The organism is Flavobacterium sp. PMTSA4, from assembly GCF_032098525.1.
Lineage (GTDB): Bacteria > Bacteroidota > Bacteroidia > Flavobacteriales > Flavobacteriaceae > Flavobacterium > Flavobacterium capsici.
The window spans coordinates 57,672-519,044 of sequence record NZ_CP134890.1 but is presented as its reverse complement, the minus strand read 5'-3'; the positions used below and the strand labels follow the sequence as shown (position 1 = coordinate 519,044).

The 461,373-nt window shown below is 33.1% G+C and carries 422 protein-coding genes, 2 tRNA genes, 1 other RNA gene and 1 pseudogene (2 of these 426 running past the window's edge); 221 read left to right on the top strand and 205 right to left on the bottom strand.

The annotated features are described in order from the left end of the window. The 4 genes from RN605_RS02385 to RN605_RS02370 form a co-directional block, all read left to right on the top strand. Positions 1-441, top strand: the end of a protein-coding gene (locus tag RN605_RS02385) for an alpha/beta hydrolase (protein WP_313321866.1). 702 nt of this gene lie to the left of the window's left edge; the window shows 441 of its 1,143 coding nt (coding positions 703-1,143); its start codon lies off the left edge, out of view; the stop codon is at positions 439-441. A gap of 63 nt (positions 442-504) precedes the next feature. Beyond that, the gene (locus RN605_RS02380) at positions 505-1,929 is read left to right on the top strand and encodes a leucyl aminopeptidase family protein (protein ID WP_313321865.1); all 1,425 of its coding nucleotides are present in this window, start codon (positions 505-507) and stop codon (positions 1,927-1,929) included. 202 nt (positions 1,930-2,131) lie between these two features. Beyond that, complete coding sequence (locus RN605_RS02375) at positions 2,132-3,151, top strand: ATP-grasp domain-containing protein (protein ID WP_313321863.1); 1,020 nt, start codon at positions 2,132-2,134, stop codon at positions 3,149-3,151. Positions 3,152-3,202: 51 nt separating this feature from the next. Continuing rightward, positions 3,203-3,748: a hypothetical protein gene (locus RN605_RS02370; protein WP_313321862.1), complete on the top strand. Its 546-nt coding sequence runs from the start codon at positions 3,203-3,205 to the stop codon at positions 3,746-3,748. Between the two features lie 584 nt (positions 3,749-4,332). Here RN605_RS02370 and RN605_RS02365 read toward each other — a convergent pair. The 8 genes from RN605_RS02365 to RN605_RS02330 form a co-directional block, all read right to left on the bottom strand. Next, a complete protein-coding gene (locus RN605_RS02365; RefSeq protein WP_313321860.1) occupies positions 4,333-5,523 on the bottom strand; it encodes a hypothetical protein in 1,191 nt (396 codons plus the stop codon). A 45-nt stretch (positions 5,524-5,568) separates the two neighbouring features. Beyond that, a complete protein-coding gene (locus tag RN605_RS02360) occupies positions 5,569-5,934 on the bottom strand; it encodes a four helix bundle protein (protein WP_313321858.1) in 366 nt (121 codons plus the stop codon). A gap of 39 nt (positions 5,935-5,973) precedes the next feature. Beyond that, positions 5,974-6,801, bottom strand: coding sequence for a type 1 glutamine amidotransferase (locus tag RN605_RS02355; protein ID WP_313321857.1), 828 nt, complete (start codon positions 6,799-6,801; stop codon positions 5,974-5,976). A gap of 102 nt (positions 6,802-6,903) precedes the next feature. Further along, complete coding sequence (locus RN605_RS02350; RefSeq protein ID WP_313321855.1) at positions 6,904-8,016, bottom strand: carboxylate-amine ligase; 1,113 nt, start codon at positions 8,014-8,016, stop codon at positions 6,904-6,906. Between the two features lie 30 nt (positions 8,017-8,046). Continuing rightward, positions 8,047-8,994 carry an ATP-grasp domain-containing protein gene (locus RN605_RS02345; protein WP_313321853.1) on the bottom strand — a complete coding sequence of 316 codons (948 nt, stop codon included), beginning with the start codon at positions 8,992-8,994 and terminating at the stop codon, positions 8,047-8,049. Between the two features lie 28 nt (positions 8,995-9,022). Then, entirely contained in the window at positions 9,023-9,736 is a 714-nt protein-coding gene (locus tag RN605_RS02340) for an esterase family protein (RefSeq protein WP_313321851.1), read from the bottom strand. Positions 9,737-9,941: 205 nt separating this feature from the next. Then, positions 9,942-10,361: a glyoxalase gene (locus tag RN605_RS02335; protein WP_313321850.1), complete on the bottom strand. Its 420-nt coding sequence runs from the start codon at positions 10,359-10,361 to the stop codon at positions 9,942-9,944. A gap of 84 nt (positions 10,362-10,445) precedes the next feature. Next, entirely contained in the window at positions 10,446-11,777 is a 1,332-nt protein-coding gene (locus RN605_RS02330) for an OmpA family protein (RefSeq protein WP_313321848.1), read from the bottom strand. Positions 11,778-11,980: 203 nt separating this feature from the next. Between RN605_RS02330 and RN605_RS02325 the strand changes: the two genes are divergently transcribed. Continuing rightward, the gene (locus tag RN605_RS02325) at positions 11,981-12,370 is read left to right on the top strand and encodes an acyl-CoA thioesterase (protein WP_313321846.1); all 390 of its coding nucleotides are present in this window, start codon (positions 11,981-11,983) and stop codon (positions 12,368-12,370) included. Here RN605_RS02325 and RN605_RS02320 read toward each other — a convergent pair. Both RN605_RS02320 and RN605_RS02315 read right to left on the bottom strand, forming a co-directional pair. Continuing rightward, on the bottom strand, positions 12,359-13,630 hold the full coding sequence (locus RN605_RS02320; RefSeq protein WP_313321844.1) for a mechanosensitive ion channel family protein: 1,272 nt from the start codon (positions 13,628-13,630) through the stop codon (positions 12,359-12,361). The two genes, RN605_RS02325 and RN605_RS02320, sit on opposite strands and share 12 nt — an antisense overlap. Further along, the gene (locus tag RN605_RS02315; RefSeq protein ID WP_313325779.1) at positions 13,623-13,907 is read right to left on the bottom strand and encodes a DUF3817 domain-containing protein; all 285 of its coding nucleotides are present in this window, start codon (positions 13,905-13,907) and stop codon (positions 13,623-13,625) included. The genes RN605_RS02320 and RN605_RS02315 overlap by 8 nt, the downstream gene beginning before the upstream one ends. A gap of 85 nt (positions 13,908-13,992) precedes the next feature. Between RN605_RS02315 and RN605_RS02310 the strand changes: the two genes are divergently transcribed. The 4 genes from RN605_RS02310 (at position 13,993) to RN605_RS02295 (ending at position 18,830) form a co-directional block, all read left to right on the top strand. Continuing rightward, positions 13,993-14,502 (top strand): DUF6155 family protein, encoded by a 510-nt coding sequence (locus RN605_RS02310; protein ID WP_313321843.1) that lies wholly within the window; start codon positions 13,993-13,995, stop codon positions 14,500-14,502. Positions 14,503-14,582: 80 nt separating this feature from the next. Continuing rightward, positions 14,583-16,109 carry a DEAD/DEAH box helicase gene (locus RN605_RS02305; protein ID WP_313321841.1) on the top strand — a complete coding sequence of 509 codons (1,527 nt, stop codon included), beginning with the start codon at positions 14,583-14,585 and terminating at the stop codon, positions 16,107-16,109. Between the two features lie 220 nt (positions 16,110-16,329). Continuing rightward, positions 16,330-18,237: a DUF294 nucleotidyltransferase-like domain-containing protein gene (locus RN605_RS02300; protein ID WP_313321839.1), complete on the top strand. Its 1,908-nt coding sequence runs from the start codon at positions 16,330-16,332 to the stop codon at positions 18,235-18,237. Further along, a complete protein-coding gene (locus RN605_RS02295; protein WP_313321837.1) occupies positions 18,237-18,830 on the top strand; it encodes a 3'-5' exonuclease in 594 nt (197 codons plus the stop codon). Before RN605_RS02300 ends, RN605_RS02295 begins: the two co-directional genes overlap by 1 nt. A 72-nt stretch (positions 18,831-18,902) precedes the next feature. Here the strand turns inward: RN605_RS02295 and RN605_RS02290 are convergent, their stop codons facing one another. The 4 genes from RN605_RS02290 to RN605_RS02275 form a co-directional block, all read right to left on the bottom strand. After that, positions 18,903-19,397 carry a CAP domain-containing protein gene (locus tag RN605_RS02290; protein ID WP_313321836.1) on the bottom strand — a complete coding sequence of 165 codons (495 nt, stop codon included), beginning with the start codon at positions 19,395-19,397 and terminating at the stop codon, positions 18,903-18,905. 314 nt (positions 19,398-19,711) lie between these two features. Then, on the bottom strand, positions 19,712-20,356 hold the full coding sequence (pdxH, locus tag RN605_RS02285; RefSeq protein WP_313321835.1) for a pyridoxamine 5'-phosphate oxidase: 645 nt from the start codon (positions 20,354-20,356) through the stop codon (positions 19,712-19,714). A gap of 15 nt (positions 20,357-20,371) precedes the next feature. Further along, a complete protein-coding gene (locus RN605_RS02280) occupies positions 20,372-21,283 on the bottom strand; it encodes a ribonuclease Z (protein WP_313321833.1) in 912 nt (303 codons plus the stop codon). A gap of 26 nt (positions 21,284-21,309) precedes the next feature. Next, complete coding sequence (locus RN605_RS02275) at positions 21,310-21,642, bottom strand: ribonuclease Z (RefSeq protein WP_313321831.1); 333 nt, start codon at positions 21,640-21,642, stop codon at positions 21,310-21,312. Between the two features lie 301 nt (positions 21,643-21,943). On the opposite strand from RN605_RS02275, the gene RN605_RS02270 reads away from it, so the two are divergent. Beyond that, positions 21,944-22,285 carry a hypothetical protein gene (locus RN605_RS02270; RefSeq protein ID WP_313321829.1) on the top strand — a complete coding sequence of 114 codons (342 nt, stop codon included), beginning with the start codon at positions 21,944-21,946 and terminating at the stop codon, positions 22,283-22,285. A 76-nt stretch (positions 22,286-22,361) separates the two neighbouring features. On the opposite strand, the gene RN605_RS02265 is transcribed toward RN605_RS02270, so the two are convergent. The 8 genes from RN605_RS02265 to RN605_RS02230 all read right to left on the bottom strand — a co-directional run bounded on the left by RN605_RS02265 (position 22,362) and on the right by RN605_RS02230 (position 28,004). Next, the gene (locus tag RN605_RS02265; protein WP_313321827.1) at positions 22,362-22,898 is read right to left on the bottom strand and encodes a Smr/MutS family protein; all 537 of its coding nucleotides are present in this window, start codon (positions 22,896-22,898) and stop codon (positions 22,362-22,364) included. Next, positions 22,891-23,085, bottom strand: coding sequence for a hypothetical protein (locus RN605_RS02260; protein WP_313321825.1), 195 nt, complete (start codon positions 23,083-23,085; stop codon positions 22,891-22,893). The genes RN605_RS02265 and RN605_RS02260 overlap by 8 nt, the downstream gene beginning before the upstream one ends. Positions 23,086-23,157: 72 nt before the next feature. Further along, complete coding sequence (locus tag RN605_RS02255; RefSeq protein WP_313321823.1) at positions 23,158-23,652, bottom strand: DUF5362 family protein; 495 nt, start codon at positions 23,650-23,652, stop codon at positions 23,158-23,160. Between the two features lie 37 nt (positions 23,653-23,689). Next, positions 23,690-24,934 (bottom strand): ornithine--oxo-acid transaminase, encoded by a 1,245-nt coding sequence (gene rocD / locus RN605_RS02250; RefSeq protein ID WP_313321822.1) that lies wholly within the window; start codon positions 24,932-24,934, stop codon positions 23,690-23,692. A gap of 123 nt (positions 24,935-25,057) precedes the next feature. Beyond that, entirely contained in the window at positions 25,058-25,759 is a 702-nt protein-coding gene (locus RN605_RS02245; RefSeq protein ID WP_313321820.1) for a DUF1003 domain-containing protein, read from the bottom strand. Between the two features lie 39 nt (positions 25,760-25,798). Beyond that, positions 25,799-26,338, bottom strand: a complete 540-nt coding sequence (locus RN605_RS02240) for a DUF1697 domain-containing protein (protein ID WP_313321818.1) — start codon at positions 26,336-26,338, stop codon at positions 25,799-25,801. A gap of 353 nt (positions 26,339-26,691) precedes the next feature. Continuing rightward, the gene (locus tag RN605_RS02235) at positions 26,692-27,156 is read right to left on the bottom strand and encodes a hypothetical protein (protein ID WP_313321816.1); all 465 of its coding nucleotides are present in this window, start codon (positions 27,154-27,156) and stop codon (positions 26,692-26,694) included. A 170-nt stretch (positions 27,157-27,326) separates the two neighbouring features. Then, positions 27,327-28,004 (bottom strand): porin family protein, encoded by a 678-nt coding sequence (locus RN605_RS02230; protein WP_313321814.1) that lies wholly within the window; start codon positions 28,002-28,004, stop codon positions 27,327-27,329. A 147-nt stretch (positions 28,005-28,151) separates the two neighbouring features. Here RN605_RS02230 and rlmD point away from each other — a divergent pair, with 147 nt between their 5' ends. From rlmD to RN605_RS02200, 6 genes are all read left to right on the top strand, one after another. Further along, positions 28,152-29,570: a 23S rRNA (uracil(1939)-C(5))-methyltransferase RlmD gene (gene rlmD / locus RN605_RS02225; RefSeq protein WP_313321812.1), complete on the top strand. Its 1,419-nt coding sequence runs from the start codon at positions 28,152-28,154 to the stop codon at positions 29,568-29,570. 18 nt (positions 29,571-29,588) lie between these two features. Next, a complete protein-coding gene (locus RN605_RS02220) occupies positions 29,589-30,086 on the top strand; it encodes a DUF6452 family protein (protein WP_313321810.1) in 498 nt (165 codons plus the stop codon). Continuing rightward, positions 30,058-30,786 (top strand): DUF6048 family protein, encoded by a 729-nt coding sequence (locus RN605_RS02215; protein WP_313321808.1) that lies wholly within the window; start codon positions 30,058-30,060, stop codon positions 30,784-30,786. Before RN605_RS02220 ends, RN605_RS02215 begins: the two co-directional genes overlap by 29 nt. Before the next feature lie 2 nt (positions 30,787-30,788). After that, positions 30,789-31,022: a hypothetical protein gene (locus tag RN605_RS02210; RefSeq protein WP_313321807.1), complete on the top strand. Its 234-nt coding sequence runs from the start codon at positions 30,789-30,791 to the stop codon at positions 31,020-31,022. A gap of 208 nt (positions 31,023-31,230) precedes the next feature. Further along, entirely contained in the window at positions 31,231-31,596 is a 366-nt protein-coding gene (locus RN605_RS02205; protein ID WP_313321805.1) for a hypothetical protein, read from the top strand. 113 nt (positions 31,597-31,709) lie between these two features. Beyond that, positions 31,710-33,227 (top strand): redoxin domain-containing protein, encoded by a 1,518-nt coding sequence (locus tag RN605_RS02200; RefSeq protein WP_313321803.1) that lies wholly within the window; start codon positions 31,710-31,712, stop codon positions 33,225-33,227. Here RN605_RS02200 and RN605_RS02195 read toward each other — a convergent pair whose 3' ends face one another. Then, a complete protein-coding gene (locus RN605_RS02195; RefSeq protein ID WP_394853506.1) occupies positions 33,228-34,367 on the bottom strand; it encodes a THUMP domain-containing class I SAM-dependent RNA methyltransferase in 1,140 nt (379 codons plus the stop codon). It abuts the gene before it with no gap. Positions 34,368-34,480: 113 nt separating this feature from the next. Here RN605_RS02195 and RN605_RS02190 point away from each other — a divergent pair, with 113 nt between their 5' ends. The 9 genes from RN605_RS02190 to RN605_RS02150 all read left to right on the top strand — a co-directional run bounded on the left by RN605_RS02190 (position 34,481) and on the right by RN605_RS02150 (position 41,367). Then, on the top strand, positions 34,481-35,224 hold the full coding sequence (locus tag RN605_RS02190) for a class I SAM-dependent methyltransferase (RefSeq protein ID WP_313321799.1): 744 nt from the start codon (positions 34,481-34,483) through the stop codon (positions 35,222-35,224). Further along, positions 35,225-35,893 (top strand): ZIP family metal transporter, encoded by a 669-nt coding sequence (locus RN605_RS02185; RefSeq protein WP_313321797.1) that lies wholly within the window; start codon positions 35,225-35,227, stop codon positions 35,891-35,893. It begins immediately after the preceding gene. A gap of 109 nt (positions 35,894-36,002) precedes the next feature. Further along, entirely contained in the window at positions 36,003-37,943 is a 1,941-nt protein-coding gene (locus RN605_RS02180) for a T9SS type B sorting domain-containing protein (RefSeq protein ID WP_313321795.1), read from the top strand. Between the two features lie 83 nt (positions 37,944-38,026). After that, the gene (gene murQ / locus RN605_RS02175; protein WP_313321793.1) at positions 38,027-38,851 is read left to right on the top strand and encodes an N-acetylmuramic acid 6-phosphate etherase; all 825 of its coding nucleotides are present in this window, start codon (positions 38,027-38,029) and stop codon (positions 38,849-38,851) included. Beyond that, a complete protein-coding gene (locus tag RN605_RS02170; protein ID WP_313321792.1) occupies positions 38,852-39,313 on the top strand; it encodes a hypothetical protein in 462 nt (153 codons plus the stop codon). Positions 39,314-39,315: 2 nt separating this feature from the next. Beyond that, complete coding sequence (locus RN605_RS02165; RefSeq protein WP_313321790.1) at positions 39,316-39,543, top strand: DUF6095 family protein; 228 nt, start codon at positions 39,316-39,318, stop codon at positions 39,541-39,543. After that, positions 39,533-40,105 carry a DUF1572 family protein gene (locus RN605_RS02160; RefSeq protein WP_313321789.1) on the top strand — a complete coding sequence of 191 codons (573 nt, stop codon included), beginning with the start codon at positions 39,533-39,535 and terminating at the stop codon, positions 40,103-40,105. The genes RN605_RS02165 and RN605_RS02160 overlap by 11 nt, the downstream gene beginning before the upstream one ends. Beyond that, a complete protein-coding gene (locus tag RN605_RS02155; RefSeq protein WP_313321787.1) occupies positions 40,106-40,477 on the top strand; it encodes a DNA topoisomerase IV in 372 nt (123 codons plus the stop codon). A gap of 32 nt (positions 40,478-40,509) precedes the next feature. Then, positions 40,510-41,367, top strand: a complete 858-nt coding sequence (locus RN605_RS02150; protein WP_313321785.1) for a TerC family protein — start codon at positions 40,510-40,512, stop codon at positions 41,365-41,367. A 39-nt stretch (positions 41,368-41,406) separates the two neighbouring features. On the opposite strand, the gene RN605_RS02145 is transcribed toward RN605_RS02150, so the two are convergent. From RN605_RS02145 to RN605_RS02125, 5 genes are all read right to left on the bottom strand, one after another. After that, positions 41,407-44,115 (bottom strand): DNA gyrase/topoisomerase IV subunit A, encoded by a 2,709-nt coding sequence (locus RN605_RS02145; RefSeq protein ID WP_313321783.1) that lies wholly within the window; start codon positions 44,113-44,115, stop codon positions 41,407-41,409. A 28-nt stretch (positions 44,116-44,143) separates the two neighbouring features. Continuing rightward, positions 44,144-46,000: a DNA topoisomerase IV subunit B gene (locus RN605_RS02140; protein ID WP_313321781.1), complete on the bottom strand. Its 1,857-nt coding sequence runs from the start codon at positions 45,998-46,000 to the stop codon at positions 44,144-44,146. A gap of 657 nt (positions 46,001-46,657) precedes the next feature. After that, positions 46,658-47,311: a porin family protein gene (locus RN605_RS02135; protein ID WP_313321779.1), complete on the bottom strand. Its 654-nt coding sequence runs from the start codon at positions 47,309-47,311 to the stop codon at positions 46,658-46,660. Between the two features lie 3 nt (positions 47,312-47,314). Then, positions 47,315-48,409: a redox-regulated ATPase YchF gene (gene ychF / locus RN605_RS02130; protein WP_313321777.1), complete on the bottom strand. Its 1,095-nt coding sequence runs from the start codon at positions 48,407-48,409 to the stop codon at positions 47,315-47,317. Positions 48,410-48,448: 39 nt separating this feature from the next. After that, the gene (locus RN605_RS02125; protein ID WP_313321775.1) at positions 48,449-49,615 is read right to left on the bottom strand and encodes a hypothetical protein; all 1,167 of its coding nucleotides are present in this window, start codon (positions 49,613-49,615) and stop codon (positions 48,449-48,451) included. A gap of 188 nt (positions 49,616-49,803) precedes the next feature. Between RN605_RS02125 and RN605_RS02120 the strand changes: the two genes are divergently transcribed. Continuing rightward, on the top strand, positions 49,804-50,337 hold the full coding sequence (locus tag RN605_RS02120) for a hypothetical protein (protein WP_313321773.1): 534 nt from the start codon (positions 49,804-49,806) through the stop codon (positions 50,335-50,337). A 53-nt stretch (positions 50,338-50,390) separates the two neighbouring features. Here RN605_RS02120 and RN605_RS02115 read toward each other — a convergent pair whose 3' ends face one another. Continuing rightward, positions 50,391-50,741 (bottom strand): 4Fe-4S dicluster domain-containing protein, encoded by a 351-nt coding sequence (locus RN605_RS02115; protein ID WP_313321772.1) that lies wholly within the window; start codon positions 50,739-50,741, stop codon positions 50,391-50,393. Between the two features lie 62 nt (positions 50,742-50,803). On the opposite strand from RN605_RS02115, the gene RN605_RS02110 reads away from it, so the two are divergent. From RN605_RS02110 to RN605_RS02085, 6 genes are all read left to right on the top strand, one after another. Further along, positions 50,804-51,862: an acyl-CoA reductase gene (locus tag RN605_RS02110; RefSeq protein WP_313321770.1), complete on the top strand. Its 1,059-nt coding sequence runs from the start codon at positions 50,804-50,806 to the stop codon at positions 51,860-51,862. A gap of 57 nt (positions 51,863-51,919) precedes the next feature. Next, on the top strand, positions 51,920-53,272 hold the full coding sequence (locus RN605_RS02105) for a T9SS type A sorting domain-containing protein (protein WP_313321768.1): 1,353 nt from the start codon (positions 51,920-51,922) through the stop codon (positions 53,270-53,272). A gap of 122 nt (positions 53,273-53,394) precedes the next feature. After that, a complete protein-coding gene (gene serC / locus RN605_RS02100) occupies positions 53,395-54,465 on the top strand; it encodes a 3-phosphoserine/phosphohydroxythreonine transaminase (RefSeq protein WP_313321766.1) in 1,071 nt (356 codons plus the stop codon). A gap of 18 nt (positions 54,466-54,483) precedes the next feature. After that, positions 54,484-55,446, top strand: coding sequence for a D-2-hydroxyacid dehydrogenase (locus RN605_RS02095; RefSeq protein ID WP_313321764.1), 963 nt, complete (start codon positions 54,484-54,486; stop codon positions 55,444-55,446). A gap of 101 nt (positions 55,447-55,547) precedes the next feature. Continuing rightward, entirely contained in the window at positions 55,548-55,982 is a 435-nt protein-coding gene (locus RN605_RS02090) for a DUF6146 family protein (protein WP_313321762.1), read from the top strand. A gap of 25 nt (positions 55,983-56,007) precedes the next feature. Continuing rightward, entirely contained in the window at positions 56,008-56,328 is a 321-nt protein-coding gene (locus RN605_RS02085; RefSeq protein WP_313321760.1) for a DUF6787 family protein, read from the top strand. A gap of 46 nt (positions 56,329-56,374) precedes the next feature. Here RN605_RS02085 and folE (RN605_RS02080) read toward each other — a convergent pair whose 3' ends face one another. Next, entirely contained in the window at positions 56,375-57,043 is a 669-nt protein-coding gene (gene folE / locus RN605_RS02080; RefSeq protein ID WP_313321759.1) for a GTP cyclohydrolase I FolE, read from the bottom strand. A 147-nt stretch (positions 57,044-57,190) separates the two neighbouring features. On the opposite strand from folE (RN605_RS02080), the gene RN605_RS02075 reads away from it, so the two are divergent. From RN605_RS02075 to RN605_RS02065, 3 genes are read left to right on the top strand one after another with little or no spacing between them, the layout of a single operon-like run. Further along, complete coding sequence (locus tag RN605_RS02075) at positions 57,191-57,850, top strand: ABC transporter ATP-binding protein (RefSeq protein ID WP_313321758.1); 660 nt, start codon at positions 57,191-57,193, stop codon at positions 57,848-57,850. Between the two features lie 4 nt (positions 57,851-57,854). After that, positions 57,855-59,510 carry an LIC_10190 family membrane protein gene (locus RN605_RS02070; RefSeq protein ID WP_313321757.1) on the top strand — a complete coding sequence of 552 codons (1,656 nt, stop codon included), beginning with the start codon at positions 57,855-57,857 and terminating at the stop codon, positions 59,508-59,510. Then, positions 59,507-60,271: a TIGR02757 family protein gene (locus RN605_RS02065; RefSeq protein ID WP_313321756.1), complete on the top strand. Its 765-nt coding sequence runs from the start codon at positions 59,507-59,509 to the stop codon at positions 60,269-60,271. The genes RN605_RS02070 and RN605_RS02065 overlap by 4 nt, the downstream gene beginning before the upstream one ends. 63 nt (positions 60,272-60,334) lie before the next feature. On the opposite strand, the gene RN605_RS02060 is transcribed toward RN605_RS02065, so the two are convergent. Further along, positions 60,335-60,883 (bottom strand): hypothetical protein, encoded by a 549-nt coding sequence (locus RN605_RS02060; protein WP_313321755.1) that lies wholly within the window; start codon positions 60,881-60,883, stop codon positions 60,335-60,337. Between the two features lie 242 nt (positions 60,884-61,125). Here RN605_RS02060 and RN605_RS02055 point away from each other — a divergent pair, with 242 nt between their 5' ends. From RN605_RS02055 to RN605_RS02035, 5 genes are all read left to right on the top strand, one after another. Continuing rightward, positions 61,126-61,611 carry an STM3941 family protein gene (locus RN605_RS02055; protein WP_313321753.1) on the top strand — a complete coding sequence of 162 codons (486 nt, stop codon included), beginning with the start codon at positions 61,126-61,128 and terminating at the stop codon, positions 61,609-61,611. Between the two features lie 274 nt (positions 61,612-61,885). After that, positions 61,886-62,383 (top strand): hypothetical protein, encoded by a 498-nt coding sequence (locus tag RN605_RS02050; protein WP_313321751.1) that lies wholly within the window; start codon positions 61,886-61,888, stop codon positions 62,381-62,383. Positions 62,384-62,538: 155 nt separating this feature from the next. Further along, on the top strand, positions 62,539-63,969 hold the full coding sequence (locus RN605_RS02045; protein WP_313321749.1) for a hypothetical protein: 1,431 nt from the start codon (positions 62,539-62,541) through the stop codon (positions 63,967-63,969). Then, entirely contained in the window at positions 63,969-64,220 is a 252-nt protein-coding gene (locus RN605_RS02040; RefSeq protein WP_313321748.1) for a hypothetical protein, read from the top strand. The genes RN605_RS02045 and RN605_RS02040 overlap by 1 nt, the downstream gene beginning before the upstream one ends. A gap of 352 nt (positions 64,221-64,572) precedes the next feature. Further along, positions 64,573-65,916, top strand: a complete 1,344-nt coding sequence (locus tag RN605_RS02035; RefSeq protein ID WP_313321747.1) for a DEAD/DEAH box helicase — start codon at positions 64,573-64,575, stop codon at positions 65,914-65,916. A 185-nt stretch (positions 65,917-66,101) separates the two neighbouring features. On the opposite strand, the gene RN605_RS02030 is transcribed toward RN605_RS02035, so the two are convergent. After that, positions 66,102-67,205 (bottom strand): lactonase family protein, encoded by a 1,104-nt coding sequence (locus RN605_RS02030; protein WP_313321746.1) that lies wholly within the window; start codon positions 67,203-67,205, stop codon positions 66,102-66,104. Positions 67,206-67,331: 126 nt separating this feature from the next. Here RN605_RS02030 and RN605_RS02025 point away from each other — a divergent pair, with 126 nt between their 5' ends. Genes RN605_RS02025 through RN605_RS02010 form a run of 4 tightly spaced genes read left to right on the top strand, consistent with a single transcriptional unit; the run spans position 67,332 to position 71,509 of the window. Next, positions 67,332-69,254, top strand: a complete 1,923-nt coding sequence (locus tag RN605_RS02025) for a vWA domain-containing protein (RefSeq protein WP_313321745.1) — start codon at positions 67,332-67,334, stop codon at positions 69,252-69,254. Continuing rightward, positions 69,251-70,507 (top strand): dihydroorotase, encoded by a 1,257-nt coding sequence (locus RN605_RS02020; RefSeq protein WP_313321744.1) that lies wholly within the window; start codon positions 69,251-69,253, stop codon positions 70,505-70,507. The genes RN605_RS02025 and RN605_RS02020 overlap by 4 nt, the downstream gene beginning before the upstream one ends. A gap of 31 nt (positions 70,508-70,538) precedes the next feature. After that, complete coding sequence (locus tag RN605_RS02015) at positions 70,539-70,865, top strand: hypothetical protein (protein WP_313321743.1); 327 nt, start codon at positions 70,539-70,541, stop codon at positions 70,863-70,865. After that, complete coding sequence (locus RN605_RS02010; RefSeq protein WP_313321742.1) at positions 70,865-71,509, top strand: alpha/beta hydrolase; 645 nt, start codon at positions 70,865-70,867, stop codon at positions 71,507-71,509. The genes RN605_RS02015 and RN605_RS02010 overlap by 1 nt, the downstream gene beginning before the upstream one ends. 29 nt (positions 71,510-71,538) lie before the next feature. On the opposite strand, the gene RN605_RS02005 is transcribed toward RN605_RS02010, so the two are convergent. Genes RN605_RS02005 through RN605_RS01995 form a run of 3 tightly spaced genes read right to left on the bottom strand, consistent with a single transcriptional unit; the run spans position 71,539 to position 73,312 of the window. Beyond that, on the bottom strand, positions 71,539-72,024 hold the full coding sequence (locus RN605_RS02005) for a hypothetical protein (RefSeq protein ID WP_313321741.1): 486 nt from the start codon (positions 72,022-72,024) through the stop codon (positions 71,539-71,541). A gap of 7 nt (positions 72,025-72,031) precedes the next feature. Continuing rightward, positions 72,032-72,532 (bottom strand): hypothetical protein, encoded by a 501-nt coding sequence (locus RN605_RS02000; RefSeq protein ID WP_313321740.1) that lies wholly within the window; start codon positions 72,530-72,532, stop codon positions 72,032-72,034. 12 nt (positions 72,533-72,544) lie between these two features. Beyond that, the gene (locus RN605_RS01995) at positions 72,545-73,312 is read right to left on the bottom strand and encodes an MBL fold metallo-hydrolase (protein ID WP_313321739.1); all 768 of its coding nucleotides are present in this window, start codon (positions 73,310-73,312) and stop codon (positions 72,545-72,547) included. 129 nt (positions 73,313-73,441) lie between these two features. On the opposite strand from RN605_RS01995, the gene RN605_RS01990 reads away from it, so the two are divergent. Continuing rightward, the gene (locus tag RN605_RS01990; protein ID WP_313321738.1) at positions 73,442-74,911 is read left to right on the top strand and encodes a TonB-dependent receptor; all 1,470 of its coding nucleotides are present in this window, start codon (positions 73,442-73,444) and stop codon (positions 74,909-74,911) included. A gap of 36 nt (positions 74,912-74,947) precedes the next feature. On the opposite strand, the gene bcp is transcribed toward RN605_RS01990, so the two are convergent. Beyond that, a complete protein-coding gene (gene bcp, locus RN605_RS01985) occupies positions 74,948-75,400 on the bottom strand; it encodes a thioredoxin-dependent thiol peroxidase (protein WP_313321737.1) in 453 nt (150 codons plus the stop codon). A 68-nt stretch (positions 75,401-75,468) separates the two neighbouring features. On the opposite strand from bcp, the gene RN605_RS01980 reads away from it, so the two are divergent. Beyond that, a complete protein-coding gene (locus RN605_RS01980; protein WP_313321736.1) occupies positions 75,469-76,128 on the top strand; it encodes an endonuclease III domain-containing protein in 660 nt (219 codons plus the stop codon). 17 nt (positions 76,129-76,145) lie between these two features. Here the strand turns inward: RN605_RS01980 and RN605_RS01975 are convergent, their stop codons facing one another. The 13 genes from RN605_RS01975 to RN605_RS01915 all read right to left on the bottom strand — a co-directional run bounded on the left by RN605_RS01975 (position 76,146) and on the right by RN605_RS01915 (position 95,808). Then, positions 76,146-76,289, bottom strand: a complete 144-nt coding sequence (locus RN605_RS01975; RefSeq protein ID WP_313321735.1) for a hypothetical protein — start codon at positions 76,287-76,289, stop codon at positions 76,146-76,148. Positions 76,290-76,336: 47 nt separating this feature from the next. Beyond that, positions 76,337-76,924, bottom strand: coding sequence for an RNA polymerase sigma factor (locus RN605_RS01970; protein WP_313321734.1), 588 nt, complete (start codon positions 76,922-76,924; stop codon positions 76,337-76,339). A gap of 164 nt (positions 76,925-77,088) precedes the next feature. Beyond that, entirely contained in the window at positions 77,089-77,850 is a 762-nt protein-coding gene (locus tag RN605_RS01965; protein WP_313321733.1) for a glycoside hydrolase family 16 protein, read from the bottom strand. A 6-nt stretch (positions 77,851-77,856) separates the two neighbouring features. Next, the gene (bglX, locus tag RN605_RS01960) at positions 77,857-80,091 is read right to left on the bottom strand and encodes a beta-glucosidase BglX (RefSeq protein WP_313321732.1); all 2,235 of its coding nucleotides are present in this window, start codon (positions 80,089-80,091) and stop codon (positions 77,857-77,859) included. A 12-nt stretch (positions 80,092-80,103) separates the two neighbouring features. Further along, positions 80,104-81,861 (bottom strand): cellulase family glycosylhydrolase, encoded by a 1,758-nt coding sequence (locus tag RN605_RS01955; protein ID WP_313321731.1) that lies wholly within the window; start codon positions 81,859-81,861, stop codon positions 80,104-80,106. A gap of 3 nt (positions 81,862-81,864) precedes the next feature. Beyond that, a complete protein-coding gene (locus tag RN605_RS01950) occupies positions 81,865-83,316 on the bottom strand; it encodes a glycoside hydrolase family 30 protein (RefSeq protein ID WP_313321730.1) in 1,452 nt (483 codons plus the stop codon). Positions 83,317-83,326: 10 nt separating this feature from the next. After that, the gene (locus RN605_RS01945) at positions 83,327-84,766 is read right to left on the bottom strand and encodes a glycoside hydrolase family 30 protein (protein WP_313321729.1); all 1,440 of its coding nucleotides are present in this window, start codon (positions 84,764-84,766) and stop codon (positions 83,327-83,329) included. A gap of 78 nt (positions 84,767-84,844) precedes the next feature. After that, positions 84,845-85,906: a glycoside hydrolase family 16 protein gene (locus RN605_RS01940; RefSeq protein ID WP_313321728.1), complete on the bottom strand. Its 1,062-nt coding sequence runs from the start codon at positions 85,904-85,906 to the stop codon at positions 84,845-84,847. Between the two features lie 60 nt (positions 85,907-85,966). Then, entirely contained in the window at positions 85,967-86,920 is a 954-nt protein-coding gene (locus RN605_RS01935; RefSeq protein WP_313321727.1) for a hypothetical protein, read from the bottom strand. Between the two features lie 6 nt (positions 86,921-86,926). Next, the gene (locus tag RN605_RS01930; protein ID WP_313321726.1) at positions 86,927-88,024 is read right to left on the bottom strand and encodes a hypothetical protein; all 1,098 of its coding nucleotides are present in this window, start codon (positions 88,022-88,024) and stop codon (positions 86,927-86,929) included. 12 nt (positions 88,025-88,036) lie between these two features. Beyond that, positions 88,037-89,542 carry a RagB/SusD family nutrient uptake outer membrane protein gene (locus RN605_RS01925; RefSeq protein ID WP_313321725.1) on the bottom strand — a complete coding sequence of 502 codons (1,506 nt, stop codon included), beginning with the start codon at positions 89,540-89,542 and terminating at the stop codon, positions 88,037-88,039. A gap of 10 nt (positions 89,543-89,552) precedes the next feature. Further along, positions 89,553-92,693 carry a SusC/RagA family TonB-linked outer membrane protein gene (locus tag RN605_RS01920; RefSeq protein ID WP_313321724.1) on the bottom strand — a complete coding sequence of 1,047 codons (3,141 nt, stop codon included), beginning with the start codon at positions 92,691-92,693 and terminating at the stop codon, positions 89,553-89,555. A 280-nt stretch (positions 92,694-92,973) separates the two neighbouring features. Continuing rightward, positions 92,974-95,808 (bottom strand): helix-turn-helix and ligand-binding sensor domain-containing protein, encoded by a 2,835-nt coding sequence (locus RN605_RS01915; RefSeq protein ID WP_313321723.1) that lies wholly within the window; start codon positions 95,806-95,808, stop codon positions 92,974-92,976. Positions 95,809-95,917: 109 nt separating this feature from the next. Between RN605_RS01915 and uvrA (RN605_RS01910) the strand changes: the two genes are divergently transcribed. After that, a complete protein-coding gene (gene uvrA / locus RN605_RS01910) occupies positions 95,918-98,707 on the top strand; it encodes an excinuclease ABC subunit UvrA (RefSeq protein ID WP_313321722.1) in 2,790 nt (929 codons plus the stop codon). Here uvrA (RN605_RS01910) and RN605_RS01905 read toward each other — a convergent pair whose 3' ends face one another. The 15 genes from RN605_RS01905 to RN605_RS01835 all read right to left on the bottom strand — a co-directional run bounded on the left by RN605_RS01905 (position 98,708) and on the right by RN605_RS01835 (position 111,737). Next, positions 98,708-99,127, bottom strand: coding sequence for a hypothetical protein (locus tag RN605_RS01905; protein ID WP_313321721.1), 420 nt, complete (start codon positions 99,125-99,127; stop codon positions 98,708-98,710). A 58-nt stretch (positions 99,128-99,185) separates the two neighbouring features. After that, complete coding sequence (locus RN605_RS01900; protein WP_313321720.1) at positions 99,186-99,908, bottom strand: LuxR C-terminal-related transcriptional regulator; 723 nt, start codon at positions 99,906-99,908, stop codon at positions 99,186-99,188. Positions 99,909-100,384: 476 nt separating this feature from the next. Then, entirely contained in the window at positions 100,385-100,783 is a 399-nt protein-coding gene (locus tag RN605_RS01895; RefSeq protein ID WP_313321719.1) for a hypothetical protein, read from the bottom strand. A 201-nt stretch (positions 100,784-100,984) separates the two neighbouring features. After that, the gene (locus RN605_RS01890; RefSeq protein WP_313321718.1) at positions 100,985-101,551 is read right to left on the bottom strand and encodes a hypothetical protein; all 567 of its coding nucleotides are present in this window, start codon (positions 101,549-101,551) and stop codon (positions 100,985-100,987) included. 233 nt (positions 101,552-101,784) lie between these two features. After that, on the bottom strand, positions 101,785-102,762 hold the full coding sequence (locus RN605_RS01885) for an FEKKY domain-containing protein (RefSeq protein ID WP_313321717.1): 978 nt from the start codon (positions 102,760-102,762) through the stop codon (positions 101,785-101,787). 414 nt (positions 102,763-103,176) lie between these two features. Next, the gene (locus RN605_RS01880) at positions 103,177-103,476 is read right to left on the bottom strand and encodes a protein tyrosine phosphatase (RefSeq protein ID WP_313321716.1); all 300 of its coding nucleotides are present in this window, start codon (positions 103,474-103,476) and stop codon (positions 103,177-103,179) included. Positions 103,477-103,531: 55 nt separating this feature from the next. Continuing rightward, on the bottom strand, positions 103,532-103,846 hold the full coding sequence (locus RN605_RS01875) for a hypothetical protein (protein WP_313321715.1): 315 nt from the start codon (positions 103,844-103,846) through the stop codon (positions 103,532-103,534). Between the two features lie 399 nt (positions 103,847-104,245). Beyond that, on the bottom strand, positions 104,246-104,596 hold the full coding sequence (locus RN605_RS01870) for a hypothetical protein (RefSeq protein WP_313321714.1): 351 nt from the start codon (positions 104,594-104,596) through the stop codon (positions 104,246-104,248). 432 nt (positions 104,597-105,028) lie between these two features. Continuing rightward, positions 105,029-106,435 (bottom strand): serine hydrolase domain-containing protein, encoded by a 1,407-nt coding sequence (locus RN605_RS01865; RefSeq protein ID WP_313321713.1) that lies wholly within the window; start codon positions 106,433-106,435, stop codon positions 105,029-105,031. 188 nt (positions 106,436-106,623) lie between these two features. After that, the gene (locus RN605_RS01860) at positions 106,624-107,370 is read right to left on the bottom strand and encodes a PmeII family type II restriction endonuclease (protein WP_313321712.1); all 747 of its coding nucleotides are present in this window, start codon (positions 107,368-107,370) and stop codon (positions 106,624-106,626) included. After that, complete coding sequence (locus RN605_RS01855; RefSeq protein WP_313321711.1) at positions 107,330-108,208, bottom strand: DNA-methyltransferase; 879 nt, start codon at positions 108,206-108,208, stop codon at positions 107,330-107,332. The genes RN605_RS01860 and RN605_RS01855 overlap by 41 nt, the downstream gene beginning before the upstream one ends. A 212-nt stretch (positions 108,209-108,420) precedes the next feature. Continuing rightward, positions 108,421-109,284 (bottom strand): toxin-antitoxin system YwqK family antitoxin, encoded by an 864-nt coding sequence (locus tag RN605_RS01850; RefSeq protein ID WP_313321710.1) that lies wholly within the window; start codon positions 109,282-109,284, stop codon positions 108,421-108,423. Between the two features lie 172 nt (positions 109,285-109,456). Further along, positions 109,457-110,251, bottom strand: a complete 795-nt coding sequence (locus RN605_RS01845) for a hypothetical protein (RefSeq protein WP_313321709.1) — start codon at positions 110,249-110,251, stop codon at positions 109,457-109,459. 200 nt (positions 110,252-110,451) lie between these two features. Further along, the gene (locus tag RN605_RS01840; protein ID WP_313321708.1) at positions 110,452-110,973 is read right to left on the bottom strand and encodes a hypothetical protein; all 522 of its coding nucleotides are present in this window, start codon (positions 110,971-110,973) and stop codon (positions 110,452-110,454) included. A 173-nt stretch (positions 110,974-111,146) separates the two neighbouring features. Next, on the bottom strand, positions 111,147-111,737 hold the full coding sequence (locus RN605_RS01835) for a hypothetical protein (RefSeq protein ID WP_313321707.1): 591 nt from the start codon (positions 111,735-111,737) through the stop codon (positions 111,147-111,149). A 372-nt stretch (positions 111,738-112,109) separates the two neighbouring features. Between RN605_RS01835 and RN605_RS01830 the strand changes: the two genes are divergently transcribed. Further along, positions 112,110-112,940: a tyrosine-type recombinase/integrase gene (locus RN605_RS01830; RefSeq protein WP_313321706.1), complete on the top strand. Its 831-nt coding sequence runs from the start codon at positions 112,110-112,112 to the stop codon at positions 112,938-112,940. A gap of 679 nt (positions 112,941-113,619) precedes the next feature. Here the strand turns inward: RN605_RS01830 and RN605_RS01825 are convergent. Continuing rightward, entirely contained in the window at positions 113,620-114,798 is a 1,179-nt protein-coding gene (locus tag RN605_RS01825) for a M28 family peptidase (protein WP_313321705.1), read from the bottom strand. A gap of 275 nt (positions 114,799-115,073) precedes the next feature. On the opposite strand from RN605_RS01825, the gene RN605_RS01820 reads away from it, so the two are divergent. Next, on the top strand, positions 115,074-115,697 hold the full coding sequence (locus RN605_RS01820; protein WP_313321704.1) for a hypothetical protein: 624 nt from the start codon (positions 115,074-115,076) through the stop codon (positions 115,695-115,697). A gap of 94 nt (positions 115,698-115,791) precedes the next feature. Here the strand turns inward: RN605_RS01820 and RN605_RS01815 are convergent, their stop codons facing one another. From RN605_RS01815 to RN605_RS01805, 3 genes are all read right to left on the bottom strand, one after another. Then, on the bottom strand, positions 115,792-117,228 hold the full coding sequence (locus tag RN605_RS01815; protein ID WP_313321703.1) for an MFS transporter: 1,437 nt from the start codon (positions 117,226-117,228) through the stop codon (positions 115,792-115,794). A 21-nt stretch (positions 117,229-117,249) separates the two neighbouring features. Next, positions 117,250-119,349, bottom strand: a complete 2,100-nt coding sequence (locus tag RN605_RS01810) for a glycoside hydrolase family 97 protein (RefSeq protein WP_313321702.1) — start codon at positions 119,347-119,349, stop codon at positions 117,250-117,252. Between the two features lie 73 nt (positions 119,350-119,422). After that, positions 119,423-120,625 (bottom strand): NAD(P)-dependent oxidoreductase, encoded by a 1,203-nt coding sequence (locus tag RN605_RS01805; protein ID WP_313321701.1) that lies wholly within the window; start codon positions 120,623-120,625, stop codon positions 119,423-119,425. A gap of 160 nt (positions 120,626-120,785) precedes the next feature. On the opposite strand from RN605_RS01805, the gene RN605_RS01800 reads away from it, so the two are divergent. Continuing rightward, positions 120,786-121,991, top strand: coding sequence for a serine hydrolase domain-containing protein (locus tag RN605_RS01800; protein ID WP_313321700.1), 1,206 nt, complete (start codon positions 120,786-120,788; stop codon positions 121,989-121,991). A gap of 4 nt (positions 121,992-121,995) precedes the next feature. Here RN605_RS01800 and RN605_RS01795 read toward each other — a convergent pair whose 3' ends face one another. The 8 genes from RN605_RS01795 to RN605_RS01760 form a co-directional block, all read right to left on the bottom strand. Next, on the bottom strand, positions 121,996-124,317 hold the full coding sequence (locus RN605_RS01795) for a copper-transporting P-type ATPase (RefSeq protein ID WP_313321699.1): 2,322 nt from the start codon (positions 124,315-124,317) through the stop codon (positions 121,996-121,998). Positions 124,318-124,573: 256 nt separating this feature from the next. After that, positions 124,574-124,864, bottom strand: a complete 291-nt coding sequence (locus RN605_RS01790; RefSeq protein WP_313321698.1) for a hypothetical protein — start codon at positions 124,862-124,864, stop codon at positions 124,574-124,576. A 262-nt stretch (positions 124,865-125,126) separates the two neighbouring features. Beyond that, positions 125,127-125,429 (bottom strand): GIY-YIG nuclease family protein, encoded by a 303-nt coding sequence (locus RN605_RS01785; protein ID WP_313325778.1) that lies wholly within the window; start codon positions 125,427-125,429, stop codon positions 125,127-125,129. 145 nt (positions 125,430-125,574) lie between these two features. Continuing rightward, a complete protein-coding gene (locus RN605_RS01780) occupies positions 125,575-125,922 on the bottom strand; it encodes a lysozyme inhibitor LprI family protein (protein WP_313321697.1) in 348 nt (115 codons plus the stop codon). Between the two features lie 79 nt (positions 125,923-126,001). Further along, positions 126,002-126,787 (bottom strand): hypothetical protein, encoded by a 786-nt coding sequence (locus RN605_RS01775; RefSeq protein WP_313321696.1) that lies wholly within the window; start codon positions 126,785-126,787, stop codon positions 126,002-126,004. 642 nt (positions 126,788-127,429) lie between these two features. Next, positions 127,430-128,179, bottom strand: a complete 750-nt coding sequence (locus RN605_RS01770) for a hypothetical protein (protein WP_313321695.1) — start codon at positions 128,177-128,179, stop codon at positions 127,430-127,432. 313 nt (positions 128,180-128,492) lie between these two features. Next, positions 128,493-129,329 carry a competence protein CoiA family protein gene (locus RN605_RS01765; RefSeq protein WP_313321694.1) on the bottom strand — a complete coding sequence of 279 codons (837 nt, stop codon included), beginning with the start codon at positions 129,327-129,329 and terminating at the stop codon, positions 128,493-128,495. Positions 129,330-129,405: 76 nt separating this feature from the next. After that, the gene (locus RN605_RS01760) at positions 129,406-133,752 is read right to left on the bottom strand and encodes an NACHT domain-containing protein (protein WP_313321693.1); all 4,347 of its coding nucleotides are present in this window, start codon (positions 133,750-133,752) and stop codon (positions 129,406-129,408) included. Positions 133,753-134,667: 915 nt separating this feature from the next. Here RN605_RS01760 and RN605_RS01755 point away from each other — a divergent pair. After that, positions 134,668-134,865 carry a hypothetical protein gene (locus tag RN605_RS01755; protein WP_313321692.1) on the top strand — a complete coding sequence of 66 codons (198 nt, stop codon included), beginning with the start codon at positions 134,668-134,670 and terminating at the stop codon, positions 134,863-134,865. Positions 134,866-135,181: 316 nt separating this feature from the next. Further along, positions 135,182-135,579, top strand: a transfer-messenger RNA (tmRNA) gene (gene ssrA / locus RN605_RS01750). A 119-nt stretch (positions 135,580-135,698) separates the two neighbouring features. Here ssrA and RN605_RS01745 read toward each other — a convergent pair. Then, on the bottom strand, positions 135,699-144,317 hold the full coding sequence (locus RN605_RS01745; RefSeq protein WP_313321691.1) for a T9SS type B sorting domain-containing protein: 8,619 nt from the start codon (positions 144,315-144,317) through the stop codon (positions 135,699-135,701). Positions 144,318-144,474: 157 nt separating this feature from the next. On the opposite strand from RN605_RS01745, the gene folE (RN605_RS01740) reads away from it, so the two are divergent. From folE (RN605_RS01740) to lgt, 4 genes are read left to right on the top strand one after another with little or no spacing between them, the layout of a single operon-like run. Next, positions 144,475-145,146, top strand: coding sequence for a GTP cyclohydrolase I FolE (gene folE, locus RN605_RS01740; RefSeq protein WP_313321690.1), 672 nt, complete (start codon positions 144,475-144,477; stop codon positions 145,144-145,146). Positions 145,147-145,155: 9 nt separating this feature from the next. Continuing rightward, the gene (gene cysS / locus RN605_RS01735; RefSeq protein WP_313321689.1) at positions 145,156-146,637 is read left to right on the top strand and encodes a cysteine--tRNA ligase; all 1,482 of its coding nucleotides are present in this window, start codon (positions 145,156-145,158) and stop codon (positions 146,635-146,637) included. Positions 146,638-146,644: 7 nt separating this feature from the next. Next, entirely contained in the window at positions 146,645-146,890 is a 246-nt protein-coding gene (gene yidD / locus RN605_RS01730; RefSeq protein WP_313321688.1) for a membrane protein insertion efficiency factor YidD, read from the top strand. A 37-nt stretch (positions 146,891-146,927) separates the two neighbouring features. Beyond that, the gene (gene lgt, locus RN605_RS01725; protein ID WP_313321687.1) at positions 146,928-147,839 is read left to right on the top strand and encodes a prolipoprotein diacylglyceryl transferase; all 912 of its coding nucleotides are present in this window, start codon (positions 146,928-146,930) and stop codon (positions 147,837-147,839) included. Position 147,840: 1 nt separating this feature from the next. Here the strand turns inward: lgt and RN605_RS01720 are convergent, their stop codons facing one another. Next, positions 147,841-148,890 (bottom strand): RluA family pseudouridine synthase, encoded by a 1,050-nt coding sequence (locus RN605_RS01720; RefSeq protein WP_313321686.1) that lies wholly within the window; start codon positions 148,888-148,890, stop codon positions 147,841-147,843. Next, complete coding sequence (locus RN605_RS01715) at positions 148,880-149,485, bottom strand: PASTA domain-containing protein (RefSeq protein WP_313321685.1); 606 nt, start codon at positions 149,483-149,485, stop codon at positions 148,880-148,882. The genes RN605_RS01720 and RN605_RS01715 overlap by 11 nt, the downstream gene beginning before the upstream one ends. Before the next feature lie 146 nt (positions 149,486-149,631). Between RN605_RS01715 and RN605_RS01710 the strand changes: the two genes are divergently transcribed. The 3 genes from RN605_RS01710 to RN605_RS01700 are packed head-to-tail and all read left to right on the top strand — an operon-like array spanning position 149,632 to position 152,801. Further along, complete coding sequence (locus RN605_RS01710) at positions 149,632-150,606, top strand: D-alanine--D-alanine ligase (protein ID WP_313321684.1); 975 nt, start codon at positions 149,632-149,634, stop codon at positions 150,604-150,606. 3 nt (positions 150,607-150,609) lie between these two features. Then, on the top strand, positions 150,610-151,077 hold the full coding sequence (gene coaD / locus RN605_RS01705; protein WP_313321683.1) for a pantetheine-phosphate adenylyltransferase: 468 nt from the start codon (positions 150,610-150,612) through the stop codon (positions 151,075-151,077). Further along, positions 151,077-152,801: a M14 family zinc carboxypeptidase gene (locus RN605_RS01700; RefSeq protein WP_313321682.1), complete on the top strand. Its 1,725-nt coding sequence runs from the start codon at positions 151,077-151,079 to the stop codon at positions 152,799-152,801. The genes coaD and RN605_RS01700 overlap by 1 nt, the downstream gene beginning before the upstream one ends. Positions 152,802-152,805: 4 nt before the next feature. On the opposite strand, the gene RN605_RS01695 is transcribed toward RN605_RS01700, so the two are convergent. Then, positions 152,806-153,405, bottom strand: coding sequence for an NUDIX hydrolase (locus RN605_RS01695; RefSeq protein ID WP_313321681.1), 600 nt, complete (start codon positions 153,403-153,405; stop codon positions 152,806-152,808). An 8-nt stretch (positions 153,406-153,413) separates the two neighbouring features. On the opposite strand from RN605_RS01695, the gene pyrE reads away from it, so the two are divergent. Beyond that, on the top strand, positions 153,414-154,055 hold the full coding sequence (gene pyrE, locus RN605_RS01690; protein WP_313321680.1) for an orotate phosphoribosyltransferase: 642 nt from the start codon (positions 153,414-153,416) through the stop codon (positions 154,053-154,055). Between the two features lie 13 nt (positions 154,056-154,068). Beyond that, complete coding sequence (locus RN605_RS01685) at positions 154,069-154,461, top strand: SRPBCC family protein (protein ID WP_313321679.1); 393 nt, start codon at positions 154,069-154,071, stop codon at positions 154,459-154,461. A 200-nt stretch (positions 154,462-154,661) separates the two neighbouring features. Here RN605_RS01685 and RN605_RS01680 read toward each other — a convergent pair whose 3' ends face one another. Next, on the bottom strand, positions 154,662-154,826 hold the full coding sequence (locus tag RN605_RS01680; RefSeq protein WP_313321678.1) for a hypothetical protein: 165 nt from the start codon (positions 154,824-154,826) through the stop codon (positions 154,662-154,664). A gap of 115 nt (positions 154,827-154,941) precedes the next feature. Between RN605_RS01680 and RN605_RS01675 the strand changes: the two genes are divergently transcribed. After that, the gene (locus RN605_RS01675; protein ID WP_313321677.1) at positions 154,942-155,631 is read left to right on the top strand and encodes a DUF4919 domain-containing protein; all 690 of its coding nucleotides are present in this window, start codon (positions 154,942-154,944) and stop codon (positions 155,629-155,631) included. A gap of 98 nt (positions 155,632-155,729) precedes the next feature. Further along, positions 155,730-156,410 carry a hypothetical protein gene (locus tag RN605_RS01670; RefSeq protein ID WP_313321676.1) on the top strand — a complete coding sequence of 227 codons (681 nt, stop codon included), beginning with the start codon at positions 155,730-155,732 and terminating at the stop codon, positions 156,408-156,410. 56 nt (positions 156,411-156,466) lie between these two features. Here RN605_RS01670 and RN605_RS01665 read toward each other — a convergent pair whose 3' ends face one another. Further along, on the bottom strand, positions 156,467-158,392 hold the full coding sequence (locus tag RN605_RS01665) for an LTA synthase family protein (protein ID WP_313321675.1): 1,926 nt from the start codon (positions 158,390-158,392) through the stop codon (positions 156,467-156,469). A gap of 115 nt (positions 158,393-158,507) precedes the next feature. On the opposite strand from RN605_RS01665, the gene RN605_RS01660 reads away from it, so the two are divergent. The 14 genes from RN605_RS01660 to RN605_RS01595 all read left to right on the top strand — a co-directional run bounded on the left by RN605_RS01660 (position 158,508) and on the right by RN605_RS01595 (position 176,754). Beyond that, positions 158,508-160,286 (top strand): AMP-dependent synthetase/ligase, encoded by a 1,779-nt coding sequence (locus RN605_RS01660; RefSeq protein ID WP_313321674.1) that lies wholly within the window; start codon positions 158,508-158,510, stop codon positions 160,284-160,286. A 134-nt stretch (positions 160,287-160,420) separates the two neighbouring features. Next, the gene (locus tag RN605_RS01655) at positions 160,421-161,194 is read left to right on the top strand and encodes a DUF4382 domain-containing protein (RefSeq protein WP_313321673.1); all 774 of its coding nucleotides are present in this window, start codon (positions 160,421-160,423) and stop codon (positions 161,192-161,194) included. A 195-nt stretch (positions 161,195-161,389) separates the two neighbouring features. Beyond that, positions 161,390-162,460 (top strand): proline iminopeptidase-family hydrolase, encoded by a 1,071-nt coding sequence (locus tag RN605_RS01650; protein ID WP_313321672.1) that lies wholly within the window; start codon positions 161,390-161,392, stop codon positions 162,458-162,460. A 128-nt stretch (positions 162,461-162,588) separates the two neighbouring features. Then, on the top strand, positions 162,589-162,975 hold the full coding sequence (locus RN605_RS01645) for a hypothetical protein (protein ID WP_313321671.1): 387 nt from the start codon (positions 162,589-162,591) through the stop codon (positions 162,973-162,975). A 146-nt stretch (positions 162,976-163,121) separates the two neighbouring features. Continuing rightward, positions 163,122-163,532 carry an OsmC family peroxiredoxin gene (locus tag RN605_RS01640; protein ID WP_313325775.1) on the top strand — a complete coding sequence of 137 codons (411 nt, stop codon included), beginning with the start codon at positions 163,122-163,124 and terminating at the stop codon, positions 163,530-163,532. Between the two features lie 308 nt (positions 163,533-163,840). Continuing rightward, positions 163,841-164,272: a MarR family winged helix-turn-helix transcriptional regulator gene (locus RN605_RS01635; protein ID WP_313321670.1), complete on the top strand. Its 432-nt coding sequence runs from the start codon at positions 163,841-163,843 to the stop codon at positions 164,270-164,272. An 18-nt stretch (positions 164,273-164,290) separates the two neighbouring features. Next, positions 164,291-166,681, top strand: a complete 2,391-nt coding sequence (locus RN605_RS01630) for a 3-hydroxyacyl-CoA dehydrogenase/enoyl-CoA hydratase family protein (protein ID WP_313321669.1) — start codon at positions 164,291-164,293, stop codon at positions 166,679-166,681. A 2-nt stretch (positions 166,682-166,683) separates the two neighbouring features. Next, positions 166,684-167,865 (top strand): acetyl-CoA C-acyltransferase, encoded by a 1,182-nt coding sequence (locus RN605_RS01625; protein WP_313321668.1) that lies wholly within the window; start codon positions 166,684-166,686, stop codon positions 167,863-167,865. Positions 167,866-167,885: 20 nt separating this feature from the next. Beyond that, complete coding sequence (locus RN605_RS01620) at positions 167,886-169,676, top strand: acyl-CoA dehydrogenase family protein (protein WP_313321667.1); 1,791 nt, start codon at positions 167,886-167,888, stop codon at positions 169,674-169,676. Between the two features lie 105 nt (positions 169,677-169,781). Next, entirely contained in the window at positions 169,782-173,069 is a 3,288-nt protein-coding gene (locus RN605_RS01615) for an amidohydrolase family protein (protein ID WP_313321666.1), read from the top strand. A 106-nt stretch (positions 173,070-173,175) separates the two neighbouring features. Next, entirely contained in the window at positions 173,176-173,700 is a 525-nt protein-coding gene (locus RN605_RS01610) for a superoxide dismutase family protein (RefSeq protein WP_313321665.1), read from the top strand. Positions 173,701-174,295: 595 nt separating this feature from the next. Beyond that, positions 174,296-174,853: a hypothetical protein gene (locus RN605_RS01605; RefSeq protein ID WP_313321664.1), complete on the top strand. Its 558-nt coding sequence runs from the start codon at positions 174,296-174,298 to the stop codon at positions 174,851-174,853. Between the two features lie 51 nt (positions 174,854-174,904). After that, on the top strand, positions 174,905-175,480 hold the full coding sequence (locus tag RN605_RS01600) for a YdeI/OmpD-associated family protein (RefSeq protein ID WP_313321663.1): 576 nt from the start codon (positions 174,905-174,907) through the stop codon (positions 175,478-175,480). A gap of 74 nt (positions 175,481-175,554) precedes the next feature. Further along, positions 175,555-176,754, top strand: a complete 1,200-nt coding sequence (locus RN605_RS01595; protein ID WP_313321662.1) for an LETM1-related biofilm-associated protein — start codon at positions 175,555-175,557, stop codon at positions 176,752-176,754. On the opposite strand, the gene can is transcribed toward RN605_RS01595, so the two are convergent. From can to RN605_RS01570, 5 genes are all read right to left on the bottom strand, one after another. Then, positions 176,751-177,386 carry a carbonate dehydratase gene (gene can / locus RN605_RS01590; RefSeq protein ID WP_313321661.1) on the bottom strand — a complete coding sequence of 212 codons (636 nt, stop codon included), beginning with the start codon at positions 177,384-177,386 and terminating at the stop codon, positions 176,751-176,753. The genes RN605_RS01595 and can overlap by 4 nt on opposite strands. 115 nt (positions 177,387-177,501) lie before the next feature. Further along, positions 177,502-178,182, bottom strand: a complete 681-nt coding sequence (locus RN605_RS01585; protein WP_313321660.1) for a carbonic anhydrase family protein — start codon at positions 178,180-178,182, stop codon at positions 177,502-177,504. 2 nt (positions 178,183-178,184) lie between these two features. Beyond that, positions 178,185-179,783: a SulP family inorganic anion transporter gene (locus tag RN605_RS01580; protein WP_313321659.1), complete on the bottom strand. Its 1,599-nt coding sequence runs from the start codon at positions 179,781-179,783 to the stop codon at positions 178,185-178,187. A 59-nt stretch (positions 179,784-179,842) separates the two neighbouring features. Next, positions 179,843-180,052, bottom strand: a complete 210-nt coding sequence (locus tag RN605_RS01575) for a hypothetical protein (RefSeq protein ID WP_313321658.1) — start codon at positions 180,050-180,052, stop codon at positions 179,843-179,845. Between the two features lie 131 nt (positions 180,053-180,183). Beyond that, positions 180,184-180,663: a Dps family protein gene (locus tag RN605_RS01570; RefSeq protein ID WP_313321657.1), complete on the bottom strand. Its 480-nt coding sequence runs from the start codon at positions 180,661-180,663 to the stop codon at positions 180,184-180,186. 94 nt (positions 180,664-180,757) lie between these two features. Between RN605_RS01570 and RN605_RS01565 the strand changes: the two genes are divergently transcribed. Further along, entirely contained in the window at positions 180,758-181,699 is a 942-nt protein-coding gene (locus tag RN605_RS01565; protein WP_313321656.1) for a LysR substrate-binding domain-containing protein, read from the top strand. Positions 181,700-181,747: 48 nt separating this feature from the next. Here RN605_RS01565 and RN605_RS01560 read toward each other — a convergent pair whose 3' ends face one another. The 5 genes from RN605_RS01560 to RN605_RS01540 all read right to left on the bottom strand — a co-directional run bounded on the left by RN605_RS01560 (position 181,748) and on the right by RN605_RS01540 (position 184,083). Next, positions 181,748-181,942, bottom strand: a complete 195-nt coding sequence (locus RN605_RS01560) for a hypothetical protein (RefSeq protein ID WP_313321655.1) — start codon at positions 181,940-181,942, stop codon at positions 181,748-181,750. Between the two features lie 213 nt (positions 181,943-182,155). Then, complete coding sequence (locus RN605_RS01555) at positions 182,156-182,350, bottom strand: hypothetical protein (RefSeq protein WP_313321654.1); 195 nt, start codon at positions 182,348-182,350, stop codon at positions 182,156-182,158. A gap of 117 nt (positions 182,351-182,467) precedes the next feature. Then, complete coding sequence (gene mnmD, locus RN605_RS01550; RefSeq protein ID WP_313321653.1) at positions 182,468-183,127, bottom strand: tRNA (5-methylaminomethyl-2-thiouridine)(34)-methyltransferase MnmD; 660 nt, start codon at positions 183,125-183,127, stop codon at positions 182,468-182,470. 2 nt (positions 183,128-183,129) lie between these two features. Then, on the bottom strand, positions 183,130-183,582 hold the full coding sequence (locus RN605_RS01545) for a hypothetical protein (RefSeq protein WP_313321652.1): 453 nt from the start codon (positions 183,580-183,582) through the stop codon (positions 183,130-183,132). A 3-nt stretch (positions 183,583-183,585) separates the two neighbouring features. Then, positions 183,586-184,083 (bottom strand): DUF4920 domain-containing protein, encoded by a 498-nt coding sequence (locus tag RN605_RS01540; protein ID WP_313321651.1) that lies wholly within the window; start codon positions 184,081-184,083, stop codon positions 183,586-183,588. A 194-nt stretch (positions 184,084-184,277) separates the two neighbouring features. On the opposite strand from RN605_RS01540, the gene RN605_RS01535 reads away from it, so the two are divergent. Both RN605_RS01535 and RN605_RS01530 read left to right on the top strand, forming a co-directional pair. After that, a complete protein-coding gene (locus RN605_RS01535) occupies positions 184,278-185,345 on the top strand; it encodes a branched-chain amino acid aminotransferase (RefSeq protein WP_313321650.1) in 1,068 nt (355 codons plus the stop codon). A 133-nt stretch (positions 185,346-185,478) separates the two neighbouring features. Next, positions 185,479-186,393 (top strand): Gfo/Idh/MocA family protein, encoded by a 915-nt coding sequence (locus tag RN605_RS01530; RefSeq protein WP_313321649.1) that lies wholly within the window; start codon positions 185,479-185,481, stop codon positions 186,391-186,393. Positions 186,394-186,475: 82 nt separating this feature from the next. Here RN605_RS01530 and RN605_RS01525 read toward each other — a convergent pair whose 3' ends face one another. Further along, positions 186,476-186,859: a nucleoside triphosphate pyrophosphohydrolase family protein gene (locus RN605_RS01525; RefSeq protein WP_313321648.1), complete on the bottom strand. Its 384-nt coding sequence runs from the start codon at positions 186,857-186,859 to the stop codon at positions 186,476-186,478. 77 nt (positions 186,860-186,936) lie between these two features. On the opposite strand from RN605_RS01525, the gene RN605_RS01520 reads away from it, so the two are divergent. Continuing rightward, a complete protein-coding gene (locus RN605_RS01520) occupies positions 186,937-187,125 on the top strand; it encodes a hypothetical protein (protein ID WP_313321647.1) in 189 nt (62 codons plus the stop codon). Here RN605_RS01520 and RN605_RS01515 read toward each other — a convergent pair. Then, positions 187,122-188,741 (bottom strand): class I SAM-dependent methyltransferase, encoded by a 1,620-nt coding sequence (locus RN605_RS01515; protein WP_313321646.1) that lies wholly within the window; start codon positions 188,739-188,741, stop codon positions 187,122-187,124. The genes RN605_RS01520 and RN605_RS01515 overlap by 4 nt on opposite strands. Before the next feature lie 96 nt (positions 188,742-188,837). Here RN605_RS01515 and RN605_RS01510 point away from each other — a divergent pair, with 96 nt between their 5' ends. Genes RN605_RS01510 through RN605_RS01495 form a run of 4 tightly spaced genes read left to right on the top strand, consistent with a single transcriptional unit; the run spans position 188,838 to position 191,453 of the window. Then, positions 188,838-189,950, top strand: coding sequence for an SRPBCC family protein (locus RN605_RS01510; protein WP_313321645.1), 1,113 nt, complete (start codon positions 188,838-188,840; stop codon positions 189,948-189,950). A gap of 59 nt (positions 189,951-190,009) precedes the next feature. Then, positions 190,010-190,552: an RNA polymerase sigma factor gene (locus RN605_RS01505; protein ID WP_313321644.1), complete on the top strand. Its 543-nt coding sequence runs from the start codon at positions 190,010-190,012 to the stop codon at positions 190,550-190,552. Between the two features lie 30 nt (positions 190,553-190,582). Continuing rightward, on the top strand, positions 190,583-190,996 hold the full coding sequence (locus tag RN605_RS01500) for a hypothetical protein (RefSeq protein WP_313321643.1): 414 nt from the start codon (positions 190,583-190,585) through the stop codon (positions 190,994-190,996). A gap of 1 nt (position 190,997) precedes the next feature. Beyond that, positions 190,998-191,453, top strand: a complete 456-nt coding sequence (locus RN605_RS01495; RefSeq protein ID WP_313321642.1) for a sensor of ECF-type sigma factor — start codon at positions 190,998-191,000, stop codon at positions 191,451-191,453. 26 nt (positions 191,454-191,479) lie between these two features. On the opposite strand, the gene RN605_RS01490 is transcribed toward RN605_RS01495, so the two are convergent. Continuing rightward, a complete protein-coding gene (locus RN605_RS01490; protein ID WP_313321641.1) occupies positions 191,480-192,535 on the bottom strand; it encodes a sialidase family protein in 1,056 nt (351 codons plus the stop codon). A gap of 118 nt (positions 192,536-192,653) precedes the next feature. On the opposite strand from RN605_RS01490, the gene RN605_RS01485 reads away from it, so the two are divergent. Then, positions 192,654-193,955, top strand: coding sequence for a hypothetical protein (locus RN605_RS01485; RefSeq protein ID WP_313321640.1), 1,302 nt, complete (start codon positions 192,654-192,656; stop codon positions 193,953-193,955). Between the two features lie 121 nt (positions 193,956-194,076). Here the strand turns inward: RN605_RS01485 and RN605_RS01480 are convergent, their stop codons facing one another. The 20 genes from RN605_RS01480 to RN605_RS01385 form a co-directional block, all read right to left on the bottom strand. Beyond that, the gene (locus RN605_RS01480) at positions 194,077-194,439 is read right to left on the bottom strand and encodes a VOC family protein (RefSeq protein WP_313321639.1); all 363 of its coding nucleotides are present in this window, start codon (positions 194,437-194,439) and stop codon (positions 194,077-194,079) included. After that, positions 194,436-194,996, bottom strand: coding sequence for a GNAT family N-acetyltransferase (locus RN605_RS01475; RefSeq protein ID WP_313321638.1), 561 nt, complete (start codon positions 194,994-194,996; stop codon positions 194,436-194,438). Before RN605_RS01475 ends, RN605_RS01480 begins: the two co-directional genes overlap by 4 nt. A 1-nt stretch (position 194,997) precedes the next feature. Next, entirely contained in the window at positions 194,998-195,636 is a 639-nt protein-coding gene (locus RN605_RS01470; RefSeq protein ID WP_313321637.1) for a class I SAM-dependent methyltransferase, read from the bottom strand. A 49-nt stretch (positions 195,637-195,685) separates the two neighbouring features. Then, entirely contained in the window at positions 195,686-196,747 is a 1,062-nt protein-coding gene (locus tag RN605_RS01465) for a DUF3667 domain-containing protein (RefSeq protein WP_313321636.1), read from the bottom strand. A gap of 105 nt (positions 196,748-196,852) precedes the next feature. Then, the gene (locus RN605_RS01460; protein WP_313321635.1) at positions 196,853-197,332 is read right to left on the bottom strand and encodes a DUF6252 family protein; all 480 of its coding nucleotides are present in this window, start codon (positions 197,330-197,332) and stop codon (positions 196,853-196,855) included. A 90-nt stretch (positions 197,333-197,422) separates the two neighbouring features. Next, positions 197,423-199,639: a multicopper oxidase family protein gene (locus RN605_RS01455; protein ID WP_313321634.1), complete on the bottom strand. Its 2,217-nt coding sequence runs from the start codon at positions 199,637-199,639 to the stop codon at positions 197,423-197,425. 11 nt (positions 199,640-199,650) lie between these two features. Next, entirely contained in the window at positions 199,651-200,364 is a 714-nt protein-coding gene (locus RN605_RS01450; protein ID WP_313321633.1) for a heavy-metal-associated domain-containing protein, read from the bottom strand. An 88-nt stretch (positions 200,365-200,452) separates the two neighbouring features. Next, positions 200,453-201,013 carry a helix-turn-helix domain-containing protein gene (locus tag RN605_RS01445; protein ID WP_313321632.1) on the bottom strand — a complete coding sequence of 187 codons (561 nt, stop codon included), beginning with the start codon at positions 201,011-201,013 and terminating at the stop codon, positions 200,453-200,455. Positions 201,014-201,015: 2 nt separating this feature from the next. Then, the gene (locus RN605_RS01440) at positions 201,016-201,870 is read right to left on the bottom strand and encodes a DUF3347 domain-containing protein (RefSeq protein ID WP_313321631.1); all 855 of its coding nucleotides are present in this window, start codon (positions 201,868-201,870) and stop codon (positions 201,016-201,018) included. A 138-nt stretch (positions 201,871-202,008) separates the two neighbouring features. Beyond that, on the bottom strand, positions 202,009-202,377 hold the full coding sequence (locus tag RN605_RS01435) for a hypothetical protein (RefSeq protein WP_313321630.1): 369 nt from the start codon (positions 202,375-202,377) through the stop codon (positions 202,009-202,011). Between the two features lie 220 nt (positions 202,378-202,597). Next, on the bottom strand, positions 202,598-203,038 hold the full coding sequence (locus RN605_RS01430) for a hypothetical protein (protein WP_313321629.1): 441 nt from the start codon (positions 203,036-203,038) through the stop codon (positions 202,598-202,600). Positions 203,039-203,387: 349 nt separating this feature from the next. Next, complete coding sequence (locus RN605_RS01425; protein ID WP_313321628.1) at positions 203,388-203,759, bottom strand: hypothetical protein; 372 nt, start codon at positions 203,757-203,759, stop codon at positions 203,388-203,390. Between the two features lie 18 nt (positions 203,760-203,777). Next, a complete protein-coding gene (locus tag RN605_RS01420) occupies positions 203,778-203,975 on the bottom strand; it encodes a YqaE/Pmp3 family membrane protein (RefSeq protein ID WP_313321627.1) in 198 nt (65 codons plus the stop codon). A 31-nt stretch (positions 203,976-204,006) separates the two neighbouring features. Continuing rightward, the gene (locus RN605_RS01415; protein ID WP_313321626.1) at positions 204,007-206,844 is read right to left on the bottom strand and encodes a type I restriction endonuclease subunit R; all 2,838 of its coding nucleotides are present in this window, start codon (positions 206,842-206,844) and stop codon (positions 204,007-204,009) included. A gap of 20 nt (positions 206,845-206,864) precedes the next feature. Then, positions 206,865-207,563: a hypothetical protein gene (locus RN605_RS01410; protein WP_313321625.1), complete on the bottom strand. Its 699-nt coding sequence runs from the start codon at positions 207,561-207,563 to the stop codon at positions 206,865-206,867. A 12-nt stretch (positions 207,564-207,575) separates the two neighbouring features. After that, positions 207,576-208,799, bottom strand: coding sequence for a restriction endonuclease subunit S (locus RN605_RS01405; protein ID WP_313321624.1), 1,224 nt, complete (start codon positions 208,797-208,799; stop codon positions 207,576-207,578). Position 208,800: 1 nt separating this feature from the next. After that, positions 208,801-210,393 (bottom strand): type I restriction-modification system subunit M, encoded by a 1,593-nt coding sequence (locus RN605_RS01400; RefSeq protein ID WP_313321623.1) that lies wholly within the window; start codon positions 210,391-210,393, stop codon positions 208,801-208,803. A 158-nt stretch (positions 210,394-210,551) separates the two neighbouring features. Continuing rightward, a complete protein-coding gene (locus RN605_RS01395; RefSeq protein WP_313321622.1) occupies positions 210,552-210,980 on the bottom strand; it encodes a hypothetical protein in 429 nt (142 codons plus the stop codon). Positions 210,981-211,255: 275 nt separating this feature from the next. Continuing rightward, complete coding sequence (locus tag RN605_RS01390) at positions 211,256-211,885, bottom strand: hypothetical protein (RefSeq protein WP_313321621.1); 630 nt, start codon at positions 211,883-211,885, stop codon at positions 211,256-211,258. Positions 211,886-212,224: 339 nt separating this feature from the next. Beyond that, entirely contained in the window at positions 212,225-212,710 is a 486-nt protein-coding gene (locus tag RN605_RS01385) for a hypothetical protein (RefSeq protein ID WP_313321620.1), read from the bottom strand. 583 nt (positions 212,711-213,293) lie between these two features. Between RN605_RS01385 and RN605_RS01380 the strand changes: the two genes are divergently transcribed. The 5 genes from RN605_RS01380 to RN605_RS01360 all read left to right on the top strand — a co-directional run bounded on the left by RN605_RS01380 (position 213,294) and on the right by RN605_RS01360 (position 220,346). Continuing rightward, positions 213,294-213,482 (top strand): transcription initiation factor IIE subunit beta family protein, encoded by a 189-nt coding sequence (locus tag RN605_RS01380; RefSeq protein ID WP_313321619.1) that lies wholly within the window; start codon positions 213,294-213,296, stop codon positions 213,480-213,482. A 126-nt stretch (positions 213,483-213,608) separates the two neighbouring features. Continuing rightward, positions 213,609-215,576 carry a KUP/HAK/KT family potassium transporter gene (locus RN605_RS01375; protein WP_313321618.1) on the top strand — a complete coding sequence of 656 codons (1,968 nt, stop codon included), beginning with the start codon at positions 213,609-213,611 and terminating at the stop codon, positions 215,574-215,576. Positions 215,577-215,684: 108 nt separating this feature from the next. After that, a complete protein-coding gene (locus tag RN605_RS01370) occupies positions 215,685-216,896 on the top strand; it encodes an RsmB/NOP family class I SAM-dependent RNA methyltransferase (RefSeq protein ID WP_313321617.1) in 1,212 nt (403 codons plus the stop codon). An 11-nt stretch (positions 216,897-216,907) separates the two neighbouring features. Continuing rightward, positions 216,908-218,023 carry an endonuclease gene (locus tag RN605_RS01365; protein ID WP_313321616.1) on the top strand — a complete coding sequence of 372 codons (1,116 nt, stop codon included), beginning with the start codon at positions 216,908-216,910 and terminating at the stop codon, positions 218,021-218,023. Between the two features lie 157 nt (positions 218,024-218,180). Next, on the top strand, positions 218,181-220,346 hold the full coding sequence (locus RN605_RS01360) for a DUF349 domain-containing protein (protein ID WP_313321615.1): 2,166 nt from the start codon (positions 218,181-218,183) through the stop codon (positions 220,344-220,346). A gap of 51 nt (positions 220,347-220,397) precedes the next feature. Here RN605_RS01360 and RN605_RS01355 read toward each other — a convergent pair whose 3' ends face one another. Together RN605_RS01355 and gyrA are read right to left on the bottom strand one after the other, a co-directional pair. Then, positions 220,398-221,720, bottom strand: coding sequence for a tetratricopeptide repeat protein (locus tag RN605_RS01355; RefSeq protein WP_313321614.1), 1,323 nt, complete (start codon positions 221,718-221,720; stop codon positions 220,398-220,400). A gap of 12 nt (positions 221,721-221,732) precedes the next feature. Next, positions 221,733-224,297 (bottom strand): DNA gyrase subunit A, encoded by a 2,565-nt coding sequence (gene gyrA, locus RN605_RS01350; RefSeq protein ID WP_313321613.1) that lies wholly within the window; start codon positions 224,295-224,297, stop codon positions 221,733-221,735. 263 nt (positions 224,298-224,560) lie between these two features. Between gyrA and RN605_RS01345 the strand changes: the two genes are divergently transcribed. From RN605_RS01345 to RN605_RS01330, 4 genes are all read left to right on the top strand, one after another. Further along, entirely contained in the window at positions 224,561-227,107 is a 2,547-nt protein-coding gene (locus tag RN605_RS01345; RefSeq protein ID WP_313321612.1) for an ATP-dependent Clp protease ATP-binding subunit, read from the top strand. A gap of 82 nt (positions 227,108-227,189) precedes the next feature. Then, positions 227,190-228,560 (top strand): 30S ribosomal protein S6--L-glutamate ligase, encoded by a 1,371-nt coding sequence (gene rimK / locus RN605_RS01340; RefSeq protein WP_313321611.1) that lies wholly within the window; start codon positions 227,190-227,192, stop codon positions 228,558-228,560. Between the two features lie 33 nt (positions 228,561-228,593). Further along, positions 228,594-229,172, top strand: coding sequence for a TMEM175 family protein (locus RN605_RS01335; protein ID WP_313321610.1), 579 nt, complete (start codon positions 228,594-228,596; stop codon positions 229,170-229,172). Next, complete coding sequence (locus tag RN605_RS01330) at positions 229,172-229,531, top strand: DUF1304 domain-containing protein (RefSeq protein ID WP_313321609.1); 360 nt, start codon at positions 229,172-229,174, stop codon at positions 229,529-229,531. Before RN605_RS01335 ends, RN605_RS01330 begins: the two co-directional genes overlap by 1 nt. Here the strand turns inward: RN605_RS01330 and hutH are convergent, their stop codons facing one another. After that, positions 229,532-231,031 (bottom strand): histidine ammonia-lyase, encoded by a 1,500-nt coding sequence (gene hutH / locus RN605_RS01325; protein WP_313321608.1) that lies wholly within the window; start codon positions 231,029-231,031, stop codon positions 229,532-229,534. It lies immediately after the preceding gene. A gap of 423 nt (positions 231,032-231,454) precedes the next feature. On the opposite strand from hutH, the gene thrA reads away from it, so the two are divergent. Genes thrA through thrC form a run of 3 tightly spaced genes read left to right on the top strand, consistent with a single transcriptional unit; the run spans position 231,455 to position 236,123 of the window. Continuing rightward, on the top strand, positions 231,455-233,902 hold the full coding sequence (gene thrA, locus RN605_RS01320) for a bifunctional aspartate kinase/homoserine dehydrogenase I (RefSeq protein WP_313321607.1): 2,448 nt from the start codon (positions 231,455-231,457) through the stop codon (positions 233,900-233,902). Positions 233,903-233,904: 2 nt separating this feature from the next. Then, positions 233,905-234,831 carry a homoserine kinase gene (locus RN605_RS01315; protein WP_313321606.1) on the top strand — a complete coding sequence of 309 codons (927 nt, stop codon included), beginning with the start codon at positions 233,905-233,907 and terminating at the stop codon, positions 234,829-234,831. Positions 234,832-234,836: 5 nt separating this feature from the next. Beyond that, on the top strand, positions 234,837-236,123 hold the full coding sequence (gene thrC / locus RN605_RS01310; RefSeq protein ID WP_313321605.1) for a threonine synthase: 1,287 nt from the start codon (positions 234,837-234,839) through the stop codon (positions 236,121-236,123). Positions 236,124-236,190: 67 nt separating this feature from the next. On the opposite strand, the gene RN605_RS01305 is transcribed toward thrC, so the two are convergent. Continuing rightward, on the bottom strand, positions 236,191-237,387 hold the full coding sequence (locus RN605_RS01305) for a hypothetical protein (RefSeq protein ID WP_313321604.1): 1,197 nt from the start codon (positions 237,385-237,387) through the stop codon (positions 236,191-236,193). Positions 237,388-237,567: 180 nt separating this feature from the next. Then, positions 237,568-238,398: a sulfite exporter TauE/SafE family protein gene (locus RN605_RS01300; RefSeq protein ID WP_313356377.1), complete on the bottom strand. Its 831-nt coding sequence runs from the start codon at positions 238,396-238,398 to the stop codon at positions 237,568-237,570. 169 nt (positions 238,399-238,567) lie between these two features. Here RN605_RS01300 and RN605_RS01295 point away from each other — a divergent pair, with 169 nt between their 5' ends. Then, the gene (locus RN605_RS01295) at positions 238,568-239,425 is read left to right on the top strand and encodes a L,D-transpeptidase (protein WP_313321602.1); all 858 of its coding nucleotides are present in this window, start codon (positions 238,568-238,570) and stop codon (positions 239,423-239,425) included. 5 nt (positions 239,426-239,430) lie between these two features. Here the strand turns inward: RN605_RS01295 and ytxJ are convergent, their stop codons facing one another. Then, positions 239,431-239,823, bottom strand: coding sequence for a bacillithiol system redox-active protein YtxJ (ytxJ, locus tag RN605_RS01290; RefSeq protein WP_313321601.1), 393 nt, complete (start codon positions 239,821-239,823; stop codon positions 239,431-239,433). 156 nt (positions 239,824-239,979) lie between these two features. On the opposite strand from ytxJ, the gene clpB reads away from it, so the two are divergent. Then, positions 239,980-242,583, top strand: coding sequence for an ATP-dependent chaperone ClpB (gene clpB, locus RN605_RS01285; protein ID WP_313321600.1), 2,604 nt, complete (start codon positions 239,980-239,982; stop codon positions 242,581-242,583). 248 nt (positions 242,584-242,831) lie between these two features. Beyond that, entirely contained in the window at positions 242,832-243,206 is a 375-nt protein-coding gene (locus RN605_RS01280) for a hypothetical protein (RefSeq protein WP_313321599.1), read from the top strand. Positions 243,207-243,768: 562 nt separating this feature from the next. Here the strand turns inward: RN605_RS01280 and RN605_RS01275 are convergent. Next, a complete protein-coding gene (locus RN605_RS01275) occupies positions 243,769-244,077 on the bottom strand; it encodes a winged helix-turn-helix transcriptional regulator (protein ID WP_313321598.1) in 309 nt (102 codons plus the stop codon). A 163-nt stretch (positions 244,078-244,240) separates the two neighbouring features. Here RN605_RS01275 and RN605_RS01270 point away from each other — a divergent pair, with 163 nt between their 5' ends. From RN605_RS01270 to RN605_RS01190, 17 genes are all read left to right on the top strand, one after another. Further along, the gene (locus RN605_RS01270; RefSeq protein WP_313325774.1) at positions 244,241-245,167 is read left to right on the top strand and encodes a ClpXP adapter SpxH family protein; all 927 of its coding nucleotides are present in this window, start codon (positions 244,241-244,243) and stop codon (positions 245,165-245,167) included. Positions 245,168-245,307: 140 nt separating this feature from the next. Then, positions 245,308-245,631: an ArsR/SmtB family transcription factor gene (locus tag RN605_RS01265; protein ID WP_313321597.1), complete on the top strand. Its 324-nt coding sequence runs from the start codon at positions 245,308-245,310 to the stop codon at positions 245,629-245,631. Beyond that, a complete protein-coding gene (locus tag RN605_RS01260; protein ID WP_313321596.1) occupies positions 245,624-246,118 on the top strand; it encodes an SRPBCC family protein in 495 nt (164 codons plus the stop codon). The genes RN605_RS01265 and RN605_RS01260 overlap by 8 nt, the downstream gene beginning before the upstream one ends. A 5-nt stretch (positions 246,119-246,123) precedes the next feature. Next, entirely contained in the window at positions 246,124-246,726 is a 603-nt protein-coding gene (locus RN605_RS01255) for a VOC family protein (protein WP_313321595.1), read from the top strand. A gap of 60 nt (positions 246,727-246,786) precedes the next feature. After that, complete coding sequence (locus tag RN605_RS01250; RefSeq protein ID WP_313321594.1) at positions 246,787-247,305, top strand: GNAT family N-acetyltransferase; 519 nt, start codon at positions 246,787-246,789, stop codon at positions 247,303-247,305. Positions 247,306-247,403: 98 nt separating this feature from the next. Continuing rightward, complete coding sequence (locus RN605_RS01245; protein WP_313321593.1) at positions 247,404-248,015, top strand: flavin reductase family protein; 612 nt, start codon at positions 247,404-247,406, stop codon at positions 248,013-248,015. Beyond that, positions 248,012-248,470, top strand: a complete 459-nt coding sequence (locus RN605_RS01240; RefSeq protein ID WP_313321592.1) for an SRPBCC domain-containing protein — start codon at positions 248,012-248,014, stop codon at positions 248,468-248,470. Before RN605_RS01245 ends, RN605_RS01240 begins: the two co-directional genes overlap by 4 nt. A gap of 2 nt (positions 248,471-248,472) precedes the next feature. After that, positions 248,473-250,764, top strand: coding sequence for an oxidoreductase (locus RN605_RS01235; RefSeq protein ID WP_313321591.1), 2,292 nt, complete (start codon positions 248,473-248,475; stop codon positions 250,762-250,764). Between the two features lie 5 nt (positions 250,765-250,769). Continuing rightward, positions 250,770-252,362, top strand: coding sequence for an AMP-binding protein (locus RN605_RS01230; RefSeq protein ID WP_313321590.1), 1,593 nt, complete (start codon positions 250,770-250,772; stop codon positions 252,360-252,362). After that, positions 252,359-253,939 carry an FMN-binding glutamate synthase family protein gene (locus tag RN605_RS01225; RefSeq protein WP_313321589.1) on the top strand — a complete coding sequence of 527 codons (1,581 nt, stop codon included), beginning with the start codon at positions 252,359-252,361 and terminating at the stop codon, positions 253,937-253,939. The genes RN605_RS01230 and RN605_RS01225 overlap by 4 nt, the downstream gene beginning before the upstream one ends. A 10-nt stretch (positions 253,940-253,949) precedes the next feature. Beyond that, a complete protein-coding gene (locus tag RN605_RS01220; RefSeq protein ID WP_313321588.1) occupies positions 253,950-254,372 on the top strand; it encodes an acyl-CoA thioesterase in 423 nt (140 codons plus the stop codon). After that, on the top strand, positions 254,372-255,352 hold the full coding sequence (locus tag RN605_RS01215) for a carbon-nitrogen hydrolase family protein (RefSeq protein WP_313321587.1): 981 nt from the start codon (positions 254,372-254,374) through the stop codon (positions 255,350-255,352). Before RN605_RS01220 ends, RN605_RS01215 begins: the two co-directional genes overlap by 1 nt. Before the next feature lies 1 nt (position 255,353). Then, positions 255,354-256,460, top strand: a complete 1,107-nt coding sequence (locus tag RN605_RS01210; protein ID WP_313321586.1) for a cupin domain-containing protein — start codon at positions 255,354-255,356, stop codon at positions 256,458-256,460. Between the two features lie 28 nt (positions 256,461-256,488). After that, entirely contained in the window at positions 256,489-257,400 is a 912-nt protein-coding gene (locus RN605_RS01205) for a fumarylacetoacetate hydrolase family protein (protein WP_313321585.1), read from the top strand. Position 257,401: 1 nt separating this feature from the next. Then, complete coding sequence (locus RN605_RS01200) at positions 257,402-258,151, top strand: maleate cis-trans isomerase family protein (protein WP_313321584.1); 750 nt, start codon at positions 257,402-257,404, stop codon at positions 258,149-258,151. Positions 258,152-258,272: 121 nt separating this feature from the next. After that, complete coding sequence (locus tag RN605_RS01195; protein ID WP_313321583.1) at positions 258,273-259,169, top strand: J domain-containing protein; 897 nt, start codon at positions 258,273-258,275, stop codon at positions 259,167-259,169. A gap of 6 nt (positions 259,170-259,175) precedes the next feature. Then, a complete protein-coding gene (locus tag RN605_RS01190) occupies positions 259,176-259,466 on the top strand; it encodes a chaperone modulator CbpM (RefSeq protein WP_313321582.1) in 291 nt (96 codons plus the stop codon). Between the two features lie 48 nt (positions 259,467-259,514). Here the strand turns inward: RN605_RS01190 and RN605_RS01185 are convergent, their stop codons facing one another. Beyond that, positions 259,515-261,491 (bottom strand): alpha-ketoacid dehydrogenase subunit alpha/beta, encoded by a 1,977-nt coding sequence (locus RN605_RS01185; protein ID WP_313321581.1) that lies wholly within the window; start codon positions 261,489-261,491, stop codon positions 259,515-259,517. 275 nt (positions 261,492-261,766) lie between these two features. On the opposite strand from RN605_RS01185, the gene RN605_RS01180 reads away from it, so the two are divergent. From RN605_RS01180 to RN605_RS01140, 9 genes are all read left to right on the top strand, one after another. After that, complete coding sequence (locus RN605_RS01180) at positions 261,767-262,573, top strand: hypothetical protein (RefSeq protein WP_313321580.1); 807 nt, start codon at positions 261,767-261,769, stop codon at positions 262,571-262,573. A 107-nt stretch (positions 262,574-262,680) separates the two neighbouring features. Next, the gene (locus RN605_RS01175) at positions 262,681-263,634 is read left to right on the top strand and encodes an isopenicillin N synthase family dioxygenase (protein ID WP_313321579.1); all 954 of its coding nucleotides are present in this window, start codon (positions 262,681-262,683) and stop codon (positions 263,632-263,634) included. A gap of 84 nt (positions 263,635-263,718) precedes the next feature. Beyond that, the gene (locus RN605_RS01170; RefSeq protein WP_313321578.1) at positions 263,719-264,051 is read left to right on the top strand and encodes a translation initiation factor; all 333 of its coding nucleotides are present in this window, start codon (positions 263,719-263,721) and stop codon (positions 264,049-264,051) included. A gap of 93 nt (positions 264,052-264,144) precedes the next feature. Beyond that, entirely contained in the window at positions 264,145-265,011 is an 867-nt protein-coding gene (locus RN605_RS01165) for a nucleoside phosphorylase (RefSeq protein ID WP_313321577.1), read from the top strand. A 9-nt stretch (positions 265,012-265,020) separates the two neighbouring features. Next, positions 265,021-265,557, top strand: coding sequence for a GNAT family N-acetyltransferase (locus RN605_RS01160; protein ID WP_313321576.1), 537 nt, complete (start codon positions 265,021-265,023; stop codon positions 265,555-265,557). Between the two features lie 32 nt (positions 265,558-265,589). Beyond that, positions 265,590-266,441, top strand: a complete 852-nt coding sequence (locus tag RN605_RS01155; protein WP_313321575.1) for a substrate-binding domain-containing protein — start codon at positions 265,590-265,592, stop codon at positions 266,439-266,441. Positions 266,442-266,458: 17 nt separating this feature from the next. After that, positions 266,459-267,394 carry a transglutaminase gene (locus RN605_RS01150; protein ID WP_313321574.1) on the top strand — a complete coding sequence of 312 codons (936 nt, stop codon included), beginning with the start codon at positions 266,459-266,461 and terminating at the stop codon, positions 267,392-267,394. A 60-nt stretch (positions 267,395-267,454) separates the two neighbouring features. Continuing rightward, positions 267,455-268,021, top strand: a complete 567-nt coding sequence (locus RN605_RS01145; RefSeq protein WP_313321573.1) for a DUF3575 domain-containing protein — start codon at positions 267,455-267,457, stop codon at positions 268,019-268,021. Positions 268,022-268,032: 11 nt separating this feature from the next. Further along, a complete protein-coding gene (locus RN605_RS01140; RefSeq protein WP_313321572.1) occupies positions 268,033-268,623 on the top strand; it encodes a hypothetical protein in 591 nt (196 codons plus the stop codon). Here RN605_RS01140 and ung read toward each other — a convergent pair whose 3' ends face one another. Beyond that, positions 268,624-269,289: a uracil-DNA glycosylase gene (gene ung, locus RN605_RS01135; RefSeq protein ID WP_313321571.1), complete on the bottom strand. Its 666-nt coding sequence runs from the start codon at positions 269,287-269,289 to the stop codon at positions 268,624-268,626. Between the two features lie 62 nt (positions 269,290-269,351). Here ung and RN605_RS01130 point away from each other — a divergent pair, with 62 nt between their 5' ends. Together RN605_RS01130 and RN605_RS01125 are read left to right on the top strand one after the other, a co-directional pair. Next, positions 269,352-271,520, top strand: a complete 2,169-nt coding sequence (locus tag RN605_RS01130; protein WP_313321570.1) for an endonuclease MutS2 — start codon at positions 269,352-269,354, stop codon at positions 271,518-271,520. Positions 271,521-271,528: 8 nt separating this feature from the next. Then, positions 271,529-271,945 carry a thiol-disulfide oxidoreductase DCC family protein gene (locus tag RN605_RS01125; RefSeq protein WP_313325773.1) on the top strand — a complete coding sequence of 139 codons (417 nt, stop codon included), beginning with the start codon at positions 271,529-271,531 and terminating at the stop codon, positions 271,943-271,945. 52 nt (positions 271,946-271,997) lie between these two features. Here RN605_RS01125 and RN605_RS01120 read toward each other — a convergent pair whose 3' ends face one another. From RN605_RS01120 to aroC, 3 genes are all read right to left on the bottom strand, one after another. Continuing rightward, positions 271,998-273,557, bottom strand: a complete 1,560-nt coding sequence (locus tag RN605_RS01120; RefSeq protein ID WP_313321569.1) for a T9SS-dependent choice-of-anchor J family protein — start codon at positions 273,555-273,557, stop codon at positions 271,998-272,000. 67 nt (positions 273,558-273,624) lie between these two features. After that, positions 273,625-274,875 carry a dicarboxylate/amino acid:cation symporter gene (locus RN605_RS01115; protein ID WP_313321568.1) on the bottom strand — a complete coding sequence of 417 codons (1,251 nt, stop codon included), beginning with the start codon at positions 274,873-274,875 and terminating at the stop codon, positions 273,625-273,627. Continuing rightward, entirely contained in the window at positions 274,876-275,940 is a 1,065-nt protein-coding gene (gene aroC / locus RN605_RS01110) for a chorismate synthase (protein WP_313321567.1), read from the bottom strand. It lies immediately after the preceding gene. Positions 275,941-276,112: 172 nt separating this feature from the next. Between aroC and RN605_RS01105 the strand changes: the two genes are divergently transcribed. Both RN605_RS01105 and RN605_RS01100 read left to right on the top strand, forming a co-directional pair. Continuing rightward, entirely contained in the window at positions 276,113-276,946 is an 834-nt protein-coding gene (locus RN605_RS01105) for a UDP-2,3-diacylglucosamine diphosphatase (RefSeq protein WP_313321566.1), read from the top strand. A 162-nt stretch (positions 276,947-277,108) separates the two neighbouring features. After that, positions 277,109-277,606, top strand: a complete 498-nt coding sequence (locus RN605_RS01100; protein ID WP_313321565.1) for a hypothetical protein — start codon at positions 277,109-277,111, stop codon at positions 277,604-277,606. Positions 277,607-277,653: 47 nt separating this feature from the next. Here the strand turns inward: RN605_RS01100 and RN605_RS01095 are convergent, their stop codons facing one another. Together RN605_RS01095 and bshA are read right to left on the bottom strand one after the other, a co-directional pair. Then, the gene (locus RN605_RS01095; protein ID WP_313321564.1) at positions 277,654-278,085 is read right to left on the bottom strand and encodes a hypothetical protein; all 432 of its coding nucleotides are present in this window, start codon (positions 278,083-278,085) and stop codon (positions 277,654-277,656) included. Between the two features lies 1 nt (position 278,086). Continuing rightward, complete coding sequence (bshA, locus tag RN605_RS01090; protein ID WP_313321563.1) at positions 278,087-279,229, bottom strand: N-acetyl-alpha-D-glucosaminyl L-malate synthase BshA; 1,143 nt, start codon at positions 279,227-279,229, stop codon at positions 278,087-278,089. 166 nt (positions 279,230-279,395) lie between these two features. Between bshA and RN605_RS01085 the strand changes: the two genes are divergently transcribed. Further along, positions 279,396-281,528 carry a S9 family peptidase gene (locus RN605_RS01085; protein ID WP_313321562.1) on the top strand — a complete coding sequence of 711 codons (2,133 nt, stop codon included), beginning with the start codon at positions 279,396-279,398 and terminating at the stop codon, positions 281,526-281,528. A gap of 71 nt (positions 281,529-281,599) precedes the next feature. Here RN605_RS01085 and RN605_RS01080 read toward each other — a convergent pair whose 3' ends face one another. From RN605_RS01080 to RN605_RS01050, 7 genes are all read right to left on the bottom strand, one after another. After that, complete coding sequence (locus RN605_RS01080; RefSeq protein WP_313321561.1) at positions 281,600-282,865, bottom strand: asparagine synthetase B; 1,266 nt, start codon at positions 282,863-282,865, stop codon at positions 281,600-281,602. A 349-nt stretch (positions 282,866-283,214) separates the two neighbouring features. Next, the gene (gene dnaB, locus RN605_RS01075; RefSeq protein ID WP_313321560.1) at positions 283,215-284,762 is read right to left on the bottom strand and encodes a replicative DNA helicase; all 1,548 of its coding nucleotides are present in this window, start codon (positions 284,760-284,762) and stop codon (positions 283,215-283,217) included. A 140-nt stretch (positions 284,763-284,902) separates the two neighbouring features. Next, positions 284,903-285,856, bottom strand: coding sequence for an acetyl-CoA carboxylase carboxyltransferase subunit alpha (locus RN605_RS01070; protein ID WP_313321559.1), 954 nt, complete (start codon positions 285,854-285,856; stop codon positions 284,903-284,905). A 99-nt stretch (positions 285,857-285,955) separates the two neighbouring features. Then, the gene (locus RN605_RS01065) at positions 285,956-286,846 is read right to left on the bottom strand and encodes a DMT family transporter (RefSeq protein WP_313321558.1); all 891 of its coding nucleotides are present in this window, start codon (positions 286,844-286,846) and stop codon (positions 285,956-285,958) included. Beyond that, a complete protein-coding gene (locus tag RN605_RS01060) occupies positions 286,833-287,918 on the bottom strand; it encodes an LptF/LptG family permease (protein ID WP_313321557.1) in 1,086 nt (361 codons plus the stop codon). Before RN605_RS01060 ends, RN605_RS01065 begins: the two co-directional genes overlap by 14 nt. Positions 287,919-287,920: 2 nt before the next feature. Next, positions 287,921-289,051 carry a tRNA guanosine(34) transglycosylase Tgt gene (gene tgt, locus RN605_RS01055; RefSeq protein ID WP_313321556.1) on the bottom strand — a complete coding sequence of 377 codons (1,131 nt, stop codon included), beginning with the start codon at positions 289,049-289,051 and terminating at the stop codon, positions 287,921-287,923. A gap of 163 nt (positions 289,052-289,214) precedes the next feature. Continuing rightward, the gene (locus RN605_RS01050; RefSeq protein ID WP_313321555.1) at positions 289,215-289,658 is read right to left on the bottom strand and encodes a response regulator; all 444 of its coding nucleotides are present in this window, start codon (positions 289,656-289,658) and stop codon (positions 289,215-289,217) included. Between the two features lie 206 nt (positions 289,659-289,864). Between RN605_RS01050 and RN605_RS01045 the strand changes: the two genes are divergently transcribed. Next, complete coding sequence (locus RN605_RS01045; protein ID WP_313321554.1) at positions 289,865-290,710, top strand: transketolase; 846 nt, start codon at positions 289,865-289,867, stop codon at positions 290,708-290,710. A gap of 4 nt (positions 290,711-290,714) precedes the next feature. Next, positions 290,715-291,668, top strand: a complete 954-nt coding sequence (locus tag RN605_RS01040; protein ID WP_313321553.1) for a transketolase family protein — start codon at positions 290,715-290,717, stop codon at positions 291,666-291,668. 64 nt (positions 291,669-291,732) lie between these two features. On the opposite strand, the gene RN605_RS01035 is transcribed toward RN605_RS01040, so the two are convergent. The 5 genes from RN605_RS01035 to RN605_RS01015 form a co-directional block, all read right to left on the bottom strand. Continuing rightward, positions 291,733-292,911, bottom strand: a complete 1,179-nt coding sequence (locus RN605_RS01035) for an AIR synthase related protein (RefSeq protein WP_313321552.1) — start codon at positions 292,909-292,911, stop codon at positions 291,733-291,735. An 87-nt stretch (positions 292,912-292,998) separates the two neighbouring features. Then, on the bottom strand, positions 292,999-293,769 hold the full coding sequence (locus RN605_RS01030) for an OmpA family protein (RefSeq protein ID WP_313321551.1): 771 nt from the start codon (positions 293,767-293,769) through the stop codon (positions 292,999-293,001). A gap of 1 nt (position 293,770) precedes the next feature. Beyond that, complete coding sequence (locus RN605_RS01025; protein ID WP_313321550.1) at positions 293,771-294,607, bottom strand: OmpA family protein; 837 nt, start codon at positions 294,605-294,607, stop codon at positions 293,771-293,773. 1 nt (position 294,608) lies between these two features. Then, positions 294,609-295,499: an OmpA family protein gene (locus RN605_RS01020; protein ID WP_313321549.1), complete on the bottom strand. Its 891-nt coding sequence runs from the start codon at positions 295,497-295,499 to the stop codon at positions 294,609-294,611. A gap of 116 nt (positions 295,500-295,615) precedes the next feature. Further along, complete coding sequence (locus RN605_RS01015) at positions 295,616-297,805, bottom strand: glutamine synthetase III family protein (protein ID WP_313321548.1); 2,190 nt, start codon at positions 297,803-297,805, stop codon at positions 295,616-295,618. Between the two features lie 180 nt (positions 297,806-297,985). Between RN605_RS01015 and RN605_RS01010 the strand changes: the two genes are divergently transcribed. Next, positions 297,986-298,933 (top strand): TerC family protein, encoded by a 948-nt coding sequence (locus RN605_RS01010; RefSeq protein ID WP_313321547.1) that lies wholly within the window; start codon positions 297,986-297,988, stop codon positions 298,931-298,933. A gap of 271 nt (positions 298,934-299,204) precedes the next feature. On the opposite strand, the gene RN605_RS01005 is transcribed toward RN605_RS01010, so the two are convergent. The 4 genes from RN605_RS01005 to RN605_RS00990 form a co-directional block, all read right to left on the bottom strand. After that, complete coding sequence (locus RN605_RS01005) at positions 299,205-302,300, bottom strand: T9SS type A sorting domain-containing protein (protein ID WP_313356374.1); 3,096 nt, start codon at positions 302,298-302,300, stop codon at positions 299,205-299,207. Further along, positions 302,301-308,396, bottom strand: coding sequence for a hypothetical protein (locus tag RN605_RS01000; RefSeq protein WP_313356372.1), 6,096 nt, complete (start codon positions 308,394-308,396; stop codon positions 302,301-302,303). Between the two features lie 262 nt (positions 308,397-308,658). After that, the gene (locus tag RN605_RS00995; RefSeq protein ID WP_313321544.1) at positions 308,659-309,777 is read right to left on the bottom strand and encodes a GTP cyclohydrolase; all 1,119 of its coding nucleotides are present in this window, start codon (positions 309,775-309,777) and stop codon (positions 308,659-308,661) included. Then, positions 309,778-310,758: a transporter gene (locus RN605_RS00990; RefSeq protein WP_313321543.1), complete on the bottom strand. Its 981-nt coding sequence runs from the start codon at positions 310,756-310,758 to the stop codon at positions 309,778-309,780. It lies immediately after the preceding gene. A gap of 119 nt (positions 310,759-310,877) precedes the next feature. On the opposite strand from RN605_RS00990, the gene RN605_RS00985 reads away from it, so the two are divergent. From RN605_RS00985 to RN605_RS00960, 6 genes are all read left to right on the top strand, one after another. Continuing rightward, complete coding sequence (locus RN605_RS00985) at positions 310,878-311,129, top strand: DUF4834 domain-containing protein (protein ID WP_313321542.1); 252 nt, start codon at positions 310,878-310,880, stop codon at positions 311,127-311,129. A 24-nt stretch (positions 311,130-311,153) separates the two neighbouring features. Further along, on the top strand, positions 311,154-313,598 hold the full coding sequence (locus tag RN605_RS00980; RefSeq protein WP_313321541.1) for a YfhO family protein: 2,445 nt from the start codon (positions 311,154-311,156) through the stop codon (positions 313,596-313,598). Next, positions 313,599-314,891: a glycosyltransferase family 4 protein gene (locus RN605_RS00975; RefSeq protein ID WP_313321540.1), complete on the top strand. Its 1,293-nt coding sequence runs from the start codon at positions 313,599-313,601 to the stop codon at positions 314,889-314,891. 3 nt (positions 314,892-314,894) lie between these two features. Continuing rightward, positions 314,895-316,355, top strand: coding sequence for a lipopolysaccharide biosynthesis protein (locus RN605_RS00970; protein ID WP_313321539.1), 1,461 nt, complete (start codon positions 314,895-314,897; stop codon positions 316,353-316,355). Positions 316,356-316,652: 297 nt separating this feature from the next. Further along, complete coding sequence (locus RN605_RS00965) at positions 316,653-317,072, top strand: DM13 domain-containing protein (RefSeq protein ID WP_313321538.1); 420 nt, start codon at positions 316,653-316,655, stop codon at positions 317,070-317,072. A gap of 6 nt (positions 317,073-317,078) precedes the next feature. Then, positions 317,079-317,978 carry a hypothetical protein gene (locus RN605_RS00960; RefSeq protein ID WP_313321537.1) on the top strand — a complete coding sequence of 300 codons (900 nt, stop codon included), beginning with the start codon at positions 317,079-317,081 and terminating at the stop codon, positions 317,976-317,978. A gap of 68 nt (positions 317,979-318,046) precedes the next feature. Here RN605_RS00960 and RN605_RS00955 read toward each other — a convergent pair whose 3' ends face one another. Both RN605_RS00955 and glmM read right to left on the bottom strand, forming a co-directional pair. Continuing rightward, positions 318,047-320,395: a T9SS type A sorting domain-containing protein gene (locus RN605_RS00955; protein ID WP_313321536.1), complete on the bottom strand. Its 2,349-nt coding sequence runs from the start codon at positions 320,393-320,395 to the stop codon at positions 318,047-318,049. Positions 320,396-320,699: 304 nt separating this feature from the next. Then, on the bottom strand, positions 320,700-322,091 hold the full coding sequence (gene glmM / locus RN605_RS00950) for a phosphoglucosamine mutase (RefSeq protein ID WP_313321535.1): 1,392 nt from the start codon (positions 322,089-322,091) through the stop codon (positions 320,700-320,702). 669 nt (positions 322,092-322,760) lie between these two features. Here glmM and RN605_RS00945 point away from each other — a divergent pair. Continuing rightward, a complete protein-coding gene (locus tag RN605_RS00945; RefSeq protein ID WP_313321534.1) occupies positions 322,761-323,159 on the top strand; it encodes a biotin/lipoyl-containing protein in 399 nt (132 codons plus the stop codon). A gap of 71 nt (positions 323,160-323,230) precedes the next feature. Here the strand turns inward: RN605_RS00945 and RN605_RS00940 are convergent, their stop codons facing one another. Continuing rightward, positions 323,231-324,118: a winged helix-turn-helix domain-containing protein gene (locus RN605_RS00940; RefSeq protein ID WP_313321533.1), complete on the bottom strand. Its 888-nt coding sequence runs from the start codon at positions 324,116-324,118 to the stop codon at positions 323,231-323,233. A gap of 138 nt (positions 324,119-324,256) precedes the next feature. On the opposite strand from RN605_RS00940, the gene RN605_RS00935 reads away from it, so the two are divergent. From RN605_RS00935 to RN605_RS00915, 5 genes are all read left to right on the top strand, one after another. Then, the gene (locus tag RN605_RS00935) at positions 324,257-324,823 is read left to right on the top strand and encodes a hypothetical protein (protein WP_313321532.1); all 567 of its coding nucleotides are present in this window, start codon (positions 324,257-324,259) and stop codon (positions 324,821-324,823) included. 99 nt (positions 324,824-324,922) lie between these two features. Then, entirely contained in the window at positions 324,923-325,963 is a 1,041-nt protein-coding gene (locus tag RN605_RS00930) for a ligand-binding sensor domain-containing protein (RefSeq protein WP_313321531.1), read from the top strand. A gap of 158 nt (positions 325,964-326,121) precedes the next feature. Next, the gene (locus RN605_RS00925) at positions 326,122-326,706 is read left to right on the top strand and encodes an acyl carrier protein phosphodiesterase (protein ID WP_313321530.1); all 585 of its coding nucleotides are present in this window, start codon (positions 326,122-326,124) and stop codon (positions 326,704-326,706) included. 38 nt (positions 326,707-326,744) lie between these two features. Next, complete coding sequence (gene ggt, locus RN605_RS00920) at positions 326,745-328,412, top strand: gamma-glutamyltransferase (protein WP_313321529.1); 1,668 nt, start codon at positions 326,745-326,747, stop codon at positions 328,410-328,412. Between the two features lie 43 nt (positions 328,413-328,455). Then, the gene (locus RN605_RS00915) at positions 328,456-330,276 is read left to right on the top strand and encodes a chloride channel protein (protein ID WP_313321528.1); all 1,821 of its coding nucleotides are present in this window, start codon (positions 328,456-328,458) and stop codon (positions 330,274-330,276) included. A 2-nt stretch (positions 330,277-330,278) separates the two neighbouring features. On the opposite strand, the gene RN605_RS00910 is transcribed toward RN605_RS00915, so the two are convergent. Then, positions 330,279-330,755: a hypothetical protein gene (locus tag RN605_RS00910; RefSeq protein ID WP_313321527.1), complete on the bottom strand. Its 477-nt coding sequence runs from the start codon at positions 330,753-330,755 to the stop codon at positions 330,279-330,281. Positions 330,756-330,907: 152 nt separating this feature from the next. Here RN605_RS00910 and RN605_RS00905 point away from each other — a divergent pair, with 152 nt between their 5' ends. From RN605_RS00905 to RN605_RS00855, 11 genes and pseudogenes are all read left to right on the top strand, one after another. Beyond that, the gene (locus tag RN605_RS00905) at positions 330,908-331,351 is read left to right on the top strand and encodes a VOC family protein (protein WP_313321526.1); all 444 of its coding nucleotides are present in this window, start codon (positions 330,908-330,910) and stop codon (positions 331,349-331,351) included. A gap of 17 nt (positions 331,352-331,368) precedes the next feature. Continuing rightward, entirely contained in the window at positions 331,369-331,776 is a 408-nt protein-coding gene (locus RN605_RS00900; RefSeq protein ID WP_313321525.1) for a hypothetical protein, read from the top strand. Positions 331,777-331,788: 12 nt separating this feature from the next. Next, entirely contained in the window at positions 331,789-332,508 is a 720-nt protein-coding gene (locus RN605_RS00895; RefSeq protein ID WP_313321524.1) for a VIT1/CCC1 transporter family protein, read from the top strand. A gap of 155 nt (positions 332,509-332,663) precedes the next feature. Then, complete coding sequence (locus tag RN605_RS00890; RefSeq protein ID WP_313321523.1) at positions 332,664-332,936, top strand: DUF4242 domain-containing protein; 273 nt, start codon at positions 332,664-332,666, stop codon at positions 332,934-332,936. A gap of 154 nt (positions 332,937-333,090) precedes the next feature. After that, positions 333,091-333,261: a hypothetical protein gene (locus tag RN605_RS00885; protein WP_313321522.1), complete on the top strand. Its 171-nt coding sequence runs from the start codon at positions 333,091-333,093 to the stop codon at positions 333,259-333,261. A gap of 19 nt (positions 333,262-333,280) precedes the next feature. Then, positions 333,281-334,336 carry an NAD(P)-dependent alcohol dehydrogenase gene (locus RN605_RS00880; protein ID WP_313321521.1) on the top strand — a complete coding sequence of 352 codons (1,056 nt, stop codon included), beginning with the start codon at positions 333,281-333,283 and terminating at the stop codon, positions 334,334-334,336. A 117-nt stretch (positions 334,337-334,453) separates the two neighbouring features. Next, on the top strand, positions 334,454-334,786 hold the full coding sequence (locus tag RN605_RS00875) for an ArsR/SmtB family transcription factor (protein WP_313321520.1): 333 nt from the start codon (positions 334,454-334,456) through the stop codon (positions 334,784-334,786). 15 nt (positions 334,787-334,801) lie between these two features. Continuing rightward, positions 334,802-335,263 (top strand): DUF6428 family protein, encoded by a 462-nt coding sequence (locus tag RN605_RS00870; protein ID WP_313321519.1) that lies wholly within the window; start codon positions 334,802-334,804, stop codon positions 335,261-335,263. 12 nt (positions 335,264-335,275) lie between these two features. Then, positions 335,276-335,914: an arsenate-mycothiol transferase ArsC gene (locus RN605_RS00865; protein WP_313321518.1), complete on the top strand. Its 639-nt coding sequence runs from the start codon at positions 335,276-335,278 to the stop codon at positions 335,912-335,914. A gap of 2 nt (positions 335,915-335,916) precedes the next feature. Beyond that, positions 335,917-336,981, top strand: a complete 1,065-nt coding sequence (arsB, locus tag RN605_RS00860; RefSeq protein ID WP_313321517.1) for an ACR3 family arsenite efflux transporter — start codon at positions 335,917-335,919, stop codon at positions 336,979-336,981. A 150-nt stretch (positions 336,982-337,131) separates the two neighbouring features. Beyond that, positions 337,132-337,374, top strand: a pseudogene (locus RN605_RS00855) (arsenic resistance protein); the annotation flags it as partial. 434 nt (positions 337,375-337,808) lie between these two features. On the opposite strand, the gene RN605_RS00850 reads toward RN605_RS00855, so the two are convergent. The 6 genes from RN605_RS00850 to RN605_RS00825 form a co-directional block, all read right to left on the bottom strand. Further along, the gene (locus RN605_RS00850) at positions 337,809-338,252 is read right to left on the bottom strand and encodes a hypothetical protein (RefSeq protein ID WP_313321516.1); all 444 of its coding nucleotides are present in this window, start codon (positions 338,250-338,252) and stop codon (positions 337,809-337,811) included. 99 nt (positions 338,253-338,351) lie between these two features. Beyond that, entirely contained in the window at positions 338,352-339,104 is a 753-nt protein-coding gene (locus tag RN605_RS00845) for a PH domain-containing protein (RefSeq protein ID WP_313321515.1), read from the bottom strand. A gap of 509 nt (positions 339,105-339,613) precedes the next feature. Beyond that, entirely contained in the window at positions 339,614-340,516 is a 903-nt protein-coding gene (locus RN605_RS00840; RefSeq protein ID WP_313321514.1) for a carboxypeptidase regulatory-like domain-containing protein, read from the bottom strand. Between the two features lie 232 nt (positions 340,517-340,748). After that, positions 340,749-340,961 (bottom strand): hypothetical protein, encoded by a 213-nt coding sequence (locus RN605_RS00835; protein ID WP_313321513.1) that lies wholly within the window; start codon positions 340,959-340,961, stop codon positions 340,749-340,751. A gap of 215 nt (positions 340,962-341,176) precedes the next feature. Further along, entirely contained in the window at positions 341,177-341,596 is a 420-nt protein-coding gene (locus RN605_RS00830; protein ID WP_313321512.1) for a lipocalin family protein, read from the bottom strand. 136 nt (positions 341,597-341,732) lie between these two features. Beyond that, on the bottom strand, positions 341,733-342,254 hold the full coding sequence (locus RN605_RS00825) for a hypothetical protein (RefSeq protein ID WP_313321511.1): 522 nt from the start codon (positions 342,252-342,254) through the stop codon (positions 341,733-341,735). A gap of 189 nt (positions 342,255-342,443) precedes the next feature. Between RN605_RS00825 and uvrA (RN605_RS00820) the strand changes: the two genes are divergently transcribed. Next, positions 342,444-345,275, top strand: a complete 2,832-nt coding sequence (gene uvrA, locus RN605_RS00820; protein WP_313321510.1) for an excinuclease ABC subunit UvrA — start codon at positions 342,444-342,446, stop codon at positions 345,273-345,275. 32 nt (positions 345,276-345,307) lie between these two features. Here the strand turns inward: uvrA (RN605_RS00820) and RN605_RS00815 are convergent, their stop codons facing one another. Continuing rightward, entirely contained in the window at positions 345,308-346,969 is a 1,662-nt protein-coding gene (locus RN605_RS00815) for a hypothetical protein (RefSeq protein WP_313321509.1), read from the bottom strand. Between the two features lie 313 nt (positions 346,970-347,282). Between RN605_RS00815 and RN605_RS00810 the strand changes: the two genes are divergently transcribed. The 3 genes from RN605_RS00810 to RN605_RS00800 all read left to right on the top strand — a co-directional run bounded on the left by RN605_RS00810 (position 347,283) and on the right by RN605_RS00800 (position 353,441). Beyond that, positions 347,283-348,005, top strand: a complete 723-nt coding sequence (locus RN605_RS00810) for an LOG family protein (protein ID WP_313321508.1) — start codon at positions 347,283-347,285, stop codon at positions 348,003-348,005. Positions 348,006-348,015: 10 nt separating this feature from the next. Then, positions 348,016-350,865, top strand: coding sequence for a gluzincin family metallopeptidase (locus tag RN605_RS00805; protein WP_313321507.1), 2,850 nt, complete (start codon positions 348,016-348,018; stop codon positions 350,863-350,865). Between the two features lie 170 nt (positions 350,866-351,035). Then, positions 351,036-353,441 (top strand): alpha-ketoacid dehydrogenase subunit alpha/beta, encoded by a 2,406-nt coding sequence (locus tag RN605_RS00800; protein WP_313321506.1) that lies wholly within the window; start codon positions 351,036-351,038, stop codon positions 353,439-353,441. 72 nt (positions 353,442-353,513) lie between these two features. Here RN605_RS00800 and RN605_RS00795 read toward each other — a convergent pair whose 3' ends face one another. Next, on the bottom strand, positions 353,514-353,813 hold the full coding sequence (locus RN605_RS00795; protein WP_313321505.1) for a hypothetical protein: 300 nt from the start codon (positions 353,811-353,813) through the stop codon (positions 353,514-353,516). Positions 353,814-353,951: 138 nt separating this feature from the next. Between RN605_RS00795 and RN605_RS00790 the strand changes: the two genes are divergently transcribed. The 3 genes from RN605_RS00790 to RN605_RS00780 are packed head-to-tail and all read left to right on the top strand — an operon-like array spanning position 353,952 to position 356,351. Next, positions 353,952-354,422: a hypothetical protein gene (locus RN605_RS00790; protein ID WP_313321504.1), complete on the top strand. Its 471-nt coding sequence runs from the start codon at positions 353,952-353,954 to the stop codon at positions 354,420-354,422. A 53-nt stretch (positions 354,423-354,475) separates the two neighbouring features. Further along, positions 354,476-355,765, top strand: coding sequence for a peptidase T (gene pepT / locus RN605_RS00785; RefSeq protein WP_313321503.1), 1,290 nt, complete (start codon positions 354,476-354,478; stop codon positions 355,763-355,765). 10 nt (positions 355,766-355,775) lie between these two features. Next, complete coding sequence (locus tag RN605_RS00780) at positions 355,776-356,351, top strand: DUF1801 domain-containing protein (RefSeq protein ID WP_313321502.1); 576 nt, start codon at positions 355,776-355,778, stop codon at positions 356,349-356,351. Positions 356,352-356,399: 48 nt separating this feature from the next. On the opposite strand, the gene yajC is transcribed toward RN605_RS00780, so the two are convergent. From yajC to RN605_RS00760, 4 genes are all read right to left on the bottom strand, one after another. Further along, positions 356,400-356,675 carry a preprotein translocase subunit YajC gene (yajC, locus tag RN605_RS00775; protein ID WP_313321501.1) on the bottom strand — a complete coding sequence of 92 codons (276 nt, stop codon included), beginning with the start codon at positions 356,673-356,675 and terminating at the stop codon, positions 356,400-356,402. A gap of 5 nt (positions 356,676-356,680) precedes the next feature. Next, positions 356,681-357,190 carry a DUF1573 domain-containing protein gene (locus tag RN605_RS00770; RefSeq protein WP_313321500.1) on the bottom strand — a complete coding sequence of 170 codons (510 nt, stop codon included), beginning with the start codon at positions 357,188-357,190 and terminating at the stop codon, positions 356,681-356,683. 12 nt (positions 357,191-357,202) lie between these two features. Continuing rightward, positions 357,203-358,108 carry a transcription antitermination factor NusB gene (gene nusB, locus RN605_RS00765; RefSeq protein ID WP_313321499.1) on the bottom strand — a complete coding sequence of 302 codons (906 nt, stop codon included), beginning with the start codon at positions 358,106-358,108 and terminating at the stop codon, positions 357,203-357,205. A 112-nt stretch (positions 358,109-358,220) separates the two neighbouring features. Next, positions 358,221-359,327 (bottom strand): Glu/Leu/Phe/Val dehydrogenase dimerization domain-containing protein, encoded by a 1,107-nt coding sequence (locus RN605_RS00760; RefSeq protein ID WP_313321498.1) that lies wholly within the window; start codon positions 359,325-359,327, stop codon positions 358,221-358,223. 200 nt (positions 359,328-359,527) lie between these two features. Between RN605_RS00760 and RN605_RS00755 the strand changes: the two genes are divergently transcribed. Continuing rightward, positions 359,528-361,285: an ABC transporter ATP-binding protein gene (locus RN605_RS00755; RefSeq protein WP_313321497.1), complete on the top strand. Its 1,758-nt coding sequence runs from the start codon at positions 359,528-359,530 to the stop codon at positions 361,283-361,285. Between the two features lie 70 nt (positions 361,286-361,355). Continuing rightward, complete coding sequence (locus RN605_RS00750; RefSeq protein ID WP_313321496.1) at positions 361,356-361,733, top strand: PUR family DNA/RNA-binding protein; 378 nt, start codon at positions 361,356-361,358, stop codon at positions 361,731-361,733. 42 nt (positions 361,734-361,775) lie between these two features. Here the strand turns inward: RN605_RS00750 and RN605_RS00745 are convergent, their stop codons facing one another. Continuing rightward, positions 361,776-362,117 carry a tRNA-binding protein gene (locus RN605_RS00745; protein WP_313321495.1) on the bottom strand — a complete coding sequence of 114 codons (342 nt, stop codon included), beginning with the start codon at positions 362,115-362,117 and terminating at the stop codon, positions 361,776-361,778. Between the two features lie 114 nt (positions 362,118-362,231). Between RN605_RS00745 and glgA the strand changes: the two genes are divergently transcribed. Further along, positions 362,232-363,458: a glycogen synthase gene (glgA, locus tag RN605_RS00740; RefSeq protein ID WP_313321494.1), complete on the top strand. Its 1,227-nt coding sequence runs from the start codon at positions 362,232-362,234 to the stop codon at positions 363,456-363,458. A 23-nt stretch (positions 363,459-363,481) separates the two neighbouring features. Beyond that, positions 363,482-364,756: a glucose-1-phosphate adenylyltransferase gene (locus RN605_RS00735; protein WP_313321493.1), complete on the top strand. Its 1,275-nt coding sequence runs from the start codon at positions 363,482-363,484 to the stop codon at positions 364,754-364,756. A gap of 32 nt (positions 364,757-364,788) precedes the next feature. On the opposite strand, the gene RN605_RS00730 is transcribed toward RN605_RS00735, so the two are convergent. Together RN605_RS00730 and RN605_RS00725 are read right to left on the bottom strand one after the other, a co-directional pair. Next, on the bottom strand, positions 364,789-365,100 hold the full coding sequence (locus tag RN605_RS00730; protein ID WP_313321492.1) for a cytochrome c: 312 nt from the start codon (positions 365,098-365,100) through the stop codon (positions 364,789-364,791). 91 nt (positions 365,101-365,191) lie between these two features. After that, entirely contained in the window at positions 365,192-366,124 is a 933-nt protein-coding gene (locus RN605_RS00725; RefSeq protein WP_313321491.1) for a peptidylprolyl isomerase, read from the bottom strand. Between the two features lie 71 nt (positions 366,125-366,195). Between RN605_RS00725 and RN605_RS00720 the strand changes: the two genes are divergently transcribed. Next, entirely contained in the window at positions 366,196-366,645 is a 450-nt protein-coding gene (locus tag RN605_RS00720; protein ID WP_313321490.1) for a DUF1569 domain-containing protein, read from the top strand. A gap of 3 nt (positions 366,646-366,648) precedes the next feature. Here RN605_RS00720 and RN605_RS00715 read toward each other — a convergent pair whose 3' ends face one another. Next, positions 366,649-367,080 (bottom strand): DUF1573 domain-containing protein, encoded by a 432-nt coding sequence (locus RN605_RS00715; RefSeq protein WP_313321489.1) that lies wholly within the window; start codon positions 367,078-367,080, stop codon positions 366,649-366,651. A gap of 93 nt (positions 367,081-367,173) precedes the next feature. On the opposite strand from RN605_RS00715, the gene RN605_RS00710 reads away from it, so the two are divergent. The 5 genes from RN605_RS00710 to RN605_RS00690 all read left to right on the top strand — a co-directional run bounded on the left by RN605_RS00710 (position 367,174) and on the right by RN605_RS00690 (position 372,534). Next, the gene (locus tag RN605_RS00710) at positions 367,174-367,974 is read left to right on the top strand and encodes a class I SAM-dependent methyltransferase (protein WP_313321488.1); all 801 of its coding nucleotides are present in this window, start codon (positions 367,174-367,176) and stop codon (positions 367,972-367,974) included. 16 nt (positions 367,975-367,990) lie between these two features. Further along, positions 367,991-368,668, top strand: a complete 678-nt coding sequence (gene trmD / locus RN605_RS00705; RefSeq protein WP_313321487.1) for a tRNA (guanosine(37)-N1)-methyltransferase TrmD — start codon at positions 367,991-367,993, stop codon at positions 368,666-368,668. A 2-nt stretch (positions 368,669-368,670) separates the two neighbouring features. Further along, positions 368,671-369,684, top strand: coding sequence for a Gfo/Idh/MocA family oxidoreductase (locus RN605_RS00700; RefSeq protein ID WP_313321486.1), 1,014 nt, complete (start codon positions 368,671-368,673; stop codon positions 369,682-369,684). A 127-nt stretch (positions 369,685-369,811) separates the two neighbouring features. After that, on the top strand, positions 369,812-370,162 hold the full coding sequence (gene rplS, locus RN605_RS00695; protein ID WP_313321485.1) for a 50S ribosomal protein L19: 351 nt from the start codon (positions 369,812-369,814) through the stop codon (positions 370,160-370,162). 149 nt (positions 370,163-370,311) lie between these two features. Next, positions 370,312-372,534, top strand: a complete 2,223-nt coding sequence (locus tag RN605_RS00690) for an NADP-dependent isocitrate dehydrogenase (protein WP_313321484.1) — start codon at positions 370,312-370,314, stop codon at positions 372,532-372,534. 28 nt (positions 372,535-372,562) lie between these two features. Here RN605_RS00690 and RN605_RS00685 read toward each other — a convergent pair whose 3' ends face one another. Further along, positions 372,563-373,240 (bottom strand): hypothetical protein, encoded by a 678-nt coding sequence (locus tag RN605_RS00685; RefSeq protein ID WP_313321483.1) that lies wholly within the window; start codon positions 373,238-373,240, stop codon positions 372,563-372,565. Positions 373,241-373,374: 134 nt separating this feature from the next. On the opposite strand from RN605_RS00685, the gene RN605_RS00680 reads away from it, so the two are divergent. From RN605_RS00680 to uvrB, 4 genes are read left to right on the top strand one after another with little or no spacing between them, the layout of a single operon-like run. Next, on the top strand, positions 373,375-375,747 hold the full coding sequence (locus RN605_RS00680; RefSeq protein ID WP_313321482.1) for a TonB-dependent receptor: 2,373 nt from the start codon (positions 373,375-373,377) through the stop codon (positions 375,745-375,747). Positions 375,748-375,750: 3 nt separating this feature from the next. Continuing rightward, positions 375,751-376,569: a DUF4249 family protein gene (locus RN605_RS00675; RefSeq protein WP_313321481.1), complete on the top strand. Its 819-nt coding sequence runs from the start codon at positions 375,751-375,753 to the stop codon at positions 376,567-376,569. Next, positions 376,569-377,231: a thiamine diphosphokinase gene (locus RN605_RS00670; RefSeq protein ID WP_313321480.1), complete on the top strand. Its 663-nt coding sequence runs from the start codon at positions 376,569-376,571 to the stop codon at positions 377,229-377,231. The genes RN605_RS00675 and RN605_RS00670 overlap by 1 nt, the downstream gene beginning before the upstream one ends. Positions 377,232-377,248: 17 nt before the next feature. Continuing rightward, the gene (uvrB, locus tag RN605_RS00665) at positions 377,249-379,237 is read left to right on the top strand and encodes an excinuclease ABC subunit UvrB (protein WP_313321479.1); all 1,989 of its coding nucleotides are present in this window, start codon (positions 377,249-377,251) and stop codon (positions 379,235-379,237) included. A gap of 329 nt (positions 379,238-379,566) precedes the next feature. Here uvrB and RN605_RS00660 read toward each other — a convergent pair whose 3' ends face one another. The 5 genes from RN605_RS00660 to RN605_RS00640 all read right to left on the bottom strand — a co-directional run bounded on the left by RN605_RS00660 (position 379,567) and on the right by RN605_RS00640 (position 387,553). After that, on the bottom strand, positions 379,567-379,941 hold the full coding sequence (locus tag RN605_RS00660; protein ID WP_313321478.1) for a methylglyoxal synthase: 375 nt from the start codon (positions 379,939-379,941) through the stop codon (positions 379,567-379,569). Between the two features lie 52 nt (positions 379,942-379,993). Further along, complete coding sequence (locus tag RN605_RS00655; RefSeq protein ID WP_313321477.1) at positions 379,994-380,845, bottom strand: BadF/BadG/BcrA/BcrD ATPase family protein; 852 nt, start codon at positions 380,843-380,845, stop codon at positions 379,994-379,996. A 66-nt stretch (positions 380,846-380,911) separates the two neighbouring features. Then, the gene (gap, locus tag RN605_RS00650) at positions 380,912-381,919 is read right to left on the bottom strand and encodes a type I glyceraldehyde-3-phosphate dehydrogenase (RefSeq protein ID WP_313321476.1); all 1,008 of its coding nucleotides are present in this window, start codon (positions 381,917-381,919) and stop codon (positions 380,912-380,914) included. Positions 381,920-381,968: 49 nt separating this feature from the next. After that, positions 381,969-382,955 (bottom strand): 6-phosphofructokinase, encoded by a 987-nt coding sequence (gene pfkA / locus RN605_RS00645; protein WP_313321475.1) that lies wholly within the window; start codon positions 382,953-382,955, stop codon positions 381,969-381,971. Between the two features lie 137 nt (positions 382,956-383,092). Then, positions 383,093-387,553 (bottom strand): translocation/assembly module TamB domain-containing protein, encoded by a 4,461-nt coding sequence (locus RN605_RS00640; RefSeq protein ID WP_313321474.1) that lies wholly within the window; start codon positions 387,551-387,553, stop codon positions 383,093-383,095. 153 nt (positions 387,554-387,706) lie between these two features. On the opposite strand from RN605_RS00640, the gene tsaD reads away from it, so the two are divergent. From tsaD to RN605_RS00605, 7 genes are all read left to right on the top strand, one after another. Further along, entirely contained in the window at positions 387,707-388,729 is a 1,023-nt protein-coding gene (gene tsaD / locus RN605_RS00635; RefSeq protein ID WP_313321473.1) for a tRNA (adenosine(37)-N6)-threonylcarbamoyltransferase complex transferase subunit TsaD, read from the top strand. A 3-nt stretch (positions 388,730-388,732) separates the two neighbouring features. Beyond that, complete coding sequence (locus RN605_RS00630; protein ID WP_313321472.1) at positions 388,733-389,440, top strand: 16S rRNA (uracil(1498)-N(3))-methyltransferase; 708 nt, start codon at positions 388,733-388,735, stop codon at positions 389,438-389,440. A 27-nt stretch (positions 389,441-389,467) separates the two neighbouring features. Continuing rightward, positions 389,468-390,118, top strand: a complete 651-nt coding sequence (locus tag RN605_RS00625) for a DUF4159 domain-containing protein (protein WP_313321471.1) — start codon at positions 389,468-389,470, stop codon at positions 390,116-390,118. Between the two features lie 161 nt (positions 390,119-390,279). Then, the gene (locus RN605_RS00620) at positions 390,280-391,236 is read left to right on the top strand and encodes a zinc metalloprotease (protein WP_313321470.1); all 957 of its coding nucleotides are present in this window, start codon (positions 390,280-390,282) and stop codon (positions 391,234-391,236) included. Positions 391,237-391,316: 80 nt separating this feature from the next. Beyond that, positions 391,317-392,408, top strand: a complete 1,092-nt coding sequence (locus RN605_RS00615; protein WP_313321469.1) for an AI-2E family transporter — start codon at positions 391,317-391,319, stop codon at positions 392,406-392,408. 2 nt (positions 392,409-392,410) lie between these two features. Further along, positions 392,411-393,589, top strand: a complete 1,179-nt coding sequence (locus RN605_RS00610; RefSeq protein ID WP_313321468.1) for a class I SAM-dependent methyltransferase — start codon at positions 392,411-392,413, stop codon at positions 393,587-393,589. A gap of 3 nt (positions 393,590-393,592) precedes the next feature. After that, the gene (locus RN605_RS00605) at positions 393,593-394,162 is read left to right on the top strand and encodes a hypothetical protein (protein ID WP_313321467.1); all 570 of its coding nucleotides are present in this window, start codon (positions 393,593-393,595) and stop codon (positions 394,160-394,162) included. Here the strand turns inward: RN605_RS00605 and RN605_RS00600 are convergent. From RN605_RS00600 to RN605_RS00590, 3 genes are read right to left on the bottom strand one after another with little or no spacing between them, the layout of a single operon-like run. After that, complete coding sequence (locus RN605_RS00600) at positions 394,159-394,821, bottom strand: M15 family metallopeptidase (RefSeq protein ID WP_313321466.1); 663 nt, start codon at positions 394,819-394,821, stop codon at positions 394,159-394,161. The two genes, RN605_RS00605 and RN605_RS00600, sit on opposite strands and share 4 nt — an antisense overlap. After that, positions 394,811-396,115, bottom strand: a complete 1,305-nt coding sequence (locus RN605_RS00595) for an NAD(P)/FAD-dependent oxidoreductase (RefSeq protein WP_313321465.1) — start codon at positions 396,113-396,115, stop codon at positions 394,811-394,813. Before RN605_RS00595 ends, RN605_RS00600 begins: the two co-directional genes overlap by 11 nt. Position 396,116: 1 nt before the next feature. After that, positions 396,117-396,437 (bottom strand): rhodanese-like domain-containing protein, encoded by a 321-nt coding sequence (locus RN605_RS00590; protein ID WP_313321464.1) that lies wholly within the window; start codon positions 396,435-396,437, stop codon positions 396,117-396,119. A 146-nt stretch (positions 396,438-396,583) separates the two neighbouring features. On the opposite strand from RN605_RS00590, the gene RN605_RS00585 reads away from it, so the two are divergent. From RN605_RS00585 to RN605_RS00545, 9 genes are all read left to right on the top strand, one after another. After that, the gene (locus RN605_RS00585; protein WP_313321463.1) at positions 396,584-397,045 is read left to right on the top strand and encodes a MarR family winged helix-turn-helix transcriptional regulator; all 462 of its coding nucleotides are present in this window, start codon (positions 396,584-396,586) and stop codon (positions 397,043-397,045) included. Between the two features lie 3 nt (positions 397,046-397,048). Beyond that, a complete protein-coding gene (locus tag RN605_RS00580; RefSeq protein ID WP_313321462.1) occupies positions 397,049-397,681 on the top strand; it encodes an NAD(P)H-dependent oxidoreductase in 633 nt (210 codons plus the stop codon). Positions 397,682-397,704: 23 nt separating this feature from the next. Beyond that, a complete protein-coding gene (locus tag RN605_RS00575; RefSeq protein ID WP_313321461.1) occupies positions 397,705-398,274 on the top strand; it encodes a YceI family protein in 570 nt (189 codons plus the stop codon). A gap of 106 nt (positions 398,275-398,380) precedes the next feature. Continuing rightward, positions 398,381-398,950 carry an anthranilate synthase component II gene (locus RN605_RS00570; RefSeq protein WP_313321460.1) on the top strand — a complete coding sequence of 190 codons (570 nt, stop codon included), beginning with the start codon at positions 398,381-398,383 and terminating at the stop codon, positions 398,948-398,950. 410 nt (positions 398,951-399,360) lie between these two features. After that, positions 399,361-399,984, top strand: coding sequence for a TetR family transcriptional regulator (locus RN605_RS00565; RefSeq protein WP_313321459.1), 624 nt, complete (start codon positions 399,361-399,363; stop codon positions 399,982-399,984). Further along, positions 399,974-401,293 carry a TolC family protein gene (locus tag RN605_RS00560; RefSeq protein WP_313321458.1) on the top strand — a complete coding sequence of 440 codons (1,320 nt, stop codon included), beginning with the start codon at positions 399,974-399,976 and terminating at the stop codon, positions 401,291-401,293. The genes RN605_RS00565 and RN605_RS00560 overlap by 11 nt, the downstream gene beginning before the upstream one ends. A gap of 18 nt (positions 401,294-401,311) precedes the next feature. Continuing rightward, positions 401,312-402,391 (top strand): HlyD family secretion protein, encoded by a 1,080-nt coding sequence (locus RN605_RS00555; RefSeq protein WP_313321457.1) that lies wholly within the window; start codon positions 401,312-401,314, stop codon positions 402,389-402,391. A gap of 6 nt (positions 402,392-402,397) precedes the next feature. Then, positions 402,398-403,984 (top strand): DHA2 family efflux MFS transporter permease subunit, encoded by a 1,587-nt coding sequence (locus RN605_RS00550; RefSeq protein ID WP_313321456.1) that lies wholly within the window; start codon positions 402,398-402,400, stop codon positions 403,982-403,984. Positions 403,985-404,092: 108 nt separating this feature from the next. Next, positions 404,093-404,440 (top strand): hypothetical protein, encoded by a 348-nt coding sequence (locus tag RN605_RS00545; RefSeq protein ID WP_313321455.1) that lies wholly within the window; start codon positions 404,093-404,095, stop codon positions 404,438-404,440. A gap of 1 nt (position 404,441) precedes the next feature. Here the strand turns inward: RN605_RS00545 and yaaA are convergent, their stop codons facing one another. The 6 genes from yaaA to RN605_RS00515 all read right to left on the bottom strand — a co-directional run bounded on the left by yaaA (position 404,442) and on the right by RN605_RS00515 (position 411,080). Then, the gene (gene yaaA, locus RN605_RS00540) at positions 404,442-405,200 is read right to left on the bottom strand and encodes a peroxide stress protein YaaA (RefSeq protein WP_313321454.1); all 759 of its coding nucleotides are present in this window, start codon (positions 405,198-405,200) and stop codon (positions 404,442-404,444) included. A gap of 114 nt (positions 405,201-405,314) precedes the next feature. Then, complete coding sequence (locus RN605_RS00535) at positions 405,315-405,863, bottom strand: dihydrofolate reductase family protein (RefSeq protein WP_313321453.1); 549 nt, start codon at positions 405,861-405,863, stop codon at positions 405,315-405,317. Positions 405,864-405,878: 15 nt separating this feature from the next. After that, positions 405,879-407,951, bottom strand: a complete 2,073-nt coding sequence (locus RN605_RS00530) for a prolyl oligopeptidase family serine peptidase (RefSeq protein WP_313321452.1) — start codon at positions 407,949-407,951, stop codon at positions 405,879-405,881. A 170-nt stretch (positions 407,952-408,121) separates the two neighbouring features. Further along, positions 408,122-409,042, bottom strand: coding sequence for a carboxypeptidase-like regulatory domain-containing protein (locus RN605_RS00525; protein ID WP_313321451.1), 921 nt, complete (start codon positions 409,040-409,042; stop codon positions 408,122-408,124). 661 nt (positions 409,043-409,703) lie between these two features. Further along, positions 409,704-410,279: an FEKKY domain-containing protein gene (locus RN605_RS00520; protein ID WP_313321450.1), complete on the bottom strand. Its 576-nt coding sequence runs from the start codon at positions 410,277-410,279 to the stop codon at positions 409,704-409,706. 165 nt (positions 410,280-410,444) lie between these two features. Beyond that, positions 410,445-411,080, bottom strand: a complete 636-nt coding sequence (locus tag RN605_RS00515) for a hypothetical protein (protein WP_313321449.1) — start codon at positions 411,078-411,080, stop codon at positions 410,445-410,447. Positions 411,081-411,822: 742 nt separating this feature from the next. Here RN605_RS00515 and RN605_RS00510 point away from each other — a divergent pair. Then, positions 411,823-413,247: an L-serine ammonia-lyase gene (locus RN605_RS00510; RefSeq protein ID WP_313321448.1), complete on the top strand. Its 1,425-nt coding sequence runs from the start codon at positions 411,823-411,825 to the stop codon at positions 413,245-413,247. Between the two features lie 4 nt (positions 413,248-413,251). Here the strand turns inward: RN605_RS00510 and RN605_RS00505 are convergent, their stop codons facing one another. The 7 genes from RN605_RS00505 to RN605_RS00475 all read right to left on the bottom strand — a co-directional run bounded on the left by RN605_RS00505 (position 413,252) and on the right by RN605_RS00475 (position 419,467). After that, positions 413,252-413,686 (bottom strand): nuclear transport factor 2 family protein, encoded by a 435-nt coding sequence (locus RN605_RS00505; RefSeq protein WP_313321447.1) that lies wholly within the window; start codon positions 413,684-413,686, stop codon positions 413,252-413,254. A gap of 1 nt (position 413,687) precedes the next feature. Then, positions 413,688-414,989, bottom strand: coding sequence for an ABC transporter permease (locus tag RN605_RS00500; protein ID WP_313321446.1), 1,302 nt, complete (start codon positions 414,987-414,989; stop codon positions 413,688-413,690). A gap of 2 nt (positions 414,990-414,991) precedes the next feature. Then, entirely contained in the window at positions 414,992-415,912 is a 921-nt protein-coding gene (locus RN605_RS00495; RefSeq protein WP_313321445.1) for an ABC transporter ATP-binding protein, read from the bottom strand. A gap of 163 nt (positions 415,913-416,075) precedes the next feature. Further along, positions 416,076-417,194, bottom strand: coding sequence for a molecular chaperone DnaJ (gene dnaJ, locus RN605_RS00490; protein WP_313321444.1), 1,119 nt, complete (start codon positions 417,192-417,194; stop codon positions 416,076-416,078). Between the two features lie 10 nt (positions 417,195-417,204). After that, on the bottom strand, positions 417,205-417,774 hold the full coding sequence (locus tag RN605_RS00485; RefSeq protein ID WP_313325772.1) for a nucleotide exchange factor GrpE: 570 nt from the start codon (positions 417,772-417,774) through the stop codon (positions 417,205-417,207). A gap of 261 nt (positions 417,775-418,035) precedes the next feature. After that, the gene (locus tag RN605_RS00480) at positions 418,036-418,938 is read right to left on the bottom strand and encodes a TIGR01777 family oxidoreductase (protein ID WP_313321443.1); all 903 of its coding nucleotides are present in this window, start codon (positions 418,936-418,938) and stop codon (positions 418,036-418,038) included. Between the two features lie 73 nt (positions 418,939-419,011). Beyond that, a complete protein-coding gene (locus RN605_RS00475) occupies positions 419,012-419,467 on the bottom strand; it encodes a DUF4442 domain-containing protein (protein WP_313321442.1) in 456 nt (151 codons plus the stop codon). A gap of 197 nt (positions 419,468-419,664) precedes the next feature. Between RN605_RS00475 and RN605_RS00470 the strand changes: the two genes are divergently transcribed. The 5 genes from RN605_RS00470 (at position 419,665) to RN605_RS00450 (ending at position 423,977) form a co-directional block, all read left to right on the top strand. Beyond that, on the top strand, positions 419,665-420,120 hold the full coding sequence (locus tag RN605_RS00470) for a DUF4870 domain-containing protein (RefSeq protein WP_313321441.1): 456 nt from the start codon (positions 419,665-419,667) through the stop codon (positions 420,118-420,120). Positions 420,121-420,254: 134 nt separating this feature from the next. Beyond that, complete coding sequence (locus RN605_RS00465) at positions 420,255-420,587, top strand: PadR family transcriptional regulator (RefSeq protein WP_313321440.1); 333 nt, start codon at positions 420,255-420,257, stop codon at positions 420,585-420,587. A 2-nt stretch (positions 420,588-420,589) separates the two neighbouring features. Next, positions 420,590-422,326, top strand: a complete 1,737-nt coding sequence (locus RN605_RS00460; RefSeq protein ID WP_313321439.1) for a PspC domain-containing protein — start codon at positions 420,590-420,592, stop codon at positions 422,324-422,326. Between the two features lie 2 nt (positions 422,327-422,328). Further along, on the top strand, positions 422,329-423,069 hold the full coding sequence (locus RN605_RS00455; protein ID WP_313321438.1) for a head GIN domain-containing protein: 741 nt from the start codon (positions 422,329-422,331) through the stop codon (positions 423,067-423,069). Positions 423,070-423,143: 74 nt separating this feature from the next. Then, a complete protein-coding gene (locus RN605_RS00450) occupies positions 423,144-423,977 on the top strand; it encodes a GIN domain-containing protein (RefSeq protein ID WP_313321437.1) in 834 nt (277 codons plus the stop codon). A 52-nt stretch (positions 423,978-424,029) separates the two neighbouring features. Here the strand turns inward: RN605_RS00450 and trxB are convergent, their stop codons facing one another. Together trxB and RN605_RS00440 are read right to left on the bottom strand one after the other, a co-directional pair. Continuing rightward, positions 424,030-424,977: a thioredoxin-disulfide reductase gene (trxB, locus tag RN605_RS00445; RefSeq protein WP_313321436.1), complete on the bottom strand. Its 948-nt coding sequence runs from the start codon at positions 424,975-424,977 to the stop codon at positions 424,030-424,032. Between the two features lie 172 nt (positions 424,978-425,149). Continuing rightward, positions 425,150-425,224: transfer RNA gene (locus RN605_RS00440), tRNA-Pro, on the bottom strand. A 154-nt stretch (positions 425,225-425,378) separates the two neighbouring features. On the opposite strand from RN605_RS00440, the gene udk reads away from it, so the two are divergent. The 7 genes from udk (at position 425,379) to RN605_RS00405 (ending at position 432,006) form a co-directional block, all read left to right on the top strand. Beyond that, positions 425,379-425,987, top strand: a complete 609-nt coding sequence (gene udk / locus RN605_RS00435; RefSeq protein WP_313321435.1) for a uridine kinase — start codon at positions 425,379-425,381, stop codon at positions 425,985-425,987. Positions 425,988-426,026: 39 nt separating this feature from the next. Then, positions 426,027-426,362, top strand: coding sequence for an FtsB family cell division protein (locus RN605_RS00430; RefSeq protein WP_313321434.1), 336 nt, complete (start codon positions 426,027-426,029; stop codon positions 426,360-426,362). Between the two features lie 9 nt (positions 426,363-426,371). After that, positions 426,372-427,730: a methylmalonyl-CoA mutase subunit beta gene (locus RN605_RS00425; RefSeq protein ID WP_313321433.1), complete on the top strand. Its 1,359-nt coding sequence runs from the start codon at positions 426,372-426,374 to the stop codon at positions 427,728-427,730. Between the two features lie 15 nt (positions 427,731-427,745). Further along, positions 427,746-428,291, top strand: coding sequence for a hypothetical protein (locus tag RN605_RS00420; RefSeq protein WP_313321432.1), 546 nt, complete (start codon positions 427,746-427,748; stop codon positions 428,289-428,291). Between the two features lie 3 nt (positions 428,292-428,294). Next, a complete protein-coding gene (gene scpA / locus RN605_RS00415) occupies positions 428,295-430,448 on the top strand; it encodes a methylmalonyl-CoA mutase (RefSeq protein WP_313321431.1) in 2,154 nt (717 codons plus the stop codon). An 83-nt stretch (positions 430,449-430,531) separates the two neighbouring features. Further along, the gene (locus RN605_RS00410) at positions 430,532-431,113 is read left to right on the top strand and encodes a transposase (protein ID WP_313321430.1); all 582 of its coding nucleotides are present in this window, start codon (positions 430,532-430,534) and stop codon (positions 431,111-431,113) included. Positions 431,114-431,331: 218 nt separating this feature from the next. After that, positions 431,332-432,006: a hypothetical protein gene (locus tag RN605_RS00405; protein ID WP_313321429.1), complete on the top strand. Its 675-nt coding sequence runs from the start codon at positions 431,332-431,334 to the stop codon at positions 432,004-432,006. Between the two features lie 267 nt (positions 432,007-432,273). Here RN605_RS00405 and RN605_RS00400 read toward each other — a convergent pair whose 3' ends face one another. Then, entirely contained in the window at positions 432,274-432,450 is a 177-nt protein-coding gene (locus RN605_RS00400) for a hypothetical protein (protein ID WP_313321428.1), read from the bottom strand. 113 nt (positions 432,451-432,563) lie between these two features. Between RN605_RS00400 and RN605_RS00395 the strand changes: the two genes are divergently transcribed. After that, on the top strand, positions 432,564-433,202 hold the full coding sequence (locus RN605_RS00395) for a hypothetical protein (RefSeq protein WP_313321426.1): 639 nt from the start codon (positions 432,564-432,566) through the stop codon (positions 433,200-433,202). Positions 433,203-433,265: 63 nt separating this feature from the next. Here the strand turns inward: RN605_RS00395 and RN605_RS00390 are convergent, their stop codons facing one another. Beyond that, positions 433,266-433,838 carry a hypothetical protein gene (locus tag RN605_RS00390; RefSeq protein WP_313321425.1) on the bottom strand — a complete coding sequence of 191 codons (573 nt, stop codon included), beginning with the start codon at positions 433,836-433,838 and terminating at the stop codon, positions 433,266-433,268. Between the two features lie 187 nt (positions 433,839-434,025). Between RN605_RS00390 and RN605_RS00385 the strand changes: the two genes are divergently transcribed. Further along, positions 434,026-434,541: a YybH family protein gene (locus tag RN605_RS00385; RefSeq protein ID WP_313321424.1), complete on the top strand. Its 516-nt coding sequence runs from the start codon at positions 434,026-434,028 to the stop codon at positions 434,539-434,541. A gap of 66 nt (positions 434,542-434,607) precedes the next feature. Here RN605_RS00385 and RN605_RS00380 read toward each other — a convergent pair whose 3' ends face one another. Continuing rightward, positions 434,608-435,270: a DUF4294 domain-containing protein gene (locus tag RN605_RS00380; RefSeq protein WP_313321423.1), complete on the bottom strand. Its 663-nt coding sequence runs from the start codon at positions 435,268-435,270 to the stop codon at positions 434,608-434,610. Between the two features lie 79 nt (positions 435,271-435,349). Here RN605_RS00380 and RN605_RS00375 point away from each other — a divergent pair, with 79 nt between their 5' ends. Continuing rightward, positions 435,350-436,438: a M42 family metallopeptidase gene (locus RN605_RS00375; protein WP_313321422.1), complete on the top strand. Its 1,089-nt coding sequence runs from the start codon at positions 435,350-435,352 to the stop codon at positions 436,436-436,438. Positions 436,439-436,504: 66 nt separating this feature from the next. On the opposite strand, the gene RN605_RS00370 is transcribed toward RN605_RS00375, so the two are convergent. From RN605_RS00370 to RN605_RS00350, 5 genes are all read right to left on the bottom strand, one after another. Next, positions 436,505-436,966, bottom strand: coding sequence for a hypothetical protein (locus tag RN605_RS00370; protein WP_313321421.1), 462 nt, complete (start codon positions 436,964-436,966; stop codon positions 436,505-436,507). Positions 436,967-437,213: 247 nt separating this feature from the next. Beyond that, entirely contained in the window at positions 437,214-437,588 is a 375-nt protein-coding gene (locus tag RN605_RS00365) for an ankyrin repeat domain-containing protein (RefSeq protein WP_313321420.1), read from the bottom strand. Between the two features lie 167 nt (positions 437,589-437,755). Beyond that, positions 437,756-438,703 (bottom strand): phosphoribosylaminoimidazolesuccinocarboxamide synthase, encoded by a 948-nt coding sequence (locus tag RN605_RS00360; RefSeq protein ID WP_313321419.1) that lies wholly within the window; start codon positions 438,701-438,703, stop codon positions 437,756-437,758. Positions 438,704-438,825: 122 nt separating this feature from the next. Further along, on the bottom strand, positions 438,826-439,338 hold the full coding sequence (locus RN605_RS00355; protein WP_313321418.1) for a hypothetical protein: 513 nt from the start codon (positions 439,336-439,338) through the stop codon (positions 438,826-438,828). A 182-nt stretch (positions 439,339-439,520) separates the two neighbouring features. Beyond that, on the bottom strand, positions 439,521-440,471 hold the full coding sequence (locus tag RN605_RS00350) for a PhoH family protein (protein WP_313321417.1): 951 nt from the start codon (positions 440,469-440,471) through the stop codon (positions 439,521-439,523). Between the two features lie 123 nt (positions 440,472-440,594). Between RN605_RS00350 and RN605_RS00345 the strand changes: the two genes are divergently transcribed. The 7 genes from RN605_RS00345 to RN605_RS00315 all read left to right on the top strand — a co-directional run bounded on the left by RN605_RS00345 (position 440,595) and on the right by RN605_RS00315 (position 447,562). Next, positions 440,595-441,422 (top strand): SAM hydrolase/SAM-dependent halogenase family protein, encoded by an 828-nt coding sequence (locus tag RN605_RS00345; RefSeq protein ID WP_313321416.1) that lies wholly within the window; start codon positions 440,595-440,597, stop codon positions 441,420-441,422. Positions 441,423-441,426: 4 nt separating this feature from the next. Next, positions 441,427-441,723: a putative quinol monooxygenase gene (locus tag RN605_RS00340; protein WP_313321415.1), complete on the top strand. Its 297-nt coding sequence runs from the start codon at positions 441,427-441,429 to the stop codon at positions 441,721-441,723. A gap of 119 nt (positions 441,724-441,842) precedes the next feature. Further along, the gene (gene gldF, locus RN605_RS00335) at positions 441,843-442,568 is read left to right on the top strand and encodes a gliding motility-associated ABC transporter permease subunit GldF (protein ID WP_313321414.1); all 726 of its coding nucleotides are present in this window, start codon (positions 441,843-441,845) and stop codon (positions 442,566-442,568) included. Next, on the top strand, positions 442,568-444,247 hold the full coding sequence (gene gldG, locus RN605_RS00330) for a gliding motility-associated ABC transporter substrate-binding protein GldG (RefSeq protein WP_313321413.1): 1,680 nt from the start codon (positions 442,568-442,570) through the stop codon (positions 444,245-444,247). Before gldF ends, gldG begins: the two co-directional genes overlap by 1 nt. A 62-nt stretch (positions 444,248-444,309) precedes the next feature. Continuing rightward, positions 444,310-445,428, top strand: coding sequence for a DNA polymerase III subunit beta (gene dnaN, locus RN605_RS00325; RefSeq protein WP_313321412.1), 1,119 nt, complete (start codon positions 444,310-444,312; stop codon positions 445,426-445,428). An 87-nt stretch (positions 445,429-445,515) separates the two neighbouring features. After that, positions 445,516-446,916 (top strand): tRNA uridine-5-carboxymethylaminomethyl(34) synthesis GTPase MnmE, encoded by a 1,401-nt coding sequence (gene mnmE, locus RN605_RS00320; protein ID WP_313321411.1) that lies wholly within the window; start codon positions 445,516-445,518, stop codon positions 446,914-446,916. Between the two features lie 82 nt (positions 446,917-446,998). Next, positions 446,999-447,562 carry a 2'-5' RNA ligase family protein gene (locus RN605_RS00315; RefSeq protein ID WP_313321410.1) on the top strand — a complete coding sequence of 188 codons (564 nt, stop codon included), beginning with the start codon at positions 446,999-447,001 and terminating at the stop codon, positions 447,560-447,562. Positions 447,563-447,564: 2 nt separating this feature from the next. Here RN605_RS00315 and RN605_RS00310 read toward each other — a convergent pair whose 3' ends face one another. After that, complete coding sequence (locus tag RN605_RS00310; RefSeq protein ID WP_313321409.1) at positions 447,565-449,529, bottom strand: endonuclease; 1,965 nt, start codon at positions 449,527-449,529, stop codon at positions 447,565-447,567. 241 nt (positions 449,530-449,770) lie between these two features. On the opposite strand from RN605_RS00310, the gene RN605_RS00305 reads away from it, so the two are divergent. Further along, the gene (locus tag RN605_RS00305; protein WP_313321408.1) at positions 449,771-450,922 is read left to right on the top strand and encodes a TlpA disulfide reductase family protein; all 1,152 of its coding nucleotides are present in this window, start codon (positions 449,771-449,773) and stop codon (positions 450,920-450,922) included. A gap of 152 nt (positions 450,923-451,074) precedes the next feature. Continuing rightward, a tRNA-Tyr gene (locus RN605_RS00300) sits at positions 451,075-451,156 on the top strand. Positions 451,157-451,189: 33 nt separating this feature from the next. On the opposite strand, the gene RN605_RS00295 is transcribed toward RN605_RS00300, so the two are convergent. From RN605_RS00295 to RN605_RS00280, 4 genes are read right to left on the bottom strand one after another with little or no spacing between them, the layout of a single operon-like run. Next, complete coding sequence (locus RN605_RS00295) at positions 451,190-451,921, bottom strand: rhamnogalacturonan acetylesterase (RefSeq protein ID WP_313321407.1); 732 nt, start codon at positions 451,919-451,921, stop codon at positions 451,190-451,192. Between the two features lie 16 nt (positions 451,922-451,937). Continuing rightward, entirely contained in the window at positions 451,938-452,924 is a 987-nt protein-coding gene (locus RN605_RS00290) for a pectinesterase family protein (protein ID WP_313321406.1), read from the bottom strand. Positions 452,925-452,939: 15 nt separating this feature from the next. Continuing rightward, on the bottom strand, positions 452,940-453,905 hold the full coding sequence (locus RN605_RS00285; RefSeq protein WP_313321405.1) for a DUF4861 family protein: 966 nt from the start codon (positions 453,903-453,905) through the stop codon (positions 452,940-452,942). 6 nt (positions 453,906-453,911) lie between these two features. Then, entirely contained in the window at positions 453,912-454,847 is a 936-nt protein-coding gene (locus RN605_RS00280; protein WP_313321404.1) for an alpha/beta hydrolase, read from the bottom strand. A 417-nt stretch (positions 454,848-455,264) separates the two neighbouring features. On the opposite strand from RN605_RS00280, the gene RN605_RS00275 reads away from it, so the two are divergent. After that, on the top strand, positions 455,265-457,745 hold the full coding sequence (locus RN605_RS00275; RefSeq protein ID WP_313321403.1) for a pectate lyase family protein: 2,481 nt from the start codon (positions 455,265-455,267) through the stop codon (positions 457,743-457,745). A gap of 65 nt (positions 457,746-457,810) precedes the next feature. Here RN605_RS00275 and RN605_RS00270 read toward each other — a convergent pair whose 3' ends face one another. The 3 genes from RN605_RS00270 to RN605_RS00260 all read right to left on the bottom strand — a co-directional run. Continuing rightward, a complete protein-coding gene (locus RN605_RS00270) occupies positions 457,811-458,434 on the bottom strand; it encodes a hypothetical protein (RefSeq protein WP_313321402.1) in 624 nt (207 codons plus the stop codon). A 606-nt stretch (positions 458,435-459,040) separates the two neighbouring features. Next, a complete protein-coding gene (locus tag RN605_RS00265; RefSeq protein ID WP_313321400.1) occupies positions 459,041-459,832 on the bottom strand; it encodes a T9SS type A sorting domain-containing protein in 792 nt (263 codons plus the stop codon). Positions 459,833-460,114: 282 nt separating this feature from the next. After that, a protein-coding gene (locus RN605_RS00260) for a hypothetical protein (RefSeq protein ID WP_313321399.1) crosses the window boundary here: on the bottom strand, positions 460,115-461,373 show its 3' portion. The gene runs 1,969 nt beyond the window's last position; the window shows 1,259 of its 3,228 coding nt (coding positions 1,970-3,228); its start codon lies off the right edge, out of view; it ends in the stop codon at positions 460,115-460,117.

Below are 461,373 nucleotides of genomic sequence, written 5' to 3'. Positions count from 1 at the left end.
CGTTTCGTAACCGAAACATTAAAACCTTTTGTAGACAAAAACTTTCGTACCAAACCCGATAGAGTCAACACAGGAATAGGAGGAAGCTCAATGGGCGGTTTAGTCAGCATCTTTTCAGGAATCATGTACCCCGAAGTCTTTGGAAAGCTGATGATATTTTCTCCATCGCTTTGGGTAGTACCAAAAATAAAGTTGTCGTTCCTCGATATGGACGAACCACAGGAAACAAGATTGTATCTTTATGCTGGCGGCGACGAAAGTGCTACGATGATAGACCATGTAAAGAAATTCAAAAAACGATTACTCAACAAAGACGGCTTTGCTGATAAAATGAAAGTCCGTTTAAGTATTAATATGGAAGGAAAACACAACGAACGCTACTGGAGCGACGAATTCCCAAAAGCAATCGAATGGTTATACTTTAGTGATAAAAACGAATAAATACTTTTTATAAAATAAAACAACAGGATTTACGTTTTTATAAGATAAAAATAAACAAACACCATGATGAACTTCAAGCAAATAGAAAACCTGAACGATTATACAGGAACAGTTATCATTCCATTCTCAGAAGATCCTGAAAACAGAATTTATCCACTCGCTATCGAAGGGCTAACGTTTTCTTCAACCATTTTTTCAGGCAAGAAAGACACACAACATATCATTCAAATAGACAAAACAATCTATATACTTGTCGGGATTGGTAAAGAATTAAGCTATAAAGACATAAAAAATACGTTTAGAAGAGTTGCTTCAAAGCAAAAAGACTTATTGAAAAGCAGAGTCGCCGTTGTAATTCCCAACGAATATACTAAAGACGACATCGAAGCCACCTTTGGCGGTTTGTTTCTTGGAACCTATAACCTAGGTCACTTCAAAAAAAGCGAACCACATCCTTTCCTTTTTGATGATTTTGCTCTGGAATACATTGCCAGTTCAAGTGTTGATGTATTCGCCGAGAAAGGAATCAAAATTGCTCACGCACAACTCGAAACCTTTCACTTGGTCGATTTACCACCTAACGTGATTAATCCAAAATACTTAGCCGATTGGGCAAAAGAAACCGGAAAAACCTTTGGCTTTGAAGTCAATGTTTTCAACAAAGCCAAAGCTACCGAAGTAGGCTTGCATTCTTTTCTTTCTGTTGGCCGTGGTAGCGCTCAAGAGCCACAGTTCATCATTATTGAATACACGCCTAAGGATGCTAAAAAACACATCGGTTTGGTAGGCAAGGGGATAACTTTTGATACCGGAGGATTGAATATTAAAACCGCTGGAATGGTACAAATGAAATGCGATATGGCTGGAGCAGCCGCAGTATTGGGTACTATGCAATTGATAGCCGACTTGAAACTGCCTTACCAAATTACTGCCATTGTTCCTGCTTGCGAGAATTCCGTTGACGCCAATTCGTTCCTGCCTTCAGATGTCATTCAAAGCTATTCAGGAAAGTCAATCGAAATCATCGACACCGATGCCGAAGGCCGATTAATCCTTGCCGACGGTTTAACCTATCTGATTAAAAATTACAATCCCGATACAGTTATCGATATGGCGACGCTTACCGGAAGCGCTGTCGGAACCTTTGGCTACGAATGTGCTGCACTTTTTTCAAACGATAAAAAACTGGCGCATAGAATCCAGGAAATAGGTGAAAACATTGGAGAAAAAACATGGGAATTACCTTTGTGGGATTGCTATAAAAGCGATATCGATAGCGAAATCGCTGATGTCAAAAACTATTCAGGAAAACCAATGGCAGGTGCTATTACTGCCGCCAAATTCCTCGAAGCCTTTACCGAAAACCATCCATCGTGGGCACATTTAGATATTGCTGGTGTTGCTTTTGGCGATGATGAATTTGCAAAAACCAAGCACGCCACAGCATACGGCGTACACCTTTTAACCAACGTGATACAATCTTTATAATATGGAAAATCCAACCAAAAACTTCATCTGCATTTCCAATTATTTTAAAGGAAATGATTTCCTGATAAACCTTAAGAAACAGGGAAACCGAGTATTCTTAATCACTTCCGAAAAATTGCGCGACAAAGCTTGGGCAATGGAATATATAGACGAAATATACTTCATGCCAGGTCAAGACATCGACTGGAATCTGGAGGAGTTATTGGTTGGCGTAGGCAGTTTGATGAAACATAAAAAAATTGATGCCATCGTTGCTTTAGACGACTTTGATGTAGAAAAAGCAACTTTTCTTCGCGAAAACCTTCGCATTGACGGAATGGGGCAAACCACGGGTAGATATTTCCGCGACAAACTGGCCATGAGAATGAAAGCGAAAGATGCTGGCGTTCCTATTCCTGCCTTCAGCGCGTTGTTCAATGATGAAGAAATCAATCATTTTGCCGATACAGTGTCACCGCCTTGGGTACTAAAACCGCGTTCCGAAGCTTCAGCTTCCGGGATTATGAAAGTGCATTCTAAAGACGAACTTTGGCAAAAGGTTCACGAATTAGGCGATGCCAACCGTATGAAATACTTAGTCGAACAGTTTAAACCGGGTGCCGTATATCACTGTGACGGAGTCAATTTCAATGGAAAGACATTGTTTTCGATTACTTCCCAATACTTGGCTACACCAATGGAAATCTCACAAGGCGGAGGAATTTTCAGAAGCGCAACTATTCCATACAATTCCAAAGACGACAAAGAAATCCGCAAAGTAAACGAACAGGTTTTAAAAGCATTCGGAATGAAACACGGTGCCAATCACACCGAGTTCATCAAATGCAATGACGATGGCAAAATTTACTTCCTCGAAACTTCTTCAAGAGTTGGCGGAGCACATCTTGCCGAAATGGTCGCAGCAGCTTCGGGTGTAAACCTTTGGGGAGAATGGGCTAAAATTGAAGATGCCTTAGTCAAAGGTAAAGACTATAAAATGCCAGCCGTCAAAAAAGAATACGCAGGTATAGTACTAACACTTTCCAAATACGAACATCCCGACTTATCTGGTTTCTCCGACTCCGAAGTGTGTTTCCGCGTACCATTAGAATACCACGCCGGATTAATAGTTAAAAGTCCAGACCACGCCAGAGTTAGACAACTACTCGACGATTATGCAGAGCGATTAGTCCGCGATTTTGCCACCGTAGCACAGCAAGAAGCTGTCAAAAAACTACATTAATAATGATACAAACCTAACGGGTTCAAATAACCTGTTAGGTTTTTAAATAGGATGACTTATAATTCCAAAAACTTCCACAAACATACCTTTTGCCTTTGGCAGGAAATCCATTTTTCCGACATCGAAAATCAAAGCATCAGTCACAAAAGCAAATCCGGAAGCCAGTACATCTTCACCGAAACCGGCGTTTACAGAATCTCCAACCATTGGGGAAGAGCTGCCAATTGCCGTTGGCGATTAATTCCTCTCGAAAACTACAAGAACCAGCAAACAAAAGTAGGCTTCGCCAAGTGGACCAATTTCCATCCCAATAACGAAACAGACAACCTCTTTTTTATTGAAGTTAATTTCACAACAACTGAAGTAACTTTTAATCACAAGGACACATCAACCTATAACGAAACATTCACACTCCGCAACGCCACCGACACCGCAAAAACAATAAAAACAATCAAAGAAATTCTAAAAGAAACCGCTTGGGCAAAACACCTAACATACGATAGTATAGAAAACCTACGCAAAGAAATCATCAACCAACTCATAACAACAAATTCCTCTTTCCTCGATATCAAAAAACAATTTACAATAATAACTTAATCGTCAATTAGAGTGTTCGCCGCAGGCGAATGACTCGAAGGCTTTAGCCGAACAGAGCGAAGCTAATCGAGAACAATCCCAACATCGTCTGTTCGAGTGTTCGCCGCAGGCGAATGTATCGAGAACTAATCCCCAAAACCTCAAAAAACACTCACTTTTGTAAGAATTAAAGCTAAATTTGTCGTCTGCACGACTAATATTATCAAGTGCACAGGTAAAACAATCAACTGCACGACTAATATTGTCAAGTGCACAGGTAAAACAATCAACTGCACAACTAAAGCAATCAACTGCATAGATAAAAAAGTCTTCTGCACAACTAAAACAATCAACTGCACAGTTACAGTAAGCATCTACACGACCAAAACATTCAAAGCATCGTCTGTTCAAGTGTTCGCCGCAGGCGAATGACTCGAAGGCTTTAGCCGAACAGAGCGAAGCTAATCGAGAACAATCCCAGCATCGTCTGTTCGAGTGTTCGCCGCAGGCGAATGTATCGAGAACTTAACCCAAAAAAATAAGCGCTCGAATAAATCATTCGAACGCTTACATAAATAGTTTTTCTAAAAAGCTAAAACAACAGCTTACTTTTCAAACAATCCAACAGTACCACCAACCCAATCCTTGTCCTTATTAAATTTAACCCCAATCATTTCTCCTCGACTCAGTCGTACCAAATTAGTAACTAGAGTAGGAGCTGCAGCATCTTGTTCCCAAACCGCCAGTATGCGAACCTCTGCTTTAACCATCCCATCCGGACTCTTAATAATCGGTTTATAATGTACTTTTTTCTGCAAAATATACAAATCTTTCTCTTTCACAGCCTCAATATCTTCTCGCTTAACATGAAAAACAACTCCACTTCCCGAAAAAGAAAACAACGGTTTCAAAACATAATTCTCCAAATCCTCAGGAATCGATTCCAATTCCGATAGGAGCGTAGTCTCTATAAAATAATCGCCTTTCAAATACGGCAAAATAAACTTACTGATTCTAAAAAACCAATTCGGATGTCCAGCCCATTCAACATCGTATGATTTTGAAAAGTCAAACTTCAAATCAAGGTCTGTTCTCAAATCCAATTCATCAAAGATTACCCTATTATAAATGCGCTTCACCAATACTGCCTTACCATTCGAATCTTTATAAAACAACTGATTTCCTTTTTCAAAAAGCTCCGTCACACAAACAATAGGTATTCCTAAATCCTTTCGGGCATAATAAAAATCAATCTTGGTATTTTGTTTTTCCGGCTCAATTTCTAGTAAAATAACCTGTTCCTTTGGCAAACCATTGCAAATCACTTTCTCAAGTAAAGCCAAATAGTCCTCAGTAGTCAAACCATTCAAAAAAGGAGTAAGGTCACCCAAAAAAGGATAAGCCTCCATAAACTTTTCAGCCACATGCATCTGAAAATTAAACAACGACGGGAATCCTTGAACCTCAATCAACTTCGGAACAACGTTTCCATCTTCTTCACAAATCCCAAAATCAATCGCTAAAAAAGTAGTATGTTTATCTTCATTCGGAACCTTTCTGTTCAGTTCCAAAGCTCTGTCTGTCAAAGCAAGAAATTCATCCTTTTGAATAAAATCAATCACCTGCTGACTGGCTTCAATCAGCTGTTCCTTCAAATCATTTGGTATAAAAAAAGGAGTTTCACCTATACGAAAGGTAGGCTTATAGTCAAAATCCGAAGCAATAGAACGTTGCATCGCATCATACTTCTCAACAGAGAATTCCTCATTGAATTTCGCTCTATACTCTGAATTCATTTTTTTAAGTAACTAGTGATTAGTAAATAGTAATTAAAAATTGTATTAATTCTTTAATGATTTTGAAAAAGCATTTATCATTTTCGATTCTTCTTCAATTTCATTTATTATTTCATTAAATAAAGTTTCATCTGTAATAAATCCTAATTCTTTTGCTATTATAAGTTGAGTTTCAATTTCAAACAAAGAACCTCTCGAAATATCTAAAAAATGACTAAAAGATTTATCAGCATTTCTTCCATAACCTTCAGCTATGTTTGAAGAAACAGAAACCGAAGCTCTTTTCAACTGACTACTCAAAGCATATAATTCTTCTTTAGGAAAAGTGTTTACTAATTTATAAACCAGAATTACAATTTTAATTCCTTTCTGCCAAATTAGTAAGTCTTTATATGATTTAATTTGATTCATTTTAAATTTCACTAATCACTAATTACTAGTCACTAATTACTAATTAGAAAGAGATTTTTTATGCTTTAATAAATCATTAATCGCAATGCGAAGAAAGTTAGGTATTATCGTTTCATTGGTCTTATAGATTTTATCTTCGTCAAGCAAATCTTCAAGCATATCTCTAAACTTCGACTTTCCTTTCATCGCAATAATCTTTTCGCGACGCTCTTTATTTTTAAGATTAGCTACAAAACTTAGAGCATCAGCCTCAGGATGAAATTGGGTTCCAACAAAATAATCATTAAATCGTACACCCATGATAGCACGTTCATATTGTACATGGTCGCGAATTTTTTCTAAAGAAATGATTTTCGCACCTTTTTTAGCAAACATACTAAGCTTAGGTTGCACCACTTGATAATCTCTTGAGTCAATCGCATAAAAAGGATCAGGCAATCCATCATACAATGGGTCATTCATGCCCAATTCTGTTTTATGAACCTTCATAACACCAAAAGAAGTGTCTTTTCTTTTCGTAATTTCAGCCAAACCAAAGTGTTTGCAAGCCATTTGAAACGAATGACAAATAAATAAAACGTGTTTCTTTACCTTTTGTTCCTTGTTCCATTCTAATAATTGGTCAATGAAATCATAATATTTCAAATCCCAGTTTCCATCACCTTCCAACGGATTTCCTGGTCCGCCAGTCGAAATATAAATATCAAATTTCTTGATATCCGGAAACTCACTCTTACCGCGAACATCAAAAATCTGAAATGTAACTATCTGATTAAAACGATTAATAATGTCAATAATGCAACGCATTCCTTGATTGGGTTCGCCATCATACATATCCAAAACAGCAACTCTTATCTGATGATTCATTTTTAATAATTTAATAACGCAAAGATAACTTTTAAGGTTTATTTATTCAAAGTAGGGTTTCACTAGTTTTCAATAACACTATCAACAAATCTGATAGACAGATTATAATCCTTTAGTAAATTCACCTGTAATCAAATCCACAACTTTAGTTAAATCATTGGTTTGTTCAAAAACAGCCAATTGTTTTGCAGCTCCAGTGCCTTCATTTAAAATATTGTAAACATAATTAAGTTGTTCTCTGCTGCCCAATTCATCAACAACATCATCTACAAATTCAAGCAATTCAATAATTAAATCTCGGGTAGGCACTTCTTTTTTAAGCCCAAAGTCAATCAAATCACCCATAACACCATAACGTGCAGCACGGAATTTATTTTCTTTTATCAACGCTAGTCTGTAAACATTAAAACTCGTATTGGCTACAGTCAATTTATATAATTTAGCAACAATAGCTTGTATTAAAGCAACAATACACATGGTTTCATCAATAGTCAAACTCATATCACAAATACGAAACTCAATAGTGTTATAAAATGGATGCAAGCGTAAATCCCACCATATTTTCTTAGGATTGTCAATGCAATTAGTTTTTACCAAAGTATCCAAAAAATTATCATACGCCTGAACACTATCAAAATACTCAGGTAATCCAGTTCTAGGAAACTTATCAAAAACTTTGGTTCTAAACGATTTGTAACCCGTGTTTCTTCCTTCCCAAAAAGGAGAATTTGTAGATAAAGCAAAAATATGGGGTAAAAAATAAGTCGCTTGATTCATTAATTGCAAACCAATTTCACGATTTTCAATACCAACATGGCAATGCATTCCAAATATCAAATTAGAACGTGCCGCATCTTGCAATTCATTAACAATATGATGATATCTTGGGTCGTCAGTTATAGGTTGGTCTTGCCATCTCGAAAAAGGATGCGTTCCAGCACCGCCAACAAGTAATCCTTGTTTTCCAGCTAATTCAACTATTTTGCTTCTTAGTAATCGCAAATCAGTTCTGGCTTCTTGAACGTTTTTACAAATCACAGTACCAACTTCAACCACCGATTGATGCATTTCTGCTTTAACTTGTTCGTTCAAAATAACTTTAGCGCCATCTACAATTTTAGACAAATGCGAACGCAAATCGCGAGTTTCTGGATCTATAATTTGATATTCTTCTTCAACTCCAAGTGTGAATACTGGTAATTTTTTTGACATCATAACAACTAGGTTAGATTATTAGTAATCTTTTTATTTCTGTCCTGCAGATTCTTTAATAAATGTTCCCCAAGTCAAATTAGTTTGCCCTGGTTTCTGTTTTTTGGCAGCAGCAATAGCCATTTTTGCTGAAGTTTCAACAACCCATTCAAAATTCTCTGCACCTACAGAATGTATGTCGGCATCTGGAGCAGGATTTCCAAAATCAATAGCATAAGGAATGCCATCTCTTACCGCAAATTCTACAGTATTAAAATCATATCCTAATCCTTTACAAAGTCTTAGCGTATAATCCTTAATAGTTGCCATCAACTTTTTATCAGTATTTGGGTTTTCAACTACATATCTTAAATGATGTGGATTTCTTGGTTCATATGGCATGATTCTAACATCTTTACAACCCAAACAATAGACTCTATAATAATCTTGGAAAACAATTTCTTCTTGTAAAAGCATTACCAATTGTCCAGTTTCTTGATGCTTTTGAAAAAATTCTTCTTTATTTTCCAAACGATAAACATTTTTCCATCCACCACCAGCATACGGTTTCATGTAAGCTGGGAAACCAATGTAATCAAAAATTCCTTCCCAATCCATTGGGTATTTTAAATTTCTGAATGATTTAGATGTTGTGTCAGTTGGATGTTCTGCTGAAGGAAGAATAACAGTATTGGGTAATGGAACGCCTAAGGTATCTGCCAAACAGTTGTTGAAAAATTTATCATCAGCACTCCACCAAAACGGATTGTTGATGACATTAGTTCCAGTTAAAGCTGCATTTTTTAAAAAAGCACGATAAAAAGGAACATCTTGTGAAATTCTATCAATAATCACGGCATATTCGCCACCTTTATTTTGAACCACTTTATCAATAGAAACTGCTTCGGCAACAATCCCTTTTTCACCTTTTGAATTTACTCTGTCAATAAAAGCTTGTGGATAGGTATCTTCCATTCCAAATAAAATTCCAATTTTTTTCATAATAAAATATATTTTGTTCTGTATTGATTTAGAAAAACTTAATTCTGGATAAATAATGCGGAAACATTTCTCGCCAAACAGGCCAATCGTGTTCTCTGTCTTGACGAATATCTAACCAATGTGGAATATCACGCTGTGCAAGTATTCGGCTTAGCTTTAAGTTTGCATCAAAACAAATATCCCAATTTGATGTACCAAGAATAATATCCATTTGCCAAACATTGCCATCATTCAAACCATATAAATAATCTTCGGGTGAATTATAAAAAACATCATCATCCCAATGTCCGTCCATAAAACTTTTAATAGAAAAAGCGCCACTCATAGAAAACATATGACTAACATAACCAGGATGTCTGAATGCAAAGTTGGCCGCATGATAACCACCAAAACTACAACCTGCAACAGCTACTTTACCAGTACCAGTATTGTTTTTGACACGTTCTACAATTTCATGACAAATCATTTTATCATACCAAACATGATTTTGAATACGATGAACAGGATGTACTTTCTTATTGTAAAAGCTATCTTTATCGATACTGTTTGGACAAAATATTTGAATAAGACCTTGTTCTAAATACCATCGGACACTTTCTATTAATCCTTGGTCTTTGTTTTCATGAAAGCTACCCATAGAAGTAGGGAATAGGATAACTGGATAACCAGCATGTCCAAAAACTAACATTTCAATTTCACGGCTTAGATTGGGTGAATACCACTTAAAATATTCTTCTTTCATTAATTGTTTTCATTTTAACAATAATAATGAAAAAAATCTTGAGAAATTAATAAAAATGAGTATTTATATCAGATTTGCGATAAAAATTTTATTATTTATTAGAATTTGAAAATATTCTAATAAAATATAATTATATCATGCATTAATTATATTATCATCAAAATTTGATATAATTAAACCTAAATTTTAACTACATAAACAATTGTTAAATAACAGCTTTGTGTTGCAAATTGTCATTTTCAAGAAGTAAAACTTGATTTTTTAATCTTTCGATTAGCATATTCATCATACGTTTATTCAAGTTAGATGAATTTTGAATGTAGTCATTATATTCTTCAACAGTAAAAAGACCTATAATAATTCCTTTGAGTGAATTTCTAAATTTAATGTCACGTTGAATTACATTTTCTATGTATGCCATTTTCTTCTCTGGAGACAAACTGAAAAATACATTCTTTTGTTTCACAGCATAATTAATAAAAACAGCTATAAATAAATCATTTTGGGTTTTCAAGATAGGACGTAGTGTTCTATTTTGAAATATTTCATCATGAGAAGTGTTTGCATCAATTGAACCAATAGTTTCACCTCTTAAAGCAATAATATGCGAGTCTCTATTTTCCATGATTTTTTCTTTTAAAGTTAAAAAAAATAACCTCTGTGATTTACAGAGGTTATTTAAGTTATTAAAAATCGATTGTTAATAATCTTAATTCACAATCTTGAAGACAACTTTACGAACTAAACGTCTAGCATATTCAGAAGTTTTATCTACAGAATCGTCAATACCATTTGCTTTGATAGTTAATCTAGAAGCATCAATTCCTGCTTTAACTAAAATAGTTTTTACGTTTTCAGCTCTATCGCTTGAAAGTTTTTGATTGTATTCTGTTTTTCCTAACTCATCAGCATAGCCTGTAATCTCAAGTGATTTAGTTGGGTTAGTTTTTAGGTAATTTAGAATAAAGCCTAAATTATCTGTTGAACCAGTATTTGGGTAACGCTTATTGTTATCAAAATAAGCTGCAATATAGCCATCATTAACTAACTTAAGAACCATTCCGTCACTAACGTTGTTTGTAACAGTATTGTTATTATTAGTAATAGTTTTATCAACATACTTTTCTAATTCATCAGCAACGCCATTATTGTTTAAATCAACCATTCTTCCTTTGGTATCTACTGCAACACCAGCTAATGAATTGTTTTCAACATCTAAATAATCAGGAACACCATCTTTATCACTATCATTCATTAATGTTTCAATATCAGCAATTCTTCCTTCAAGTTCTTTTAATTCTTTAGAACGTTTATCTTCAATAATTGCCCAATCTCCATGAATTTTTTCTTTACCAAAAGAATATGATAGGCCTAATGTCATAGAAGACATTTGACCTGATAAATTATTAGCCGATTCTGAATAAGTACCATTCCAATTAAAGTGTTGTCTAAAATTGCTTAATAAACTTATGTCTGCATTTATAGATAAATTATTAGTTAATCTAAACTGAGGTGTAAAACCAACGATTAATCCTCCATTCCATTCATCAGTATTATATACTTCTGATTTCATGTTTGAAGTTTGAATTCCACCATGTAAAAGAAGTCCAATTCTTCCAGCTGATTCTTCAAGACTAAATAATCGGATTGCATTAACTACACCTTCAAAATTCACCCTTATTTGTTTTGTTTCAAAATCTAAACTACCACTTCCAGATTGATTTGTAAATTTATCGTGGTTGAAACTTAATTTTAAACCAAACTTAGGACTTAACATATAACGAGCACCTATACCGAAAGAATTTAATTGAATTCCTCCAAAAACTTTTTCAGGATTACTTGAATAATAACCATCATCATATGGTTTTATACCTTTGGCTTGACCGGCGCTTAATTCAATAGACCATCTATTGTAATTATCGTAAACTATTTCTTGATTGGGTTCAGTTTCTTTGAATTCTTTTTTTGAAGTTTTTTCTTGTGCGCTTGTCAATGAAGACAATAAAACAAAAACACTTAATGTTAGTAGGCTTTTTTTCATGAATAGAGTTCTTAAATAATTTAAAACTCTACAAATATAATTTTTTACATGTAAATACCAATCTTTTTAAATTTAATTAATTAACAATTAAATCCACAATTATAATCATCAAATTCAACCATCTAACTCTATTTTTTAAAGTAAATTTTAATAAAATATAGCAGTTCTATTATTTTAATTTAATTTTGAAACAAAAAGAAATAATGAGATTTCATACTAGAAAATGGGTAAAACCAGAAGATTTAAATCCTAACAGTACATTATTTGGTGGCAGGTTATTAGCTTGGATTGATGAAGAATTGGCTTTGTATTCAATAGTGCAATTACAAAACCACAAAATTGTTACAAAACATATGTCTGAAATTAATTTTAAAAGCTCTGCCAAACAAGGTGACATAGTTGAAATTGGAATAGATGTTGTGAAATTTGGAAACTCATCAATAACATTAACTTGTCAAGTTAGAAATATGATGACTAGAGAAATTATTATTTCAATTGACTCAATAACTATGGTAAGTTTAGGAGAAGATGGAAAACCAAAAGCTCACGGAAAAACTAAAATAGAATATGTAAAAGATAGATTAATCGACTAATTTATCATCAACTACAAAACTATCTGTAGGTAGTTCAAAAATTTCTAAATCAAAGAATGGAGTAGAGGCAATAATATGGTCAAATATGTCTGCCATAATATGTTCATAATTTACCCATCGTTTATCACTTGAAAAAGTATAAATCTCTAATGGAATTCCCTGTGATGTTGGTTGCAATTGTCTGCACATAAGCAGCATATCTTTATTTAATCCAGGATGAATATGAAGATATTCTGTTATATATTTTCGAAATAGACCAAAATTAGTCATGTTTCTACCGTTTACGGCAAGTGATTTGTCAATATTGTTACTAGTGTTAAACTTTTGAATTTCAACTTGTCTAGTATCAATATAATTTGAAATTAATTGTATCTTCTTAAACTTTTCTAATTCTTTCTCGTCCAAAAAACGAATAGATTTTGACTTGATTAGAATATATCTTTTTATTCTTCTACCATCTGAATTTTGCATTCCGCGCCAATTCTTAAAAGAATCAGAAATCAAACTATACGTTGGAATTGTAGTTGTAGTGTTGTCAAAGTTTCTGACTTTAACTGTTGCCAAATTTATCTCAATTACATCTCCATCTGCACCAAATTTATCAAAAGTAACCCAATCACCAATTCGAACCATATCATTCATAGAAACTTGAACACTGGCAACAAATCCTAAAATTGTATCTCTAAAAACTAAAATAATTACAGCAGAAACTGCTCCTAAAGTTCCAAACAATGTTGCCTTTCCAATATCAAATATTTTAAAAATAATCACCACAATTCCAAATAACCACAATACAATCATGATTACTTGTATATAACTATCAATTGGTTTATCGCTGAATTTTGGCTTTTGTTTTAGATAATCTCTCAATGCTTTTAAAACACTTCTAACAATCCATAGCGAAAGAATTACAATATAAATTCTAACGAGTTTATTGAATATGTTTTCCCAATAAACAAAATCATCTAAAATGACTGGAACCGATTTATAAATGAATAGAAAAGGAATTAAATAGGCGATGAATTTTGCAGTCTTATTAGTAATTAAAAAATCATCAAATTTTGTTTTAGTACGTCCTGCAATTATCGTCATTAAGCTAATTAATACTTTTCTAGATATAAAAAATATTAAATACGATATAATACATAAAATCAGAACATTAAGAAGTAAACTTAAATAAATAGTTAAAGTGTCATTTAAATCATTTCGTTCAAATAAACTTGGAATAAAACCAAATATTTTTTCAATTAGTTTATGCATTTCTAACTAATTTTTTTTCTACATAAAAAGTTCCAAATGGTAGGAGTGAAGCAAGTTGAACCAAAACAAATTCTTTTAAATTCCAATTTTGATTTTTTCGAATTATAAATGCAAATAATACATAAGCAATAAATAAAACACCATGCGCCATTCCGATTGGGAATAATAATGTTTTATATAACTCAGGATTATAAGATTTGTTAATCAACATATTAGCAAAAAGAGCCAAATAAGATATTCCTTCAGAAATTGCAAAAAACTTAAAAACTTTAGTCATCATTTTAATAATTTGATTGCAAAATTAATTAATAACAATAGAATAGCGACTAAAACCTATTACTTTTGGCATATTAATAACATTTATGAGCAAACGAAATTTAAAAAATTATCTGTCTGAATTAACAAAAAAGCAGCTCCAAGAACAAATCATGGAACTTTATGAAAAGTTTGGAAACGTAAAAATCTATTACGATTTTGCTTTTAATCCAAATGAAGATAAACTTTCTAAAGAAGCTAGAGTTAAAATTTCTAATGAATTTTTTCCAGTTACTCGTAGAAAACCAAAAATGCGTCGTTCTGTGGCTCAAAAAATCATCAAACACTTTATTGAATTAGGAGTTGATTCGTTTGTTATTGCTGACATCATGCTTTTTTCTATTGAAATTGCACAATCTTTTACTGCTGAAAAGCCAATAAAACAAGAAGCATTCTATAAATCAATGTTTAACACTTTTAAGCAAGCAATTGAATTTGTAGTTGAAAAAGGAATTTATTATGATTTCAAAGAACGAATTAAAGCTATTGAAATCGAAGTTTCTGAACAAAATTGGATGAATGAATTTGAATTCAAAGCACTTCTTGAAAAGCTTTAACATTAATTTTTTGTAAATAAATCATTTAAATTTTCTATAACCTTTTTTTAAGTGTAATTTTGCGAATTAGCAAAAATGACATGTCTAAAAAAGATTTTCTTTCCGAATTAGAAGACAAAAAAGAACTTTATAAATATCAAGAAATTGATATCAATAAAATTTTTGATAAACTTGATACTGCTCCAAGCAATCATCATTTGCTTTATCAATTGCCAACAGGCGGCGGAAAAACTGTCATTTTCTCAGAAATTGTTAGACAATATATTTCAAAATTCAACAAAAAAGTTGTTGTTCTTACACATCGAATAGAGCTTTGTAAGCAAACTTCAAAAATGCTAACAAGTTTTGATGTTAAAAACAAAATCATTAATAGTAACATCAAAGAATTACCTGATCAACATGAATATTCTTGTTTTGTTGCAATGGTTGAAACACTAAAAAACAGATTGAAAGATGAAAAACTTATTATTGATAATGTTGGTTTAGTAATCATTGATGAAGCTCATTATAATTCCTTTAGAAAGTTATTTAGTCAGTTTAAAAAATCTTTTATTCTTGGAGTTACAGCAACGCCATTGAGTTCAAATATTAAATTACCAATGTATCAAAATTATAACGAACTAATCGTTGGTGATACAATACAATCATTGATTGATAAAGGTTTTTTAGCAAAAGCAGTTACTTATAGTTATGATGTTGGATTAACTTCTTTAAAAGTTGGCATCAATGGTGATTATACCGTAAAATCATCTGATGATTTGTATATGAACATGGTTATGCAAGACAAACTTTTGCATGCATATACTGAAAAATCATTGGGAAAAAAGACTTTGATTTTCAATAATGGTATCAATACATCGCTTTATGTTTACGATACTTTCAAAGAAGCTGGTTATCCAATTAAACATTTAGATAATACAACTTCTAATGATGATAGAAAAGAAATTCTCAAATGGTTTAAACACACACCAGATGCAATTTTGACTTCTGTTGGAATATTAACAACAGGATTTGACGAACCAACGGTTGAAACTATCATTCTTAATAGAGCAACAAAATCATTGACTTTATATTTTCAAATGATTGGCCGTGGTTCAAGAAAATTAGCCAATAAAGATGAATTTACGGTTATTGATTTAGGAAACAATGCTTTACGATTTGGTTTATGGAATGAACCGGTTGATTGGCAATATATTTTTAAGTATCCAGAATATTTTCTTGAAAATCTTCGTGAAGATGCTGAAATTGAGCGTAATTTTAATTATGAAATGCCAGAAGCTGTTCGTAAAAAATTCAAAAAATCCAAAGACATTTCATTTGACATGGAAGAAGAATTTAAAAAGAATTTAGCTTTAAATCAGCGTTCAAAAGTTGTTTTAGAAAAATCAATAAAACAACATGCAACAATGTGTTTAGAGAATTCTGAAGAATTATATGAAGCAAAATTACTTTCAAAATTACTTTCAGATGATATTGATAGCCGCGTAAAAAACTTTATAAATTGTTTAGGAAAAACTAGCAAGAATTATCGCGAATGGCTTATTGAAGATTACAAACAAAAATTGTCATCAGAGATTAGTAAACAGTACAGAGAAAAGAATTATTAGTTTATATAATTAATCATAACACATTGTTAATTAACATAATAAATCAAATAAATCTACGTCTTTTTAAATTACGTGATTTGACTATAATTTATATTATGTAAAATAGAATATTTCAAAACTTGCTTTCTATTTGTTTATAACAATCTTAAAAAACTTTTAAATAATACTATAAGGTTAATTATCAATATGTAAATTTGTCTATAATCTTTTATTATACAAAATGAATACGATTGCAGAAAACATCGCAAATTTTTTAAAAGAATATCAGCCATTTAGTTTCTTATCAAATGATGAACTAATTCACATTACAACCAGTATCGGAATTATTAATCTAGAAAAAAATAAAACATTATTTCAGGCTGATGAAAAATTACATGATAGCTTTTATGTTGTTGCTTCTGGTGTTGTTAATTTAACTTTTCTTGCTGATGGTGAAGAAATTTTATTAAACAAATGTTATGCTGGTGATGTTTTTGGCTTAAGGCCTTTTTTTGCTAAAAACAATTACATGATGACAGCAAAATCCAGAGAAGATTCAATAGTATATGCAATCCCTATTTCAATTTTTAAACCATTTGTATCTCAAAATTCTAATGTTTTAGACTTTTTATTAGAAAATTTTGCTTCTAATACAAGGAATTCTCTTGATAAAGAAACTGGTTCTGTTGTTTCTGATGGAATTTACAGTAACAAAACTGGAGAAATTCAATACTTTCAGTCGTTAAGCTATAACAAAACACCATTGAAAATTTCACAAGATGAAATTTCTAAAGATGTTGCTCAATTAATGTCTGATAATTTGATTGATAGTGCTATTATAATTGAAAATAATTACCCAATTGGAATTGTTACTGACACTGATTTTAGAAGTAAAATTGCTAATGGTAGATTTCCACTAAATTCAAGTATTTCAAAAATAATGTCATCGCCTGTTGTCACTGTTCCAGAAAGTATTTCTGTTGCTGAAGCTCAGCTTCTACTCTTGAAACACAATGTTAGTCATCTATGCGTTACTAAAGATGGTTCTGATAAATCAATTGTTTCCGGAATAATTTCAGAACATGATATTGTTGTTGCCCAATCTAACAATCCTGGTGTTTTAATAAAACAAATTAAAAAAGCGCTAAATCCAAAAGAATTAAAACAAGTTAGAGAAAAATTAACCGAATTAGTTCAGTCTTCTATAGCAAAAAACATCCCTATTCCACATATTTTCAATATTACTGGAGAAATTAATATTGCAATTATTAAACGTGCAATTGAAATAGCAATCCTTGATTTAGGTTCGCCTCCTGCCCGTTTTTGTTGGATAAGTATTGGAAGCCAAGCAAGAAAAGAGCAATTATTGCTTACTGACCAAGATAGTATTTTAGTTTTTGAAGATGTTGCAGAAGATAAATATAGAGATGTTAAAGATTATTTTATCAAATTAGCCAAACGTGCTTCAACAATTTTAGAAAAAATCGGATTTCAATATTGTCCAAACAATCATATGGCAAGTAACATGATTTGGTGTAAATCGTTGTCAGATTGGATAAAACAATATAACAATTGGATGAAAACACCTGGCGAACAATCAAATGAAATTAGCAGCATTTTCTTTGACGTAGAAATGGTTTTGGGTGAAAATAAGATTGAAGAAGCAATCAATGAAGTTATTTTTAATAACGCTAAAAACAGTGTTCTGTTTTTCGATTATTTAGGAAACGATACGTTAAGAAAACAACCTGCACTTACCTTCTTCAAAAAGTTTAATGTTGAAGAAGAAGGTTTGCACAAAGGAAAATTTAATATAAAAAACAAAGCAATTATGCCTTTGGTTGATGGCGCTAGATTGTTTGCACTAAATATGCAATTAAAAGGTGTTAATAACACTTATTTACGCTTCAAAGAATTGGCAATTATTGATCCAAAGCATTCTGAAATTTTTTTAAATTGCGCTGAAGCTTTCTTGGTTTTAACAGGATTTAGAACACTTGAAGGTCTAAAAAATGATAATTCAGGCGAATATATTAATTTGGATGAATTGTCAAAAATTGACAAAGAAAAACTTAAAAATGCTTTAATGCCAATGAAAGAATTGGAAGAATTAATTAAAGATAAATTTCAATTAACTCAGTTTTCATAATGTTTGATTGGATTAAAAACATCAATAAAGAATATCCGGAATTTTGGAAAAAATATCTTGAAAAATTTGAAACAAAATCTAAAAGATATGTCATTCTGAATACAGAAACTAGTGGGTTAAATCCAAAAAAAGATGTCATTCTTTCTTTTGGTGCTATTGGTATTGAAAATGAAATAATTAAAGTAAACGATTCTTTAGAATTGGTTATTCTGCAATATAAATACCTTCACGATAATGGATTGTCTAATGAATTTATTATTGAAAGTAAATTACCAAAATTTGCCGAACCAAATGCCATTGAAGAATTAATAAATTATATTGGAAACGCTACATTAGTTGGCCACAGAATACATTTTGACATCGAAATGATTAATGAAGCATTAGAAAAAATGGAATGCGGAAAGATTAAAAATGAAGCATTGGATATTGAAATAATGCATCAAAAATTATATGAAGATATCAATAAACCATTTTCGCTTGATGATTTAATTAAATCATATAAAATACCTATTGCAGAAAAAAATTCAGCCTTAGATGATGCCTATTCTATTGCTTTGCTGTTCTTAAAATTAAAATCAAAATTAAAGTTTTAGACAAAATAAAAACCCATTCACAATGAATGGGTTTCTAAAGATCTGTCAAAATCAAACAAAACAATAATCAAACTATTTTTTTATAAACATATTAGTGTAAAATTTTCTGCCTGTTTCTGGGTCGATAGTTACAGAAATACCAAAGTGAGTAAAATCACCTTCGATATTGGCTCTATGTCCAGGGCTGTTTTTCCAAGCGGCAAATGCGCTTTCTGGGGTAACATAATTGTAAGCTACATTTTCTGCAACTCTTTCTGCTCCCAATACTTGAATTAAGTTATCGGCTCTTTGTTGAAAGTAATCGTGACTTAAGGCTTGTTTTTCAATCATGTATTCATTGTGACCTTCTGAAGTATATGAAATATGATTGATAACTTCTAAACTGTTTAATCCTATAGATTGTCTGTAATCGTTGATAAGTTGAACTAAACGACTTTCAGTTTCATTGTAGTTGTACTCCGTAACAAGCTTTGCGGAAGAAGTAGCAGATGAATCATCTGATGAACAAGATACCATAGTGAACACAATTGCTAACGGCAACAATGCTCTAAACATTTTTGCTTTCATAGTAGTAGGTTAAGTTTTTAATAAAGTAGATGTGGGGCAAACACTTTATTGAGATTAATATTGACAGAACGTATTGATTGATTTGGTTCAGCAATACTACGCAAAACATCGTTTAAATTACAAATAAAATCGATGAAATACATTTTTTATTTATATTTATAAGATTATATCTTACATAAATGCAGTTCGTCGATAATTTGAAAATTATAAATCAAAATGCATTTTTAGAAAAAATATTGCTTTCAAAACGTTTCCAAAAATATAAACCACTTAAAAAAGTGGCTTATATAATTTGCGTTAATGTTTATACAATTTCACGGAGACAACCTTTCTATTATCCATGAAAAATTGTCAAGTTGTTTATATCTTATTCTGTCGTGAAGTCTATTTGGTCGACCTTGCCAAAATTCAACTTCCAATGGTTTTACTAAAAATCCACCCCAAAAGTCAGGACGCGGAATTTCTTTACCTTCAAATTGTTTCTCTAATTCTTTTAATTTGTCGTCTAAATATTCTCTGGAAGGAATAATTTCACTTTGTGATGACACTAATGCTCCAAGCTTACTTCCATCTGGTCGTGATTGAAAATAATTATCTGAAACAATTTCAGCTGTTTTTTCGGCAATTCCTTTAATTATAACTTGTCGTTCCATACTATGCCAAAAAAAAGATAGACAAATGTTTGGATTGTTTTGTATGGCTTTTCCTTTTTCGGAATTGTAGTTAGTGTAAAAGATAAAACCTTCTTCATTAAATTTTTTCAACAGCACTACTCTACTTTTTGGAAAACCATCTAAACCAATGGTTGAAACAGTCATTGCGTTTACTTCTTCAATATTTCCAAACTCTTCTACTTCGTAAAACCACTTGTGAAATAAATTTATAGGATCTTCAGGAATACTCGATTCTAAAAGTTCACTTTTTTCATAAGACTTTCTATAATTGCTCAAATCTTTCATTCTGTAATCAACTAATTAGTTATTAAAATCAAATGTTTTTCCATCATCGGCTAAAATAACATTTGAAAAAATTGTTTCTGCTTCTTCTTTAAATAATTCTATAGAATCATATCGAGTGCTGTAATGTCCTAAAATCAATTCTTTAACTTTAGCTTTCTTTGCTATTAATGCAGCTTCTTTAGCTGTACTGTGCATTGTTTTTAATGCTTTATCGGCTTCTGATTCTAAAAACGTAGTTTCATGATATAATATATCTACATTCTTTATAATAGACACAATCGATTCATCATACATGGTATCACTACAAAAAGCATATTTCATTGCTGGAATAGGATTGAATGTCAACTGTTCGTTTAGAATAGTTTTACCATTTTCAAGTGTAATATCTTTTCCATTTTTTATATTTTGATAGTAACACTTCTCGATTTTAAATTCTTCAACAGCAGCAATATTTAGTTTTCTTTCCTTTGGTTTTTCTTCAAACAAATAACCATTGGTATAAATTCTATGTTTTAAAGGAATTGTTTTTACCAAAACTTTATCGTCTTCATAAATCACTTCGCTTTCTTTTGATTCCAGTTCATGGAAAAACAAATTATAACCTGTATATGAATTTGAATATTTTAATTGCAGTAATATAATTTCTTTAATTCCTTTTGGACCATAGATATGTAAATCTGTTTGTCTGTTCAATAACATAAAGGTAGAAACCAATCCAACCAAACCATAAAAATGGTCACCATGCAAATGAGAAATAAAGATGTGGTTTATTTTTGAAAACTTTATTTTATTTCTTCTGAGTTGCACTTGCGTTCCTTCACCACAATCAATAAGAAACATTCTATTTCTTATTTCTAAAACTTGCGCTGTAGGATTGGTTATTGTTCTTGGTGTAGCTGCGTAACAGCCCAAAATGGTTAATTTCATTTATTAAGTTAAGTTGTATCGTGGTTTTAAAAACCTAAATCTCTTTCAATCTCTTCCATTTCAATAATATCATGTGCTTCTAAAACAGATGGAACTAAAGTAATATTATTGGGAACAGCATTGAAATCAAAATCATTAGCAACAAGCACAAATGACTTTTTAGCCTTTTTATGTTTTTTTATTAAATCTGAAAAAGACTTAACATCTTCTAATTGTAAATCATTATCGAATGAAAGGTCAACAATTAAATTCTGATCTTTAAAACTGTTGTATTCATGAGAAAGCTTTGTTATAAACTCAGCAGTATTGTATTGTGTATTTTTAATTAAAGTGCTATTTCCTTTTTGCTCAACTTTCATTTTTTTATTCTTTACTTATATCAGTATGCTAATTTACTAAGATTTTACGAGTTTTTACAATTATAGAATCAGTTTAGGCTTCAGAAGTTGTAGTTCATGGAATTTATTGGAATTTCATCGATGAAATACACGTTTTTTTAACATTTCATAGATTAACGGCAAAAAAAATACGCTGAAAACCCCTGATATCATTGGTTTTGTCGATTAAACGACAATTTGGGTTAGTTATCGAAAAAATTGTCCCAAAACTAGGTGTCGACATATCTTTGAAATGTAATTAAAACGAAAAAACATAAAGATTATGAAAACTACTAACACTATAACTCAAAAAAATTCTTCTAACATGAAAATGTTTGTATTATTTGTTGTGATGTTTTTATCATCTTCTGCTATGTTTTCTCAAGAAACTAAAGAAACTGTTTCTATTGTTGAGCCAACAACAATTGTTACAGATACTGTAGCTTCTACTTCTACTGAATTTGCAATTTGGTTCGTAGGAAGTACAAAAACATCTTCTCAAGATAAAAAATCAACTTTATCTTTTGATAAAAAGAATTTAATCAACTCTGGAATTCCAACAAATAAAGTATTAATCAAAAAAGTTTTAAAAACTATCGTTGGACAAGAGAGTAATATTGCTTAATAAATTTATGTTTAATAAATAAATTGGTTAGTTTAGTTAAAGTTAAAAAGTCTCGATTTCTCGAGACTTTTTTTTATTATTTATTTTGTTTGAAATAAACTTCTGTTGCACCTTGACCATATTTTTGATAATTGGCCTCTTGAAAAGTAATTGAATCATATCTTCCTAATAGAAAGTCTAATTCAGCTTTAAGAATGCCTTCACCTACTCCATGGATTAATACAATTTTTGGAATTCTGTTTCTGATTGCAAAATCAATGTGACGTTTTGCTGTTTCTGTTTGAATAGTTAGAATTTCGTGGTTAGATAATGATTTATGATTTTTTACTAGTTTCTCAATATGCAAATCAAAATCAGGAACAGGAACTTCTTTCTTAGATTTTTTTTCTCTGTTTATATAATTTGGTTTTGCAATTTCTTTTTGGTTAACAATCTCTTTTTTATTGAAATTAATACTTAATTCTTTGTTGCCAATTACTATTAATTCGTTTTCCTGAAAGTTTAATTCAAAACCATCTGTTGTATCTATGGTTATAGTTTTACCATTAACGGCAGTTACTACACCATCAATAGCATCATCTAAAACCGAAACTTTATCACCAATTTTAATCATTTTCTTCAGTATCGTTTTCTTCTTCGTCACTAAACTTACTTGGAATTTTTGAATTCAACTGAAACATTCCAAACATGAAAAGTACAATTACCACAATCACCACATACATATTTGGTTTTACTTTTGAATATTCATAAATCCCAATAATTATGGCAACTATTATAAAAGGTAATGCAAACTTTTTCATATCAACTATTTTCATCAAAAATAAAAAAACCAGCCGAAATAGCTGGTTTAATTAAAACTTTATTTTTTAGTATTACATCATGCTTGAAGCCATACTTGCTGCAAAAAGCACCATACCAATCATAAACAGAATGTATAGTGAAATCACTACGATAGTCATAATTCCTAAAAACTTATGATGCGATTTTAAATAAGTCAATGCATCTGCAACCATTTCGCTATTTCTAAAATTAAGCGCTTTTTTCATTCCTGATGCATATTTGAATAAATAATAGACTGGGAAAAAATAAATAACCGCAATGAGTACATAAAGAATAGGCATGTATTTCATGATTCCAAATACTGGATTCATGTTTTGCATTTCTTGCATACCTTCCATTCCTTCTAAGCCTTGTAATTCAGGTTGATTAGACATGGCTGAAAAAGCAGTGCCTACAAATAAAGCCGCTATTAGCATAAACCCAATTCCGATAAATCCAATAATAGCTAGAAAAGTACTCCATTTTGCACTTGTTCTTAATGAATCCATTGCTAATTCATTCAATTCAATTTTGTTTTGTTCTTCCATAAAGTTTGGTTTTTGGTTGGTTATAAAGTTTAATTGATTACTTTTCAAATTGCTTTAAAGTAGTAATAATAATAGAAACACAATCTAATAATTGTTCTTCATTCATTACTAATGGTGGCGCAAAACGGATAATATTTCCGTGAGTTGGTTTGGCTAATAATCCATTATCACGTAATGCCATACAAATATTCCAAGCGGTATCACTTTCTTCAGTATCGTTAATTACTACTGCATTTAATAAACCTTTACCACGAACTAATGTTGCAATATTTGATGTTTCAATATATTTAGCTAATTCTGAACGGAATAATTTTCCTAATCGTTCTGCGTTTTCAGCTAACTTTTCATCTTTTACTACTTCTAAAGCAGCAATTGCAACTGCTGCAGCAACCGGATTTCCACCAAAAGTAGAACCATGTTGACCAGGTTTGATTACATTCATTATTGAATCGTTTGCTAATACCGCCGAAACTGGATATGCACCGCCAGAAATAGCTTTTCCTAATATTAAAATATCGGGTTGCACATTTTCGTGATTTACTGCTAATAATTTTCCTGTTCTTGCAATACCTGTTTGTACTTCATCAGCAATAAATAAAACATTATTAGCTTCACAAAGTGCTTTTGCCTTTGATAAATATCCTTCACTAGGAACGTAAACTCCAGCTTCACCTTGAATGGGTTCTACTAAGAATCCTGCAATGTTTTTAGATGAATTAATGGCTTTTTCTAAAGCATCAATATCATCATAAGGTATTTTTATAAATCCTGCCGTGTAAGGTCCAAAATTCTTTCTGGCGTTTTCATCATTGGAGAAAGAAATAATGGTAGTAGTTCTTCCGTGGAAGTTTCCATCACAAACAATAATTTGTGCCTGGTTTTCATCAATACCTTTCTTTTCATAAGCCCATTTTCTACAGATTTTTAAAGCTGTTTCAACTGCTTCAGCACCTGTATTCATTGGTAATACTTTATCAAATCCAAAATAATTAGTAATGAATTCTTCATAAACGCCAAGCTTATCATTATAAAATGCTCTACTCGTAAGTGTCAAGGTTTGCGCTTGATTAATCATTGCATTTACAATCTTTGGATGACAATGACCTTGATTTACCGCCGAATAAGCCGATAAAAAATCATAATACTTTTTTCCTTCTACATCCCAAACATAAACACCTTCACCTCTACTCAATACTACAGGCAACGGATGATAATTGTGTGCACCATACTTGTTTTCTAATGCTATTGCATCCGCTGAACTCATTTTTTCTAAAACTGACATTGTTTTTAATTTTTTTGCCTAAACTCTTTTCAGGCTATTTTAAATTATCAATTCCTTCTTTTGGAGAGAAATCATCCATAGGTATAACAAAAGTATAATTTAATTGCGAATTGAAAACCAATTTTACTTCTTTATTCGTTCCAGTATGTCGTTCATCATTTCTATTTGAACCTTTTGTACCTCAATCAATTCTTGCTGTTGGTGCATGATTAAATGGTCTAACTTTTCATCCAACATTCTAATTTCTAATTCTGATTTTAAGTTAATCATATAATCTTTTTTTGCACGATCTCGGTCTTTTTCTTCCTGTCTGTTTTGACTCATCATGATTACTGGCGCTTGCAACGCTGCAACACACGATAATATCAAATTCAATAGTATGAATGGATATGGGTCAAACCCTTTATTTAAAAGGATAAAAATATTGGCGCCAATCCAAATGGATATGAATACTAAAAACGAAATAATAAACGTCCAGCTACCACCAAAGTCGGCTACTTTATCGGCGATTACTTGTCCAAAAGTTCTGTTGTCAACTTCGTCTTCTACTTTAGAAACAAACGAAGTATCATCAGACAATGAATCAATTACTTGCTTGTGAATACTGGACAACTGGCTTACTTCGGTTTGAAGAAATTTGCTAATATAGCGTTCTCTGTAGATGTTTAATTCATTCGTTGAAATGAATTGTTTTTCATTAAAATCAGGATAATCGGCTTTGATTAGATTAAAAATAGGAAAGCGAATATCGCAACCAACTACTTTATCTTTTTCTGGAAATTCTACTCCCGAAATGGCAGAAGTAAACGTCTTTTTAGAATTCATACTGAAGATTTTTTAAAGCTAATTTACAATTTATAACCTCTAATCGCCAAAAAGTTCCAACAACTTATTCACCGTGTTCCAATTGCGCGTGGTAGAAACTACATTCATGCTTTTTTCTATCCATTTGTTGTCGAGTTTGGTCTTTGCAGGCGAAATATCATACTTCAAATAAATCCTTCTTCCATCCAGTTGAATTTTATCGGGTTCTATAAAGTTAAGATTGAGCTGCGTTATCATGTTTTCGGGCAACTCTGAAGAAATAAACGATACATACAATTTTTTTAAATCAACATCGCTTTCGTTCAGGAACTCGTTTCGTTCTAAGCATGCTTGCAAATCGTCTTTGGTTACCATAATCACAGGAACATCGTGACCAAAGGTTTTATATATCTCTTGTTTTATCAAAAATCCAACTTTGGCTGCGCTTTCTTCATCGCTATCTACAAAAACATTTCCTGATTGTATATAAGTACTCACATTAGTAAACCCAATGCTTTCCAACGCTTTGCGCAACTCTTCCATTTTAATCATTTTATGACCCGATACGTTGATGCCGCGAAGAAGTGCTAAGTGTTTCATAAAGTTGTGGTTTCTAGTATTCTCAAAGATACTAATTTCATAAATTAATAATTCAAGTTATAGTTCTCCTTTTCAGAGAACTTATTCACAAAATCAGAGAGTTGGTTTCCTTTTTTAGAGCACTGCTTCCCTATTTTTCTAAACTGTTTCTCTGAATAAGAGAACCTAGTTTCCTTTTTCAGTGAACTGGTTTAGTGATTTAGAGAACTTGTTTGCTTCTAAGGAGAACTACTTCTCTTTCGAACAGAATTGCCTTCCTTTTTTAGAGAACAAGTTCACTTCGGAAGAGAACTTCAGATATGGACATAAAAAAACCAGCACTTTTTGGCTGGTTTAGGTTTAGAGTTATACGATTACTCGGGCTTCTTTTTGCCCTGACCTTTAAAACGTTTGCCTATTTGTATAACCATTTCTTTAGCATTAGCATCTTTTTTAGCAGCCAATTTCAAATAATTATATACTTCGTCAGCTTCTTTCATAGCATCAGAACCTAACGCTAGAATAGTGTCGTTCAAACCTTCTGTTAGCGCCTGTGAAGCTACTAACAAAGGATACAATTTGTTAATGAGTTGAACATCTTTCCCAAATTCTGATAAAGGAAAATCAGATGGCAAACTAGAAGGAAACTGATTACCCGCTGCTAGATTGTCATTAACATAGTCCACACTTTTTGGACCCATCTTTCGAAATCTTTTTCGCTCTTCGGCTGAAAGGTTCAGCAAAAAAGGAAAAAGATCTTTCACAGTCTTGATACCCGTAATTGCATTTTCAATTGTAGTATCATCTGTACCGGCTGAAATTAAATTTTGTCGAGCCATTTTACACTTTTATTAAATTAATAAATAATCATTTTGAGTGTGCACCTCATTATCAAAACGTTTAAATTGTTTTTGTAGTATTACCTTTATGTGATATTTAACAAATATTTATGATTTGGACATAAAAAAAGCACCGCAAGTGCGATGCTTTTTTATATTGTAATAACTAATTAGTTAAATCTATAGGCTAAACCTAGACTAAATACAGAGTTTTTAATATTTTGTGAAGAACCATTTCCGTCAACTACATCATTTCCTTCAAAAACTTTAGTGAGTCCCAAAGCATATCTTCCGCCGATGCCTAAACCATTTTTAAATTCATAACCTAAACCAAAATTCAATCCAAAATCGAAAGTATTGGTTTTTGCATCAATATTGTTTTGGTCAAAAAAATCATCTGTATCCCAAGTTAATGATTGCCCGTTTCCTTCAGCTTCAAGCTCTTTTTTGACATTAAAACCTAATTGAGGTCCTAACTCAATATAAAAATCTTTAGCTGGATAATATTTAACCATCAATGGAAGCAATATATAATCCATTCTATAGGTAATATCTACATTTATTCCTTCAGATGAACCTTGTTGCACTAATCCTTGCGTACTATATACTAATTCTGGTTGAAAAGCAAACTTTTCACTGAACTTATAGTACAGAAATCCACCAATATTAACACCAATTCTAGATTTTGTTTCAACATCTGCACTCTCAGAATCTGTTAATTTAGCTAAATTGAATCCTAACTTTAATCCAAACTTCACTGGTTTGGAACTTGAACTTGTATTGGTGTTTCCTTGAGCAATAGCCAAAGAACTAACAAAAACCGCTACTAATACTAATAATTTTTTCATGTTTTGTTGTTATTAATGTAGTGCGAAAATACTACATTTTGTGATATGATAAATAAAATCTATAAAAATATTTAATAGGTAACAATTATTTAAACACTACATTAAGATTTGATTTAATAACTGATAAACTTTCTCTATTTTTGCGCCATGAGAAGAAAAGAAACCAAGAAAGTAATCTTTGAAAATATAAAAGTTCTTGATGCTGGCGCCAAAGGTGTTTCGGTAGCCAAAGCTCCCGAAGGTCAAGTAATCTTTATCCCTAATGTAGTTCCGGGTGATGTGGTAGATGTGCAAACGTTTAAGAAACGAAAAGCCTACTACGAAGGCAAAGCCATAAAGTTTCATGAATTATCAGAGCATCGTGTTGAACCCGTTTGTCAGCACTTTGGTGTTTGTGGCGGTTGCAAATGGCAAAACATGAACTACAGCCAGCAATTGTTCTACAAAAATCAGGAAGTGTATAACAACCTGAAACGTATTGGCAAAATACCACTACCCGACTTTGAACCAATATTAGGTTCTGAAAAACAGTTTTTCTACCGCAACAAAATGGAGTTTGGTTTTTCAGATTCGCGTTGGTTAACCAATGAAGAAATTGCTTCGGGCGAGTCGTTTCAAAAGAATGCTTTAGGTTTTCACATTCCAAAAATGTGGGATAAGATTCTAGACATCGAAAAATGTCACTTACAAGAAGATCCGTCTAACGAAATCAGAAACGCCATTAGAGATTTTGCTACCGAAAAAGGCATGACGTTTTTTAATGCTCGAAATCACGCAGGTTTGTTGAGAACACTGATGATGCGAACCGCTTCTACTGGTGAAATTATGGTGTTGATTCAATTTTTTGAAGACGATAAAGCCAACCGCGAGTTGCTTTTGGATTTTGTTTACGAGAAGTTTCCACAAATCACTTCGCTGCAATATGTCATCAACAGTAAAGCCAACGATACGCTTTATGACCAAAACATCATTTTGTATAAAGGTCGCGATTATATTTTGGAAGAAATGGAAGGTTTGCATTTTAGTATTAATGCTAAATCGTTCTATCAAACCAATTCAGACCAAGCGTATGAATTGTATAAAATATCCCGAGAATTTGCTGGTTTAACAGGCAACGAGCTGGTATATGATTTATATACCGGAACTGGAACCATAGCACAGTTTGTATCAAAGCAAGCAAAGAAAGTTATTGGTGTAGAAGCCGTTCCTGAAGCCATTGCCGATGCCAAAGAAAATGCGAAACGCAACAATATTACCAACTGCGAATTTTATGTTGGTGATATGAAAAATGTGTTTAACGAAGAGTTCATCAAAACGCATGGTCATCCAGATGTGATTATTACCGATCCACCACGAGATGGAATGCACAAAGACGTAGTGGAACAAATTATGAAAATTGCTCCAGAGAAAGTGGTTTATGTAAGTTGTAACTCGGCAACACAAGCTAGAGATTTGGCCTTGATGGATGAAAAATATAGTGTTACACGTGTTCGTCCGGTAGATATGTTTCCGCAAACGCATCATGTAGAAAATGTTGTACTTTTGGAAAAAAGAATTGCAAATTAGAAATTACCAATTACGATTATGAAAAAAATAATCCTGCTACTATTACTTGCTGTTTCCTTTTCCAGCTGTGAAAAAGATGATATCTGTGCCGATGATACTACTCCAAAATTAATTATTGAGTTTTTTGACACTAACAATCCTTCAGTAAATAAAAACATAGTTGGTTTAAAAGTAACCGCCGAAGGTGAAACAATTGAATACAATACTTTTTCATCTGTTAGCAAAATTGCTATTCCGTTACGAATTGATGGAACAACTACTAAATATAGTTTTATTTTGAATAGCAGCGATGTTGATAATTTAAACGAAGACTTTTTAGAATTTAATTATACTACACAAAATGTTTATGTTTCAAGAGCATGTGGTTACAAAACCATTTTCGAATTGAATAATGATGCTTCGGGTGTAATCAATACAGATGCAACAACTCCAGACGGTATTTGGATGCAAGATATAGTGACAGAAACTAACTCAATTACTAATGAAAATGAAACACACATTAAAATATACTTTTAGCATAGCTTTGATGTTGCTTTCATTAGTAACATTTGGTCAAGAGCAAACCACCAAAACAGATACAATTGCACCAAAAAAGGAACGTTACGGCATTCGATTTGGAGTTGATTTGTTTAAACTGACGCGTTCTTTTTATGAAGATAAATATAAAGGTATTGAAGTTGTTGGTGATTATCGTTTAACCAGAAGACATTATTTAGCAGCCGAAATTGGTAATGAAAATAAAACAGTTGATGAAGACCATTTAAACTTTACGACCAAAGGTTCTTATATTAAAATTGGTTTTGATTACAACGGTTATGAAAATTGGCTGAATATGGAGAACCAAATTTATGTTGGTTTGCGTTATGGTTTCAGTACTTTTAGTCAAACGCTTAATTCCTACTCTGTTTATAACTCTAATCAGTATTTTGGGCCAAGTGATGTAATTATTTCTGGTGATAAATTTGATGGATTATCGGCACAATGGCTAGAAGTAGTTGCTGGTGTAAAAGCAGAAGTTTTTAATAATGTTTATGTTGGTTTTAGCTTCAGAGTAAATAGACTTTTTGGTCAAAAACAACCTAATAATTTTGAGAATTTATACATTCCGGGATTTAACAGAACTTATAATGGGGACTTTGGTGTTGGATTCAATTATACGGTTTCCTACTTTATTCCGTTGTATAAAGCAACCGTTAAACCAAAAGAGAAAAAATAATCATGGCAAAAAAAACAAAAGCACTACTATATAATCTAATCTGCTTTGCAGTTTTATTTATACTATTCCGTTATTTAATTGATAAATATACCGGCTTAACAGGCATTTTCATTCCTTTAACTGCCTTTGTTGTGGGAACGTTATTAGCTCCGAAATTTCAGGCTGCCAAATTTCAAGGTGATGAAAAAATATTCATGCGCTGGATTTTTATTAAAGGAGTTAAAGAAATTAAATAATTTCTTTTTATCATCAAATAATACTTATAAATTACATATTACTTTGAATTTCTATTGAAAAAATGATTAATTAAATTACAATAAATCATTAATAATCAATTAGAAACTTAAGAATCAACTTGTAATAATGTTAAAATATTATAAAGTGATGTCTTTATTATATACATTTGCAATACCCAAATTTATTGAATAACATAATTTTAATGCTATGCAGAGTACTGATTTCCGCTATACGATTCATTTTAAGGTAAATGAAGCTAATCAAAAGATGATTGTTTTAAATCAATCTCCATTCTTCAAAGGAAATGGAACTGAAATACAAATTCCTTTGGATGACATTGATAGTGTTATCTATTCTTTAAAGACCGCTAAAGATGAAGCTAACTCTTTATCACTATCTCAATTTTCTGTCGATCCAATTGTTGAAATTGAACCAAGTATTGTCAATACTTTAGTATCCTTATTCCTTTCTGGAATTCCAATTCCGGTTTTATCAAATCAATATGAAATAGATGAACCGACTATTAGATATAACCTTGAATCAAAAGGTATAATCTTAATGGATGAGATTTAAATTTTAGTCAATTAAAAACGATAAGTTTTTTATTAATTAAAAATTAAGTTTAATAAAGCTATTAATTCACTTATTTTTGTGTTTATTGTTGCATAATTATTTGTGATTTAACTATGATTAAAAAAATATTTCTTCTCCTTTTTTGCAGTCTAAGCCTAATTACCAAAGCACAAAATGGCTTTGATATATCGGTTACCATAAAAAATTGTCCAGATACTTTGGCATTTTTAACCTTTTATCAATATGATAAAACATTGATAAAAGATACTTGCAAAACCATAAAAAATGGTAAAATGATTTTCAAAGGAAAATCTAAATTGGAAAAAGGAATTTATTCTATTGTTAGTCAGCAAAAGTCAATTTATTTTGATTTTTTTGTTGATGATGAAACTCAAAAATTAGAAATCAATGCCGAATATGGTCCTGAATTAGTAAAAAGTTTAAATTCTCCTACTTCAAAAAGAGAAAATGAATTTTTTGAATACATCAAAACTATTAATAAAGAAGGTTCAGATTTTCAAATATGGAAACAAAATCTGAATGCAAAAAACAAGAAAGATTCACTTGCCATTTTTGACAAACAAAAAGAATTCGAACTACGATTGCAAAACATAGAAGAAGAATTTATTTCAAAGAACAAAGGAAGTTTTATCGCGGATGTTATAAATCTTAAAATGGAGAAAAACTTAAAAAACCCTCCAAAAGCTTCAAATGGAAGAACCGATAGCATTGCCGTATTCAATTATTATAAAAAACATTTTTGGGATGATGTTGACTTTAAAGATTCTGGAATTTTTAGAAATCCTTTTTTTCATTTAAAAGTTAAAAAATATTTAGACCAAGTTGCTTATCCACATCCTGACACTTTAATTATTGAAGTAGATAGACTGATTGACAAAACAATTCCTGGTAGTTTATTGAATAAATTATTTATAGGAAACTTTACTTACACCTATGAAACATCCAAACTCATGGGATTTGATAAAGTTTTTGTTCATATGTCTGACAAATATTTTAAAACAGGCAAAGCAGTTGGAATTTATAACGATGATTCTGTTATTCAAAAAATCATTAAACGTGCTGATAAACTAAAACCAATAACCGTTGGAAACATCGCTCCCGATTTATCGATGATTGATGTTAAAAATGGTCCAAGAATGAAGCAATTAGGTTTTGAAAAAGCGAATACCAGCGAAGAAGTAACCAAATTATTTTATGGCAATCAACCCGAATTGAATAAAATGTTTGTGAAGCTTCATGATATAAAAGCAGCATATACCATTTTGATATTTTGGGATGTTGATTGTGGTCATTGTCAAAAAGAAATTCCTGTTTTACTGGATGTTTACCACGATTTACTCAAAGAAAAGAAAGATGTTAAAGTATATAGTGTTTATACACTTTTTGACTCAGAGAAATATCAAAAATACATTGATGAACACAAGCTTGATTTCATTAATTTATACGATGCTTCACACTTAAATAACGTTATCGAAAAGTATGATGTTTACTCAACGCCTGTAATTTATATTTTAGATAAAGACAAAAGAATCAAGGCGAAAAGAATTGGTGTTGAGCAAATAAAAGACATCATCAATGCTTTAGAAAAAGAAGTTAAAAATAAATCTTAATTACTGATTAAATTTAGCTTTCTTGCTGCCTTCATACATTTCGTATTTTACCAATCGCGCTTCTAAACTTCCGTTAAAAAGTTTAATTTTTCTTGACGGTCGAAGTCCTACAAATTTTAAGGCATCTAAGTTTGCTGTGATGAACCATGCGTTTGTATTTGGATAATTATTTTTCAAAGTATCACCCAGTTCACGATAAAATCGTTCTAAATCAATATCCAAACGTTCTCCATACGGCGGATTAAAAACCATGTGTAACGGACCAGCATTTTCTTTTTTAGTATCAAAAAAATTAGCTTGAGCAATTGTCACATAATCTTCTAAATTAGCATTCAAAATATTATCTTTTGCTTTATTTACAGCACTTGGCGCTTTATCATAACCAGTAATAGTATATCTGAATTCTTTAGTACGTTTTAACAAAGCATCGATTATTTGGTCAAACAAATCATTATCCCAATCGTTCCATTTTTCGAAAGCAAATTCTTTTCTATTGATGTTAGCTGGAATATTACAAGCAATCATGGCAGCTTCGGCTAAAATTGTTCCCGAACCACACATTGGATCCATAAAATCAGAACTTCCATCCCAACCCGAAAGCAACAACATTCCTGCCGCTAAAACTTCATTGATTGGAGCAATGTTGGTTGCTGTTCTATAACCACGTTGATGTAACGATTCTCCTGAAGAATCTAATGATACCGTACATTGATCTCTATCAATATGAATGTGAATTTTTAAATCAGGAAAATCTTTATCAATACTTGGTCTAATTCCGGTTTTTTCTCTAAACTGATCCACAATAGCATCTTTTGCTTTTTGTGAAACAAACTGAGAATGCTTAAAATTATCAGAATGAATGGTTGTGTCAATTACAAATGTTTGATTTTCATTTAAATATTTTGACCAATCAATTCCTTGAATGCCTTTGTATAAACTTTGATCATTAAAAGCTCTGAATTGATAGATTGGTTTTAAAATTTTTAAAGCGGTTCTAAGCGACAAATTGGCTTTATACATAAAACCTTTATCTCCTTTAAAACTAACAGCACGCGTTCCGATTTCAACATTTTGAGCACCTAAAAGTTGTAATTCTTTGGCTAATATTTCTTCAAAACCAAAAAAGGTTTTGGCTAACATTTTAAAATTTTCCATTCAATATCAATTATGAAGTTTTAACAATATTTAATTGTTAAAAAACTTAGGCAAAAATACATTAAATTTGCGGGTTCAGAATTCATTGAAAAGAATAAATGTCAGAAATTAAAAAAACACCAAGTCAAAACTGGTTTGCTTCTTGGTTTGATACACCATACTACCATATACTTTACAAGGATAGAAATTATCGTGAAGCGCAAATTTTCATGGATAATTTAACGCATTATTTAAACTTACCCGAAAAAGCCAAAGTACTTGACTTGGCTTGTGGTAAAGGAAGGCACGCTATCTATTTAAACCAACTAGGATTTAACGTTGTTGGTGCTGATTTGTCTGAAAACAACATTGCTGAAGCCAATAAAAATGCTAACGAAAGTTTACACTTTTTAGTTCACGACATGCGCGAATCCTATGAAGAAAAATTTGATGCCATTTTTAATTTATTCACCAGTTTTGGGTATTTTGAAAAAGAAGAAGACGATTTAAAAACTTTAATCGCTATAAAAGAAAGTCTCTCAGAATATGGTTTTGCCGTTATCGATTTTATGAATCCCAAACAAGTCATTGAAAATTTGATTCCTGAAGAACTTAAATCTATCGACGGAATAGATTTTCACATCAAAAGATTTGTTCAAGATGGCTTTATAATTAAAGAAATTGATTTTGAAGATAATGGAGAAAAATATCACTTTGCAGAAAAAGTCAGAGCATATTGTTTAGAAGATTTTCAACGATTGATGAATGAAGCCGGAATCTATTTGTTGGATGTATTTGGTGATTATAAATTAAAAAAGTTCCATAAAAACACAAGCGAACGTTTGATTATGATTTTTAAATAAATGAATTATATACTTCCTTTATTATCGGTTATTCTTGGTTATTTTTTTGCTATTGCAATCAAACCAAAAGACAAAAAGAATTTGAAACTGCTTTTAGCTTTCAGCGGTTCTTTTTTGTTATCCTTGACGGTTTTACAATTATTACCAGAAGTTTATGAAAATCCATCTAAAAGAGTTGGAATTTTTATCATGGCTGGAATTTTATTCCAAATCATTTTGGAATTTTTCTCCAAAGGAGCTGAACATGGCCATGTTCATGGTCATGATAAAATAAATCATATTCCATGGTTGCTTTTTATTAGTTTGTGTGTTCACGCTTTGCTTGAAGGTTTTCCGGTTGGTCATCATCATGATTTAGCCATCGGAATTGCTATTCATCATTTGCCAATAGCTATTATATTAACAACATTTTTTCTGAATGCAGGTTTGAACAAAAAAGCTTTGCTTTTGTTCATGTTTACATTTGCCTTAATGACTCCAGCCGGAACATTACTTTCAGACACATTTCCAATACTAAACGATTATTATACTGAAATTACTGCAGTAGTTATTGGGATTTTATTTCATATTTCCTCAACTATTATTTTTGAAAGCAGCGAAGGCCATAAATTTAATGTGGCAAAAGTTTCTATGATTATTCTAGGAATTTTATTGGCGAGTTTATTGTAAATTTATTTTTTAAAAACTCTCAAAATTATATTTTTAAGTTAAAAAAATATTTTATTTTAAATATTTCACTAAATTACAAGAAATAATAAGAAAATACTTTTAAGTTATTATGCGCTCTTTATTTTACATATTCTTTATTTTATTTTCTTCAAATTTAATTGCTCAAATTGGACTTTGTGATGGTGTAAAAGGAGAAATAAAATTTTATGAAAATTTTGGAGAAGCACAAGGAATTGGCTCCCCATTACTCAATGACGAGATCACTTATAGTTATACTGAAAATTTTCCTGAGGCAGGTGAATACACTATAAGAAGCAATACTTTACCTGGAACTGACATATTACCTAATTCTTGGTTATGGCATCTTTTGGCAAATGGATGGTCAACAAATCCTGGTAAAATGTTGTTAATTAATGCGAATGGGGATCCAGGTGTTTTTTACAAAAAAAAGATAACAGGTCTATGCGATACAACAAATTATGAGTTTTCCTTTTGGGCAGCATCTTTATATAATATAAATTCAAATTTATGTAGTGAAAATAATGGTTTAGGTGTACCAGTAAATTTTAAAATTGAAGTTTGGGATGTTAATGAAACTCAAATTTTAAATTCAGTAGTTACAGGTAATATTAATAATAGTACTACCATAAATTTTCAGCAGTATGGGCTTGTTTTTTCGACTCTTTCTGGACAATCTGAAGTTATTGTTAAAATTTCTAACAATAATCAACAATCAGGTTGTGGTAATGATTTAGCTATTGACGAAATAAAAATTCAACTTTGTGGGGATAATCCAATATTATCGTCTGTTGAATATGAAAACAACTCTATATTTTGCGCTGAAGACACACCAATTAACTTTACATTAAATCTTGAAAACTCAAGTCTTGGTAATTATTTTTTATGGCAACAAAGTATTGATGAAATAAATTGGACAAATATTGACGATATTCCATCACAATTTAACAATAATACTATAAATTTTAACATAACAAACATAGTATCGACGACTCACTTTAGAGTAGCTTTTGCTTCGTCTACATCAAATCTTTCTAACGATGATTTTAAATGTTCTTGGTATTCAAATATATTCACTATAAGAGTATTATCATCAACTGATGCGCCTGTAAGTTTTTTTAGTGAAGCAAGCTACTGTGGTGATAATGCAATACCTGCTTTGGCTATTGTTCCTGTCCCAAATTTAACTGTAAACTGGTACGATAGTGCTGTTGGCGGAAATTTACTTCAATCAAATTCATTTAATTATGTTCCTGATGGACCAGGTATTTATTATGCTGCTTATGACTCAACAGATTATCCTTGTCTAGGTGATATTAGAACACCTATAACCCTTTTGTGGTATCCAGGTATTGAAATTGATCAACATCCTCCTCCAATTTTAATTTGTGGAGGAGAAGGTGCTATTTTAGATGCTTTACATCCAAACTCAATTTATGAATGGGAACCATCATATGTGGGTAATACTCAGACTGTAACGGTATATGAGCCAGGACTATATACTGTTACAATTAGAGACTTATCAAATCCATGTGTAGAAGCTAAGACCAGGACATTTATAGTTGAAGGATATCAAAATCCAGAAATTCTTCAAATAAATAACATTGGTAATTCTATCATTGTAACAATGACGGTTGATGATAACTATGAATATTCTTTAGATGGAATTACATGGCAGAGTTCTAATATATTCGAAAATGTCGAAGCTGGTCTAATAAATGTTTATGTTAGAGATTTAATTCAATGTGGAATGGATTCTATGGAATATTTCTTTTTGGGATATATACCAGCATATTTCACCCCTAATGGCGATTCATATAACGATGTATTTACTATAAAAAATATGACCCAACTAAACTTGACGGTACAAATTTTTGATAGATATGGAAAAATCATAACAGTATTGAATTCTGCTAATCCAACTTGGAACGGTAATTTTAATGAAAAAAAATTGCCTAGCTCTGATTATTGGTATAAAATCATTAGAGACGATATAATAATATTAGTAGGACATGTAGCTCTAAAACGATGATTTCTTCTTTTAGATAATTAAATCTTAGTGATTTTTCCATGTAAAACAAAACTTTGTAACTTTGAGACTTTGCTACAATAACTATGAACTTCACCAAAACCACCGAACAATCATCACACTATGATCATTTAGAAAAAATGTCTGTGCATGAATTGTTGACCAATATCAATAATGAAGATAAAACCGTTCCTTTAGCAGTAGAAAAAGCATTACCACAAATAGAATTACTAGTTACCAAAACAGTTGAAAAACTAAAACTCGGCGGCAGATTATTTTATATTGGTGCTGGAACTTCAGGCAGACTTGGAATTGTTGATGCCTCTGAATGTCCGCCAACTTTTGGCGTTCCATTTGATTTGGTAAACGGAATAATTGCTGGCGGCGACAAAGCCATCCGAAAAGCAGTTGAAAATGCTGAAGATAATCGTGAACAAGCTTGGATTGATTTACAAAACGAAAACATATCTCAAAATGATGTTGTAATTGGCATTGCTGCATCTGGTACTACGCCTTATGTTATTGCTGGTTTAGAAAAATGTAATGAAAACAACATTGTTACAGGTTGTATTACTTGTAACGAAGGAAGTCCATTGGCATTAACCGCAAAGTTTCCTGTTGTCGTTGTGGTTGGACCAGAATTTGTTACCGGAAGTTCAAGAATGAAAGCAGGAACAGCTCAAAAATTAGTTCTGAATATGATTTCTACTGCATCAATGATTCAACTAGGAAAAGTAAAAGGTAACAAAATGGTCGACATGCAATTAAGCAACGATAAATTGGTTGACCGTGGTGTAAAAATGATAATGAGTGAAATACCTGTTGATTATCAAAAAGCTGCTGAATTATTAAATGAATTTGGAAGTGTTAGAAAAGCTGTTGAAAATTATCTCAATCAAAAAATAAATTAAATGAAAAACACAATCCTTTTAGCTGTTTTATTATTTTGTTCTTTTTCTTTTGCTCAAGAAATAACTTTAGACAAAGGAAAATTCTTTGTCAATGGAAAACAAATCTCAACAAGAGAAACAAAACAATTATTAACTTCTGATTTTAAGGCAACTCGATTATTTAAAGAGGCTAAATCAAAAGAAAGTTTCGGAGGTTTATTTCTCGGTGCTGGAATTACTTTAACGGTTTCTGATTTGGCTATTGGTTTGTTTTCTGATGTTAAATATCCAACTGCTTTAACTTATGCTGGTGTCGCTTCAATGGCAATTTCTATCCCAATACTTTCTGGAAGAAGAAAAAAAATAGAAAGTGCTATTGATAGTTATAATCAATCGCTAAAACAGTCAAGTGGAAATTATTATGGCATAGATTATCAAATAGTAGCCAATCAAAATGGAATTGGAATACAATTAAAATTTTAAAAATGCCAACCAACAAAGACTTACTAAATAAAGGAATTAAATACTTAGTTTATGCTTTACCATTGATTTTTATTGGTCCAAGCGTAATTTATAATGCGTTTATGAATAAGCATACCAATTGGCATTATTTGGTTTTAGCGATTGGTTGTATAATGTGTTTGGGAGCGATGTTTTTAATGTTCAAAGGAATAAAAAAAATAACTGATTCTCTTTTTGACGATGATAAATAATCAATATTTAGTAAGTATTAAAAAGCAATTTCTCTATTATAAAACTATTGGAGAAAAGGCAATGAATCAACTTGAACCTGAGCAATTATTTGTTTCAGTTAATGATGATACCAATTCTATAGCAATTATTATAAAACATTTGGCAGGTAACATGCTGTCGCGTTGGACCGATTTCTTAACAACTGATGGTGAAAAAGAATGGCGAAATCGTGATGGTGAATTTGAACAAACTTTTTCAAGTAAGGAAGAAGTTATGCAGTTTTGGGAAAAAGGTTGGGATTGTCTTTTTGATGCTATCAACTCTTTACAACCAGAACAATTAGAAACAATAATTTATATCCGAAACGAAGGTCACACTGTTTTAGAAGCTTTGAACAGACAATTAGCACATTATCCTTATCATGTTGGACAAATTATTTTTTATGCTAAAATATTGAAAAAAGAAGAATGGAATTCACTTTCAATTCCAAGAAACAAATCAAATAGTTATAATGCTGATAAATTTGCTAAAGAAAAAAGCAGAAAGCATTTTACTGATGATGAAATGAACTCACTTAAATAAATGAAAAAAATCGCACTACTTCTACTCTATTTCTTCATGATTTCTTGTTATCAACAAGAACGAAATTGTACCGATTTTAAAACAGGACGTTTTGAATTCAAACAATCAATTGATGGAAAAGAACACACAACAACTTTCATTAGAACTGAAAATATGCAGATTGAAACTTATGAAGGAAAAACAGATACTGCAATGGTTCGCTGGGTTAATGATTGTGAATTCATTCTGGAAAAATTGCATCCAAAAAATATGCAAGAGAAAAAAGTGATAACCATGAAAATTTTGTATACTAAAGACAATACCTATACATTTGAATATGCCTTTGTTGGCGAACAAAAAAAAATGCGTGGTTTAGTAACAAAATTGAACTAATTACGTTTAACCGTTAAATTTTAAACTTTACAATGGAAATATTATTTACACCAAATGCGCTGTTAGCACTTTTAACGTTAACCTTTCTTGAAATCATTTTAGGAATCGATAATATAGTTTTTTTATCTATTGTTTCAGGAAAATTAAAGGCCGAAGACCAACCTAAAGCACGAAGAGTTGGTTTATTATTAGCAATGGCATTCCGAATCATTTTGTTATTTGGAATTACATGGGTTTTAGGATTGCAAGATGTAATTTTATCCATCGATTGGGATTTTTTCTCAGCTAATATTACTGGGCAAAGTTTAATAATTTTTGGAGGTGGTTTATTTCTTTTGTATAAATCTGTTTCCGAAATTCATCACAAACTTGAAGGCGAAGAAGAAAGTGAAAAAGGAAAGGCAAGTAATAGTATTTCGCAAGCTATTTTACAAATTGCTTTACTAAACATTGTATTTTCGTTTGATAGTATTTTAACAGCCGTTGGAATGGTTAGTATGAAAGAACCTATTGAAGGCGGTTTTGGTTATGATGGAGCTTTGATTATTATGATTTTATCAGTAATAATTTCTATAATAATAATGATGATTTTTGCTGGACCGGTTTCTAAATTCGTAAACGAACATCCAACCATTCAAATCCTTGGATTGTCGTTTTTGATATTAATTGGTGTAATGCTTTTGGCTGAAGGTTCACATTTAGCACATTTCCGTTTTGGAGATGATATTGAAGTTCATAGTATTTCAAAAGGATATTTATACTTTGCAATTTTCTTCTCGTTGTTTGTAGAATTTTTGAATTTGAAAATGAAGAAAACTAAAAACAAGGTGAAACTTCATAATAATACTATTATTGATGAAAAGCTGAAAGATGGCGATATAACTTCTTAAAATTATAATAAAAAACGCTTCAATTTGAAGCGTTTTTTATTAGTCTAAACTCAAAGTTATTTGTCCGTCGTCATCAGTTTCCGTTTGTATATCGTCAGTAATATTACTTTCATCAGAAACTTCAATTTCTTCAGCTATAACTTCTTCAGGTTCTTCAAAAGGCAATGGTTCTAACAAATTAACTTGTTTTACTTTATCAGTTGTTAATTGATTCCCTAATGCTTTTATTCCTTTGACAGCAATGAATTCTTCCAAATTAACTGTTAGATTTTCCTTTTGAACACCTTTAACTTTTGCAAAAATCACTTCGGCCATTGGTCGCCAATCAGTAGAAACAATCTCTAATTGAGATTTATCATGTTCAGAAATAAATATTTCTTCTTTATTTTCGTTTTCAACCAAAAAGCGTTTCACAAAATAGCGTTCTTTTTCACCATCGAAATAAATACAAGAAATTGGTTTTTTAGGATTCCATTTTTCCAAAACAATCATATCTTCATTAAAATGGGTAGAAAGTTCAGGAATAATAGTTTTTAGTTTTCCATTTTGATTAATTATTAATAGCCTATCATTTGGTCTAAATTCTCCTAACAATTCACCTCTTCCATCTACGTTTAATCTATGAACTGTATCGTCAAACCAAACTTTTCTTGGACGTAAAGTAGAAATTCCTTTTTCTTTTAATTCTATTTTCTTAATCGGATATTTTGTTACGGTATTTCCACGAGAAGCTCGGCCTTTTATAGCAATATCAGCAAAATCAACATCCCATTTTAGTTTTTTGACACTTCCAACCTGACGTAGTAAAATTGTAACTGTTTCGGCTTCACCATTTGGATTGGTTGAGAAATACAATACTTGTGAACCAGGTTTTTCTTGTGTTAAATCATAAAACTTATCACGTGTAACACCCGAAACATTAAAACGCTTAATAAAAGTAGAACCATTTTTTCCATCACGATAAATCATGTTATGAATAGTTCGTTTGTCATTTTTATCAAAAACTGCAATATGAATTATATCTTTTCCAACGAACTTTTTATCGTCTACTTTAGAAACCATCATTTTTCCGTCACGCAAAAACACAATGATATCATCAATATCAGAACAATCGGCTACGTATTCGTCTTTCTTTAAACCTGTTCCAAAGAAACCTTCTTCCCTATTTACATACAGTTTTGTATTTCTTAAAACAACTTTCGTTGCTTCTATTGTGTCAAAACTTCTTAGCTCAGTTTGTCGTTCACGACCTTTACCGTATTTTTCTTTTAGTTTCAAGAAGAAGTCAATCGCAAAATCAATAATATGGTCTAAATGATGTTTCACTTGTTCCATTTCGGCTTCTAATTTTGCAATGGCATCATCTGCTTTATCTGAATCGAAACGAGTAATACGAATCATTGGAATTTGAGTCAGTTTTTGTAAATCTTCATCATTGATTTCACGTACAAAATCCTTTTTAAACGGTTCAAATCGTTTATACATGTATTCATAAAGTGATTCTCTATCTGAATACAATTTGAAATCGATATACATTTCTTCTCTAATGAAAATCTTTTCTAAAGTAGAAAAATGCCATTTGTTCTCAAGTTCATCTAACTGAATTTCTAATTCTCGTTTTAATAAATCTACCGTTCTGTGAGTTGAGATTTTCAACATATCAGAAACCCCAATAAATAATGGTTTATGATTTTCAATTACACAACCTAATGGTGCAACCGAAGTTTCACAAGCGGTAAACGCATACAACGCATCAATAGTTTTATCGGGAGAAACACCTGGTGGAAGATGAATTAGTATTTCAACTTCGGCAGCAGTATTGTCTTCAATCTTTTTGATTTTGATTTTACCTTTTTCATTTGCTTTTAAAATACTGTCAATCAGTGTTGAAGTATTGGTTGAAAACGGTATTTGTGTAATGACTAGGGTTTGTTTATCTAATTGCGAAATCTTTGCTCTAACACGAACCCTTCCGCCACGCATTCCATCATTATAATTGGATACATCAGCAATTCCAGCAGTCGGAAAATCGGGAAATAAGGTAAACGATTTTCCTTTTAAAATTTTAACAGAACAATCTATAAGTTCATTAAAATTATGTGGTAAAACTTTAGTAGATAATCCTACTGCAATACCTTCGGCACCTTGCGCTAATAATAACGGAAATTTTACTGGTAAATTAATTGGTTCTGCACGACGACCATCATAAGACATTCCCCATTCGGTTACTTTTGGAGAATATAAAATATCATGACCAAGCTTTGAAATTCGTGCTTCAATATAACGAGAAGCTGCAGCACTATCGCCAGTTAGGATATTTCCCCAGTTTCCTTGCATGTCAATTAGCAAGTCTTTTTGACCAATTTGAACCATTGCATCGCCAATACTTGCATCACCATGCGGATGATATTGCATGGTATGTCCAACGATATTTGCTACTTTGTTGTAACGCCCATCATCCAACTCTTTCATAGAATGCATGATACGACGTTGCACTGGTTTAAAACCATCTTCAATTGCCGGAACGGCACGTTCGAGAATTACATAAGAAGCGTAATCGAGGAACCAATCCTTGTACATTCCTGTAACTTTGGTAATGGTATCTTCTGGGTTTTCGTCAACTTCATAGAAATTATTTCCGCTCGAAACTTTGATTTCATCAAAGCCTTCGGCAGAATTATCTTCAAACGAATCATTGTTTTCTTCTTCGTTATTTGGAATTATATCGTCTTCTTCTTCGTCTTTCATTTATCTGAATTAATTCAGTTGGTTTATTCTAATTTTTCTCCACAACATCCAATTCTACCTTTAAGTTATTGATAATAAACTCTTGTCTATCTGGAGTATTTTTACCCATATAGAATTCGAGTAAGGTTTCAATTGATGTAGCTTTATCTAGCATTACCGGATCAAGACGAATGTCATCACCAATGAAATGTTTGAATTCATCAGGAGAAATTTCACCTAAACCTTTAAATCGTGTGATTTCTGGCTTTGGCTTTAGTTTTTCAATGGCATTTACTCTTTCTTCATCTGAATAGCAATAAATTGTTTCTTTTTTATTTCGTACACGGAATAAAGGTGTTTGCAAAATATACAAATGTCCTTCTTTGATTAATTCTGGGAAAAATTGAAGAAAGAATGTAATCAATAACAAACGAATGTGCATTCCGTCAACATCGGCATCGGTAGCAATTACAATGTTGTTGTAGCGTAAATTATCGTATTCTTCCTCGATGTCTAATGCAGCTTGAAGTAAATTAAACTCTTCGTTTTCATAAACAATTTTCTTTGACATTCCATAGGAATTCAAAGGCTTACCTCGCAAACTAAAAACGGCTTGTGTATTTACATCGCGACTTTTAGTAATGGAACCCGAAGCCGAATCACCTTCGGTTATGAATAAAGTGCTTTCTAAACTTCTTGGGTTTTTACTATCGGTTAAATGAACTCTGCAATCGCGTAGTTTCTTGTTATGTAAACTTGCTTTTTTAGCACGTTCTTTTGCTAATTTACGAATTCCTGAAAGTTCTTTTCGTTCGCGTTCTGCCTGAAGAATTTTTCGTAATAATAAATCGGCTACTTCTGGATTTTTATGTAAAAAGTTATCAAGCTTATTTTTAATAAAATCGTTTACAAAAGTTCTCACCGTTGGACCTTTAGGACCAATATCAGTTGAACCTAGTTTGGTTTTGGTTTGACTTTCAAAAACAGGTTCTTCTACTTTGATTGAAACCGCTGAAACTATTGATTTTCTGATGTCTGACGCCTCAAAAGGTTTGTTGTAAAACTCTTTAATCGTTTTTACAATTGCTTCACGAAATGCTCCTAAATGCGTTCCACCTTGTGTAGTGTTTTGTCCGTTTACAAACGAATGGTATTCTTCAGAATATTGCGATTTACTGTGTGTAATGGCGATTTCAATATCTTCACCTTCGAGATGAATAATTGGATACACCATGTCTTCTTCGGCAATGTTTTCTTCTAATAAATCTTTTAAACCATATTCCGAAATGTATTTTTCTCCATTGTAGTAAATCGTTAAACCACGATTTAGATAACAATAATTTTTTAGCATCTTAATGATGTATTCATTACGATACTTGTAGTTTTTGAAGATAGCATCGTCAGCTACGAAAGAAACTTTTGTTCCTTTGCGCTTCGTACTTTCTTGAATATCTTCTTCGATTGTTAAGTTACCTGCTGAAAACTCGGCTGCCTTTTGTTGATTATCACGAACCGATTCGACACGGAAGTAATTGGACAATGCATTAACCGCTTTGGTACCAACTCCATTTAAACCTACTGATTTTTTAAATGCTTTTGAGTCGTATTTTCCACCAGTATTCATTTTAGAAACTACATCAACCACTTTGCCCAATGGAATTCCTCGACCATAATCGCGAACAGTAACCAATTTGTCTTTGATAGTGACTTCAATTACTTTTCCTGCACCCATAACGAATTCATCGATACAGTTATCGATAACTTCTTTGAGTAGAATATAAATACCATCATCTGGCGAAGAACCGTCGCCCAATTTTCCGATGTACATACCTGGACGCATTCGGATGTGTTCTTTCCAGTCGAGTGATCGAATATTATCTTCGTCGTATCTTGTTTCTGTTGCCATTTAAAAAAAATCGAATTCGTGCTAATATAGTCGAAATAGAGTGGTTTTAAAAAGGATTTTTAGAGAAGTTATTAAGAATGATATTGACAATGTTTTAAGGAAAAAGGGAAAAGAGAAAAGGGAAAAGATTACTGCCTTGTACTATACACTAATATCATTAAATACGCCTTTTAATACGTTATACAACCTCTTTTAATACGTTCAGAACCACATTTAATACGCTATACAGCCTATTTTAATACGTTCAGAACCACATTTAATACGTTATACAACCTATTTTAATACGTTCAGAACCACATTTAATACGTTATATAACCCCATTTATTAGGTTTGGAACCAGGTTTAATACGTTATATAACCCCATTTATTATGTTCTGAACCAGGTTTAATACGTTATATAACCCCATTTATTATGTTCTGAACCAGGTTTAATACGTTATATAACCCCATTTATTAGGTTCTGAACCAGGTTTAATACGTTATATAACCCCATTTATTAGGTTTGGAACCAGGTTTAATACGTTAGATAACCCTATTTATTAGGTTTGGAACCAGGTTTAATACGTTAGATAACGTGTTTTAAGTGGTTTAATGCTTTACATTTCTTTTTTTATGAATAAAAAAAACCGCAAAAGAGATTTTGCGGTTTCGTATATTTTATAAATTAAAAGAATAATTACAAATGAGATTTAAAGAGTTCGTTTTGATTGAACCATCATCAACCACAGGTTTAGAACTAATATTATTTAAACCGAGATTTTCTCTTATTTCAACTGATAATTCAGTATTGTTTTTCAATTTGAATGTTTTTCCAAAACCAAGCACCAAACCATAATCTATTTTCTTGAAACTTTCTGTCATATCTAAACTTGTATTATCATAATCGTTTGATAATTCAGATTTTAACAAATAGCTAATAAAAGGTCCGCCATTAATATAAAAATCATTTTTATTTCCAAATTTATAGCGAACCAAAATAGGCAACGATATAAATTGCATTTTTAACTTAACTTTTACATCACTAATTAAGTTAGGATCATCTGGACCTAGAATGAATTCATCTAAAAAATTTTTAGACGCTGATTTTCTATCATAATTAAGGTTTACAACTAATGATAATCTTTCTTTTAATTTGTATTCAAAAGAAAATCCTGCCAAAAAATCTACTCCAGCATTAAAATCATCAGCTGAAGGATTTCCTCTAAATGAAGAATAAGTTGCTCCACCATTTACACCTAATGATATTTTATCTTGAGCCAAGCTATTTTGACCAATAAAAACGAATATGACTAAAACAACAATTTTTTTCATCGATTACACATTAAATCTAAAATGCATTACATCACCATCTTTAACGATGTATTCTTTACCTTCTACTCTAAGTTTTCCGGCTTCTTTTACTTTAGCCTCTGAACCATAGTTTGAATAATCTTCAAAAGCAATTACTTCGGCACGAATGAATCCTTTTTCGAAATCGGTATGAATTACTCCAGCTGCTTTTGGTGCAGTATCGCCAATATTAATAGTCCAAGCACGAACTTCTTTTACTCCTGCTGTGAAATAGGTTTGTTGTTTTAATAATTTATATGCTGCACGAATTAAAACAGAACTTCCTGGTTCTTTTAACCCTAAATCTTCCAAAAACATTTGACGTTCTTCATAGGTTTCTAATTCGGTTATATCTGCTTCTGTGCCAACGGCAAGAACAATTACTTCTGCATTTTCATCTTTCACTAATTCGCGAACTTGGTCAACATATTTGTTTCCTGATACCGCTGAACCTTCGTCAACGTTACACACGTATAAAACTGGCTTAGTAGTAATTAGCTGAAAATCTTCCATTAATTCTTCTTCATCTTGATTTTGGGGAACAACAGTTCTGGCTGATTTTGCTTGAAGTAATGCTTCTTTTATTCTATTTAAAAAAGCTTGTTCAACTTGCGCTTCTTTATTTCCTGTTTTAGCTGCACGATTTACTTTTTCTAATCGTTTTTCAACAGTTTCTAAATCTTTTAATTGTAACTCAATATCGATTGTTTCTTTATCGCGAATTGGGTTTACATTACCATCAACGTGAACAATATTATCGTTATCAAAACAACGTAACACGTGAATAATTGCATTACACTCGCGGATGTTTGCCAAAAACTGGTTTCCTAAACCTTCACCTTTACTTGCACCTTTTACCAAACCTGCAATGTCTACGATATCAACCGTTGCCATTTGAACACGCTCTGGTTTTACCAATTCTTCCAATCTGTTGATTCTTGGATCTGGAACGTTTACAACTCCAATATTTGGTTCGATTGTACAAAACGGAAAGTTTGCACTCTGCGCTTTTGCGTTTGATAAACAATTAAATAAAGTTGATTTTCCAACATTTGGCAATCCTACAATTCCTGCTTTCATAAATGAAGTATTTTTAAAAAGTGTGCAAATATACTCTATTTAATGAATTTCTTCAATGGTATTTACTATTTGCTGTTCTTCATCGGTAGCAGTTAATCCTGATTCGTTCCAAAAATCAGTTAGGATGACATTTTTTTTGTTGTGAAGCGTTTTGTCTTTAAAGACTTCATCTTGATTGTACTTGTAATAATTTGTGCTAAAATTTTTGGTTAGAAAATAGTTTCGAACCTCTATTTCTTTCTTTTGATTCTTTTCAATTTTTTCAAAACCTATTTCTTCTTTTGAACCCAACAAATAATAGTTGCTGTTTTGAATTTTATAAATGGTTTTAAACATTGATTTATAAATGTTTTTAGCACCATTACTTGTTTTCTCTTTCATTTTCGATAAAACCAACGGAGAAACAACGGAACTAACTTCAATAATTAGCTTTTTATCTGGATCATAAATAATAGCAAAATCATCTAATAAACCTGAAGCATTCTCATTTGGCACGGCAGAAATTACATAATAATCTTTGTTTTTTGAAAATACTTTTATCACAAAATCATACTCTTTTTTAGCAACTGCATCGAGCAATGGATCTAAATATTTGAAATTATAATAGTTTTCCATGATGTCATTCAAATTATAGCCTAACAAATCTTCTTTCATGTAATCATTTGTTAAGTTTATTGAACGATTTTGTTCAACAAGAATAACAGCATCTGTTTTGTTTGATTTATCAAGCAATTGAAAGTTCATCAAACCATCATTATAATAGGAATATTTTCCATTGAACTTAAAAAACTCTCGACAATAGACTTTTAATCTGCCCGGAACTGTTAATTTTTTCTTGGAATTTTCTATTAAAGATGCTAAAATCTTCTGAGGATGTTTTTTGGTAACAACAATATCCTCTAATTCATTTACATTACTAGTCAGATATATCGTGTTGCTTTTTTCTTTTAAAGTACTCGCACGAACGTTTAATGGCAAATAGGACGAATGTTTGATTTGAATGTTTGAGTTGCCTAAAAGTTCAAATGTTACTACTCCATCAGCATTACTTAGTAAATTTTGTTTTGTTTTTATAACTGTAACCGTTACATCTTCAATGGGCAAATCTGAATCTTTGTCTTTTAGTATTAATGTCTTGAGTTCGGCTTGTGAGAAGAGCTGAACACTAAAAAACAAGAAAATAAAAATTAATCTTCTTAAAGACATTTTATTTATGATTTTAACAAATCTACTAAAGATTTAAAGTCAAAATAAAAATATTTTTTCGAATTATTAACTTTCTATCAACATTTACAGCAAATGTAAATACTGTAAAAATCAGATAAAAAGCTGTAATGAAAAACTTCTGTATGAGCTCTAAATTTGTACTATAACAATTTAAAAAATATATTATCATGAAAAAATTAATTATAATTCCATTTTTATTGCTTGGAACAATTTGTATACAAGCTCAGAATAAAAATGTGTTGAAAGAAACAGAAACGAAGATAACAACGATTAAAAATTCGGAAGGTGAAAAGAAAATCGTAACAATTAATGAAACTAAAGAAGTTCAAAATATTGAACTTGAAGAAGCAAAACCAAACACATTGAACATACCAATGAAAGATAGTCCTGTTTTGGTTACTGAAAAAACAGAGTTAAGTGTTGACGGAAAAACAAAGTATGTTGATATTGATCATTCTGCTTATTACGTTCATAATGGAAAGAAATATGAAGTAAAAGTTGATGATTACGGATATTTAATGACAAACCGTGAAACAAATAAGAATTCATATTTAAGAAAAACATCCAATAACAATTACTTATTTGTTAGAGATGGAAAAGTATCTGCGGCTTATTTTGATGCTGAAGGAAATCTTATAATTGACACTTATAATGAAAAGACAGACCGAATTACTACTGAAAAATTTGTAGTTTCAAAATAACAAACAATAATCTAGTAATAAAAAATCCGAAAGATAACTTTCGGATTTTTTTATTATTCGTTGTGTAAAAAGGCTTGCCTATTTAAAAGTGTTTCTTCACTTTCTACGTGATTATCATCAGGAACACAACAATCTACCGGACAAACAGCCGCACATTGTGGTTCTTCGTGGAAACCTTTACATTCTGTACATTTTCCTGGAACTATATAATACAAATCATCAGAGATTGGTGTTTGTGCGGCATCGGCATCAATTTCAGTACCATCAGGAAGAATAACTTTTCCTCTCAAGCTGGTTCCATCTTTGTATCTCCAATCGTCAGCACCTTCATAGATAGCTGTATTTGGACATTCTGGTTCGCATGCGCCACAATTAATACATTCGTCTGTTATAATGATTGCCATAGCTATTTTTTAATTAATTTTGTGCAAAATTACAATCAAAACCATTCATAAACAAGAAACAAATGTTACAATTGGATAAAAAAAACTGTTTTATTGAATTAGGAAAATTTTTAAGCCAATTTTCATTAGACAATAATTCAAAAAATGAAGCAGTTCTGAACAATGATTTGTTTTATGATGATTTTATTACTCTGATTGAATTGTCACAATCGCATAATGGTTGGTTTACACCTGAACAAGTTTATTATTCAATCAATTCGTGGGCGGATGCTTTGAAAGAAGAAAACCTGAACCAATGGTTATCAAAATATGATTTTTCGAAAGTTACTCCAAAAACTGTTGGTTTAATACTTGCTGGAAATATTCCTTTAGTTGGTTTTCATGATTTTCTTTCCGTTTTAATTTCTGGTCATAATGTATTGGTAAAAACTTCGTCTAATGACCAACATTTAATCAAGTTTTTATCAAAATATTTAACCTCAATAAATCCAGAGATTGAGAAATTTATAACTTTTACGGAAGGAAAACTCGAAAATTTTGATGCTGTAATTGCTACAGGAAGCAATAATACTGCGCGCCATTTTGAGTTTTACTTTAAAGACAAACCAAGTATCATTCGTAAAAACAGAAATTCAGTTGCGGTTTTAGATGGAAATGAAACGCATGATGATTTAGTGAATTTAGGTGAAGATATTTTCAGGTATTTTGGTTTGGGTTGTCGCAATGTTTCTAAACTTTTTATTCCAAAGGATTATAATTTTGAAGCTTTCTTTAAAGCAATGTATGAATATAAAGATGTCATTTTTTATGAAAAATATTCTAACAATTACGATTACAACAAAGCGGTTTTCTTGATGAGTAATTTTAAATTGTTGGATAATGAATTCATGACATTAAAAGAAGATACAAGCTATGCTTCACCCATTTCTTCTGTGTTTTATGAAAACTATGAAGATTTAAATACTTTAAAAAGTCGTTTAGAGCTTGAAAAAGAACAAATTCAATGTATTGTTTCTAATGATTTAATTCCTAATTCCATTGCTTTTGGACAAACTCAAAAGCCACAACTTTGGGATTATGCTGATGGTGTTGATACTTTGGAGTTTTTGATTAATTTGTAATGTTTTTTTTATATCATTTGTAAAAATTTATTACATTTGATTTAAAACCAAAACATTATGAAAAATATTTACTTTCTCCTTTTTACTCAAGTAATTTTTTCTCAATTACAATTAGCATCTTTTTATCCAACTTCTGGAGCAAGTGGTGGTTTTTTTGGTAGCAGTATGGCAATAGATGGCAATGAAATTGTTTCTTCGACAGTTTCTATTAATGGGACTTTAACACAAGTAGGTAAAGTTTATGTCTTTAATAAGATTGGTAACCAAATAATTCAATCACAAACTTTATTTGAAAATGATGTTTTACATACTGATGTATATGGAAATTCCGTTGATATAGAAAATGATAGAATTGCAGTTGGGGCTCCAAGGCAAGGGTTAAATAGTTCTAATACTGGAGCAGTTTACATGTATAAAAAAGTTAATGGTAATTATCAATTTCATCAAAAGATTTTATCAATAACCAATGATCAAGATGACCGCTTTGGAACTAAAGTAAAAATATTCAATAATCGTCTTTACATTGGCTCTAATAACAATTTTTATGTTTATGATTTAGTAAATGATGATTGGATCTTAAGTCAAACTATAACATTACCTAATGTAAATTCCTTAGGTTTTGCTAAAATTTTAGTTTCTAATAATCAACTTTTAATCTCTTCATTGTCCAATGGTTTATATTACAATACATTTGAACTAAGTAATAACCAGTGGGTTTATCAAAATTCGCAAAATTTTAATACTTCGCTTGGTTTATTTTTATATGACTCTAAAATTTATGTTGTTCAACCACAACAGTTTTTGATTAATATATACGAGTTTTCTAATGATAATTGGGTTCTGAACTCATCATTTAATTATACTCCAACTGATCAAATGTTTGACAAAATTGTAGTAAATGATTCGAATATTTTTCTTGGTTCTAATAGTTATATATTACAAATGGCTAGGAAATTTCCAGTAAAATATTTTAAGAAAGATAATAATAATTGGCTAGAACAACCAAATTTATACGGGCAAGAGCCATTTTCAGGATTTGACGATTATTTTGGTTCAAACATAATTTTAGAAGGAGACAGCTTAATTATTGCCGCAACCTTTGAATATAGTTTTGTTCCTGTGCCGACTGGAAGATCATATTATGCAGACACAACACTGAGTTTGAATGATAACATCCCTAATTCATTTTATTTCTATCCTAACCCAACCAAAGACTTTTTACACTTAGAAGATAGTTTTATTAATGAAGTAAGAAGTATTTCAGTATTTCAAATTGATGGAAAAATGATTAATACAATTAACTCCAACTTTGAATCAATTGATTTAAGGAATTTAACTAAAGGTGTATATTTTTTAAAAATATTATTCAATAACGATTCAATAATTACTAAAAAAGTTATTAAAAATTAAAATTAAGTAATTATCAACTATAACGTTTTTGTTAATAACCTCTAATAATTCAAGGTTAATCCAATTGGTAATTTCTATTGGTATTTCCGAAATTTGCAACTTAATTTTTTGGAAATCAAGTCATGAAAAAACACAATTACAGCGCTGGACCATGTATTTTACCTCAGGAAGTATTTGAAAAATCAGCTGAAGCTATATTAAATTTCAACAATTCAAATTTATCTATATTAGAAATATCACACCGTAGCAAAGACTTTGTTTCCGTGATGGACGAAGCTAGATCTTTGGTTTTAGAACTTTTAGGATTAGAAGGTAAAGGTTATCAAGCATTGTTTTTACAAGGTGGTGCAAGTATGGAGTTTTTGATGGTTCCTTATAATTTAATGAAAGTTGACGGTAAAGCTGCCTATTTAGATACTGGAACTTGGGCAAACAATGCTATTAAAGAAGCCAAACTTTTTGGCGAAACTCAAATTGTTGCATCCTCTAAAGAAGCAAATTACAATTTTATACCAAAAGATTATAGTATCCCATCTGATGCTTCCTATTTTCACTGCACAAGTAACAACACTATTTTTGGTACACAAATGAAATCATTTCCCGAAACAACCGTTCCTGTTGTTTGCGATATGAGTTCAGATATTTTTTCTAGAACTTTAGATTTTTCAAAATTTGATTTGATTTATGCTGGTGCTCAAAAAAATATGGGACCTGCGGGAACAACTTTAGTAGTCGTAAAAGAGGAAATATTAGGAAAATCAGGTAGAACAATTCCAAGTATTTTAGATTATGAAAAACATATTAAAGCGGAAAGTATGTACAATACTCCAGCTGTTTTTCCAGTTTATGCTTCACTCCTAACCTTACAATGGTTGAAAAATAATGGTGGAATTGCTGCTATTGAAAAAGTAAATGAAGCTAAGGCCAATTTACTTTATAATGAAATTGATAGAAATCCATTATTTGTTGGTACAGCAAATAAAGAAGACAGAAGTTTCATGAACGCCACATTTTTATTAGAAAACGAAACACATCAAGAAACATTTGATAAAATGTGGAAAGAAGCTGGGATTTCTGGACTTAACGGTCATCGTTCTGTTGGTGGTTATAGAGCTTCAATGTATAATGCATTACCTTTGCAAAGTGTTCAGGTTTTAGTAGATGTAATGAAAGAATTAGAAAATAAGATTTAATAAAAATATAGGTAAGAAATGAAAGTATTAGCAAACGACGGAATTTCAAAAAGTGGAATCAAAGCATTAGAAAAAGGAGGTTTTGAAGTTATTACAACCAAAGTTGCTCAAGAACAAGTAGCCAATTATATCAATTCAAATAATGTTGCGGTTTTATTAGTAAGAAGTGCTACCAAAGTTCGTCAAGATATTATTGATAATTGTCCAGGATTAAAAATTATTGGTCGCGGTGGCGTTGGAATGGATAATATTGATGTTGATTATGCACGTAATAAAGGAATACATGTAATTAATACTCCAGCTTCTTCTTCGGAAAGTGTTGCCGAATTAGTTTTTGCACATTTATTTACAGGTGTTCGTTTTCTGCACGACTCTAATAGAAATATGCCACTTGAAGGCGATTCGAATTTTGATGGATTGAAAAAAGCTTATGCCAATGGAATTGAATTGAGAGGAAAAACTCTTGGAATAATTGGATTTGGAAGAATTGGTCAAGCTGTTGCTAAAATGGCACTAGGCTTAGGAATGAAAGTCATTGCAGCTGATAAATTTGTAGACAAAGCTGAAGTAAAAGTTGATTTTTACAACGGTCAGTTCATCAATGTAGAATTTGAAACTGAACCTTTAGAAGATTTGCTAAAACATTCTGATTTTATTACACTTCATGTTCCATCGCAAGAAGGTTATGTAATTGGAAAAGATGAATTTGAAATATTAAAAGATGGTGTTGGAATTATCAATTGTGCTCGTGGTGGCGTTATTGATGAGGTGGCTTTAGTTGAAGCTTTAGATAATGAAAAAGTGGCTTTTGCAGGATTAGATGTTTTTGAGAATGAACCAAAACCTGAAATTCAAATCCTGATGCATCCAAAGATTTCTTTAACACCACATATTGGTGCTGCTACTCTTGAAGCGCAAGACAGAATTGGTACAGAATTAGCCTATCAAATTATTAGTTTATTGAAAACTGAAAAAGTATAATTTCAAAAAGTCTTACTCAACGAGTAAGACTTTTTTTTAACACTTTTATAATTAAGTTTCGATTGCAATTTTTGTAACTTTATTAAAATTTTAGAATTGCAATGAAAAATATTTTAGTTTTCCTTCTTCTGTTTGCACTTATAATTGGTTGCAATAGTTCGAAATCAGGTTTTAAAAACACCGATAATCAAACTAATGGTTCAGTAAACGATACTGTTAAGATTGCCAATGATGAATTAGAATATGAAGTAATTATTATTGATCCTGGTTTTAATTCTTGGCTTTTATCTACTGCAAGACCACGAGGCTATTATTCTGAAAGTTATCTAGAAAATAGAAATTATTTGTTCATAACAGAATGGAATAACCGAGTTAATCAACCGATGCGATATAATCCTAACTTATATGAAATGCGAATTGACTATGATCCAAGTATTCACTACGGTTATGAAGTAAATTATCTTATTTATAATTATATGATTTATTTTCAACAAAGAAATAATCAACGCTTGACAGGATTTGTACCAAGACCATAAAAAAGTATATTTGCATTAAAAAAGAATGGCATCTTTCAAAGAACGCTGGAATATCAAATCAAATTGGCAATTATTTGTCATTATTGTTGTATTTGCCATCACAGGTTCTACTTCTGCCTATTTATCTAAACCTATTTTAGCCTATTTTGGAATTATAAAAGGAAGTGTTTCCAATTGGATTTATTATCCTTTATATATTATTTTAATTTTTCCAGTATATCAAATTCTTCTCGTTAGTTTCGGATTTCTGTTTGGACAATTCAAATTCTTTTGGGCTTTTGAAAAGAAAATGCTAAAAAGTTTAGGATTCAGTTTTTTGTTTAAAAAAGAAAATCCCGAACAATAATTATTGCCCGAGATTTCAATCAATCAACCAATAAACAAAACAAGTTTTATTCTTTTTTTAGCATATTAAAGAAGTCGTTTCTATTTTCTTTTTCATTAAATATTCCGCCATATTGAATGGTGGAAGTATAACTACTTTCGTCTTGAATTCCTCTACTTGAAACACACAAATGTTTCGCTTCCATAACTACAATTACATCTTCTGTATCAAGAACATCTTTTAGTTCGTTAAAAATTTGCATAATTAATCTTTCTTGAACTTGTGGTCTGCGAGAATAATAATCTACAATTCGATTTAATTTAGATAAACCAATTACTTTTCCACTTGAAACATAACCAATATGTGCTTTTCCGATAATTGGTAAAAAATGATGTTCGCAAGTTGAATTGAAGCTAATATCCGCTTCAACTAGCATTTTATCATAATTATAGGAATTATCAAAAACCGAAATTTTCGGCTTATTATCTGGATTTAAACCTGAGAATATCTCTTTAATAAACATTTTTGCAACTCTATGCGGAGTTCCTTTCAAGCTATCATCAGTCATTTCCAAACCTATTTCTTCCATAATGGCTTTAAAATGTCTTTCGATGACAACCATTTTTTCCGAATCAGTTTTGCTAAACGCGTCCAAATGTAATGGAGTTTCAGCTGAAGTCATTTGATGATTGTCACCTATCAATTCAAATAATTCTTTTTCAATTGTTGTGTTCATAAGAATATATTTTTGTTTAACAAATATAATAAATAATTAAACAAAATATTTATTTTAACTTTAATTTAAAAACTATTCAATTATAAAAAAAACTTATATGTTCATTATAAGTCAAAATACTTTGTTACTTTGTAAAAAAAAGAATTGATGATTAAAGCCAATAATATTTTTAAAAACTATGATAATCTTGAAGTTTTAAAAGGTGTTTCTATTCACATTCAAAAAGGTGAAATTGTTTCAATAGTTGGAGCAAGTGGTGCAGGAAAAACAACATTACTTCAAATACTAGGTACATTAGACAATCCAAATAAAAACACATCGTCAACTCTTGAAATTGATGGTCAAAATATCTTAAGTCTAAACGACAAAAAACTATCCAAATTCCGAAACGAAAAATTAGGTTTCATTTTTCAGTTTCATCAATTACTTCCAGAGTTTACCGCTTTAGAAAATGTATGCATTCCAGCATTTATCTCAGGAAAAGATAAAAATACAACAGAAACAGAGGCAAAAAAATTGCTTGATTATTTAGGTTTAACTGATAGGATAAATCATAAACCAAATGAACTTTCTGGTGGAGAACAACAAAGAGTTGCGGTGGCAAGAGCTTTAATCAACAAACCCGTTGTAATTTTTGCCGACGAACCTTCAGGAAATTTAGACACTAGTTCGGCCGAAAATTTACATAAATTGTTCTTTAAACTCCGAGATGAATTTGGACAAACCTTTGTAATTGTTACGCACAATGAAGAGTTAGCTGCTATGGCAGACAGAAAACTGGTTATGGTTGATGGAAAAATAACTTGAGATTATGAGTTTAATTCTGATTAGTTGGATTTATACATTATTTACATCAATAAATTTTGGAAATTTATTTTTGAGAATTCTTAAACACAAACCAACTAACGGAATAATTACATCTATTCTAGGATTATTTTTGACTACAATTTTAGCTAGTATTTGGGCTTGTTTTGAAAGAATTAATATAGAATTTCATGCTTTATTGTTAATCTTGAATGGAATTCTATTTATTCAGTCAAAAAAACAAATAACCAATATTTACAAATCACTTTATGAAGATTTTAAATTGTTTTCAAAAACGCTGAAATGGATATTTTTCTTTTGTTTTATTATAGTTTTAATTCAATCTTCTACTAGTCCAATTTTACCTGATAATGAAACCTATTATATTCAAACCATCAAATGGCTAAATGAATATGGATTTGTTCCTGGATTGGCTAATTTGCATTTATTTTTAGGCCAAACAAGTGGTTGGCATATAACGCAAAGTGTCTTTAATTTTTCTTTTTTGTATTCAAATTTCAATGACTTAAATGGATTATGTTTGGTGCTAGTTAGTTTTTACTTTTTAAAAAAACTACAATTATACTCTGAATCAAAATCAATTATTGATTTGCTTTTCGGGTTGTTTCCAATGTTGTATGTTGTTTTATATCCATTCGTAAATTCACCTTCACCCGATTTGATGGTGTATTTATTAAGTTTTATAATTTTTTATTTATTCCTAAAAAATGCAACTTCAAATTACTTACTAATAGTAGTATTTGCATTATTCGCCTTCTACATAAAAATCACTTCAGCTATTTTATTAATGCTTCCAATACTGCTAATTACTTTTAGATATCCTGTAATAAAAACAAAAGTTTTTAAATCAATTTCACTTTCTATAATTGTAGTATTTCTTTGGATAATTAAAAACATAATCATTACCGGATATCCATTTTTTCCTGTTAGTAAAATCACTTTTTTTAAAGTTAGTTATGCTATTCCTGAACAAATAATTGATTATTTCTTTAGTAGTAAAATAATGCATTCTTTTTATGTTAGTCCTTATGATTTTAATCAAATCTCAAGTTCAGAATTACTTAAAAAATACTTCTTTAACAATGGAGTAGATAGTGTTTTTGCAATTATTACTTTAATGTTAGTAATAATTATTCCGTTTGTCTTTTATAGGATAAAAAACAACAAACTATGGATAATTTATGGTTTATTTATTACTCAGCTAACAATGTTAAGTTTTAGTTCACCACAGTTTCGATTTTATTTCTTTTTTACTTTGTTTTTTAGTGTATTGCTTTTAGCTTATCTTTTAAAGAATAATAAATTACTATTGCCTTTTTATTTTGGAATTTTATTTTTCACAACAATAATTTATTTTTTTCCAAATCCATTAAATTTAAATTCTAAGGATTATATAACTTTTACTAATCTTGTTTATCCCAAGCTTAATTCTTCAACAAATTGTAATTTTAAAAAAGTTACTCTTGATAATTTAAATTATAATTCTCCATCAAATACAACACTTTTTTGGATAACCGGAAATGGTTTATTACCTTGTGTAAGTCAAGACCAAATAGATTATTTTCAAGCTAACTTCAATGTAATTCCTCAAATGAATGGAACTTCTTTGAAAGATGGCTTTTATTCGAAAGAATTACCATGAATAGAAACGAACTCAAAGAATTTTTAGACGAAAAAGCAGCATTATACAACCGACCTTCCTTTATTGAAAACGATCCGATACAAATTCCGCATATGTTTTCTAAAAAAGAAGATATTGAAATTGCTGGATTCTTAGTTGCTTCTATCGCTTGGGGAAATAGAAAAATGATTATCAATAACGGTAAGAAGCTTATTGAACTAATGGATAATGCACCACATGATTTTATAACAAATCACGTGGTGGAAGACTTAGACAGGTTTGACTGTTTTAAGCACAGAACATTTAATGAAATTGATTGTGTTACTTTCATCAAAGCACTTCGCAATATTTATATTAATCACAATGGTTTAGAAAAGATTTTTACTATAAATCAAGGAAATGAAACCATGCATGAAAGCATTTCTTCTTTTAGAGATGTCTTTTTCGAAATTCCTCATTGGGTTAGAACTCGTAAACATGTTGCTGACCCAAGAACTAAATCGGCGGCAAAGAGAATAAATATGTTTTTGAGATGGATGGTTCGAAATGACAAATGTGGTGTTGATTTTGGCATTTGGAAAGACATACCTACCTCAAAACTTTCCTGCCCATTAGATGTTCATACTGGGAACATTGCTCGAAAGCTGGGCTTGATTGAAAGAAAGCAAAACGATTTAAAAGCTTTAATGGAATTGGACACCAATTTGAGAATCTTTGATCCAAAAGATCCCGTTAAATATGATTTTGCCTTGTTTGGATTGGGAGCATTTGAGAGTTTTTAAATCAATACACTTAATACTTGACTTTGCGTTAAAGAGACTTTGTCTGCAATACAATAATCTTACCTAGAAATTAGATTTATTAAATGTGCGGATGAGCTCAAGACATGTGCGAACAACATCAAGAGGTGTGCGAACAACATCAAGACACGTGCGGAAGGCATCAAGACACGCGCGGAAGACATCAAGACATGTGCGGACGACTTCAAGACATGTGCGGACGATTGAAATGTAGGAGCGGAAAGCATCTGTTTGAGTGCGGATGGCATCAAGGTTGGTGCGGATGGCATCAGTGTATTTGCGGACGGCATCAAGGTGAATTCTAACGGCATCAATGTTTGTTCTGACGGCATCAAGGTGCTTTCTAAAAGCGTAAATGTAAGAGCGTACGAGTTCAATATATTCCGCTGCGGGTTCAATTTGTTTCGCTGCGAGTTCAATTTGCTCCGCTGCGAGTTCAATGTGTTCTGCTGCGAGCTCAAGATGTTCCGCTGTGAGTTCAAGTTGTTGGAAATGGAGTTCAAAAGTTGAGCGGACGAGTTTGAAGAGTTGGAAAATGGGTTTTGTGGATGCTTTGCTGTGCGGATATAGATGATTTTTACTTTTTGTGAACATTATTGTTTAAACCTGTCAGGTTTGTTGTTTTGCTTAAAAATGAAACTTTTTTGAAATTAGGGGGATTTCCCCCTTTTTTATTTAAAGACGATTGGTTAGATTTGAGGAAATAATTTCACCACGCGAAAGGATTCGCGCGGTAGCGGTGATTGGTTAGATTTGATGGAACTTTTGCTCAAAGTCAGGAGACTTTGCACAGTTGGAACAAAAAGGGCTTCATAATTAATCAATACAAATAATAGATGACCACGAATAAACTAATATTTAAACCAAAAAAGTATAAAACATATTTATTAGTAATAGTATCTCTAGTATTTATATATGGTGGAACATTAATGATTAAAAATGGTGAAGGTTTAAAAGGTTGGTTGGCTACTTCTTTTTTTGCACTGTGTTTGTTTGTTTTTATAATTCAACTATTTCCTGGTGCTACTCAATTAGAATTAAACGAAGAAGGTTTTACAACCACCAATTTATTTAAAACCAATTTTACAAAGTGGTCTGATGTCAATTCATTTGCTGTTGGTTCAGTTGGTTCAACTAATTATTTGTGGAGAAAAAAAATGGTTATGTTTGATTATGCATACGAATTTGACGAATATGAAACAGGTAGAAACATCTCAAAGCATTTGGCAGGATATGAAGGTGCTTTACCAGATACTTATGGTATGAAAGCAAATAAACTTGCTGAATTAATGAATGAATGGAAAAGAAAATATGGTTCTTAATGAAGAAAATTTGTTTATTTAAACCTGACAGGTTTTAAAAACCTGTCAGGTTTGTTGTTTTGCATAAAAATGAAACTTTTTTGAAATTAGGGGGATTTCCCCCTTTTTTATTTGATGGCGATTGGTTAGATTTGAGGAAATAATTACACCACGCGAAAGGATTGCTTTGCAAGTCGCTGTGCTCTTGCCGCGCGGTAGCGAGGATTGGTTAGATTTGAGGAAATGAAAAAACCTAACAAAAGATTTAAACATTAGCCATAAGCCAAAAGAACTCATGAATAAATTACCTAAAATTCGTCTTTTTCTCCATAAGAATCAACAAAAAGTTTATTATTCAATATTAGGCATTATAATTATATTTCTCTTAACATTAATTTTCTTTATATATAAAGATTTGAAAAGTCAAAATATTGTTAAGTATTGCTATGCCCTATTTGTTGCTAATGCAATAGCAGCAAATTGTTTGTTTTCTTTAGGTAGATCGAATGTATTTCTTGATAGATATCCTGAAAAAAATCAACAAACATTGATCTATTCTGCAGGAATTGCTTTTTTAGCAAGTGCTCTTATAGGCTTACTAGTTAGTGGTTTTATTTATTTTGAACTTAGTGAAGTTTTAGACCAATTCAATTTGACAAAGAATGAATACTATATAAATTTAATCCATTTTACAACAGCTATTCTTTTAACGTTTTCAATCATTGGTTCAATTGTCGGAATAGTAAATTTCTTTAGATGGTTTAGGCATGAAAGTGAAAAACTGATGGGATAATTAGATTTCATTACAGTAATAATGAATATCAGCATTAAATTAAGTATTACTTGTTCTTAACTCTGTTAATAAAATTCATTCATATTTTTAAAATTCAATGGTTTAAATATATAAATTTCTAATTCATTCCTTTTTGGACAAAATCAAATTTAATCATGAAAAATTTTGAATATCTCGATAGCGAGAGAGAAAAACTATGGGAACGAGTAGTTGCCTTAGAATTGGAGTTAAACAAGAAAACATCAGATTATGAAAAAGAAGCTAAACAAGCTTCAAAAAAAGCATCTGAATTTAAAAATAGGAGTTATGAAGCAAAAGAATTAGCAGTTACAAATTCTAATTTAATTCAAACTAAAGCAGATGAAGCTAAACATCTCTTAACAAATATAAAAACTGTCAAAACTAAATCAGAAGACATTTTAAAAAAAATTGAAGATTTTGATAAAGATTTAGATTTAAGAAGTGCAAATATCAGCTCTACTGTTGAAACGCTAGAAGAAAATTTTGAAAAAAATGAGGAGTTAATAGAAAAGCTTGAAACACTTAATAGCCATTTTGAAGAAGGCGATGAAACAGCTGGAAAAATTGAAACACTTTATAAATCTATTCAAGTTCGAAAAAGGGAAATTGACAATACACATCGTGATATTTTTGGATATACTGAAATTCAAAAAGATGAAAATGATAAAGAAGTAGAAGTCAAAATTGAAGGTTTAAAAGAACAACTAGATGAAACCTATGATGAACTTGTAGATAGTTTAGATAAATTAGAAAAGGATATTGCTAAAACACAAACAGATACCCAAAATAATTATTCAAATTTTATTATTGAGAAAGAAGAACATTATAAAAAGACTCATGATGAATGGAATAAAGAATATGATTCTGTCTTAGATAAAATAACAAAATTATTGCCTAACGCATTAACTACAGGTCTTTCATACGCTTATTCAGAAAAAAAAACTAATGAACTTGAAGAAAGCAAAGACTATGCAAAAACATTTCGATGGGCTGTTTTTGGTTTAACACTTGTCTCGTTAATACCTTTTGGATTAAGTGTTTTTTTCATCTATCAAGATAAACCTTTTTTAGATGTTATTAATTACAGTCCAAGACTTGTATTAGCTATTGTGCCATTGTATATTCCTATCCTTTGGATAGCATACTCTTCAAATAAGAAATTAAATTTATCAAAACGCTTAATTGAAGAATATACGCATAAGGAAGTTTTAAGCAAAACATTTGAAGGTCTTTCAAGGCAAATTGACTCAATTGATGACACAGATATTTCAACAGATTTAAAAATTAAACTTCTTTATAATATATTAAGTGTAAGTTCTGAAAATCCTGGAAAACTAATTTCAGATTATAATAAATCAGACCATCCATTAATGGATGCATTGGAAAAAAGTGCCAGTCTCTCAGACGCAGTTGAAAAATTAGAAAACATTCCAGGCTTATCCAAGTTAACAAAAATTCTTGATAGAAAATCAAAAAAAATTATTCAAGAGCAAGCCGAAAAAGTTGACAAAACATTGGGTGAAGTCACTGAAGAATTATTTGATGATGAAATTGAAAAAATCTAATGAAATTTGAATACAACAAACCGATAGAAAATTTGGTAGAAAAACTTAAAAAAGAAGCTACCTTAAATAACGGAAAACTAATCGGTAATGATAAGAATGGTCATTTTGAAATAAAATCAAAAATTGGTTTCTTTAAAGGGTTTTACAATATTGAAAATAAAACTATTTCAATAACAATTGAAAAAAAACCTTTTTTTATTAGTCATGCTTTAATTGAAAGTCAAATTAAAAAAAATTTAAATTATTATTAGTCTATTTACACTTAATACTCAACACTGAAAATCTAACCTCCGCTTCCGCGCGAATCTTTCGCGTGGTTTTTAAATAGGAACAAATAACAAAGTATTATGTGATGCTTCCTTTGTCAGCAGGACAAGGTTGGTGGGTTGGGTTGATATCATCCCTAACGGGATTTTGGTTTTGTGGTGTTATGTTTTCCGTGGGTTGAAACCCACGGCTACCAATATTTAATCCCTAACGGGATTTTTTTTTACTACGACTGAACACTGCAAACTGAACACTGAGCACCGAAAACCGAGCACTGCACACTAAATACTAAACACTAAGGTATAAATTGTTACCTTTGCCCAAAATATCATCTACATGGCTACTTTTGAGCAATTCAATCTTCCAAAATCATTACAAAAAGCGGTTGACGAACTGGGGTTGACTACTCCTACTCCTATTCAGGAAAAATCTTTTTCGGTAATTATGTCGGGAAGAGACGTGATGGGAATTGCGCAAACGGGTACTGGGAAAACCTTTGCTTACCTGTTGCCTATTTTAAAACAATGGAAATTTATTGCTACGGATACGCCACGGGTTTTGATATTAGTACCTACCCGAGAATTGGTGGTTCAGGTAGCAGCTGAAGTAGAAAAACTAACCAAATACATGTCGGTGAGAACGCTTGGCGTTTATGGTGGTGTGAACATCAACACTCAAAAAACGGCGGTGTATCAAGGTGTTGACATTTTGGTAGGAACACCGGGACGTGTGATGGACTTGGCGCTGGACAATGTGATTCGTTTTGACAGCATGCAGAAACTTATCATTGACGAGTTTGACGAAATATTGAATTTAGGGTTTCGTTTTCAGGTTACGTCGATACTGACGATGCTGAAAAACAAAAAGCAAAGCATCTTGTTTTCGGCTACCATGACGGATGATGTGGATGAAATGTTGGACGAATACTTTGAGTTTCCTGAGGAAGTTTCTTTGGCACCCAGCGGAACTCCGTTAGAAAAAATAGAACAGTTTCATTATAAAGTGCCAAACTTTTTAACCAAAGTAAATTTGGTGTTGGAACTATTGCAAGATGAATCGTTGGAGCGTGTGTTGCTTTTTGTAAACAACAAAAGAACAGCCGATTTATTGGCAGACAAAATAGAAGAAGCCTATCCGGAGCAATTTGGTGTAATCCATTCGAACAAATCGCAAAACTACCGTTTGCAAACCATGGAACAGTTTCAGGAAGGCAACTTGAGAGGTTTAGTTACTACGGATGTTATGGCGAGAGGTTTGGATATTTCAGACATCAGTCATGTTATTAATATAGAGTTTACTGAAATTCCAGAGAAATACATTCACCGTATTGGTAGAACCGGTCGTGCGGATAAATCGGGGATTGCGATTAGTTTGGTAGCGCCAAGCGAAGAGGAAATCATGATTGAAGCCGAGCTGTTGATGGAAAAAGAAATTACTTTGCTTCCGTTTCCTGAACAGGTAGAAGTTGTTGAACGCTTGCTGGACTTTGAAAAGGATAAAAAGAAAATGAAGTTCTTGATGAAAAAGCCAAAGCTGGAAGGCGGTGCTTCATTTCATGAGAAGAAAGACAAGAACAAAAAAGTGAACCTTGGCGGACCATCGAAAACGAAAAAGAAAACAAGTTCTTCGGTGAATAGAAATATCCTTAAAAACAGAGCGGCGAAGCGGAAGAAGAAGTAGTGGTCTTAGGGAAAAGGGATTAGGGATTAGGGATTAGTTGAAAGTGATTTTGAGATTCCTACGGAATGACAACGCTTCTCGATTAGCTTCGCTCCGTTCGGAATCTATCCTCGGGTCATTCGCCTACGGCGAACACTCGAAGTGACGATAATCAAATGAAACATTGTTTAAAAAGTCTATTCTCTTTATTCGAAAACCAAACAAACTGGCGAGCATAACTCTATTCTGTTTCCTGTATCAGTAAGCATTCCCGTTTGTTTATCAACGTTGAATATCACTACATTATTGGTGTATTGATGTGCTACCAGAAGGAATTTGCCTGATGGATCGATTGTAAAATTCCTTGGACCTTTGCCTAACGTGTTCAACGTTTGTTTGAATTTTAGTTTTCCATTCTTTTTGATTTCAAAACAGCTAATCGTATTGGCATCGCCTCGATTTGTAGCGTATAAAAATTTACCATCGGAAGAAACATGTATATCGGCAGCGCTGGTATTTCCTTTGAAATCATTTGCAACAATGCTGGTTTCCTGAATAAGTTTTAAGTTTCCGTTTTTATACTTAAACACATCTAGCGAACCATCCAACTCATTGATTAGATATAAATAATTTCCATTTGGGCTAAACGAAAAATGCCTTGGACCGCTACCTGGCTTGATTTTTATAGCATTTCCAAAACTTAAGGTATTGTTTCGCTCCTTTGTATTGAATTTGTAACTATAAATGAAATCGGCACCTAAATCAGTAGCCAAAAGATGCTTTTTATCGGGTGCTAGTTGTACCATGTGAAGGTGTGATTTCTCCTGACGTTCTTGGTTTATGCTTTTGCCATTGTGTTTGAAGACTTGTTGAAAAAGCAATTCACCGTTTGGTTTTTTATCAAATATTGAAATGGTTCCACCACTGTAAGTAGCCACAATAATGTTTTCATCGGTAGCTGTAATATAACAAGGATCGGCACCATGAGCATCAACTTGATTGAGTAATTCTAACGTTCCCGATGTAGCCGAATAATTAAAAACACTTACTTGGCTTTTATCGCCTGCTTCGTTGACGCTGTATACTTTGGTTTTATCCTCTGAAATGGTTAAATAACTTGGGTTTACAATTCCTTTAGTAGATGATTTTAATTGGGCTTTACCCGTAGTGCTATCAAAATCATAAACATAAATTCCATCGCTTTCGCAGGTATTGGTGTAGGTTCCGATTAACAAGTGATGCTTGTTTTCTTGCGCAAGTATTGAAAAATTGATGAAAACAACGGTGAACAGGATGATAGATTTGGTCATGATAACAATTTTGCTTTAAACAAAAATAACCGAAATGAAGTATTAACAGATTTTTTATCATTTAAAATTCATAAAACCGATGTTAAAAATCATAAAAAGTACTATTTTTGACAAATCTTAAAAACAATGCAATTTAAACATCCAGAGTTTCTATACTTTCTTTTCTTATTGGTTATCCCAATTCTGGTTCATTTATTTCAGCTGCGTCGTTTTAAAAAAGAATACTTTACCAACGTTCAATTTCTAAAAGAACTTGCCATACAAACCCGAAAAAGTGCTACTATTAAAAAATGGTTGTTGCTTTTCACTCGATTACTACTCCTAACCTTCTTGATTCTTGCCTTTGCGCAACCTTTTTTTACCGCTAAGGAAAGTAAAAAGGCGACCAACGAAATGTATATTGTTTTGGACAACTCCTACAGTATGCAAGCCAAAGGAAAACAAGGCGAACTGTTGAAACGAGCTGTACAAGACTTGCTGGAACATACACCCGAAAATCAAAACTTTTCGCTGATTACCAACTCCGAAAACTACTGGAACACGGACATCAAATCGGTGCAAAGAGATTTGCAGAATCTTGATTACAGCGCTGCGCCTTTTGAACTGGAAAGTGTGATTGCTAAAATAAATGCCCGAAAATCGGCATTCAACAAGGATATAATTGTTGTTACGGATGCCATTGGTGCCAAAAACAATCAAACCAAAGGATTTAAAAAAGAAGACAATATTTACTTTATCATTCCGGATGTGGAACAGAAAAACAATGTTGCAATAGACAGTGTTTACCTAATGCAAACTTTGGATAATTTCTATGAAATTGGTGTGAGTATTTCTGCTTATGGAACGAATCAAAAGGAAACTCCTGTTGCGTTATACAATAACAAAAAGTTAGTTGCTAAAACCTTACTTGCGTTAGACAAAACCAAAAACACTATCAATTTCACTATTCCGAAAGAAGATTTTAATGGGTATGCAGCTATTGAAGATAAAGGTTTGAGCTATGACAATACGTATTACTTTAGTATTTCAAAACCAAGTAAGACCAACGTTATTAGTATTGGTGATGCAGAGAAAAGTAATTTCCTGTCAAGAATTTATACCAGCGATGAGTTTAACTATGTGAACTTTCCTTTGAACAGTTTGGATTATAACCAAATTGAAAAGCAAGATGCTATTATCTTAAATGAGTTGACTACCATACCACAAGCGTTGCAAACTACTTTGAAAACCTTTGTTTCGAAAGGTGGAAATGTGGTTTTCATTCCTTCGAGTGAAAACAGTAATGCGAATAGTTTCTTGGCTAATTTTGGCGCGATACAATTGCAATCGGCAACAACCAATGAAAAGAAAGTAACCAAAATTAATTTCAATCATCCGTTGTTCAGCACGGTGTTTGAGAAAAAGATTGACAACTTTCAATACCCAACGGTTAAAAGTTCTTATACCGTCAATAGCAAAACTCCAAGTATATTGAGTTATGAAGACCAAACGGCTTTTCTGACTTCGGTTAAAAGCGATTTGTCTTCGGTATATGTTTTTGCGGCGCCAATTAGTAAAAACAATAGTAACTTTCAGAATTCGCCTTTGATTGTACCAACGTTTTACAACATGGCACAAAATGCGCAACGAACTGGAATTACTGCGCTAACCATTGGAGAAAGTCAGCCGTTTATTGTGGATGCTACGATTGGAAAAGATGAAATTTTGGAGATTAAAAATGATGCGGATAAATTTATTCCTTCGCAACAATTCATGGCAACCAAAGTTAAAATGACTTTCAACGAAAATCCGAAAATGGCGGGGAATTATGGCATTTATAACGGAACTAACCTAATAGAAAACATCAGTTTTAACTACAACCGAACCGAAGGTGATTTGACACAAAACAACAGCAGCATTGCTGACGATTATAATTTAATAACCGATGTGGAAAGTGTGTTTAACACCATCCAAACCGATAGAACTGATACGCAAATCTGGAAATGGTTTGTGGCGTTGGCACTACTCTTTTTAGTGATTGAATTACTAATTCAAAAATTTGTAAAATGAAGGTAATAATTAGAAATGCAAAAGTAATTGATGAAAACAGCTCGTTTCACAATCAAACCGTTTGCTTAAAAATTAACAACGGTACGATTGAAGAAATTGCAAAATCGATAGAAAAAGAAAACGGCTATGAAGAAGTTACTGCTGATGGATTGCACGTTTCGCAAGGTTGGTTTGACAGCAGTGTTTCGCTGGGCGAACCTGGTTTTGAAGATAGAGAAACCATTGCTAACGGATTGGACGTTGCTGCCAAAAGTGGTTTTACTGGAATTGCTCTGCAACCTAATACTTTTCCGGTTCTTGATAATCAATCGCAAATTAATTTTGTAAAACAAAAAGCGGCAAACGCTGCTACCGATTTATATCCGATTGGTGCTTTGACCAAAAACAGCGAAGGAATGGACTTGGCGGAACTGTTTGACATGAAAAATGCCGGAGCTATTGCCTTTGGAGATTATAACAAAAACATGTCGAATGCCAATCTATTAAAAATAGGTTTGCAATATGTTCAGGATTTTGATGGATTGGTACTTGCCTACTCGCAAAACGAAAAAATAAAAGGAAACGGTGTGGTAAACGAAGGAATAGTTTCCACACGATTGGGATTAAAAGGAATTCCAAACTTAGCGGAAGAAATTGAGGTTGCAAGAAACTTGTTTCTTTTGGAATATACAGGCGGAAAAATGCACATACCAACAGTTTCAACAGCTAAATCGGTACAATTAATTAAAGAAGCAAAAGCCAAAGGATTGAAGGTGACTTGTAGTGTTGCGGTACATCACTTAGTGTTGAATGATGAAGTGTTGGATGGATTTGATACACGATATAAAGTTACGCCACCATTACGAACCGATGAAGACAGAAAAGCGCTGATTAAAGGAATTTTAGACAATACTATTGATTGTATTACTTCAGATCATAATCCAATAGATATTGAGCATAAAAAGATGGAATTTGACTTGGCAAAGAATGGAACAATCGGGTTGGAAAGTGCTTTTGGAGCTTTGGCAACTGTTCTACCAACAGATGTAATCGTCAAAAAACTAACAGCAGGAAGAACACTATTTCAACTTGAAACTTCAACACTTGAAAAAGGAAACAAAGCCAACCTGACTTTATTTACCACAGAGAATAATTGGAGTTTCACTAAAGAAAACATACTATCAAAATCTAAAAACTCCGCTTTTCTAGGGCAACCAATGAAAGGAAGCGCCATTGGAGTTTATAATAATGGGAAATTAGTGATTAGTGATTAGTGATTAGTGATTAGTGAAAAATAATAAGTAAATGGATAAAGGAGTAATAAAAGAGGGAAAAACAGCTGCAATTATTAGTTATATATTGATTGTTGGTCCGTTAATTTCGCTTTCAATGAATAGTGAAAATAAAAACCCATACGCATCGTTTCATATACGACAAGGATTAGGATTAACGCTGAGTTTTATAATTTTGGGAGTTTCAATTAGTTATTTTGAAAACATAATAATCGCAGCTTCTATGTGGATTTTTATTTCTGTACTGGCAATGTATGGGATTTTTTCTGCAGCTTCTGGAAGCACAAAACCACTTCCGCTATTGGGAAGTATTTTTCAAAAAGTATTTAAATCAATCTAATGAGTTTTTCACTATACCATATTGTTCGCGAACCGAAAGTAAAAAAAGATAAAAATCCAGTACTTATTTTGTTGCATGGTTACGGCAGTAATGAAGAAGATTTATTTTCGTTTGCCAGCGAATTACCTGAAGAATATTATGTGATTTCTGTTCGTGCACCTTATGATTTGATGTACAACAGTTATGCCTGGTATGCAATTAACTTTGATGCTGATGAGAATAAGTTTTCAGATATTCCAGAAGCACAAAATTCAAGAGATTTGATTGCAAAGTTTATTGATGAAGTCATTGTAAATTATGCTGTTGATAAAGATAATGTAACTTTAATAGGCTTTAGTCAAGGTTGTATATTGAGTTATGCTGTTGCCCTATCCTATTCTCAGAAAGTGCAACGAGTTGTAGCAATGAGCGGCTATTTGAACACTGAAATTGCTACTGATGATTATTATAAAAATGACTTCAGTAAGCTGAGAATATTTGCTTCACACGGAACGGTTGATCAAGTGATTCCTGTTGATTGGGCAAGAAATTCAATTCCTAAACTAAAATTATTAGGGATTGATGTAGCTTTTAAAGAATATCCTGTTGGACATGGTGTTGCACCACAAAACTTTTTTGACTTTAAAAACTGGTTGCAAGCATAAAAAAATCCCGAAGTGTCGGGATTTTTATTTTATTTTTCTTCGGTATCGGAACCTAAAACTTTTTTACCTATAAAATCATCACCAGCAAATAGCGGTTTATCACCTTGTTTTAAAACGTAGCCTTTATGAGGAATTAATTGCCACTCATCTAAAACCCAACTTTGACCTTCGGCAGTTCTTTTTAAAACATAGGTTTCGGTAGCGTTTGGTAAAAATAATTCCACTTGATTTGCGTCTTCACTGAACATAATAAACGCACTCAGAGTTTCATCTTCATTTTGAGGTTTATCTATTGGATTTAATTGAATACCTGTAAAAAGCTTTACGCATTCTTTATTCAATTTTGACCAAATATATCCAGCAGAAGCTAAACATCCGTTTTCATCTTTATCGATAGCTTTCATTACTTCTTTTGACTCAGTTTGAGGTAAAGTTTCCTCATCAGCCTTATTATCAGTTAATTTACAGGATTGAAAACCTGTTAAAAGAAGTAATAGATAAATTGTGTGTTTCATTGGATGTTTAATTCAAGTTCATTGGATAAAGATAACTATTCATAACTTCAAATGAAATAGTTTGATCATCGTTTATAAAATATTTTAGCATAACTTCACCCCAAAGCTTACCGTTACTATAATCAGCTATAATCCAACGATGATTCAGTATTTTAATACTATTGATTATAAACTTTTGTTCGCCTATTTTTTCTTGATCGGTATATTTATTTCCTTCTGGTGAATCATTATAAGCCAAAAGTGCTTGTTTTACTTTTTCTTCAAAACTTGAAATATCAGAAATTTTACTTTCGTATAGGTAATTTTGAGCTCTAAAATTATTCTTTAACTCAAAAGCATCTACTAAAACAGCAGTTGATGAAGAATTAGACAAACTGTCTTTTAATTGTTTATTTTCTTCGGTCTTTACTTTTAATTCATCAGCATATTTTGAAGAAAAATATTTATAAGTAAAGACATTCATCAACAATGCAATGATTAATAAATATAAGGTCAAAGACTTTTTCATTTTTTTATTAAATTAAATGGTAATTTCTAAATTATCATAAGCTAAAAACACATTTTTTGGTAATTTCTTTTGTACTTCTTCATGAAATCCTAATAAATGACTAATATGTGTTAAATAGGCGCTTTCTGGCTGAACCAAATGTATAAAATTTAAGGCATCTTGCAAATTAAAATGTGTTGAATGTTCTTCTTCTCTCAATGCGTTAATTACCAATATTTTTGTTCCTTTTATTTTCTCGATTTCTTCTTTTTCAATACTTTTTACATCTGTTAAATAAGTGAAATCTTTTATGCGGTAACCAAAAACCTGTATCGAACCATGATTGGCATTGATTGGAATTATCTCTGTATCATTGATTGAAAAAGGAAAATTATTTTTTACTTCAATAGTAGTAACACTTGGTGCGCCAGGATATTTGTTTTCATTATCAAAAATATAATCAAATCGCTTTGATAAACTTTCTAAAACTCTTTGATGAGCGTAAACTGGTATAGCCGATTTTTGCTTAAAGAAAAATGGTCTGATATCATCCAAACCCGCAGTATGGTCGGCGTGTTCATGAGTAAACAAAATAGCATCCAATTGCAAACAACCCGAAGTTAACATCTGTTGTCTAAAATCGGGACCACAATCAATAACAATCGAATTATTTTCCCAAGTAACCCAAACAGAAACTCTTAGTCTTTTATCTTTTAAATCAGTGCTTTGGCAAACAGAATGATTACTACCAACAACAGGTATTCCTTGTGAGGTTCCGGTTCCAAGAAAATAAATTTTCATTTTATTTGCACGGTTTTTGAGGTTAAATAAATATCCTAACTTAAAATGCTAAACTAAATACAAAATTAGCGTTAATTCTTTTTTAATAAAAGCCCTATTTGTTTAACTTTGCAAAGCATACACTAAACTATGGATAATTACATTACGGATATTAAGTTAAAAGGTGATAAAGCCATTGAGCAAATTCCCGCTATCAAAGATAAAGCTTTACGTATTAACTTAAATGAAAACATTTATGGAACTTTTGCCGAAATTGGTGCTGGACAGGAAACTGTTAGACATTTTTTCCGCGCAGGTGGTTCATCTGGTACAATTGCAAAAGCTATGTCTGCCTATGACAAAGACTTTAGTGATGCCATTTATGGTATTGAAGCTGATGGTAGATATGTAACTGAAAGTAGATTAAAGAAAATGTTGTCGCACGAAGTTCAATTAATTGAACAACGTTTAAAAAGAGACAAACATCCTAATAAAATGTTTTTTAGTTATGCTAATACTGTTGCTACTATAGATTTTGCAAAACAATTTAAAGGTCATGGTTGGGTTGGAATTCGTTATCAAGTAGAAGCTGAAGAAGAATACAACGAAATTACGTTACACATTCGTTTTAAAGAAACTGATGCTAAGCTTCAACAAGAAACACTTGGAATATTAGGTGTTAACTTAATTTATGGTGCTTTTTATAAACACAACGATCCAAAAAAATTACTTCGTTATCTATATGACCATATCAGTAAAGAACAAATTGAGATTGATACTATAAACTTTTCTGGACCACGATTTGAAAATGTAGACAATCGATTGATGAGTTTGCAATTGGTTAAAAATGGAATGACTGATGCCGTGATGTTTGGTCCTGATGGAAACAACATTTTACCTGCATCTATTTTATATAAAAAAAATATCCTTGCGCTTAGAGGAAGTTTCAGACCTGTAACTCAAGTAAATATGGACATGTATGAGAAATCATTAAAAATGTTCTATGATGAAAACAAGGTTGAAAAAGACAATACTCTTGTAATTTTTGAAATTACACTTTCAAATCTACGCTCAGAAGGTGAAATTGATGAAAGAGATTTTATGGACCGAGCTGAACTTCTATGTTCATTAGGTCAAACTGTTATGATTTCAAATTTCCAAGAATATTATAAAGTTGTTGAATACTTCTCGAGTTATACCAAAGCGAGAATGGGATTGGCAATGGGTGTAAATAACCTAGTAGATATTTTTGACGAAAAATACTATCGCCATTTAAGTGGTGGAATTTTGGAAGCGTTTGGTAAATTATTCTATCGTGACTTGAAAGTATTTTTATATCCTATGGAAGATGAAAATGGAGAAATTATTACTTCTCAAAACTTGAAAGTTCACCCACGAATGAAAGAATTGTATAAATTCTTTGCCTACAATGGAAAAGTAGTTGACATCACTGGATTTGATAAAGAACACTTAAAAATATTCTCGAGAGAAGTTTTAAAAATGATTGGAGACGGAAAACCTGGATGGGAAAAATTATTACCAAAAGGTATTGCCGAAATCATCAAACAACAAAAGCTGTTTGGTTATGATCCAAACCAAGTTCTTGAAGAAGCTAAATAAAAAAGAAACCCAAGTTTATAAACTTGGGTTTCTTTTTTACTTCAATATTTGAGATGCATGTTCTTTTGTTTTTACTTCGGTAATGACTTCATCAATAATTCCGTTTTCATCAATTACAAAAGTTGTTCGGTGTATTCCGTCATATTCTCTTCCCATGAACTTTTTTGGTCCCCAAACTCCAAAGGCTTGTATTACTGATTTTTCTTCATCAGCTAATAAAGGAAACGGGAAATTATATTTGTCTTTGAATTTTCCTTGTGCTTTTGCACTATCGGCACTTACACCTAATAATGCATAGTTATTGGCTTTAAAACGCTCAAAATTATCTCTTAAATCACAAGCTTCAGTTGTACAACCTGGAGTATTTGCTTTTGGATAAAAGAAAACTACTAATTTCTTTCCTTTATAATCAGCTAATGAATGTAAATTTCCATCTTGATCTTTTCCTGAAAAATTAGGTGCTTTATCGCCTTTTTGTAATGTTGTCATTTAATTTTTATTTAGAAGTTTAAAGATTAACTTTGTTTAAAGTTGTTATAAAGCCTAAAATTACAAAAATGACCAAACAAGAACGAGTAACATTTGTTATAAATACGTTAAAAGAACTATATCCTGAAATTCCTGTCCCGTTAGACCATAAAGATGCTTATACTTTATTGATTGCTGTTCTACTTTCTGCACAATGTACTGACGTTCGTGTAAATCAAATTACTCCTATCCTTTTTGCAAAAGCCGACAACCCGTTTGATATGGTAAAATTGAGTGTTGAAGAAATTAAAGAAATTATTCGTCCGTGTGGTTTATCACCAATGAAGTCAAAAGGAATTTATGGTTTATCACAAATACTAATCGAAAAATATAATGGCGATGTGCCACAAAGCTTTGAGGCACTGGAAGAACTTCCTGCGGTTGGTCATAAAACGGCAAGTGTAGTTATGAGTCAGGCTTTTGGAGTTCCTGCTTTTCCGGTTGATACGCACATTCACCGTTTGATGTATCGTTGGAATTTATCGAATGGAAAAAACGTTACTCAAACAGAGAAAGATGCAAAGGCAATTTTTCCCAGAGAATTATGGAATGAGTTGCATCTTCAAATCATTTGGTACGGTAGAGAGTATTCTCCAGCACGAGGTTGGGATTTAGAGAAAGATATAATTACCAAAACAATTGGACGGAAATCTGTTTTGAATGAATACTATAAAAAAACATCCCGATAATTGTCGGGATGTTTCTTTTAATTAGCTATGATTTTGAAGTTCATGCCACTGTATTTTACAATTTTTAATGCTTTTGAATACTGTAAAATAAAACTAACTGTCTCTTTTTTTGGTAACATTTTAGTAGCTGCTAATTTTTTCTGAGTGTAAAGTTTTGCCATATAAATTGTTTGTTTTATAGATAACGCAAAACTTTTAAAATTATTGTCTAAAATGATAAATTAATTTGATTTTTTTTTGCTAATTTTTTTAAGTTGCTAATTGCATAACGCATTCTTCCTAATGAAGTGTTTAAACTCACGTTTGTTAATTCGGAAATTTCTTTGAAACTTAAATCATGAAAGTAGCGCATAACCAATACTTCACGCTGGTCATCTGGAAGATTATTGATTAGATTTTTTATTTCAATTGCTACTCCTTCTTTTTCATAAATGCTTTCAATAGTAACTGAATCATCTTTTATGAATGCAAAAACAGAGTACTCTTCGGTATCACGATGCATGTAAATTTTTTGGTTTTTACGATAATCATCAACAATTAAATTATTGGCAATACGCATAACCCAAGGTAAAAATTTACCTTTTTCATCATAGAATTTTTTAGTTTTTAAAGTGTTTATTACTCTAATAAAAGTTTCTTGAAAGAAATCGTCAGCAATATCTCTATCATTTACTTTAGAGTAAATAAAACCATAAAGTTTTGATTGATGTCTTTTGACAAGAATCTCTAATGCACTTTCATCACCTGAAATGTACATATTGATAAGTAAAGCGTCAGAAATTTGCGTTTTAGCCATATAATTACCTTTTCAATTAGGGTTAAGAATCTAATTAATATTTAAAAAAGTAATTATTTTTCTATAGGCGAAAGTGTTTTTTATGAATTATTTATAGGTCAAATTTAACATAAATTTATTCAAATAAGCAAATTTAAATTGAAAAAACTTAAAAAAATGCGAATTTATTGGTAAACCTTGATATAATCAATAAGGTATTCTTGTGGGAAAATTGAATCATCAATCTCTAATCCACCAAAATTTCCTCCAACTGCAACATTTACAATAAAATAGAACGGTTGATTGAATGGATAAACATCTTCAGTCTTATCATTAGGTTGAAAAGTGTATACTAAAACATTGTCAACAAAAAAGTCAATTTTATCTTTATTCCAATCAATTGCATATAAATGAAAACCATTTTCTATGTTAGGTATTTTTGTTTTTTTTGAATTTATTGTGTTACCATGACTATTTTCAGTATGAAGCGATGTATAAACCATTTGTGGTTCTCTGCCAACATATTCTAAAATATCAATTTCACCACATTTTGGCCAGCCAACAGTTTTTATATTTGAACCTAGCATCCAAAAAGCAGGCCAAATTCCCTTTCCTGTTGGTATTTTAGCTCTAGCTTCTATTCTGCCGTATTTGAATTCTTTTTTATTTGCAGTTGTAATTCTAGTGGAAGTATAAATATCGTTTTCTTTTTTGATTTGAATTACCAAATTTCCATCTTTAAGGAAATGATTTTTATTGGTATAAATTTGACTTTCATTATTTCCCCATCCACAATTATTTGGACAACCATTTCCTAATTCAAAATTCCAAACTTTTTCGTCAAGTTTATCACCGTTAAAGTTTTCTTCCCAAACCAACTTAAGTTTTGAATTTTGTGAAAAACAAAAACTTGAAAGAAGCATCATTAAAAAAAGTATTCTTTTCATAAAAAATTAATCTATTAATTCAAATGTGTCTTTTAATCTTATATCATCAGATGATGAACCAATCATTAAATCAAACTCTCCCGATTCAGAACCAAATTCCAACTTTTCGTTGTAAAAAGAAAGCTTTTGATTATCAATGATGAAAGTTAAGGTTTTGGTTTCACCCGCTTTCAAATTTATTTTTTGAAAATCTTTTAATTCTTTAACTGGTCTAACTACTGAACCAAATCTGTCTCTAATATATAACTGAACTACTTCTTCACCATCAAATTTACCTGAATTTTTAATATCCATTGTTACTTGAATCGATTCCTTATTCGTTATTTTTGTTTTTGACAATTTTAAATTACTATAATCAAAGTTTGTATAACTAAGTCCGTAGCCAAAAGGAAATTTAGGAGAATTAGTTATATCAATATAACCTGATTTATAAACAATATCATTATCATTCTTTATAGGTCTTCCGGTGTTGTAATGATTATAATAAATAGGAATTTGTCCTTCGGTTCTTGGAAAAGTCATTGGCAACTTTCCTGATGGATTATAATCCCCGAAAATAACATCAGCAATTGCATTTCCAGCTTCGGAACCTAACCACCATGTATAAACTATTGTAGGCATATTATCTGCAATCCAATTGAATACTAATGGTCGACCGGCATTTATTAACACTACAATTGGTTTACCTGTTTTTTGAAGTTCTTTAATCAAATCTTCTTGAACGCCTGGAATATTAATTGAACTTCTGCTTTTTGCTTCTCCACTCATATCATGTCTTTCACCGATACTAACAACTACAACATCAGATTGGTTTGCTATCTCTAAAGCTTCTTTAAAACCCGATTTATCATTATCCAGTATTCCGCAGCCTTTTGCATAAAGCAGTTTAGTATTTCTGCCTATTTTATTTAACATTCCTTCCCATTGAGAAACAATATAGGATGAATCTATTTCTTTTAATTCTACTGCCCAAAAACCATGATTTGCTCTTTTCAGTTTAACCATTGGACCAATAAAACCAATAGTCTTTACGTTTTTAGAAAGTGGTAAAATTCCATTTTCGTTTTTTAGTAAAACAATACTTTTAGATGCAACTTCTCTAGCTGCTTTTGTATGTTCAGGATTATTCAATTGCTTTTTCTGTCTTTCAGAATCACTATAACGAAATGGGTTTTCGAAAAGACCTAATTCAAATTTTTTACGAAGTATTCTTCGAACAGCATCGTCAATTAGCTCAACTGACACCTTTTTTTCTTCAACTAATTGTTTTAAATTATTTCTATAGGCATTGCTTTCCATATCCATATCGCTTCCTGCAATAATAGCTTTTAAAGCAGCATCTTTTGAATCTTTTGCAAAACCATGATCTATCATTTCGCCAATTGAACCCCAATCTGAAACTACAAATCCATTAAAATTCCATTTTCCTTTTAGAATATCTCTTTGTAGATACTTATTACCAGTAGCAGGAATACCATTTAAATCATTAAAAGAATTCATAAACGTTGCAGCACCAGCATCTACCGCTGCTTTAAAAGGAGGAAGATAAGTTTCCCAAAGCATTCTGTCGCTCATATCAACTGAGTTATAATCGCGACCTCCAACTGCAGCTCCATAGGCAGCAAAATGTTTAGCACAAGCCATTACCGAATTAAGTTCGCCAAGTTTATTTCCTTGAAATCCTTTTACTCGTGCAATAGCAATTTTTGAACCAAGATAAGTATCCTCACCTGCTCCTTCCATAACTCTTCCCCATCTTGGATCTCTAGAAATATCAACCATTGGAGCAAAAGTCCAATGAATTCCTGATGCAGATGCTTCTTCAGCTGCTACTCTGGCTGATTTTTCAATAGCTTCTAAATCCCAACTTGCCGCTTCAGCCAATGGAATTGGAAATGTAGTTTTATATCCATGAATTACATCTAAACCAAATAATAATGGAATTTTTAATCTTGATTGCAATGCTAACTCTTGGTATTTTCGAGTTCTTTCTACTCCCATAACATTAAGCATCGAACCTAACAATCCTTTTTTTATTTCTTCTTGTTTATTTGGTTTAATAACTAATGGACCTGTAAGATTGGCATCATTAGTATATTGGTTAAGTTGGCCTATTTTTTCTTCTAAGGTCATTTTTTTTAATAAATCATCAACCCTTTCATCAATTGTTTTTTGTTGTTGCGAAAAAACATTTAACCCAATAAAAACTGACACTATAATTGAAATTTTAATATTTTTCATTTGAACTGAAAATTATTTAATAGTTAATGAATAAAAATCTAGATTACCTTCTTCAAATACAACCCTAATAGTATTTAAGCCACTTGTAAATTTTAAAGAAGCAATATCTATTGAGTTTATTACATTCTTTTGATTGGTTGATTGCAAGGCAATAGTTTTAGATAATTTAACTCCTTTTGAATCTTCTAAATGTACTTTACAAGATTCTGAGGTGTTTGAATAATTAATATAAATCTTAAATTCGCCACTTGCCTTAACATTAAAAGTATATTGTAACCATTCATTCTTTTTGATGTCAGTTACTGCATAATTATTATTCTTTAAACTTATATCAACTGCATCGTTTCTATATGTGTTTCCAGAGTTCCATTTGGAATGTTCATTTGTTGAAACCCATAAATTTGCCGAATCTGTATCATAATAGGCAAATCCTAATTTGCCTAAATCATAATTTACAGCTTGAATTATTCCGGGTGCTGTCATACTGACGAAGGGTTTCGTTTTATCTGAATAAACTTGTCTAAACATTGCATCAAGAACATCACGTCTTATAGTCAGATTATTCATTTTATAATTTTCAGCGATTTTCATTAATGTTTTAAATGCAAAATCAGAATCTGGTCCTTTTTTACCTGTTTCCCAATAATCGAGTATTTTTTTATAATCTTCAGTTATAGAAACTGATGTTATACCTGCGATATTATCAATCTTCTTCATTGGCCAAAATGCCCATCCAATATTATTCTTTTCCATTAATTCAATTGCCTGAGTAAACCATACATTTGAATTTTCGCCACTTTCTCCAAGCCATATTGGAACATTATATTCTTTTCTATAGTCAAGCATTTTTTGAATTGAAGCAGTGTCATTATAGTTCCAATACTTATGAAAACTAAGTGCTATGTTGTTATCCCAAAGAGGAAAGATTCCGTCGTAATTATTTCCCCAACAATTTCCTTCAATTATTATCAAATGATTATTGTCTACTTCTCGAATGGCTTTAGTAATTTCAATTTGAAGTTCTCTTAGTGGCTTATTGAGTTTTTCGTCACAACCATTTTTATTTGTACCCGTGAAATTCCAATTGGGTTCATTTATGATGTCATATCCACCAATCCATTGATTATCTTTATATCGCTCGGCAATTTTTTTCCAAAAAGCAATCATTTTATTTCTGTTTTGTTCGCTTTCCCATAAAGATGGTTTGGTATCATCATAATCAGAAATATTAGCGTCTTTACCTTGTCCGCCAGGTGCTGCATGCAAATCAAGAATTAAATAGATTTTATTTTCAGTGCACCATTTCAATAAATTATCAGTCATTGTAAAACCTTTTTCAAGCCAAGTGTTTTCTCCTTTGACTGTTTCTTGTTCTACAGGTAAAGTATATAAATTATAATGCATTGGAAGCCTAACGGAATTAAAACCCCATTTAGCGAGTGAATCAATATCCTGTTTGGTTATACCATTTTCAAGGTATTTTTCATAGAATTTTTTTGTTTTTTCTTCACCAATGAGATTGACAATTTTTTCTCTAATCTTAGTTTGAGGTCCAGCAAAACCATCGGTTTTCAACATGTATCCTTCCTGAACCATCCAACCGCCTAAACCAAGTCCACGAAGTATAATATTATCTCCATTTCCATTCACAATTTTTTGTTGCTCTTGATGAAGAAACCCTTGAGAAAATGAAGTTGTAGTTGCTGTTAAGATTATTAACAGCAACCAATTCAACTTCGAATTTAAATAATGAAAACAACTTGAAAACATATTTTAATAGATCAGTGTCTGAATAGATTTAGGTTGAATAGTAACTTCGGCTGCTGTGTTTCCTATACAAATGTTATAGAGAACTTTTTCATCGCTTTGATTCAAAACAACTGTAACCATTTTACCATCTGGATTTAAAAAAGAAGTGCTTATTATTTGACTTCTACTTGCGGAAGTAGCAATTCTTTTTGCTCCTTTCTCAATAAATTTTGAAAAATGACCAATTACATAAAAAGAAGGTGTAAAAATTAATTTACCCGATTTAAGATCTGCATGAACTGGAGCAAAACAAAAATTCTTAACATGATTTGGACCGCCATTTTCATCTAACAGAATGTTCCAATCAGTCCAAGCAACAGTTCCGTTATTGAAGTCATTTATCATTGATTTCCCATAGCGTTCAGCGTTACCCCAAAAATTGTATCGTTCTGCATTAAACTTTTCGACACAACCTTCAGTAAACATTAAATTTACTGATGGATACATTTCTTTTACTTTTGCAACATTGTCAAACATTTGTGCTCCACCACTCCAAGTTTCATACCAATGAAAACCTAATCCCCAAACATACTTTGAAGCTTCAGGATCGTCTAATATTGTTGAAGCACGTTGAACCATTAAATCACGATTGTGATCCCAAACAGTTATTTTTTTATCACCAAAACCAGCTTTTTTTAATGTTGGTCCAAGATACTTTTTCAAAAAATCTCTTTCATCTTCTGCAGTGTAGATGCATGATTCCCATGTTTGAACTGCCATAGGTTCATTTTGAATCGTTAAACCCCAAACAGGGATTCCTTCTTTTTGCAATTCTTGAATATATTTAACATAATAATTTGCCCAAGATTGTTTGTACTCTGTTAGTAGCTTTCCTCCTTTGAGCATTGAATTATTAGATTTCATAAATGCTGGAGGCGACCAAGGACTAAAGTAAAAAGTAGCATCTTTTCCGATAAGGTTTAAAGCTTTTTTAATTAAAGGCAATTTGAACCTTCTATCATGTTCTATATTAAAAGTTTTTAACTCTTTATCTCCTTCTTCAATATAGGTATAAGAATCAGAACCAAAATCACAGCTATTCATATTAGTGCGAATCAATGAGTAGCCAATTCCGTTTTGTTTCGAAAAATAGGCTTGCAAAAATTCTTTTTGAGCTTCATCTGATAATTTTGCGTAAACCTCTGCGCTGGCATCAGTAATAGCTCCTCCAATACCGATAAAGGTTTGAAATTTTTTATTTGGATTAACAAAAACACATGTCTGAGTTTCTAATGGCTGGTTTAATTCTTTAAAACTTAACTCATCTGTTTTTGTCAATTTTATATCACTATCACCAGTTGTTGTATAAACAGTTATTGTTTTTCCTTTTGTTGAAAAAGATGGTTGGTTTATCTTTTTTTGCTGAGAAAAAACGATTGTTGTTATTAATAGCGTTATTAGATTTATTTTTTTCATGGGATATAATTTACCAGATAAATGTTCCTGCGGAACCAGAATCTAATGAAACCAGAACCCATTTACCATTAAACTTTACATTAAATACTTGTGCGGAAGTGCTATCATTTACAGCAATCATAACATACTTACCATCGGGAGTTTTAAAAACTACATTTGAAACATTTGATATTTGACTCGAACCTATTCTAATTGAACCTTGAGGAACAAATTTTGAAGCATGTGCAATTATATAATAACTAACGTTTTTAGTGTAACTAAAATTTCCATTAATAGTAATTGCTCCTTTACAGCTATCACATCCACCTTGTGTATGTGGTCCGAATGATGTATTATTTGCTAAATTCCATTCAAGAGCATTTTTACTCCAGTTGCGCATAGAACCAATAATCACATTTTTCAAATGCCATTTTAAATCGCCTTCAAATGAACCATTAGCAGCAGTATATTGCTCTGTGAAATAAAGATTCTTGTTTGGAAATGCATTATGAACATTGCTTAAAGCTGAAATATCTCCACCGTATAAATGAAATGCAGCACCATCAATGTATTGATTAGCATTACTATCAGACATAACTGTTATTGGATAATCAGGTCTGTCACAATTATGGTCATAAACTATAATTTTTGTTGTAATTCCATTAGTTTGAAAAGCTGGACCTAGATGATTTTTAATAAAATCTGCTTGTTGTAATGCAGTCATAAGCATACTTGGATTGTTACCTCCATGAAGAGGCTCATTTTGTGGTGTAATTGCACTAATAGATATACCTTCTTGTTGCATTGCTTGAATATATCTAACAAAATATTGCGCATAAACTCCATAATATTGTTGCTGTAAGCTTCCTCCAACTGAACTACCATTATCTTTCATCCAAACTGGTGCTGACCATGGAGTAGCCATAATTTTTATGTTTGGATTGATTAATATAATTTCTTTTAGAAGATTAATTAACTGGCTGTCTTGAGAAAGACTAAAATTTGTTAACCCAACATCTGTTTGACCAGCAGGCATATCATCATAACTAAACACTGAGCTATTCAAATCGGTTGCTCCAATGCCTATTCTTAAATAACTGACAGAAATAGAATTAATTGAATTTCCAAAAAGGTCCTGCAATAATTCTTGTTTTTTTGAGGCTGCTAACTGATTTATTACTTCAGCACTTCCTCCTGTTAGTGTATATCCAAATCCATCAATAGTTTGAAAAGTTTGATTTTGGTTAACCTCAATATTTGGATAGGAATTTGTATTAGTTGTAAAACCTAAAACCGTATTTTGTTTTTCTAACTTTACGGTTTCATTGCCTTTTGTCAACCAAAAAGTAACATCATTTGTTATAGGATTTGTGTTTCCTCCTTCGCCACTGTCTGGTGATGATGAACATCCTATAAATATTATTAATAATGAAGCTAGATGCTTCCATTTTCTATTGATTTTCTTTTTCATTTTTAATTTTAAAAAAACTCATTTATCAGCTTCCGACTTAACGGAAGCTGAAGAATGACTTACTAACCTAAACAAACATTAATTATAGACTCTAACATAATCCACTTCAAGAGTTGAACTCACGAAGTTTGGATCAACTGAACCACCAAAATTTCCTCCCATTGCACAATTTAAAATGAAAAAGAAAGGTTGGTTGAAAGGTAAATTACCACCGTTGTTAAACGTATAAAACAACTGGTTGTCAACATAAAATTTTATAAATGAAGCATTCCAATCGATAGAATAAACATGAAACTCTGATGAAACATTTGAAATCAAGATACTTGAGCTATCTGCATTACCTCCTGAATGACCAGGATAATGTAGCGTTCCATGAATTCTATTCAAATCGTTTCCAACATGTTCCATTATATCAATTTCTCCACAAGCAGGCCAACCTGCAGAAGAAATATTATTTCCTAGCATCCAAAGCGCAGGCCATGTTCCACCTCCAATAGGAAGCTTTGCTCTGATATCAATTCTTCCGTATTTAACAGAATATTTATCTTTTGTGACAATACGTCCTGAGGTGTATGCGCTTCCACTATAATTTTCTTTAATAGCTGTAATTTTCAATAATCCATTTTCTACTTTAACATTTTCGGGACGATTGGTATAATACTGCAACTCATTATTTCCCCATCCACCTGAACCAGTTCCTGTTTCATAACTCCATTTAGTATTGTCTGGTGAACCATTAACATTAAACTCATCAGACCAAACTAGACTTGGCGTTACATAAACAGTTAAGTTAACTGTTGTTGAAATAAACTCATTCCCATTATAGGCTGAAACATAGATAGTATAAGTATTTGTTCCAGACTGATTAAAAGTATGACTAACTATTCCGGATGTTGATGTGATTGTTTCTGTACCAATCAATAATTTGTAAGATGTTGCATTATCGGCAGATATTATGAAATTCACAACACCACTTCCATCTCCATTTGGCAATGAAGCAGTTAATCCTACAATCTCTGTGTTTACAACTAAGTTTGAAGGTTTATTATTAGAAGAATTATCCCCTGAATCACTACTACAACTTATTAAAGGTATAAGAACACAAAAAACGATTACTAAAATTAGCTTTACTTTTTTCATAGAATTTTAAAACGTTAAAAAACACACTGGATTAATAAAATCCAGTGTGTCATAAAAAAATTAATTGGCTGGTATTAATTTAAGGTACCAAGCATTTCCAGTTTCAGTACCTTGTGCTCTCAAATACATGTAATTATCGTTTATTTCAAGAATTTCAAATTCTTTTTGTAAAGCTCCGTATCCAATAAAAGTTGTTGTACCCGATAAAAGAATACTTGTATGTGTTGTCACTACCTCTGAATTGGAAGGGTTCATGCTTGAAGGAACAAAATTAAATGAAGATGATCCGCCGCCATAATTATAACATCCTTCATCTCCTGATGATGGTATTCCAGGAATAGATGCTAATGTACCCGTTTTAGTAAATGCTCCATCAGGAGTAGCTACATTCAAAGTAAAACTATTTGAAGAGTTTTTAACAAATGTGTATGTAGCTGTATAAAAACAATTACAACAAGCAACTTTTTCATTAATTGCTGCTGACCACCATTCAGGAACATAACTTCCCTCACTCCAAGGTCCAACACCAAAATGTCCTGGTACGCTTTTATCAACAACCCAAGATTTAGAAGCATCACTAGTTAAACTTGTTACAATTTGAGGATCTGCATTAAAGCTACTAAAGACTGTTATATCTTCTGATGCTACTGTTGAAGTTCCTCCACGTCCATAAGCTATAACTGTAATTCTATAAGTATGTTCTCCAAGTGAAGTGAATTTTTTTGTAGCACTTCCTTGAGGCATATTTACAAACTCCGTTGGACTAGCTAAATCTGTAATGTCCTTGTAACCAATTTTGTATGATAATGCATCGCTAGCATTAGCATTAATGTTTACATTTCCTGAACCATCCCCAAATGGGTTTGATGAACTTTGACCAACAACTTCTGTACTTATTACTAAATTTGTTGGTGTTGTTAAATCTCCTAAATTATAATCTTCATCCTGACAAGCTATGAATAGCACGGGAATCATGATTACTACAATCGATAATATTTTAATTCTTTGTTTCATAGTATTTTAATTTGATTGTACTACATTGTCTATATAAATAACTTCACCAGTTCCATCAGCAACATCATTGTATCTAAAAACTAACTGTCTAAAAGTTGTTCCTGCTGGAATACCTAATGCTCCAAAATTAAATTCTAGTTCCTGCCACTGATTAGCAATAGTAACCGGTACTTTTAATACTTGGTTCGCAACTCCATTAGAGCCTTGTTCAAGTTCAACATTGAGTTCTTTTCCTGCTTCTGAAGCGTAAACCATAACTTTAATTTTTGAGCCATTATTGATGTTAATTGGAGTTCCATCTGGCGGAGCCAATGGTGTCCAAGTTCCACTCCAAGAAGCCGCTCCACCTGGTTTGGTATATTGCCAAACATTAGCGCTAGTGTTAATGCCTCCTGAATAAGGATTAGCTACTTTGGCAACATTAACTCCTCCAAAAGTTCCACCAATTCCATAGTTCTGATGAGAATCTTCATAAGTTATAGGTAAACTATATGGATTATAGATGGTAATTGTTTTAGTTTCTGTTGTTGTAGCTGCACCTCCGCTAAGTGCCACAACGGTTATTGTGTAACTACCAGCTGCATAAGTATGTGGCGGAAGACTTTGCCCTACTGCTTGAGAAGTTGGTGTTTCATTTACCACATCTCCATAGTAAACTAAAAAACCATTAGCATAATCTGCAGTTGCGGCAACAGTTACCTCATATCCAGCAACACTTTCGTTTATCGCAACATTCTCTGGAGCTCTATACGTTATCTGTAATGGATAATCATTTGTTACACTATTACCACCAATATCAAAAGACTGAATAGAAACAGTATAGCTACCTTCGGGATAGTTATGAGAAACACTTCCACCTGGAAAAACGTTAGTTGGACCATCTGTACCATGACCTAAAGTGACTACTGATCTAGAAACTCCTTCAGCTATTGGAGTAATTTTTACTAGTCCTGAGTTATCATTACTGACGTCAAAAATTCTATCATAATTTCCTGAGGTAACAGAATTTAACGAGGATACATCATCATCTATACCATCCTTTGAACATCCTGCAAAAAGCAATATGGCTGTAAAAAGTGTTATATTAAAAAATATTTTTTTCATAATTCTTACTTATTAATAAATTGGATTTTGTTGAATTAAGGTGTTATTAGTTTCAGCAATAGGAATTGGTAAAATTTCGTTTTTACCAGCAACAAAACCTCTGTTTCCTAACTTAGCAGGTGCATCACCCCAACGAACTAAATCAAACCATCTATGTCCTTCACCAGCTAACTCTCTTCTTCTTTCGTCTTTGATAGCACTCATAGATACTGGCACAGATGAAAGTCCAACTCTTGCTCTTACTGCGTCTAACAAAGCTTGTGCTCTGCCTCCAGTACCGCCTAATGCTTCAGCTTCCATAAGATAAGTATCTGCTAATCTAATGGCATAAGTATTTTGAGCATAGTTTAAAACTGCATCTCCACCTAAACTTCCATCGTAAACGTCAGCTTGTTTAGGTAAAAATTTGTTCAAGAAATAACCTGTATCCTGATAACCTGCTATATAACTAGCATGACCATCTTGATTAAGTGTTTTTAGATCAAACACTGTTGCATTAAATCTAGGATCACCTTGCATGAAATCATAGAAGTTTTGAGTAAATACATTGAAACTCCATCCAGATGGAAGTTCTGGTGCTTGATTATCAAGCTTGTTATAACTTCTTGGTCCAACCATAACGTTTACGGTATTGCCTTCATCTGAGCTACTTCCCCAAATACCCCAATATGAACCTTGAGCAGAATGAGATACTTCAAGAATAGACTCTGTGTTGAACTTATTGGTAAAACTCCATAAATCAGCAAAACTGCTCAATAAATGGTAACCATATTGACTTGTTTGTCCAGGAGTTCCATTTACATCTAAAAATTGCTCCGCTGCTAAAGTATTTTTACCTTCATAAAGATAAACTTTACCCAAGATAGCTTTTGCAGCTCCTCTTGTTAATCTTCCTCCATCAGTTTCGATAGTAACAGTGGTAGGCAAATTATCAATTGATTCTAATAAATCCTGTTCTATCTGAGCATATACATCTTCTGGTAATGCTTGAGGCACATTATAGAATTCTGAAGCCGATAGAGGTTGAGTTATTAGAGGAACGTTTTTAAACATTCTAACAAGATTGAAATAATAATAGGCTCTTAACGTTTTTGCTTCTGCAGTAAATCTTACTTTAACGTTCTCATCCATTGGTACACCCGGAAGCTTGGATAATAATACATTAGCTCTGTAAATTCCTTTGTAATAGTCGCTCCAAAAGCTTACAGGTATTGTATAAGGATTTATAGTATAATTTGAAAATGACTGAATACCTGCTCCATCACTTTCACCTCCACCACCAGCAACATGATCGTCTGATGCTGCATTGAACATAGTTATCATGTTTTCAAAACCGCCCGAGTTTTTTCTCAATAAATCATAAACAGAGGTCAAGGCTGCTTTTGCCTGAGCCTCATCTTTATAATAATTATCTTCAGTTGTCATTCCTTCTGGTTTGACATCCATAAAATCGCTACTACACGATGTAATAAATATTACAATAGCAGCATACAAAAATATTTTTACTTCTTTTTTCATAATTTTTATATTAGAATTGAATATTTGCTCCAAACATCAATGAACGAGCTTGTGGATAATAACCTCTATCAATACCCATTACGTCTCCTCCAATTTCAGGATCAAAACCAGTATATTTAGTTAACGTAAATAAATTTTCTCCAGAAACATAAAGTCTCACTTTTTGAAATCCAGTTTTATTGACAATTGAACTTGGCAACGAATAACCGAATTGAACCACTTTGAAACGTAAGTAATCACCATCTTCTAGATAAAAATTTGACATTTTACTAAAGTTACCGTTAGTGTCGTCTGTAGTTACACGAGGATAAGTGTTTGATGTTCCTTCACCTGTCCATCTGGTAAGAACATCTGTTTGATAGTTAGCCGTAGCTATGTCTAATCTGCGTAAACCTTGGAATATTTTGTTACCACCAGCACCCTGAGCAAAAATCATTAAATCGAAATTTTTATAATCCATATTCAATGTAAACCCAAATGTGAATTTTGGTAAAGGAGAACCTAAATAAACTTTATCATCGTCAGTAATTTGTCCATCTCCATTACCATCTGTCCATCTAAAATCACCCGGAACAGCATTTGGTTGAATTAATCCTCCACTAGAATTAACATAAGAGTTGATTTCAGCTTGATTTTGGAAAATACCTGCTGTCTGAAAACCATAAAATTCACCATAACTATGTCCTACTTCAATTCTAGAAACTGCATTCATAGACTGGAAACCAGGTCCATCATAGAAATCTATACTTTTTCCTAATCCTGTTACTTCATTTTTTACTGTTGCAAAATTTGCTTTAGCTGATAAATTAAACCCATTATCAAATCTTTTTCCGTAGCCTAGTTCAAACTCTAAACCAGTGTTTTTCATATCAGCTATATTTGCTAATGGATAACCATCAGCACCTACATAACCAGGAATAGATCTATCTTCTTGGAGAATTCCAGAAGTTTTTTTGGAATACCAATCAAAACTAAAATTGAAGTCATTTAATAGTCTTGTATCAAATCCAAAGTTTGTTTGAACTGTTTCTTCCCATTTCAAATCAGGGTTTGAAATTCTTCCAGGACTTGAACCAGAAGTTACTACTCCAGTATTTCCAAAAGTATAATTTCTTCCTCCATCTATAAGAGCCAAGAAACCAAAATCTCCAATTCTATCATTACCAATAACACCCCAACTTGCTCTAAATTTAAGGTTGTTTACAATATCATTTGCTTTCCAAAAATCTTCTTTAGAAGGCACCCATCCGAAAGATACAGAAGGGAAGTTTCCGTACTTATTGTTTTTTCCAAATTTAGAAGAACCATCTCTTCTTATTAAACCAGAAAAAAGGTATTTTTCTTTGTAATCATAGGTTACCCTTCCGAATAAAGATGTTAATGTGTTCGCTGCTACATCATAGGCATAACCAATTTTATTATCACTCGTTACAGTGGCATCGTTAAAAGAAGCATCTTGCCAGTTATTAGTTGAAAGATTGTAATGAGTTGCACTAGTTACTGTATAAAACTGATTGTTTTTATAAGCTCCTTGACCTAATAAAACTGAAAAACTATGATTGTTTATTGATTTTTCATAGGTTAAAGTATTTTCAACATTCCAGTTTAAAGCTTTATTTTCAATTCTTGAAATATTGTTTTTTCCAGTCACATTATTTACTGTTGCACTAAGATAATACAAAGGTGTAAATCCTTCTCCACCCCAAAACGCTAATTTTCCAGCTAAAACTGATCTGAATTTAAATCCTTTAGCAGGTTTTATTTCAGCAAAAACATTTCCTATGAAATCGTGTGACCAACTATATTGTCCCATTCTTGTTTTTGCATATGCAATTGGATTTGTCATTTCTTGACCAACAGTTCCAGAAATTCCATATGGATTTCCGTTACTATCTTTTACCGAAAATTCATTATTATATGGTGCTGCGTTTGCAATTACAGGATCAGTAACAACAACAGGAGTTATAGGATCTAAAGCTAAAGCTGAACTCAATGGTCCGCCGTATTCACTGTTGGTATTACCTATACCCATTGTTTTTTGGTAGGTATATCCAATTGTTTGACCAACAGTTAACCAATCTTTTACTTTGTGATTTGAATTTAATCTAATATTCTTTTTATCCCAATTTGAAATTTCAGGCAAAACAATACCTTCCTGATATTGATTACCAAAAGACAAATAGTAGTTAGACTTGTCATTTCCACCACTTAAACTTAACTCATGAGAGAATCTTCGAGCACTAGTATTGAAAATTTCTTTTTGCCAATCGGTTCCTTTACCCAATGAACCTAAATCGGGATAAGGAATATTTCCTGCTCCATTACCATTAATATATCTTTCATTCATTATAGCTCCATACTGAGTAGCATTAAGAAGCTTAACAAAACGCTCCGGCGAAGAAGTACCCACAAAACCATTGTATGTTATTGAGAGTTTACCTTCTTTACCTTTTTTGGTAGTAATCAAAATAACACCCGCAGCAGCTCTTGTTCCATAAATGGCCGCTGAAGCATCTTTTAAAACCTCAATAGACTCAATGTCTGCTTGATTAATTGCTCCTAAAGCTCCACTATCAACAACTATTCCGTCAACAACCCATAAAGGATTGTTATCATTCAATGTTGTAATACCTCTAACACGGACAGTAGAACCAGAACCAGGTTGACCTGCATTCATTGCGATTGTAACACCAGCAGTTCTTCCTTGGAGAGCTTGTTCAACTCTACTGTTAGGTACTTTTTCTAAATCTTTTGCTGTAACTTTAGAAATGGCAGCAGTTACTACGCTTTTCTTTTGTGTACCATAACCAACATTGACAACAACTTCCTCAAGTTTATTTTCTGCTTCTGATAAGGAAATATTCATTTCCCCCGAAGTAATTGTAACCTCTTGAGTATTGTATCCAATAAATGACACAACTAATGCTGTAGCCTCGTTGGGCACACTAAAATTGAATTTACCGTCAATATCGGTTGTTGTGCTGACCTGATAGCCTTTTGCCACAACGTTTGCTCCTGGTAGAGGCATTCCACCTGAGCTGACTGTTCCGCTGACTTGTTTTTGAGCAAGACCAGTTACAGACATAAAGAATAGTAGTGAAAATAGGAAAACATTATCCCTGAATTTTTCAAAAATTTGCTTTACTTTCATAAGCTTTGGTTAATTTAAATTTTTGGTTAGTTTTTTAACTTATTTGTACAACTTGTTAACGTGGTGTTAAATTATTCAAAATGAAAATATCAACATGATAATAAACCACAACAAAAAATATACATATTGAAATTTTTAGTGTAAAAAAATGAGAATATGAAAAAAATCTATGTGTTATAGTGCATTTAACAGAATAAGAAATCAAAAAAAGTTTTAAAAAAACTGCACGAAAAGGTTGTTGTTAAGGTAATGTTGAGGTAAAAAGTACTATTTCGTATAGTTAGATGCTCAAAATATAATTTACCAAGCCGTCATCATGCGTTAAATTTAGTTTTTTTCGCAAACGATAGCGTTTTATTTCAACACTTCGTATCGAAATGTTCAACATTGGAGCAATCTCTTTTGAAGATAAATTCATACGTAAATAGGCACATAATTTCAAATCGCTAGGTGTTAAACTTGGATGTGCGTTTTTAATCTTCTTTAAGAAGTCTTTATCAGCATTATCAAATGCTTCTTTAAATTTATTCCAAGAATCATCATTAGAAATGTTTCTGTTTATTGTTGATATAACAGTTTTTAAACTTCTGTTTGAACTCACTTCAGCTGATTTCTTTAAATCTTCCTTGATAATTTCCAGCAACTCATTCTTTTTAATCAAACTCATTGTTGAAACTGCCAATTCTCTGTTTTTAGCATCCATATCTTGAGTTAGCTGTTCATTTCGCAATTTCATTAATTGCTGTTCGTTTTCTAAAGCTGATATCTCTAACAATAAATTATTTTCTTCAATCAGTTTTTCTTTCTGCTTTTGGTAATAGTTTTGATAAGACTTATTAATATAATAGGCACAAATGATGAAAAGGAATAAATAAATAATCACAGCAAGATTGGTAAGATACCATGGTTTGTTGATTGTAAAATTATATACAATTATATTATCCTGAATATCATTAGCGATTTTTGCTTTTACCATAAACTTATACGTTCCTGGTGGTAAGTTTTTGAAATTAACTGTTGATTTTCCGCTCCATTCGCTCCATTTATTCTGAAACCCTTCGAGGATGTATTGATATTCAACATCTATAAAGCGATTGTACTGAGGTACTGTAAAATCAAAAGTCAAATTGTTTTCATCATAATTTAATTCTGATTCTTCACTAATTTTCAAGCTTTTAACTGGATTTTCTAAACTATTGACACTAACAGATGTGAGGTATACTTTATGTGTCTGTACCTTAAAATTATTCAGATTAATTATAAAATAACCATCTGTTTTTCCGACTAAATATTCGTTATTTGATATTTGTGTAATATTTTCATACCCAATCATTGGATTGGTTATAGCAAAAGGAATTGATATTTTATGTTTCTTAAGTTCGCTATTGAAATTTCCTGATGTAAAGTAATAAATGTAATTCCTTGTGAAAACCCACATTTTATTAGATTTATCTACATTTATTTTTCCAGATATATATTCGTCGTTATCAAAAACAGCACTTAAATTTTTATCCTTAACAAAAATGTCTTTGGTTGGATTTAATTTAAAAATCCCTTGTTTTCCTGCAAAAAATATTGTCCCATTATATTTTGCCAAACTAATATGCTTTCCTTTTTTTGGATTTTCTACTATTTTAAATGAGTTTGCCTTTCTTAAGCTTTCATTTAAATCAACTTCTATAATTCCTTTATATTCATGACCAATATAGATTTTTTTAGTCTTGTCTTCAATTTCAAAATAACGGGAAGATATATCGAATGCTTCTATTTTATTTCTGAATTTCCATTCGCTATTGTTTTTTTCTAAAACCGATAACCCATTGTAGTTTCCTTGTAAAATTATATTGGAATTGCCTGGATAATTATTGAATTTCCAAGTTCCTGTACCTTTAAAAATCAATTGCGGTGATGTGCCTTCTATTATAAATGTTCCTAAATCATGTCCGCAAAACAAAGTGTTATCATGCTCAAACAATGCCCAAACCTGACCTTTAGTACCATTTACTAACTGAAATTTACCTTTCGAGTTTACCTCTTTATAAAACAACCCCTGATTGGTTCCTAAGTATATGTTATCCTTGAATTTTATTGAAGCATAAACGGTTCCTAAGTAACCTTCATCATCCAAATAGCTTTTTGCTGGTGACTGAATATTGATGCAATCAATTCCGTTGTCTAAACCAAGCCACAAATTGTTAGCCGAATCTTCTTCTAATGAAAGTATTGTATTATTACTTAAACCTGAGTTTTGCTTAATGTGATACTCTGTTTTGCCTGCTTTGTCTAAAATGTAAACTCCGTTTGAGATAGTTCCGAGCGCAAAGCCACCATTGGATAGTTTTTTAGCACAAAAAATAGAATTAGGTCTCAATTCATCCTCGGAAACAAAATGATATGGTTGAAGTTTACCTTCTTTTAATTGAAAAATTCCAGCTCGCTCTGTTTGCAACAATAATCCGTCTTGATTTTCGAAAATTTCTACAATTCGATTAGTTTTAATTCTTTCGTCGTCATTTACAAGTAAACTTTGCCCATTGACAACTTCATACAAACCTTCGCCAACAGCTTGAAAATAAATTGAATTATCAATTTTATAAATTCTGAAGATATATGGGTGATTGTCTATGAACTGAAATGTTTTTTTCTTTAAATCATAAACGTAAATTCTGTTAAATGATTGAAAAAGTATCCAATTATCTGCTTCTAAAATATTCCAAAAATGTTCATCCTCTATTAGCTTGTCTTTTATTTTACTACTCAATGAAACATATTGCAACAATCCTTCAGAGTTTCTTTCCCAGTAACCAAACTCCATATAACAACCTGTATAAATCCTAGAACCAATAACTTTTACAGAGCGAATTATAGTTTCGTTTGGTGAAGGGTATAATTTCCAATTTGAACCGTTGTATTCTAATAAACCTTCATTGTTTGCAAAATAAACAAACTGATTTTCATCTTCTGAAACCATCCAGTTTTGATTGCCTGCACCATAGACATTTGATTTAAACTTTACAATTGGAGGTAGGTCTTGACTAAATGATGAAAAGGCTAAGAAAAATAGAGTAAAAAAGTAAAATGATATTTTATTCATGGCTGTTAAGTAGTAAATCATTGTAAAAATATCGTTTCGTTTTCAAACGACAAATAAATAGAAACAGTTTTTATAGTGTACTTAAATTCACTTTAGAAATTCATACATTTGCAATTATTCCTTTTTTGCTATGAAAAGTACTGAAATTGCTACACTTGAACCTAAAAAAAACATCTTAATTAAAGGTGCTGAAATACATAATCTAAAAAAAATTGATGTAGTTATCCCAAGAAATGAATTGGTGGTAATTACTGGATTGTCAGGTTCAGGGAAATCGAGTTTGGCTTTTGATACACTTTATGCTGAAGGACAACGACGCTATGTTGAAAGTTTGTCAAGTTATGCACGTCAATTCTTGGGTAGATTGGATAAACCTAAAGTAGAATACATTAAAGGAATAGCACCTGCCATAGCTATTGAACAAAAAGTAAATACCACAAATGCTCGTTCAACCGTTGGTACCTCTACTGAAATCTATGATTATTTAAAATTGCTTTTTGCACGAGTTGGAAAAACTATTTCTCCGGTTTCGGGTAAAGAAGTAAAAAAAGAAACGGTTTCTGATGTTATCAATGCCGTGAAAAAGTTTCCATTAGACAGCAAATGGTTGCTCCTTGCTCCTATTCATTTGGAAAAAGGAAGAAGTCTTGAGGATAAATTAAAAGTATTGCTTCAACAAGGTTTTGCTCGTGTTTTGGTAGATAATGAAATGGTTCGCTTGGATGAGTTTGATGCAGAAGCGACTAAAAAGAAAGAGGTTGTATTGATTATTGACAGAATCATTACTAAAGATGATGAAGCTTTTTATAACCGACTGGCAGATGCAGTTGATGTAGCTTTTTTTGAAGGTAAAGGCGTTTGCTTTTTACAAAATTTAGAAACTAACGAACGCTTTGAATTCAGTTCGAATTTTGAATTGGATGGCATTACGTTTCTTGAACCAAATATTCATTTATTTAGCTTTAATAATCCTTATGGTGCTTGTCCTACTTGTGAAGGTTATGGAAACATTATTGGGATTGATGAAGATTTAGTTGTTCCTAATACTGCTTTATCTGTTTTTGAGAATGCTATTTATCCCTGGCGTGGCGAAAGTATGGGTTGGTATCGTGATCAATTGGTGAATAATGCCTATAAATTTGACTTCCCTATACACAAACCCTATTTTCAACTAACTGATGAACAAAAAGATTTAATTTGGAGAGGAAATAGTTATTTCACTGGATTAAATGAATTCTTTCAGGAACTTGAAGAAAAGAATTATAAGATTCAAAATCGTGTTATGCTTTCGCGCTATCGCGGTAAAACGAAATGTAAAACCTGCAACGGTAAACGATTACGAAAAGAGACTGACTTTATAAAAGTAGGTGGGAAAACCATAACCGAGTTGGTTGATGTTTCCATTAAAAAACTAATTCCATTTTTTAAAGAATTAGAGCTTTCTGAATATGATTATAAAGTAGCAAAACGCCTTTTGTTGGAAATCAATAATCGATTGAATTTTTTGAGTGATGTAGGTTTGGATTATTTGACATTGAACCGAAATTCGGCTACACTTTCTGGTGGTGAATCGCAACGTATTAATTTAGCAACCTCTTTAGGTAGTAGTTTAGTTGGCTCGATGTATATCCTTGATGAACCGAGTATTGGGTTGCATCCAAAAGATACTGAACGATTGATTCAAGTACTAAAAAATCTTCGTAATCTTGGGAATACTGTTATCGTGGTTGAACATGATGAAGACATCATGAAAGCTGCTGACAGAATCATTGATATTGGTCCTGAAGCAGGAACTTATGGAGGTAATCTTGTGGCTGAAGGAACCTTTGATGAAATCTTAAAATCGGAATCTTTGACTGCGCAATATCTAAACGGAACACTTGAAATTTCGGTTCCAAAAAAACGCAGAGTTTCTAAAAACAACATACAAGTTATTGGTGCCAGAGAAAACAATTTGCAAAACATTGATGTGACTTTTCCTTTAGAATGTTTGACGGTTATAACTGGAGTTTCGGGAAGCGGAAAAAGTACTTTGGTGAAAAAGATTCTTTATCCGGCGATGCAGAAAAAAATAAACAGCATTGGTGATAAAGCTGGTCAGTTTACGGAATTGAAAGGTAGCTTTTCGCATATAAGGAATATTGAATACATTGACCAAAATCCTATTGGAAGAAGTTCACGTTCTAATCCTGTGACGTATATTAAAGCCTATGACGATATTAGAGATTTGTTTTCGAAACAAAAGTTATCTAAAATTCGCGGATATCAGGCTAAGCATTTCTCGTTTAATGTTGATGGCGGACGCTGTGAAACCTGTAAAGGTGACGGAAGCATCAATGTAGAAATGGTTTTTATGGCCGATGTTGAATTGCCGTGTGAAACTTGTGGCGGAAAACGCTTTAAGAAGGAAGTACTGGAAGTTACTTTTGAAAATAAAAACATTGATGATGTGCTGACGATGACGGTTGATGATGCAATTAGTTTTTTCAAAACGCATAATCAGGTGAAGATTATCCAAAAACTACAACCTTTGCAAGATGTTGGATTGGGCTATGTGCAATTAGGGCAATCCTCTTCTACTCTTTCTGGTGGTGAAGCACAGCGTATCAAATTGGCTTCCTTTTTAGTAAAAGGAACGACCAAAGAAAAAGCTTTGTTCATTTTTGACGAACCAACCACTGGATTGCATTTTCATGACATCAAGAAACTATTGGCTTCGTTTGATGCCTTGATTGATAAAGGTCATTCAATTATTGTTATTGAGCACAATCTGGATTTAATTAAGTGTGCTGACTGGATTATTGACCTTGGTCCTGAAGGTGGCGAAAATGGAGGACAACTGCTAGCAGTTGGAACTCCTGAAGAGATTGTAAAGAACAAAAAATCGATTACTGGAGCGTATTTGAAGGAGAAACTGTAGTTATTGTCTGCTGAAATTCAGTATAAATCCGTCAGCGCCTGAACCTGTTGAAGTTTCATTTTGATTTATCGTCAAATTATTATTTGTAATCGTATAACCACCAAACTCCTGACTGTTAATATTAATATATTTAACTCCGTTTATTTCCGTTGAGGTATATTGATAGGTTCCTGTTTCAAAACCGCTGTAAATTGCACCTTGTGACTCGTTATTGATTACGGTAAGCGTTTGACCATTGAACTTCCATGTAATTACGCCCGATGCATAGTCATCGTCTATTCCTGCAAAACCACCACTGATATTTGTTACTTTCCAAATTCCTTCTATTTCATCTGATTGATTTGATTGATTATCCTTATCACAACTAGTGATAAAAAGGATCGCTAAAATGATTGCTACTATTACTTTATCAATTTTCATGTTATTGTTGTTTGTTATCAGATAGATGCCAATTTATAAAGATGGTTGCCTCAGATTTTTATAATAATCCTTCAGATATAACTTTAACGACAAGTTCAATGGTTGATTTGGTATTTGTTTTGGCTAATATATTTTTCCTATGTGTATCAACCGTTAATTTACTTATGAAGAGCTTTTGTGCAATTGCTTCACTTTGTAATCCATTGATTAGATAGCCAACGATTTCTTTTTCTCGCTTGGTGAAAATTTCTTTAGAAGTCTTAAAAACTTCTTCTACATCTACATCAATATAAGATGGTTCACCTTCCAGACCGATGTAGGAAAGGATGGATTTATTGTTTTTCTTTAAATGAGAAATATCAGTATGTACTGCAAGTGTTAATAATATGTTTTTATTATCATCATATTGCACTGGAACAATCTGTTGCAAGATTCTTATTGGCTCGCCTTGACTGTTGATAACCCTATAATCACTACTGATTTTGTATTTCAATATCTTATCTGCGGGTAAGTTTCTAAAAAACTTTAGGTTAGCATTTTCATAGTTTAAAAAAGTAGCCTGGTCATCAGGATGAATTATAGACATAAAAAAGTCAAGGTTCATGTCCTCTGCTTCGTAACCTAATACGTTTTTAATTTCGGGACTTAGATATTTAAATTGTAGGTTGGTGAGGTCAAAAAAGAAATAATAGAAATTGCCGACGTGAAAAATATCCAGAAGCTTTTTGTGCAGGTTAAGTTCAAAAACATCCTCTTGCAAAACTCCATTCTGAGCTGCCATACCCCATATTTTTTGCATTTCATCATAAAATTTCAACTCCATAATTGTATAATTATAATTGTAAATATATACCAAAAACACATTCCTTTTAACAAAAAATACCCAATACTAGGTATTTTTTAAAAGTAGCATTATGAATAAATTTACCTGTCAAACCTAATATTTCAACTATAGGAGAAATAAATCTAATCAATTATAAGTGGTATTAATTGTAATGGTTTAAAGCACAAAGCCTTTGGTATTACTCTTCCTCATAATTTTAACGATAACGAATTATTGAAAAGTATATCAAACATCTTACTGATTTGTAATAGTGTAACTCAAATACAAAGTGGCTAGTGGTATGTCACAAAATTCATCATAGTGTTACACTTTACATTCAGTATGATAATCTTCGATTTTTTACTTGTTTTTAGAAAGCCTGATTTCCTTACTCGTTATTGAGTTTCTGATAATTTTATTTTTACAAGCTCCTTTTATTTCACTTGTTGTACAGCATAAATGATGATTATGCCAAAGAGGAATGAAAATGGGGAAATTAATTGGAAATATCTGGGTTTAAGAATGTCGGCAGCTTTATTGGAAAAATTATGATGGTGCTGGCGTGGTACAAAATAAAGCACCAATGAAGTGCAGAGCATGAACCAACCTGCTATTTTAAAAGCTTCGGGGAATTTAGAATTGGTAGCCGATAAAATGAGTGCTACTGCCGGTATCATTCGGATTGTGATTTCGGCGTAGTTGATGAAGTTTGTGCTTCCTGCTTTTCTTAGTATGGCTCTTGCTTTTTTTGGTTTGAAAAGCATTAAAAATCCAACTCCAATAAAAAACAAACCAAAAAGTACTATTGTATATCGTGCTATTGTGTCAATCATTTTGTGGTTTTAGTTTTTGGTTTGGTGGTTTATTCGCTAATTATTTCTTTTTTATTGCAACCTATTAGTATCAATAGAGTAATCAAAAAGGAGATTTTATTCATATTAAGTTTGCGTAATACATTATAGCTAACGTTTTATAGTAATTTCTTAAAAAGACTAAATGAGCTATTAAGTGAAACTGCTGTTAGCAGTAGGTTTTTATTGAGTTAATATTTTTTGTTTTTCCTCACGATAAAGTAGTAAAACCAATCCCAGAGCAAAAAGTAAACAACTTAGTACCATAAACATTCCATTTTTCAATATAAAAAACGAAAAGCCGACTGCTGGAGCTCCAATAATAACCATTAATGAACTTATAGGATTGGTTTTGATAAAATTTGATGCGTGTACTGCTAATCCTATAAAGAGTAATGATGGACCAATAATAATAAACGGCAACAAAATAGATGGAGTATTGCTTATATGTTCACTTAATTGTGCTTTAGCAATATCATCATCTCCAAAACTCCACATTATAAAATCAATAGTACAAAGGCCTATGTGGGCAATCACACCCAAAGTTGTCAAAAAAGAAGCTACAGTATTAAGATTGTTTTTTGGAAATACTTTATTAAATGAAATGAGAAATACTGCGCCAATTAAGTTGAACCAATGTGCAAAATCTATAGGTTTTTGAAAATAAGCTAATTTTGAACCTTGCGAAAACATAATATAACTCACGACAAAAAAGAACAATCCGATTAGACAAAAGATTTTTGGTTTCATATTTTTTTGATAGAAAATGATTGTTTTTTAATTTATTGTAATTCTAAAGTTTTCGTTTTTTAAGCTTACTGCTAACGTTCCGCCGGCTTTAAGAAGTGGCGGCAATTTAAGAAAAAATAGTAAGCGGAAGACAAGGTTTCAGGACACGAGCGATGCGACTGGCGAAGCAATCCGTTAGGATTCCGGCGCAATGCTTACCAGCTATTGCGCGAAACCGCTGTTAGTGGCTGTTTTTATTTTTTTATGAAGTTATCTAATCCAATAGCGTCTTTTCTGATTTCTGATTGCCATATAGTTTTATATTTTTTGTTCAAGGATTTAAATGTAAACAGATTATATTTCTTAAAATAATTTGAATATGCCGTATTATACGGTAAATACGTTATGTTATAATTTTTCTGAAATTCAAAATCTGTTTGCGTCAATGATGATAAATTCGACACATAAACAATAAATACATTTTTTTTAGCATTACTCTTAAAATGCTGCTTTGGATTAGAACTAGTTGTTAGCTCTTTTACAGATATTGTTGTTGTTTGAGGTCTGCTTTTACTCTGCGGAAAATAAGCGGGACCATTGACTTCTTTGAGTTGAATGCCTCCTTTTAGTATTACATTGATTTCAAGTTCATTTGCCTTCACTCTTGTATCTTTGAAACCTGTAAAACTGAATATAATAAATTCATCAGGAGTTGCCTTTATGGAATATTTACCATCAAAATCTGTTTGAACTGACTTATTAGTTCCTTCGATTAATACGTTTACGCCTGGAATAATTCCAATACTATCTTTAACAATTCCACTGACTAATCTTTCTTTAGAAAGATTATCTATGACTTCTAAATTTACCTTTAAAATTGTTATAGAATCTATTGAATTGGTTTCAACTATAATATTGTGTGTTGATTTTCCAATAAAATGAGTTGGAATTTTTACAGTTATTGAGTCGGTCTCGTTTGGATATATTAAATTTTGAGGTTTGATAAGTGTTGGAACAGACGCTTTTAAGGCTTCTATAAATAGAGGTTCATTACCAATGTTTTTAAATGGAATTTTTAATTCTACTTTTTCTCCTCTCTTTACTGGATTCATTGTATACTCCAGTAAATCAAATTTTATTTTTGGCTGAGCAAATGAAATGAAGTTAGTCAACAATGTAAATACAATTGTCCATGAAAAAATTAAACTTCGATTTAAATTGATTTTCATCATTTCTATTTAAGCAGATTCGTGTTTAAAATAGGCCATAACGGGATGGTCGCTTGACGAAGTTCCGAAAAAAAAGTGAGAGATTTAAAATTTATTTTAAATATCGGTAATCTTTTTTAGAGGAGCCAAATTTTGTCAAACGTCCAGTTAGACGTAGTCCGCAGACGTTAAAATTTGGTTAAGCGACCATCGCGTTGAGACGCAATACGGAAAAGGAGCGAGAGTTTGCCTTTGGCAAGCGTAGCTACTTTTCAAAAACGGATTGCGTCTCAACGTTTCGCCGCTTTGCGAAGGCGGGGATTTTTAGCACTAAACATCATTAGATGCACAAAGCTTGAATTTAGCACTTCACTTTCATAGAAGCACGAAACCCACGCTTTTGCAAAACGGCTGTTAGCGGGTCGTTGTTTTTCTTCTTTAAATGAGTTTTCTGCTGTATACATCTTCGACTTTGTCTTTTAGTATTCCAATTAATTCAGTCTGCATATAGTCGTAGTCGTCAGGAATGTACAAACAAACTATTCTCTTGTTTTTATAGATTTCAGGGAAATGTTTTCTTATATGATTTCTATGGTGCTTTTCCATAACGACAATACTGTCTGCCCAATTTAATATTTCGTCAGTTAGAACTGTGTTTGCTGACTTGTCTGTTCCTGCCGACTTAACTTCAAAACGGTCGTCACCTTCGTAAATTTTATGAGCTGTTGCACTTCTCATTCTGTTTACTGTACAAACAAATAGCAATTTAAGTTTAGAGTCAATTTGCATATTCTTATTCTTTCACATCGTTTATACATTCGTCAAATGTCTTATTAAAGTCTCGCTTTCTTTTGTAGTTTAAGTCACCACTTAATTTTTCATATTCAGCCCAAAGCATAACATCTCTTGTGTCAAAAGTTGCAGTTTCAATGTATTTGCTCAAGTCTGTCAAATTGCCATTTGCCAAAAACACGATACAACGAATAACTCTGTCTGTTTTCAGATAGTCAACTTTGTTGATTGCGTCAAACAACATTGTTGTTGCCTTGTCTGCATTTTCTCCAAAGTCAGTTTGTATTCTTGCTTTTATATCGTCTTTAAATGTCATTCGTGGTGTCGTTTTACAATGCCCGCTAACGCGATGGTCGCTTGACGAAGTTCCGAAAAAAAAGTGAGAGATTTAAAATTTATTTTAAATATCGGTAATCTTTTTTAGAGGAGCCAAATTTTGTCAAACGTCCAGTTAGACGTAGTCCGCAGACGTTAAAATTTGGTTAAGCGACCATCGCGTTGAGACGCAATACGGAAAAGGAGCGAGAGTTTGCCTTTGGCAAGCGTAGCTACTTTTCAAAAACGGATTGCGTCTCAACGTTTTGCAGCTTGGCGAAGTGGCGGCAAGTTAAGAATAAATGTAATAAGAAATTTTGATGTTCAGAGTATTTTCCAAGAAAGATAAACCAGCTATAGCGCGAAACCGCTGTTACTGGCTGCCTTTACCTTTTTAAGTTTACTTATTTAACCATTCTGTATATTCTTTCCAATCTTCTGCATAGACTTTTTCAATTCCTGGCTTTTCCATCACTTCAAATCCTAATTTTGAACATCTTGGATATTCAGCTTGGGAAATCACATCTCTAAAGTCAACATTGCTAACCTCAATATATTTTTCAACGTCTTTTAGGTTTCCATTTGCCAACTTCAGAATCGCTGCTGAAATTCTTTTCTTTCCACTTTCGGTATCACTTTTTATTTGTTTGAGCTTAATTTTTACTTCTGTTGAGTTTTCTCTAAAATCTCTTTCAATAATTCGCTCTAAAATTGTGTCAGTTATTTTCGGAATTGGTTGTTCTACATTCATTTTTTCTAACATTTAGCGATAGTTGTTGAAGGTTGCCAGTAACGCGATGGTCGCTTGACGAAGTTCCGAAAAAAAAGTGAGAGATTTAAAATTTATTTTAAATATCGGTAATCTTTTTTAGAGGAGCCAAATTTTGTCAAACGTCCAGTTAGACGTAGTCCGCAGACGTTAAAATTTGGTTAAGCGACCATCGCGTTGAGACGCAATACGGAAAAGGAGCGAGAGTTTGCCTTTGGCAAGCGTAGCTACTTTTCAAAAACGGATTGCGTCTCAACGTCCCGCCGGCTTCATGAAGTTGGGGAAATTTGCTCCCAAACCATTCCATTAGAACTGAAGTCAAATATATAAAATTGCGTTTAAATTTAGCCTTAAAACCCCAATTTCATGAAACCGCTGTTAGCGGTAGTATTAATTCTAAATTTCAAATATTACTTATAACTTGGCTGCTATACTCTCAATTTTATTGTCTTTTGTAAGCCAAAAAATTAGTTCTATCGATTCTTCACTAAAAACAAGGCGGTAATGATGCATGCTGTGTTCATTATCGACGTTCTTCCTGTCAAGCAATTCCATTTTTTCAAATGTCCCCTGTCGGTTAAGGAATTTAGAATTCTTTTCTACAACTGGTAAGAATTCTTTTCCAAATTCAGTGGTTAACATATCTTCTGTAACGGTATTTTTGATTAGTTTTTCTACAAAATTTCCTAACAATTTGGTTGTCTTGGGGTCATTGTCGTTAATAGGTTTTAGTTTTATGGGAGAAAGTTCCGGTTGAAACAATTGTAAGATACGAGTGCTCATTTTATAGGTTCGAGCCCTTTTAAGATTCGCAAAAACAATAACCGCTAATTTTTTTTCAGGATATCGTTTGATTGTTGATTCAAATCCCTGCCAACTTCCATTATGTTCCAGTATACGCTTACCGTTTAAAGAATCTATTGCCCATCCAAAACCATATTTTTCAAATGTCCCGTCATTTAGTTTCGTAGGAGTCCACATTAAATCGTAATATTCTTTTTTCAACAATTTACCGGCATTTAATCCGGCTTCCCATTTAGCCATGTCGAGTACGCTTAAAATCAGTGGGCCATCTGCCGTAGTGTTGGTAGTAGGTGATACCCATTCCTGGTTTTTTATTTCATCATTAAGTATTCTGTATCCTGCTGCACGGTTTGGAACAATATCTTCCTCAGAATTAATCCTTGCCGTAGTCATTCCCATTGGTATTAAAACCCTTTCTTTTAAAAAGTCACCATAAAATTTACCGGTCACTTTACTCATAATGATACCAAGTGTTGCATAAGCCATATTGCTGTATTTCTGTTTTTCACCAGCTTTAAATAGCAATGGTCTTTTTTTAAATTCATGATACAAACTGTCTTCCGTATAGTTAGCCTGGTAATTAAAATCATCAATGTAGTCGCCAAATCCACTGGTATGATTGAGCATATTTTTAATGGTAATGGAATCCCAACCGGTAGGTGCATCAGGGAAAAATTTAGTAAGCTTATCATCTAGACTTATTTTACCATCCTGTACCAACAGCATTACAGCAAATGCAGTAAACTGTTTGCCAACTGACGCCGTTTGAAAAATGGTTTCTGGTTTTACCGGGACTTTATGCTCTAGATTGGAGAAGCCATACCCTTTTACGTAATCAATTTTTCCATCTCTCACAATTACAACGGAAACACCAGGGATATTTTGTTTCTTCATTTCAAGAAATACCAACGAATCAACACTACGGTTTAGTTTGTCTACAGTAGATTGAGCTAAACTACAGAAACTTACCAATAGAAAAATTTGAGCTAAGAATAGATTGTATCGATTTGTTCCCATATTCAATTATATTAAGTTGTTAAATCCTCTCTTGTCTAGAAATATTACCGCTAACGTTCCGCGGCTTCGCGTCTGTTGCGATGCCAGCGAACTGCGTACTTTCTGCTAAGATAAAATATTTTCGTGAAGAAAGAAGTTCAATTCAAGAAAAACCAGCAATAGCGCGAAACCGCTGTTGTGTGAAGTCTTTATTTTTTCGGTTCTATTGTGGCGGAATTTATTTTAACCAACTTGTCCCAATCAATTTCACCACTTTCAAGACAAAAACTGTTTGTAAATTCTTTAGTAAACTTGTTAATCATTTGAGAATATGATTTCATAAAATCATCATTTCTTTCTTTTGCTTTGTTTCCAAGTGGTTCAATCAATTCAGTATAAAGATTCTCTTCACCAGAAATAAATTCCCAGAATTTTTGACCACAATACTTATAATAATCTCCTTTGTCAGGTTTATTATCTCGACCATAACAACAACCGTTTACAGCAACAACATTAAGATTAGAATTACTAGTTCTTAGAATTTTCTTAGCAGTTTTGAAGTCTGCATTCATTTTCTTTATTTGGGAGCTATTTCCCCAATTTGGACCAGATTTTATGTTGACAATATATCTAACATTATCTTTGTCAAATTCTAAATCAATATTTTGAATTCCTGATTTCCTTCCTTTGTAAACTTTCTCATTGATAAAAATAGCTAAACCTTCTAACCAATCACCAAATATTGTTTCTTCATTTGAAGAAATATGTGCATCGACAATTCCTTTGATTATTTGTTCCGCAGTTAGAACATACTTTGCTTTATACAAGTATGGATTTTTTCTTTTTAAAACCTTAATTAATTTTAAACTATCTAAACTTTGAATTCTTTTTTGATGAAAAGTTCCAATGTTATTCTCAACGTATTGCGTAACTACTTTCTGGTCTAGTTTTTTCATATTTTGTTTTAGGTTCTAAAATATACAATTCTACTGGGCGAATTTTTGATTTAATCATTTCATAGTATTCTGGCATAATTTCGATACCGATAGAGTGTCTTTTCATTCTATTGGAAACAAATAGTGTTGTGCCTGAACCTGCAAATGGGTCTAATACTGTATCAAGTTCTTTTGTAAATAATTTAATGAACCATTCTGGTAATTCTTCTGGAAAGGCTGCGCTATGATTCTTATTATTACATTCAGTTGCTAAATGCAAAACATTAGTTGGATAAACAGTTTCTTTACCAACCCAATTGGAAACATTTTTTCCAAATCCACTTCCGTTCTTTGCATTGTCTCTTACTTTGTCTGTATCACTTAGGTTTTTTAATCTTCCTTTTGCCCAATCGCCAATTGGAATTTTCACTTCATCTTGATACATGTTGAAGTTTTTTGACTTGTTAAATTGAATCAATCTTTCCCAGCTATCTCTGAATCTATTTGGCCATTTTCCAGGGAACGAATTTTTTTTATGCCAGATAAATTCTTCAGTCCATAACCAGCCTTGTTTTCGCATTTCTATTATTAATTCCATCACATATGTACTTCTTTCACCATTGACAACTTTTTCTTTTATATTTAAAATAAAAGTTCCGTCAGGTTTTAAAACTCTTAAAAGTTCTTTTGAAATTGGCAAAAACCATTCAACATATTTATTGGGATGTATTCCTCCATAAGTGTCTTTTCTCTGGTCGGCATATGGAGGAGAAGTAATGATTAAATCTACAGAGTTATCTGGTAGTTTTTTTAATTCCTTTACACTGTCTCCTAAAATTAAATCTGTTCTTATTTCCATAGTAACAAAAGTACTAAAATATGTCTATTTAAAACTAGTTTTTCTTGAGATGCAATTTTTCCAAAGATTTCACACAACGTGCCGCGGCTTTGCGCTGTAGCGATGCCAGCGTACTGATTATTGTCTGATAAAGATAGAGTTTTTTCGTGAAGAAAAAACGTCAAGGTAACTAAGCAACCCAGCTATGGCGCAAAACCGCTGTTAGCAGTAGTTTATTTTATCAAATTTCCCTTTTCATCCCATTCTTTATGGATTTTATTTTTAGGGTCATTTATGTAATGTAGCTTTCCGTTTTCATAGTAGTGTTCATACTTTCCGGCTTCTCCATTAATATAAATCCCTTGAAATTGTAAATTACCATTAGCATATTTGTCATAGAATTTCCCATTGAAGATTCCATTCTTATGGTTGCTAAAATGAGAGATTTCGCCGTTTGCAAAATATGTGATTATGTTTCCTGTGAATTTCTGTTTGTCATGGTTTAATAACAAAGTTGATTTCCAAAAACCGTCAAATACTTTTTCTCCATTCTCGTTGTAATATTCCGCAGAGTGTTCTCCATTTCCAAGAGATATAAAACGACTTTTTATTTTACCATTAAAGTAATATTGGATTTGGTCGTTTGTGGAATTAGGTTTAAACAACAAAGTTTCTTTCCTTTTTCCGTTTTTATAAAACGTTGTGTGTTCATTTGTTGAGTTGTCAAAGATATTTTCCAGTGTTCCATCAGAACGATAACTTATGCTTTTACCAATTTGATTTCCTAAATTATATTCCCTTTCCCATTTGATTGTTCCATTCTCATACCAATCAAAATATTTATTATGGCATTGTCGATTCTTGACAGGATGAATGAACTCTTTCTTGCCAGATTTGTAAAATTGGACATTTACATAGTCATTTCCATTTATGAACTTTAGAGATTTTATAGTTTTGTTTTCATAAAAAGTTGTGTCTATTTTGCTAAAGTTTTCGGGATGAACTTCAATACTTTCCAATTCTGTTTCAATAACAGATTTTTCTTTGCATGAAATTATAATGAAAAATAGAAATGAGATTTTAAATATTTTGTTCAATTTTTTTAGATTTATGGCTGTGGATAAATTACTGCTAACGTTCCCGCGCTACAAGCAGTTTGGGACTAAATTAAGCCCATTTTTCGGATAAACACAAATTTATCTGATACAAGACCAACTTTAAATTAAGCCAAATGCCCAAATTGCTTGTAGCGTGTGTTAGCAGATGTGGCTATTTGTTTAAACAGTTCAAATATGCTTGGAGTTTTTTCCCATTCTTAATTGTTCCATCATAAATGTATAAGCGATTATCTGTTATAGCATTTTCTGTAAGTAGTTTTATGTCTTCGGCATTCAATTCCACAAAGGCAGAAAAAACATAACCAGTTGCTCCAGTATATCCTGAATTTACTTTCGCAGTTATTGGCGCTGACGGTTTTTCAATTCTCTTTCCATTTTCTAATAGTAACGTTAGTCCAGTTTTACCAACAGCGACTGTGCTTCCTGTTTCGTTTATTGCAAGGTATATTTTAGATTTCCCATCTTTATTTACTTTAATAAATGATACACCTTCAGAATATGGAGAAGTACTTTTTATTTCACTTGTAAATTTATCAGTTTCGGTAGTGATGTCCGCACAATATATGTCCGCAGGAAGTTCTAAACCTCCAATTACTTCTAAAATATAATCAAAATCATATTTTGGCTCGTAATCGTAATAATAAGTTCCGTTCTCTGCGCTTTCAAGTTTGATTTTAAATTTTGTAGCACCGTATTTTTCATAAGGAGAAACTTCCATTACTTTAAAAGTCTTTCCAACGACTGCTGAATGCTTAACTGCTTTTTCTGTTATTTTCATTTCATCAGTTTTATGTAAACTTTTATAACCATATTCTTGAAGAGTTGGAGATAAAGGTTTAATCGTAACTTCCTTATTTAATAATAATTCAGGATGTTTTGCTGGAAATTGAGCTTGACAAAAAAAAGATGAGAACGTAAGCAATAATAAGAATGTAATTTTTTTCATAATGTTGGTTTTTATTGTTTCTAATTTTGCACGATTTTCCGTGCCATATCTGCTAACGTTCCGCGGCTTGGTCGTCGTGGCGACTTTTTAAATTATTAGTGTAAATATAATCAAAATTTGAACTTAGTAGTTTCCGGCTAAGAAATACAAAACCAGCCATGCGACCAAACCGCTGTTATGCGTTCGGGCTTTGAGTTTCACTATCGCTCAATTTTAGTCAACTTTATACTATCTGTTGAGTTTCTGAATCCAAATAAGTATTCATTTCTGATTTTATATTCTGTTGAGTCAGACGTCAAATAATATTCGTTTCCATTTTCCCTAAATTTTCCTTCTAGAAACTCGGTTGTTGAGCCTTGATTTGTACTTACTGTCATACTAAAAGTGTTGTCAAGTTTCGAATGTATAATTGCAAAAATTGTGTCTTTTCGGTTAAATGTCCAACTCTCATATCTTAGATTTTGATGCCTTTCTATTCCGTTCTGAAATAAGAAATACATTAAGATTGCCGAAATAAATGAATTTATAACGAAAACTTTTGAGTATTCTCTTTTGGTAAAATATAAAATTACAGCAATTGCAAGGTTAATTAACATTACTGCTGGAACTACAATTACTAAAGCGATTGAAACACTTGGTTCAGGGTCAATTTCTTTTACCCAAAACCATATAATAATAAAATCAATTATTGTAAGGAGAAATAGTTTTGTAAATAACTTCATTTGTATTTTTTAGCAGATTTTTGAGCCTGACGCATAACGTGCCGCGGCTTTGCGACTGTTGCGAAGCCAGCGAACTGTGTACTTTCTGCTAAGATAAAATATTTTCGTGAAGAAAGAAGTTCAATTCAAGAAAAACTAGCAATAGCGCGAAACCGCTGTTAGCACACGTTTTTTTACTTTTTATAAACAATTAATCTAATTCTTTTAAATCCTCCGCTAACATCATAATTTAAGTCAGCTGATAAATCATTTTTGCGCCATTTATATCTGTCCGTGTAGTTATAACTTGTGTCTTTTCGTTTTGCAATTTCCACGACTTCTGGTTTCCCAATTTTCTCGCTTATCAAAGTCTTTAAATTTTTGAGTTTCATTTCGAAAGCTTTTTCTTCTGATATTTTCAAACTTCTCAAAGTATCAGTTTTCGGTTTCCATTCATAAAATATGACTTTTATTAAACTGTCGTTTGGTGTGAAAAAATAATCAGTTTCGAGGTAAAAACAATCTTGTTTTCTTTCGTAAACTTTTGGGTATGAAAGAATGAAATTATTTTTATTTGGATAATAACTTGTTCCGATTCCAAAAGTATTATTATAAGTTCTTTCTTTTGAACCAATTTCACTTTCAGTTTCAATTGCTTTTTCAATTTTCAAACTTTCAATATTCTCAAATCTGTTTTCTTCAAATATATATTCGTCTTCATTCTTTTTGCAAGAAGTGAAGCTAAGAAATATTAGAAGAATTGTTATTTTTTGCAGATTCGTCATGAAAATGTGTGCTAACGCGATGGTCGCTTGACGAAGTTCCGAAAAAAAAGTGAGAGATTTAAAATTTATTTTAAATATCGGTAATCTTTTTTAGAGGAGCCAAATTTTGTCAAACGTCCAGTTAGACGTAGTCCGCAGACGTTAAAATTTGGTTAAGCGACCATCGCGTTGAGACGCAATACGGAAAAGGAGCGAGAGTTTGCCTTTGGCAAGCGTAGCTACTTTTCAAAAACGGATTGCGTCTCAACACCCAAATATACGCAATTATCCAAAAAACAAAACAAAATTTCGTACAACCTACCAATTTTTCACAAAAAGCGAATAAATTTGTTCTATTGCGCATAACTTCTAATAATTTAATACACTGACAGTATGGAAAAAAAAATTCAACTTGTAATTCAGTTACTTGAAATAAAAAGATACAGCGCCTCGTCCATCAAGTCCTATATAAATGCATTGCGTCAATTTTTAAAAAGTTTTGAAGGTCAGGATATCGATAAGCTAAAAATTTCTCAAATCGAAAACTACATCAACCAGCAAGTAACTATCAACAACATTTCTATTTCCTACCAAAAACAACTTGTAGCTGCTATTAAATTTTATTACAACGGTGTCCTCCAAAAAAATTACAAACTCGATTATCTTTATCCCGACAGAGCCGAGCACAAATTACCCATTCTTTTAACACAACAAGAAGTAAAACAACTAGTAGAAAACACCCAAAACCTCAAACACAAAGCAATACTTGCTACAATCTATAGCGCAGGGCTAAGAGTATCTGAACTAACTAACCTAAAAATACAAGACATTAACTCCACCAAAATGGTGATAACCATTCGCAATAGCAAAAACAAAAAAGATAGAACAGTAATGCTCTCTCAAAAACTACTCGATTTACTTCGAAATTATTTCCTCCAATACAAACCCACCAATTACCTATTTGAAGGCGCTAATAATTCTCAATACGCTGTGCGCAGTGTACAACAAATTTTAAAAAATCAACTCAAAGCGGCAAAAATTATAAAAAAAGCAACCGTCCATACACTCCGTCATAGCTTTGCTACACATCTTCTAGAAAACGGAACCGACATACGCTTTGTCCAAGAACTCCTCGGACACAATAACATTAAAACCACAATGATATATACACAGCTAACCGATATCACCAAGCGAAAAATTGTAAGCCCTTTTGATAGTTTTTAATCAAAAAAAACACTTTCAAACCCAAAAAATAGACTTAAACACAAAGAATATAACATCAATCTGAATAAACCTTTACAATAAAAAAGGGGGAAATCATCCTAATTTTATCGAAGTATGAAAATAGTTTTCAATTTGTTTATTGATTTTTGACATTTGGGAGGTTTTTTTAGGTTCCTAATATCGCAGGAATTGGTGTAGTTCGTCGAGGAAGTGCCTCTTTTAGACTATTCTGCTGATGGGCAGCGTTTGCTTTGCGCATGACCGGAGATGCCATTGTGATGCCCGGAGTTTGCTTTGCGTAGGTCCGGAGATGCCATTGTGATGCCCGGAGTTTGCTTTGCGCAGGTCCGGAGATGCCATTGTGATGCCCGGAGATGCCATTGTGAAGCTCGGAGATTGCTTTGCGCAGGTCCGGAGATGCCATTGTGATGCTCTGAGTTGCCATTGTGAAGCTCTGAGTTGCCATTGTGAAGCTCTGAGATTGGATTGTGAAGCTCTGAGATTGGATTGTGATGCCCGGAGATTGGATTGTGATGTCCGGAGTTTGGATTGTGATGTCCGGAGATTGGATTGTGATGCCCGGAGTTTGGATTGTGATGCTCTGAGACTGGATTGTGATGCTCTGAGACTGGATTGTGATGCTCTGAGACTGGATTGCTATAAAGGTTATTGAACTTGCTTAACGTAACACTACCTTTTGTGTATAACGAGTTGTTCCAGTTTCGAGTACCGCAAGGTACATTCCTCTTGCAACATTGTTTATTGCTATAGTTTCTATTGCACTTGGTGAAGTGAAATCTTGTTCTAAGACCGTCTTACCGTTAACGTCGATTAATGAAAAGTGTACTTTAGTTGCCTGAAGATTACCTATGCTGAACTGCAAGAAATCTTGCGTTGGATTTGGGAAAAAACGAATGTTTTGTTGTTGTGAATAATCAGTAGTAGCCAATGCACTGGTACTTGCTACTGCAAAATGCATCATGGCACCCGTAGCGGCTTTGGCAATATTGTATACATAAGTTGAATCCATGTTTATCAACAAGTCGTTGGCGGTATGGCGATAAGGTGTTTCATTCTTTTCGAAAAAACCTGTGATGATTTCGTTGTTGTCTTCAAAAGGCATGTAATCTGAAGCGTAAGCATAAGACAGATACGTGTTTAATGGCGAATATAAACCAACGCAGGTAATCAACTCATTAGTTATTACGTTAGAAGCGGCATTGTTAGTTGTTGGACTGCTTGTATCTCGCTCGCAAGTGATGGTATTGTTTACCATATTGGCTCTACCTCCTACCTCATCGATGTTAAATACCAACTTGATATCCATTTTTGGAGTCGTACTATTAACCACATTTGAAACAAAGTTTTGGCTTCCAATTAGTCCGTCTTCTTCGCCACTGAAATTGATGAATTTGATAGAATATTCGGTTGGGATGTTTTGCAATAGTCGTGCTACTTCCAGTAGAATAGTGGTTCCGCTACCGTTATCATTAGTACCAGTTCCTGTTATAGTATCATAGTGTCCACAAAGTATCACAAACGTATTGGGATGTACGGTTCCAATTTTGGTTAATACTAAATTTTTGCAAGTATAAGCACCATTAGTAAAGCTATACTCTTGCATTTGCGAAGCGGTATAACCATAGCTGATGTATTTGTTCTTAATCCAATCAAGTGTGTTTTGAAGTGCAACGGTTCCTCTACGCTTTACACCAAGGTTTTCAAATTCGGTTAAATAATTCAAGACATTGCTTGACGACACTTGATTTGAGACTGTAGCGTAATATGGAATGTATTGTTGACTAAAAGAAGCGAAACTCGATAGAATTAATAATGTGAAAAGTATTCTTGTTTTCATTAGAAAAAAGTCAATATTTGGGGTTTGTGGTTACTTAATCTGTGAGCAAATATACTAATTATTTGAATAATTGATAATTTAATTTAAAACTATAACTTCCTGTAATCTTATTATTATGTATTGAAATTCAACTCATTACAAAGCCTTAATCAAACCTTAAGAATTGAATATTGGAGTTTGGCACAGCAATTGGAATATACCAATCAACAACGAGATTTAGTTGTTCGACGAAGCCGAAAATCGAAAGAGTAAGCAAAACTCAAATTGTATTGATTATGAAAAAAATTACCCTTTTAGTAGCTAGCATTTTACTGGTAGGAAATGTAGCGAAAGCAACAGAAGTAAAGACAATTTCTGGTGAGGAAAGTAGAGTGAGAATTAGCTTTGATGAGCCAATTTCATTTATAGAACGAGGCATTGAGTTTTTTGTATTCCCAAACGGAGACTTTGATTTCAATACTCGTCCACAAGATAGTCAAGGTGACTATTTTTATAGAAAAGCAAACGGTAGAGTTACTGCTGTTCAAGCGAGAGGAAATGTAAACTATGGCGTTCTTATACAACATGATAGTTTTGGTAGAGTTAGAAGAGTTGGAAACACGTTTATCAACTATGACAACCGAGACAGAGTAAGCAGAATTGGTACTGTGTACATGAGATACAACCGATTTGCACTGTCACAAATTGGAGGAATGACGTTAGTGTACAACTACAGAGGTGATATTATTAACACTATTGGTAGCATCAAAGGAAGAGGTAACCAAGGTTTTGTATACAACACTTATAACAGTAACAATCATTATAATGATTATGCTTCAAACAATACTTCAAGCAACAACTACTACTACAGAAGTCAAGGCGATGAAGATAAACAAGAAGAAGTAAAAGGAAGAAAATAATTGAGATTAGTTTAATTGGTTGGTTTTGATGAAAAAAACCCCGCAAAGTTGGGAAACGATGCGGGGTTTTTGTTTTATATAAAGTAATTTAATCTTAATGTCCTCCTGAAACTTTTTTGTCGAAATCTATTCCTTGTGCGCTAAGGATTCCTTTTACTTTCCAAGCATAGAATGCCATATATGCAAAACAAGCAACACCAACAATGTAACTAGAATGAATAGTTGCAATGTCTGCTACATAACCTTGTAGCCAACTTACAATTCCTCCACCCATAATCATCATAATTAAGAAACTACTTCCTTGGCTGGTGTGTTTTCCTAAACCACTAATGGCAAGTGTAAAGATACAAGGCCACAGTGTAGAACAGAATAATCCAACGCTGGTAAAGGCATAAACACTCACCATACCTTCGGTAGCCATACCAATTAGCAATGCAATAATTCCTAAGAACGAAAAGATTAGTAACATTCGGGCTGGATTTCCTTTACTTGCCATATCGGCAAAAATTAATACTAAGATGATTAATGCGTAAATATAGAAATGAGATAAATCGTGTTCCATGAATTTATTAACACCCAAGAATACGGCAAATGCTAGATAGGGCGCAATAAAACGAAGTATCTTTTGTTTATTCATATTATCAGTAAATGCTTCTACAGCACCCGTCCAACGGCCAATCATTAAACTTGCCCAATACAATGAAATGAATGGCGCAATATCTTTAGTCAAAAACCCTAAATCGGTTTCCATATAAGCTGGAAGATTACTTGCTGTTGACACTTCTACTCCAACGTATACAAAAATTCCAATCATTCCTAAAACTAATTGTGGGTATTTTAAAGCCGAACTTCTTACTGAAGTTGCTTCTGCTTCTTCCTCGGCAATCAATTGTGGTTTATCTGGTATGGATGAAAACTTTAATAAAACAGCCACTAGAAGAAAAGCTGCACCAAGAATTAAATAAGGTACTTTCACGCTCTCAATACTCATATCCGTATTGCCAGATGAAGCCGCACCGAATATTGCAAAACTTACAATTAATGGACCAATAGTCGTACCCAAATTGTTAATTCCGCCTGCCATAGTTAACCGTTGAGAACCTGTAGTAATTGGTCCAAGTGCAATAGCTAACGGATTGGCAACGGTTTGTTGTAATGAAAAACCAAGTGCAACAATAAATAATCCGGATAACATTAAAGGAAATGAACCTGTATTTGCCGCTGGATAAAATAATAATGTTCCTAATGCAGAAATGACTAAACCTAATGCAAGAGAGTTTTTATACCCTATTCGATTGATTAAATCGCCTTTGGTTAAATAGGAAATAATCATGTAGATAATTGATCCGACGGTATATGCTACATAAAAAGCTACCGAAACAAGCTGGCTTTGTCCTTGGGTTAAATCGAATGCTTTTTTGAAAACAGGAATTAAAATGTCGTTACTGGCCGCAACAAATCCCCAGAAGAAAAATACAGTCACAAGAGGAATGAATTGTGCCCAATTGGTTTTAAGGTTTTGAGTACTCATAAATTTAAATGTGGTTTTTGGTTAGTTTATTGGTTCAAAAGAAATGGCTGTTCCACCTCCTTTTGCCAAATGTAATTTAATTTTAGACTTGTTTGTAACTTGTATAGTTTTTATAACATACGATTTTGGGTTATTTTGCCAGTCAGCATCTGCTCCATCTTGATAAATGATGGCTTTGTACTTTTTATTAGGAGAAAGAAAATCTAATTTGATTTCTGTATTTCTTTCATTCTCATCAGTAATCGCACCTAAGAACCATTTCTCTGAATTCTTGTCTTTACGAGCTACTGTTAAGTAATCGCCTGGTTCAGCTTCTAAATATTTACTTTCTTGCCAATCTACAGGTACGTCTTTTATAAACTGAAAAGCATCTAAATGTTTTTCGTAATTCTCAGGTAAATCGGCAGCCATTTGCAATGGTGAATACATGGTTACATATAATGCAAGTTGTTTAGCTAATGTTGTATGTACTTGTTCTTTTTTGGTTTTATCGTATGCACTCATTTTTATCTCAAAAATTCCAGGAGTATAATCCATTGGTCCGCCTAATAATCTGGTAAAAGGTAAAATCGTTTCGTGCATAGGTGGATTTCCAATACTCCAAGCACTAAATTCAGTTCCGCGTGCAGCTTCAGCAGCAATATAATTAGGATAGGTTCTGTGATAACCTGTTGGTCTTGAACTTTCGTGAGAGTTCACCATTAGTTTGTTATCCGCCATTCTTTTGACAACATAATTAAAATGATTAACCATCGTTTGACCATCATGATATTCACCTCTAGGAATTATTTTACCAACATATCCTGTTTTCACAGCTGAATAACCATACTGTTTCATCAAATTCATAGCTCTATCAAAATGTCTTTCGTAGTTTGCCACAGAAGCGGAAGTTTCATGATGCATAATCATTTTTATTCCTTTTGATTTAGCATAATCGTTTACTGCTTTCAAATCAAAATCTGGATAAGGTGTTGTGAAATCAAACACATCTTCTTTCCAGTTTCCAAACCAATCTTCCCAACCTACATTCCAACCTTCCACTAGAACTCCATCAAAACCATGTTTTGCAGCAAAATCAATATATCGTTTGGTGTTCTCGGTTGTTGCACCATGCTTTCCGCTGGCTACTAATTCATTGTTATTTTGTGTTTGGGCATTTTGACTTCCTGCATAATCCCAAGTGGATTTACCCACGTGCATTTCCCACCAAACACCAACATATTTCATTGGTTTTATCCAAGAAGTATCATCCAGTTTTGAAGGTTCATTTAAATTCAATATCATTTTTGAACTAACAATATCTCTTGCATCATTGCTAACCATAATCGTACGCCATGGTGTTACGGCTGGAGCTTGTAGATAAGCTTTATCACCCAAAGGATTAGGTGCTAAAATTGATGTGAATTTGTATTTTGATACATCAACATCTAAATGCATTACAGGATAATTAACAACAGCTGCTTCAAAAATATTTATGTACAACCCTTCAGAAGTCTTCATTTGAACAGGCGATTGTATTCTAAAACGTTCTTTGATATTTTGAAAAGCGATACCATTATTCCTATTGACTTTGTCAGTATCAATTTCGGAAAGTAAAGTTTCTTCATATATGTATTCGTTACTACTAAAATCACCAGGAATCCAGAACGTTTTATGATTTCCGGTCAAATTAAATTCTGTTTTTTCATCAGTTATGATAAAGTAATTAAGGTTAGGTTGTTTAGGAAACTCATATCGAAACGCAATGCCTTCATCATAAACTTTAAATATGATATTGAGCTTTTTCTTTGATGTGCTTTGAATCAATTCCACCTTAAGTTCGTTGTAATGATTTTTTATGCTACTTTGCTCACCCAAAACAGGTTGCCAAGTTTCGTCAAAAGTATTACTTACAGTATTTTCTAAAGTAAAACTGCTGGTAAAATCAGTTCCATCTTTTAACACTAAACCCAAATTACTACGAGTAACTACAGGCTTGTCTTTATAGAAAACCATGTATGTTGGTTTACCATTGGCTTCTAAAGAAAAGGTAAGCAAAATGTTTTTGGATGGTGATAGTACGTTTTGAGCATTGCTTATAAATCCAAATAGCAAAACACCTAAAATCAAAAGTTTTTTCATGAAAATATTTTTTCTAAAGATAAAAACTTTTCTAAATAAAAAAATCCTGAAGTTACTCAGGATTTCATTATTTCTATTTTCCATCTACATAATCTTGCAGATAGGCAAAACGAGGTGTTAGTTTTCCTGCTTCTGTAATTTTTGCTCGGGCTAATATACCATCCGCATCATTATTGAAGAAAGCCGGAATTACGTGTTCCATAAACATATGTCCAAAACCTTCGCTGGCATCTTTTGGCAATTCGCATGGCAAATTGTCAACCGACATTACCATTATTGAACCTGGATGCGTATGAGGAACTTCTTTGTTTTCGTTTGGTAGATATCCAAAGAATGGCTCTGCTATAGTAGAAGCTTTAAGCGTACAAGCAATTGGCCCATCAACATCACAAGAGATATCGGCAACTACTTTTATTTTATTATCTACTGCATTTAGCATTTCTCTGGTTAAGATGTCTGGAGCATTGTTACCATGAAAATGACCTGCAATATAAATATCTGCTACTTTTGTAAAACGCTCAAAGTTGGAAACATACTCTTGCGGATTATCATAAAAATCGTGATTATCTCTTACTTCACCATCTTTTCTTTTATTGTAATCAAGAACGTCAATTTGTGTGTAAACGGGTTGCGAGTAGTTTTTGGATAAGAAATCCTCTGGTGCTACGTGTTTTATTTTTACACCATCAAGAATTTCTTTAATTCCCATACCAACTTTTCCGTGACCTGTAACTACAATTTTAATGTTAGGTAACGTGTGGCGTTTTATTCTTGCTATTAAATCTTCTTTACTTCTAAGTGTTTCGGCTTTTGGTAAATTAAATAAATCATATTTTATTCCGAAACCTCTGAAACCATTATAAGTACCTACTAAACCCGCATAACGACCAAAGCCTATTAATCTTCGGTTGTTAGCATCAACAATAGTTTCGTGGTCATAAAGTTCAATATTCTTGTCAAGTATGGCTTGCAGTAGTTTTCTATTGTGTGCTTGTTTTTTTATGGTATGCGAAAAGAAAAAATACTTCTTATTTGGTATTAAATAATCTACCGGAATTTCTTTGACTCCAAAAAACACATCACAATCCGAGATATCTTCTTTTACTTCAATTCCCAAATTTGTGTATTCTTCGTCTGTAAAAACTCTGATGTCCGAACTCTCCACTTCTACCTCAGCATTAGGATAAGTTTTCTTTAATTCTACTAATTCTTCAGGAGAAAAAACAACTCTTCTATCGGGTGGATTTTTACGTTCTTTTATAATTCCAAATTTCATTTCATATTTTTTAGCTTGCCAAAAGTAGTAGTAACGAAATCGTTTTCAAAACTTTTTTTTCGTAAATTTAAATTGTGGAAAACCTGTTGATAGCTTTCTGAGAAACCAATTATTCAAAAAACAGGAATACTTATATTTGTTTTTATTCAAGTCTCACAAAATGAAATCTACTCAACTATACAAATCCATATTACTATTATTTACTATAACGCTGCTATGCTCGTGTTCTAAACAAGAGAAAACAGAAGACGAAGGCGTGCTAAAAGTAAATGAAGATGGATTACCAATAATGCAACCGCTTCAAGAACCTTTAGCTAAATTAACAGATAAGTTTATAGCGGATAAAAAGTTTGGAGTTTCAATGTTTTTTGAGAAAACATGGTCTGAGAAGAATGATAATGTGAGTTTTCTGGTGGCAAAGAATGGTCAAATCATTTATGAAAACTACATGGGTTATGCTAACAAACGTACCGATGAACGCATCACAGATGAAACTCCATTACACATTGCATCGGTTAGTAAAGTATTGACGGCTACGGCAACACTTATGCTTGTTGATGCCAAAAAAATAAAGCTAAACCAAAAGGTAAATACACTTATTGATAACTTTCCTTATCCTGAGGTAACGGTTCAAACGCTGCTTAATCACAGAAGCGGTATGAAGAACTACGCTTACTTTACTTATGAAAACAACAATTGGGACAAGAAAAAGTTGCTGACCAATGAAGACATCGTAAAGGTAATGGTTGAAAAGAATATTCCGCTAGAAACCAAAACGGATACCCATTTTAGCTATTGCAACACCAATTATGCCATGCTGGCTTTGATTATTGAAAAAGTTACCGGTTTGACCTATCCTGAAGCAATGCGCGAAATGATATTTGCACCACTGGGTATGAAAAATACTTTTGTATGCGAATTTGAGAAAGACCGCGAAAACATAGTGCCATCCTACAAAGGAAACAATATAGAAATTGGCACCGATTATCTGGATGCCGTTTATGGCGATAAGAACATCTACTCTACACCACGCGATTTATTGCTTTTTGATACGGCTCGTTATGCTCCTTTTTTCCTTAATGCCGATTTGATTAAAAAGATGTATCAAGGTTATAGCTACGAGAGCAAAGGCATTCGTAATTATGGTCTAGGAATTAGAATGAGTGAGTTTGAAAAAGGAGAACCATTTTATTACCACAACGGTTGGTGGCATGGAAATACTTCTTCTTTCATTAATCTCAGAAAAGAAAAGGTAACCATAATAGTGTTATCTAACAAATACACCAAGAAAACTTATCAAGCGAAGAAACTGGCAGCTTTATTTGGAGATTATCCCTTCAAGCTGAATGATGATGGTGAGGATTAAAATTTTACAACTCTACAGTTCTTAATCGCAACGCATTAAAGATTACAGACACCGAACTGAAACTCATTGCCAGCGCAGCAATCATTGGAGACAACAACATACCAAAAAATGGATACAATATACCCGCCGCAACGGGAACACCAATAGAATTATAGATAAACGCAAAGAAAAGGTTCTCTTTGATGTTTTTCATTACCGCAAAACTCAGATTCTTAGCTTTTACAATGCCTTTTAAATCGCCTTTTACCAAAGTAATTTTAGCGCTTTCAATAGCCACATCACTTCCAGTTCCCATGGCAATACCAACATCGGCTTGTGCTAAAGCTGGAGCATCGTTAATCCCATCGCCTGCCATAGCAACCTTTTTCTTTTTTCGTTGAAGATCTTTTATATAATTAAGCTTGTCTTGCGGCAAACAATTCGCTTTATAATTAGACAGTCCCATTCGTTGGGCAACAGCTTTAGCCGTATTATCGTTATCACCCGTAAGCATGATTACTTCAATGCCTTGGCTTTGCAATTCTTTTATGGCACCAAAACTCGAGTTTTTAATAGCATCAACAATGGTTACATAACCCATGATTCTGTTATTCACAGCAATATATGAAACGGTTTTCCCTTGTTTTTGTTCGGCAATAATTTCATTAGTAACGAGTGAAAATCCTGTAACAGCTTCTTGTTCCATTAGTTTTTTGTTTCCTACGGATATTTTCTCTCCATCAACATACCCTAAAACCCCTTTTCCTGTAACCGATTCAAAATCTTTCACCTTACTGAGAATTACATTTCTTGATTTAGCATATTTAATTACAGCAGTAGCCAATGGATGTTCGCTGTTTTGATTAACAGATGCTATTTTACTCAACAACTCTACCTCACTGCCTTGCAAGGCTATTATTTTTTCAACAGAAGGTTTTCCTTTGGTTAGAGTTCCTGTTTTATCAACCAATAGCACATCGATAGCATTCATCTTCTCGATAGCTTCCGCGTTTTTAATCAACACACCCGATTGTGCTCCTTTACCAACACCAACCATAATAGACATAGGTGTTGCTAACCCTAAAGCACACGGACAAGCAATAATCAGTACCGCTACAGCATTTACAAAAGCATATACCAATCTGGGTTCAGGTCCAAACTGCGACCAAATTACAAAGGTGATAGCGGATATAATCACTACTATGGGTACAAAATATTTCGAGATTTTATCCACCACATTTTGAATTGGCGCTCTTGAACGACTGGCATCACTCACCATTTTAACGATTTGCGCTAATAATGTTTCATTACCAACTTTCTCTGCCTGCATCAGGAAAGAGGTAGTTCCGTTAATGGTTCCAGCACTAACCGCACTTCCTTTCTTTTTATCCACCGGAATTGGTTCGCCTGATATCATGGACTCATCAATCGTAGCGGTTCCTTCCATTATTTTTCCATCCACAGGTATCTTTTCACCAGGTTTTACTCGGATAGTATCGCCTTTCTTTATAGCATCAATCGAGATTACTTTTTCCTTTCCATCTACTATTACAGTTGCTACTGTTGGTGCTAATTTCAACAATTCTTTGATGGCGCTGCTGGTATTGCTATGGGCTTTGGCTTCCAGAACCTGACCAATTAAAACCAAAGTAAGCACCACTACCGTAGCCTCAAAATAGAGATGCACGGTACCATGATGCGATTTAAACTCAGCCGGAAAAACATCAGGAAACAACATGCCAAACACACTAAAAAGAAAAGCAACTCCAGTTCCAATTCCGATTAAGGTAAACATATTTAAGTTCCATGTAATGATAGATTTATAGGCACGTTCAAAAAACATCCAGCAAGCATAAAACACCACAGGAAGCGTCAATGCAAACTGCACCCAATTCCATACCTTTATACTCATCACTTCATACAAAGGATTATTGGGAATCATCTCCGACATGGCGATAATAAATACCGGTATCGAAAACAATAAAGCTATTTTAAGTTTGTTGAGTAAATGATGATAGGTAGTGTTTTCTATAGAATCTGTTGGAGCAACAGGCACCAATTCCATACCACATATAGGGCAATCACCGGGAGCATCTTTAATGATTTCAGGATGCATCGGGCATGTATATTCTTTTACAGTTACGTCAGGGTAATTTACAGCTTGTACTAATTCCATTCCACATACAGGGCAGTTTCCGGGTTGGTCATAAACTTTATTGCCTTCACAATTCATCGGACAATAATATTTACCACCTTTGTATTCAGAATGATGTTTGTGGTGTTGATGTTCTTCTTTGGGTAAAGAACAGCAGTCGTGTTTTTCTTCTTTTGTAGGTAAGTGTGTCATTATATGGCTTTTCAATTAGTAAGCCCGACTGAAAGTCCTACACTGCCAACTTTCAATCGAAAGCTTACCAATCTTATAGTATTATGTTTTTAAAGGAGTCTAAATAGATGAAATGCTTATAAAATGGTAGGCTCAAATGGTGACATAAATATACAAAATATTTTATAAGTTTCTCAAAAATTAAATAATTAGAACACATAAAAACACCTTATACTAACTCAAACGTGGTGTTTTTATGCATTCTAACCAAGATATTTTATAATAAAATAATCAATAATAAGATAATGATAATGGCACCTGCAGAGATATAAAGTCCATTACCAGTAGAGCGCAACTCGGCTTTGATAGCTCTAACTTCTTTTCGCAATTCCTTTTTCTCGGCACGCGTCATTTCTGATTTGTCCATTTCTTTAATTTCCTCCAGGCGATCCAATTTTATTTGAACCTCTGCCGGAATCTCAGTTGTTTTTTCAGTAGTCGCTTTTGCACGTTCATTTCCTGTGGCATTTACCGTAGTAAACGTACTTAATGAGAACAATAGTATCATTAAGTATGTAAATTTAGTTTTCATGATATTGTAGTTTTAATGTGTTACTTTTTCTTGAGTATAAAATTCCAACATTATAACCATAAATGCATTACAGCTTTTTTAGCAATGCTTATAAAATTCACATGAATAGTTAAAATTGGGTAGTAATCACAGGCTCAAAGAAATGTTTCTAAAAAAATAAATGCTATTATTTGTCATTCCGTAGGAATCTCTTAGTGGTTCTATATAAACCTAGAGAAGTAGTTTTATGCAGTCAATCTCAAAACTCCCAAAAGTCCATGTTAGGATTTTGTTCCATTATTAGTGCTAACTTCTTAGCTCTCGAAAGGTTTTTAATTTCTTTTTCTCTTTCAATTGCTAATTGAATCCAAGTAAATTTTTCAAAATAGATGAGATAGTGTACATTGTATTTTGATGTAAAACTATTTAGGTTTGTTTTTTCTCTATGTTGCTGCAATCGTGTTTTTAAATTATTAGTAACACCTGTATATAATACCGACCTACTCTTATTAGTAAGAATGTAAACGTAGTAGGTATAAATGCCTTCGGTGTATTCTATCATCATTATTTGCTTTTAGAGACGGGAAGAGATTCCTACGGAATGACAAATTGTACTGTTGATAATTTCAAAAATAAAAAAAATCCTGCTTCAATAATGAAACAGGATGGATAACAATACTATTTATATAATTTTATTATCTATAACACTACCGTTCTTTCCTCGATAACAAACTCGCCTTTAACTCCTTTATTCGTTGCTCGGTAACCTCCGTTAAGCAGGTAGCGTATACCAATGGCTGAATGCTTCCACCTTCTGAGGGTTTCTTCTCAAACTCACAATGAGCATCTCTATACCCTATCCAGTAGCGCTGTGCCGTAATCAGTAATTTGGTTTCCTCGGCATCCAGTTGAGCTACCAACTCCTGATACACCTTGTTCAACTCAGCATCAGCTTTTTCATAAGCCACAAAAGCCGAATCATTCATCTCTTTTTGAGTTTGTCCTACTACCACACCACCAATCAGCAAGAGCAACAACAAAATACTATTTCGCATACGGTACATTCTATTTTCCGCTAAAATAAGAAACAATTGCTTCAAATAGCCTATAACATTGAAAAGAATCAATTCGCAATTAATTAATCACCGTATTCTTTTTGGCTTTTGCATTAACATACCCCAGCTCAACACCCGTTGGCGTCTTCACCTTTATATTAACCGTGTAGTGAGTATCATCTTTCACGACCTGATTTTCAGCAATGTTAAACAACACCACGCCACCACCATCGCCTATAGCGGTAATGTTCTCATTAGACATGGCAAGCGCAAAATTCATCTTAATAGAAAACTCCGCTATACCATTCAATACCCCTTTGAGCGTGTATGTCTTGGTCATGAGTAATTTTATTTTCTGACCATTCACGGGTACAGTGAGTGGTGAGTCGAGCGAAAAAGCATCTCCTATTTTCATTGGTTTTTTAGGGAAATCAATCTCGGGTTTCAAGTCTTTAAACACAGTTTTTAGGGCATCTCTCGTTACCTTATCAAGCTTCGGATTGATGATGGTATCAATTTTAAACTTGTTATCCTCAGCCATCAAACCTTCAATAATAGTATAGGACAACGGACTAAGCACTTCTTTGCCTTCATTTAGCATGCGTACATCGTCAAAAGCCATTATGGTTGGAAACAAGCCTTCTGCGTTTGCGGCTTTGGTAGTGGTAGTTCGTCTCACTTTGCTCAAACTCTCATTCTTAGTGAGCACATCGCTAACCGTAGTTTCGTTATTAGAAGCAATATCCATTTCCAGGACATAAGTCCTTTCAGGGTGTATTTTATATTCAAAAGTATACGTCTTCTGCGAATAGCCAATGCCAGAAACCAAAAGACCTAACAGTATTATAGCGAACGATTTTTTCATGGAGATATTTTTACACTACAAAATAAAGCCATTTACTCTATTATAGTGCTAAAGAAAACCTAAAATCACAACCATTTGTAATTCCATAGTAAACCTAACGAAGTGGCTCAAGATAAACATTCATCGTTTAGTTTGTCATTCCGTAGGAATCTCTAGCAAAGTAGTTCGAAGAAGCCAATCTTCACCACTCTTTGTCATTCCATAGTAAACCTAACGAAGTGGTTCAGTACAATCAACCTCCAAAACCCGCCCTAATATAAATACCGTAAAAAAACAACGCCGGAAGGAGTGGCAGCAACCCACATAGCCGAGTACCAACAATTACAACCTGAAAGACCAATGCAAGGCAACGCCTTGCTACCTTTTACGCAAGTGTAGATTTTTAAATTCGTTAAGAAATTGCGAATCCTTGTAGCAATTTTAGAATTTTAAAATCGGTTTTGGCTTGCCAAAAACACCTCGTAAAAGTGTCCTTTCTTTTGGTTCGTTTTCTTTGGACAAGCAAAGAAAATGAACAAATAAAACCCCTAAAATAAAAAAAGCATCCCCCTATTAAAGAAGATGCTTCTCTCATTCCAAAAACTCCCCTCTTATTATAAGAGGGGTGGCTCGCCTTGGCGAGACGGGGTGTTAATAAACCCTCTACACCACCTCCAACAACGTCAACGAATTATAATTCCCATCATTCAACGCATACAAAATCCCATTCATCTCCTGCATAAACTCCACCAACAACAAGAAATACGAATCCCCACCACCCGGCGGAACCTCACTCGGCACCAGCGATACATTACTTTCATGCATATCCAGCGGCAGCGTGCTCACATCACTATAACGAATAGCCGAAATACCAGTACCAAAATCCAAATTCATAAAAGCAGTCCTAAAAGCTACATGAGTAGCATGCGGAGGATAATTCAGCATATCCAGCGGAACCAACCCATTAATCGTCACCTCACCATTAGCAGTATCCAATGCATAAGGAGCAAAAAGCACACTACTCAAAGGCGACTTAAAATTAAAATCAAACCCCTTCAATTCTTGTTTCCCAGCAGCCGTTTCAATACCAACAGCCACCTTGCGTTCACCTCTAATCGAAGTCGAATCCAAATTCTTAACCACAGACAGCGTGCGCACCAATCGGTTACTAAGCGTACCATCAAAAGCACTCTTAACCAAAACACTACAGCCATTTCTCAAATACTTCCCCGAGTCAACAACATTAGTAAACTCACTCATGTTCTCTCTCGTACGCTTATAAGCGGGATCAGTCATAATGCGTTCCTTCGAAACTCCTCCTTTCAAACGCACCAAAAAAGCATCTTTCCTCTTGAAGAACGTAATATCGTCCAACGATCCTTCAATCTTTACAAGTCCTTTCTGTTTAGGCATAATAAAAACATTTTAATTGTTAATAATACCCAAAGCTACAAACAACCATAACACACTGCCCAACAACCACTTCCATCTTTTCCGCATCTGCCATTCCTTCCAAAAACAACAACTATTTCACTACCAATTCCCAAAAACCTCACCCATTCTCCTACAACAAAAAATTCCCGCCTAAGCTTCTAAACTAAAAAAAGCACCCTCAAAGGATACTTTTCTAATCTTTTCAAAAAAGTGTATATTTTAATTTTACTGTATAAAATTCTAAAATAAAGTATTCTTTTATAGAGTTCAATCAAACACTAAATAATTTAACTCAAAATGGTACTTCGTCATTATTGCAAAACGTACCATTTTCCGGAAAACACCAGTGAGGTATCCCTAATTCTATTTCATCATTTAATTCAATTTCTCCTTTAAGGATAATTTCTTTAGGTTCATATATCATTTCCATTTTAGCTTCCATAACAAAAAAATCCCCAAAAATACTATCACATTTATGACAACCAAATGAAACATATGATTTTTCAACAGTGTTACTATATCTTGGCTTAATAGTCGATAGCTTTAAATCTTTTCTGGTGTCTAAAATTTTTTTAGATAGTTCAACTATTTTTGGATTAAACTCAACACTACTTGAATCCCATAGACCTTCATGAGGTTTTATCTCAGCTTTACAAGTTGAATAAAAACGTGAATCAACAAAGTACAAGTAATTCAACTCTCCACATTTCCAACAATCCATTTCATAAAACACAAGCTCAACTAATTGCCGTGAATCTGTTTTTAAAATCGATTTAAATTGAATATCATTTGAAATAAAACTTTTTACAAATGTTTGTAAATCCACAATCCTTCTGTCTAAAAGATTAACCATAAAATTGGAATCTTCAAATTCAAACACATTGAATATTGGTAAATCTGGTCTTTCTTCAGTTAATTTTGAAACTGGGTTTTCAAATAACCAACATGCAACAACTCCTTCAGATATATATTTGGATTGTCTTTCTAAAGTTCGTTTAAGTGATTGAGTGCTCAATTGTACTTCAAATGCAATAGGATTTCCATTGTTTGGCAAATAAACATCAGCTCTCCATCCTTTACCTCTGTACTCTTGAATTGCTTCAAATCCTAGCCTTTTACAAATAGACATTATTTCCATTTGTATTTTATCATGTTTGCTTATGTTTTCAAGATTCTTCACGTAAACATTTTTAAATTATTCTTTCTTATTTGTACTCTACTACTTTTTGAAAAACCTGATGTTCTTTGAATGGATTTGCTTTAAAAAAATCTTGTCGTCTTTCTTCTGTTTTGAATCTTACATCACGCTCGCCCCAAATTATCCAAATATATTTGCTATTGGTTTCTATTAGATACTTATCAAGCAAATCTTGTCTTATGTAAACAAAGCTATGACTGTTGTTATAGTTATTGTGGTATTTAAGATTTAAACTTGCAATGTTTCCATCACTGTCAAGCAAATCAAATGTTTGAGGTTGACTTATCAATTTCAAGTGATTAGCTATTTCTTTAGCAGGAACTGTAATATGACCAGCATTATTGGTAGAACTATGATAGCTCTCCCAGTTGTATTCCATTACGGGCATTAACGCGTCAAATTCTTTGATTTCTGAAACTTCCTTTTCTATTTCTTCGGGAAATTTTTCTCTTGTACTTATCTCGTTATCTTTCAGGTCAAAAAAAACAGATGAGTAGTATCCAGGTTCACCTTTTTTTATTTTTATTGTTTTCTTAGCGGTTTTAAATTCTAAGATAGTTTCGTTGTCATGAGTGGCATCATTAAAAATGTATAATTCACCTGCATAACTATAATAGTTTTCTCTTTTTTCAGGTAACCATCTACCACCCATATTTTGGATATTTAACAACTTGATAACATTATCATAATCACTATTTTTAACAATAAGTCCACGAATAAAGGTAAAGCGATTTCTTTCTATTGACATATCCTCTTGTCCAATGTATGAATCTAAACAAATCCAATCTCCATTATTTCCTTTCAAATTATTTACGGTTAAATATTCTTCAACGAAGGGCATTCCTCCATTCTCATACCAATCAACAAGTGGTGTTGTTTTCTCGCCCAATAAATTATGCGTTAAAAACAATTCGTTTTTTGGTTCTTCAGGGAAACTCGGGTCAATATCTGCATCAGATAACCTAAATGTATCCCAATCTCTGTCTAGTAAACCTAGGTCATCTCTTAATCCTGCATTTTCAAAATACGCTATCCAAGAATACTTTTTCCCATAGCGTTCAACTGTCGCTTGTTCTGTTCTTCCTCTGTTGTAATAATTGTCATTTCCAAGTGCCTTTTCTGCTTCTTTGAATAATTCTGCATTCCAACCTAAATCATAAATTCTCCAATAGATTTGTCTTCTAACTTTTTCCTTCTCTGGTGGATTAGAATACGAACCGCCATTTTTTACTATTCGTCCAATTGTGTAGTTGCTAAAATCCATATGGATTGGCCCATCATAACCATAGTCTTTTTCGCCATAATCAAATTCACCTAAATTTCTAAGACCACCAATAGAATAGGGTGGTCTTATATTTATAATTTCTTGTTCAGACAACAAACTTGAATTATGTACCAAACCAATTTCAATAATTCGCCTTGCGTAGTCCCTTGCTAAAATATGTGTTGTTGAATGGGGTGCATTTTCTTTAAAAATTAGGTCATAAATCGATTTTGATAGTTCGGGTAAAATTTTATTTCTAAAATTATCAGATGTCGTTGATTTGTGTTCTGCCATTACAACTCCATACATAGAAGCTAACGTTCGTACCCAAACATACGGGTCATTGAATTTTAAAGAAGTATAGACTAATGATGAAAGTTCGTTTGGAAACTTTCTTCCATAAAAATAAAGTGCTTTTGTTGCTTTATCTCTTAAACTCCTATTAGTACTAGTGAGCAACCAAATGATAAATATTGATACAATATGTTGCTTTTCAGAAACAAGTTTGGATTCGCTTGCGTTTGAACGACATTGCATTTCAAATTCTAAAATATAATCTTCGAGGTCGTGGCTCTTTTTTCTGATGTATTCAGTCCAAGAAATATCGCGTTCATTCATTTTTAGTGAAGCCAACAATTTTGAAAAGAAAATTGCATTCAATGGATGCTTCACATCCCCAAGCGTTTTAAATGAAAGGTTATAGAATATTTTTTTGTTCTCATCTGCTCTTAAAAAAAGTTCCGTAACCAAGTGAACGTCACTTTCTTTAACTGCATTTGCTGGCAAAACAAAAAGCGATGAGACTGACTTGCCAAATGCATAATTAGAAAACTTAATTCGGTCAGTATACCATTTAGTGATAAAGTTTGGCAAATACTTAAATGATTTAGATTTTGTAAACTTCAATAGCCTATCCTTTTCACACAATTCGTGAAATGAAGTTTGCTTTATTTGTGGTAGAAGCAAACATAATGAGGAAATCACATCCTCAAAAAATGGGTGTTGTTTACTATTAACTATTATTTTTTGAATAAACTTTTTACTAATAAAATATGATACGTCAGAATGCTTTTGAATTAGATATTCACCAATCATAAAACCCGCAAGAATGTCATAAGTAAAACTTACATATTCACTTTTATCACGAATATCTCGGGTTAAAACTAAGCCTTCATTAATCAGAATATCTGCCCTTGATTTGTCCTTTTCATAAACAGATTTACCATCAATCAAATTGTAGAATTCATTTACTGGGATTTCTCTTGTATTATTACTCCACAAGAATAGCGATAGCTGACTAAGTGAATCTGCTATGAATTGTTCATTTGCTTTTAAAATGGGGTTGCTGCTTGTTACTCGTTTATTTACTTGACTTAAATATTCTCGAAATACATTATAAGACGATTCTTCCTCAATATTAACTGCGACCTCACCCGAAGATTTCCAATTTGGATTTTTGATTTCGCAAAATATTTTTAGAAATATTGGATCTTTGAATTTTTCAAGCGGTGCAAAAAACAATTCAGCTTTTAATTTATATTTAGTAAAGTATTTTTTTACAGCTTCGTGAATTGTTTCGTAATCATCAAAACCATATAAATAATGAAATTCATTTGTTTTGGTATTATCCCAAATTCTATCAACGTACGATTTTCTGCAAGTGGTAACTACTAGCAGGTTTTTTGTCTGCAAGACTTTTGCAATGAATGCAGATAAATGGTTATTCCAAATTGGTGAAAACAGTCGGTTTGAAATAGTTTCATTTAACCCGTCTATTACTATGGGAATTTGGGTGTTTAGAATTGATGCATAAACATCAAGGGCTTTTAGAAAATCATCAAAGGTAAATTCTTGCGGAACATCAAGGATTTTTCTTAATGCTTCTGTGATACTTGTGTCGTCTGTAAATTTATCTCCTGTAATAAAAATTGCAGGTTTTGAGTTTACTATTTTTCTATAAGCAATATCGCAGGAGATGTGAGTTTTTCCTTTTGCCGCATCAGCAATAAAGTGAATTTCTCTTTGTTTTTTATGAAAATAGTTTCTGAAAAAACGATTATAAATTTCTCCAAATTCTGAAATAAGATATGAAATACTTGAAGCATCTTTAAACGCTCGTGATTTTTCATCAAAAACTCTATAATCTATCTTGTTGTAATACTCAAAAAAGTTCTTGTTTAGTCCTTCTAAGTCAAAATTGGATAGAAGTTCTGGTGTGTTGTTTGTAAAACAAGATTCAATAAATTCAATTTTTTCAAAAACGTGAGCAATATGATTTTTAAACTCTTGACAAATTAAAAAATAATTTTCCCTTTGAGTATGCTCTTTTGTTGTAAGCATTCTTTCATCAAGAAAGTCACGCAGTGTTGCTTCAATTTCATTTGATTTTTCAAGTAGTTCATCTTTTAGTTCTCCTGTTAGTTTAATGTAGTTTGAATCAAATAAAAGAAAATCAATTTTAGATTGAGTATATCTGTCAATAGTATGTAAGTCAAAATCGTATTTATCTTTTACTTTTTCAAAATTCTCATCAAATATTTTCTTGAACCAGTCTTGGTTAAATTCCAATTCCCCAAAAAAGAAACTACGAATCCCAATATGTTTTGAATCTTTTATAAAAGTAACAAATGAAGTTTCTCCCCAATGTTCAAGTTCGATTGTTTTTCCCGAGGGAATAATTTTAGTTAATTCGTTTTCAAACCAATTTCTTTCTCCTTTACTAAACTTTCCTTTGCTTGATAAGCTATCTGCTGTTAAATCTGTTTTTAAACAAAGAAACCATTTTGTTAAGTCATTATGATTTCGAATCGCTGTTTCAAATGAACCCTCAATCGCTGAATTTCTAGAACCTACATTTAATCGTCCTGTATCTCCAAAAAATTTGCATTGCCAACCCCATTTTTCTCCATTATGAAGTTTTAAATAAAATTCAACTCCTCCATCGCCGCCACTTCCATCTATTGGTGTGAATGTTCCAAGGTGTCCAAATTCTTTTTGCGCTATTTGGTAGCAAAATTGCTCAAAACACTTGGTCGTTTTACCGTCATATGGCTTAAGTTTTGTGAAATCTATCTTGTCAATTGTAACCATAGTAAAAAATGTTGAGGGTTGATTAAAAAGGCCTCACCAGCTGTCACTTGAATCCCCGTTACCGTCCGATCCCAATTGCGTGGCCTATCATATTTTTCCATCCAAAGTCTCCTGCCTTTTAGCTAACTAATTCCAAAAATAAAAAACTTCTTGTTAACATAAAAGGGGGATTTCCCCCTAATTTCATCAAAGTACTAAAATAATTTCCAATCCATTTTACGGTTTTCCACATTCCACCCAAAAAAAAACCATCCCAAAACCCCACCCAAATAAAAATACTTTAACAAAACAACTAATAACTCATAACTAAAATCAGCGTTGCAAGCATCCGTTTCATCCGCGTTCAAATAACAAAAACCCCCACAGAGATTCCTACGGAATGACAAACAATAAATACACCTCCAACTAAAAAAACCAACAAACAACAATAAACAACCACCAAAACCCTCTTCTAAACCCATAACTCATAACTAAAATCAGCGTTGCAAGCATCCGTTTCATCCGCGTTCAAATAACAAAAAACCACACAGAGATTCCTACGGAATGACAAACAATAAATATACCTCCCCACTAAAAAAACCAACAACAAACAACCACCTAAAACCTCTTCTAAACCCCTAAACTCATAAACTTCTAAACTAATAACCAATAATTCTCCCTTCACCATTCCTTGCCTTCCCATTGCCTACTCCTTGCCTACCCATTGCCTACTACGTGCCTACTATGTGCCTAAAAGGGCACCCCATACATAATACTACCATTCTGGAAAATTACGTCACTTTCGGAAAATTTTTACCCCAAACTAAGAAAATACACAATAAAAAAATAACTTCTACGTTATTACTTAAAACAAGACAACAACATGCAACCAACAGAGTAACAAACAAATAACAACAACCCTAAAACTTAGCCATCATGAAACGTTTAGAAATGACACCAAAAGACGTAGTACAAATAACCGCTAAAAGCGAACGTTACGGCAGAGAACAAATCAAAAAAATTAAACTACACTATAAAAAACAACCCCATCAAATACTAACCATAGAAGAATACTGCCAATACTCCGGCCTCGATTACCAAAACATCCTCATATTTCTAAACGCCCACCGATAAACCACCCAATCCACCTACCTTATCCCCATTCCTCTTAAACAACCATCACTTTACAATACTAGTAAATCAACCCCTTTGTCATTCCGTAGGAATCTCTAACCTCTAACAACCTATTAGCAAACACTAAACACTACAAACACCATCATATAATCAAATAACCAAATCAACAAATAACTCAAATCACTCACTTCGAGCCTTCTCCAATAGCAAATGTGTCAAGCATACATTATTCGTAATTCGTAATTCCCAATTTGTAATTCTTCCAAAAGAAATCACTAAATTTGCGGTACAATTATTGCTATACAATAATACACTTGGGGTCGACTGGTTTTGACAGCAAGATGAAACAGACAGTAAGCACGTCGAGCATTGTACTTTTTGCTCGTAAATCCAAAGGTACACACCTATAAACGGCGAAAATAATTACGCTTTAGCTGCTTAATCCGAAGTTTAGTACGATTTGCCTAGTCCACACCAGGTGTGGAAGCTAGATTTACCTCAAAAGCCTTGGTTTGTGGCGTTTGATTAAGGTAAACCGTAAAAATAGACCTAGAGATGGTAATGCTTTAAACCCGTCTTGACACTGATAAAGCTAAGTAGAATGTGGTTGTTTCTGGCCTAGCATCCTATCGAAAATCCAATCAGAGACTAAGCGTGTAGAAGGCTCTTTGCTTCCTTGTTTGGACCCGAGTTCGATTCTCGGCGACTCCACATCCATATCAACCGTAACAATAGTTGCGGTTTTTTTATGCCCAATAACCATTACCTATATAAAAAACAAACCCGCTTATCACTAAGCGGGTTCATTCATTCTAACTAAATTTGAATTTGTATTATCGTTTCAACGAGAAGTGTGCTCTGAATTGTTTCATTGCTCCACCTTCCAGATAATCTACCGTAAACCAGTAATCGGTTGATGGCAATAAAGCACCATTATAAGTACCATCCCATCCTGCACTTGTTGAACTGATTTGTTTTAGTAGTTTACCGTAGCGGTCAAAGATGTAAATCTTAGCTCCTGGTTGTCCTTCTAAACCTACGATGTTCCATGTATCATTAAAGCCATCTCCATTCGGAGTGAAGTAATGTGGATAATCGATGATTTGTACACCACTGATGCTTTGTACTCCACACGAGTAGCCATTAACATCTCTTACATCCCATACATATACCGTGTGTTCTCCTAAGGTTACATCGGTGAAGATTCCGCCATTGTCTAAGATTGGTCCGTCGTCTAAACTGTAGTGGTAGATTCCATATCCATCGTTTGTCACCGTAATGATTTGTGTATCACTAAAGGCATTGGTAACCGTATACGTCAGGTTTGCCGCCGGTCCTGAACGTACCACCGTGAAGAATACTTCTTCTGATGCACATCCTAAGTTGGCTGGGGTTATACTTGTTGCTATTACACTATACACTACTTGGTCTACACTAATATCGGTTACCGCTAACGTTGGTCCTGTTTCTGATAATAATACTCCATCGGCATACCACTCAAAGGTATAGTTCGCTGCATTGGCTACATTACTGTCTAGTATCAGGTTGTTGTTTACAGCTGTAGTGTTCCAATCCACACACGCTATTGCACTTCCGGTATTGGTAGTAATTAATGGCTCTGCCAATTGTTCTATCACTACATTAAAGTCATCTAAGATGTAACATCCTGTTGCGTTATTGGTTACACGTATCCAATACGTTCCCGTTTGTACTTGATAGGTTGACAAGTTTTGTATCGCATTGGCACTAATACCTGCCTCTGCATCCGCCTGACTCAGGTAGAACTCTACCGTATAATCGGTTGGTGCTTGTGTAGCTCCTAAGATGTCATCGATGTAGTCGCCTAATCCTAATGGGTTGTTGTCATAGAACATCATGCCATCGTTTACGCCATCGGTATCACAGCTCTCAAAGTCATCTAATAGTGTTGCCACTATAGGTTTTGGGTTTACCAAAATGTTGAAGGTACCGATATCACTGGTACATCCTGTGGTAGTGTTAGTGATTACTACATAGATAGGTTGTGGGTTACTAATGTTGGTGTAAGCACTTGGGTTTGGTACTGGCGTTGTAGCTGCAGCATCTAAATAGAAGGCTACACTATAGTTTGACGTTGGGGTTGTGGTATTCCCTTCCAATAAGTCGGCTACCTGACTGGTTAAATCAAATACTTCAAAGCCATCGTTCACACCACTTGCATCGTCTTCACATACTTGGTATTCGTTGTTTGTGCCTACGATGTCAACTACTGGTAGTGGGTTTATTATAAAGCCTTGTTCTACCATTTTATAACATGGTCTGCTGGTGTAATCAAAGTTTTGTGTACTTGATACGGCTATATAAATGTACTGCACTTGATTTATTGTAGTACCTGCTATACTTGGGTCGCCTACTAAGGCTGCCGTTGGTGTTAGTATCTCGTTTACATTGTTCTCCAAATCCGATTGGGTATAGAAGTAATGTAAAGCTACATTCGGGTCACCATTAGCAATATAGGCTGCTGTTGCCGTTAAATCTACTGTTGCCTGTCCTGAACCTGTGGCGTTTTCACATACTGCGGCTAAAGTCGCTGGATTGGTTCTTGGTGTTGGTATTGGCAACACTCTGATGTTTAACGTCGTATAGCTTTTACAACCTTGTGGACTGATAATCTCTACTCCTAAGGTTTGTACTGCTGCAGGTACATTGATATAGTTGGTTGGTGTAGTGATTTGATTTGTGCCTGTTTGTGCTTCAGCTAAACTTGGATAGTAGTTTATCGTATAACCTGGTAGTGCAGTGATTTGTCGTACCGTCAAATCAAAGTTGGTGTGTTGGTCATTTGGATTGGCATCGTCATCACACTCATTGATTGGTTGTGGTGTTGCTACTACTAACGGTGTGCCAACAATTATCTGGAACGAACCAATGTTATAACACTTACTTGCTATATTCTCTACTCTAACCCAAATAGTTTGTGGGTTGGTAGTGTTGGTATAATTAGTCACATTCATGATCGGAAGGCTTCCTTGTTCTGCCAATGTTTGTGAAGTATAATAGGTCACTGTATACGCTGATGCTGGTAGTGGTTGTTGTGCTAATACTAACGGAGTTTGTTGCGCTAAGTTCACTATCGTTTGTCCGTTTTGCGTATTGCTATCGGTATCACATATCTCTATGTTTGGTAAACCTGTAATGGCTTCTGGACTTGGATTGACATTCAACTCTACTGTAGTGATGCCTATGCATCCTGTAGTTGGGTCTTCGGCTCTTACATAGATGATTTGTACAAACGGATTGATGTTAGTGTACAACATCGGTAATGGGTTGTCTCCTGTTTGTGCATTGGTCAATGTTTCATGGAAAGTCAACGTGTAATTTGCTCCTTGAAGAATATCTGTTGTCAAAGTATTCAAATCAAACTGTGCAAAGCCATCCTGATCATCATCACAAACGGTATAGGGCTGTGTTGGTGGTATTGGTGTCGGTAATGGTTCTACTCTGATGTCCATCGTTGAGATAACGTAACATCCTGTAGCATCATTGGTAATACGGATTCCTAACGTTTGAACATAGATAATCGCATTTTGATAGCTCAGATTTGTTATCTCATTGGTATCATTTTGTGCATCGGTCAAACTTGGATAGAAGTGTACACTCATACCGGTTTGGCCTAACAGTATATTAGCCACTTGGCTTTGTAAATCGAACACTTCATAACCAATCAAACTTTGGTCGTTGTCACACAACGAATACTGCGGATAGTTTGGCTGTGTCGAATTTGGTAGTGGATCAACAATGATATCAAAGTCTACTATATCAAAACATCCTGTTGCCGTAGTTTCTACTCGCACATAAATCGTTTGTTGGTCTATTACACTATTAATGTAACTCGCCACATTGGTTATCGCATTACTTGGTGTTTGTGCATCTGCTAAACTCGTGTAGAACGTTACCGTATGTGTTGATGGGTCAATGCTTCCTAATACTTGTGGGATTACTAGTGTCAGGTTAAAAGGCTCATAACCTACTGCTCCCGTATAATCACATAAATGTAAATCATCTGGCTCCGTAGCTTCTGGCGTTGGGTTGACTATTAATTGGAGTTCGACATAGTTAGAACAACCTGTGGTGGTATAGAATACTTTTACATAAATCGTTTGTGTCCATGGGTCAATATTTGCATATGGACTTACTAAAGGATTAGCTCCCAACAAGGCATCGGTTGGGGTTTCGTGGAACGAAACAGTAACGCCTGCTGGTAAACTTCCGCCTGCAATTTCATTGATGGTACTGTCTAAATCAAACGTACCAAAACCATCATTGTTTGGATCACAATACTGTAATGGTTGTGGTGTAATGGCCACTGGTCCTTGGGTTACTCTTAGTAATTGGGTAGTAATACTGTAACAGCCTGTTGCGGTATATTCTACTCGGATATAAACGGTTTCGTTATCGTTTCCTAAATACGTGGTTGGTGTTGCAATAGCATTGGTTGGCGGTTGTGCATTAGCATCGGCAAACGTATTATAATACGTTACTATTACTCCTGTTGCGCCTGCTGTAGTCACTCCTTCATTAACCGTTAAATCAAACGTAGCGGTAGTTACTGCTCCGTTACTACATTCAAAGATTGGTAATGGTACTGCCGTTGCTGGCAATGGGTTCACTACTAAATTGAATGAGGCTACCGAGTTACAACCTGTCGTATTGTTGCTGATGTTAATCCAGATTTGTTGTGGACTACTTGTATTAGTATAACTATTAGGTAGTGGATTTGTCTGTGCTATCGCATCGGCTTGGGTTAGATAATACGTCACTGTTACGCCTGTTTGTCCATTAGCAATCTCAACAGTTTTGGTATTTAACGTAAATACTTCTACTCCATCGCCTGGATTGTTGTAATCACACAACTCGTAATCCGTGATTACAGGATTTGGTAATGGTCTAGGATGTACTATCAACTGTAATGTCGTGGTTGAATAACACATTGACGTTCCCACGAAGTATGCTCTTACATACAAGGTTTGTGTTCCTGGATCAATATTGCAATAAGTTGATGTAGTTATCGGATTGGCTCCCGTAGTAGCATCGGTTGACGTTTCATGATACGTAATAACAACATTCGGATCAGTACTTATCTCTGCATTTTTAGTGGTTAAATCAAACAAACAGCTAAAGCCATCGTTGTTATCATCACACACTTCATAGGCTGTTGGTGTGTTGATTACTGGTGCGGTGTTTACCGTTACTGTTGCTGAACCTGATTGTGGTTGTGCACACGCTGGCGTGGATGCGCTTGACACACTCACTAAATTATAGTTGAATATACCTGCTGTAGTAGTTGGCACATTGATTACCGCTGTATTACCGCCTGTAGACTGAATGGTTTGAGTGGTCCCATTTTCATCCAAATACGTAAAGGTATAAGGTTGTACTCCATTAGCTCCTGTAAATACAATTTGCGGATCTGGTGTAGAATTCAAACATACGGCTTGTGTTCCTGCTATTGTAGCTGTTGGCATTGGGTTTACCGTTACCGTTGCTGTGCCTGTTTGTGGCTGTGAACATGCTGGCGTGGTTGAACTTGATACACTTACCAATTGATATGGATAAATCCCTGGTGTTGCTGTTGAAACGGGTAGTGTTATGCTATTTCCTGCAGTAGTTGTAATAGTCTGTGTAGCTCCAGCTGGGTCGGTATATGTAAATGTGTACGGTGCTGTTCCGTTTGCTCCTGTAAAGGTGATATTCGGACTCACTGCTCCTTGACATACTGTTGTTGTTCCCGATATCGTAGCCGTTGGTAGTGGTACTACTGTGACTACTGCCGAACCTCCAACCAATTGTGTACAGTTGGTCGTTGGATTGGTAACACTTATCAGATTATAGGCTACACTCGATGTTAATACTGGTGTAGTTAGCGTTGCATTTCCTGTTGCATCTAATGTAATAGGCGATGGTGGTCCAACAGTATTGTATGTTACTATCGCATTTGGTGTACCTGTAAAGGTAATCGTAGCTGTGTTTCCTGAACATATTGTTGTGGTTCCTGAAATTGCTGCCGTTGGCAATGGATTTACAGTAACTGTCGCTGTTCCCGTTTGATTTTGTGAACAACTCGGTGTGGTTGAACTTGAAACGTTTACTAATTCATATGTAAATGTTCCTGCCGTAGCTGTAGAAACTGGTAGTGTATAGGTGCTTCCAGCAGCTGTAGTAACAGGGGTTTGAGCTACCGTGTTCAACGTATAATTAAAAGTATACGGTGCTGTTGAATTGGCACCTGTAAAGGTAATTGATGGACTAGGATCACCAACACAAACGGCTGTTGTTCCTGATATCGTTGCTGTTGGTAATGGTAATACCGTTACTGTTACAGAATCTGTGTATGCACTCGAACAACCTGTTGTTGGATTGGTAACATCGATTAACGAATAATTGGTAGTAGCTGTTAATGCTGGGGTTGTATAACTACCCGTTCCTGCTGCATCTAAAGTTACTGAACCTGCACTGAAATTAATTACTGCATTTGGTGTTCCTGTAAAACTTATTGTTGCTGTTTGTCCTGAACAAATACTCGTCGCTCCTGATATTGTTGCACTTGGTAAAGGATTTACATGCAAAGTGAAGAATGCAGTGGTATTAGAACCTCCTGATGAATTGTCTACAAAACGAATGTAAATTATTTGTCCATCAGTTCCTAAATAAGCATTAAATGGTGAAATAATCCCTGTATTGTTATCTGCTCCTGTCTGTGAGGTATGGAAGGATATGGTATAATCACTTGCGCTATTTGTGCCCAAAATAATTGGAATCTGTGGCGTGAAATCAAAGGTTGCATTGCCACTGCCAATACTGTTTTCACACAAAGTCAAATCTGGAGGGATAACTGGCGTGGGATTACAGTTTGGCATGAATAATTGAAATGGTTTCACAATAATACAACCGTATGCTGTCAAGAAAATCGCAGCATATATTGTTTGTCCATTTGAAAGCGCAGTATAGGCAGTGTCATTTGGAATGGGATTGGCTAAACTTTGTGCTTCATTTTGTGTTAAATGATATGTTATTTCATAATCATTTGGATCCAAAGAGCCTAAAATTGTTGATGTATTTTGAGTCAAATCAAAAATATTATTTGGACTACATTGCGTTAAATCAGTAGGAGCATTAGTTACATCAGGATTTACATTCAAAGTTACATTTGAAGTCGCAGTCTGTTGTACGTTACATATTGTATATTCAGCATTCAATGTATAAGTAGTAGTAGCTGTAGGACAAACAGTTATTGTAGGGCCGGTTCCAATTTGAGTAATCCCTTCAAACCATTTAATAATAACAGGTACAGGTGGTCCAGTTGGTGTAAAACGCCAAGCTTCGTTAGTTGCTGACCAAGCTCCAGTATCTCTACCTGGTGCTGCAATTGATTGAGCTCCAGATCCTCCAATCAACCCTATCAATCCAGAGCCTGCCCATGGAGTACCTGCAACTCTTCGTTGAACAAAAACTTCAATAATATTTGAAACTTCATACAATACAATTTGAGATGTTTGAAGTCCTGGAGCACTACCAGTAGAATTCCATTGACCTAAATTATAGAAATTTACAATAAGTTTTCTACATGGATAAGTACCTTCTAACTTCCAATTTACAGAACCATCAACGGCCGTTGGAGGAACAGACATATCTGTATCTTGAAAGACTCCAAAAATTGATTGAGATTGATTAGTAACATTTGCAATAGGTACACTTGTTGCAGGCCAAGCACAAAATCCTCCTGCAGTTACAGGTCTGAATGTAATAAGACCATTTGTTCCAATATTACACGATGTATAATTTTGTCCATAAAAACAAAAATTAAAAGGTAAATTAACAATAGGAGACCAAAAATCATCTCCTGATGTAATGGCAACAACATTATAACTTGGTCCGTTGAATGGATAAGGACAATAAGGTATTGAACTTGCAGAATAAGAAGTGGTTGATGGGACTGGCGAAACATTAGCTTGTAAAGTTCTACATTCTCCCACTGTACACAATGTCAAATCCAAAGGTAAAGTTCCAGGAGCAGGTACAGTAGCCACTGTAGCACATCCATTAGGAACAACTGTTATTGTAAATGACATTCCGGTATAAAAACGCTCACATTGAGTAAAGAAATTTTTAATTTTTATAACTGTATAAGTTTGTGTAGATTGTAATATTGGAGTCGTAAATGTTCCAGTTCCTCCTGCACCAATAGTAACAGCATAAGTATTTCCTAATGTGTTGGTAATAGTGACCGTTGAACTTGGCGTTCCTGTTATGGTAATAACCGCCGAATTACCGGGACATATAGTTTGATTTGTAGGCGCCGAGACTATTGGTAATGGATTTACAGTTACAACAAACGTTTTTGTAATCGGTGCACAAGATCCTATAGTACTTGATACCGTATAAGTTGTTGTTACTGTTGGACTAACTGTAGGATTTGCTATGTTTGGAGTTGTCAAACTTGGATCAGCAGGTGAAGCCGTCCAAGTATAACCCGATGAACTTCCTGACGCTTCAAGCACAGACGAATTACCAACACAAATTGGTGTTTGTCCCGTTACAGTTAATTCAGGACCAACAACTATATTAGTTAAAGTTGTTGTTAAAGCCGTTGGCAAAGTACTATCAGTAACTGTTGCTGTATATACACCAGGAGGTAAATTTGTAAAAATTCCAGTGGCATTATTTTGATTCACTGGTCCAGCTATAGTGTAATTTACATAAGGTGGAGTTCCTCCAAATGCGGTTAAAGTTATTCCTCCATCCGCTGCAGTTGAACATGCCGCATTTGTGACATTTGAAGACAAAACTAAACTGCTTGTTAACATCAAGTCATCAATTGCAAAATCATTACCTACTGCACTTGTATTAGTATTCCACATTTCAATTTGAACTGTTGCAGCAGTTGCAACAAAAGAATACACTACGTGTCTCCAACCTTGTACGGGCAGTGGTGCAAGTGCATTTCCTGTTAATAAGGTTACTGCATTTCCTCCAGTAATTTGTATAGAAATATTTGCTTGTGTAGCAGGATTCGTGACTAAATTTGAAACAGATCTAACCCAATAACTGAATGTGTAAGTTGTTCCTATTGTTAAACCAGTAATTCCTGCTCCTGTATTTCCTGCTGCCCAAAATCTTGGATTACCAGCCGTAGTATTCCCATCGATAATTAGCATTTTACCAGTTCCGGATGTTCTATCACCAGTTAAAATGAAATCTGTATTGTTAATGGTTTTTGGAAAATTGGTAACTGCAAAATTCCCTGGAACAGAATTTCCTGAAAAAGGAAAATATAGTTGCGTGTATCCTGCACCATTAGTTACAAATCCGAAACCAGAACTTCCTGACTCAAACCCGCTATTTGTTAGTAAATTTTGAGAATTTAAATTAAAAACAACAAATAAACAGATAAAAAGTAGTTTTTTAATTTTCATAGACATTTTTTTTAAGAGGAGCGAAATTTACATAAAAATAGTAAATTTTTATCATAAAATTTTAAAATTTTAAAACTTTAAGATAATGATAAATTCATTTAGTAATATTAATTATCTTTGCTTCCTTATAAAAAAAACTTCATAAATATTGCTATTGATGAAAAAGAATAAAGAATTTGAGGATGAAATTGGTGAGAATCATATTGCCACAAATGCAACTAATCCTCTGAGAGTTGATGCTTTCGAAATTTCTGATGATCAAAAAATTGAATTGATAAAAAAAGATGTTGAAAGCATACTGAAAACACTAGGTATGGATTTAACTGACGATAGTATTAAAGGAACACCAAATCGTGTTGCAAAAATGTTTGTTAAAGAAATTTTTGGCGGTTTAAATCCTAATAAAAAACCAAGTTCATCCACTTTTGAAAATAACTACAAATACGGAGAAATGTTAGTTGAAAAAAACATTACTCTATATTCAACTTGTGAACATCATTTACTACCAATAGTTGGGAAAGCGCACATTGCTTATATATCTAGCGGAAAAGTAGTTGGCCTTTCTAAAATGAATAGAATTGTTGACTATTTTGCTAAAAGACCTCAAGTTCAAGAGCGTTTAACTATGCAAATTGTTCAAGAATTGCAAAAAGTATTAAATACTCCAGATGTTGCTTGTGTTATTGACGCAAAACATTTATGCGTGAATTCAAGAGGAATTCGTGATATTGAAAGTAGTACCGTTACTTCAGAATTTGGAGGAAAATTCAAAGATGAAAACACAAAACGTGAATTTTTAGACTACATCAAACTAGATACTTCTTTTTAATTTTCAGACATGCAGCTATATAAAAACCAAAATATTAAATTATATAATTCTCTTTCAGGAGAAAAAGAAAATTTCACTCCAATTCATGAAGGAACTATTGGAATGTATGTTTGCGGTCCAACGGTTTACAGTAATGTTCACTTAGGAAACGTAAGAACATTTATGTCGTTTGATATGATTTTTAGATATTTTAAACATTTAGAATATAATGTTCGTTATGTTAGAAATATTACCGATGCTGGTCATTTAACTGATGACGGAAATGTAGATAACGACCGTTTTGTGAAACAAACACGTTTGGAAAAATTAGAACCAATGGAAGTGGTTCAAAAATATACTGTTTACTTCCACAAAGTGTTGGATTTATTCAATTTTCTTCCACCAAGCATTGAACCAACAGCAACTGGACACATTTTAGAACAAATAGAACTAACCGAAAAACTAATTAAAGATGGTTTTGCTTATGAAAGTAATGGCTCAGTCTATTTTGATGTTCTAGCTTACAATAAAAAAGGATTGAATTACGGTGAATTAAGCAATAGAAATATTGAAGAACTTCTTCAAAACACTCGTGATTTAGACGGACAAAACGAAAAAAGAAATCCTCAAGATTTTGCACTTTGGAAAAAAGCTTCACCAGCTCACATTATGCGTTGGAATTCGCCTTGGAGCGAAGGTTTTCCAGGTTGGCATTTAGAATGTACTGCAATGAGTACTAAATATCTTGGAGAACATTTTGATATTCATGGCGGTGGAATGGATTTAAAATTTCCGCATCACGAATGTGAAATTGCACAAGGAAAAGCCAGCACAGGAAAAACTCCAGTAAAATATTGGATGCATGCTAATATGTTGACTATGAATGGACAACGCATGAGCAAATCAACTGGAAATTATATTTTACCAATTGAATTAATCAACGGTGAAAACACTTTCTTTGAAAAAGCTTTTAGCCCGAATATTGTTCGTTTTTGTTTTCTTCAAGCGCATTACAGAAGTATTTTGGATATTTCAAATGATGCCATGATGGCAAGCGAAAAAGGCTTCAATAGATTGATGGAAGCAGTGAAAAATTTAGATGCAATTGTGCCTCAATCTCAATCAACTATTGATATAACTTCATGGAAAAAGAGTTGTTACGACGCCATGAATGACGATTTTAATACACCGATTTTAATTGCACAACTATTTGAAAGTGTTCGTTTTGTAAACCTACTTATCGAAAAGAAAGAAACCATAACAAGTGAAGATTTAAACGAATTAAAATCGACACTAAATGCATTTCTATTTGATATTTTAGGACTTAAAAATGAAATGATTTCTAGCAATAGTTCCGAAAAATTATCTGGTGTTATTGAAATGCTTATTGGGATGAGAAACGAAGCTAGAGCTAACAAAAATTTTGCTTTATCTGATCAAATTAGAGATAATTTGTTAGAGCTTGGAATACAATTAAAAGACGGAAAAGAAGGAACAACATTCAGTTTATAAATTAATAATGATAAAAAAGATTTTAATAGCGCCATTTCTATTATTAATCCGTTTTTATCAATCGGCAATTTCTCCTTTTTTTCCAGCAACGTGTAGATTTGAACCTACTTGTTCTCACTATTACATAGAAGCTTTAAATGTTCATGGGTTTGTTTATGGAAATTATCTTGGAATAAAACGCATTCTGAGTTGTCATCCTTGGGGAAAATCAGGTTATGATCCAGTTCCTCAAAAAAAAACCAAAAGCAATTAATAATTATCCCTATTTTTGAAGCAATAAAAAGAATATTATGATTTGGAATCCAACCGAAGGAATTGATTTAGGTTTTTTTATAATACGTTTTTACAGTTTAATGTTTGTAGTTGCCTTTGGTTTAGGTTGGTACATCATGAAACACATTTATCAAAGAGAAGGTGAATCGTTAGACAAATTAGACACTTTATTCATTTGGACAGTAATTGCTACACTTCTTGGTGCCCGATTGGGTCATGTTTTCTTTTACGATTGGGAATATTTCAGAAATCATCCATCAGAAATTTTACTTCCTTTTAAATTCGAAAACGGAATTGAATTTACTGGTTTCAGAGGTTTAGCAAGTCATGGAGCAGCAATTGCCATAATTATAGCTATTTATTATTATAGTAAAAAAGTGGTTCACAGACGAATGCTTTGGATGTTAGACAGAGTTGTAATTCCAGTTGCATGTGGTGCTGTATTTGTTCGATTAGGAAACTTTTTTAATTCTGAAATAATCGGAAAAGTTACGGATTCAACCTATGGAATTAAATTTGTTAGAGATTTTTATTCTGCTGCTGATGCTGTAAGGTTAACTGGCATTCAAAATGTTAATGATGCCTATGCTGCCATTCAAAATAATCCTCAATTTTCTCAATTGTTAGCAAATGTACCTTATCGTTATCCTGCACAATTGTATGAAGCTATTTGCTATGTATTTGTGTTCTTAATTCTTTTCTTTTTGTATTGGAAAACCAGAACTGCAGAAAAACATGGTTTAATTTTTGGCTACTTCTTAATTCTTTTATGGTCAGTTCGTTTTGTGGTAGAATATGTAAAAGAAAGCCAAGGCGGAATTGAAAAAACTTTTGGATTATTATCAACCGGACAATGGCTAAGTATTCCTTTTATTCTTGTTGGATTATTCTATGTTTTCATGGCCGAAAAACCTATAAAAGGTTTATAAACTATTCTTCTTCTGCCGTGTGTGATTTAGAATAATTACGCCATTTTTCGATACATTCTGTCATATCTTGTGGTATTTCGGTATCGAAAGACATAAATTCTTTAGTTGTTGGATGTTCGAATCCTAATGTTTTTGCATGAAGTGCTTGTCTAGGTAAAGTTTTAAAACAATTATCAATAAACTGCTTGTATTTGGTAAAAGTTGTTCCTTTTAAAATCAAATTTCCGCCATAGCGTTCATCATTGAACAACGTATGACCAATATATTTCATATGAACACGAATTTGGTGCGTTCTTCCTGTTTCCAGCTTACAGGAAACCAAAGTTACATAACCAAATCGTTCTAAAACTTTATAATGAGTAACAGCAGGTTTTCCTGTTTCGCCATCTGTAAAAACCGCCATTTGCATTCTGTCTTTTACGTGACGAGCAATATTTCCTTCAATTGTTCCTTCGTCTTCTTTGATATTTCCCCAAACTAAAGCAATGTATTCGCGTTCAGAGGTTTTATCTTCAAATTGCTTCGCCAAATGCGTCATAGCTGCTTCTGTTTTGGCAACTACTAAAAGTCCAGAAGTATTTTTATCTATTCTGTGAACCAAACCAGGTCTTTCACTAGAATTCATTGGAAGATTATCAAAATGATAAGCCAAAGCATTCACTAAAGTTCCTGTATAATTTCCATGACCAGGATGAACCACCAAACCTGCAGGTTTATTTATAACCAACAAAGCTTCGTCTTCATATACAATATCAAGTGGAATATTTTCGGGAATAATATGATTTTCAAATGGCGGATGTGATAACATCACTCGAACCACATCAAATGGTTTTACTTTATAATTTGATTTTACAGGCACATCATTTACCCAAATCTTTCCATCAGTTGCCGCTTGTTGAATCTTATTTCGTGTAGCATTTTCAATCAATTGCATCAAAAATTTATCAACACGCAACAGCGATTGTCCTTTGGGAGAAACAAATCGGTGGTGTTCAAAAAATTCTTCTTCAAAATCTGAATCGTCGATGTTATTATTTGGGTTATTCAGCATCTGGTGTATCGACTTTTAAGGTATCTAATTCAGAAGCATCAAAAACTACTTTTCCATCACCAAGAACTAAATCAATTTTAGAAGATTTCAACACTTTATCGCCAGGTTTTAATTTTTTACCATTAAACTGCATTTCCAAAACCATATCTTTTCCTAAATAAGGTTTGTATGTAATAGTTCCTTCGTTGAGTCCAACAGCATTTAAAGTTGGTACTGCTTGACGGTATGTTTTTTCAATCAAATCAGGAACAGTAACCATAGTAAACTTTTCGGCATTTATTTTTAAATAAATCTTTCTTCCCGCTTTTACTTTTCTTCCTGGTTTTGGATCTTGATCAACAATGGTAAGTTTAGGAAAATCTGGATTATAATCTACTGTATCCAAAATAATATAGTCCAAATCTAATTCTGCTAATCGTTCTTCTGCTTGTTCTGCACTTAATTTTGCCAAATTTGGCACCGGAATTTCTTCGCCATGATTAGTAGCAAACGTTATCCAATGAAAAAAAGCATACGATACGGCAGCAACAATTCCTAAGGCAATTAACACTTGAGTAAAAAAGACTTTACTGGTGATATATTTTCTGAAACTCATATAATTTTTTATTTACGCAAATATATAAAAGATACAAGGTATATGGTTTGAAAAAAAATGATAATTTTGTTTAAGCTTATTCTTTTTAAAAATTATAAGTCGTTTCATCACCATTAATTTAAAACCTACTAAAACCAATAAACAACATGAAACACATTGCCATTATTATGGGTGGTTACTCTAGCGAGTATGAAATTTCACTTAAAAGTGGAAACGTAGTTTATAACAATCTTGATCAATCAAAATACAAAGGATATCGAGTTCATATTTTTACTGAAAAATGGGTTTATGTAGATGATAACGACAATGAATTTCCAATTGATAAAAATGATTTCTCAGTAACCGTAAATGGTTCTAAAATAACTTTCGATGCAGTATTCAATGCTATTCATGGAACACCAGGTGAAGATGGTTTAATGCAGGCATATTTTGAATTATTAAACCTTCCGCAAACTTCTTGTAATTATTATCAAGCAGCATTGACCTTTAATAAACGTGATTTACTTTCGGTTTTAAAACCATATGGAATCAAATCGGCTACCTCGTATTATTTGAATCAAGGTGATGAGATTAATGAAGAGGAAATTTTAGAAAAAGTAGGTTTACCTTGTTTTGTTAAGCCAAACAAATCAGGTTCTAGTTTTGGGATTTCGAAAGTAAAAACTAAAGACGAATTAGCTATTGCTATTGTCAATGCTTATAAGGAAGACAACGAAATCATTATTGAAAGCTTTCTTGACGGAACAGAAGTTTCTGTTGGAGTAATTAATTACAAAGGCAAGGTAACGGTTTTACCAATTACTGAAATCGTTTCAGAGAATGATTTCTTTGACTACGAAGCAAAATATTTAGGAAAATCTCAAGAAATAACCCCAGCAAGAATTTCTGAAGAAATTGCCAATAAAGTAAGAGTAGTTGCTAAGAAATCTTATGAAATATTAAAAATGACTGGTTTCTCACGAAGTGAATTTATTTTAGTTAATGGCGAACCATTTATGCTAGAAATGAATACCATTCCAGGTTTGACAACCGAAAGTTTAATTCCGCAGCAAGCACGTGAAGCAGGAATTTCATTAGAAGAATTATTTACCAATGCTATTGAGTTAGCTTTAAAGAAGTAAAAGATGAACAGAAAAGCAGTTTTTCCAGGATCGTTTGACCCAATTACATTGGGACATTTTGATATTATACAAAGAGGCGTTTCGCTTTTTGATGAAGTAATTGTTGCTATTGGTATTAATGCGGATAAAAAATATATGTTTTCTCTTGATGAGCGAAAACATTTTATTGAAGATGCTTTTAAGGATGAACCTAAAGTAAAAGTGATTACTTATGAAGGTTTAACCATTGATTTATGCCGAAAACTTGACGCGCAATTTATACTTCGTGGTTTGCGTAACCCAGCCGACTTTGAATTTGAAAAAGCCATTGCACATACCAACCGTAAATTATCCAAAATAGAAACTGTGTTTCTTCTAACTGCTTCCAGAACATCTTATATCAGTTCAAGCATTGTTCGCGATGTGATTAGAAATAACGGCGATTATACTGTGTTAGTTCCAGATTCGGTTAGGGTAAAAAAGCATAAATAATGAAGTACGTTTTTCTGCTTTTTTTTCTTTTTAGTATTTCATTTGCTCAAAAAAACTCCCATCCTACTTTCTTTGAAAAAGGAAATGGTAATCAAACGGCCAACTATCAAGAGATTTTAGATTTTTATGAAAAACTCGATTTAGAATTTGAAACTATTCAAGGACTCAATTTTGGTTTTACTGATAGTGGCGAACCTTTACGAGTATATATTTTCAATGCGGATAAACGTTTTGATTATGATTTCAAACCCGAGAAAGCCTTCGTATTAATCAACAACGGAATTCATGCAGGTGAACCTGATGGAATTGATGCTACTATGCAATTGTTTCGTGATTTAGCATACAAAAAGATTAAAGTTCCCAAAAATGTAGTCATCATCACAATTCCTGTTTATAATATTGGCGGTTTACTGAATAGAAATTCCACTTCACGTGTCAATCAAAATGGTCCTGAAGAATATGGCTTTCGTGGAAATGCGCGCAATTTTGACTTAAATCGCGATTTTATAAAAGCTGACACCAAAAACACCATGGCTTTTGCACAAACTTTTCATGCTTTTTTCAGTCCTGATATTTTTATCGACAATCATGTAAGTAATGGTGCCGATTATCAATACAAGCTTACCTACATCATGACTGAACCTAAACGATTAGGAAATGTTTTGGGTAATTTTGTAAAAACCGAAATGACACCTGCAATTGTTAATGATTTAAAAGATAAAAAAGTAGAAAGCACGCCTTATGTAAACGTTTGGAGTGGAACACCAGCCGATGGTTTTGCTCAATTTAGCGATACACCGCGATACGCAACGGGTTATACTTCATTATTTAATACAATTGGATATGTTGTAGAAACGCACATGCTCAAACCGTATAACGAGCGTGTAAAAGTAACTTATGATTTTATGGTTTCTACTATTGAATATGCCGATAAAAATTGGGAGAAAATAAAAAACTTACGCATTCAAAATAAAGAGCAATACGAAGCAAATAACTACTATCCTATTCAATGGAAAATTGATAGCAGCAATGTGGAAAAGATAACGTTTCTAGGATTTGATGGCAGTTATAAAAAGAGTGATGTTACTACAGGTAAACGTTTGTTTTATGACAGAAGCAAACCTTATTCTAAACTGATTAACTTTTATGGCACCTATAAACCAACGAAAGAAATTAAAATCCCTTTAGCCTATGTTATTCCACAAGGACAATGGAAAATAATTGATTTGCTAAAACATAATAAAATTGAATACTCTAGATTACATCAAGATACATTGATTGATGTTGAAAGTTATAAAATTGTGGATTATAACACTGCAAAAAATGCTTATGAAGGTCATTATCCGCATAGCAATACAAAAGTTGCTTCAACGAATAAAACTGTAGCATTCAATAAAGGCGATTATTTGATAAAAACCGACCAATTGGGAGTAAAATATTTGCTAGAAACTTTAGAACCAGAAGCTATTGATAGTTTCTTTAACTGGAACTTCTTTGATACCATTTTGCAACAAAAAGAAGGTTATTCGGCTTATGTTTTTGAAGATTTGGCTAACGAATATTTAAATGAACATCCAGAACTGCGAGCTCAATTGGAACAAAAAATAAAAGAAGATAAAGCTTTTGCTGATAATCCTGATGCGCAATTAGATTGGGTTTACAAAAACTCAATTTATTACGAAAAAGCTCATTTACAGTATCCTATCTATCGTATTGTAAAGTAAAATATCATAACATATTTTCCTCTACAAATAGCAATTTGATGTTTTCATAGGAGTTATTCATGGCTTCTTTTATTTCCTCCTGATTTAACCAAACAGCTTTTTTAATGCCTTCCTCCTTTTGCGGATTGGTTTTTCCTTTGAAGTTGGTTTTCATCTCAAACCAATGGGTAACTTTCAATTTATACTTGCCATTGCGCTGAAAAACATGGTAGGTTTTTTGAAGTTTCTTGGTAACAATCAATCCGTTTACGCCTGTTTCCTCTTCTACTTCACGCATGGCGGTTTCTTGCATTTTTTCGCCTTTGTCTTTTCCTCCTTTAGGCAAATCCCATTTACCATTGCGTTTTATGAATAAAACTTCACCTTTTTGATTGTAAACTAATCCGCCACCAGCTTTTACAACTGGTATTTTTTCTTTAAGTTTTTTAAGAATGGCTTTTTCATCAGGAAAATATAAATTCGCTTTCTGAATTTTATTTTGATACATCTTGATGATGAGTTGTTCAATATCAACACTTTCCAGTAGGAATAGCTGAAAATCGGTTTCTTTCTCTACCTTATTAGTTAAAAAAAGTGGTTTATCGTTGACAAAAACTTTATACATTTGTAACTATGATTTTTAATAAAGATACAGCCGAAAAAACAGCCGAATTGCTTTTACAAATAAATGCAATTAAATTGAATCCAAAAAATCCTTTTACATGGGCTTCTGGATGGAAATCGCCAATTTATTGTGATAACCGTCTAATTCTCTCATTTCCAGCGATTCGAAATTTTGTTCGCGAGGAATTTTCGAAGCATATTGAAAAAGAATTTGGAAAACCCGATGTTATTGCTGGTGTTGCAACTGGCGCTATTGGAATTGGCATGCTTGTTGCCGAATACATGGGGTTACCTTTTGTATATGTTAGACCAGAACCTAAGAAACACGGTAGACAAAACCAAGTAGAAGGCTTTTTACAAAGTGGTCAAAATGTGGTTGTGGTTGAAGATTTAATCAGTACTGGAAACAGCAGTTTGATGGCAGTAGAAGCTTTGAAAGAAGCTGGTGCACACGTAAAAGGAATGGTTGCTATTTTTACTTATGGGTTTGATGTGTCAAAAGATAACTTTAAGAAAGCCAATGTTGACCTGAATACGCTTTGCGATTATGGTAACTTGCTTGAACTGGCTGTTGCCAAAAATTATATAACCGAAAAAGAATTAAAAACCTTGAAAGAATGGCAAGTTAGCCCTTCAACCTGGAATCAATAATAATTAAAAAAGAATGAATTTAGAAAGCCCAAAAGTTACCGTAGAACAATCATCACAACATTTATTTGATGCTTTGTCTGACGTTAAAAATTTCGAAAAACTAATGCCCGATAACATTGCTAAATTTGAAGTATTGGGTGATGATATCTTTAACTTCGGATTAAAAGGAATGCCAGAAATAAAACTGCGCATGAAAGACAAAACTCCTACCAGCAAAGTAGTGTTGGCAGCAGCAAGCGATAAACTTCCTTTTACGTTAACGGCAAATATTGAAACTCTTAGCGAAAAATCGAGTACTGTTCAATTGCAATTTGAAGGCGAATTCAACCCAATGATGGCCATGATGATCAAAGGTCCAATCTCAAAATTTATTGAAACTTTAGCACAAAACATGCATAAACTATAATTGTTTACTCCATAAACTACTATACTTATTACTAATCCTTACTCATCAATCACGAGTAAGGATTTTTTACATATAGGTACTTTTCCAATGCCTACGCCTTCCTAACAATTCATGTGCCTTACCTTCCAACTCATGTGTAACCCTTTCCAACTCATGTGTCACCCTTTCCAACTCATGCGTCTTGCTTTCCAACTCATGTGTCATCCTTTCCAACTCGTGTATGATGCCTTCCAACTCATGCGTCTGCCTTTCCAACACATGTCAGCAGCGTTCCAACGCATGTAACTTGTCTTCCAACGAACAAGAGAAGCGTTCCAACGCACGGAAGCAGCATTCCAACTCATGTACGTTCCTTTCCAACGCATGTATGTACAATTCCAGCAAATTGAGCAAAATAAATTCTTAATTTAAAAAAAGAAAAAACCTATTTTTATAAAATTAGATTTTATATTTTCGTTATTCATCTATAAAATTCATTTTATGAAACTATTTAAAAGTCTTTTGCTTTTATTACTATTGGCTACCTCTTTCTCTTTTAGTCAAAGTTTAGAATTTGAAAAGCCAAATTATAATGATATAAAGTCTAACATCAACAATAAGGATTCTCAACTCTATTATCCTAAACTTATTCAACGTTTGGTTCAAAATGACACTTTAATTTCTGAAGAAGAATACAAGCACATCTATTATGGTTATGTCTTTCATAAAGAATATAGCCCATACATGAGGTCTCCAAATGAAGATAAAATCAAGAAATATTTTCAGGAGGAAAATCTAAGCGCTAAAGATGTAAAAAAGTGCATCGATTTATTAAAAAAAGCACTAAAGGAATATCCTTTGGATTTTAGATACCTGGGGTTCCTATCGTATCTCTATCACTTAGATGGTGATGATGTATCATCCAAAAAAGTAGCCTTAAATCTTAATGGTTTGATGGATACTATTCTTAGTACTGGTGATGGTTTAACTTGCGAAACAGCTTTTCATGTAATCTCTGTGAGCCATGAGTACGCCTTATTAAATAGATTTGATTTGGAAAGCAAATCACAATCTCTAATTAATAATTGTGATTATTTAGCCTTCGAAAAAGGAAGATATAAAGTGGATGGTTTATATTTTGATATTAGTAAATTAACCGAGAGTTTTATGAGTTCATTTGGTGAGAAGTAGTTTTATAGTCAACTTTAAAACTGACAACTGAGTTTCGATAAAAATTTTATATTTCCTTAATATCATTACAGACTTTGAAACGTTTTAATAATTTATCTATGAAAATAAAGGTTTTTATTTTTACTCTACTCTTACTCTATCAGTTTTCTTTTTCTCAAAAAGACTTTAAACTAGATATAGATTGTTTTTTGTTGGGAATGTTTGATGATTATAATGGACGAGAAATTCCTCTAAAACATCCTTTTGAATCAACAAGAATTAATTCTTTTTATTGCACAGAAAAAAAACTGAAAATAATATTTGTTGATTCCATTAAAAACAACTATTCCCTAAGTGATCTAGAAGTAAAATACAATACTGTTTATTCAAAATCACTTTCAAAACGACTAAATAAATATTATAATATCAACAAGGACAAAGATGGTGGATTTATAATCGACGATATTGATTATAGTAGTTATATAATGAAATTAAAAAGAAGTTCTTTTTTATCAAACAAAAAGAAAGTTTCATTTATACTTGGAGCTTTTCTTAGATATGGTAAAATTAAAAATGATAGATTTGAAATAGATATGGCAAACTCATTATCCCACTTTGATATACTAGTTTGGTCAATGAAAGAGTTAGGATTTAAATATAAAGATGAAATTCCTTGCCCAAAATGTATTCCAGTTGGTCAAATTGTAAACTTTGAACCAACAGAAGATTACATCAAACTGTTTAAAAACATTAAACCTTTTGAATTGGATGAAAGCGATTGTAATGAAAAAGGTTTATAACTATTAAATAAACTTAAGAATACTTTACAATTTTACCTAAAGAAATAAATACTTCTCTACCTCACAGTCTCCAATCGCTTATCGATAATTCGTTCCATATAATCCTGAATGAACGCTATGCAACGTTGCCCAATGACATCCATTTCAGGAGTTTTTTGCTTGATAAGATTATGCTCTAGGTTTTTATCGTCTTTGCTGTAGTAACCCACTATCTTTTTACCATCGAAAGTACAAACATAATCGCCACTCATATACTGAAACACATTAGCCGAATACTTAACTACAAATGGCGGCACTTGTTTTTCATTAATCAAACTTCTACCCCAACTTCTGAAAGGCTTTTGATAACCCATCATGTCAAGCAACGTTGGATAAATATCAATTTGCTGTGCCCAATCATTGTTTACACCTACATACTTTTCATTAGGCGAATAGAATAAAATTGGCACCGTGTTTTTGTTCAACTCTTTGCGGTATTCATCGTAAGCAATAGTATTTCCGTGGTCAGCAACCATTACAAAAATAGTGTTCTTAAACCAAGACTCTTTCTCTGCCGATTTAAAAAATTGTTTCAAAGCATAATCCGTATAACCTATACATTGATTGATGTTTACTTTTCCTTTTGGAAACTTACCTTCATACCTTTCAGGAATTCTATAAGGTTCATGCGACGAAACCGAGAACATTGTAGCCATAAAAGGCTGTTTTTTCTTGGTCAATTCTTTATTGAAAAACTGAAAGAAAGGCTCATCCCAAATTCCCCAAACACCGTCAAAATCGGCATCGTTGTTGTATTCCGTTTTTCCGTAATAATGGTCATACCCAAGGATGTTTCCAAAACCTAAAAATCCCATAGAACCATTTGGCGCGCCATGAAAAAACGAAGTATCATAACCTTCACTTTTTAGCGTAGAAACCAATGATTCTATCTTTTGCTTAGGATAAGGCGATGAAGTAAACGCATCTTTAAACGAAGGTATTCCAGCAATAACCGATGAAACTCCATGTATCGATTTCCAGCCATTTGCATAAGCATTCGTAAAAATCAAACTGTGTTGCGCTAACGAATCAACAAAAGGTGTGTAACCTTCATAATTGGGAATCGTAGTGTTTTTGTTGAAAGCTCCGTTATATTCACGAGCAAAACTCTCTAAAATAAATATTACAACATTTGGTTTGGTTTCCGGATTATTAGCATAGTGTTTTATCGGTACCAACAAACTATCTACTTCATTTTTTGAAAGTAAATCTATTTTCTTAAACGAATTTGTGCTCCACGTTCTGATGATAGCAAAAGGTGTGTTAAGAACCAAGTCGGCTTGCGCAGCATTAGTAACAAAACGACTGGCATCAAGCAAATTTATTGGTCGTGTGCTTTTTCTGAAATCGCCACGAATTCCACCAATACACAAGGTTACTATAATCAAAAAAACAGCAATACTGGCACCAAAATATTTTGGATTACTAACAGGTTTATCTTCTTTAATCTTGTATCGTTTATACAGAATAACCCAAAGGATTGCTGTTATAAAAAACAACAAAAATACATGCCAATAATTAATCAGAAAATTAAAAAACAACAATCCTTTATTTTGCTCATTTTCAAGCGTATCAAGCGATGCTCTTGTACTTCTGCTAAAAGTATATCGATAGTAAATAAAATCGATAAAATTAGTAGCATAAGCTAATAAATTGGTTGCAAAATAAAGGTAAAAAAGAAACTTCTGAAACCCTTTTTTGGCATTAATTTTTAAAGGAAGAATAGACAATAAAATAAACAACCCGTTAGTATAAATAATGCTTGTGGTATCAAAAGCAATTCCGTGATAACATAAGGCAAAAAAATCAGAAGCGGTATCTACTTTTAATAATTTGGCATTATAGAGAAAAAATAAAATTCGGACGATACTATAAAAACCATACGCTAATAAAACTCTATAAACTAAAGCTTTATATTCATTAATACGTGGAAATTTGTGCATTCTTTTTATTATTTTCTGATTGCAAAACTACATATTTCGAGAGTAATTTTAGTATAATTTAAATTAATATTGTGATTAATTGCAATAATCCTTAATTTGCATAAAATTTGATTAAATGATTGCCATCAAGCGCCTTTTTGACTTTCCGTATTATCAGTTAGAAAAAAATAATATGCCGGAATGTCTAGTGACCAAACAAAATGGTCAATGGATTAAAACCTCTACACAAGAATATATAGACAAAGCCAATGCTATTTCAAGAGCATGGTTAAGATTGGGCGTTCAAAAAAATGATAAAATAGCTATCATATCGTCTAATAACAGAACCGAATGGCATATAATGGATGTTGGTGTGCTTCAGGTTGGAGCGCAAAACGTCCCTATTTATCCAACCATTTCCGAAGACGATTATGAATACATACTAAACCACAGCGAGGCTAAATATTGTATCGTTTCCGACGAAGAAGTATTAAGAAAACTAAACATCGTTCGCAAGAATCTAACCCATTTGAAAGAAGTCTATTCGTTAAACGAAATAAACGGTTGTAAAAACTGGAAAGAACTTCTTGAATTGGGAAAAGACAACAGCAATCAACCAGATGTAGAAGAAAGAAAAGAGAATGTAAAACCAGAAGAACTGGCTACAATCATTTACACATCGGGTACTACAGGTAGACCAAAAGGAGTAATGTTATCACACAACAATATTGTTTCAAATGTCTTGGATAGCGCCGAACGAATTCCGTTTGACGAAGGAAAAAGCATTGCTTTAAGTTTCTTGCCTATTTGTCACATTTATGAGCGAATGGTAACTTACATCTATCAATACTATAGTGTTTCAATCTATTTTGGTGAATCCATTGAAAAGATTGGCGACAATGTAAAAGAAGTTCGTCCAACAGTAATGACTGGCGTACCACGACTTACCGAAAAAGTATATGAAAAGATTATTGCCAAAGGTTCAGAACTAACAGGGATAAAAAGAAAACTATTCTTTTGGGCTGTAGAATTAGGTGCACAATACGAACCTTACGGTGCTAATGGTTGGTGGTATGAGTTCCAATTAAAAATTGCACGCAAACTTATTTTCAAAAAATGGAAAGAAGGTTTAGGCGGAAGATTGGATTTGATTGTCAACGGAAGTGCTGCCATGCAACATCGCTTATTGCGAATATTTGCAGCTGCTGAAATTTACATCATGGAAGGCTACGGATTAACAGAAACTTCTCCCGTTATTTCGGTGAACGATATGCGCAATCATGGTTTTAAAATTGGAACCACTGGTCGTATCATTCAAAACGTAGAAGTAAAAATTGCCGAAGACGGCGAAATCCTTTGCAAAGGACCAAACGTAATGATGGGTTACTATAAAGATGAAAAACTTACTAACGAAGCTATTGTTGATGGTTATTTCCATACGGGTGATATCGGAGAAGTTGATAAAGACGGTTTCTTAAAAATAACAGACCGCAAAAAAGAAATGTTCAAAACTTCTGGCGGAAAATACATTGCACCACAGCTATTAGAAAACGCCATGAAACAATCTCGTTTTGTAGAACAAATTATGGTTATTGGTGATGGCGAAAAAATGCCTGCTGCATTTATTCAGCCAAACTTTGCTTTTGTAAAAGAATGGGCAAAACTTCATAATACAAATGTTGGAGAAACCAATGCAGAAATAAGTTCAAATCCCGAAGTAAAAGAGCGCATCGAACAGGAAGTTGAAGCTATCAATAAAAAGTTTGGTCATTGGGAACAAATTAAAAAAATCGAGCTTACACCAGATGTTTGGTCGGTTGAAGGCGGACATCTAACTCCTACTATGAAACTGAAACGTAAAGTAGTCAAAGAACTCTACAAAGATTTATACCAAAGGATTTATCCTAACTCTTAACCAAAAAAGCACCATAAATAAGGTGCTTTTTTTGTAATTCTTATAATTATATAATTATTAAAAAAATTGATGTAACACAATTTATGGAGGTCAGCTCTAAATTTGTATTATTAATAATCTAAAAATATAAAGTTATGAAAAAATTAATTTTTGCATTTTTTGCTGTAACAGGTTTATTAGTATTTAATTCCTGTAGTAATGATTCAAGCTCAGCAAGTGCCAGATCTTATCCTTTTAAAGTTAGAATGACGGATGCACCAGCAGCTTATGATGAAGTAAACATTGATTTGCAAGCTGTGGAAGTTACTGGAGGCGATGGAGAAACTGTAGTTTTAAATACCACTGCCGGAGTTTATAACTTACTTGACTTCTCAAATGGTATCAATACTATAATCGCAACTAGTGTTTTAACCGATTCTAGAGTTAATCAAATCAGATTGATTTTAGGTCCTAATAACAGTATTACTGTTGATGGTGTAAACTATCCTTTGAGCACGCCAAGTGCGGAGCAAAGCGGTTTAAAACTATTAGTTAATCAAACACTTACTGCTGATATTGAAAATGAAATCTTATTAGATTTTGATGCTTATCAATCTGTAATAGAAACTGGTAACGGAACCTATAAATTAAAACCTGTTATACGTACAATTACAACTGCCGTTTCAGGAAATATTAGTGGTACAGTATCCGTTTTAGGAATTGCAGCTTCAGTAACTGCTACTTCTATGGCTGGTGTAGAATATTCAAGCGGTGTTAATGACATGGGAGAATTTAAAATTACTGGGTTGCCAGCTGGTAGTTATACTTTAACCATAACTCCTGAGCTACCATACGCACCTGTTATTCAAACAGATGTAGTAGTACAAGCAGGTGCAACGACAGAAGTTGGAACTATTTTGCTGCTTTAGAAAACAGTTTTATATAAGATTACAAAGCAAGTTCATTTCTCGATGAACTTGCTTTTTTTATTTACTATTGAAGGTTCGATAATTAAAACACTCCTTTCGGACATTTTTTAATGCCATTTGTCCCAACTTATTTTTAATTAGCTTAAATTTAGATTTATTTTGATTGTGTCAAGTCTAATTTAAATCTAATAAATTATGAAATTAAACATCACCTATTTCCTTTTTGTACTATCTCTTTTCTTTTTAAGTTGTGGTGACAATTCAAAAAAAGAAATCGCTACAGAAAATAATTCAGATAGCGTCAAAGAAAACTACCTTTCTTTTGCTAACCGAGACGACCAAAAAACAGGAGGAATAAAAATGATTCCTATTGAAACACCAGTCGGAAAATTTAATGTTTGGACCAAAACCGTCGGTAACAACCCAACTATTAAAATACTACTCCTTCACGGCGGACCAGGTGGAACTCATGAATTCTTCGAAAACTTTGACGGCTATTTTCCTCAGGAAAGCATTGAGTACATTTATTATGATCAATTAGGTTCGTATTACAGTGATCAACCTACTGATAAAAAACTTTGGACAATAGACCGTTTTGTGGAAGAAGTAGAACAAGTGCGCAAAGCTTTAAAATTAGACAATACTAACTTCTATCTATTAGGACAATCTTGGGGCGGAATTCTGGCAATGGAATACGCCTTTAAATATCAACAAAATCTAAAAGGATTAATCATTTCCAACATGATGTCAAGCGCTCAGGAATACAACAAGTATGCAGAAGAAGTTCTCGGGCCTAAATTAGACCCGGAAGTATTTAAACAAATAAAAGAGTTCGAAAAGAACAAAGATTACCATAACCCAAAATACATGGAGTTATTGATGAATCATTACTACACCGAACATATCGTAAACATGCCAATCGACCAATGGCCTGAATCTATAAATCGAGCTTTCAAACATCTAAATCCCGAAGTATATATCTATATGCAAGGACCAAGCGAATTTGGAATTACCGGAGATGCTACTTTAAAAGATTGGGATGTTAGAGAAAAACTCAAAACAATAACAGTTCCAACACTGGTTGTTGGTGCAAAAAACGACACTATGGATCCAAAACACATGGAATGGATGTCTAAGCAAGTTAAAAACGGAAGTTTTGTCCTTTGCAATGGTGGTCATTGCGCCCAATACGATGATCCAAATAATTTCTTCCCTGGAGTGATTCAATTTTTAAAAGATGTTGACCAAGGAAAAATCAAACAATAGTTAAAATAATTGCATTTACGTTATTAACAATCCTGTTTGTTAAAAAGTTAATAATATAATTATTAATAAGTTAGGCAAAATTTATAATTCCATAAATTTAACATATTAACCAATTAAACTTTTTTAATATGAATGTAAAAAACTTTTTAGTAGCAGGTATTGTCGGTGGAATAGTTGACTACCTGTTAGGTTGGCTTTTTTATGGAATGCTTTTCCATGACAATTTTGGAGGCGAAGATCCTCAAAACATGCCTTTCATAGCGTTAGGCTGTTTGTCTTTTGGTTTGTTTATGTCTTACATCTATACCAAATGGGCAGGCATTTCAACATTAACCACTGGTGCAACAGCAGGTGCAGTCATTGGAATATTCATGGGGTTAGTTCACAACTTCTTCTACTACGCTATGAAACCAACTCCAGATTACAACTTAATGCTTTTAGACATCGGGATATCAGTAGTTATGGGTGCTATAATTGGTGCTGTTGTTGGAATGGTAAATGGAAAAATGAAATAGAATATCAGTTCTTGAATATTAAAAGACTCTTCAGAAATGAAGAGTCTTTTTTGTTAAAAACAGCAGCTATACTATTAACAAAATACTAACATCACTCTAATTGAAAAATTGTACATTTATGGGCAACTAATTAAAATCTATAAATGATGAAAAGAAACGCTACTGCTGTTTGGAACGGCACCGGAAAAGATGGAAAAGGAAATTTAACAACACAAAGTGGAGTACTATCTACTACTCAATATTCATTTAGCTCTCGTTTTGAAGATGGTATCGGTACCAATCCTGAAGAATTGATAGCTGCAGCACATGCTGGCTGTTTTACAATGAAACTGGCTTTCAATCTTCAAGCGGAAGGTTTTGCTGCCGATGAACTACAAACCAAAGGCGAAGTTATTCTTGCTGATGGAACCGTAACAGAATCCAACTTAACATTAAAAGCAACCGTTAGCGGAATATCAGAAGCTAAGTTTGAAGAACTGGTTAGGGATGCTGAAGCAAACTGTCCTATTTCAAAATTATTAACTGCAAAAATCACGGTAAACTATACCTTAAATTAGTAGTTTCTACAATCATAAAAAAAACCACGAGCTTTAACTCGTGGTTTTTTTTATTTAACGAAAATCTCTTTCAATTGACTAATGACGTTATCAATCCGATAGAACATATTCAGCCTTCTCCTATATCATTATGAATAAAATAATTGAGAATTGTCTATTGATTTTTTGTAATAAATGTTATAAATAACTTTTTAAATGTTATTAAACTATCTTAAAAATTAATAACTTAACATTTAATTATATTTTTTTAACATATTTATTATGCGTGCATAATAAATATTTATTATCTTTGAAAATCATTTTAAGCCATGAAAGAAAAAACTATTGACTACATACTTCGAGCTACTTGGCAAGCCGTAGCAAGAATGTATAACGAAGAAGCTTCTAAATTTGATGGCTCAATGGCCATTGGGTTTGCTTTATTAAGTATTGATAAAGAAGAAGGAACACCTTCAAGCTACATTAGCAACCGCATGGGAATGGAGCCAACCAGCCTAACCAGAACTTTAAAAACCTTAGAAGACAAAGGTTTGATTATTCGCAAAAAAAACCCAGACGATGGTCGTGGTGTTCTAATATACCTCACCGATTTAGGTAAACAAATGCGTGAACAATCTAAAATAACAGTACTAAAATTTAATGAAGTAGTAAAGAACAACATCTCAGAAGAGAAACTAATACACTTTATTGAAGTAGCAGACACTATCAACGAATTAATCACAGAAAAGAAGATATTTTAAAAAACAACCAACACAATCATGAAAAGAGTAATAAAAAAGGTAGCAGTAATAGGTTCCGGAATAATGGGTTCTGGTATTGCCTGCCATTTTGCTAACATCGGATTAGAAGTTTTGCTTTTGGATATTATTCCAAACGCTTTAACCGAAACCGAAGAAAAGAAAGGATTAACGTTAGAGAGCAAAGCAGTTCGCAATCGTTTGGTTAATGACCATTTAGCCAATGCACTCAAATCGAATCCTTCTCCAATATACAATCAAAAGTTTGCTTCCAGAATAACTACCGGAAATACCACAGATGATATGTCAAAAATTGGCAATTATGATTGGGTAATCGAAGTGGTTGTTGAACGTTTAGACATCAAAAAGCTGGTATTCGAACAAATAGATAAATATAGAAAACCCGGAACTTTAGTTACTTCAAACACATCTGGTATTCCAATTCATTTTATGAGTGAAGGTCGTAGCGATGACTTCCAACAGCATTTCTGTGGTACACACTTCTTCAATCCTGCGCGTTATTTAAAGCTGTTTGAAATCATTCCTGGACCAAAAACATCACAAGAAGTTCTTGATTTCTTGTTTGATTATGGTAGTAAGTTTTTAGGCAAAACATCCGTTATCGCAAAAGATACTCCTGCTTTTATTGGTAACCGTATTGGTATCTTCGGTATTCAAAGCCTTTTCCATTTGGTAAAAGAAATGGATTTAACGGTTGAAGAAGTAGATAAATTAACCGGTCCGGTTATTGGTCGTCCAAAGTCAGCTACTTTTAGAACGGTTGATGTGGTTGGATTGGATACTTTAGTTCATGTTGCCAATGGTATTTATGACAACTGTCCAAATGATGAAGCACATGAATTGTTTAAACTTCCTGATTTCATCAATAAGATGATGGAAAACAAATGGCTAGGAAGTAAAACGGGACAAGGTTTCTATAAAAAAGTAGGCAAAGAAATCTTAACTTTAGACTTAAACTCATTAGAATACAGAGCAAATAAAAGAGCATCCTTTGCCACACTCGAATTAACTAAAACTATTGACAAACCTATTGACCGATTCAAGGTATTAGTAAAAGGAAAAGACAAAGCTGGAGAATTTTACAGAAAGAACTTCGCTGCAATGTTTGCCTACGTTTCCAATCGTGTTCCTGAAATAACCGATGACTTCTACAAGATAGATGATGCTATGAAAGCTGGTTTCGGTTGGGAAAACGGACCATTTGAAATATGGGATGCCATTGGTGTTCAAAAAGGAATAGAATTAATGGATGCCGAAGGATTAAAACCTGCGGCTTGGATTGGAGAAATGATTGCTTCAGGTAATACTTCGTTTTATACTGTAAAAGAAGGCAATACCTACTTCTACTCTATTCCTAATAAAGCACAGGTTAAAGTACCCGGACAAGATAGTTTCATTATTCTTAACAACATCCGTGAAACTCAAAAAGTATGGAGTAACAGCGGTACAGTTATCGAACATTTAGGTGATGGAATCCTTAATTTAGAATTTAAATCAAAAATGAATACTATTGGCGGTGATGTTTTAGCAGGCATCAATAAAGCCATAGACCTTGCCGAAAAAGAATACAACGGTTTAGTAATCGGAAACCAAGCTGCTAATTTCTCTGTTGGAGCCAACATCGGTATGATATTCATGATGGCTGTAGAGCAGGAATACGATGAATTGAATATGGCCATCAAAATGTTCCAAGATACCATGATGCGTGTGCGCTACTCTTCAATTCCAGTAGTTGTTGCACCACACGGAATGACACTTGGCGGTGGATGCGAAATGACGCTACATGCTGATAAAGTAGTTGCCGCAGCCGAAAGCTACATTGGCTTAGTCGAATTTGGTGTTGGGGTAATTCCTGGCGGTGGTGGTTCTAAAGAAATGACGCTTCGTGCTTCTGATTTATTCCGTAAAAATGATGTAGAATTAAACGTATTACAAGAATATTTCTTAACGGTAGCCATGGCGAAAGTATCTACTTCTGCTTATGAAGCCTTTGATTTAGGAATTTTACAAAAAGGAAAAGACATTGTGGTAGTCAACAAAGACAGACAGATTGCAGAAGCTAAAAAACATGCCTTATTGATGGCTGAAGCTGGATATACGCAACCAATCCGTAGAACTGACGTAAAAGTGCTCGGAAAACAAGCTCTAGGAATGTTCTTAGTAGGAACCGACCAAATGGAAGCTGGTAAATACATCTCTGAACACGACAAAAAGATAGCCAACAAATTAGCTTACGTTATGGCTGGTGGAGATTTATCAGAACCAACTTTAGTAAGCGAACAATACTTATTAGATATCGAAAGAGAAGCATTTTTATCACTTTGTACAGAAAGAAAAACATTGGAACGCATCCAATTTATGTTAACCAAAGGAAAACCATTAAGAAACTAATTATGAAAACTGCATATATAGTAAAAGCATACAGAACCGCTGTAGGGAAAGCACCAAAAGGAGTGTTTAGATTCAAACGTCCTGATGAATTGGCCGCAGAAACTATTCAACATCTAATGAATGAACTACCCGATTTTGATAAGAAACGCATCGACGACGTTATGGTAGGAAACGCTATGCCCGAAGCAGAACAAGGATTAAACGTGGGTAGACTTATCTCATTGATGGGATTAAAAGTAACCGATGTTCCTGGTGTGACCGTTAATCGTTACTGTGCTTCAGGATTAGAAACCATAGGTATGGCAACTGCTAAAATTCAAAGCGGAATGGCAGATTGTATTATTGCTGGTGGTGCAGAAAGTATGTCATTCATTCCAATGGGTGGCTATAAACCAACACCCGATTATTCAGTAGCCAAAGAAGGTCACGAAGATTATTACTGGGGAATGGGTTTAACGGCTGAAGCAGTCGCAAAACAATACAATGTTTCTCGTGAAGATCAAGATGAGTTTGCTTTTAATTCACACATGAAAGCACTTAAAGCGCAAGCAGAAGGTAAGTTTGACAACCAAATTGTTCCAATTACAATCAACCAGACATTTATAAACGAAAACAGTAAAAAGGAAACCAAATCATATACCGTAACCAAAGACGAAGGTCCAAGAGCCGATACTAATTTAGAAGCTTTGGCAAAACTAAGACCTGTTTTTGCAGCTGATGGAAGTGTAACTGCCGGTAATTCATCGCAAATGAGTGATGGTGCTGCCTTTGTTTTAATCATGAGTGAAGAGTTAGTCAAAGAATTAGGCGTTACTCCTATTGCACGTTTGGTAAACTTTGCCTCTGCTGGAGTTGAACCTCGCATTATGGGAATTGGTCCTGTAAAAGCCATTCCAAAAGCATTAAAACAAGCAGGTTTATCGCTAAATGACATTGAATTAATTGAATTAAACGAAGCCTTTGCTTCACAATCTTTAGCTGTAATAAGAGAATTAGACCTAAATCCTGATATCGTTAATGTTAATGGTGGTGCTATTGCATTAGGCCATCCACTGGGTTGTACTGGTGCTAAACTTTCGGTTCAATTATTTGATGAAATGAAACGAAGAGGAAACAAATACGGTATTGTAACTATGTGTGTTGGAACCGGTCAAGGTTCTGCTGGAATTTATGAATTACTATAATTAATAATAAAACTATAAAAATGGAAGATATAACAAGAGGTGGTCAGTTTTTGGTAAAAGAAACCAAGTGTGAAAATGTCTTTACACCTGAAGACTTTAGCGAAGAGCAAATCATGATGCGTGATGCCGTAAAAGAATTTTGTGATAAAGAACTTTGGGCAAATAAAGACCGTTTTGAGCACAAAGATTATGCATTTACAGAAGAAGTTATGCGCAAAGCTGGTGAAATGGGCTTTCTTAGTGTAGCTGTTCCTGAAGCTTATGGCGGAATGGGAATGGGATTTGTAGATACTTGTTTGGTTTGTGATTATATTTCTGGTGCAACAGGTTCTTTTTCTACTGCTTTTGGTGCTCATACAGGTATCGGAACTATGCCAATCACTCTATATGGTACTGAAGAACAAAAACAAAAATACGTACCTAAGTTAGCTTCAGGCGAATGGTTTGGTGCTTATTGTTTAACAGAGCCAGGTGCAGGTTCGGATGCAAATTCTGGTAAAACGAAAGCTGTTTTATCCGAGGATGGAAAATATTACAACATTACGGGAGCAAAAATGTGGATTTCTAATGCTGGTTTTTGTTCGGTATTTATCGTTTTTGCTCGTATTGAAGATGATAAAAACATTACTGGTTTTATTGTTGAAAACGACCCAAATAACGGCATTACACTTGGTGAAGAAGAACATAAATTAGGAATTCGCGCTTCTTCAACGCGTCAAGTTTTCTTTGCAAATACTAAAGTTCCGGTTGAAAATATGTTAGCGGGTCGTGGCGAAGGTTTTAAAATAGCCATGAATGCTTTAAACGTAGGTCGTATAAAATTGGCTGCAGCTTGTTTGGATGCGCAAAGACGTGTTACTTCAAATGCCATAAATTATGCTAACGAAAGAATTCAATTTGATGTGCCAATTTCAACGTTTGGCGCAATCAGATACAAATTAGCCGAAATGGCAACTTCTGCTTATGCTGGCGAAAGTGCTACCTATCGTGCTGCAAAAGATATTGAAAACAGAATAAAAATCCGTGAAGCTGAAGGTGCATCGCATCAGGAAGCAGAGTTAAAAGGAGTTGAAGAATTTGCTATTGAATGTTCTATTCTTAAAGTAGCTGTTTCCGAAGATGTACAAAATTGTGCCGATGAAGGAATTCAAATCTATGGCGGAATGGGATTCTCAGAAGATACACCAATGGAATCGGCTTGGCGTGATGCTCGTATTGCTCGTATTTACGAAGGTACAAACGAAATCAACCGAATGCTTTCGGTGGGTATGTTAATCAAAAAAGCCATGAAAGGCCACGTTGACTTGCTTGGTCCTGCACAAAAAGTTCAAGAAGAATTAATGGGAATACCATCGTTTGATACGCCTGACTATTCTGAATTGTTTGCTGAGGAAAAAGAATTAATTGGCAAATTGAAAAAAGCATTCTTGATGGTTGCTGGTGGTGCCGTTCAAAAATACGGTATGGACTTAGACCATCACCAACAGTTGTTGACCGCAGCTGCCGATATGTTAATTGAAATTTATATGGCTGAAAGTACTGTACTTCGTACGGAAAAATTAGCCAAAAAAGAAGGTGAAGCCAAAGTACAAGAGCAAATTGCGATGGCTAAATTATATCTTTATAAAGCAGTTGATATTATTTCACAAAAAGGAAAAGAAAGTATTATTTCTTTTGCCGAAGGCGATGAACAACGCATGATGCTTATGGGATTAAGACGTTTCACAAAATACACAAACATGCCTAATATTGTAGGGTTAAGAGAAACCATTACTGCAAAATTAGTTACCGAAAATAGTTATTGCTTCTAGCATTTCTATAATTTTTAGTTAAGTTAATTGTTTTGAAAAGCCACATTAATTATTTATGTGGCTTTTTTTATTCTTATATTTAGCTAAAATTTAATTAATACTTTCATGAAAAAAAGCACACTATTATTTTTAACTTTTTTCATTATCCCAATTGGAATTATTGCTCAAGAAACTACTAAAGAACCAAAATGGGATGTTTCAAAACCTGGCGAAAGCTTTAACTACAAAACTCAAAATTTCACAACAACTGAAGGAACTTGGATGAATCTGGATGTAAGTCCTGATGGGAAAACTATTGTTTTTGATATGTTGGGAGATATTTACAGCATTCCTATTACAGGTGGTAAAGCAAAAGTTCTGCGTTCAGGAATTCCTTTTGAAATTCAACCGCGTTTCAGTCCTGATGGGAAATATATTTCTTTTACAAGCGATGCTGGTGGTGGTGATAATATTTGGGTAATGAAAGCCGATGGTACAGATGTAAAACAAGTAACAAAAGAAGACTTTAGACTAGTCAACAACGCTACTTGGATGCCCAATGGGAATTATATTGTTGCCAAAAAACACTTCACTTCAGTGCGCTCACTTGGTGCAGGCGAAATGTGGCAATACCATATTAGTGGTGGTTCAGGAGTACAACTCACTAAACGTAAAAACGACCAACAAGATGTGAACGAACCTGTCATTTCTCCTGATGGCAAATACATGTATTACAGCGAAGATGTATATCCAGGTGGATTTTTTCAATACAACAAAGACCCAAATAGTCAAATATTTGTTATCAACAGATATGATTTTGAAACTGGAAAAATTGACAGATTGACTGGTGGTCCAGGCGGAGCTGCAAGACCACAAGTATCTCGTGATGGAAAACTATTAGCTTTTGTTAAAAGAATAAGAGAAAAAACCGTTTTATACATTCAGGATTTAGAATCGGGAGAAGAATGGCCTGTTTATGATAAATTAGACAAAGACCAGCAAACAGCATGGACTTTATTTGGGGTTTACCCTAATTTCAGCTGGATGCCTTCAAACGATGCTATAGTATTTTGGGCTGGTGGACATATTCAAAAAATTGATATCAAAACATTAGCGATTACTCCTATCCCATTTACTGTTGATGTGGCAATAGACGTAGCTGATAGAGTTCACTTCAACACTCCGATTTCCGATAATGATTTTACTGTAAAAATGATTCGTGATGCAGTAACATCACCAGACGGAAAATCATTAATCTTTAGAGCATTAGGTTATTTATGGATAAAGTCGTTACCTGATGGAACTCCAAGAAGATTAACCAAAGGAACAGATTTTGAAGCCGAACCAACTTTTACTCCTGATGGAAAAGAAGTAGTATATGTAACCTGGAACGACACTAATCTTGGTGCTATTTACAGAATGAGTCTTGATGGAAAAAAGAATGTAAAACTTACTTCAGAAAAAGGCATATACAGAACTCCAAATGTATCTTTTGATGGAAAAATGATTACCTATCTTAAAGAAAATGGTAATATCGACCAAGGATATGCTTACTGTAAAAATACTGGAATCTACACCATGAATTCCAACGGCGGAAATGCAAAATTTGTTTTCCCAAATGGTGAATATCCTGTTTTTTCTAAAGATGCTAAACGAATTTTCTATCAAACAGGTGGAGTTTTCTTTGGAAGTTTAACTAAGGAATTAAAAAGTGTTGACCTCAATGGAAAAGATGAAAGAACTCATATCAAATCAAAATATGCAAACCGATTGGTGTCTAGTCCAGACAATCAATGGATTGCCTTTACACTTTTGCATAAAGGATATGTGGCGCCTTTGAATATTAATGGTCAAACTCTTGATTTGGATGATAAATCAACAGCCGTTCCTGTATCAGAACTAACTAAAGATGCTGGAATTAATCTTCATTGGTCAAGCGATAGTAAAAATGTAATGTATACTTTGGGTGAGATGTATTATAATTATGCTCTAAAAGACAGGTTTACATTTTTAGACGGCTCACCAGAAAAAATTGAAAAGCCCGACCATACTGGAATTAAAATTGGATTACTTTCTAAAACTGACAAACCTAAAGGAAAAATTGCCCTTACCAATGCCCGAATTATTACCATGAATGGTGATAACGTAATTGAAAAGGGAACTCTGATTATCAATCAAAACCGAATAGAAGCAATTGGAAACAGCAGCGATGTAAAAGTTCCATCGGATGCCTTGGTTTACGATTTAACTTCAAAAACATTAATGCCCGGAATGGTTGATGCTCATGCTCATATTGGTGCTTTTAGATACGGATTGACCACACAACAAAATTGGCAACTGTACGCAAATCTTGCTTTTGGAGTAACCACTTCACATGATCCATCTTCAAATACCGAATCTATTTTTACCTTATCAGAAATGGTTAAAAGTGGTGCTATAGTTGGTCCAAGAATATTTTCAACAGGGTTTATATTGTATGGAGCCGATGGAGATTTTAAAGCATTAATCAATAAATTGGATGATGCAAGGTCTTCGGTTAAAAGAACCAAAGCCTTTGGCGCATTATCTGTAAAAAGTTATAATCAACCAAGGAGAGAACAAAGACAGCAAGTTTTACAGGCTGCTCGCGAGGAAGGTATAAATGTAGTTCCAGAAGGTGGTTGTACTTTCTTTTCTAATTTAAGTATGATAATTGACGGACATACAGGCATTGAACACAATATTCCAATTACACCTGTCTATAAAGATGTGATTGAATTATGGGGAAAAACCGATGTAGGCTACACTCCTACTTTGATTGTTAATTATGGTGGATTGAATGCCGAATATTATTGGTATCAAAAAACAAATGTTTGGGAAAACAAAAAATTACTAGAATTCACTCCAAGAGGAATTATTGACTCTCGCTCTCGTTACAGAATAATGGCGCCTGAAGAAGATTATCAAAACGACCATATTCTAACATCAAAAACTGCTAAAACTTTAGCCGATAATGGTGTAAAAGTCAACATGGGTGCTCACGGACAATTGCAAGGAATGGGTGCTCATTGGGAATTGTGGAGTATCAATCAAGGTGGAATGAGCAATTTAGAAACTTTAAAAACCGCTACTATAAATGCAGCAAATTATATTGGAGCAGGAAATGATATTGGTTCCTTAGAAGTGGGTAAACTGGCTGATATTCTGGTTTTAGAAAAAAATCCTTTGGATGATATTCAAAACTCAAACACTATTCTTTATACTATTGCCAATGGTAGAGTTTATGACACAGAAACGATGAATGAAGTTGGAAACGAACCTAAAAAGCGAAACAAATTTTATTGGGAAAATTCGAAATACAACGCAGCTTTTCCTTGGCATGAAGAAAGCGACAGTTTTATGGAACAACATTGTTGCGGAGCAATTCACAACTAAAAACATAAAAACAGTAAATCTAAAAATCCCTTTATAAAAAGGGATTTTTTAATAAAGTATTAATAAAGTTTCTTCATATATTTTGTAAATTTGAAAAAACACAATTATGAAAAAAATACTTTTATCAGCCATTATCATTTGTAGTATCATTTTTGCTTGTAAATCAAGTGCAGATGCTAACAGCAATAGTTTAACAATAACTCTAGAACCAAAAAGCGGCAGTAATGTAAAAGGTACAGCCACTTTCACAGAAAAAAAAGGCGAAGTAACTTTGGTTGCAAAATTAACCGGATTAACTCCTGGACTTCACGCCATTCACATTCACGAAAAATCAGATTGCTCTGCTGCTGATGGTACATCAACCGGCGGACACTGGAATCCAACGTTTAAAAAACACGGAAAATTTGGTGAAGGCGAATACCATCGTGGCGACATCGGAAACTTCACCGCTGATGTATACGGAAATGCAACCGTATTTTTCAAAACCAAAGAATGGGCAATTGGTGGAACTGATGAAACCAAAAACATTCTAGGCAAAGGATTAATCGTTCACAAAGATCCAGATGATTATACATCGCAACCTACTGGAAATGCTGGTGCAAGAGTTGCTTGTTCAGGTATCATTAAATAACATAGTACAACAAAAAATAGATTTATAACGCTTTTAATAAGTAGAAGTCTTCTCCCGAGAGTTTGAAGGCTTCTACTTTTTATTTAAAGTGCTCTTCCAGTAGTTTATAGCCTTCTACAAATTATCCGAAGACGCCAACTTATTATTTGAAGTCTTCTCCCGATAATTTTTAGTCTTCTACGAATAATTTTTAGAGTTCTACGGATAATTTTTAGAGTTCCAAAATGTTCTTGAAGAAGACTTCACAAAGTTTGAAGAACACTTCAAGCAATTTGTAGAACACTGCGGATAATTTGAAGAAGACTTCAATGTTTGCGAAGAACTCTTCGTGCAATTTGTAGAGCTCTTCGGTAAGTTCGAAGAACACTTCAAACAATTTTTAGAACTCTCCCGTAAATTTTTGGACGTCCAAAAATTATTGGGAGAACGCTTTTTTCAATCATTCTGTGAGAAAAAAGAGTGTTTTAGCCGAATAATTGCATATATTTGATAAATTAACAAAGATTTATGATTTTCAACACAATATTTTTAGGGTTGCTAAATTTTGTGGAGAAATTTATAGTTGGCAAAAACTTTAAGTTATAATATAGATACAATGAAAAAAATCATACTATTTTTTAGCATCTTTTTAATTTGTTTTTGTAAAGGACAAACCAAAATAAACACTATTAAAGCTTTCGAAGAGGAACTAACTAAATTTACTTTAGAAAAGTTTAGGAATAATTGCCCTTACAAAATTTCAAATGCAATTCTAGCTGAAAGTTCATATTATGCAAGTTTTAAAGCAATTGGAAATTCAAGTACAAAATTAATGTTTGATCTTAATAATGATAATCAAAAATCGCTTGAGTTCAAGATAAACAAATATACCATGCTCGAAAACAGCAAACTAAAGATTGAAGATTATAACGTCTATTATCCATATAAAGAAAAATTACTTTTACTTAGTGATGTTTCTAATGAATGGATTGATGTAATTGGAGAAGTTGATTTGAGAAATGATGAAGTAGAAATTTATCTAATTGAAGAAGGTAATCTTGACAATACTTTTAAGCAAGAAGGAAAAGTTGAAAAACCGCATAATTACTCCTGCGGAATTTACATTTTTAAGAAATCTAAAAAGTTAATATATTGGTTTGTAATTTCTAAATAAAAATTTGCCACTAAGAACTATTTTATAAACACTTATAAATTAAAACCCACCTTGGAAGAAAAAGAACATCTTTATTTTAAAAACGAAAAAGAATGGCGCGATTGGTTGCATGAAAATCATCATTCGTGTGATGGCGTGTATTTGATTTTTTATAGAGTTGACAGTGAATTTGAAAGCATGCGTTGGGAAGAAGCCGTTCAGGTGGCGCTTTGCTATGGCTGGATAGATTCTACCGTTAAAAGGCTGGATGATGAACGCAGACGACAAATGTTTTCGCCAAGAAAAGACAAAAGCGTTTGGAGCAAACTCAACAAAACCTATATCGAAAAACTGATTGCCGAAAACCTAATGCATGAAAGCGGTTTGAAAAAAATTGAAATTGCGAAAAAGAACGGTTCTTGGAGTAGCCTTGATGCTGTTGAAAACTTAGAAATTCCTGAAGATTTACAAGCAAAGTTTAACAAAAACAAAGTCGCTTTTACCAATTATCAAAACTTCAGTAAATCGTATAGAAAAAGTTACCTCTATTGGTTAAATCAGGCAAAGAGAGAAGAAACCAGAATGAAAAGAATTGAGGAAATTATTTCTCTATGTGAAAAGAACATTAAATCGAGAGATAATTTTTAATCTATACTTGACCATAATTTTACTTGACAACCAATATAATTAGAGTATTTTTGCAAAAAAATTACATTACCTAAATGATAAACCCTTCGGTTCACGGTTGGATTGATAAATTCTTTATAGAGCAAAAAACGTCAACTCCGTTGACGTTTTCTGATGCTACAGATTTTTATGTAAAAACGCGAGCAACAGGTTTTATTTTTGGACATAACATTTATTTTGATGTTATCAATCCGATTGAGTTTGAAGAATGGACTATTGTTGAAAAATCGAAAATTGGGTTACTCAATACGTTGTATAAAATGTATTGTTTTAAATCAAATTCCAATGATGCCGCTGATTTTATTGAAAAAGCCGTTGATTTCTATAAACAAATTACTCCCGAAGGTTTTAATCCTTTGAAAAAAATGCTTGCAAGCTCAAGTAATTCAAGCAAACTTGAGAAAATCATTCACGAAAGAGTGCAAACCAATGAGGATATGTTTAGCAAAAACTTTTCTCATGTTATCACCAATGCGCTTTTATTTACTGATGTTTTAGCATTTAAAAAATACCTTGAAAAAGAACACATCACCACAAAATACATTTCGAAATTAGAAGAAATAATTACGACTGTTGTTTCGCTTTCGCTGAAGATAAAAACCAACAAAACAAAGCATGATGAATTACTTCAAAAGCTTTTTGAATCATCGGTTCGCTATAACAAAGCTTCTTCTAATTCAGGTAATTCTATTGAAACATTAGACTTTTCGTTCCTGAAGAATGATTTAGAGAAATACTATATCATTGACCTGGCAGGAATTAGTCTTTGGAGTGATGAAAAAGTAGAAAACGAAGAGCGTTATTTTCTTTTTACGTTAGGACAAAAATTAGAAATTTCAGATGATTTTATTCTAAAAAGTATTGATTTTATTAACTATTTCATTGTAAATCATAAAGCAGAAATACCCTATTTCAAACATGCCAATCCAGTAAAACACTTTTATGACCATACAACTGATGGTGTAATTGTTTTGATTAACCGAAACAAAAAAAGATTACTAAAAGAAATATCTGAAAGCAAAGAATTGATGCAGCTTTTAGCAAAATCAACGGTTAAAGATTTAGACAAAGAAGAAAAAAAGAAAATCAAAAATCAAATACTTGATATCTGCAAAACCATACCGTCATTAACTATTTTTCTGCTACCTGGAGGAAGTTTGCTGTTACCAATTCTTATAAAGTTTATTCCAAAAATGCTTCCTTCAGCGTTTAATGAGAATATTACTGATGATTAAAATTCAAGTTGATAAACCGCATCTAAATCATTATTAGAACTAATATTTACCTCCAAATCGGTTACATATCCTGAGTTTAGACCATAAACCCAACCGTGTAAAGAAAGCTCTTGCCCGTTCTTCCAAGCACTTTGTACTATAGAAGTTTTTGCAAGGTCGAAAACTTGCTCTTTTACGTTTACTTCAACAAATCGATTAAAGCGTTCTGCTTCATTATCAATTGCGTCTAATTCTTTTCTATGATGACGATAAACATCTTTTATATGACGAATCCAATTATCTATAATTCCAATGGAATCATTTCCCATGGCAGCTTTTATTCCACCACAACCATAATGACCACAAACCAAAACGTGTTTTACTTTTAACACATTTACAGCATAATCAAGCACACTTAACATGTTCATGTCGCTGTGCACTACCATGTTAGCAATATTTCTATGAACAAAAACTTCTCCTGGCTTAGCACCAATAATTTCATTGGCTGGCACACGACTATCAGAACAACCAATCCATAAAAGAGGTGGATTTTGACCTTTTGATAAATCTTTAAAAAAATCTTTATCTAGAGCCAATTGATTTTCAACCCATTTTTTATTATTATCTAAAATCTTTTTATAAAAATCTTCCATAGAATTTATTTAGAAAGCAACATTTAAAAATCAAATATAAGAAATTAAAAAACCATTAATCGCAAATTAATTTTAACTGTTGATTAATGGTTTATATGTGAATAACTTGTTTGTATTATTTTAATTTATCCAAGGTAAAATTTGGACTTTTTTCATCGTTAATAAACTCAACGTCATCATAAAAAACAACTTCTCCTGTTTCAATATTATGCATTGCTCCTACTATTCCTATTTCACCATTTTCAATCATTTGTTCTAAAACAAAACTACGTTCTATGATGCTTTTGACACTTCTTTTTACATTAATTTCAGATACATTTTCAACGAATTGTGAATTAGCTGCTGTTCTGTTATCAGTGGTACTTTTTTCCTGATAAACTGCAGGTTGAATTTTAGAAAGCAATTCGGTTAAATTACCCATTTCAACATGGTCACAAGCACCTTTTACTGCACCACATTTACTGTGTCCTAAAACAACTATTAATTTAGAACCTGCCACTTTACAAGCAAATTCCATACTTCCTAAAATGTCTGTGTTTACAATATTTCCGGCTATTCTAACAGAAAATATATCACCCAAGCCTTGGTCAAAAATCAACTCTGCTGAAGTTCTACTGTCAATACAGCTTAATATTGTTGCAAATGGCCATTGTCCGTCACGAGTTTCGTTTACTTGTTCTAATAAATCTCTGTGGGCTTTTAAATTATTTATAAATCTGTTATTTCCTTCTTTTAAAATTTCTAAAGCTTTTCTAGGTGTAATTGAAGCTTGTAATTCTTTATTTAATGTTTTCATTATTATTTTTTATTTTCAATATAAATATGTTTTTCTTCTTCTCCTGTGTTGGTCAAATCATAGGCTTTTTTAAAACCAACTAATTTTACTTTTATATTATCTTCTTTCGATTTTATTGTTTTGAATTCTTTTATCAAATCTAAAACATCATGAGCAATATAAACCGTATCGGATGCATTAATAATCACTTTTGAGTTTTCAGGTATTGATGCTAATGTTTGCTTGATTGCCGCTTTATTCAAAAAAGAAACCTCTTGAGCTAAATCAATATGAATAATATCTCCATCATGGTATTCTTCTTTTCTAAAGTTATAGGCGCGTTGCATATTTCCTTTGAGAATAAAAATAATACTTATAATGATACCAAGCGCAACACCTTTTAATAAGTCGGTAAAAACTACCGCTACTACTGTTGCAATAAATGGAACGAATTGATATTTTCCTTTTTCGAAAAAATGCTTTATTTTACTAGGATTAGCTAATTTATAACCTATTAAAAGAAGAATTGCTGCTAGTGTTGCTAATGGAATTTTATTCAACAAAACCGGTATAGACAAAACGCTAATCAATAATAAAACTCCATGTATTATTGCCGACATTTTTGATTTTGCGCCAGCAGTATTGTTTGCTGTTGTTCTTACAACAACAGACGTCATTGGCAAACCGCCCAACAAAGCACTAACAATATTTCCAACTCCTTGTGCTTTTAATTCTACATTGGTATCTGTATATCTTTTTTGCTCGTCCATTCTGTCTGAAGCTTCAATACACAGTAATGTTTCTATTGACGCAACCACAGCAATAGTAATTCCAACAATCCACACTTTTGAATTTGAAATTGCAGTAAAATCAGGAGTAACAATGATATCTGCAAATTCTTGTAATGTGGTTGGCACGGGTAAATTCACCAAATGTCCTTTTAAAACAGCTAAGTTACTACCCGATTGAATGAAAACTTCATTCAATATTACCCCAGCAATAACTGCGACTAATGCAGCTGGAACAAGCTTTAAATCCTTTAAAAATTTAACTTTATCCCAAAAAATTAGTATGAACAATGAAACCAAGGTTATAATCACTGCTCCAAGTTGCACATGACCAAATACTGCAAAAATTTCAGAAAAGGTATTTTGTCCATCTGGTTGTAAAAATGCCAAATCTCCTTCGTAATCTTTATCATAACCAAATGCATGAGGAATTTGTTTTAAGAAAATAATAACTCCAATTCCGGCAAGCATTCCTTCTATAACATTAGTTGGGAAATAATTGGAAATACTTCCCGCTTTTACAAATCCTAATAATAGCTGAATTACACCAGCAATTAAAACTGCAAGCAGAAAAGCATTAAACGAGCCTAAATCTGAAATAGCAACTAAAACAATAGCGGTTAAACCAGCTGCCGGACCAGAAACACTGAGATGTGATTGGCTTAAATAGCCTACAACTATCCCTCCAACAATTCCTGAAATAATTCCTGAAAATAATGGCGCACCACTAGCGAGTGCAATACCTAAACACAGTGGCAATGCCACTAAAAAAACCACTAAACCCGATGCAAAATCAGATTTAAGGTTCGCAAAAAGATTGATTTTTTTTGTCATACCTAATTTTAAAGTTATATAAAAAGCATTTCATTTCAATTAAGAAATGTGAAATTCATTTATATAAAATTAGGTGGCGGAGAAAATATTTCTCTAAAAAAAGAAGGATGCTCTGAGTTTTTCTCAATAAAAGAAGGTTTCTTTTCAACTTCAAAAAATTCTACTACATTGTGTTCAATATAAAACTTTAATTCAGCTTTGACTTCTTTTTGATGTTCTTCTTCAGCAAAACAATAAAACATAGAAGTATCCGAATCTTTTTCTATCATAGATACCAAAGTTGGTGTTGAAAGAAAAAGAATAAATAGGAATAATAGAATCCTTGTGAATAACTTCATGGAACAAAAGTAACTTTTACAATAAAGAATTGCTAAATCTTTTGAATTATTTTAACATTTTTTTAAAACTCTTTTTCTAACCATGCATTCATCATCCATATTGTTTTTTCCTGTTCTTTAATAAAATCGCTCATCATCGAATTGGTTCCTTCATCATCAATTTCCCCTGATAAAGAAAGTATCACTCTTTCTAATTTCAATAATTCTGAAAGTGAATTCACAATCAAAGCAATGGCTTTTTCATCATTATGAATGTCTTTACCAATTTTCAATTTATTTTTTGCAATATAATCTTCAAATGTATGCAACGGAATACCTCCAAGAGTTAAAACTCGTTCAGCAATCATATCAATTTTCAATTGACTGTCATTATATAATTCTTCAAATTTAATATGTAAATCAAAAAAACGTTTTCCTCTAATATTCCAATGCAAACCTCTTAAATTTTGATAATAAACCTGAAAATTGGCCAGCAATAAGTTCAAATCTTCAATTAAATTTTGGGTTTCTTCTTTTGGTAATCCTAAGTGATTTGTATTCATGTTTTTTTTATTTACTACAAATTTCTAAAATTAACCTTTATTTAAACTATAAATTAAATTGATAGTTTTTATATTTGCATCAAATATACCTATCATGACAATCACACAACTTCAATATGTTCTTGCTGTTGCAGAACACAAAAACTTTACTCTTGCTGCAGAAAAATGTTTTGTAACTCAACCTACTTTGAGTATGCAAATTCAAAAAGTGGAAGATGAATTAGGAATTCAGATTTTTGATAGAACAAAGAAACCTATTCAGCTTACAGATATTGGTCAAAAAATTGTTAATCAAGCTAAAAACATTGTTAATGAAGCTGATAGAATAATGGATATCGTTGACCAGCAAAAAGGGTTTATTGGTGGTGAATTTAGATTAGGAATCATACCTACAGTTATGCCCACACTTTTGCCAATGTTTTTAAATAATTTCATAAAAAAATATCCGAAAGTAAATTTAGTTATAGAAGAATTAAATACAGAAGAAATAATTCAGCGTTTAAACAATGGTCATCTTGATGCAGCAATTGCAGCAACGCCATTAAACGAAGAAAAAATAAAAGAAATTGTATTATACTTTGAACCTTTTGTTGCCTACATTCCTGAAAATCACAAATCATTTCCTAAAAACGAGATTGAAATTGATGATTTAGATTTGAATGAAATTTTATTACTACAAGACGGACATTGTTTTAGAGATGGAATTTTGAACCTATGTAAAAATCAAAATGTAAATGAAAAAACACAGTTTCAAATTGAAAGCGGAAGTTTTGAAACACTAATTAAACTAGCTGATGAAGGATTAGGAACTACATTACTTCCTTATTTGCATACATTAGATTTAAAAGAAAAAGACAAGCTAAAACTACGTCATTTTAAAGAACCAAAACCAGCACGAGAAGTAAGTATTATTTATCCAAAAAACGAATTAAAGATTCAAATAATTGATGCGTTAAGAAATACAATTGCTGGCGTTGTAAAAGGAGCAATTGTTTTCCAGAATGTAGAAATAATTAGCCCACTGCAAAAAAAATAAGGAGCTTATCAACTCCTTATTTATATTTTCTTTTTCATAATAAATCAACTAACTGACCACCGTTAAACAATTCTTCAATTCGGGATGTTCTTTTGTAAAATACTGAAGCCATTTCTTTAGCTGTTCTATTTCATAAGGCAGTAAGTTTTTTATTGCCTTCTTCAACTCTTTTGAAAAAAGAATTGGGTCAAAACTCACTCTTTCGAGCACAGACTTTGTGTAATCGTAGATCATTCTAGGCATAATGGTTAAGATTTAGGGGTTATCTTAATATTTTAATTGTGGTATAAAATTATTGCAATTAAATCTTTTAACCAAAAAAAATCGATGAACTACATCGATAAAGTGTAAATTTAAACGTTAATCTGCAATAATTAACATTTATAAATATATTATTCTTACATATTAAATAAAAAGCATTAAAAAAAGGAACAATTTGTTCCTTTTTACATATTTTTAATTGATTAATACTAAACACTGCCTCAGTTCTGGTTTGTTTTGAGTAAATTGAAGTAACCATTCTGTTAATTCTTTTAACTCATGTGGTAACAATACTTTGTAAGCTTTCTCGAGTTCTTTATAAAAAAGTTGGACATCAAAACTTACACCTTTAAGAACTTTTTTAGTTAAAGTCAACATTGATTTTGACATAAGCAATGAAATTTAATTGATGAAACAATCATTCTGTTTTGATATCTTCAAAAATATAAAAAAAATATTTTACGCCTATGATTTTGATGTTAAAAAAAACAAATCAAAACGTTAAAACTATTCTTTTTTTGCTCTTAACATTTCTCTTTTTCCTGGCGCTCCGGGCAATTTTTCAACTTTAAAACCTGCTTCAATCATGTTGTTTTTTATGATTGAACGGCAAGCATAAGTAACCAAAATCCCATCGTTTCGCAAAGCATTAAATAACGTTTCAAAAATAGCTTTAGTCCAAAGATTAGGTTGAACATCAAACCCAAAGGCATCAAAATAAATTAAATCAAAAGCTTCCTTATCATTAATGTCTTCAAAGAATTGTTTCCTCTTTAAAAAGGAAAAATTGTCACTCAAATTAGTAGTAGTTTCCCAATCAGATTGATGAATTTTCAAATAAATGGGTTCAAGACTTGGATTTAGAGCAGCAACATAATTCATTTTTAAAGCATCTTCCATAGAAACAGGATATGCTTCTACTCCAACATATTCTATTTGATTTTTTAATTTTTGGGCTTCATTAAAAGTGATTAATGCATTTAAACCTGTTCCTAAACCTATTTCTAAAATTGAAATGGGTTTTCCTTCGAATAAGGAAAACCCATTTTTTATAAACACATGGTTGGCTTCTTGAATTGCGCCATGTTTTGAATGATAAGTTTCATTTAACTCTGGCAAATAGATTGAAGTTGAGCCATCTTTCGTTTCAATGATTTCGCGTTTCAAATTTATTTTTTGATGTATAGCTTTTTAATTCTAGGAATTGGTCCGCCACACTTTTGTTCATGACAATTCAAACAAGCATCTACTCCATTATTAAAATGTTCTTTAGCATTTTTTGGATCTTCATAAATCATTTGCTGTGATTTGATATATTTTGCTGCTTGCTCTTTAAAAAAATCATCGTTTTCAGATTCATCAGTCATAGCAGCAGTATGAATTTTTAAAAAATGCTTTGGAAAAGTTCCAATAGTATCACCACTAATAATTCTTTCTTTCAATCTTTTGTTGTCAACATACATTTGCTCCATCAACAAAGCCATTTCTGACATTTGATACATTTCTAGCTTTTTACCTGATGCTGTATCGCAGGTTTTCTCAACAGATGCATCTTCTTTCCTGACTTCTTTTTGGCACGAAAAAATCAGAAAAGACAATCCTATAAGTAACAGGTTTTTCATTACTTATTTTTTGATATAAACGCCAGTAGCAGTAAATGCATACGTTATTTCAGGCTTAGTGATTTTGTTTATTTCTTCTTTTGATTTTCCTGCATCTTTTGCATAATGCTTTAATTCATCTACTGAAACAACATCAACAAAAGCTTTTCCGTTAACGATAGCATCGCTACCATCAGCATTTAATGGAACAAAGAAACCATAGTCCTGAAATTTTACAAATGAAGTTTCTTTATCAGCTAACTCCATTTTCATCCAACATCCTTTTTTCTTGCATACTGCTTGAATTTTTGAAGCATATTGTACCGTTATAGTATCACCTTTTTTAAGGTTTTTGTATTTTTTCAACATTTCTTTTTCAGAAACTACTTTTTTAGGTTGAAATTTTTCTCCAAATAAAGCATAATCATTAGTATTTATAGTTGTTTTAGCTTTTGACTGCGCAAAAGTAGACACGCTCAAGATCATTGTAAAAGCAACAAGGAAGAATTTCATTTTTTTCATGTTTTTAATTTTAAAAGAGTTACAAAAGTAAAAAAGTTTAGCAGAAATTTTAATTATTTAAGACTATTAAAACACAAAAAAAAATTATTAGTTTTACAAAAATTAACCATTAGCGTTTTTCAAATCATCAAAAAAAGCATAAAGCTTTAATTATCATTAGATTACGTTGATAAAACTTAAAACCACCTTATTAAATGACTTCAATTAATACGCACGAAATCGATATAGTTAAAGCAAAAACATCAAAAATTGATTCGGTTGACTTCGAAAATTTAACTTTTGGGAACGTTTTTACCGACCATATGTTAGTTTGTGATTATAAAGATGGTGCATGGGAAAAACCTATTATTAAACCCTATGAACATTTTATGATTGATCCTTCGGCTAAGGTATTTCATTATGGACAAGCTATTTTTGAAGGAATGAAAGCCTATAAAGATGAAAATGATGAAGTTTGGTTGTTTAGACCTGATCAAAACATGGAACGTTTCAATAAATCTGCGGTTAGAATGGCAATGCCTGAAGTTCCTGAGCATATATTTATGGATGGTTTGAAAACCATTGTTGATTTGGAACGAAATTGGGTTAAAAAAGGAATTGGAAATACTTTGTATTTGCGTCCTTTTATGATTGCGGTTGGAAGCGGTGTTATTGCACAACCATCCACTCAGTATCGTTTTATGATTATTCTTTCTCCTGCTAAATCCTATTATCAAGGTGAAGTAAAAGTAATTATAGCTGAGCACTATAGCCGTGCTGCCAATGGCGGTATTGGTGCGGCAAAAGCGGCAGGAAATTATTCAGCACAATTTTATCCTCAAAAACTAGCTCAAGAAAAAGGCTTCCAACAAATTATATGGACTGATGATGCAACCCATACAAAACTGGAAGAAGCAGGAACAATGAATGTTTTTTTCAAAATAAATGACACCTTATATACTGCACCTACTAGCGAAAGAATTTTAGATGGAGTTACTCGTAAAAGTATAATTGATTTAGCTAAAAGCGAAGGTATTAAAATTGAAGTACGTTCAGTTCTTGTAGATGAATTAGTAGCTGCAGCAAAAGACGGAAGTTTAAAAGAAATATTTGGTGCAGGAACTGCCGCAGTAGTTAGCCCAATTGTTGGTTTTCAATACAAAGAACATTATTATGAGTTACCAAAAATTGAAAATTCAACCGCGCTTCAATTGAAAGATAAATTAACAAAAATTCAATACAAACTGGCTGATGATAAATTTGGCTGGACTGTCAAAGTATAACCCAATGATTATTTTTAATCAATTAGTCCTTAACTTTTAAAGTTGAGGACTTTTTTTTAAATGTTGACTGAAATAAAAACTTCATATTAATATTAAATTAATAATTTTAGAGTCTTACAAATCAAGAAAAAAAATGTCAAGTAAAGAAAATCAATCAAAAACTATACGCTGGGGAATCATAGGTTGTGGAAATGTAACTGAAGTAAAAAGTGGTCCGGCTTATCAACTAACTGATGGTTTTGAATTGAAAGCTGTCATGAGACGCGATACTGAAAAACTAAAAGACTACGCACTAAGACACAACATAGAAAAACAATATACTTCTGCAGAAGAATTAATTAATGACAATGAAATTGATGCCGTTTATATTGCTACTCCACCCGATTCACACTTGCATTATGCATTGATGGCTGCCCAAGCAGGAAAACCATGTTGTATTGAAAAGCCTTTAACGCCTTGTTATAAAGATAGTCTAGCTATTTACGAAGTTTTTAAAGAAAAAAACATTCCCTTGTTTGTGGCTTACTACAGACGTTCACTTCCACGATTTGAGAAGGTGAAAAAATGGTTGGATGAAAAAGTTATTGGTAACATTAGACATATCAGTTGGACGATGAGTAAACCTCCAAAAGACATAGATTTATCAGGTGAACACAATTGGCGTACCGACGTTAATGTTGCTCCTGCGGGTTATTTTGATGATTTGGCTAGCCATGGACTTGACTTGTTTGCTTATTATCTGGGAGAAGTAAAAGAAGTTTACGGCATCAGTTTGAACCAACAACAACTGTACACCGCTAAGGATGCTGTTGCGGCGTGTTGGCTTCATGAAGGCAACGTAACCGGAACAGGTTTTTGGAATTTTGGTAGTGCGAGTAGTGAAGACAAAGTAGAACTCTTTGGTAGCAAAGGAAAAATAGAATTTTCTGTTTTTGATGAAAAACCTTTGATAATAGAACTTGATGGTAAGCGTGAAGAATTCTTTATTGAACATCCAAAAAAATGTACAACTGTATCATGTAGAAAACATGAAAAAACATCTTTTTGATGAAAATTACAATCATCCATCCAACGGATATACAGCATTGCATACTAGTTGGATTATGGATAGAATTCTTGGTGCAATTTAACTATCGTAAAATTTCTTCGAAACTTGGTTTAAAGTAGTTTGGACCTTTCATTACTTTACCGTCTTCACGGTAAATAGGATTTCCGTCTTCACCTAGCTTGCTCATATTACTGCGTTGAATTTCATCAAAAACTTCTTCAATTTTGTGTTGTAATCCGTGCTCCAATATGGTTCCACAAAGAATATAAAGCATATCGCCAAGAGCATCGGCTATTTCAACTAAATCATTATTCTGAACAGCATCAAGATATTCTTCGTTTTCTTCTTTCATTAAATTGAAACGAAGCATGTTTTTTTGTTCGCCTAAATCAGCTTTCATTTCATGACTAACTCCTAACCCAAAAGCGGTGTGAAATTCTTTAACAGCGTTCAATTGTTTTTGCATAATGTTGGTATTTTATTCTCCATGCAAAATACAACAATCCGAATCATTTGAGTAAATTTGTTGAAAATTTCAAAAAAATGTTCACAACTGGTCAATGGATTTTTGCTGCAGTATTTTTTGTAGCATTTGTGATAGCAACTTATTTTGCTTACGGAAAAGACAAAGCACTTCATCAAAAAGTTTACAAAGGAAGTTATAAGATATTAATAGGTTTTCTACTGTTTTTAGTATTCCTATTTGTTATCAAATTTGTAATGAAACGCTAGTTTTTCCCTTTCAACAAATTGACACTCACTGTTGCTAATTCGGAGTTTGGAAACTTTGTAAAAAAATCTTGACTGGAATATAATCCTGCTTCTGCAGCGATTTTATGCAACACTTCAATTTCTACTATATATTGGTCTGAAAATCCATGCGTTGCATCATAAGCAGTAGCAGCAGTTTTTCCAAGATTCTTTGCAGTTAGTTTGGGTGAAATAGTATGTAATTCAATATTTAACAAGCCAAATTTCTCTACATAAACCGACCATTTTTTTAAATGTTCCAGTAAATTATCCTCAACTTCATTGTTAGAAATTCGTTCACCACGATGTGCAAATGCGCCTGTTGATTTACTTACTCTTTTTGGAGTTCTGTGCTTTGGTTTTTCCCAAATACGATTATGGTCAAGGAAAGTTCTAACGTTTAATAATTCCTTTAAATCAATCTCGTAATCTTCAAGTAAAGTATTGGCAAGAACATCAGGTTTACCAATATCGCCCCAAATTACTTTAGCCCAAATATCCGCTTTAATCAAGTTGGCTCTGGTTACTTTTAAAGCTGCTTCATTATAATCAACACCAATTAAAAACAAAGGATAATCATCAAGTATTTTTCCTCTGCTGGTTTGACGCTCAATCACATTAAAAATATGCTCAATAAATGCTCCGTTTCCACAACCCATATCTAGAATTCCTTTAGGTTGTTCGTTTATTGGTCGGTTGAACAATTCGATGATAATTTCGTCAACAACTTTAAAATATTCAGCATGTGCGCCACCACTTCCCCAAACATTCATTTCTCTGTCAACATGCAATTCTTCTTCGTGTTCACCAATATTTCTCAAAATAGATGCATTACCAAACAGTAAGTCTTCCATTTTTCGAAACATTGGAATATAGGAAACTGTTACCCCATAAGCAGCTGCTCTTTTAGCATAAAACAATCCGGTTTCTGTGAATTGATACTTTCCATTTTTTTCTTTAAACCATCCCAAATAGGTCAAGAAATCTAATATTTCTTTAAAGCATTCTGGATTTTTATGAAACTCTTCGGGGCGAAAAGAAGTTTCCATAAAATATTTGTGAAACATTCCACTCATTCCAAGCATTACTATTGTTGGACCAACCAATTGACCTTCGATATGCGTTAAAATTTGCTGTTGAATCGCTCTGATTTGCTCATCGTTAGATAATGTAATTCCAAAATTGTTTTTATAGTTTTTGAAACAAGTGCTTAGCATTTCAAACGGTTCAACTTCAAATTTTCGTGGATGAAATTTTTCAGAAAATTGCATTAACCTAAAAACATCTTCATACAAGTGAAAATGTGCAAAAGCCACTTTACTTCTATCGTTAATAGCATAGCTAACCTCATCTGCGATATTATCAATTGATTGAATCAAAAAACCTTGCGATGCTAAAACACGTAACCCAACATTGAGATAACCTTCATTGGCAGAAAACTTAGTAGTTATCTCTTTGAGTGATACTTTTCCTTTTTCAAGCAAATAATCTAAAACTCCTTTTTTGTGCAAAGTGTATGCAACTGGTGCGGTAACTATACCATCAAGGTGTCTAAAAAGTACTGCTCTTAATTCTGATTTTTTTTGTGTGGTTAGCATAGATAAAAAGAATTCATGGTTATAACAAATATAATTAAATACTAGTCGAATAGACGAATTATATTTATAACTTTGTTCAACCCATTAAATAGAATTATGCGCATTATAAAATATTTCTTCCTACTACTCCTTTTGATTTCCATAGGATTGATTGTTTATATTTTTACTCAAAAAGGCGACTATCAAGTAACTAGTTCACAAATTATTAAAGCATCACGAACTACTGTTTTCGATTATGTAAATGATTTTAAAAACTGGGAAACCTTTAACGCAATGCAACAAGATGATGCTTCAATCACTTATGATTATAAAGACAAAACTTCTGGAATAGGCGCTAGTTATTCTTGGCACGGAAAAAATGGCGATGGAAGTATGAAAACCATTTTCGTAAAAGAAAATGACAGCATTGCTCAAAAAATGAATTATGAAGGAACTAACGCGCTCGTATATTGGAAATTTAAAGATACTATAGGTGGAACAAAAGTTACTTATACAACCAAAGGAACCATTGATTTTGTGATGAAATTTAAAAGCTTTTTAAATGGTGGCATGAAACGAATGGTAACCAATGAGTTTGACCGAACATTATTCAATTTAAACAAAACATTAAACTTTGAGCTGAAAACTTATAGCATTAAAGTGAACGGTGTTTCACAACGAAAAGCTGCCTATTTTATCAAGCAAACCTTTAGTTGTAAAACCAAAAGTTTATCGAGAAACATTAAAGTTATTATGCCAAAACTGGTGTATTTCTTTAGGAAGAACAACATTCCAATGGCGGGAAAACCATTTGTTATCTATGAAACCACAACATTAAATACCGATATAGTTACCGTTTCTGTTTGTATACCAACACGAGAATTGGTTTCATTAATGGAAGGAAGCGATGTAACTTCGGGTGAAATGGAAGCTTTTACCTGTATCAAAACGACCTTGAAAGGTGATTATTCTCACAGAGAAGAATTGTGGAAAAAAGGACAGCAATACATACTAGACAATAATTACAAACCCAACTTTGCTGGAAAGTATATTGAAATATATACCAAAACGATTGATGATGTTAAAAATCCATCAAAATGGGAAACAGAATTGTATTTGCCTGTATATCCAAAAGAAGAAGCAGCTACACCAACAACTGCTTCATTTGTAGCGCCAACTGTTAGTGTACCGGTTCAAAATGCAACTCCAGAAAGCGAGGAAAATCCATAATTTTCATTTATTGATTAAACCTTTTGGGTTATCTTTATTCTTATTACAAACTTCAAATTTTGCAAGACGAAAAGGTTTTTATTGAAGAATTGCTAAATCCTAAAACGCAAAATAAGGCGTTTCAAGTTTTGCTGCACGAATATCAAAAACCATTGTATCATCACATCAGAAACATTGTTTTAAACCATGATGATGCCGATGATGTTTTGCAAAACACTTTTGTGAAAGTATTTCGATACTTAAAAGATTTTAAAGGCGATAGCAAATTGTTTTCCTGGATGTATCGCATTGCAACCAATGAAGCCATTTCGTTTTTAAATCAAAAAGCAAAGAAACACAACACTACCAGTGAAGCTATACAAACCAAAATTGTTGAAAATCTTGAAGTCGAATCGTATTTTGATGGAACTGACATTCAAATCAAACTCCAAAAAGCAATTCACTTACTTCCTGAAAAGCAACAATTGATTTTTAAGATGAAATATTTTGAAGAGTTGAAATATGAAGAAATCTCAGAAATACTGGGAACCACAGTTGGCGGTTTAAAAGCATCTTACCATCATGCGGTGAAGAAAATTGAAGAATATATGAATAGTAATTAAACCTTTATACAATTTATAAGTCAAAGCAATATGAACGAATTTAAATTAGATAATCATCCAAAAATAGACTCGGGTTTTGTAGCTCCAGAGCATTATTTTGATACTTTATCATCTAAAATAAATGCTCAGTTAGCTAAAGAAGAACCAAAAGTAATTTCGTTTTACCAACGCAACAAAAAAACATTTTTTGCAGTTGCCGCGGTAATGGTTATTGCTTTATGCATTCCTTTTTTTATGCAAAAACCGAAAACTGTTTCTGAATTAGACCAAAATGCCATTGAAGATTACATCTCCTATAATACCAAAATGACGCCTTATGAACTGGCTGAGTATTTGGATGCAGAAGACATTGAAAAATTAAAAGTAGATTTTGAAATTCAAGATGATGTTTTAGAAGAATCACTTCTAAACTCAATAAATGTAGAACACTATATTGTCAATTAATATGAAACTAAACAAACTTTTCCTAATCCTGATGTTATTGGTTTCAATAACATCATTCAGTCAAGGATTGCTGAAGCAAAAACAAGAGCAAATCAAATCGATTAAAGTTGCTTTTATAACCAATGAATTATCATTAACTCCAGATGAAGCTGCAAAGTTTTGGCCAATATATAATGCTTTTGAAGACAAGCAACAAGAGATAAGACGCACTAAACTGAAAGGTTACATCAACCGATTAGATGATGAAACATTTGACAATCTTTCTGAAAAAGAATCAGCCAATTTATTGACGCAACTTGAAAGTACAGAGGATGATTTATATCAATTAAAGAAAAAATTCAATGCTGATTTACGTGCGGTATTGCCTGCTTCAAAGATTTTAAAACTTAAGAAAGCCGAAGAGAAATTTAACCGAAAGTTGTTACAACAGTTCAAAGAACGAAGAGCAAAACGATAATATAAAAGAGCAGCAATGCTCTTTTTTTATTCAAAAGTAATTCGGATGATCTTGTCTTTTCCCGCCGCTATGGCCTGATTTTTAGAGACAAACCTCAGGGTAAACAAAGACGCATCGGTAGAAAGTTGCTTCCATGTTGTTCCAAAATCTTCAGAAGAATACAAACCGTTTGCTCCTACTGAAACTAACTTTTTGCCTTTAGAATTAGGAACAAACTGAACACAGGATGAATAACCAAAACCTTCATTCTCGGCAACTAATTTCCAAGTTTTTCCTCCATCAAAAGTAATGGCTTTGTTTTGAAAGTTTTGATTGGGCTTTTCATAGTTACCACCTGCAATGAAACCTATTTTTTCATCATAGAAATCGGCGGTAAAAACACCCGTCATGGCTTCTCCTTGTACTATTGGTGTATCAAATACTTGCCAAGAGTTTCCTCTATCTGAAGAATAAAAAACCCTTGATTTTTTTCCTCCTGATACAATCCAGCAGGAATTTCCTTTGATGCAGATATTAGTGTTGCTTGCAGCAAAAGCAGCTTCTCCATCAACAACTTTTGGTAATTGCATGCAAGGTATCTTGTTCCAAGTTTTACCACTATTACGAGTAATCACAATAGAAAGACAATCTTCTGTTGGGTCGCCAATAGCAATTCCTTCATTGTTATTCCAAAAATTCATACTGTCGTAAAAGGCTTTTGGATTGGTTTCATGATAAACTACTTCCTCTTTTAAAGTGTCGTCATTAATCTTAAAAAAATAAGTAGGCGAACCCACGTTAGCTATAAAAATATGATCTTCATTTTTGGCAATACTTCTAAATTCAAATTTAAGTGTATCATGAATGATTTTCTTTTGAGTATGCTTTTTGGAATCTAAATTTATTACTCCAAACTTATTTTGGCTTCCTGCATACCAAACCTCATCTTCATCAACCAGAAGAGCTCTGATGCTAATTTTATCAATTAATAAGGTATCGATTTTAACCGAATTAAATTCTTTACTACTTTTTGAAGTTACTGATTTAGTTGTTATTAAACCAAATAAAACAAACGAAGTCCAATAGAAAAGTGTGTTTTTCATTTTCTTAAAGTTTTGCTAAAAATACGTTAATTAATTCATTCAAGAATACATAAAAAGATTTGTGGCACAGTAATTGGTTTATTGCTAATAGCTAGTACGAATTTAAAAACATACAAATATGAAAACGAATATTATCACATGGACACTACTGTCGCTTATGAGTTTAAACACCGCTTTTGCTCAAGACAGGACTACGGTAACAGCTAATAATTCTGAGATTAGTGATAATCTTGATTTAAGAGCTGTAGCATCTATTTTTGGAGATTCAAAAGACTTAGCAGATTTTGAATACCGATTGAACAATCCGGAATATCAAATCTCTAATTTAGATTTAAACGACGATAACCAAGTAGATTATTTAAGAGTAATTGAAACCGTTGAAGGAAACACACACATAATTGTAATTCAATCAGTGCTTGGTCGTGATATGTTTCAAGATATTGCTACGGTTGAAGTAGTAAAAGACAGAAACAACAGAGTTCAAGTGCAAGTAGTTGGTGATGTTTATATGTATGGTACTAATTATATTTACGAGCCTGTTTATTCGTATACTCCTGTAATTTATGCTTCATTTTGGGCACCCGTTTATCGTCCATATTGTTCCGCTTGGTATTGGGGATACTATCCTAGTTACTACGTAGCTTGGCATCCATTTCCAATCTTCAGATACAGAAGTCATATCAATGTTTGGATTAATTTCAATCACCACTATAACTATGTAACTACGAGAAACTGTGGTGTGGTTTATAACAATTACTACAGAGGAAGAAGAGCAAATGCTTATGAAGTAAGATATCCTAACCGTTCGTTTATCAACAGAAACAACAATGTAGCTAACCGACATGAGTTAGATAAAACAAGAAACATCAGAACAGTTGGCACAAGAACAGATTATGCTGCTAACGGAGGCGTTAGAACCAGAGCTGAATATAATGGTACAAGAAACAATACTATAGGAGGTTCTACTAGAAGTGCAACCAGAACAGAAACTGGTGCTACGAGAAACAATGGTATTGGAAGTTCAACAAGAAGCGAGACCAGAACTGAAAATGGAGCTACACGAAGCGCTACAAGAGGAAATTCAGTTGGTACAAGTACAAGAAATAATGGTTCCGAAAGAAGTTATGGCGTTCGTGAAAATACTTCAAGCTCTTCAAGAAGTGATAATAGTAGTAGAACCTATGCACAAAATAATTCGAGAGCAAATGCTGGTCAATCATCAAGTGTAAGAACTTCTCCTAGCAGAAATGAAAATAGAAGTTATTCAAGCAACAGAAGTGCTGGTAGTAACAGAAGTAGTGAAATGAGAAGCACTTCACCTTCGCAATCAAGTGGAAGAAGTGCAAACATGGGCGGTTCTAGCAATAGAGGAAATTCTTCAGGCGGTAACGCACGAGGAAATGGAAATAGTAGAAGATAGTTTAGGGTTGGTATTTAATAGTTTTTGAAAGTTGAAAAGCATCGCCATTATAGTGATGCTTTTTTTATTTATACAGTTCGAAGTCATTAGAAATTGATATTTCTTTCCATTTTAAGTAACATCAATAAAACATTCCAATGTGCCACAAAATTCCAGACGGATCATGAATAAAACATTCTTTTCCCCAATCGTATTCTTTGATGGGAACTAATCGAACCTCTTTATATTTGGAAGTAAGGTTTAATGTTTGAAGTTCGTTCCAAAATTGGTTGACATCAGCTACTTCCATAAACACCATGGTATTGTCTACCCAATCTTGAACATAGGCATCTTGTAAATAAAAAGCCAACGCCTCGGTTTTAAATACCGACATCGCACTACTTAAAACCGTTTCTTCAAATCCTAAGTCACGGTAAAAGGCTCGGGATATATCAAAATCTTTGGCTCCAATAAAAGGACGAATTGATTTAGCTTGGTGGTTCATGATTTATTTATTTTAATTCCCTCCCATTCCCATTTCAAAAGAGAATAGCATTCTGAGCTTACATTTTTTCCATCAAAAAAATAATCTTCGCGCATGGTTCCTTCTTTGGTGAAACCATAGCGTTGCAATAACTTTATGGAGGGTGTGTTCCAATCGGCTACTAATGCTTCTACTCTATGCAGTTCGAGTACTGTAAATCCATATTCTAAAACGGCTGCTACGGCTTCGGTCATTAGTCCTTTTTGTTTATATTCCTCGTTTCGCATCATGTAAAAAACTTCTGCTCGACGGTGTTTTCTATTCCAAGTGTGAAAGCCGCAATCTCCAATTGTTTTATTGGTGCTTTTATCTACTAATAAAAAGAAAAACAAAGACAATTGGTCGGTTTCCATTCCTTTCTCATGTTTGTTTTTAAAATTCTCATAGCCTGCTTCATCAAACTCAAAATAGTTCATGATTTCTTCTTTTGATTTTGAGTTGTACAATTCATGTATCAAAGCTGGAGTAATTCCTTTTAATAGTAATCGTTCAGTGGTTAAAATAGCTTGCTTGTTCATGCTACATTTTCTTTTTCTTAGTCAGTACAATGGTATGCATATCGGGTTCTTTTCCTTCTACTTCATAGGCTACCTTCATAACCGTTGGTTCTTCAAAATTAGTTGCCCTAAGCCACTGTTGCAACTGTTCTAAACTGTAATAATGAAAATACACTCTATTGCCATTGCTACCTGTTTTATAAGCTGAGTCGGCATAATTACCTTCAACAAAACTAATGTATAAAGCACCATCATGGTTCAATTTATCATAACAACTCACAATGAACTTTTTTGCATCGGCTTCATCAATATAAGGCAAACAAAATCCGCAGATAATTCCATCGAAGGTGTTGGCTAAATCATCTATTTCTCGGCAATCTTTTACTTCAAAATGTGCTTTTGGGTTGTTTGTCTTTGCCAGTGCAATCATGTTTGGTGCTACATCAATACCCAAAATTCTATAATCGGGATGGTTATCGAGCAGGTACTTCGTAATGTTACCAGGACCGCAACCTATTTCTAAAATACTGGCGTTACTTTTGTGCAATAGCATACAAAAAGCGTCATAGGATTGGTTGTAAATATCCAAATCCATAAACTTTTGCTGGTACAGCTCTGCCATTTTATTCCAAGTTTCGGATGTTTCCTTGTAAATGCTCATTATTGATTGTTGTTTGATGTAAAAATAAGGATTTTGTGTTATCGTTTTACTATTCAATAGTACTATAGGTGTACAACGCAATAACCACTAAGAAAAGGAAAAGCAACACCGAGTTGATGATGAGAATAGCACAGCATTTAAAAAAAGATTTCACATAAGGCTGCTCATACAAGCGGCGGTGTGCGGGAAAGAAGTAATAAATCATCCAAAGTATTCCTGCACCTTTTAACAGTAAATAAATCCAATCTAAAATGGGATGGTATTCAATTAACGGATAGAGCTTGTCTATAAAAAACAATACTAATGTGAGCAAGAGCAAGAACGAGAAATAATGCAAGGTAAAAATGCCGTGGTCAAAATAGTTCCAACGCTTTTTGTCGTGAAACAAAAAAAGAATGAATGCAAAAACTGGCATAAACAGGAACAATGCCTTTGGCATATTCTGGGTAAAGGAATCACTGAACTTTTGTCTAATTTCCTCATCGGTGTTCTCTTCTTTTACCTTCATCCATTTTCGCATGAACCAATAATCAGCTTTACGAGTAACTTGGCTTTCGTCTTCTATTGACGCTGGTGAAGGAGCTGAAGCTTTGGCTTTCGCATTGATTGCTGTTTGAACAGAATCCAACTCAGAGTGAATTATCTTTTGAAGCGTGTCTTTCGTTTGCTCTGAGAGTATGCCCGTTTTGGTTAGTCCTTCCATGCTTTTTTCTTCAAGATGTAAGGAATCAATGGCTGAAGATACTATTTCATTTACCTGTGATGTTTTGGTATTAATGCTTTTAACGGGTTCACTACTTGGAAACAACGATATAATCAAAAAGGTTAAAAAACTGGTAAATATATAAACCCTAATTGGTGCCAAATAGCTTACTCTTCTCCCAGAAAGGTATTCTTTGGTTAATGCGGCTGGCTTGAAAAACAATTTTACTATCGTGCGCCAAAAAGCACTGTCGTAATGAAAAAAACCTTTGAACAAATAGACAAACAAATGGTAGAAATTTTTAGAAGTCTCGGTATTTTCCTGACCACAATAGGAACAAAAGCGGTGCTGTACTTGTTCACCACAATTCAAACAGGTTGCATCGTTGCGTAGTTTTTCTTTTCCCATACTTTAGTAAAGTTAGTAATTTAAATGAAATAGCGAAAGTGGAATTATGGAAACAAAAAAAGCGAGCCGTTTAGTGCTCGCTTTTTTTGTTTATGCAGTAATTTGTTACTGTATGTTTTCTGCTCTGAAGGTTCCTTCGGTAACCGTGATAGTATTACCATCAAAATCAGGAGAAGTGAAAGAAAAAGTTCCTTTGATTACATCGGCAGTTACTTGAGTAATGGTTAAAGTTCCTGCAGCTTCTTGTGATGACACATCGGTATCAAAGTTAGAATAACCAGCACCATACGAATCTACGTTTGATGGTTCTTCTGTTATTGTATACGTACCTGTTGCTACTGTTAATGGCATGTATAAGCTAACAGTTTCTTGTATATTCTCGTTATCGCTTTGTGCTGTGATTGATTTTGACAACGAATTGATAACGTAAGGATCAGTAGAAACAAACTGTACGCCGTTTATTTTACACTTTAAATAAAATCCTGAATCGCTTGAACTGCTGCTGCTATCTGAACTACAGTTAACCGATAGTGTTGCTACAATGGCTAATACTACAATTGCCATTGATTTTTTGAATAATTTCATATTTGTTTTTATTTTTAATTGGCCGCAAATATAATTGTTTATTTGTAAGTAATTTAGAAAATAACATATTATATAGTGCTACTTAAACTATTAGTAGTTCACACTAACTCCAAAACCAATTCCCATATCACTATCATAATGTGTTGTTATGCCTATGTTTTTGCCAGCGATGTATTTGAATCCTGCCATGTATTCTTTATCGGTGTTGACCATAAAAGCCATTCGGAGTCTTTTTGAAACCGGAATATCTTCACGCATCAATTGAAGTCTTACATTGCCATCGTGATAGGCTTCGGCTTGAAAATTAACCAACAAGGGTAATGTATATACAAAACCTATACTGGTTTGAATACGTTTGTCTTTAGTGCCTTTTTGTCCGAAGAGATTTTTCTCTACTTCCATATCATCCAATTTTCGGTAGCGTGCATCAAACCCAACAAAAGGCATGAACCATTGGTTTCTTCCAATGTATCTACCAATATGTGTTTCAGACTCATAACCATGATGGTCGCTATAACCTAAACGCCATTCGGTGGCTATTTTCCAACGAGTATTTTGAAGCATCATTTCACCATCATTTCCATTGGTAGCAAAATCATTTTCAACCATGAAATGAAATGTATTGCTCTCGGCTTGAAGTTTTTTATAAGCTGCTGCTTTATTAGGCAAATAAGGATTTGGAGCTGAATTTTCATAACTAAAAACTCTATTCATTCCTGCCATCATATGGTATAGAATATGACAATGAAAAAACCAATCGCCATCAGTATTGGCTTCAAATTCGATGACATCCGTTTCCATTGGCATGATGTCTAACACATTTTTTAATGGTGCATAATCGCCTTGACCGTTCAGCACTCTAAAATCATGACCGTGCAAGTGCATAGGATGACGCATCATCGAATTATTGTATAAGGTAATGCGCAATACCTCGCCTTTTTTGATTAATATCTTATCGGATTCTGAAAGCACTTTGTTATCCATGCTCCAAACATAGCGGTTCATGTTTCCTGTTAGTTCAAATCGCAGTTCTCTTATTGGTGCATCAGGAGATAAGGTGGTCTTGGTTGGCGATTTGAGCATGGCATAGTTTAGCGTAACAATATCTGTAGGCATGGTGCGGTTTGTATGCGCTGAATGGTCCATTGCTGCTTGCTCTTTCTTTTTATTACTTCCAGTAATTTCAGGATACATCACGGTATTCATATCCATTTGTTGCAAACTCATGTTCATCCCCATATCGTTCATGCTTCCATCCATGTTCATCATGTCGTTCATCATTTTCATGCCTTCAAAATACTTTAGCTTAGGCATCGGCATTATCAATTGCTTGATACCACTACCAATGTATAGCGAAGCCGATTTTGTTCGGTCTTCGGGAGTTGCCAGAAACTCGTAGGAAGTATTTTCGGCAGGAATTGTCACAATAACATCATAGGTTTCTGAAACACCAATGATTAATCGATCAACCTCAACCGGTTCAACATCATTACCGTCATTGGCAACAACAGTCATTTTTCCGCCGGCATATTTTAACCAAAAATAAGAGGATGCACCACCATTAGAAATTCGCAATCTTACTTTATCGCCTGCTTTGAATTGAGAAAGCTGGCTTTCATTTTGCCCATTGATTAAAAACTTATCATAATACACATCGCTTACATCCATTGCCAACATTCGTTTCCATTCGTTAGTAAGCTTGGTTTTAAAATGTCCTGCTCTGATGGCTTCGGCATAGCTTTGCGTGGTTCCTTTTTTGATGGCAAACCAATCGGTAGCGTTGTGAAGCATTCGATGCACATTATCGGGATTATAATCTGTCCATTCACTCAGCATGACGGGTACTTCCGGCAGGTCGTCAATGCCTTTTCTGAAGGTTGGGTCGTCAGCTTTTTTCTTTAGCACTAATGAACCATACATCCCTATTTGCTCCTGCATACCACTGTGACTATGATACCAATGGGTACCCGATTGAATGATAGGGAAACGATACACGAATTCTGCTCCGGGTTCAATAGGCATCTGGGTTAAAAAAGGAACACCATCTTCTTTATTGGGTAAAAACAATCCATGCCAGTGCAACGACGTACTTTCTTTTAAATGATTGTACACATGTATTTCGGCTATATCGCCTTCGGTAAAGGTTAAAGTAGGCATAGGTATTTGTCCGTTGGCGGCTATGGCTCTTTTTTCTTTACCCGAAAAGTTAACTATCGTATCGCGCAGGTGCAAATCATAGCGCACCGTTTTTTGGGCAACACTCGATATGGAAAATAGTAGTATTAGTATATAGGATTGTATTTTCATTGTTTTTAGTTTTATATATAATGAAGCAGCATGACGGCGCTCATGGCAATCATTAATCCGTCTTCAATTATGGTTACTGTACTCATCGGGAGATTAAAAACTGCTCCTAAACAAGCACATTGTATTTTCTTTTTATTTAAAACCGATTGCAATACCCCAATAATACTGATACTCATCACTACAAAGGTAACTGCATTGGTTAGTACTGGATTAAACCCCGAAAGGAAGGCAAACCCTAGCGCCAGTTCTATAAATGCATACAAATAGGCCCAAGATGGTACTTGCTTAGCCAGCACATCATACATAACGTAGCTCTCGGCAAACCCTTTTAGATTCAGCATTTTGAAGAACGAAAACACTAAAAAGAATCCTGCCATAAAATGTGCCATGGCTTCCATCCCGTTGAACTGTTCATTTTTTGATTGAATAACAAGTGTTACACTTAGTATAAAACCAAAAATCAGCAGTATGGGTTTATAGGTAGTAAACCAGGATTGTGTTTGCATCTTCATTTCGTTGTGTTCTTTTGCCTGAATGGTATATCGGGATTCTAAAACCTCTTGAAATTTTGATAATGCAATGTGTTTTTCCATAGTAATGGTGGCAAGGTTTTCATCTTTTGAAACCAATACTTGTGTAACGCCTTCTACACTGAAAAGTGCATTTTTAACTTTTGCTTCGCAACTTGAGCAAGTCATTCCGGTAACTGTATACGAATGTGTCATTTTATTTGTTTTTAAAATTAATACTCCGCAAAGTTACTAGCTCCTAATATTGAGACTATTACACAATTTTGGTTGTGATTTGCAAATTTTACAAATCTTCTATCTGCTTTCTTTTTTTGTCTTTCAAGCTCTTGAAATAACTGGGCGAAAAGCCGGTTACTTTTTTAAACTGGTTGCTCAAATGGGCAATACTGCTGTAGTTTAACTGAAACGCTATTTCGCTAAGTGATAGTTCATCATACATGATGAGCTCTTTGATTTTTTCTACGCGTTGCTGGATGTAATATTTCTCAATAGTAGTTCCTTCAACCTCCGAAAAAAGATTGCTCAAGCTGTTGTAATCCTGATTGATGTGATTGGTGATATAATCGGAAAGGTTTACTTTTATTTCATTGTCTTTGTTGTGCACCAAGTCAACGATAAGGTTTTTTATTTTTTCGATGGTTTTACTTTTCTTATCGTCTATCAGTTCAAAACCTAAGGATTGCAACGCAGCAGCTAATGCTTCTTTTTGTGGCGTTATATCCTTTTCGGTTATTTCAATTTCACCTAACTCAATCATGGTAGGATGAAGCCCGAGTTTTTCTAACTCCGACTTCACTACCATTTTACAACGGCTGCACACCATGTTTTTGATGTAGAGCTTCATGCTTATTTTATTGTTTCTACGGTTTTACCACAACTCAACATCATTGAACCATAATACGGATTTTTAACCGCGTTTTCTTTGCTCAACCAGTTGGCGCCTTTACCATCGTTTGCCATTGGACAAAACTGATAATACACTGGTGTTTCCACTTTTGACACTTTGATTAAGCTGTAGATGTTTTTAGACAAACTATCAAAATGATCTCTTTGATGCGCCGCATCTTTGGTTTCCGAAATGTGTTCTGCGTCTTCTTTCAGTTCGCCAAGTACTTTCATCCAAACGGTGTGTACATTCATGTCGAGCGATTTCATGTCTATCTTATTTATTTCCTGAACCAAGGCAGTTGCGCTCACGGATGCTCCTGCTCCATCGGTTTTTACCAAAGCATCTTTTACGGCAAAATACTTGTCAAACACTGCCGCAAGTGGTGCTGCTTTTTGCACATCAACGGTTGCTGCTTCTTCATGATGATGATTCATCGTTTCGGCTACAGCTTCTTTCTTTACTGGAGTTTTAGCTTTGCGGTCGTATTGGCAACAACCTGGCAAATCATTATAGGCTTCGTCTGGTGCTAAAAAGCTATCGCTGTCGTATCCTGACAAGGCAATGCGTTTTAGTATTTCGTCTTTGCTGGTTTGTTTTTCGTCATAGGTCAATGAAGCTACTTTAGTGTCTTTGTTCCAATCTACTGTGGCAACCCCTTTTTTGTTACCTGCTTTTTCAATTGTTTTTTCACACATCCCACAGTTGCCATAGATGGTTACTGTTTCGGTTTTAGCGTTTTTTATTTGTGCATCGCATGCTGTTAAAGATAACGTAAAGATAAGCGTTATCGCTATTTGAGAAATTGTTTTCATGTTTCGTATGTTTTATTTTGAAAAAGAAACGAGGCTCTTTTTCAGCTATTAAAGTTATGATTTTTTTAAATAATAAGGAATGTGAAAGCAGTACTACTTTCGCAAAAAGACACACTTATGGCTGTCTTAATGGGTGTTTTAACCTATTTTTGGCGGTTGCCAAATGGATGAGAAGTTGGAAGAACGGAATGTTTCTTCGTAATAAAGATTTGGCTTTTCGAATGAAAAATAAAGCAACTGTGGTTGTAACTCTATTGCAACGTTTGACAGAAAACTATATTGCGCTGAAGATGACGTGCAATTGGTATGCCCGCATTTGCCTTGACATCCTTTGTGCTTTTTATCCTTAGCGTTGGATGAACAACAGTCTTTTTTAGTTTCCTTAGAGGTTACCTCTTTTTGGCAACAGGCTTTTGCTGTTTTGGTTCCACAAGCGGTTACCTCCGTTGGCATAAAGAACAAGCCAAGGATTAAAAGTGTAATGACATAGTGGAACTTCAATTTCACAACACAAATTTACATTTTTTTATGGGTTTCTTTTATTTCTTAACGTTTCTTTAAAATTCTGATTGGGTTGAAAAAAACCTCTTGCTATAACAAAACAAAAAAAGCGAGCCGTTTAGTGCTCGCTTTTTCTATTTAATATACCTACCGCTCAGAGCGTTCCTATGATTATATCAACAATTGCTTGGATAATTAGTAAACAAACCGCTTTTTCACCTGTTTGTTATAGTATTGGTGCCCAATTATCTTCATTAAATTCGCCAGTACTTTTTTCTAAGTCCATTACTTGTTGTGCCAGCTGTTTCATTTCTTGGGCATTGCGTTGGTTCGTAACTATACACTCTATAATATAGCTTCGTATTCCTTTTTTGGTTTCTTCAACTTCTTGGGCTGCTTTTTCTTGAGCTTCCATTGCCATGATGTAGTTGGCCTCTGCCAGTTTCTCGTCTAAAATAATGTCTTCATATTGGTCAACAAGGCCGCTAAACTCTTCTGATAGCATTTCAAGTTCTTCGTTTTCTCCTCCAATTTCTGCTGCCAATTCCTGCAACTCTCTAAAAATATCAGGTTGTTCCAGGAGCGGTTGTTCTTCTATCCAAGCGCTGAGTGCTTCTTCGTCTCCTAATTCTATAATGTAGTATAGTAGTTGCTCTCTGTATTTCATTTTGATTTTTTGTTTAATTATACCTTTTGTTTGTTGTGCATGACGATTCCTCTTCCCGTTACTGTAATTCTTATTGTATAGAAAAAGCGAGTAGTAAAATACACTCGCTTTTTCAGTTTTTCATGAATGTCCGACAAGAAGGACAATACGAATGTAAGTAATTAATGGATAAGTTGGTTAAGGTTTGCCCATTTTTTATGGTTTTTGAATTTATACAATAAAAAAAGCGAGCTGTAGATGTGCTCGCTTTCTCCTCTTTATGAAAATTGTGTCTGTAAACACAGCTAATATAAGAACTATTTTGATTGGTTGCTTTATTTTGGGAAAATTTTAATAAGGTGCTTATTGTTTATAGTAGTATATATTTCCAATTTGAATCTTGAGCGGCTACACCTGCGTGAACAAACATTTTACCAATAATGTGTATGTGACCTATTTGCTGTATGGTTTGATGGGGATATTTTGAAATAAAGATACTTCTGTCGTAACAATTATCATTGGCTTGTGCGGATAGATAAAGGTTTTTTAACATGGATATTGGAATTTCGATAGATTGGACTTTTGATACCTTTATTAAAAATCCTTCCTCGCCATTATAATCAAATTTGAAACACTTGTAGGGTGGTGTTTGTTCTACATTTTTGTATTTAAAATTGTCGTCTAATTTAATGCCTACTTTAATATTGGCTACGATTAACTTTAATGCTTCTTCCCATTTCATAGTTTATGGTTTTTTTAATTACTTTCTCATTGCTTTAATGATTTTGTTGGTACGTCTGTCAGCGTACATCCTGTTTAGGGAGGTAAATGCCCAAATGCATGCAGGTACCCAACCTATTATTGTTATTTGGAGTAACAGGCACAGTATTCCTGATAGTATTTTGCCTTGTAGTAGTAAGGATAGCCAAGGAAAGAAAAATGCTATGACGTATCTCATTTTATTATATCAATATTATTATTTCCAAAACCTAGTCATTAAAAAAAGTACTGATAAAATTCATAAACTTTCTTAGTATAGTCTCACCTACTGTAGCGCGCTGCAAAATAGATGGTTGTTCTTCCATGACTGCGATTACTTCTTGCTTAGTTGGGGTTCTTTGATTGAAGAGGTAATCTTCGGTAAGTTTTTGTAATTTTTCTTTGTTTAGTTTTTCTTCTTCGGCAAACTTGAGGAAAGCTTTGTCTTGTTGTTCTTTCATGAATTGGGTGTATTCTTCCTCAATGTTTTCAGTATCTATTAATGGTAGGTTTTCAATAATAAACTGCTCTATTAATTCTCGTTTACTTCTAAGTTTCGCTTCTCCTGCTACTAAGTCTAATATTTCTTTTTGTTTACGCTCTTTTTCTTCTGCTGTGGTTGCTTTTAACTTAGCCAATAAGCCTAGTATATAGGTAACCGTAATATCATCTCTATGAATTAATTCTAACTCAAAATCGACTTCATTTAGTATTGAAGTTTTTTCTTTGGTGCTTTTATCCGATAGGTCGAGGTATTTTGATTTATAGTTTTCGAATTCTTGTTCGTCAAGTTTTATATCCTCAAAACTAAAGTCGACAAAGGATGAAATAATATTTTTTAGTCGAATAAGTTCTCTAAATGCTTTTACAAATTCTAGTTCTTCTTCTTCACTGTATAAATCATCTACAGATTCAAAAGTTGGTGTGATGCTGATTAATTTCTCATAAGCTTCATCAATATCTTTTACATACTTGTCATAGGGTTGCATGATAATAATTTCCTTGGCATCCTTATTTGAAAATAATGCTATAGCATCATCTGTTGCCTTCTTTAAATTACGAAACACTATGATATTTCCTTGTGATTTTTTTTCGCCTAATATCCTATTGGTTCTTGAGTAAGCTTGGATTAATCCATGATAACGCAAATTTTTATCAACAAACAACGTATTTAAACTAGGACTATCAAAACCTGTTAAGAACATATTGACCACTAACAACAAGTCTACTTCTTTGGCACGAACTCGCTTGGCAATATCTTTATAGTAATTATAAAATATTTGGGTATCTTTAGTAGAATAGTTCATGCCAAACATTTGATTGTAATGCTGAATGTAGCTTTCTAGCTTGTCGCGTTTATGAACTGCTGTATATACTTCTTCGTCTTCGGCTACTTCATTAAAATCGGCACTATCATAATTTTCAACATCAGTAATCATGTCATCATTAGCGCCATAACTGAATATGGTTGCTACTTTTAAATCATGTTTTCCTTCGTCTTTTAGTTTTTGTAGTAAGTCATAATATTTAATCAATACCTCAACACTACTCACGCAAAACATGGCTGTAAAGGTTTTATTTTGGGTTTTTATGCTGTGTTGTTGTATTATATAATTTGAAATTTTCTCTAATCGCTCTTGGCTTTCAAGCAACTCTTTAGTATCAATAGCCTCTACTTCTATGTCTACTTCATTCTGTGAGTTTTCTTTTTCTTTGTATTTACCCACATATTCTACTGAAAAACGCAATACATTTTCATCTTTTATGGCATCGGTAATGACATATTGGTGCAATTTTTCACCAAACAAACTTGCTGTTGTTTGATTTTCTTTGGTTTTTGATTGGGCATTCTCGGCAAATATAGGTGTTCCTGTAAATCCAAATAATTGGTAGTTGGTGAAATATTGCGTAATGCGTTTGTGTGTATCTCCAAACTGGCTTCGGTGACATTCATCAAATATGAAAACAATTTTCTTGTCTTTTAAGTTGTCCATCGTTTTTAAATGATGGTCTCGCGTTACTGCATTATACAATTTTTGGATGGTCGTTACAATCAGTTTGTTGTTGTTGTCATTGAACTGTGCTACTAAGTTTTTCGTATTGTTGGTTGGATCAATGCAATCGGGTTTGAAGGCGTTGAACTCTTTTGCGGTTTGGTAATCTAAATCTTGACGGTCAACACAAAACACTACTTTATCTACTTTGGGTAACTGTGAAAGGATTTGACTGGCTTTAAAGGATGTTAGGGTTTTACCCGAACCTGTGGTATGCCAAATGTAGCCGTTTTTGTTGGTGTTCTTCACTTTTTCAATAATACGTTCTACGGCAAAAAACTGATATGGACGTAAGACCATTAACTGCTTAGTAGTATCGTGTAGCACAATATACTTTGTTATCATTTTTGATAAATGACATTTCTCCAGGAATGTGTTTGCGAAATCTTCTAATTTAGAAATGCGTTTGTTGTTGTCGTCTGTCCAATAGAATGTTTGCTTGAAGTCTGGTTTTTTGTTTCCAAAATTGCTGAAGTATTTTGTGTTTACTCCGTTACTAATAACAAATAATTGAATGAAATTGAATAAGCCTGTATTGGAAGAAAAGGAATGTTTTTGATAGCGGTTGATTTGATTGTAGGCTTCTTTTAATTCTATGCCGGTTTTCTTTAATTCAATTTGAACTAATGGTAAACCATTGATTAATATAGTTACATCGTAACGGTTTTTATAGGAACCTTCAACTGTTATTTGATTAGTTACTTGGTATTCGTTTTGACACCAAAAATCCATATTGATGAACTCAACATATACTAACTCATTATTATCATTTTTGAAGGCAAATTTATCACGAAGTAATAGTGCTTTTTCAAAGATGTTATTCGACTTTGAAAGGTGGTTTAAAATTTGCTTGAAATCACTATCAGAAAAAGTTTTGTTGTTGTGCTTCTCTAACTGCTTTTTCAAATTAACCAACAAATCGCCTTCGTCTTTAATCGTAACAAAGTCATATCCATTAGCAGCTAACTGATTGATTAGGTTTTGTTCTAATATTAATTCGGATTGTGAGGTCATTTAAAAAAAGTTATAGGTTATCAAAAAAATAGCTCTCTGTTATATTCAAAATTGCTATTCACAGTTTCAAGTCCTTTCGCTATGCAAAAACCATAAACAGTTTCCCAGGAAACCAAATGGATATACTTCCCAATTTTTACAAAATCCTCAGGATAATTGGTATAAACAACGGTCGAATTAAATTCGGCTATTTCTCTGTCTGTTAGCGGTACTATCCCAACATAAAAAGGTCTGCATTTTGCAATATGCTCAAAAGCTCTCGTTACAATCGGGTTTCTCGCTGTTTTTCGTTTTTTATTAAAACGGGGTTCTATGATTTCACCCGTTTCCATAATAACTTCACGCCGGTCAAAAAGAAGTTTCTTCAAATGCAGTTGAAAAAACAAATTCGATGTAAAACCATGATGCTCTTTATTCTTGTCAAATCGGTCTTGATAATAAACTATGGGCCAATTAGTCGAACCCGAATTTTTTGCCTTGCCTTCTATAAACAATACTTTATCTTCCGCAGAATCGTCATAACTGATAATGATAATTAAATCCGAAACACCCAACTCAAAAAAAGAATGTTCCAGTAAAACCGTATACTCTCTTGGCGTTCCCAATCGCATTGGGATGCCCAACGATTTTATAAACGAACCCATTAACGCGTTGTCATCTCCAATCGAAAACACCAAAGAATTGATAATACCCCGTTCCGAATAACCATATATTGCCATAGTACTACTTTTTTAAACAAACATTTGTTGTAACAAGCCTTTTTTATATTCTTGTGTGTCTTCTATTTGATTGAATACTAATTCTATTTTTTCATCAATGGCTGAAAGGAAATTGGCGATTTTGGTTTGTTCTTTCAGACAAGGAAAATTTTCCTCAATTTGTAAAAAATCCTTTTCGTGGATTCTCCATTGACCATACATAACACCTTGCCTAAATTTAGTCATCTTACTTATAAATTCTTTACGACTAAAAAAATTGCTTATAAATTTATAATCACACAATTCATTAATTTTAAAGATGCTGTAAACTGGTGATATAGATGCAGAACCATAATTATTTAATCCTATTGAACCTGTTTCTAAATTATTGGAACTATATATAAAATCACCATATTCGGTTTGTTTATATTTTTTATTTTCTTCATCATTAACTAAAAACTCTCTATTATATCTATCTCCTTTTTCTGTTACACCTTTATTGGCTACAAAAGACATTAATGGATATTTATCATTTTTTGGTAATTGTACATTTCTCTCAACCATAAAGTCTTTTAACCTTTTTAACTTCCAATCCTCAAAATCACTACCATTATCATCTTTAAACCTAAGTTCTTGGTTGAAGATTTTTTGCATGATACCTTTTTTGTACTCTTCTAAAAGTTCTTTTTTTTCTTTTAAAAGGTTTAGTTTTTCATCTACTGAGGAAAGGAAATTTGCTATTTTGGTTTGTTCTTCAAGAGAAGGGAAATTAAATGGTGTGTTTTTAGCTTGTATTACAGTATAATGAGCAATTGTTCCAATATGAGAAATACTTTTTAAATAATTTGTAAATGATTCAGTGAGAAAGAATGAGTATAAAAAATATCCATTAATTTTATCAACGTTTTTTATCCACAACAAGTCGGCATCCTTGAAATATAAAGGTTCATTGTCACTTATTAAATAAGGAATTCCAATGGAACCACCACCAGTAATTAGAATATCGCCTTTTTTAACACGACCAATCTTACTAGAAAGAGACTCATACAATTCAAATGAAATATAAGCTTTAGTATTATCGTTACCCTTAAAATGTGATACTACGTCACTTGATCGAAAAAATCTAACACCGCTTTCTGTCCACTCGTTTTTATGAACTCGTGAAGCAGATGTAATGGTAAATATACTTCCTAGATTTTTATTTGACCATTTATCTTCAAAGCCTGGAAATCTTAATACTGGTTGTAATATTTCCATACTAAAAAGGTGTTTTAATATTTAACTCACTACAAAAAGAGGCAATAGTAGTGTCAACTGTTGCCATTTTATTATCTACAGCTTGCAATTTATCTGCAATAGCATCAATATCGATTTCAAGAGCTTCTTCAAAAGTGTTTACATAACGAGGGATATTTAAATTATAATCGTTTGCTTTTATTTCTTCTAAAGTTGCAATGTTGGAGTATTTATCAATTACTTCCCTGTTTTGATAGGTTTTAATAATCTTATCAATGTCTTGTTCTCTTAATACATTTTGATTTTTTACTTTTTCGAAATCGTTACTGGCATCAATAAATAAAATGTTTTCTGGCGTTTCTTTACACTTCTTTAAAACTAAAATACACGTTGGTATACTAGTACCGTAAAACAAGTTAGAAGGTAAACCAATGATTGCATCAATGTAATTTCGGTCTTCGATTAAGAATTGACGAATGTGTCCTTCTGCAGCTCCACGGAACAAAACCCCATGAGGAGCAATACACGCCATAATACCGTTATCGTCTAACTGATGCACCATGTGTTGAATGAAAGCAAAATCGGCTTTTGTGCTTGGTGCTAGTCTTCCGTATTGTGAAAATCTATCATCATTAGAAAATAATGGATTTGCCGACCATTTAGCAGAAAATGGTGGATTGGCTACAATAGCCTCAAACTTAAAATCTAAGTGTTGCGGTTTTTCGAGTGTGTCTTCGTTTTTAATATCGAATTTATGATAATTAACATCATGCAAAATCATATTCATTCGCGCTAAGTTGTAGGTCGTACGGTTTTGTTCTTGTCCATAAAAATGACCTACTTCTTCCACTTCACGAGCAACACGAAGTAACAGCGAACCACTACCACACGTTGGGTCATAAACCGATTTTAGTTTGCTTTTGCGAGTAGTAACAATTCTAGCCAAGATAGTAGAAACTTGTTGAGGTGTATAAAACTCTCCTGCTTTTTGTCCAGCTCCTGCTGCAAACTGCCCAATTAAATATTCGTAAGCGTCACCCAAAACATCGCCATCGGTATTGTCTAAATCGAAATCAATTTCATCTAATGCAGTTAAGATTTTAACGATAACATCGTTTCTATCTTTGGTAGTTCTACCTATTTTAGTGGAGTTTAAATCAATATCGTAGAATAAGTTATCAAAGTCGTCTTGACTTTCAGAACCCATAGTACTTTTTTCGATAGAGTTTAGCACATTTGCTAAATCTTCTAAAATGAAAGTGCTTTGAATTTGTTCTTCATCGTCTTGATTGATAACCTTAGCATTTCCTTTTTTAGCAAGGTTTGTGAATAACTCAGATGGTTTTAAGAAATAACCTAATGCGTCAACTGTTGCTTCTTTTAGCGCTTCTAAAATTGCTTTACCTTCTGTGCTGTTTTCATCAATTTCATTGAAAAGAATGCCATCAGTTTTTAAAAACTCGTTTGCTTTTTTCTCGAGTTTTTCAGAAAGGTATTTGTAAAAAATAAATCCTAGTATGTAATCTTGGAATTGATTGGCTGAAATTTTACCTCTTAAAATATTTGCAATAGCCCATAATTGGGATTCTAGAAGTTTCTTTTGTTCGTCTGACATTGAATGTAATTAGTTTTTTCAAATATATAGTTTTCCTACTTACCAAAAAAGGGGGATTTCCCCCTAATTTCATCAAATATAAAAACCGTAAAGGGATTAATTTTACGGTTTTCCACATTTATAATAAAATTTTTCTGTTTAAAAATAATTTTATTTAATTACTCTTTATCAATAATAATTTCATCAATCTGTGTGTCATACAGTAATTGTAATTTTTTAAATCTCTTAATACTGTCATAAAAATATTCAGAAATCAGATTAATAAATTTTCTTTGTTCAATATACAAATCCTTCATTTCTTCTATGGTATTGTAGGTTCTAAAACCTGTCTCTTTTGAATACTTTTCCCATCTCATTCCTTTCCATGGATTATAACTTATCCAAAAAAAAGATTCCTGTAAGTACTTCAATGATTTATTTCGCGATGAAATATTATCAGACATTACTAATTCTACATTTTCATTGTTATTAATAATATCAGCATCTATATACATTTTTATACCCTTTCCGTATATTTCTTTTTTTATATACAATATCAATATAACTCTCTCTGATTCAAACTGAAAAGATTTAATAACATTATCCATACCGCTTATTATTTATTTTAAAAATAATTATTACTTATAAATGTAGCTTTGCATTTTCCTCAAATATATAGTTTTCCTACTTACCAAAAAAGGGGGATTTCACCCTAATTTCATCAAAGTTCTAAAATAATTTTCAACCCATTTTACGGTTTTCCACATTCCACAAAAAAATACGCCCACAACATACCTTCTAAACTTTTAAACTTTTAAACCTCTAAACTTTTAAACTCCTAACCTTCTAAACTAAAAAAACCATCCGCTAATTCGCTAATTGCCTAATCCAATTCCAACGTCGTCATAAAAAAAGGCAAATCATACAAATAAATCAAATCATCATTGCCTTCTTCCAAAGGAGCAAGTCCAAAAGAAAAAACATGTGCATAAAAGGCAAACTCACCCAAAACCTGCAAGGCAACAGTATAAATACGCTCCTGATACAAATCCTCATCATAATCTTTAGCCAGTCCAGCCACATGAATAATAATACCTATCTTCCCAGTAGCATCATCATAATCAACAACAGTAAACATCAAATCACTTCCTTTAATACTAAAATCCTCAAATTCAAAAGGAGCATCAGTTCCACTACACAAATCTTCATAATCATATTTTGGCAATACCTGCCAATAATAATCCAAACCATTAATCTTTGGTGCCGCACGAACCAATTCTTGAACCTTTAACAACTTAGTCCGATCACCTCTACTATAAACCGTAAACTCATGAAGCCCACCATTAAATTTAGGCGGTGCATAAAAATAACCCAACTCAGGACAATAAGCATCCAAATGAAAATTCATTTTCTCTATAGCCTTCAAATACTTTTTCGATCGAACACCATCATTACGATGCATCAATTGCAAAAACATCAAAAACCAATGCCAAAAAAATTCTTTATGATTCATAGTCTAAATTTAATAATATTTCTCATACACCATAATTTAAAATTTATAATTCAAAATTTAAAATTCAAAATTTAAAATAACAAACCCCATTCCCTTATCCCTTTTCCCTTATCCCTTATCCCTTATCCCTTTTCCCTTATCCCTTATCCCTTATCCCTTATCCCTTATCCCTCATCCCTAAAAAAAATCCCCTCCTTTCTAAGGAGGGGTGGCTCGCCTTGGCGAGACGGGGTGGTTCTATCCGCTAATTGAAAATCCGCTAATCCGCTAATTGAAAATCCGCTAATCCGCCAATCATCTAGCTCCCGCTCCTTCAGAGAGGGCTGGGGATAGGCCTCCTTACACTACATCAATAACATGCAACACATTAAACTCCTCATTACGCAGCGAATACTGATTACCATTCACCTCCTGATAAAACGAAATCATCAAGATAAAAATGTCAACCCCAGCACCAGTAGGCATACTAGCAGGAGTTAAAGTAACCGTTGTTGGCGCAATCTTCAACTCCAAATTCTCAACAGGCGATAATACCAAATCATCCAATCCCGTACTAAAATCCAAATTCAAAACCCCACACTGAAAACTAACATGCGTAGCGCCTTCTGGATAACGCAACTCCTCCAAAGTACTAATATCCGCAATCACTACCTCACCAGTAACAGTATCCAACGTATACTCGTTAAACAATACACTATCCAAAGGAGCATGAATATTAAAATCAAACCCATTCAAATACTGCTTACCTTCCGGTGTACCAATACCAACACTAACACTACGTTTACCCCTAGGCGAAGTAGAATCCATATTTTTAATGTTAGACATTACCCGCATAATTCGTTGAGACAATCTAGAGTCCTTAGCTTTAAAAACCAAGCTACCAAGCGCCAGGCGCAACAACTTCCCAGAGCTAACATTCAACGAAAACTCGTTCATGTTCTCTCGCGTACGTACAAAGTTCGGATCCTTTTCAATCTGTTCCTTACTCAAGCTGCTACGCTTTCTAAAATAATTTTTACCCTCTTTTTCATAAAAAGTCATATCCTCATAACTTCCTTGAAAACTCATAATACTTTTTACTCTTGCCATAATGAATTGTTTTTTAGATTAATACTCAGTTAAATAGCATCACAAACCTATAACACTCCAAAACAAGCAACGGTCAAAAATGACTCTTTTTTCTCATTTTGTCGTTTTTTTCCGCATTTGGTCGTTTTTGTATAAATGATATAAATCTTTTTCATAAATATTTGTATGAATTTATATACTTAAACAAAATTAAAATGAATCTCAAAGTATGTCTTACTTGCTGTTAACTTGCTGTTAACTTGCAGTATACTTGCAGTACAATTGCAATAACACTATAAAAAACCAACAACCATGAACCATTAACAACAAACTAAAAGTTATGTCAAGAATCTGCATCTACGCCAAAGACGTGCAAATCATAACAGGAAAATCCGAAAGACAAGCACGCAAAATCATCAACAGCATCAAAGACGCCTATGCCAAGAAAAAGCACCAACCAGTCACCATCAAAGAATTCTGTGACTACATGGATCTAGACATCAACGATGTAAACCCACTTCTCAAATAAAAAAATAATTGCGAAAGTAGTTTTAACTTAGAATAACTATAAAAAGCGGTAGTTCAACTACTTTTTAGGGTTTTATTATTTCAGTTTGATGAATTTATATAAATTTGCATTCTTTAACACTTTAGAATGAGTTCGCACCACCACAATCTGCACTCAAAATTATCGGCTGGAGGATTATTACTAACACTAGGAATCATATATGGTGACATTGGTACTTCGCCATTGTATGTAATGAAATCGATTATTGGTGAAAACACTATTAATCCAAACTTAATTCTTGGTGGTCTATCGTGTATTTTTTGGACACTGACGCTTCAAACGACTATAAAGTATGTTATTATTACCCTAAACGCTGATAACCACGGCGAAGGTGGTATCTTCTCGCTCTACTCACTGGTTAAAAGAACGAAGATTCAATGGCTGATTGTACCGGCTATCATTGGAGGTAGTTTGCTATTGGCAGAAGGAATCATCACGCCGCCTATCTCGGTTTCGTCGGCAGTAGAAGGGCTTTTGATATTTAAACCCGATATTCCCACGATACCTATTGTTATCTTCATCTTGTTTGCTTTGTTTTTCATTCAGCAGTTTGGTGCAAAACTAGTTACTAAGTTCTTTTCGCCGGTGATGTTGGTTTGGTTTTCGATGTTGGGTATCTTAGGAATCATTCAAATTGGAGGCAACCTTTCGATACTGAAAGCTATCAATCCTTACTATGCATACCAGCTTATAACCTCTGGTCTTGATGGGCATGGTTTCTTTGTGTTGGGTGCTGTGTTCTTATGTACTACGGGAGCAGAATCGCTTTACTCAGACATGGGACACTGTGGCAGAAGAAACATCAGAATCAGTTGGGCTTTTGTAAAAACTATGTTGTTGCTGAACTATTTTGGACAAGGTGCTTATTTGTTGCAACACAGTGGTGATACGCTGGCGTATTTAAACGAATACAACCCTAACCCATTCTACTTAATCATGGCGGAATGGTTTCAACCAATTGGAATTGTGGTAGCAACTCTTGCGGCTATTATTGCTTCGCAAGCGTTAATTAGTGGTTCGTTTACTTTAATTAATGAGGCAATGCGTTTGAACTTTTGGCCGAAGGTTAAAATCAACTATCCAACCGAAGTGAAAGGCCAGCTTTATATTCCTTCGATTAACTGGTTGTTGTTCCTGGGTTGTGTGGGTATTACGCTTTACTTCAAAGAATCAGCAAACATGGAGCATGCCTATGGTTTATCAATCATCCTAGGGATGATGATGACCACTACCCTATTGAACTTTTACCTGATTATGAAACGCGTAAAATGGTACTTTATTGGAGCTATCATCACGCTGTATGCCACTATTGAGATTTGTTTCTTTGCGGCTAACATTACTAAGTTTAAAGATGGTGGTTATGTTACTATTGTTATTGCCATAGTTTTGATAACAATAATGTCGACCTATTACTTAGCTAAGAAAATCAGTAAGACGTATACCAAAATTGTTAAGATTGAAAATTATAAAAAGGTATTGGCTGAGCTGAGTGTGGATTTATCGATACCAAAATATGCTACGCACTTGGTGTACATGACCAACTCGAACCGTAGTGATGAGATTGAGGAAAAGGTAATGTACTCTATCTTGCAAAAACGACCAAAACGTGCCGATTTGTACTGGTTTATTCACGTGAATGTGTTGAGTGAGCCTTATAATAAAGAATACCGCGTTACTGAAATAGTAAAAGATGATATCTACAGAATAGATTTTTATTTGGGTTTCAGAGAACCTACTAAAATCAACCTGATGTTTAAAGAGGTTATCAAAGACATGGTAAAACAAGGCGAAGTGGATATAACAAGCCGATATGAATCGTTGCATAAAAACCATATTATTGGTGACTTTAAGTTTGTACTTTCTGAGAAGTTCCTGTCTAACGACAGCGATATTACTTTCTTTGAAAAGGTAATTATGAATACCTACTTCATCATGAAGAAACTAAGTCTTTCGGAAGAGAAAGCCTTTGGTTTGGATAGTAGTTCCGTAAAAGTAGAGCAATTCCCGATGGTGCTTCATGCTCCTGAGAAAATAGAGATGTGCAGATTGGAATAACATTCATTCCAATTTATACTTACTATACTTTCACCAAAAACATAAATCAATATAATTTGTTTTAACCATTAAAAAAGAGGTATCTTTGCCCGCTAATTTTTTTTACCAATGCGATTACATAGGAATTTAGTTTACACCACAATTGACTCTTTAAACGCCATCTTTAACGAAGGTGAATATGCTGATAAAGTGGTAGCTCGTGCCTTAAAAAAGGACAAACGCTGGGGAAGCTCGGACAGAAAGTTCGTAGCCGAAACCATCTATGAAATTGTGCGTTGGAAACGATTGTATGCAGAAATAGCCGAAGTAAAAGAACCATTTGACAGAGAAGATTTGTGGCGTATGTTTGCGGTTTGGGCTGTACTTCGTGGTTATACCATTCCTGATTGGAGACAACTTGAAGGAACACCAGCAAGAAAGATAAAAGGTCGCTTTGATGAATTGTCTAAAATTAGAAAGTACAGAGAATCTATTCCTGACTGGATGGATGAACTAGGTGTTAAAGAATTGGGTGAAGAGTTGTGGACTAAAGAATTGGCTGCGCAAAATCAACAAGCCAAAGTTATCCTGAGAGTAAACACTTTGAAAACTACCAAAGAAAAGCTACGCGCTACTTTGATGGACCTAAATATTGATACAGAATACCTGAAAGATCAACCTGATACATTGGTGCTAAAAGAACGTGCTAACGTATTTTTGACTGATGCTTTTAAACAAGGACTTTTTGAGGTTCAAGATGCGTCATCACAATTGGTTGCTCCTTTCTTGGATGTTCAACCTGGTATGCGTGTGGTTGATACTTGTGCTGGTGCTGGTGGAAAAACACTTCACATGGCGTCTTTGATGAACAACAAAGGGCAACTTATTGCCATGGACTTATATGAAAGCAAGCTAAAGCAATTAAAACTAAGAGCTAAACGAAACGGAGCTTTCAATATTGAGTATCGAATTATTGATAGTACTAAAGTTATCAAGAAACTTCATGAAAAAGCCGATAGAGTTTTAATTGACGCTCCATGTAGTGGTTTGGGTGTTTTGAAAAGAAATCCGGATAGTAAATGGAAGTTGCAACCAGAGTTTATAGATAACATTAAAAAAGTACAAGCTGAAGTTTTAGAAAGCTATTCTAAAATAGTAAAACCGGGTGGAAAATTGGTTTATGCTACTTGCTCTGTATTACCTTCAGAAAATCAAGAACAAATTAAGAAATTCTTAAGCACAGAAATTGGTAAATCATTTACCTTTGTTAAAGATGTTAAAATACTTGCCTCAGAATCAGGCTTTGACGGATTTTATATGGCACTACTAGAACGAAAATAGATAACCACTTTATGAAAAAAATTACCTTATTATTACTTTTAATTTCAACCTTTTGCTTTGCACAAATACCTGCAGGTTACTATAATACTGCTACTGGTACAGGTTATACCTTAAAAACACAGCTTAAGAATAGAATTACTAATGGTCATGTTGATCAAGGTTATGGTTCATTATGGAATTTATATACTAACACTGCATTCAGAGATACAAATTATGAAAATGACAATTCATTATTAGATATCTATTCTGAGAACCCAACTGGTCCAGATCCATATAATTATTTTTCAACTTCACAACAATGTGGTTCATACTCTAACGAAGGAGATTGTTATAATAGAGAACATATTGTGCCACAGGCATTTTTTGACAACGTTGCTATTGATCCAATGAAAAATGATCCTTTTCATGTTGCACCTGTTGATGGTAAAGTAAACGGATTACGAGATAATTATCCTTATGGAAGAGTTAATAGTCCGACTAACACAACTGCAAATGGTTCTAAATTAGGACCTAATTATAATTCTGGATATTCTGCAGGTTATTCAAATACTGTTTTTGAACCTTTGGATGAATTTAAAGGAGATATTGCAAGAAGTATTTTTTACTTTGTAACTCGTTATGAAGATAGTATGGTTAGTTTTTACAACAACACGACTGTAATTTCAAAAAATATGTTTGATGGAACAGCTAATAATGCTTTATCACCTACTTTTTTAAAAATATTAATAACATGGCATAATCAAGATCCTGTTAGCCCTAAAGAAATTGCAAGAAATAATGCAATATATAATTATCAAGGAAATAGAAATCCATATATAGATCATCCTGAATATGTATGTCAAATTTGGAGTAGTGTATGTGCGGCATTATCAACTGATAATTTTGAATTGGAAGAAACTACCTCTATCTATCCAAATCCATCAAATGATGGAAGAATAAACATTTCAACAACAGCAGAATTAAATCAAATATCTGTATTAACTATTAATGGTCAAGTTATTCAAAAAATAACCAATCCAAATCTAATTGATAATACTATTGAAATATCTAATTTGCCTAAAGGATTTTATTTTGTTTTACTAGAAGCAAATGGTCAAAATATCACAAAAAAAATAATTATAAATTAATTATTCATTCAAAGTTAAAATTGAACTCAGTTATTAAACTGAGTTTTTTTTTATTCAAAATAATCAAAATTTAATGATATAGATTCAAATTCTTTGTAGATTGGCACTAGTTTAGTATCTTTCGCATCCTTAATGTATAATTTAAAGCATTTTTAAAATGTTAGAAGAAAAGAATGATAACCTGCAAAATGCAGATGGAAATTTAGTTGATGAATCAAATGAAGTGATTCAATCAGAAAACATCGATTTGGAATTATCAAATCAAGCAGAACCAATTGAAGCTGAAGAAGTAACAGTTGAAACTATTTTAGAGGAAACTGTTGAAGATGAAGTAGCTGTTGAAGAGAACAATGCTGAAACTGTTGAAGAAGAAGTTGAATTTGTTCCAGAAAGTGAAGCAGAAGTTGAAATTGAGGTTCAATTAGAAGCCCAAGAAGCCGAAGCAATTACAGAAGAAGAAAACGTAATAGAGCTTACTGATGAAGAAGTAGCTGATGATACGTTTGTGGTTGAAACTAAAAACAAATCGGCTATTGAAACCATTGAAGACAGCAATGCAGAAGAAAGTGAAGATGAAACTTTAAAAGAAAGGCATCATATTCCAATGTTGGATTATGATACTATGTCACTACAACAACTAGTTGAAGAACTAGAAAAACTTGTTGCTGTTGAAAAAGTAATGTCTGTTAAAGACCACGTTGAGGAATTAAAAAAAGCATTCCTGTCAGAATATCATCATTTTATTGAAGAAAAGAAAGAAGAATTTCTTGCTGAAAATCCAGATACAACTGAGGATTTTCATTACCACTTACCATTAAAAGTAACTTTTGACCAATTATATTCTCAATACAGAGAACGAAAAAACAATCATTTCCAATCATTACAAAATTCACTAAAAGATAATTTAAAAAACAGATTGGCTTTAGTTGAAGAATTAAAGGAATTAATAAACAGTACCGAAAACATTTCCACTACTTTAAAACAATTTAATGACATTAGAGACAGATGGAAAGTTGCTGGTCCAATTCCTAAAGACAAGTACAATCATGTTTGGAATAATTATCATTTCCACTTAGAGAATTTCTATGACATTCTTCATCTAGACAGAGAAATCAGAGATTTAGATTTCAAACATAATCTAGAACAAAAGCAAAAGATAATTGCTCGTGTTGAAGAATTACTGCATGAAGAAGACATTCACAAAGCCTTCCGTGAATTACAAGACTTACACCGAATCTGGAAAGAAGAAATTGGTCCTGTATCTCGCGAACAAAGAGAAGAAATTTGGAATCAATTCAGCGAACTGACCAAACAAATGCATGACAAACGCGAAAATTATTATGCAAGTTTCAGAGAAGTTGAAGAAGCAAATTTGGCTGCTAAAAAAGAAATCATTGCTAAACTAGAAGTTATAGCCAATGAAAAAGTTGACTCTCACAATGCTTGGCAAGAGCAAATTCATAAAGTTGAAGAATTAAGAAATCAATTTTTTGCCATCGGAAAAGTTCCAAGTGAAGTTAATGAAGCTACATGGACAGAATTTAAAACTACTGTTAGAAAATTCAATAAACTGAAGAACTCATTTTATAAAGATTTAAAACAAGAGCAAAACGACAATCTATCCAAAAAACAAGCTTTAGTAGACAAAGCAAATGAATTGAAAGACAGCACCGACTTTGAAGCCACTACTCCATTAATGAAACAAATTCAGGAAGATTGGAAAGCTATAGGTCACGTACCAAGAAAACTTTCAGATAAACTTTGGAAAGAATTTAGGTCAGCTTGTAATACTTATTTTGAAAATCTTAAAAATCAAAGAAAAGAGTTAAATTCAGAGGAAATTGAAGCTTTTGAAAAAAAGAAAGAATACCTTGAAACACTAAAAGACTTTGACCTTTCTGGCGACCATAAAACCGATTTAGATGCTATAAAAACACATATTGCAACATGGAAAAGCTTCGGGAAAGTTCCTTTCTCAAGAAGATACATAGAAGGAAAATTCAATAAAATTCTGGATACTTTGTTTGAAAAACTAAGCTCAAGCAAAAAAAGCAATGACTTATCTAATTACTCAGATAAACTAGATCATTTGGCAAGTTTAGATTCTAGAAAACTTGACGGTGAAAAAATATTCATCATGCGTAAAATTGATGAAGTTCAAAATGACATCTTCCAGTTAGAAAATAACATTCAGTTTTTTGCCAATGCCGATAAAAACAATCCTTTGGTAAAAGAAGTAACTAAAAACATTGAGAAACGAAAAGAAGAACTAGTTACCTGGAAAGATAAGCTAAAACAATTAAATAATTTTATTGCAGAATAAGTATAAAAAAGGCTCACAATTGTGAGCCTTTTTAATTTAATAATTGAGTAATTAATTATTCAATTTAGCTTTTAAAGCTTTATACTTATCTGTCATTTCTAAAGCGTTATAAACGCTCATTAATGTTTTTACAGCCGGTTCATCATTTGGTTTTAGCTCGACTGCTTTCTCCAAATAAGGTAATACAGCATTAAAATTCTTTTCTCTTTCTGCTTTAAGCACTGAATAACGTTTATTGTCTTTCTCAGACGTAGTTAACTTATTCATTTCATCAACAAATTTATCGTCACCACGAAGCATTACTTCAGACAAATTTAAATAAGCATTAAAATAACTTGGATCAATACTAATCACTTTTTTATAATATTTTATTGCATCGTCTAATTGATTTGAATTTGAACTAACAACACCTAAATTAAAAATCAAATCTTTATTATTTGGGTCTTTTTCTAACGCTTGATTTACAACTCTTTTGTAACTATCAAGATCATTCAATTTAATATATAAATCAGCTTCTGTTAAAAGTAAACCCGTATCATCTGGATTTTGAGCTCTAGCATCGGCAACTGCTTTAATAGCTTCATCTGTTTTACCTTGTTGCACTAAAATTAAAGCTACATTTTTATAAATCTCTCCTTTTTTAGATTCCAATTTTTCATCTCTAGGCTTTTCATAAGCACCTGTTTTAACAAAAGTATCACGTGTTGCTTTATTATTACCAAAAGATTCTTCAGCATTATTAGCTTTATTTACAGCATAATAAATTGTTCCTTCACCAGTATATTTATTCTTAATCAATTCGTTATAATATTGTAATGCTTTATCATAATCCTGACCATTAATAGCATAACTTGCTGCATAGTAGAGAAAATCCATATTAGATTTATCCATTTTGTATATTGAATACAAAATATCTGCACTTTCTTTATATTTCTTTTGGTTTCCTAGCTCAATTGCTAGATTCATTAAAATAGGATTAGATTGCTTATATTCTTCATTAATATCATCTGTAAATGTTTTTTTTCCAATTTTTTTCTCGTATTCTAATATATTACTATATACATCAGCTAATTCCGAAATATATTTTGGAGAAAATACTTTTTGCAATTCCAAAGGGTTAGGTACAGCACCTTTTGAAGCCAATTCCATTTGTGGGATATTTACTTTGTAATAGCTTAAAGCAATTTTATCGCTTTCTTCAGAAGCAACTTTTTCTAAATTGCTAACATTCATTTTATATTCTTCAACATCTTTTGCAGAAGGAACATCTTTGTCAATTAGTTTTTTTAACTTCTTTAATTCATCTTTTTGAGCAAAAGTTGAAAAAGATAAAACACACAATGTGGTTAATAAAATGTTTTTTATTTTCATCATTTTAAATTTTAATTAATCTTCGGTTTCAGTATTTTCTAATGAATTTTCATCACTTGATTCAACATCATTTTCGTTTAAATCTGTAGCTTCTAAATCGTCTTCTTCAGCTTCATCTTCTTTCATAACTTTAGTTACAGCTGCAATAGAATCGTTTCCTTTAATATTAATCAATCGAACACCTTGTGTTGCTCTTCCCATAACACGTAAAGCATCTACTTCCATTCTAATAGTTAATCCAGATTTGTTAATAATCATTAAATCATCGGCATCTGTAACTGCATTTATAGAAATTAATGCTCCTGTTTTTTCGGTGATATTTAATGTTTTAACACCTTTTCCACCACGGTTTGTAATTCTGTACACATCTTCTCCATCATCATCTACCAATTTGGTACGTTTTCCATAACCGTTTTCAGTAACAACTAACAGCTGAGTATCATTGATGTCTTCCTTATTTACAGAAACCATGCCAATGACTTCGTCTTTATCATTTGCTAAAGTAATTCCACGAACTCCAGAAGCTGTTCTTCCCATTGGACGTGTTTTTTCTTCTTCGAAACGAACCAGTTTACCTGATTTAACAGCAATAAGAACTTGACTATCACCATTGGTTAATTTTGCTTCTAATAATTCATCGTCTTCACGAATGGTAATTGCATTAATACCATTTACTCTCGGACGAGAATATTGCTCTAAAGGTGTTTTTTTCACTTGACCTTGCTTGGTCGCCATGATTACGTAATGATTGTTGATGTATTCTTCGTCTTTTAAATCTTGAGTACAGATGAATGCTTTTACTTTATCATCGCTTTCAATATTAATCAAGTTTTGAATAGCACGACCTTTGCTGGTTTTGCTTCCTTCAGGAATTTCGTAAACGCGCATCCAAAAACATTTTCCTTTTTGAGTAAAGAACAATAAATACTGGTGATTTGTTGCTACAAATAAATGTTCTAAGAAATCTTGATCTCTTGTTCCAGCACTTTTTTGACCAACTCCACCACGATTTTGAGTTTTGTATTCCGATAAATTTGTACGCTTAATGTATCCCGCATGTGAAATGGTAATTACTACATTTTCATCAGCAATCAAATCTTCAATACTTACATCACCACCTGAATATTCTATTGTAGAACGTCTTTCATCTCCATATTTATCACGAATTTCAATTAGCTCTTCTTTAATTAATGCCATTCTTAAGTCTTTGTTTGCTAACAAATCTTTTAAATGAGCGATTAATTTCATAATTTCTTCATATTCCGCACGAAGTTTGTCTTGCTCTAATCCTGTTAATTGACGTAGACGCATTTCAACAATGGCGCGAGCTTGAATTTCAGATAAACTGAATCTTTCTATCAATTTTGCTCTAGCTTCGTCACCGTCTTTTGAAGCTCTGATTAAAGTAATAACTTCATCAATATTATCAGATGCAATGATTAAACCTTCTAAAATATGAGCTCTTTCTTCCGCTTTTCTCAATTCAAATTGAGTTCTTCTAACAACAACTTCATGTCTGTGTTCAACAAAATAATGAATCAAGTCTTTCAGATTCAACATTTGTGGTCTACCTTTTACTAAAGCGATGTTATTTACACTGAAAGATGATTGAAGTTGTGTGTACTTATATAATGTATTCAACACTACATTTGGAACTGCATCTCTTTTTAATTCATAAACAATTCGCATTCCACTTCTATCCGATTCATCACGGATATTAGAAATACCTTCAATCTTTTTATCGTTAATTAAATCGGCAGTTTTTTTAATCATTTCTGCCTTATTAACTTGATAAGGAATTTCGGTTACAATTATTGCTTCTCTACCGTTACTTTCTTCAAAAGCAATTTTTGCACGAATTACAACTCTTCCACGACCTGTTTTGAAAGCTTCGCGAACACCATCCATTCCATAAATAATTCCACCTGTAGGGAAATCTGGAGCTTTAATGATTGAAATTAATTCATCAACTTCAATATCGTTATTATCAATGTAAGCTAATGTACCATCAATTACTTCTGTTAAATTGTGTGGCGCCATATTGGTTGCCATACCAACTGCAATACCTGATGCTCCATTAATTAATAAATTTGGAACTCTGGTTGGCATTACTGTTGGTTCTTGCAAAGTATCGTCAAAATTCAATTGAAAATCAACTGTTTCTTTGTCAATATCTGCCATAATGTCTTCTGACATTTTTTTCATTCTTGCCTCGGTATAACGCATTGCCGCAGGACTATCACCATCAACAGAACCAAAGTTACCTTGGCCATCAACTAATAAGTAACGTAAACTCCATTCTTGCGCCATACGAACCATTGCATCATAAACAGATGTATCACCATGTGGATGATACTTTCCTAAAACTTCTCCAACAATTCTAGCAGATTTTTTGTGTGCTCTATTCGAAAAAACTCCTAAATCATACATTCCATACAAAACTCTACGATGTACTGGTTTTAAACCATCTCGCACATCTGGTAAAGCTCTTGAGACAATAACTGACATCGAATAATCGATGTAAGCTGACTTCATTTCATCTTCGATGTTAATAGGAATTAACTTTTCTCCGTCTGACATATTTTATAAATTATTAATAATAAATTAGTTTAAATTCAAAACGTGCTAATATAGGGTTTTTAAACCTTTTTGAAGCAATTTTAGACCACAAATTTCAATGATTTATTAACAAAATAAGGTGCTTTTTTGGTTGATAAAATAGATTTCAATCTCTTTTATTATTGGCTTTTTTTTTGTCAATTAGCTGACAGTAGTTTCAAGAGGAATGATTTTTGTAATAATCATACATAATTACTAAATTTACAAATAACAAAATAATTGCTATGGATGATAATTTTTCACCAAGAGTCAAAGATGTAATCACGTACAGTAAAGAAGAAGCCTTAAGATTAGGCCATGATTTTATTGGTACAGAGCATCTTATGTTAGGTATTTTGCGTGATGGAAACGGGAAAGCCATAACAATACTGAACAATTTATCGATTGATTTAGATCACTTAAGAAAGAAAGTAGAGATATTAAGCCCAGCAAATCCAAATGTTGACTTAAGTAATGAGAAGAAAAACCTTCATTTAACTCGTCAAGCTGAACGTGCTTTAAAAACTACTTTTTTAGAAGCTAAAGTGTTTCAAAGCTCTTCGATAAGTACAGCGCATTTGCTGTTGTGTATTTTAAGAAATGAAAATGATCCAACAACCAAACTATTGCATCGTCTAAAAATTGACTATAATGTAGTTAAAGAACAATATTTAAATATGACACCAAACGAAGATGATTTCACAGACAACTTACCAAAAAACGAATCGTCTTATGGAGATGATTCTGGTAGTGACGATAGCCTAAAAGAGAGTAGTTTCAATAATCCTGCTAATAAAACCAATAAGAAATCAAAAACTCCTGTTTTAGATAATTTTGGTAGAGATTTAACTGAACTAGCTGAAGAAGGAAAACTTGATCCAGTAGTTGGAAGAGAAAAAGAAATTGAAAGAGTTTCTCAAATCCTTAGCCGTAGAAAGAAAAACAATCCTTTACTTATAGGTGAACCTGGAGTTGGGAAATCTGCTATTGCTGAAGGTTTGGCATTGCGTATTATTCAAAAGAAAGTTTCTAGAATTCTATTCGGAAAAAGAGTTGTAACTCTTGATTTAGCATCTTTAGTTGCTGGCACAAAATACCGTGGGCAATTTGAAGAAAGAATGAAAGCGGTAATGAATGAATTAGAAAAAAATGATGATATCATTCTTTTCATTGATGAAATTCACACTATCGTTGGTGCTGGTGGAGCAACAGGTTCGCTAGATGCTTCAAATATGTTTAAACCTGCGTTAGCAAGAGGTGAAATACAATGTATTGGTGCAACAACCTTGGATGAATACCGTCAATATATTGAAAAAGATGGCGCATTAGAAAGACGTTTTCAAAAAGTAATTGTAGAGCCAACTTCTGTGGAAGAAACTATTACTATTTTGAATAATATCAAAAATAAATACGAAGACCATCATAGTGTAATTTACACTGACGAAGCTATCGAAGCATGTGTCAAATTAACTAATAGATACATGTCAGAACGTTTCTTACCAGACAAAGCTATTGATGCTATGGATGAAGCAGGTTCAAGAGTTCACATTACTAACATTGATGTTCCTAAGCAAATTTTAGAATTAGAACGTCAGTTGGAAGAAATTCGTGAATTGAAGAATTCTGTCGTTAAAAAACAGAAATACGAAGAAGCAGCTAAACTTCGTGATGACGAAAAACGTTTAGAAAAAGACTTAGCTATTGCTCAAGAGCAATGGGAAGAAGATTCTAAAAGCAATAGGATTAGAGTTACAGAAGATAATGTAGCCGATGTTGTTTCGATGATGACTGGAATTCCTGTAAACAGAATTGCACAAACAGAAAGTAACAAATTAGCTCATTTACCAGATTTAATTAAAGGAAAAGTAATTGGTCAAGACGAAGCCGTTAATAAAATAGCTCGCTCTATTCAACGTAATCGTGCTGGATTGAAAGATCCAAACCGACCAATTGGTTCGTTTATTTTCTTAGGACAAACTGGTGTTGGAAAAACGCAGTTAGCCAAAGTTATTGCTCGTGAATTATTTGATTCTGAAGATGCTTTAATCCGAATTGACATGAGCGAATACATGGAGAAATTTGCTATTTCAAGATTAATTGGTGCACCTCCGGGATATGTTGGATATGAAGAAGGCGGACAATTGACTGAAAAAGTGAGAAGAAAACCTTATAGCGTTGTACTTTTAGATGAGATTGAAAAAGCACATCCAGATGTTTTCAACATGATGTTACAAGTTTTAGATGATGGTTATTTAACAGATAGTTTAGGTCGTAAAATCGACTTCAAAAACACAATTATCATAATGACTTCTAATGTTGGTGCGCGACAATTGAAAGACTTTGGTCAAGGTGTTGGTTTTGGAACAGCTGCAAAAGTAGCTCAAGCAGACGAACATTCTAAAAGTGTTGTTGAAAATGCATTGAAAAAAACCTTTGCTCCTGAGTTTCTAAATAGAATTGACGATGTAATTGTTTTCAATCCATTAGAAAAAGAGCATATCGATTTAATCATCGAAATCGAATTGAAAAAATTGTATGCACGAATTGCTGAATTAGGATATACTTTAACTTTATCTGATACTGCAAAAGCATTTATTGCAGAAAAAGGATTTGATAAACAATTTGGAGCTAGACCATTAAAAAGAGCTATTCAAAAATATGTTGAAGATTCATTGGCAGAAGAAATTATTACTTCAAAAATTGAATCAGGAGATGAAATTTTTATGGATTTAGAAGAAGGTAGTGAAGAACTAAATGTCACTATCAAAAAAGCAAAAAATCCAACAAAATAAATTAATTAATACTTTATAAGAAACCACGAATTCACAAAAAAAATTATCAAAGTGAATTCGTGGTTTTAAATTTTATATCATCATGTTAGAAAACAAAATTATACTAGGTTCCGAAGAATGGTGTTCTTTTCCTGAACTTGGAATTCCTGCTATAAAAGCTCGTGTTGATTCGGGTGCTAAAACTTCTGCTCTTCATGCAATCAACATTACTCCATTTGTTAAAGATTCTGAAAATTGGGTGAAATTTGACATTAATCCAATTCAAAATAACTTAAAAACAGTTATTCATTGCGAAGCCAAACTTATTGATAAAAGAATCGTAAAAAGTTCAAGCGGTTTCAGAGAACAACGTTATGTAATTCAATCCAAAATTAAAATTGGAACACAAGATTGGGAAATAGAAATGACATTGACTAATCGTGACTCTATGGGTTTCAGAATGTTGCTTGGTCGCGAAGCTATGAGTGGAAGAATTCTTGTTGATCCAGAACAAAAATATTTGCTAGGACAAACATCAACAGAACAATTAAAAGAATTTTACATTAATTCTACCCAATTAAAATCTGGATTAAGAATTGGTCTTTTAGCTAGTAATCCGGAATTGTATAGCAACCGAAGAATCATGGAAGCTGGTGAAATGCGTGGTCATGAAATGCATTTTTTGAACATCAAAGAATGTTATATGAAATTGGATGCCGACAAACCCGAAATTCATTATCGAGGCGGAAAAATATTAGATTATTTCGATGCGGTTATTCCAAGAATTCGTCCTAGTATGACATTTTATGGTTGTGCTTTAACAAGACAATTTGAAGCCATGAAAGTGTTTTGTTTGAATTCTGCTGGCGCAATTACCCAATCGAGAGATAAGCTTTATTCACTGCAATTACTTTTACATCATGGAGTAGATATTCCAACTACTGGTTTTGCCAATTCACCTTTGGATACTGACGATTTAATAAAAATGGTTGGTGGTTCGCCATTGATTGTAAAATTATTGGAAGGAACACAAGGGAAAGGAGTTGTTTTAGCCGAAACAAAAAAAGCTGCAGAATCGGTAATTAATGCATTTAAAAGTCTGAATGCTAATATTTTGGTTCAAGAGTTTATAAAAGAAGCTAATGGAAAAGATTTAAGACTTTTTGTTGTTGATGGAAAAGTAGTGGCAACCATTCAACGTGAAGCTGCTGCTGGAGAATTTAGAGCTAACATTCATATGGGCGGAACGGCTTCTATCATTAAACCAACCGCTGACGAAAAAAGAATTGCTATTAAGGCTGCAAAAGCAATGGACTTAAAAGTTGCAGGTGTTGATATTATTCGTTCTTCAAAAGGTCCGCTACTATTAGAAGTAAACTCATCACCAGGTTTGGAAGGAATTGAAGGCGCAACCAACAAAGATATTGCGGGTGAAATGATAAAAGCCATCGAAAAAAACTTTAAATGGAAATAATTCAAAATTAAATTCTAATTAACTAAATCCAAAATGAACAAGACCAGACTCGAAGCCTTTAGTGATGGAGTGTTAGCCATTATTATTACCATTATGGTGCTGGAGATAAAAGTGCCACACGGAAACGAATTGTCTAACTTAAAGCCGCTAATCCCTATCTTTTTGAGCTATTTGCTCAGTTTTATTTATCTCGGCATTTATTGGAACAATCACCACCACATGATGCACACATTAAAAAACATTAATGGCGGAATTCTTTGGGCAAATCTTCATTTATTATTTTGGTTATCTCTAATTCCTTTTGCTACCGCTTGGAATGGCGAAAATCATTTTGCACCTACAACCATGATGATATATGGTGTTGTGCTGTTTATGAATGGTATTGCCTATTTCATTTTACAAAACCTAATCATAAAATCGCAAGGAGACAATTCGCTACTAAAGAAAGCTATTGGTAAAGATTATAAAGGCAAATCATCACCTATATTATACCTAATTGCAATAATTTTTGCAAACTCCATACCTATAATTGCAGGCATCATCTACATTTTTGTAGCATTGATGTGGCTTGTACCTGATAAAAGAATTGAAAGAATTATAAATCATCAATAATGAGTATACTTTCTCAAATAATCATCGGGTTTATAGCTATTTTACATTTGTATATTCTTTGGCTAGAAATGTTTGCATGGACTACCAGAGCTAAAAAAGTATTCAGAACCATTCCAACCGATTTGTTTGAAAAAACAAAAGTAATGGCAGCTAACCAAGGTTTATATAATGGTTTTCTTGCCGCAGGATTAATTTGGTCATTACTAATTGTAGATGTTTCTTGGAACAAAAATGTAGCGTTATTTTTTTTAGGGTGCGTTTTTGTTGCTGGAGTTTATGGCGCAATGACAGCTTCTAAAAGAATATTTTTTGTGCAAAGTGTTCCTGCTATTTTAGGGTTATTGAGTTTTTTGATTTAATTACTCCAACTCAACCATAAAACTATTCAAAAACGATATAGATTTTTCAATATCATAATGAAGTATTCTGTCTTCTTTAACAAAAGGCACTTCTTCTCTATACGATTTCAAGAACATTTCTATAAACTCACTTGATTGCAAAGGTCTTCTAAATTCAATTGCTTGCGATGCATTCATCAACTCAATAGCAAGTATTCGCTCTAAATTTTTCATGATCTTCAAGCACTTCGTTGCAGCGTTTGCACCCATAGAAACATGGTCTTCCTGACCATTACTTGATACAATACTATCGATACTTGCTGGTGTTGCTAGTTGTTTATTTTGACTAACAATACTTGCTGCAGTATATTGCGGAATCATGAAACCAGAGTTCAAACCAGGATTATCAACCAAAAATGCAGGCAAGCCTCGTAAACCAGAAATCAATTGATAGGTTCTGCGTTCCGAAATACTTCCTAATTCTGCCAAAGCAATACTCAAGAAGTCTAAAGCCAAAGCTAAAGGTTGCCCATGGAAATTTCCTCCCGAAACAATAATATCACTTTCAATAAATATATTTGGATTATCGGTAACTGAGTTAATTTCGGTTTTGAAAACTTTCTTTACATAATCAATTGTGTCTTTGCTAGCGCCGTGAACCTGCGGCATACATCGGAAAGAATATGGATCTTGAACGTGTTGCTTTTCTTGCTCAATAATTTGGCTTCCCGAAAGTAAATCTTTTATCTGTTGAGCGGTTTCTATTTGTCCTTTATGAGGTCTAATGAAGTGTATTAATTCATTAAATGGTTCGATTCTTCCATCAAAACCTTCAAGTGATATTGCACCAATAACATCCGAAAAATAAGAGAATTTCATAGCCTTTATCAAAACGTAACAACCATAAGAACTCATAAATTGAGTTCCGTTTAATAATGCTAATCCTTCTTTGGATTGCAAAACAATTGGTTGCCAATTCATCTTTTCCAAAACTTTTTTGGAAGGTTGTCTAAAGCCATCAAAATAAACTTCTCCTTCTCCTAATAATGGTAAAGATAAATGTGCCAACGGAGCCAAATCGCCACTTGCACCAAGCGAACCTTGAGTGTAAATTATTGGTAAAACATCATTGTTGTAAAAGTCAATTAAACGCTCCACAGTTTGCAGTTGTACTCCAGAATTGCCATAACTCAAACTCTGAATTTTTAGCAACAGCATTATTTTAACAATTTCATGCGGCACTTCATCTCCTGTGCCACATGCGTGAGATTTGACTAGATTTTCTTGAAGTTGCGATAAATTTTCATTGGATATTTTAACATTACAAAGCGACCCAAAACCGGTATTAATCCCATAAATTGGGGCATCGTTTGCTGTCATTTTTTTATCCAAATAAGCTCTGCATTTTTCTATATTAATTCTTGCCTCTTCCGACAACGATAACTTTTTATTTTGCGAAATAATTTCTTGAATTACTTCTAAGGTTAATACTTCTGAACTAATATAATGCGAATGCTCCATTTTTTGGTTGTTTTTTGAGCGTCAAAATTCAACAAACAATTGTTAAAATGCAAAAGTTTTCACTGCAACTTATTGACAAATTATTAAAAATTCATTTTCAATTCAATAAATATTCAAAATTCAACAATACTATAACGATATAATTATGTATTATTCATAAAAATCATTCATATATGTGTTTTTTTATACTAAAAAGTATATATTTGAAAAATATGTGCAACTCTTTAACAAATAATACAAAAACTTCTTTAACAGCAACTGCTGTAGTTTCTGTATTGGGCACAACTACAACAACAACAACTACAACCCCATTTGGGGTATAATTTTCACATATAATCCTTTTTATGGTCTTTCGTTTGAAAGAAAATAAATTATATTTAACCTTGAACTTAAAATCTTGAACTATAAACTCATAAATTCATTATGATAGTATTAAAATTTGGTGGAACATCAGTTGCAAATGCTGAAAACATCTCGAAAACCATTGCCATCGTTTCAAATAAAAGTAATGACGACAAACTTGCGGTAGTTGTTTCTGCCTTTAGTGGTGTAACCGATTTACTTATTCTTGCTGGAAAAACTGCTGCAGCAAAAGATAAAAATTATAAAAACATAGTTGCCGAAATAGAGCAAAAACATAAAGCAGCCATTGACGAATTAATTCCGTTAACGGAGCAAACAGAAATTATAAATACTATTAATAGTAACATCAATCACCTAAAAACATTATTGGATGGATGTTATTTGTTAGGCGAAATATCAATTAGAACTGCCGATAGTGTTGCAGGATTTGGAGAATTACTTTCGTCACAAATTATTGCGGTTGCATTGAAACAAAAAGTATCAAACTCAGAATTTAAAGACAGCCGTGAATTAATTAAAACCAATTCAAACTTTGGAAAAGCCAGTGTTGATTTCGAAAAAACAAATAAGTTAATAGCTGATTATTTTGACAAAAATTCAAATCAAGTTGTTTTGTTACCAGGTTTTATTGCTTCTGATACTGCAGAAAACTCAACAACGCTTGGTCGTGGTGGTTCCGATTATACCGCAGCTATAATTGCAGCAGCAGTTAAAGCATCAATTCTAGAAATATGGACCGATGTAAACGGTATGTTTACTGCCAATCCAAAAATTGTAAAACAAGCGCAACCTATTGAAAATATTTCCTATCAGGAAGCAATGGAGTTGTCACATTTTGGAGCAAAGGTTTTATATCCGCCAACCATACAACCGGTATTAAAAGACAGTATTCCAATTTTTATTAAAAACACTTTCGAACCAGATGTTTATGGAACTTTAATTTCAAAAAATCCTGTAAGCAATACTAACCCAATAAAAGGAATTTCACATATCGATAAAATTGCTTTGCTAACACTTGAAGGTTCAGGAATGATTGGAATTTCGGGTTCTTCAAAACGATTGTTTGAAACTTTATCAAGAGAAAATATCAATGTGATTTTCATTACTCAAGCTTCTTCGGAACATTCCATTTGCATAGGTATTTTAAATTCAGATGCCGATGTTGCAAAAGAAGCCATCGACACAACATTTGAAATTGAAATTTCTCAAAACAAAATTGACCCATGCGTTGTTGAAAAAGATTTATGTATTGTTGCCTTGGTTGGTGAAAGCATGAAAAATCATCAAGGTATTTCAGGAAAAATGTTTAGCACTTTAGGCAAAAATAATGTCAATATCAGAGCAATTGCTCAAGGTGCAAGCGAAAGAAATATTTCGGTAGTTATTAATGAAAAAGATGTTAAAAAAGCATTGAATACACTACATGAACGTTTCTTTGAAGACAATACCAAGCAGTTGAATTTATTTGTCATGGGAATTGGAAATGTGGGCGAAAAATTCATTGACCAAATTGCACAACAAAAGAAATTCTTGAAAGATAATTTGAAAATAAATCTTCGTGTAATTGCATTATCAAATTCCAGAAAAATGCTTTTTGATGAAGAAGGAATTTCGCTAAAAGATTGGAAAAATGAAGTGAATAATGGAGAAACTGCCAATGTAAATGAGTTTATTTCGAGAGTAAAAGCATTAAATCTTCGTAACAGTATTTTTGTAGATATTACGGCTGACTATGATATTGCATCCATTTACGACCAGTTTTTAAGTGAAAATATTGCTGTGGTTACATGCAACAAAATCGCTTGTTCATCTAAACTTGAAAACTATAAAAAACTTAAAAGTTTATCACGAAAATACAATGCACCGTTTTTATTCGAAACGAATGTTGGTGCAGGTTTACCAATAATTGACACCTTAAAACATCTAATTGCATCTGGTGATAAAGTCAATAAAATAAATGCTGTATTATCGGGAAGTTTGAATTTTATTTTCAATAATTTCTCTGAAACTTATAATTTTCATGATGTAGTAAAAGAAGCAGGTGTTCAAGGTTTCACCGAACCCGATCCAAAAATTGATTTAAGTGGTGTTGATGTAGCTCGAAAAATTTTAATTCTAATCCGTGAAAGTGGTTATGCTATGGAAATGGAAGACATTGAAAACAACTGTTTCTTACCACAAGAATGTATGGAGACAACTAATAATGAAGATTTTTTCAAATCATTAACCAAACACGCTGACCATTTTAATAATCTATTAAAAGAAGCTAAAGCAAAAGATAGTCGTATTAAGTTTGTTGCCTCGTTTGATAACGGAAAAGCTTCGGTTGGATTGCAATTTATTCCAAAAGAAAGTCCATTTTACAATTTAGAAGGAAAAGATAATATTGTAGAATTCTACACTGATAGATACATCGAACAACCTCTAATAATCAAAGGTGCTGGTGCTGGTGCTGCTGTTACAGCTTCTGGAATTTTTGCCGATGTGATAAGAATTGGAAATGTATAATTATGAATGAAATTAAAGTCTTTGCACCTGCAACCATTGCCAATCTTAACTGTGGCTTTGATTTATTAGGCTTATGTCTTGATGGTATTGGCGATGAAATGATATTCAGAAAATCATCGGAAAAAGGATTACAAATCACTAAAATATCAGGTGCAAATTTACCTTATGAAGTTGAAAATAATGTTGCAGGAGTTGCAGCTTTAGCTTTGCTAAATGAAGTAGATATTGATTTTGGGATTGAAATGGAAATTCATAAAAAGCTTAAACTCGGAAGCGGTATTGGTAGTTCATCAGCTAGTGCTGCGGGTGCCGTTTTTGGAATTAATGAGTTATTAGGAAAACCATTTACCAAAAAAGAACTCGTTAATTTTGCTATGAAAGGCGAAGTAGTTGCTTCAGGAAGCGAACATGCCGATAATGTTGCTCCTTGCCTACTTGGCGGATTTACTTTGGTTACGGGTTATAATCCATTAGAAGTTATTCGAATTGATGCCCCAAAAGATTTGTTTGCTGTAGTTTTGCATCCGCATATTGAAGTAAAAACATCCGATTCGCGTGCGGTTTTAAAACCAGAAGTTTCTTTGAAAAATGCCATTACACAAACAGGAAATCTTGGTGGCTTTGTGGCTGGATTGTACACGAGTGATTATGATTTAATCAGTCGTTCCTTAAAAGACGTTTTGGTAGAACCGTATCGCAAACATTTAATTCCGGGTTTTGATAAGGTTAAAAATGCAGCTCTGGAAAATGGCGCTTTAGGAAGTGGAATTTCTGGTGCTGGACCAAGTATTTTTGCTTTATGTAAACAAAAAGAAAACGCACAAAAAGTAGCTATAGCTATGGAAAAGGCATTTTCAGATACTAAAATATCTTATGATGTTCATATCTCTGAAATTAATGAAGAAGGAACAAAATTAATTACGAATTAACAATTATGAATTATTATAGTTTAAATAACAAAAGCCACAAAGTGTCATTTAGACAAGCCGTAATTAATGGACTTGCTCCAGATAAAGGTTTGTATTTTCCAGAAACCATTACTCCTTTATCAAAAGATTTTTTTGAGAATATTGAAAATTTATCCAACGAAGAAATTGCATTTGAAGCCATAAAACAATTTGTTGGCAATGATATTCCAGAAACTGTTTTAAAGGAAATTATTTCAGAGACTTTGTGTTTTGATTTTCCTTGTGTAAAAGTAGAAGAAAACATTTATTCTCTTGAACTATTTCATGGACCAACAATGGCTTTTAAAGATGTTGGCGCACGATTTATGTCAAGATGTTTAGGATATTTTAATCAAAACTCTGAAGAAAAAAACACTGTTTTAGTTGCAACATCAGGTGATACCGGCGGTGCCGTAGCAAGTGGATTTTTAGGTGTTAAAAATGTAGATGTTGTTATATTGTATCCATCAGGAAAAGTCAGCGATATTCAGGAAAGACAGTTGACTACATTAGGACAAAATATCACCGCTTTAGAAGTTGATGGAGTTTTTGATGATTGTCAAGATATGGTTAAAAAAGCTTTTCTAGACGAAGAACTAAAAGATAAAAAATTGACCTCAGCCAATTCTATAAATATTGCTCGATGGTTACCGCAAATGTTTTATATTTTCTTTACTTACAAACAATTAAAAAAACACAACAAACCTTTAATTATTTCATGTCCAAGTGGAAATTTTGGAAATATATGTGCAGGAATAATGGCAAAACGATTGGGTTTACCTATAAAACATTTTGTTGCCTCAACAAATGCTAACGATACAGTTCCGAGATTTTTAGAAAAAGGAAATTATGATCCAAAACCTTCAATTTCAACTATTTCAAATGCCATGGATGTTGGAAATCCAAGTAATTTTATTCGCATTCAGGAATTGTATAATCATGATTTAAATGAATTTGAAAAAGATTTTACTTCCTATAGTTATAATGATAAAATTACGTCTGAAACCATTAAATCTATTTATCAAAACACCAATTATATTGCTGAACCTCATGGTGCTGTTGGCTATCTTGGTTTAAAAAATGAAATGCAAAAACAACAAGGATGTTTAGGTGTTTTTCTTGAAACAGCTCATCCAATTAAGTTTTTAGACATTGTTGAACCTCTTTTAAATTTAAAACTACCAATTCCTAAGCAAATTGAAAGTGTACTGAACAAAGAGAAAATTAAAACTAAAATTAGTACTTATGAAGAGCTCAAAACATTTTTAAAATAAACTTTGTAAAATAAAAAAGCAGTAGTTAAACTACTGCTTTTTTTTTATAAAAACTTCTTTTTTCTCTTTATGGATGTGTATAAGTCCATACTGTTGATTGTTGTCCAGCTGCACTCAATGTTCCTGTCTTTGTCTGAACAACATTATTTCCATTTAGCACTTTTATTGTAAAGTTAGAAGACGGAGATGAAGAACCACATCCTCCGTAATATTTTACATAAAATTGATATTGTCCTGATGGTCCATTTGTCCAAAATATATTTTCTCCACTACAACTACCACCACAAGTACAATCAACATCTAATTCTCCTCCTTGGCCTGTTGAATTTAAATAAGAAATTGTTGTTCCATTAGGAGTCACAACATATAAATCCAAATCAACATTTCCTGTATATTGAAGATTAAATCTAGGGTTTCCAGAATTACCAACTAATTCACCATCACATTCAGGACCATTATTTGATAAACACTTAGTAACTTTTCCACCACCACCAGCTGTTGTTAAAGTTCCAGTTTCTGTTTCTCCATTTTCCCAATTTACCGTATATGTGTATTGAGTGTTTTTTGGAAGATAAAAAACAGCTGTATTACAATCTTCAAAAGAAACTGTTCCTCCACCTAAAGCCTGAAGTGTAACCGTATGACAGTATATTTGAGATACTTTATTATCATAATTTTGATAAATTTGATTCCACAGACTATATGTAGGACTACAATAACCACCTTGTTCATAATGTGCGTTCAAACCACTCAAAGTCACACCATCAATAGTTATTGAAGCTTTACATGATTCATTATGAGAAAAAACAACAGCAGATTTAGCTAAATTTTCCCAACCTCCTGTTGACTGTACTGTCACTGGTGGAACTTCGCCTCCAACTGTTAAAGGACTTCCGTCAGGATTAGTTCCACTCAAATATAATGTTCTTGTAGATATTTCTATTGTTCCAGTAATGTTTGTTACATCTTTAAAAATACCAGATACTTCATTAATGGTTATATTATAATTATCTCCATTTAAAACAGAAGTTCCTTTCATTCTACCAGATAACAAATCTAGGGTAGTTTTACCATTGTCTTCAATGGTTACATAACCTTCAATTGAATTACTTACACCACTAGAATATAGTGTACCTCTAAAGATTCCTGAAAAAGCAAAATCTTCAAAATTTTGTGGTGTTGAACTGTCTCCATCACTGCTACAAGCAATAACTAAAACAAAAAAAGAGATAAAAATCCCCAAAGAAATAAATACTTTTTTCATATAAATATTGTTTTTATGTGTATAATCTCAAAAATAAATATTTTTTTGATATCTACTTAATTTATTAAACTTATTTTTATGTTTCGCTAAAAACGACAAAAAAACCATTGAAAATCAATCATCTTTAATAGTTTTATTGAAGATAACACAATTACGTCTTTTTATTTAAAGAAAGTTAAACTAATGATTTAGAAAGTTCATCAACATTACCATTGATGCCGCAATTAATGCAATTCCAATAAGTTTTTCAAGGAATGATGCTGAAATATTGGTGCTAATTTTATGTCCTACGATTGCTCCAAAAGTAAAACCAATCATTACTGGCCAAGTTCTATCTATTAATACATTTCCTTGTAAATAATGACTAATTGAACCTGTAATACTCGTAATCATAATCATAAATAAAGCCGTTGCTGTAGCAATTTTTGATGGTATTTTAAAAACTTTGAGCATAATTGGAGTTTTCATAAAACCTCCACCCATTCCAAACAATCCTGCTAATGTTCCCGATAACAGACCAAAAAATAAAACCATTTGAAAACTAACTCTGTAAGCAACATTTTTTTTCTTATTCTTAATTATGAATCTTGGTTTAAGATGATTTAGTTTACCAAAAAAACTTTGCTTTGATACTTGTTGTTTCCTTTTTACAAAAAAACTACTTCCTAATAAAAAAACCAAAATTGAAAATGTAATTTCAAGGTTTTTTGGTGCGAAATACGTTAATAAAAAACTACCAATTACAACACCAATAATCGTTGGTATTTCAAGTAACACTCCCATTTTAAAATCAACATTTCCATTTTTTTTATTTAAAAATGTTGACATCATTGAAGAAGGAATCAATGAAAACATCGTTGTGCCAACCGCTAATTCAAGTGGATAGCCAAAAAAAGTAATTAAAATTGGAACTATGAAAATTCCGCCTCCAATACCCACGATTGAACCAAATAAACTTATCAAAAAGCTTATTACGATTAACAATATAGTAAGTAAGGAAGATGTCAGCATTAATCAAAAAGAATTAAATCAAAGGTAATCAGTATTAGCTGAAAACAAAATCTATTACTGATGAATTAACTGTTTGTTAAGTAAGTAATCTGTCCAATTTATAATAATTTCTCAAAATCATATAAGACAGTTTTCTTTCAATAATTGCAACTTTACAAAAAGATTAATTATGAAAAATTCAATAAAAATATTTGTATTTCTTTTTGTGTTACTTACCTTTTCGTGTAACAAAAATGAAGAAACTAAAAATGAAAATAAACCAATTGTAGAAAGAGTAAAACCGAGCGAAATAATATATACTTTCAAAAAAACTCTTAATTGGTTTAAAGAAAACAATAAAAATCAAAAATCCTTAAATATTGTATTAGCTGTTAATCGATTGGACGAAGCGAATCTTAAAAAGTCAGATTCAATTTTAGTTCCAACCGATTCATCGGGTGACATTGCTTATTATATGCCATTTCCCTTTGACGTTTCTGCACTGGACAATGTAAAAAAGATAATTTTATTCTCCTATGCAACTCAATCTTTTGCAACTTATGAATATGGAGTTTTAACTCACGTTGGTCCGACAAGTATGGGAAAAGAAAAAGATAAAACACCAACAGGATTGTTTTTTACCAACTGGAAAGCTGAAGAAACCACAAGTACTTTTAATGATGAATGGGAATTGAAGTGGAATTTTAATATCGAAAATAAACTAGGAGTTGGTTTCCATGAATATGAATTACCAGGTTATCCTGCTTCTCATTCGTGTTTGCGTTTGTTGGAAAAAGATGCTAAAATGCTTTATAAATTTGCCGATGAATGGGTTTTAGAAAACGATCAACAAGTAAAATTAAAAGGAACACCCGTTTTTGTATTTGGTAGTTATGATTTTGATGCTCCAAAACCTTGGTTGGCTCTGAGTGATAATCCAAAAGTGTTAAATATCTCAGAGGAACAATTACAAAAAGCAATTTCTCCTTATTTGAATACTATTATAAAAGAACAAGAAAAGAGAATAAATTATTATTCTAAAAAGTAATAAGATTAATCGTTAACGTATTCTTCTAAATCTTTAGCGTCTATACTTTCGTGTGAAGTATGAAAAACAACCGCTCCATCTTTTATCACCAATATTTGTGGCGATTGATGTTCTACTCCATATTTTTCGGCAATGGCATTCGAGATTGAACGATAGGCTAATAAATCCAAATAGTATAATTCCATTTTATCATTAGGAATATTATAATCTTTTTGAAATTGATTCCAAGACATTCTGCTTATACCGCAACCTGTACTATGTTTAAAAATAACTACTGGTTTTTGAAAAGAAGTTTGATTTATTTCTTCTAATTGCTGCTCATGCTCTAAATAACTCCAATAAACATCTGGAAGTTCTTCTGCTTTATTTTTTCCGAAAAGATTGTTTAAAAAACTCATTTTGACTGATTTTAAGACATTTTGACTTGAAAAATAGTAAATTTAAGAATATCATCAGTCATTTTGACCTGAAATTAACATTGGAACATAAATTGACGTTAAAGAATTGAAGTTTTCAAAACTTTTATTCTAAACAACACAAAGGAGAAAAAATAGATGAACTTAAAAAATTTAACCATTAAATCGCAGGAAGCTTTGCAACTCGCACAGCAGATTGCACAAGAAAATAGTAATCCACAATTGGAGAATGAGCACATCATGAAAGCCATTCTTGAAGTGGATGAAAACGTGACACCATTTATATTGAAAAAATTAAATGTAAATGTTGAACTATTCAAAAAAGTATTGGACAGCACTATTCAAAGCTTTGCAAAATCACAAGGCAGCGAAATCATGATGTCGCGTGAAGCAGCCAACACAATTAATGAAGCAAACATCATTGCTAAAAAAATGAACGACGAATATACTTCGATTGAACATTTACTACTAGCCATATTTAAATCAAAAAGTAAAGTGGCTCAAATTCTAAAAGACCAAGGTGTAACCGAAAAAGGATTAGAAAGTGCCATTACTGAATTGCGTAAAGGCGAACGAGTTACTTCTGCATCTGCGGAAGACAATTACAATTCTTTAAACAAATATGCTAAAAACCTCAATGAATTAGCCCGAACAGGAAAATTAGACCCAGTTATTGGTCGTGATGAAGAAATTCGCAGAGTGTTGCAAATATTAACTCGAAGAACTAAAAACAACCCGATGCTGGTAGGTGAACCTGGAGTTGGTAAAACGGCCATTGCCGAAGGTTTGGCACATAGAATTGTAGATGGTGACGTTCCAGAAAATCTGAAAGACAAAATTGTTTATTCCTTAGATATGGGTGCATTGATTGCTGGTGCAAAGTATAAAGGAGAATTTGAAGAACGATTAAAATCAGTGGTGAAAGAAGTTACTTCTGCTGAAGGTGATATTGTCTTATTTATTGATGAAATTCACACGCTTGTTGGTGCTGGCGGTGGCGAAGGTGCCATGGATGCTGCTAACATTTTAAAGCCTGCTTTGGCTCGTGGCGAACTACGTGCCATAGGTGCAACCACTTTAGACGAATATCAAAAGTATTTTGAAAAAGACAAAGCACTTGAAAGACGTTTTCAAAAAGTAATGATTGATGAACCCGATACCGAAAGTGCTATTTCAATACTTCGTGGTATCAAAGAAAAATATGAAACGCATCATAAAGTGCGTATTAAAGACGATGCTATTATTGCCGCAGTTGAATTATCACAACGCTATATTACAAATCGTTTTCTTCCGGATAAAGCTATTGACTTGATGGACGAAGCGGCTTCAAAACTTAGAATGGAAATCAATTCAAAACCCGAAGAATTGGATGTTTTGGATAGAAAGATAATGCAGTTGGAAATTGAGATTGAAGCTATTAAACGTGAAAATGATGAAACGAAACTAAAAGGATTAGGATTAGATTTGGCTAATCTGAAAGAAGAACGCAACGAGATTTTTGCCAAATGGAAATCAGAGAAAGATGTTGTTGACAATATTCAAAATGTAAAACAACAAATTGAAGATTTTAAACTAGAAGCCGAACAAGCCGAACGTAATGGTGACTATGGTAAGGTAGCCGAATTGCGTTACGGAAAAATAAAAGAAGCGCAAGAACAACTGGATGTTTATCAAAAACAATTGGCAGAAAATCAAGCGGGAACTTCTTTAATAAAAGAAGAAGTAACACGAGAAGACATTGCCGAAGTTGTTGCTAAATGGACAGGTGTTCCGGTGATGAAAATGCTTCAAGGCGAACGTGAAAAGTTATTACGCCTGGAAGATGAATTGCACAAAAGAGTAATTGGTCAGGAAGAAGCCATAGAAGCAATTAGTGATGCGGTTCGCAGAAGCCGTGCAGGATTACAGGATGTCAAGAAGCCAATTGGTTCGTTCTTATTCTTAGGAACAACAGGTGTCGGTAAAACGGAGCTTGCAAAAGCATTGGCCGAATACTTATTTGATGATGAAAACGCCATGACGCGTATTGATATGAGTGAATATCAGGAACGCCACAGTGTGAGCAGATTGGTTGGTGCTCCTCCAGGCTATGTTGGCTATGATGAAGGCGGACAATTGACCGAAGCTGTCAGAAGAAAACCATATAGCGTAGTGCTTTTGGATGAAATTGAAAAAGCACATCCTGATACATTTAATATCTTACTGCAAGTTTTAGACGAAGGAAGATTAACGGATAATAAAGGTAGAGTTGCCGACTTTAAAAACACTATCATCATCATGACGTCTAATATGGGAAGTCATATTATACAAGAAAAGTTTGAAAACCTCAAAGGTTCTGTTGAAGCTGCCACTGAAGCTGCTAAAGTAGAAGTGTTGGGCTTATTAAAACAAACGGTTAGACCTGAGTTTATCAATCGTATTGATGAAATTGTAATGTTTACTCCGTTAAGCAATGAAAACATACTCGAAATTGTTGGGTTACAATTGCATAGTGTGACAAAAATGTTGGCACAACAAAACATCACTATGGATGCTACTCCAGAAGCTATAGATTATTTGGCGATGAAAGGATATGACCCACACTTTGGAGCAAGACCTGTAAAACGCGTGATTCAACGTGAGGTTTTAAACCAATTGAGTAAAGAAATATTGGCAGGAAACATTACTACTGATAGCATTATCCTTTTGGATAGTTTTGATGGTAAACTGGTTTTTAGAAATCAAACGGAAATGGTTGAATAACTCCTAATAATTGGTTGATTGATTTGATGGAAAACCTAATGAGTGTAAAAGCTTGTTAGGTTTTTTTCGTCTTATACCATCAGACTTATGAACACAATCACATAACCTTTTATTTTTCAAACAAATACACTTAAAAAAGTAATTGTTTTTTGTTTAACGAAACAAAATTTAATATACCTTTATGTACCTCTTTTGCTATGATGCCTAACTATATAAATATTAGAATCATGAAAGCAAAAAATCTAAAAATGAAAGTAATCTGTGGTTTATTGGCACTGCCGATTATGCTAGAAAGTTGTGCTGTTTATAAACAAGAATCTATTTCAATTGATACCGCAGTGCTTACTAAAGACAAAGTAGCGGTTAAAACAACTTCAAAAACCAAATTAAAGTTTGACCAAATTGAAAAGGTAGACAGCGTTTATTATGGCTTAAACAAGGTTAATAAAACATTTAAAAAGACCGCTTTAGATACCACAAAAATTGCTTCTATACATAAGTATGATAAAAAAAATTCTACTATAAGCACTATTGTATTAATTGCTTTTCCTGTTATTATAGTTGTTGTTATTGCAGCTGCATCTTGGACGCCCGATTTCAGTTTTGGAGGTGATGGTATGTAAATTAGCTACTTTTAATAATCCAACAATGTAATATACAAGAACAGCTGTGTAATCCAAACGTACAGGCGTGTAATCGAAACGTTAACCCATGTAATTGAAACGTACAGGCGTGTAATTGAAACGTTAACCTATGTAATTGAAACGTACAAGCGTGTAATCGAAACGTTAACCCATGTAATTGAAACGTACAGGCATGTAATCAAAACGTACAGGCATGTAATTGCAAATGTCACCCATGTAATTGCAAACGTAAGGCATGTAATTGCAAACGTAAGGTGTGTAATTGCAAACGTAAGGTGTGTAATTGCAAACGCAAGGCATGTATTTGTAAACCTAGGGCATGTATTTACAAACGTCAATCATGTAATTCAAAACGTTTTCTCCTGTTTTTGTCATTGCAAGCAAAGTATTGCAATCTCAACAATCATTATCCACACACTTTGTCATTTCGTTGGAAACCTAACAAAGTGGTTCTCAATAAATTCAAATCCTCAGAAGTAAAAGTCCACTGCTTAGAGATTATAAACAATAACTTATTTGTCTTTTTCCCTAATCAATACTATCAAAAACTCTCCAATTGTTTAAAAACAGGCACTAACGACATTCCTTTTTCGGTAAGATTGTATTCAATATGCAAAGGCTTTTGTCGGATAACCACTTTTTCTAACATGCCAACTTCTTCCAGCTCTTTTAAAGCAACAGACAACGTCTGCTTGTTGGAACCTTCTATTTGACGCAACAAACTACTGAACCGCAAAGGTCCTTCTACTGCCAAACGAAAAATTTCGGGTTTCCATTTCCCTGACAGTAATTTTAAAAGTCCTTGTGCAGGACAAGTTTGGCTATCAACAGTGTCTTTTTTAGTAGTCATGAATTTCTGACTTATTGCATAGTTGTTTTTAAGTTCTCAACTTTGCGCAAAGTTAACCAAATGGTTGAAGTAGCTTTTCAAAAAAATGAATTTAACTCATCTTATTTTAATCACATTATTTGCAATAAGCACCACAGGTTGCCAATCTCAAAAAAAAGAAAACATGCAGGAACAAAATAATCCTTTACTATGCAATCCAGAAAGCGGCATTTGCGAAATCCCTTCAGACAAATCCACAGCAACAGAAAGCAACATTGAAAAATCAGAAAAAAAACCAGTAAAAATAATTTACTATACCGACCCAATTTGTTCTTCATGTTGGGGTATCGAACCACAACTGCGAAAGCTGAAATCAGAATATGGAAACAACATAGAAATCGAATACAGAATGGGCGGTTTGCTTCCCGATTGGAGTTATAACAGTGGTGGCATCAGCAAACCTTCAGATGTTGCTCATCATTGGGATAAAGTAAGCATTTACTACGATATGCCTATAGATGGCAACGTTTGGCTCGAAGATCCTTTGCCTTCGTCCTATCCGCCTTCAATTGCTTTTAAAGCAGCTCAAATGCAAAACCAGGAAAAAGCTATTTTGTTTCTTCGTGAAATAAGAGAAATGGTTTTTCTTCAAAAAAAGAATATAACCAAATGGGAGTATTTAGAACTGGCTGCAAAGAATGTTGGACTTAACACAGAAAAATTCAAAACCGATTATGAAGGAAAAGCCAAAGAACTTTTTAATGAAGATTTAAACCTCGGAAGACAACTAGGTGTAAGAGGTTTTCCAACGATGTTCTTTACAAACGCATCGGGCAATACCGAAATGGTATATGGTTCAAAACCCTACACAGCATTCGAAAATGCACTAATCAAACTTTATCCTGAAGCGTCTAAAACCAACTACAATAAAACCTGGGCATCATTGTTTGCTAAACACCATTCGCTAACCGCAAAAGAGTTCTCCGAATTATCAGAAACTCCAAGAAACGAAAGCGAAAAAATATTAAACGACTTAACTATAAAAGGAAATCTAGAAAAATTAACCACAAAAAACGGTTCCATTTGGATGTTAAAAAACAGTACCCGATAAGTACCTTTTAACAACAAAACTCAACCATTTCCAATCGATAATCTCTCGTAACTTATCAACAATCAGTAAAATAAATTTGCGAAACCGAAAAGTTGCACATATATTTGCAACCAAATTGTTTCATAAATTTAAAACAACTAATGCGTAGAGATATTTTTCAGGCCATTGCAGACCCAACAAGACGAGTAATCATCACCTTAATCGCAACACAGGCAATGACACCCAATGCTATTGCCGATAATTTTAATTCAACAAGACAGGCAGTGTCCAAACACTTACGTATCCTAACCGAATGCGACCTGGTGAAACAGGAACAAAAAGGACGCGAGATATACTACTCACTCGAAATTGATAAAATGAAAGAAATTGACAAGTGGATAGAACAATTCAGAACAATTTGGGAAACCAAATTCAACCAATTGGATGATGTATTAGCAACAATTAAAAAAGATAAAAATGAATAATTTACTATTTGACTTCAAGGTTGACCAATCAACCGGCACTGTAGTAGTGGAGCGCGAATTTGACGCTGCACTTTCATTAGTTTGGGATGCATTTACCAAACAAGAAATTCTTGACCAATGGTGGGCACCAAAACCTTATGAATCGAGAACAAAAGCCATGGAATTTAAAGTTGGCGGACGAAGATTTTATGCCATGGTTAGCCCTGAAGGAAACGAAATGTGGCAGCTTCAAGAGTATAAATCCATTACTCCCAAAACGAATTTTAAATTCTTTAGTGTTTTTGCCGATAAAGATGAAAACCCGAACTTACCAGGTTCTGACTGGGATTTGAATTTTAGTGAACAAAATGGAATTACAAAAGTGAGCATCACTATCAAAAACGACTCTATAGAACGCATGCAAAGAATGATTGAAATGGGCTTCAAAGAAGGTTTCACTATGACATTAACCTATTTAAGCGAATTATTGAGCAACTTAAAAAAATAACGAATATGAAAACAAGTAAATTTATCTTTGCAGTAGTGCTTGTTCTTGGTTTAACCATTTCCTGCACCAATTCCAATCAGAAAGACAAAACCGAAAACACCATTAATCAAACCAACGTTATGAATGATACTGAAAAAAACAATATTCCACAGAAAATAACACCTTGTCTGTGGGTTGAAAAAGATGCAAAAGCAGTAGCCGAATACTACCTTTCTATCTTTAAGGATGGCAAACTAAAAGAATACCACCAATACCAAAACCCACCAGAAAGCGGAGTTGACAGTAGCTTTGATACGGCAGTAATTGAAATTGCAGGTGTAGAATTTTCTATTCTTGCTGCAGGACCGATGTTTAAATTCAACGAAGCCATTTCAATAGTCATCAATTGTAAAGACCAAGCAGAAGTAGACTACTACTGGGATGCACTGACCAAAAATGGCGGACAGGAAAGTTCTTGTGGTTGGTGTAAAGACAAATACGGTTTGTCATGGCAAGTAGTTCCTGTCGAATATTTCGACCTCATCAACAGCAAAGATGCAGCAGTAAGAGAAAAAGCCATGAAAAACACTTTCAAACAGAAAAAGTTAATCCTTTCAGAGTTGAAGTAATTAAACTTTTTTCCTTTTGATTATTCTTTTACTCCAAGCAATTAAACTAATTTTTGCAAAATGTCAAACATCAAAATCCATAAAATAAGCATTTCAGATTTAGAACAATTACAAAAAATTGGCAGACAAACTTTTAAAGAAACGTTTTCAGAATCTAATTCAGAAGAAAATATGAAAACCTATTTGGAAGAAGGTTTTTCAAAAGAAAAACTAACAGCAGAGTTAAACAATAAAGATTCTGAATTCTATTTTGCAACACTGGAAAAAGAAGTAATTGGATATTTAAAAATAAATTTTGGAGAATCACAAACCGAATTGAAAGACAACAAAGCACTAGAGATTGAAAGAATTTATGTTTCCAAAGAGTTTCACGGAAAAAGCGTCGGGCAACTACTCTATGACAAAGCAATTGAAGTTGCAAAACAAAAAGGTTCAGAATATGTTTGGCTAGGCGTTTGGGAAGAAAACCCAAGAGCTATAAACTTTTACAAGAAAAACGGTTTTGTCGAATTCGACAAACATATTTTCAAATTAGGTAACGACGAACAAACAGATATAATGATGAAAATGAAACTATAAACTATAAACAACAAACCATAAATATCTAAAAACAAAAAATCACGAAAACGATTGAGCCTTTTTATAATTTTTAGTAATTTGGCAGAAAATCAATTTCTATGACCTTTAACCCCGAAGTGGTTGATAATTCAACACTTTACAAACTATTAACAGGAACTGTAATTCCAAGACCAATCGGCTGGATTTCAACTGTTGACGAAAATGGCATTAACAACCTTGCTCCTTTCTCCTACTTCAACATGGTATCTAGTGAACCGCCGTGTGTCATGTTTTCAACTCGAAGAGACAACAACCAAAATAAAGATACGCTCAACAATGTTTTAAAAACGGGGCAGTTTGTGGCCAATTTGGTAAGCGTAGACATTGCAGAACAAATGAACACTACTTCGGCGCCTGTAGCACCAAATGTTGATGAATTTCAATTGGCAGGTGTTACGCCTGTTGATTCTCTTTTAATTGCGCCTAAACGTGTAAAAGAAAGCAAAGTAAACTTTGAATGCGAAATGGTGCACCATCATTTCATCAAAGACAAAAACGGAAATGAAACAGCATGTGTAGTAATTGGTGAAATAAAAATGATTCACATTGATGATGCCATACTCACAGAAAACAATCATATAAACATGGAAGTTTATCAACCCGTAGCGCGCTTGGCAGGTTCTTTTTATGGAACTTTGGGTGAACTTTTTTCAATTAAACGAGCAACATGAATACAGACGTTTTAGAAATAAAAGCTGCTATGCAAGTAGGCAAACCAACTGCCGAAGTTTTTGAAGCCATTGTCAATCCTGAGCACATGATCCAATACTTTATTTCCGAAAGTACTGGAACAATGGAAGAAGGCAAAGAATTAATATGGAAATGGCCTGAATTTGATTTTAGATGTCCTATTCGAGTAGGTAAAATCGAAAAAAACCGATACATTTCCTATTACTGGCCTGTTGATGACATGGAATTACTGGTTGAAATAAAACTCGAAGCACTCAATCATGACACCATAACCTTGGTAACCATAACCGAAAAAAGCCATCCAAATAATGAAAAAGGATTAAAATGGCTGAGCGGCAACTCTTTTGGATGGTCTAACTTTTTAGCCTGCCTTAAAGCATATCTTGAATACGGAATCAACCTCAGAAAAGGTTCCTTTGACTTTATGAAAAAATAATTATGAAAATATCAGTTATTGGCGGCGGACCTGGAGGTTTGTATTTTTCGATACTAACCAAAAAAGCAATGCCCGATTGTCAGATTGACGTTTACGAACGCAATCGTCCTGATGATAGTTTTGGGTTCGGTGTTGTTTTTTCAGATGAAACCCTGAGTGAATTCTTGATGCGCGACTTGCCTTCCTATGAATTAATCAGAAGCAACTTTGCCTATTGGGATGATATCATTATTGACCGCGATGGCGAACGTGTTTCAATTGCGGGTAATGGGTTTTGTGGTTGCTCGCGTAAAAAACTGTTGCAGTTATTACACCAGCGTTGCGAGGAAGAAGGCGTTAACCTTCATTTCGAACAAAACATTGACGACATCAGTCAATTTAAAGACAGTAACATCATCGTAGCCTGTGATGGTATTTCAAGCCAAATAAGAAGCCAGTTTGAACCCGAATTCGGAACTAAAGTAATTTTGAAAAAGAACAAATTTGTTTGGATGGGTTCTACTAAACCTTTAGAAGCCTTTACTTATTTCTTCAAACAAACACCTCATGGAACAGTTGCCGCGCATACCTATCAATACGAAGCTGGCATGAGCACTTGGATTTTTGAGTGTAGCGAACAAACTTGGCAAAACTTTGGCTTTGATACTTTTGATGAAACTGATACTACTCAAAAACTAGAAGAACTTTTTAAAATAGAATTAGACGGTCATAATTTAATCACCAATAAATCACATTGGCGTCAGTTTCCTCATGTTACTAACGATAATTGGCATAAAGACAACATTGTTCTTTTAGGCGATGCAAAAGCCACTGCACACTACTCTATCGGTTCAGGAACCAAACTCGCTATGGAATGTGCCATTGCTTTATCAGATGCAATTGTAGCACATCCTTTCGATACCAAAGCAGCCTTTGAAGACTATGAAAAAGCACGGAGAAAACGTGTAGAAATGATTCAATATGCTGCCAATGTTTCACTAGATTGGTTTGAAAACATGGACCGACACATGCAGCATTCGTTTCAGCAATTTGCATTTGGCTGCATGACGCGTTCTAAAAAAGTAACCTATGAAAACCTTCGCATTCGCGATAAATCATTTACTGATAAAGTGTTGGAGGAATTCAATACAAACAATACTGTTGAAAACAAGAGTCAACCTGCCGCTTTTGCTACTTATAAACTAGGCAACTTAGAGTTACAAAACCGAATCGTAATGAGTCCAATGGGGCAATATTCGGCTACGGATGGTTTGGTAAACGATTGGCATTTTCAACATTATACCAGCAGAGCTATTGCTGGTTTGGGATTAATTATAACCGAAATGACCGCAGTTTCAGAAACGGGTCGCATCACAACTGGCTGTGCAGGAATTTATACTGACGCTCAAACCAACGCTTGGAAAAGAATAACTGATTTTGTGCATCAAAACTGTGCCTGCAAAATCGGAATTCAATTGGGTCATTCGGGTAGAAAAGGAATGTCGAAAATTCCATGGGAAGACCAATTCAACGGAACATCTTGGGAATTGATTTCGGCTTCGGCTATTCCGTTTAATGAAAACTCGGCTACACCAAAAGCCATGACTATGGATGACATGGATGAAGTAACAGCTCAATTTGTTCAGGCTACCAAAAATGCCAACGAAGCAGGTTTTGATTTAATAGAACTTCAGGCACATCATGGTTTTTTGTTAGCTTCGTTCCTATCGCCATTAACCAACACCAGAACAGATGAGTTTGGCGGAAGCATTGAAAATAGAATGAAATTCCCGTTGCGAGTATTCAGTGAAATGCGAAAAGCGTTTCCTCAAAACAAACCCATGTCGGTTAGATTATCCGTAACCGATTGGGCTGAAAACGGCATTATTGAAGAAGATGTAATTACACTAACAACAGCTTTCAAGAATGCAGGTGCAGATGTAATCAATATTTCTACTGGAAACACCGTACCAAACCAACAACCACAAACTGGAAGAATGTGGCAAACACCTTTTTCGGATATGGTTCGAAACTCGGTTCATATCCCAACTATTACAACAGGAAGCATTCAGGATATTGACCAAATCAATACCATATTATTAAACGGCAGAGCCGATTTAGTCGCTTTAGGAAAACCATTATTACTGGATGCCAGTTTTGTTAGAAATGCTCAAGCCTATGAAGGTTTTGAACCTAACGACATTCCGAAACAATACAAAATGGGTGTGATGCATTCCTATCCATATCAAGCTGGTGAACGAAAAGCTGTTGAAAGCATGAAAAAAGCATTAAAACCAAAGAGCAATAAGAAGTAATTAAAATGAAACATTACACAGATAACTTTGCACACAATAGCCTGCCAAGCTTAGACTTGCAACCTGATTATGTTTTTCTCGATTTACCACAATTCAGTCATCCTGAGCTATTGAACTGTGTCGATAAATTGTTGGACAATCACATCAAAGAAGGTCGTGGAAACAACGTATGCATTCGCTCTTTTGAAGAAACTTGGACATATCAAGATTTGTTTGAAAAAGCTAACCAGATAGCCCATGTGCTTGTAGATGATTTAGGATTGGTTTCTGGAAATAGAGTTTTATTACGTTCTGCTAACAACCCTATGATGGTCGCTTGTTGGTACGCCGTTTTAAAAGCTGGAGGAATTGTTGTGGCAACAATGCCGTTACTTCGCTCAAAAGAATTAACCACAATTATCGATTGCGCCGAAATTTCCATAGCACTTTGTGATAGCGAATTGAAGGAAGAAATGAATGCTGTGAAATCACCATTTCTGAAAAAAACAAGTTTCTATCGCAACGGAGATTTGGAAGTGTTAATGCAATCTAAACCAAAGACATTCAGTAATTTTCATTCCAAAGCTGATAGCGTTGCTTTAATAGGTTTCACTTCAGGAACGACAGGTTTGCCTAAAATGACTTCGCATTACCACAAAGACATTTTAAACATTTGCGAAGCCTTTCCGCAATACTCATTACAACCAACACAAGATGATATTTTCATCGGAAGTCCGCCAATAGGTTTTACGTTTGGATTGGGCGGATTGGTTTTATTCCCGATGTATTTTGGTGCTTCTACCTTTTTAATCGAAAAACCAAGTCCTGATTTATTACTAAAAGCCATAGACGAACATAAAGTCTCCATTTGCTTTACCGCACCAACGGCTTGGCGCATTTTAACAACTAAACTTAACGAATACAACATTTCAAGCTTACGCAAATGTGTCTCGGCTGGCGAAACATTGCCGTTACAAGTTTGGAACGATTGGTATGAAACCACAGGTTTAAAAATAATTGATGGTATTGGCGCTACCGAAATGTTACATATTTTTATTTCCTCAAACGAACAAAACATGAAACCTGGCGCTACAGGTGTAGCCATTACAGGATATGAAGCCAAGATTATTGATGTCGATGGAAATGAAGTAGCAAGAAATGAACCTGGGAGATTGGCTGTTCGTGGTATAACGGGTTGTAAATATTTAAACCGTATTGAAAAACAAAAAGAATATGTAGAAAACGGTTGGAACATCACTGGCGATATTTTCAGGCAAGATGAAGAAGGTTATTTCTACTTTGTGGCTCGTGGTGACGACATGATTATTTCATCAGGTTACAACATTGCCGCCATTGAAGTTGAAAGTGTTTTGTTAACACATGAACACGTTTTAGAATGTGCGGTTGTAGGTTTACCCGATGAAGAACGAGGAATGATTGTTACCGCATATGTTGTACTAAAAGACTACAACCAAGCTTCAAATCAGTTAGCAAAAGAAATGCAGGATTGGTTTAAAGTAAACGCTGCTCCTTATAAATACCCAAGGCTACTCTACTTTGTAGAAGCATTACCCAAAACCGAAACCGGAAAAATTCAACGTTTTAAATTAAAATCATGAGAAAAGCATTTCTGGTCATAAGTTTTACCATTTTATGCATTACTGGACTCTTAATCTATGTAAACTGGAAATTCAGTTTCTTGCTTATGATTTTTGTTCCATTAATTCTGATGGGATTATACGATATGTTTCAATCCAAAAAAACTATTCGCAGAAACTTTCCTCTCTTGGGCAGAATGCGTTATTTATTAGAAAGTCTTGGACCAGAAATAAGACAATATTTTATTGAAACTGATTTAGACGGAAAACCATTTAACCGATTACAAAGAGATATTGTTTACCAACGAAGTAAAAAAGAACCCGATTCTATGCCTTTCGGAACACAATTAGATGTTTACAAAGATGGTTATGAATGGATTAATCATAGTATTAACGCAATCTCTTTTTCAAAAACCAATGAAAATCCAAGAGTTCGAATAGGTTCAAGTCAATGCGAGAAACCTTATGATGCCAGCTTGTTCAACATCAGTGCGATGAGTTTTGGTTCTTTGAGCAAAAATGCCATCATCGCCTTAAATAACGGAGCAAAACAAGGTGGTTTTTATCACAATACAGGCGAAGGTGGATTATCACCTTATCATTTGCAAGGCGGAGATGTGGTTTGGAATATAGGAACAGGATATTTTAGTTGCCGCAATCAAGACGGAACATTTTGTTTTGATGAATTTACCAAAAGAGCCACTTTAGACAACGTGAAAATGATTGAGATTAAATTCTCTCAAGGTGCAAAACCTGGTCATGGTGGAATTTTACCCAAAGAAAAAGTAACCGATGAAATTGCAGCAATTAGATTGGTTTCAAAAGGACACGATATCATTTCTCCACCAGCACATTCTGCTTTCAAAACTCCTTTAGAGTTAATGGAGTTCATAAAATTGCTTCGCAATGGCTCGGGTGGAAAACCTATTGGGATGAAAATTTGCATTGGTAATAAATCTGAATTCATTTCCATCTGTAAAGCTATGACTGAAACCAAAACCTATTTTGACTTCATTACAGTTGATGGTGGCGAAGGCGGAACTGGAGCTGCACCTCAAGAATATTCAGACCATGTTGGCATGCCGTTGCGCGATGCCGTTGCTTTTGTTTATGATTGCTTAAATGGATTTGATATTAAAGACCAAATTAAAATTATTGCTAGTGGAAAAGTAATAACTGGTTTCGACATTATTAGAAATCTATCTTTAGGTGCTGATTTATGCAATTCAGCTCGCGGGATGATGTTTGCCCTAGGTTGCATACAAGCTTTAGAATGTCATGCAAATACTTGTCCAACTGGAGTGGCAACTCAAAATCCTGATTTAATGAAAGGTTTGGTACCCGAAGAAAAAAGTGTTCGTGTAGCGCGTTTTCAACACGAAACCGTAAAAAGTGCGGTCGATTTAATGTCGTCAGCAGGATTGGCACATCCCGATGATGTAACCCGAGAAATGGTAACCACAAGAATAGACCGAAACAAAGTAGAAACATTTGCACAAACGTTCCCAGAACTGGAAACAGGATGCATGCTTCAAGAAGCTACCGTTCCCAAAGATTTTTTGTACTTTTGGAAGAAAGCTAGCGTTGATAAATTTTAACATTAAAACAATGAACCAACCTTTTATAAAACAAGAAAAAATACGCTTTAAACATATTGATTACGCTGGTATCGTTTTCTATCCTCGTTTTCTAGAAATGCTGAATGACTTGGTAGAAGATTGGTTTGAAGAAGCATTACAAAGACCTTTTTCTAAAATGCATGAAACCAACGGAATTCCAACAGTAGATTTGAAAGTGCAATTTAAAAACCCAGCGCGTTTAGGGGAAACACTAACTAAAAAACTATGGGTTAAAGAATTGAAAACCTCATCAATACTATGTGGATTTCAATATGTTAACCAAGAAAACAAAACAGTACTTGAAGGTGAAGTCACTCTAGTAAACGTAAAAATTGAAGAAGACAGAAAAACAATTAAAGCAGAAGCTTTTAATGAGGAAATGAAAAGTAGAATTGAAAAATATACAATCTAATGGACTTCAAAAAATTCAAAGCCGCAACCGTACAAACATCACCTGTTTTTCTTAATGTAGAGAAGACAATTGATAAAGCGATTTCATTCATCAAAGAAGCTAGTGAAAATGGAGCACAATTAATTGCGTTTCCAGAAGTTTTTGTAGCAGGCTATCCGTATTGGAATTGGATAATGACACCTGTTCAAGGTAGTAAATGGTATGAGCAATTATATAAAAACGCTGTAGCTGTAAACGATGCAGCTATGCAATCTCTATATCAAGCAGCAAAAGATTATAACATTCATGTCGTTATCGGAATCAACGAACGTGGCAACAGTTATGGTGAAATTTACAACACCAATCTAATCATCAATAACAAAGGAGAACTCATTGGAAAACACAGAAAACTGGTGCCAACCTGGGCAGAAAAACTCACTTGGACTTCAGGTGATGGTTCGTCTTTGAAAGTATATGATACCGAAATTGGTCCAATTGGAACATTGGCTTGTGGAGAAAATACCAATACATTAGCGCGTTTCACGTTGTTATCGCAAGGCGAATTAATACATATTGCCAATTACATTTCACTTCCGGTGGCACCACCAGATTATAACATGGCGGAAGCAATAAAAATTAGAGCTGCAGCCCATTCTTTTGAAGGCAAACTATTCACTATTGTTTCGTGTTCAACCATTTCAAAAGAAATCATGAAAGCCATGAAAGATGATGTGCCCAATGTGGAAGAATTATTGACACGTAAAAATTCTGCTTTCTCTGGATTTATCGGCCCAAATGGTGCTGTAATTGGTAAACCTTTAATTGATGACGAAGGCATTATTTACGCAGATATTGATTTAGAAAAATGCATTCAGCCTAAACAAATGCACGATATATTAGGGCATTATAACCGTTTTGACATTTTTGATTTACGAGTAAACACTGCTCCTACAAGAAAGATTACCTTTATAGACAATCACGAAGAATTTAATAAAAAGTAACATGAACGAAAACCATTCAGACGATCAATATGGCAGAGCAAGAGTTCAAGATTCACCTGAACTGATCGCTTATTACAAAGAGCTGGAAACACTTGGCGCAGGAGCTTTATGGACGGTTGCCAATGATATTGAACCATGGGAACCAAGAAGTTCATCAGTACCAATGCTTTGGAAATATGATGATTTACGCGAATTGGTGGTTAAATCATCCGAGTTAGTAACTCCTGAGCAAGCAGGAAGACGCGTGGTTTACCTAGTAAACGACAAACGAAAAGATGTCTCGGCAGCTGTAGGCTGGTTATATACAGGAATTCAAGTAACACGCCCAGGTGAAAGCACTTCGGCTCACAGACACAAAGCTTCGGCATTGCGTTTCATCATGGAAGGCGAAGGCGGATATACTGTTGTTGATGGTAATAAAATCATGTTTGAAGTAAATGATTTTGTGATTACACCAAATTCAACATGGCATGAACATGGTGTTGATGCTAACGGGAAAATGTGTATTTGGCAAGATGGTTTGGATATTCCATTAGTGAATGCTTTAGAAGCAAATGATTACGCAGTTTTTGATGGAAAGCAACCATTGGAACAAGAAATCAATTATTCACCTTTGGCTTATGGTTGTGCAGGATTAATTCCTGCAGATGTGACTTGGGAAAAACCATATTCGCCACTATTCAAATATTCTTGGAAAGAAGTATACCCAACTTTATTGGAAACTTTAAAAGTTAAACCTATAAATCCAATAGATGGAATTATGATGCAGTATTCCAACCCATTAACTGGTGGTCATGTAATGCAGACTATGGGTGCAAGCATGCAATTATTACCTGCAGGCTTCAAAGGAAAAGCACACAAACATACGGGTTCATTTGTGTACCAGTGTGCAAAAGGAAAAGGTTACTCTATCATCAACGGACAACGTTTTGACTGGAAAGAACGCGATATATTCTGTGTTCCAAGTTGGGCTTGGCACGAACATCATAATGCGTCAGAGAGTGAAGATGCATGTTTGTTTTCCTTTAACGATTTACCTACTATCGAAAAATTAGGGTTGTATCAGGAAAAAAATTATACCGAAAATAACGGACATCAATCAATTTAAAAACAAGAAGAAAGATTAAAACAAAACAATGAAACTACTAACCTATACATTAAAAGGAAACAACGAACCACGACTGGGATTTATACATAACAATCAAATTATCGACATGGAAGACTTTGGCGAAATATCAAATTTCCCCTTGCCAGACAAAATGCTCGATTTAATTGATATGGGAATGGAAATAGTTGAAGAACTCAATGATATGGTTGCCGAAACCGAACCTGCTTTCTTCAAAGAAATAGCTTATGAAATGGATGAAGTGACGTTTCTTGCGCCAATTCCTAAGCCAAGAAAAAATATTATCGGTATTGGTTTAAATTATACAGAACATGTAGCTGAAAGTGCCAGAACTCTAGATACAACAGGTAAATTACCTCAAAAACCAATCATCTTTTCAAAACCGCCAACAACAGTAACTGCTACTAATACCAATGTTTTAAAAAACAACAAACTAACCCAACAATTAGATTGGGAATGCGAATTAGCCGTTGTAATTGGTAAAAAAGGAAAATACGTTCCAAAAACTGAGGCTATGGATTATGTATTTGGCTATACGGTTATCAATGATATTTCTGCTCGTGATTGCCGTCGTGAAGGACAATGGATTGTTTCCAAAGGACAAGATACATTTGCACCAATGGGACCAATTTTAGTAACAAAAGACGAAATCGAAAATCCACATAACTTGAATTTATCGTTAAAAGTTAATGGCGTTGAAAAACAAAATTCCAATACTAAATACATGCTATTCAACATCAATGATTTAATAGAAGATTTAAGCACTGTTTTCACCATAGAACCTGGCGATATCATTGCAACGGGAACTCCAGCTGGCGTTGGTGCAGGAAGAAGTCCACAAGAATGGTTATATGATGGAGATGTTATCGAAGCAACAGTGGAAGGAATTGGAACAATTGTGAATACCGTTAAAGAGATTTAAAATGAAAAAATACAGAATAGGACAAATTGTTCCATCATCTAATGTTACGATGGAAACCGAAATACCCGCAATCTTTCGTTCAAGGGAAACTATTTTGCCTGAACGATTTACTTTTCACAGCAGTAGAATGCGTATGAAAAAAGTAACCAAAGAAGAACTGGAAGCCATGGATGCCATGAGTTTAAAATGTGCTCAGGAATTATCAGATGCCCATGTAGATGTAATGGGTTATGCTTGTTTGGTTGCCATCATGAGCATGGGAAGAGGTTATCATTGTGTATCGGAAGTAAATTTACATCAGGAAACCGTAGCTAATGACTTCCCTACTCCAATTGTCACTTCAGCTGGTGCTTTGATTAACGGATTGAAAGTTTTAGGAGCTAAACAAATTTCAATCATCACGCCTTATATGCGACCATTAACAGACATGGTAGTAGATTATATCGAACATCAAGGTATCAAAGTAAAAGAAAGTATCGCACTTGAAATACCTAACAACCTTGAAGTTGCTGCTCAAAATCCAATGAACCTATTGGAAATCTACAAACAACTAGATTTAACAGATGTAGATGTTTTGGTAGCTTCGGCTTGTGTACAAATGCCTTCATTAGAAGCTATTGATTTGATACAGGCAGAATGTGGAATTCCAGTAACTTCTGCAGCAGTTTGTACCACTTATGAAATGATGAAAAAGTTAGGCATCGAAGCAAAATCTGCTATTGGTGGGGAATTATTAAATGGAAACTATTGAAACTAAGTTCTGAATATTATATTAATTCAACCAAAAAATAAAAGATTGTTAAAGGAGTTTTTAGATAAAACTCCTTTATTTTTTCCGTAAATTAGCGTTAAATAATAATGCATTATATCTCATGGAATTTATTGATTATTATCAAGTATTAGGCGTTTCAAAAAATGCATCTGATGAGGAAATCAAAAAAGCCTATCGAAAATTAGCCCGTAAACTGCATCCGGATATCAATCCAAACGATAAAGAAGCGCATGCAAAATTCCAACAGTTGAATGAAGCAAACGCAGTGTTAAGTGATCCCGAAAAAAGGAAGAAATACGATAAGTATGGAAAAGATTGGGAACATGGCGAGGAATACGAGAAATACCAGCAACAGCAAAGACAACACAACAATCAACAACAAACTTCCTATGACTTTGGAGGCGATGATTTTTCAGATTTCTTTTCTTCGATGTTTGGCGGAGGTGCAACTGGTAGTCAAAGACGAAGTAGTGTAAAGTATCGAGGTCAAGACCTTAATGCTCAACTTCAAATGGATATTAGAGATGCTGCAAAAACAGAAAAAAAGGAACTCAATGTCAACGGAAAAAGCATCCGTATCACCATTCCTGCTGGCATAGAAGACGAACAAACCATCAAGATTAAAGGATATGGCGGCGAAGGTTACAACAATGGTCCGAAAGGCGATTTATACATCACGTTTTCTATTGTCAACAATACTCCTTTTAAAAGAGTTGGCAATGATTTGTATGTAAATCAGGAGTTGGACCTATACTCAGCGGTTTTAGGTGGAGAAATCACTATCACTGACTTCTATAATTCCAAATTAAAACTGAAAGTTTTACCCGGTACTCAAAACGGAACGAAAGTTCGCTTGAAAGGTAAAGGTTTTCCAATCTATAAAAAAGAAGGTCAATTTGGAGATTTATATGTTACTTATTCCATTAAGATTCCGACGAATTTGACTGAAAAAGAAAAAGCTTTATTCACTGAATTGAGCCAATTAAACCAAAAATAAAGCAATATGGACACACAAGAATTAATAGTAGTTGAACTATTTTGCCAAGAATATCATGTTGAAACCAGCTTAATATGGGATTTAGAAGAGTTTGGTTTGATTGAAACTATTCAAAAAGATAAAGTTAAGTATTTAAATAAAAATCAAATAGTTACTGTTGAAAAAATTATTCGATTGCATAATGATTTAAGCATCAATAAAGAAGGTATAGAAATAATTTTAGATTTATTAAATAAGATTGATGAACTACATCAGCACAACAAACATTTGAGAAATCGACTGGATTTGTATGAGTAAATAAATTCTCTGCAAAACAAAAAAAGACACCTTTTGGTGTCTTTTTTATTAATATTCTAATAAGTCTTTCAATTCTTTTTCAAATCTTGTTTTTGGCAAATATTGGTCTTCTAATGTTTTCACGAAAGGTATCGGGCTTTCTAAACTACCTACTCTTCGTACCGGAGCATCTAAATACTGAAAACAGTTTTCCATAATCAATGCTGATATATCGCTGGCTACACCGCCAAAAAGTGTGTCTTCCTGCAGAATAATGCATTTTCCAGTCTTTTTTACTGAATTGTATATTGCATCCATATCCAATGGTTGAAGTGTTCTTAAATCGATTAAATCGGCTTTTATTTCAGTATTATTATTAAGAACTTCCAAAGCCCAGTGAACTCCTGCTCCAAAAGAAACTATAGTTACCTCATTTCCTTCTCTGACAAAAGCTGCTTTTCCAAAAGGTATCGTGTAATAATCCTTCGGCACATCCTGATAAATACTACGATATAACTGCTTGTGTTCAAAATAGATTACTGGGTTCGGGTCATTGATTGCAGTGTTTAAAAGTCCTTTTGCATCATAAGGAAATGCTGGATAAACCACTTTTAAACCAGGTGTTTTGGTAAACCAAGCCTCATTAGTTTGTGAGTGAAACGGACCAGCTTGTGTGCCACCACCGCAAGGCATTCGCACTACTACATCGGATTTTTCACCCCAACGGTAGTGTTGCTTTGCTAATAAATTTACAATTGGATTGAATCCTGAGGATACAAAATCGGCGAATTGCATTTCCATTACCGCTTTATAACCATTGATTGATAAACCGTTAGCGGCAGAAACCACAGCGCTTTCGCAGATTGGTGTGTTGCGCACTCTTTCCTTTCCAAACTTAGCTACAAAACCATCAGTGATTTTAAAAGCACCACCATATTCGGCTATGTCTTGTCCCATGATAACCAAATTAGGATGACGCTCCATAGATTGGCTTAAACTAGTAGATATTGCGTCTATTAGTCGAATGTTTTCCGTTTCTGAACTTGGGCTAAATTCTTCAAAATCATAAGGTTCATAAACATCATTTAATTCTTCACTCAAATTAGCTTCAAAGTCGGGTTCGGCTTGAGTAATTACCCAATGTTCGTCTATTTCGGCTTTAATTCGTGCTTTTATGTCATTATCAACATCATCAAAAAGGACACCAATTCGCATCAGATAATCGCGGTAATTTGAGATTGGGTCTTTGATAGCCCACTCATCCATCAACTCCTGTGGAACATATTTGGTACCACTTGCTTCTTCGTGACCACGCATTCTGAAGGTTTTAAACTCTAACAAAACTGGTCGCGGATTATCAACCATCGACGCTTTTAACAGTGAAACTTTAGCATAAACATCTAATATATTATTCCCATCGATGATATGACTTTCCATACCATACCCAATACCTTTATCTGCCAGATTAGCACAACGGTATTGCTCGTTGGTTGGTGTTGACAATCCATAACCATTATTCTCGATTACAAACAACACCGGCAAATCCCATACAGCGGCTATGTTTAAGGCTTCGTGAAAATCTCCTTCGCTGGTTGCTCCTTCTCCGGTAAATACTGCCGTAACTTTTCCGTTGTTTTTCAGCTTATTTGCTAATGCTATTCCATCGGCTACACCCATTTGTGGTCCGAGGTGCGATATCATTCCAATGATTTTATACTCTTGCGTTCCAAAATGAAAACTGCGGTCTCTACCTTTAGTAAACCCCGATTTCTTGCCTTGCCATTGTGAAAAAAGCTTGCTCAACGGTATATCTCTACCTGTAAAAACCCCAAGATTTCGGTGCATCGGCAGGATGTATTCGTCTTTATCCAAGGCAGCCGTTATCCCTACAGATATAGCTTCCTGACCGATTCCTGAGAACCATTTAGAAACTTTTCCCTGACGCAGCAGGATTAACATCTTTTCTTCAATCAGGCGTGGTTTGAGCAGTTTTTTGTATAAATCCAACAATTGGGTATTGGATAATTCTCTTCTGTCGAAATTCATTGGTTTTGTTTTATAGCGTTGCAAAAATATAAAAAGAGATGCTCATCTTGAGTTTTTATTATATAAATATATAGTTATAGTAAATATTCAAAAAAAGCATTGATACGAATATCATTTTATACTAAAATCATCTTTCTTGCTAGTTAGCATCAAAATTATTGATTTTACTGGGTTTGTTAATAGTGAGTCCATACTGAGTCCGTACTGAGTCCATACTGAGTCCGTATAAAACACTGTTTTATATGGACTTACTATGCTAACAGTATCGTAATAATATGTTAAAACTTCGAATCATACTAAAAGAATACTTACTTTTATTCTACTCATTAGTAACACTTTACATCATGGCACGGTTAGGAAACAAAAAGAATTTCAAAGGATTGGTAGGCAATGTAGTTTTTAGAGAACAAGATGGGATGCAAATTGTTCAAAGCCGAGCCACCAATGTCAAGCAGTCGAAAGCAACAAAATCATGCGCTACCGAGTTTGGTAATTGCAGCAAATGGGCAAAACAATTGCGCATTGGACTTACACCTTTTCTACTTGGAATGACCGACAACACCATGCATCAGCGCTTGACTACCGCTATTTATAGTCGCATAAAAGGCACTACCGGTATGGAAATTGGCACCCGAACTCCTTTTACAGTGTGGATGGAACCTATGGGTAGATTTGAATATAACTTAAATTCGCCTTTTGAAAACTATTTTCGACCTAATATTTATTCTACGCTGAATGCTGCCCATGAAGTAACGGTTTTAATCAATGATTTTGTGGTAGATACTGATGTAACCTTCCCGTTAGGCTGCTCTACCGCGGATTTAGTTATCCTGATACAAGCTACAACACTCGAAGAAGGCTACACACCGCTAGAGTTGTATATTACTATTCCTGTAAATAAAGGCACTGTGTTACCCGAAGATATTGAATGGGTTACTGAGCCTATGCCGCCACATCACCTAATAACCGTTAGCGCTAAGCTGTATTATTATAATTTAAATACCTTTTCGGGACGCAATTATCTGAATACAAAAACATTTAGCCCTGCTCAAATGATATTGATTGATACAACGCATGTTTAAGTTAATCTTCTCATTCTCTTAACAAAAAATAGACAAAAAACCTATATCTTTGCAGCTTTTAAACGGGATATTTCCCTAAAATTCAATAACAAAATAGTTTTAAAGGTATGCAACAAATTCCAAGTGTTGACTTACGTGATTTCCTGTCGGACGATCCGGCACGTAAACAAAAGTTTGTAAATGAAATCGGAAAGGCTTACGAAGAAATAGGCTTCGTAGCATTAAAAGGTCATTTTTTAGATGACGAATTGGTTGAAAACTTGTACGGCGAAGTACGCAACTTTTTCAATCTACCATTGGAAACCAAAGAAAAATATGAAATTCCAGGCATTGGCGGACAACGTGGCTATGTTTCTTTTGGGAAAGAATCAGCTAAAGGACGTTCGGCTGGCGACTTGAAAGAGTTTTGGCACTTCGGACAATACGTTTCTGAAGGCTCAAAATATGCCAACGCCTATCCTGACAATGTGGAAGTAACAGAGTTACCTCACTTCAATTCGGTAGGTAAAGAAGCCTATCAAATGCTTGAAAAAACAGGTGTTTATGTGTTGAGAGCTTTGGCTTTATACATTGGATTAGACGAGTTTTATTTTGACAACTACATCAAAGACGGAAACTCAATTCTGCGTCCAATACACTATCCACCTATAACAGACGAGCCAAAAGACGGCGCTGTTCGTGCGGCTGCTCATGGCGATATCAACCTGATTACGCTATTAATGGGAGCTCAGGGTAAAGGATTACAAGTAATGAATCATAACGGCGAATGGATTGATGCTATGGCTGAGCCAGACGAATTAATGATTAATGTAGGCGATATGTTATCGAGACATACCAACAATAAATTGAAATCTACCATTCACCAAGTGGTGAATCCACCAAGAGAATTATGGGGTTCATCTCGTTATTCGATTCCATTTTTTATGCATCCTGTTAGCGACATGAAGCTAGATTGCTTAGAAGAATGTATTGATGCTAACAATCCTAAAGCTTTTGACGACATCACGGCGGGCGAATTTTTGCACGAAAGATTGGTTGAATTAGGGCTTATCAAAAAATAAATCTTTATCTTTGAAATAGAAACTTCCAAATCTCAATATTGCATTGGGGTTTGGATTTTTCCTTTATTGTTATTTTTTAACGCCATGGATTTACAAGAACAACTTAAAAAACTATTCCCAGAGCATCAGGTTTCTGAAGAACAAGAGGAAGCAGTAGAAAACGAACACGAATTATACGTTCAAAAAGAACCTATGATTTGCAAATATGAAAAGCGAAAAGGCAAAGCCACAACCATTATTGAAGGTTATGAAGGCGATGAGGAAGACTTTAAAATACTAGCCAAAGACATTAAGACCAAGCTTAGTGTTGGCGGAAGTTTCAAAGATGGAGCTATCATTATTCAAGGCGATTATCGCGATAAGATTATGAACATCCTTAAAGAAAAAGGATTTAAAGTTAAGCGTGTTGGCGGATAAATAAATTAAGAATTTAGAATTTTGAGTTTAGAATTTTAGAAGCATGCATGTTACAAAAAACTAAAAACCACAAACCAATAAAACAAAAAACCAATGATTAAATCATCTGAATTAATATTGAACCCTGATGGTAGTGTTTACCATTTGAACCTAAAACCAGAACATATAGCCCACGATATCATCTTTGTAGGCGACCAAAATAGAGTAGAAAAAATAACGAAACACTTTGATAGTATTGAGTTTTCTACCCAAAAACGCGAATTTAAAACCCAAACAGGTACGTATAAAGGCAAACGAATGACAGTATTGTCTTCGGGCATTGGTCCGGATAATATTGACATTGTAATGAATGAACTCGATGCATTAGTGAATATTGATTTGACTACACGCACGATAAAAGAAACGTTGACTTCGCTGAATATTGTTCGCATTGGTACTTCGGGTTCGCTACAAGCCGATATTCCCGTAGATAGTTTTGTAATGGGAACACACGGATTAGGCTTAGATAACATGCTTCGCTCCTATTTGATTGATGACATTTGCGAGAAAGACATTGAAGAAGCGTTTATCAAACACACCAATTGGGATTTGAGAAAAGGAACGCCTTATGTAATTGCGTGTTCAGAAACGTTGAAAGAAAAAATAGAAAGCCCAAAAATACACACTGGAATTACCGGAACAGCTGGTGGTTTTTATGGTCCGCAAGGCCGCGTATTGCGCCTAGGAATTCAAGATTTGGAGTTGAACAGTAAGATGGATAGCTTTGAGTTTAATGGTCATAGAATGGCAAATTTAGAGATGGAAACCTCGGCTATTTATGGTTTAGGTAAGCTGTTAGGTCATAATTGTCTTTCGATGAACGCTATTATTGCCAACAGAGCCAACGGGACTTTTAGCGATGATCCGTATAAAGCAGTTGACGAATTGATTGAATACACGTTGAATAAACTGGCAGAATAAGCCTGAAAAATGGAATTTATAACTTTTGAAACCGAGCGTTTATTGCTTCGTCCGCTAGAGTTAACGGATGCCGAAGCTATGTTTGCAATGGACAGCAATCCAGATGTACACACTTATTTATGGCAAAAACCCAGCACCGATATTGCGGAAAGTATTAAAGTAATTGAATATGTTCACCGTCAGTATAACCAAAATAATATTGGAAGATTTGCTACTATTCTAAAGGAAACCGGAGAGTTTATAGGCTGGACAGGTATAAAATTTGTTGACGACCATATAGAAAATGGCAATACTAACTTTTACGATTATGGATATCGCCTGAATCCAAAATTCTGGAATAAAGGCTATGCTACTGAAGCAACGCAGTTTTGGTTGACTTATGGAATTGACCAATTGAAGGTTAGCGACCTGAATGCTTATACACATGCTCAAAACGGCGCTTCTAACAAAGTGTTAGGAAGATGTGGCATGACCTTTATGGAAGAATATCCCGATCCTGAAGGAGTATTTTGGACCTGGTGGCAAATGAAGAATACTAATCAATAAGAAGAACAAGTACACAAAAACAATAAATCACAATGAAAACCATAAAAATAGTTGGCGTTCCCGAGCATTTTAATCTTCCGTGGCATTTATGCATTGAAAATGGAGAATTTGAAGTAGAAGGAATTGACTTGGAATGGACCGATATACCCGAAGGAACGGGCAAAATGTGCCAAATGCTTCGCGATGGAGAAACTGACATGGCTGTGATTTTGAGTGAAGGAATTGTGAAAGATATCGTTGGCGGTAACGATAGTTCTATTGTGCAAGTATTTGTTCAAAGTCCGTTAATCTGGGGAATTCATGTGGCAGCTAATTCACCATATCAAACTATTACTGATGTTGAACACAAGAAAGTAGCGATTTCGCGCTATGGTTCGGGTTCGCATTTGATGGCGATAGTCAACGCACAAAACAACAATTGGAACACAGAAACCTTAGAATATGAATTAGTAAACACCATTGATGGCGCTGTAGAGTCATTGACAAATGGCACTTCGGACTATTTCATGTGGGAACGATTTATGACACAACCGTTGGTAGATAAAGGCGTATTTCGAAGAATTGGTGAATGTCCTACTCCATGGCCATGCTTTGTGATTGCTGTTAGAAACGAAGTTTTAGAAAAGCATCCACAAACCATAGCTAGAATATTGGAAATCATCAACGAAACAACACTTGAGTTTAAAGATATTCCGAGCATAGACAGAACGTTAGCATCCAAATACCATCAAAAACTAGAAGACATCCAACAGTGGTTGCGATTAACACGATGGTCGCAAAAACCATTGGACGAAAAAGTGTTAAACAAAATTCAAAATCAATTATTTGACCTGAAAATTATTGATAAAAAAGGTACTTTTGCTGAAATAGTAAAAGCCGTTTAGCTTTTACAACAGGCATAATGATTAAACTAGGAAACCTTAATTATCAAACGTTAAAAGAACGACTTAGGATAAAAAGTCCGTGGGATTCCATTATCATTTTTTTGCTGAGTATTCTTTTTACTATTCCAGTTTTCATTATTGCCCATCAAAAACTCATCGATTTAGAATGGCCAATCCATTTGGATAGAATACTGCTATTTATTCTAATTACTACGGCATTCCATTTAATATTAAAAGCAATGCGTCGCATTACTTTGATTAGTATCATCATTTATGTATTGACACTACTCTATGGAACCATTTTTGGCGGTTATGGATTTGTTAGCGTTTTTGATGATTACCGCTCAATGATATACGCGATGACCGAAGATCCTAATCCGCAGGACTTGATAGTATCCAAACTTTTGCCTTTTCCGAATAAGTATAAAATTATCAAAGCGGTAGAATATGACAATCCAAGAATAAGAAGCTATGCGCTTAGAGCTACAACAAAAAACTTCAGAAAAGTTAAAGGTTATAACGAATATTTCACGCTGATACAGTGTTTTGCTGTGTTTAAAGAGATTAATAGCAACTGGAATTACGTTAGCGACCCAAAAGGAAGAGATTATATTGCTACTGCTTCAGAAACACTTCCCTACCTTTCTGGCGATTGCGATGACCATTCTATCTTTATGGCAGCTTGTATTAAGTCGATTGGAGGTATTCCTAGATTAATACACACTAAAGGACATATTTATCCTGAGATTTATATTGGAGATAAAAAAAGTGATTTGGAAGCGGTTAACTACTTAATCAAAAAAGAATTGTTTTCACGAGAATCCAAAGGTCAATCACTTCATTATCATATTGATGAGCGTGGAAAAATTTGGTTGAATCTAGATTATACTGCAGATTATCCTGGTGGTCCATTTATGAATGAAGAGATACTGGGTGCTTTGACACTCGATTAGAAACTACCATTATTTATTAAACTTATTTTGTATATTCGCTCAATCAAATACTATTGATTAATGAAAAAATTTATTTTGATTTTATTGATGTTTTCTGCCTTGGCAAACGCACAAGAAAGTACACCTAATCCAAGAAAGAATGAACTTCGCGTAGATGTTCTACAAGCAATATTGTCGTCTAAAGCAAGTGTTAGTTATGAACGTTTTTTAGACAATGACTTTTCTGTTGGATTTAATGTGAATTTTACAAGCAGTTCAAAAGTAAAAACAGATTTTGATGAAGGTTATGTAGATAATTTACCAAAATATGAGTTTAATCCTTATGTGCGATATGCTTTATCAAAAGGAAAGAAAACCTATTATTTTGCTGAAGTATTTGGTTCTTACAATGGTGGCGAGCACAAAGAAATTGTATATAAAATTGATGAGAACTTAAATGGATATTATGACACACAGAAGTCAAACTATACTGATTTTGGTGCTGGAGCTGCTTTAGGTTTCAAACTTTATTTTACAGACAGTTTTGGGATGGAAGTACTTGTTGGTTTTGGGTATAATTTTGCAAATACAGATAAAAGCCCAGATAAGATTTCAAGAGTTGGTATTGGTTTAGGTTATCGTTTTTAATTGATAAGTTTATGAAAAAGTTATTCTATATAGTTCTTTTTAGCAGTGCATTTCTATTTACAAATTGTGATACTAATGACGATGGTTTTTATCACAATGTATTTCTTGAAGCAAACAATTTGGTTACCATTCAAACCCAACCTTCATATGCAGTTGGTGATTACTTGTATATAGACGCTGATTTTTCAAGATATTTACCTGACTCAGAAAATCAAGCCGCTTTATTGGATATTTACAAAACTACTAACGGTGCAACACAATTTGTTTTTTCTTATGTTATAGAAAGAAAAATTAACGCAACCGATTGGGAAGTGGTTTCTGTGGATGACAATTTATTAGACATCAATCAAGGTTCAGCGATAAATGGTGAGTATGTCTATGGTATTTGTCAATTAGACAACGTTGAACAATCTTATTTATACAATGTTGGTTTTCCATTATTAAGTGCAGGTGATTACAGGTTAAGTTTTGGCTATAACAGTTCATCAACAAATAAAGTTGAATTACGCTCCGTTAGTAGACCAAAAGATTTGGTTATGAACATAAACTCAACGGTTACAGGATTAGACAGCGAAGGCTATTATAATTTCACGGTAAACTAACTACCATTCTATTATTTGTTTTCCTTTCTGAAGTAAAAATTCATTTGTTTTAATGAAATGATTATTGCCAAACCATTTTTTATGTACACTCGCAAAAGAAGGATGACCCGATTCTAATACAAGATGTTTGCTTTTATTGATAAGTTCGGCTTTCTTTTGAGCAAAACTTCCCCAAAGCAAGAAAACAATTTGTTCCTTTTCTTTAGATATTTTTTCAATAACAGCATCTGTAAAAATTTGCCAATCAAGGTTTTTATGACTGTTTGGACTATCTTTTCTAACCGTCATTGTAGCATTTAAAAGTAAAACACCTTGCTTTGCCCAATGTTCTAAATTACCCGTTGATGGAAAAAAAAGTCGGTCAAATTCTGTATTGATTTCAGTAAAAATATTGCGCAAAGAAGGCGGAATTTTTACTCCATCATTTACAGAGAAACACAAACCATTGGCTTCACCTACTCCATGATACGGATCTTGACCAATAATCACTACTTTCAACTCATTGACATCAAATTGATTAAAGGCATTAAAAATCAACTCCTTTGGAGGAAAACAAATGTAATTTTCATACTCTTCATCTAAAGAATTTAGTAAAGAAACAAAATAAGATTTCTCGAATTCCGATGCTAAAAAATCCTGCCACGATGGTTTGATATTGAATTGCATTTTACTTTTTTTACAAATATAAATAGTTTAAAACTTTGTAACTTTGTGCTAAGATATAATTTATGATTTCAGTTACTGATAAAACACTTAAAGACTTAGAATTTACTACTGTTTTACAAACTATTTCTGAGCGTTGCAACACAGAAATGGGGAAACAAAAAGCTTTAGAAATTGTTCCTATAAAAGACCAAGAAAGTTTGATGAACGCTTTGCTTCAAACTTCGGAATATGTTTCTTCTTTTAGTAACAATAATGCTATTCCAAATCATGGTTTTGATAATTTATCCAAAGATTTCAAGTTTCTTGCAATAGAAGATAGCTTTCTTGAAGTCGGCAGTTTTAGAAAAATTGCTACGCTTTCGGAAACAGTTAATACATTATTATTGTTTTTGAAAAAATTCAAAGACTATTATCCAAAACTTAACGAAAAAGCTTCACACGTTGAGTTTACAAAAATCATCATCCAAAAAATTGATGAAGTAGTTGATAAGTATGGTGAGATAAAAGATAATGCTTCGCCCGATTTAATCAATATTCGTCGCGACATGAATGTTGTTAGAGGAAAAGTAAATCAAAGTTTCGGACAAGCTTTAAGTCAATATAATTCTTTGGGTTATTTGGATGAAATCAAAGAAAGTTTTGTTGAAAACAGAAGAGTTTTAGCGGTTTTAGCCATGTATCGCAAAAAAGTAAAAGGTTCAATTCTTGGTAGTTCTAAAACAGGAAGTATTGCTTATATAGAACCAGAAGCTACTTTGCGTTATTCAAGAGATTTAAGTAATCTGGAATATGAAGAAAAAGAAGAAATTACAAGAATCTTAAAGAAACTTTCAAACGAAATTAGACCATTTTTGGAGTTATTGTGGCAGTATCAGGATTTCTTAAGTGATATTGATGTTATTGCTGGAAAAGCTAAATATGCAAATAAAATCAATGCAATATTACCAATAATTACAAAAGAAAAAAGACTTTTTTTTAGAGAAGCATTTCATCCTATTTTGTATTTAAACAATTTAGAAAAAAAAGAGAAAACATATCCACAAACTATTGAATTAACTAATGAAAATAGAATTATTGTAATTTCTGGTCCAAATGCTGGTGGAAAAACAATTTCTTTAAAAACAATTGGTTTACTTCAACTCATGCTGCAATGTGGTATCTTAATTCCGGTTCATGAACGTAGCGAAACTTTTCTTTTTGATAGAATTCTAACCGACATTGGCGATAACCAATCGATAGAAAATCATTTAAGTACATATAGTTATCGATTGAAAAACATGAATTATTTTCTAAAAAAATGCAATGCAAAGACCTTATTCCTGATTGATGAATTCGGTACAGGTTCTGATCCTGAACTTGGTGGAGCTTTAGCAGAAATATTTTTAGAAGAGTTTTATCATAGGGAAGCATTTGGTATTATAACTACCCATTATTCAAATTTAAAAATATTAGCAAACGAATTACCTTTTGCCTCAAATGCTAACATGCTTTTTGACGAAAAGTCATTAGAACCAATGTATAAATTAGTGCTAGGACAAGCTGGAAGTTCGTTTACGTTTGAAGTTGCTCAAAAAAATGGAATTCCATTTGGGTTAATTAATCGTGCCAAAAAGAAAATAGAAAAAGGAAAAGTACGTTTTGACAAAACCATTGCTACGCTTCAAAAAGAACGTTCAAAACTAGAAAAAACTTCACTTAATCTCAAAGAGGAAGAAGGAAAAGCTAGAGAAGAAAGTAAAAAGTTAGAAAACATCAATGCAAAGATTCAAGATAAACTAGAACGATATCAAGAATTGTATGATGCCAATCAAAGATTGATTTATATTGGTCAAAAGATTGACGACATTTCAGAGAAATATTTCAACAATAAAGACAAAAAAGTTCTGATTGGTGAATTCTTAAAAATGGTTGAAATTGAAAACTCTAAACGTAAAAAAGTAACCGTTAAAGAGAAAAAAGCTGCTGAAGTCGTTAAAAAAGAAATCATTAAAGAAGTTGAAGTTAAAGTTGAAAAAATACGCATAGAAAAAAAGGAAAGGAAAATAAAAGCTCAAAAAATTGAAGCAGAAAAACCAAAAGTTGTATTGAAAATTGGCGATAGAGTTAGAATGATAGACGGAAAAGCTATTGGAACTTTAGATAAAATCGAAAAAAATAAAGCAGTAGTCAATTATGGAGTTTTCACTTCAAAAGTAAGTTTAGAAGAATTAGAATTTGTTCAAGCTAAGTAAAAATGGAAATTAACGAACTACCAAAAGACAAAAAAATCATCTTATTTGATGGAGTTTGTAATTTGTGTAATTCTTCTGTTCAATTCATTATCAAAAAAGATAAAAAAGATGTTTTTAGATTTGTTGCACTTCAATCTGAACTTGGTCAAAAAATAACAACCCATATTGGAGTAAATTCAAGTAATATTGATAGTTTTTTACTCTATGAACCGGGAAATGCCTATTATAATAAAGCTGAAGCTGCTTTAAAAATCTCATCTACTTTAGGTGGTTTATACAGTTTACTTTCCATTTTCAATTATTTTCCAAAACAAATTTCAAATTACATTTATGATTATGTAGCTAGAAATCGTTATAAATGGTATGGTAAAAAAGAAAGTTGTATGATTCCAACACCAGAAATAAAATCTAAATTTTTAGAATAAAAAAAACGACTAAGTTGCCTCAGTCGTTTTTTAATATATTGTGAAAAATAAATTATTCTTTAATCACTTTTTTAGTTGCAACACCTTGATCAGTTGTTACATTCATCATATAAATTCCAGTAGCTAAATCACTAATATCTACTTGACCTTCTGTAGCATTTATTTTTTGAGATTTAACAACTCTACCATTTAAATCAGTTAAAACAACATTATCAACAACAGCATTCAATGAATTTGAAATATTGATTATATTTTTTGTTGGATTAGGGTAAACAACTAAATTATTTGATAAGAAATCATTAGAATTTAAATTTGTAGTAAATTCAACTTTATCAAGAACAATAGATGTAGCAACCGAAGTTGCAGGATTATTATGATTGAAACCAAAATAATACGTGCCTGTTGTTGGAGCAGTAAAATTATTTGTAGTTACAACAAAAGTTGTACCCACAACATTAACTGTAGATAAAGTCGTAGTTTGTCCTACAGGTGTTGGAGCTGAACCTACTTTAGAAATCAAACTATTAGCAACAGTTGTACTTGTCGATCTTGTAGAAAATTTTAAGGTAATTTGCTCATTTGCAGTTAAGTAAATCGGTCTTGAATATAACCATCTATCTGTAGCGGCAGTTGTAGATGAATTACTAAACACCATCTGAACACCATCCGCATAAAATGCAGCTCCTGCTGTATTATTTAAACTAAACGATCCTGTCCATCCATCTGCATTATATCCTCCATTGGCTGCTGTAGTTTCAAATCCATAATTACTATTTGTTACATAGGAAGCAGTAAAAATATTATAAGGACCTATCCACATACTTCCACATGAATTTCTAACATAATATTGATATCTATTATTAGGGGTTAGATTCGTAACAACATAACTATTAGTTGGAGAAGTTCCTGTTTGAGTAGAAGGAATAAAACCAACTGCTCCTACTGCTACTTCGTAACCAGTCGCACCAGTTACAGCATCCCAATTTAATGTTGCTGTTGTTAAACCAATTGCATTTGTAGTCATAACTCTATTAGGAGATTGACAAGTTGAATTACCAGTAATAGAAATATTATCTACAGCCAACAAAAACATATCTGTAGAAAAGTTTTGAAATGCAATATATATTGTACCCGTATAAGATGATAAATCTAATGTTCTTCTAGTCCATGTTGTGTTTTCACCCGTTGAACCAGTTGTTCCATTTCCTTGAGCAAATAACTGAGTAGTAAAATTAGCAACAGAATTACCCGTAGTAGAAATAAAAACTTTATATGAATCCTTATAAGTTGGATCATAGGTTCTTGCATCCCATGAAAGTGTTTTAGTACCTGCAGGTAAAACAATTGCAGGTGAAATCAACCAATCGTTTGAAGTTCCTGCTGGAGTATACCATGAGTTACTCATCGCAACATTATTCCCGAATTCTTCAGTTGTCGAAACCCATGCTGCATTAACAAAATTTACACCTGCATTTGGTGTTAATCCATCAACATTATTTAGTGTCCATCCAGCTATTCCTGGTCCAATACCATCCCAATTCTCTTGGAAAATAATTTGAGCACTTGTAAGTTGACTAAAACCAAAAAGTGTTAAAAGTAAAAGTTTTTTCATAAATTATTTTTTAAATTAATTAATTGATTCAAATTTACTAAAGAAATCGATATAAAAAATTTTTTTTTTAATCTTTTTCCCATTTCCCTACTATACTAGTTGCCAAAGCATTACCTAACACATTTGTACCACTTCTGAACATATCACAAAAATGGTCTATCGGTAATATTAAAGCTATTCCTTCAACTGGAATTTTAAACATCCCACAAGTAGCCGCAACAACGACTAAACTTGCTCTTGGAACTCCAGCAATTCCTTTACTGGTAAGCATTAAAACCAATAACATGGTAAACTGTGTTCCTGTATCTAAAGGTATATTATAAGCTTGAGCAATAAAAATACTAGCAAAAGTCATATACATCATACTACCATCAAGATTAAAAGAATATCCAAGTGGCAACATAAAAGATACTATTTTATCTTTAATCCCAAAGCGTTCAAGCTCTTCAGTTAATTTTGGAAAAACAGCCTCACTACTTGTGGTTCCAAATGCTATAATAATTGGTCCCGTAATTCTTTTTAGCAAAGTAGTCATGTGTCCTTTCAAGAAAATATAACCAACAACTAACAATAATAGCCACAAGGATGAAATCCCAACCATGAATGAACCAAAAAATTTAGCATAGGTTATTAATAATTCTGAGACATCTTTAACTGCAAAAACTCCAGCGATAGCGCCAAAAACTCCTAGTGGCGCAAAAGCCATGACGTAATTAACCATTTTTAGAATGATATGTGAAGTTTTTTCTAAAGCATTGACCACAGGCTTTGTATAATCTCCTATTGAAGCTGCAGCAAGACCGAAAAAAATTGAAAAAATAACAATTTGTAATATTTCATTGGTAGCCATAGCTTCAACTATACTTTTTGGAATAATATGTTCAATGAAATTTTGAGCTGAAAATACTTGAGTCTTATCAACTACATCTGATGCAGCCGACATATCAACATCTTTCAAATTTAAGCCAACACCAGGTTGCAATGTATTTACCCAAAATAATCCAATTAATAATGAAATAAATGAAGCTGTAAAAAACCAACCTAAAGCTCTTCCTCCTATTCTTCCAACGGATTTCAAATCACCAAGTTTTGCAATTCCTACCACCAAAGTTGTAAAAACTAAAGGTGCAATAATCATTTGCACTAAACGAATGAAAATAGTTGCTAATATTTTTATGTAATTACTGAATGATTTTGCGGAATCAACATCATAATTATTGTGAACAAAAATCCCAATTATTGCTCCAATAATCATAGCAATAATAATTTGAACCGTTAAATTTTTAAAGATTGATTGTTTCTTTTCTTGTACTTCCATCTAATGATTGTAAATTTTGTTTAATAAATAAAAATCTGTCATGACCAATGCCGCCATGGCTTCAACTATAGGAACAGCTCTTGGAACTACACATGGATCGTGTCTTCCTTTTCCTTGTTGTTCAATTATTTCTCCTTGATTAGTCAATACTTCTTGTTTTTGCAGAATGGTTGCAACAGGTTTAAAAGCTACCCTAAAATAGATATCCATTCCGTTAGAAATTCCACCTTGAATTCCACCAGAAAGATTAGTTTTTGTCGTTCCATCTTCATTAAATAAATCATTATGTTCGCTGCCTTTCATTCTTGCTCCGCAAAATCCACTTCCATATTCAAAGCCATGAACAGCGTTAATCGATAGCATTGCTTTACCTAATTCGGCATGCAATTTATCAAAAACAGGTTCACCCAATCCAATTGGAACATTCTGAATGACGCAAGTAATCGTTCCGCCAACAGTGTCGCCTTGTTTTTTTATTTCTTTGATGTAATCTTCCATTTTTTTAGCAGAAGCTATATCTGGACATCGCACATCATTGGTTTCAGTTAAAATAAAATCTAAATCTTGATACGGTTTATCAATAAAAATTTCTCCAACAGATGATACAAAAGCATTGATTTTTATCTCTGAAAAAACTTGTTTTGCAATTGCTCCTGCAACAACTCTACATGCAGTTTCACGAGCAGAACTTCTTCCTCCACCGCGATAGTCACGAATACCATATTTTTTTTCATAAACATAGTCTGCATGACTTGGACGATAACTATCTTTTATATGTGAATAATCATTTGATTTTTGATTCGTATTATTTATCACAAAACCAATTGGTGTTCCAGTTGTTTTTCCTTCAAAAATCCCAGAAAGAAACTGAACTTCATCTTCTTCTTTTCGTTGGGTAACAATGCTAGATTGGCCTGGTTTTCTTCGTTGCATTTCTTTTTGAATTGCTTCAAAATCTAATTGAATTCCTGAAGGACAACCATCAATTATTCCTCCAATAGCTTCACCGTGTGATTCGCCAAAAGTGGTTAGTTTAAAAAGAGTTCCAAAACTGTTACCAGCCATTGTTTTTGTGTTTTGAACAAATATAGTTTTTTGTTTGAAGTTATTAAAACTTTAAACTGATTTTAGAATCGATAGTTATTTACAAAAAATTGATTTTAAAGTTAAAATGATTTAACGATAAATCTACATATAGTTAATATCCAATCCTTTAATTTGTAAAACTTCTATTGAGATGAAAAAAAGAAAATTAGATGTCGTTGTAATCTCTGATGCACATTTAGGAACTTATGGTTCACACGCTACTGAACTTTACCATTACTTGAATTCAATAAAACCAAAAACATTAGTCTTAAATGGTGATATTATAGATATTTGGCAGTTTAGAAAATCCTATTTTCCAAAATCACATTTGAAAGTAATCAAAAAAATAATTGACCTTGCTTCTAAAGGAACAAAGGTTTACTATTTAACGGGAAATCATGATGAAATGTTAAGAAAGTTTAGTCCTTCTGTTTTAGGCAACTTTACTTTGGCTGATAAAATAGTTTTAGATATAGATTATAAAAAAGCATGGATTTTTCATGGTGATGTTTTTGATGCTTCGGTTCAACATTCAAAATGGATTGCAAAACTTGGTGGTTTGGGTTATGATTATTTAATTCTAATTAATCGCTTTGTAAATTGGTGCTTAAAAAAAATTGGAAAAGAACCTTATTCATTTTCAAAAAAAATAAAAGCAAGTGTTAAAAAAGCAGTTAAACATATTTCTGATTTTGAAAACACCGCAACTGAATTAGCTATAGAAAACAAATATGACTATGTCATTTGCGGACACATCCATGAACCAAAGATTACACGCCAAGTTCGTAAAAATGGTTCTACTATGTATCTTAATTCTGGTGATTGGGTAGAAAACTTAACTGCTTTGGAGTACAACAAAAAACGTTGGAAACTTTATAGATATGAAGATCATACCGAAAAAGAAGATGAAGATTTATTTGAAATGGATGATTTAATCAAACATCAACTGGTTGCTTCAATTGTGATGCAAAAACCTTCGAAATAGTTTTAAATATCATATTTTCATAATTAAACATAAAAAAAGTTGTTAAAAAGCAGGATTTAACTTGTTATTCCGAAATTTTGAAATGTTTTTCTAAAATAATATAACAAAAAGTAAAAATGTTCGTTATAAATTTGTAATATAAATAACAAACAAAGTTTAATTATGAAAAAAATCATTTTATCAGCATTCATGTTAATTGGATTAACATTTGCAACACAGGCACAGGATATTTCTAAAAATGCATTAGGTCTTCGTCTGGGAGACAATGATGGTTTTGGTGGTGAAATATCATATCAAAGAGGTTTAGGAAGTAACAACAGATTAGAATTAGATTTAGGTTGGCGTAACAGTAGAGATGTTGATGCATTCAAATTAGTAGGTTTATACCAATGGGTTTGGAACATAGACAAAGGTTTTAATTGGTACGCAGGTGTTGGTGCAGGTGTTGGAAGTTGGAGTTATGACAAAAATGGATTCAGCGATAGCGGAACATTTATCTTAGCTGCGGGAGATTTAGGTATTGAATATAATTTTGATGTGCCTATTCAATTATCTCTTGATTTTAGACCAGAGTTGTATTTAAATAACAATGGTGACAACAAATTTAGAGAAGACAGTTTCGGTCCAGATATTGCTTTAGGTATTCGTTATAGATGGTAATCTTAAAGTATTAATAATAAAAAAACGTCTGCAATGCAGACGTTTTTTTATTTAATTACAATTGGTTTCTTAGAATTAATTTTAATAATAGTGTATGGGTAAATTATATTTTCGTCAGACAAATCAATTTCAGTTTCCTTCTGTGTGTCTTTGATATAAACTATAATTTCTTTTTCGGTTTCAACAACTTTTTCAACTTTTATTCTGTTATAAGTTTCCTTTGTTGGCCCTGAATTTAATATTAAAAAATTACTTTTAACTGTATCATCTTTTTTAATCTTCTTTCTTAAAGATTCATCGCCTAATAACATCATTATTTCTTTTGGCTCCGTTAAAATTTCATAAAATTTGATATTTGCTCCACCATTGTTATTAGTCGCTAAAACTTCATACAGAGGTTTTTTTTCTACAACTTTATTTGAAGTTGAACAAGAAAATAAAAGAAATCCAAAAACAAGAATACTAATTCTTTTTACCATATTAAACTGGATATTTAGAGTTTTGAATTGCAGATTGATACAATTCTTCATATAACGGAAGTATATTTTTAATATCAAATTGTTGAGCAACATTTAATGCATTTGATTTAAATTGTTCTAAAATAGAATCATTTTCAAGTATTGCAATCGCATTTTTTGCCATTTCATCTGTATCACCAACGTTACTTAAATATCCTGATATTCCATCAAAATTTACTTCAGGTAAACCACCTGAATTACTTGATATAACTGGAACACTCCAAGCCATTGCTTCTAAAGCGGCCAAACCAAAGCTTTCGGTTTCTGAAGGCAATAAGAACAAATCCGAATAAGATAATATTTTATCAATTTCATTGCTGTTTCCAAAGAAAATAACTCTTTCTTGAATACCTAATTTTTGACAAAGAAATTCTGCTTTTTCTTTTTCTGGTCCATCACCAACCATCATTAATTTAGCTGGCATTTTTTGTTGAATTTTATAGAAAATATTAATTACATCTGGAATTCGTTTTACTTTTCTAAAATTACTAATATGGGTAATAATTTTTTCTTCTTTTGTTGCCATCACAGAACGTTGACAGGAAATTTGCTTTTCATTTCTGTGTTTATCTAATTCAATAAAATTAGGAATTACATGTATTTCCTTTTTAATATTGAACAAAGCATAGGTATCATCTTTTAAACTTTGAGAAACAGAAGTCACAACATCCGATTTATTAATGCTAAAACTCACCGCGGGTTTGTAATGGGGATGATTTCCAACAAGTGTAATATCAGTTCCGTGAAGTGTTGTTATCATCGGAATAATAATTCCTTCATCTTTAAGCATTTGTTTTGCCATATAACCTGCATAAGCATGCGGAATTGCATAATGAACATGCATTAAGTCAATTTTATACAACTTCACCATATCAACTAATTTACTGGATAAAGCTAATTCATAAGGTTGATAATGAAACAATGGATATTCAGGAACGTTAACTTCGTGATAGTGAACATTTGGATTCAACAAAGCCAAACGAACTGGTTGTCTATACGTTATAAAATGAATTTCGTGTCCGCGATGTGCTAACTCCAAGCCTAACTCTGTAGCTACAACACCACTTCCACCAAATGTAGGATAACAAACAATTGCAATTTTCATGTAGTAGTTTTAGTTATACGAAATTATGGAAAATAAAGGTTAATAGTGATAAAAATAAGTTAAAGTAGCTTCATTTTATCAATTTTAAGCCAGAAGATAAATTCATGTACTTTATCTTAAATCTAAATTTTTATATTTACACAAATCAAAAAAAATAAAGTACCACATGATTAAAAAATTAACCTTTGTTTTAGGATTATTTATTGCTACATCTACGTTTGCGCAGCTAAAACAAATAACATTAGAAGAATCCGTTTTACAACAAGGCAGAAAATTTGGAGCCGATAAACTTACCGGATTTCAATGGATTCCAAACTCATCAAATTATGTTTATTATACTGATTCTTGGACCAAAATGGTTTCAGACAATGCAGTTAAACCAAACAAAAAAGAATTAGTAACACTTTCTGAAATAAACAGTGCTTTAGGCACTAAACTTCGTAACTTTTTTGGTTTGCAATGGATAGATGCAAACACAGTTTTAGTGACTGAAAGAAACAAATATTATAGTTATTCTTTAACTAATAAATCTGGAAAATTACTTTTTGAAACTCCAGAAAGCGCAGAAAATCAAGCAGTAGATGGAACGAAATCGAAAGTTGCCTATACAATTTACAACAATTTATACTTAAATATTGATGGGAAAGAAATTGCAGTGACTTCAAATACTGATAGAAATATAGTTTCAGGACAAACTATCGCTAGAAGTGAATTTGGAATTTCAGGTGGAATATTTTGGTCACCAAAATCTAATTTTTTAGCCTTTTATCAAAAAGATGAAACCGATGTTGCTGATTACCCTTTGTTAGACATCAATGAAACACCAGGAAAATTAGTTTCCATAAAATACCCAATGATAGGTCAAGCATCAGAAAAGCCTAAAGTGGGAATTTTTAATTTGAGTACTGGAAAAACTGTTTTTATCTCGCCAAGAGGAAATTCTGAAGATTATTTAACCAATCTTTCTTGGACACCAGATGAAAAATACGTGTTGATTGCCGAAGTGAATCGAGGTCAAAATAATATGGATTTAAATTTATATGATGCGGTTTCTGGCTCATTTATTAAAACATTAATTAATGAAAAAAGCACTACATGGGTTGAGCCAGAGCATGATGCTTTTTTTCCAAATGCAGCATCAAATAATTTTGTTTGGATTTCTGAAAAAGATGGTTTTAACCAATTGTATTACTACTCAATAGATGGAAAATTAATCAAACAATTGACCGCTAATAAATTTCCAATAAGAGAAATCATTGGTTCTAATTCTGCTGGAACTGAAATTTATTTTAAAGCAACTGGAGCAAATGCTACCAATATGTTAGGCTATAAAGTTGATTTAAAAGGAAAACAAATACTTATTACAAAAGATGAAGGCGTTCATAATGTGATTATTTCTAACGATGGGAATTGGTTTTTTGATGAATTTTCTAACCATAATACACCTTCAAAATCGTTGCTATATGATAAAAAAGGATTTTCTAAAACGCTGTTAGTAAGCCCAAATAAATATGATGGTTATCAAATTGGTTCCGCTGAAATCAAAACGATAAAAAGTGCTGACGGAACAACAGATTTATATACGAGATTAATTAAACCGAGTAATTTTGATGCCACTAAAAAATATCCAGTAATGGTTTATGTTTATGGCGGACCACATGCTCAGATGATTACTAATTCATATTTAGATGGCGCAAATCTATGGATGTATTGGATGGCAGAACAAGGTTATTTAGTATTTACAGTTGACAATCGTGGTTCAGACAATCGTGGTTTTGCTTTTGAAAGTGTAATTCATAGAAATTTAGGTGTAAACGAAATAGAAGATCAATTAAAAGGTGTTGAATATTTAAAATCATTGCCTTATGTTGATGGAAACCGATTGGCGGTTCATGGATGGAGTTATGGAGGATTTATGACGACTTCGTTATTAACTAGAAAACCTGATGTATTTAAAGTTGGAGTTGCTGGCGGACCAGTTATTGATTGGAAATGGTATGAAATCATGTATGGCGAACGTTATATGGATACACCAAGTGAAAATGAAAAAGGCTTTGAAGAAGCCAACGTAATCAATCATGCAAAAGATTTAAAAGCAAAACTTTTACTAATTCACGGAACGAGCGATGATGTTGTAGTAATGCAACATAACTTAGCTTTAGTGAAAAAGTTTGTTGAATTAGGGTATCAAAACGTAGATTTCTTTCCTTATCCAATGCACAAACATAATGTTACTGGAAAAGACAGAGTACATCTAATTGATAAAGTATTGCATTATATTATTGAGAATAATAAATAGACATTAATTTTATAGATAAAAAAATCCCGAATTTCAATTAAAAGAATTTGGGATTTTTTTATGATACAATTTTACGTTTTCTGCGGTTTCTTTCTTGCAGCTGGAAACAACACATTATTAAGTATTAATCGAAAACCTGGAGAATTTGGATGCAAGTCTAAAACTGTTGGCTCATCGCCTACTCTATGTTGATAATCTTCAGGATCATGACCGCCGAAAAAAGTAAAAAAACCTTTTCCTTTTTGACCGTGAATGTATCTTCCTTCTTCGTTTAATTGGTTTTCGCCTAAAACTAATACATTCGATTTTATTAAACTTCTGTCAAAAGCTGTGGTTTGTCCCATAAAACCTTTTACTAATTGTGTGTGATTTTGACATAACATACTAGGAATAACATCCCATTTTGCTGAAAATTCCATTAAAGTAAAATAATCTTTCTCCATAGGAATTCTTCGTTTTTCTGTCATATCAATATCCGAGAATTCATAACGTTCTGGTCTTCGTTCTAAAATAAAATCTTTAAAGGCAAATGATTTTGTATAATCAATTTTTGATTGATAATTAGCATCACTATTGTCGCCATCAAACATTGGTTCACAAATATCTACTCCTTCAGCCGCTAATGCTATATCAAAACTATCAGTAGCCGAACACATGGCAAACATAAATCCACCGCCAATAACAAAATCTCTGATTTTTTTTGCTACGGCTAATTTTTCTTGTGAAACTTTACTGTAACCCAACTTTGCAGCAAGTTCTTCAGCCTCTTTTTTCTGCTCAATATACCAAGGCGCATTTCTGTAAGCACCAAAAAATTTACCGTATTGACCAGTAAAATCTTCATGATGTAAATGCAACCAATCATATAAAATTAATTGATCTGACAAAACTTCTTCATCATAAATAGGTGTAAATGGAATTTCGGCATAAGTTAAAACCATAGTAACTGCATCATCCCAAGGTTGCTTTCCTTTTGGTGTATAAACCGCAATTTTAGGAGCTTTTTCTAAAACCACAGTTTCCATATTTTGTGATGGAGAAGAAATTTCATCAAGAATTTGATTTGCCTCAGCAACTGACAATAATTCAAAACTAACACCTCTAATTTGACATTCTCTTCTTATTTCTGGAGCATCAGGCAATAAAAAGGAACCACCACGATAATTAAGTAGCCAACTAGCTTTGTATTGTTTGTCTAAACACCAATAAGTTATACCATATGCTTTCAAATGATTCTTTTGAGAAACATCATCCATTGGCAATAAAATGAAATTTGCTTTTACTGTAGCCGAAACCAGTAATATTACTGCAAACACTAGTGTTTTTAGGAACTTCATTGAAATAATTTTAATCGAAGATACTACTTTAAGCGTATTTATCATTCAATTTTTTGTTAAAAATAAATCTAAAAATAGGTATTTCTACGTATATGTAGGTCATAAACAAGGCTTAAATTTGAAATATCAATAAAAGCTTATTTAAATCAATCATATATGTCTGATTCTTTAAAAAAATTAAATTTTGTGGTTAAAATAGGTTTGTTTGTTTTATTTATAATAATTGTTTTGAATTTTATTTTATCATTCGAGCTTTTAATCAAATAAATTACAATAAAAACAACTCAAAAAAAAACGTGATTCATAAAATAAGAACCACGTTTAGTATTTAATACATTTTCATTATTTATTAAAAAGGCACATCATTTTCATCGTCAGGTGCATTCAAATTACTACCAAAAGCATCGTTAGGTGAAGGTAAATTTTTGGTTAAAAAAGGATTATCATCCATGTTCATTCTTGATGGTAAATCATCATACATACTACTAAAATCCTCAAGATTATCAAATTTACCTAAATGACCGACAAACTTTAATCGAATATTTTCCAACGAACCATTTCTGTGTTTTGCAATAATAAATTCGGCTTGCCCTTCAGTTGGTGTATGTTCATCATCATCCCATTCATCAATTTTATAATATTCTGGCCTGTAAATAAATGAAACAATATCAGCATCTTGCTCAATTGCACCCGATTCACGTAAATCAGAAAGCAAAGGTCTTTTACTTGAACCACGAGTTTCAACAGCACGCGATAATTGTGAAAGAGCAATAACTGGAACTTCCAATTCTTTAGCTAAAGCTTTTAAATTTCTTGAAATTGTAGAGATTTCTTGCTCACGATTTCCACCGCCTTTTCCATTGCTTCCGCCAGCAGTCATTAACTGAAGATAATCTACAATTATTAATTTAATTCCATGTTGAGATGACAAACGACGCGCTTTTGCACGCAAATCAAAAATTGATAAAGATGGCGTATCATCAATATACAAAGGAGCTTTCTCTAAATCTTTAACTTTTGTAGAAAGTTGTTCCCATTCATGTTTTTCGAGTTTTCCAGTTCTTAATTTTTCAGAAGACAAACCTGTTTCAGAGGAAATTAAACGTGTAATTAACTGTACTGAAGACATCTCAAGTGAAAATAACGCAACTGGATGACCAAAATCAATAGCCATATTACGAGCCATAGAAAGTACAAAAGCAGTTTTACCCATACCTGGACGAGCCGCAATAATCACCAAATCTGACGGCTGCCAACCAGAAGTTACTTTGTCTAATTTTTCAAAACCCGTTGGAATTCCACTTAAACCTTCTTTGTTCGCAATTTCTTCAATTCGTTTTTTTGCTTGAATAACTAAACTTTGAGCAGTTTCTGAACTACGTTTTATATTTCCTTGAGTTACTTCATACAATTTTGATTCTGCTTTATCTAATAAATCAAAAACATCAGTAGATTCATCATAAGAATCTTCAATTATTTCAGAAGATATTTTTATTAAGCTGCGTTGTATAAATTTCTGAAGAATAATTCTAGAATGAAATTCAATATGAGCCGAAGATGATATCTTTTGAGTCAGTTGAATTAAATAAAAATCGCCACCAGCCAAATCTAATTTTCCGTTCTTTTTTAGCTGAGCAGAAACTGTTAATAAGTCAATAGGCTGAGAATCTGTGAATAACTGAAAAATTGCTTCAAAAATATGTTTGTGTCCTTCTTTGTAAAAAGCATCAGGCTGCAAAATATCAATAACTTCATCAACTCCTTTTTTATCAATCATCATTGCTCCCAACACAGCTTCTTCAAGATCTAAAGCTTGTGGCGGAAGTTTTCCTTTTTCTAAATTAATAATTGTAGTTTTTTCTACTTTTATTGGGTTAATATTTTTGAGATTTTCCATAGAGCGAAAGTACCTTTTTTTATCAAAAATTTAAAGTCGAGTTATACAACTTAACTGTTTATAAGTTTTGTTTTTTTGTTGATAACCATAAAAAAATCCGAAACTGTTGGGCTTCGGATTAAGAAATATTTCGTAAGATATTACTCTTTAAATTCACCCATTTTGCTGTATTTGTCCATCCTTTGGGCAACTAAATCAGTTGTTGATAAATCCTTTAATTCGTTAAAAGCTTTCATAATATATTTTTCAACTGTTTTAAAAGTTGTTTCTCTATCATAATGAGCTCCACCAAGTGGTTCTGGAATAACTTCATCAACTAACTTTTGTTTTTTCATATCAGATGAAGTTAATTTTAAAGCTTCGGCAGCTGTTTCTTTATATTCCCAACTTTTCCATAAAATTGAAGAACATGATTCAGGTGAAATTACAGAATACCAAGTGTTTTCCATCATTAATACTCTATCACCAACACCAATTCCTAATGCACCACCAGAAGCACCTTCACCAACTATTACACATATAATTGGAACTTTAAGTCTAACCATTTCTAAAATGTTTCTTGCAATAGCTTCACCTTGTCCTCTTTCTTCTGCTTCTAAACCTGGATATGCACCAGGAGTATCAATCAAGGTTATTACAGGAATTCCAAATTTTTCAGCCATTTTCATTAAGCGCAATGCTTTTCTATAGCCTTCTGGATTTGCCATTCCGAAGTTTCTGTATTGACGTGTTTTAGTATTGTATCCTTTTTGTTGGCCAATTATCATAAACGATTGTCCATCAATTTTTCCTAAACCGCCAACCATAGCTTTGTCATCCTTGAAACCTCTATCACCATGCAATTCTAGAAAAGTATCTCCACACAAAGCTTTAATATGATCTAAAGTATATGGTCGGTTTGGGTGACGAGAAAGTTGTACTCTTTGCCAAGCCGTTAAATTTTTATAGATATTTTTCTTAGTTTCTTCAAGCTTCTTTTCTATCTGTTTGCAAGTTTTTGAAACATCTACATCTGACTCTTGTCCAATTACCAAACATTTATCTAATTGGTCTTCAAGTTCTTTAATGGGTAGTTCAAAATCTAAATATTCCATAGAAGTAATTGTTTTGTTTTTTCGTAAAGCAAATATAAAATTTTATATTTTGAAAAGGTTAATACAAGACGATAATTTATCACAAAAGTTTACACTAAATTAATGTTCAACTAACTTTTTGCGATGTGTTTTAATAACAATATTTAATAAAACTGTAAATAAAATTAGTAATGCTCCAATGTAAAAATCAACACTCATTTTTTCTTTTTCTTTAAAAAGAATAACGGCTAAAATAATGCCATATATAGGTTCTAGATTAATAGTTAGCATTACTGTGTAAGCACTCAAATGTTTCATTACTGAAGTTGAAGCAATAAATGCATATGCAGTACAAATAGAACTTAAAATGATTAAATATTTCAAATCATCGAAAGTTAAACTAAAAAAATCAGTTGAGAATTGATTTCCAAAAAGTAATAGAACTGAAAAAAAAAGAACTCCTCCAGAAAGCTCATAAAAGGAAATTATTGTAGCATCATGAGTTTTTACAAACTTGCTATTAATAACTGAAAATAAAGCAGACAAAAATGCCGAAGTCAAAGCCAGTAATATTCCATAAAAATAATTACCTTCTACATTAAAGATGATGTACAGCCCAAGAACTACCAAAAGTCCCAAAAAAACTTCATACCAAATTATTTTCTTTCCAAATAAAATTGGTTCTAAGAAAGAGGCAAAAAAAGCGCCTGTAGATAAACAAGCCAAAGTAACTGACACATTTGAAACTTTAATCGCCTTGAAAAAAGTAAACCAATGTAGAGCGATAATAAATCCTGCGAAGATAAATTGCATCAAAAATTTTCTTGAAACTTTTAAAGGCAATTTTTTCCAATAAATATACAAGGAAATAAACACAACCGCTAATGACATTCTAAACCAAACCAATGGCAAAGCATCTAAGGAAATTAAAGCACCTAAAATTGCCGTAAATCCCCAAATGAATACTATCAAATGAAGGTGTAAATAACTTTTAAAGCTATCGCTTAGCATTACGAAGAAGATAAATGGCCAATATTCCAAAAACAATATTTGGTGTCCAAACAGCAAGCATTGGCGGAGCTGAAGATGCTTCTGCTAAAACACCAAAAACTTTATCTAAAAACACAAAAGCAAATGCTAGTATAATTCCAATGGCTAAGTTCATTCCCATTCCACCACGTCTTTTCATAGATGAAACTGCAACAGCTATGATGGTTAAAATAAACGCCGAAACTGGTAAACTGTACTTTTTATAAAGTACAACTAAATAAACATTAATATTAGAAGAACCTCGTTGCCTTTCCTTATCAATAAACTTATTAAGTTCTTGTAACGGTAAAGTTTCTGCTATGTAAACCACTGGTGTTAAATCATCTAAATCAAAATTAAAAACAGTGTCCTTTTTCTCACCACTTTCAATAATATCATTCAATACACCAACCTTTCTTTTAGTATAATTGAATAAAGTATAGGTGCTATCTTTTGCATTATATTTTAACCGACTGGCTGTTAATTTATATTCCAGTTTTTCGTCCTTAAATTTTTCCATTGAAAAATTAAAAGCCATTTTTGAAATATCATTAAAACTACTGACATAAATGTATTCGTCTTTGCTGATTTGACGTAAAACGTTGGTTTGGTCTCCTTTTGCATTTTTAGCATAGCTATTTAAATATCTGTATCTAAAACTTAAAAAGCCTAAACTAGCACTTGGAACGAGATAAACGCTCATTATCAAAGCAAATAATGAAACCGTTGTTGCACCAATTATATAAGGTCGCATAAATCGAGTAAAAGATATCCCCGAACTTAATATTGCGATGATTTCTGTGTTATTTGCCAGTTTAGATGTAAACCAGATAACAGATAGAAAGAGAAAAATTGGAAACAGTAAATTGGCAAAATAAATAGTAAAGTCTAAATAATAGCTTGCTACTTCAATAAAAGGAACCTTATTTGCTAATATTTTATTGATTTTTTCAGAAACGTCAATTACTATTCCAATCGGAATAAACATCAATAACATTACTGTAAATGTTATTAAATAGCGTTTCAGAATGTATTTATCAATAATTTTAAGCATTCCTATAAACGTTGATTCATTTGTTTAACCATCATATCTTTCCAAACTCTGAAATCTCCTGCTAAGATATGTTTTCTAGCTTCACGAACCAACCACATATAAAAACCAAGGTTGTGAATGGTTGCAATTTGTTTCCCTAAATATTCATTTGCAGCAAATAAATGTCTTAAATAAGCCTTAGTATATTCAGTATCAACAAATGTAATTCCCATTTCGTCAATAGGAGAAAAATCATCTTCCCATTTTTTATTTTTGATATTTATTGTTCCATTGGCTGTAAACAACATACCATTTCTAGCATTTCTAGTTGGCATAACACAATCAAACATATCAATTCCTAAAGCAATATTTTCCAAAATATTGATTGGTGTACCAACTCCCATTAAGTATCTTGGTTTGTCTTGCGGAAGAACAGCTGTAACCACTTCGGTCATAGCATACATTTCTTCAGCAGGTTCGCCAACAGATAAACCACCAATTGCATTTCCTTCGGCACCAGCATTAGCAATATATTCTGCCGATTGTTGGCGCAAATCTTTATAAGTACTTCCTTGAACTATTGGAAAAAAAGTTTGGTCATAACCATATTTTGTTGGCACTTTTTCTAAATGATTAATACATCTGTCCAACCATCGATGTGTCATGTGCATACTTCTTTGCGCATAACGATAATCGCAAGGATAAGGTGTACACTCATCGAATGCCATAATAATATCGGCACCAATTGTACGCTGAATTTCCATCACATTTTCAGGAGTGAAAACGTGGTAAGAACCATCTATGTGAGATTTGAATTTTACGCCTTCTTCTTTTATTTTTCTGTTTGAAGACAATGAATAAACTTGGTAACCACCTGAATCGGTTAAAATATTTCTATCCCAATTCATAAATTTATGTAATCCGCCTGCTTTTTCTAAAATATCAGTTTGCGGACGCAAGTATAAGTGATAAGTATTTCCTAAAATTATATCTGGATTAATTTCTTCTTTTAATTCTCTTTGATGTACACCTTTTACAGATGCAACAGTTCCAACTGGCATAAAAATAGGCGTTTCAATTACACCATGATCAGTTGTAATTTTTCCAGCTCTAGCTTTTGATTGCGCATCAGTTTGTAATAATTCAAATTTCATCTATCTTTTTTTACAGTGGGCAAAGATAAAAGAATTGTGAATTATGAATTATGAATTATGGTTTTATTTAACTCTTTAAAGAGAGATTTCATTTCAAAACAAACAAGAATTGACACATGTAAAAGATGAAACAATTACAAAATCAGAAATCAAGTTAATATAATTAATGAAAGATAGTCAATGATTGACCGTCTGATTGAGAATCTGAATTGTTATTACTTTTCAAAACATGATCATTTAACAACTCTTCAACCGATTCACGATAATCATGAATATGATGCTTTTTCATCAAATAATTTACTCCAAGATCTTGAAGGTTTTTAACCAATTTTTTAGGATAAGCACCTGAAACCATTACTATAGGAATATCTTTTAAAGTTTCCGATTTTTTTATAATCTCTAGAATTTCCTGACCATTAAGTACAGGCATATGTACATCCAAAAAAATTATATCCGGTTTATTTTGTTCTGATTCCAAAACTAATAGCATAGCCTTACCATCTGAAAACCCTCGAACAGAATGTCCTAAACCTTCAGCTATTTCTTTGAAAAATTCTAAATCCTCTGAATCATCATCTAAATAAAAAATGGTTTGTGATTTTTTCATAGCATCAATTTTTATTTCTGTAAAATTAAGACTGTTAGGATTTAAAGTTGTTACAAAATAAAATTGTTTTATTATAAAATTTAAATTCTCTTGGAGTAAAAAGCCAAAGTTCTTTTGATAATCATTTGATAACTAATTTATAAATCTTTTGTGGCTTGAAAAAAATAGAATTACTTTTGCGCACAAATAATTTATAACTATTTATAATGTCTAACACACAACACTTACAAGATTTTACAACACAAGTTCGAAGAGATATTCTTCGTATGGTACATGCTGTAAATTCAGGTCATCCGGGTGGTTCTTTAGGATGTGCTGAGTTTTTTACTGTATTGTATCAACAACTACTAGAGAGAAAACCTGGTTTTAATATGGATGGCATTGGTGAAGATTTATTTTTCTTATCCAATGGTCACATTTCTCCCGTTTTCTATAGCGTTTTAGCTCGAAGTGGTTATTTCCCAGTTTCTGAATTGGCAACATTCAGAAAAATAAATTCTCGTTTACAAGGACATCCAACAACGCATGACAATTTACCTGGTGTTCGCATGGCTTCAGGTTCTTTAGGACAAGGATTATCAGTTGCAATTGGTGCTGCACAAGCAAAAAAATTAAATGGTGATAATCATTTAGTTTACTCACTTCATGGCGATGGTGAATTACAAGAAGGTCAAAATTGGGAAGCCATAATGTATGCTTCAGCAAAAAAAGTGGACAATTTAATTGCTACTGTCGATTTAAATGGACAACAAATTGACGGTTCAACTGATGAAGTTTTAAACATGGGAAGTTTAAGAGCAAAGTTTGAAGCTTTTGATTGGGATGTTTTAGAAATTACTGAAGGAAATAACATCGAAGCAATTATTACTGGTATGACAGAAGCTAAAAGCAGAACGGGTAAAGGAAAACCAGTTTGTGTTTTATTACATACTGTTATGGGTAACGGTGTTGATTTTATGATGCACACACACGCTTGGCATGGAAAAGCACCAAACGATGAACAATTAGCAACAGGATTAGCACAAAACGCAGAAACTCTAGGAGATTATTAAAATTATGAAAAAATACGAAAATCAAGGAAGTAAAGATACTCGTTCTGGTTTTGGAGCAGGAATGACCGAATTAGGACAAAAAAATGAAAATGTTGTGGCACTTTGTGCTGATTTAATTGGTTCATTAAAATTTGACGATTTCAAAAAGAATCATCCAGAGCGTTTTTTCCAAGTTGGGATTGCTGAAGCAAACATGATAGGAATTGCAGCTGGTTTAACTATTGGTGGAAAAATTCCTTTTACAGGAACATTTGCTAACTTTTCTACGGGAAGAGTTTATGATCAAATCCGTCAATCAGTTGCCTATTCTGATAAAAATGTAAAAATTTGTGCTTCTCACGCTGGATTAACACTTGGTGAAGATGGAGCAACACATCAAATTTTAGAAGATATTGGATTAATGAAAATGTTGCCAGGGATGACCGTAATCAATACTTGTGATTACAACCAAACCAAAGCAGCAACTATTGCTTTAGCAGAACATCATGGTCCGGCTTATTTGCGTTTTGGACGTCCAGTTGTGCCAAACTTTACTCCTGCTGACGAACCTTTTATAATTGGAAAAGCAATCATGCTTAATGAAGGAACTGATGTAACTATTATTGCTACCGGACATTTGGTTTGGGAAGCATTAGTAGCTGCGGAAGAATTAGAAGCAAAAGGAATTTCAGCTGAAGTAATCAATATTCATACTATAAAACCATTGGATGAAGAAGCAATTTTAAAATCAGTGGCCAAAACAGGTTGTGTGGTTACTGCTGAAGAACATAACTTCTTAGGTGGTTTAGGTGAAAGTGTTTCAAGAGTTTTAGCTTTAAATAATCCAAAACCTCAAGAATTTGTAGCGGTAAATGATAGTTTTGGTGAAAGTGGAACTCCAGCTCAATTGATGGAAAAATACAAATTAAATCATCAAGCAATTGTTGAAGCAGTAGATAAAGTAATGAAAAGAAAGTAATATTATTTCTTATAAATAAAAAAGCCGCTAATAGCGGCTTTTTTGTTTAATGCATTATTTTATTTTAATACTCAAATTTTCCAAACTCACTATCAATAGTTAGTTTTTTTGATTCACTTGCTTCAACTCTACCAACTATTTGTGCATCAACTCCAAATGACTTAGAAATTTCAATTATATCGTTTGCTAATTCTTTAGGCACATAAAGTTCCATTCTATGTCCACAATTGAAAACTTGGTACATTTCTTTCCAATCAGTTTTTGATTGTTCTTGAATCAATTTAAATAATGGTGGAATTGGGAATAAATTATCTTTTACTACATGAACATTGTCCACAAAATGCAACACTTTTGTTTGCGCACCACCAGAACAATGTACCATTCCGTGAATTTCTTTTGAATTGTATTTTTCTAAAATAGCTTTAATTATAGGCGCATAAGTTCTTGTTGGAGAAAGCACTAATTTTCCAGCGTCGATGGGAGAATTTTCAACTTCATCGGTTAATGTTACATTTCCTGAATAAACCAAATCTTTTGGAACAGAACTATCAAAACTTTCAGGATATTTTTCCGCTAAATATTTAGAAAAAACATCATGCCTAGCTGAAGTCAAGCCGTTACTTCCCATTCCGCCGTTGTATTGTGTTTCATAATTTGCTTGACCAGAAGAAGCTAATCCAACAATTACATCACCTGCTTGAATATTAGCATTATCAATTACATCGCTGCGCTTCATTCTTGCTGTAACGGTAGAATCTACAATAATTGTTCTCACTAAGTCTCCAACATCTGCCGTTTCTCCACCAGTGGAATGAATGGTAACTCCAAATTTTTTCAAATCTTGAATTAATTCTTCTGTTCCGTTGATGATTGCTGAAATTACTTCGGCTGGAATTAAATTTTTATTTCTTCCAATTGTTGAGGAAAGAAGAATGTTATCAGTAGCTCCAACACATAATAAATCATCAATATTCATGATTAAAGCATCTTGGGCTATTCCTTTCCAAACGGATAAATCTCCAGTTTCTTTCCAATACATATAAGCTAACGAAGACTTTGTTCCTGCTCCATCAGCATGCATGATTAAACAATAATTTTCATCATTGGTTAAATAGTCGGGAACAATTTTGCAAAATGCTTTTGGAAATAAACCTTTGTCAATGTTTTTTATGGCATTGTGAACATCTTCTTTTGAAGCGGAAACTCCTCGAAGTGAATAGCGTTGACTGTTATCAGAACTCATTTTTTGTAGTTAGTTGTGTTGCTGCAAAGATAACAAATTGAAGTCCGAATTACGAATTACAAAATATGAAATTTAGGAATATTTATTTTAATTCTCAACAATCATAATTTCAACTCTTCTGTTTTCATCAGCTTCTGTTTCGTTTTTCTCAGGAATTTTATGAACTGGTTTTGTGGTACCATATCCTTTATAAGTCATTCGATTTCTATCAATTTTATTTCTTATCAAAAAATTGTAAATCGCTTTTGCTCTTGCCGTTGAAATATCGTTTATATCAGTATCTATTTGACAACAAATATGACCTTGAATTTCAATTTTCAGCTTTGGATTTTCTTCCATAACACAAAGCAAATCATACATTGTAGTTTTCGATTTTGGCACTGTTCTGGCAGAATTATTATAAAAATAAATATTTGGAAGTTTTATATTTTCGCCAACTTTAGCATTTTTTATTTTTTCGTATAACTCAGATTTTGGGTTTTCAGCTTGAACTTCATTATAATAAATAATAACTTTTCTGTTTTCATCTTGATTTGGCGAACGCTCAAAATCTTTTCCGAAGGCAATCTTTTTCAAATCTTTATTTAGTAGTACTGCACTGCTTTTTAATAATTTGATTATACTTTCAATACGTCTTTCGGCTAATTTTTTATTGTAATTTTTTGTATCAACACTATCGCAGTAACCTTCTAATTTAAAAACTTCACTAATCTTTACAGAAGTTTTCCATTCATTAAACTCAAGTATTGAATTTTCGTTTGGAAAATCTTTATTAAAATCAAAATACACTTCGAATTGCTTTTGAGCAAGACAATAGTTAGCAAAAAAGAATAATATTAGTATTTTGATTAGTTTCATTTTACTTTCTGACAATTTCTATTTCAACTCTTCTGTTTGCAATGCGTTCTTCTTCATTATTTTCGGGTATTGGATAAATCGGATTGTTACTTCCTACTCCATTGTATGCCAATCTGTTTTGTTGAATTCCTTTATCTCTAAGGTATTTAAAAATTTTCAAAGCACGACGAAAAGATAATTTTGTGTTATATGGGTTTGGATTACAACAAATATGCCCGTGAATTTTAATAACAAGTTTAGGATTTCTTTCCATTATAAATAAAAGATCTTCTAATAATGGTCCTGAAGTTTCTTCAATGGTTTCAGAATTAAACTTAAAATTAATGTTATAAATTGCTATTCTATCACCAATTTTTGCTTTTTCAAATTTTTTAAACAAAGAACTTCTTTCGGTTTCAATTTTATTTACTACTATTTCATCAACAACTTCTATAGATTTATTTTCAGATAAATTGATGGATTTGGGTTTACTTTTTTCTAAATAATTAAAAACTACTTTTCTATTTTCATTTTGATTTTTTGACTGTTGAAAATCTTCTCCAACTGCTTCAATTATCAAATTATTATTTATTAAAATTGAATTTTTCTTCAATATCTCTAATGTAGATTTTATTCTTTTTTCAGCTAATTCCTTATTATAAAATTTGTTATCAACACTATCACAATAACCTTTTATCGAAATAATCTCAGCGCTTTGATTCATTTTTATCCAATCATTTAGTTTATAACTAGATTTTTCATTTGGAACATCTTTATTAAAATCAAAATAAACTTCAAATTGCTTTTGACTAAACGATTGAAAGACGAAAAACAATAAATAAAATTTCAAAAACTTCATTCTAGTTAGCTACAATTACAATTTCAACTCTTCTGTTTGCTGCTCGTTGTTCCTCGTTTTTTTCTGGTAAAGAATAAATGGGTTGTGAACTTCCAAAACCTTTATAGGACAATCTTCCAGGATAAATTTGATTGGAAACTAAAAAACTATAGATTGCTTTTGCTCTTTTGGTAGATAAATCATAACGATCAACTGGCATACAACATAAATGACCTTGAATTTCAATCTTCAATTGAGGGTTATTTTGCAAAACTAACAACAACTCATAAAGCTTTCCTCGTGATTCTTTCGTTATCGCAAAAGTATTTACTTGAAATTCTAAATTGTCTAATTTTAATTTTTCTCCGACTACAGAATTTCCAACTTTTTTCATAAATTCAACATCCAATTTGAATTCATCTTTTGTCCCATTCGGATTTTCAAAAATCATTTTCTCAGGATAATTAATTTCAGGTTTTGGAATTTCTTCTACTGCTTCTGGTTCTCCTTTAATTCCTAAAATTTCGCTTTCACGCGCTAAATCTTTTTCAAGTATATAATAAATGGTTACACGTCTGTTTTCAGCTTTATTTTTTGATTGATTGAAGTTTTCACCGAAACTTATCGTTTTAAAGTCTTCTCTTATTTTTATTTGACCTTTTACAACATTAAAAATAGTATTCACTCTTTTTTGTGCCAAAGAATCATTGAAACTTGTAGTTCCATCTTCATCTGTAAAACCATGAATAGCAACAATTTTATTGTTCCTGTTATCTGAAATCCAACTTTGTAATTTATAATCTTCTCTATCTGTCAACTCAAATTTATTACTATCAAAATACACATTATATTGTTCTTGAGAAAAAGAAAAAAATAGACTAAATAAAAAAATGAAAAGAAATTTAAATTTCATAATGATAAAATTATAGTTGAAAGTTACGAAAAAATTTACTTTACACCTCGCAAAATTTATACCAATAAAAAAGCCATTCAGTTGAATGGCTTTTTAAAAATCATATATACACTTGATTATCTTGTAAATAACAACTCTCTGTATTTGGTTAGTGTCCAAATTTCGTCATCAACTAATAACTCAAGTTTATCACAATGTTCTCTGATGATTTCAAAATATGGTTTTACTTTATCACAGTAAGCTTCAGCCATTTTTTGAGCATCAGTCAATGCATTAGCTTTTTTACGAGCTTCGGTCATTGCTTCAACATTTGAATTGATTCCTTCTATATGCTGAGAAATCTCTTTGATAAGGAAAATTTGTTCTTTAGCTATTTTTTCAAAATCTTTTCCGAAAATTTCTTTTAAACCACGAACGTTTTCAATTAAAGTATTTTGATAACGGATAGCTGTTGGAATTACGTGATTACGAGCAATATCTCCCAAAACTCTACCTTCGATTTGAATTTTCTTAGTGTATTCTTCTAATTCAATTTCATAACGAGCTTCAACTTCAACATGATTCATCACGTTTAAATCACTAAATAAATCTAAAGCTTTTTTAGATACTTTAGCTTTTAAAGCTGCTGGTGTAGTTTTATGATTGCTCAAACCTCTTTTCTTAGCTTCTTTTTCCCAAGCATCGCTATAACCATCGCCTTCAAAAAGAATATTTTTTGTTTGTTTGATGTATTCTCGTAAAACATTGAAAATTGCCTCGTCTTTTTTCAAGTCTTTTTTCTCAATTAATGTATCAACTTCTTTTTTGAAATCTCTTAATTGTTTTGCAACAATCGAATTTAAAGTTGTCATTGCATTGGCACAATTTGCAGATGAACCTACAGCACGAAATTCAAATTTATTCCCTGTAAATGCAAATGGAGATGTTCTGTTTCTATCAGTATTGTCCAACATAACATCTGGAATTTTACCAACCACATTTAATTTCAAATCTGTTTTTTCTTCTGGAGAAAGTTTTCCTTTAGAAACTCCTTCTAACTCAGCTAATACTTTAGATAATTGATCACCTATAAAAACAGAAATAATTGCTGGCGGAGCTTCGTTTGCTCCTAATCTGTGGTCATTACTTGCTGTAGCAATTGATGCTCTAAGTAATTCTTCGTATTCTTGAACTGCTTTTATTGTATTTATAAAAAATGATAAAAATTGTAAATTACTCATTGGCGTTTTTCCTGGTGAAAGTAAATTTACTCCTGTATCAGTAGCCATTGACCAGTTATTGTGTTTTCCAGAACCATTTACACCTTTGAAAGGTTTCTCATGAAACAATACTTTAAAATCATGACGTTCTCCAACTTTAGACATAACGTCCATCAATAATGAATTATGATCAACTGCTAAATTGGTTTCTTCAAAAATTGGAGCTAACTCAAACTGGTTTGGAGCAACTTCATTATGACGCGTTTTTACTGGAATGCCAAGCAACATACATTCTTCTTCTAATTCACGCATGTAAGCAAGTGCACGAGAAGGAATTGAACCAAAATAATGGTCGTCTAATTGTTGACCTTTTGCAGAAGTGTGACCTAACAACGTTCTTCCAGTCATTACCAAATCTGGACGAGAATTAGCCAAAGAAGAGTCAACCAAGAAATATTCTTGTTCCCAACCTAAAGTAGCAGTAACTTTTTTAACGTTCTTATCAAAATATTTACAAACATCAGTAGCAGCTTCATCAACAGCATTTAATGCACGTAATAATGGAGTTTTATAGTCTAATGCCTCGCCAGTATAAGAGATAAAAACTGTTGGAATACACAAAGTTGTTCCAAAAATAAAAGCTGGTGAAGTTGGATCCCAAGCGGTATAACCACGAGCTTCAAATGTATTTCTAATTCCACCATTAGGGAAAGAAGAAGCATCTGGTTCTTGTTGCACTAATTGTCCGCCACCAAATTTTTCAACTGGATCAGAACCATCGTAAGATGTTTCAAAAAAAGCATCATGTTTTTCAGCAGTTGCTCCTGTTAATGGTTGAAACCAGTGAGTATAATGAGTAACGCCTTTCGACACCGCCCATTCTTTCATACCCATTGCGATATAATCTGCTAATTTTCTATCAATTTTTGTTCCATGCTGCACGGCATCTTTCACTCCTTTATAAGCATCAGAAGTTAAATATTGCTTCATAGCTTTGTCATTAAACACATTAGAACCAAAAAGTGCTGATTTTTTATCAACTTCTTCAAATTTTACAGGCTTTCTACCTGATGCATCTTTCAATGCTTGAAAACGTAAACTTGACATAAAAATTAATTTTTAAAATTATACCCTAGTATTTTGATGCAAATATAGCATTATTTTAATCTTAAAATAAAAATACCCTATTTTTTTAGGGGTAAAATTATCAACATTTCACATTTTTATTTTTTAAGCTAATTTTTATACTATGAACAATTGACTTATATTTGATAAAAATTACTCAATATGATTGTTTGGATATTATTTCTTACCGCAATATTATTTTTTTTAGCACTAGATTTAGGAGTTTTTAATAAAAATCCTCATATAATTTCATCAAAAGAAGCTGGCAAATGGACAACTATATTTGTGGTTATTTCATTTATATTTTCTGGAGTGATATATTGGATATACCAAAATAATTATATCGAGAATCCAACTAAACTTACTCCAACGTTAGCTTCCATAAAATATATTACTGGTTATTTAATTGAATTATCCTTAAGTGTTGACAATATTTTTGTAATTGCTGTTGTGTTCTCTTCTTTCAAAATTCCACAGAAATTTCAACATAGAGTATTGTTCTGGGGTATTCTAGGAGCAATAGTTTTTAGAGGTTTAATGATATATTTTGGAGTTTTACTTATCAATAAATTTAGTTGGATGACTTATGTTTTTGGAGCATTTTTAATTTTTACTGCCGCCAAAATGCTTTTTAAAGGTGAAAATGAAAATTTCAATCCAAAAAAATCATTCATTTTTAGAAATCTTCGAAAAATAATTCCGGTTACTATGCACATTGAAGGACAAAAGTTTTTTATTAGAAAAAGACATATTACGTTTGCCACACCATTATTTGTAGCTCTAATTGTTATAGAATTAATGGATGTTTTGTTTGCAATGGATAGTGTTCCTGCAATTTTAGCTATTACATCTGATCCTTTTTTAGTATTTAGCTCTAATATTTTTGCAATTCTTGGATTACGTTCGATGTATTTCTTTTTAGCTAATATGTTAGAAAAGTTTAGTTATTTAGAATATAGTTTAATTGCAATCTTAACCTTTGTGGGTATCAAAATGCTAATTGTTCATTATTATAAATTTCCCGAATGGATTTCTTTAGGATTTATTGCTATCTCATTATTAGCTGGAATTCTTGTTTCTCTAAAAAATTCAAACTCTGAAAACAATTAAATATTTTTTTGGGCTTGATGGCTTTTTTGAAAATAATATGATTAATCAACTGTTTATCATTTTATTATTTTTAATAATAAAGTCATTGAAGATCATCTAGAGTATTAAACTTGAATCATTTTTCTTTTATCCTTTTTCATTTAATAACTTCGAAACAATAATTGTACTTAACTGTTTATATTATTGATTTATACTTTTTTTTAACATGGATAACAATAAAAAAACCTCTTCAATTACTGAAGAGGTTTTTTTGATCATTTACTTTTTTAAATTATCTTTTAATAACTCTTAGTGTTTTCACTTCAACTCCTTGAGATACTATTACATTGTAAACTCCAGATGGATATTTATCCCCAACTTTAATTTCGTTTGATTCAGTTGGATTAATTTCTATTGTCTCAATTAATCTTCCAATCATATCATAGATTGATACTGATACTTTAGAATTGTTTGTCGTAGAAACATTTATATTAAAGTTATCTGTATATGGATTAGGATATACTTTTACTCCAATTCTATTTAATGATGTAAATAAGTTTGGAGCTACAGATGAATTACAATTTGGTGCTGTAGTAGCTCTTGTTCCTCCTAAAGGACAGCCAGCATTGTTAAAAGTATCTAATTCAGAACCTAATATTCCTGGTGCACTGCCTCCAGTTGCATAAGCTTGGTTAACGGCATCAATAATTGATTGTACATTATCTTGATATCCAATATAATCCACATCATCACTACATGCATTTAATAAAGCTGCAACTCCTTGACGAGCCAAGTTGTAAATTCCTCCGCCACCTAAATTTAATGCTTGCAACAGCGTCAAATTAGATAAATTTGCTGGTGCACTTGTAAACACTGCACCGAATAAATCACAAGTAGTATATGAAGAACACCATCTATTAGTATGGTTTTTCCAATATCCTAATGTACACCCTTCAGTACCGCACACCTCAATAATAAATCTTGCTGTACAAGAAGCTGACTGACAATTATCGGATACCGTATAAGTTATAACCAACTCAGTACCTGGTTCTGGAATTTGGTATTGTGTCAAATCTGTAACAGTTACATTAACGCAACCTCCTGAATAACTAAATCCATTTTTCCATTCCTCAAATGCAATACTTGGATTTTCTCCACATTTTACAAATCTATAAGCTGGACATGTAACAGTTAATGTTTCAGCTGGTACAACTGTAAATGTTTCAGTTACATCTGCTGTATTACAAGTATCAGTCACAACAAATGTCACTGTTGTAGTTCCACCAGTACATAATTGAGGAGCTAATGGCTCACCATAATTACCTTTTGGATCACATCCTCCAGTCACACCAAATTGACTTAACCATGTAGCGAAAGCTGCATCAACTGCCGCTTGGTCTGCATAATCACATGAACTGATTATTGTGCTGTCAGGTGAATTTAATACCAAGACTGGTGCTGGTGTGATAGTAAAGGCTCTCGTTACTGTTGATGTTTGGTAACATTTATCCATTACAGTATAAGTAACTGTTGTGGTTCCGCCACAAGCATTTGGAGCACTTACTTCTCCATAGCTGCCTTGTGGGTTACATCCGCCACTTACCGTAAAGCCACCTAACCACGTCGCAAACGCTGCATTAACTGCTGCTTGGTCTGCATAAGCACAAGCACTTGTTGATGATGCAGCTGGTGCATTCACCGTTACTTGTGGTGCTGGTGTGATAGTAAAGGCTCTCGTTACTGTTGATGTTTGGTAACATTTATCCATTACAGTATAAGTAACTGTTGTGGTTCCGCCACATGCATTTGGAGCACTTACTTCTCCATAGCTGCCTTGTGGGTTACATCCGCCACTTACCGTAAAGCCACCTAACCACGTCGCAAACGCTGCATTAACTGCTGCTTGGTCTGCATAAGCACAAGCACTGGTTGATGATGCAGCTGGTGCATTCACCGTTACTTGTGGTGCTGGTGTGATAGTAAAGGCTCTCGTTACTGTTGATGTTTGGTAACATTTATCCATTACAGTATAAGTAACTGTTGTGGTTCCGCCACATGCATTTGGAGCACTTACTTCTCCATAGCTGCCTTGTGGGTTACATCCGCCACTTACCGTAAAGCCACCTAACCACGTCGCAAACGCTGCATTAACTGCTGCTTGGTCTGCATAAGCACAAGCACTTGTTGATGATGCAGCTGGTGCATTCACCGTTACTTGTGGTGCTGGTGTGATGGTAAAGGCTCTCGTTACTGTTGATGTTTGGTAACATTTATCCATTACAGTATAAGTAACTGTTGTGGTTCCGCCACATGCATTTGGAGCACTTACTTCTCCATAGCTGCCTTGTGGGTTACATCCGCCACTTACCGTAAAGCCACCTAACCACGTCGCAAACGCTGCATTAACTGCTGCTTGGTCTGCATAAGCACAAGCACTTGTTGATGATGCAGCTGGTGCATTCACCGTTACTTGTGGTGCTGGTGTGATAGTAAAGGCTCTCGTTACTGTTGATGTTTGGTAACATTTATCCATTACAGTATAAGTAACTGTTGTGGTTCCGCCACAAGCATTTGGAGCACTTACTTCTCCATAGCTGCCTTGTGGGTTACATCCGCCACTTACCGTAAAGCCACCTAACCACGTCGCAAACGCTGCATTAACTGCTGCTTGGTCTGCATAAGCACAAGCACTTGTTGATGATGCAGCTGGTGCATTCACCGTTACTTGTGGTGCTGGTGTGATAGTAAAGGCTCTCGTTACTGTTGATGTTTGGTAACATTTATCCATTACAGTATAAGTAACTGTTGTGGTTCCGCCACATGCATTTGGAGCACTTACTTCTCCATAGCTGCCTTGTGGGTTACATCCGCCACTTACCGTAAAGCCACCTAACCACGTCGCAAACGCTGCATTAACTGCTGCTTGGTCTGCATAAGCACAAGCACTTGTTGATGATGCAGCTGGTGCATTCACCGTTACTTGTGGTGCTGGTGTGATAGTAAAGGCTCTCGTTACTGTTGATGTTTGGTAACATTTATCCATTACAGTATAAGTAACTGTTGTGGTTCCGCCACAAGCATTTGGAGCACTTACTTCTCCATAGCTGCCTTGTGGGTTACATCCGCCACTTACCGTAAAGCCACCTAACCACGTCGCAAACGCTGCATTAACTGCTGCTTGGTCTGCATAAGCACAAGCACTGGTTGATGATGCAGCTGGTGCATTCACCGTTACTTGTGGTGCTGGTGTGATAGTAAAGGCTCTCGTTACTGTTGATGTTTGGTAACATTTATCCATTACAGTATAAGTAACTGTTGTGGTTCCGCCACAAGCATTTGGAGCACTTACTTCTCCATAGCTGCCTTGTGGGTTACATGGTAAAGCCACCTAACCACGAAACGCTGCATTAACTGCTGCTTGGTCTGCATAAGCACAAGCACTTGTTGATGATGCAGCTGGTGCATTCACCGTTACTTGTGGTGCTGGTGTGATAGTAAAGGCTCTCGTTACTGTTGATGTTTGGTAACATTTATCCATTACAGTATAAGTAACTGTTGTGGTTCCGCCACATGCATTTGGAGCACTTACTTCTCCATAGCTGCCTTGTGGGTTACATCCGCCACTTACCGTAAAGCCACCTAACCACGTCGCAAACGCTGCATTAACTGCTGCTTGGTCTGCATAAGCACAAGCACTGGTTGATGATGCAGCTGGTGCATTCACCGTTACTTGTGGTGCTGGTGTGATAGTAAAGGCTCTCGTTACTGTTGATGTTTGGTAACATTTATCCATTACAGTATAAGTAACTGTTGTGGTTCCGCCACATGCATTTGGAGCACTTACTTCTCCATAGCTGCCTTGTGGGTTACAGCCTCCACTTACCGTAAAGCCACCTAACCACGTCGCAAACGCTGCATTAACTGCTGCTTGGTCTGCATAAGCACAAGCACTGGTTGATGATGCAGCTGGTGCATTCACCGTTACTTGTGGTGCTGGTGTGATAGTAAAGGCTCTCGTTACTGTTGATGTTTGGTAACATTTATCCATTACAGTATAAGTAACTGTTGTGGTTCCGCCACATGCATTTGGAGCACTTACTTCTCCATAGCTGCCTTGTGGGTTACATCCGCCACTTACCGTAAAGCCACCTAACCACGTCGCAAACGCTGCATTAACTGCTGCTTGGTCTGCATAAGCACAAGCACTTGTTGATGATGCAGCTGGTGCATTCACCGTTACTTGTGGTGCTGGTGTGATGGTAAAGGCTCTCGTTACTGTTGATGTTTGGTAACATTTATCCATTACAGTATAAGTAACTGTTGTGGTTCCGCCACATGCATTTGGAGCACTTACTTCTCCATAGCTGCCTTGTGGGTTACATCCGCCACTTACCGTAAAGCCACCTAACCACGTCGCAAACGCTGCATTAACTGCTGCTTGGTCTGCATAAGCACAAGCACTTGTTGATGATGCAGCTGGTGCATTCACCGTTACTTGTGGTGCTGGTGTGATAGTAAAGGCTCTCGTTACTGTTGATGTTTGGTAACATTTATCCATTACAGTATAAGTAACTGTTGTGGTTCCGCCACAAGCATTTGGAGCACTTACTTCTCCATAGCTGCCTTGTGGGTTACATCCGCCACTTACCGTAAAGCCACCTAACCACGTCGCAAACGCTGCATTAACTGCTGCTTGGTCTGCATAAGCACAAGCACTGGTTGATGATGCAGCTGGTGCATTCACCGTTACTTGTGGTGCTGGTGTGATAGTAAAGGCTCTCGTTACTGTTGATGTTTGGTAACATTTATCCATTACAGTATAAGTAACTGTTGTGGTTCCGCCACATGCATTTGGAGCACTTACTTCTCCATAGCTGCCTTGTGGGTTACAGCCTCCACTTACCGTAAAGCCACCTAACCACGTCGCAAACGCTGCATTAACTGCTGCTTGGTCTGCATAAGCACAAGCACTGGTTGATGATGCAGCTGGTGCATTCACCGTTACTTGTGGTGCTGGTGTGATAGTAAAGGCTCTCGTTACTGTTGATGTTTGGTAACATTTATCCATTACAGTATAAGTAACTGTTGTGGTTCCGCCACAAGCATTTGGAGCACTTACTTCTCCATAGCTGCCTTGTGGGTTACATCCGCCACTTACCGTAAAGCCACCTAACCACGTCGCAAACGCTGCATTAACTGCTGCTTGGTCTGCATAAGCACAAGCACTGGTTGATGATGCAGCTGGTGCATTCACCGTTACTTGTGGTGCTGGTGTGATAGTAAAGGCTCTCGTTACTGTTGATGTTTGGTAACATTTATCCATTACAGTATAAGTAACTGTTGTGGTTCCGCCACATGCATTTGGAGCACTTACTTCTCCATAGCTGCCTTGTGGGTTACAGCCTCCACTTACCGTAAAGCCACCTAACCACGTCGCAAACGCTGCATTAACTGCTGCTTGGTCTGCATAAGCACAAGCACTGGTTGATGATGCAGCTGGTGCATTCACCGTTACTTGTGGTGCTGGTGTGATAGTAAAGGCTCTCGTTACTGTTGATGTTTGGTAACATTTATCCATTACAGTATAAGTAACTGTTGTGGTTCCGCCACATGCATTTGGAGCACTTACTTCTCCATAGCTGCCTTGTGGGTTACATCCGCCACTTACCGTAAAGCCACCTAACCACGTCGCAAACGCTGCATTAACTGCTGCTTGGTCTGCATAAGCACAAGCACTTGTTGATGATGCAGCTGGTGCATTCACCGTTACTTGTGGTGCTGGTGTGATGGTAAAGGCTCTCGTTACTGTTGATGTTTGGTAACATTTATCCATTACAGTATAAGTAACTGTTGTGGTTCCGCCACATGCATTTGGAGCACTTACTTCTCCATAGCTGCCTTGTGGGTTACATCCGCCACTTACCGTAAAGCCACCTAACCACGTCGCAAACGCTGCATTAACTGCTGCTTGGTCTGCATAAGCACAAGCACTTGTTGATGATGCAGCTGGTGCATTCACCGTTACTTGTGGTGCTGGTGTGATAGTAAAGGCTCTCGTTACTGTTGATGTTTGGTAACATTTATCCATTACAGTATAAGTAACTGTTGTGGTTCCGCCACAAGCATTTGGAGCACTTACTTCTCCATAGCTGCCTTGTGGGTTACATCCGCCACTTACCGTAAAGCCACCTAACCACGTCGCAAACGCTGCATTAACTGCTGCTTGGTCTGCATAAGCACAAGCACTTGTTGATGATGCAGCTGGTGCATTCACCGTTACTTGTGGTGCTGGTGTGATAGTAAAGGCTCTCGTTACTGTTGATGTTTGGTAACATTTATCCATTACAGTATAAGTAACTGTTGTGGTTCCGCCACATGCATTTGGAGCACTTACTTCTCCATAGCTGCCTTGTGGGTTACATCCGCCACTTACCGTAAAGCCACCTAACCACGTCGCAAACGCTGCATTAACTGCTGCTTGGTCTGCATAAGCACAAGCACTTGTTGATGATGCAGCTGGTGCATTCACCGTTACTTGTGGTGCTGGTGTGATAGTAAAGGCTCTCGTTACTGTTGATGTTTGGTAACATTTATCCATTACAGTATAAGTAACTGTTGTGGTTCCGCCACAAGCATTTGGAGCACTTACTTCTCCATAGCTGCCTTGTGGGTTACATCCGCCACTTACCGTAAAGCCACCTAACCACGTCGCAAACGCTGCATTAACTGCTGCTTGGTCTGCATAAGCACAAGCACTGGTTGATGATGCAGCTGGTGCATTCACCGTTACTTGTGGTGCTGGTGTGATAGTAAAGGCTCTCGTTACTGTTGATGTTTGGTAACATTTATCCATTACAGTATAAGTAACTGTTGTGGTTCCGCCACATGCATTTGGAGCACTTACTTCTCCATAGCTGCCTTGTGGGTTACATCCGCCACTTACCGTAAAGCCACCTAACCACGTCGCAAACGCTGCATTAACTGCTGCTTGGTCTGCATAAGCACAAGCACTTGTTGATGATGCAGCTGGTGCATTCACCGTTACTTGTGGTGCTGGTGTGATAGTAAAGGCTCTCGTTACTGTTGATGTTTGGTAACATTTATCCATTACAGTATAAGTAACTGTTGTGGTTCCGCCACAAGCATTTGGAGCACTTACTTCTCCATAGCTGCCTTGTGGGTTACATCCGCCACTTACCGTAAAGCCACCTAACCACGTCGCAAACGCTGCATTAACTGCTGCTTGGTCTGCATAAGCACAAGCACTTGTTGATGATGCAGCTGGTGCATTCACCGTTACTTGTGGTGCTGGTGTGATAGTAAAGGCTCTCGTTACTGTTGATGTTTGGTAACATTTATCCATTACAGTATAAGTAACTGTTGTGGTTCCGCCACAAGCATTTGGAGCACTTACTTCTCCATAGCTGCCTTGTGGGTTACATCCGCCACTTACCGTAAAGCCACCTAACCACGTCGCAAACGCTGCATTAACTGCTGCTTGGTCTGCATAAGCACAAGCACTTGTTGATGATGCAGCTGGTGCATTCACCGTTACTTGTGGTGCTGCGGTAATAGTGAAAGTAGCAGAACAAGTAGCTTGTTTTCCACAATCATCAGAGGCACTAAAGTTTACAGTCACATTACCTCCAGCACACAAATTAGGTGCTGATAAGTTTTGTAGACCTGATGTAACTAAAGTACCATTTCCTCCTGAAGCTGTAAATCCTCCTAACCAGGTTGCAAATGCTGCATTAACTGCTGCTTGGTCTGCATAGGCACAAGCGCTGGTAGAACTATTTTGAGGACAATTAATAACTATAGGAATTACAGGTATAATTGTAACTGTAACAGGTTTTATGTCCGTACAATTAGCTGAAGTTGTAACTTTAATATAATAAGTTCCAGATGCTGAAACAGCACTTGGATTATTTAAAGGTGTTGTTGCCCCAGAATTTGTCCAGTAAGTAAGTGTTCCACCTTGAAGATTACTTCCTGTAGTAACAGCTGGAAGTGTTAAATCAACCGTTAACGGTGCGCAAACTGGTGCTGGATTATTAGTTACAAGATTAGGACTTGGATTAACTGTTAAAGTTCCTGAACCAGAGCCAGAACAATTGGTTGAACCATTAGTAACAACAACTGAATAACTTCCTCCAACAGTTGCATTAAATGATGCTACATTACCTGGATTTGAAGCTCCTTGAGGCACAGTCCATACATATGTATATGTTCCTGCTGGATTTACTGTTGCAGTAATACTGACCGCAGGATCATTTGAACATTTAGAAGGTGAATTAACTGAAACCGTTGGAGACTGAACTACAGTAACTGCTGTCGGTCTACCTATTAATGTAGTACATTCTGAAATTGTATTAGTAGCAACGACGTAATAATTTCCAGCTGGCAGGTTAGACCATGTCAATGTTCCACCAGTTCCTAGCTGAGCTACTTGTACATTGGTATCATCTGAATCTTTTTTTAACTGATAACTTACTTGTGTTTCAGAATTTGCTAAAGTTATAGTTCCACTATTTGGTGATGAACTACAAAAACTACTTCCTACTAAAGTTTTAGGAGCTGGCACTGAACCAAATCTTCCTCTTGCCAAATCTTCCAAAGAAGCTGTTAATGATTGTGAATTTCTTGTTTCTGCTAAAAATGTTCCTAAACAAACACTCAAATTGAAATTTACACTACTTAAATCTATGTAACCCTCAAAGAATGATGAAGGCGGATAAGTTCCTGCAGCACCAAACTTAGGAACATAATTCCAAGATGGAGGAGAATTAACTGTATTAACATTAACTCTTGCATCTAAACCTGAGGTTGGTAAAGGGATTGGTGTAGGATCTAATGCTCCATTAGTCCATCTGTAAGCATTTATATCAGCTACAGCTCCGCCATTTACGAAGTGACTAATCATTAGAATATCACCATCAATGTGTTGTCCGCTAAATCCACCACTAGTTACACCTAACTTACCAACACTATCTTGAAGAATCCAAAATCCAATTGCTGAATCACCATTATTAGCTCGTCTATCAGCAAAGAAATATAAAAAAGTACCATCAAAATAATAACCAACATTGGCCATATTATTTTTATCGTTAGAACTATTTGTCGTCCATGCCCATTGACTTATCTGTTGCACATCTTTTGAACCTAAAGTCCAAATATCATCTGTGCCGTCAATTGGGTCAGTAATTCTAGCCTTAATTCCTCCTGGTGTGGATAATAACGTTCCCCAATCATTTGGATCTCCATCCAAAGTAATCTGTGCTGTGGAAATGTTGGAAAACAAAAAAAGCATGAGAAGTACTAGTATACCCATCACGCCTTTAGGTTTCTTTTTTGTTTCACTACAACATTCTTCTACAGATGTGACTTTGGAAAAATCCAATTTGAAACCATTTTCTCTTCTACTAACAACACAATTGTCACTACTAGAGAAACCTAAAAACTTAAATAAAGTAATGTTTTTCATAATGTTAAGCATTTAATAAATGCCACATCACAAATAGGTGTTTTAAAAATTATTGAGTAGATTTTTCAAATAGGGATTATAAAATTAACAACATTTATAAACAAACGTTAAAAAAGCTGTAAGTTTTCTATGAACAATATGATTTCATCGACAAAATGCACATTGAAGGGTAAATAATTTTTATTTTTTAATCAAACTTTAAGTTTAAGACATAAAATCAGTTAATAATTTTAAAATAAATAAAAGTTTATCGAAGAAAATATCAAAAATCTAATTTATAGGTACATCTTTTTCTGAAAATTACTGGATTAAAATGTTTCCAAATATTATGAATAGCATGGTTATCTGCTAATTCAGGAGTTCTGATACAATTTTGAATTCCTTTTTCTTTGAAACAATTGTAATATTCATTAAAAATTATAGCAGTAACTCCTTTATTCTGATATTCTGGGTCAACACCTATAAGATAGAAAAGAACTTCTTTACTGTTTTTCTTTGCTTTCAATAAATGATAAAATCCAAAAGGAAATAATTTACCCTTTGCTTTTTGCAATGCTTCTGAAAAACTAGGCATAACGATACTAAAAGCAACTATTTTATGATCCTTATCAACTATAAATTTGATGAATTCGGGATTAATAAAGCTGATGTATTTCTTTTTAAAATATTCTTTTTGAATATCTGTTATAGCTACAAATGAAGATAAATCAGCATACGACTTGTTGAACAAATCAAACATTTCATCTACATAAGGCATTATTTCTTTTGTGTTTTTGAAATTAATTGGAGTAAGTTGGTAACGTTTCTTTATCATATCTTGAACTCTAAAAAAGAATTCAGGTTTAACATTGGAAAAAGGAAACTTATTTTCGTGGTATTCTTTTTCTTTTACAAATCCTAATTGTTCCAAATGTTCTTTATAATATGGATAATTATACCACGTAATCATTGAACCTAATTCGTCAAAACCTTCAGTAACTACTCCAACTTTATCAAGATTAGAAAAACCCATTGGACCTTCAACATGGTCTAAATTATTTTTTTTGCCAAGTTCATAAACTTTTTCAAGCAGAGCTTTTGTTACTTCAATGTCATCAATAGTTTCCCACCAACCAAAACGAACTTTCTTTTTATTTTGATCGTTTACTTCATTCCAATTAATGATAGCAGCAATTCTACCAACTATTTTATTTTCTTTATATGCTAAATAAAAAGTTGCTTCAGCACTAGAAAATGCTGGATTTTTTGTTTTATCAAAAGTTTCTAATTCTTCCGCTATTAATGGCGGAACCCAATAAGGATGGTTTTTATATAATTCAAATGGGAATTTGACAAAGTCTTTTATAAGCTTTGGTGAATTGGCTTCAACAATAGTAATCATTTATGGATTTAATTCTTCAGGTTCAACTGCGTCTTTTCTTTTCTTCTTTTTGTCTTTCTTAGATTTTTTATCTTTTCCTTTTTCTTTGTCAACAGGTTTTGTGCTTCTCAAATAAACCTTTTCATAATTTTGATCAAATCGCCAAGAAAGTCCTACTCCACCATATAAAATCTCTGGAGTATCTTTTACATTTTTTGATATCGATGCATCAATTTGAATATTTTCTTTAATCAAATAAGCAGCACCAACTCTAAACAAATAATCTGCATACAAATCGCTTTTTATACCTTGAAATTCTAAAAATCCAGACCAACGCATATTAAATCCTCGAGTTAATGTAGAAACAACACCTAAGGCTTGATAGTCTGTAAATAATTTGTCAAAATAGACATTGTTAACAAAAACCCATTTAGTTCCAAAATGATTTTGAGTAATTAGCATTGCTTTTGGGCTTATAAAACTATCGTCAGGATAAAAAGGATTATTACCAACTTTTATATTAAGTCCTGCATATAAAGCAACTGCAGGAATCAATTGTTTCCAATTAAATTTTGAACTATGATTAGCATTCCAACTGTAAAGATTTGGCTTATCTTCTCTAAGGTTTTTAAAAGGATCATAAACCAAATATTTTGCTCCAAAAGTCATTTGTTTGAATCCACCACGAGTATCGTCAATTAATGGTGCTTGATACCAATCGTATTGATATTGCATATCAAGCATCATTTCAAATTGTTCAAAAAAAGCACCATATCTAACACTTAGTTCCGAACCAAATCCGTTTGCTTGATAACGCGCTAAATCGTGTTTTTCTCTAATTCCAAAAATTCCACCTTCTGCCTGAAAAACTGTTTTACCAACTGAAAAAGCTGATTGTGATTTTCCTGGTCGGTTTGAATTAATTATATCTGTATATTGTGCAAATTGATAGGTTGAACTCATTAAAAAACCAATCAATAAAAGCGCTTTTACTTTTTGCATGTATGTTTTGCTATTTTATTATCTTCCTCAAAAGTAATACATTTTATCATTTATTTAAGAAGGTAAAGCGATTTTTACATCATTGAAATTCGTATTTTTGACAAAAATTTATTTATAAAATGGAAACTGCATCAATGCCAGGATTATTAAAAACTATATTTTGGATATTTTTTATTTATTATGCTTTTAAGTTTTTAGCACGTTTATTTTTACCTGTTCTTGCAAAAAAAGTAGTTGAAAAAGCAAGTCAACAATTTGAGCAACAGCAGCAACAATACCAACAACAAAATCAAACAAAATCAGATACTACCGAAAAACCTAAAGAAAAAAAGATTGTCGGTGAATATGTAGATTTTGAAGAAATTGATTAAGCCAAACTATACCTAACCAAAAAAATGAAACAACTTCAAAAATTTTATCCACATTTACTTGCAGTAATTGGATTCGTAATTATTTCATTAGTTTATTTCTATCCTGTTTTACAAGGAAAAAAAATCTATCAATCGGATATTGCCCAATATACCGGAATGGCAAAAGAACAAATAGATTTCAGAGCCGAAAACAACACGGAACCTTATTGGACTAACTCTGCTTTTGGTGGAATGCCAACTTATCAATTAGGTGCAAAATATCCAAATGATTACATCGGAATGCTTGATGATGCTTTACGTTTCTTGCCAAGACCAGCCGATTATTTGTTTTTATATTTCTTAGGGTTTTATGGTTTATTATTGGTTTTCAGAGTTGATCCACTGAAAGCTTTTTTTGGAGCTTTAGCCTTTGGGTTTTCAACCTATTTAATCATTATTCTCGGAGTTGGTCACAATGCAAAAGCGCACGCAATAGCTTACATGCCATTGGTTATTGCTGGATTTATTCTGGTTTTTAGAAAACGATATCTTCATGGTGGAATTCTAACCATGTTGGCAGTTGCATTAGAAATTAATGCAAATCACTTTCAGATGACCTATTATCTGTTGTTATTGCTTTTAGTATTTTCAGTTTATTTTGTCTACAAACTTTACCAAAATAAAGAGCTTAAAGAATTGCCAAAAATCTTAGGCGTTTTTCTAATCGCTGTTCTATTTGCTATTGGAACAAATGCTACAAATTTATTAGCAACCAAAGAATATGCAGATTTTAGTACTCGAAGTAAAAACGAATTAACGTTTAATCCAAATGGTTCAAAAGTTACTACTGACAATGCACTTTCAAGAGAATACATCACAGAATATAGTTATGGTATAGCAGAAAGTTTAAATCTAATTGCTCCAAGACTTTTTGGTGGTTCCAATGCCGAAAATGTTGGAACCGATAGCAAACTTTATGAATTTATTATCAATCAAGGTGCATCGCCAAGTGAAGCGGAAGAATTTGCTAAAAACGTTCCAACCTATTGGGGAAATCAACCTATTGTTGCTGCACCGGCTTATATTGGTGCCATTGTTTTCTTCTTAGCGATTTTGGCTTTATTTCATGACAAACGCAAAGTTAAATATGCTTTTTTGGCAGGTGCAATTTTCTCGTTGCTGCTTTCTTGGGGAAAAAATTTAGGTTTCCTTACCGATTTCTTCATTGATTTTGTTCCGATGTACGATAAATTCAGAGCAGTTTCATCCATTCAGGTTTTACTAGAATTATGTATTCCGGTTTTAGCCATTATGGGATTGCAATCCTTTTTTACCGAAAAAGAAAATCAATGGAAATCCCTAAAATTAACTGGAATTGTCACTATAGGTTTAGTAGTTTTATTGTTTTTAGCAAAAGGAATGTTCGATTTTACAACTATAAATGACAATTACTATGTTCAAGCTTATGGTGAAGAAATGGGAACTGCTTTTGTAAATGCTTTAAAAGAAGATAGAGCAAGTTTATATTCAGCTGATTTATTGCGTTCTGGTTTCTTTATGTTGGTGGCTTTTGGAGTTTTATGGAGTTACTACAAAGGTAAATTAGCTCAAAATACGGCTATTATCATTATTGGAATTTTCATGGTTGGCGATTTATTTTTTGTAGATAAAAACTATGTAAACAAAGAAGATTTTGTTAGCGCTCGCGAAGTTGACGAACCTTTTCAAGCTACAGAAGCTGATATGGCAATTCTGCAAGACACAACGCATTATCGTGTATTTGAAGTTTCTGGAAATATGAGTAGCGCACGTGCTTCTTTTTTCCACAAATCGATTGGTGGTTATCATGCTGCTAAACCAAGAAGAATACAACAATTATTTGACTATCAAATTGCCAAAAACAATAAAGAAGTTTTGGACATGTTGAACATCAAATACATCATTCAAACCGACGAAAAAGGTCAAGAATTCCCAACTATGAATCCAGATGCAAATGGTAATGCATGGTTTGTAAAAGAAGTGAAAATGGTTAATTCAGCTGATGAAGAAATGAAAGCTTTGGATAAATTGGACAGCAAAAATGTTGCAATAAAAAACAAATTTCCAGATAGTGGAATTTTTAAAGTATTACCAAAAAAAGATCAAATATTTACCAAAGACAGCTTAGCAACAATCAAGCTCGATTTATATAAGCCAAACCATTTAAAATATACTTCAATTAACTCAAATAATGGTTTTGCTGTTTTCTCTGAAATCTATTATCCAAAAGGTTGGAAAGCAACTATTGACGGAGAAGAACGTCCAATTTACAGAGTAAATTATACTTTACGTGGATTAGATATTCCAAAAGGAAAACATACCATCGAATTCAAATTTGAACCTGAAGTTGTAAAAACTGGAAGCACAATAACATTATTTAGTTCAATTGGAATGGTATTATTAATTATTGGTGGCGTTTATTTTGAACAAAAAGGCAAGAAGAAAGAGTAAATGTCTGAACCAAAAAAACTTTTAATCATAACCTATTATTGGCCGCCAGCTGGTGGACCAGGAGTACAGCGTTGGTTAAAGTTTGTCAAATATTTACCCGATTTCAATATTCAACCGATAGTTTACATTCCTGAAAACCCAACCTATCCAATTATTGATAAAGGTTTGGAAAGCGAAGTTTCTAATGAAACCATTATTCTAAAAAACAAAATCAAAGAACCTTATGGTTTTGCCTCATTTTTTGGAAAAAACAAAACCAAAAAAATCAGTTCTGGAATTATTCCGAATAAAAAGAAGCAATCGTTTTTAGAGAAAACTTTGCTTTGGATTCGTGGAAATTTATTCATTCCCGATGCTCGTTTTCTTTGGGTAAAACCTTCGGTAAAGTATTTGAAAAAATATATTGAAGAAAATAATATTGATACCATTGTCACTTCTGGTCCGCCACACAGTTTGCATTTGATTGGATTACAATTGAAGAAAGATTTGGGAGTAAAATGGTTTGCCGATTTTCGCGACCCGTGGACAACGATTGGTTATCACAAAGCCTTGAAACTTTCATCTTATGCCGAAAAAAAACACAAAGCTTTAGAATCAGCAGTTTTAAATGCTGCCGATACCATATTAGTTACCAGTAAAACTACAAAAACCGAATTCCAAGAATTGACTTCAAAACCTATTGAAGTTATTACCAACGGTTATGATGTGGAAAAAGTAACCAAACGACCACTCGACGAAAAGTTTACTTTGGCACATATTGGTTCTTTTCTTTCTGAACGAAATCCGAGAATTTTATGGAAAGCATTAAGCGAATTGATTAAAGAAAATAAAGACTTTAAAAATGATTTTCAATTAAAACTCATTGGTGCCGTTAGTCAGGAAGTTTTGGATACGATTTCAGAATTTAAACTCAATGATTATGTGTTGAATTTAGGTTACGTTTCTCATCAGGAAGCCATTGAGCAACAAAGAAAATCGCAAGTATTATTGTTAATTGAAATCAATTCAGAGGAAACTAAGAGCATAATTCCTGGAAAAGTATTTGAATATATGGTTTCCGAACGACCAATAATTGCGCTTGGACCTGAAGGTTCTGATTTTGCTGAAATTATTACTACTACCAATACAGGCGTTTTCTTTACCTATGATGAAAAAGAAAAACTAAAAACAGTACTTTTGAATTATTACGAATTGTATCAAAATAACAACCTGAAAGTACATGCTGTTGGTTTACAACAATATTCCAGAAAGAATTTAACCGAACAATTAGCGAAACTTGTAACTCGTAAATAACTTATGGGAATCGTCGTCAACCAATCTATCAAAAACACTATCATTACCTATATAGGTTTTGCTATTGGCGCGGCAAATACATTGTTTATGTATCCACATTTTTTGGGTGCTAAGTTTTATGGATTAACTGGTTATTTGCTCTCATCAGCCAATGTTATTTTTCCATTGATGGCATTTGGTGTTCACAATACGTTGGTGAAATTCTTTTCTCATTATAAAACTGAAAAAGAAAAAAGTCAGTTCCTCAGCTTTGTGATGTTTTTGCCTTTACTTGCAATTATACCCATTTTTATCATTCAGTTTCTTTTTTATGATGGGATAGCAAGTTTTCTATCCAAAGAAAATCCAATAGTATACGATTACGTTTGGCAAATTCCAGTCATTGGATTGTGCATGGGTTATTTTGAGATATTCTATGCTTGGGTAAAAGTTCACATGCAATCTGTTTTTGGCGGTTTTGTTAAAGAAATTGTACTTCGAGTTTTGATTACTATTTTCCTTTTTGCGGTTTATTTTGATTGGATTACGGTATATGAATTCATCATTGCTACAATGCTAATCTATTTTGCAAGTATGTTGATTATGCTTTTTTATGCCAATAAAGTTCAACGCATCACATTTGATTTGGTTATTCCTCACAATGCTAAAGCTATTTTTACGTATTCCGCTTTTATCATTCTTTCAGGAAGCGTTGCTAATATGTTACTCGATATTGATAAAACAATGATTAATCAGTATATAAAGATTGAAAATATTGCTTATTATTCGGTAGCGGTTTTTATGGCAATAGTAGTTTCGGTTCCAAGTCGTGCGATGCATCAAATTACGTATCCTATTACGGCAAAATTAATGACTGAAAACAAACATGACGAACTAAATGATTTGTATAAAAAAACATCCATTACACTTCAAATTGTTGGCGGATTAGTATTGGTTGGAATCTTGGTAAACCTCAACCAGATTTATACTTTTTTACCTTCGAGTTACCGTGATGGTATTTTTGTGGTTTTTGTGATTGGATTGTCTAAATATTTTGATTTGATTTTAGGAAACAATAATGCCATAATTTTCAATTCAAAGTATTATAAAGCAGTTTTATTTTTGGGATTATTATTAGCCTTTTTTGCTATAACGCTCAATATGTTGTTCATTCCTCGATTTGGAATTAATGGTGCTGCTTTAGCAACGTTGATTTCAATAACATTATACAGTTTGGCGAAACTATTATTTGTAGTAACCAAAATGAAACTCTATCCGTTTACTTTAAAAAACCTTTATGCTTTAATCATTGGGCTAATTTGTTTTTTTGTTTTCTATTATTGGGATTTTCCTTTTCATCCATTCATAAGCATTGCACTAAAATCTGTTTTGGTTACTGTTCTTTATGTTGGTCTAATTTATAAAACCAATCTTTCTGAAGAAATTAATCAAGTGATTAAAAAAACTTGGAAAAAATTGACATAAAAAAAAACCACTTCTTGGGAAAGTGGTTTTTCAAACATTGTTTGATTTTTTGTTTTTGACGTTTTATTATTAAGTAAGTACCTTATTTTCTAAAATCATTTCTGATTACTTAGTAAAAGTAAATTGTTTATCTCTCTGAATATCAAATACTCGATGTTCTGCTATAATTCTCGATAAATAAACTCTCAGTTGTCGTTTATCGATGTTTTTCATTCAAAATCAACTGCTTAATGTAAACTAGCCGACATTTCCTTTTTTACATTTTTGTAACTTTGATAAAATTGAAAAACAAAAGCTATGAAAAAATTAATTCTTCTATTAATGTTTTTTACCTTTTTCACTTCATGTGAATCTGAAGGTAAACTAACCGAAAATCCAGTTAATACTGAATTTGATATCAATCAGGCAGTACTGAAATTTAGTGGTACATTACAACCTACGTCTGGGATTTCTGGTTCTGGAATGGTAAAGATTTACCAACAAAACACAACTTATTATCTTAGACTTGATAATTATACTATTGAAAATGGTCCTGATTTGAAAGTCTATTTATCAAAAAATGATACACCTTCCGACTTTGTGAATCTTGGCGCTGTAAATCCTGATAACACTTATACTATTCCATCGCAAGTAAATCTTGCCGATTATCCATATGCTTTAATTCATTGTCAACAATACAATCATTTGTTTGCAGTTGCTGCTTTACAAGAAAATTAAACTATTATGAAAAAATCAATCCTAACTATTTTATCAGTCTTTATCGGAGTTCAAATTACATATAGTCAAGGTTGCAGCGATGCAGGAATTTGTTCTATAGGGAATAGTTTCACAACCGAAAAAACAACTAAAAACCTCATAGAAACAGGCGCTGTTTATGGCGTTGGCGATGCGGACGTAACTTCAGTAACTGGTTATATAACTTACTCTAGAGAATTTACAAAATCGTTTGCTATGAGTGTAAAAGTAACCTATTTTAATGCCAAAGGTGATTTTGGAACGCGAGGACAATTTGGTGATGCTTATTTAATTAGTAATTATAAATTTGCTGAAAAAGATCAAAAACAATGGAGTGCTTTGGCTGGTTTTAAATTTCCGTTCACAACTGCTAATGCTAAAATTAATGATGTTCCGTTGCCAATGGATTATCAAGCCAGTTTGGGAACATTTGATTTAATTCTGGGAGTAAATTATAATATCAAGCAATGGGATTTTAATGCTGGTTTGCAACTGCCTGTGTTCAATAATAATAAAAACTCCTATTTTGCTGAATATTCTGGAACTGATGATTTTAACTCTACTAATTTATTTGAGCGTAAACCCGATGCATTATTTAGAGCAACTTATACCTATGCTACTTCAAATAAAAAATGGAGTTTCAAACCAAACGTTTTATTCATTTATCATTTAGGTGAAGATATTTATGAAAATATTTTCAGCAATAGAGAAACCATTAAAAATTCGGATGGTTTAACGCTTAACGGAAATCTAATTACTATTTATCAATTGAATTCAAAAAGTTCTTTAGAGCTTTCTTTGGCTACTCCATTTGTTGTTCGTGATGAAAGACCTGATGGTTTAACTCGTGCATTCACCGCAGGTGTTACTTATAAAATAAGTTTCTAATTTTTGATTTATCACATAAAAAAAAGCCTGCTAAAATAGCAGGCTTAACTTTTTTAACCAAAAAACATTTATTCAATAACAAGTAATGATTTGTTTACTGTTTCTTTTACAGTAACTAACTTAACTATATAAACTCCTGTTTTCAAATTTGAAGTATCAATGCTGATAGACGTTTTCACTTCAGCCAATACATTAGAATCAAATAATGAACTTATTAATTGACCATTCATGTTATAAATCATCACTTTTGCTGTAGTATTGTAGTTCATCATAAACTCAATAGTTGATGCCGCTCTAGATGGATTTGGATACATGTCAAATTTTGTTACTACTTGAGATAATGCTTCCGCTTCTGCTCTATTAGTTGGACATGGACAAGCTAAATACCCTAAATTCATTGTTCCACCATCATAATTATTATTCACTGCATCAAGTGCTCCATTAATTTGTGAAGCAGTATAAGGAGAAGTTCCACCTCCTAAAACAGTATTAGCAATATTCAATAATTGAGTAACTGTCATTCCTATAAAAGTACCTGAAGTAACAACCAAACTACCTAGTGGAGTTGATGATGATGAGAAATTAGGATTAGCAGCATCAAAACCTAAGCTAAGTGTCAAAGCAACTGTTTGTCCTGCTAAAACATTTGAATATGCATTACTTGAAGGATTAACCAATGTACCAGGATTTAATGCTCTAGGTGTAGAACCTGAAGGTAAGAAGTTTTGAACAGCAGTAGCTGATGTTAATCTTAAGAATCTAGTTCCTGAACCAATTGTTAACCCTGTTGGGAAAGCTGTTGCAAAATTATTTTTCACATAACAACCCCAGTTATTACCAGCACATTTAGCACCATAACCACCTTGAGTAACTGTTGTAAATCCTTCACAAGTTAATAAAGTAATCGTTACTTGAGCAGAAGAAACACAACCATTAGCATCAGTAACTGTAACTGTCCAAGTACCTAATGGTAACTGAGCAGTAGCGCTAGTTTGAACTGGATTTGTATTCCAAGAATATGAATAAGGTGCTGTTCCTCCACTCGGAGTAGCTGTTGCAGAACCATTTCCGCCAACACATACAGCTTGTGAAGTTGTAGTTCCAATTGCAACAGGACTTGGTTGACCTACAGATACACTAACATTAATAGTACAACTGTTATTATCAGTAATAACCGCTGTGTAAACAGTATTAGCCATTAAATCATTTCTTGTGAAAGAAGTGCTTCCGTTACTCCATAAAATAGTGTAAGGTGCCGTTCCTCCATTTGGAGTAATTGTTGCAGAACCATTAGCTACACCATAACATAAAGCATCATTAGTAGAAGATGAATATCCTAACAATGTCGGCTGATTTACCATAACTGATTTTTCAACTGAACATTGGTTACTATCTGTAATTATAACAGTATAACTTCCTGCAGTCAATCCTGTGATGGTATTAGCTGAACTTCCTGTTGACCAAAGAACAGTATAAGGTCCTACTCCACCAGCAATGTTTGAAACTGAAGCTGTTCCATTTGAACCTCCAAAACAAGAAACTGGAGTTGAGCTTGTAGTAGCTGTAATTAAACTTGGTTGTCCAATTGAAAATGTGTTTGAACCCGAAGCCATTTGATTATTTGAATCTGTTACAGTTACTGTATAACTTCCTGCTCCTAGTCCGTTGAAAGTATAGGTAGTTTGATTAGTAGCTCCAGAAGCAGATCCGTTGTTTAACATATAATAATAAGGTGGTACTCCGCCAGTAACAGTTACATCAACGTGACCATTTTGTCCACCATTACAAGTGACATCAGAACCTACAATTAAACCAATTCTGAAATTAGTACAATCTAAATAACCATTGTCAATGGTTCCATTATCATAGTTTTCGTTGATAGCAGTTGCCGTAGCATTTATTTGAGATGGTGTATACGCTGAAGAACATCCTCCAATAACATTATTTGCCAATTGTAAAAACTGTGCAACTGTCATCCCAGCATGTGGACCTTGAAGAATTACTAAAGAACCAAAGCTATTTGCACTAGCCGAAAAGTTTGGATCATAAGCATCGAAACCTAATGCTAAAGTAACACCAACTAGTTGAGAAGCTAACGTATTACTAATAGAACCTCCTGGGTTTACACTTGCTCCAGATAATACTGCAGGTGTTCCTCCTGAAGGTAAAAAGTTTTGAACCGCTAACGAAGATGTTAAGGTCAAAGTGTTACTACCACACCCAATGGTTAAACCATTCGGGAATGCAGCAGCAAAGTTTGCATCACGGTAACAACCTGGGTTACCTCCATTACATACAGTTCCCCAACCACCAATGGTGAATGTTTTGAACTGACCTGCACAACCATTTTGCGCTGATGTATTTGCAATCATCCCCACAATAGCAAATACGATACTTAAAAGTAATTTTTTGTTCATTGTTTAATAAATTGTTAGTTAATTGATATAATTAACCTGTTTTTTGGGGGCACAAACCAGATTAATTTCTTCTGCAAAATTATTTCACATTCCATGAATGGGTACCATTTATCGATGAAATACATAAAAAAACGTCAGTAGCACTAATTTTATAATTTTTTGTAGATTATCGATAAAAAAGAGCAGTTAAACGGTGCTGTTTAAAGTTATTCTTATAAATAAACTAGGATTTTCTCAGTTTTTAATCAAAAAAACAAACCCTTTCTAGCTGGAAAGGGTTTATTTTTTATGATCTAGAAAGAAATTATATTCCCGCTACTGCTTTAATCTCATCTATTATGCGTAACGCTAAAGCATCTGCTGATTCTTGTGTTTGTGCTTCGGTATATATTCTAATAATTGGTTCGGTGTTTGATTTTCGAAGGTGTACCCAATTGTCTGCAAAGTCAATTTTTACGCCATCTATGGTATTTATTTCTTCGTTTTTGTATTTCTCAGTCATGGCTACTAGAATGGCATCTACATCTATTTGAGGTGTTAACTCTATTTTGTTTTTGCTCATGTAGTATTGTGGATAGCTAGCTCTAAGCTGTGCAACGGTCATGTCTAGCGATGCTAAATGGGTTAGAAATAAAGCCACACCTACTAAACTATCTCGACCATAATGGCTTTCCGGATAGATGATTCCTCCATTGCCTTCGCCGCCGATGATGGCATTGGTTTTTTTCATCAGTTCTACTACATTCACCTCGCCTACTGCACTTGCCTGATAGCTTCCGTTGTGCTTGTTGGTGATGTCGCGTAATGCTCTTGACGATGACATGTTAGAAACTGTGTTGCCTGGTGTTTTACTTAACACATAATCAGCGCAGGCTACTAATGTATATTCTTCACCAAACATTTCTCCATCGTTTGAGATGAATGCCAAGCGGTCAACATCGGGGTCAACTACAATACCAAAATCAGCTTGTTCTTCAACTACTAATTTGCAGATGTCGCCCAAGTGTTCTTTTAATGGCTCTGGGTTGTGTGGAAAATGTCCGTTTGGTTCGCAATAAAGTTTGATGCATTCTACCCCTAATTGTTCTAATAGTTTTGGGATGATTACTCCTCCTGATGAATTGACACCATCTACTACTACTTTGAACTTGCGTTTAGCAATTGCTTCGGCATCTACTAATGAAAGGTTTAATACTTCGTCAATATGAATATCCATATAGGCATCGTTGGCAAATACTTCACCTAAATCGTCTACTTCAGAGAAGTTGAAGGATTCGGATTCGGCAATTTCTAGTATTTGTTCGCCTTCTTTACCGCTGAGGAATTCGCCTTTGTTGTTGAGAAGCTTTAGTGCATTCCATTGTTTTGGGTTATGGGAAGCGGTTAGTATGATTCCGCCGTCAGCTTTTTCTAGTGGAACGGCTATTTCTACGGTTGGGGTTGTGGATAGACCTAAATCGATGACGTCTATTCCTAGTCCTACTAGTGTGTTGACTACCAGGTTGTGTATCATTGGTCCTGAGATGCGCGCATCGCGACCGATGACTACTTTTAGTTTTCGGTTTTCGTTGAAATTGTTTTTCAGGAAGGTTCCATAGGCAGAAGCGAATTTTACAGCGTCTACTGGTGTTAGATTATCGCCTACTTTGCCTCCGATGGTTCCACGTATTCCTGAGATTGATTTTATAAGTGTCATTGTAGTGTTTTAAATTTTGGTTTTTGTGCTAGTGATGCAAATATAAATATTTCGAATTAGGAATTAGCTTCTCGATACTATTTTGCTACTCAAAATCACTCGAAGAGACGAATGTGTAATGAACTTGAACATACATGTAATTGAGTGTGACACATAAACATTACGATGTGACATGCAAACATTACGGTGTGACATGCAAACATTGCGGTGTGACATGCAAACATTGCGGAGTGACGAGTAAACATTGCGGTGTGACATGCAAACATTACGGTGTGACACGTAAACATTACGGTGTGACATGCAAACATTGCGGTGTGACATGCAAACATTACTGTGTGACGAACAAACATTGCGGTGTGACACGTAAACATTACGGTGTGACATGCAAACATTACGGAGTGACGAACAAACATTACGGAGTGACACGTAAACATTACGGAGTGACGAACAAACATTGTGTAGTGACAGGCAATCATTTGAAACGTACAAGCAATCATTCGAAACGTACATCAAAGAAATCGAAACGTACAAGCAAGTAATTGCAGTTAAAAATTAAAAAAGGGGGAAATCACCCTTTTCTAGTAATAAGAAGTTTTTGTTATCTTTACTTTTATCAATGAAGAGCTTATCAGAAAACTCAAAAACCATAGATAATTTTACAAAAAACAAATGATACTAAAATTTATACGCAATCTATTTATTGGTGAGTACGAAAATAAAGAAGAAAATTATATTGAGGATTTACAATCTATTCCAAATTTTAAAACAAAAGAAGAAATTTTAAATAATTCCTCTAATTCAAACAATAACACAACTCGCAAATTGACTAAAGGTGAAATTTTAATAACAAGCGTTCCAGATTTAGGAAATCTAAAAAATATTACTTTAAAAAAATGGCACATCAAGCCAGGCGACATTGTAAAAGAAGGAGATGTAATTTGTGAAATTGAAACTAAAAATCATATAATGGAATTCGAATGTCTTACCGACGGAAAAGTATTATCAACATCTGGATTGATAGGTACTTTAAAAGTTGGTGATGAACTATGTAAGATAGAAGTAATCTGAAGCTGAGTGTTCAGAATCTTGGAAAGTCGCTGAAGAAATAGAAATTTTTACAAATTAGTATATTATCTAGTTCAACTAATCTCAAGCTTATATCCTTTGCTGCGAATGGCTACAATTTTTAAATTAGGATCAAATTCGAGTTTTTTTCTAAGTTTGGAAATGAACATATCAAGACTACGCCCAACAATAACTCCTTCGTCTTCCCATATTTCTTTTTGAATTCGTTTTTTTGGTATAATCTCGTTGGGAGAAATTGCAAAAATGTGTAGTAAACGGGTTTCTGTTCCGGTTAGGTCTATGGTTGTATCCTGTGCAATAAGCTTTTTGTTTTCTGCATCAAACACCGCCGCACCTAACGTAAACCTATTTTCATGCTGACTGTAAGGTTTTGCTTTTGGCGGTTTAAAAGACAGCAAAAGAACAAACCCTGCCAATGCTAAAAAGGACAAACTGCCCAACAGGTATCCATTGTTTACGATACTATGGTTTGCTGGTTTGAATTTAATGGAAATTGTGTAACAGGCTTTGGGCTGATTTCTTCCTAAACAGGCTACAATATTATCTTCCTTGTTTTTGGATATCGCATAGCCATAGGTTACCGTTGCGTTGTTACAGTTTAAAACATTAACGATATAATTGTTTGCAAACGGAGCTTTGTCTAAGAAACGTCGGGTGGTGTTTAATAATGAATCTGGTTGAAACGTAAACTCATTCTCAAAGCGAATGAGGTATTCATCGTTTGAAATTTTTTCGACAGGAAGCACTCTTGATATACTATCGCCCGACTGTAGAAGTAGTTCGTGTCCTATTCTGCGGAGTAAAATTTCTCTTCTCGCAAAGTCAAAGTCGTCACCATCATTTCTACTAAAAGCTGCACAGATTATACAGATAAAAGAAAGCAATAGTAAACCCAACAGGTATTTTCGTTTTCCAGAAAAGATGTTTCTACCAGTAAACATAGTGTCACTATTTTATTTACAAAGTTTACATTTTTATTTACAGTTTTGAGTACAGATTTTGTAGAATAGTCAGTTAATTTTACTGTACAAACTTTAAAAGTAGATCAAACGATGTTATTAATTAATAAAAACAAAAATATGAAAAAAATCATTTATGTACTGCTATTATCATTGGTTGTGGTAGGCGGACTAGTATTTGCTAATGGAAAAATTAAAAATGAAACTTCTAAAAAACCAACTGCAAAACCACTCACAGTTGCTGAAAAGGATGAGGCTTTAAAAAAATGGGAAGCTTCACCTGATGGTATACATTTTAAAGAATGGGAAGCATCGCCTGCAGGTCAAAAAGTAATTGCCAGTTCTGCTAAAATAAGTAAGTCGATTAAAGACTTTAGTACTATGGAGGCAGTTGTAACTTCTGTATCACTTCCGCCAGGTTCAAGGCTAGGTTTTGGAGTTATGGTGAACATTAACGGCGACGATTATATTCTTGCTTTTGGTCCTGAAAAGTATGAAAAGGATAGTTACAATTTTAGCAAAGATTTTGAGCATTTACACAAGCTGAAAGTGAACGACACCATAGGTGTAAGAAGTCATAATATATCAAAAGCGCCTAAATATTCGTATCCAATAATTGCAGGTGATTATATAGAACAAGACGGTAAAATTATATATGAACGCCCAATTAACAAAGATGGATGCTAAGAAGATATATTTTATATTTGTTAACTTACCGCTACTATTATAAGTGGCGGTAATTTTAGCAGTAAAATAATGCTGACTCTGTACCTGTAAACAGAAATAATGAAATTAAAAATATTTTTATTGCTAAGCATTTCAATGCTGTTGCCGTCGTGCAATGGGCAAACCACTCAACAACGAGATAAAACAATCAATAATGTAAAAGAAGATGTTGTTGAAGAACTTGGAAGCAGTATAATGGTCGTTTATCAAGACAAAAAGAATACTTATTGGTTCGGAAGTTGGGAAACGGGAGTTTACCGATATGATAGAAAGACATTGATAAATTTTACTACCAAGCATGGTTTGCCAAACAATAGAATAGACGAAATAAAAGAAGATGCATCAGGCAACCTATACTTCAGCAGTTGCCACCCAAATTCGACTGTAGTTAAGTTTGACGGAAATACGTTTACTACATTATTAGCAATACCTACCAATAACTGGAGACTTAATTCCACAGATATGTGGTTTAGACATGCTTATCCTGCCGAGAAAGTATATCGGTATGATGGTACTACTTTGCACGAATTGCAGTTGCCTAAACCCAAAAACCTTTCCAATCCTTTTGAAATCTACAGCATCTATAAAGACCAAAAAGGAAACATTTGGTTTGGCACAAATCCATCAGGTGTATGTCGTTATGATGGAAAATCTTTTGAATGGATTACAGAAGAAGATGTGACCGAATTTCGAAACGAAGGTGCCAACGGAGTGCGTTCAATTACGGAAGACAAAAATGGTGACTTTTGGTTCAATACCGAATATCGTTATAGTGTTTACAACAATACGACATCAAAAAGTAATAAATTTTATGCCAGATACGAAAGCATTGGTGGTTTAGATGGTAAAAAGGACAGCAATTTAGACGAATATCTATCAACCGTAAGAGACAACAATGATAATTTGTGGTTTGTAACCTACCGTGACGGCGTTTGGAAATATGATGGAACGAAAATTACCCATTATGCAGTTCAAGATAATTCAAAAGACATTACGCTATTCAGCATCTATAAAGACAACAATGGCGACCTTTGGTTGGGAACTCACGAAAACGGTGCTTTTAAATTCAATGGAACATCTTTTGTGAGATTTAAAAAATGAAGAGCTACAAGTATCATTACAATAAGTAATAAATGGTTTCACTAAAATTTGTAACTTTCCATAATATTGCAAGCTGAAACAGCTTACTGTAAATAGAAATTACTGATTAAAAATCAAGCATGTGATTAGAAATGAAATAAAAAAGCTAAATTAGTCACATGAATTTCCTAGCCCATATATTTCTTTCTGGTGAAAACGACCAACTCAAGATTGGTAACTTCATGGCGGATAGCATCCGTGGAAAGAGTTATAAAAAATATCCCAAGGAAATCAGAAAAGGAATCCTGCTGCATCGTTTTATAGACAGTTTTACCGATACTCATCCTATATATCGTCAAAGCAAACACCGACTGCATGAAAAATATGGTCATTACTCGGGTGTGATTATGGATATTTTTTATGACCATTATTTGGCGAAAAACTGGAGTCGTTATTCCAACGAAAAACTTGAAGATTATGCCGAGCGTTTTTATCAACTGATTCAAAGCAAACGTCATTTGCTTACGGAGCGTATCCATGGTATGATGCCTTATATGATTGGGCGGAACTGGTTGGTGAGTTATGCTACCTTGGAAGGATTGGAAATGATTATGTTTCAAATGGACCACAGAACTAAGAATCGTGTTGCCATGCACGAATCGATAGTTGAATTGAAACAGTTTGATGCACAATTTGAACAGGAGTTTTTTATCTTTTTTGATGAATTGCAAATGGCGTGTAGAGAAAAAATAAGGATGTTGTGAAGTTTCAAGTTTCAGGTTTCAAGTTTAAACGATTTTCGATGAGGTTACACTGGTTAGTTTTTCTACTCTTTCCTACTCTTTTATTGTCTCAAAATGGATTAATTGCCGATAAAGCAATGGTGGTTTCGGCACGTGAAGAAGCTTCACAAATTGGTGTTGCTATTCTCAAAAAAGGCGGTAATGCTTTTGATGCTATGATTGCCACACAACTGGCATTGGCGGTTGCTTATCCCTATGCTGGTAATATTTCGGGTGGTGGTTTTTTAGTGTTCAGAAAAGCCAATGGTGAAACGGGTACACTTGACTTCAGAGAGAAAGCGCCACTCAAAGCCACCAAAAACATGTATTTGGATAAAAATGGAAATGTAATTCCCAATCTTAGTACCGATAGTGCTTTATCGGTTGGCGTTCCAGGTAGTGTAGCGGCTATTTTTGAAGTGCATAGAAAATATGGAAGCCTTCCGCTAAAAGACCTTTTTCAACCTGCTATTGACTTAGCTAAACGCGGCATCGTAGTAACCGAAAAAGAGAAAGCCAAGTTAGATGAATACAAAGCCGACATTGTAAAAATAAGTGGTAAAAAGACGTTGTATAATAAGACTTTTAACGTTGGTGATACTATTAAATACCTGGCTTTAGCCAACACCTTAGAGCAAATAGTAAAACAAGGCGAAAAGGAATTTTACTCTGGTAAAACTGCGAAGAAATTAGTAGAATTCATTCAGAGCAAAGGCGGCATCATTTCGAAGAAAGATTTAAAGCAATACAAAACCGTTTGGCGGAAGCCAATTACCTTTCAATACAAAGATTTAAACGTTTTTTCGATGGCGCCACCAAGTAGCGGTGGTATTACTTTGGGACAAATTATGAAAATGATTGAACCCTATCCGTTGAACAATTATGGACATAACACTACACAATACATTCAATTAATCACTGAAGCCGAACGCCGAGCGTATGCAGATAGAAACTACTTTTTGGGCGATCCTGATTTTGTTAAAATACCTCAACAAAAGCTACTGAATGATGATTATTTGAAACAACGTATGGCTTCATTTTCCTTTGACAAACCAACACCTTCAAGCGAAATTAGTCATGGTGATACTCAAATTGTTGAAAGCGATGAAACCACTCATTTTTCAATAGTGGACAGCTTTGGAAATGCGGTTGCGGTTACTACTACCTTGAATGGTGCTTATGGCTCAAAGATATACTGCGACGAACTGGGTTTCTTTTTAAACAATCAGATGGATGACTTTGTTTCTAAGCCTGGTATTCCAAATTATTATGGATTATTGGGTGAAGAAGCCAACAGCATAGCACCACAAAAAAGAATGCTGAGCTCAATGACGCCAACCATCGTAGAACGCAATGGAAAACTACTCATGCTATTGGGTTCGCCTGGTGGTTCAACGATTATAACTTCGGTATTGCAAACGATTTTGAATGTGTATGAATTTAAAATGGGAATGCAAGAAGCAGTGAATCAACATCGTTTTCATCATCAATACTTACCTGATGAAATTATGCTAGAACCCAATAAATTTTCGAAAGAGGTTATCAACCAACTGACCGATAAAGGTTATCATACCAACGAGAAGTTTGCTCCTGTGATTGGAAAAATAGATGCCATATTAGTATTACCCAACGGAAAACTTGAAGCAGGTGCTGATGGTCGTGGCGATGACAAAGCTGTTGGTTTTTAAGTAAGACTTTAAATGATTACTTTTGCGATAGTAACACTACTTTATGCCGACTAAAAAAGCATCGTTAGCCAAAATCATTACCCGAAACATTCTAAGAAGAATAGAGAATTCCATCTATCTCTTCAAGGAGCGTTTTACTGAGCGACAGTTTATTTATCTGGCTTGTGTGTTGATTGCGGTTTCGTGTGCTTTGGCGGTGATTGTGTTAAAATACTTTGCACACAAAGTATTCCTTTTTGCTACTTACGTAAACACCTATCTGAAACTTCCTTACATCAACAGTATTTTACCTATAGTAGGGATTCTACTTACTGTATTTGTGGTGAAGCATTTCCTTGGTGGACATATTGAAAAAGGAAGTTCCAAAATACTTTATGCGATTGCCAAAAAAGGCGGTTTCATCAACAGCAAACAAATGTATTCGCAAATTGTTACCAGTTCCTTAACTGTTGGTCTTGGAGGTTCGGCAGGATTGGAAAGCCCAATTGTGATTACTGGTGCAGCCTTCGGTTCTAACTTTGCCCAGAAATACCATTTGAGTCAAAAAGAGCGCGTATTGCTATTGGCATGTGGTGTTGCGGCAGGTATTGGTGCGGCGTTCAATGCTCCTATTGCTGGTGTGTTGTTTGCTATTGAAGTGGTGCTGGTTGATGTAACCATTTCGGCATTTATTCCGATTATGATTTCAGCGGCAACGGGAGCTTTGGTGGCAACCGTAGTTTTGAAAGAAGATGTATTGTTGTCGTTCCGACAAGAACAGCTTTTTGACTATCATAATATTTTCTATTACGTTTTATTGGGACTACTGGCGGGATTTGTTTCTGTTTTGTATGCCCGAAACTTCAGAGCTATTGAGGGTTATTTCCATCGAAAGAAGATGAAACTCTATAACAAAGCATTATTAGGTGCTTCGCTCCTAGCCTTATTGATTTTCTTTTTCCCAACGCTTTTTGGGGAAGGTTACGAAAGCATCAAAACATTGTCTTCTGCTAATCCAAGTGTGCTGTTAGAAAACACTTTGCTTGATGAGTACCGTAGCAAAGAATGGGTTTTGTTATGCTTTATTGGTGTCACTTTATTGCTTAAATCGGTAGCCACAGGATTAACATTGGGTAGTGGCGGAAATGGAGGAAACTTTGCGCCTTCATTGTTTGTTGGAAGTTATCTTGGGTTCTTTGTAGCTAAGTTTTTTGATTTGACAGGTATAAATACTCATTTACCCGTAGCCAATTTTACAGTAGTAGGAATGGCAGGAATATTGAGTGGTTTGTTTCATGCTCCTTTGACGGCAATCTTCCTTATTGGTGAAATTACCGGAGGTTATGACCTAATGGTACCGTTGATGATTGTTTCTTCAATTAGCTTTGCCGTATCCAAACGCTTTGAAACGCACTCTATGGATGTAAAAAATCTGGCGGATAAAGGAGATGTTTACACTGGCGATAAAGACCGAAACATCCTGTTGAATATAGCCATTGAAGATTTAGTAACCACCGATTGCAAAACTTTAACACTGGATAATTCATTGGAAAAAGTGGTTGAGATTTTCTCATCTTCCAACCAAAAGATTATCCCTATACTGGATGAAAAGAAGATTCTTCTTGGAGTTATAGAATATGAAAATGTAAAAACATACATTTACAATCCGTATCGTGTGAAGTTTACGATGATAAAGGAATTACTGACTGCTCCAAAAGCTAAAATAGCTATTGAAGACGGTATGATAAAAATCCTGAGAGCTTTTGACAAAACCAAAACACAAGAATTACCAATCCTTAAGAATGGTGTTTACTATGGTTGTATTACCAAACTGAGCATACTCGAAAGTTATCGCATCAAATTGAAACAAATGGTGATAGAGTAGGCTTATCCTCTACCCATTTTGATAAAATCTCCATCTTTAGAGAAGGTAACCACGCTGAAAACGCCGTCAATATAAATCCCTACTTCATATTCTACTTTCTGACTTGAGTGCGTAACCATTATCGCCTCTGCAATTGGGAAGGTTGGATAATTCTCTTTCATATAGGCAGTTGCTTTTGCGGGCAACTCTTTAGTCTCCACAGTAGCTGCAAATGCTTTCATGTTGCCTTCACTGTCATAATAGGCTCTTGAATATCGGTTATCAAACATAAAACGGGCTTCAAAAGTCAGCTTTTGGTCAAAGCGACCATGAAACTCAGAAAACCAAACTGGGTCTTTTATTGGGAACTTTTTCTGAAAAGCTTCCATTACTGCTATTGGTACATTATTTTCTAATCGTTGGGCATAACTATCATTAACCATCAAAAAGCAAAACAATAGTGTAGCCACCATAAAAATAGGTCTAAATACGTGTCTCATAATTTTTGATTTTTTTAAAGTTAAGGATTACTTCACAGAAAATGAAACATTTTAACAAACTTTAAGAATTTCTAAATTGCAAATATTATGGCATAAATTAATAAAATTTGAACATAAATTGTACATTTGATAATCAACCAAAAAAACTAGCTATGGCAACAGTAAACACCTATCTTACATTTAATGGAAACTGCGAGGCAGCTTTTAATTTTTATAAATCAGTATTCGGCGGAGAGTTTGATTTTATAGGCAAATTCAAAGACATGCCTGCCGATCCTAACTTTGAAATCAGCGATGAAGACAAAGAAAAAGTAATGCATGTTTCGCTTCCAATCAGTAAGGAAACCTATTTGTATGGTAGCGATGCTGGTGGCGAATGGGCACCAACTTTTAAACAAGGTAACAACTTTTCAATTTCTATTAATGCACAAAACAAGGATGAAGCCGATACGCTTTTTAACAAACTTTCGGCCAATGGTACTGTAACTATGCCTATGGAAGATACTTTTTGGGGTGCTTATTTTGGGATGTTCACTGACCAATTTGGCATCAACTGGATGGTGAATTATGACGACCCAAGTAAAGCAATGCATTAATCAAAAAAAGATAAACTATGAATCCAACTTTAAAAAACATTCTTGGAGTACTGGCAGGTGTATTTGCTGGTGGAATACTCAACATGGCAATCATTACCGTTAGTGGTTCTATCATTCCACCACCTGAAGGTGCAGACCTAACTACTATGGAAGGACTAAAAGCCGCTATGCCTTTGATGGAAGCCAAACACTTTTTACTTCCTTTTTTAGCACATGCTTTAGGAACGCTATTGGGCGCTTTTGTGGCTGCTAAAATTGGAGCGACTAACAAAATGAGATTGGCTCTGATTGTTGGTGGTTGGTTCTTTTTAGGTGGTCTTGCCAACATCATTATGCTTCCATCGCCAATGTGGTTTACTTTGGTTGATTTAGGATTGGCTTATATACCTATGGCTTACTTCGGTGGAAAATTGGCAACAAAATAAAACACTATTACCATGAGTTCTGAAGAAACCAATAAACATCTTGACGACTACTTAGACAATCACTACATACATCGTAGCAATTGGTTACGTGCAGCTGTATTGGGTGCCAATGATGGCATCCTTTCTACTGCCAGTATTGCTATTGGTGTATCGGCTGCAAGCTCTACTAGAGAACCTATTATCTTGGCTACATTAGCTGGGTTGGTTGCAGGTGCATTGTCTATGGCAGCGGGAGAATATGTTTCGGTAAGTTCTCAAACTGATGTTGAAAAAGCAGATATTCAAAGAGAAAAAGAAGAACTTCTTGAAATGCCTGAGTTAGAATTAAAACGATTGGCACAAATATATGAGCAAAGAGGTTTAAAAAAAGAAACCGCTATGCAGGTTGCTATCGAAATGACAGAACACGATGCACTTGGAGCACACGTTAGAGATGAACTGGGAATTAATGAAATCAGTCAGGCCAATCCTATTCAGGCTGCACTGGCATCTGGAGCTGCATTTACCGTAGGTGGTGTTTTACCTTTGATAGCCGCTTTATTTCTGCCATTGAAAAACATGGAGTATTACCTTTATGCTACTGCTATTTTATTCTTGGTGCTTTTGGGTTCTATGGCTGCAAAAACAGGTGGTTCAAATGTTGTCAAAGCAGTACTTCGCATCACTTTTTGGGGAACTATCGCTATGGGGTTAACTGCTTTAGTAGGATATCTTTTTGGAGTAAGTGTTTAATTTCATTTTTTCTCAACAACATAAGCTTTAATTGATTAAATTCGTATTCATTATCAGAAACTTACATTTGATAACGCAACAAATGGAATCCAGAGACCATCAAAAACGGGGCAAATCCGAAAAGCCATACGAGTAGGAAAACAAAAATCAACACTATGCCAAAGTATCTTATTGAAAGAGAAATTCCCAACGCTGCAAGCTTAACCTCAGAACAATTACATGGTATATCACAAACATCCTGTGGAGTATTACGAAATTTAGGTTCCGAAATACAATGGTTACACAGTTATGTTGCTGGAGATAAAATCTATTGTGTTTACATTGCACCTAACAAAGATTTGGTGTATGAACATGCTAAGCAAGGTGGTTTTCCTGCCAATTTAGTTACTGAAATTGCAACTATTATTGACCCAACCACAGCAGAATAAACAAGAACAACTAAACTCATTGGAGGTATTTCTAACAAACAAGTCTCATCAACAATATGAGTTTGTTGGAAGTACCTTTTTTTATCTCAAAAAGTAACAATTTAATAATCATCATCTCCGCTATTTTTCATAACTTTATAGAAATCTATAACGTATGGAAATCAATATTAACGTCATTGTCCCAATTGCGGTTTTAGCACTGCTTTTAATAATATTCTTAGTGCGTCGAAATCTAAAAGACGAGAAAGAAGTCGAGCAACATTTTATTGATGAAGCCGAAGGTGTGGAAACCGAAGACACCGAATTTAACAACGAAATTAAATAATTAAATAACTGCCAAACAAATGAACACAACAACTGTAAAAGCCTATGGAACGCCATCTGCAGACCAAGACTTAAACCAAATGAACATTGAAAGAAGAGAACCAACCACTAAAGACATCGAAATCGAAATCATGTACTGCGGTGTGTGTCACTCTGATTTGCATACTGCCCGAAACGATTGGGGTTTCACTACTTATCCTGCCGTGCCAGGACATGAAATCGTGGGTAAAGTTACCCGAGTTGGTAGCGAAGTAACCAAATTAAAAGTTGGCGATTATGCTGCCGTGGGATGCTTAGTTGGCTCTTGTGGTACTTGCTCTAATTGCCAAAAAGACTTGGAACAATACTGCCAGAACGGATGGGTTGGAACCTACAATAGTGAAGACAAATATTTAGGCGGAATGACCTATGGTGGTTATTCTCAAAAAGTAGTAGTAGAAGAACATTTTGTTTTGAAAGTACCTGCTAATCTTGATTTAGCTGCTACCGCACCGTTGCTTTGTGCTGGTATTACCACTTGGTCACCATTACGTCATTGGAATGTAGGCAAAGGAACTAAAGTTGCCGTAGTTGGACTTGGAGGATTAGGTCATATGGCTATCAAACTGGCAAAAGGATTGGGTGCTGAAGTAACTTTGTTTTCGCGTACTCCTAATAAAACGCAAGATGCCAAAGACCTTGGTGCTGATTCCGTAATCATATCTACAGACGAAGACCAAATGAATTCCGTAGCCGGAAAGTTTGATGTTATTATCGATACTGTTCCTTATGTGCACGATGTAAATCCTTATATTGCTACGCTAAGCACTAGCGGAACATTAGTGTTGGTAGGTTATCTTGGCGGATTAGAACCTGTGCTTAATACGGTTCCAATGATTATGGGACGTAAATCGGTAGCGGCATCCTTGATTGGTGGTATTGCTGAAACTCAAGAAATGCTAGATTTCTGTGGTAAACACAACATAGTTTCCGATATTGAAATCATTAAAATGCAAGACATCAACAATGCCTACGAACGCATGCTTAAAAGCGATGTAAAATACCGCTTCGTGATTGATATGTCTTCTTTGCAATAATTTTAAGGTTATTATATTGAGAAAGAGAAGTACTTGAGAGTGCTTCTCTTTTTTTTTTGTTAAAAATCTTTTGCAGTTTAAAACTATATCGTAATATTGCAATATAAATATATTGCTATGGGAATTACCAAAACAGATTTCTACACCGACCAACAAAACGAGCTCGCTATCTTGATAAAAGCACTTGGTCATCCTGCCCGAATTGCCATTATTGAATACATCCTTAAAGTGAATACTTGTATTTGTGGTGATATTGTAAACGAGTTACCACTGGCGCAGCCTACTGTTTCTCAGCACCTGAAAGAACTCAAAAACGCTGGATTAATAAAAGGAAACATCGAAGGCAATGCCATTTGCTACTGCATAGACGAAAACGGATTTGAGAAAGTAAAAGGTTTTTTTGAAAACATCCATCAAACCATCAAGAAAAATAAAACCAGTTGTTGTTAATTAAAAATCAATATTATGAAACTATCAGAAATAAAAGAAGTACTAAAATCAGTTGAAGCAGTAAACTTTCAGTTGCCTGATGGAACTTTTGTTCCCGAACATTTTCATGTTACCGAAGTAGGTTTGGTAACCAAAAACTTCATCGATTGTGGCGGAACGGTGCGCAAAGAAACCGTAGTTAACTTTCAGCTTTGGGATGCCAACGATTACGACCACAAACTAAAACCTCAAAAACTAATCAACATTATCGAGTTGTCTCAAAAAACCTTGGGTATTGATGATTTTGAAATTGAAGTGGAATACCAAAACACTACTATTGGTAAATATGATTTGGATTTTGACGGTCAGAACTTTCAGTTATTGAACAAGCAAACTGCCTGTTTGGCTAGCGATAAATGTGGCACCGAAAAACCTAAAGTAAAACTATCTGAGCTTACTGCTGATGCTTGTTGCACTCCAGGCGGTGGTTGTTGTTAATTAGTAGCTTATATGAAAACACAAACAACTCAACTAACCCTTTTTCCTGAGCTTAAAAAAACTATTTCGAGTTTAGACATCAGCGCTATATCATCGGAGCGCAAAGCCATTTTGCAACCGCTTATTGATTACATTCAAGTTAAAGTAGATACCAAAAAAGAGATCAGGCTCAATTTGATTTGCACACACAATTCCCGACGCAGTCATTTGTCTCAAATTTGGGCACAAACCGCTGCGGCTTATTATAATATTTGTAATGCCTATTGCTATTCTGGCGGAACTGAAGCCACGGCTATGTTTCCAATGGTAGCTACTACGCTCAAAGGTCAGGGGTTTGTTATCCACAAGCTATCCGAAAATGCCAATCCGGTGTATGCTGTTAAATTCACGGAAAGTGGACACCCGATTATCGCTTTTTCTAAAAAATATGACGATGATTTTAACCCAAAAAGCCAGTTTGCTGCCATCATGACTTGCTCGCAAGCGGACGAAGGTTGTCCGTTCATTCCTGGTGCCGAAAAAAGAATTCCCATTACTTACGATGACCCAAAAACGTTTGATAACACACCACAACAAGCCGAAAAATACCTTGAACGCAGCATCCAAATTGCTACCGAAATGTTCTATGTCTTTTCTCAAATAAAACAATAGTTATGTCTGCCAATAACTGCACGCCAACACACGAACGCAAAAAGCTGAGCTTCCTTGACCGCTATTTAACCCTTTGGATATTCCTTGCTATGGCAATTGGCGTTTCCATTGGTTATCTGATGCCCGAAAGCAGTGGTTTTATCAACTCGTTTTCAAGTGGTACTACCAACATTCCGTTGGCTATTGGGTTAATCCTGATGATGTATCCGCCGTTGGCAAAGGTGAAGTACGAACAAATGGGTAAAGTGTTTAAAAACCTTAAAATACTAACGGCTTCCTTGGTACTCAACTGGATTGTTGGCCCAATACTAATGTTTGCCCTTGCCCTGCTCTTTCTGAGTGGTTATCCCGAATACATGATTGGATTAATCCTCATTGGCCTTGCGCGTTGCATTGCCATGGTAGTGGTTTGGAACGACCTTGCCGATGGTAACCGTGAGTATGGCGCGGGATTGATAGCGCTCAACAGCATTTTTCAGGTGCTGCTCTACAGCGTTTATGCCTATTTGTTCATCACCGTTTTGCCTCCTTATTTTGGGTATACCGGTTTTGAAGTCAACATCAGTATTGGGCAAATTGCCGAAAGTGTTGGCATTTATCTGGGTATTCCTTTTGCATTGGGCATCATCAGCCGCTATGCGCTGATTAAACTCAAAGGCGAAACCTGGTTTCAGGAAACGTATATCCCTATTATTTCACCCATAACGCTCGTGGCTCTTTTGTTTACCATTTTATTGATGTTTAGCCTTAAAGGCGAATTGATAGTACAAATACCAATGGATGTGGTGCGCATTGCCATACCGTTGGTGATATATTTTGGGGTGATGTTTGTGGTTAGTTTCTTTATTGGGAAGTACTTTGGAGCCGATTATTCTAAGGCTACTGCCATTGCCTTTACCGCTACGGGAAACAACTTTGAGTTGGCTATAGCCGTTGCTATTGGTGTTTTTGGCATTAACAGTGGGCAGGCTTTTGCTGGTGTTATTGGCCCGTTAGTGGAAGTACCTGCGCTTATTGCTTTAGTGAATGTTGCTTTTTGGTTTAGGAGAAGGTATTTTACTAATTAACCTTGTCATTGCGAGCGAAGCGTGGCAATCGCATAATGCTGATAAAAACTAAACCTGACAGGTTTTAGAAACCTGTCAGGTTTAAACTTAATTCCTCTAAGTTGGGGATTTTTATTTACCACACGAAGGGATTCGTGCGGTAGCTGGGGGATGTTTGTGGTTAGTTTCTTTATTGGGAAGTACTTTGGAGCCGATTATTCTAAAGCTACTGCCATTGCCTTTACCGCTACAGGAAACAACTTTGAGCTGGCTATAGCCGTTGCTATTGGTGTTTTTGGCATTAACAGTGGGCAGGCTTTTGCTGGTGTTATTGGCCCGTTAGTGGAAGTACCCGCACTTATTGCTTTAGTGAATGTTGCTTTTTGGTTTAGGAGAAGGTATTTTAGGGATTAGCGCGATACATAACTATCCTACAATATTATTTACCACACGAAAGGATTCGTGCGGTAGCGGGGGAATGTTGCTTTTTGGTTTAGGAGAAGGTATTTTACTAATTAACCTTGTCATTGCGAGCGAAGCGTGGCAATCGCATAATGCTGATAAAAACTAAACCTGACAGGTTTTAGAAACCTGTCAGGTTTAAACTTAATTGCTCTAAGTTGGGGATTTTTATTTACCACACGAGAGGATTCGTGCGGTAGCGGGGGAGATTTTATTTACCACACGAAGGGATTCGTGCGGTAGCGGGGGATTAGCGCGATACATAACTATCCTACAATATTATTTACCACACGAAAGGATTCGTGCGGTAGCGGGGGAGATTTTATTTACCACACGAAAGGATTGCTTTGCTAGTCGCTGCGCTCGTGTCGTGCGGTAGCGGAGGTTTACTGAGTTTTATGATATAGCGCGATATTAATATTATTTCCAAAAAGAGTATATAATTTTAATGTTTGAGAGTCTAATTGTTTTATGGTACAAGTTGTGTTTTGAGCTGTATTAGATGGATAGACAATGTAAAGGGTACTAACATTATTTAGCGTTGTTATCGTCCAACTTCCTGATTCTGTAGAAGAAGTAATAGGTGTACTGTATGGATTACATAGAATAGATTGAAAAACACCAGCATCAATAAAGTTAACATCATAGGCATTATTACAAGCTGCATTTTCAGGAGAATGTAATTGCTCAACACCATTAATCAAAGAACCTTGACTAGTCAATTTCCATTTACCAAGTATTTGGATTGAAGCATTTTCAGAGGTCGAACTGTTGTTATTTGAACAACTAAAAATTAAAGTAAGAATTGTGAAAGCTAAGATTTTTTTCATTATAATTGATTTTAAAAAAGTAATAATTATTTTCTAGATTTACTTATATTTTGCAACTACACCTAATATTGTGAATTTACAATCTGTACAATTGAGTTTCTATAATTTTTCTAACAACTTTTTCTTTTGTTCTGTAAATTCGTCTTCTGATAGAATACCATTATCTTTTAGTTTAGCTAATTTTTCAATTTGGTCTAAAATTGATGGTTCTCCATTATTTTGTACAAAAACTGTTTGTTGTTCTTTTGGTTGTGAAATGTAATTTCTAACAAATTCTGCAAATTGTCTAGCAGAAGTTTTCTCAACATTATCAATTACCGCAATATTTCCAGAAGTATGAATTTTTACTTTTGCAAGTAATAAACCTGTTTCATATTGTATTGAACTTATTTTATCGAGAGGAAAATCTTCAACTTTTAATCCATAAATTAAACCTTTGTCTATAAAAATTAAACGTCTATTTGTTGAAACAAGAATTCCATGTCCATTATTATAGGTTCCTTGAATTACATTATTTATTTTTTCACCTTCTGCAAGTATTTGAGGTAATTCATTTATTTCTTTCCTTCCTAAAAATAATGATGTGTTTCCTAAATTTAGATTTTTTAATTCAGTTTTAATTTCATCAAGCTTTGAATTTTTAGAATTATTTTCATCAGCTTTGACTTGTAATATTTCTTGTACTTGTTGTAAAGTGTATTTTTTTAATTTAAATGCAACACTTGGATTTGCATTATTTATTTTTTTGTAACAACTAGTGCAAACTATCCCACCATCGCTCAGTTTTCCAGCGCCAAATGTTGGTGTATTCATAAACTTTAATCCCGTTGAACACATTACGCAATTATTCATATGCTTTATTATTTTATTTAAACTCTTTTAAAATGTTTAGTTTCTATTACATATATAAGTTTACAAAACTTATTCCACCAAATCTAATCAATTCCATTTTTATAAAAAAGGGGGATTTCCCCCTAATTTCATCAAATGTAAAAAAAAGTTATTTTGGTAATATGTGGTTTTCCTCATTCCATATAAAAAAACCTTCTTTTGGAGAGAGAGACAAAAAAGAGATTCCTACGGAATGACAAACTTTGGGGTTAGGTTTCCCAGGAATGACAAACTTTGGGGTTAGGTTTCCCAGGAATGACAAACTTTGAGGTTAGGTTTCCCAGGAATGACAAACTTTGAGGTTAGGTTTCCCAGGAATGACAAACTTTGGGGTTAGGTTTTCTACGGAATGACAAATAATAAATTAACCTATCAGCTAATTTGTGGAATAAAAAAAGCAGCTTTCGCTGCTTTTCTGCCCTAATACTTGTAAAAAATTTATTAACTTAAAAATTATGGATGCTCTTTTTTTATGGGTTTTGTTTTAGGACTACGCGGAGGTCTGTTCGTTCGCCTTTGTTGATGGGTACGGACAGGACTTGGGTGATGTAGCCAAATTTACTGCAGGTTACTGCATAGATTCCGCTTGGGAGTGATTTGATGTGTATTTTTCCTTTGGCGGATGTTTTGTGTTTTTTGGTGTAGCCTTCGATGGTGATGTTTACGTTTTGGAGTGGGTTTTGTTCTTCATCGGTTACAAAACAACGCATTGCGAGTGGTATTGTTGCCGGGTCGACAATGATACGGTTGCTTTGATAGGTTTTGTAGAAGACGCTGTCTGTTTCTTTTACGATGATTACAAATGTATCCATAGTGTCTTCGAGCAGTGTGTCGGTGTTTTTGAAGATTTGTTTTAAATCGTTGGTTGCATTTTTTCTTTGGGTTATTCCTTCTCTTGGTTTTGCGATTTTGGCATTGAAGGAATTGACAAGGTTGATTGTTTCTGCTAATGATGCTGGTGTTACGCCATAGTCGGCAAGGTCGCCAATGTTTTCGTCGGCTCTTTGGGTGATTAACTCGGCTGCATCGACGATGTCTTCGTCGGGCATTTTTTGCAGTGTTGACAATGTGAAATTCATGCTGTCGCGCAGGATTAGGTTACTGGTGTTGACAGCGAAAGAACGTATTTTACCGGCAAGGATGAAGCAGGTGTTTGCTACGTTTTCTTTGGTTGCTTCTTTGTCGGCTGCAATTCCTTTTCGGTTTTCGGATTGGTCTTTTCCGTATTCGTTGATTAGCTCGAGGTTGTGTTCGAGTTGGGATAATGCGGCATCCATTTGTGGCATTTGTGCCAAGGTTGCTGGGTTTGCATCTCTAACCGTGTCTTTTACGGCTTTGTACATAGCGCTTTTTCTAAGATATCTACGATTCATAGTTGTAGGTTTTTAAAAGATTAATATTAAAATGATAGATTTGGTGGTGTAAAATTAGGCAAAACTGTTAAATAGCAAAATATAATTCAGTTTTTTTGTAGTCTTGTTGATTATATGATAATGTAGTTTGTCGAGGAAGTTTTATTTTGTAAGGTTTTGTAGGATAAAAATATTTTTTGGGTAGTGATTTATTTTAATATAATTTTCTTACGGAATATTTTGGTTTCAGGTTTCAAGTTTCAAGTTTCAAGTTATTTTTTTTGAAATTTGATGTCATTTCTTTAGTGTTTGATTCAATTTCTTTGCTGTTTGATTCAATTTCTTTACTGTTTGATGCTATTTCTTTACTGTTTGATGTCATTTCTTTACTGTTTGATGCAATTTCTTTACTGTTTGATGTCATTTCTTTAGTGTTTGATGGCATTTCTTTAGTGTTTGATGTCATTTCTTTACTGTTTGATGGCAATGTTTTACTGTTTGATGCCTCCCCTAACCCCTCCAAAGGATGGGAATTTTTTGAGTTTAGGAGTTTATGAGGTTAAATGGTTAGAAGAATTGTAAAATGGGAAGTTGGAATCGGATAATTTGTTGTTATGAATTTAAAGGACAAAAAAAGGAAGCCCTAGAGCTTCCTTTTCTTTTTATCTTAAAAACAAATAATTAATTGCTTGTAAAATTTACTTTAACTGTTTCTTCATCTCCATCACCATCATAATCATAAACTACAGATATCTGTAAAGCAGTATCGCTAATGCTGGTTATTTTTCCTGAATTTATATCTCCATCAATGGAAACCGTAACTGTGTTACCATCTAAAACCCAGTTGCCTGTAGAGGTACCAAAATTTAATGGTGTACAAGTAGTAATGTAATATTCTAAATAACTTCCATCGGCTAAAAATTGGATATAATCTTTTGCGCAACTCATGTGCTCATACGGATAAGTGTTTCCGTTGGCTTGGTCACTTTTATAATACCATTTTTTGGCTAGTTTTTCTTCGGTAACTTTTACCGAATCATCAGATGAACAAGAGGCAAACAGGGCTACAACAGCAAGTGCTACAACAATTAATTTTTTCATTTATTATACTATTTAATTTTTTGCGAATATATATGTTTTTCAGAAATGTTGTATTTTTTTTAATCAGGATGAGAAAAAAAAATTTATCTGTAAAAAAAGGAAGCTTTAGAGCTTCCTTTTTTGTTGCTAATTAATTTTACTTCGTCTTCTCACCTACAAAATAATCGCTGGTGTTTTTAAACAACACATTAAAAGTAGTCAAACTACCGTAACATCTTGTAATGTATTGCTGCAATTCCACTTTTTCAGAATTATCTAAACTACTTGAATTTATTTTTTGTTCCATCACGCGCAGTCGGTCACGAACCATGACAATCTTATTAAAAAAAGTATCAATAGGCACTTCCTTGTTTTGCGTTGCCGTTCCTGGTTCCATCACCAGTTTTCCGCCTTTCCATTTATCAGCAATAGCCACTGTAGGCGAAACATCGCTCCAGCGCATCAACAGGTTTTTCAATGTTTTTTCTACTTCATAAAAACTAATCGTGTCTACTTCGTCTTCCAGTGCTTCAATCACTTCAAACTCGCTATCAATAGCTATGGTTTCCAATCCGTTTTCAATAAATGTCACCCAATAATGTTTAGAAGTTACGTTAGTCACCACGCCTACTCCATACTCTGAATGCTTTAATCTTGAACCTATGCCTAGTAATTTCATTTTTTATAGTTTAAAAGTTTATGTGTTTAAGAGGTTAAAAGTTTATTGTTTACTACTAATCACTAATTACTACTTAATTGTCTACCATCTATATTCTATTCTCTTATTTCCCCAAAAATATAAAATTCTTCTAAACTGTACCTTTAAAATCTGCTTTGAAAATTGTATTTTTGCGTTTTGCCCATTGCTATGAATCATCCAGAAGAAGTTATTGAGATTATTGGTGCGAGAGCACACAATCTAAAAAACATCGATGTCAACATTCCCCGCGAAAAACTGGTAGTCATTACTGGTCTTTCGGGTTCGGGAAAATCATCGTTAGCTTTCGACACCATTTATGCCGAAGGACAACGCCGTTACATCGAAACTTTTTCTGCTTATGCGCGTCAATTTCTTGGTGGATTGGAACGACCAGATGTTGATAAAATAGATGGGCTTTCGCCAGTTATTGCCATTGAGCAAAAAACCACCAGTAAAAGTCCGCGTTCAACAGTAGGTACAATCACTGAGATTTACGATTTCCTGCGTTTGCTTTTTGCCCGTGCTGCCGATGCCTATAGTTACAACACTGGCGAAAAGATGGTTTCCTATTCCGATGAACAAATCAAAGACTTAATCATCGAAAACTTCAACGGAAAACGCATCAATATCCTTGCTCCAGTCATCAGAGCCAGAAAAGGACATTATGCCGAATTGTTTCAACAAATTTCCAAACAAGGTTTTCTAAAAGTGCGTGTCAACGGAGAAATTCAAGACATCGTTACGGGCATGAAACTTGACCGTTATAAAACCCACGACATCGAAATTGTAATCGATAGATTGGAAGTAAACAACAGCGAAGAAACTCAAAAACGCCTTGCAGAAAGCATCAACACAGCGATGTATCACGGCGAAAATATCCTGATGGTTATAGAACACGAAAGTAATGATGTTCGTTTTTTCAGCCGAACTTTGATGTGTCCAACCACTGGAATATCGTATCCTAATCCGGAACCGAATAACTTTTCATTCAACTCGCCTAAAGGTGCTTGCGATACTTGTAACGGTTTAGGAATCGTTCACGAAATCAACGAAAAGAAAATCATTCCGAATCCGAAACTATCCATCAAGAATGGTGGTTTTGCTCCGCTTGGCGAATACAAATCATCGTGGATGTTTAAACAGTTAGAAATCATTGGAGAAAAATTCGGATTCACACTAACCGATGCAATAGAGAAAATACCTGCCGAAGCCATAGACATGATTATGAATGGCGGTAATGAAAAATTCTCCATAAAATCAAAAGCGGCTGGTGTAACCAAAGACTATAAAATTGACTTTGAAGGGATTTCTAATTTCATCAAAAACCAATACGACGAAAGCAACTCAACTTCTTTAAAACGCTGGGCAAAAGAATACATGGACGAAATTAATTGTCCGGTTTGTGAAGGTTCACGTCTAAAAAAAGAATCGCTTTACTTTAAAATCAACGAGAAAAACATAGCCGATTTATCCAACATGGACATTTCGGAGCTAATTGTTTGGTTTCAGGAATTGGATAAGCATTTATCTGAAAAACAAAAAACCATCGCTACGGAAATACTGAAAGAAATCAAATCGCGTCTTCAGTTCCTGATGGATGTTGGTTTGAATTATTTAGCGTTAAGCCGAAGTTCCAAATCACTTTCTGGTGGTGAAGCACAACGCATTCGATTGGCTACGCAAATTGGTTCGCAGTTGGTTGGTGTTTTATACATTCTAGATGAACCAAGTATCGGTTTGCATCAACGCGACAATGAACGCTTAATCAATTCACTTGAAAATCTTCGTGATATTGGCAACTCGGTTCTTGTTGTCGAACACGACAAAGACATGATAGAACGCGCCGACTATGTTATTGATATTGGTCCGAAAGCAGGAAAACACGGTGGCGAAATCATCAGTATTGGAACTCCAAAAGAATTGATGCAGGAAAACACCATTACTGCGCAATTCATGAGTGGAAAAATGGAAATTGAAGTTCCTAAAAAACGTCGTGAAGGCAATGGCAAATTTTTAAAACTAACTGGAGCAACTGGTAATAATCTAAAAAATGTTTCGATAGAATTGCCTTTAGGAAAACTCATTTGTGTAACAGGAGTTTCGGGTAGTGGAAAATCGACTTTGATTAATGAAACCCTCTATCCTATTCTGAACGAACATTTCTTTAATGCGGTAAAGAAGCCACAACCCTATAAAAAGATTGAAGGTTTAGAACACATCGATAAAGTAATTGATATTGACCAAAGCCCAATTGGTAGAACGCCAAGAAGCAACCCAGCAACTTATACTGATGTTTTTTCAGAAATCAGAAAGCTATACACCATGACACCTGAAGCCATGATTCGTGGTTATAAAGCAGGACGTTTCAGTTTTAATGTTGCCGGAGGAAGATGTGAAACTTGTGAAGGTTCGGGAGTTCGAACTATTGAAATGAGTTTCCTTCCTGATGTTTATGTAGAATGTGAAACCTGTATGGGTAAACGTTTCAACCGTGAAACTCTTGAAATCAGATATAAAGGAAAATCTATTTCGGATGTGTTGAACATGACCGTTGATGAAGCAGTTGACTTCTTTGAAAACATTCCGAAAATATATAGAAAAGTAAAAACTATTCAGGATGTTGGTTTGGGTTACATCACACTCGGGCAACAAAGCACAACGCTTTCTGGTGGTGAAGCACAACGCATCAAATTGGCAACCGAATTATCTAAAAAAGACACGGGAAACACCTTCTATATCATGGACGAACCAACAACTGGTTTGCATTTTGAAGACATTCGTGTGCTGATGGATGTAATAAATAAACTGGTTGATAAAGGTAACTCTGTCTTAATAATTGAACACAATATGGACGTCATTAAACTTGCCGATTACATCATTGACATTGGAATGGAAGGCGGAAAAGGCGGCGGCGAAGTAGTAGCCAAAGGAACGCCTGAAGAAATTATTAAAAACAATAAAAGCTATACGGCTAAATTCCTGAAAAAAGAATTGCAATAAAAAAGTCGCTTTTAAAAAGCGACTTTTTTGTTTTATTGATTTAATATCTTTTTAAATAAATCTGAAATTAATCGAGCTTCTTCTATATCAGTTGCCTGAATATCGATAGTATTCTGATAATTTTTAATAGCTCCGTCTTCATAATATTTTATAATTTTTTCAGAGTAATTGGTGTTTAACGTTACAAATACCGTAGTTCCAGAAGTATTAAAATTTAAATTAGCAGGATTAATGTCTTTCATGTTAAACTCATAAACCTTAGATTTACTGTTTTTTGGAGTTACTTCGGTACTTTTAAACAATAAGATATTATTATCCTGAATCTCCAGTGACTGCTCATAAGTTAGCGTATTGATGGTAACTTTTTTAATTGTGCTTTTGACCTGATTTAGTAAATCTTTTTTGGTACCAACTAATTTTGTTTCAGCAGCTTCACATTTTTCGATAATCGTTTCAAATAGTTTGGCAGAAATAATTGCATCTTCAACTTCAGAGAACTCAAATCTTACTGATTTGTCATAATTTTTAAGCTCTTGATTGACAACATGCTTCAAAAAGTTTTTTCCTCCTTTGGTTTGAATTTCTACATAAACATTTTTACCGCTGGTGTCGTATTTCACTAAGTTTTTTGCCAAATCTTTAAAGTTTAAAGTAAACGATTCATCAGTTGTCTTTGAAGGTGTAGATTCTTTTAAATTAATAGTGGCTACACAATCTCCAACAATATTTTGATTGTATGCCACATTGTTTACTGTGACTGTTTTAATATAATCATTAATATTTGCTAGACCTTCTGAAACATTTTTTATTTTAGGAACAGCGTTTTCAATTTTATCTTCAGCCAAAGCAATAATTCCTTTTAAAACTTTTTGCAAGTCTCTACTTTTCTCAATGCTTTCGCAATAAATTGATAAGTTATTCTTATAGTCCTTTTGCTCTGTAGCAACTAATGTTTTAACTGTTTTTAGTTTTCTTTTTGTATCCAGATTTACTTCTATGAAATCTCCTTTTACTTCAGCAAAAACCGAATTAGGATTAATGTTTGCCAAATTGAATACATAAGTTGTGTTTACCGATTTCTGGTTTGCAACTTCATCTACTGAAAACTCTAACTTGCTAGCATATTTAGAATTTTGAGTTATTTTTTGAACGAATTGTTTGTTTTCTAAAGTTACGGTTTTAACATTATTAACCAACCAATCAATATGGTCCTGAAAAGTTTTTAAAGACAATCTTTTTTCGACAATATCAATAGATACAGGAACCAATGATTTAAAAATATCAACTAAATTTCTTCCGTTATCAATGTTTTTAGCATAGACAAAAACTTCTTCTTCAAATTTTACTTTAGTGTTATCGGTTGTTTTCTTAATTACTTTTTGCTTTTTAGCAGCCAACAACTGAACCTGAATAACATCCTTGTTTGTGAAAGATCTGATGGTGTTCAAATCGATATCAGCCATATTAAATTCATAACTTTCAACAACAGATTTACCGTCTTTAATGTTTGTAAAAGTCATTTCTAATTGAAGTAATCCCGGTTGAACTTCTTTAACGGTTTGACTTATTTTAGTCTTAATGTTTTCAACAACCTGAAGTTCTGAACTAAGCTGATTTACAATAGATGAAGAAGTTTGTGCAGATGCATAGACACACAAAAAAAGAGAAAATAGAATAGTTAGTTTTTTAGCCACTTTTAAATATTTTATAGGTTACTTTTCACAAATATAGATTTAAAAAAAGAATCAAACAAAGTTCAAAACATTTAAAATCCACTTATTTGTGCGTAACGTATTTTTAAGAAACTAATTATTAAAAAAGAAATTAAAAACACTATTTAAATAAACCATTAACAATCAGTAGATTTTATTGAGAATAATTATTATAAAGCGTTTTACTAAAATAACTTGTGTTAAAACATTCTCTTTTTTATTAAATGATTTAAAAAAAGATTTACTTTAGCATGTTTGCTCTAACAATAAAAACATATTAAAAACAATAAACACTATGAAAGACGAATTTGAAAATGAAGAAGACAGAATTCATGAAAAATTAAAACAAAAAGATTGGAATGAAATAAGAACCAACGATTCTTGGGCTATTTTTAAAATCATGTCTGAGTTTGTTAATGGATATGAATCAATGGCTCGAATTGGACCTTGTGTTTCTATTTTTGGCTCTGCAAGAACAAAGCCTGATGACAGATATTATCAACTGGCTGAAAAAATTGCTTATAAAATCAGCAAAGCTGGTTATGGTGTAATAACTGGCGGCGGACCAGGAATTATGGAAGCAGGAAATAAAGGTGCACATCATGGTGGCGGAACTTCGGTTGGGTTAAACATTGAGTTACCTTTTGAACAACATTTCAATCCATTTATTGATAAAGACAAAAACCTGAACTTTGATTACTTTTTTGTTAGAAAAGTGATGTTTGTAAAATATGCACAAGGTTTTGTGGTAATGCCTGGTGGTTTTGGAACGTTAGATGAATTATTTGAAGCGGTTACTTTAATTCAGACAAAAAAGATTGGCAAATTCCCGATTATTTTAGTGGGTTCTGAATTTTGGTCAGGTTTGATTGATTGGATAAAAACGGTACTAATCGAAAAAGAAAAAACGGTTAGTCCTGAAGACATGCACTTAATCAAGATTGTTGATACTGCCGATGAAGTAGTTGAAACTTTAGATAATTTCTATAAAAAATACAATCTGAGTCCAAACTTCTAATTCATAAAAAATGCTTGCTCCAAAAAACCTAAATAACCGAACTTTATCGTTAAAACTTTTTTGGAGCATGCTTTTGCTTTCTGTTACTTCTTTTTCTCAACATCATTCAAAACTAGTTGCTGAATACAATGAAGAAAAGAAAACCATAACAGTCATGCAAGAGCTGACTTTTTTCAATCAAACCAATGATACTTTATCAGCTATTGTTTTAAATGATTGGAATAATGCCTATTCCAGTAAAAATACTCCATTAGCCCGAAGATTTTCAGACGAATTTGAAAGAGGTTTTCATTTGGCAAAAGGAGAAGAAAGAGGAAATACTTCCAACATTACGATTCTAAATGAAACTAATATGTTTCTAACTTGGGAACGAGATGAAAACTATCCTGATGTTATTCAGGTAAGACTTCGAAATAAACTTTTACCAAATGAAAAAAGGGTTTTAAAACTTACCTATATAGTTAAATTACCAAGTAATCAATTTACCAAATATGGTTATGGAGAAAATGGAAAATTTAACGTAAAAGAATGGTATTTAACACCTTCAAGATATGAAAATCATGGATTTGTAAAACAAAACAATGTTGATTTAGATGATGATGCTAATGCACTTTCCGATTTTGATGTAGTTATAAAAACACCTTCAAATCTATTTTTATCTACTGACTTAGATGAAATAAGTGTTACTGAAAATCATAACCAAAAAACCTATCAGCTAAGTGGTAAAAAAAGACTAAACTTTAGTTTATACCTTGATGAAAAAGGTGAATTCTTGAGTTTTAAAAATAGTAACATTGAAGTAATTACTAACTTAAAAGACACCAGATTAAATGATATTCAACGAGCTATTGTTATTGATAAAATTGTCAATTATGTCACCGAAAATTTAGGACAATATCCGCATAAAAAAATAACACTTTCTCAAGCCGATTATGAAAAAAATCCATTTTATGGATTGAATCAATTGCCAAATTTTATAAGTCCTTTTCCAGATGAATTCATTTATGAAATTAAGTTTTTAAAAACCTATTTGAACAACTATCTGCATTCCACTTTGCAATTAAATAAAAGAAACGAAAACTGGATTTATGATGGAATTCAAGTGTATCTGATGATGAAATACATCGAAGAATTTCATCCAGATAGTAAAATGATGGGGAATGTTTCTAAACTTAAATTACTACGTGGTTATAACTTAGTTAGTCTAGATTTTAACGGACAATACAGTTATTTCTACATGTTAATGGCTCGAAAAAATTTAGATCAACCTCTTGGAAATCCAAAAAATACTTTGATAAAATTTAATGAAAAAATTGCTTCAAAATATAGAGCAGGTTTGAGTTTAAAGTATCTAGATAGCTATCTAAATCATACTATTGTTCCTGAAAGTATTAAAGAGTTTTATGAAAGAAACAAAAAACAGCAAACTTCTGAATCTGATTTTGAAAACATCTTAAAATTAAAATCAGGAAAGAAATTAGATTGGTTTTTTGACAAAATTATTAACTCCAGAGATATCATTGACTACAAATTCAATTCTATTTCAAAAACTAAAGACAGCGTTAGTTTTACCATAAAAAACAAAACTGAAACTAATGTTCCAATTCCTGTTTATGGAATTAAAGACAAAGAAATTGTATTTAAACATTGGATTGATTCGGTTACTAAAGACAGCGTTTATACTTTTCCTCGAAATAATGCTGAAAAAATTGTAATCAATTATGAAAATATAGTACCTGAATTTAATTTGAGAAACAATTGGCAATCGCTTCGTGGATTTCGATTGAATAATCGTCCTATAAAGTTTAACTTTTTTAAAGATTTGGAAGATCCTTTTTATAATCAAATTATTTATGTACCAACACTAGAATACAATCTTTATGACGGATTTCAACCAGGAATGCGTTTTCACAATAAAACCATTTTAGACAAACCATTTATTTTTGATTTAAACCCGACATTCTCTACAAAAACTAAAAATATTTCAGGAAAAGGTGCTTTCTATGTAAACCAATACAATAGAGATAGTAAGCTGTATAATATCCGATACATAATGGGTGGACATTACCTTCATTATGCACCTGATGCTTATTATACAAAACTAAACCCAACTGTTTCAATGCGGTTTAGACCTGCTAATTTAAGAGATAATCGAAAAGAAAGTATTCAAATAAAAGAAATAATAGTTAATAGAGAGAAATCTGCATTTATTACTGATGAAAACACAGAAAGTTATCAAGTTTTTAATGCAAAATATTATAATGGAAAAACAGAAGTAACCAATCACTTTAACTTTCTTGGTGATGTTCAAGTTTCAAAAACATTTGGAAAACTATCCGCAGAAATGCAATACAGAAGATTATTTGACAATAACCGTCAGGTAAATTTGCGCTTTTTTGCAGGAACATTTGTTTACAATAATACAATCTCAAACTATTTTGATTTCGGATTGGATAGACCTTCAGATTATTTATTCGAATCCGATTATCTCGGTCGTTCAGAAACTAAAGGATTATTTAGCCAACAAATTATTGTTATGGATGGTTTTTTCAAATCCAAGCTTGATACCAGGTTTGCCAACCAATGGATGACTACTACAAATGCAAGTACTAACATTTGGAATTGGATAGAAGTTTATGGCGATTTGGGTGTTATAAAAAATAAAAATACCGACGCTAAATTTGTTTATGATAGTGGTGTTCGACTAAATTTGGTTACCGATTATTTTGAGCTTTATTTTCCAGTTTATTCAAGTAATGGATGGGAAATTGGTCAGCAAAATTATGGAGAACGAATTCGTTTTATTGTAACATTTAATCCTGAAACTTTAATTAGTTTATTCACCAGAAAGTGGTTTTAATCATATTTTTTTGAACTATTATCATTCATTAAAATAGTTTTCTGATTATTTTCTAATAATTTGGAGGTATTTAAGCCGAAAATTAGTTATACTTCATCGATTATTTAGTAATAGCAACAAATACTAGATAGTTTTTAATTAAATTTGTCTTCCGAAATATTTTTTAGACTATGACCGAAACGCTATTAAAAACCGAAATGACGTTTGAAGATTTCAAAGCCGAAGTGCTAAATGATTATAAAACTGCTCGTATAAGTCGTGAATGCAGCTTATTAGGTAGAAAAGAAGTGCTAACTGGTAAAGCAAAGTTTGGAATTTTTGGCGATGGAAAAGAAGTTCCTCAATTAGCTTTAGCCAAAGCATTTCAGAATGGTGATTTCCGTTCGGGTTATTATCGTGACCAAACATTTATGATGGCAATTGGTCAACTTTCGGTAGAACAATTTTTTGCTGGTTTATATGGTCATACCGATTTGAATTTTGACCCAATGAGTGCTGGACGTCAAATGGGTGGACATTTTGCCACACATTCATTGGATGAAAATGGCAACTGGAAAAACCTGATGCAACAAAAAAATTCAAGTGCTGATATTTCTCCAACAGCAGGTCAAATGCCTCGTTTATTGGGATTGGCACAAGCTTCAAAAATATTCAGAAATGTAAAAGATTTAGAAAAGTTCACTAATTTTTCTAACAAAGGAAACGAAGTAGCTTGGGGAACAATCGGTAATGCTTCAACTTCTGAAGGATTATTTTTTGAAACCATAAATGCTGCTGGAGTTTTACAAGTTCCAATGGTTATGAGTGTTTGGGATGATGAATATGGTATTTCGGTTCATGCACGTCATCAAACAACTAAGGAAAATATTTCAGAAATATTAAAAGGTTTTCAAAGAGATTCAGAAAATAATGGTTTTGAAATTTTCAGAGTAAACGGTTGGGATTATCCTTCATTAGTAGAAACGTATCAAAAAGCTTCTGCTATTGCGAGAGAAGAACATGTTCCTGTAATTATTCATGTTCAACAACTAACTCAACCGCAAGGACATTCAACTTCGGGTTCGCATGAGCGTTATAAAAATGCAGAACGATTGGCTTGGGAAACAGAATTTGACTGTTTGGCTCAAATGCGTAATTGGTTATTGAAAAATAATATTGCAACCGAAATTGAATTAGATTCTATCGATGAAATTTCAAAAAACTTAGTTTTAGAAGGAAAAAAAGCAGCTTGGAATGCCTTTGTTGCTCCTATGAAAGCTGAGCAAAATGAATTAGTAACTTTATTAAATTCAATTGCAAATTCAAGTCCAAATCAAGTATTTATTCAAAAAAATGCTAATGATTTAGCTGCAATAAAAGAACCTATTCGAAAAGATTTATTAGTAACTGCTAGAAAAACGCTGCGTTTAGTTGCAGGAGAAAATGGACAACAAACATTAGCCAATTGGATTAAAAATTATACTGAAAAAATTCAGCCAAAATTTAGTTCGCACCTATTTTCACAATCAAATTCAAATGTTTTAACTTCAAAAGAAGTTTTACCAAACTATAATGAATCGTCTGAAGAAGTTGATGCGCGTTTGGTTTTAAGAGATAATTTTGATGCTATTTTTTCTAAATATCCTGAAACTTTAATTTTTGGAGAAGATTCAGGAAATATTGGTGATGTAAACCAAGGTTTAGAAGGAATGCAAGAGAAATATGGTGAACTTCGTGTTGCCGACGTAGGTATTCGTGAAGCTACAATTCTTGGACAAGGAATTGGATTAGCTATGCGTGGTTTGCGTCCAATTGCAGAAATACAGTATTTAGACTATTTGCTTTACGCCATTCAAATCATGAGTGATGATTTAGCAACCTTACAATATAGAACTGCTGGGAGACAGAAAGCGCCATTAATTATTAGAACGCGTGGTCACAGGTTAGAAGGAATTTGGCATTCAGGTTCACCAATGGGAATGATTATTAATGCTGTTCGTGGTATTCATGTTTTAGTTCCAAGAAACATGACCAAAGCAGCAGGTTTTTATAATACTTTATTGGAAACAGACGAACCTGCGTTGGTAATTGAATGTTTAAATGGTTATCGTTTAAAAGAAAAAATGCCAACCAATTTGGGTGAATTTAAAACTCCAATTGGTGTTGTAGAAACGGTTAAATCTGGAAGTGACATTACTGTTGTTTCTTATGGTTCAACATTGAGAATTGTAGAACAAGCTGCTGCAGAATTATTGAATTTTGGCATAGATGTAGAAATTATCGATGCACAATCTTTGTTGCCTTTTGACATAAATCATGATTGCGCAAAAAGTTTAGAAAAAACCAACAGACTTTTAGTTGTTGACGAAGATGTTCCTGGAGGTGCAAGTGCTTATATTTTACAACAAATTCTCGAAGTTCAAAAAGGATATTTACTTCTAGACAGTCAACCGCAAACATTAGCTGCACAACCGCATCGTCCAGCTTATGGTACCGATGGAGATTATTTTTCAAAACCATCTGCTGAGGATATTTTTGAAAAAATCTACTCGATTATGCAAGAAGTTAATCCGAGTGATTATCCGAGCTTATACTAAACAAATTTGAACCAAAATACAAAAGCCAAAGCACTAAAAGTACTTTGGCTTTTTTTTAATACGTAAAATGAATTATCTATTTTGTTCTTCAGAAACTTCAGCATCTTCTTCTGCCGAATTCCTCGCTTCTAATCCCTGAGCTGGCAAGAGTTTTTCATTATAATATTCATGCGTTTTATCAACTAAATCTTGGTTTACCTGACTTAATTTACCATTAAGTGTTCCAAGGAATTTCTCTAAATCTCTGTCTGGTTTGTTAAATAAATCTACTTGTAACTGACCAATTTTTTGCATCAAACTTTCATAGGAATTCTTTATGTCTTCCAATTTGTTATAATGACTCTGAATACTTTCCAAATTACTCTCTTTCATGATTTCAAATTTTAAGTTATTTTTGTAAGATAGTGATTTTTAATGAAATAAAACAGAAAAACATTAACAACAGTAATGTTAATTGAAAATTTTCTATACTAAAAACCTATTTATTTCGTTTTAAAATAAACCATGCTCATGAAAAAAATATTTGTTTTTTGTTTAGTCTTATTGTTTATCGCTTCGTGTAAATCAAAAAAAGCAACTTCAGATTCTTTTGATTCAAAAGCTATAAAAACCGTTTCTCCAAGTGAAGTTGAATCAATTAAAAAAGACAGAGCTTTTGATTTAGGCAATCGTCTTTTAGAAACTTGTAACACTTCAAAATTTAAAGTTTTTAGTCCAAACGAAGCCACTCAAAAAGTCATTGATAATGCAACTCCAGAACGCATTTCGGCTACTTGCAAAAAGATAAACATGAGAAACGGAAAGTATCTTGGTTTGGATTTAATAGAAATAACTTTTAATCCTGTGACCGAAGAGCATGTTTTCAGATACATGATTTCTTATCAAAAAAAATTATACAAGCGAGAATTGTATGTTACCATAAATAAAGAGGACAAAGTTTCTGCGATATCTACCAAAGAAATTAATCCGAAACCTATGTAAAGAATTTTGAATTTGTTTTTTTTGAATTAGTATCTTTGAAAAAAATAACTTTCATGCAACATATTATAGACCGTTTTATTAGTTATGTAACTATTGACACAGAATCTGACCCGAATTCAACAACAACTCCAAGTACTGAAAAACAATGGAATCTTGCCAATAAATTAGTTGAAGAACTAAAATCTATTGGATTGAAAGAGGTTACAATTGACAAACACAGTTATGTAATGGCAACATTACCTTCAAATGTTAAAGAAAAAGTACCAACTATTGGTTTTGTCTCTCATTTTGACACAACGCCAGATTTTACCGGAAAAGATGTAAAACCACAAATTGTAAAAAATTATGATGGTGGCGATATTGTTTTAAATAAAAAAGAAAAAATCATACTTTCTCCAAATTATTTCAAAGATTTGTTGCAATACAAAGGTCAAACTTTAATTACTACTAATGGTTTAACGCTACTTGGCGCAGATGACAAAGCTGGAATTACAGAAATTGTCACTGCAATGGAATATTTAATCCAGAATCCAGAAATTAAGCACGGAAAAATTAGAGTTTGCTTTACACCTGATGAAGAAATTGGTCGTGGTGCCGATTTATTTGATGTGAAAAAATTTGGTGCCGATTGGGCTTACACTATGGATGGAAGTCAAATTGGTGAATTAGAATATGAAAACTTTAATGCTGCAGGCGTAAAAATTACATTCAAAGGAAAAAGTGTTCATCCTGGTTACGCAAAAGGGAAAATGATTAATTCGATGTTGATTGCTAATGATTTCATTAATGAATTACCAAAAAATGAAATTCCTCAAGAAACAAAAGGTTATGAAGGATTTTTTCATGTTACAGATATTCAAGGAAGCATTGAAGAAACCAAATTGGAATTAATTATTCGTGACCATGATATGAAAAAATTCATCAAGCGTAAAGAATTAGTTCATAAAATATGTAAAAAAATCAATAAGCAGTTTGAAAAACAATTTGGCGAAGACATTGTGATTTGCGAAATCAAAGATCAATATTATAACATGAAGGAAAAAGTAGTTCCAGTAATGTTTATTGTTGATTTGGCCGAAAAAGCAATGAAAAACTTAGGAATTAAACCAATAATTAAACCTATACGTGGCGGAACTGATGGTTGTCGTCTTTCATACATGGGTTTGCCTTGTCCGAACATCTTTGCTGGCGGACATAATTTTCACGGAAAATACGAATATGTTCCTGTAGAAAGTATGCAAAAAGCAGTAGATGTAATTGTGAAAATTGCCGAACTTACTGCTACAACTGATTTTTCTAAAACTGAAAAGAAAAAAGAAAAAAAAGGAAAAAAGAAAAAGTAATTTTTCAACAATGGAAGAAAGGAAAACTTGGGATAAAACCAATCAATGGGCTGAAGAATTGGGTAAACTTCGGGAAATTATCCATAAAACTGAGTTGGTGGAAACCAATAAATGGGGTGGTGAAGTTTATACGTTAAACAACAAAAATGTTTTAGGAATTGCAGGTTTCAAAAACTATTTTACTATTTGGTTTTGGAATGGTGTTTTCTTAAAAGATGAATCCAAAGTTTTGATTAATGCCAATGAAGGCGTTACTAAAGGTTTACGCCAATGGCGTTTAACATCTGCTTCTGAAATTAATGAAAAATTGATTCTTCAGTACATTAATGAAGCCATAGAAAACGAGAAAAAAGGACTTTCAATAAAACCCGAGAAAAAGGAAGCAATGAAATGTGATTTTTTTGAGAATGAATTGAATAATAATTCATTACTAAACGAAGCTTTTCTTAAATTCACACCATATAAGCAAAAAGAATTTTGGGAATATATGGCAACTGCAAAACAAGAAAAAACAAAAATAACTCGTTTTGAAAAAATAAAACCAATGATTTTAGAAAACAGAGGTTTGAATGATAAATACCGATAAAAAAAGTCCTTTCAAATGAAAGGACTTTTTTTATTAATCAAATATTAATTATGCTTTTTTGTTCAAAGCAGCAGTTAATTCTAAAGAAATTGCAGAACGCTCAATCTTTAACTTTCCTGACATAGTTTCCATAACTGCTGAAGAATCAGTTAACTCAACTATTTTTCCGTGAAAACCACTTTTAGTAATTATTTTATCACCTACTTTTAACGACGCATCAAACTCTTTTTCTTGTTTAATTTTCTTTTGTTGTGGTCTAATCATAAAGAAATAGATAACCACGAACATTAATAAAAAAGGTAAAAACTGATTTAAATTTCCCATAGTAATTATTTTTTTTGCTCCTTATTCGGAACATTTATAAAGGTTTTTATTTTTAGTAATTCATTTCTAGATTCTGTATTACAAGATATTGTAATAGTCTTCATAGTTTGGCCACTTTTTCCAGCTGAATTAAATGTTACTTTTATTTTTCCGCTTTCTCCTGGCTTAATTGCTTCTTTTGGATATTCTGGCACAGTACAACCACATGATGCTTGAGCATGAGTTATTATCAAATCAGCTTCTCCTGTATTTTTAAACGAAAAAATATGATCAACTTTATCTCCTTGATTAATTTCACCAAAATCAAATTCAGTTTCTGCAAAAGTCATTACAGGATATTTACCGTCAACTGGTTTTGAAAGTTCTTCTTTCTGGATTTCTTCTGGTCTAATTAATCCATGTTTCTCATCCATTCTTGGATTTGAATCATTCTCTGAAGGACCAACTTCTTTTTTACAAGAAACTTGCAATGCCAAAATGGCTACAAGACACATAAAATTAATTTTCTTAATCATATAATTTAAAATTTATAACAAACCTCTTCCTGTTTTTTTGATTTTATTTTCCATGTTAAATTCTTTAACCAAATTATCTAAAATTCCGTTGATGAAAATACTACTTTTAGGAGTAGAATATTCTTTTGCAATTTCTAGATATTCGTTAATGCTTACTTTAACTGGAATTGAAGGGAATTTTAAAAATTCGCATATTGCCATTTTTAGAATAATTGTATCTATTTCGGCTATACGTTCTGTATCCCAATTTGGTGTTTTGTCTTCATATTCCTTGGAGAACTCAGCTTCGTTCAAAACTGTTTTTCTAAACAGATTACTCACAAACTCTTTATCTTCTTCATCTTTGTAAAGCTTTGAAACTTTAAAATCTTCGCCTTCTTCAATGTGTTTTAACTGTTTTAAAATTTGAGTATTTACAACAGGAATATCGTCAATCCAAGTTAGTTTATGATCTTCAAGATATTCATATAATTTTTCGTTTGGCGCAATAACTTCAGTAAATAAATCAACTATAAATTGCTTATCGTCTTCGTATGAAGTAGTTTTTTGAAGCATGTATTTTTGATACAACAAACTCTTTTTAACTTCGTTTAATAAAATGATAATATAATCATCATTTTTTTCCCAATTGTCAATTTTTCTGTTTTTAAGCGCAATACTAATCGTATTACTTTCAGACAATTGATTCAACAAAGCGTTGTTTACAAACTTTTTGTTAGGATTTTTTTCTTCTGGAGTTGCAAGATGTTTTTTGCTGGAAGTTTCAAGAAATTGAATTTCTTTTTTTTGAATTTCTATTAGTGCCGAAATCATAATTAGATACAAATCCAATATATTGTCGATACTATTATAAAGAAACTTTTCTTCTTTTTCAATATCGTCTGATTTTTTTTGATGCATTGCATAAATAGATTGCATCACTTTTAGTCGAATATGTCTTCTGTTTAGCACTTGTAAGAACTTTAAAAATTAACAAAGCGAAAGATAACCTTTCGCTTTGCAAAAATAATACTATTTTAAAAACTTGCTATTATTTATTAGCGTTTTCTTTTTTTCTTTGCTCAATTCTAGCTTCTGCTATTTCCATAGCAGCTTGTTGCGTTGTAATTGCCTTACTATCTGCGTGTTTGAAAATCTCTAAAGTAGTATTGTAGATGTTTTCTGTTCTACGCATTGCTTCTTCTTTAGAATATTTTACAATTTCACCGTAAACATTTATAATTCCACCTGCATTAATTAAGAAATCTGGAGCATAAGCAATACCTCTTTCTCTTAAAATTTTTCCGTGAATTTCTTCTACTGCTAATTGATTATTAGCTGCACCAGCAATAACTTTTGCTTTAATTTTATAAACTGTATCGTTGTTAATTGTAGCTCCAAGCGCACAAGGTGAATAAATATCAACATCTGCACCATAAATATCATCTCCTTCAAAAACTATAGCTCCATATTTTTTTGCAACCTCTTCTTTTCTTGAATAATTAATATCAGAAACATAAACTATTCCGCCTTCTTTAGTGATGTATTCTACTAAAGTTTCTCCAACATGTCCTGTCCCTTGAACTAATATTTTTTTACCAGCTAAACTTTCAGAACCAAATTGATATTTAGCCGCAGCTTTCATTCCCATGTAAACTCCATAAGCTGTAACTGGCGATGGATTTCCTGAACCACCTTTTTCTTCAGATATTCCGGTAACAAAAGGTGTTACTTCGTGAATTCTATCCATATCGGCAGTAGTTGTTCCAACATCTTCAGCTGTAATATATCTTCCGCTCAATGAATTTACATATTCACCAAACTTAGTAATCATTTCTGGAGTTTTATCTAATTTAGAATCTCCAATAATAACGGCTTTTCCTCCTCCAAGATTCAATCCTGTAATTGCAGATTTATAAGTCATTCCACGAGAAAGTCTCAAAACATCATTTAAAGCTTCCCATTCATTGTTATACTTCCACATCCTTGTTCCACCTAAAGCTGGTCCCATAACCGTATTATGAATACCAATAATTGCTTTTAAACCTGTATATTTGTCGTGACAAAAAACTATTTGTTCATGATTATCAAATGATAATTGTCCAAAAACAGGATCCATTTTTTGCAACTCAGCTGGGTTTGTAATTTCTAAATTCATGCTGTAATAAATTAATTGGTATTTATTGTTTTTTCAAAAACATACCGCAAAATTATAATATTATTCAATAATATTTGCTTTAAATAGAAATAATTATGAAATTGTTAATAAAAATGGTTTTAACTAAAAATTCATCAATTACACATTTTTTAACATTTTAACATTTATCATTTAAAAAAGTTGCCTTTTATCATTTTTCTATGAAAGAACTTCAACACCTAAACAAATATTTTGTTAAATACAAATACAGGTTTCTTCTAGGCATAATAATTACTATTATCGCACAAATTTTCATGCTGTTTACACCCAAACTAATCAGCAAATCTTTTAAAGCAATTGAAGATTTTAATAATCAAAATATTAGCTCTGAAATTATAAAAGGACAATTAATTGAAAACATACTTTTAATTATCGGAACAGCTTTAATTGCTGGTATATTGACATTTTTAATGCGACAAACATTAATTGTAATGTCTAGACATGTAGAATTTGATTTAAAAAATGAAGTCTTCAAACATTATGAAGTACTAGACCAAAATTTCTATAAAAGAAATAGAACTGGTGATTTGATGAATAGAATTAGTGAAGATGTTTCGAGAGTAAGAATGTATGTTGGTCCTGCTGTTATGTATACCATTAATACATTAATTCGTTTTACAGTTGTAATTATTTATATGTATAATGTTTCTCCAAGATTGACTTTATATACAATTCTTCCATTGCCAATTTTGTCCTATATAATATTTAAACTTAGCAAAGAAATAAATAAACGAAGTACTATTTTTCAACAATACCTTTCCAAAGTTTCAAGTTTTACACAAGAAATTTTTTCTGGAATACGTGTTGTAAAAGCGTATTCATTAGAAAAACAACATCAAGACAACATGATTGACTTAGCTAATGAAAGCAAAACCAAAAGCATGAATTTAGCCAAAGTACAATCGCTTTTTGGACCGTTAATGATTGCTTTGATTGGTATTAGCAACTTAGTTGTTATCTATTTTGGCGGAGTAATGTATATCAACGGAAGCATTGAAAGCATTGGAACCATTGCCGAATTTATTTTATATGTAAACATGTTGACTTGGCCAGTTGCTTCAATTGGATGGGTTTCTTCGTTGGTTCAAGAAGCCGAAGCTTCACAAAAACGTATTAATGAATTCCTGAAAATTGAGCCAGAAATCAAAAACAAAGCAACCAACAGAACTGAAATTAAAGGAAATATTGAATTTAAAAATGTTTCATTTACCTATGATGACACAAATATTCAAGCTTTAGAAAATATTTCTTTCACGGTTAAAAAAGGTGAAACTCTAGCCATTTTGGGGAAAACTGGTTCGGGTAAATCAACTATTTTATCTTTAATAACCAGGTTGTATCATGTAAAAGAAGGCAAAATTACAATTGACGGAAATCAAATTGATAATGTAAACTTATTTGATTTAAGAAATAGTATTGGCATTGTTCCTCAAGATGCTTTTCTATTTTCTGATAGCATCAAAAACAATATTAAATTTGGAAAAGAAAACGCTACTGATGATGAAATTATAAAAGTTGCTCAACAAGCTGTTGTACACGAAAACATTATTCAATTCAATAAACAATACGAGACAATTTTAGGCGAACGCGGAATTACACTTTCTGGCGGACAAAAACAAAGAGTATCAATTGCTAGAGCAATTATTAAAAATCCTGAAATTTTACTGTTTGATGATTGTTTATCGGCTGTTGACACAGAAACCGAAGAACAAATTTTGAATAATCTATTTGAAATCTCAAAAGATAAAACCACAATAATTGTAAGTCACAGAGTTTCATCAGCCAAAAATGCCGATAAAATCATTATTCTTGAAGATGGAAAAATCATTCAAGAAGGTTCTCATAATCAATTAGTAAACCAAGAAGGTTATTATGCCGAATTATATTTGAAACAACTTTCTGAAAAAGAATTAAATTAAATGTTGTTTCGTAACGAAAAAATTACCATTTTTGAACATTACAGTAACATAAAATTAGACTGAAAAAAATATGAGAGAAAATGATATGTTAGAAAAAGATGAAATTTTTTCTAAAGTTTTGAGAGCAGGAAGAAGAACTTATTTCTTTGATGTTAGAGCTACAAAAGCAGATGATTATTACATTACCATTACTGAGAGTAAAAAATTTACTGAAGAAGATGGATCGTTTCACTTCAAAAAACATAAAATCTATTTATACAAAGAAGATTTTGCTGCCTTTTCAGAAATTCTAAGCGAAATGACTGACTACGTTTTACAACACAAAGGCGAAGAAGTAATTTCAGAAAGACACCAAAAAGATTTCAAAAGAGAATACAATCAAGAAACTAGTGAAGAAAAACCAACTTCAGAAAAAAGTTTTACCGATATCGATTTTGATGATATTTAATCAAAAAAATAAAAACCCAAAACTCTAGTTTTGGGTTTTTATTTATCCAATTCGCAAACCATTTTCCACTTTTAAATCTGAACTTAACAAAACAATATCGTTATCTACTCCAACTGAACCTAAAACCAAACATTCACTCATAAAATTTCCAATTTGTTTCTTCGGGAAATTTACAACTGCAACAATTTGTTTTCCAATCAAATTTTTCTTCTCATAACGTTTCGTAATTTGAGCTGATGATTTTTTTATCCCTATTTCATTACCAAAATCAATACTTAATTGATAAGCAGGTTTTTTGGCTTCTGGAAAATCATTTACTTCAATAATAGTTCCAATACGTATATCAACTTTTTCAAAATCACTCCACGAAAGATTATTTTCCATAAAATTTACATTTTTTTATAGTTTTTATATCAGTATAAATGTAATAAAAACAATTAATTTCCCTAACTTTAAAAAGTAAAACAACAATAAACCAAAAACTACTTTTTTCTATAAATGAAAATTGCTCTTTATACCAACGAATTTCCACCAAATATTTATGGCGGCGCAGGAGTTCACATCGATTTTTTAAGTCAAGAATTAGCCAAATTAGCCAATGTTGAAGTTAGATGTTTTGGTAATCAAAATGAAACTCTAGACTCTATGAATGTTCTAGGAATTCAATCTTCATTGACCAAAATGGAAGATGAAAACAATTCACACATTAAAATGTTTCATAATCTGAGCAGAAATGTAGAAATGTCGCAACATACCATGCAAGCTGACGTTGTTCATTGTCACACTTGGTACACGCATTTAGCTGGAATTTTTACCCGTGAATTGCTTCAAATTCCGTTGATTTTAACAACACATAGCTTGGAAACTCATCGTCCTTGGAAAGTTGAACAATTAGGAAATGGATATTTTCTTTCTCGTTGGATTGAACACCAAGCTTACAATACAGCTGATGGAGTAATTGCTGTTAGCGAGCAAATGAAAACTGATGTAGTAGAAGCTTATGGAATAAATCCTGAAAAAGTAAAGGTGATTCACAACGGAATTGACCCTGAGTTTTACAAACCAACTTTCGATAATAATTTGCTTGAAGAATATGGCATCAATCCAAATATCCCATTTGTTTTGTTTGTTGGAAGAATTACACGCCAAAAAGGAATTTCGCAACTGATTGGTGCTGCACAATATTTTACAAAAAATTGTCAAATAGTTCTTTGCGCTGGCGCACCAGACACACCAGAAATTGCCAAAGAAACCGAAGAATTGATTACAGAATTACAATCAACTCGTGATGGTGTAATTTTAATTTCTGAAATGTTACCACGTGAAAAAATAAAAGTTTTATATAGTCATGCGAGAGTTTTTGCTTGTCCATCATTATATGAACCTTTTGGAATTATCAATTTAGAAGCAATGTCTTGCGAAACACCTGTTGTAGGAAGTGCTGTTGGTGGAATTCCAGAAATAATTATTGAAAATGAAACTGGTTATTTAATTCCTTTAGAAAGCAAATCACGAACTGATTTTTACCCTAAAGATGAAGCAGTTTTTCAAAAACACTTTGCAGAAAAAGTAAATTGTTTACTAGAAAATAAAACTTTAGCTATACAAATGGGAAAAGCAGGAAGAAAAAGAGTTTTAGATATTTTTAGCTGGGAATCAATTGCAAAAACTACCTATAATTTTTATCAAGAAGTACAATCTAAATTCGAGAAAGAAAAAGCATAATAAAACTATTAAAAACCAACAAAATGATTATTAAAAGCACATTAGCTATAATTCTTGGTGGCGGACAAGGTTCAAGATTAGCACCATTAACTGAAAGTCGTTCAAAACCAGCGGTACCAATTGCTGGAAAATATAGATTGGTTGATATTCCAATTTCAAATTGCATTAATTCTGATATTAAAAGAATGTTTGTTTTGACACAATTTAATTCGGCATCATTAAATCAGCATATCAAAAATACTTATCATTTTAGTCATTTTAGTCAAGCTTTTGTTGATATTCTTGCTGCCGAACAAACTCCTGAAAATCCTACTTGGTTTCAAGGTACTGCTGATGCAGTTCGTCAATGTATGACACATTTTTTGAATCACGAATTTGAATATGCTTTAATACTTTCTGGCGATCAATTGTATCATATGGATTTTAATGAAATGATTGATGCACATCAAAAAAATGGAGCAGACATTTCAATAGCTACTTTACCTGTAACTGCTAAAGAAGCCACAGAGTTTGGAATCTTAAAAACGGATGAAAATAATTTTATTAGCTCATTTATTGAAAAACCTGCTGCTGATTTATTACCAGATTGGACATCAGAAGTTAGTGATGAAATGAAAAATGAAGGTAGAAATTACTTAGCATCGATGGGAATTTACATTTTCAATAGACAACTTTTGATTGATTTGATGAAAAATCCAGATACTAAAGATTTTGGAAAAGAAATTATTCCTCAAGCCATTGGAAATAAAAAAGTATTAAGCTATCAATACGAAGGCTATTGGACTGATATTGGGAACATTGATTCTTTTTTTGAGGCAAACCTTGGCTTAACTGATGAAATTCCAAAATTCAATTTATTTGACAATTCTTGTAAAATTTATACTCGTGCCAGAGTTTTGCCTCCATCAAAAATTACAGGTGAATCTTCCTTTGATAAATCAATAATTGCTGAAGGCTGTATAATTGATTCCTCTAAAATAGAACATACAGTTGTTGGAATTAGAAGTAGAATTGGGAAAAACAGTTATATCAGAAACACTTATTTGATGGGAAATGATTTTTATCAAAATTTAGATGAAATAAGTCATAACCTTCAAAATAATATTATCAATATTGGAATTGGTGAAAATTGCTATATCAACAATACAATTGTAGATAAAAATTGTAGAATTGGTAATAATGTAAAACTAAATGGCGGAAAACATTTAGAAGATCAAAACACTGAACTTTACACAATCAAAGACGGAATAATTGTTGTCAAAAAAGGAGTTACAATTCCTGATGGCTTTGAAGTTTAAATAAAAAATCCCGATAAAATCGGGATTTTTTATTAGTTCATAGAAACGTAATTATATATTTTCATTCCTTGAGTATCATCTAAATGAGCTTTCTTTTGCATCCTTTGAACTATTGGTTTCCATTCTTCGGCTGAGAATTGTTTTGGTTCATATAGTTTATGACATTTAGCACAATTATTTTCATACAAATTTTTTCCTTCAGCTAATTCTGGAGTCAAAACGGTTGATACAGCAACTTTTTCTTCCGATTTAACGGCTTCAGTAGTTGTAGCTACAGCAGATTTTGAAGCACATGAATAAATTAGAACAGCTAATAATGTAAAACTTACTACTTTAAATTTCATATCTTTTTATTTAGTTGGTTGGGCTAAATATAAAAAAAACACCCAACAGAAAGCTGTTGAGTATTTTTATTAAGCAATTATTAATATTTCTTTATTTTACATCCATTAATTCAACATCGAAAATTAATGTTGCATCTGGTGGAATAACTCCTCCAGCACCAGCTGAACCATATCCTAAATAAGATGGAATTACAAAACGAGCTTTATCACCAACTTGCAACAAAGAAATCCCTTCATCCCAACCTTCAATAACATGTCCTTTCCCTAAAGGAAATTCAATTGGTTTTTTTCTTGGATATGATGAGTCAAAAGTTTTACCATTATCTAATTGTCCTGTGTAATGAACAGAAACCGTTTTTCCGCTTTCAGCTTTTTTCCCGTTTCCTTTCTGAATAATTTTATAACGCAAACCGCTTTCTGTTTTATCAAATCCTGCAGCCAATTTCTCCATTGCTTCCTCAGCTTGTTTTTTCGCTTCTTCAATTCTTTTTAAACGTGAACCTTCAAAAGTTCTGAAAGCTTCGATAGCATTCCATTTTTTTGCCTCATCACCTACTCTAACAATTTCTAAAGATTCTAAAACATCACCTTGAGCAACTGAATCTACAACATCTTGTCCTTCTACAACATGACCAAAAACAGTATGTTTTCCGTCTAACCAATTGGTTGGAACATGCGTAATGAAAAATTGAGAACCGTTTGTTCCAGGTCCAGCATTTGCCATTGACAGAACTCCTGGTTTATCATGTTTTAAACTTGGATGAAATTCGTCATCAAATTTATAACCTGGACCGCCAGTTCCAATTCCTTGAGGACAACCGCCTTGAATCATAAAATCAGGAATCACTCTGTGAAATTTTAAACCATCATAATAAGGTTTTCCCATAGGCTTTGCATCATTTTCTAATTGTCCTTCTGCTAATCCAACAAAATTTCCAACTGTTCCAGGTGTTAAATCGTGAGTTAATTTTACTAAAATCGAACCTTTAGTAGTGTTGAATTTAGCATATATTCCATTTTCCATACTTTGATTTTTTTAATGAAGTGCAAATTTACTATTTATATTGTAAATTTGTTTAACAAAAACCTAAAACCATGAGTTCTATTTATAATAAAACCGATAATGATTTAATAATTGCAAGAATACAGAATTTATCACCTGACAGTAAAGCACTTTGGGGAAAAATGACTGTTGATCAAATGCTTTCTCACTGTCAAGCTCCAATGGATTTTGCTTTTGGTAAAACACCTATGAAAGCAAATTTTATTATGCGAATGTTTGGAAAAATGTTAAAAGGAAAAATTTTAAATTCGAGCGAATTCAAAAAAAATAGCCCAACAGCGCCAGCATTTATTAGAACCGAAACGTATGATTTTGAAGATGTTAAAAATGGTTTAATTGAAAGAATAAATACTTTTTCTGAATTAGGCGAAAAAGCTATAAAAACCACTAAACATCCTTTTTTTGGTAAAATGACTTATGATGAATGGAGTAAACTGCATACGATGCATCTTGACCATCATTTAAAACAATTTGGAGTATAAAAACTAATTTGTTACATTTCCTTTTAATGCTAATATTGTGTAAGGTGGAACTGTATTAGCTTCAACTACAATATTTTTTTCAGCAAATCCAACTACTTCGGGCTTAAATTTCACCGTTATTTTAGTGGAATCATTTTTAGTTGTTGGCTTCTTTTCAAAATCAATAATAATACATTTACAATTTGACATTACATTTTTTAACAACAATTCTTTGTCAGTTGTATTTTTGATATAAAAATCATGAGTTAAACTATCTTTCAATGAAATTTCTTTAAATCTATATACTGAATTTTGTACTTTTATTTCAGTATTATCAGGGTTTAAAATATTATTAATTTCATCTTTTTTTAAACTAAATAATAAAACTTTTAAGAGATAAATTATCGCTAAGAGTAAAATAGATATTGATACAAATAGTACTATGATTTTTTTCATATATTATAAAAATATTTTAAATATAATATATTTAAACGAAATTGCGATGTCAAGATGAGCTTACTATAAATTTCAAAATCATTTCATCAAAAAATGGAAAACATTTCAAATTACATTAACATCAACAAACAAACTTGGAACAACAAAACCGATGTTCACGTTGCATCTGAATTTTACGATAACGAAAGTTTTATAAAAGGAAAATCGACTTTAAACTCAATAGAATTAGAACTTCTGGGTGATGTTGAAGGTAAAAAAATATTGCATTTACAATGTCATTTTGGACAAGATAGCTTATCATTGGAACGATTAGGTGCAAAAGTTACAGGAGTTGATTTATCAGACAAAGCAATTGAAAAAGCTAATGAACTGGCAAAAGAATTAAATCTTGACGCCAAATTTATTTGTTCTGATGTTTATAATTTACCAAATATTTTAAATGAAAAATTCGATATTGTTTTTACCAGTTATGGAACAATTGGTTGGTTACCCGATTTAGATAAATGGGCAAAAGTTGTATCGCATTTTTTAAAGCCAAATGGAACATTTATAATGGCTGATTTTCATCCAGTGGTTTGGATGTATGACAATGATTTCAAAGAAATTTTTTATAATTATTTCAATATTGAACCAATTATCGAAAATGAAACTGGAACTTATGCAGACAGATATTCTAACATCGAAGCCAAAACAATAACTTGGAATCATTCTATTTCTGAACTTTTAAATGCTTTAATTTCAAACAATTTAGTCTTAAATCAATTTAACGAATTTGATTATTCGCCTTATAATTGTTTCAATAAAACGGAAGAATTTGAAAAAGGAAAATTTAGAATTTCACATTTTGAAAATAAAATCCCAATGATATACTCCATTTTAGCTACTAAAAAGTAAACCTTATCTTTGCCTCATGCGAATAGACATCATCACCATATTACCCGATTTATTACGAAGTCCTTTTGAAGGTTCAATCATGAAACGTGCCATTGAAAAAGGATTAGTGGAAGTTCATTTTCACAACTTAAGAGATTATACTACCAACAAACAAAAATCGGTTGACGATTATCAATTTGGTGGTGGCGCAGGAATGGTAATGATGGTTCAACCCATTGATGATTGCATAACTTATTTAAAAAGTCAAAGAAACTACGACGAAATAATTTATATGTCGCCTGATGGAGAAACGTTGAACCAAAAAATGGCAAATTCTATGTCGCTTTATGAAAACATCATCATACTTTGTGGCCATTATAAAGGTGTTGACCAACGAGTTCGCGACCATTTTATCACCAAAGAAATTTCAATTGGAGATTATGTTCTATCTGGTGGCGAAATTGGAGCTATTGTTTTATGCGATGCAATTATTCGTTTAATTCCTGGAGTTTTATCAGATGAAACTTCGGCTTTGACTGATAGTTTTCAAGATAATTTACTTTCTGGACCAATTTATACTCGACCAGCTGATTATAAAGGCTGGAAAGTTCCAGAAGTTTTAACAAGTGGTCATTTTGCAAAAATTGAGCAATGGCGTGAAGAAAAAGCATTTGAGCATACTAAAAATCGTCGTCCTGATTTATTAGAAGATTAATTATGGCAGAAAAACCAATTGTCACAGCACTTTTAGCCTATGGAATGTCAGGAAAAGTTTTTCATGCGCCATTTTTTAAAGTTCATAAAGGATTTGATTTATATGCTGTTTTAGAAAGAAATGAACAAAAAGCATCTTTAGATTATCCTGAAATAAAAAGTTACTCATCAATTTCAGATTTACTTTCGGATGAATCAATAGAATTAGTTGTAGTTAATACTCCAAATGATACTCATTTTGAATATGCAAAAAAAGCCTTAGAAGCCAAAAAACATGTTCTAATTGAAAAACCCGTTACTTCAACACCAGAGGAATTTGAAACATTATTATCTATTGCAAAAAATGTCAGTAGAAAAGTATTTGTTTACCAAAATAGACGCTGGAGTAGCGATATTATGTCTACAAAATCAATTATAGAAAGTGGAAAATTAGGTGAAATTATAGAAATGCATCTAAGATTTGACAGATATCGACCATCAATAGGCGTAAAAGCATTTAAAGAAAATCCTATTCCAAGCAGCGGAATTTGGTATGATTTAGGTTCGCATTTAGTTGACCAAGCAATTTCCATTTTTGGAAAACCTGAAAAGCATTATCGTTATAAAAACAGCTACAGAATAAATTCTCAAGTTGATGATTTTGCTTTTATGCATATTATTTTCCTAAAGAAAGTCAATGTTTTTATCACAACAAGTTTGTTAGTTATTGATGCACAACCTGGAATAGTTGTTCATGGAACGAAAGGAACTTTTGTAAAAGAATTTTGCGACGAACAAGAAAATCATCTTATTGATGGGATGAAACCTGATGATTCTGAATTTGGAAAAGAAAAGGAAAATAAAGAAGGAAAGTTGACTTATGTAAATGAAAATAATGAAACTGTAACCGAAACCATTCCTTCAATAAAAGGAAACTTCTATGAGTTATTTGAAAACCTTTATGAATCAATCAGGAATGACAAACCATTTTCAGTTACTGACGAACAAATAATTGACCAATTAAAGCTATTGGTTTAGCACTAAAAAAATTCTTAATTATCAATTGTCAATTACTAATTATTTTTTATATTTGCACCCACATTTGACTAACCTCTGGCGAAATGCGTGAATGTTACTCAGATTTAAACCATAATTAGTAATCAAAATGGCAAATTTAGTAGATTTCGTTAATAACGAATTGTCAACAAAGAAAGATTTCCCTGAATTCGCAGCTGGTGATACAATCACAGTATACTACGAAATTAAAGAAGGTGAAAAAACAAGAACTCAGTTTTTTAAAGGAGTTGTTATTCAAAGAAAAGGTTCAGGAATGACTGAAACTTTTACTATCCGCAAAATGTCTGGTGCTGTTGGTGTAGAGCGTATCTTCCCAGTTAACATGCCAGCTTTACAAAAAGTGGAAGTGAATCAAAGAGGTAAAGTTCGTAGAGCTCGTATTTACTACTTCAGAGAACTTACTGGTAAAAAAGCAAAAATTAAAGAAAGAAGAAGATAATCACTTTTTCATTCTAAAGTATAAAAGAGTTTCAGCAAATGTTGAAACTCTTTTTTTATTCGTGCTATACTATATTCTAGTTTTAAAATAGTTTCTAATTCTATATATTTGCCAAAATGTAAATTTAAGAAACACTTTATACAACAACTATGTCTGACAAAGCAAAAATCATTTATACGATTACTGATGAAGCGCCAATGCTTGCAACACATTCTTTTTTACCGATTGTTAAAGCATTTTCAAAACCCGCAAACATTTCAATTGAAACCAGAGACATTTCTTTAGCTGGAAGAATTTTGGCAAATTTTCCAGAATATCTAAAAGATGAACAAAAAATAGATGATGCTTTGACTGAGTTAGGACAATTAGCTACAGAACCTGAAGCAAACATTATTAAATTACCAAATATTTCTGCATCAGTGCCTCAATTAAAAGAAGCAATAGCAGAATTACAATCACAAGGTTATAATGTTCCAAATTTTCCAGAAGATGCAAAAACGGATGAAGAAAAAAACATTAAGGCAAAATATGCTAAAGTTTTAGGTTCAGCTGTTAATCCAGTTTTACGTGAAGGCAACTCAGACAGACGTGCACCAAAAGCAGTGAAAAATTATGCAAAAGCACATCCACATTCTATGGGAAAATGGACATCTGATTCAAAAACTCATGTTGCTCATATGGAAAGTGGAGATTTTTATGGAACTGAAAAATCAGTAACCATTAAAAATGCTGGAAGTTTCTCTATTGAATTTACAGATGAAAATGGAAACTCAAAAGTTTTAAAATCTACTTCTCCACTAAAAGCAGGAGAAATTATTGATAGTTCAGTAATGAATTTAAACAAATTAAAAGTTTTTATTGCTGAACAAGTAAAAGATGCAAAAGAAAAAGGAGTATTATTTTCTGTGCATTTGAAAGCTACCATGATGAAAATTTCTGATCCTTTACTTTTTGGAGCATTTGTTGAAGTTTATTTTAAAGATGTTTTTTCAAAATATGCCGATTTGTTCAAAGAATTAGGCGTTGACACAAAGAATGGATTAGGTGATGTTTATGCTAAAATTCAAGGTCATCCAAAACAAGCTGATGTAGAAGCTGATTTAGCAAAAGCAATCGAAAATGGTCCAGCTTTAGCGATGGTAAATTCAGATAAAGGAATTACAAATCTTCATGTTCCATCTGATGTAATTATTGATGCATCAATGCCTGCGATGATTAGAAATTCTGGTCAAATGTGGAATGCAGAAGGAAAATCACAAGACACTAAAGCAATCATTCCAGATAGATGTTATGCTGGTTTATATCAAGCTACAATTGATTTTTGTAAAAAGAATGGCGCATTAGACCCAAAAACTATGGGAAGTGTTCCAAATGTAGGTTTGATGGCTCAAAAAGCTGAAGAATATGGTTCTCACGATAAAACATTCCAACTTTCAACTAATGGAACTGTAAAAGTAAAAGATGAAAACGGTAATATTTTAATGGAACAAAAAGTGGAAGCTGGAGATATTTTCAGAATGTGTCAAACAAAAGACGCTCCAATTCAGGATTGGGTAAAACTAGCCGTAAACAGAGCTAAAGCAACTGGTGATCCAGCAGTATTTTGGTTAGATGAAAATCGCGCTCATGACAGACAACTAATAGAAAAAGTAAATACCTATTTAAAAGATTATGACACAAATGGATTGGATATTCGTATAATGAATCCTATTGATGCTACTAATTTTTCATTAGAAAGAATTGTTAAAGGATTAGATACAATTTCAGTAACCGGAAATGTTTTACGTGATTATTTAACTGATTTATTCCCAATTTTAGAAGTTGGTACTTCAGCAAAAATGCTCTCTATCGTTCCTTTAATGAATGGTGGTGGATTGTTTGAAACTGGTGCTGGAGGTTCAGCTCCAAAACACATTGAACAATTTATTGAAGAAGGATATTTACGCTGGGATTCGTTAGGAGAATTTTTAGCGCTTGGTGTTTCTTACGAACATTTGGCAAATGTATTTCATAATGAAAAAGCTCAAGTTTTATCAGAAACATTAGACCAAGCAACTGAGAAGTTCTTAGAAAACGATAAATCGCCAGCAAGAAAAATTGGAAGTATCGATAATCGTGGTTCACACTTTTATTTAGCTTTATATTGGGCACAAGCTTTAGCAAACCAAAATAAAGATTCTGAATTAAAAGCAACCTTTACTCCTATTGCTGAAGCATTAACTGCCAATGAAACTAAGATTAATCAGGAATTAATTGATTCTCAAGGAAAACCTCAAAATATTGGTGGTTATTACCATCCTAATTTTGAATTAACAGATAAAGCAATGCGACCAAGCGAAACTTTAAATTCAATCTTAGCAAAGTTAAACTAACAAAAAAGCGACCAATTGGTCGCTTTTTTTATTTCTTTTCTTCCAAAATCCCATCTTCTTTTAGAATAATTAGCTTAGCTTTTCCTCCAGTAGTTAAATTCCATTTGTTATTTGTAATTATACCTTTTTTAGCATCATACATGGTAAACTGGGCTGTGTTTGGTCCTGATTCACCTTGATTTAAAGCTTCTATCTCAATTTTATTTATTCCTTCGTTTAATTCTAAATAAACTTCTTTAAAATCAACATCCAACAACATTGAATTAACTACAATTTTATCATTCAGCCAAATTCTAACTAAATCTCCGTCTGGGTATTCGTGGTCACGACAAGCAATACTTATTGTTTTTGTACCTACTTTAAACTGACCTAAAAAATTATCGCTCTTATATTTTTCATCAAACACTCCATCCTTTTTCTTGTTCATTCTATCAGTGTATTCTTTGGATTGACTCTCAAATTGTTCATTTTCCAAAACACTTTTTGTTTCTTCTTCTTTTTTATTCAACAAAGAAACACCATCCAACAGTTTATCTTTTTTATCAAAAATGCTAGGATAGCTAATCGACTTTGATGAAGTTGGAGCAATTTCGCCAGTAGGATTTGAAACAGGAGCAATTTTTAATGTTTTCTTAGGTAATTCAATTTGTGAAAAACCTTGAAAGCAAATAAACAAGATAATAATTAAAGCACGGACTGCTTTCATAAAATGATTTTTTATTTTGTAAAAGTATTTAAAATACTGAAAATTAAAAGTTTTAATTAACCAAACATTAACAACTGATTACTAGTATTTGGTTAATTTTATTAAGATTTTTGCATAAACAACCTACCAATTCTATGCCAAAAAAATTAATATACTTCATATTGCTGCTTTTAGTAACTTCAATTGTTTTTTCTCAAGAAAAAGTTACTTTAAGTGGAATCGTTTCAGATGTAAAAAATAAGGAAACTTTAATCGGTGTTTCAATATATGTAGACGAAACTAAAACTGGAATTTCTACTAACGAATACGGTTTCTACTCTATAACCTTACCAAAAGGAGATTACACACTTATTTTAAGTTATATTGGCTATCAAAACATACAAGAAAAAATAAGTTTGATACAAGATACAAAAAAGAATTTTTTGCTTTCGCAAAGTAGTCAGCTTTTAGAAGAAGTCATTATTACTGACAATGTAAAAAAAGTTAATATTCGAAAACCTGAAATGAGTGTCAACAAGCTTTCTATTCAAGAAATAAAAGAAATGCCTGTTATTCTTGGAGAAGTAGACATCATCAAATCTATTCTAACATTACCCGGTGTAACGAATGCAGGTGAAGGTCAATCGGGTTTTAATGTTCGCGGTGGTGCAGCTGATCAAAATTTAATTCAATTAGACGAAGCAACTATTTATAATTCTTCTCATTTATTTGGACTTTTTTCTGTTTTTAATCCTGATGCTATAAAAGATTTAAAACTTTATAAAGGTGGAATTCCAGCGCGATACGGCGGAAGATTATCTTCTGTTTTGGATATTTATCAAAAAGAAGGAAACAAAGAAAGTTTTCACATGAATGGCGGAATTGGATTAATTTCAAGCCGATTATTAGCCGAAGGTCCAATAAAAAAAGGAAAAGGTTCTTTTGTTGTTGCTGGTCGTGGAACGTATGCTCATTTATTTTTAAAACTATTCAACAATCCAAATTCGGCCTATTTTTATGATTTGAACACCAAATTGAGTTATAACATTAACAAAAACAATAACATTTATCTTTCAGGATATTTTGGTCGAGATGTTTTTACTTTAAATGATAGTTTCAAAAATACGTATGGAAATGCAGTCTTTAATTTCCGTTGGAATCATTTGTATTCCGATAAATTATTTTCAAATCTTTCATTAATTTATTCTGATTATTATTATGGATTAACGCTTGATTTTATTGGGTTTAATTGGGATAGTGGAATTAAAAATTACAATATAAAATATGATTTCAAACATTATGTAAGCGATAAACTAAAATTAACTTACGGAATTCATAGTAATTACTACGATTTCAATCCAGGAAAAATTGAACCAACAAGTGAAGATTCTGGAATTAATCCTGACCAATTGGATAAAAAATATGCATTAGAAAATGCAGTTTACTTTGATGTAGAACAAGATTTATCAAAAAAAATAACGGTTAGTTATGGTTTTAGATTGAGTAATTTTTTACGATTAGGTCAACAAACATTGAATGTTTACGAAAACAATCAACCGGTTTTATTCAATTCTAACTTCCAGATTTATGAAAGCGCTGAACCAATTGGAACTGTTTCTTATGGAAAAAACCAAACCATTGCACATTTTGAGAATTTTGAACCACGATTTGCAATTTCATATGCTTTGAGTGATTATAAATCCATTAAAGCGAGCTATAACAGAATGTCGCAATATTTACATTTAATTTCAAACACTCAATCACCAACTCCTTTAGATGTTTGGGCGCCAAGTGACACTTATTTGAAACCACAATTACTGGACCAAGTAGCATTAGGTTATTTTCAAAATTTTAAAGAAGACGAATATTCTTTGGAAGTAGAAACTTTTTATAAAAAAATAAAAAATCGGGTTGATTATATTGATGGTGCGAATTTGATTGCCAACGAAGCCATCGAACGAGTTATTCTTAACGGAAAAGCAAGAGCTTATGGATTGGAAGTATATTTCAGAAAAAATACTGGTCGATTTACAGGTTGGGTTTCGTATACTTTATCAAGAACTGAGCAACAAGTAGCAGGAAGAACACCTTTAGAAACAGGAATTAACAATGGTAACTGGTATAAAACTGGTTTTGATAAAACTCATAATTTAGCCGTAGTTAGTAGTTATAAACTCAATGAAAAATGGCGATTTGGTGGCACATTAACATTACAAACTGGTCAACCTGTAACTTTTCCGAATGGACAATATCAATACGAAGGAATTACAGTTCCGAGTTACAGCACCAGAAACGAAAATAATTTACCAGCATATCATCGAATTGATGTTTCGGCAACATTAACTCCGAGAAAAAATAAAGGTCGAAAATGGCAATCAGAATGGGTATTTGGAATATATAATTTGTACAATAGACAAAATGCTGCATCCATAACTTTCAGGCAAAATGATGAAACAGCAAGAAACGAAGCCATCCGACTATCTATTTTTGGTATTGTTCCAAGTGCTACTTATAACATTAAATTTTAAATCATGAAAACATCAAAATATATTCTAATTTTAATCACATTTCTTTTAATTTCATGCGAAAAAGTAATTGACGTTGGTTTAGAAACAGCTGAACCAAGATTAGTAATTGAAGCATCTATAAACTGGGTAATTGGAACTGATGGAAATGAACAAAAAGTGAGACTTTCAACCACTACCGATTATTTTTCAAATACAATTCCGCCTGTTACTGATGCAGTTGTTTATATTACCAATAGTAGCAATCTGCAATTTGATTTTGTTCAAGATACTGAACCTGGAATATATAAATGTTCTAATTTTATTCCTGTTTTAGATGAAACTTATACTTTAACTGTTATTTATCAAGGTGAAATCTATACAGCTTCCGAAAAACTATTGAACACACCAATTGTAAAAAGAGTAGAACAAAACAATGATGGCGGAATTTTGGGCAACGAAATTGAAGTAAAATTCTTTTTTGATGATTTGCCTAATGAAACCAATCATTATTTTTTAAGAATTGATGATCCTTATAAAGTAATTCCAGAATATGGAGTTCTTGAAGACCGATTTTTTCAAAATAATGAAATGTTCGGATTGTATTTTAGCGAAGATTTAAAAAATGGTGATACGTTGAAGTTTACCAATAATGGTATTACTTTAAACTATTATAACTACATGAATATTTTGCTTTCGCAAGCTGGTGGTGGAAATGCCGGACCATTTTCTACTCCAACTTCAACAATTCGTGGAAACATTATTAATCAAACCAATTTTGATAACTTTGCTTTAGGTTACTTTAGATTAAGCAAAACCGAAATCAAAGAATATATTATAGAATAATGTCATCACACCATATCGTTCGAGACGACCAAGAACCAGCTTTAATTATTGCCAATGGCGCAAGTTGTAGCAATGAATTATTAGGGCAATTGCTAGAATGGTCACCATTCGTAATCGTTTTAGACTCAGCTATTGATAGAGTTTTAGATTTGAATATAAAAGTTGACGTTTTATTGGGCGATTTTGACAGAGATTTTGATGCAGAAAAAGTAAAAGAAAAGCAATATCCAATTGAAATTGTCCATACGCCAAATCAAGACAAAACCGATTTAGAAAAAGCTTTCGATTATCTTATTGAAAAAGGACACAAAGCTGTAAACGTTATTTGGGCAACGGGAAAACGTGCCGACCATACCATTACAAACATCACAAATATTATTGCTTACAGAAATCAACTGAAAATTGTAATTCTAGATGACCATTCAAAAGTATTTTTGTTGCCCAACAAATATGAAAAATGGTATACCGCGAACACCATAATTTCCTTAATTCCTATTGGAAAAGTAACTGGAATAACTACTCTAAATCTTTTCTATTCCTTAAATAATGAAGATTTAACTATTGGTTATCGAACCGGAAGCAGTAATCATGTAACCAACGATGGAATTGTTAAAATCGAACACAAAGATGGCGATTTGTTGTTAATGGAATGTTGGGATTAACTTTGTAACTTTGTATTATGAAATTCCAAGTCGTATCCGATTACAAACCTACTGGCGATCAACCGCAAGCTATTGAAAAACTTACCAATGGAATTCTCAATGGTGAAAAATACCAAACATTACTTGGTGTTACAGGTTCGGGTAAAACTTTTACAGTTGCAAATATCATTCAAAATGTAGAAAAACCTACTTTAGTTTTGGCGCATAACAAAACGTTAGCGGCACAATTATATTCTGAATTCAAACAGTTTTTTCCAAATAATTCCGTTCAATATTTTGTTTCTTATTACGATTATTATCAGCCTGAAGCTTTTATTCCAGTAACTGGAACGTATATAGAAAAAGATTTATCGATTAATGAAGAACTAGAAAAATTACGTTTAAGCACAACTTCAGCTTTACTTTCTGGTCGTAGAGATATTGTTGTTATTTCTTCGGTTTCGTGTTTATATGGTATCGGAAATCCAGTTGAATTTCAAAAAAATGTAGTTTCAATTGAGAAAGGCGAAGTCATTTCTCGAACCAAATTATTACATCGATTGGTACAAAGTTTATATTCAAGAACCGAAGCTGAGTTTACACCTGGAACGTTTAGAATTAAAGGTGATACGGTTGATGTTTTTCCAAGTTATGCTGATGAACCTTTTCGCATCCATTTTTTTGGTGATGAAATTGAAGAAATTGAAGCTTTTGATGCGAGTTCTTCCAAAGTAATTGAACGCTATGAAAAACTGAATATCTATCCTGCGAACATGTTTGTGACTTCGCCAGATGTTTTAAATGCAGCCATTTGGGATATTCAACAAGATTTGGTAAAACAAGTTGATTATTTCAAAGAAATTGGTAAACATTTAGAAGCAAAACGATTGGAAGAACGAACCAATTTTGATTTAGAAATGATAAAAGAATTGGGATATTGTTCTGGAATCGAAAATTACTCACGCTATTTAGACCGAAGACAACCAGGAACACGTCCGTTCTGTTTGCTCGATTATTTTCCAGAAGATTATTTAATGGTTGTTGACGAAAGTCACGTTACGATTTCACAGGTTCATGCTATGTATGGTGGCGACAGAAGCCGAAAAGAAAATTTGGTAGAATATGGTTTCCGACTTCCTGCCGCAATGGACAATCGTCCATTGAAATTTGAAGAATTTGAATCGATGCAAAATCAGGTTTTGTATGTTTCAGCAACTCCGGCCGATTATGAATTGGAAAAATCGGAAGGAATTTATGTAGAACAGGTAATTCGTCCAACAGGTTTATTGGATCCAATTATTGAAGTGCGACCAAGTTTAAATCAAATTGATGATTTAATCGAAGAAATTCAAGTACGATGTGAAGCTGATGAACGTGTTTTAGTAACTACTTTGACCAAAAGAATGGCAGAAGAATTGACCAAATATTTAACCAAAGTTTCCATTCGTTGTCGATACATTCATTCGGATGTGGATACTTTGGAACGTGTAGAAATCATGCAAGATTTGCGTAAAGGTTTGTTTGATGTATTGATTGGTGTTAACCTTTTGCGTGAAGGTTTGGATTTACCCGAAGTTTCATTAGTTGCCATTCTTGACGCAGACAAAGAAGGTTTTTTGCGAAGTCATCGTTCATTAACGCAAACTGTTGGTCGTGCTGCGCGAAATGTGAATGGTAAAGCCATTATGTATGCTGATAAAATCACTAACAGCATGCAAAAAACCATAGACGAAACCAATTACCGTCGAGAAAAACAAATAAAATACAACACCGATAATAATATCGTTCCAAAGGCGTTAAACAAAAGTTTAGGCAATGCATTGAGTGGAAACTCTATTTCTACGGCTTACTATGAAGAAAAAACTTTTAAAGCTGCCGAACCCGAAAATTTATATTTATCAAAACCCGAAATAGAGAAAAAAATCCGCGACCTTCGAAAAGCAATGGAAAAAGCAGCCAAAGATTTAGACTTTATTCAAGCTGCCAAGTTTAGAGATGAGATTCAGGTTTTGCAGGAGAAAATTTAACACATTAACCACTTAAAAAAAGAACCGACCACCTTAAAAAAGTTTAAACCACTCACAAAAAGTTCAAACCACACACAAAAAGTTCAAATCACTTAATCCAACATTAAAAACGAGGCTTTTTACTTCGACGACGAGGTTATTTACTTCAAAAGCGAGGTTCTGAACCTGAACAGTGAGGTTATTTTTCTCAACGGTGAAGATATTTACTTTAACATCGAGGTTTTGAACCTGACTGACGAGGTTATTAACTTCAACGATGAAGTTCTGAACTCGGCTAGCGAAGTTAATTACTTGAAAGACGAAGTTATTTTCCTTAATGATGAAGTTATTTACTTCAAATCATCCAATCCTAATAATAAAAGTTGAGCTGTGGCTTCATTAGTTGCTAAAGGAACATTGTGCACATCACAAATTCTGATTAACATCGAAATGTCAGGTTCGTGCGGATGACTCGAATTTGGGTCTTTAAAAAACAATACCATTTTGCATTTTCCTTCGGCAACACGAGCAGCAATTTGAGCATCTCCGCCTTGCGGACCAGAAAGGTATTTTTTAACTTTAATACCAACGGCTTCTACTTTTGAACCTGTTGTTCCAGTGGCAATAAGCTTGATATTTTCTTTATGCAAAAGATGTTTGTTTTTATTGATAAACTGAACCATGTCAGCCTTCTTTCCATCGTGTGCTATTATTGCTATTTCCATGAAGTTGTTTTTGTAAAAATAAAAAAACCACTTTAAAAAAGTGGTTTTAAATTTAATTATTTAATACATGATACGCTATCAAACCATCTATTGGTCTGCGTAAAACGTTACCAATTTTTATATCATATTTGTTTAATATTTCGGTCAATTCATCTTTTAAATAAAAAGCAATTGAACCTACAAAATGAACTGGAACGTCTTTGTAATTATCATATTGCATGATATAATTTTTAGTAAAAGACTTCAATTCTTTTTTAATTATTTTTCTACAAAACTCATCATCTTTGTGTTTGATTATAAATTTTGCAAAAGTCGCTAAATACGCATTTGGATTTGGCTCTTTATACAAATTGGCTTTAACATAATCTGCATCAATATTGTATTCTTCTTCAAATTCGAGCGCCATTTCTTTAGGCATTTTATTAAAAAAATAACCTCTAAGTAAATGTCTTCCAAAACGATTTCCAGAACCATCATCCATTGCTATATATCCTAATGATTGCACTTTTTGATGTAAAACTTCGCCATCAAAATAACTGCAATTTGAACCTGTTCCTAAAATACAAACAATTGCTTTTTCGTTTTTTGGAGTAGTGGCAAAAACCGCTGCATAAGTATCTTCGTAAACTTCTACTTTTGCATTAGAAAAATATTCTTCAAAAACATTGGCTAAGAATGTTTTCATTCTATCTGTTCCACAACCTGCTCCATAAAAATATAAACTAGTTGCTTTGTTTTTATTGTGAGATATATCAAATTTGTCTTCAAGACGTTCGATTATTTCTTCTTTTTCAAGCACTTCCGGATTCAAACCTAACGTTTGAGTAGTAAAAAGTACTTTACCATTTTCGTCAATGGCAATCCAATCGGCTTTGGTTGAACCGCTATCTACAAGTAGTTTCATAAATTTTTGGCTTTATAGAAAATAAAAATCCTAATTTCTAAAATGAAATCAGGATTTTTAAATAAATTATACTTTTGAAATGTGTACTGCTAAATCAATTAATTTACTTGAGTATCCATATTCATTATCATACCATGAAACTAGTTTGAAAAATGTTGAATTTAAACCAATTCCGGCTTTAGCATCAACAACTGAAGTTCTAGAATCACCTACAAAATCTTGAGAAACAACATCATCTTCAGTAAATCCTAAAATTCCTTTCATTTCATTTTCTGAAGCGTTTTTCAATACTGACATAATTTCTTCATATGAAGTTTCTTTTGATAACTTAACTGTTAAGTCAACTACTGAAACATCAACCGTTGGTACACGGAAAGACATTCCTGTTAATTTTCCGTTCAATGAAGGAATTACTTTCCCTACAGCTTTTGCAGCACCTGTAGAAGAAGGAATAATATTTACACTAGCAGCACGACCACCACGCCAGTCTTTTCTTGATGGTCCATCTGCAGTCATTTGTGTAGATGTTGTAGCGTGAACTGTAGTCATTAAACCTTCAACAATTCCAAAATTATCATGAATTACTTTGGCTAAAGGTGCTAAACAATTAGTAGTACAAGAAGCATTAGAAACTACTAAATCAGTAGGTTTAACTGTTTCATGATTTACACCCATAACAAACATTGGCGCATCAGCAGAAGGAGCCGAAATAATTACTTTTTTTGCTCCACCAGTAATATGTGCGCTTGCAGTTTCTACAGTTGTGAAGAAACCAGTACATTCTGCAACAATATCAACATCTACGTCTTTATCATCCCATTGAATTAATTTTGGATCTCTTTCAGCAGTTACTCTTATGAATTTATCATTTACATATAACTTTCCATCTTTTACTTCTACTTTTCCATTAAATCTTCCATGAACTGAATCATATTTTAATAAGTAAGCTAAATGTTCAACATCTAACAAATCATTTATTGCTACTACTTCAACATTATCTCTGTTCATTGATTCTCTGAAAACTATTCTTCCAATTCTTCCAAACCCGTTAATTCCTAATTTTACTTTTGACATTTTTATTTTTTATATTAGTTATTACTTCTTAATCTATTATTTCTTTTTCTTATGTAGTCATTATATCTGAAACTCTCAATAATTCTCTATCAATTTCTGTATGACCTTTAATGGCTTGCTCCAAAGGTGTTAAAGCTACTTTGTCATTAAGAAGTCCAACCATAAAATTTGATTTTCCTTCTAATAAAGATTCGACTGCTTTTACCCCAAGTCTTGATGCTAAAACTCTATCAAAACATGAAGGCGAACCACCGCGTTGCATGTGACCAAGAACCGATACACGAACGTCATATTCTGGCATGTTTTCATCAACATAATCTTTTAATTCGAAAACGTTTTTACCAATTTTATCACCTTCGGCAATAACCACAATACTTGATGATTTTCCTGAAGCTTTACTTTTTCTTAAAGATTCTAATAATCTGTCCAATCCTAAATCTTCTTCAGGTATTAAAATTTCCTCCGCTCCTGCTCCGATTCCAGCATTTAAAGCAATATGACCCGCATCTCTACCCATTACTTCAACAAAGAAAAGTCTATTATGAGAACTTGCGGTATCACGGATTTTATCGATACAATCTACTACAGTATTTAAAGCCGTATCATAACCTAATGTGTGACTTGTACCAAAAATATCATTATCAATAGTTCCTGGAATTCCCATAACAGGATATCCAAATTCATTGTTGAAAATTTCAGCACCCGTAAATGAACCATCACCACCAATTACAACTAATGCATCAACACCAGCATTTACTAAATTTTGATGTGCTTTTTTTCTTCCTTCAACCGTCATAAATTCTTTTGAACGAGCCGATTTAAGAATAGTTCCACCTTTGTTTACAATATTGTTCACACTTCTTGGTCCCATTTCTTTGAAATCACCTTCAATCATACCTTGATATCCACGGTAAATTCCAACACATTCTATATTATGGAAAGCACAGGTTCTAACAACAGAACGTATTGCTGCGTTCATTCCTGGAGAATCACCTCCGGATGTTAAAACTCCTATTTTTTTTATTGTATTTGACATTTTTTTATATGTTAAAATGTAAAATTAACAAAGATGGAGCAGTTTTACACCTATATTATTGAAGTATTAACAAAAGAAAGAAACTTCAAACGTTTTCGTTGATAAGTTTTAAAAATAAAGTGCTAAAAAATTAAAAATCAATAGTCATCAGGAGGAAGACCTTGATTATTTACAGGTGTTTTTTCTTCTTTTTTTTCAGGTTTAGCAGGTGCTTTGAATTGATAACTATCTGGTAAAATAGAATCATCGACCTCGGTTTTTGAAGGAATAACTTCTTTCAATTTTTTATTATTAAAAATTTTAGTGATTAGTTCTCTAAAAGTATCAAAATCGACTTCATAAGAAATCCCAAGTCCTTGAGTGTAGCCAACACCTTGACCAATGTAAGTAACATCGTTTTCTCGATTAAAAACTCTTAAGTTAAGTGTTCCGTCATCATTTACTCTATATTGAAGTTCAACATTACCAACAACAGCAGATTCGTTTACTCCACCAACAGGAACACCTACTTTTCCGTTTACAGTTATTCTATCGTTGATTTTAGATTGAAGAGTTAAACCAAATCTAGCATCGGTCTCGTAACCTGGTCGTGTGTCACCACCAACGTATTCTGGAGCAAGAGTAACTTTTCCTCCATCGGTTGAGAAAATATCTGAAAAAACACTACTTGCTTTTTCATATAATAAATTGGATGATTGAGATTGACTTAATCCTTCTGGACTTAAAAATGAATTGGTTGATAATAGCGACAATGCTTGTGTTTGTCTAACGTCTTTGTCGTCCAATTTATATTGCAACTCTGATCGTAAAGTTGAAGCTACTTTTGGAAATTCTATTGAAAATTCTGGTTCAGGATTCATTAAATTTCCTTTTATTCCAATTATTACTTCAACATCAATTTTTCTGTTAAATGATGGATTTTCAATCAAAACAGCTGGATTAGCAGTAGTTCTATAAACTGCCTCAAGGTTTAATGTTGCAGCCATAGGATCACCATTCCAAACTATTGAACCATATTTTTTCACTTCAAAAGTTTTACCAACTAAACCGCCATATTTGAAATTATAATAACCTTTATAAACTTGAAAATCGCCGTACATATTAAACTTTCCTAAAGTATTAATTTCAAAAAGTAATGTACCACGACCATTTCCTTTCATTCCATGACCAGAATCGCGATTTAATATAACTTCGATATCTGCATTTTCTAAGATATCAAAGTTAAAATCAAGTTCTAAGCCATAGTATTTCTTTTCGTCTTTACTCTTTTCGCTACTGTTTTTTTGTTTAGTAAACTGAATATATCCATTTTCTTCGGCTATCTCACTATCATTAATTGGTATTTTAATATCTGTTCCTTTTACCGATTCAGCATCAACTTTTATAGCCAAACCTTCTGTTGGTCCTTTTATAGAAGCTGTTCCATTCATGTAAGCCGTACCAAAATAAGCAGCATCTTCATGGTCAGCAGTATTTAATGCTAACAAATTCTTAGAACTAATATTTAAATCTAATTCCCAATCTCCAAATTGTTTGTGTTTAATATATCCGTATAATTCCCCTTTGGTATTGAACTTAGAATCGGTTATTGTAGTTTGACGAATTATAAATTTATTTTCTGTAATATCAACAATTGATTTATCACTAAAAGAATAATCAACATTTAAATAAGGAATTGTTAGTCCTGTGTCGTTAACATATAGTCTTCCATTATAATCCAATTCATCAACTGGTCCGTCAACTCTTGCATTTCCTGATGCAAAACCTCTAATATTGGTAATAACATCTCCACCTATTTTTCCTAAAACACCTAAATTGAATTTATCAAATCTTAAATCAACGTCTAACGAAGTCTTTCCGCCTATAATTTCAATATTTCCATCTGCTTCAAATGATTCGACATTTTTATTTAGTAAGTTAGATTTAACATAGAATTTTTGAAGACTTTCATCGCCTTTTATCTCTAAATTAAGTTTTCCTAATAAAATATCGTTTACTTTTAAATCTTCAATTTCTAATGAAGATGTCGGCTGATAGACTTCAAGATTTTGCTTGAAATCAATTTCACCATTTACATTTCCATCAAACTTAAATTTTTCAACATCGGGAGTAATCTTATTCAGATTAACGTTTTGAAAGGTCAACTTTAAATTTTTATTGTCTTTTCCATTAAGTATTCCGTTCAAATCAATACTTTGATTTTCATGAGATAATCTAATGTCATCGAATGTGAAGTTTTCGAGTTTTTTGTCAAAAATAATTTTGTTTTTATTATTATCACTTTCATTTATATACCACAAATAATCCTTAAACTGAACTTCTGATTTTTGTAAACCTACCACGTTTTTATTTTCTGAATTTATTGTATGATATAAATTCAGATTGTAAAAATCATTTCCAAGATTGCCACCTTTAAATTCAGTTCTGAAATATAATGTGTCTTTTACAATATTATTAATCAAACTAAAATCTCTTATTTTATAATATTTAGTTTTTATCGTATCAAGTTGAACATATGATTTATACAATGGATTTTTATTATCAATTTGCAAAATCAAACCATCAAAACTATTCTCTAAATAAGTTATTTTAGGAGATTTAAAATCAAGTTTAAAGTCAGCAGTTTCAGAACTTATACTTCCTTTTATTTTAGTGTTTTTTGAAAGAGAAATTTCTGGATAAAAAATTTCAATAATTTTACTGTAAATATCAAAATCAAACTTTATGTATTGTCCTTTCTCAACTTTATTAGGTTTATAATTGGCGTATAAAGTTCCAATTGAGTTTTCAACCATACTTTTCAGTTGGTCAAATTTATATTTACCTACAACTGTTCCATTGATAGCATCCGGCGAACTAACTAAAATTTTCCTTTCATTATTTTCATCAAAACTTGAATTCACAGACAAATTATCAATGAAATAGATATCCTTTTTATTTTGATACATTGCATTAGTCAAAAACACATCGCCTTTGAAATTATCTAAATCATTTCCTTTTGAGTTAATTACAATTTCACCTTTAAAAACAGCAATTGAGTCTTTAATAATATTTAATTTATCAAGATTTGCATAATCAATTTTTGAATGGAAATTAATGGTCTTTTCTTTTTTACTTAAGTCAATTAAACCATCAAAATCCATATACAAGTTTGGATCGTTTACAAAGAATTTCCCTTTAAAAATTGGCTGTTTAAAACTTCCGTCCACAACTATATTTTGATAATTATATCCTTTGAATTTTAATTTATAAACATCGCCTACAAAGGTTGTATTCAATAATTTTTGGGTAAATCCTTTTCCATCAACATCAATATTCAAACTAACCGCTCCAATGTCATTTTGCTCAATTAGTTTTCCAAATTCAAACTGATCTAAAATTACATTACCAGTATAATTTGCATTGTCAATATTATCCAAACTATTTATAGTTAAAGTAGATTCTACAATACCCAAAGCAGTATTCATAACAAAATCTGAAATGATATATTTTTGAGTCACTTCTACATCACCAGTAAAATTAAATTGACCCAATTTTTGTAATGAAGTTGGCAATTTTTTTCCTAATATATTTGGAAGTAATTTTGTTAAATCATCATAATTTGAAGTGATTTTTTTGAAATCTCCTTTCATGTAAAATTCTCCAGGACTACGCGGAAATAGGTTTTTGAAGTTTAAATCACCGCTAATAACTGAATTGCTGTTATCTCGTAAATATAAGTTAGTAGCATAAAAGTCATTCAAAACTCCTTTTAGATTTGAAGTTAAAGTAAACACTCTATTCTTGCCCATTTCTTCATAAAAATAGCGAATATCATTAGTAGCTATTGTTGAATTTTTGGTAACTATGTCAAACTTTACTTTGTTGTTAAAATCGCTAAAGTCTTTATTTTCTTTAACATAACTTAGAATGACTTTACCTTGAAAGAAAGAGTTTTTAGTTTTTACTTTTAAAGTTTCGAGTTTAATGTTTCGCTTAGTGTAAACAAAATCGGAAGTTAAATCTTCAACAAATAATCCTCGATGATCTAAAAATGACATTTCTGCAATTTGAGCAGAAACATTTGGACCTTTAATTTTAAAGTCTTTTAAGTGAGTATTAAGCTTCTTTAAATCAAGGTCTTTTGGATTTTCTCTATTATAATCCATAATTACTAATCGAGAATCAGTAACATAAACATTACTTGATTTCAATAAAAATTTACCCGAAGTTGGTTTACCATCATCAAAAGCATCTACAAATAAATCAAGATTAGTATCTTTTTCATTTTTATAATTTACGATATTTAAGTAGAAATTATTAAACCGTAAATCGCCAAATTCTAATTTTCCATCAACTAATCTTTTAAAATCTAAAATGCTAGTGTTTATTCGTTCTGAATAAATTAAAGTATCTTGATGATGATCTTTTATTAAAACCGTTTTTAACTTCACACTTCCAAAAACAGTCACAGCAACTTTATCTACAGAAATATTAACTCCGTATTCTTTATTCAAATTGTCAGTAATGTAATGTGCTATTTTTGTTTGAACAAAAGGCATTGACAATGCAATTGCAAGTAATAACAATAACAAAATCAACGCAACAATTGTGCGCAAGAAAATCTTTTTGATTTTTTTGGAGCGACTATTTTTTTTATTTTCTTCCAAATATTAAAACGGCTTGGCAAAGACAATTTCCTTTGTAAAAAATCACTATTTTTGGCATTTCACAATGGTTTGTCAAATATAAATCAAAATTTGTGCCTTTTTATGATTAAAGAAGAAGTTTTTATACTTGCAATAGAAAGTTCATGCGATGATACTGCAGCTGCAATTTTGAAGAACGATAAAGTACTTTCAAATGTTGTAGCAAGACAAAGTATTCATGAAGAATTTGGTGGTGTTGTTCCTGAATTGGCTTCACGTGCACATCAACAAAATATTGTTCCTGTAATAGATGTAGCTTTAAAAAAAGCTAATGTTGCCAAAGAACAACTTTCTGCCATTGCTTTCACTCAAGGTCCAGGTTTAATGGGTTCACTATTGGTTGGAACATCTTTTGCAAAATCATTATCCTTAGCATTAAATATTCCGTTAATTGCTGTCAATCATATGCATGCACATATTTTAGCGCATTTTATCGATGAAGAAGGATTTGATAAACCTGTATTTCCTTTTCTGGCTTTAACAATTTCTGGTGGTCATACTCAAATAGTTAAAGTAAATGACTTTTTTGACATGGAAATCATTGGTGAAACAACGGATGATGCCGTAGGTGAAGCTTTTGATAAAACTGCAAAAATTCTTGGTTTACCTTATCCTGGCGGACCATTAATTGATAAATTTGCTAAAGAAGGAAATCCAAAAAAATATCCATTTACAAAACCAAAAGTAGATGGTTTGGATTTTAGCTTTTCGGGATTAAAAACACAAATTCTTTATTTCATCCAAAAAAATGTTGCCCAAAACCCAAATTTTGTAGAAGAAAATAAAAATGATATTTGCGCTTCGGTTCAACAAATTATTATTGACATTTTAATGGAAAAATTAAAATTAGCCGTTGCTGAAACTGGAATTACACAGATTGCTATTGGTGGTGGTGTTTCTGCAAATTCTGGAATCAGAGAAACACTCAAAAATGCAGAAAACAAATACGGTTGGAAAACTTTTATTCCTAAGTTTGAGTATACTACAGACAACGCTGCAATGATTGGTATTGTAGGCTACCAAAAGTTTTTGCATGATAAGTTTGAAAATACCAAAGTAGTTTCAAAAGCACGAATAGAATTTTAGTATATGCAATTATTTTATAATCCAGCTTTAACAGAAACACAAACTTCTTTCGTTTTCGAAAAAGAAGAAAGCAAACACATAATTAAAGTATTGCGCAAAAAAACTGGTGATATTTTACATGTTACAAATGGATTAGGATATTTGTTCACAACTGAAATAACAATTGCTTCAGACTCAAAATGTACTGTAAAAATCAATTCATTTGAAAAGCAAACAGAACCAAAATTCAATTTACATTTGGCAGTTGCTCCAACCAAAATGAACGATCGTTATGAATGGTTTTTAGAAAAAGCTACTGAAATAGGAATTCAAGAAATTACCCCTATTATTTGTGAACACTCCGAAAGAAAAGTGATTAAAAACGATAGATTTCAAAAAATTTTAGAAAGTGCAATGAAACAATCGTTACACTTTTATATACCAAAATTGAATGATGCAATTAGTTTCAAAGAATTTTTAAAAATAAATACCAAAAGCCAAAAATTTATAGCGCATTGTGAAGAAACAGAAAAAAAATCATTAAAAAATGAGTTAAAAACAAACAAAGATGTTTTGATTTTAATCGGTCCTGAAGGAGATTTTTCTGTTAAAGAAATCCAATTAGCAATTGCTAATAATTTTATTCCAGTATCTTTGGGCAACACACGACTTAGAACAGAAACAGCCGCAATTGTTGCTTGCCATAGTGTAGTTTTTAAAAATGAAGAATAAAAAATCAGATAAAATCTATTTAAAAACATGAAAATTATCCTCAAAATCTATTTTATATTTTTTTTACTGATTAACTTCAATATTTATTCTCAAGAAATAGCATTATTAAAATACAATGGCGGCGGCGATTGGTATGCTAATCCTACTTCATTGCCAAATTTGATTAAGTATTCAAATCAAACTATAAATACTAAAATCAAAGCAAAACCTGCAACTGTTGAACCAGGAAGTTTAGAAATATATTCATATCCTTTTGTTCATATGACTGGTCATGGAAATGTTGTTTTTAATGATGCAGAAATTATAAATCTTAGAAATTATCTTCTTTCTGGTGGATTTCTTCATATTGATGATAATTATGGAATGGATGAGTTTATTCGAAGAGAAATTAAACGAATTTTTCCAAACAATCAATTGGTTGAAATACCTTCAAATCATCCAATATTTCAAAAACCAAACATCTTTGCAAATGGATTACCTAAAATCCATGAACACGAAGGCAAACGTCCACAAGCATTTGGAATTTTTGAAAACAATAGATTAATTTTACTTTATACTTTTGAATGTGACCTTGGCGATGGATGGGAAGATGCAGAAGTTCACAATGACCCAAAAGAAGTACGCGAAAAAGCACTTAAAATGGGCACAAACATCTTGAATTATATATTCAACAATTAAAACCATAAGTTTTTTCTATTAATTTTTTGTTTGGCTTTTAGGCATTCGTTAAAAAAAGATGTTATTCATCGACTTTTTGACAATAAGAATTTATGATTTATTCAATATATTAACAATTTTAATATTATTGTGATTATAAATTAACCTAAACCAAATTATTTATGAAAAAAATCTGTTTATCACTAACTGCATTGTTAGTTTTGTTTTCATGTCAAAATGATGACAAAAACACTAATTCTGAGGAAAGAGTTGCCAAAAGAGGTTGTGCTTCTTATGAAGTTTTAGAGAGACAATTAAGCGAAAATCCTGAATTGGCTTTAAAAATGAATCAAATTGAAGCATTTACTGAAAAAGCAATGCTAACTCAAAACCGTTTAGTAAATGGAAAGATTGAAATTCCTGTTGTAGTTAATGTTTTGTATAGAACTTCTGCTGAAAATATTTCAAATGCACAAATCCAATCACAAATCGATGTTTTAAATGCCGATTTTAATGCTCAAAATTCAGATTTCAATCAAGTTCCTTCAATTTTTTCTGGTGTAAAAGCAAATGTTGGAATTTCATTTGTTTTAGATCAAGTTAACAGAAAGTCTACTACTAAAACTTCATGGGGAACAAGAGATGCAATGAAAAGCACTAAAAAAGGTGGTTTAAATCCAACATCTCCAACTACTAAATTAAATCTTTGGGTTTGTACAATCGGTGGTGGAATTTTAGGATATGCACAATTTCCAGGTGGTTCTTCTGCTACTGATGGAGTTGTTGTTGATTCTAGATATTTCGGAGTTACAAATAATTCAGGTTCAAGTTACCCATACAACTTAGGAAGAACTGCAACTCACGAAGTTGGTCACTGGATGAATTTACGTCATATTTGGGGAGATACAACTTGTGGTAATGACCAAGTAGCAGATACGCCATTACACAATACTGCTAATTATGGAGTTCCAACTTATCCTCACTACAGCACATGTTCAGGAAATCCAGTTGAAATGACAATGAACTATATGGATTATACCGATGACAGAGGAATGTATATGTTTACAAACGGACAAAAAGCAAGAATGGATGCAATTTTCCTTTCTGGTGGACCAAGATTTTCTTTCGCGCAACCATAATATTTAAAAAGTTTTGAATGAAAACTCGTCAAGTAGCAAATACTAGACGAGTTTTTTTTATTTTTATAAAAAATTAAACAATGAACAATTCAAAAATAATTGCTTTTGGTATAGTAAAAGCGGTAAGTATTCTTCTTTTATTTGGCCTGTTATTATTGTTTATTTATAAAATTCAGACAGCAATTCTATATTTAGTTTTATCACTAATTTTTAGTCTAATAGCAAATCCAATTGTTGAGTTTTTAAAGAGTAGGTTAAAATTCAAAAATACTTTAGCGGTCGTTACTACTTTATTTATTTTTCTTCTTTTGATAGTTGGAATTTTTTCAATGTTTGTACCATTAATTCTATCTCAAAGCAGTAATTTATCACTTTTAAATACTAAAGAAATCGAAAACAACATCATTGATATCACAAGTAATTTTAATGAATTTCTAAAGAATCATAACCTTAACAGCAACAACATTTTAAATCCAGATAAATGGTTATCAAAAATTAATTTCGATTTATTTACCAACTTTTTCAACTCCTTACTTTCTACAATTAGTAATATTGGAATGGGATTAGCATCTGTTTTTTTCATTGCTTTTTTCTTTCTGAAAGATAAATTGAAATTTATTGCTGGCGCTAAAACCTTATTGCCTGACAAACACGAAGACCAAATTTTAAACTCGGTTTCTAAAATAAATCAGCTTCTTTCCAGATATTTCATTGGATTAATTATACAATTAGTAATTATACTAATCTTGTATTTGATTGTTTTATTAATATTTGGTGTTCAAAATGCTTTAATAATAGCATTGCTTTGCGCCATTCTTAATATTATTCCTTACATCGGTCCATTGATTGCCAGTTTTATAGCTGCAATTTTAACAATGATGAGCAACATAAATGGAGATTTTCAAACCGAAATTTTACCAACTACTATTTATGTTTTAATTGGATTTTTTATTGTTCAATTAATTGATAATAACATAAGTCAACCTATAATTTTCTCAAATAGTGTAAAATCTCATCCGTTAGAAATATTCTTGATTATTCTAATTGCTGGTTTTCTATTTGGAATTGTTGGAATGATTATCGCCGTACCGTTTTATACAATCCTAAAAGTAATTGGAAAAGAGTTTTTTCCTGAAAATAAGATAATTCAATTGCTTACAAAAAATCTATAAGCATGGATAAATCCATTCTTTCCGATGAAATTCAAAAATTCATTGATGATAATCTTGTTAGTGATATTTCAAAATTAGCGTTGCAAAAACCAAAATTTCCAAACGCTGATTGGGCAACAATTTTAAATCAAATTGTAGCTAAACAAAAAGCTAAAACCAAACTTCCAACATGGTTTGAAACCAAAAAAATTTATTATCCAAGCAAAATTTCGGTTGAACAAACTTCATCTGAAAAAACCGCTGAATACAAAGCCAATTTAGTTTCAGGAGAAACATTAATTGACTTAACGGGTGGATTTGGTGTTGATGATTTATATTTTTCCAAAAAAATTACTAAAGTTTATCATTGCGAAATTAACGAAGAACTATCCGAAATTGTAAATCATAATTACAAATCATTGGGAATACAAAATGTCGAATGTTTTACTGGTGATAGTTTAACCATTCTTAAAAAAAATGACGAATGTTTCGATTGGATTTATATCGATCCTTCGAGACGAAATGATGCAAAAGGCAAAGTTTTCATGCTAAAAGATTGCTTACCGAATGTTCCTGAATTATTAGATTTTTATTTTGAAAAATCGAACAACATCATGATAAAAACCGCACCAATACTGGATATTTCTGCTGGATTATCAGAATTAAAAAATGTATTAAAAATTCACATCGTTGCAGTTGAAAATGAAGTCAAAGAATTAATTTGGACTTTGAAAAAAAACTACAATTCAACAATTGAAATTATTACTTCAAACATAAAAAAAGATAACATTGAAGCATTTTCATTTATCTTAAACAATGACAAAACCGCTTCCTATTCTTTACCCAAAAAATATTTATTTGAACCTAATGCTTCAATAATGAAATCAGGTGGTTTTGATGAAATTGGTGTTCAATTAGAATTAGAAAAACTGCATCAACATTCACATTTATTTACATCTGATGAGTTAATTGATTTTCCTGGCAGAGTTTTTGAAATTGAAACAATCATCAATTATGATAAATCTTCAATGAAAAATTATCTGTTAAACCAAAAAGCAAATATTACAACTAGAAATTTTCCAGAAACAGTTGAATCCATTAGAAAAAAGTGGAAAATAAAAGATGGTGGAAATTTGTATTGTTTTTTTACAACTGATGTAAATAATAGTAAAATAGTTTTACTTTGCAGAAAATTAAAATAAACCATGAAGAAGATTGTTTCAATAACATTTTTACTACTAAATTTTTTTGCTTTTGCTCAAAAACCATGTGAAATTGACACAAATATTACCGATAGTTTGGGTACTTATAAATCAACAAAACAGCATTTAATTTACGAACGTAGTTTTGCGGGTAACTCAACCAACATTTATTTTTCATTGGCTTCAAGTAATGGTGTTTTAAATCTTGAATTCCAATCTTTACAAAGAAGTAGCGAGTTTATAAAGGCAAATTGTTTTGATAAAAATTCAAAAATACACCTTCAATTAAGTAACGGAAAAATTGTTACTTTATTGAACATTGGTGCAGATACTTGTGGTACTTTATTGAGAAGTGATGATGGTAAAAACAACCGAATAACAACTAGTACGTTTGTTTTTTCAAAAGAAAATTATGCGGATTTAAAAACTTCAAAAGTTACTTTTATGCGCATTCAATATTCAGGAGAAACTTTAGATTATCCTTTTAAAACTGAGTTTGTTTCTGAAATAGATGGTAAGTCTTATTTTCCTGAAACATATTTTATGGATTATTTAAATTGTATTGAAAACTAATTACAATTCCATTTCAAATTAGAAATTTCATCCGTGTTGCTTCCATTTAAATTATAATGCCACCATTCTGAATCGAAAGATTTAAAATTGTTTTGAAGCATTATTTCTTTTAAAAATTTACGATTTTTTAGAACATTTTCTGGAAGATTTGAAAAGTTATGACTTGCTTCTTCTCCGAAAAAATCAAAGGTTGTTCCCATATCAAGTTCTTTTCCATTTAAATCAACTAACGTAATATCAACTGCTCCGCCACGATTGTGAATGGAACCTTTTTTTGGATTGGCAACATAATTTGCATCAGGAACGATTTTCCACATTTTTTCTTGAATAGCTTTTGGTCTATAACAGTCAAATAGCTTTATTTTAAATCCTTTTTCAAGAAAAACTGAATTTGCTGCCAGCAAGGCTTTAACTGTTTTTACTCTTAAAAAACATTCGCTACAAGGATAAACTTGTTCTTTTAGAAAATTATCCGCAGTAGCGTACTTCATGTCAAACACAAAATCATTGCTATAGTTTTTAAGATTCACAAAAGAGTTTTCATCTTTTTCTGCAGAAATATTAAGTAAAACAGGTGATTTTTTAGAATCAAGATATGTTGATTTACAGGAAAAAAATAATCCTGAAACAATAAACACCAAAAACACTTTAAACTTCATCGCTAGTAAATGTTATAAAACTTTTCTTTTTATAAGGACGAATAATTAGCCTTCCTTCGCGATCAAAACGAATGTAATTGTATAACCAATTAAGAAACACAACTGCTTTGTTTTTAAACCCTATCAATGAGAGTAAATGCACAATCATCCAAACAAACCAAGCAAAAACTCCATTAAAATGGAAGTTAGGCAAATCTACAACTGCTAAATTTCTTCCTATCGTTGCCATCGAACCTTTATCATTATATTCAAATGGTTTCATAGGTTTATGGTTGATTAACTTTATAATATTTTCACCCAAAAGTTTACCTTGTTGAATAGCTGGTTGTGCCATCATTGGATGTCCTTTTGGAAAATCATTCGTTTCCATTGAAGCAATGTCGCCAATGGCAAATATATTTTCATAACCATTAACTTGGTTAAACTCATTTACTTTAATTCGCTCAACTCGTTCAACCAATGCATCACTACTTAATCCTGGAATTGCAGCGCCTTGAACTCCAGCAGTCCAAATAACAGTGGCAGTTTCAAAAGTTAAATCAGAATTTGTAGTAACTGTTCTTCCATCATAATTAGTTACTCTAACATTTTTCCAAATTTTTACTCCAAGTTTATTTAAAAACTTTTCAGCAGCTATTGATGATTTTTCACTCATGGTATTGAGTATTAAATCGCCACTTTGAATTAAATTTATTTCCATTTTAGAAATATCTAAATCTGGATAATCTTTTTGGAGAATTGCTTTTTTCATTTCAGCCAAAGCACCAGCTAACTCAACACCTGTTGGTCCTGCTCCAACTAAAACAAAATTCATTAAAGCATCTTTTTCTGCTTGGTCATTGGTTAAAACCGCTTGTTCAAAATTTTCTAAAATTAAACTTCTAATGTTTAATGATTGTGGAATGGTTTTCATAGACATCGCATTCCTTTCAATTTCTTTGTTACCAAAAAAATTTGTTTTTGAACCCGTTGCAATTACCAAATAATCATAATGCAAATCACCTATTTCAGAAATTATTTTTTGATTTTCAGTGTCAATTTCTTTTACAGATGTTAATCTGAAATAAAAATCGGTATGTTCTTGAATTACTTTTCTGAGCGGATAAGCAATTGAACCAGCTTCCAATCCGCCAGTTGCTACCTGATACAAAAGTGGTTGAAATGTATGATAATTGTGTTTGTCAATCAGAACAACTTGAACCTTTTTATTTCTAAGTTTTTTTGCTAAAGCAATTCCGGCAAATCCACCACCAATAATTACAACTCTAGGATATTTTGAATGTGGAATATTCATATTAGTTTTCTTCAGGAAAAGTTACTTCACCATTCCATTGTGAAAATCCTCCAACCAAATTATAAGTATTCTTAAAACCTAACTGATTCATAATTGCGCAAGCTTGAGCGCTTCTTCCACCAGCTTTGCAATAAACGTAGTAATTTTTATTTTTATCTAATTCATCTACTTTATAAATAAAGCCTTGTCCTTCATAAATATTAATCATTAAAGCATTTGGTATAATTCCTTCACTCCATTCATCTTCTGTTCTAACATCAAGAATTACTGCATTAGAATCATTTGATAATTGCTCTACCCAATCGTTTTGTAATAAGTCCATAAAGTATATTTTTTTCAAAAATACTAAATATAAAAAGTTTATCGATTATGCGTGATTTTAAATTTTAACAAAAAAATAACAAACATTTGTATATACAAATAAAATAATGTTATACATTTGTACCTACAAATATTGAAAGTACAATTATGAAAATAGAAGAAATTATAAAATCTACCGTAAGCATTAGTGATGCGAAGAAAGTGATTTTAAATTTGATGTATACCAATACTATTGTAGGCGAAAAGTTCTTAGAGATTTTAAAACCATTTGATTTATCAAGTGAACAATATAATGTTTTAAGAATTTTAAGAGGTCAAAAAGGAAATCCAGCAAATATGTGTGTCATTCAAGAAAGAATGATTGCAAAAAACAGTAACACTACTCGATTAATAGATAAATTGTTATTAAAAAACTTGGTTACTAGAGAAGTTTGCTCTGAAAACAGAAGAAAAATTGAGATTCAAATTACTCAAAAAGGATTAGACTTATTGACTGAATTAGATCCAATAGTTATACAACATGAAGAATTACTTGCTTCAAATTTGACTGCTCAAGAATTAAAAGAATTAAACAGATTATTAGAAAAATATAGAATTTCAAAACAATAAATTATGTCAAACTTTATAAAAAATGCCAATTGGCGTTATGCCACAAAAAAATTTGATGCTTCAAAAAAAGTATCAAATGAAGATTTAGAAACGTTGAAAGAAGCCATCCGATTGAGTGCATCATCTTATGGATTACAACCTTACAAAGTATTTATAATTGATAATCCCGAATTAAGAGCAAAATTACAACCTGCTGCATGGAATCAAGCTCAAATTGTTGATGCTTCACAAGTAATTGTTTTTGCTAACATAGTTGATTTTGGAGATGAACAAATCGATAATTACATTAAAAATTTAACCACTACTCGTGGTATTGAATTATCTTCAGTTCAAGGATATGCTGATTTTATGAAAATGAAAATTAATCCTTTATCAAAAGAAGAGAAAAACACTTGGACATCAAAACAGACCTATTTAGCATTAGGAAACTTATTAAATGCTGCTGCAGAACTTAAAATAGATGTTACACCAATGGAAGGTTTTGAACCTGAAAAAGTAAATGAAATTTTAGGTTTAAACGAACTTGGCCTAAATACTAGCATTATAGCTACAATAGGCTATCGTCATGAAGAAGACATGACCCAAAACTTTGCGAAGGTTCGCAAATCAAATGAAGAATTATTTATTAATATATAACTATAACTTTAAAATTAATTACAATGAAAAATTTAAAAACAATTGCATTAACATTAGTAGTAGCTTTAGGAACAACTATTGCTACAGCTCAGAACAAAAAAATTAACACTGATAAAAGTATCATTAACTGGGTTGGTAAAAAAGTAACTGGCCAACATTCGGGAACTATTTCTTTTCAAAGCGGAACTTTAGTTTTTGAAAAAAATGCTTTAAAAGGTGGAAGTTTTACAGTTGATATGACTTCAATTAATGTAACTGATTTAGAAGCTGGAAAAGGAAAAGAAAAATTAGAAGGACATTTAAAAGCAGATGATTTTTTTGGAACAGATAAATTTGCAACTTCAACTTTAGATTTCAAAAAAATTGGTTCAAAAGGAAATGGAGTTTACACAGTAACTGCTGATTTAACAATCAAAGGAATTACAAATTCTGTATCTTTTGACATTACAGTAAAAGGAAATACTGCTTCAGCTAAGTTAATGGTTGATAGAACTAAATTTGATATCAAATACGGTTCTGGAAGTTTCTTTGATAACTTAGGAGATAAAGCTATTAACGATGAATTTGAATTAAACGTTAATCTACAATTCTAATAAAGGGAATAATTGCTATGAAAAGAAAAGCCTCGAATTTTATTCGAGGTTTTTTGTTTTACTTAAATTAAGATAAAATACTAAATTTGTCACAATTCAAATCACTATGAAAAAGATTGCTGTTATTGACAACTATGATAGTTTTACCTATAATTTGGTTCATTATTTAGAGGATTTGAATGCAGTAGTCACTGTCTTTAGAAATGACGAATTAGAGCTAAGTGAACTAGAATCTTTTGACAAAATACTGCTTTCACCTGGTCCAGGAATTCCTGATGAAGCAGGAATGTTAAAAGCAATTATTCAAAAATATTATTCAACAAAAAGTATTTTAGGGATTTGTTTAGGTCAGCAAGCCATTGGAGAAGTTTTTGGCGGAAGCTTAATCAACCTCGAAAAAGTATTTCACGGTGTTGCAACAACCGTAAATCTAACAGTAAACGGCGAAGAACTTTTTACAGATTTACCCAATCAATTTGAAGTTGGTCGTTATCATTCTTGGGTAATTTCTAAAGACAATTTTCCTCAAAGTTTAGAAATAACCTCAACCGATTTTGATGGTGAAATCATGTCAATCAGACATAAAAATTTTGATGTAAAAGGCGTTCAATTTCATCCCGAAAGTATCTTAACACCATTTGGAAAGAAGATTTTAGAAAATTGGATTAACAATTAAAAAATATTTTTTTAAAACTACATCATGTAGTTGATTTAAAGATGTATAAAACACTTAATCTAAACTATTTCACAAACAATATCTTTAATCACCATAAGAATCCCATTTTTCATTTAAATTTATCACTAAAAACAATTATTCGAACAAAAAAATTGTTTATTGAGATGTTATTTCTTTGATTAATTTTAAAAAAGCAATCTTGTGCTTTAATCTTAATCGAATTTTCCTTTACTAAAACTTATACTTTAATAATTACATAATATATTATTGACTTACAATATAATAAATTTTAAGTATAGATATTCTCTATGATGCTTTTTTTGTTAATATTTCGTTAAAAAACAATTAAACAAACGTTTAATTTAAACAAGTGTTTAATTTTGCAGTCGTTAAATAAACATTCAAAAATCATGACTGATTTTAACGAGAAACAAATTGAAATACTTCAGGTAGCCGAACAGCTATTTGCAGAGAAAGGATTTGATGGAACATCGGTTAGAGATATTGCCAAAATTGCCAACATAAATGTTGCCATGATATCTTATTATTTTGGCTCAAAAGAAAAGCTTTTAGAAGCTTTGGTTTTATATCGAATTTCATCTTTCAAATTGGAATTAGAAAACCTAAATCAAGAAAACATCTCTCCTATTCAAAAGATGGAAAAACTAATTGAGTTTTACATCAAACGAATCAATAAGAATAAATGCATTTATCAAATTTTGCATTTTGAAATTTCTTCTAAAAAAAGAGATATTGATTTGGCTACATTCACAAAAGCAAAAAACGAAAATTTAAGACTGATTGAAAATATTGTAAAAGAAGGTCAACAACAAGGACTTTTTCAGAAAAACATTAATGTTCCATTACTTCCAACAATTATCATGGGAAGTTATCTTCAATTTCAAATGAATGCTGTTTACTACAAAGAATTGCTTGGCTTACATAGTGAAGCAGCTTTTGAAAACTATGTTTTAAACGATTTAACTCTTCACATACAAAAAACAATTAAAGCACTTTTAGTTTATGAAAATTAATAAAATAGCTTTCCTGATTTTCTTTCTGATGGTTTTTGTTAACAATCAAGCGCAGGAAAAGAAACTACTAACCTTAAAAGATGCTATCCAAATTGCCGTAACCAATAGTGATGCTGCAACTTTAGCTAAAACCAAAGTAGAAACTTCAGAATTGGAATTAGAAAACGTTAAAAACAACCGTTATCCAAGTTTGAAAGCTTCTGGTCAATACATGCGATTATCAAATGCAAATGTTGATTCAAACTTGAGCTCTAATCAAAATTCATCTTCTGAACCGAGCAAGCCTTTAAAAGTTGACCAACTTTTGTTAGGACAAGTAAATGCATCGTTACCTATTTTTAGCGGTTTTAAACTTAAGAATAGTATCAAAACATCTGAAAGCCTATATCAATCTGAAAAGTTCACAGAAAAGCACTCTAAAGAGCAAATTGGACTAGATGTAGTTGAATTGTTTTCTTCGCTTTACAAAACACAACAAATGACACTTATCATTGAAGAGAATTTAAAAACTGCCATTCAACGTGTCAAAGATTTTACTGCAATGGAAGAAAATGGTTTGATTGCTCGAAACGATTTATTGAAAGCTCAATTACAACAATCCAACATTGAGTTAGCACTTGAAAACTCAAAGAAAAATACAGCAATTGCAAACCACAAGTTGGTTACACTTTTAAAACTACCTGAGTCAACACAGGTTGAAATTGACATTGAAGCAATCAAAAAAGAATTGACCGAAAATCAAAAAGAATTCTCAGGTGAACGCAACGATTTAAAAGCTTTGGAATTAAAAAAATCGGCTTCAGAAAGTGCTGTAAAAGTTGCTAAAGGAAACTATTATCCATCGTTAGCATTATCTGCCGGATATATTGCTTTGGATTTGAATAATGTTATAACCGTTACTAATGCTATGAATTTTGGAATTGGTCTTTCTTATGACCTTTCATCAATATTTAAAAATGGAAAAGAGGTAAAACTAGCTCAAAGCAAAGCTAAAGAAACTGAAATCGCTATCAATTTACTTCAAAATCAAATTAATGAAGAAGTATTTCAAGCCAATGAAAATTATAAACTTTCTTTGAAACAAAGCTTTGTTTATGAAAAAGCAGTTGTTCAAGCAACCGAAAACTATAGAATTGTAAAAGACAAGTACGACAATAGTCTATCGGATACTAACGATTTACTGGAAGCTGATTTTGAAGCGCTACAAGCCAAAATAAATCAAGCCCTTTCAAAAGCAGACGTTGCCCAAAAATATTACGAGCTTCAATTTGCAAACGGAACATTATCATCATCATTAAACATCAACTAAAAAATTACTGCAACAGATATGGAAACTAAAAAAACAAATACAAAATTTAAATTAATCTTTATAGTAATTCTTGCACTAGGGTTAACCTATGGTGGTTACAAATTTTTTCATTCGTTATCACATGAAACTACAGATGATGCACAGGTTGCTAAAAAAATGAATCCAATTATTCCAAGAGTTTCAGGGTATATTACTAAGGTTTATGTAAAAGACAACCAACTTGTAAAACAAGGCGATACTCTTTTTGTTATCGACAACAGCGATTATGTAGTTAAAGTTGAAGAAGCCAAAGCTGCAGTTGCTATTGCAGAAAGCAATTTGGAAGTTGCTAAAGCTGATATTGGAACATCGCAAGCGGGAATTTCTGTTTCTGATGCAAATATTCAATCGGCAAATGGTTCAATTGAAACCGCTAAAATAAGACTTCGCAGAGCAACTAATGATTTTGAACGTTACAGCAATTTGTATAAAAATCATTCGATTACAAAACAACAATATGAACAAGCTGAAGCTGCAAAACAAGAAGCAGAAAGCCAATTACAAATTATACAAAATCAACAAAAAGCTTCATCTTATCAAAAAACTGTTGCTTCTGCCCGAAACAATGTAAGCTCAAAACAAGTTGATGTAGCCTCAGCAAATGTTCAAAAAGCTAAAGCTATGCTTGAAGCAGCTAACCTGAACTTAGGCTACACTGTTGTTACTGCAAGTATAGATGGACAAGTATCAACTATTGACATTCAACCAGGACAATTGGTTCAAGCTGGACAATCGTTGTTTTACATCATCAACAATCAGGAAACATGGGTTGTTGCAAACTTTAAAGAAACTCAATTGGACAAAATGCACATAGGACAAAAAGTAAATTTAGTTATTGATGCTTTTCCTGATATTAAATTTGAAGGCGAATTGACTTCTTTTTCTCCAGCAACAGGTTCAAAATTTTCGCTTTTACCACCAGATAATGCCAGTGGTAACTTTGTAAAAACTGTTCAAAGGCTTCCTGTTCGAATTAATTTTACGAGTAATAATGATAAAGAAAAATTGCAATTGCTACGTTCAGGGATGAATGCTGAAGTTGATGTAATTTTAAAATAATACTAGATGTCAACAGCAGTTGTTCAAGAAGATTTAGTTGAATATGGTTTTCGCAGAGTAATCATTACCATTACAGCAGTGCTTTGTGCCTTGCTCGAAATTGTTGACACCACTATTGTTAACGTGGCGCTAAACAATATGCGTGGTACTTTGGGCGCTACTTTAACCGATATTGCTTGGGTAATTACCGCTTATGCCATTGCCAATGTAATTGTGATACCTATGACAAGTTGGTTGTCACAACAATTTGGAAGAAGAAACTATTTTGCTACTTCAATTATCATTTTTACAGTTGCTTCGTTCATGTGTGGACAGGCAACCAACATTTGGGAATTAGTAGCTTTCCGTTTTATTCAAGGTCTTGGTGGTGGTGCACTTTTAGTAACTGCACAAACCATTATAACCGAAAGTTATCCTGTTGAAAAACGTGGAATGGCACAAGCTATCTACGGAATGGGTGTAATTGTTGGTCCTACTCTTGGTCCGCCGTTAGGTGGTTATTTGGTTGATAATTATTCTTGGCCTTATATTTTCTATATCAATATCCCAATTGGAATTATTGCTACGTTCCTGACATTAACTTTTGTTAGAAGTCCAAAATACGGTAACAAATTAAAAGCCAATCAAGTGGATTGGATTGGTATCTTTTTACTCTCTGCTTTTGTAGGTTCGTTACAATACGTTTTAGAACACGGACAACAAGATGATTGGTTTAACGATGGAACCATTACGTTCTTATCGGTGGTTAGTTTATTAGGTTTATTTTTCTTCATTTGGCGTGAAATGACTTATGAGTTTCCAATTGTGAATTTAAGAGTGTTAAAAGACGGAAATCTTAGAATAGGAACTGTTATGTGTTTCATTTTAGGTTTTGGATTGTATGGTTCAACTTTTATTATTCCGCTTTATACGCAATCTATATTGGGTTGGACTGCAACTGATGCTGGATTAATATTAGTTCCAAGTTCAATAACCACTGCCATATTGATGCCTTTTATTGGGCGAATGATACAAAAAGGAATACCTCAATCGTATATGGTTGCCATTGGGTTCTTTATTTTCTTTATTTTTTCTTATTGGATGCATATCGAAATGACACCCGATACTGGTGTAGAAAATTTCTTTTGGCCATTAATCATGCGTGGTGTTGGATTAGGATTGCTATTTGTACCTATTACCACTTTAGCATTATCCACATTATCTGGAAAAAGCATAGGCGAAGGTGCAGCAATGACCGGAATGATGCGTCAGCTTGGTGGTTCTTTTGGAATTGCTATTATTACAACTTTTATCGCACGATTTAACCAAGAACATAGAGTAAACCTCATCAGTCATCTTGATCCTGCAAAAACAGTAGTTCAAGAAAGAATAGCTGCTTTGCAAAGAGGTTTTATGTCAAAAGGTTTCAGTTATGATGTTGCGCTTGAAAAAGCATATAAAGTATTAGATTTTGGCGTGACCAAACAAAGCACAGTACTTTCATATATGGACGTATTTCTTTATTTGGGAGTTTTGTTTCTTCTGTGTATTCCAATAACTTTATTGATTAAAAGGTCGAAAAACAAAGTGAGCATGAGCGATGCCATGCATTAAGCAACTTATTAATTTACAAGTTATTAACAATTTTATTATTTTATAATAAATATTATTTAACTTTGAAATTAACGTTATTTTGTTTACTAACCAAAACTTTAATCAATCATGGGGATTTTTAACAGTCACGAAAAGAAAGTACTAGTAGAACTTCGTAAAAAGAGTGAAGATATTAGCAACGAAATAAGCAAAGAAATCAATGAGTTTTTTGATGATTTAAAATCAGATTACGATGAAAGCAAAGTGGTTATTAATGAATTTAGTTCTTTCATTGATGAATTGGAAAACAAACTTTCTCCTGAAGAAATTAAAAAACTACACTCCTTCTCTACTCGATTGGCAAAAGTAAAACGCTGTGCTAAAAAAGGTGTAGAAGCCATGCGCGAATTAGCGCGTGACCAAAAGAAAGCAACTCGTGAAACAATCCGTGAGTATGAAGAGTATCTTTACGTATAATTTATCTCGTAAAAACTAGTTTGTTTCCCTTGCTTAGGTTAGCATCAAAAGCATAACCTTCATAATTAAATCCTTTTAAATCTTCTAGCGTTTCTGCGTTGGTATCAATGATGTAGCGCACCATCATTCCACGTGCTTTCTTAGCAAAGAAGCTAATCATTTTCAATTTTCCGTCTTTATAGTCTTTAAACTCTGGAGTGATTACTGGCACTTTTAATGCTTTTGTATCTACCGCACTGAAGTACTCATTACTTGCCAAATTGATAAATAATTCACCTTTTTGAAGTTCCTCGTTTAAAGTTTTGGTGATTGTTTTTTTCCAAAACTCATAAAGGTTTTTGTTTTTACCGATTGGTAAAGTTGTACCCATTTCCAAACGGTAAGCCTGCATTAAATCAAGCGGTTTCAGCAAACCATATAATCCTGATAATATTCTTAGTTTAGACTGTAAAACATCTAACTTATCCAATGGTAAACTATACACATCTAGACCAACATAAACATCGCCATCAAAAGTATAGACTGCAGGTCTTGCATTTTCAGTAGTAAAGGGAACATTCCATTCTTGATTACGTTGCCAATTCAGTTCAGCCAATTTTTCTGAAATATCCATTAAAGCCATCAATTGTTTTGGCTTTTTCTTTTTTAAGGTCTTTTGTATGGTTGCTGCTTGTTTTAAAAAAGCAGGTTCTGTATGTTGAGTAGTTGGTAATTCTTTATCAAAATTCAGCGATTTTGCTGGAGAGATTACAATTTTCATAGTTTATTTTCTTTTTCCCAAATGTACAAATTGGAATGCAATATCACTAAAAGCTTTTGATTGAAATTGGTTATTTATTAATTGGTAATTATTATTTAAAACCGTTATTGAACGTTACTTTGAAACATAAGTAAGCACTACTCCACCAGTTGCAAGTGGTTGTGTAGAAATTAAAGTTAAATTTTTTGGTACAATACCTTGTTCAAAAAGTGGATGACCACTTCCTAAAATTACAGGAGCAATCCCAATGCGGTATTCATCAAAGAGGTTTTCGTTTACAAAAGTCTCAGAAAGGTTTGCGCTACCGAAAACATAAATATCTTTAGTACTCTTGGCTTTGAGTTCCTTTATAACCGCAGCTACATTTTCTTGAATAAGTGTAGTGTTTTGCCAATCGGCTGATGGTAATGTAGTTGAAAAAACAATTTTAGGAATGGAATTCATTAAATCGGCTATTTCGCCAACACCATCTTTCCAGTAGGCGGCCATACCTTCATAGGTTACTCTACCAAAAATCAAACAATCGGCTGCATGCAATTGCTCAACTGATAGTTTCTCGAGTTCGTCTCCCCATATTTTCTCATGAAAAGACAAATCCCATTTTTCATTTCCTTCAAAATAGCCATCTAACGTGATGACGTTCCACATAATTAATTTTGACATATTTTTTTTAATTGCTTACGATTTCAACTTCATCAACAAATACGAAAATCGGATAGCATTTCTTTTGGCCAATTGGTCGTTAGTAGACGAACCCGCGTGTCCTCCTTCTATGTTTTCGTAATAATAGATTTTATACCCCATGTCGTTCATTTTAGCCGCCATTTTTCTGGCATGACCAGGATGCACTCTATCATCGCGGGTAGAGGTTATAAAAAGTACTTCAGGATACTTTACTCCTTCTTTCACATTTTGATAAGGCGAATATTTTTGAATGTATTCCCACTCGGCAGGAACATCAGGGTTTCCGTATTCTCCCATCCAGCTTGCACCTGCCAACAGTTTATTATAGCGTTGCATATCGAGCAATGGAACTTCACAAACCACTGCGTTATACAAATCAGGTCGTTGTGTAAATGCCACTCCAACTAATAAACCACCATTGCTTCCACCCATAACGCCTAAATGTTGTGGTGTGGTTACTTTTTTTGCAATTAAATCTTCGGATACGGCATATAAATCATCAAAAACATTTTGTCTTTTTTCTTTCATCCCGTCTTGATGCCATTTTGGACCAAACTCGCCACCACCACGGATGTTAGCCAAGACAAAAACACCACCTTCTTTTAACCATGAATCACCGTAAGAAGCAGCATAAAAAGGTTGCTCTGCTATTTCAAATCCTCCGTAGGCATATATAAGTGTTGGGTTTGTGCCATCGAGTTTCATTCCTTTTGAAGCAACCATGAAATAAGGCACCATGGTTCCATCTTTTGATTTTGCTTGGTATTGTTTTACTTCGTAGTTGCTGGCGTCAAAAAAGGATGGTAATGGTTTGATAGGTGTAACATTGTTGCGACTTGCATCTGCCACATATAAAGTTGACGGAGTTAAAAAATTCTCGAAAGTAAAATAGTATTCATCGGAGTTCTCGTCTGAGGTTTCAATTTCTATAGTACCTAATTCAGGTGCTTTTACCTCTTCTCTTTTCCATACACCGTTATTAAACGAACAATTATAAAGATGACTGGTAACATTGGTTAGCAGATTAATTATCAATTTGTTCTTGGTTTTAGCAACACTTGTTATACTTGAAAGTGCATCGGGTTCAAGCACCAGGGAAACTTCTTTTTTTCCATTTAAAAGCTCAGTCATGTTTAAGCTTACCAGTGAGCCACTTTTATAGGTTTTAAAAAATATTTGCCAGTCTGATTTTAATTTTACTAATAGCTGATTGTTTAAAATACCATTGATCTGACTGTCTACTGGTAGGTCTAACTCAACTGTTTTGCCGTCTTTCCAAATTATTTTGGTACTGGTGAAAAAAGTAGTTGCTCTGCTGATATAGACATATTTTGTATCGTTATCGCGAAGGATGCTTCCGCCAATACCTACATCTTTATTTCTTCCTTCGTATAGTAATTTTGCCTCTTTTAGTGGCGTGTTGCGTTTCCATAGTCTTACTTGGCTTGGATAGCCCGAAGTAGTCATGGTTCCTCTTCCAAAATCTACAGAAACGATTAATGTATTTTCATCCAGATAAGCTACGCTACCTTTAGACTCTTCGAGGTAAAAACCGTCTTTGAGGAACTGCTTTTTTTCGGCGTCAAACTCACGAACCTCAACGGCATCGCCACCGCCTTTTGAAAGCTGAATTAAAAAACGGTTGTACTCAGGACTCAAGCCTACTGCTCCTTTAAAAACCCATTTGACATTGTCTTTCTTTGCCATAGCATCAATGTCTATGAGGGTTTCCCATTGTATGTTTTTGTTTTTATACTCTGATGATAAGCATCTTCTCCAAATGCCTCGAACATGGTCTTTGTCTTTCCAAAAATTGTAAATGTATTTTCCTCTGATGCTTGGAGTGGCAATTTTATCAGAGGAATTATAAATTTCTAAGGACTTGTTGTAGATTGATTTATAGCTTTTCCACTTGCTCAGCTCTTCAAAGGTGTTTTGGTTTAGCTCGTTAACAAATTCCATAGCCTTGTCGCCGTCAACTTCTTCGAGCCATAAGTATTGGTCTTCCTGTGCTTGTGATTGCGTCATTCCAAAAAATGTTAACAGTAGTAATGTGTATTTTTTCATGTTATTATTGGTTTCTTTATGAACTTATTGTTTAGTAATTGCAAGATAGTATTTATTCTATGAACTGGAAACTGCTTCTTTAAATTTGGTAGTGGTAGAATGATTGCATAAAAAAAATCCTGAATCTATATTGAAACAGGATTTTCATGGATGGAAAGACTAATTGAATTTTATGCTGCGCCTTCATTGGTTTGCGCATTTTCTAAGGTGATGTTTAGTTGTATTCTTTCGCCTTTTACGATACCCACTGTTTGAGCGGTTTCGATGTACATTACTTTTGAGAATTTGATAGTGTCAATTCCTAATGGTAAGTTTTTGAACTCGAAATAGCCTTTGGCAGTAGTTTTGGTAGTTCTTTCGCCATTAGCGGCAGTAACTATTACTTTATCTACCGGATTACCGTTTGCATCTGTAACGTAACCACGCACTGAAAGCACGCTGCCGTGATGATTGACAATTATACGGTTGTTGAAATAGGTACGCCAAAATGTTGGCTGTAAATTTCTAATTGAACTTACCAAAGCGTCCATTTGGAACAGGATTGGTTTACACTCTTTTAATAGCTGACTGATTTGAGAATTTATTGTTTTACGGTCTGAAAGACGATTTCTAGGAATAGAAAGTTCGACTTTGTATTCATTCCATAAATCGGTTGCTTTTTGTAGAAAATCAGTAGTAATACCGTAAGGTTCTAAATCTACCTGAATAGCAGTAGCTTTGTTAATGATTTCTTCTGAGTAATTGATAGTGTAAGTGTCTCTCATTCTAACTAAACTAGTTTGAGAGAAGGCTTTCATCCAAGTTAGTAACACATTATCGTTGGTAGCTGCGCCATAGGCACGCGCTGCAAAGACAATTGTCATGATTTCTGTTACTAATTTTTCTTTACTGTTGGATTTGTTGAGACGGAAACCAACGAGACTTAGCCCTTGGTTACCCGTGAGCGCACCAATTTGGTTGGTTTTTGCGTTCAACGAATCGTTTAAGAGGTTGTAGCCAGGCATTGAATCCTTGATAGAAGCTGGCTGTTCTGCATTAAAAGAGACTACTGCTCTTTGCATCGTTACGATGTTTTCATTTCGTGCTGACATAGCATTACAATTTAAAAGGTTATAAAAAATGTTTTCAAGTAGATCTGGGAATCTTTAACTTGCTGGTTACAAAGCTTTAGCAAAATTTTTTAATCTTGGTTAAAAAATCGATGAAATGCACAAAATTTGAAGATTTATATGTAATCGGATTACAAATTAATAGTATGAATTTAGCTTTACTATCGATTAAAAGTATATAATAATCGTTTAAATACATAATTATTTAAAATACTACTTAATTATTTTGTTGGATTATCTGATAGTATTTTTATGCTTTTAAGTATAAAAGGAACGCTTATCCAAAGCTAGTTAGTTCCTTTTAAATAAAATAGGGGGATTTCCCCCTTTTTTTAGGGGGGTTTCCCCCTTTTTTTGATTTAGGTTTTGAGTTGAATAAAAAAGCGAAAGGCTTTTGCCTCTCGCTTTGAAGTTTTTATAGATAGGAAGTTGGGAGATTTTGTGGAGCTGGGTTATTAATTAAACCACGCGAAAGACTCGCGCGGTAGCGGGGGTTATTCAAAATCACGGCTAACGTGCCGCGGCTTGGACGCAGTGGCGCGTATTCATTGATAGTTGTAAATATAGCAAAAAAGTGAACTTAGTAGTTTCCGGCTAAAGAAAAATAAAGTAGCCATTGCGCCAAACCGCTGTTATACCGCGTTTAGTTTATTACGACATCTTTTCGGATTTCTTTTTTCCATTCTTCACCGTATTTTATTTCCATTAGTTTTAAAATCTCATTGTTATATTCTATTATACACTCTAACGGCGCCGGAGTGCAACCAAAATCAAAATATTGTATGTTATATTTTTTTTCAAACTTTTTATCATTTTTGGAATTAGCAATCGGAGCAATTGAACCAATCAAGTAAAGTTTTGCCGATTTGTTTTTCCATTCATTTTTGGCAGTTTCACCATCAAAATCACAATTAGCAATAACTTCAAAAGTTTTGGTTAATTGATCTTCATTTTGAGTTTCAAATTCTATGCTTACTTTTCCATACAGAAATGAAAATAATTCCATTGAATATTGTTTGTTTTTGTCAAGCTTGTATAAAGTGAAATTTCCCAAAGAATCTGTAAAAGATTTTTCATTGGTTTCTTTTACAGTAATCATTACTTCTTCACTTGGTTTTAGTTTTGTTTTGGCAGAAATTATTTTGCCGTCAAGTTTGACTTGAGCATTCAAATGAAAAATTGTGATTAAATAAATCGATAGAAAGATAAACTTCTTCATAACAATTTTGGTTAAATGCGGTATAACGTTTCGCCGCTAACCGACTGTTGCGATTCCAGCGAACTGCGTACTGTCAGCTAAGATAATATTTTTACGTGAAAAAAAGACGTGAAACCACGAAAATCCAGCAATAGCGGTTAACGGCTGTTGGCAGACGTATTTATTCTAAACTATCCAAGTTCCATCAATCTTGTCAACTTTCCATTTTCCGTTTACTTTTTTAATGTATATTCTAAATCCCTGACCACATTTTCCGCCGCAAACAAAACCTCCGTCAAGGATTCCGTACTTTTTAGTTGTATCAAACTGTATTTTTCTAAAATATGCTACACCTGAAAAATTGAAATTGTATTTGGTTCCCCATATTTTATCTTTTTCGGGAAACTTACTTAAATCCATTAGTTTGAATTTGCCTTTAAGTTTAATTTTTTCAATATCGATTTTATATTCTAAACTATCTTCTTTCTTAAGTTTTTGAAGTTTTGCTCCTTTAAAATGCTTTTCAAAGTCTTCTCTTAAGTCTTCATTGTTAAACTTGATTTTTGATTCAAATGCAACTATAATTTTTGAAGTATCGTTTTCAATTTCTAAATTTCTTCTTTTCCATTCTAATAAAGCCTTTTTTTCTTCGTTAGTTGCTTTTGTAGAGTCAGTTCTTATGTATCGACCTTCTTTGTCAAAAATCAACTCGCCATATTTCGGTGGAAAATTCAACATCATTCTTCTGTCCATACATGTTGAATCAATTAAACTCGGTAAAATTTCAGTCATCACATTTTTTTCAAAATCTACTTCGCTCATAGTCTTTTCACAACTCGTAGAAAGTATTAATATTAAGATAAATGTGATTTTTAGTAGTTTCGTCATAATATGTCTGCCAACTTGTGTATAAGCGCAACAAAGTTTCGTCTATACACCCAAAATCGGGTAGATTAGCGAATGTTTGTTTCGTTTTATATTTCCAAAAGTAAACAATCTCTTTCTCAAAAAAAAGGGGGGATTTCCCTCTAATTTTATCAAAGTACTAAAAAAACTTTTAAAGTGTTTTACGGTTTTCCTCACTTTGAGCAAAAAAAGCAGTTTATTCATGGTAAATTCTTTGATGTCATTTGCTAATACTTGCCTGTCGTTTGCAAATACTTTGATGTCATTTGCGAATACTTGCCTGTCGTTTGCAAATACTTGGTTGTCGTTTGCAATTACTTGGTTGTCATTTGCGAATACTTGCCTGTCATTTGCAAATACTTTGATGTCATTTGCTAATACTTGCCTGTCATTTGCAAATACTTGCCTGTACGTTTCGAATACTTGCCTGTACGTTTGGAATACTTTGATGTAAGTTTCGAATACTTGCCTGTACGTTTGGAATACTTGCCTGTACGTTTGGAATACTTGCTTGTACGTTTCGAATACTTGCTTGTACGTTTGGATTGTAATTTATTTATACTGGATTGTTCCTTATTGGGTTGGTTAAAACGTGATTTGTAATTGGAAATTGGTAATTATAAATACTTATATTTGCCCTAACTAAATCGTTATCGTAATGGAAGAGTGTATCTCTGTATTTGACATGCTAAAAATAGGTGTTGGGCCATCAAGCTCGCACACACTTGGTCCGTGGCGCGCCGCAGAACGTTTTTTGAACGAGCTTCGTGAAGAAAAAATACTGGATACTATTGTTTCGGTGAAAGTGGATTTGTATGGTTCGCTATCGCTAACCGGAAAAGGACATGCTACTGACCTGGCGGTGATGCTTGGGCTTAGTGGACAAGACCCAGTAACGATACCGGTGCAAGATATTGACAGCATCATCAAGACGATACAGAAAACGCATCAACTGAATCTGGGGAACGAAAACGCCATTACGTTTAATCCGGATACTGATATTGTTTTTAATAAAAACTTCCTGCCGTTTCATGCCAACGGAATGACTTTCACAGCTACTACCGAGCTTGGCAACTACTCGAACACCTACTACTCTATTGGTGGTGGTTTTGTAGTAGTAGAAGAACGGATCAACGCGAAGAAGAAAATGGAATTCAAGTGTGCTTTCCCTTATTTGATTGATAATGCCGACATGCTTTTGAACTATTGCACGGAGGAAGGGAAATCTATTTCGGAAATCGTATGGATTAACGAGAAATCGATGCGTAGCGAAAAAGAAATCAATAAAGAATTGATGAAAATATGGCACACGATGTTGGAATGCATGTACATTGGTTGCCACTCTGAAGGCATCTTGCCGGGTGGTTTGAACGTTAGACGCCGCGCTTTTGATATGCACCAAGGATTGATTGGGCTTGCTAATTATTCTACGCCACAGGAATGGCTGGAAACGATAAGAAAAACCGAAGTAAAGTTTCGCCAAATCCTGAAATGGGTTTCGTGTTTTGCATTGGCGGTTAACGAAGTGAATGCATCGCTAGGAAGAGTGGTTACTGCGCCTACTAATGGTAGTGCGGGTGTTATTCCTGCGGTGTTAATGTATTATCTGGTGATTGAAAACCACAACGCTGGCGAAAAAGAAATCAAACAGTTCCTGATGGTTGCTGGCGAAATAGGAAGTTTGTTTAAACAAGGTTCAACCATTTCTGCCGCTATGGGTGGATGCCAAGCCGAGATAGGTGTTTCATCTGCCATGGCTGCTGGCGCACTCTGTGAAGTAATGGGTGGAACGCCTGACCAGGTTTTAATGGCTGCCGAAATTGCTATGGAACATCATCTTGGGTTAACTTGTGACCCAATTGGTGGATTGGTGCAGATTCCGTGTATTGAGCGCAATACTATGGGTGCTATCAAGGCCATCAATGCTGCGGAACTTGCTTTTGAAACCGATGCTAAGAATGCTAAAGTGCCTTTGGACAAGGTAATTAACACGATGTGGCAAACGGCTAAAGATATGAACTCAAAATACAAAGAAACCTCGGAAGGCGGACTTGCTATTGCGGTGAATATGGCGGATTGTTAAACGTTTATTTTCTTCGGGTATCTATCAGATGTATTATTTTCCAGGTAGTTCCTTCTAAATACAAGGTGAATGCATTGACACCGCCATGACTCTTTTTTCCGTTGACATAAAATTCATAAGGCATCCAAACGTGAGCCATCGAACCATCAACCTGAATGTTATAACTCAATATTCTTTCTTCGAATTGAACATCAGCAGCAATAGCGGCCATTGATTTATAAAAAGCATTAGCCGTTTCGTTTGAAAGTTTATTGCCTTTAGTGTTTTCGGATATTGACTGCAAAATGATGGCATCACTACAAGTGGATTTGATTTTAAGGGGATCCTTTGCATGAAATCCTTCAAAGAAAGTTTCGATAGTTTTTTGTACTGCTTCTTTCTGTGCTGAAAGATTTGCAGAATACAAAACCAATATCAGTAAGAAAGTTATCTTTTTCATCTTAAAACTTTGACCATTTATACAATTCTTTCCACGAAGGTTTTTTGCCGTACATTAAAATACCTACTCTGTATATTTTTGACGCAAACCAAACTACCAATATAAACGTTCCGAATAGCAACACCAACGATAAGGCAATTTGCCACACAGGAACGCCAAACGGTATGCGCATCATCATGACAATTGGTGAGGTTAATGGAATGAATGAGAAGACCGTGGCAATAGTTCCGTGAGGATCATTGATTACTGTGAAAAAGCCAATGTAAACTCCGAGGATTAATGGTAGTATTATTGGTAACAAGAACTGCTGTGAATCGGTTTCGTTATCAACAGCTGCGCCAATGGCTGCATAGAATGAGCTGTAAAGAAAATAACCGCCAATGAAGTAAAGTATAAACGATATTAAAATAGTTGCTATTGGTAAGTTCCAAACTTCTTGGAAGTATAACTGTGCGTTGCTCATTTCATTTTGCGCCATTTCCATTGCTTTTTGACCTTCGGCAGCGGTTGTTCCTACTTGTACTCCAAATACTGAAGACATAATAAACATAGCCGACAGACCAAGTATTGCCCAGATTAGGAATTGTAATATACCTGCTAACGATGTACCTACAATTTTACCCATCATTAACTGAAATGGTTTTACTGAAGAGATGATGACTTCGATAATTCGAGATGTTTTTTCTTCAATTACGCTGCGCATCACCATGTTGCCATACAAGACAATAAACATCATGATTAAATAGCCAAAAGCACCACCAGCAATGGTTTTTATCCAGTTTAACCCTTGAATGGATTTCTCACCCGATGCCTTTTTGATGTTGATGGCTACTTTGGATTTAAGTTCTTTAATCTTTAACGTGTCTAATCCGTTTGAAGCATACTTTTGTTGCGTAATGGACTGGCCAATGGTTTTCTCTAAATCGGAAATAATATCAAAATCGGGACTGTCGTTAGAGATGTAATCGATGCTTTTTGCCAAAGAATCTGGGTTGGTTTCGTTTGGTATTAAAAGCAATCCTTCGTAGGCTTCAGAAACAATGCTATCTTTTAATGTCTTAATATCAATGGCTGAAAAATTAGTGTAATGGTATTCATCGCTGCTCTTTAGTAGCTCAAAATATTTCCCAGTTTCGTCGTGTACGGCAATGGTTTTTACTTCGGGTTTCATGGTGCTTAAAAAACCAACGAAAACTCCAATTCCAACAAAGAGCAACGGACTTAAAAAGGTCATCACGATAAATGATTTGTTGCGAACTTTAGCTAAAAACTCTCTTCTGATAATTAAACTTAACTTACTCATAATTATTCACTTACCGTTTTAATGAAAATATCGTTCACACTTGGAATTTTTTCTACAAAATGAGTCACCTGACCGCGTTGTACTAATGTGTTCAGCAATTCATTAGGCGTAGCATCACCAAGATTGATGGCCAGTTTTAACTCGTCGTTTAATGATTTGAAATCGGTTTGTGTTAATGTAAACTTTTGGGTTAAATCAAACATTAAACCTTCAACATTATCGGTTAGAATTCCAACATCATAGGTATTCGTTCTGTATTCTTTCTTAACGTCGGATAGCTTTCCTTCTATCAATTTATTTGATTTATGAATCAAGGCAATATGGTCGCACATTTCTTCAACGCTTTCCATACGATGCGTTGAGAAAATAACCGAAGTTCCTTGTTTGTTCAATTCGATGATTTCATCTTTAATCAAATTAGCATTCACTGGGTCAAAACCAGAAAATGGTTCATCAAGAATCAATAATTTTGGCTTATGTAACACTGTTACCACAAATTGAATCTTTTGCGCCATACCTTTTGAAAGCTCTTGAATCTTTTTGTTCCACCAACCTTGAATTTCCAATCGCTCGAACCAATACTTCAATTCTTTAGTAGCTTCAGCTTTGCTCAATCCTTTTAATTGTGCCAAATACAAACACTGCTCGCCTACTTTCATGGTTTTATACAAACCACGTTCTTCGGGCATATAACCAATTGATTGAATATGATTGAGGTTTAGTTTTTCGCCATCCAGAAGAATTTCGCCTCCATCGGGCATGGTAATTTGATTGATTATTCGAATTAGGGATGTTTTTCCGGCACCATTTGGACCTAATAATCCGTAAATACTACCTTTAGGAATGGTTAAAGAGACTTCATTAAGAGCAGTATAATCACCATAGGTTTTTACCACGTTCTTAACTTCAAGTATATTGTTCATACTAATTTTTTGATTTTTGTAAAATTACTCTTTTAGTATTAATTTTTTGTTTTTGTTACAAAAAAAAAACCCACCCTGATTTTTACAAAAGGATGGGAAAAATTGCTATGAAAAAGAAATACTAGTTTCCTAGTAATATTCAAATGTATAATTATTTTTTTAATTATGAAAACATATCTTTTACTTTTTCAAAAAAAGATTTATCGCTTTTTTCGGGATGTGGAATGAAATTTTCATCGTTTAAAGATTTTTCAAAAAACTGACGTTGCTCTTTTGTCAATGTCTTTGGCGTCCAAACATTTATATGAACAAGTAAATCTCCACTGCCATAACTATTTAAACTTGGAATTCCTTTTCCTTTAAGACGCAGAATTTTACCCGACTGAATTCCTTCTTCTAATTTAATTCTTACTTTACCGTTTACGGCTTCGATTTCTTTGGAAACACCTAAAACTGCTTCCGCTATACTTATGTATAAATCATAATGAAGATTTTCGCCTTCGCGTTTTAAGAATTCGTGTTCTAATTCTTCAATCGCTACAATTAAATCGCCTGAAATTCCGTTTCCTGGTGCATCGTTTCCTTTTCCTGAAACTTTTAATTGCATTCCGTCAACAACACCAGCGGGAATTTTGATAGAAACGGTTTCGTCTTCCAATATCATTCCATGCGCATCGGCATTGTTTGGTTTGCTTTCAATAGTTTGACCTGCACCGCCACAAACATGACAAGTAGTGGCTGTTTGCATTCTACCTAAAATAGTATTGGTAACTTTTAAAACCTGTCCTTGACCATTACAAGTAGGACACGTTTTGTATCTTACTCCTGGCGCTTGAACTTTACGTTTTACTTTTACTTTTTTCTCTACTCCATTTGCAATTTCCTCTAGAGTTAGTTTTACTTTAATTCTAAGATTGCTTCCTTTTACACGTCTTTGTCCACCTGAATTTCCACCGAAACCACCAAAACTTCCACCAAATGCACTTCCGAAAATATCTCCAAATTGGCTGAAAATATCGTCCATATTCATGTGTCCATGACTACCATAACCACCACTTTCAAAAGCAGCATGACCATATTGATCATATTTTGCTCTTCGAGTTGCGTCGCCTAAAACTTCGTAAGCTTCGGCAGCATATTTAAAGTTTTCTTCGGCTTCTTTGTTTCCAGGATTTTTATCAGGATGAAATTCAATAGCTTTCTTTCGATATGCTTTTTTAATTTCTTCTTGAGTGGCATTTTTTGAAACACCTAATATTTCGTAAAAATCTCTTTTGCTCATATGTTTTTAATTATTGCCCGATAACCACTTTAGGAAAACGGATAATTTTATCACCAAGTTTATAACCTTTTTCAATTACGTCAACTATTTTACCTTTCAAATCGTCGCTTGGAGCAGGAATTTGAGTAATTGCCTCAGCAAAATCGGCATCAAAAGCATCACCTGATTTTAAATCAACAATTTCTAAACCTTTTGATGCAAGAGTAGATTTTAATTTTTCATGAATTAACTCAACACCTTTTAATAAAGTTTCGTCTTCCGATTTTGCAATTTGTGCCATTGCTCTATCAAAATCATCTAAAACTGGCAACATGGCTTGCAAAACCTCTTGATTGGCAGTTTTATATAAATCGATTCTCTCTTTAGTTGTTCTTTTTTTATAGTTTTCAAATTCAGCAAAAAGACGTAAAAATTTATCTTTTTCTTTCGCTAAATCTTCTTGCAATTGTTCTTCAACCGTTAATTCTTCTGCTGTTTCTATTTCATTAGCAAGATTTTCTTGCTCGTTTTCAATTGGTTCTTTTTCTGTATTATCAGTGTTCATTGCTTTTTTATTTTTAAAAACATTCTTAATTTTCATATCGTTTTCAATGGATTGCAAAAGTACTGCCATTTCTTAAAAAATGTCAAATTGTCATCACTTTTTTTCTTCAAATATTTAAGCAGAAGACGAAATGTGATTTATTTACTAAAAATTAATAAAATTTTAAGACTATATCGATTTCGAATATTATATATTTGTGATATAACAATGAAAAATTGTTTGGCTCAAAGGTTACAAAACATTATTAATTCAACGTATTAAATATTAAAAGGTGCTATTTCCAGCACCTTTTTTTTATTATAACAATTCATTTAATGCTGAATCAAAATTGGGGTATTTAAACTGGAAACCTTTTTCTTGAATTTTCTTGGAACTTAATTTTTTACTTGTGAAAAGCAGTAAAGACATTTCTCCTAAAATAAATTTCATCATGAATCTTGGAATATTAGGTAGAAACAAAGGTTTGTGTAACTTTTTTGCTATTGCTTTGGTTTGGTCTTTATTGGAAATGGTTTCTGGAGCTACGGCATTATAAATTCCTTCTAAATTATTTTCTAAAACGAAACAATATAAATTCACCAAATCGTTTAGATGAATCCAAGATTGAACTTGCTTACCATTTCCCATCACAGCGCCAAAACCAAATTTAATGGGTTTTACAATTTCTTGAAAAGCTCCACCGTTTTTTCCATAAACAACACCTGTTCTGATTTTTGCAACTTTTAGTCCAAGATATTCAAAATTTGAAATACCATTTTCCCAAACTTTGACCACTTTTGCTAAAAAATCATCGGCAGTTTCTGAATCGTTTTCATCATAAACTCTATCATAACTTTCAGGATAAATTGCAGTTCCTGAAGCAGAAATAATATGTTTTATCTGATGATTAATCTCTTTCAAACTTGTCAAAAGCAAACTGCTAGTCTCAGTTCTGCTGGAAATTATTTCTTTTCTATAATTACGTGTCCAACGTTTAGCAATATTAGCACCAGCCAAATGAATTATTGCTTCTACTCCGTCAAAACAACTAACATCAATTTCTTTTGTATCTGGATTCCAATAAAATCCTTTATAGTTTTCACTATTTTCAAGTTTATCTTTTGAAGTTGTTAAATAATGAATGATGTGTCCTTTCTGGTTGAGCTTTTTTACCAAAGCAGTTCCAATAAAACCTGTAGCTCCTGTAATTAAAAGTTTCATTTATTATAATTTAACCAAAAGTACACACATTATATTGTAAAGGGAAAGAATTTTGATTGGCTTTAACTTTTGTTTAAACCTTTAATTTTATACTCCATTCAAAATCCAATTCTGAAACTTGTTCTCCTTTTTGATTTACACCTATTGATTTCATCCAAATCGTTTGACCTTCGCCTGTGTCGATTGCTTTTTGAATTGCTTCTGAAATTAAACTACCATCATTACAAGTAAACGTTATTCTACCAGTAGCTTTTTTGGAATAGTTTCCTTTATTATTGGCAACAAGCATCGAAATATTTCTATTGCTTTCTCTGATTTTCATCATAACTAAAGCACCAGTTGTTAATTCGGCAGCCATTGCTTGAACTGCAAAATACATCGAATTAAATGGATTTTTATTAAACCAACGATGTTTAACTGTTACCACACATTTGTTCTCTGAAATTGATTTAACCCGAACGCCTGACCAAAAAGCCGATGGCAAATTAAAAAATAAAAAAAGGTTTAATTTAGATGGTGAAACATTCATGAAGCGTTGATTTTGTTGTAAATATACACTATTTAAAAGAAATTAAAACATACTTTCAAATGTTAATTTTATGTTAATTATTAGTACTTTGTATTGCACAATACCTTTTTTTAGCTTTATCTTTGTATAAGAAATTAATAGTCTATCTAAAGTATAGCCAAAAATAAGTTTCAGTTATCAATTAAATCAATCAAAAAATGGTCTTAACTAACGAAAAAAACACAGCAACTTTCATTCACTTGAGCACTTTGTCTCAATACATAATTCCATTCGGAAATTATATCTTTCCTATTATTATATGGAGTTCAAAAAAGAATGAATCTGAATTTATTGATATGAATGGTAAAAATGCAATCAATTTTCAACTAAGTATGTTTTTATACACTATGGTTGCGGCAGTAATTGCTATTCCAGTATTCATTTACAGTATTTTCAATAATACAACGATAACAAACATTCATGATGGTCGCGATTTTATAATAGATCATTTTCATGCTGGAAACGTTTCAGGAATTGTTATTCTGGCAATTATTACAGTATTGTTATTTTGTTTTCTTAAAGTAATCGAATTTATTCTAATAATATATGCATCAGCAAAAGCTTCAAATGGAGAAGCTTATAAATATCCATTAACAGTCAATTTTATAAAATAAAAAAATCATCAATCAATCAATCAATCAAATCAATCAAATCAATCAAATCAATCAAATCAATCATCAATCATCAATCAAAAAATGGACAAGTTAATCACTTCTGAAAAGTATTCAGATTAAATCAAAATCGAATTATGAACATTGAAAACACAAAAGCTCAGATGCGTAAAGGAGTTTTAGAGTTCTGTATCTTATCAATTATTAAAGAAAAAGAAGCTTATACATCAGAAATTCTAGACACACTAAAAGACGCTAAATTGCTTGTAGTAGAAGGTACAGTTTATCCGCTACTTACAAGGTTAAAAAACGATGGATTACTCAATTACCGTTGGGAAGAATCTACATCTGGTCCGCCAAGAAAATATTATGGTTTGACCGAATTAGGAAAAACATTTTTAAACGAATTAAACGGCACTTGGACTGAATTGTCTGACGCTGTAAACATCATCACAACAAAAAATAACTAATCATGAACAAAACAGTAAATATTAATATAGGCGGATTAATTTTTCACATCGATGAAGATGCTTTCCAAAAATTGACAAGATATTTTGAAGCGATAAAACGCTCACTTTCTAATTCTTCTGGTCAAGATGAAATTATGAAAGATATAGAAATGCGTGTAGCAGAATTGCTGACTGAAAAACAAAAATCAGACAAACACGTTATCAACAACAAAGATGTTGAAGAAGTAATCACAATAATGGGACAACCAGAAGATTATCGAATTGACGATGATTCTGAAGCTCCAAAAACAGAAACCTATTACTCTAATTCTAAAAGAAGAAAACTTTACAGAGATAAAGATAGAGGAACAATTGCTGGTGTTTGTACTGGTTTAGGTCACTACTTTGGAGTGGAAGCACTTTGGTTCAAAATTTTATTCTTAATCTTCGTTTTTGCAGGATTTGGAACAGGAATTATAGCTTACTTCGTATTGTGGATTGCAGTACCAAAAGCAATAACAACCTCAGAAAAACTAGAAATGACTGGGCAACCAGTCACAATTTCTAGTATAGAAAAAAAGGTAAGAGAAGAATTTGAAAGCGTTTCTGAAAAATTTAAAAATGCTGATTATGACAAAATGGGAAACCAAGTAAAGCATGGTGCCGATAGAGTAGCTTCTGGGCTTGGTGATTTCATTATGAAAGTTTTTGGAGTTTTTGCAAAAGTTCTAGGTGCGTTTATCCTAATCTTTTCATCGCTTTCTCTAGTTGGTCTTTTTGTTGGATTATTCACTTTTGGTAGTACTTCATTTATAGATACACCTTGGCAACGTTACATCAATGCGGTGAACTATACTGATGTTCCTCTTTGGGTATTTGGATTATTATCATTCCTTGCTATCGGAATTCCATTGTTTTTCTTCTTGTTATTAGGATTAAAATTAATGGTTACTAATATGAAATCAATTGGAAACCCAATCAAATATAGCTTATTAGCAATTTGGATTATCTCTGTTTCAGCATTGGTTGTCATAGGAATAAAACAATCAACTGAAAGAGCATTTGAAGGAAAATCAGTTACCAAAGAAAATATCATTATACAACCTAATGATACTTTGAACATCAAATTTGTAAGCAATGATTTCTTCTCAAAAGATGTTTTTCATCGTGAAGATTTTGAATTCACACAAGATTCATTAAAAAATGAAGTGATTTATTCAAACGAAGTAAAATTCCACATCAAAAAAACAGATAAACCTCAAGCATATTTACAAATTGAAAGATTAGCGGAAGGAAAATCGTTTAGAGAAGCAAATGAAAGAGCAGAAAAAATAAAATATTCTTTTAAAGTTTCTGGAAATCAATTACTTTTAGATAATTATTTACTAACAGAAATGGCAAGTAAATACCGTAATCAAAACGTAGAATTGTATTTATATCTTCCGGTAGGAACTATTTTCAAAGCAGATGACACTGTTCAAGAATTTGATTATTCAGACAATAGTTTCTTTAATTTACATTACAGTTCAGATAATTATACTTATAAAGTAGAAAGCAATCAAATTAAATGCTTGGATTGTCCGGCAGATGAAAATGAATACGATGATGTAGATGCTCAAGAAATAAACATTTCTAATGACAATGATTCTACTGAAACTGTTACTGTAAAAATTAATGGCAAAGTAGTAACAGAAACTAAAAAAGGAAAAAAAGGAAAACTACAAGTAAACAGTGAAGGAGTTATAATTAAAACTGAATAATCATGGTAAAATTTGTAATGTATTGTGTAAAAGCTATTTCAGCTGCTATAATTGGTCTTTTAGTTGCTTCATGCAACGGAAACATGAATTTAGGAAAATCAATAAATGGAAGCGGAAAAGTAATTACTGAAGAAAGAAATGTTGGCTCTTTTGATAAAGTCACCGTTTGTTGCGGATTAGAGTGTGAAATTGTTCAAGCTCCCGATTTTAAAGTTACTGTTGAAGCCGATGACAATTTGGTAAAAGAAATTAAAACTCGTGTTGAAAATGGAACTTTGGTTATTTCTACAGATTATAACAATTACATCAATGTTTCTTCTAAAAAAGTCATTGTTCAAATGCCTACTGTAAAGAGTTTGGAAACAACCAGCGGTTCATCTTTAACAACTCCAAATACTATCAGTGAAACTAATGTAAGTCTAAAATCTAGTAGTGGAAGTGATATGGATGTAAGAGTTGAATCAGATACTATTTTCTTAGAATCTTCAAGCGGAAGCGATCAAAAAATAAAAGGAAAAGCATTGATATTATACACAGCATCATCAAGCGGAAGTCATATAGATGCTGAAAATTTAGTAGCAAACGATGTAACTTCTCAATCTTCAAGCGGAAGTTCGACAGAAGTAAATCCTGTGCTTAATTTAAAAGCAAAAGCTTCAAGTGGAAGTTCAATTAATTATAAAAAATCACCCAAATCTGTTTCAAAAGAAGAAAGTTCCGGTGGAAGCGTTTCTGGAAATTAATTGGTAATATTAACATCTCAATGAAAATTGGGATGTTTTTTTTTCTATTTTTGGAAAACCAATAATAACCTACCATGAAAAATAATTTACTATTTCTACTCATTTTAACCTCATCTTTTTGTTTTGCCCAAAAGAAAGAAAAGGTAAAAGGTTCCCGAATTGTAAAAATGGAACAGAAACAAGTAGAAAGTTTCCAATCAGTTGAAGTTGAAGACAACCTTGAAGTATTTCTTGTAAAGGGAAACGAATGTGGACTAGAAATCGAAGCCGACGACAATCTTCACGAATTTATAGACTATAAAGTATCGGGAAACAACCTAAGAATTTCAACCACGCGAGACATCAACAGCTTTAAAAAACTCAGTGTTCGTGTTACTTACACTTCTTCTTTAAATTTAGTAATCACAAAACACGAAACAAATGTAACGGTATTATCAGACATTGATTTGGCTGTCGTTACATTCAAGAGTTATGATTTTTCAAAATTATTTATAAATTCCAAAGCCAAAGATTTTACATTGATGGCCAATGATAAATCTAAAGCAGAGCTTAATTTAAAAGGCGAAAAAGTCACTATTGATGTAAGCAAAAGTGCATCAATAAAGGCGCTAATCGCTTCAACAGATTTTGGCATAGACATGTATCAAAAAGGTGAAGCCAAAATTGAAGGCGATGTTATTAACTTCAAACTTAGAGCCGATAATAATTCAAATTTTGATGGCTCAAAGTTAACCTCTGTTAATGCTGAAGTTTTTGCTGAAAGTTATTCTAATTCATCAATCAATGTTAAAACAACTGTTGTCATTGATGCCGCTGGAAAATCTGAAATACAACTCTACGGTGAACCAAAAATAGAAATCAAGCGTTTTACCGATAGCGCTCGATTAGAAAAGAAACCAACCAAATAAAAAAAATCCTGAAGTAATTCAGGATTTTTTTATTTCAATTAATGTGTCTGATTTATTCCATTGAAGCTAAATAACGCTCTGCATCCAAAGCTGCCATACAACCCGTTCCTGCAGCGGTTACCGCTTGTCTGTAAACATGATCAGCAGCATCACCACCAACAAATACTCCAGCAACATTAGTTTTTGAAGTACCAGGAATATTTATAATATAACCCGTTTCATCTAACTCAAGATAGTCTTTAAAAATATCGGTGTTTGGTTTATGACCAATAGCCACAAAAAATCCAGTAGCAGGAATTTCAATTACTTCATTAGTAGTTTTATTTAAAGCTTTTACTCCAGTAACTACTTGTCCGTCACCAAGAACTTCTACCGTATCATGATGCATCAATATTTCAATATTTTCGGTTTTTCTAACACGTTCTTCCATGATTTTAGAAGCTCTGAACTTATCGCTTCTAACCAACATGGTTACTTTTTTACATAATTTTGACAAATAATGCGCTTCTTCACAAGCCGAATCTCCTGCTCCAACAATTACCACTTCCTGATTTCTATAAAAGAATCCATCACAAACCGCACAGGCAGAAACTCCTCCACCCATTTGTAAATAATGTTGTTCTGATGGCAACCCTAAATACTTAGCCGAAGCACCTGTAGAAATAATTACAGTTTCAGCGTGAATTTCTTTAGTATCATTAACCCATACTTTGTGAACTTTTCCCGAAAAATCAACTTTAGTAACCCAACCATCACGAACATCCGTTCCAAATCGTTGCGCCTGAGCTTGCAATTGAACCATCATTTCTGGTCCAGTAACTCCATCCACATAACCAGGGAAATTTTCAACCTCATTAGTAGTGGTCAATTGTCCTCCTGGCTGAGAACCTTGATATAAAACTGGGTACATATTGGCTCTAGAAGCATAAATAGCGGCAGTATAACCTGCAGGACCTGAACCTATAATTAAGCACTTTACTTTTTCTATTGTATCTGACATTTTGTAATTTGATTTTAAAAAAAGCAAATGTATGTTTTTATAAAAACATTTCATTGCTTTGAACAACACAAATATTTATAGAATTATAAACAATCGTTATTGAAATGTTTGGTCTAAAAATAAAAAAACCTTGTCAGTACTATAACTTACAAGGTTTGATAAATATTTTTTGTCGGGGTGGCAGGATTCGAACCTGCGACCTCCTGCTCCCAAAGCAGGCGCGATAACCGGGCTACGCTACACCCCGAAAAACGAGAGTGCAAATATAGAACTATTAATTAGTTTTCAAAAGTTTTTTAAATAATTTAGAAATAAAAATTAGCCACAATATTTATAAAAAAAGAAAAATGCTCTCGATATAATTTCTATTTTTGTTGCCATACAAAATAACACAACTTTTTATGCTGATTATAGGAATAGCAGGTGGAACTGGAAGTGGAAAAACAACCGTAGTTCACCAAATCATGAATGAATTACCCGAAACCGAAGTAGGTGTCATTTCTCAGGATTCATACTATAAAGAGAACAACAACCTTAGTTTTGAGGAACGTGCGCTAATTAATTTTGACCATCCAAGAGCTATTGATTTCGAATTATTGGTGAAACATCTGAAAGAGTTAAAAGAAGGAAACACCATCGAACAACCCGTTTATTCGTTTATCACACACAACAGAACCGAAGATACTATCATCACACATCCTAGAAAAGTAATGATTGTTGAAGGTATTCTAATCCTTGCCAATCCTGAGCTTAGAGACATATTTGACGTAAAAATATTTGTGCATGCCGACTCTGATGAGCGTTTGATTCGTCGACTAAAAAGAGACATCGCTGAGCGTGGTCGTGATATGGAAGAAGTCCTAAACCGTTACCAAACCACACTAAAACCAATGCACCAGCAGTTCATTGAACCTACCAAAGGTTTTGCGGATATTATTATTCCTAACGATAAATACAACACTGTTGCTATTGATGTAGTTCGTGCGGTAATTAATCAAAGAATTACGTAACTTTACACCTATTCCTTTTTAATGAGTTACTTTAAAAACATGACCGACAAATACCCTATTCTCAAGATTTTGAGCAATAGATATGTAATTGTTTCCGTGTTTTTTGCCGTTTGGATGCTATTTCTTGACAACACTTCTTATTTAGACCATAGGGTTTTAAACAAAGAACTCGAAGAATTGGAAAACAACAAAAAATACTATCAGGACGAGATTCGCAAAGACGAAGAAGACATCAAACGTCTCAGAAACCCTGACCAGATTGAAAAGTACGCTCGCGAAAAGTACTATATGAAACGCGACAGCGAGGACATCTATATCATCGAATACGAAGGCGATACCATCCACGAAGAACAATCAAGAACCAAATCATTATAATACAAACCGATGGAAAAAAATTTATTCGATTCCTTTGAAAAAGTTGGTTCCAAGCAGTGGAAACAGAAAATTCAATACGAACTGAAAGGCGCCGATTATAACGACACTTTAGTTTGGGAAAGTTTAGAAGGCATCAAAGTAAAACCTTTTTACCACTATGATGAATTTGAAATCAAAGTTCCATCTGCCACTCCTGCTACTCCATTTTCAATACTGCAAAACATCTTTGTACATGACGTTGCCAAATCCAACAAGCGCGCTTTAGAAACCTTAAACCGCGGTGCCGAAAGCATCCGTTTTACTATTGAAAACGAATCCGTTTCGGTAGAGGAATTAATGCAGAACCTTCCAAAAGATAACACCACCTATTTTTTTTATTTGCCGTTCCTTTCAATCGATTTCGCTAAAACTATAAACGATTTCAGCGCTAAAAACGGTTATAAAAGCATAGTGTTAATTGACCCAATTCATCAACTGGGAAAAGACGGAAACTGGTTCGAAAACCTTGATAAAGATTTCGAAAAACTGAACCAAACAGCCAAGCTTGGCAAAAGCATCATTTCTGTTAACAGCAGCTTATACCAAAACGCAGGTGCTAACATGGTGCAACAACTGGCTTACACCTTGGCACACGTTAACGAATACTTCAATCGGGTTGAAAACATCAGTCAGCAAATAACTATTGAAGTTTCAGTAGGCAGCAATTACTTCTTTGAAATCGCTAAACTACGTGCCTTACGTATTCTATTCAACACTTTAGCCAAAGAATACAACCACAAGTTAGATTGTATCATTGTGGCTACACCAACCAAACGCAACAAAACCTTATACGATTATAACGTCAACATGCTTCGGACAACTACCGAATGCATGAGTGCCATTTTGGGTGGTGCCGATTATATTGCCAACCTACCTTACGATGCCTTGTACCACAAAGACAACGAGTTTGGCGACCGAATTGCGCGTAATCAGTTGTTGGTACTCAAACACGAAAGCTATTTCGACTTGGTCAATAATGCCGCCGATGGCAGCTATTACATCGAAGAAATCACCAACCAGCTAGCCGAAAAAGCTTTGCTGTTATTCAAAGACATCGAGGCAAACGGCGGTTTGATTACGCAACTTATCGAAGGAACCATACAAAGAAAAATCAGCGAAAGTGCTGCCAAAGAACAAGAATGGTTCGACAGCGGAAAAGAAGTATTGCTTGGAACCAACAAGTATCCAAACAAAAACGATAAAATGAAACACGACTTGGAGTTATACCCATTTGTAAAACAAAACCCTCGCAAAACGTTAATAGTTCCAATCATCGAAAAACGTTTAGCCGAGAAACTCGAACAAGAACGATTAGCTCAGGAAGAATAATTAAACTGTTTAGGTATGGCATCAAAAATTATAAAAATAACGGCAACAAGCAATGAAATCATTTTACCAATCGATGATGTTTTTGTTGGTAAATATATAAAAATCACAATTACAGATAAGGTTGCTCCACCAAGAGTTCCCAGACCAAAGATTGTAAAACCGAAAGTGGACAAAACGGACGAAATGTTTAGAAATCTAAAAGAAGATTCATTTTTTATCATCGATTTATCACGAAAACCTGATGAAAGTGTAATTGACGATGTTCCTGCTTGGAGTAATCTTTTCAAAAACCCTAAACCTGTAATTAAGGACGAAAAGTCCAAAGAAGACTTTTCAGATAAAGTAACCATCTCCAAAAAGATTATTATAGACAAGTTTGATTATGAAGAGGAAAGTGATTCAATAACCGATAGAGATAAAGAACTCCTGAATTCATTTACGTTTGAAGAAGATATAACTGATGTAAACACAAACATCATCGAAGACGAACCTAACTGGAACTCCAACAAACCATTGGATAAAGATTTAGACATTTTGGGTCATTCTGAAAAAAGCGAATAAGCAATGAGAAAAAACATCCAACATATAAAACTCGACAATTCCAACTTGAAACCTGACTCGAGCGAAAGCGAACAGGCGGAGCAAACTTGGAACTTGAAACAAAATTTCCTAACAGCCGAAGGCATCGAAGTAAAACCAACCTATACCGAAGCCGACATCGAAAACCTCGAACACATAGGCTTCGGAGCAGGTTTTGCACCCAATCTTCGCGGACCATATACTACCATGTTTGTGCGTCGTCCTTGGACGATTCGTCAGTATGCTGGTTTCTCCACTGCCGAAGAAAGCAATGCCTTCTACCGTCGCAACCTTGCCGCAGGTCAAAAAGGTCTATCCGTAGCCTTCGATTTGGCTACACACCGTGGGTATGATTCCGACCACGACCGCGTAGTTGGCGATGTAGGTAAAGCCGGTGTGGCGATTGATTCTGTTGAGGACATGAAAATTCTTTTCAACCAGATCCCGCTCGATGAAATGTCGGTTTCCATGACTATGAACGGTGCCGTGTTGCCCATCATGGCGTTTTATATTGTAGCCGCCGAAGAACAAGGCGTTGCACCTCACCTGCTTTCAGGAACCATCCAAAACGATATTCTGAAAGAGTTCATGGTGCGCAACACCTACATCTATCCGCCTACGCCATCCATGAAAATCATTGCCGATATTTTTGAATACAGCAGCAAAAACATGCCCAAGTTCAACTCCATTTCCATTTCGGGCTACCACATGCAGGAAGCCGGTGCTACTGCCGATATCGAATTGGCATACACCTTAGCCGATGGCTTGGAATACATCAGAACCGGATTAGCCGCTGGCATGAATATCGACGACTTTGCGCCTCGCCTTTCATTCTTCTGGGCTATCGGGATGAACCATTTTATGGAAATCGCCAAGATGCGAGCCGGTCGTATGCTTTGGGCAAAACTATTGCAACAGTTCAACCCAAAAGACGAAAAATCACTCGCACTCCGTACCCATTGTCAAACCAGTGGTTGGAGTTTAACCGAGCAAGACCCATTCAATAACGTAGCACGAACCACCATCGAAGCCGCAGCAGCAGCCTTTGGCGGAACACAATCCTTGCACACCAATGCCTTAGACGAAGCCATTGCCTTGCCTACCGATTTCTCGGCGCGCATTGCTCGTAACACACAAATCTATTTACAGGAAGAAACCAAAATCTGCAAAACTGTCGACCCATGGGCAGGCAGTTACTATGTAGAAAGCCTCACGGCTGAAATAGCCGAAAAAGCATGGGCATTGATTGAAGAAGTCGAAGAACTTGGCGGAATGACCAAAGCCATCGAAGCCGGAATTCCAAAACTACGCATTGAGGAAGCCGCAGCACGCAAGCAAGCCCGTATCGATAGCGGACAAGACATCATCGTTGGGGTGAACAAATACCGCCTCGAAAAAGAAGACCCGCTTCACATCCTTGAAGTCGATAACCAAACCGTGCGCAAACAGCAAATCGAACGTTTGAACCATATAAAAGCCACGCGCGACAACGCCAAAGTAAAAGCCAGTTTAGAAAAATTAACCGACTGTGCTAAAAACCAAAACGATAACTTACTATCTTTGGCAGTAGAAGCTGCCCGCAATCGAGCTACCTTGGGTGAAATCAGTGATGCACTCGAAAGCGTTTACGGCAGATACAAAGCACAAATCAGAAGTTTCAGCGGCGTGTATAGCAAAGAGATTAAAAACGACAAAAGCTTTGAAAAAGCAAAACAACTGGCCGATGCCTTCGCCAAGAAAGAAGGTCGTCGTCCACGCATCATGATTGCCAAAATGGGACAAGACGGTCACGACCGTGGTGCCAAGGTAGTCGCTACCGGCTATGCCGATGTAGGTTTTGATGTCGATATAGGACCACTATTCCAAACACCTGCCGAAGCCGCTAAACAAGCCGTAGAAAACGATGTACACATCCTTGGCGTTTCCTCGCTCGCAGCTGGACACAAAACGTTGGTGCCTCAGGTAATCGAAGAATTGCAAAAGTACGGTCGCGATGACATTATGGTCATTGTTGGTGGGGTTATCCCTGCGCAGGACTACCAATTCCTGTTCGATGCCGGAGCCGTTGCCGTCTTTGGTCCTGGAACCAAGATTAGCGACGCCGCTATCAGTATTTTGGAAGTATTACTGCAAGACTAAGTTAACATATCAAACCTGACAGGTTTTTAAAACCTGTCAGGTTTAAACGCTTACAAATTGATATAAACAAATAAAAACTAAATATGTCAACTATCCAACCTCTTGAAAATGGTAAATACTATCATATTTATAATAGAGGAATAAATAGCGACATTCTTTTTAAAGAAAATAATAACTTCGAATATTTTCTTAAACTTTACGATATACATATCGATCCCATTGCTGAAACTCTAGCATGGTGTTTAATGAAAAACCATTTTCATTTTTTAGTTAGAATTAAAGAAGTTGACGAAAATACTTTCGAAAAAAAGATACCTCCATCACAATCATTCTCTAACTTATTCAATGCCTATACAAAAGCATTTAATAAAAGTTTTAATAGACACGGAGCACTTTTTGAAAGACCTTTCAAAAGAAAAGAAATTAATACTGAAAATTATCTGCAAAACATAATTGCATACATACACAATAACCCTGTTCATCATAACATTACCGAACATCCATTACAATATCCTTGGAGTTCTTATACAACATGCCTTTCTAATAAACCAACAAAACTAAAACGAGAAGAAGTTATAAAGATTTTTAGCGACCTCGATAATTTTAAACACATACATCAACTAAAAAGTAATGACCTCTCTATTGAAACATTTTTAGGAATATAGCATAACTTCAAACCTGACAGGTTTAATTGCAAACAAACTTTAAACTATCAAACCTGACAGGTTTCTAAAACCTGTCAGGTTTAGCACCATAACCCCAACTTTTATATAAAAAAAAGTGCCTCAAAAGGGCACTTTTTCATTTTTATTGAAATTAGGGGGATTTCCCCCTTTTATAATTGATTGAAATACTTTTACTTTGATATACTTATTATAAAAATATGAAATCAATTTACACCTGCCTGTTTCTGTTCGCTTGCTTCACTTTGTTAGCACAAAAACAATATACATTCGATTACATGGTTGAATACAAAAACTTTGAAGGCAATGACAATAAAAAACAAACTAAAATACCATATTCAATCTATTTGACCAATTCAAAAAACAACAGCTATTTGGCTGAGTTAACCGAAAAAGACAGTCTGACCTATTGGGTAGATTTTCTAGACCATAATTCAACCACCGCTCGGGTAACCATTAACAAATCTGATTTCAAAAAAACTGAATTTATTCACATCAAATGCGAGGATGTAAAAAAATATTCCAATCCCTATAAATACCAAGTAAACAATTATCATTTCACAACACCAAAAGACACTATTATTAATAATGCTATTTTCAAGACGTATAGCATTACTGCCAATGACTTAAAAAGACAACAAAAGAAAAAAACAGGTACCTATTTATATATTGTAGATAAAGAAACCGATTTCCATTTACCCATCTTTCAACAAGCAACCACGTTTGAAGAATACAAAGTAGAAAGAGGCGTGCCCAACGGGATATTTACTAAAATAGTATTTATTGATTATCTGAATAAAATTAAATACCATCAAGAACGGGTAAACTACCTACCCATCGATAAAAAAATTGTTATTCCCGCAGATTGTAATTAAATTGCTCCAAGAATAATTTACTAAAAACACTGCATGAAAAAAATATACCCCCGCTACGCAAAGTCTCCTGACTTTGTGCTACCACCATCAAAAAACAAATGTTAAAAATTTTCATCCTATAAAATTTTTTACTACTTTAGTAGTTCCTATTTAAGGAAATACATAAGTAAAACTTGAGCGGAAGCCGATGGGCTTCCGTTTTTTTATGCCTTATAACAAACACTTTTCACCTCTATTTATCACTTTAGCAACAAAACAGCCATTTCTTTAAAAAAATGCTAACAAAAAACGACAAACTACACCTCTCATTAATAAAATTACATAAAACCCGCGAAGCATAGCCATTGAAGAGCAAAGCATAGCCATTGAAGAGCGAAGCATTCGTGTTTCGGTGCGAAGCATTCGTGTTTCGGTGCAAAGCATTCGTGTTTCGGTGCGAAGCATTCATGTTTCTTTAATAAGTATTTAATAACCTGCTTTTTTTTTAAATAAACCTGTAACAATCAACACCCAATAGCTACTAAAGGGTATTATCAATCATAAATAATTCAAAAAACATGAAAAAAACAATTATTCTATTTGCCCTATTGATTACCTCAATCACAACCTTTGCACAAACAAACACCGACGAAAAAGACAGCCGCTTTGAATTTGTAGCCACACCAAAAATTGGTATCGCTAAAATCAATTATTCAGGAGCACCTACCCTAAACGGAAACGTAAATGGTGGCGACATCTTAATAGCTTATAAATTGGGAAAATCAAGAAAATGGGATGTTGCAACAGGTATTAGTTTAACTGAGTTTAATGCAAACTCTATAGTTAACGGAACTGCTGCAAGTTTAAAAAACAGCTATATTCGAATACCTGTTCAATTTACTGCCGAATATTCTATTTTTAAAGATGCTTCTTCAGCAAACTCAAAGGTAGCTTTTATCATTGGTCTTGGAGCGTATGCCAATCATTTATATAATCAAGAAATAGAGACTTTTAACGGCGATAGTGAAGAAAACAACCTAGGTTGGAATTTTGGATTATCAAGTCAATTAGGTATTAAATTGCATCTAACTGATATATTTAATGTTACTGTAGGTTTAGATGGTATGAGTGATTTAACTAGAATGAAAAAAGATGGTTTGGAGCAAAAAATGGAGAATGCCAATATGTTTTTCTTGCGAATGGGCTTCAAATTGTAAAAAATACCAAATACAAAAAAGCGCTACTTCTGGTAGCGCTTTTTTTATGTAAACCGTCAGCCATTAATAATGCGCATTCAAAAACAAATCAATCGCTCGGATGCCTTCGAGAAAGTCAATCGTTTTTACTTCTTCAAAAAAATCAATCTCCGTTTCATGCGGCAAGAAATCCGAAATAATCCGAACAATAAAATCCTGAGGATTCTTCAGATACATAAACGTATAATCTTCCATGTTCACTACGGTCTTTTCAGCCAAGTCGGTAGTTCTAACAAATTTATCGGAAGTCAGCGAGCTTAAATTGGGCACGTTAGCCAACTGTTCTTGTTTAGTAATTGGTGCTCCGTTTTCAAACAAACCACCTTCGTAGCCATAAAGCGTAGCTTTGGTAATTTCAATAGGTTTTCCAAGTTGCAAATCTGCAGGCAGTTGCGTGGCTTTGCCTACAATAGCAGCAAACCCCATCAGTATGCAAACATCGTGTTGTGGCAACTGCATCATAGCTTTGGCTGTGCTTTCCCTTCCAATACCCGAAACAATTACTTCATAAGTGTGTTTGGTAGGTGCAATACGTTCCAATGCCAACAGCACTTTTTCCTGTTCGATGCGCATTGGGGTTAAAATGACAATCTTCAAAATAGTAATTTTTTGCTAAAATACTATTTAAAACGAGAACTGAAACCAACACTTAATCTCCTTAAAAACATTTTATCAACATTACATTTTATCAACATTATAACTGATATTCAATTATTTATTTTTAAATTTAACATCCCAAGTCTTGTTGGAAACCTATGATTTTTTAACTAAAACCTAATCATTTATGAAAAACAAGATTACAAAAGGCATCGCATTAACCCTATTCGCTATTTTAATGATGGCATGCCAACCAAAAAAAGAAGAAGCAGCTCCAGAAACAGCAGCTGTTGACACCGAAAAAATCAAAGCCGAAATTCAAGCCATGGAAGATGCTTTTGCAGTAGGATTGAATACAGGAACTACCGACGACATTGTTTACTACGCTGAAGATGCTGTAAGCTACGGACAAAATGAACCACCATTAGTTGGTAAAGCAGCTATTCACGATAAACTTAGAAAAGAAGCTGGCGATGGAAATGCTAAAAAAATGAAAGTTGCATTTGTTACCAATGAAGTCCACGCTTCTTCTGATGGCGAACAACTGGTTGAACTGGGAAGCTACAAAGCTGCCGATTCAACTGGTACCGTGTTACACAGTGGAAACTACATGGCATTGTTTAAAAAAGTAGATGGCAAATACGTTTGCACAAGAGACATGGGCGCTTCTGACCAACCTAAAAAAGAAGAAAGTAAAGAATAAACATTAAGCAATAAACTAAAAAAGCACTTCAATTGAAGTGCTTTTTTTATACGAGTATAGCAGAAACTATTTCTTTCCTTTTTCCCAATGCTCCATCAAAGCATCCATATCGATATCAAAAGCAGGTTTCTGTTCTACTAACCTACCCATTGAAAAAGCCCTATCAAGAATTACTTCTATCAAAAAATCTTCATTTACCTGAAAAGGCTGGTATTGTGTTTTCAAATTAATATTAAATACTCTCGCAGTATTCTGCGACCAAAATGCTTTCCAACCGCTTTTATAGTCCTTTATCAAATCAAAAGTAGTAAAACCTGTTTGCCGATGAATCAGTTTCACCAATATTTGGCCTTGTTTTCGGGATAACTTCTTTAGTTGGGAAGTAAATTCATTCTCCATATAGTTTTCTACCAACTTAAAGTATTTTTTCTTTTCCTTATTCGTTTTCAGTTTCTCTAAATTCTTATTCAAAAAAGTCAAACGCTCTGAAGCTACTTTAGCATACGGATAAACGCGATAAACTCTGTTTTGAAGCAGCTGAAAATCCTTTTTATCAATATATTCAAAGTTCCCGCGGTTGATAAAAACTTCTTCCAACTGAATCGTGTCAGTGAAAGCAGTATCAACCTCAACCTCTTGGATTTCAGTTTTAACTGGTTCCTTCGTTATTTGCCCAAAAGAAAGAGCTGTTATAAAAAAACCAAACAATGCAAATACAAAGTTTTTCATGCTTAACATTTTAATGTAAAATTAAAAATATTAGTTACAATTCTAGTGCCAAATTTATATTTTAGCAAAAAATAAAGAAATGGCATCAAAATCATTATTATCAAAAGCTTCATTAGCTTTTCTAGAAGAATATTTAAACAATGCTTCACCAACAGGATATGAATCAAATGGTCAAAAAATTTGGATGAAGTATTTAAAACCTTATGTAGATACTTTCATCACCGATACTTATGGAACAGCCGTTGGAGTAATCAACCCAGAAGCTGAATTTAAAGTAGTTATCGAAGGTCACAGCGACGAAATATCTTGGTATGTAAATTACATCACCGACGATGGTTTAATCTACGTAATCAGAAATGGTGGTTCCGACCATCAAATTGCGCCTTCAAAAAGAGTAAACATTCACACCAAAAACGGAATTGTAAAAGGAGTATTTGGTTGGCCAGCTATTCATACCAGAAACAGAGATAAAGAACAAAATGCTTCGTTACACAACATCTTTATCGATTGTGGATGTTCTACTAAAGACGAGGTAGAAAAATTAGGCGTTCATGTGGGTTGTGTCATCACCTATCCAGATGAATTTATGGTATTAAACAAAGACAAGTTTGTTTGTCGTGCTATCGATAACCGCATGGGCGGATTCATGATTGCAGAAGTAGCAAGATTATTAAAAGAAAACAAAAAGAAATTACCTTTCGGTTTATACATTGTCAATGCAGTTCAGGAAGAAATTGGTCTTCGTGGTGCCGAAATGATTACCCAAACCATCAAACCAAACGTTGCCATTGTAACCGATGTTTGTCATGACACAACAACACCAATGATTGACAAAAAAATTGAAGGTGATTTAAAAATGGGTAAAGGTCCAGTTATTGCTTATGCACCGGCAACCCAAAATGTTTTAAGAGAATTAATTGTATCAACTGCTGAAGAAAAGAAAATTCCTTTCCAACGTCATGCAACTTCTCGAGTAACAGGAACCGATACAGATGCTTTTGCATATAGTAATGGTGGTGTTGCTTCTGCATTAATTTCGTTGCCATTACGCTACATGCATACAACAGTAGAAATGGTTCACAAAGAAGATGTAGAAAATGTCATTAAACTGATTTATGAAAGTTTATTAAAAATAGAAAACAATCATAATTTCTCCTACTTTAAATAAATTCAAAAAGCATCCCGTAAACAGGATGCTTTTTTTAACTAAAACCAAATTTTACAACGATAAAATTTAAAGTTTAATGTTCTCTTGTTTTAAAGAACATTTGTTTTGAAATTCAACAAAACAATTTGTACTATTGTTTATTGCTTCAAAATCTAATGGTTGATTGAAATCCAAATTAACTGCTTCAGTTATTTGAACATCTTCTTGAATGATTTGATTGATGGTTTTTACCGTTAATCCAAATACGGTTGGATCTGTTTCAATTTTACTATCTATAATTTGATTGTCTTCTCTAATTACGTCTTCAATAGTTTTTTGAGCTACAGGAATAACTGTAGATGGATTGAAGATATAATCAGCATCCGAAGTATTTTCGAAACCTTTGAAATTTTGATTTAAAGAATCAGTTGCTAATAACTGCTCTTTTTCTAACTGATAATTGAAACTTGTTTGTTTTGCATTTGCTGCTTGACTTACATTTAGGAACCCTAAAGAAATCATTCCGATTAAAATGATTGATGTTTTCATGATGATTGATTTTTGATGATTGATGATTTATTTCTTGCACAAAGATATATAAAAAGGTATTTTGTTTTACATAGTACTAAAATTTTAACTAAATTTTAACAACTTTTATTTTTTCTACACAATGTCAAAGAATTTATTTATATACTAGTTAGACGATTAATGATTTGATTTGTAACACTTAAAAAGAAAAAAAACATCTCTTTATAAAAAAGCCACGCTTTAACGTGGCTTTTTGAATTTTAAAAAATTATTTTTTCAAATAATCAACAACTTCTTGAGCGTTGGATAACTCGGCGTGCTTTAAAGCAGTGTTTCCTCTATTATCTTTTGCTTGTTTATCAGCTCCTTTTTGAATTAAAAATTTAAGAATTTCAACTTTGTTATAACGAGCAGCAAACATTAATGGTGTTAATCCATTATCAGATGCTTCGTTTACATCGCTTCCATATTCAACAAATTTTTTAACGGCATCCATATCACCTTTCATAACGGCGATACATAATGGAGTACTTTCATAATTTACAATTTCTTTTGAAGTTGAAATTGTTGATACATTGTTTGCATTTGCAACGTTAGCAAAAGTCACTAACGCTAACCCTAAGGTAATGATTGTTTTTTTCATGATGATTTAATTTAATTGATGATTAAACGTAAGACTACTGAGTTTACAAAATGTTACAACAAATAAAAATTATAACATATTTTTAACAAATCAACTTATTATCAGTAATTTAAAGCCATAAAAAAACCACGCATTCAGCGTGGCTTTGTATATTATAAGTGATATAATTAACTATTCAAATAACTCATAACATTCATTCTGATTCGCTCTTGAATATTTTCGATATTGGCTTTTTCAAATTCTTCTCCTAGTATATTTTCATATAATTCAATATAACGCTCAGATACCGATTCAATATATTCATCTGTCATTTCAGGAATTTGTTGTCCATCTTTTCCTTGAAAACCATTTGCTATAAGCCATTGTCTAACAAACTCTTTTGATAATTGTTTTTGAGGTTCATTATTATCTTGTCTGAATTGGTATCCATCAGCATAAAAATACCTTGATGAATCTGGAGTATGAATTTCATCTATTAAAACAATCTTTCCATCTCTAGTTTTTCCAAATTCATATTTTGTATCTACTAATATTAAACCTCTACTGGCTGCAATTTCGGCTCCGCGCTGATACAAAGCTCTGGTATACTGTTCTAAAACTAAATAGTCTTCTTTTGAAACAATTCCTTTTTCTAAAATAGCTTCTCTTGATATATCTTCATCATGCGATCCATTATCGGCTTTAGTAGTTGGAGTAATAATTGGTTCAGGAAATTTATCGTTTTCTTTCAATCCTTCAGGCATTTCCACTCCACAAAGCATTTTTTTACCAGCGCTATATTCTCTAGCCGCATGGCCAGATAAATAACCTCTAATTACCATTTCTACTTTAAAAGGTTGACACAAATGACCAATGGCAACATTCGGATCTGGTGTAGCTATCAACCAATTTGGAACAATATCTTCAGTCAATTGCATAAAACGTGTTGCAATTTGATTTAAAATTTGTCCTTTGTATGGAATTCCTTTTGGCAAAACTACATCAAAAGCAGACAATCTATCGGTAGCAATCATCACCAAAATTTCATCATTGATGTTATAAACTTCTCTTACTTTGCCTCGATAAACTGATTTTTGATTAGGAAAATTAAAATCTGTAGTTGTAATTGTGTTCATTTTATATAGTTGTGTTGTGTGAAGTTGTTTGGCAAAAATACTTTGTTTACAATTGTTAAACAACATCAAAATAAAAAAAGGAGAAATATTAATTTCTCCTTTTTAAAATTACTAAACCAAAATTACTTAAATCTTATATTATAAGTAACTCCAACTCCAACCGATTGTATATTAGTGTCGTTTTGTGAAAATGTATTTTGGAAAAATCCATAAATATTCCAATCTCTATTATGATATCCAATTTGTGGGTTTAAATACAAACCGCCTTCATTGTTGTCAACATTTGTTAAAAAACCATAACCTAAATCAGTACCGATAAATATTCCACTTTTAGTAAAATAATAACGAGCAAAAGCTGCAACTGGAATCACTCCAAAATCTTCAAAATCACTTTTAGCAAAATAATGTGTATAACCAGAAGCCAATCCAATAGCGAAATTTGGATTAAAAAGATATTGTCCGCGCAAATCTAATCCTAAATTAAACGATGATACATCGCCAGCATCGCCAACTGGTATACCTGCAGTCAAACCAGCTTTTAACCAAGAGTTTTTTGGGGTAATATCAATTTCAGTCTCTTGTGCAAACAACATATTCATCCCTAACAGTCCGATAAATAAAAATAACTTTCTCATAATTTTCAAATTTTGAATTATATAAGCAAATATCCGAATAACTCTGTGGTATAATTTACAAGATTCTTATGAATGTTTACAGAATTAAAATAACAAGTTATTTATTACATTGACAATCAAATAAAAAACAAAAAAACCAATCAGTTTCCTGATTGGTCTAAATTATTTTACTTTAAAAAGTACTAATCATGATTTTCAATACTCTTGTAGGCATCAATCACTTTTTTCACTAATCGGTGACGAACAATATCTTTATCATCTAAATATAAAATTCCAATTCCATCAACATCTTTCAAAACTAATATAGCTTCTTTTAAACCAGATATTGTTCTTCGCGGTAAATCTACTTGTCCTGGATCACCAGTGATTACAAACTTGGCGTTCTTACCCATACGGGTTAAAAACATTTTCATTTGATTATGAGTTGTATTTTGGGCTTCATCAAGAATTACAAATGCATTGTCTAAAGTTCGTCCACGCATGAATGCCAAAGGTGCAATTTGGATAATACCTTTTAGAATATAATCTTCCAATGTTTGTGGTGGAATCATATCGCGCAAAGCATCATACAAAGGTTGCATATATGGATCTAGCTTTTCTTTCATATCACCAGGAAGAAACCCAAGATTTTCTCCAGCTTCTACAGCAGGACGAGTCAAGATAATTCGTTTTACTTGTTTTTCCTTTAAAGCTTTTACAGCCAAAGCAACACCAGTATACGTTTTACCTGTTCCTGCTGGTCCAATTGCAAAAACCATATCGTTTTTTTCAACAAACTCCACAAGCTTTTGCTGGTTAGGTGACAAAGCTTTTATTAGCTTACCTCCTATTCCGTGAACCAAAATTTTATCGCTGTCAGGCATTCTTTGTTCTTCTTGAGAATTACTTTGAATCACTCGGTCAATAACATTGGTGTCAATATTATTATAACGTGTAAAATGCAGCATAAGCCTATTGAATCGGTTTTCAAACTCATCGAGTTCTTCCTTTTCACCAAAGGCTTTCAAAGTTGTTCCGCGAGCTACAATCTTTAGTTTTGGATAATATTTTTTAATAGTTTCAAGATGGGTATCTTGTGCACCCCAAAATTCTTTTGGAGCGATGTCGTGTAATTCAATGATGCGTTCGTTCAAATGCGTAAGTATTAAATTAATTTTTTCGCTAAAAATAAATTAGCTTTGCATTCAAATTTAATCAAATTTGAGGTTAGGTTTTTCTATTTTTGGAACCAATTTCAATGAAGTTATAAACAATCAATGTCAATAATTACTTTAACAACAGATTACGGACTAAAAGACTATTTTGTTGGTGCTTTAAAAGGAAAAATTCTTACTGAGTTTCCTGAAGCGCAAATTGTAGACATTTCACATGGAATTGATCCATTTAATATTGCTGAGACAAGTTATATTATTGGTGCTGCATATTCAAGTTTTCCAAAAGGAACTGTTCATTTAATTGGTGTTGATGTTGAAATTAACAAAGAAACGCCTCAACACATAGCAATGCAATGGAATGATCACTATTTTATTTGTGCTGACAACGGCATTCTAAGCATACTGACCCAGAAAATTGTTCCTCAAAAAATAGTAGCAATCAATATTCATGATAGATTACCTACAGACGCTTCTGAACTCGACGTTTTTAAAACTGTTGCCGTACATTTAGCAAAAGGTGGTTTATTGAACGTTATTGGTAAAGAAATTAAATCTTTAAAAGAAATTACCGATTTAAAACCTGTTGTTACTGAAAATCAAATCAAAGGTTTTGTTACCTATATTGACAATTATGGAAACGTTGTAACAAATATCACAAAAAAATTGTTTTTAGAACATAGTAAAGGAAGAGCTTATGAAGTTCGTTTTAAAAACAAATCTCAAAAAACAATATTAGCAAAGTATAGTGAAATTGCACAAGTTTTAAAAAGAACTATAAAAGATTGCGAAGGAGAAAAACTTGTGATTTTTAATGATGCTGATTATTTGGAAATTGCAATCTATAAAAGTAATCCCGAAAAAATTGGTTCTGCTGCAAGTTTGCTAGGATTAAATTATCGCGATGTTGTAACTATTGATTTTTTTAATTAAAATTATGTTTATTAGAATAGTAAAAATGAGTTTTCATGAGGAAAATATTCCAAAATTCATAGAAAACTTCAATTTAATGAAAGAAAAGATACGAAATGCCGAAGGAAATCGTTATCTAGAATTATATCAGGATAAAAACAATCCTTGTATATTTTTTACTTATAGCTTTTGGGAAACTGAACAAGATTTGGAAAACTACAGACAATCAGCTCTTTTTGATGATGTTTGGACATTTACCAAAAAACTATTCAACGACAAACCCGAAGCTTGGAGTGTAGATAAATTAGTAAGTTTAACCTAGTTTAAAGTTGTTTAAAATAGTTTAATTATTGTTTAAGGAGTTTTATAAGAATATCTGTTTGTTCACATGTCGAACAACTTTAAACTTTAAACCCTTAAACTCTTAAACAAAATATAGAAATGAAATCAATCGCATTACGAGAAATAAAATCCTTTTTCGGTTCGCCAATAGGTTATTTAGTAATTGCCATTTTTTTGCTGCTCAACGGATTATTCCTTTGGGTTTTTGATGGCGAATACAATATATTACAAAGTGGTTTTGCTGATTTAACACCATTTTTCACCTTGGCACCATGGATATTAATCTTTTTAATTCCTGCGGTAACTATGCGCAGTTTTTCGGATGAAATCAAACAAGGAACTATTGAATTGTTATTAACTAAACCTTTGTCGGTTTGGCAAATTGTTAATGGAAAATTTTTGGGTGCGTTTTTATTAATCATCATCGCTATCATTCCAACACTTATATATGTAAATGTAATTTCTGATTTAAGCATAGAAAATCAAGGCATCGATTTAGGTAGTATTCTTGGTTCTTATTTTGGACTTCTTTTTTTAGTTGCGGCTTATACTTCCATCGGGATTTTCACCTCAACGCTTTCCGAAAATCAAATCGTTTCTTTCATTCTTTCAGTATTTATCTGTTTTGTTTTTTATTATGGATTTGAAGGAATTGCTAATCAAGTAAAAGGATTTGAAGATGTAATTGCTCAAATAGGAATGGATTATCATTATAAAAGTATGGCTCGTGGCGTTATCGATACTCGCGATGTTATTTACTTTTTGAGTATATCATTTTTATTTTTATCAATGACCGTTTATAAATTAAAAGCGCTGAAATCATAATGAAAAAGACAACTAATTTCAAAAAAATAGCGGTTCTTCTATTACTTGTAATAGGAGTAAATTTAGTTAGTCATTTCTTTTTCAAACGATTTGATTTAACTGCCGATAAACGTTATACGCTTTCTGAAACTTCGTTAAAAATAGTAGATGAAATTACACAACCATTATATGTTGATGTGTTTTTAGAAGGAAATTTTCCTGGTGAATTCAAAAAATTACAAACAGAAACGCAACAGTTATTAGAAGAATTCAAAGCACAAAATCCAAATATTATATTTCAGTTCGTCAATCCATTGGAAGATGAAGATATTGATAAAGAAGTAGTATTTCAATCTTTTATAGAACGTGGATTAATGCCTGTGAATGTTACCGTCAACGATAAAGGTCAACAAACACAAGAAGTAGTTTTCCCTTGGGCAATTGCAACTTGTGGTGACAAAAGTGTGAAAGTTCCATTACTGAAAAACATGATTGGCGCTTCAACTGCCGAAAAAGTGGTAAGTTCTGTTCAGCATTTAGAATATGCTTTTGCCAATGCATTCAATACAGTCTCTAAAGAAAAACAAAAGAAAGTTGCCATTCTGAATGGTAATGGTGAATTAGAAGACCGATATATTGCTGACTTTGTTCGCTCGGTTCGCGATAATTATTACATCGGACCATTTACCTTAGATTCAGTGGCAAAACAACCGACTGAAACTTTAAAATATTTGAAGAAATATGATTTAGTGGTTATTGCTAAACCTACTGAAGTTTTCACCGATGCCGAAAAGCAAGTTTTAGATCAATACGTTATCAATGGTGGAAAAACTATTTGGCTAATGGATCAAGTAAATATCGAAATGGATAGCTTGATGGAAACTGGCGATAATCTTGCCTTTCCTAGAGATTTAAATTTGAACGATATGTTTTTTAAATATGGCGTTAGAATGCAACCTGATTTGATTTATGATATTCAAAACACTCCAATTGTATTAGCAACAGGCGAAAAAGGAAGTGCAACGCAATATTCTCAATTTCCTTGGTTTTTTTCACCGATGGTTTATCCAACGATAAAAAATCCGATTGTGAGTAACTTAGATGGATTAAAATTTGAATTTACAAGTCCAATTGAGGTTCTGAAAAATGACATTAAAAAAACTGTTTTATTAACTTCTTCTCAATATTCCAAACTGGTTGGAACTCCTTCAGAAGTGAATGTAAACATGATTGAAGATAGACCTGAACAAAAAGAATTTGAAGGAAAAGGAAATTATCCAGTGGCAGTTTTATTAGAAGGAAAGTTCCATTCTGCATTCGAAAACAGAGTTTTAGCATTCAAAGATTCCACTTTTAAAAATTCTGGAAATGACAATAAAATGATTGTGATTTCGGATGGTGATGTAATCAAAAATCAATTGGACAAAAATGGTCAACCGTTAGAATTAGGTTTTGATAAATGGACTAATAATTTATACGCCAACAAAGAATTTATGCTTAATTGCGTAAACTATCTTTTAGACGACAACGGACTTATCAACATTAGAAGCAAAGAAGTTAATTTACCAATGCTTGACACAAAAAAAGTTTATGATGAATATACTTTTTCACAAGTCATAACCGTTGGTTTGCCGCTAGTTGTATTATTGATTTTTGGAGTATTATTTACCGTTTTAAGAAAGAAAAAGTACAGTAAGTAATGTTAATAAAAAACTTTTCAAAATCTATTCGTTTAAGATATATTTGTAAAAATTAAAGTTATATGAAATTTATAGTATCGAGTTCATACTTATTAAAACAACTTCAGGTTCTAGGAAGTGTTATCAATAGTAGTAATACTTTACCAATTCTTGATAATTTTCTATTTGAATTAGACCATAAAACCCTAACCGTTTCTGCTTCAGATTTAGAAACAACTATGTCTGCTACTTTGGAAATCGATTCTACTAGCGAAGGTAGTGTTGCTGTTCCGGCGAAACTTTTATTAGATATTTTAAAAACTTTTCCTGAACAACCTTTAACCTTTACGGTTGAAGAAAATAGCACTATTGAAATTAGTTCTAACTCTGGAAAATATGCTATTGCTTATGCACCAGGAAGTGAATTTCCTAAATCGCAGGTAATTGAAGAACCTTCATCAACACTTGTTCCTGCTGATGTTCTTGCTACTGCAATAAGCAAAACTATATTTGCTGCTGGAAACGATGATTTACGTCCGGTTATGAGTGGTGTGTTTTTTCAATTTTCTCCTGAAGGTTTGATATTCGTGGCAACTGATGCACATAAATTAGTAAAATATGCTCGTACCGATGTAAAAGCTTCTCAAGTTGCTGATTTTATAATGCCAAAAAAACCATTGAATATTTTAAAAAGTATTCTTGGTGCAACGGATTCGGAAGTTAAAATTGATTACAACGATTCAAACGCTACCTTTTCATTTGATAACTACGTGTTGACTTGTAGATTAATTGATGGAAAATATCCAAACTACGAAGCGGTTATTCCAAAAGAAAATCCTAATAAATTAATGATTAACAGAACTTTGTTTTTAAATTCTGTTCGCCGTGTGGCAATCTTTTCTAACAAAACTACACATCAAATTCGTTTAAAAATTGCTGGTGCAGAGCTGAACATTTCAGCTGAAGATATTGATTATTCAAACAAAGCTGAAGAACGTTTGACTTGTGACTACCAAGGCGATGATATTCAAATTGGGTTCAACTCACGTTTTCTATCTGAAATGTTGACTAACTTAACTTCAGATGAAATTCAATTAGAAATGTCAATGCCAAATCGTGCCGGAATTTTAACTCCAATCGATGGTTTAGACGAAGGCGAAACCGTTACTATGCTTGTAATGCCAGTAATGTTGAATAACTAATTATTCATAAACACAAATTAAAACCACTACATTATTTAGTGGTTTTTTTTATTTCTAATGTTTTACCTTTGTCAAAAATTTTAAAAAATGATTAACCACGAAACTATTGTAGCATTAGCAACACCTTCAGGCGCTGGAGCAATAGCAATAATTAGACTATCTGGAAATGATGCTATTAGCATTGCTGAAAGTGTTTTTCAATCAGTTTCTGGTAAAAAATTAAGCAAACAAAAAACACATACTATTCACCTTGGACACATAGTAGAAGAAGGAAAAGTTTACGACCAAGTTTTAGTTTCCAATTTTAAAAATCCAAATTCATATACTGGCGAAGATGTAGTTGAAATTTCATGTCACGGTTCAACTTATATTCAACAGCAAATCATACAATTATTACTTCGCAAAGGCGCAAAAATGGCACAAGCTGGTGAGTTCACGCTTCGTGCTTTTTTGAATGGAAAATTAGATTTATCACAAGCCGAAGCAGTTGCCGATTTGATTTCTTCTGATAACGAAGCTTCTCATCAAATTGCTATGCAACAAATGCGTGGCGGTTTTAGTAACGAAATAGCAAAACTTAGAGAAGAACTATTAAATTTTGCATCACTAATAGAACTCGAATTAGATTTTGCAGAAGAAGATGTAGAATTTGCAGACCGTTCTCAATTTAAAGAATTATTAAACCGAATCGAATTTGTTCTGAAAAGATTAATCGATTCTTTTGCTGTTGGAAACGTAATTAAAAATGGAATTCCAGTAGCCATTGTTGGTGAACCAAATGTTGGAAAATCTACGCTTTTAAATGCACTTTTAAACGAAGAACGCGCCATTGTTTCCGATATTGCTGGTACAACTCGTGATACTATAGAAGATGAATTGGTCATCGATGGAATTGGCTTCCGATTCATCGATACAGCTGGAATCAGAGAAACTAAAGACGTTGTTGAAAGCATTGGTATTAAAAAAACTTTCGAAAAAATAGAACAAGCACAGGTTGTAATATATCTGTTTGATGGTTCAAAATTCAAATCATCAAGTTCTCAATTTGTTATAGAATTAGAACAGATTAAAAACAAATATCCCCAAAAACCTTTAGTCATTCTGATTAATAAAAAAGACGTTTTAAGTGAAGAAGAAATTTCAAATATCAACTTAAAACTTGAAAACTTACATTTAAAACAAATATTAATTTCTGCCAAAAACAAAGAAGGTATCGATGAATTAAAAAACACTCTACTTTCTTTTGTAAATACGGGTGCATTGCGCAATAACGAAACGATTGTAACCAATACGCGTCATTACGATTCGCTATTAAAAGCTTTAGAAGAAATCCAAAAAGTAAAATTCGGAATGGAAACCAATCTTTCTTCCGATTTAATGGCAATCGATATCAAACAAGCCTTATACTACTTCGGAGAAATTACTGGAGAAGTTACAAACGATGAATTACTTGGCAATATTTTCGCGAATTTCTGTATCGGGAAGTAAATTTATTAAAAAAAATCTTTTTAACTTCCAACAATATTTTTTACTAAATTTGGTATACAAATCTTTATATCAATAGTTTATCATGAAAAGAAAAGTTTCAATTGCAATAATTCCCTCCGAAAAAATAATCACTTTAGTAGATTTGATAAAAACAATATTATTTGATAAAATTGGTTGGTATCATAGCAGAAATTCTAAAGCTCATATTACAATTTCAGAATTTGAGGCTGATGAAAAAGAAATTCATATAATTAGTTCAAGGATTAAAGAAACTGCTAATGAAACAACTGCTATAAATGTTAAATTTGAAAATATTAAATCATTTGAAAATGGTGCTCTTTTCATAGGTCCAAATGAAGACTCTAGAAATGAGTTGAAAGCCATCATGAAAAAATTTTATAAGACCACAAATTCAGTTTCTAAAGTATATAAAAGTTACGAACCTCATATAAGTATAGGTAGAAGAATAGAAGAAGGCAAACTCAAAATAGCTTTTGAAATCATTAAGTCAATTAAATTTATGTTTCATTGTGACACAGTTGCCATAAGAGTTTTTAATGAAGACTTGAAACAATACGAAATAAAAGAAAGATTTCCACTAAACGGAAATCCTTCAAATAATGGTGGACAAACGAGTTTGTTTTAAGATTACTCTACTATAATTTTTCGTGTAATAGAATTTCCTTCTGAAACAATTTTTGCTACATAAATTCCTTTTGGCAAATTGAAATTTATAGAAGTCGTTCCTGTAAATTCTTGCTCCAAAACTTTTTGCCCTAAAGTAGAATACATTTCAATTTTTGAATTGGTATCAATTCCTGAAATTGTAATACTATTTTTTGTCGGATTCGGAAATACTCTAACTGCAGCAAAATCAGTTTGTGTAGTCGAAAGATTAGCAAACCATGGTTGACCAGCATTTGCTCCCCAAATATAATTTGCTAGACTTGGATAATCAATAAATGGATTACGATTTACCTGCCATGTATAAATATAATTATTTCTGTTCATTTCAAAATCATCCGATGGATCAGTCATGTTCCATTGCAATAATGTTGCTAAATCACCTAATTGTCCAACAGTTGTATCTGCTGGATTTCCATTTACGACACTTAAACCGTTATATCTTACTGCCATGTAAAAAACAGCTCGAGCAACATCACCTTTCCATGAGCCTTGAGTTCCATTTGGACCGTTATAATCATTTAATCCATAATCTTTATTACTTCTATTGGTGTTTTCTGGTCCATCTTCAGCTCTGATGTGATGTGCATCACCATGACCAGCCATAATATCATTTGGACCAGTTGGTAACCAAACATTAATTCCGTCAGCTGTATCAGAAGTTCCATTAGAAAATCCTCCGCGTGATTGAGGATAAATGTGTTCTCTATTCCATTTTCCTGCACTATTACTACCCGTTTGATAATCTAATTTAGCTCTTGGACTTTCAACATACATCATCCAAACTTGATTGCTATTTAAAGGATTTTGATCAGCTTTTTTAAGTATGTCAACTATATCACCATAAGTATGAGCATGAACGACGTTAGGATTTGCAATAATATCTTGTAAAGCTTGCTTCAATGCACTTCCAGACAAACCTTCCAATGAACTGTAATATCCAGTTGGAATTGTTGGTGTTACTATTCCATATGTTGGATTTAAAGGAGTTCCAAAAGGCGCAACTGTAAAATCATTATCTATTATTCTTATCTGAATAAAGTCATTTCTTCTATTGTATTGAGCAGGTAATGCTCCAAACTTTATCTCAGCAACTTCATCACCTTCATCTAAAACATCATCAACAAATGTTATTGTAGTTGTGTATGAACTTGAACCAGTTGGAATAAAAGCAGTTGTACTTCCTGTAAAATCAGCATTAGTAAAAGTGCCATTGTTTAATGTAAAATTGAATGTTAAATCACTCGTTACAGGAGTTTGAGTTGTAAATGTTATAGTAGTAGAGTTTCCTTCTGTTACTTGAGTATTTGGTGTAGAAATTGTAATTCCATTAAATACAAAACCACTGCCATCATTATTAGCTCCTGGAGTTGGTGACTTACTTTCAAAAGTTCCATCAGGTTTTCTTTGAATTGAATTTGCAGTACTTCCACCAGTTCCAGCACTTTCATTCCATTGTGTTGTTACACCAAGTAAGGCCATTAAAGAAGTTGCATCAGGATCATTAGTTCCGTAGACCAAGGCATCAACCAAATTAGTTGTGGTTGCCATTGTGTTATTAGGAAAATCAGATGAAGAACCAAGATACAATCCTACTCCATCTGGTCCATTTTGAAAAATATTATCAGGCAACAATTTTCCTGGAACTGGTGAAACCAACTGATTTCCTACTACAAACAAACCATTTAAATCAGTCGTATAACCACTTAAATCAATAACGTAATAACTAAGATTTACAAGTGAACCAGAACCATTAAATAAAACTAATACATATCCATTTAAAGAAAAATTAGGAGTTGCTGATTTTAACTCAATAAATTCTTTATCATCTACACTTGGAGTATCTGAATCCAATTCATTTATAAAAACTTGAGCGTTTATAGAGAAAGCTAAAAACAAACAAACTATTTGGAGTATATTTTTAATCATCTTTAAATAATAAAATTATAGGTCAAATTTATTCATATACAAGTCATATTTCCTAATCTATAAAGATAATTAACGCTTATTTAAAGCTTTGAACCTAATATTCAAAAAAAACACTACAAAAAATTCATTACCCCAAAAAAAACTGTTGATACTATTCAAAAGAAGAATTAAAGTTTTTATAAATTAAGTAGTAGTTGATTAAATTTAAATACATTTGCACCACAAAATTAAAATCAAAAAAATGAAAAAGATACTTCTTTTATTAGCAATAACAGTTATTGCTATTTCATGTAAAAACAATGGAGAATATACTATTACTGGTACTGTAAAAGGAATGAAAATAGGAAATGTCTATTTAGAAAAACAATCAGAAATGGGAATGGGCAATATTCCTGTTGATACCGTAAAAATTGTTGACGGAAAATTTGAAATTAAAGGAAAAGCGTTTGAACCAAGTTTTCATTTTATTAAAATAGAAAATGTTCAAGGCAATGTTCCATTTGTATTAGAAGGTGGAGACATTAATATTACTGTAGATAAAGACAGTATTTTTAAATCAAAGATTAGCGGAACTTACAGTAATGATGAATTTTATAATTTCAGAAGCAAATTAATAGTTTTACAGAAAGATCTTCAGAAAAAGATGAAGACGTTTCGAGATGAAAACGATGCTAAAATGAATGAAGCTGAAAAAAACAATGATACAGTAGTTATAAATTCATTAAGAAAACAATTTAAAGATTTAAGAAAAGAAGGGGATGATTTTATGATAAATTATCCAAAAACACATCCAAAATCATTCATCAGTATTTTACTTATAGAAGGATTACTAAGTAATCCAGATTATAAAGTTGCTGAAGTGGAAAAGATTTTTAACTCTCTTGATGAATCTTTAAAAAAGACTCACGCTGCTAAAAAGACATTAGAAGCAATAAATAATGTAAAAAAACAAGAAAGTGCTGCAAAAATGGCTCCAACTGAACCAGCACCAAACTTTGAAGCAAAAAATCCTGAAGGAAAAACTATTTCATTAAAAGAGAGTTTAGGTAAAGTAACTGTAATCGATTTTTGGGCTTCTTGGTGCAAACCTTGTCGTCAAGAAAATCCAAATGTGGTTGCTATGTATAACGAATTACATCCAAAAGGATTAAACATCATTGGTGTTTCTTTAGATGATAATTTAGACAAATGGAAAGAAGCTATTGCAAAAGACAATATAACATGGAATCAAGTTTCTAATCTGCAAGGTTGGAAAGATCCAATTGCTGTTCAATACAATATTACTCAAATTCCAGCTACAATTATATTAGATGCGAATGGAAATATTGTAGCTAAAGATTTAAGAGGCGAACAATTAAAAGCTAAAGTAAATGAGTTATTAGCTAAAAACTAATACTTATTTACTAGATAATTTAAAATCTCCCATTGGGAGATTTTTTTATTTATTTCGTTTTCAACAAATTAAAAATAGAAAGTAAAATTTACTTTTAATTTATTTGCTACTGCCAAAACACTTATTATATTTGCATCCTCGAAACAAGGTTTGGGGAGATACTCAAGCGGCCAACGAGGGCGGACTGTAAATCCGCTGACTACGTCTTCGCAGGTTCGAATCCTGCTCTCCCCACAAAAACGCTCAATTTAAATTGAGCGTTTTTTTTTATTTCTTAATGTATTCTGTCAAAATATTGAGTTTCTTTAACTCTGCAATAACAAGTTTAGAAACTTCCTCTGCGCCTTTTTTTGATAAATGTGTATTATCTTCTTTTCCTTCGGGATAATAAGCAACATCGCCTTGTTTAAAATGTAAATGCAATTCTTTTGATTTTTCAGGTCCGTAAGACATTTCTAATTGTTCGGTGTAATATTCTAAATCAATAAACGGGACTTTATACTCTTGAGAAACTAGTCTTGCTTCTTGTGTGTATTCTCCATGTGTGCTGATTAATGTTCCTTGTTCATTGAAATGTCTTCTCACGATTGAAGAAAACAAAATAGGAATAGCTCCTTTTTGACGTGCTTCAGTAACGAATTTAATTAAGTTATGGCGATAAGCCGTGTGTGGATTTGTATAACGTGTTGAATCTTCTTGTTTGGCATCATTGTGACCAAATTGAATAAAAACATAATCGCCTTTTTTCAAGTATTTATAAATACTATCCCAACGATGTTGGTTGATAAAACTTTTAGTACTTCTACCATTAACTGCTTTGTTTATAATTTTTGCATCGTTGGTCATAAAGTTTGGAAACACTTGCAACCATCCATGTTCTGGATTTTCATTAGGTTTTACTTTATCTGCCATTGTAGAATCGCCAATACCATAAATAGTAACTTTTTGCGCCGAAACATTTAAAGCCAGTAGCGATAAAATAAGAAAAGTATATTTCATTGATTTAGTATTTATATCATTTTAAATCGGAGTTCCATTCTTGAATATTTTTCAAAAACTTCTCTCCTAAAATAGTTTTGATTGTGTATTTTTTGGCTTCTGCTTTACTTAATTGATGTGACCAACTTACTCTGGCTTTTGGAGAAAATCCTTCTCCAGAACAGTTATATTCGGCATAAAAGGCATTAATTTCAGCATCAGGTTTTGACCAATTGTGCCAACCAACCGGTGAGATATGTTTTCCAAGCTTACATTCGATAAAAACCGTTTTAGCATAAATACGCCATGGTCTTCCTAAATAAACTTGGGAAGTACCATCATTTGCTGTCAAATTGCAATTTTTAAAAACATATCCAAATTCTGTTCCTTGAGGTGTAGAAGCTGCAGTGACATAAGAATCTTTTTTGGAATGAATTTCACAATTTTCAAAATATGCTGTGGCACTTCCAAAAATATAATCGGTTGTGCCTTCTATATAACAATCTTTATAATATTGCTTTCCTTTTCCGGAAGCATACAATGTATCCTGATTACCCAGAATACGGCAATTGATAACGGCTACTCCATCTGAAAAGACCGACAATGCAACGGCTTGCCCAACTTCGCCTGAAGAATTTTCTATTGTTAAATTTTTTAGTAGAACATCATTTGCTTCAACCAATAAAGTATAGGTGTAGAAAGTGCTGTTAATGCCTAAATTAACTTTATTGAAATAATCGTCAAAAGTAATAATGGTATTTTCTTTGCTTTCGCCAATGAGCGAAATGTTATTATTCCACTCATGAACTTTTACTTTTTCATGATAATTTCCATTTTTAATATAAATCGTTATTCTTTGATATGGAAACGATTTTGAATCATTAATAGCTGCTTGAATAGTTGTATAATCGCCTGTGCCATCTTGTGCAACCGTTTTATAAAAAGCATCTTTACCAAGAGTTTGGCAATTTAACCATGCTTGTGAAGTTAGAAGAAATAAAATAACGGCAATAACTTTTCGCATTACAATTTATTCAAATTAGATTTTATTTTTACTATTTAATTCATTTAACTTGTTGTCAAGATATTTATAAAATTCAGATTCCGATTTAATTCCATCTTTTTCTTGCTCCCAAGCGCCAAGAAAATAAAAAGTTACAGGTTTTGTTGTTGGTTTAAATAGCAACAAATGGTCGTATTCACCTTCTGTTTGTTTTTCAACAGAGGCAACTTCATAAAAAATCGCCATACCCAAATTATCTGGCACTAAAGATTGTTCTCCATAAGTTGCAATATAAGCCCATTTTTTATTACTGCTTTCCTTTTTTACTAATGGTGCATTTTTAAAACTTACAATTCCTGTACAAATACCATCAATTTCATTTGAAGCTTTTATTGTGTGTTTAGTAATTCGTTCATTTGGCTTAATGGATAGTTTTGATTCAAAATTTATTTTATCATTAGCTGTTTTCCAACCATCATAATTTACGGTTACTGTTGAACATTTTTTATCATTTTCAACTTTGGCAAAAGTGGAATCAACTTCTTGGAAATGCAACACTTCTTTACCCGAATATCTTCCGATTGCTCCAACTCCTAATCCTTTTCCTGCCTTAAGAATATCCATTCCCCATGGACTCATATGGTGATAAGACTCAAAACCGTCTAAACCTACTTTTGACAAAACCATAGTATCGGTTACTTTACCAAAAAGGTCAATACAATTTCTCCAGTCAAGATACAATCGATAACCAATTTTGCTCGATTCCCAACCTGGTCCTTCGTAACGAATAAAAAAAGAATGGTCCCAGTGCGATTTTGGTACTTTCAAACTGGTAACATTTTTAAATGTTCCTCCTTCATATTTTCGTCCGTTCCATTTTCCGCCTTCTTTAATGGATAGCTCAGCATAAGTCTGATTCTTTTTGGACTTTTTTTTCTCTTGAGCATTTACACTAAATTGGCTTACTATCAGTAGTGCTAAAACTATTTTTAATGTTTTCATGTTATGTTATTTCTGTTTAAATATTTTATCTAAAAATTGTGTTGTAACGTTAATCATATCATCAAACCAAGGTTCAAAAAACCAAAAAGAATGAGGTGAACTCGGGAATTCTTTTACTTCATTATAAATGCCAAATTTATTAAGAATAGCAATCATATCGTCTCTGCCAGCATGAAATCTAGGCTGACTACTGTTAATGAATAAAATCGGCGGGGTGTTTTTATCCGTATGCGTTAAAGTCGATGCATTTTCCCAAATCTCCTTTTTTTCTTCATAAGTTCCGCCCAACCATTTTGATGCAGAAGCAGCTTCCTTTGACTCTGGATGATGGAAAGCAAGGATACCATCCATATCAATTATTGCCTGAACATCTGAACTTTGCTTTAAACTACTTTTCTCTTCAAATTCTTTCTTACCATTAGTTGTAGCTACTAAAGCAGCCATTTGCCCACCTGATGAACAGCCTAAAACAGCAACCTTTGTAGCATTAACATTATAAGAAATAGCATTGGCTTTAATATATTTTATGGCGTCTTTTACATCGTTAATAGATGCTGGAAATTTAGCCTCATCACTTAATCTGTATTCCACACAAAAACATGCATATCCTTTTGCTGAAATTGCATTTGCCGTTGTATGCATCTGCTTTTTGTCTCCCGAACTCCATCCACCACCATGTATAATGACAACAGCAGGTAAATTCTTTTCATCATTTTTAAAAAAAGCATCTAAATGAAGTTTTGTTTCTCCCGTTTTTTTATAAATAATGTTTTCTTTTTTAGTAACACTAATATCCTCTACACTATTAACTATCTTAATAAAAGGGAATTTTTTAATTTCTTTTTTAAAAGTACTAATAACTGTATATGAAGTATCTTTTTGAATTTGAGAGAACAATACAAAAGTTGATAAAGAGAAAAAAACAAGAAATAAATGCTTCATAACTGTTCTAAATCAGATTGCAAAAATGCAATCGATTACACAAACGTAATTATTAATGACTACTCTACAAAAAAATAAAACTTAAAGTTATCCTAAATTATGAAATAAAAACAAATACTTTGCCAAAGGTCTTGAAACCTAAATTTGTTAAAGCATGACTAAATCAAACATTTATAATAATTAAAGTTATAACTTTGTAATGTAAAGCAATTTAAAAACAAAAATATTCATATTCTGTAAAAAAAACACTGAAAATTATATTATTTATAATTTAAATCTATAATAATTAGTATTTTAACACATCTCTTTTGAAATTTTATTTGCCTAATAGAAAAAGAATTATACTTTTGCGCAATCGATTGCACAAAACCCAAACCAGCAAGAAAAACGATAAAACTTTTAACAATTAAAAAAACTATGAAAAGAATCTTATTTTATGTTACAATCATGTTTGCCTCAATTAACTTATGGGCTCAACCTGTAATAATACAATCTTCTGGTTGGATGGAATGTGCTTATGTTAAATGGGAACCTGTAGCTGGTGCAGACAGTTATAATGTATATTATACTGGCGGTACTTTCACAAATCAAATTATTGATACGCAACTAATTCGTAACTACGGAAGCTACTATCGTGCTGATGTTTTAGGGCTTGCTCCTGGAACCTATACTATTAAAGTTGTTCCTGTTACGGGTGGAGTTGAAGGAACTCCAAGTGTTTCTAATAATATTACTGTTTCCGCTCACGATAGAAACGGTTTTGCTTTTGAAGGCGGAAGAATTCCTGGTGCTTACAATCTTAATGGTACATTAAAAGCGAACGCTGTAGTTTTATACATTACTCAAAATAACAAGAACACCGTTTCTATGAATGTTACTGGTGCTACTGTTAATCCTTGCGTGGGTTTGCAAACCATTTTAGATGGATTCAAAAAAGGGCTTGATACTCGTCCATTATCCGTTAGATTAATTGGTAACATCACTGATTTAAACTATATGTTGAATGGAGACATTGTTATTGAAAACAAAAATAATATTAACAGCTCTATTACTTTTGAAGGCGTAGGTTCAGATGCTCTTGTAAATGGTTGGGGAGTTCGTGTTAAGAAAGGTTCTAATATTGAAATTAGAAACCTTGGCTTCATGTTAACAAATGCCAGCGAAGGTGATAATGTTGGTTTACAACAAGACAACGACCATATTTGGGTTCACAATTGTGATATGTTTTATGGTGCAGCTGGTGGCGATGCCGACCAAGCAAAAGGCGATGGCGCTTTAGATTGCAAAAGATCAACTTACGTAACTATGTCCTACAATCACTTCTGGGATACAGGTAAATCAAACTTATTGGGCTTAAGCGAGAGCGGACCTGGTTTATATGCTACTTATCACCACAACTGGTATGACCATTCTGATTCGCGTCATCCTCGTGTTCGTACATATTCTGCTCACGTATACAACAATTATTTTGATGGAAATTCTAAATATGGTGCAGGTTCTACAATGGCTTCTTCTCTTTTCTTAGAAGGTAATTATTTTAGAAATTGTAAATATCCAATGTTGATTTCTCAACAAGGAACTGACATCTATAATGGCTCCGTGGGAACTTTTTCTGGTGAAGAAGGAGGTATCATTAAAGCTTTCAACAACGTGATGAGTGGTCAAACAAGATATGTACCTTATGATGCAACTAATTATCCTGTGCAGTTTGATGCTTACGAAGTAACCACTAGAAGTCAAACCGTTCCAAGTTCTATTACTGCTTTACTTGGTGGAACTTCTTATAATAACTTTGACACCAATCCTACTTTATATGTAAATTCATTGGTTGTTGATGACCCAACAGTAGCTAAAGATAAAGTTATTGCTTTTTCTGGTCGTGTTGGTGGTGGAGATATCAGCTGGACATTTAACAATGCTGTTGACGATCCTTCTTCTACTGTAAATACAGGATTAGCTGCTTTATTAAACAACTATTCATCTGGTATTGTTTCTATTCAAGGTGATGCACCATCAACTACAAGTTCTCAAACTTTGATAATCCCAAATAATAACGACCAAACCGTTTTAAGCGGTGCAATGACAGACATGGTTTTCACTTGGGGAGGAACTGCTACTGATGTAACCGTTACAGGTTTACCATCAAATGGAATTGACTTTGTTAAAGACATGACTGCTAGAACCGTTACTGTTTCTGGTACTCCAACTGGCGATGTTACTTTTACAGTTACAACCAGTGGACCAACTGGAACACCTGTTTCTGGTTCTGGAACTATTGCAACTACAAATGTTCCTAATGGTGATGAAATTCATAATTTTACTTTACAAACTTTAAACAGTACATTCTACACGTTTACAAGTTGTAACATGAATTCTACTGCTGGTTCAACTACTTACGATGGATTGACACTTACAGCTCGTATGAAAGTAGAATCAGCTACTAATGTTAGTTATACCACACCTGATGTTTCTACTTTAACATTAGTGTTTGACCCAACGTTTAGCGGAACAATTAAACTTGATAATGTTTCATATACGGCTTCAAATGGAGTAGTAATTATACCTTCTGTGCCAGCTGGTGCGCATGCTATCACTAAAGGAAGTGTTGCAAACTTATTTTATATCAAAACAGAATATACCGCTTTAGGTGTTGGAGAAATTAACAATAGTCCGAAACTGACTTTATATCCTAATCCTGTAACTAATGAATTAAACATTACTACTTCTAATTCTAGTAGTATTGAAAAAGTAGCGGTTTACAATCTTCTGGGTCAATTAGTTAAAAATGCTAATGGTGACATTAGAACTATTGACATGAGCGATTTAAATACTGGTACTTACTTTGTTAAAGTATATACCAATCAAGGTATTATAGATAGAAAAATTATCAAAAGATAATTTCATATTGGTTTGTTTAAAAATAGTTTTAAAAGCCTTCTCATTTCTGAGAAGGCTTTTTTATTTTAACCAACCGGACTACCAATCATAAAATCAGTGATATCGATTGCCAAGCCAATTTCTTTATCATTTATAACACCAAATGCCATAAAATCCCAGAGTTCGGGTTGCCTTGGATTTTCAATTTTAGCTGTAAATTCAAAAGGACTTTTGGTTGCTCTACTTAATAAATGCCATGCATCACTTGATTCTTTTCGGTAATAAATATTGATTCCTTGTACGCCTAACTTTCTAAACCGAATGGCAACTTTATTTCCATTCATACTCACACTTAAACTAGTTTTATAAGTGTTCTCATCAAATACCTTCTTCGATACAACTATACCCATTGCGTCACCCACTGCCTTAGTATAACCTGCGCTGGTTTTGTGTTGTGCTATCCTTTTTTGGAATTTGTTTTTAACCTGTTTTATGGTGTTATTTCTTTTGCTCAAAATACTTTTGTAGGTGCTTTTTTGAGCAGTAACCTCAAAAATGGAAGTAATGAATTCATTACACCAACTAATTTCTTCTGCCACTTGCTCAGTCGTCATGTTTAACAAAGCAACAAATTCTGGAATTTTAGTTTTGTAATTGGTAGCCCAAGCTAATAATTCATTGTTAGAAGAAGGAATGATAGTCCCAGCCATAGATATACAAATTAAATGAAACAATAAGTTAAATAATCATTAGGCATCAAATCTTCTGAATTAAGAATTAATTTGTTTTTCAAAAGAAAATGTAGCTTAGTAATTAGTGTTTCATTTAATTTATTGGTTTTTAGGTTAGAATAACATTATATGCATCTTTTCTTATAACGTAAAATTGTACAAAATAGTATTGAGAGATAAAAAAAATTTAGTTTTTCTCTAAAATCAACAACTCTTATTAAAATTTTTGCTGGGTAAAATATAGATAACACCCACAGCTATTTTAATTTTACCCAGCAAAACTTTATTTAAAGACAGCTTTATTCAACATAAAGATTGCTTTATTTTAAATAAAGACAGCAATAATTAGAATAATGAAGGGTAAAAAATAATTTTAGCTGGCGTTATTTTACTTAAAGATGGATAAAATCTAAAAAAAGACAGCCAAAAAATACTTTTCACTAATACAACTAATCTTGTTGAAAGTTTTTTTTATCCAATCATAGGCAAAAAAAACAGCAGTGAGGATTTCTCACTGCTGTCTAAAAATAATTCTATTTCTAACTAAAAATAAATCAATTTTTAAGTATGAATCTTTTCAAAGTATTATCTAACTACTACTTTCACTGATTTTTGACCTTCAGCAGATTTTACATTTACAATGTAGAAACCAGCAGTTAAATCATTAATAGTAACATCAGCACTTGTATTGATTGATTTTACTAAAGCACCTGTAATGCTGTAAACATTAACTTGAGTAGCAAAAGCTACATTAGCAACATTAATTTGTTTACCGTTAGAAAACACGTTTACAGTTGATGCTTGGAATTCGCTGCTTGATAAAGTAGTAGTAGCTAAAGTACCCACAACCTCAACTTTGTAAAGATTATTCGATTGGTCTCCATAAATGTAAAGATTAGTTGCTGGACCAGTATAAACAGATTCAAAATAATAACCTTGAGCTGAGTCAGTTCCTGCAAAAGATCCAACTACATTTGTACCATCTGTTACATATAATGTTCTAGTACCACTTCCACCTGTTCTAAACCAAATTTTTACAGTACAATTACCAGCCGTCGCAAAATAAATATAACGTTGTGTTGGCATTGGAACAAAACCAGGGGTTGATGAAAAACCAGCGCCATTAAATTTAAATCGATTTGTACCACTGTACCCATCAGGAAAAACTTTTGGACTATTTTCAACTATACCAATATTACTTGAAGAAGTAACACCCATATAAATTCCTAAGTTACTTCTAACAACGTTACCTGCAACACCAGTTGCATCTAAAGGCCAGTTAGTAGTGTCATTTCCAAAATCCCAAACGGTTTGAGCGTTAGTAACACCCGTATAAAGCATTACTGTTAGTAATAAAGAAAGTAATTTTGTTTTCATAATAAATTGTTTTTTTGTATTATCGTTAATTGTTTTTTATACTCTTTTACAACATGTAATCGATTGCATAAAAGTACAATAATTTTCTATACTACAAAAATAATACATTTTTTTTTTAGTATTACTATAATTCATTTAGATATTTTGTTAATAATTGATTATAATAATCAGATTTATGCTTCAGCAATTTCTGTTTCACTAAAGAAAAAATATTTAATTTTTTTCTAATGACTACCATTACAAACTTTCTTTAAAGGTTTTTAATTTATTTTCGAAACACCATTAAAAAGTAACTATTTTAAATGCTTTTTGTCCATCAACAGCTTTAACAACCACTATCCACAAACCTGATGGTAAGTTGAAATTAGTATCTACTGAAGTTTGAACGCTTTTTACTAGAGCACCATTAATTGAATATACCGCAACTTCAGTATTCGACTGAACGTTAGTAACGGCTACCGTATCTTTATAAGCAATAACTTTAACCGTTGTGCTTGGATTAAAATCAATGTTTCCCAAAGGATCATTAGCTATAAGCGCAGGAAATGGATCCCAATCATCATTACCTTTTGTAAAATTAAAAGTAGAAATTGGTGTGCCATCATTCAAAATAGGATTGGTTAAATAGGTTGCCCACGGTGCGCGACTTGGCCCGTTATTTACTCCTGAAACTTCGGTAGTACCATATTCATACATTCCACTTGAAGTTCCGCCTAAAGTGTTTAACCAACCTAACGGCATGATTAAAGAATTGTCTATAAATCCTGGTGCGTTAGAAGTTTCAATAGTGGTATTGTAAAAAACAACTTCGCTTGTATTAGCTTGCCAAGGACGACCAAAATAGCCCGGTTTTGCACGATAGGTTGAAGCGGTTTCAACACCTGGTTGTGCAGAAGTAACGGTACATTCATACATCAAATAACCTCTACCAGAGCTTTGTTGTGCTGCTGTGATGTAGCACAAATCATTAGAAGCATCGCTAATGTTCATACTCAAGTTTGATTTGTAGAATACGACATCCATTCCTCCAAAAATATAATCAACAGCACCCATCATGTCTCCTTTGTAAACAGCTACTCTTGAACCAACACCACCAAAGAATGAATCCTGACGACCTACTACTCTACATTTATTCAAAATTACTTTTTGAACATTATTTTTAATAGCAATAGCTGCTGCTCTTTCTACATACGTTTTGTTTTGAACAATTGTATTTCCAGCATTAGTTGGACGAACGCCTGGACTTCCTGATGACCAAGCTACTACTACATCCTGAGCTTCTTTGTTAGAAATATATTGATTGAATGAATTTTCAAAAATAATTCCTTCTGCTTCAAAACCATCAGCACCAACTACTACAGTTGCATTCCAGTATGAATTATTAGTTGTTCCTGCACCTACATTTTGATACGAAGGATAACCATTGGCAATATTTACTGCCAACACATCTGCATGCCATTTTTGGTCTGAAGACATACTATAATAAGTATAACCATGACCATAATAAGAAGTAATTCTAACTGCATTTGCATCAATATCAA

Bases quoted from the DNA above. Each gene is read 5' to 3' on its own strand.
- RN605_RS02380 (WP_313321865.1), top strand. From the start codon at position 505: ATGATGAACTTCAAGCAAATAGAAAACCTGAACGATTATACAGGAACA.
- RN605_RS02370 (WP_313321862.1), top strand. From the start codon at position 3,203: ATGACTTATAATTCCAAAAACTTCCACAAACATACCTTTTGCCTTTGG.
- RN605_RS02365 (WP_313321860.1), bottom strand. From the start codon at position 5,523: ATGAATTCAGAGTATAGAGCGAAATTCAATGAGGAATTCTCTGTTGAG.
- RN605_RS02360 (WP_313321858.1), bottom strand. From the start codon at position 5,934: ATGAATCAAATTAAATCATATAAAGACTTACTAATTTGGCAGAAAGGA.
- RN605_RS02355 (WP_313321857.1), bottom strand. From the start codon at position 6,801: ATGAATCATCAGATAAGAGTTGCTGTTTTGGATATGTATGATGGCGAA.
- RN605_RS02350 (WP_313321855.1), bottom strand. From the start codon at position 8,016: ATGATGTCAAAAAAATTACCAGTATTCACACTTGGAGTTGAAGAAGAA.
- RN605_RS02345 (WP_313321853.1), bottom strand. From the start codon at position 8,994: ATGAAAAAAATTGGAATTTTATTTGGAATGGAAGATACCTATCCACAA.
- RN605_RS02340 (WP_313321851.1), bottom strand. From the start codon at position 9,736: ATGAAAGAAGAATATTTTAAGTGGTATTCACCCAATCTAAGCCGTGAA.
- RN605_RS02335 (WP_313321850.1), bottom strand. From the start codon at position 10,361: ATGGAAAATAGAGACTCGCATATTATTGCTTTAAGAGGTGAAACTATT.
- RN605_RS02330 (WP_313321848.1), bottom strand. From the start codon at position 11,777: ATGAAAAAAAGCCTACTAACATTAAGTGTTTTTGTTTTATTGTCTTCA.
- RN605_RS02325 (WP_313321846.1), top strand. From the start codon at position 11,981: ATGAGATTTCATACTAGAAAATGGGTAAAACCAGAAGATTTAAATCCT.
- RN605_RS02320 (WP_313321844.1), bottom strand. From the start codon at position 13,630: ATGCATAAACTAATTGAAAAAATATTTGGTTTTATTCCAAGTTTATTT.
- RN605_RS02315 (WP_313325779.1), bottom strand. From the start codon at position 13,907: ATGACTAAAGTTTTTAAGTTTTTTGCAATTTCTGAAGGAATATCTTAT.
- RN605_RS02310 (WP_313321843.1), top strand. From the start codon at position 13,993: ATGAGCAAACGAAATTTAAAAAATTATCTGTCTGAATTAACAAAAAAG.
- RN605_RS02305 (WP_313321841.1), top strand. From the start codon at position 14,583: ATGTCTAAAAAAGATTTTCTTTCCGAATTAGAAGACAAAAAAGAACTT.
- RN605_RS02300 (WP_313321839.1), top strand. From the start codon at position 16,330: ATGAATACGATTGCAGAAAACATCGCAAATTTTTTAAAAGAATATCAG.
- RN605_RS02295 (WP_313321837.1), top strand. From the start codon at position 18,237: ATGTTTGATTGGATTAAAAACATCAATAAAGAATATCCGGAATTTTGG.
- RN605_RS02290 (WP_313321836.1), bottom strand. From the start codon at position 19,397: ATGAAAGCAAAAATGTTTAGAGCATTGTTGCCGTTAGCAATTGTGTTC.
- pdxH (WP_313321835.1), bottom strand. From the start codon at position 20,356: ATGAAAGATTTGAGCAATTATAGAAAGTCTTATGAAAAAAGTGAACTT.
- RN605_RS02280 (WP_313321833.1), bottom strand. From the start codon at position 21,283: ATGAAATTAACCATTTTGGGCTGTTACGCAGCTACACCAAGAACAATA.
- RN605_RS02275 (WP_313321831.1), bottom strand. From the start codon at position 21,642: ATGAAAGTTGAGCAAAAAGGAAATAGCACTTTAATTAAAAATACACAA.
- RN605_RS02270 (WP_313321829.1), top strand. From the start codon at position 21,944: ATGAAAACTACTAACACTATAACTCAAAAAAATTCTTCTAACATGAAA.
- RN605_RS02265 (WP_313321827.1), bottom strand. From the start codon at position 22,898: ATGATTAAAATTGGTGATAAAGTTTCGGTTTTAGATGATGCTATTGAT.
- RN605_RS02260 (WP_313321825.1), bottom strand. From the start codon at position 23,085: ATGAAAAAGTTTGCATTACCTTTTATAATAGTTGCCATAATTATTGGG.
- RN605_RS02255 (WP_313321823.1), bottom strand. From the start codon at position 23,652: ATGGAAGAACAAAACAAAATTGAATTGAATGAATTAGCAATGGATTCA.
- rocD (WP_313321822.1), bottom strand. From the start codon at position 24,934: ATGTCAGTTTTAGAAAAAATGAGTTCAGCGGATGCAATAGCATTAGAA.
- RN605_RS02245 (WP_313321820.1), bottom strand. From the start codon at position 25,759: ATGAATTCTAAAAAGACGTTTACTTCTGCCATTTCGGGAGTAGAATTT.
- RN605_RS02240 (WP_313321818.1), bottom strand. From the start codon at position 26,338: ATGAAACACTTAGCACTTCTTCGCGGCATCAACGTATCGGGTCATAAA.
- RN605_RS02235 (WP_313321816.1), bottom strand. From the start codon at position 27,156: ATGGCTCGACAAAATTTAATTTCAGCCGGTACAGATGATACTACAATT.
- RN605_RS02230 (WP_313321814.1), bottom strand. From the start codon at position 28,004: ATGAAAAAATTATTAGTATTAGTAGCGGTTTTTGTTAGTTCTTTGGCT.
- rlmD (WP_313321812.1), top strand. From the start codon at position 28,152: ATGAGAAGAAAAGAAACCAAGAAAGTAATCTTTGAAAATATAAAAGTT.
- RN605_RS02220 (WP_313321810.1), top strand. From the start codon at position 29,589: ATGAAAAAAATAATCCTGCTACTATTACTTGCTGTTTCCTTTTCCAGC.
- RN605_RS02215 (WP_313321808.1), top strand. From the start codon at position 30,058: ATGAAACACACATTAAAATATACTTTTAGCATAGCTTTGATGTTGCTT.
- RN605_RS02210 (WP_313321807.1), top strand. From the start codon at position 30,789: ATGGCAAAAAAAACAAAAGCACTACTATATAATCTAATCTGCTTTGCA.
- RN605_RS02205 (WP_313321805.1), top strand. From the start codon at position 31,231: ATGCAGAGTACTGATTTCCGCTATACGATTCATTTTAAGGTAAATGAA.
- RN605_RS02200 (WP_313321803.1), top strand. From the start codon at position 31,710: ATGATTAAAAAAATATTTCTTCTCCTTTTTTGCAGTCTAAGCCTAATT.
- RN605_RS02195 (WP_394853506.1), bottom strand. From the start codon at position 34,367: ATGTTAGCCAAAACCTTTTTTGGTTTTGAAGAAATATTAGCCAAAGAA.
- RN605_RS02190 (WP_313321799.1), top strand. From the start codon at position 34,481: ATGTCAGAAATTAAAAAAACACCAAGTCAAAACTGGTTTGCTTCTTGG.
- RN605_RS02185 (WP_313321797.1), top strand. From the start codon at position 35,225: ATGAATTATATACTTCCTTTATTATCGGTTATTCTTGGTTATTTTTTT.
- RN605_RS02180 (WP_313321795.1), top strand. From the start codon at position 36,003: ATGCGCTCTTTATTTTACATATTCTTTATTTTATTTTCTTCAAATTTA.
- murQ (WP_313321793.1), top strand. From the start codon at position 38,027: ATGAACTTCACCAAAACCACCGAACAATCATCACACTATGATCATTTA.
- RN605_RS02170 (WP_313321792.1), top strand. From the start codon at position 38,852: ATGAAAAACACAATCCTTTTAGCTGTTTTATTATTTTGTTCTTTTTCT.
- RN605_RS02165 (WP_313321790.1), top strand. From the start codon at position 39,316: ATGCCAACCAACAAAGACTTACTAAATAAAGGAATTAAATACTTAGTT.
- RN605_RS02160 (WP_313321789.1), top strand. From the start codon at position 39,533: ATGATAAATAATCAATATTTAGTAAGTATTAAAAAGCAATTTCTCTAT.
- RN605_RS02155 (WP_313321787.1), top strand. From the start codon at position 40,106: ATGAAAAAAATCGCACTACTTCTACTCTATTTCTTCATGATTTCTTGT.
- RN605_RS02150 (WP_313321785.1), top strand. From the start codon at position 40,510: ATGGAAATATTATTTACACCAAATGCGCTGTTAGCACTTTTAACGTTA.
- RN605_RS02145 (WP_313321783.1), bottom strand. From the start codon at position 44,115: ATGAAAGACGAAGAAGAAGACGATATAATTCCAAATAACGAAGAAGAA.
- RN605_RS02140 (WP_313321781.1), bottom strand. From the start codon at position 46,000: ATGGCAACAGAAACAAGATACGACGAAGATAATATTCGATCACTCGAC.
- RN605_RS02135 (WP_313321779.1), bottom strand. From the start codon at position 47,311: ATGAAAAAAATTGTTGTTTTAGTCATATTCGTTTTTATTGGTCAAAAT.
- ychF (WP_313321777.1), bottom strand. From the start codon at position 48,409: ATGAAAGCAGGAATTGTAGGATTGCCAAATGTTGGAAAATCAACTTTA.
- RN605_RS02125 (WP_313321775.1), bottom strand. From the start codon at position 49,615: ATGTCTTTAAGAAGATTAATTTTTATTTTCTTGTTTTTTAGTGTTCAG.
- RN605_RS02120 (WP_313321773.1), top strand. From the start codon at position 49,804: ATGAAAAAATTAATTATAATTCCATTTTTATTGCTTGGAACAATTTGT.
- RN605_RS02115 (WP_313321772.1), bottom strand. From the start codon at position 50,741: ATGGCAATCATTATAACAGACGAATGTATTAATTGTGGCGCATGCGAA.
- RN605_RS02110 (WP_313321770.1), top strand. From the start codon at position 50,804: ATGTTACAATTGGATAAAAAAAACTGTTTTATTGAATTAGGAAAATTT.
- RN605_RS02105 (WP_313321768.1), top strand. From the start codon at position 51,920: ATGAAAAATATTTACTTTCTCCTTTTTACTCAAGTAATTTTTTCTCAA.
- serC (WP_313321766.1), top strand. From the start codon at position 53,395: ATGAAAAAACACAATTACAGCGCTGGACCATGTATTTTACCTCAGGAA.
- RN605_RS02095 (WP_313321764.1), top strand. From the start codon at position 54,484: ATGAAAGTATTAGCAAACGACGGAATTTCAAAAAGTGGAATCAAAGCA.
- RN605_RS02090 (WP_313321762.1), top strand. From the start codon at position 55,548: ATGAAAAATATTTTAGTTTTCCTTCTTCTGTTTGCACTTATAATTGGT.
- RN605_RS02085 (WP_313321760.1), top strand. From the start codon at position 56,008: ATGGCATCTTTCAAAGAACGCTGGAATATCAAATCAAATTGGCAATTA.
- folE (WP_313321759.1), bottom strand. From the start codon at position 57,043: ATGAACACAACAATTGAAAAAGAATTATTTGAATTGATAGGTGACAAT.
- RN605_RS02075 (WP_313321758.1), top strand. From the start codon at position 57,191: ATGATTAAAGCCAATAATATTTTTAAAAACTATGATAATCTTGAAGTT.
- RN605_RS02070 (WP_313321757.1), top strand. From the start codon at position 57,855: ATGAGTTTAATTCTGATTAGTTGGATTTATACATTATTTACATCAATA.
- RN605_RS02065 (WP_313321756.1), top strand. From the start codon at position 59,507: ATGAATAGAAACGAACTCAAAGAATTTTTAGACGAAAAAGCAGCATTA.
- RN605_RS02060 (WP_313321755.1), bottom strand. From the start codon at position 60,883: ATGTTCACAAAAAGTAAAAATCATCTATATCCGCACAGCAAAGCATCC.
- RN605_RS02055 (WP_313321753.1), top strand. From the start codon at position 61,126: ATGACCACGAATAAACTAATATTTAAACCAAAAAAGTATAAAACATAT.
- RN605_RS02050 (WP_313321751.1), top strand. From the start codon at position 61,886: ATGAATAAATTACCTAAAATTCGTCTTTTTCTCCATAAGAATCAACAA.
- RN605_RS02045 (WP_313321749.1), top strand. From the start codon at position 62,539: ATGAAAAATTTTGAATATCTCGATAGCGAGAGAGAAAAACTATGGGAA.
- RN605_RS02040 (WP_313321748.1), top strand. From the start codon at position 63,969: ATGAAATTTGAATACAACAAACCGATAGAAAATTTGGTAGAAAAACTT.
- RN605_RS02035 (WP_313321747.1), top strand. From the start codon at position 64,573: ATGGCTACTTTTGAGCAATTCAATCTTCCAAAATCATTACAAAAAGCG.
- RN605_RS02030 (WP_313321746.1), bottom strand. From the start codon at position 67,205: ATGACCAAATCTATCATCCTGTTCACCGTTGTTTTCATCAATTTTTCA.
- RN605_RS02025 (WP_313321745.1), top strand. From the start codon at position 67,332: ATGCAATTTAAACATCCAGAGTTTCTATACTTTCTTTTCTTATTGGTT.
- RN605_RS02020 (WP_313321744.1), top strand. From the start codon at position 69,251: ATGAAGGTAATAATTAGAAATGCAAAAGTAATTGATGAAAACAGCTCG.
- RN605_RS02015 (WP_313321743.1), top strand. From the start codon at position 70,539: ATGGATAAAGGAGTAATAAAAGAGGGAAAAACAGCTGCAATTATTAGT.
- RN605_RS02010 (WP_313321742.1), top strand. From the start codon at position 70,865: ATGAGTTTTTCACTATACCATATTGTTCGCGAACCGAAAGTAAAAAAA.
- RN605_RS02005 (WP_313321741.1), bottom strand. From the start codon at position 72,024: ATGAAACACACAATTTATCTATTACTTCTTTTAACAGGTTTTCAATCC.
- RN605_RS02000 (WP_313321740.1), bottom strand. From the start codon at position 72,532: ATGAAAAAGTCTTTGACCTTATATTTATTAATCATTGCATTGTTGATG.
- RN605_RS01995 (WP_313321739.1), bottom strand. From the start codon at position 73,312: ATGAAAATTTATTTTCTTGGAACCGGAACCTCACAAGGAATACCTGTT.
- RN605_RS01990 (WP_313321738.1), top strand. From the start codon at position 73,442: ATGGATAATTACATTACGGATATTAAGTTAAAAGGTGATAAAGCCATT.
- bcp (WP_313321737.1), bottom strand. From the start codon at position 75,400: ATGACAACATTACAAAAAGGCGATAAAGCACCTAATTTTTCAGGAAAA.
- RN605_RS01980 (WP_313321736.1), top strand. From the start codon at position 75,469: ATGACCAAACAAGAACGAGTAACATTTGTTATAAATACGTTAAAAGAA.
- RN605_RS01975 (WP_313321735.1), bottom strand. From the start codon at position 76,289: ATGGCAAAACTTTACACTCAGAAAAAATTAGCAGCTACTAAAATGTTA.
- RN605_RS01970 (WP_313321734.1), bottom strand. From the start codon at position 76,924: ATGGCTAAAACGCAAATTTCTGACGCTTTACTTATCAATATGTACATT.
- RN605_RS01965 (WP_313321733.1), bottom strand. From the start codon at position 77,850: ATGAAAAGAATACTTTTTTTAATGATGCTTCTTTCAAGTTTTTGTTTT.
- bglX (WP_313321732.1), bottom strand. From the start codon at position 80,091: ATGAAAAATATTAAAATTTCAATTATAGTGTCAGTTTTTATTGGGTTA.
- RN605_RS01955 (WP_313321731.1), bottom strand. From the start codon at position 81,861: ATGTTTTCAAGTTGTTTTCATTATTTAAATTCGAAGTTGAATTGGTTG.
- RN605_RS01950 (WP_313321730.1), bottom strand. From the start codon at position 83,316: ATGAAAAAAATAAATCTAATAACGCTATTAATAACAACAATCGTTTTT.
- RN605_RS01945 (WP_313321729.1), bottom strand. From the start codon at position 84,766: ATGAAAAAGAAAATCAATAGAAAATGGAAGCATCTAGCTTCATTATTA.
- RN605_RS01940 (WP_313321728.1), bottom strand. From the start codon at position 85,906: ATGAAAAAAGTAAAGCTAATTTTAGTAATCGTTTTTTGTGTTCTTATA.
- RN605_RS01935 (WP_313321727.1), bottom strand. From the start codon at position 86,920: ATGAAACAAAGAATTAAAATATTATCGATTGTAGTAATCATGATTCCC.
- RN605_RS01930 (WP_313321726.1), bottom strand. From the start codon at position 88,024: ATGAAAAAAATATTTTTTAATATAACACTTTTTACAGCCATATTGCTT.
- RN605_RS01925 (WP_313321725.1), bottom strand. From the start codon at position 89,542: ATGAAAAAAGAAGTAAAAATATTTTTGTATGCTGCTATTGTAATATTT.
- RN605_RS01920 (WP_313321724.1), bottom strand. From the start codon at position 92,693: ATGAAAGTAAAGCAAATTTTTGAAAAATTCAGGGATAATGTTTTCCTA.
- RN605_RS01915 (WP_313321723.1), bottom strand. From the start codon at position 95,808: ATGATTTACTACTTAACAGCCATGAATAAAATATCATTTTACTTTTTT.
- uvrA (WP_313321722.1), top strand. From the start codon at position 95,918: ATGAAAAGTACTGAAATTGCTACACTTGAACCTAAAAAAAACATCTTA.
- RN605_RS01905 (WP_313321721.1), bottom strand. From the start codon at position 99,127: ATGAAAATTGATAAAGTAATAGTAGCAATCATTTTAGCGATCCTTTTT.
- RN605_RS01900 (WP_313321720.1), bottom strand. From the start codon at position 99,908: ATGGCAGCTCAGAATGGAGTTTTGCAAGAGGATGTTTTTGAACTTAAC.
- RN605_RS01895 (WP_313321719.1), bottom strand. From the start codon at position 100,783: ATGATTGACACAATAGCACGATATACAATAGTACTTTTTGGTTTGTTT.
- RN605_RS01890 (WP_313321718.1), bottom strand. From the start codon at position 101,551: ATGAAACCAAAAATCTTTTGTCTAATCGGATTGTTCTTTTTTGTCGTG.
- RN605_RS01885 (WP_313321717.1), bottom strand. From the start codon at position 102,762: ATGATGAAAATCAATTTAAATCGAAGTTTAATTTTTTCATGGACAATT.
- RN605_RS01880 (WP_313321716.1), bottom strand. From the start codon at position 103,476: ATGAGAAGTGCAACAGCTCATAAAATTTACGAAGGTGACGACCGTTTT.
- RN605_RS01875 (WP_313321715.1), bottom strand. From the start codon at position 103,846: ATGACATTTAAAGACGATATAAAAGCAAGAATACAAACTGACTTTGGA.
- RN605_RS01870 (WP_313321714.1), bottom strand. From the start codon at position 104,596: ATGAATGTAGAACAACCAATTCCGAAAATAACTGACACAATTTTAGAG.
- RN605_RS01865 (WP_313321713.1), bottom strand. From the start codon at position 106,435: ATGGGAACAAATCGATACAATCTATTCTTAGCTCAAATTTTTCTATTG.
- RN605_RS01860 (WP_313321712.1), bottom strand. From the start codon at position 107,370: ATGAAAAAACTAGACCAGAAAGTAGTTACGCAATACGTTGAGAATAAC.
- RN605_RS01855 (WP_313321711.1), bottom strand. From the start codon at position 108,208: ATGGAAATAAGAACAGATTTAATTTTAGGAGACAGTGTAAAGGAATTA.
- RN605_RS01845 (WP_313321709.1), bottom strand. From the start codon at position 110,251: ATGAAAAAAATTACATTCTTATTATTGCTTACGTTCTCATCTTTTTTT.
- RN605_RS01840 (WP_313321708.1), bottom strand. From the start codon at position 110,973: ATGAAGTTATTTACAAAACTATTTCTCCTTACAATAATTGATTTTATT.
- RN605_RS01835 (WP_313321707.1), bottom strand. From the start codon at position 111,737: ATGACGAATCTGCAAAAAATAACAATTCTTCTAATATTTCTTAGCTTC.
- RN605_RS01830 (WP_313321706.1), top strand. From the start codon at position 112,110: ATGGAAAAAAAAATTCAACTTGTAATTCAGTTACTTGAAATAAAAAGA.
- RN605_RS01825 (WP_313321705.1), bottom strand. From the start codon at position 114,798: ATGAAAACAAGAATACTTTTCACATTATTAATTCTATCGAGTTTCGCT.
- RN605_RS01820 (WP_313321704.1), top strand. From the start codon at position 115,074: ATGAAAAAAATTACCCTTTTAGTAGCTAGCATTTTACTGGTAGGAAAT.
- RN605_RS01815 (WP_313321703.1), bottom strand. From the start codon at position 117,228: ATGAGTACTCAAAACCTTAAAACCAATTGGGCACAATTCATTCCTCTT.
- RN605_RS01810 (WP_313321702.1), bottom strand. From the start codon at position 119,349: ATGAAAAAACTTTTGATTTTAGGTGTTTTGCTATTTGGATTTATAAGC.
- RN605_RS01805 (WP_313321701.1), bottom strand. From the start codon at position 120,625: ATGAAATTTGGAATTATAAAAGAACGTAAAAATCCACCCGATAGAAGA.
- RN605_RS01800 (WP_313321700.1), top strand. From the start codon at position 120,786: ATGAAATCTACTCAACTATACAAATCCATATTACTATTATTTACTATA.
- RN605_RS01795 (WP_313321699.1), bottom strand. From the start codon at position 124,317: ATGACACACTTACCTACAAAAGAAGAAAAACACGACTGCTGTTCTTTA.
- RN605_RS01790 (WP_313321698.1), bottom strand. From the start codon at position 124,864: ATGATACTATTGTTCTCATTAAGTACGTTTACTACGGTAAATGCCACA.
- RN605_RS01785 (WP_313325778.1), bottom strand. From the start codon at position 125,429: ATGATAGAATACACCGAAGGCATTTATACCTACTACGTTTACATTCTT.
- RN605_RS01780 (WP_313321697.1), bottom strand. From the start codon at position 125,922: ATGCGAAATAGTATTTTGTTGTTGCTCTTGCTGATTGGTGGTGTGGTA.
- RN605_RS01775 (WP_313321696.1), bottom strand. From the start codon at position 126,787: ATGAAAAAATCGTTCGCTATAATACTGTTAGGTCTTTTGGTTTCTGGC.
- RN605_RS01770 (WP_313321695.1), bottom strand. From the start codon at position 128,179: ATGCCTAAACAGAAAGGACTTGTAAAGATTGAAGGATCGTTGGACGAT.
- RN605_RS01765 (WP_313321694.1), bottom strand. From the start codon at position 129,329: ATGTCTATTTGTAAAAGGCTAGGATTTGAAGCAATTCAAGAGTACAGA.
- RN605_RS01760 (WP_313321693.1), bottom strand. From the start codon at position 133,752: ATGGTTACAATTGACAAGATAGATTTCACAAAACTTAAGCCATATGAC.
- RN605_RS01755 (WP_313321692.1), top strand. From the start codon at position 134,668: ATGAAACGTTTAGAAATGACACCAAAAGACGTAGTACAAATAACCGCT.
- RN605_RS01745 (WP_313321691.1), bottom strand. From the start codon at position 144,317: ATGAAAATTAAAAAACTACTTTTTATCTGTTTATTTGTTGTTTTTAAT.
- folE (WP_313321690.1), top strand. From the start codon at position 144,475: ATGAAAAAGAATAAAGAATTTGAGGATGAAATTGGTGAGAATCATATT.
- cysS (WP_313321689.1), top strand. From the start codon at position 145,156: ATGCAGCTATATAAAAACCAAAATATTAAATTATATAATTCTCTTTCA.
- yidD (WP_313321688.1), top strand. From the start codon at position 146,645: ATGATAAAAAAGATTTTAATAGCGCCATTTCTATTATTAATCCGTTTT.
- lgt (WP_313321687.1), top strand. From the start codon at position 146,928: ATGATTTGGAATCCAACCGAAGGAATTGATTTAGGTTTTTTTATAATA.
- RN605_RS01720 (WP_313321686.1), bottom strand. From the start codon at position 148,890: ATGCTGAATAACCCAAATAATAACATCGACGATTCAGATTTTGAAGAA.
- RN605_RS01715 (WP_313321685.1), bottom strand. From the start codon at position 149,485: ATGAGTTTCAGAAAATATATCACCAGTAAAGTCTTTTTTACTCAAGTG.
- RN605_RS01710 (WP_313321684.1), top strand. From the start codon at position 149,632: ATGAAACACATTGCCATTATTATGGGTGGTTACTCTAGCGAGTATGAA.
- coaD (WP_313321683.1), top strand. From the start codon at position 150,610: ATGAACAGAAAAGCAGTTTTTCCAGGATCGTTTGACCCAATTACATTG.
- RN605_RS01700 (WP_313321682.1), top strand. From the start codon at position 151,077: ATGAAGTACGTTTTTCTGCTTTTTTTTCTTTTTAGTATTTCATTTGCT.
- RN605_RS01695 (WP_313321681.1), bottom strand. From the start codon at position 153,405: ATGTATAAAGTTTTTGTCAACGATAAACCACTTTTTTTAACTAATAAG.
- pyrE (WP_313321680.1), top strand. From the start codon at position 153,414: ATGATTTTTAATAAAGATACAGCCGAAAAAACAGCCGAATTGCTTTTA.
- RN605_RS01685 (WP_313321679.1), top strand. From the start codon at position 154,069: ATGAATTTAGAAAGCCCAAAAGTTACCGTAGAACAATCATCACAACAT.
- RN605_RS01680 (WP_313321678.1), bottom strand. From the start codon at position 154,826: ATGCGTTGGAAAGGAACGTACATGAGTTGGAATGCTGCTTCCGTGCGT.
- RN605_RS01675 (WP_313321677.1), top strand. From the start codon at position 154,942: ATGAAACTATTTAAAAGTCTTTTGCTTTTATTACTATTGGCTACCTCT.
- RN605_RS01670 (WP_313321676.1), top strand. From the start codon at position 155,730: ATGAAAATAAAGGTTTTTATTTTTACTCTACTCTTACTCTATCAGTTT.
- RN605_RS01665 (WP_313321675.1), bottom strand. From the start codon at position 158,392: ATGCACAAATTTCCACGTATTAATGAATATAAAGCTTTAGTTTATAGA.
- RN605_RS01660 (WP_313321674.1), top strand. From the start codon at position 158,508: ATGATTGCCATCAAGCGCCTTTTTGACTTTCCGTATTATCAGTTAGAA.
- RN605_RS01655 (WP_313321673.1), top strand. From the start codon at position 160,421: ATGAAAAAATTAATTTTTGCATTTTTTGCTGTAACAGGTTTATTAGTA.
- RN605_RS01650 (WP_313321672.1), top strand. From the start codon at position 161,390: ATGAAATTAAACATCACCTATTTCCTTTTTGTACTATCTCTTTTCTTT.
- RN605_RS01645 (WP_313321671.1), top strand. From the start codon at position 162,589: ATGAATGTAAAAAACTTTTTAGTAGCAGGTATTGTCGGTGGAATAGTT.
- RN605_RS01640 (WP_313325775.1), top strand. From the start codon at position 163,122: ATGAAAAGAAACGCTACTGCTGTTTGGAACGGCACCGGAAAAGATGGA.
- RN605_RS01635 (WP_313321670.1), top strand. From the start codon at position 163,841: ATGAAAGAAAAAACTATTGACTACATACTTCGAGCTACTTGGCAAGCC.
- RN605_RS01630 (WP_313321669.1), top strand. From the start codon at position 164,291: ATGAAAAGAGTAATAAAAAAGGTAGCAGTAATAGGTTCCGGAATAATG.
- RN605_RS01625 (WP_313321668.1), top strand. From the start codon at position 166,684: ATGAAAACTGCATATATAGTAAAAGCATACAGAACCGCTGTAGGGAAA.
- RN605_RS01620 (WP_313321667.1), top strand. From the start codon at position 167,886: ATGGAAGATATAACAAGAGGTGGTCAGTTTTTGGTAAAAGAAACCAAG.
- RN605_RS01615 (WP_313321666.1), top strand. From the start codon at position 169,782: ATGAAAAAAAGCACACTATTATTTTTAACTTTTTTCATTATCCCAATT.
- RN605_RS01610 (WP_313321665.1), top strand. From the start codon at position 173,176: ATGAAAAAAATACTTTTATCAGCCATTATCATTTGTAGTATCATTTTT.
- RN605_RS01605 (WP_313321664.1), top strand. From the start codon at position 174,296: ATGAAAAAAATCATACTATTTTTTAGCATCTTTTTAATTTGTTTTTGT.
- RN605_RS01595 (WP_313321662.1), top strand. From the start codon at position 175,555: ATGATAAACCCTTCGGTTCACGGTTGGATTGATAAATTCTTTATAGAG.
- can (WP_313321661.1), bottom strand. From the start codon at position 177,386: ATGGAAGATTTTTATAAAAAGATTTTAGATAATAATAAAAAATGGGTT.
- RN605_RS01585 (WP_313321660.1), bottom strand. From the start codon at position 178,182: ATGAAAACATTAAATAAAGAATTACAAGCTTCAATTACACCTAGAAAA.
- RN605_RS01580 (WP_313321659.1), bottom strand. From the start codon at position 179,783: ATGACAAAAAAAATCAATCTTTTTGCGAACCTTAAATCTGATTTTGCA.
- RN605_RS01575 (WP_313321658.1), bottom strand. From the start codon at position 180,052: ATGATAGAAAAAGATTCGGATACTTCTATGTTTTATTGTTTTGCTGAA.
- RN605_RS01570 (WP_313321657.1), bottom strand. From the start codon at position 180,663: ATGAATACAAATCACTTAGGATTACCAAAAGAAGAAACCCAAAATTTA.
- RN605_RS01565 (WP_313321656.1), top strand. From the start codon at position 180,758: ATGACAATCACACAACTTCAATATGTTCTTGCTGTTGCAGAACACAAA.
- RN605_RS01560 (WP_313321655.1), bottom strand. From the start codon at position 181,942: ATGCCTAGAATGATCTACGATTACACAAAGTCTGTGCTCGAAAGAGTG.
- RN605_RS01555 (WP_313321654.1), bottom strand. From the start codon at position 182,350: ATGTCAAAATCAATGTTGACTTTAACTAAAAAAGTTCTTAAAGGTGTA.
- RN605_RS01545 (WP_313321652.1), bottom strand. From the start codon at position 183,582: ATGAAAAACCTGTTACTTATAGGATTGTCTTTTCTGATTTTTTCGTGC.
- RN605_RS01540 (WP_313321651.1), bottom strand. From the start codon at position 184,083: ATGAAAAAAATGAAATTCTTCCTTGTTGCTTTTACAATGATCTTGAGC.
- RN605_RS01535 (WP_313321650.1), top strand. From the start codon at position 184,278: ATGACTTCAATTAATACGCACGAAATCGATATAGTTAAAGCAAAAACA.
- RN605_RS01530 (WP_313321649.1), top strand. From the start codon at position 185,479: ATGTCAAGTAAAGAAAATCAATCAAAAACTATACGCTGGGGAATCATA.
- RN605_RS01525 (WP_313321648.1), bottom strand. From the start codon at position 186,859: ATGCAAAAACAATTGAACGCTGTTAAAGAATTTCACACCGCTTTTGGG.
- RN605_RS01520 (WP_313321647.1), top strand. From the start codon at position 186,937: ATGTTCACAACTGGTCAATGGATTTTTGCTGCAGTATTTTTTGTAGCA.
- RN605_RS01515 (WP_313321646.1), bottom strand. From the start codon at position 188,741: ATGCTAACCACACAAAAAAAATCAGAATTAAGAGCAGTACTTTTTAGA.
- RN605_RS01510 (WP_313321645.1), top strand. From the start codon at position 188,838: ATGCGCATTATAAAATATTTCTTCCTACTACTCCTTTTGATTTCCATA.
- RN605_RS01500 (WP_313321643.1), top strand. From the start codon at position 190,583: ATGAACGAATTTAAATTAGATAATCATCCAAAAATAGACTCGGGTTTT.
- RN605_RS01495 (WP_313321642.1), top strand. From the start codon at position 190,998: ATGAAACTAAACAAACTTTTCCTAATCCTGATGTTATTGGTTTCAATA.
- RN605_RS01490 (WP_313321641.1), bottom strand. From the start codon at position 192,535: ATGAAAAACACACTTTTCTATTGGACTTCGTTTGTTTTATTTGGTTTA.
- RN605_RS01485 (WP_313321640.1), top strand. From the start codon at position 192,654: ATGAAAACGAATATTATCACATGGACACTACTGTCGCTTATGAGTTTA.
- RN605_RS01480 (WP_313321639.1), bottom strand. From the start codon at position 194,439: ATGAACCACCAAGCTAAATCAATTCGTCCTTTTATTGGAGCCAAAGAT.
- RN605_RS01475 (WP_313321638.1), bottom strand. From the start codon at position 194,996: ATGAACAAGCAAGCTATTTTAACCACTGAACGATTACTATTAAAAGGA.
- RN605_RS01470 (WP_313321637.1), bottom strand. From the start codon at position 195,636: ATGAGCATTTACAAGGAAACATCCGAAACTTGGAATAAAATGGCAGAG.
- RN605_RS01465 (WP_313321636.1), bottom strand. From the start codon at position 196,747: ATGGGAAAAGAAAAACTACGCAACGATGCAACCTGTTTGAATTGTGGT.
- RN605_RS01460 (WP_313321635.1), bottom strand. From the start codon at position 197,332: ATGAAATTATTCAAAAAATCAATGGCAATTGTAGTATTAGCCATTGTA.
- RN605_RS01455 (WP_313321634.1), bottom strand. From the start codon at position 199,639: ATGAAAATACAATCCTATATACTAATACTACTATTTTCCATATCGAGT.
- RN605_RS01450 (WP_313321633.1), bottom strand. From the start codon at position 200,364: ATGACACATTCGTATACAGTTACCGGAATGACTTGCTCAAGTTGCGAA.
- RN605_RS01445 (WP_313321632.1), bottom strand. From the start codon at position 201,013: ATGAAGCTCTACATCAAAAACATGGTGTGCAGCCGTTGTAAAATGGTA.
- RN605_RS01440 (WP_313321631.1), bottom strand. From the start codon at position 201,870: ATGAAAACAATTTCTCAAATAGCGATAACGCTTATCTTTACGTTATCT.
- RN605_RS01430 (WP_313321629.1), bottom strand. From the start codon at position 203,038: ATGAAATACAGAGAGCAACTACTATACTACATTATAGAATTAGGAGAC.
- RN605_RS01425 (WP_313321628.1), bottom strand. From the start codon at position 203,759: ATGAAATGGGAAGAAGCATTAAAGTTAATCGTAGCCAATATTAAAGTA.
- RN605_RS01420 (WP_313321627.1), bottom strand. From the start codon at position 203,975: ATGAGATACGTCATAGCATTTTTCTTTCCTTGGCTATCCTTACTACTA.
- RN605_RS01415 (WP_313321626.1), bottom strand. From the start codon at position 206,844: ATGACCTCACAATCCGAATTAATATTAGAACAAAACCTAATCAATCAG.
- RN605_RS01410 (WP_313321625.1), bottom strand. From the start codon at position 207,563: ATGGCAATATATGGTTATTCGGAACGGGGTATTATCAATTCTTTGGTG.
- RN605_RS01405 (WP_313321624.1), bottom strand. From the start codon at position 208,799: ATGGAAATATTACAACCAGTATTAAGATTTCCAGGCTTTGAAGATAAA.
- RN605_RS01400 (WP_313321623.1), bottom strand. From the start codon at position 210,393: ATGTCAGACGAACAAAAGAAACTTCTAGAATCCCAATTATGGGCTATT.
- RN605_RS01395 (WP_313321622.1), bottom strand. From the start codon at position 210,980: ATGGATAATGTTATTAAATCTTTTCAGTTTGAATCAGAGAGAGTTATA.
- RN605_RS01390 (WP_313321621.1), bottom strand. From the start codon at position 211,885: ATGAATCATAAAGAATTTTTTTGGCATTGGTTTTTGATGTTTTTGCAA.
- RN605_RS01385 (WP_313321620.1), bottom strand. From the start codon at position 212,710: ATGTCTAACATTAAAAATATGGATTCTACTTCGCCTAGGGGTAAACGT.
- RN605_RS01380 (WP_313321619.1), top strand. From the start codon at position 213,294: ATGTCAAGAATCTGCATCTACGCCAAAGACGTGCAAATCATAACAGGA.
- RN605_RS01375 (WP_313321618.1), top strand. From the start codon at position 213,609: ATGAGTTCGCACCACCACAATCTGCACTCAAAATTATCGGCTGGAGGA.
- RN605_RS01370 (WP_313321617.1), top strand. From the start codon at position 215,685: ATGCGATTACATAGGAATTTAGTTTACACCACAATTGACTCTTTAAAC.
- RN605_RS01365 (WP_313321616.1), top strand. From the start codon at position 216,908: ATGAAAAAAATTACCTTATTATTACTTTTAATTTCAACCTTTTGCTTT.
- RN605_RS01360 (WP_313321615.1), top strand. From the start codon at position 218,181: ATGTTAGAAGAAAAGAATGATAACCTGCAAAATGCAGATGGAAATTTA.
- RN605_RS01355 (WP_313321614.1), bottom strand. From the start codon at position 221,720: ATGATGAAAATAAAAAACATTTTATTAACCACATTGTGTGTTTTATCT.
- gyrA (WP_313321613.1), bottom strand. From the start codon at position 224,297: ATGTCAGACGGAGAAAAGTTAATTCCTATTAACATCGAAGATGAAATG.
- RN605_RS01345 (WP_313321612.1), top strand. From the start codon at position 224,561: ATGGATGATAATTTTTCACCAAGAGTCAAAGATGTAATCACGTACAGT.
- rimK (WP_313321611.1), top strand. From the start codon at position 227,190: ATGTTAGAAAACAAAATTATACTAGGTTCCGAAGAATGGTGTTCTTTT.
- RN605_RS01335 (WP_313321610.1), top strand. From the start codon at position 228,594: ATGAACAAGACCAGACTCGAAGCCTTTAGTGATGGAGTGTTAGCCATT.
- RN605_RS01330 (WP_313321609.1), top strand. From the start codon at position 229,172: ATGAGTATACTTTCTCAAATAATCATCGGGTTTATAGCTATTTTACAT.
- hutH (WP_313321608.1), bottom strand. From the start codon at position 231,031: ATGGAGCATTCGCATTATATTAGTTCAGAAGTATTAACCTTAGAAGTA.
- thrA (WP_313321607.1), top strand. From the start codon at position 231,455: ATGATAGTATTAAAATTTGGTGGAACATCAGTTGCAAATGCTGAAAAC.
- RN605_RS01315 (WP_313321606.1), top strand. From the start codon at position 233,905: ATGAATGAAATTAAAGTCTTTGCACCTGCAACCATTGCCAATCTTAAC.
- thrC (WP_313321605.1), top strand. From the start codon at position 234,837: ATGAATTATTATAGTTTAAATAACAAAAGCCACAAAGTGTCATTTAGA.
- RN605_RS01305 (WP_313321604.1), bottom strand. From the start codon at position 237,387: ATGAAAAAAGTATTTATTTCTTTGGGGATTTTTATCTCTTTTTTTGTT.
- RN605_RS01300 (WP_313356377.1), bottom strand. From the start codon at position 238,398: ATGCTGACATCTTCCTTACTTACTATATTGTTAATCGTAATAAGCTTT.
- RN605_RS01295 (WP_313321602.1), top strand. From the start codon at position 238,568: ATGAAAAATTCAATAAAAATATTTGTATTTCTTTTTGTGTTACTTACC.
- ytxJ (WP_313321601.1), bottom strand. From the start codon at position 239,823: ATGAGTTTTTTAAACAATCTTTTCGGAAAAAATAAAGCAGAAGAACTT.
- clpB (WP_313321600.1), top strand. From the start codon at position 239,980: ATGAACTTAAAAAATTTAACCATTAAATCGCAGGAAGCTTTGCAACTC.
- RN605_RS01280 (WP_313321599.1), top strand. From the start codon at position 242,832: ATGAAAGTAATCTGTGGTTTATTGGCACTGCCGATTATGCTAGAAAGT.
- RN605_RS01275 (WP_313321598.1), bottom strand. From the start codon at position 244,077: ATGACTACTAAAAAAGACACTGTTGATAGCCAAACTTGTCCTGCACAA.
- RN605_RS01270 (WP_313325774.1), top strand. From the start codon at position 244,241: ATGCAGGAACAAAATAATCCTTTACTATGCAATCCAGAAAGCGGCATT.
- RN605_RS01265 (WP_313321597.1), top strand. From the start codon at position 245,308: ATGCGTAGAGATATTTTTCAGGCCATTGCAGACCCAACAAGACGAGTA.
- RN605_RS01260 (WP_313321596.1), top strand. From the start codon at position 245,624: ATGAATAATTTACTATTTGACTTCAAGGTTGACCAATCAACCGGCACT.
- RN605_RS01255 (WP_313321595.1), top strand. From the start codon at position 246,124: ATGAAAACAAGTAAATTTATCTTTGCAGTAGTGCTTGTTCTTGGTTTA.
- RN605_RS01250 (WP_313321594.1), top strand. From the start codon at position 246,787: ATGTCAAACATCAAAATCCATAAAATAAGCATTTCAGATTTAGAACAA.
- RN605_RS01245 (WP_313321593.1), top strand. From the start codon at position 247,404: ATGACCTTTAACCCCGAAGTGGTTGATAATTCAACACTTTACAAACTA.
- RN605_RS01240 (WP_313321592.1), top strand. From the start codon at position 248,012: ATGAATACAGACGTTTTAGAAATAAAAGCTGCTATGCAAGTAGGCAAA.
- RN605_RS01235 (WP_313321591.1), top strand. From the start codon at position 248,473: ATGAAAATATCAGTTATTGGCGGCGGACCTGGAGGTTTGTATTTTTCG.
- RN605_RS01230 (WP_313321590.1), top strand. From the start codon at position 250,770: ATGAAACATTACACAGATAACTTTGCACACAATAGCCTGCCAAGCTTA.
- RN605_RS01225 (WP_313321589.1), top strand. From the start codon at position 252,359: ATGAGAAAAGCATTTCTGGTCATAAGTTTTACCATTTTATGCATTACT.
- RN605_RS01220 (WP_313321588.1), top strand. From the start codon at position 253,950: ATGAACCAACCTTTTATAAAACAAGAAAAAATACGCTTTAAACATATT.
- RN605_RS01215 (WP_313321587.1), top strand. From the start codon at position 254,372: ATGGACTTCAAAAAATTCAAAGCCGCAACCGTACAAACATCACCTGTT.
- RN605_RS01210 (WP_313321586.1), top strand. From the start codon at position 255,354: ATGAACGAAAACCATTCAGACGATCAATATGGCAGAGCAAGAGTTCAA.
- RN605_RS01205 (WP_313321585.1), top strand. From the start codon at position 256,489: ATGAAACTACTAACCTATACATTAAAAGGAAACAACGAACCACGACTG.
- RN605_RS01200 (WP_313321584.1), top strand. From the start codon at position 257,402: ATGAAAAAATACAGAATAGGACAAATTGTTCCATCATCTAATGTTACG.
- RN605_RS01195 (WP_313321583.1), top strand. From the start codon at position 258,273: ATGGAATTTATTGATTATTATCAAGTATTAGGCGTTTCAAAAAATGCA.
- RN605_RS01190 (WP_313321582.1), top strand. From the start codon at position 259,176: ATGGACACACAAGAATTAATAGTAGTTGAACTATTTTGCCAAGAATAT.
- RN605_RS01185 (WP_313321581.1), bottom strand. From the start codon at position 261,491: ATGAATTTCGACAGAAGAGAATTATCCAATACCCAATTGTTGGATTTA.
- RN605_RS01180 (WP_313321580.1), top strand. From the start codon at position 261,767: ATGTTAAAACTTCGAATCATACTAAAAGAATACTTACTTTTATTCTAC.
- RN605_RS01175 (WP_313321579.1), top strand. From the start codon at position 262,681: ATGCAACAAATTCCAAGTGTTGACTTACGTGATTTCCTGTCGGACGAT.
- RN605_RS01170 (WP_313321578.1), top strand. From the start codon at position 263,719: ATGGATTTACAAGAACAACTTAAAAAACTATTCCCAGAGCATCAGGTT.
- RN605_RS01165 (WP_313321577.1), top strand. From the start codon at position 264,145: ATGATTAAATCATCTGAATTAATATTGAACCCTGATGGTAGTGTTTAC.
- RN605_RS01160 (WP_313321576.1), top strand. From the start codon at position 265,021: ATGGAATTTATAACTTTTGAAACCGAGCGTTTATTGCTTCGTCCGCTA.
- RN605_RS01155 (WP_313321575.1), top strand. From the start codon at position 265,590: ATGAAAACCATAAAAATAGTTGGCGTTCCCGAGCATTTTAATCTTCCG.
- RN605_RS01150 (WP_313321574.1), top strand. From the start codon at position 266,459: ATGATTAAACTAGGAAACCTTAATTATCAAACGTTAAAAGAACGACTT.
- RN605_RS01145 (WP_313321573.1), top strand. From the start codon at position 267,455: ATGAAAAAATTTATTTTGATTTTATTGATGTTTTCTGCCTTGGCAAAC.
- RN605_RS01140 (WP_313321572.1), top strand. From the start codon at position 268,033: ATGAAAAAGTTATTCTATATAGTTCTTTTTAGCAGTGCATTTCTATTT.
- ung (WP_313321571.1), bottom strand. From the start codon at position 269,289: ATGCAATTCAATATCAAACCATCGTGGCAGGATTTTTTAGCATCGGAA.
- RN605_RS01130 (WP_313321570.1), top strand. From the start codon at position 269,352: ATGATTTCAGTTACTGATAAAACACTTAAAGACTTAGAATTTACTACT.
- RN605_RS01120 (WP_313321569.1), bottom strand. From the start codon at position 273,557: ATGAAAAAACTTTTACTTTTAACACTTTTTGGTTTTAGTCAACTTACA.
- RN605_RS01115 (WP_313321568.1), bottom strand. From the start codon at position 274,875: ATGGAAGTACAAGAAAAGAAACAATCAATCTTTAAAAATTTAACGGTT.
- aroC (WP_313321567.1), bottom strand. From the start codon at position 275,940: ATGGCTGGTAACAGTTTTGGAACTCTTTTTAAACTAACCACTTTTGGC.
- RN605_RS01105 (WP_313321566.1), top strand. From the start codon at position 276,113: ATGAAAAAAAGAAAATTAGATGTCGTTGTAATCTCTGATGCACATTTA.
- RN605_RS01100 (WP_313321565.1), top strand. From the start codon at position 277,109: ATGAAAAAAATCATTTTATCAGCATTCATGTTAATTGGATTAACATTT.
- RN605_RS01095 (WP_313321564.1), bottom strand. From the start codon at position 278,085: ATGGTAAAAAGAATTAGTATTCTTGTTTTTGGATTTCTTTTATTTTCT.
- bshA (WP_313321563.1), bottom strand. From the start codon at position 279,229: ATGAAAATTGCAATTGTTTGTTATCCTACATTTGGTGGAAGTGGTGTT.
- RN605_RS01085 (WP_313321562.1), top strand. From the start codon at position 279,396: ATGATTAAAAAATTAACCTTTGTTTTAGGATTATTTATTGCTACATCT.
- RN605_RS01080 (WP_313321561.1), bottom strand. From the start codon at position 282,865: ATGAAGTTCCTAAAAACACTAGTGTTTGCAGTAATATTACTGGTTTCG.
- dnaB (WP_313321560.1), bottom strand. From the start codon at position 284,762: ATGGAAAATCTCAAAAATATTAACCCAATAAAAGTAGAAAAAACTACA.
- RN605_RS01070 (WP_313321559.1), bottom strand. From the start codon at position 285,856: ATGGAATATTTAGATTTTGAACTACCCATTAAAGAACTTGAAGACCAA.
- RN605_RS01065 (WP_313321558.1), bottom strand. From the start codon at position 286,846: ATGCTAAGCGATAGCTTTAAAAGTTATTTACACCTTCATTTGATAGTA.
- RN605_RS01060 (WP_313321557.1), bottom strand. From the start codon at position 287,918: ATGCTTAAAATTATTGATAAATACATTCTGAAACGCTATTTAATAACA.
- tgt (WP_313321556.1), bottom strand. From the start codon at position 289,051: ATGAAATTTGAATTATTACAAACTGATGCGCAATCAAAAGCTAGAGCT.
- RN605_RS01050 (WP_313321555.1), bottom strand. From the start codon at position 289,658: ATGAAAAAATCACAAACCATTTTTTATTTAGATGATGATTCAGAGGAT.
- RN605_RS01045 (WP_313321554.1), top strand. From the start codon at position 289,865: ATGTCTAACACACAACACTTACAAGATTTTACAACACAAGTTCGAAGA.
- RN605_RS01040 (WP_313321553.1), top strand. From the start codon at position 290,715: ATGAAAAAATACGAAAATCAAGGAAGTAAAGATACTCGTTCTGGTTTT.
- RN605_RS01035 (WP_313321552.1), bottom strand. From the start codon at position 292,911: ATGAGTTCTGATAACAGTCAACGCTATTCACTTCGAGGAGTTTCCGCT.
- RN605_RS01030 (WP_313321551.1), bottom strand. From the start codon at position 293,769: ATGAAACTAATCAAAATACTAATATTATTCTTTTTTGCTAACTATTGT.
- RN605_RS01025 (WP_313321550.1), bottom strand. From the start codon at position 294,607: ATGAAGTTTTTGAAATTTTATTTATTGTTTTTCGTCTTTCAATCGTTT.
- RN605_RS01020 (WP_313321549.1), bottom strand. From the start codon at position 295,499: ATGAAATTTAAATTTCTTTTCATTTTTTTATTTAGTCTATTTTTTTCT.
- RN605_RS01015 (WP_313321548.1), bottom strand. From the start codon at position 297,805: ATGTCAAGTTTACGTTTTCAAGCATTGAAAGATGCATCAGGTAGAAAG.
- RN605_RS01010 (WP_313321547.1), top strand. From the start codon at position 297,986: ATGATTGTTTGGATATTATTTCTTACCGCAATATTATTTTTTTTAGCA.
- RN605_RS01000 (WP_313356372.1), bottom strand. From the start codon at position 308,396: ATGAAAAACATTACTTTATTTAAGTTTTTAGGTTTCTCTAGTAGTGAC.
- RN605_RS00995 (WP_313321544.1), bottom strand. From the start codon at position 309,777: ATGATTACTATTGTTGAAGCCAATTCACCAAAGCTTATAAAAGACTTT.
- RN605_RS00990 (WP_313321543.1), bottom strand. From the start codon at position 310,758: ATGCAAAAAGTAAAAGCGCTTTTATTGATTGGTTTTTTAATGAGTTCA.
- RN605_RS00985 (WP_313321542.1), top strand. From the start codon at position 310,878: ATGGAAACTGCATCAATGCCAGGATTATTAAAAACTATATTTTGGATA.
- RN605_RS00980 (WP_313321541.1), top strand. From the start codon at position 311,154: ATGAAACAACTTCAAAAATTTTATCCACATTTACTTGCAGTAATTGGA.
- RN605_RS00975 (WP_313321540.1), top strand. From the start codon at position 313,599: ATGTCTGAACCAAAAAAACTTTTAATCATAACCTATTATTGGCCGCCA.
- RN605_RS00970 (WP_313321539.1), top strand. From the start codon at position 314,895: ATGGGAATCGTCGTCAACCAATCTATCAAAAACACTATCATTACCTAT.
- RN605_RS00965 (WP_313321538.1), top strand. From the start codon at position 316,653: ATGAAAAAATTAATTCTTCTATTAATGTTTTTTACCTTTTTCACTTCA.
- RN605_RS00960 (WP_313321537.1), top strand. From the start codon at position 317,079: ATGAAAAAATCAATCCTAACTATTTTATCAGTCTTTATCGGAGTTCAA.
- RN605_RS00955 (WP_313321536.1), bottom strand. From the start codon at position 320,395: ATGAACAAAAAATTACTTTTAAGTATCGTATTTGCTATTGTGGGGATG.
- glmM (WP_313321535.1), bottom strand. From the start codon at position 322,091: ATGACACTTATAAAATCAATCTCAGGAATACGTGGAACCATCGGAGGC.
- RN605_RS00945 (WP_313321534.1), top strand. From the start codon at position 322,761: ATGATACTAAAATTTATACGCAATCTATTTATTGGTGAGTACGAAAAT.
- RN605_RS00940 (WP_313321533.1), bottom strand. From the start codon at position 324,118: ATGTTTACTGGTAGAAACATCTTTTCTGGAAAACGAAAATACCTGTTG.
- RN605_RS00935 (WP_313321532.1), top strand. From the start codon at position 324,257: ATGAAAAAAATCATTTATGTACTGCTATTATCATTGGTTGTGGTAGGC.
- RN605_RS00930 (WP_313321531.1), top strand. From the start codon at position 324,923: ATGAAATTAAAAATATTTTTATTGCTAAGCATTTCAATGCTGTTGCCG.
- RN605_RS00925 (WP_313321530.1), top strand. From the start codon at position 326,122: ATGAATTTCCTAGCCCATATATTTCTTTCTGGTGAAAACGACCAACTC.
- ggt (WP_313321529.1), top strand. From the start codon at position 326,745: ATGAGGTTACACTGGTTAGTTTTTCTACTCTTTCCTACTCTTTTATTG.
- RN605_RS00915 (WP_313321528.1), top strand. From the start codon at position 328,456: ATGCCGACTAAAAAAGCATCGTTAGCCAAAATCATTACCCGAAACATT.
- RN605_RS00910 (WP_313321527.1), bottom strand. From the start codon at position 330,755: ATGAGACACGTATTTAGACCTATTTTTATGGTGGCTACACTATTGTTT.
- RN605_RS00905 (WP_313321526.1), top strand. From the start codon at position 330,908: ATGGCAACAGTAAACACCTATCTTACATTTAATGGAAACTGCGAGGCA.
- RN605_RS00900 (WP_313321525.1), top strand. From the start codon at position 331,369: ATGAATCCAACTTTAAAAAACATTCTTGGAGTACTGGCAGGTGTATTT.
- RN605_RS00895 (WP_313321524.1), top strand. From the start codon at position 331,789: ATGAGTTCTGAAGAAACCAATAAACATCTTGACGACTACTTAGACAAT.
- RN605_RS00890 (WP_313321523.1), top strand. From the start codon at position 332,664: ATGCCAAAGTATCTTATTGAAAGAGAAATTCCCAACGCTGCAAGCTTA.
- RN605_RS00885 (WP_313321522.1), top strand. From the start codon at position 333,091: ATGGAAATCAATATTAACGTCATTGTCCCAATTGCGGTTTTAGCACTG.
- RN605_RS00880 (WP_313321521.1), top strand. From the start codon at position 333,281: ATGAACACAACAACTGTAAAAGCCTATGGAACGCCATCTGCAGACCAA.
- RN605_RS00875 (WP_313321520.1), top strand. From the start codon at position 334,454: ATGGGAATTACCAAAACAGATTTCTACACCGACCAACAAAACGAGCTC.
- RN605_RS00870 (WP_313321519.1), top strand. From the start codon at position 334,802: ATGAAACTATCAGAAATAAAAGAAGTACTAAAATCAGTTGAAGCAGTA.
- RN605_RS00865 (WP_313321518.1), top strand. From the start codon at position 335,276: ATGAAAACACAAACAACTCAACTAACCCTTTTTCCTGAGCTTAAAAAA.
- arsB (WP_313321517.1), top strand. From the start codon at position 335,917: ATGTCTGCCAATAACTGCACGCCAACACACGAACGCAAAAAGCTGAGC.
- RN605_RS00850 (WP_313321516.1), bottom strand. From the start codon at position 338,252: ATGAAAAAAATCTTAGCTTTCACAATTCTTACTTTAATTTTTAGTTGT.
- RN605_RS00845 (WP_313321515.1), bottom strand. From the start codon at position 339,104: ATGAATAATTGCGTAATGTGTTCAACGGGATTAAAGTTTATGAATACA.
- RN605_RS00840 (WP_313321514.1), bottom strand. From the start codon at position 340,516: ATGAATCGTAGATATCTTAGAAAAAGCGCTATGTACAAAGCCGTAAAA.
- RN605_RS00835 (WP_313321513.1), bottom strand. From the start codon at position 340,961: ATGACATCAAACACTAAAGAAATGCCATCAAACACTAAAGAAATGACA.
- RN605_RS00830 (WP_313321512.1), bottom strand. From the start codon at position 341,596: ATGAAAAAATTAATTGTTGTAGCACTTGCTGTTGTAGCCCTGTTTGCC.
- RN605_RS00825 (WP_313321511.1), bottom strand. From the start codon at position 342,254: ATGAAATTACTAGGCATAGGTTCAAGATTAAAGCATTCAGAGTATGGA.
- uvrA (WP_313321510.1), top strand. From the start codon at position 342,444: ATGAATCATCCAGAAGAAGTTATTGAGATTATTGGTGCGAGAGCACAC.
- RN605_RS00810 (WP_313321508.1), top strand. From the start codon at position 347,283: ATGAAAGACGAATTTGAAAATGAAGAAGACAGAATTCATGAAAAATTA.
- RN605_RS00805 (WP_313321507.1), top strand. From the start codon at position 348,016: ATGCTTGCTCCAAAAAACCTAAATAACCGAACTTTATCGTTAAAACTT.
- RN605_RS00800 (WP_313321506.1), top strand. From the start codon at position 351,036: ATGACCGAAACGCTATTAAAAACCGAAATGACGTTTGAAGATTTCAAA.
- RN605_RS00795 (WP_313321505.1), bottom strand. From the start codon at position 353,813: ATGAAAGAGAGTAATTTGGAAAGTATTCAGAGTCATTATAACAAATTG.
- RN605_RS00790 (WP_313321504.1), top strand. From the start codon at position 353,952: ATGAAAAAAATATTTGTTTTTTGTTTAGTCTTATTGTTTATCGCTTCG.
- pepT (WP_313321503.1), top strand. From the start codon at position 354,476: ATGCAACATATTATAGACCGTTTTATTAGTTATGTAACTATTGACACA.
- RN605_RS00780 (WP_313321502.1), top strand. From the start codon at position 355,776: ATGGAAGAAAGGAAAACTTGGGATAAAACCAATCAATGGGCTGAAGAA.
- yajC (WP_313321501.1), bottom strand. From the start codon at position 356,675: ATGGGAAATTTAAATCAGTTTTTACCTTTTTTATTAATGTTCGTGGTT.
- RN605_RS00770 (WP_313321500.1), bottom strand. From the start codon at position 357,190: ATGATTAAGAAAATTAATTTTATGTGTCTTGTAGCCATTTTGGCATTG.
- nusB (WP_313321499.1), bottom strand. From the start codon at position 358,108: ATGCAATCTATTTATGCAATGCATCAAAAAAAATCAGACGATATTGAA.
- RN605_RS00760 (WP_313321498.1), bottom strand. From the start codon at position 359,327: ATGAATTTAGAAATTACAAACCCAGCTGAGTTGCAAAAAATGGATCCT.
- RN605_RS00755 (WP_313321497.1), top strand. From the start codon at position 359,528: ATGAAAGAACTTCAACACCTAAACAAATATTTTGTTAAATACAAATAC.
- RN605_RS00750 (WP_313321496.1), top strand. From the start codon at position 361,356: ATGAGAGAAAATGATATGTTAGAAAAAGATGAAATTTTTTCTAAAGTT.
- RN605_RS00745 (WP_313321495.1), bottom strand. From the start codon at position 362,117: ATGGAAAATAATCTTTCGTGGAGTGATTTTGAAAAAGTTGATATACGT.
- glgA (WP_313321494.1), top strand. From the start codon at position 362,232: ATGAAAATTGCTCTTTATACCAACGAATTTCCACCAAATATTTATGGC.
- RN605_RS00735 (WP_313321493.1), top strand. From the start codon at position 363,482: ATGATTATTAAAAGCACATTAGCTATAATTCTTGGTGGCGGACAAGGT.
- RN605_RS00730 (WP_313321492.1), bottom strand. From the start codon at position 365,100: ATGAAATTTAAAGTAGTAAGTTTTACATTATTAGCTGTTCTAATTTAT.
- RN605_RS00725 (WP_313321491.1), bottom strand. From the start codon at position 366,124: ATGGAAAATGGAATATATGCTAAATTCAACACTACTAAAGGTTCGATT.
- RN605_RS00720 (WP_313321490.1), top strand. From the start codon at position 366,196: ATGAGTTCTATTTATAATAAAACCGATAATGATTTAATAATTGCAAGA.
- RN605_RS00715 (WP_313321489.1), bottom strand. From the start codon at position 367,080: ATGAAAAAAATCATAGTACTATTTGTATCAATATCTATTTTACTCTTA.
- RN605_RS00710 (WP_313321488.1), top strand. From the start codon at position 367,174: ATGGAAAACATTTCAAATTACATTAACATCAACAAACAAACTTGGAAC.
- trmD (WP_313321487.1), top strand. From the start codon at position 367,991: ATGCGAATAGACATCATCACCATATTACCCGATTTATTACGAAGTCCT.
- RN605_RS00700 (WP_313321486.1), top strand. From the start codon at position 368,671: ATGGCAGAAAAACCAATTGTCACAGCACTTTTAGCCTATGGAATGTCA.
- rplS (WP_313321485.1), top strand. From the start codon at position 369,812: ATGGCAAATTTAGTAGATTTCGTTAATAACGAATTGTCAACAAAGAAA.
- RN605_RS00690 (WP_313321484.1), top strand. From the start codon at position 370,312: ATGTCTGACAAAGCAAAAATCATTTATACGATTACTGATGAAGCGCCA.
- RN605_RS00685 (WP_313321483.1), bottom strand. From the start codon at position 373,240: ATGAAAGCAGTCCGTGCTTTAATTATTATCTTGTTTATTTGCTTTCAA.
- RN605_RS00680 (WP_313321482.1), top strand. From the start codon at position 373,375: ATGCCAAAAAAATTAATATACTTCATATTGCTGCTTTTAGTAACTTCA.
- RN605_RS00675 (WP_313321481.1), top strand. From the start codon at position 375,751: ATGAAAACATCAAAATATATTCTAATTTTAATCACATTTCTTTTAATT.
- RN605_RS00670 (WP_313321480.1), top strand. From the start codon at position 376,569: ATGTCATCACACCATATCGTTCGAGACGACCAAGAACCAGCTTTAATT.
- uvrB (WP_313321479.1), top strand. From the start codon at position 377,249: ATGAAATTCCAAGTCGTATCCGATTACAAACCTACTGGCGATCAACCG.
- RN605_RS00660 (WP_313321478.1), bottom strand. From the start codon at position 379,941: ATGGAAATAGCAATAATAGCACACGATGGAAAGAAGGCTGACATGGTT.
- RN605_RS00655 (WP_313321477.1), bottom strand. From the start codon at position 380,845: ATGAAACTACTTGTAGATAGCGGTTCAACCAAAGCCGATTGGATTGCC.
- gap (WP_313321476.1), bottom strand. From the start codon at position 381,919: ATGTCAAAAGTAAAATTAGGAATTAACGGGTTTGGAAGAATTGGAAGA.
- pfkA (WP_313321475.1), bottom strand. From the start codon at position 382,955: ATGTCAAATACAATAAAAAAAATAGGAGTTTTAACATCCGGAGGTGAT.
- tsaD (WP_313321473.1), top strand. From the start codon at position 387,707: ATGATTAAAGAAGAAGTTTTTATACTTGCAATAGAAAGTTCATGCGAT.
- RN605_RS00630 (WP_313321472.1), top strand. From the start codon at position 388,733: ATGCAATTATTTTATAATCCAGCTTTAACAGAAACACAAACTTCTTTC.
- RN605_RS00625 (WP_313321471.1), top strand. From the start codon at position 389,468: ATGAAAATTATCCTCAAAATCTATTTTATATTTTTTTTACTGATTAAC.
- RN605_RS00620 (WP_313321470.1), top strand. From the start codon at position 390,280: ATGAAAAAAATCTGTTTATCACTAACTGCATTGTTAGTTTTGTTTTCA.
- RN605_RS00615 (WP_313321469.1), top strand. From the start codon at position 391,317: ATGAACAATTCAAAAATAATTGCTTTTGGTATAGTAAAAGCGGTAAGT.
- RN605_RS00610 (WP_313321468.1), top strand. From the start codon at position 392,411: ATGGATAAATCCATTCTTTCCGATGAAATTCAAAAATTCATTGATGAT.
- RN605_RS00605 (WP_313321467.1), top strand. From the start codon at position 393,593: ATGAAGAAGATTGTTTCAATAACATTTTTACTACTAAATTTTTTTGCT.
- RN605_RS00600 (WP_313321466.1), bottom strand. From the start codon at position 394,821: ATGAAGTTTAAAGTGTTTTTGGTGTTTATTGTTTCAGGATTATTTTTT.
- RN605_RS00595 (WP_313321465.1), bottom strand. From the start codon at position 396,115: ATGAATATTCCACATTCAAAATATCCTAGAGTTGTAATTATTGGTGGT.
- RN605_RS00590 (WP_313321464.1), bottom strand. From the start codon at position 396,437: ATGGACTTATTACAAAACGATTGGGTAGAGCAATTATCAAATGATTCT.
- RN605_RS00585 (WP_313321463.1), top strand. From the start codon at position 396,584: ATGAAAATAGAAGAAATTATAAAATCTACCGTAAGCATTAGTGATGCG.
- RN605_RS00580 (WP_313321462.1), top strand. From the start codon at position 397,049: ATGTCAAACTTTATAAAAAATGCCAATTGGCGTTATGCCACAAAAAAA.
- RN605_RS00575 (WP_313321461.1), top strand. From the start codon at position 397,705: ATGAAAAATTTAAAAACAATTGCATTAACATTAGTAGTAGCTTTAGGA.
- RN605_RS00570 (WP_313321460.1), top strand. From the start codon at position 398,381: ATGAAAAAGATTGCTGTTATTGACAACTATGATAGTTTTACCTATAAT.
- RN605_RS00565 (WP_313321459.1), top strand. From the start codon at position 399,361: ATGACTGATTTTAACGAGAAACAAATTGAAATACTTCAGGTAGCCGAA.
- RN605_RS00560 (WP_313321458.1), top strand. From the start codon at position 399,974: ATGAAAATTAATAAAATAGCTTTCCTGATTTTCTTTCTGATGGTTTTT.
- RN605_RS00555 (WP_313321457.1), top strand. From the start codon at position 401,312: ATGGAAACTAAAAAAACAAATACAAAATTTAAATTAATCTTTATAGTA.
- RN605_RS00550 (WP_313321456.1), top strand. From the start codon at position 402,398: ATGTCAACAGCAGTTGTTCAAGAAGATTTAGTTGAATATGGTTTTCGC.
- RN605_RS00545 (WP_313321455.1), top strand. From the start codon at position 404,093: ATGGGGATTTTTAACAGTCACGAAAAGAAAGTACTAGTAGAACTTCGT.
- yaaA (WP_313321454.1), bottom strand. From the start codon at position 405,200: ATGAAAATTGTAATCTCTCCAGCAAAATCGCTGAATTTTGATAAAGAA.
- RN605_RS00535 (WP_313321453.1), bottom strand. From the start codon at position 405,863: ATGTCAAAATTAATTATGTGGAACGTCATCACGTTAGATGGCTATTTT.
- RN605_RS00530 (WP_313321452.1), bottom strand. From the start codon at position 407,951: ATGAAAAAATACACATTACTACTGTTAACATTTTTTGGAATGACGCAA.
- RN605_RS00525 (WP_313321451.1), bottom strand. From the start codon at position 409,042: ATGTCAGCACGAAATGAAAACATCGTAACGATGCAAAGAGCAGTAGTC.
- RN605_RS00520 (WP_313321450.1), bottom strand. From the start codon at position 410,279: ATGAAGAAGTTTATCTTTCTATCGATTTATTTAATCACAATTTTTCAT.
- RN605_RS00515 (WP_313321449.1), bottom strand. From the start codon at position 411,080: ATGAGCGAAGTAGATTTTGAAAAAAATGTGATGACTGAAATTTTACCG.
- RN605_RS00510 (WP_313321448.1), top strand. From the start codon at position 411,823: ATGGAAGAGTGTATCTCTGTATTTGACATGCTAAAAATAGGTGTTGGG.
- RN605_RS00505 (WP_313321447.1), bottom strand. From the start codon at position 413,686: ATGAAAAAGATAACTTTCTTACTGATATTGGTTTTGTATTCTGCAAAT.
- RN605_RS00500 (WP_313321446.1), bottom strand. From the start codon at position 414,989: ATGAGTAAGTTAAGTTTAATTATCAGAAGAGAGTTTTTAGCTAAAGTT.
- RN605_RS00495 (WP_313321445.1), bottom strand. From the start codon at position 415,912: ATGAACAATATACTTGAAGTTAAGAACGTGGTAAAAACCTATGGTGAT.
- dnaJ (WP_313321444.1), bottom strand. From the start codon at position 417,194: ATGAGCAAAAGAGATTTTTACGAAATATTAGGTGTTTCAAAAAATGCC.
- RN605_RS00485 (WP_313325772.1), bottom strand. From the start codon at position 417,774: ATGAAAATTAAGAATGTTTTTAAAAATAAAAAAGCAATGAACACTGAT.
- RN605_RS00480 (WP_313321443.1), bottom strand. From the start codon at position 418,938: ATGAAACTTTTAATTACAGGAGCTACAGGTTTTATTGGAACTGCTTTG.
- RN605_RS00475 (WP_313321442.1), bottom strand. From the start codon at position 419,467: ATGAATGTTTCACCATCTAAATTAAACCTTTTTTTATTTTTTAATTTG.
- RN605_RS00470 (WP_313321441.1), top strand. From the start codon at position 419,665: ATGGTCTTAACTAACGAAAAAAACACAGCAACTTTCATTCACTTGAGC.
- RN605_RS00465 (WP_313321440.1), top strand. From the start codon at position 420,255: ATGAACATTGAAAACACAAAAGCTCAGATGCGTAAAGGAGTTTTAGAG.
- RN605_RS00460 (WP_313321439.1), top strand. From the start codon at position 420,590: ATGAACAAAACAGTAAATATTAATATAGGCGGATTAATTTTTCACATC.
- RN605_RS00455 (WP_313321438.1), top strand. From the start codon at position 422,329: ATGGTAAAATTTGTAATGTATTGTGTAAAAGCTATTTCAGCTGCTATA.
- RN605_RS00450 (WP_313321437.1), top strand. From the start codon at position 423,144: ATGAAAAATAATTTACTATTTCTACTCATTTTAACCTCATCTTTTTGT.
- trxB (WP_313321436.1), bottom strand. From the start codon at position 424,977: ATGTCAGATACAATAGAAAAAGTAAAGTGCTTAATTATAGGTTCAGGT.
- udk (WP_313321435.1), top strand. From the start codon at position 425,379: ATGCTGATTATAGGAATAGCAGGTGGAACTGGAAGTGGAAAAACAACC.
- RN605_RS00430 (WP_313321434.1), top strand. From the start codon at position 426,027: ATGACCGACAAATACCCTATTCTCAAGATTTTGAGCAATAGATATGTA.
- RN605_RS00425 (WP_313321433.1), top strand. From the start codon at position 426,372: ATGGAAAAAAATTTATTCGATTCCTTTGAAAAAGTTGGTTCCAAGCAG.
- RN605_RS00420 (WP_313321432.1), top strand. From the start codon at position 427,746: ATGGCATCAAAAATTATAAAAATAACGGCAACAAGCAATGAAATCATT.
- scpA (WP_313321431.1), top strand. From the start codon at position 428,295: ATGAGAAAAAACATCCAACATATAAAACTCGACAATTCCAACTTGAAA.
- RN605_RS00410 (WP_313321430.1), top strand. From the start codon at position 430,532: ATGTCAACTATCCAACCTCTTGAAAATGGTAAATACTATCATATTTAT.
- RN605_RS00405 (WP_313321429.1), top strand. From the start codon at position 431,332: ATGAAATCAATTTACACCTGCCTGTTTCTGTTCGCTTGCTTCACTTTG.
- RN605_RS00400 (WP_313321428.1), bottom strand. From the start codon at position 432,450: ATGCTTCGCACCGAAACACGAATGCTTTGCACCGAAACACGAATGCTT.
- RN605_RS00395 (WP_313321426.1), top strand. From the start codon at position 432,564: ATGAAAAAAACAATTATTCTATTTGCCCTATTGATTACCTCAATCACA.
- RN605_RS00385 (WP_313321424.1), top strand. From the start codon at position 434,026: ATGAAAAACAAGATTACAAAAGGCATCGCATTAACCCTATTCGCTATT.
- RN605_RS00380 (WP_313321423.1), bottom strand. From the start codon at position 435,270: ATGAAAAACTTTGTATTTGCATTGTTTGGTTTTTTTATAACAGCTCTT.
- RN605_RS00375 (WP_313321422.1), top strand. From the start codon at position 435,350: ATGGCATCAAAATCATTATTATCAAAAGCTTCATTAGCTTTTCTAGAA.
- RN605_RS00370 (WP_313321421.1), bottom strand. From the start codon at position 436,966: ATGAAAACATCAATCATTTTAATCGGAATGATTTCTTTAGGGTTCCTA.
- RN605_RS00365 (WP_313321420.1), bottom strand. From the start codon at position 437,588: ATGAAAAAAACAATCATTACCTTAGGGTTAGCGTTAGTGACTTTTGCT.
- RN605_RS00360 (WP_313321419.1), bottom strand. From the start codon at position 438,703: ATGAACACAATTACAACTACAGATTTTAATTTTCCTAATCAAAAATCA.
- RN605_RS00355 (WP_313321418.1), bottom strand. From the start codon at position 439,338: ATGAGAAAGTTATTTTTATTTATCGGACTGTTAGGGATGAATATGTTG.
- RN605_RS00345 (WP_313321416.1), top strand. From the start codon at position 440,595: ATGTCAATAATTACTTTAACAACAGATTACGGACTAAAAGACTATTTT.
- RN605_RS00340 (WP_313321415.1), top strand. From the start codon at position 441,427: ATGTTTATTAGAATAGTAAAAATGAGTTTTCATGAGGAAAATATTCCA.
- gldF (WP_313321414.1), top strand. From the start codon at position 441,843: ATGAAATCAATCGCATTACGAGAAATAAAATCCTTTTTCGGTTCGCCA.
- gldG (WP_313321413.1), top strand. From the start codon at position 442,568: ATGAAAAAGACAACTAATTTCAAAAAAATAGCGGTTCTTCTATTACTT.
- dnaN (WP_313321412.1), top strand. From the start codon at position 444,310: ATGAAATTTATAGTATCGAGTTCATACTTATTAAAACAACTTCAGGTT.
- mnmE (WP_313321411.1), top strand. From the start codon at position 445,516: ATGATTAACCACGAAACTATTGTAGCATTAGCAACACCTTCAGGCGCT.
- RN605_RS00315 (WP_313321410.1), top strand. From the start codon at position 446,999: ATGAAAAGAAAAGTTTCAATTGCAATAATTCCCTCCGAAAAAATAATC.
- RN605_RS00310 (WP_313321409.1), bottom strand. From the start codon at position 449,529: ATGATTAAAAATATACTCCAAATAGTTTGTTTGTTTTTAGCTTTCTCT.
- RN605_RS00305 (WP_313321408.1), top strand. From the start codon at position 449,771: ATGAAAAAGATACTTCTTTTATTAGCAATAACAGTTATTGCTATTTCA.
- RN605_RS00295 (WP_313321407.1), bottom strand. From the start codon at position 451,921: ATGAAATATACTTTTCTTATTTTATCGCTACTGGCTTTAAATGTTTCG.
- RN605_RS00290 (WP_313321406.1), bottom strand. From the start codon at position 452,924: ATGCGAAAAGTTATTGCCGTTATTTTATTTCTTCTAACTTCACAAGCA.
- RN605_RS00285 (WP_313321405.1), bottom strand. From the start codon at position 453,905: ATGAAAACATTAAAAATAGTTTTAGCACTACTGATAGTAAGCCAATTT.
- RN605_RS00280 (WP_313321404.1), bottom strand. From the start codon at position 454,847: ATGAAGCATTTATTTCTTGTTTTTTTCTCTTTATCAACTTTTGTATTG.
- RN605_RS00275 (WP_313321403.1), top strand. From the start codon at position 455,265: ATGAAAAGAATCTTATTTTATGTTACAATCATGTTTGCCTCAATTAAC.
- RN605_RS00270 (WP_313321402.1), bottom strand. From the start codon at position 458,434: ATGGCTGGGACTATCATTCCTTCTTCTAACAATGAATTATTAGCTTGG.
- RN605_RS00265 (WP_313321400.1), bottom strand. From the start codon at position 459,832: ATGAAAACAAAATTACTTTCTTTATTACTAACAGTAATGCTTTATACG.